Raw genomic sequence first — 447,526 nt, forward strand, 5'->3', positions numbered from 1 at the left:
CCCGGCTCAAGGCCGACCCGGCCACCCGCGACATCCCGGTGGTGTTCCTCACCGCCCGGGGCGAGGCGGCGGACGAGCAGCGCGGCTTCGACCTCGGCGCGGTGGACTACATCACCAAGCCCATCAGCCCGCCCATCGTCCTCGCGCGCATCCAGGCCCAGCTGCAGCTCAAGGCCAACGCCGACTTCCTGCGGGACAAGAGCGAATACCTGGAGCTGGAGGTGCGCCGCCGCACCCGCGAGATCAGCCACCTGCACGAAGCCACCATCGAGGCCCTGGCGAACCTGGCCGACCTGCGCGACAACCCCGCCGGCAACCACCTGGTGCGCATCGAGCTGTACATGCGCCTGCTGGGCAATGCCCTGGCCCGGCAGCAACCGGCCCTGGCCGACGAGCTGACCCCGGACAAGGTGGCGCTGATGGCCAAGTCGGCGCAGCTGCACGACATCGGCAAGGTGGCCCTGCCGGACCGCGTCCTGCTCAACCCCGGCGCGCTGGAGGGCGACGACCTGCGGCTGATGCAGAGCCACACGCGCCTGGGCCGCGAAGCCCTGGAGCGCGCCGACCGGCGCCTGGCGGGCGGCGAGGGCGAGGGCTTCCTGTGCTATGCCCGGCAGATCATCCAGTCCCACCACGAGCGCTGGGACGGCGACGGCTACCCCGACGGCCTGCGGGGCGAGCAGATCCCCCTGGCGGCGCGGCTGATGGCGGTGGCGGACCACTATGACGAACTCACCGCACCGCACCCGTACCGCCCCCGGGTGGGCGGCGACGAGGCGATCCAGCGGATCAGCGCCGCCAGCGGCAGCCACTTCGACCCGCTGGTGGTGATGGCCTTCCTCGAAGTGGCCGACGGCTTCGCCCGCATCGCCGAGCGCTACGGCGACGACGAGGCGGCCCTGGAAGGCGAACTGCAGCGCCTGGAAACCTCCCTGGCGGAAACCATCGAGCTGACCTTGCCCGAGGAGCAGACGCCGCCGGTGGACGCCTGAGCCCGTCGGCCGGCGCCGCTCAGAACAGGAAGTAGCGCTGCGCCATCGGCAGCACCTCGGCCGGTTCGCACCAGAGCAACTGGCCGTCGGCTTTCACCTGGTAGTTCTGCGGGTCCACCTCGATGGTCGGGGTGTAGTCGTTGTGGATCAGGTCCTGCTTCTGCACGCTGCGGCAGCCCTTCACCACGCCGATCTTCTTCTGCAGCCCCAGCTGTGCGGGCACGCCCGCCTCGAAGGCGGCCTGGCTGATGAAGGTGATGCTGGTGGCATGGCGGCTGCCGGCGTAGCTGGCGAACATCGGCCGGTAGTGCACCGGTTGCGGGGTGGGGATGGAGGCGTTGGCGTCGCCCATCAGGCTCGCGGCGATGGCCCCGCCCTTGAGGATCAGCGTCGGCTTCACGCCGAAGAAGGCCGGGCGCCAGAGCACCAGGTCGGCCCACTTGCCCACTTCCACCGAGCCCACTTCGTGGCTGATGCCGTGGGTGATGGCCGGGTTGATGGTGTATTTGGCGATGTAGCGCTTGGCGCGGAAGTTGTCGTTGCCGTGGCCGTCGCCGGGCAGCGCGCCGCGCTGCTTCTTCATCTTGTCGGCGGTCTGCCAGGTGCGGGTGATGACCTCGCCGACGCGGCCCATGGCCTGGCTGTCGGAGCTGATCATGCTGAAGGCGCCGAGGTCGTGGAGGATGTCCTCGGCGGCGATGGTCTCGCGGCGGATGCGGCTTTCGGCGAAGGCCACGTCCTCGGCGATGCTCGGGTCCAGGTGGTGGCAGACCATGAGCATGTCCAGGTGTTCGTCGATGGTATTGCGGGTGAAGGGCCGGGTCGGATTGGTGGAGCTGGGCAGCACGTTGGAGAAACCGCAGGCCTTGATGATGTCCGGGGCGTGGCCGCCGCCGGCGCCTTCGGTGTGGTAGGTGTGGATGGTGCGGCCCTTGAAGGCGCCCAGGGTGGTTTCGACGAAGCCCGACTCGTTGAGGGTGTCGGTGTGGATGGCCACCTGCACGTCGTACTGGTCGGCGACGCTCAGGCAGTTGTCGATGGCCGCCGGGGTGGTGCCCCAGTCCTCGTGCAGCTTGAGGCCGATGGCGCCGGCCTTCACCTGTTCGATCAGCGGTTCGGGCAGCGAGGCGTTGCCCTTGCCGGTGAAGCCGATGTTCATCGGGAAGGCGTCGGCGGCCTGGAGCATGCGCGCCATGTGCCAGGGGCCGGAGGTGCAGGTGGTGGCGTTGGTGCCGGTGGCCGGCCCGGTGCCGCCGCCGATCATGGTGGTGACGCCGCTCATGAGCGCCTCTTCGATCTGCTGCGGGCAGATGAAGTGGATGTGGGTGTCGATGCCGCCGGCGGTGAGGATCATGCCCTCGCCGGCGATCACCTCGGTGCTGGCGCCGATGGCGATGGTGACGTCGGGCTGGATGTCCGGGTTGCCGGCCTTGCCGATGGCCGCGATGCGCCCGTCCTTGAGGCCCACGTCGGCCTTGACGATGCCCCAGTGGTCGATGATCAGCGCGTTGGTGATCAGCGTGTCGACCACCTCGGCGGCCAGCAGCTGGCCCTGGCCCATGCCGTCGCGGATCACCTTGCCGCCGCCGAACTTCACTTCCTCGCCGTAGGTGGTGAAGTCCTTCTCCACCTCGATCCACAGGTCGGTGTCGGCCAGGCGCACCCTGTCGCCGACCGTGGGGCCGAACATGTCGGCGTAGGCCTGTCTGCTGATCTTCATCTGCGTTCTTCCTGTTGTTTAAAGGTCGCCCATGACGCGCCCGGCGAAGCCGAACACCCGGCGCGCGCCGGCCAGGTCCACCAGCTCCACCTCGCGGCTCTGGCCCGGCTCGAAGCGCACGGCGGTGCCGGCGGGGATGTTCAGGCGCATGCCACGGGCGCTGGCGCGGTCGAAGGCCAGGGCGTCGTTGGTCTCGAAGAAGTGGAAGTGCGAGCCGACCTGGATCGGCCGGTCGCCGGTGTTGGCCACGGAGAGGGTCAGGGTGCGGCGGCCGGCATTGAGTTCGATCTCGCCGTCCTGGATCTGGTATTCGCCGGGAATCATGGTCAGGCCTCGAAGAGCGTCTTGTAGTAGATGGCGTTGGCCCGGTAGGTCCCGTCCGGGCCGCAGGCGTAGTCGGGCAGGCCGCCGATGCAGGTGTAGCCAAGGCGTTGGTAGAGGGCCTCGGCGTCGCTGCCGGCTTCGGTGTCCAGGTACAGCAGGCCGCGCCGGGCTGCCAGGGCCTCGGCCTCCAGGTGCTGCATCAGTGCCTGGGCGATGCCCTGGCGGCGGGCGGTGCTGAGCACCAGCAGCTTCTGCACCTCGGCGCGGTTCAGCCCGTTGGGCTTCTGGCACAGGCCGAGCTGCACGCTGCCGAGCAGCCGGCCCTGGCGCTGTGCGATCCACAGCCACTGCGCGCCTTCGGCCAGGGCCTGCTGCACCTGGTCGAAGTAGGCCCCGGCTGCGTCGGCATCCAGGTCGGCGAGGAAGCCCACCGAGGCGCCGTGGCCGACGCTGTCCAGCAGCAGGGCCACCAGCGCCGGGCGGTGCCGGGCCAGGCCGGCGGCGTCGAGCCGGTCGATCTGCAGGGCCGACGTCACGGGGTTTCGTCCAGCTGGCGCTGCATGAAGGTCAGGTCCAGCCAGCGGCCGAACTTGCGCCCCACCTGGGGCATCTGCCCGGTGACGACGAAGCCGAGGCGCTGGTGCAGGTGGATGGAGGCGCTGTTCTGCGTCTCGATGGCCGCCACCATCACGTGCAGCCCGGCCTCCTGGGCGCGGTGCACCAGGGTTTCCAGCAGGTGCCGGCCGATGCCCTGGCCGCGCAGGCCCTCGCGCACGTAGACCGAGTGCTCCACGGTGTGGCGGAAGCCTTCGATGCTGCGCCAGGTGCCGTAGGTGGCGTAGCCGAGCACCTCGCCGGCGGGGGATACCGCCGCCAGCACCGGGAAGCCGGCGGCACGGCGCTCGGCCAGCCAGGCCTGGCGGTTGGCCAGGTCCACCTGGGTTTCGTTCCAGATCGCCGTGGTGTGGGCCACGGCGTCGTTGTAGATGGCGAGGATGCCGGGCAGGTCGGCGTCCCGCGCGTCGTGGATGACGTAGGGCATGGCGACCTCAGGCGATGGGCTGGTGGACGGTCACCAGCTTGGTGCCGTCGGGGAAGGTGGCTTCGATCTGGATCTCCGGGATCATCTCCGGCACGCCTTCCATGACCTGTTCGCGGGTCAGCAGCGTGGTGCCGTAGTGCATCAGCTGGGCCACGGTCTGGCCGTCGCGCGCGCCTTCCAGCAGGGCGGCGGAAATGAAGGCCATGGCTTCCGGGTAGTTGAGCTTCAGGCCACGGGCCAGGCGCCGCTCGGCCACCAGGCCGGCGGTGAAGATCAGCAGCTTGTCTTTCTCGCGGGGCGACAGGTCCATCTCAGGTACTCCAGATTCGCGGGGGCTTGGCCTCGCGGCCGAGCAAGGCAGGGCGCAACAGGCGCCAGAGTTCGATGAGCCAGGCACGGGCCTGCAGGGCCTCGGGGGCCAGGCAGCGGGCCAGCACCAGGCCGGGCAACTGGGTTAGGTCGCCGCGTCCGCCGCACGGCTGCTCGCGGCAGCGTTCCAGCAGCTCGGGGGCGATCTCGCCGGTGGCGATCAGGGTGGCGAACACCGGGAAACCGGCCAGCCCGATGGGGGAGTCGAGCAGGCCGTCACCGCCTTCCACCCGTTGCCGTTCATGCCACAGCAGGTGCCCGTCGCGACGGATGTCGAGGGCGGCCTGGTAGTGGCCGTCGACGAAGCGCTCGCCCGCCGCGGGGCGGCCGAGGGCCACGATGTCCCAGTAAAGCAGACGGGCATCGCCGTGCAGGTCGATGCGGCTGTGCAGGTCGGCCTGGGCGCCGGCGTAGAGGATGGTCTCCTGGGGCAGCCATTCCAGGGTCGCGCCGGGCTCGACGGTGAGCTGCAGGTCCTGGCGGGCCGGGGCGGTGGCGCGGTACCACTTGGCCGCGCCGGGGCTGGTGAGCTGCACCCAGCTGGCCTCGCCGGCCCGGGCGCGGATGTCCAGCCGGTCGCCCCCGGCGATGCCGCCGGGCGGGTGGACGATGATGTGCTGGCAGACTCCGGGGCCTTCGGCGTGCAGGTGCTTTTGCACCCTCAGGGGGCCGAGGTGGCGGCGCAGCACCGGAATGGTGCGTTCCCCCTGGCGGGCATAGGCCAGCTCCAGTTCGGCGGGCCAGCTCGGCGTGAACGGGGTGGCAGGCAGGTTCATGGGGCGGTGGCGCTTCTCGGAATAGTTGACCGAGTGGGCAAGCAAGAGGCGTGCCCTGAACTGATTCGGTGCAGGTGGGTGTCCGCGCTGATCGGCGTCCTGGCTTTTCAGATGGCCACCAACCCCCTCACCCCTTCGGCCTCCATGTGTTCCCCGCGCCCCTGCTGGATGACTTCGCCCCGGCTCATCACCAGGTACTGGTCGGCCAGTTCGGCGGCGAAGTCGTAGAACTGCTCCACCAGCAGGATGGCCATGTCGCCGCGTTCGGCCAGCGTGCGGATCACGGCGCCGATCTCCTTGATCACCGAGGGCTGGATGCCTTCGGTGGGCTCGTCGAGGATCAGGAGGCGCGGCTGGCTGGCCAGGGCGCGGCCGATGGCCAGTTGCTGTTGCTGGCCGCCGGAGAGGTCGCCGCCCCGGCGGTGTTTCATCTCCCGCAGGACGGGGAAGAGTTCGTAGATGGATTCGGGGACGGCCCTGGCGTCACGGGCGCTGAAGCGGGAGAGGCCCATCAGCAGGTTTTCCTCCACGCTGAGGCGGCCGAAGATCTCGCGGCCCTGGGGCACGTAGGCGATGCCGGCGTGTACGCGCTGGTGCGGCTTGAGCCCGGTGATGGCGCGGCCCTCCCAGTTCACCGTGCCTTCCTTGGCAGGGATCAGGCCCATGAGGCATTTCAGCAGGGTGGTCTTGCCCACGCCGTTGCGCCCGAGCAGGCAGGTGACTTCGCCGATCCGGGCTTCGAAGGAGAGGCCGCGGAGGATGTGGCTGCCGCCGTAGTACTGGTGGAGCTGGTCGACTTTCAGCATGTCGAGGTCCTTGTCTGTGCGCAGGGTGGATGGGAAAAGGCGTCATCCACCCTGGGGTTCGTTCCTCAGCGGCCGAGGTACACCTCGATCACCTGTTCGTTGGCCTGGACCTGGGCGAGGGAGCCTTCGGCCAGGACGTGGCCCTGGTGGAGCACGGTGACGTGGTCGGCGATGGTGCCGACGAAGCCCATGTCGTGCTCCACCACCATCAGCGAGTGCTTGCGCGCGAGGCCCTTGAACAGTTCGGCGGTGAACTCGGTCTCGGCGTCGGTCATGCCCGCCACCGGTTCGTCGAGCAGCAGCAGTTGCGGGTCCTGCATCAGCAGCATGCCGATCTCCAGGAACTGCTTCTGGCCGTGGGAGAGCAGGCCGGCGGGGCGCTGGCGCGCGCTGTCCAGGCGGATGGTGGCGAGCACCTCGTCGATGCGGTCCTTCTGCTCGCCGGTGAGCCTGGCGCGCAGGCTGGCCCACACCGACTTGTCGGTCTTCTGCGCCAGCTCCAGGTTCTCGAACACGCTGAGCGCCTCGAACACCGTGGGCTTCTGGAACTTGCGGCCGATGCCGGCCTGGGCGATCTCGACCTCGCTCATGCGGGTGAGGTCGAGGGTTTCGCCGAACCAGGCCTGGCCGGTGTCGGGGCGGGTCTTGCCGGTGATGACGTCCATCAGGGTGGTCTTGCCGGCGCCGTTGGGGCCGATGATGCAGCGCAGCTCGCCGACGCCGATGTACAGGTTGAGGTCGCGCAGGGCCTTGAAGCCGTCGAAGCTGACGCTGATGTCCTCCAGGGTGAGGATGGTGCCGTGGCGGGTGTTCAGCCCCTGCCCGGCGGCCTGGCCGAGGCCCAGGGCATCGCGGCCGCTGCCGGCGTCGCGGTTGGGGTCGAGGATGGGTTCGAGCATGAAGTCCGGGGTGGCGCGCATCACTTGTCCTCCTTCTTCAGCAGGCCGATCACGCCCTTGGGCAGGTACAGGGTGACGAGGATGAACAGTGCGCCGAGGAAGAACAGCCAGTACTCGGGGAAGGCCACGGTGAACCAGCTCTTCATGCCGTTGACCAGCCCGGCCCCCAGCAGCGGGCCGATGAGTGAGCCGCGCCCGCCGAGGGCGACCCAGACGGCGGCCTCGATGGAGTTGGTGGGGGACATTTCGCTGGGGTTGATGATGCCCACCTGGGGCACGTACAGCGCGCCGGCCAGGCCGCAGAGCACGGCCGACAGTACCCAGATGAACAGCTTGTAGCCGCGCGGGTCGTATCCGCAGAACATCAGCCGGTTCTCGGCGTCGCGCAGGGCGGTGAGCACCCGGCCGAACTTGCTCCGGGCCAGGCGCCAGCCCAGCAGAAGGCTGGCCACCAGCAGGGCGACGGTGGCGAGGAAGAGCACGGCGCGGGTGCCGGGGGCGGTGATGTCGAAGCCGAGGATGCGGGTGAAGCCGGTGAAGCCGTTGTTGCCGCCGAAGCCGGTCTCGTTGCGGAAGAACAGCAGCATGCCGGCGAAGGTCAGGGCCTGGGTCATGATCGAGAAGTACACGCCCTTGATCCGCGAGCGGAAGGCGAAGAAGCCGAATACCAGGGCCAGCAGGCCGGGGGCGAGCACCACCAGGCACAGGGCCCAGAGGAAGCTGGAGGTGCCGGCCCAGTACCAGGGCAGTTCGTTCCAGGCGAGGAAGCTCATGAAGGCCGGCAGGCCGTCGCCGGCGCTCTGGCGCATCAGGTACATGCCCATGGCGTAGCCGCCGAGGGCGAAGAACAGCCCGTGGCCGAGGGACAGCAGCCCGGCGTAGCCCCAGACCAGGTCCAGGGCCAGGGCGACGATGGCGTAGCAGAGGATCTTGCCCACCAGGGTCAGGGTGTAGGCCGAGACCTGCAGCGGGCTGTCGGCCGGCAGCAGGTGCAGCAGCGGCAGGGCGATCAGCACGGCGAGCACCAGGGCACCGACGCCGAGGGTGACTTTCGGGCCGGCCTTTTGCGCGGCGGTGAGGGTCAGGGGCTGGTTCATCAGTCGATCACCCGTCCTTTCAGGGCGAAGAGGCCCTGGGGCCGCTTCTGGATGAAGAGAATGATCAGCGCGAGGATGAGGATCTTGCCCAGCACGGCGCCGATCTGCGGTTCGAGGATCTTGTTCGCCACCCCCAGGCCGAAGGCGGCCATGACGCTGCCGGCCAGTTGGCCGACGCCGCCGAGCACCACCACCAGGAAGGAGTCGATGATGTAGCCCTGGCCCAGCTCCGGGCCGACGTTGCCGACCTGGGACAGGGCCACGCCGCCGAGCCCGGCGATGCCGGAGCCGAGGCCGAAGGCGAGCATGTCCACGCGGCCGGTGGGCACGCCGCAGCAGGCGGCCATGTTGCGGTTCTGGGTGACGGCGCGGACGTTGAGGCCCAGGCGCGTGCGGTTGAGCAGCAGCCAGGTCAGCGCCACCACGAACAGGGCGAAGCCGATGATGACGATGCGGTTGTACGGCAGCACCAGGTTGGGCAGCACCTGGATGCCGCCGGAGAGCCAGGCCGGGTTGGCCACTTCGACGTTCTGCGCACCGAACACCACGCGCACCAGCTGGATGAGGATCAGGCTGATGCCCCAGGTGGCCAGCAGGGTTTCCAGCGGGCGGCCGTAGAGGTGGCGGATCACCGTGCGCTCCAGGGCCATGCCGATGGCGGCGGTGACGCAGAAGGCCACCGGCAGGGCCACCAGGGGGTAGAGGGCGAGCAGGTCGGGGGCCAGGCGCTGGAAGGCGAGCTGCACCACGTAGGTGGTGTAGGCGCCGAGCATGAGCATTTCGCCGTGGGCCATGTTGATCACCCCGAGCAGGCCGAAGGTGATGGCCAGGCCCAGGGCGGCCAGCAGCAGGATGGAGCCCAGGGACAGGCCGCCGAAGGCCTGGCCGAGCACTTCGCCCAGCATCAGCCGGCGCTTGACCTGGGCCAGGCTGGTTTCGGCGGCGGTGCGCACGCTGGCGTCGGTTTCCACCGACGGGTCGAGCAGGGCTTCGAGGCGGGTGCGGGCCAGCGGGTCGCCGGTCTCGCCCAGCAGGCGCACGGCGTTCAGGCGCACCGCCGGGTCGGGGTCGACCAGTTGCAGGTTGGCCAGGGCCAGGGACAGGGCGTCGCGCACGGCGCCGTCCGCTTCGGCCACCACGCGGGCATTGAGCAGGGCGAGCTGCGCGGGCTTGGCGCTCTTCTGCAGTTCGCGGGCGCCGGCCAGGCGCAGGGCCGGGTCGCTGGCGAGCAACTGGTGGCTGGCCTGGGCGGTGATCAGCAGGCCGCGCAGTCGGTTGTTCAGGCGCAGTTTCTTCGGCGTGCCGGCGGGGGCGGCGTCACCTTCGAGGGCCTGCCAGGCGCCTTCGCGCTCGACGAACGCCTGCTTGGCGTCGATGGCGAAGCGGCCCTGCTGCAGGGCGTCCAGCAGGGGCTGGCGGGCGGCGTCGGGCTCGGCGGCCCAGCGTTCGAGCAGCCGGGCCTGTTGCGTGGGGTTGGCGGCGGCGAAGTCGTTGGCATCGCCGGCCCGCGCGGCCAGGGGCAGCAGCAAGGCCAGGGCGAGCAGGATCCGGTAGAGGGCAGGCATGGAGGCTTCCTTGGTGGCACCGTGAGCCCCCTCTCCCTGGGAAGGGAGAGGGATGGGAAGCGGCGGCGCGCAGCGTCACCGCTCCCTGGCCCCTCTCCGCAGGGGAGAGGGGAGTCGGTCAGTTGCTCTTCACCGCGTAGTCCGGCTTCTTGTCGTTGCCGGGGATGAAGGGGCTCCAGGGCTGGGCGCGCAGGGGGCCTTCGGTCTGCCAGACCACGGAGAACTGACCGTCGTCCTGGATCTCGCCGATCATCACCGGCTTGTGCAGGTGGTGGTTGGTCTTGTCCATGGTCAGGGTGTAGCCGGAGGGGGCGGCGAAGGTCTGCCCGGCGAGGGCCTCGCGGACCTTGTCGACGTCGGTGGTGCCGGCCTTCTCGACGGCCTGGGCCCACATGTGGATGCCGACGTAGGTGGCTTCCATGGGGTCGTTGGTCACGGCGGTCTGGTAGTTGGGCAGGTTCTTGGCCTTGGCGTAGGCCTTCCACTGCTCGACGAACTTGCTGTTGACCGGGTTATCCACCGATTCGAAGTAGTTCCAGGCGGCCAGGTGGCCCACCAGCGGCTTGGTGTCGATGCCGCGCAGTTCCTCCTCGCCCACGGAGAAGGCGACCACCGGCACGTCGGTGGCGGCCAGGCCCTGGTTGGCCAGCTCCTTGTAGAAGGGCACGTTGGAGTCGCCGTTGACGGTGGAGATCACCGCGGTCTTGCCGCCGGCGGAGAACTTCTTGATGTTGGCGACGATGGTCTGGTAGTCGCTGTGGCCGAAGGGGGTGTAGACCTCTTCGATGTCCTTGTCGGCGACGCCCTTGCTGTGCAGGAAGGCGCGCAGGATCTTGTTGGTGGTGCGCGGGTAGACGTAGTCGGTGCCCAGCAGGAAGAAGCGCTTGGCGCTGCCGCCGTCTTCGCTCATCAGGTATTCCACCGCCGGGATGGCCTGCTGGTTGGGCGCGGCGCCGGTGTAGAAGACGTTGGGCGAGAGTTCTTCGCCTTCGTACTGCACCGGGTAGAACAGCAGGCCGTTGAGTTCCTCGAACACCGGCAGCACGGACTTGCGCGATACCGAGGTCCAGCAGCCGAAGACCACGTCGACCTTGTCCTTGGTCAGCAGCTGGCGGGCCTTTTCGGCGAACAGCGGCCAGTTGGAGGCAGGGTCCACCACCACCGGTTCGAGCTTCTTGCCGTTCACCCCGCCCTTGGCGTTGATTTCATCGATGGTCATCAGCGCCATGTCCTTGAGCGAGGTCTCGGAGATGGCCATGGTGCCGGACAGCGAGTGCAGGATGCCGACCTTGATGGTCTCGGCGGCCTGGAGGGTGAAGGGGAACAGGCCGGTGAGCACCAGTGCGCTGGCGGCGAGGGTGGACTTCAGGAACGGACGGCGCTTCATGTAAAGCCTCCTTGGCTGTTCATGGGAACAGGGGATGGGACCGATTTGGGGACATGAGTACGGTCATCTGTACTGCTGTCAGTCCAATGGCAGCATCCGTGCCAAGAGCGGCAAGCGGTTGTTCTGGAAGGGTTTTGTTGGTTTTTAAGGGGGTGACCCGGGAGTCGGCGCGCCTCATTGCGGTGCGCGCCGCCAACCTGGGCACTCGGTCAGGTATGGCCCTGCACGGTTTCAGGGCGCGAGGTAGTTCTTGACCCCGGTGAAGATGATCTGGGCGGCGAGGGCGCAGACGAACAGGCCCATCAGGCGGCTGACGATCTGCAGGCCCTGCTCGCCGAGGATGCGTTCGATGCGGTTGGAGAGGTAGAGCACCACGCCGACGGTGACGCTGGCGAGGGCGATGGCGGCGAGGGCGGTGAACTTGTCGTTCCAGTGCACGTGGCCGGCGCCCATCACCAGCATGGCGCCGATGGTGCCGGGGCCGACGGTGAGGGGGATGGTCAGCGGCACGATGGTGACGTCCTGCTGGACGTTGTCGGCCTGCACCGCCGGTTTGCCCTGGGCCATGCCGAGGGCGGAGATGAACAGCACGGCGCCGGCACCGATGCGGAAGGCGTCGATGGTGATGCCGAAGACGTTGAAGATGGCCTGGCCGAACAGGTAGAGCAGGGCGCTGGCCACCAGGGTGCCGAGGGCGACCTTCCAGGCGAGCTTCTTGCGCTCCTTCACCGTGTAGCCCCGGGTGAGGCCGATGAAGCAGGAGAGGACGAAGAAGGGGCTGTAGAGCACCAGCATCTTCAGGTACAGGCTGAACATCGTGGAGAGCATCGGACGGGCTCGCGAGGGAACGGTGGTGTGAGTGTAGGAGGCGCCGGGGGCCGCACCCGTTGATCCGGGTCGCCTTGGCGAGGGGCAATCATACGCCGGCACGCCGCCGGATGTGGGGTGCGCGTCGTGTCAGCGCGGTGTGGGTACCGGGCGTGGCGCAGGGCGGGCACCGGGTGGGCGTAGGGCGGGCGTAGGGTGGGCTTCAGCCCACCGTTTCCCCAAACTCATCGGCATGCCATGCCCGCCCCCGCCTGGTGGATGAAAAGAGCGTCATCCACGCAGTGGTCATGTTCGTGCGGGCGGGCGAATTCATGCGTGATCGAAGTCCCGGGCTGAAGTCCGGGCTACGGGAGCCTCAGGAATGCAGGGCGCTGCCCGGTTCGCGCAGGCGGCGCAGTTCCTTCTCGGCGGCCCAGTGCTCGATAAGCTCGCGCAGCTGGGATAGCTCCACCGGCTTGGCCATGTGCCCGTCCATGCCGGCCTGGCGTGCGCGCTCCTTGTGCTCGTTGAGGATGTGCGCGGTGAGGGCGACCACCGGGGTGCGCGGGCGCTGGGCGTCGCGCTCCCAGTCACGGAGCATTTCGGTGGCGGAGAAGCCGTCGAGCACCGGCATTTCGCAGTCCATCAGCACCAGGTCGTACTGGCGCTCCTTCATGGCGCTGAGGGCTTCCTCGCCATTGCTGGCGGTGTCCGGCTGCAGGTTGAGTTTGCTCAGCATGCCGCGGATGACCTTGGTGGAGATGCTGTTGTCCTCGGCGACGAGGATGCGGAAGTCGCCGGGGACGTTGAGCGGCGAGCTGACCTGGGAGCCGGGGAGGGTGGCGGCGCCGCCGGCGGCGCGCTGGACCAGTTCGTCGGCCAGGGTGGTCTTGAGGGTGTAGCCGGCCACCGGCTTGGCGAGGATGCGCTTGATGCCGGCGTTGCGGGCGATGATCTTGCTCGGCGCGTTGCTGATGCCGGTGAGCATGATGATCAGGATGTCGTGGTTGAGGCTCGGGTCTTCCTTGATCTTGGCGGCCAGTTGCATGCCGGTCATGCCGGGCATGTCCTGGTCCAGCAGCACCACGTCGAAGTATTCGCGCAGGTGGGCCTTGGTGCGCAGCAGGGCCAGGGCTTCCTTGCCGGACGGCACGGCGCTGACCTGCAGGCCCCAGGCGCTGCATTGCTGCACGAGCACCTTGCGGCAGGTGTCGTTGTCGTCCACCACCAGCAGCCGTGCGCCTTGCAGCGGGCCGTCGAGGTCGGAGGCGGGCTGCTCCAGGCGCTGGGCGTCCAGGGGCAGGGTCAGCCACAGGGTGCTGCCCTGGTTGCCGCCGCTCTGGATGCCGAAGTCGCCGTGCATCAGGCGCACCAGCTGGCGGGCGATGATCAGGCCGAGGCGGCCGCCGAGCTTGGTGGCGGAGAGGAAGTCCTTGCTGTGCAGCTCGGCGTTGAGCAGGGCGTCGCGCTCGCCGGCTTCCAGGGGGCGGCCGCTGTCCTGTACGGCGATGCGCAGGCGCGGTTCGGCGCCGCTGGTGTCCAGGGCGACCACCAGCAGGATCTCGCCTTCGTCGGTCTGCTTGAAGGCGTTGTCCAGCAGGCTCAGCAGCACCTGGCGCAGGCGCGTCGGGTCGCCGCCCACCACGCGCGGCACCTGGGGCTGCATGAAGCTGATGAGCTCGACCTTCTGCTGTTCGGCCTTGGCGCGGAAGATGTCCAGGCAGTCGTCGATCAGGGCGTTGAGGTCGAACTGCACGTCGTCCAGTTCGATCTGCCCGGACTCCAGCTTGGAGATATCGAGGATCTCGTTGATCAGGGTGAGCAGCTCGTTGCCGGAGCTGTGGATGGTCTGCACGTAGTCGCGCTGCTTGGCCGACAGCGGGGTGCCCAGCAGCAGCTCGGTCATGCCCAGCACGCCGTTCATGGGGGTGCGGATCTCGTGGCTGATCTTGGCCAGGAACTCGCCCTTGGCCTTGAGTTCGGCGGAGCTGGCGGCCAGTTCGCGGCTGACCACGAAGTCGTCGAGGAGGATGCGCCGCTGGCGCTCGCTCATGGCCATGCTCATCAGCACGCCGCTGACGCTGGTGACGCTGAGCAGGCCGAAGGCCAGCCACTCCGACCGCACGGCCCAGTAGCCGAACAGCGCCGGCAGCGAGCCGAGGAACGCTACGCAGAACACCAACAGCGCCAGGGTGAACAGGCGCGCCGGGCGGTAGCCGGACCGCCAGTGGTGCACCGCCACGCCGAATATGCTGAGCCCGGTGACGGCGCCCATGCCGTAGACCAACTGGTTGAACTGCAGGTCGGTGGCCACCAGCAGGAGTAGGCCGGTGATGCCGATCACCACGGCTTCGCTGAGCAGCAGGCCGTTGAGCGGGGTGTCGGGGCAGACGCGGCGGAAGAAGCTGCCGGCGAAGGCCAGGGCGCAGACCATGGCGGCCAGCATGGAGAGGTTGGCCAGCTGCGACTGGGCGCCGGGCCAGAAGTCCAGCCAGGGGCTGCTGATGCCCAGCAGTGCCAGGGCGGTGGCGATGATGCACAGCTGGGTGGCGGCCAGCCACAGGCTGCAGGCGGCACGGGCGTAGGCGAAGCGCAGGACGTTGTGCAGCACCAGCATCACCAGGCTGCCCAGCAGCAGGCCGAAGAGCAACGGGCGGCTGTCGTCGGCGGCCATCAGCGCGGCGCTCTGCAGGCTGATGGTGGGGCGCAGGGCGTGCTCGGAGGAGAGCCGCAGGTAGAGGTCCAGGGGCTCGCTGCGCTGGGGCAGCGGCAGCAGGAAGTCACGGCTGGGCAGCGGTCGCTCGGCGTAGGGCAGGCGGCTGCCGGTGCGGATGTGGTCGATCACCTCGCCGTCCTGCACCACGTACAGGTCGAGGTAGGAGAGGTAGGGGGCGAAGACCCTCAGCAGCCGTTCGTGCTGGCCGGCCGGCAGCGGGTAGTGCAGCCAGAGGGCGCTCTCGCCGCCGGGGGTGTAGAGGCGGTCGAGGTCGACGGGGGTGAACTGGGCGATGGATTGCTGGGCGCGGACGTCATCCAGCTGGAGGCTGGCGGCGGGGTCGAGCAGGGCGCTCCAGCGCGGCGCCTCTGCGGCGTGCAGGGGATGCAGGCACAGCAGGGTCAGCAGCAGGCTGACGCAAAGTCCTATGGCATTCCTGAGCCGGCGCACGGCGAGGTCCCTTCATGAATGAGTGGCCGGATTATAGCCAAGGCCCAGCCGGCGGAATATGACAAAGGCGGCCACTTGGGCCGCCTTTGCGAGGTTTTACCGGAACTTTACCTACCTTCAGCCTTCGCCGCGTTCGCGGGCGATGGCGCGGTAGCCGATGTCCTTGCGGTAGAAGCAGCCGTTCCAGCGGATCTTCTCCGCCAGGCGGTAGGCCTGCTGCTGGGCGTCGGACACGCTGGCGCCGATGGCGGTGGCGCAGAGCACGCGGCCGCCGGCGGTGACCACCTGACCGTCCTTGAGGGCGGTGCCGGCGTGGAACACCTTGCCGTCGAGGGCGGCGGCGTCGGCCAGGCCTTCGATGACGTCACCCTTGGCGTAGTCGCCCGGGTAGCCGCCGGCGGCGAGGACCACGCCCACGGTGGGGCGCGGGTCCCAGGTGGCTTCCACCTTGTCCAGGGCCTTGGCCAGGGCGGCCTCGACCAGCAGGACCAGGGAGCTTTCCAGGCGCACCATGATGGGCTGGGTTTCCGGGTCGCCGAAGCGGCAGTTGAACTCGATGACCTTGGGCGCGCCGCTCTTGTCGATCATCAGGCCGGCGTAGAGGAAGCCGGTGTAGACGTTGCCTTCCTCGGCCATGCCGCGAACGGTGGGGTAGATCACCTCGTCCATCACGCGCTGGTGCACGGCGGGGGTGACCACCGGGGCGGGGGAGTAGGCACCCATGCCGCCGGTATTGGGGCCGGTGTCGGCGTCGCCGACGCGCTTGTGGTCCTGGCTGGTGGCCATGGGCAGCACGTTCTGGCCGTCGACCATGACGATGAAGCTGGCTTCCTCGCCGTCGAGGAACTCTTCGATCACCACGCGGGCACCGGCGTCGCCGAAGGCGTTGCCGGAGAGCATGTCACGCACGGCGTCCTCGGCTTCGGCCAGGGTCATGGCGACGATCACGCCCTTGCCGGCGGCCAGGCCGTCGGCCTTGACCACGATGGGGGCACCCTTCTCGCGCAGGTAGGCCAGGGCCGGCTCGACTTCGGTGAAGTTCTGGTAGTCGGCGGTGGGGATCTTGTGGCGGGCGAGGAAGTCCTTGGTGAAGGCCTTGGAGCCTTCCAGCTGGGCGGCGCCGGCGGTGGGGCCGAAGATGGCCAGGCCACGGGCGCGGAACAGGTCGACCACGCCTTTCACCAGCGGGGCCTCGGGGCCGACGATGGTCAGCTGCACGTTGGCAGCGGCGAAGTCGGCCAGTTGCTCGATGGCCAGCACGTCGATGGCGACGTTCTCGCACTTGGCTTCGGTAGCGGTGCCGGCGTTGCCCGGGGCGACGAAGACCTTGGCGACGCGCGGGTCCTGGGCCACTTTCCAGGCCAGGGCGTGTTCACGACCGCCGCTGCCGATGATCAATACGTTCATTGCGTTTTCCTCGAGGAGGCGGGCCAGGGGCCCCGATGGTGGATGAGAAGAGCGTCATCCACCCTACAAAAGCTTATTCCTGCAGACCTTCGGTGCGTCCCTGTCACTCAGTGCCGGAAGTGGCGCATGCCGGTGAACACCATCGCAATGCCGGCCTCGTCGGCGGCGGCGATGACTTCGTTGTCACGCATGGAGCCACCCGGCTGGATCACGGCGGTGATGCCGGCCTTGGCGGCGTTGTCGATGCCGTCGCGGAAGGGGAAGAAGGCGTCGGAGGCCATGACCGCGCCCTTGACCTCGAGACCGGCATGCTCGGCCTTGATGGCGGCGATGCGGGCGGAGTTGACGCGGCTCATCTGGCCGGCGCCGACGCCGACGGTCTGGCGGTTCTTGGCGTAGACGATGGCGTTGGATTTGACGAACTTGGCCACTTTCCAGGCGAAGATCAGGTCGTGGATCTCCTGCTCGCTCGGGGCGCGCTGGGTGACGATCTTCAGGTCTTCCGCCTTGATCATGCCGATGTCGCGGCTCTGCACCAGCAGGCCGCCGTTGACGCGCTTGAAGTCCCAGCCCGGGGCGCGCTCGGCCGGCCACTCGCCGCATTCCAGCAGGCGTACGTTGGCCTTGGCGGCCACCACTTCACGGGCGGCGGCGGAGATTTTCGGGGCGATGATCACTTCGACGAACTGGCGCTCGACGATGGCCTTGGCGGTTTCGCCGTCCAGCTCGCGGTTGAAGGCGATGATGCCGCCGAAGGCGGATTCGGTGTCGGTGGCGTAGGCCAGGTCGTAGGCCTTGCGGATGCCGCCTTCGTCTTCCGGGACCACGGCGACGCCGCAGGGGTTGGCGTGCTTGACGATGACGCAGGCCGGCTTGACGAAGCTCTTCACGCATTCCAGGGCGGCGTCGGTGTCGGCCACGTTGTTGAAGGACAGTTCCTTGCCCTGCAGCTGGACGGCGGTGGAGACGCTGGCTTCACCCTTCTTCGCTTCCACGTAGAACGCGGCGCTCTGGTGCGGGTTCTCGCCGTAGCGCATTTCCTGGGCCTTGACGAACTGGCTGTTGAAGGTGCGCGGGAAGGCACTGCGGTCTTCGGTGGACAGGGTGTCGCGGGCCTGGTCGATGGTGCCCAGGTAGTTGGCGATCATGCCGTCGTAGGCGCTGGTGTGCTCGAAGGCCTTCAGGGCCAGGTCGAAGCGCTGGGCGTAGGTCAGGCCGCCGGCCTTGAGGGACTCGACGATGCCGGCGTAGTCGCTGGCGTTGACCACGATGGCGACGTCCTTGTGGTTCTTCGCGGCGCTGCGGACCATGGTCGGGCCGCCGATGTCGATGTTCTCGATGGCGGTGGGCAGGTCGCAGTCAGCCTTGGCGACGGTGGCCTCGAAGGGGTAGAGGTTGACCGCCACCAGGTCGATCGGCTTGATGCCGTGCTGCTCCATGACCGCGCCGTCCAGGTTGCGGCGACCGAGGATGCCGCCATGGATCTTCGGGTGCAGGGTCTTCACGCGGCCGTCCATCATTTCCGGGAAGCCGGTGTAGTCGGCGACTTCCACGGCGGCGACGCCGTTGTCCTTGAGCAGCTTGTAGGTGCCGCCGGTGGAGAGGATCTCCACGCCCAGGGCAGCCAGTTCACGGGCGAACTCGAGGATGCCGGTCTTGTCGGAAACGCTGATCAGGGCGCGGCGAACGGGGAGGCGGGTGGTCTGGTCGGTCATGTCGATGTCCATCGGAGCAGGGGAATCAGTAAAAAAGGGCGGCCTTTGATGTTCTCGGGGGCCGCCCTTTCTTTATCGAATACGTGCTTACAGGAGGTCGTACTGCTTGAGCTTCTTGCGCAGCGTGCCCCGGTTGAGGCCGAGCATCTCGGAGGCTTTGGTCTGGTTGCCCTTGACGTAGTTCATCACGGTTTCCAGCAGCGGGGCCTCCACTTCGGAGAGCACCAGGTTGTAGACGTCCGTGACCGTCGCGCCCTCCAGGTGGGCGAAGTAGTTGTGCAGTGCCTTCTCGACGCTGCCGCGCAGGGTCTGGCCCTCGGCGGTCGGTGTGGTCAGGTGCTGTTTCAGGTTGGCGTTGTCGCTCACGGGTGTTGCCCCATCAAAAAAATTCTCGGTCATCGTCGTCATGCGGCCTTATCCCCTTCGTTGTGACGCTCGGCGAAAAATTGCCGAACGCTGGCGCACTGCGCGTCCGTGGACTCCAAACGATTGAACTGGGCGCGAAACTCCCTGGCGCCCGGCAGGGTTGCGAGATACCAGCCGACATGCTTGCGGGCGATGCGTACGCCCATCACTTCGCCATAGAAGGCGTGCAGTGCGGCCAGGTGCTCCAGCAGGATCTGTTCCACCTCTTCAAGCCCCGGCACCGCCAGCAGTTCGCCGGTGGCCAGGTAATGCGTGATCTCGCGGAAGATCCAGGGTCGCCCCTGGGCCGCTCGACCGATCAGCAGGGCATCGGCACCGGTGGCGTCGAGGACCTGTCTGGCTTTCTGTGGCGAGTCGATGTCGCCGTTGGCAAAGACCGGGATCGACACCGACTGCTTGATCGCGGCGATGGTGTCGTACTCGGCTTCGCCGGTGTACAGGTCGGCCCGGGTGCGACCGTGAACGGCCAGCGCCTGGATACCCGACTCTTCGGCGATCCTCGCCACGGCGATGCCGTTCTTGTTGTCGCGGTCCCAGCCGGTGCGGATCTTCAGCGTGACCGGGACATCGACGGCCTTCACCACGGCGTCGAGGATGCGTGCCACCAGGGCTTCATCCTTCATCAGCGCGGAACCGGCCGCCTTGTTGCAGACCTTCTTCGCCGGACAGCCCATGTTGATGTCGATGATCTGGGCTCCGAGCACCACATTGGCCCTGGCCGCCTCGGCCAGCATCTCCGGGTCGCCGCCGGCGATCTGCACCGAACGGGGCTCCGGGTCGCCTTCATGAAGCAGGCGCAACCGGGACTTGCGGCTGTTCCACAGGCGCACGTCGCTGGTGACCATCTCGGAGACTACCAAGCCGGCACCCAGGCGACGGCAAAGCAGACGAAACGGACGATCGGTCACGCCCGCCATGGGGGCGAGTATCACCTGGTTGGGTAGGGCATACGGGCCGATGCGTACCGCCGACATGGGTCTTCCCTGCCTGTGGGGCCGGATCTTGGTCTACGAAAAAGGGTGGGCATCATACCCGCTCTCGATGACCGGATAAAGGTTGTTTTGAACAAATTCTGAACAGTACCGAGCTTATCGCCAGGGGTTCTGGCAAGGCCCCGGAGCGGCGTCCGGCGGGCCTGTCAGGCTATTCCGGGGAGTGGAAGCTCAGGCTGTAATTGACCGCCTTGGCACCGGGGTCAAGGATGTCCAGCGAGATGTGGATCGGCGTCTGCGGCGGCATTTCCGTCTGCCCGGCCAGCTCCCCGCCGAGGTATTCGCCGGGCTTGAAGCGACGGTTGGCGAGCAGTTGCCCGTTGATGTCGGCGAAGCGCAGTTCCAGCAGCGGGAAGGGCTGGGAGAAGGCCGCGCGGTTGTAGATGATCGCATCCACCACCAGGGCGCCGGTGAAGTCCGGGTGGCTGCGCACCACCAGGTTGCTGCTCTTGATCAGGTTGACGTCGACCTTGGAAGGCAGGCGGCAGCCGATCTCGGGGCAGAGCTGCTCGAACCAGGGGCGGTACTGGTCGGTGCGGGCCAGTTCGTCGAAGTGGTACCAGACGTACTGGAAGCCCAGGGCGAGGCCGCCGATCAGGTTCAGCAGGCCCCAGCCGATCCAGCGGCCCCAGGGTTTGCGCGGGGCTTGCCATTCCAGTTGCAGGGGCTCGTCGTCCAGGTCCAGCAGGCCCTTGTCGCGCAGGCTCGGTTCGTTGCGCGGCGGGCTGCGGGTCACGACGGGCTCGGTCGGCGCGTCGTCCAGCGGTTCGTCTGTGTCGTCCTCGTCCCGTTCCTGCGTGGTGCTGCGGCCAGGGGCGGGGAGATCCGGTTCGTCATCGGGCTCGTCGTCGCGGGCCGAGCCGATGCTCGGCAGCGGGTCGTCCTCTTCCTCGACGGCGGCCAGGTTCAGCGCGGGCTCGCGGCGCTCCGGCTCGGCCGGGCGCGGCGGCACGGGTGCCTGGGGGGCGGAGGCGGTGGGGCGTTGCTCGGCGTGCAGCAGGGCTTCGGCCCAGCCTTCGTCGTAGCGTTGTTCGGGGTCGTCACGCTGGCCCAGCAACTGCTCGCCCGGCTTGGGGGCGGCCTGCAGGGCCATGAATTCGCGGGAGAGCTTAAGTTCTTCCTGCTCCAGCTTGGCCAGTTCCTCGTCGAGGTCGAGGCTGTCCAGGTCCAGGTCGTCGTGGATCCACAGGGTGTTCTTGTCGCCGCTCTTGCCGCTGGGGGCCGGCGTTGCGGCAGCCTGGGGCTTGAGCACGGTGGCGACGCTGGGCACGCTCGGAGCCGGAGCCGGAGCCGGAGCCGGAGCCGGAGCCGGAGCCGGAGCCGGAGCCGGAGCCCGGGGGGCGGGTGGCGTCGGGCTCGGGGCGGCCGGGCGAGCGGGTGGCGTGGCCGCAGCCGGGGCGGTCGTCGTCGGGGCCGAGGCTTCCTTCGCCGCCAGGCTCCCCAGCAGTTGCTTGGCCGCGTTGAACACGTGCAGGCACGCGCCGCAGCGCACCGCGCCATGGGCCGCCGCCAGCTGGGCGCGGGTCACGCGGAAGCTGGTCTGGCAATGGGGGCACTGGGTGACGAAGCTATCGGTCATGCGGCGGTCCGGGCAAAACGACGCGCTAGTCTACCAACTCGCCACGTCGCTGGCGCATTCCTGCTGTGCATCCTTTGCGGGCCTCAGCGACGAACGCCGCTGATGCGCACCCAGCCGTCCTTCTCGGCGGTCGGGTCCAGCTCGAAGGCGTCGGCGTAGGCCGCGCGGACCTCCTCGGCCTGCTCGGCGAGGATGCCCGACAGCGCCAGGCGGCCGCCGGCCTTGACCAGCGCGGTGATCTGCGGCGCCAGGGATACCAGCGGGCCGGCGAGGATGTTGGCCACCACCACGTCGGCCGGCTGTTGCGGCATGTCGGCGGGCAGGTAGACGGGGAACAGGGCCGGGTCGATGCCGTTGCGCGAGGCGTTGTCGCGGGAGGCCTCCAGGGCTTGCGGGTCGATGTCGGTGCCCACCGCCTGGCGCGCGCCCAGCAGCAGGCCGGCGATGGCGAGGATGCCGGAGCCGCAGCCGAAGTCGATCAGGTCGCAGCCGCCCAGTTCCTGGCCGTCGAGCCATTCCAGGCACAGCGCGGTGGTCGGGTGGGTGCCGGTGCCGAAGGCCAGGCCCGGGTCCAGCAGCAGGTTCACCGCATCCGGCTCGGGGGCGTCGTGCCAGCTCGGGACGATCCACAGGCGGCGGCCGAAGCGCATGGGCTGGAAGTTGTCCATCCAGCTGCGCTCCCAGTCCTGGTCTTCGATGCGCTCGATCTGGTGCTGCGGCAGGGCGCCGCCGGTGAGCAGTTCGAGGTGCGCCACCAGCGCCGTCTCGTCGGTGTCGGCCTCGAACAGGGCCAGCAGGTGGGTGTGGGACCAGAGCGGGGTGGTGCCGAGGTCGGGCTCGAAGATCGGCTGGTCTTCGGCGTCCATGAAGGTCACCGAGACGGCGCCGACTTCCAGCAGGGCGTCTTCATAGGTTTCCGCCTGATCCGGGGTGATGGCGAGACGGACTTGTAACCAGGGCATGGCGAAACCTCGATGCGGCGTGGAGAAGGGGCTCTTACGGGGCGGGCAAGCTTACTTGAGGCTCGGGTGCCGTGCCAGCCGCGGCGTCCAGGCGGTCGAGGCCGCGGTAGGCGAGGTGGCAGACGCCGCTGCCGAGCAGGGCCGGGAGCAGCAGATTGAGCACGGGAACCACCGCCAGCATCAGGATCAGCAGGCCGAAGGCGATGAGGGCGCCGCGCTGGGCCCGCACCACGCGCATCTGTTCGGCACCACTGGCCAGCCCGGCGAGGGCGGCGGGCACCAGGAAACGCACGTTCAGGTAAGCCAGCAGCATCAGCATCAGGACGCCGTTGACCACGGGGATCAGCAGGCAGAGCAGCGGGCCGATTCCGATGCCGATGCCGAGGCCCAGCCAGGGGCCGAGGTGGTAGCGGCCGGCGCGCAGCAGGTCGGTGGTGGCGGGTTGGCGCTGGAGCAGGCTGGGGTAGTGGCTGCGGGTACGGGTCTTCAGGCGTCCCATCAGCACCCAGCGCAGGCTGAGGCGGATGCTGAGCACCACGGCGCCGGCGTAGAGCACGACCACGATGGCCACTGCCAGCAGTGCGGCGTAGACCGCCATCAAGGCCAGGGCTGGGGCGATGTTGGCCATGGCGCTGATGGTCGCCGGGCCGCCGCTGACGCTTGGGAGCAACCCGAGGGCGGCAGCGCCCATGATCACGAAGGAGGCGATCAGCCCGGCGGCCTTGGCGATGAACTCGAAGTGGGTATAGAACAGCCAGCCCCAGAAGCTGGTCATCAGCAGGCAGAGGCCCGACGAGCCGATGAGGATGCCCGGCCGCAGGCTGGAGCGCAGGGCCAGGCCCAGGCAGATGAAGGCTTCCAGGAAGGCCCGGCCGATGGACTTGAATCTTGCTTTCACGGGCGGGGCATTCCTTTGCGTGGCGGAAATGAAGAAGGGCCGCATTATGCGGCCCTTCGGGGTTCACCAGGCTTACTTCTTGCCCAGTTTGTGCTCGAGGTAGTGAATGTTCACGCCCCCTTTGCAGAAACCCTTGTCGCGGGTGAGGTCGCGGTGCAGCGGGACGTTGGTCTTGATCCCGTCCACCACGATCTCGTCGAGGGCATTGCGCATGCGCGCCATGGCCTCATCGCGGTCCTTGCCGTAGGTGATCAGCTTGCCGATCAGCGAGTCGTAGTTCGGCGGTACCGAGTAGCCGCTGTACAGGTGCGAATCGACGCGCACGCCGTTGCCACCCGGGGCGTGGAAGTACTTCACCTTGCCCGGGGAGGGCATGAAGTTGTCCGGGTCTTCGGCGTTGATGCGGCACTCCAGGGCATGGCCACGGATGACCACGTCTTCCTGCTTGATCGAGAGCTTGTTGCCTGCGGCGATGCTGAGCATCTCCTTGACGATGTCGACGCCGGTGACCATCTCGGTGACCGGGTGCTCCACCTGGACGCGGGTGTTCATCTCGATGAAGTAGAAGCGGCCGTTCTCGTAGAGGAACTCGAAGGTACCGGCACCGCGGTAGCCGATCTCGATGCAGGCCTGGACGCAGCGGGCCAGCACTTCGGCGCGGGCCTTCTCGTCGATGCCGGGGGCAGGGGCTTCTTCCAGCACCTTCTGGTGGCGGCGCTGCAGGGAGCAGTCGCGGTCACCCAGGTGGATGGCGTTGCCCTGGCCGTCGGAGAGCACCTGCACTTCCACGTGGCGCGGGTTGGTGAGGAACTTCTCCAGGTAGACCATGGAGTTGCCGAACGCGGCACCGGCTTCGGTGCGGGTCAGCTTGGCCGACTTGATCAGCTCGTCGGCGCTGTGCACCACGCGCATGCCGCGACCACCGCCGCCACCGGCAGCCTTGATGATCACCGGGTAGCCGACGTCCTCGGCGATCGCCAGGGCGGTCGCTTCGTCTTCCGGCAGCGGGCCGTCGGAGCCCGGAACGGTCGGTACGCCGGCCTTCTTCATGGCGTCCTTGGCGGACACCTTGTCGCCCATCAGACGGATGGTGTCGGCTTTCGGGCCGATGAAGGCGAAGCCGGAGTTCTCCACCTGCTCGGCGAAGTCGGCGTTCTCGGCGAGGAAGCCGTAGCCCGGGTGGATCGCGGTGGCGCCGGTTACTTCGGCGGCACTGATGATGGCCGGGATGTTCAGGTAGGACTGGGCGGCGGGTGCCGGGCCGATGCAGACGGTCTCGTCAGCCAGGGACAGGTGCATCAGCTCGCGGTCGGCCGTGGAGTGCACCGCTACCGTCTTGATGCCCAGCTCCTTGCAGGCGCGCAGGATGCGCAGGGCGATCTCGCCACGGTTGGCGATCAGGACTTTTTCCAGCATCACAGGCTCTCCGCGGTTCAGACGATGGTGAACAGCGGCTGGTCGTACTCAACCGGCTGACCGTTTTCCACGAGGATGGATTCGATCACGCCACTGGCTTCGGCTTCGATGTGGTTCATCATCTTCATCGCTTCGACGATGCAGAGGATGTCGCCTTTCTTAACGGTCTGGCCGACTTCGGCGAAGTTGGCCGAGGTGGGGGAGGCGGCGCGGTAGAAGGTGCCGACCATCGGCGAGCGGACCACGTGGCCGTTCAGCTTGGGAGCAGCCGGGGCAGCGTCGGCTGCCGGAGCCGGGGCAGCAGCCGGTGCGGCGGCAACGGGCGCGGCGACCGGAGCCGGGGCAGCGGCGTAGACCGGCTGGGCGGCCATGGCCTTGTTGCTGTGACGGCTGATGCGCACGGACTCTTCGCCCTCGCGGATCTCCAGCTCGTCGATCCCGGACTCTTCCAGCAGTTCGATCAGTTTCTTGACTTTACGGATATCCATTAATCATCAACTCCCAAGGGTGAGGTCAGGGGCGTTCAAGGTGTTCCAGTGCCGCGTCCAGGGCCAGGCGGTAGCCGGTGGCGCCCAGACCGCAGATCACTCCCACGGCTACGTCGGAGAAGTAGGAGTGATGGCGGAAAGGTTCTCGTTTGTGCACGTTGGACAGGTGCACTTCGATGAATGGGATGCTCACTGCGAGCATCGCGTCACGTAGCGCGACACTTGTATGCGTGAAAGCGGCCGGATTGATCAGGATGAAGTCCACGTCCTCGTTGCGTGCAGCGTGGATCCGCTCGATCAGTTCGTACTCGGCGTTGCTCTGCAGGTGCATCAGGTGGTGCCCGGCTTCGCGGGCGCGGCGCTCCAGGTCCTGGTTGATCTCGGCCAGGGTGGTGGCGCCGTACTTGTCGGGCTCGCGGGTCCCCAGCAGGTTGAGGTTGGGACCGTGCAGGACGAGCAAGGTGGCCATGGGCTGTCTTCCTTATTGGGGCCAGGCGGGACCGTGAAGGATAGTCGTGACTGTCCCTGTGTCGCCAGTAGTCGACACGATGCCCGCAGATTGCGGCAGATTTATGAAGTTCCGCTTATTGACGCGAGCCGGCGCGGGCCAGGTGGTCGGCGAACGCGGCGGCGTGGATCTCTCCTACGACACGCAGATCGGCCCATTCGTCACCGTTCACCCCGAAGAACAGCAGGGCCGGCGGGCCGAACAGCTTGTAGCGGTCCAGCAGGGCGCGCTGCTCGGCGGTGCTCTCGGTCATGTCGAAGCGCACCAGGCGGTAGCGGCCCAGCTGCGCGGTGACCTCCGGCGCGGTGAGCACCTCGCGCTCGATCACCTTGCAACTGATGCACCAGTCCGCGTACCAGTCCAGCAGCAGCGGTTGCCCGGCGGCCTTGGCTGCGGCCTGGGCGGCCTCAAGCTCGGCCGGCGTCTTCACGGTGATCCAGGCACCGGCGGCTGCCGTGGCCTGGGGAGCGCCGGCCACGCCGGCACGGCCCAGCGGGCGCAGCGGATCGGCCTCGCCCTTGAGCGCGCCGACCCAGGTGGCGCCGGCGTAGACCAGCAGCACCAGCCCGGCGAGTTGCGCCAGGCGCTGGCGCGGGGATTTGGGGCCGAACTCCAGGGTGCCGAGGAACAGCGCCACCCCGGCAGCCAGCAGGCCCCACAGGGCCAGGCTCAGCGAGCCCGGCAGCACGCGCTCCAGCAGCCACACCGACACCGCCAGCAGCAGCACGCCGAAGGCATTGCGCACTGCCACCATCCACGGGCCGGAGCGCGGCAGCAGCGCGCCGCCACCCACCGCGAAGAGCACCAGCGGGGTGCCCATGCCGAGGCCCAGCAGGAACAGCTTCAGGCCGCCGCCCAGGGCATCGCCGCTGGCACTGATATAGAGCAGGGCACCCGCCAGCGGTGCGGAGACGCAAGGCGAGACCAGCAGGCTGGAGAGCACCCCCAGCGCTGCCGCACCCCAGATCGAGCCGCCCTGGGTGCTGCCGGCCAGGCGGTCCAGCGGGCCGGCGAGGAAGCCCGGCAGGCGCAGTTCATACAGGCCGAACATGGCCAGGGCGAACACCGCGAAGAAGGCCGCGAAGGGCACCAGCACCCAGGCCGACTGCAGGCGCGCCTGCAGGTTCAGCTCGGCGCCGAACACGCCCATCAGCGCGCCCAGCACGGCGAAGCAGGCCGCCATCGGCAGCACGTAGGCCAGCGACAGCACCAGGCCCCGGCCGCCGCCCACCTGCCCGCGCAGCACGACGCCGGAGAGGATCGGCAGCATCGGCAGCACACAGGGGGTGAAGGTCAGGCCCAGCCCGGCGAGGAAGAACAGCGCCAGCTCGTGCCAGCTCCAGCCCTGCCCGTCGCTCGGCACCGCACCGTCCGGCGCGGCGGCGGACGCGGCGCCGATCTGCAGCGTCTCGGTTTCCGGCGGGTAGCACAGGCCCTTGTCGGCACAGCCCTGGTAGGTCACCAGCAGCTTGAAGGGGCGCTGTTGCGGGTTGTTCAGCGGCAGGTCGACGTCGAGGACTTCGTAGTACACCTCCACGTCGCCGAAGTAGTCGTCGGTCTTGTGCTTGCCCGCCGGCAGTTGCGCCGCGCCCAGGCCGACGTCGGCCGGCTCGGTGCGGAACTGGAAGCGGTGCTTGTAGAGGTAGTAGCCCTCGGCATTGGTGAAGCGCAGCTTGATCGCCGTGGGTGAACTCTCCACCAGGCTGAGGCGGAAGGCCTCGCGCACCGGGAGGAAGTCCTGGCTGTTGTTCAGCGGGGCGCCGAGGGTGGCGCTGGGGCGGCCGTCCAGCAGCCCGGCGACGGCGGGCAGGGTGGCCAGTAGCAGGATGAGGGTCAGCAGACGACGCATGGGACACTCGGCAGGCAAAGGTGCCGGGCATGATAACGGAGCCGGTCCGCGCCCGGCAGGCCGATCCTGTAAGCGGCTTTCTCATCGCGCCGAAAGGTCATGCGCCGTCCCCTTGGGCGCGCCGCCTGCGCCCGGGGCGCGACACGTCGCCGCAGGCCAGGCGGGTTTCGATGGCCTGCTAGACGCGGAAGGCCTGCACCGCCTGGTTCAGTTCGCCGCCCAGCTGCAGCAGCTGCTCCGCCTGGTCGCGGCTGTGGCCGATGTGGCGCAGGTTGTCGTCGCCCTGCTGGTGGATCTGTTCGCTGTAGCCACGGATTTCGCTCACCGCGCCGCTCTGGTTGGCGGTGGCCTCGGCGATCTGCCCGGCAGTGCTGGCGATGGTGCGGATGGCGTCGACGATCTCGTCCAGCGCCCCGTCTGCCGCGGCGGCGCGGGTGGCGGTGGCCTCGGCGTGCTCCACCTGGGCGCGCATGCCCTGCACCGACTGGTGGGCGGCGGTCTGCAGGCGGCCGATGAGCTCCTGGATCTCCCCGGTGGCGCCGGCGGTGCGTTGCGCCAGGGTGCGCACCTCGTCCGCCACAACCGCGAATCCGCGCCCCTGTTCGCCGGCGCGGGCCGCTTCGATGGCCGCGTTGAGCGCCAGCAGGTTGGTCTGCTCGGCGATGCCGCGGATCACTGTCAGCACGCTCTCGATGGTGGCCGACTCCTGGGCCAGGCGCTCGATGGCGCTGGCGTTGTTCTGCACCTCGCCCACCAGCGTGCGCATGCCGGTCAGGCTCTGGCCGATGATGCGCTGGCCCTGTTCCACTGCACGGCCGGCCGCGTGGCTGGCGTCGGCGGCGTGGGCTGCGTCACCGGCCACCTGCTGGATGGTGGCCTCCAGTTCGCCCAGGGCATCGCGGATCTGCCCGGTGCCCACCGCCTGGCGTTCGGCGCCGTCGTGCAGGCCGCCGTTGAGGCCGGCCAGGGTGTGGCTGCTGCTCAGCACCTGCTCGGCGTGGTGGCGGATGGTGCCCACCAGGTCGCCCAGGTAGGCCCGCAGGCGCGCCAGGGAGCCCTCGATACCGCGCAGGTCGTCGATGCGCGAATCCAGGTGGATGGGCTGGCTGAAGTCCCCGGAGGCCCAGTGGGACAGCGCCTGCATCAGGCGCCCGAGCACCCGGGTGAGGTTGCGCTGGATGCGGTCCACCGCCAGGGCGATGAGCAGGATCAGGCCGATCATCAGCCCCTGCATCAGCCGCACCTCGCCCTGGATGCGGCCGTGCTCGGCGCGCACCAGGGGCTCCAGGGCAGTCAGGGCCTGGCGCAGGTCGTCGAGGCGGGCGCGGGTGGCCTTGGCCAGTTCGGCGCGGTTGGCGATCAGTTGGCGGGTGCGCTGCAGTTCGGCCGGGTAGCGGCCAACCAGGCTGGACAGCTCGCGCTTGAGGGCAACGCCACGGTCCTCGGCGGCCTTCTGCTCGCCCTGGTCGGCCAGGCCCATCATCGCCGCGAAGTCGTCGGAGGCGGACTGGCCCTGCTCGGCCACGCCCAGCAGGGGCAGGGCATCGAGGCGGGCGGATTCCTGGCCGAGGGCGGCCAGTTCGCGTTCCACGTCGGCCGCCAGTTCGTCACGGCCGCTTTCCACCAGCTTGGCCCGGGCGTGGGCCAGGCGCGTCAGGTGCTGGGAGGCTGTCAGCAGCGGCGCCCGGTAGTCGGCTGCGTGGGCCGGGTCGCCGGCGTCGGCGTAGCGCGCCAGTTGTTCCAGTGCCCCGTCCAGCTCGCGCTCGGCCTGGATCAGCAGGCCCTGCGGGTCACCGGCCAGCTTGCCGGCGGCCAGGAGCTGGTCGGCCGCAAAGGCGCGCAGCGGGTCGATGCCGCTGCGCAGGGTGCTGGCCAGCTCCGGCGGCAACTGCTGCAGGCGCTGGTCCAGGTCGTCCAGGCCCTGGGTGGCGGCGCTGTGGCGCAGGGCATCACCGCTGGCGAGGTAGGCCTCGATGTTGTCGCTGACGTCCCGCTGCACGCGCTGCGCCAGGTCCAGGTACAGCTCCATCACCTGGTAGGGGCGTTCCAGGGCGCGCTGGGACCACCACAGCGTGGCGCCCAGGGCCAGGCACACGGTGACGAGAAGAAGGGTATTGAGGTTGGTGAGCTGCTTCAGGCGCATGGGGGCCTCGACCTACAACGAACAGGACGGCGGACCCCGACGATATTTCGATTCGATTGCAGCTTGATGACAGCGTGACCTGCGTCACGCTGCGGGACGGCTCAGCGGAACAGCTCGACGCGGTTGCGGCCGCTGCGCTTGGCCTGGTAGAGCGCCTCGTCGGCGCGCTTGGAGAGGGTGTTGCTGTCGATGTCATCGCTCAGCTCGGCGATGCCGCAGCTGAAGGTGCAGGACAGGTCGTGGGGCTGGGCCGGGTAGCGGATCTCGGCGAAGCGCTGGCGGATCTCGTCCAGCACCCGCTGGGCGGCTTCCAGGTCGGTGTCCGGCAGCACCACGGCGAATTCTTCGCCGCCATAGCGGCCGATGTGGTCGCTCTTGCGCAGGCGCTGTTTTAGGAACAGCGCGAGGCTCTTGATCACCCGGTCACCCATGGGGTGGCCGTAGGTGTCGTTGACCTTCTTGAAGTGGTCGATGTCGAGCATCGCGAAGCACAGCGGCCGGCCATCGCGGCGCGCGCGGGAACGGGCGTCCTCCAGCAGCTGCAGGGTGTGGGTGTGGTTGAACAGCCCGGTGAGGCTGTCGCGCACCATCCGCGCCTTCAGGCTGCGGGCGCGCTTGGCGCGGGTGCGCACGGTGGCGATCAGGTGGCGCGGCTTGATCGGCTTGGTGAGGAAGTCGTCGCCGCCCTCGCTCATCGCGTCCAGCTGCTTGTCCAGGTCGTCCTCGGCCGACAGGTAGATGATCGGCACGCTGACGTAGCGCTCGTTCTGGCGGATCACCTTGGCCAGCTCGGTGCCCAGGCACTCGGGCATGTACATGTCGAGGATGATCAGGTCCGGCTGGAACTCCGCCAGGGCCGCCATCGCCTGCACCGGCTCGGTGATGGCGCGGGTGACGATGCCGGCGCTGTTCAGGGTCATCTCGGTGTGCATCGCCTGGGCGCGGGAGTCGTCCACCACCAGCACCCGGTAGGGCTCGTAGTGGGCGGTGCGGGTCAGGGTCTCGATGCGTTCCAGCAGGCTGGAGGCGTCCAGCGTGCCGGTGTAGAACTCCTGCCCCCCGGCGCGCACGGCGGCCAGGCGGGTCGGTGTGTCGGTGTCGTCGTGGCTGAAGAACAGCACCGGCAGCTTGTGCTCCAGGCCCTTCTGCGCTTCGAGTGCCAGCTCCAGGCCCATGCCGGTGCCGGCGAAATCCACTTCCATGACGATGGCCGACGGGTGTCGCTCGGCCATGGCCGCGCGGAAGGCGTTGGCGCTGTCGCAGGTCTGCGCCGAGAGGCCGAAGAACTCCATCTGCTGGGCCAGGCGTGCGGCGCGCTCGCCGTCCTGCAGGGCCAGGTAGACCGGCTTGCGCAGGGGCGGCAGGAAGGTCTGCTCGAGCTGGTCGCCATGGCGCAGCCCAGTGCGCGACAGGCGCTGCATCAGCTGGCTCAGCTCGGTGATCAGTTCGCTGGACAGGCGCCCACGGTTGGCCTGGATGCCCACCAGGCAGGCTTCGATGCTCTGGGCCAGCTGGCTGTGCTCGGGCTGTTCGAAGCGCTGGGCATAACGCTGCAGGAGGGTGTTGGCCTCGGTCAGCTCGGTGAGGTCGGACTCCCGCCACTCGCTGCGCTGCAGCCGCTGCCAGACCTCCAGAAGATGGCGCGCCTGGTGGATCACCCGTTGGGCGAAATAGGTCTTCAGGCGATCGCGGCTCGGATCTTCGGGTTCGGTCATGACGGGCTTCTGGGCTTCTGGTCGTTTTCTGGACGAAATCCGACCTGGATGGTGGCGCTATGCTAGCACCTCGTTGCAGCCGTGCCAGTACCGCCGATCCCTTGGCGCCAACCTTTTCTCCGGGAGTGCCACTGGGTCACAGCGCGAATGTGCGCATCGTCTCAACACCTTGTCACCGGCCCACTCTTGGTTTGGCCATTGGGCGCTGGCAAGGCCGCTCGCTTCACTTATAGTGCGAGGCCGGCGGCACCCTTGCGCAAGGGCGCTGTCGAAACTTGCCGAACGGATGAGTGAAGGACATAGCCATGCTGGACTGGAAGAAGCGTGCGGGCCAGGCACGAGATCGCGTCGATGATTCGGTGGACGATGTCCGCAGCTACCTGGGAGGCATCTGGGTCAGCCGCGCCCTCGGCGCCCTGCTCGGCGTCTACCTGGTGGGAGCGGGGGTGGTGGGCTGGTACTGGAGCCAGGAACCCGAGCTGTTCCCCGTGCAGCAGAACGCCCAGGCGGCGGCCGAGCGCGCCCAGCGCAAGCTGGTCACCGGCTACACCACGGTCGAGACCCTCAAGCAGGTGGCCCAGACCCTGCTGGACAAGCCCGGCGGCTACCTTTCCAACGACCTGGCCCCGCCCGGTATCTGGCTGGACAACATGCCCAGCTGGGAATACGGCGTACTGGTACAGGTCCGCGACCTGACCCGCGCCCTGCGCAAGGACTTCGCCCGCTCCCAGTCGCAGTCGACCGAGGACGCCAACCTGTCCCGCGCCGAACCGCGCTTCAACTTCGACAACAAGAGCTGGGCCCTGCCGGCCTCCGAGGCCGAATACCAGGAAGGCATCCGCGCCCTGGACCGCTACCTGGCCCGGCTCTCCGACCCGAGCCAGCCCGGCGCCCAGTTCTATACCCGCGCCGACAACCTCAACAACTGGCTGGGTGACGTCGCCACCCGCCTGGGCTCGCTGTCCCAGCGCCTGTCCGCCAGCGTCGGCCGGGTCCGCCTGAACACCGACGTGAAGGCCCAGGACGGCCAGGAAGGCGTGGTGCCCAAGGTCAGCGAGGAGATCGTCGAGACGCCCTGGCTGCAGATCGACAACGTCTTCTACGAAGCCCGTGGCCAGGCCTGGGCGCTGTCCCACATCCTGCGTGCCATCGAAGTGGACTTCGCCGACGTACTGGCCAAGAAGAACGCGACCATCAGCGTGCGGCAGATCATCCGCGAGCTGGAGGCCGCCCAGGAGCCCCTGTGGAGCCCCATGGTGCTCAACGGCAGCGGCTACGGCGTACTCGCCAACCACTCGCTGGTGATGGCCAACTACATCTCCCGCGCCAACGCCGCCGTGATCGACCTGCGCCAGCTGCTGGAGCAGGGCTGATGGCCCTCGACCCGCGCGAGGCGGCCCACCGTGCCGCCTCCGACGCCGAGCGGGTGGCCTGGGTCGACGAGCAGGACCGCCTCCTCGGCGGCCTGCCCCGGGCCGAGCTGCGCGAGCGCGGGCTGGTTTCCCGTGGCACCTTCATCCTCCTGTTCAACAGCGCCGGCCAGCTCTGCGTGCATCGCCGCACCCTGAGCAAGGCGCTGTACCCGGGCTACTGGGACGTCGCCGCCGGCGGCATGGTCCAGGAAGGGGAGGACTACGCCCTCTCCGCCGCCCGTGAGCTGGAGGAAGAGCTCGGCATCGCCGGCGTGCCCCTGCGCGAGCATGGGCGCTTCTACTTCGACGAGCCGGGCAACCGGCTCTGGGGCGCGGTGTTCTCCGCCGTGTCCGACGCGCCCCTGCGGCTGCAGCCGGAGGAGGTGATGGAAGCGCGCTTCATGAGCCTCGACGAGGCCCAGGCGCTGGAGAACTGCTGCCCGGACTCGCTCAAGGCGTTGCGTCTTTATCTGGCGTCGCTATAGAGGTGCAAGGCGTTCCTTGCTGCGGGCATCAGAGCCCAGCTGCTTAGCGAGTTTTGCGGGTGTTTTCTGTTTCGCCTTCCCAGGCGAGTCCCTTTTCCAATCGTTGAAAAGGAACCAAAAAACTTGCCCCTGCATCCGGCCCGACTGCGTCGGGTCCCCTCGCTACATCGCCGTTCCAGGGGCCCGCGCTGACGGGCCATCCATGGCCCGGCAGCGCTCTCGCGACATCCATGTCGCTCAACCCCTTCCACGACGATTCCACTCGGCCTCCTGAAGGGGCGTTGTCCCTGCCTTGGCATTCGAGCCCTGTTCTGTTTCAGTGTGCGCGCAGAGTCTGCTGCTTTCTTCCTTAGGGACGTGGTTGAAACCCCCGCCCGGCGCGGGCTTGTGCAATATCCCGGACCCTTTCGTGCACGATGCCGAACAGGGTCGCCAATCTGACGATCAATGGCGCAAATTCGCACTTAGCATTCGCCGCGAATGCTGCTAAATTGCGCCGCCTTTCAACCCCGGCTTCCCGGCCGGGGCTGCGCTGCCCCTGCCAGAGTGGGGCTTCGCGGTCGGCCCCCGCCGACCAGTCGCTATCCTGACCCCTACGAGGAAAGCCGGTGGTCAAGAAAGCTTCGTCCTTTGCCGCCCTCGGCGGCCTGGTGTACTCCACCGACAGCGGCCGGCACTGCCCGGACTGCGCCCAGCCCATCGACGCCTGCACCTGCAAGCAAGCCACCGTGCCCGCCGGCGACGGCATCGCGCGCGTTCGCCGCGAAACCAAGGGCCGGGGTGGCAAGACCGTCACCACCGTCAGCGGCGTGCCGCTGGCCGGCGACGAGCTGAAGGAGCTGGCCAGCGCGCTCAAGCGCCGATGTGGCACCGGCGGTGCCCTCAAGGACGGCGTGATCGAGATCCAGGGCGACCACGTGGACCTGCTGCTCGACGAGCTCGCCAAGCGCGGCTTCAAGGCCAAGAAATCCGGCGGCTGAGCCACGGCTTTCTAAACTGACCGTCATCGCCACGGTCAACACTCCAACGTCATACGACCGCTTTAACCTGCCCACGCCTGCCCGGTACGTCCCGGCGGGTTCGGCCCTTTTCATCCCACAGGGGGAACACGATGTCTGCACGACGCACGCGCAAGGACGATGGCAGCCGCTGGACCGTAGCGGACAGCCGCAGTGTCTACGGGATCCGCCACTGGGGTGCCGGTTTCTTCGCCATCAACGAGGCCGGGCGCGTCGACGTGCGTCCCAGCGGCCCGTCCAGCGAACCGGTGGACCTGCACGACCTGGTCGGCAACCTGCGCGAGGCGGGCCTGTCCCTGCCGCTGCTGGTGCGCTTCCCCGGCATCCTCCAGTCGCGCGTGCGCCAGCTCACCGGCGCCTTCGACGCCAACATCGCGCGGCTGGAGTACCAGAACCGCTACACCGCCCTGTACCCCATCAAGGTCAACCAGCAGGAAGCGGTGGTGGAGAACATCATCGCCACCCAGAACGTCTCCATCGGCCTGGAAGCCGGCTCCAAGCCCGAGCTGATGGCCGTGCTGGCGCTCGCCCCCAAGGGCGGCACCATCGTCTGCAACGGCTACAAGGACCGCGAGTTCATCCGCCTGGCGCTGATGGGCCAGAAGCTCGGCCACAACGTCTTCATCGTCATCGAGAAGGAATCGGAGGTGGAGTTCGTCATCGAAGCCGCCGCCGAACTGAAGGTCGCACCCCAGGTCGGCCTGCGCGTGCGCCTGTCGTCCCTGGCCTCCTCCAAGTGGGCCGACACCGGCGGCGAGAAGTCCAAGTTCGGCCTCTCCGCCGCCCAGCTGCTGTCGGTGGTCGAGCGCTTCCGCAAGGCCGGCCTCGACCAGGGTGTGCGCCTGCTGCACTTCCACATGGGCTCGCAGATCGCCAACCTCGCCGACTACCAGCACGGCTTCAAGGAAGCCATCCGCTACTACGCCGAACTGCGCAGCCTCGGCCTGCCGGTGGACCACATCGACGTCGGCGGCGGCCTGGGCGTGGACTACGACGGCACCCACTCGCGCAACGCCAGCTCCATCAACTACGACATGGACGACTACGCCGGCGTGGTGGTGGGCATGCTCAAGGAGTTCTGCGACGCCCAGGGCCTGCCGCATCCGCACATCTTCTCCGAGAGCGGCCGCGCCATGACCGCGCACCACGCCGTGCTGGTCATGCAGGTCACCGACGTCGAGCGCCACAACGACGCCGTACCGGTGGTAGACGACCGCGAGGAGCAGCCCGAGATCGTCCGCTGGCTGCTCGACCTGCTCGGCCCGACCGACACCGAGATGGTCACCGAGACCTACTGGCGCGCCACCCACTACATCGGCGACGCCGCCGCGCAGTACGCCGAAGGCAAGCTGACCCTGGCGCAGAAGGCCCTGGCCGAGCAGACCTACTTCGCCATCTGCCGCCGCCTGCACAACCAGCTCAAGGCCCGCCAGCGCTCCCACCGCCAGGTGCTCGACGAGCTGAACGACAAGCTGGCCGAGAAGTACATCTGCAACTTCTCCGTGTTCCAGAGCCTGCCGGACACCTGGGCCATCGGCCAGGTGCTGCCGATCATCCCGCTGCAGCGCCTCGACGAAGAGCCCCTGCGCCGCGCCGTGCTGCAGGACCTGACCTGCGACTCCGACGGCAAGATCAAGCAGTACGTCGACGAGCAGAGCATCGAGACCAGCATGCCGGTGCACGACGTGCGCGAAGGCGAGGACTACCTCCTGGGCGTGTTCCTGGTGGGCGCCTACCAGGAGATCCTCGGCGACATGCACAACCTGTTCGGCGACACCGACTCGGTGAACGTCTACCAGCGCGAAGACGGCAGCGTGTACCACGCCGGCATCGAGACCCACGACACCATCGAGGACATGCTGCGCTACGTGCACCTGTCCCCCGAGGAGCTGATGGCCCTCTACCGCGACAAGGTGGCCAGCGCCAAGCTCAGCCCCCGCGAGCGCACCCACTACGTGGACGCCCTGCGCCTGGGCCTGACCCGCTCCTCCTACCTGTCGTCCTGATCGCCCCGCGCCCCGAAAAGCCCCGGCCCATGCCGGGGCTTTTTCATTCCGCCGCCAGCCAGGACGAAGCCAATGTAGCCCGGGCTTCAGCCCGGGGGCGGCGCTGTCCCCATGCGCCAGGAATCGGTGGATGAAAAGAGCGTCATCCCCCCACGCGAGCCTCTACCTCGGCGTATCGCGCTTCACCGACCCACCGTCTCGACGCCGGAGCGGTGTGAGTCCGTAGGATGCGGTGAGCTCAGCGAACCGCATCAATCCACGCCCAACCCGCGATGATGGGCTTCGCACAGCTCAGCCCATCCTACGGGTGCCATGGCGCCATCCGGTGAACGCCGATCCACCTTCTGCTGCGCAGGTTTCGGGTGTTATCCCCAGGGTCTGGGTGCCGGTAATTGGTGGTTGGATCGCACTTCACCGATCCACCGTCTCGACGCCGGAGCGGTGTGAGTCCGTAGGATGCGGTGAGCTCGGCGAACCGCATCAATCCACGCCCGGCCCGGGATGATGGGCTTCGCACAGCTCAGCCCATCCTACGGGTGCCATGGCGCCATCCGGTGAGCGCCGATCCACCGTTCGGCACGGGCTTGGGGCAGGAGCGGTGGGCTGAAGCCCACCCTACGTTTGGGTGTTTACCCGGTCGCTTCGACGGCGGCCCGCAACCGCTGGGCCAGGTGCCGGGCCTCGTCGGGGGTGGCGATGTTGGTGAAGCCCAGCGCCAGCCCTGGTGCACCCCGGCTCTCCAGGCGCCAGCGCGACAGCGGCACCACCGCCAGCCCCGCCTGGCGGGCGCGCTGGGCGATGGCGGTGTCGTCCTGGCCGTCCGCCAGGTAGGCCAGCAGGTGCATGCCGCCGGCCTGCTGGTCGATCCGCAGGCCCTCGCCAAACGCGGCCAGCAGCGCCTCCCGCGTGTGGGCGCGGCGCTCGGCGTAGAGGCTGCGCATGCGCTTGAGGTGGCGGGCGAAATGCCCCTGCTCGATGAAGTCCGCCAGGGCCGCCTGCATCAGCTCCGGGCAGCCGCTGGGGAACAGCCGCGCACTCTGGCGGAAGGCCTCCACCTGCGCCGCCGGCACCACCAGGTAGGCCATGCGCAGGCCGGGGTAGAGCACCTTGCTCAGGGTCCCGGCGTAGAGCACCCGGCCGGCCTCGTCCAGGCTCTTCAGCGCCGGCAGCGGGCGGCCGTGGTAGCGGTACTCGCTGTCGTAGTCGTCCTCGATGATCCAGGCCTCGGCCCGGCGCGCCCAGTCCAGCAGGGCCAGGCGGCGCGGCAGGGACAGCGCCACCCCGGTGGGGCTCTGGTGGGTCGGGGTGACCAGGGCGAAGCGCGCGTCGGCGGCCCGCCGGCAACCGGCCTCCACCACCAGCCCCTCGCCGTCCACCGGCACCGGCACGCAGTCCAGCGGCAGCGCCGCGAGCATCTCGCGGGCGTGGTGATAGCCCGGGTCCTCCAGCCAGATGCGGTCCCCCGGGCGCATCAGCGTGCGCTGCACCAGCGCCAGGCTGGCGAGGTGGCCGGTGGTGATGAACACCTGCTCGGGCGAGCAGCGGATCCCCCGGGACACCCCCAGGTACGCCGCCAGGCTTTCCCGCAGCGGCCGGTGGCCCACCGGGTCGGGCGTCATCATCGCCGGGCCGGCCAGGGCCCGCAGGTGGCGTTGCACCAGGCGCGTCCACAGCTTGCGGGGGAAGGCGTCCAGGGCCGGCAGGCCGAGCTGGAACGGCTCCAGCCGGGGCGCCTCGGCTGGCGCCGCCGTGCGGGCCGGCCCCGGTGTGGCCGGGCGTTCCGGCAGGCTGCCGCCCAGACGCGGCGACACCCGCGTGCCGGCCGGGCCGTGGGCCTCCGCATAGCCCTCGCCGATCAGCATCTGGTACGCCGCCTCCACCGTGCCCCGCGCCAGGTTCAGCTCGCTGGCCAGGGCCCGCAGCGAGGGCAGCCGCGCCCCCGGGGCCAGGCGGCCCTGCTCGATGGCCTCGCGCAGGCGTTGGTAGAGCTGCAGGAACAGCGGCGTATCGAGGGTGCGGTCCAGCGACGGGCGGGTGGTCATGGCCTGGTCATTTCCTCGAATCTTGGCTCTGTAGGCTGGGACATGGGCGCCCTAGAGTAGCGCCCAACCACTCACCGGACAGCCCCCATGAGCGACGCCCCCCTGCAGTTGCACCACCTCGAAGCGGACGAACCCGCCCTGCGCGCGGCCTTCGGCCTGATGCACCAGCTGCGCCCGCGCCTGGTCGACGCCGACGCCTTCGTCCAGCGTGTCGCCCGGCAGCGCCAGCAGGGCTACCGGCTGCTGGCCGCCAGCCAGGACGGCCGCCTGCTCGGGCTGGCCGGCTACCGCACCCTGGACAACCTGATCCACGACCGCTTCGTCTACGTCGACGACCTGGTCACCGCCGAAGGCGCCCGCAGCCAGGGCGTCGGCGCCGCGTTGCTGGCGGAGGTGGAGCGGCTGGCGCGCGCCGACGGGTGCGCCAAGCTGGTGCTGGACACCGCCTTGGCCAACGCCCTGGCCCAGCGTTTCTACTTCCGCCAGGGCCTGCTCGCCACCGGCCTGCACTTCAGCCGTTTTCTCACCTGACGGAGGACCCCATGCCCCGAACCCTGCTCATCGACTGCAGCCCCAACGGCGAAGCCTCCCTCGGCGGCCGCCTGGCCCGCGAGATGGCCGAGCGCCTGCAACCGCGCAGCGACCTGCAGCTGCGCGACCTGGTGGCCGAACCGCTGCCGCCTTTGACCGGCGACTACGCCCGCGCCCTGATGGCCCGCGCCGCGAAGGACGACCCCGCCTTCGCCGTATCGGAAACCCTGGTGCGCGAAGTGGAGGCCGCCGACCACCTGCTGATCGCCACCCCCATGCACAACTACATGGTGCCGGCCTGCCTCAAGCTCTGGCTCGACTACGTGGTGCGCATCCAGCGCACCTTCACCCTGCGCAACGGCACCAAGGAAGGGCTGCTGGAAGACCGGCCCTGCTTCGTGGTCATCAGCTCCGGCGGCACCTACCTGGGCGCGCGGGCCAGCCAGGCCGACTTCCTCACCCCCTACCTGCGCCACATCCTCGGGGTGATCGGCCTGCACCACGTCGAATTCTTCCACCTCCAGGGCCTCGCCCAGGGCCCCGAAGCCGTCGCCCAGGCCGAGCAGCAGATCCGCGCCCGGCTGGACACCCACCCCTACTTCAACCCCATCGGAGTTTTCCCATGAGTGCACTCAGACTGCCGTTCAGCGAACTGTCCCCCCGTGTGTACCAAAGCCTGCTCAGCGCCAAGAACGCCCTGCAGGACAGCCCCCTGGGCAACGCCCTGATCGAACTGGTGTACCTGCGCATCTCGCAGATCAACGGCTGCGCCTTCTGCCTGGAGATGCACAGCCGCGCCCTGCGCGCCGGCGGCGAGCAGCAGGCGCGCCTGGATGCCCTGGCCGGCTGGCGGGTGAGTGGGTTGTACAGCGAGCGCGAGCGTGCCGCGCTGGAGTGGGCCGAGTCGCTGACCCGGCTGGAAGGCAGCGGCGCCCCCGACTCGGCCTACGAGCCGCTCAAGGCGCATTTCAGCGACACCGAGATCAGCGACCTCAGCTTCGCCTGCGCCCTGATGAACGCCTTCAACCGGCTGGCCGTGGGGATGCGCCTGTAAGGGCTCAGCCGATCACCCCGAAGCCCCGCGCCATCAGCGCGCCCAGCAGCGGCAGCACCAGCAGCAGGGTCAGCTCGGCGCGCAGGGTGATCACCAGCAGCTTGCCGGTGCGCGGCGACAGCACCGGCACCTGGCCGGCCTTGACGCTGTTGCGCCAGCCGAGGAACACCACCGTGGGGAAGGTGGAGAGCAGCGCCACCAGCACGAACAGCCCGACCTTGGCGTGGAACAGGCTGTTGTGCAGGTAGTAGGCGCTGCCCTTGCCGAACCACAGCACCCGCGCCAGCCCCGTGGCCAGCACCAGGCTGGCGGTGATGCCGTAGGCGATGTCGATGCGCATCAGGCTGCGGGCCCGGTCCAGGTCCAGCGGCAGCTTGAACAGGCGGTGCTCCAGCACCAGCAGCGCGAACAGCAGGAAGATCGACAGGTAATGCAGGTAGGCAGCGATCGCGTCGGCCATGGCAGGCTCCTTCAGGGGGCAGGGGAGGGGGAAGCGTTCGAGGGCGCAGGCGCCCCGGCGAACCAGGCATCGCGCCGCTGCAGGCGCCAGGCCAGGCCCGCCAGGCTGAGGCCGCGCAGCGCCATGAAGCCCAGGAAGGCCAGCCACAGCCCGTGGTTGCCCAGGCCCGCCAGGGCCAGCCCCAGCGGCAGGCTCAGCAGCACCGCCAGCAGCATCGCGTTGCGCATCTCGCGGGCGCGGGTGGCGCCGATGAACAGGCCGTCCAGCAGGTAGCTCCACACCGCCACCAGCGGCAGCAGCGCCAGGTAGGGCAGGTAGCGGTGGGCCACCGCGCGCACCTCGGCGATGTCGCTCTGCAGGTCGATGAACAGCCCGCCGCCGAGCAGGAAGAACAGCGCAAAGCCCAGGCTGGCGATCAGCGACCAGCCCCCTGCCACCACCAGGGCCCGGCGCAGCTCCGCGCGGTTGCCGGCACCGATGGCGTGGCCGCATAGGGCCTCCACCGCATGGGCCAGGCCGTCCAGCGCATAGGCGGTCACCAGCAGGCCGTTGAGCAGCAGCGCGTTGGCCGCCACCGTGGCATCGCCCAGCCGCGCGCCCTGCACCGTGAGCAGGAAGAACACCAGCTGCAGCGCCAGGGAACGGATGAAGATGTCGCGGTTCACCGCCAGCAGCGGCCGCCAGCTGGCCCAGCGGCGCAAGGCACCCGCCACGATGCGCCCCGGGTGGCGCCGCAGCGCGCCCCGGGTCAGCGCCAGGCCGATCAGGGCGCCGAACCACTCGGCCGTCACCGCCGCCTTGGCCGCGCCGGCCACGCCCCAGTCCAGCCCGAGCACGAACCACAGCGCCAGGGCGATGTTCGCCAGGTTGGTCCCCAGCAGGATCGCCAGCGGTGCCCGGGCGTTCTGGGTGCCGAGGAACCAGCCCACCAGCGCGTAGTTGGCCAGGGCCGCCGGCAACCCCAGCAGGCGCAGGTGGAAGAATTCGCGGGTCAGCTGGTCCAGCTCCGCCGAGGGCGCCATCAGCCCCAGGGCCAGGTGCCCGAAGGGCAGGGCCAGCAGCCCCAGGCCCAGCGCCAGGATCCCGGCCAGCAGCAGGCCCTGCAGCAGCACCTGGCGCAGCGCACCGCCATCGGCCCGTCCGGCGGCCTGGGCCGCGAAGCCGGTGGTGCCCATGCGCAGGAAGCCGAGCACGCCGATCATCAGCGTGTAGAGCATGCTGCCCACCGCCACGGCGCCCAGCTGGTGGGCATGGGGCAGGTGGCCCACCACTGTGCTGTCCACCAGCGCCACCAGGGGCACGGAAACGTTGGAGAGGATCATCGGCGCGGCCAGACCCCACACCCGTCGGTGGGTGGGGCGGTGCCGCCAGGCGTCGCGAATCGGGCTCATTCTCGGGCTCCGCAAGGGCAGCGCAGTATAGCGGTGCAACACCGTGAAGGCGGCGACTGGAGGGCACCTTTAAAAACTACCTGCGTTGTCATCGCTGCGTTAAAAACAGGCTCAAAATGCTCATTTACGCCATGTAAACTGCGCTTTTTCGCCTGTTTTTGCCTTGCGCTGACTGCCTCGCCTACGTTTTTAAAAATGCCCTTTACGGGCATCACGGCTCGTCTATAGTTGCCGCGCGCGCAGCCGCGCGTCCCGCCCCGGAGTCACCATGTCGTCGTACAAAGGATTGTTACTGGCCCTCTCGCTGGGGCTGCTTGCCGCCTGCGATTCCTCCACCCCCGAACACACCGCCGAGAAGGCCGCCGCCGAACCCGCTGCCCAGGTCCAGGCGCCCCGCGCGCCGGTGGACACCGCGGCGCTGGCCAAGCGCTACGCCGGCCGCGAGCTGAAGGTGGTGGACATCTCCGAAGTCCAGCTCGACGGCGCCAGCGCCCTGTCGGTGACCTTTTCCGTGCCACTGGACCCGGAGCAGCCCTTCGCCGAGCGCCTGCACCTGGTGGACAAGGCCGGCGGCAAGGTGGATGGCGCCTGGGAGCTGGACGACAACCTCATGGAGCTGCGCCTGCGCCACCTGCAGCCCAAGCGTGACCTGGAGCTGACCATCGACGCCGGCCTGCGCGGGGTGAACGACGCCCGCCTGGCCAGCGCCAGCGTCAGCCAGCTGCGCACCCGTGACCTGCAGCCCTCGGTGGGCTTCGCCAGCCAGGGCTCGCTGCTGCCCAGCCGCCTTGCCGAAGGCCTGCCGGTGATCGCCCTCAACGTCGACGCCGTGGACGTCGACTTCTTCCGCGTGCGCCCCGCCGAGCTGCCCAAGCTGCTCGCCCGCTGGGGCCGCCGCAGCCAGATGAGCTACTGGGACAGCGACGCCCTGCTGCGCACCGCCGACCTGGTCTACTCCGGGCGCTTCGACCTCAAGCCCGCACCCAACACCCGCGAGAACCTGCTGCTGCCCATCGCCGGCATCGAGCCGCTGAAACCGGCCGGCGTGTACCTGGCGGTGATGCGCCGCGCCGGCCGCTACAGCTACAGCAACCCCGCCACGCTGTTCACCCTGAGCGACATCGGCCTCTCCGCCCACCGCTTCGGCGGCCGCCTGGATGTCTTCGCCCAGGCCCTGGAGGGCGGCAAGCCCCAGGCCGAGGTGAACCTGCAGCTGCTCGACCCCGAAGGCACCGTGCTGGCCGAGGGCAAGACCGACGACAAGGGCCACCTGCAACTGCCGCTGACCGACAAGGGCCGCGTGCTGGTGGGCCACCAGGGCGACCAGATCAGCCTGCTGCGCCTGGACACGCCGGCCCTGGACCTGTCCGAGTTCGACATCGCCGGGCCGGCCCAGCAGCCGCTGCAGTTCTTCGTCTTCGGCCCGCGTGACCTCTACCGCCCCGGCGAGACCGTGCTGCTCAACGCCCTGCTGCGTGACCGCGACGGCCACGCCCTGGCGCCCCAGCCGGTGAACGTCGAAGTGCGCCGCCCGGACGACCAGGTCAGCCAGAGCTTCGTCTGGAGCCCCGACGCCAACGGTCTCTACCAGCACCAGCTGGCCCTTTCGGGGGACGCCCCCACCGGCCGCTGGCAATTGCTGATCGACCTCGGCAATGGCCACAAGCAGCTCTACGAATTCCAGGTGGAGGACTTCCTCCCCGAACGCATGGCCCTGGAGATCAAGGGCAGCGACACGCCCCTGGAACCCGACGACGTCGCCCGCTTCCAGGTGCAGGGGCGCTACCTCTACGGCGCCCCGGCTGCCGGCAACCGCCTCACCGGCCAGCTCTACGTGCGGCCGCTGCGCGAAGCGGTGAAGGCACTGCCCGGCTACCAGTTCGGCTCGGTGACCGAAGAGGAGCTGAGCCAGGACGTGGAGCTGGACGAGGTCAAGCTCGACGAAGCCGGCAAGGGCGCCCTGGAGCTGGAAAGCCGCTGGGCCAGCGCCCGTTCGCCGCTGTCGCTGACCCTGCAGGCCAGCCTGCTGGAGTCCGGCGGCCGCCCCGTCACCCGGCGCCTGGAGCAGCCGGTGTGGCCCGCCGCACGCCTGCCCGGCCTGCGCGGCGTGTTCACCGACGACCAGGTGGACATGAACGGCATGGCCGAAGTGGAACTGCTGATCGCCGACCCCGAGGGCAACAAGCTGGCTGCCCAGGGCGTCAAGGTGCGCCTGGTGCGCGAGCGCCGCGACTACTACTGGAGCTACGACGACGACGGCGGCTGGAACTACCACTACAACGAGAAATTCCTCATCAGCGACGAACGCCTGGTGGACGTCGCCGCCAACGGCACCACCCGCGTCAGCTTCCCCGTGCAGTGGGGCCCCTACCGGGTCGAGGTGGAGGACCCGCAGACCGGGATGGTCAGCAGCCTGCGCTTCTGGGCCGGCTACCGCTGGCAGGACAACACCGAGGGCGGCGCCGTGCGCCCCGACCAGGTCAAGCTGGCGCTGGACAAGCCCGCCTACAACGAAGGCGACGTGGCGCGCATCAGCGTCACCCCGCCAGCGGCTGGCAGCGGCTACCTGCTGGTGGAGTCCGCCGACGGCCCGCTGTGGTGGCAGAACATCGACGTGCCCGCTGAAGGCCGCACCTTCGAGGTCCCGGTGGGCCGCGAATGGGCCCGGCATGACCTCTACGTCAGCGCCCTGGTGGTGCGCCCCGGCGAGCGCAAGGAGCGGGTCACGCCCAAGCGCGCCGTCGGCCTGCTGCACCTGCCCCTGGAGCGCGCCCCGCGCAAGCTGGCGCTGACCCTGCGCGCCGCCGAGAAGATGCGCCCCAACCAGCCCCTGGCGGTGCACGTGCAAGCGAAGAACGCCGACGGCACCCCGGCGCGCCAGGCCCATGTGCTGGTGGCGGCGGTGGACGCCGGCATCCTCAGCATCACCGACTACGCCACCCCCGACCCCTTCGCCGCGCTGTTCGGCCGCAAGGCCTACGGCGCCGACCAGCTGGACGTGTACGGCCAACTGATCGAAGCCGGCCAGGGGCGCCTCGCCTCCCTGGCCTTCGGCGGTGACGCCGGCCTCGCCGCCGGTGGCAAGCGCCCGCCGAGCAAGGTGCGCCTGGTGGCCCTGCAGAGCGTGCCGGTGACCCTCGACGAGCAGGGGGAGGGCGACGTCAGCCTGGATATCCCCGACTTCAACGGCGAGCTGCGGCTGATGGCCCAGGTGTGGACCGACGAACGCTACGGCATGGCCGAAGGCAAGACCGTGGTGGCCGCGCCGCTGGTGGCCGAACTGGCCGCCCCGCGCTTCCTCGCCGGCGGTGACGAGACCAGCGTCGCCCTCGACCTGACCAACCTCTCCGGCCAGTCCCAGGCCCTCGACGTGAAGCTGGAGGCCGACGGCCTGCTGCGCCTCGCCGAGGCCCCCGCCGGGCAGACCACCCCGCTGCAACTGGCCGACGGCCAGCGCACCACCCTGCGGGTGCCGGTGCGCGCCCTCAGTGGCTTCGGCCAGGGCAGCATCCGCGTCACGGTCAACGGCCTGGCCCTGCCCGGCGAGGCCCTGGCACCGCTGACCCGTGACTGGACCCTGGGCATCCGCCCGGCCTGGCCGGCGCAGACCCGCAGCTTCCGCGCGGTGCTCAAGGGCGACAGCTGGAGCCTGCCCGCCGGCACCCTGGCGGCCTTCGAGACCATCGGCCGCGAGGCCCGGCTGTCGGTGTCCGCGCGCCCGCCGCTGAACATCGCCGAGCACATCCGCGCCCTGCGCGCCTACCCCTATGGCTGCGCCGAGCAGACCACCAGCGGGCTCTACGCCTCGCTCTACCTCGACGCCGCCACCCGCCAGCGCCTGGGCCTGGCTGACGAGCCCGACGAGCAGCGGCGCAAGGCCATCGCCATCGGCATCGGGCGCCTGCTGGGCATGCAGCGCTTCAACGGCAGCTTCGGCCTGTGGAGCAACGAGAGCGACGAGGAACCCTGGCTGACCGCCTACGTCACCGACTTCCTCCAGCGCGCCCGCGAGCAGGGCTTCGACGTGCCCGCCGCCGCCCTCGCCAAGGCCAACGAGCGCCTGCTGCGCTACCTGCAGGACCGCAACCAGATCGACGTGAACTACACCGACAACAGCGACTACAGCCGCTTCGCCGTGCAGGCCTACGCCGGCTACGTGCTGGCCCGCACCCAGCAGGCACCCCTCGGTGCCCTGCGCAGCCTGTTCGAGCGGCGTGCCGAATCGCGCTCGGGCCTGGCCCTGGTGCAACTGGCCGTGGCCCTCAAGGCCATGGGCGACCAGCCCCGCGCCGACCAGGCGCTGGAGGCCGGGCTGGCGGCCCAGGCCGTGCGTGGCGACGGCTGGTACGCCGACTACGGCAGCACCCTGCGGGACGAGGCGCTGATCCTCGCCCTGCTGGAGGAAAGCGGCCTGGCGCCGGATCAGGTCGACGCCCGCCTGTTCCCGCTGTCGGATCGCCTGGCCGGCCGTGACTGGCTGTCGACCCAGGAGCGCAACGCGCTGTTCCTCGCCGGCCGCCACCTGATCGGCAAGCCCGAGCCGGACTGGCAGGCCAGCCTGGATATCGCCGGGCAGGCCCGCACCCTGGACCGCGACCACGCCAACCTGCGCCTCGACGAGCAGGCCCTGGCCGAACCGCTGACCCTCACCAGCCGCAGCCCGGCGCCGCTGTACCAGCGCCTGACCCTGTCCGGCTACCCGACGGAGGCACCGAAGGCGGGCGGCGAGAACCTCTCGATCCAGCGCGACTACCTGGGCCTGGACGGCAAGCCCGTGGACATCCGCGACCTGCGCAGCGGCCAGTTGGTGCTGGTGCACCTCAGTGTGCAGGCCCGCGAGCGCACCCCCGACGCCCTGGTGGTGGACCTGCTGCCCGCCGGGCTGGAGCCGGAGAACCAGAACCTGGCCCACAGCGCCGCCAGCCTGCAGGACGCCAGCCAGGAAGTGCGCGGCCTGCAGGAGTCCATGCAGGGGGCGGCCATCAAGCACCAGGAGTTCCGCGACGACCGCTATGTGGCCGCCGTGGACGTCAGCGGCTACGACACCACGCACCTGCTCTACCTGGCCCGCGCCGTGACCCCCGGCACCTACCGCGTGCCGCCGCCCCAGGTGGAATCCATGTACCGGCCGCAATGGCAGGCCCTGGGGGATGCGCCGGAGGTGATGGTGATCCACGACCGCTGATGGCCTCGCCCCCGGTCTTGGCGATGCCCTGAAGGCCGGCCCCACCCCCTGCGGTGGCGGGGCCGGCCGTTGTCCGATGCTGCCTGGAGTGCCGTTCGTGTCGTTGCTTTCCACCTGCCACCGTGGCGCCCGCCGTCTGGCGCGGCGCCGCTGGATCAGCGTGCCGCTCCTGCTGCTGGCGCTGCTGTGGCTGGCCGACCGCCTGTTCCCGCTGCCACTCCCGGCCGACGACCGTGCGCGGGTGGTGCTGGCCGAGGACGGCACCCCGCTGTGGCGCTTCGCCGACGCCGACGGCGTGTGGCGCTACCCGGTGACCCCGGAACAGGTCTCGCCCTATTACCTGGAGGCATTGCTCACCTACGAGGACCGCTGGTTCTACCGCCACCCCGGGGTCAACCCGCTGGCCCTGGGGCGCGCCGCCTGGCAGAACCTCAGCGGCGGCCGGGTGCTCTCCGGCGGCAGCACCCTGTCGATGCAGGTGGCGCGGCTGCTCGACCCCCACCCACGGACCTTCACCGGCAAGCTGCGCCAGCTGTGGCGCACCCTGCAGCTGGAATGGCACCTGTCCAAGACGCAGATCCTCACCCTCTACCTGGACCGCGCCCCCTTCGGCGGCACCCTGCAGGGCGTCGCGGCGGCCAGCTGGGCCTACCTCGGCAAACCGCCGTCGCAGCTGACCCGCGCCGAGGCCGCCTTGCTCGCGGTGCTGCCCCAGGCCCCCAGCCGCTTGCGCCCGGACCGCCACCCCGAGCGCGCCACCGCCGCACGGGACAAGGTGCTCAAGCGCCTCGCCGACTACGGCGTGTGGCCCCAGTCGGTGGTGGACGAAGCCCTGCAGGAGCCGGTGCTGCTGGCGCCGCGCCAGGAGCCGAACCTGGCGCCACTGCTGGCGCGGCGGCTGAACCGGCCGGGCAGCCCGTCGCTGATCCGCACCACCGTCGACGCCGCCCTGCAGCGGCGGCTGGAAAGCCTGCTGCTGGGCTGGCGGGCGAAGCTGCCGGAGCGCACCTCGGCGGCGATCCTGGTGGTGGAGCACCCGAGCATGGCGGTGCGTGCCTACCTGGGGTCCGTGGAGCTGGACGACGCCCGCCGCTTTGGCCACGTCGACATGGTCACCTCGCTGCGTTCCCCCGGCTCCACCCTCAAGCCCTTCCTCTATGGCCTGGCCCTGGACGCCGGGCTGATCCATTCCGAATCGCTGCTGCAGGACGTGCCGCGCCGCTACGGCGACTACCGCCCCGGCAACTTCTCCTCCGGCTTCAGCGGGCCGGTGGCGGCCAGCGAGGCCCTGGCCACCTCCCTCAACCTGCCGGCCGTGCAGCTGCTGGAGGCCTATGGGCCGAAGCGCTTCGCCGGTGAGCTGCGCAGCGCCGGCCTGCCCCTGGTGCTGCCGGCCGGCGCCGAGCCGAACCTGGCGCTGGTGCTGGGTGGCGCCGGGGCGCGGCTGGAGGACCTGGTGGGCGCCTACGCCGCCCTGGCCCGCCAGGGCCGTGCCGCCACGCCGCGCCTGCAGCCGGACGAGGGGCTGCGCGAGCGGCGCCTGCTGTCCCCCGGAGCGGCGTGGATCGTGCGGCGCATCCTCGCCGGCCAGTCCCGTCCGGACCCGGACCCCCAGGCCCCGGCGCCGCTGGGCCCGCTGCTGGCCCTGAAGACCGGCACCAGCTACGGCTTCCGCGATGCCTGGGCCATGGGCGTGGGGCCGCGTTACCTGGTGGGCGTGTGGATCGGCCGCCCCGACGGCACCCCGGTGCCGGGCCAGTTCGGCCTGGCCTCGGCGGCGCCGCTGCTGATGCAGGTGCACGACGTGCTGCTCAACCGCGACGCCCAGCGTGGCGTGCTGCCCCCGGCGGACCCACGCCCGGACTCGGTGGGCATCGCGGCGATCTGCTGGCCCCTCGGCCAGCCCCTGGCCCGGGACGACCCGAACTGCCGCCGGCCGCGCCTGGCCTGGACCCTCGACGGCACCACCCCGCCGACCCTGCTGGCGGCCGACCAGCCGCTGGGCCTGGGCCTGCGCCAGACCTGGTGGGTGGACGCCCAGGGCCGGCGCACCGCGCCGGGTTGCCCCGGCGCCCAGCCCCGCGAGGTGGCGCTGTGGCCCGCCCCGCTGGAACCCTGGCTGCCCCGGCGCGAACGCCTGGCCGGGCGCCTGCCGCCGCCCTCGCCGACGTGCCCGCCGGTGCTGCTGCCCGGCGCCGCGCCGCTGTCCATCGTCGGCCTGCGCGAAGGCGAGCAGGTGCGCCGCCCGGCGGCCAGTGCGGGCCCGCTGCGGGTGCGCCTGTCGAGCCTGGGGGGCAGTGGCCGGCGCTGGTGGTTCCTCGACGGCGCGCCCCTGGGCGAAAGCAGCCCGGACGGCGCCCTGGACGCATGGCCCGGTGACGTGGGGCGCCATCAGCTGAGCCTGCTGGACGAGGCCGGGGCGACCGCTCGTCTGGAGTTCCGGGTGATCGACTAGCCACCGCTCAAGCAACTTGACCCCGCGGTCGAGAAAACAGAGTGGGCGGGCTGCCGGATTGTCCGGCTTCATGTATACAATCCGCCGTCCCGCCCGGCCCCCGTGCATTCGCGCGTGGTCGGGCCCGTAACCGGACAGGCACGTCCGAATGCCTCGCCCCCCAGGAGCCCCACCTGCCCGCCCCGGATCGTGGCGGCTCGCCGGCGCGTGACGGCGGGGCAGGGCGGTCGCGTGCCTTTCAGCCACACAGTCCCAGGAGACAGGCCCATGCGCCTCTGGCAACGCAGTATCCAATGGCAGTTGATCCTCAGCATGGGCGCGGCCCTGCTGGTGAGCATCCTCATCGTGGTCGGCCTCTACTCGGCGGTGGTCTTCCGCCTGAGCGACCGCTACCTGGTGGGCGAGGCGTTGCCCAAGAGCACCCTGGCCATCCGCAACGACCTGGAGCGGGTGCTGGCCGAGCCGCTGACGGCGGCGCGCTCCCTGGCGGACAACAGCCTGGTCCACGACTGGCTCGGCGCCGGCGAGGACCCGGCGCGCCAGGCGGACTTCGTGCGTTACCTGGCCGGCGTGCAGGCGCAGCACAACGCCCTGGTCACCTTCCTGGTCAGCCAGGACAGCGGGCACTACTACACCGGCAAGGGCCTGGACCGCACCCTGACCCGGGGACCGGCGGAGAACGCCTGGTTCTACGGCTTCCTCGATGGCGGCAAGCCGCGCTCGCTGGACATCGACGTGGACAAGAGCACCCGCCAGCCGACGCTGTTCATCAACCAGCGGGTCAGTGCCGGTGGCCGCACCCTGGCGGTGGCGGGCCTGGGCTACGGGCTGGGGGCGATGTCGGCGATGATCCGCGACTTCCGCTTCGGCAAGAGCGGGCGGGTGTACCTGGTCAGCGCCGACGGCAAGGTAAAGATCCACCCGCAGTCGGACTACAACGACAGCCGCACCCTGGCCGACTTGACCAGCGGCGACGCCGCCCGCGCGCTGCTGGGCGGCCAGGGCCAGGCGGTGCGCTTCGAGCGTGACGGCCAGCCCTTCCTGGCGCTGGCCCAGCCGCTGCAGTCGGTGGACTGGGTGCTGGTGAGCGAGGTGCCCGAGGGCGAGATCTACGCCGAGGCGCGCCAGGCGCTGATCACCACCTGCCTGGTGGGCATCGGCGTGGCGCTGCTCTCGCTGTTGCTGGTGGTGCTGCTGGCCCGTGGGCTGGTGCGACCGATCCGCCAGGTGACGGCGGCACTGGTGGAGATCGGCGGTGGCGGTGGCGACCTGACCCGGCGCCTGGACGACAGCCGCGCCGACGAGCTGGGCGACCTGGCGCGGGGCTTCAACCGCTTCCTGGAGAGCCAGCGCGGGCTGATCGCCGACGTGCTCGGCACCAGCCGCAGCCTGCGCGACGCGGTCGGCCAGGTGACCACGGTGGTGGAGAACACCGCCCAGCGCGCCGGCCGCCAGCAGGAGATGACCGACATGGTGGCCACGGCGGTGCACGAGATGGGCCTGACCGTGCAGGAGATCGCCCGCAACGCCGGCAGCGCCGCGCTCAGCTCGCAGAAGGCGCGGGACGAAGCGGTGCAGGCGCGCCAGGTGGTGGGGGATTCCATCCGCCACATCGAGCGCATGTCCGGGGAGATCGGCGAGGCGGCCACGGCGGTCACCGAGCTGGCCGAGCAGGTGGCGTCCATCGACCAGGTGCTGGCGGTGATCCGTGGCATTTCCGAGCAGACCAACCTGCTGGCACTGAACGCCGCCATCGAAGCGGCGCGGGCCGGCGAAATGGGCCGCGGCTTCGCCGTGGTGGCCGACGAGGTGCGCACCCTGGCCAGCCGCACCCAGGCCTCCACCGACGAGATCCAGCAGATGATCCAGCGCCTGAAGAGCGGCGCGGAAACGGCCGTCAGCTCCATGCGCGCCGGGCAATCGGCCACCGGCACCGGCGTCGAGGCCAGCCAGCGCACCGGCCAGTCGCTGTCGGCGATCACCGACCAGGTGGAGGCCATCAGCGACATGAACCATCAGGTGGCGGCCGCCACCGAAGAGCAGTCCTCGGTCACCGAGGAAATCAACCGCAACGTGCAGGGCATCGCCGACCTGGCCGGTGCCACCGCCGGCGAGGTGCGCGGCTGCCGCGAGGAGTGCCAGGCACTCAGCCGACTGGCCGACGACCTGGCCGGGCAGATGGGGCGCTTCCGCCTCTGAGACCGGGCGGCGGGTGGCGGCCTAGGCGGTCTCCACCCGGTCGCGGCCGTGGCTCTTGGCGCGGTACAGGGCATCGTCCACGCGCTTGAAGAAGGCCTCGGCACTGGCGTCGTGCTGCGGGTCGAAGCAGCCGACGCCCAGGCTGGTGGTCATCGGCAGGGTGTGCCCGTCATAGGTCAGGCCCTCGCGGGCCAGGGCGGCGCGGAAGCTCTCGCCCAGTTGCACGGCCTGCTCCCGCGTGGTGCCGGGCATCAGCACGCCGAACTCTTCGCCGCCCAGGCGCAGCAGGGCGTCGCTGTCACGGCGGAACACCTGGCGCATGCGCTCGGCGAACTGCTCCAGGCAGCGGTCGCCGGCAGCGTGGCCGTACTCGTCGTTGATGCGCTTGAAGAAGTCGATGTCCAGCAGCACCAGCGACAGCGGCGAGCCCTCGCGGGCGGCGTGGGCGACCATGGCCGGGAACAGGTTGTTGAACTGGTGGCGGTTGCCCAGCAGGGTCAGTCCGTCGGTGCGGCTGAGGGCGTCCAGGCGCTGGCGCTGCAGCAGCAGCTCCATCTCTAGGTTCAGGGTGCCCTGGTACTCGCGGTGGCTGCGGTTGAGGGCCAGCAGCAGGTAGCTGAGGTAGAAGGCCAGGGTCACCAGCTCGGCGGTGAGTCGCTCGGGGGCCAGCAGCATGGCGGCCAGGCCCGGCAGGTACAGCAGCATCAAGGCGAGGATGGCCCAGGCCCGGCGCATGGCGAAGTTGAAGGCCATGGCGGTGCCGAAGGCGACGGTGCTGAGGGTGCCGATGATGCGGGCGTCCCGGTAGTCGGGCGTGAGGATCATGTAGGCGTGGGCCAGGCCCCAGGCCAGGCAGGTGAGCAGGATCAGCCCCCAGTGGGTGTCCAGCCAGCGCTTGAGCTGCGCCTGCGTGGCGGCCGCGCCCGGGCAGTGACGGAGGCGCGCCACCAGCAGGGCGCCGAACAGCAGGGTGCCGCCCAGGCCCAGCAGCAGGTGCTCGCCGGGTGCGGCGCTGAAGGCCCAGGCAATGGTCCAGGCCAGCAGGTAGTAGAGGCCGCCAAGGCGGGTTCGGGTGCGGGTGTCCTGGATCTCGCGCCAGAGCGGGAAGGTCTCCGGCTGGTGGGGCAGCTCTGTGTCAGTCATGCGTTGTGATCACAAATACGGCTGGTGGGCAGAGCTTACCCGGTTCCGCATTGACATCAACTGGCCACTGTCCTGGCCGACCTTTGTCTGACGGCCGGTCAGCCGCGGCGGATCATCCACACGCCGGCGATGATCAGGCCCAGGCCGGCCAGCTTGCCGACGCTGATGGGCGCCTCGCGGTAACCGGCCCAGCCGAAGTGGTCGAGCGCCAGGGCCATGCTCAGTTGCCCGGCGAGCACCAGCACCATGAACAGCAGCGCGCCGATGCGTGGCCCGGCGAAAGCGGCGGTGGCGATGAACACGGCCCCCAGCAGGCCGCCGCTCCAGTGCCACCAGGTGAGGCCCTTGAGCGCGGTGAAACTGGGCAGTTCGCGTTGCGCGGCGGCGACGATGAACAGCGCCACCGTGCCCACCAGGAAGGAGATCAGCGCCGCGCTCATGACGCTGGAGACCTGCCTGGCCAACTGGCCATTGATGCCCGCCTGGAGCGGGAGGAAGGAACCGGCGACGAAGGGCAGGGCAAGCAGCCACCAGGCATTGGGCATGGGGGAATCTCCTGAAACGAAGGGGGCGGCGATTATGCCGCCGCCCCCCGGTCGCTGTCTCAGATCAGGGCCACTGCATCTCGCCCTTGAGCACCTTGGCGCTCAGTTCCAGGTCTTCCACGCCGTGCAGGTCGGGGTAGCGCTTCTTCATCGCGGCCACCAGGGCCTTGGCGTCCTTGGCGCGGGGCAGTTCCTGCTCCAGGGCCTTGAGGTAGTCACGGGTGAACTGCAGGTCGCCCAGGCCCTTGGCCGGTTCGCCCAGGTAGTGGCCGGGGACCACGCGTTGCGGTTGCAGCGCTTCCAGGGCGTCCAGCGCGCCGACCCAGTTGCGGCGGGACTCGACGGTCTGCGAGTCGGCGGTCCACACGTGCATGTTGCCGCTGACCAGCACGCCACCCAGCACGGTGCGCAGGGACGGCACCCAGAGGCTGGTGTGGCTCGGGTCCGGACCGTCCAGGCCGATCACGCGGATGCGCTCGCCTTCCAGGGTCAGGCTGTCGCCCTGCAGCGGTTGCGGCACCACCAGGTTGCGCGGCGCGCCGTCCTTGAGGATCGGGCCCCAGTGGGCCAGCTTCAGGTCCTTGGTGGCCTGGATATGGGCGATGGTCTGCGGGGTGGCCAGCACCTTGGCATCCGGGAAGGCGCGCAGCAGGGTGTCCAGGCCGAAGTAGAAGTCCGGGTCGCCGTGGCTGATGAAGATGGTGGTCAGGCGGCGGCCGCTGTCCTTGATGCGCTTGACCAGGTCATCGGCCTGGTGGCTGGAGAACTGCGCGTCCACCAGCAGGGCGTCCTTCTCGCCCAGCAGCAGGGAGGAGCTGACCGGGAACACGGCCTGCTCGCCGGGGTTGTAGACCTGTAGTTCCAGGGGTTGCTGGGCCAGGGCGCTGCCGGCGGCGGCGCTGAGCAGGGCGCCGGCCAGCAGGCGGCGGATGAGAGCGAACGGGGCCATGGTGGGCTACCTCGGTGAGTGGGTGACGGCGTGCAGGATAGTTGCGTGATAGGCGGCAAAAAACGCCATAATCCGCGCTTCTTTGTTGCACATAGCGAGCATAGACATGGATCGGATCACTGCCATGCGGGTCTTCGTCGAAGTGGTGGAGCGGGGCAGCCAGACCGCCGCTGCCGATGCCCTGGACATGTCGCGGGCGATGATCTCGCGCTACCTCGCCGCGCTGGAGGAGTGGGCCGGCGCACGCCTGCTGCACCGCAGCACCCGGCGCCTGAGCCTGACCGGCACCGGCGAGCAGATGCTGCCGCAGTGCCGGGAGGTCTGCGCCCTGGCCGAATCCATGCAGAGCCTCGGGCGTGACCACCGCGAGGCGCCCAGCGGCCGCCTGCGGGTCACCTGCAGCCAGTCCTTCGCCCAGGCCTGGCTGGTGCACGAGATCGGCCGCTTCCAGCAGCAGTATCCGGCCGTGGGCATCGACCTGCTGGTGAACAGCCAGGCGGTCAACCTGATCGAGGAACGCATCGACCTGGCCCTGCGCATCACCAACCAGCTCGACCCCAACCTCATCGCCCGGCGCCTCGGCACCTGCCGCTCGGTGGTCTGCGCCACCCCGGCCTACGTCGCCCGCCACGGCCTGCCGCGCACCCCCGAGGACCTGGTGCGCCATGACTGCCTGACCTACTCCTACTTCGGCCGCAGCCTGTGGACCTTCTTCCGCGACGGCGAGCCCAGCGCCGTGCCGGTCAGCGGCCGGCTCAGCGCCAACGAATCCATGGTGCTGCTGGAGGCCACCCTGGCGGGGCAGGGCATCAGCCTGCAACCGCGCTACTCGGTGGCCGCCCTGGTGCGCAGCGGCGACCTGGTGCAGCTGCTGCCCGACCACGAACCCCAGGTGCTCGGCATCTACGCCCTCTACGGCAGTCGCCGACAGATGCCCCACGCCCTGCGCCTGCTCCTCGACCACCTCGCCGAACGCCTGCAGGACGACACCGACTGGGATGCGTGAAGCACCCGGCGGCCTATGAGCGCGGCATCGGTGGATCGATGAAGCGCGATCCACCCTACCGATCCCACATGCCACGCACCCCGATGGACTTCGCACAGCTCAGCCCATCCTACGGACGGGGCGGAACCGTAGGATGCGGTGAGCTCGGCGAACCGCATCGATGTTGAAAGGCTCCCACAGGGTGCAGCCAAACAGCTTGAGGCATCGGTCGTAGGGTGGGCCGGGCGGCGTTCCGCTTCAGCCCACCGGCGTCTATCCGCGCCGCCAGGAGTCTCGACGCCCCTCACAACCGCGCGGCCAGCTCAGCGCCTTCGCGGATGGCGCGCTTGGCATCGAGTTCGCCGGCGCTGCGGGCGCCGCCGATGAGGTGCAGGCGCAGGTGGTCGGAGCCCTGTACCGGGTGCAGGTCGCGCACGGGTTCCTGGCCGGCGCAGATCACCACGTTATCCACAGGCAGCACCTGCTCGCGCCCGTCGTGGCGGATGTGCAGGCCGTCGTTGTCCACGCGCAGGTATTCCACCCCGCCCAGCATCCGCGCGCCCAGGCGTTGCAGGTGGGTGCGGTGGACCCAGCCGCTGGTCTTGCCCAGCCCCCGGCCGAGGGGTGCCGGCTTGCGTTGCAGCAGCCACAGCTCCCGCTGCGGTTGCAGGGCGAGCGGCGGAACCAGCCCGCCGGGCGTGGTGCCTTGCAGGTCGATGCCCCACTCGGCACGCCAGCGCGCCGGGTCCGGTGTGTGCGGCTGCAGCAGGAAGGCCGCCAGGTCGAAGCCGATGCCGCCGGCCCCCACCAGCGCCACCCGTTCGCCCACGGGCGCACCCAGCAGCACCTCGGCGTAGCTGAGCACCTTGGGGTGCCCGCCGCCCGGCAGCGCCAGCGCGCGGGGGCGCACGCCGGTGGCCACCACCACCTCGTCGTAATGGCCGCTCAGCTCGCCGGGGCCGATGCGGCGGTTGAGCACCAGCTCCACCCCCAGCTCCGCCAGGCGGGTGCGGAAGTAGCGCAGCGTCTCGTCGAACTCCGCCTTGCCGGGGATGCGCCGGGCCAGGTTGAACTGCCCGCCGATCTCGGCCGCCGCCTCGAACAGCGTCACCCGGTGCCCGCGCTCGGCGGCCACGCAGGCGGCGGAAAGCCCCGCCGGTCCGGCACCGACCACGGCGATGCGCTTGGGCTGGCGGGTGCGGCGGTAGCGCAGCTCGGTCTCGAAGCCGGCCCGTGGGTTGACCAGGCAACTGGCGCGGCGGTTGGCGAAGGCGTGGTCCAGGCAGGCCTGGTTGCAGGCGATGCAGGTGTTGATCGCCTCGGGCCGGCCCGCCGCCGCCTTGGCGACGAACTGCGGGTCGGCCAGCAGCGGCCGGGCCATGGACACCAGGTCCGCCTGGCCGTCGGCGATCAGCGCCTCGGCCAGCTCCGGGGTGTTGATGCGGTTACTGGCCACCACCGGCACCCGCAGCACGCGCCGCAGCCGTGCGCTGACCTCGGCAAAGGCGCCGCGCGGTACCGAGGTGACGATGGTGGGCACCCGCGATTCGTGCCAGCCGATGCCGGTGTTGAGCAGGTCGATGCCGGCCTCCTGTAGCGCCAGGGCGATCTGCTGCACCTCTTCGGCGGTGTTGCCCCCCTCCACCAGGTCCAGCAGCGACAGGCGGAAGCCGATGGCGAAGCCGTCCCCGGCCATGCGGCGGATGCGCCGGACGATCTCCACCGCCAGGCGCATGCGGTTCTCCAGCGAGCCGCCCCAGCGGTCGCGGCGCTGGTTGGTGCGCGGGCAGAGGAACTGGTTCAGCAGGTAGCCCTCGCTGCCCATGATCTCCACCCCGTCGTAGGCCGCCGCCTTGGCCAGCCGCGCGCAGCGCACGAAGGCCCGCAGGGTGCGCTCGATACCCCGCTCGCTCAGCTCGCGCGGGGCGAACCAGCTGATGGGCGACTTCATCGGCGAGGCCGACACCACCAGCGGGTGATAGCCGTAGCGCCCGGCATGCAGGATCTGCAGCAGGATGCGCCCGCCCTCGGTGTGCACCGCCTGGGTCAGGCGGCGGTGGGCCGGCACTTCCAGGCCGCGGGTCAGGCTGCTGCCGAAGGGCAGCAGCCAGCCTTCCCGGTTGGGCGCGAAGCCGCCGGTGATGATCAGCCCGACGCCGCCCCGCGCCCGCTCCCGGTAGTAGGCCGCCAGCTTGTCGAAGTCCCGCAGGCGGTCTTCCAGGCCGGTGTGCATGGAGCCCATCACCACGCGGTTGCGCAGGTGCAGCGGGCCGACGTGCAGGGGCGAGAGCAGGTGGGGATAGGCTGTGTTCATGGCGGACCGGGGCGGGGAGAAGGGCCTTCACCATAGGAAGTTGCGCCCGGCGGGATAACGGCCCGGTTGACGTGCCGCTCGGGCATTTCGGTCAAACCATTGCTCTGGATCCATGCGCGGTGCGGTTCGCTTGACTAAGCTTCCGGGGCTGAAGAGTCGCCGAAGAGCGACTCCCTTGCCTGATGCAGGAGAATCCACGATGGACATGAACCGTCGACAGTTCTTCAAGGTCTGCGGTGTAGGCCTTGGAGGATCGAGCCTGGCGGCGCTGGGGATGGCACCCCCGGTCGCCTTCGCCGACCAGGTGCGCCATTTCAAGCTGGCGCGAACCGTCGAAACCCGTAACACCTGCCCCTACTGCTCGGTCGGCTGCGGCCTGATCATGTACAGCCAGGGCGATGCGTCGAAGAACGTGGCGCAGAACATCATCCACATCGAGGGCGACGCGGACCACCCGGTCAACCGCGGCACCCTCTGCCCGAAAGGCGCCGGCCTGCTGGACTTCGTCCACAGCCCCAACCGCCTGAAGTACCCCGAGGTCCGCGAAGCCGGTTCCAGCGAGTGGAAGCGCATCGAATGGGACGAGGCGCTCGACCGCATCGCCCAGCTGATGAAAGCGGACCGCGACGCCCACTTCGTGGCCAGGAACGACGCCGGACAGACGGTCAACCGCTGGCTCACCACCGGTTTCCTCGCCGCGTCGGCATCAAGCAACGAAGCCGGCTACATCACCCACAAGGTGGTGCGTTCACTGGGCATGCTGGGGTTCGATAACCAAGCACGTGTCTGACATGGCCCGACGGTGGCAGGTCTTGCCCCGACGTTTGGCCGTGGCGCCATGACCAACCACTGGACCGACATCAAGAATGCCGATCTGGTGCTGATCATGGGCGGCAACGCTGCCGAAGCCCACCCCTGTGGCTTCAAATGGGTGACCGAAGCGAAGGCCCACAACAAGGCCCGGCTGATCGTGGTCGACCCGCGTTTCACGCGCTCGGCTTCCGTGGCCGACTACTACGCACCCATCCGTACCGGGACCGACATCGCGTTCCTGGGTGGGCTGATCAACTACCTGATCACCACCAACCAGATCCAGCACGAGTACGTCCGGCACTACACCGATGCGTCGTTCATCGTGAGCGAAGGCTTCAGCTTCGAAGACGGCCTGTTCAACGGCTACGACGAGGCCAAGCGCGCCTACCCGGACAAATCCGCCTGGAGCTACGCCAAGGGCGAGGACGGCTACGCCCGCGTCGACCCGACGCTGGAAGACCCGCGCTGCGTGTTCCAGCTGATGAAGAAGCACTACAGCCGCTACACGCCCGAGGTGGTCAGCCGCACCTGCGGCACCCCGCCCGAGCAGTTGCAGAAGGTCTGGAGCCAGATCGCCGAGACCTCCGCGCCCGGCAAGGTCATGACCATCCTGTACGCCCTCGGCTGGACGCAGCACTCGGTGGGTTCGCAGATCATCCGCACCGGCGCCATGGTGCAGCTGCTGCTGGGCAACATCGGCATGCCCGGTGGCGGGATGAACGCCCTGCGCGGCCACTCCAACATCCAGGGCCTGACCGACCTGGGGCTGCTTTCCAACTCCCTGCCGGGCTACCTGACCCTGGCCGGCGACGCGGAGCAGGACTATGCCGCCTACATCGCCAAGCGCGCCGCCAAGCCCGCGAGGCCGGGGCAGCTGTCCTACTGGCAGAACTACGGCAAGTTCCACGTCAGCCTGATGAAGGCCTGGTTCGGCAAGTCCGCCACCGCCGAGAACAACTGGTGCTACGACTGGCTGCCCAAGCTCGACGTGCCGGCCTACGACGTGCTGCGCTACTTCGACCTGATGCACCAGGGCAAGGTCAACGGCTACTTCTGCCAGGGCTTCAACCCCATCGCCTCGTTCCCCAACAAGGGCAAGGTGGTGGAGAGCCTGGCCAAGCTGAAGTACCTGGTGGTGATGGACCCGCTGGCCACCGAGACGTCCGAGTTCTGGCGCAACGCCGGCGAGTACAACGACGTCGACACCGCCAGCATCCAGACCACCGTGTTCCGCCTGCCCACCACCTGCTTCGCCGAAGAGGACGGCTCCCTGGTCAACAGCGGGCGCTGGCTGCAGTGGCACTGGAAAGGCGCCGAGCCGCCGGGCCAATGCCGCACCGACATCGCCATCATGGGCGCGCTGTTCCACCGCCTGCGCGCGGCCTACACCCGCGACGGCGGCGCCTTCCCCGACCCCATCCTGGGGCTGGACTGGAACTACCTGCGCCCCGACGAGCCGGCCCCGGACGAGATCGCCCGCGAGTTCAACGGCAAGGCCCTGGCCGACCTCAACGACCCGGCCACGGGCGCACCGCTGCTCAAGGCCGGCGAGCAACTGCCCGGCTTCGCCCTGCTGCGTGACGACGGCAGCACCGCCAGCGGCTGCTGGATCTTCGCCGGCTGCTGGACCGCCGCCGGCAACCAGATGGCCCGCCGCGACAACGCCGACCCCTACGCCATGGGCCAGACCCTCGGCTGGGCCTGGGCCTGGCCGGCCAACCGGCGCATCCTCTACAACCGCGCCTCGGCCGATCCCAACGGGCAACCCTGGGACCCGAAGAAGAAGCGCCTGGTGTGGTGGAACGGCAAGGCCTGGGGCGGCACCGACGTGCCCGACTACAAGCCCGACGTGCCGCCGGAGCAGGGCATGAACCCGTTCATCATGAACCCCGAGGGCGTCGCGCGATTCTTCGCCCTCGACAAGATGAACGAAGGGCCCTTCCCCGAGCACTACGAGCCGTTCGAGACGCCCATCGGCCGCAACCCGCTGCACCCGGAGAACCGCAAGGTCACCAGCAACCCCGCCGCCCGCCTGTTCCCGGGGGACCGCGAGATGCTCGGCACCGCCGACGAGTTCCCCTATGCGGCGACCACCTACCGCCTCACCGAGCACTTCCACTTCTGGACCAAGCACTGCCGGCTGAACGCCATCGCCCAGCCCGAGCAGTTCGTCGAGATCGGCGAAGCGCTGGCGCGGGAGCTGGGCATCGTTGCCGGCGAGCGGGTCAAGGTGTCGTCCCAGCGGGGCTACATCAAGGCGGTGGCCGTGGTCACCAAGCGCATCCGCCCGCTCGAGGTGGACGGCAAGACCGTCCACCAGATCGGCATCCCGCTGCACTGGGGCTTCTCCGGCGTGGCGCGCAACGGCTACCTGACCAACACGCTGACGCCCTTCGTCGGGGATGGAAACACCCAGACGCCGGAGTTCAAGTCGTTCCTGGTCAAGCTGGAAAAGGCATAGGAGCAGCGCCATGGCCTCACAAGACATCATTGCCCGCTCCGCCACCACCACGCCCAGCCCGTCCGTACGGCAGCTGGGTGAGGTGGCCAAGCTGATCGACGTGTCCAAGTGCATCGGCTGCAAGGCCTGCCAGGTCGCCTGTTCCGAATGGAACGACCTGCGCGACGAGGTCGGCCACAACCACGGGGTGTACGACAACCCCATGGACCTGACGGCCGACTCGTGGACGGTCATGCGCTTCACCGAGCACGAGCCCGAGGAGAACAAGCTGGAGTGGCTGATCCGCAAGGACGGCTGCATGCACTGCGCCGAACCCGGCTGCCTCGCGGCCTGCCCGAGCCCCGGCGCGATCATCCAGTACGCCAACGGCATCGTCGACTTCAACCAGGACAAGTGCATCGGCTGCGGCTACTGCGTCACCGGCTGCCCCTTCAACATCCCGCGCATCTCGCAGAAGGACCACAAGGCGTACAAGTGCACCCTGTGTTCCGACCGCGTGTCCGTCGGGCTGGAACCGGCCTGCGTGAAGACCTGCCCCACCGGGGCCATCGTCTTCGGCACCAAGGAGGCCATGAAGGAGCACGCCGTCGAGCGCATCGTCGACCTCAAGTCGCGCGGCTACGACAACGCCGGGCTGTACGACCCGCAGGGCGTCGGCGGCACCCACGTCATGTACGTGCTGCACCACGCCGACAAGCCCGCGCTCTACGCCGGCCTGCCCGAGGCGCCTGCCATCAGCCCGCTGGTCGGGTTGTGGAAGGGCATCACCAAGCCCCTCGGCCTGCTGGCCATGGGCGCGGTGGCGCTGTTCGGCTTCTTCCACTACGTGCGGGTCGGCCCCAACCGCGTGGAAGAGGACGAAACGCCCCCCAGCGAGCCGGCGGTGCACAAGGTCGACCCCTCGGTCCACGAGTTCGACCCCAGGGCGCCGCGTTGACAGACAACCCCCTCGCCCAGCGGGCGAGGGCCGGTCAGGGGCGCAGGGACGCGCCCCCGGGTTACGGAGTACGACATGAACAAAGACATCCAGCGCTACACCGCCTCCGAGCGCAGCAACCACTGGGCGGTGGCCATCCTGTTCTTCCTCGCCGGGCTGTCCGGCCTGGCCCTGTTCCACCCCTCGCTGTTCTGGCTCACCCACCTGTTCGGCGGCGGCCCCTGGACGCGCATCCTGCACCCCTTCATGGGCGTGGCGATGTTCCTGTTCTTCAGCGTCCTGGCCCTGCGCTTCGCCCACCACAACCGCTGGGAGAAGGGCGACGGCCAATGGCTGCGGCAGGTGAAGGACGTCATCAACAACCGTGAGGACCGCCTCCCCGAAGTCGGCCGCTACAACGCCGGGCAGAAGATCCTCTTCTGGGTCCTGCTGGCCTCCATGATCACCCTGCTGCTCACCGGCATCGTCATCTGGCGCCAGTACTTCAGCCACTTCTTCGGCATCGACCTGATCCGCCTCGCCGCCCTGCTGCACGCCTTCGCTGCCTGGGTGCTGATCCTCAGCATCCTCGTGCACATCTACGCCGGCATCTGGGTCAAAGGCTCCATCGGCGCCATGCTCCACGGCTGGGTCAGCCGGGGCTGGGCGCGCAAGCACCATGGCGCCTGGTTCAAATCCATCGAGAAGGGCGACGGCAAGCACTGACCTCGCCCCATCCAGCACCTTCACAAGGAGTCCTGCGTGTCAGGCCAATTGCTCGAACCGGAACAGATCGCCGCAGCGGCGAACATCCCGCCCTTCCTCCACCTGCCGCAGCGCGACCTCTTCGCCACCCGCGCCGAACGCCTGCGCCAGCTCGCCGACGGCCACCCGCTGGCCGCCTACCTGCTGCTGATCGCCGACCTCTGCGAGGCCCAGCAGCGCGTGCTCGACAACCCGCCCGCGCTGCCCGGCCCCGCACCGGAAGCCGTCGCCCGCAGCCGCGAGCACCGCATGCCGCCGCTGCCCTTCGAAACCCTGGTGCGCGCCGACGGCTGGCTGGCTGCCGTGGATGCCCTGCTGGACCAACTGCCGGCCCCCGGCAACCCCGCCGTCGCCGCCGCCCTTCAGCAGCTGCGCCAGGCCGACGCCGGCCAGCGCAAGGCCTGGGGCATCAGCCTGCTCAGCGGCCAGTTCGACCTGCTGCCGCCCGCCGTCGTCCCCTTCCTCGGGGGCGCCCTGCAGGTCGCCTTCAGCCACTGGCTGCTGGCACTGCCCGCCGGCAGCGTGCAGGACGCCGAAGCCAAGGTGGTCTGCCCCGCCTGCGGTTCCCCGCCCGTGGCTGGCATGGTCCGCCACCTCGGCCAGCACAACGGCCTGCGTTACCTCAGCTGCTCCCTGTGCAGCTGCGAATGGCACTACGTGCGGGTCAAGTGCAGCCACTGCCAGGAGAGCAAGCGCCTGGCCTACCTCAGCGTCGAACGCGACGACCGCCCGGCCGACAAGGCGCCCCTGCGCGCCGAGACCTGCCCCAGCTGCCAGGGCTACCTCAAGCACTGCTACCTGGAGCACGACAGCCACGCCGACGCCCAGGCCGACGACCTCGCCAGCCTCGACCTCGACCTGCGCCTGGCGGAGGAGGGGTATCTGCGACGTGCGCCGAACCTGCTGCTCGCGCCTGGGAGCGAATGAGCACCTAGACTCAGCAACCAACCCCAATGGACTCGGCCGGCCACGGGAGAGTGCGCGATGACGATGGCGGGACGCGCTCGCAACAGGCATTGCCCCAGCGCAATCCCTTGCCAACCGCGCTACCGAACCCGCACGCGCTAACCCGGACGCCGCTCAAGGAATCCCCCATGTCAGCCCCCCGCCTACCCTCCGTCGACCGCCTGCTGCGCAGCCCCGCCTGCACGCCGCTGCAGCAGCGCTACGGCCGCGAGCCCCTGTTGAAAACCCTGCGCGACCTGCTCGACGAACTGCGCGAGCCCGCCCGCCAGGGCCAGCTCGCCGCCATCGAACTCAGCGAAGCCGTGCTCGCCGGCCGTGCCGGCGAACGCCTCGCCGCCTGGCACGCCAGCCGCGTGCGCCGGGTGTTCAACCTCACCGGCACCGTGCTGCACACCAACCTCGGCCGCGCCCTGCTGCCCGAGGAGGCCATCGAAGCCATCACCCTGGCCGCGCGCTACCCGCTCAACCTCGAATTCGACCTCGCCAGCGGCAAGCGTGGCGACCGCGACGACCTCATCACCGGGCTCATCCGCGAGCTGACCGGCGCCGAGGCCGTCACCGTGGTCAACAACAACGCCGCCGCCGTGCTGCTCGCCCTCAACAGCCTCGGCGCGCGCAAGGAAGGGGTCATCAGCCGGGGCGAGCTGATCGAGATCGGCGGCGCCTTCCGCATCCCCGACATCATGGCCCGCGCCGGGGTGAAGCTCGTCGAAGTGGGCACCACCAACCGCACCCACGCCAAGGACTACGAGGCCGTCATCAGCCCCCGCACCGGCCTGCTCATGCGCGTGCACACCAGCAACTACAGCGTCCAGGGCTTCACCGCCAGCGTCGCCACCCCCGACCTCGCGCGCATCGCCCACGCCCACGGCCTGCCCCTGCTGGAAGACCTCGGCAGCGGCACCCTGGTGGACCTCACCCGCTGGGGCCTGCCCAAGGAGCCCACCGTGCAGGAAGCCCTGCGCGACGGCGCCGACATCGTCACCTTCAGCGGCGACAAGCTACTCGGCGGCCCCCAGGCCGGGCTCATCCTCGGCAGCAAGGAACTCATCGGCCGCATCAAGAAGAACCCCCTCAAGCGCGCCCTGCGGGTGGACAAGCTCACCCTCGCCGCGCTGGAAGCCGTGCTCGCCCTCTACCGCGACCCCGAGCGCCTCGCCGAACGCCTCACCACCCTGCGCCTGCTCAGCCGGCCGCAGCCCGACATCCTCGCCCAGGCCCAGCGCCTCGCCGCGCCCCTGGCCACCCAGCTCGGCGCCACCTGGCAGGTCAGCGTCGAGCCCGCCCTGGGCATGATCGGCAGCGGCGCCCAGCCCGTCGCCCGCCTGCCCAGCGCCGCCCTCTGCCTGCGCCCGCAGCAGCCCAAGCGCCTGCGCGGCCGCGCCCTGCGGCAACTGGAGGAAAGCCTGCGCACCCTGCCCATCCCCGTTATCGGCCGCCTCGACGACGACGCCCTCTGGCTCGACCTGCGCCAGCTCGACGACGAGCCCGCCTTCCTCGCCCAACTGCCCCACCTCGACGGAGCCCTGCCGTGATCGTCGGAACCGCCGGCCACATCGACCACGGCAAGACCGCCCTGCTCACCGCCCTCACCGGCCAGCAGGGCGACCGCCGGCCCGCCGAGCGCGAGCGCGGCATCACCATCGACCTCGGCTACCTCCACGCCGACCTCGGCGACGGCCAGAGCACCGCCTTCATCGACGTGCCCGGCCACGAACGCTTCGTCCACAACATGCTTGCCGGCGCCTGCGGCATCGACCTGTTGCTGCTGGTCGTGGCCGCCGATGACGGCGTCATGCCGCAAACCCGCGAGCACCTCGCCATCGTCGAATTGCTCGGCATCCGCCGCGCCCTGGTGGCCCTCACCAAGATCGACCGCGTCGAGCCCGCGCGCATCGCCCAGGTCCGCGCCGAAATCACCGCCCTGCTGGCCCCCGGCCCCTTTGCCGGCGCCCCGGTGTTCCCGGTGGACAGCCTCGGCGGCCAGGGCATCGACGCCCTGCGCCAGGCCCTGCTGGGCGAGTCCCTGCTGGCCGCCACCCGCCGCGACGACGGCTTCTTCCGGCTGCCCATCGACCGCGCCTTCAGCGTCTCCGGCGCCGGCGTGGTCGTCACCGGCACTGCCTTCGCCGGGCAGGTGCGCATCGGCGACGAGCTGGTGCTCAGCCCCTCCGGGCGCCTGCTGCGGGTGCGTGGCCTGCACAGCCGCAACCAGCAGGTGGAGAGCGCCCGCGCCGGCCAGCGGGTCGCCATCAACCTTGCCGGCGAGCGCCTCGCCGTCGACGACCTGCACCGGGGCGACTGGCTGCTGGCGCCGGCCCTCGCCGCGCCCACCACCCGCATCGACATCGACCTGCACCTGCTGCCCGGCGAGCCCCATCCGCTCGCCCACTGGACGCCCGTGCACGTCCACCTCGGCGCCCAGGACGTCACCGGCCGCGTCGCCCTGCTGCAAGGCAACAGCCTCGCCCCCGGCCAGCAGGCCTTCGCCCAGGTGCTGCTCAACGCCCCCGCCCACGCCGTGCACGGCGACCTGCTGGTGCTGCGCGACCAGTCCGCCCAGCGCACCCTCGGCGGCGGCCGCGTCCTCGACCCCTTCGCTCCGGCGCGCAACCGCCGCAGCACCGAACGCCTCGCCCAGCTCCAGGCCCTGCGCAGCGCAAGCCTGGAACAGGTACTGCCGGCCCTGCTCGACGCCGCCGACAACGGCCTCTACCCGCAACTGCTGGAACGCCAATTCAACCGCCCCCGCAGCGGCTGGCAGCTGCCGCCCGACACCTTGCAGATCGACACCCGCCTCGGCCCCCGGCTGTTCACCCGCGCCCGCTGGCAGGCCCTGGAAAACCGCCTGCTGGACGGGCTCGCGCGCTTCCACACCGAGCAGCCCGACGAACTCGGCCCCGACCGCGACCGCCTGCGCCGCTATGCCCTGTCGGAACTGGAGCGCCCGGTCTTCATCGCCCTGCTGGAACAGCTCATGGTGCGCGAGGCCGTCCAGGCCAGCGGCCCCTGGCTGCACCTGCCCGGCCACCGCGTACAGCTCAACGACGCCGACGAAGCCCTGCGCCAGCGCATCTGGCCGCTGCTGGAGGCCGGCCGCTACGACCCGCCATGGGTCCGCGACCTGGCCCGCGAACTGAACGTGGACGAAAGCGCCATGCGCCTGCTGCAACGCAAGCTCGCCCGCCTCGGGCACCTGCACCAGGTGGTGAAAGACCTCTTCTACCCCGACGCCACCCTGCGCGAACTCGCCCAGCACGCCCGCCAGCTGCAGACCGCCCACGGCACCATCAAGGCCGCCCACTGGCGCGACCGTATCGGCCTCGGCCGCAAGCGCAGCATCCAGCTGCTGGAGCACTTCGACCGCATCGGCTACACCCGCCGCATCGGCGACGAACGCAAGATCCGCGAAGACTCCGCCCTGGCCCTGCTTACCCCCTAGCCCCCGGCACACCGCGAGCGCCCTGGCCGGCAAGGCCTGTAGGACGCCCCGCGCCGGGCACACTGGCGGCCTGATCGGCGACGACGTCGCCCCGCCCGGTGAAGGAGCCAAAAGATGAAACCCTGGATCGTCGGGGCCGTGGATGCGGCCCTGTTCCTGTTCGGCTGGAGCGCCATCGCCCTGGCAGCCGCCCCAGACGCACAGGCCGCGCTGCTGTTCTCCGCCTGCTGGCTGCTGCCCGTTTCCATCGCCGTGTGGGCACTGGGCACCCGCCAGGCTCGCGCCATCCTGGCTGGCCGGGGCGGGCTACGCCGTGCGGCGTGGGAGGGGTTCTGCTGGGGCGCCGGGCTTGGGCTGGCCGTCGTACTGCTCAGCAACGCCCCGGATGCCCTGGCGGCAGGTGGCGCGCTGGAGGGGCAGCCGTTGTTCAGTGGGCATACGGCGCGGTTTCTGCTGGATGGCTGGCCGTTCTATCTGGTGACGGGGGTTCTGGGTGGTGGTCATGCGGTGGGCTTTCAAGTGCTCAACACATGGCTGCTGCGGCGGTAGGTGCCCTTGGAGAAATGGTCAGGTCTCACCCCGGCAGCAGCGTGGAGGTGCACCGCCGCCCAGGTATGAAGCCACCTGGGTGCGGCGTGTGATGGATCAAGGCGCTTGCAAGCGCTTGGCTGCAGCGCCATAGACCTTGCTTCGCTCCCGCTTGCCCACAGCGATCACGGTGACTACCACGCGACTGTCGATCACCTCATATACCAGCCGGTAGCCGATGGCGCGCAGCTTGATCTTGTAGCAGTTGGGCATATCCCGGAGCTTGTCGGCCTCGACTCGGGGACTGTCGAGCCGCTCCTTGAGCTTCCTGGCGAACTGCAACTGAATGGTCTTACCCAGCTTTCCCCACTCCTTGAGCGCTTGAGTGTTGAACTCCAGGGCGTACTTAGTCGGCTCCGCCGGCTTGTGCGATGAGGTCATCGATATCCACTCGTACAGTAGGTTCACCAGCCCGAGCGCGTACGGCTTCAGCCAGCTGCAGATCGTCAATCAGTTCCAGCATGGCTTCGTAGCGTGCCGGGGGTACGGCATAGAACGCCGGTTCATTTCGATTGAGGATCACGACCGTTTCGCCGCCACCTTCACGGATGGTGCCCATAGGGTCTTTTTTCAGTTCTGTCACCGACGCCGCAACGTCAGCCAGAACCACGTAGGTCATCGCCATATCTGCCTGTTCTCCGCTATCTGGGTTTCTAAATGTGCCTGAGCTCATTTCTAAGGGCCGAACCATCAAGCGCCGATGTCTGGGTTCTGTGCTGTGGGCCGAGCTGTCTTGGTTAAGGTCTTTTCTTCAATAAGGTCATGTGTGCGAACAGAAGACCGGCGCACCTTAGCACCTATAAAAGTGCTTTTGAAGGTGCTTTTTTGAGTGTCTGGATGAGCGGTTTCGAGCAAGGTGGGATGTGCTTCGAAAGGGCAGGTGATCTGGCGTCCATCTCCACGGGCGATGACGGATTGTCACGTTTGGCTGGCTTTCAACTGCTGGGGGCGGTGCTCTTGTTTCTGGTTGCGCTCACCTCGTCAGAGGGAAAGGGCGTGTCTTCACCTGTTGGGAAAGGTCATGGAGCGTATACGCAGAGGATTAGGCAAACTGCCCCAGCAATTAGAAACCTTCCCTTTGGCAGTACTCAGGCGTGACGTAAAAACCCTCTATGTCGCCCTGATCGATACACACGAAAAGAACCATGGACGGGGTATTCGAATACTCGAAGAGGGTGGCGTCAAAGTCGAAGTTGGCCTGCAAGAGAACGTTGTCGGGGCGTTCCTGAAGCCCTATCTGCTTGGCTGACTCTGCTGGGTTGCGGCTGGCCAGGTATCGGCGGAAATAGATCCTTGTCTAGTTCCGGCAAATGGGGGGAATTCATTTCCTTTTTAGCGAGCCCCGATTTCAGTTGAAAGCGGCTACTGATCTAGCGTGGAGAGCTACGACTGGTAAACTCTACGGCTTTTGATCGGACACTCAGGGAGGACTTGATGACTTTTCGTCTGCTGGGAGTAGCTGCGGCGCTATTGCTGACATCCGCATGCTCTAACTATCAATACAAAACCTATGCTGGGAACGTAGACGATCCCACCGTCCAAATTCTGGACCTATCCGGTGGTGCGACAAATGCTCCTGTCATCTACTTCGATACGGTGCAGTATCGAGCTCTGGGAGTCCCTTACCATCGCCTGCTTCTCGCGGTCCGAGTTGATGGTGAGCCCCTCCCTAATGCCGGAAAGCACTCGATTCTGAATTACTCAGGTTACCAAGCCATTCGGCTGGCTCCAGGGCAGCACTCCTTGGAGTGGTGCTGGGTCTCTATGAATAAATTGGGTACGGGCGGAGGCCAGTGTGGCTTCAATGCCCCCAACCTCAGCCTGGAAGCTGGCAAACGCTATATCGCTACGTGGTCATCCACTACCGATATCAAGGGGGTCAGCGGGCGCGAGCACATGGAAATCAACGTCACCTCTTTCGTACTCGACCGGGATACCAAAAAGCAGATATTTCCCTAATCAGCGAGAAACCCGAACCGGGAGCAGGCTGTAGGGGTAGCCGCTGCTCAGACGCCACGCCGCCCGGTTCCTGCTGGTATTTGTCACGGTTGCGGACGCTTCTGCGACGTTCATGTGTTGGGCTTCCAGGCCCTCAATGCATGGCAGCAGCGGTACCCATCGGCGCCTGACGTTTCGCACCTAATTTCGCATCGCACTTTGCAAACAATGGTGGCAACATCCAGACCCTGCCGAAGCGGCAACCAATGTCTGGGGGCCGCACGCTCTGTCTTGTTGCTTTGCGACCTGTCGGGCGAACAAGGAAGGCAATCACGCCCGGTGGCGTGGCCGGGCTTCAAACCCGGTGGGGGACGGCATCCGTTCCTGGGTGGGTTCGACTCCCACTGCCTTCCGCCAACCTGCTTTCCACTCGTCCACCTTGCTCTGGCACTGCATTACTAAGGTCATCTCTGGAAGGCATTGCTTGAGGCTTTCTGCCAGCCTCTGGTGCTCCGCTGACGCTATGGTTCAGAGACGGTGCTGAAGGCTTCCAGTTCGCTATTTATTCGTTCAGTATTTGCCCCTCAATGAGGAGTTTCCTCGAAGAGATAAATATTCCAGCTCTACAGGGAGGTATATTAAATATTGGTGTATTTGAGTTTTTTGGTTGTTTTTAAGGGTTCAATTATATTCCCTTGAAATATCTAGCTCTAAAGCCTGTTTCGTGAAGCACGGCCTTTGGTGTGAATGATTCTAGATTTTAACGGTTGCTATGGAGGTCTTGAATGCTAACTCCTAATGATGTTTTTACGCCTGGCTCACTACCTATCAGGCCAACCAATATTTATGCTGCTCGGGGCTCTTCTGAGGAAACTTTCAGAAAGGCCTTAAAGCGGAACCTTATTCCTGTTGTTTTTGGGGAGTATGGCGTTGGGAAAACCTCCATGGCGCGCCACATTCTTCGTGACAAGGATGACTCTGGTTTATTGATAAATATAAAGAGTGCGGCTGATAAGACCATTGAGGATATTTTTACTCAGTGCTTGGAAACGCTTGGTTATACAGTCGAGGTTAAACATCTGGCGACTAATTCAAGTTCGATTTCGGCTGAGCAAAGTATGCAGGTAGGTGCTAAAACAAAAAATTTCAATGCACTTCTTGCCTCTAAGAAAGCGATAACCACAACGGAAATACATCAGGTAGAACATCAGTTGCTTGTTACATCTCCAACTGATTCAAAATTAATAGATGTCTGTGAGAGATTTGGTGTTGCTCTTCTGATTGATGAACTACATAGGGCATCAGGAGCATTTGCAAGTGATCTCTCTAAGTTCATAAAAAGTTTCGGAAACTCAAACTGTCAGAAGTTTAAAATTGTGCTTCTGGGTACTTCTTCTGATGCCAGCAAGCTCGTCTCATCTGACCCAGGAATTGACAGGCTGATTCAGGAAGTTCACCTGAAAGCCATGTCTGAAGATGAGTGTAGATATGTAGTGACTAGAGGGATGGCAGATCTTCATATTGCTTGCTCTGAAGAGGTTACTGCGAAAATAGTTAAGTCTTGCGTTGGCTCTCCAAGTATTCTTCAATATTTGTCCCTTGAAGTTGCAGAGGTGGCTTTTGAAAGAAATCCTCGCATAGCCTATTCGACTGATGTTGAAGTGGCAATTAGGAATTTTGTAGAAACAAAAGAGGCTCGACTTAACAAATCATACGTTGCAGCAGTCGAAACTACCGGCGAGCTTAGATATAGAAAGCAAATCCTGCGTGCAATCTCTGAGTGCGAAGATGAATATGTCACCATGGAAGACATAAGAACAAAGGTGAGCGGCTATCTAGGAAAGGACGTGCCAAGCACTGCGTTGTCGGGACCTCTTCGTGATTTGAAAACTGAGAGATATGGAATGGTCCTTACAGATGTTGATCGCCCGGATGGCAGCGACCGTCTGAATAACTATACAACTTTCAAAGACCCTGCACTTAAGGCGTTTATTCGGCTTCAGGTTTTGCGAGAGGAAGAAGACTAATTAAGGTTTAGATGCTCTGATATGGCGCCGCTAAATTAAAGGCAATAGTTTCGGTGTTTGATTTGGGGGATATGCTATTTCTGTGCGAAATTTTATTGTTCCTTAAACTCTCTCGGATAGTCACAATTTGTCCTGACGGGATAGAGCGAGCGGATGTCCGACCAGAAGAGTTCTTCCGGGAACATCTGCGAGCCGTTGTATTGGAAGGTGAGGAAGTGCGGGGCGTCGTAGACGCCCTCCATCGCCATCACCACGCCGACGATATGCACGCAGGTGAAGGTGGGCTCCGGGACGTCGGGCCAGTTCAGTTCTATCCAGGCGGTGCGGCCCATCAGCGCGCAGGCGGTATCGAACGTGAAGTCAGCCATGCTCAATCTCCTTTCAAGCGGGTCCATTAGGTACTCCATAGCGCCGCTCGGATTCCTAGCCGTGCAGGAGTAACCCTTCCAGTTCTAGGAGGGTTCCTTCAGTATTCCGGCCGTTCCAGGCGATGCGGCATATGGACTATTTCCATCGCTGCATTATCCACAGATTTTGATTTATGGCAATGATCCATATTGGTGTGATTCCATGGCTGAAGGGATGGCTGATCGAGCGCTTCATCTGCTCGAGATAACCAGTTTGAAAGACCTCGCCGAGGTCAACAGCAAGGAATACGTGCGCTGGCAGAGCATCAAGCGCGGCAAGGCACGTTTCGGCGCAGATGAGCTGGAGAAATTGAGTCGGTTTTATCCACAGTTCCGCTGGTGGCTGCTGACCGGGGAGGTGCTGCCCGAGGCCGGCCAGACCAGCCCCATCGACGCCCCCCCGCCGGACGCATGAGCCGTCTTACCCATCTGATCGAAGCCGCCCGTGACGATCTGCCGCCCTGGGTGTCGACACCGGCCGAGCGCTGGGACGCCATCGCGAGCGAGTGCGGGCCGGATGAGCGGCTGGAGATCGAGCAGCGCCTCTACGCCTTGCGCATGGAATTGGATGCGGTGGAGGACTGGGACGGCGACACCCGGGACGATATCCACAAGGCCATCGAACAGTTCCGTCGTCTGCAGCAGTTGGCGTTGCTGCGTGTGGGGGCGGCATGGACTTATTCCATTGAAACGCTGGCGGGGCCACTGGAGGGCGACGCTCTGCAGGCTGCAAGGCGCTGGTTGGCGGGGTTGCCCGAAGGCGAGCGGCTAGAGGTGTTGAAGGGCCTCTGGCACCTGCACTTTCGCCGGGCGCTGGCATTGATGCAGGGGGCGCAACTGTCGCGTGCCTCGGCACGGGCGCTGTGCCGCTACTGGCTGCAATACGGCGGTCACAACGCCGCGCAGATGTTGATCAAGGCTTTTGTGCCGGTGCTGGGAGAGGCGCGCTTCTGGCAGTTGGCCGCCGAGGCGCCGCTGCTGCTGGCCATGGCGGAGTTTCTCGACTACGCCAGCAACGGCCGCTTGAGTGAGACCCGGGCGGCTAAACATACCTAGCGCGGCTGTGGATAAGCCGCCTCCGGCCTTACGACGCGCCCACCATCCCAACCAGACGTGCCAGCGCCATCAGCACCAAAGCCCCTGCAAACAGCCCAAGGCTGGGCGCGGGCAACCGCTGGCCATCCCGCAGGCTTTGCAGAAGCCGGCCGCGCACGACTTGCGGGGCGAGGGCGAGCCCGGCGAACAGGCTGCATATGGCAGCGGTTTCGAGCAGGGCCTGTGCGTTGAAGGGCTGGGTGAGCAGCAGGCTGAGCGGCATCAGCAGCACGATCAGTGCGGTGCCGCGTTGGCGGGCAGTGAGGGTGGTCCATTCGAGCATGGTGGGTCCGTCCAGAAAATATCCGGCGCAGTTTATCGACGGCCCCGACCTCAGCCAACAACCCGCCGCATGGCCACGCGCCCGCTGAGGCCGGCTTCACGCTCGGCGGCAAGGTGCGCAGCGAGGGCGCTGTCGTAGGCGGCTTCGGCCAGTACCTGAAAGCCCGCGCGCTCGTAGAAGGGGCGGTTCCAGGGCACGTCATCGAAGGTGGTGAGGGTGAGACAGGGCAGCCCTTCGGCGCGAGCGCGCTCGGCGGCAGCCTCCAGCAGGGCGCGGCCGTGGCCCTGGCCGCCGTGGTCGGGGTGCACGCTGACTTCGGCGATGTGCAGCCCCTGGCCTTCACGCTCGGCCAGCAGGAAGCCGACGGCGCGCCCGGCGTGCTCCACCACCCACAGCAACCCGGCCTCTAACCCGCGCTGGAGTACGTCGCGCGGCAGTGTGTGGCCGCGCAGGTGCGCGGGCAGGTGGGTGGTGCTGAAGCGTTCGGCGGCGAGCCGTTCGATGTCGCCCAGGGCGGGCAGGTCGGCGGGGTGGGCGAGGCGAAGGGTCATGAAGCGCTATCTACCAGGGGTTTCTCCATCTGCACCAGGGCCACGCGCTGGCCGCCCGGTGCCTGGCGCTCGACGATGGCGCGGGGTTGGTAGCCAAGGCGGGTGTAGAGCAGCAGGCCGCCGGTGTTGGCGTTGAAGCAGGAGATTTTCATGAGTTTGGCGTCGTAGCCGGCGCGGGCCTGCTGCTCCATCACGCCGATGAGGTACTGCGCCACGCCCTGGCCACGGGCCCAGTCGGCCACGAGCATGTTGCCGAGGGCGCAGTAGGCGCCCGGTTCCCATTGGTAGAAGTTGGCGAAGCCGGCGATGCGCCCGTCCAGCAGGGCGACGGTGCTGCCCTGGCGCTGGGCGATGGCGTCGGCCAGTTGCTCGACGCTGAAGGGCCAGGTGGCGCGGGGGTAGGCGAAGAAGAGTTCGTCGGCATCGCGGGGGAAGCGGACGACCTCGGCGAGGTCATCCGCGCCCACGGGGCGGTGGCTGAGTGCGGGCATCGAGGGGCTCATCGGGGTGGGTAGTGGTCGAGGATGCGGCCGATGGTGTCGCGGATGGCGGCTTCGCGCTCGGCGGGGCTGGGCGGGGTGGCAGGGAGGATCTGGGCGGCGCTGCCGCGCCAGACGAGCTTGCCGTCCTTGCTGTCGTAGAGGTCCACCTGCAGGGTGCCCACCTGGTAGTCATAGGTGCGGGTTTCGGTCAGGCCGGGGCCGCCCCAGTAGTTGCCCCAGCTGCCGCCCCAGTAGCCGCCGTAGTTGGTGCTGACCTGCTGCTGGCGGTCGTCGACGATCAGCCAGCTCTGCACCAGCAGGTCGGCGCGGGCGCCGGGTGCGGCGGGGCGCAGGCCGCGCTGGTCGAGCTGCTGGGTGAGGGCGTCGCGCAGGCGTTGTTCGGTGAGGTCGCTCTTCAGGCGCGGGTCGTCGGGGCGGTACTGCAGGGCGGGCTCTTTCCAGGCCCAGCTGCGGTAGGCGCCGAAGTCGCGGGTGCGGTCGTAGTCGCGGTCGATCTCCACGCTCTGGCAGGCGGCCAGCAGCAGGACGGAGGCGAGCAGGAACAGGCGGCGGATCATGGTGGGTCTCCTGGGCCGGGGGGCCTATCCAATCCCATGCCGGGGTGGCCGGCAAGGGTCTGGGTCAAGGTTTTGCACGCTGTCGGGGGTTCGTTTCAGCGCGGGGGGTACTCGCCGAGGGCTTCGGCGGTGGCCTCGCGCAGGGCCTGGTTGCGGTCGCTGCGTTCGCCGCTGGCGTCGGTTTCGGCACTGCCGGTCCACACCACCTGGCCATCGCGGGCGTCGCGGAACTCCAGGTAGACCACCGCCACCTGCACCTCGTAGGTGCGCACCAGCGGGGCGCTGGCCCAGCCGCCGTAGCGGTCGCCCCAGGGGTCGTTGCCGTAGTAGACGCCGCTGCGGTCTTCGTATTGGCGCAGGCGTTTCTCGAAGCGCAGGCTGGCGCTAACCCGCAGGTCGGCGCCGGCCGGGTCGTGGGCCTGGCGCAGGCCGAGCTGGTCGAGCCCGGCGTTGACGATCTCGGCCATCTGCTCGGGGGTGACCCAGGTGTTGCCGGGGGGCAGGCGGCCGTCCTGCCAGCTCCAGCTGCGGTAGCGGCCGAAGTCGCGCGGGGCGGCGGGGTAGGCGCTGCGGTCGAAGTGGGTGGCGGCGCCGGGCGGGGCCGGCGGCATGGGCAGGGACTGGGCCTGGTAGGGGTTGGGGCTCTGGCAGGCGCTGAGCACCAGCAGGCTGGCGATGAGGGTGGCGCGGTGCATGGTGGCCTCCGTCGAGGCGGGTTCTGGGTGCCCCGTTTCCGGGGCGCTGCTCATAGCGGGCGGCAGATCCAGTGTAGATAGCGCCCCAGGCCTGCGAAGGCCGGGTGACGCCGGTGGGCCAGTTCCATCTCCAGCAGGTCGGCCAGTTCGGCACGGGCCTGGAACTCGCTGGGCATGTAGTCGTGGAACACGCGGATGCCGCTCTGCGCTTGGACACGCCAGTGCGTGCCGAGTTGCGCGGCCAGCTCGCGCGGGTCCAGCGGGCGCTGGGGGGTGAGGCTCTGGCCTTCGCCGGCGAAGCGGTTGCGCCGCAGTTTGCGGAAGTGCCCCTTGAGCAGGTTGCGGTAGATGAGCGCGTCGCGGTTGTAGAACGCCAGGGACAGCCAGCCCTCCGGGGCGGTGAGGGCGTGCAGGGCCGGGAGGATGGCGTGGGGCTCGGCGAGCCATTCGAGCACGGCGTGGCAGATGACCAGGTCGAAGCGGCCGTCGAGCTGCTCTGGCAGGGCTTGCCAGGGGGCCTGGATGAAGGTGGCCTGGCAGCCGGCTTCGGCGAAGCGCTCGCGGGCGCCGTCGAGCATCGGTTCGGCCGGTTCGGCTAGGGTCACCTGGTGGCCGCGCTGGGCCAGCCAGAGGCTCATGTGGCCGAGCCCGGCGCCGACGTCGAGCACCCGCAGGGGGCGTTCGGGCAGGGCTTCGCCGAGGTCGGCCTGGAGCACGGCGAGGCGGATGGCGCCCTTGGCGCCGCCGTAGATCTTCTCCGCGAAGCGCGCGGCGAGGGCGTCGAAATGGCGGTCGTCGGTCATGGCAGGAAGCGCCGTTCGCTGTCGGCCAGCTTGTCCAGCACGGCCTGGTTCATGTCGATGCCCAGTTCGCTGCACATCAGCAGCAGGTAGAGGATCACGTCGCCCACTTCCTGGCCGGCGTGGTGGAGGGTGTCGGCGTCGAGCTGGCGGGACTGGTCTTCCGTCAGCCACTGGAAGATTTCCACCAGCTCGGCCATCTCCACGCTGGCGGCCATGGCCAGGTTCTTGGGGCTGTGGAATTGGCGCCAGTCGTTGTGGTCACGAATGGCGTGCAGGCGGCGGGTAATGGCGTCGAGGTTCATGCGGCTCTCCTGGGAGGCCGCATAGCTTGGTGCCGGGGGCGGCGGGGTGCAAGCGCCGCGCAGGGAGCGGCGCTGGCGCTAGTCGGCCAGCGGGGTCCAGCTGCCGGCCATGTGCGGCAGGTCGTCCTTGCCGCGCAGGGCGAACTGGCCGCTGGGGCCGGCGGCGCTGGCCAGCAGGCGCACCTCGGCGGGCAGCAGGACGGGCTTCTGGAAGCGCACCTCCACTTCGTAGCCGGCATCCGGCAGGTGGGCGCCGAGGGCGGCCAGGGTGCGCGCCTTGTTCCACAGGCCGTGGGCGATGGCGCGGGGGAAGCCGAACAGCTTGGCGCTGGGGGCGCTGAGGTGGATGGGGTTGTAGTCGCCGGCGACGCGGGCGTAGCGCCGGCCGATGTCCTTGGCGGCGCGCCAGTGGTCCAGCTCGGTCAGCGGCAGCGCGTCGACCTCCTCGCGCGGGGCGGGGGCGCCCTCCAGGCGCAGGCCCCGGTAGAGGATGCGGCTGTCGCCCTCCCAGAGCAGGCCGAGCTGGTCCTCCAGGCGGGTGATGAGGCTGAAGGTGGCGCCTTTGTCGTGGGGGCGCAGGTCCTGCACGGCGACGCTGACGCGGAACGGCCCGAGGCCGCCGAGGGTGCGCAGTACGCGGATGCGGTTCTCCAGGTGCACCAGGCCGAGCAGCGGGAAGGGGAAGCGCTTGTCGGTCAGCAGTTGCATCTGCAGCGGGAAGGCGAGGATGTGCGGGTAGGTGGCCGGCAGCCGGCCGTTGTCGCCAAAGCCGCAGACCTGGCGATAGCGCGCCAGGTGGCGGGCATCCACCTCCACCTGGGTGCGCAGGCCGAGGTCGGGCAGGGTACGCCCGCTGGCACCACGGCGCAGGGCGGCACGCAGGAACAGGCCGGGCAGGGCCGGGAGGGTGGGCAGGTCGAGCCAGTCGGTGGCCATGGGCGATCTCCTCGTTGCGAACGCGATGCAGCTTAGCCGCCCCGTCCGGCGGCACATTGGCCGCGCCGCATGGCGTCCTGGCAGGGCAGTCAATCCGTCCGGGCGGCTCAAGCGCGCCTTGAGCGCACGGTAAAAAGCTGCATAAGATGGCCCCCGCCTCGCATGACAAGAATTCGGAAAATGATGCGTGACCTGACCGACGACGTGGCGCTGATGCGCGCCGTGATCGACGCCCTGCGCGCCAGCGGCGCCGACCCTGACAAGGTGTTGGGGCGGCTCGGCCTGCCAGCGGGCGGCCTGCCCGCCGGACGCTTCCCCCATGCTGCCCAGGCCCAGTTCTGGCGGGCTGCGGCGGAAGAGTGCGGAGAGGAGCATGTCGGCCTTTACCTGGCCGGCCACCTGCCAGCCTTCCACGGCCTGCTGCTGGAATACCTCTTCCTCTCCAGCGAAACCTTCGGCGATGGCCTGCGCCACGCCCTGCGCTATGTGCGCCTGCTCTCCGACACCCTCAATGCCCGCCTGGAAGTGGACGGCGACCGCGCCGTGCTGTCCCTGGGCCAGAGCATCGGCAGCAACCGGCACTTCCCGGAGATGCTCGCCGGGGCGGTGATCCGCCTGTTCCATGCGCTGACCGAAGGTGACTTCATCCCCCGCGAGGTGCTGCTGATGCACGCCGAGGGCGCGCCGGCCGAGCGCTACCAGGCGGTCTACGGCTGCCCGGCACGCCTGGGTGCCGAGCGCTACGCGCTGGTGTTCGACGCCGCCGTGCTGGACAAGGCCTCGCGCCATGCCGCGCCGGAACTGCTGCGCATGCACGAGTCCCTGGCCCGTCGGCAACTGGCGGAAGTGGAACGGCTGGACCTGGTGCGCAAGGTGCGCGAGCTGATCGGCGAACTGCTGGTGGACGGCGGCGCCACCCTGGAACAGGTCGCCGCCCGCCTCAACATGCCCGCCCGCCGCCTGCGCGAGCGCCTGGCCATGGCCGGCGTGCGCTTCAACGACCTGGTCACCGACTACCGCTGCCGCCTGGCCAAGGAGCTGCTGCTCAAGACCGACGAACGCATCGAAGTGATCGTCGAGCGCACCGGCTTCTCCGAACCCAGCACCTTCTACCGCGCCTTCAAACGCTGGGTCGGCGAAACCCCCGTTGAATTCCGCCGCCGAGGCCGCCCCCAGGCTGACGCCTGACCCGCCCACTCCCAGTCCGTAGGATGCGGTGAGCTATGCGAACCGCATCAACCCACGCCCGGCCCACCATGATGGGCTTCGCACAGCTCAGCCCATCCTACGGGTGCCTCGGCGCCATCCGGTGAGCGCCGATCTATGGGGGCATCCCCAAGGCCTGGGCGCCGGGAATTGGTGGATGAAAAGAGCGTCATCCACCCCACGCGAGCCCGCGCCGGGTGGATCGCGCTCCACCGATCCACCGTCTCGACGCCGGACCGGAGTGAGTCCGTAGGATGCGGTGAGCTATGCGAACCGCATCAATCCAAGCCCAGCCCGCCATGATGGGCTTCGCACAGCTCAGCCCATCCTACGGGTGCCGCCGTGCCATCCGGTGAGCGCCGATCTATGGGGTTATCCCCAGGCCTGGGTGCCGGGAGTTGGTGGATGAAAAGAGCGTCATCCCCCCACGCGAGCCTGCGCCGGGTGGATCGCGCTCCACCGTCTCAACGCCGGAACGGTGTGAGTCCGTAGGATGCGGTGAGCTATGCGAACCGCATCAATCCGCGCCCCGCCCGCGATGCCATCCGGTGACTACCGATCCACCGCTGTAGCCCGGGCTTCAGCCCGGGAACTGTGGTTATCCCGAAGGACGTGGCTCAGCGATACCAGCGCGGTGTGTAGACCCATTCGTGGCCGTCGGGGCGGGGGATGCGGCGGGTGAGGGAGGAGCCGATGATCACCAGGGTGCGCATGTCCACCTGGTCGGGGGTGAGGTCGCCGAGGTTCGTCACGGTGAGCTTCTCCGCCGGGCGGCCGATGTCGCGGCCGAGCACCACCAGGGTCTCGGGCGTGCGGTGCTGGCGGACGATCTCCAGGGCGCGGGCCAGTTGCCAGGGGCGGGCCTTGGAGATGGGGTTATAGAAGGCCATGGCGAAGTCGGCGGCGCCGGCGTGGTCGAGGCGCCGTTCGATCACGTCCCAGGGCTTGAGGTTGTCCGAGAGCGAGATCAGGCAGAAGTCGTGGCCGAGCGGCGCACCGGCCTTGGCGGCGGTGGCCAGGGCGGCGGAGACGCCCGGCTGGATCTGCAGGTCCACCTGCTGCCAGGCCGGTTCGCGGGAGTCGTCGAGGGCTTCCAGCACGGCGGCGGCCATGGCGAACACGCCCGGATCACCGGACGACACCACCACCACCCGGCGGCCGCTGGCGGCCAGCTCGAAGGCGTGGCGGGCGCGTTGCAGCTCTTCGCGGTTGTCCGTGCAGTGGGCCACCTGGTCGGTGCGCAGCGGGCCGGCCATGCGGATGTAGGTTTCGTAGCCCAGCAGGTCCTGGGCTTCGTCGAGGGCCTGACGGGTGGCGGGGGTCATGAAGGCCGGGTCGCCGGGGCCGAGGCCGATCACCGTCAGCCGGCCCCGGGCCTGGCCGATGCGGGCCGGGTCCAGGGGCGCGTCGGCGCGGTACAGCTGCAGCGCGCCGAGGCGGGCGACCGGTGCGGGCAGGTCGGTGTCATCGCTGGCGAAGCGCAGCGGCACGCCCAGTTCGGCGGCCGTGGCGGCCAGCCCGGCGTCGCTCATGCGCGCCGGGTCGGCCACCAGGCAGGCCAGGGCCTGGGGGGCCAGGCCGGCCGTGGCGAGGGCGTGGCGGATGGTCTCGGCCGAGGCCTCGCCCTCCACGCGCAGCACCAGCACGCGGGGGTGGATCAGCAGTTCGTCGCGGGCGGCAGGGCGTTGTTCGGGGGTGATGTGCAGGGTCAGCTTGGCGGCGCTGTCGCGGGGCAGGGCGACGGATTCCAGCCAGGGGGCTTCACCGGCCACGTGCAGCGTCTGGCCGCCGAGCAGGTCGGCGACGAAGCGCTTGCCCTGTTCCAGGTCGGCCAGGGCGTAGCCCTCTGGCGGGTCCAGCAGGCAGGTGCCGAAGCGCAGTTCGCCACTGGTGGTGATGGCCGGGGCCACGTCCAGCCAGGCGGCGATCTCGCGGGCCAGGCTGTTGACCCCGCCCAGGCCGCCTAGCAGCGGCACCACGGCGCTACCGTCTTCGGCCAGGGCTAGCACCGGCGGTTCGGCACCCTTGTGGGCGAGCAGCGGTGCGAGGGTGCGGATGACGATGCCGGCGGCGCACAGGGCGATGATCGGGGTGTCGTTGCGGTACAGCTCGCGCAGGGTCTCGCCGAACTCGCTGTAGCGCTCGTCGGCACCGTCGACGCGGCCGGCGAGGCCGAGCACCCGGGCCTGTGGATAAAGCGCCTGGAGTCGACGGGCGACGGCCAGGCCGCCGTTGCCGAGGAGGACGATGGCGGGGGCGTTCATCAGCCCCTCCATTTCTGGCCGGGGACCAGGATCATCGAGAAGTACGGCGAGGCCATCGGGTCCACCTCGTCCAGGGCCACGATGCGCTGGTTGGCCATGGTGGCGCGTTCGACGTAGTGGGCGCGGTCGGCCAGGCCCAGCTCGCCCAGCACGCGACGCACCTTGTCGAAGTTGCGCCCGAGCTTCATCACCACGGCGGCTTCGGCGGTGGCCAGGCGGGCCTTGAGTTCAGCCTCGGGGAGCACCCCGGAGAGCACCGAGAGGCTCTGGTTGCGGTACACCAGCGGCAGGCCGAGCACGGCGGCGCTGCCGAGCATGGAGCAGACGCCGGGCACCACCTCCACCTCGTAGCGGTCGGCCAGGCGGTCGTGCAGGTACATGTAGGAGCCGTAGAAGAACGGGTCGCCTTCGCAGATCACCGCCACGTCGCGGCCGGCGTCGAGGTGCTCGGCCACCTGCTGGGCGGCGGTGTCGTAGAAGTCGCTGATCACCGTTTCATAGGACAGCGGCGGCTCCAGCTTCTCGGTGGTCACCGGGTACACCAGCGGCATGCGCACCTGGGCGTCCGCCAGGTGCTGCTCGATGATGCCGAAGGCGTTGCCGCCCTCGCCGCGATTGGCCTTGGCCTTGGCGACGAAGTAGCCCACTACCTGGGCCGATTGCAGCAGGCGCAGGGCCTTGAGCGTGATCAGTTCCGGATCGCCCGGGCCCACGCCGAGGCCGATCAGCCGTCCCTTGCCGCTCATCACTCCACCTCCGTGGCCAGGGCGTTGACGGCGGCGGCGGCCATGGCGCTGCCGCCGCGACGGCCGCGCACCACCACGTAGGGCACGCCGCGGCTGTCGGCGGCGAGCATGTCCTTGGACTCGGCCGCGCCGACGAAGCCCACCGGGAAGCCGAGGATCAGCGCCGGTTTCGGGGCGCCGGCGTCGAGCATCTCCAGCAGGTAGAACAGCGCGGTGGGGGCGTTGCCGATCACCACCACGCTGCCTTCCAGGTGCGCGCGCCAGTGCTCCAGGGCCACTGCCGAGCGGGTATTGCCCAGTTCGCGGGCCAGCTCCGGCACGCCGGGGTCGTTGAGGGTGCAGATGACCGGGTTGTTGGCCGGCAGGCGGGCGCGGGTGATGCCTTCGGCCACCATGCGCGCATCGCAGAGGATCGGCGCGCCAGTGGCCAGGGCGGCGCGGCCGGCGGCACCTGCTCCGGGGGAGAAGGCCAGGTCCTGCACCACGTCGACCATGCCGCAGGCGTGGATGACGCGCACGGCGAGCTTCTCCAGGTCCGGCGGGATGGCGCTGAGGTCCGCCTCGGCGCGGATGATGGAGAAGGAATGGCGATAGATCTCCTGACCATCGCGGATGTAATCGATCATTCGGTGGAGCTCCAGCTGTCAGGAGTGGCGGCCAGTCGGGCGCTGGCCTGTTCGAGGTCGAGGTCGCTCGCCAGCAGCAGGCCGAAGCCGCTGCGGGCGCGCTGGTAGAGGTCGTAGCGGCCCGGTTCGCGGGCCAGCAGGGTGAAGGGCGCGACGTGGGCGGCGGCGCAGGAGCGCGGGCAGCCGGTCAGGTGCAGCTGCACCCGGGGCGGCAGGTGCGGCGCCAGGGCGAGGGCGTCGGCCTTGGTGTCGGCCAGGCTGCGTGGGCAGCCGCTGGAGCCAGTGCAGGCGATGAGCCGGGCCAGGGGCGCGTCGGGGTCGGTGACCAGGCCCAGGGCGGCGAGGGCGGCGAGGGCGCCGTCGAGATCGCGGGGGGCCGGCAGCAGCACCGATTGCCAGGGGGTGAGGCGCAGGTGGCCGTCGCTCTGCTGGTCCGCCAGGTCGGCCAGGGCCATCAGTTGTTCGGCATCGAGCCGGCCGAGGGGGGCGGCGCCGCCGGCATGCCGGCCAGCCACGGCGCCCAGGTGGCCGAGGGCGCCGGCGGTGTCGCGGCGCCAGTCCGGCACGGCATGCAGGGGCGCGCCGAGGCGGGTTTCCAGCTCCGCCAGCAGGGCGGCGGGGCCGAGGTCGGCCAGCAGGTGGCGCATGCGCGTCTGCTCGGGGCGGGCGCGGTCGAGGAACAGGTGCAGCAACGCCTCCACCAAAGCCGGCACCTGGGCGGCGGGCACGGCGCCCAGGGCGGGGGCGTCGTACGCCTGTTGCGGCGGGCACCCGGCCAGGCCGAAGGCGAAGAGGGCGTCGGCCTGCGGCCCGAGGGCGCAGAGCCAGAGGTCGTGGGGGTGCTCCAGCATGGCCAGGGCTTCGCCGCCGTCCAGCAGCAGGGCGAACTTGGGCGACAGGGCGTGGAAGCGCGGGGTGTCCTGCAGCAGGGCCAGCAGGCGATCGGCCAGGGCGGCGGTCGTCTCGTGGCCGGGCGCCAGGCCCAGCAGCGGGCTGACCATCAGGTTGCGCACGTCGTCGGCACCCGGCGAGGGGGCGCCCAGGTCGGCGGCCAGCAGTGCATCGATCAGCGCCGCTTCGGCACCGATCCTTACCCCGCGGATCTGCAGGTTGGCGCGGTTGGTGGCCTCGATCACGCCGCTGGCGTATTGCCGGGCGGCTGCGGCCACGGCGCGGGCCTGGCGGGCCTGGAGGCGGCCACAGGGCAGCTTGATGCGGCAGATGCCGCCATCGCCGGATTGCACGATGCGCAGCAACCCCGGGCAGGCCGAGGGGCGGACGGTGGCGGCAGCGGATTCGGCCTGTTTCAACGGGTCACCCTGGTTGGCGTCGCGGCGACCGGAATATCCCTAGCCCAGGGACACGTTTGCATCGATACACCCCGCCCGATGCGCTCACACGCGACTGGTTTCACCGGCAGGTCTCCTGGCTGGCAGGTCGTCATCCTCCGCGGCCTTCCCGAGCGCTGCTCAGTGGCCAGGGTGCGTGGACTCGCTGCTTACAGTTGCGGGGGCAGCCACGGTGCGACCGTGTTCCCTCAGTGCCCGGATGGGCACTGGCCAGCGCCTTGTAGGGGCCGGCAACCGATGAAGGGCGCTATTATGCCCGCTTTGCGCGACATGAGGAAAAGGCTGCCTGTCGGAACGGCAAGCGGCTGACACCTCGCTAGAAACGGGAGTTTCCATGCAGCCCTGGCTGACGGTTGTGGGTATCGGTGAGGACGGCTATGCGGGCCTCGGCAAGGCGGCGCGCCATGCGTTGCTGGGGGCCACTGAAGTGGTGGGGGCGCCGCGTCAGTTGGCGCTGCTGCCGCGCTGCGTCCGTGCCGTGCGCACGCCCTGGCCGAGCCCGTTCTCCCTGGAGCCGGTGCTGGCGCGGCGGGGCACGGCCCTGTGCGTGCTGGCCAGTGGCGATCCGATGCTGTTCGGCGTGGGCGCCAGCCTGGCGCGGCAGGTGCCGGCCGGGGAGATGCAGGTGCTGTCGGCGCCTTCGTCCGCAGCCCTGGCGGCGGCACGGCTGGGCTGGCCGCTGCAGGAGGTGACGCTGCTGTCCACCGTGGCGCGGCCCCTGGCGGTGCTCAACGGCCACCTGCACCCCGGCGCGCGGCTGCTGGTGCTGAGCAACGATGGCCGCACCCCGGCGGCCCTGGCGGCGCTGCTGGCCGAGGGCGGCTTCGGCGCCAGTCGCCTCACCGTGCTGGAGCACCTGGGCGGCCCCCTGGAGCGCCGGCTCGACGGCCTGGCCGACGCCTGGAGCGACGTGGCGGTGGCCGACCTCAACCTGGTGGCGGTGGAGGTGGCGGCTGACCCCGGCACCCGCGCGCTGCCGGTCACCTGCGGCCTGCCCGACGACGCCTACCGCCACGACGGCCAGCTCACCAAGCGCGATGTCCGCGCCGTCACCCTGGCCCGCCTGGCGCCGCGCCCCGGCGAGCTGCTGTGGGACGTGGGTGCCGGCTGCGGTTCCATCGGCATCGAGTGGATGCGCGCCCATCCGGCATGCCGCGCCCTGGCCATCGAGGCCAACGCCGGGCGCCAGGCGCACATCCAGCACAACCGCGACGCCCTCGGCGTACCCGGCTTGCAGCTGGTGGCCGGCGAAGCCCCGGCCGCGCTGGAGGGCCTGCCGGTGCCGGATGCCATCTTCATCGGCGGCGGCGTCACCGACCCCGGCGTGCTGGCGCAGTGCTGGGCGCGGCTCAAGCCGGGCGGTCGCCTGGTGGCCAACGCCGTGACCCTGCAGAGCGAGGCGACCCTGGTGGCCTTCCGCGCCGACCACGGCGGCAGCCTGACCCGCATTGCCGTCGCCCAGGCCCAGCCGCTGGGGGACTTCGACACCTGGCGCTCGGCCCTGCCCATCACCCTGCTGGAAGCATTCAAGCCATGAGCCGCCTCCTGCTGCTGGGCGGCGTGACCGAGGCCCTGGCCCTGGCCCGTCGCCTCGGCCCCGCCCATGTGTACAGCCTCGCCGGCCTCGGCAAGGTGCCCCAGGACCTGGCCTGCCAGGTGCGCGTGGGCGGCTTCGGCGGGGCGGATGGGCTGGCGCAGTACCTACGCGAGGAAGGCATCGACCTACTGCTGGACGCCACCCACCCCTATGCCGCGCAGATCAGCCACAACGCCGCCCGCGCCGCCGAACTGGCCGGGGTGCCCTGCTGGGCGCTGCGCCGCCCCGGCTGGCAGGCCGGCCCTGGTGACGATTGGCACGAGGTGGACGACTGGGCCGGCCTGATGGCCGCGCTGGCGCCGTTCCGCCGGCCTTTCTTCACCCTCGGCCGCGAGCCGCTGGAGCACCTGCACAGCGTGCCCGAGCACCAGCACTGGACGGTGCGCTGCCTGCAGGGGCAGGCCCCCGGCGAGCGCTTCGAGGTGATCGGCTCGCGCGGGCCGTTCCACCTGGACGAGGAGCGTGCGCTGTTCGAGCGCCTCGGCACCGACGTGCTGATCAGCAAGAACAGTGGCAGCCAGTCCACCGAGCCCAAGCTGCAGGTGGCCCGTGAGCGCGGCCTGCCGGTGCTCATCCTCAAGCGCCCGGCATTGCCGCCGGTGACCCGCGAATTCGACTCGGTCGAGGCCCTCTGGCAGGCCCTCGGCCCCTACCTGGACACACCATGACCGCCACCGTTTACGCCCGCGTGCTGTTCGCCGGGCCCGACCTCGCCGAGGGCGCCTTCGCCGAGCTGTTCCGCCGCCAACTGGTCGCCCTGCGGGGCGAGGCCGCGCTGGCCGATGTGATCGATACCGGCACCGGCCTCGATGCCCTGCGCGAGGCCGTACAGGCCAGCCCGCGCCCGCTGCTGGTGATCGACCTCGACCCGCAGAGCACGCCGCCGCACCTGGACTGGCTGCGCAGCGAACTCGGCCGGTACCCGGCTCCGGAGCAGCTGTTCGTCGCCAGCCTGCTGGGTCAGTACGACAGCGACCCGGCCGGCGCCGCCTGCGCCCTGGTGGCGCGTACCGAGCTGCACCTGGCCTGCGCCGAGGTGCCGGCGTTGCCGGAGAGCCACGCCTGGTCCTGCATCCCGCCCCATGCCCGGCGCCTGCTGCTGTGCAACGGCCCGCGCTGCACCCGCCGGGGCGCGCTGCCGCTGTGGAAAAAGCTGCGGGAGACCCTCAAGGCCGCCGGTAAGCTGGAATGCGCAGGCGGCGTGCACATCACCCGTACCCAGTGCCAATACCCCTGCGACCTCGGCCCCACCGCCAGCCTCTACCCGGAAGGCGAGTGGTACCGCCTGGAGAGCGAAGAGCAGGTGCTGCGCTGGGTGCAGGCGCGCATCGTCGAAGAGCGGGCGGTGCCGGAGTTGTTGATGAAGGGGTGAGCGTTGCTCTTCGCTAAACGGACAGATGCCGGGCCGGGATGCCCGGCCTGCATGGAGCTGTGATGAGCCGGTCGGCTTTTGCCTGGGGTCTTGCCTTGTCCACTGTCGTCCTCGTTCAGGCTCAGGCTGATCCGGATCCGGATTGCCCGCCGCAGCGTGAAGAGACCGCCGCGTTGAATGCCTTGCTGAAACAGTCGCCCGAGGCGCTGGCGCTGGAAGCAGCCCGTGCGGGGCGTATCGAATTCATGCTCGTCCTCGGTTACACGGGGACGCTTCCGGGGCTGTCCCCGGCGACACTTGAGTGCCTGGGGCCGTTTCCCACCCGAGTCGTGCCGGGCACCTCGGACGTGGTTTGTACCGAGGAAATGGCTGAACTCCAGCAGCCGGCCCGGGATTTCGCCAAACGCTACAACCACCGCTTGCTGGCGCTCACCGCGCCTGCTTGCGAGAGATACAACTCTGCTGACCGCTGAACGGGTCAGCGCACGAACCAGCGCGCCGTCAGCGGGGCCGAGAGCATCAGCGCCCCGAGGATCACGAAGGCCGTCACCAGCCCCAGCCCCTGGGCGACGAAGCCCACCAGTGCCGGCCCGGCGAGCACGCCGGCGTAGCCCACGGTGGTCACCGCCGCCACGGCGAGATTGGCCGGCATGGTGCCCTGGCGACCGGCAGCGCTGAACAGCACCGGCACGATATTGGCCGCGCCCAGCCCCACCAGCAGGAAGCCCGCCAGCGCCAGGACGGTGTGCGGCGCCAGCAGCATCAGCGCGAAGCCGGCCGTGGCCAGCAGGCCGCCGCCCACCAGTACGCGGTATTCCCCCAGCCGGGCGATCACCCGGTCCCCGGTGAGCCGACCGCTGAGCATCGCCAACGAGAACAGTGCGTAGCCGATCCCGGCCTTGGCCGGGTCGAACTGGCGCGTCTCCACCAGCAGGATGGCGCCCCAGTCCAGCAGCGCGCCTTCGGCCAGGAACATGGCGAAGGTCAGCGCCCCCAGCAGCAGGACCAGCCCGCGCGGCACCACGAACAGCGGCCCGCTGCCGCCCGAGCGGGTGCGCAGCAGGCGCGGGCCGGCAAGGGCGAGGCCGGCGATCACCACCAGCAGGGCGACGAGGATCGCCGGCAGCGGTGCCAGGCCGGCCGCCAGCAGGCCGGTCATGCCCAGGGAACCGACGAAGCCACCGAGGCTGAACAGGCCGTGGAAGCCCGACATCAGCGGCACCGGCGCATCGTTCGCCACCTCCACGGCGTGGATGTTCATCGCCACGTCCATGGCGCCCAGGGAGGCGCCGAACAGCGCCAAGGCGAGGGCCAGCAGCAGGCTGGAATCCGCGCCGGCCAACAGCGGCATGGCGCAGCACAGGCCCACCCCGCCCACCAGGATCACCGGGCGCGCCCCGATCCGCCCCGCCAGCACACCGGCCACCGGCATCGACAGCATCGAGCCGGCACCCAGGCACAGCAGCAACAGCCCCAGCACCGCTTCGCCGATGTCCAGGCGCGCCTTCGCATAGGGCACCAGCGGCGCCCAGCAGGCCATGCCGAAACCGGAGACGAAGAACGCCAGGCGCGTGGCCAGGCGGGTGGCAGGGCTATCGGCACAGGGCACGGCGTGGGTCATGGCGCTTCCGAACGGGAAAAAGGGGTGGACCCTATCACGGACGCGCGCGCCTTGTGGCTCCACCAGGCGGTTGATGGACGAGGTGTTGTGGTCGTGAGTGGGCCTCGCGTTGGGTGCATGGTGCTCTTCCATCCACCCATTCCAGGCGCGCGACCTTGGGGATAACACCGGTCCCGGGATGAGTCCTGTGCAACGAAAGGTGGATCGATGAAGCGCGATCCACCCTACGGGGCGTGAGGGTGCGTAGGGTGGATGGCGCCCTTTCCATCCACCAATTTCGGGCACTTGGCCTTGGGTGTAACCCCGGTCCTGGGATGAGGTCCGTGCAACGAAAGGTGGATCGGTGGAGCGCGATCCACCCTACGGGGCTGGGGGCTCGCGTAGGGGGGATGGCGCTCTTTCCATCCACCAATTCCGGGCACGCAGCCTTGGGGATAACCCCGGTCCCGGGCTGAAGTCCGGGCTACGAGCTGGTGGGTTGAAGCCCACCCTACGGGCGGTGTCTCAGCTCGCATACTCCTGATGGATCAATCCGCCAACGCCTGGTACTCGGCTTCGAGGAGGGTGGCGAGCTGGCGGGCGCGGCCGAGGCGGATGGGGCCGGACTCGATGTCCACCAGCAGGGTGGTGCAGCCCAGGGGTTGCAGGGCTGGCAGGTCCTTGAGGCGGCCGTCGGTGAGGATCAGCACGCGCTGCTCTTCGCCGGGCCGTTGCCGCTGGCGTGTGGCGAGCCAGCGCGCGGCCTGGGCCAGGGCGTCGGGCAGGGGCGTGCCGCCGCCGGCTCCGAGGCTCTGCAGCCAGGGTTGCAGGCGGGCGTCGGCCTTGCGGCCCTGCCAATGCCACTGGGCCTGGCGACCGCTGGCGGCGAGCACGGCGAGGCGTGCGCGTGCCCGGTAGGCGTCATCGAAGAGCTGGGCCAGCAGCCCCTTGGCACGGGACAGGGCGCCGTGGCGGCGGGTGGAGGCGGAGGCGTCGACGATCACCAGCCAGAGCTGTTCCGCTGCGCGGCTGCGGGGTGTACGGACGAGGTCCTCGGCCCGGCGCGGGCGGCCGCGCAGCAGGGTCGGCAGCCAGGCGATGGCGCCCCCTTGGCCGGGACTGCGGGCGCCGCTGCGGCCTTGGCCGAGGCGCCCAGGCCGGGGCTTGGCACCCGTCCCCTTGGCGTGGCGCGGGCGGGTGCTCAGGGCTTTTTTGGCCAGGCGGGCAGGGCCCTGCGCTCCCCGGTGGGCATGGGTTGGGCGGGCAGTTCGCCCCATTGGCCTTCGCCGCTGGCGTCCTGCTGGGGGCGGGGGGCCTGGGCAGGCGCTTCGCGGGGCGGCTGTGCGGCCGGCGGCGGTGCGTGGTGGCGACGGTGGGCCAGGGCGAAGTGCTCCACGGCGTCGATGTCCTCGGGGGCGATGGCGGTCGCGCCGCGCCAGGCGGCGTGGGCGCGGGCGGCGCGCAGCCAGACCAGGTCGGCGCGCAGGCCGTCGACGCCGGCGTCGAAGCAGCGCTGGGCGATGGCGTCCAGGGCGTGGTCGTCCAGCGGGATGGCGGCTAGGCGTTCGCGGGCGTGCTGGCAGCGGTGGGCCAGGGCCTGCTGGTCAGCACTCCAGCGGGCGATGAAGGCGGCGGGGTCGGCGTCGAAGGCCAGGCGACGGCGGATGATCTCGGCGCGTTCGGCCGGAGCCGGGGCGTGGTCGAGGCTGACCTTGAGGCCGAAGCGGTCCAGCAGTTGCGGGCGCAGTTCGCCTTCTTCGGGGTTCATGGTGCCGATCAGCACGAAGCGCGCCGGGTGGGCGTGGGACAGGCCGTCCCGCTCGACACGGTTGGTGCCGCTGGCGGCGACGTCCAGCAGCAGGTCCACCAGGTGGTCCGGCAGCAGGTTCACTTCGTCCACGTAGAGCACGCCCTCGTGGGCGCGGGCCAGCAGGCCGGGGGAGAAGCGCGCGCGGCCTTCGCCGAGGGCGGCGTCCAGGTCCAGGGTGCCGACGATGCGGTCCTCGCTGGCGCCCAGGGGCAGGGTGACGAAGATGCCGCGCGGCAGCAGGTCGGCGATGCCCCGGGCCAGGGTGGACTTGGCCATGCCGCGCGGGCCTTCGATCAGCACGCCGCCGATGGCGGGGTCGATGGCGGCGAGGTAGAGCGCGAGCTTCAACGCGTCGGCGCCGACCACGGCGCTGAGGGGATAGTGGCCAGGTTCGGACATGGTGGGCTCCTGCTCAGACATGCCGCGCATGGTAGCGAAAGGCCGATGCAGCCGATAGAAATCCGTGATTGAACGGCGCCTCGGGATGCAGTAGGTTAGCCAGCATTCGCTTTGGAGATCGTCATGTCGCACCGTCCGTCCACTTCGCTCATCGCTGCTCCGGCCCTGGCCGTGGCGGGCGTGCGCGTGGCCGCTGCGACCGGCTATTTCTACGGGTATTGGTTTAGCCACGGGCTGACCTGATACCCATCAGGCGGCCCACTCCAGCAGGGTCGCCGCCAAAGCTCCACGAAACCCCCGGTCGGCAACCCGACCGGGGGTTTTTGTTTTCCGACGGTCCACAAGACCACCACGACGTTACCGAGGATCGCACCATGATCAGCTACCGCACCCATCGCTATTACCGCACCGACTGGCGATTTAGCCGCTCCACCCGCACCCCCACACCGACAAGTCGAACACCCAGTTAGTGCGCCGCGCGCGGATCTGCCGCGCCGGCCGAGGAACCCAGCCATGAATTCGTCCGTTTCCGCCCTGTCCACCGCCGCCCAGCCCCTGCACGTCGTTGCCCTGGATGCGCCGGCATCGTCCTCCCGCACCACCCGCCCCCTGCCCACCCCCGCCGAGCTGCGCCGCCGCTTGCCGCTGTCCGTCGAACTGGCCCGCCAGATCCAGGCCCAGCGCGAAGCCGTGCGCGCCGTGCTGGATGGCGAGGATCCGCGCCTGCTGGTGGTGGTCGGCCCCTGCTCGATCCACGACCCGGAGGCCGCCCTGGACTACGCCCGCCGCCTGGCGGCCCTGGCCCCGCTGGTGAGCGACCAGTTGCTGCTGGTGATGCGCGCCTACGTCGAGAAGCCGCGCACCACCGTCGGCTGGAAGGGCCTGGTGTACGACCCGCACCTGGACGGCAGCGGCGACATGGCGGAGGGCCTGGCCCTGAGCCGCCGGCTGATGCTGGAGATCGCCGGGCTCGGCCTGCCGGTGGCCACCGAGCTGCTGCAGCCGCTGGTGGCCGGCTACCTGGACGACGCCCTGAGCTGGGCGGCCATCGGCGCGCGTACCAGCGAGTCGCAGATCCATCGCGAGATGGTCAGCGGCCTGGACCTGCCGGTGGGCTTCAAGAACGGCACCGACGGCAGCCTCGGCATCGCCACCGATGCCATGCGCTCGGCGGCCCACGCCCACCAGCACTTCGGCCTCGATGCCCAGGGCCGCCCGGCGCTGGTGGAAACCGCCGGCAACCCGGACACCCACCTGGTGCTGCGCGGTGGCCACAAAGGCCCGAACCATGATGCCGCCAGCGTGCAGGCGGCCCGCGAAGGGCTGGAGAAACTGGGGATCGCGCCGCGCATCCTGGTGGACTGCAGCCACGCCAACAGTGGCAAGGACCCGCTGCGCCAGCCGGCGGTGCTGACGGACGTGATCGACCAGCGCCTGGCCGGCCAGAGTGCCCTGCGCGGGGTGATGATCGAGAGTCACCTGTTCGACGGTGCCCAGTCGCTGTCGTGCGAGCTGCGCTACGGCGTGTCCATCACCGATGGCTGCCTGGGCTGGGAGGGGACGCAGCGGATGCTGCTGGAGGCGGCCGCGCGCCTGCGCGGTTGAAACGAGCCGGGCGCACCGCGAGGGTGCGCCCGTGACACGGAGGTGCGGGGGTCAGACCTTGCGCACGAACTCCGACTTGAGCTTCATGGCGCCGATGCCGTCGATCTTGCAATCGATGTCGTGGTCGCCGTCCACCAGGCGGATGCCTTTCACCTTGGTGCCCACTTTCACCACCAGGGACGAACCCTTGACCTTCAGGTCCTTGATCACGGTGATGGTGTCGCCGTCCTGCAGCACGTTGCCGACCGAATCCTTGATCACGCGGCCTTCTTCAGCGGCGGCTTCGCCAGCCTCGGCGGACCATTCGTGGGCGCATTCGGGGCAGATCAGCAGCGCGCCGTCTTCGTAGGTGTATTCGGAATTGCACTTGGGGCAGGGTGGCAGGTTGCTCACGGGGTACTCACTGTGTGGCACGAAAAAGGCCGCATAGTGTATAGGGTTTTAGCCTCGGATTGGCGGTGGCTGTGCGGGCCGGGCTTTGTATCGGTTTGCTGACACTCTTTACCAACTGGGCATAAGCCGTGGCATCGCGGTTGATAAGGTTTTCGCAGGGAGCATGACTGCTCTTGCGTACAGGGATGTGGCCACCTCAATCACAGAGCACTTCTAAAAACGTAGGCGAGGCCGTCAGCGCAAGGCAAAAACAGGCGAAAAAGCGCAGTTTACGTGGCGTAAATGAGCATTTTGAGGCTGTTTTTAACGCCGCGATGACAACGCAGGTAGTTTTTAGAGGTGTCTCGCCGGGCCGTGAGGCCCCGTACCACCAGGACCACCCGATGCTGCAACGCCTCCTCTGGAAACTCCTGCCCAAGGCGCAACGGCGCTTCCTGCTGGACCGCCTCTCGGTGGTGGACCGCCAGGCCGTGAACAAGGCGATGTCGGCCAACCTCGCGTTTCCCGAGCCGTTCCAGCAGCGCGCCTGCCTGTTCATCCACGTGCCCAAGTGCGCCGGCAGCAGTGTCTGTCTCAGCCTGTTCGATGGCTGGTACCCCGGCCACCTGCCGCTGTACTGGTACGAGCGGCAGTTCCCGGAGCAGTACGCCGAAAGCTTCAAGTTCACCTTCGTGCGCGACCCGCTGGAGCGGGCCTATTCGGCCTATGCCTTCCTGCGGGGCAACCCGCTGTCGACCCGCGATGCAGAGGCCCAGCGCCTGGTGCGGAGCTTCCGCGACTTCGACGAGTTCGTCGCCCGCTGGCTGCACCCGGACAATCTCCACCGCCAGCTACACTTTGCGCCGCAGACCGATTTCCTGGTCGATTCGCTCGGGCAACTGGCCGTGGATTTCATTGGCCGCCAGGAAAACATGGCGCATGATTTCCACCGTCTCTGCCAGCGGCTCGGAGTCCAGGCCGACCTACCCCGCGCCAACGTCTCATGCGAGCGCCAGGCGGCGCCGGTGAGGCAGTTCTGTACCGCTCGAACCCGCCGCCTGGTGCGACGGGCCTATCAACGCGACTACGAGATGCTTGGCTATGCCCAGTCCTGACTCCTCCGCCGTGCCGGCATGGATCCGCCCCTACAACCTGGCCCTGTCCAAGTCCGCGCGCGCTGCGATCAAGCACCAGCGCCCCTGCTGCATCTGGTTGACCGGCCTTTCCGGTGCCGGCAAGTCGACCCTGGCCAACGCCCTGGAGATGGAGCTGAACGCCCGTGGCCTGCACACCTTCGTGCTGGACGGCGACAACGTGCGCAACGGGCTCTGCCGTGACCTGGGCATGGACGATGCCTCGCGCCGCGAGAACATCCGTCGCATCGCCGAGGTGGCCCGGCTGATGGTGGATGCCGGGCTGGTGGTGATCGTCTCCGCCATCTCGCCGTTCCGAGCCGACCGCGAGGCGGCGCGGGCGCTGTTCCAGCTGGGCGAGTTCCACTGCGTGTACGTCAGCACCTCCTTCGAGGCCTGCGCCCGGCGCGACCCGAAGGGCCTGTACAAGGCCGCGCAGGAAGGGCGCATCCGCAACTTCACCGGGCTCGACAGCCCCTACGAGCCGCCGCTGGACGCCGAATGCGTGATCGACACCGAGGAGGTGGAGGTGCCGCAGGCGCTGGAGCTACTGGTGGACCTGGCGCTGGGGCGTTAGGCGCTCGGTCGTTCCCGGCGGGGCCGTTCGGCCTCGCCCGCCATCTCGCTCCATGGGGCGCTGTTCCGTCCCGCCCCGCCTGTGCTTCCAGCTGCCCAACCGCTCAATACACCTGCACCGGTTCGGCCAGGTTCAGCACGCCGCTGTCGTTGAAGCGCACGGTGCCCCAGAACCCGCCGCCGAGTTTGCCGCGCACGCTGTAGGGAATGCCTGCGCGGGTGTTGCGGCTGCTGGTGGCGCCCCAGGCCTGACGCAGGGCGGAGAAGGCCGAGATGGTCACCGGCACGCTCACCACGGTTTCGCTGAAGCGGGGGATTTCCCCGGCCTGGTCGGAGACGCCGCTGGCCAGCGGCTGGTCGTTGATGTCCAGGTCCAGGGCGATGCCGTTGTAGCGGATGGGCGTGTCGTTGGGGTTCTGCACCCGCAGCTTCACCACGAAGCGCATCTCCAGCCCCTGGCCGGGGACCGGCTCCATGCCCACCAGGTCGATGCGCACCGGGTCCCGTGGGGCCAGGTTGGCGCAGCCCGAGAACGCCAGCAGGAGCAGGGTGCAGAGCAACGCATGGAGGGGGTGGCGAATCGTGTGCATCGGGGCGGTCCATCGACAACGGGAGCTGTGTGTACAGACCGGTCGTGGCGCCGATCATTCCCCGCCGGCCGCAAAGCGCAGCGCGGCGCAACGCCGCGACCCGCCGGGATGCCGCGGCCCAGGCGCGGCGGCGCCGGGCTGACCGCCGGTCGGAAAATCCCCCTGAACTCCTGCCTCCGCTGCGCCGTCCATTGCCTTGCCAAGGAACTAGAGCGAGCCGAGCCATGATCCGCTACCTGGGCCTGAAGGGCGTCAAAGGGCGCACCCTGCTGGTCAGCACCGTCAACGAGTTCATCGACGATGAGCTGCCGACCTATGCCTCGGCGCTGGCCTTCCAGATGTTCTTTTCCCTGTTCCCGTTCCTGCTGTTGCTGATCGCGCTGATCGGTTTCCTGCACCTGCCGACCTTCTTCGACTGGTTGCAGACCCAGGCGGCGCTGGTGCTCCCGGTGGAGGCGATGGACCTGGTGCGCCCGGCCATCGAGCAGTTGCAGACGCAGAAGCCCGGGCTGTTCTCCCTGGGGGCGGTGGTGGCGCTGTGGTCCGCCTCGTCGGCGGTGCGTTCGAGCATGGATGCGATGAACCGCGTCTACGACGTGGTGGAGAGCCGCCCGGCCTGGAAGCGCATTCCGCTCTCGGTGCTCTACACCCTGGGCGTGGCGGCCTTCCTGCTGGCGGCGGCGGGCTTGATGATCACCGGGCCGCAGGCCATGGGCTGGCTGGCGCAGCGGGTGGGCATCGAGGAGGCGGTGGTGATCCTGTGGAACTGGCTGCGCATTCCGGCCGCGATCCTGCTGATGATGGCGGTGGTGGCGACCCTCTATTACCTGCTGCCGGACGTGAAGCAGGAGTTCCGCTTCATCACCCCCGGCTCGGTGCTGGCGGTGCTGGCCTGGCTGCTGGCCTCGTTCGGCTTCAGCTACTACGCCCAGCACTTCGCCACCTACAACGCCATGTACGGCAGCATCGGCGCCATCATCATCCTCCTGCTGTACCTCTACCTGTCGGCGGCGGTGCTGCTGCTGGGGGCGGAGCTGAACGCGGTGATCGAACACCACTCCCGCGAGGGCAAGAACCCCGGCGAACGCCGGCCGGGGGAAGACGGCAGCGTGGCGCAGGGCTGAGCCCTCACTGTTCCTCGATGTCCAGCAGCAGGTCTTCGAGGGCTTCGCGGTATTCCCCCGGTTCTTCCCACAGGCCGCGTTGCTGGGCTTCCAGCAGGCGTTCGGTGATGTCACGCAGGGACTCGGGGTTGTGCTGCTGGAGGAAGGCGCGGGTGTCGGCATCCAGCAGGTAGGCGTCGGCCAGCAGGGCGTACTGGTGGTCGTCCACCAGTTGGGTGGTGGCGTCGAAGGCGAACAGGTAGTCCACCGTCGCGGCCAGTTCGAAGGCGCCCTTGTAGCCGTGGCGCTTCATGCCGGCGATCCACTTGGGGTTGGCGGCGCGGGCGCGCACCACCCGGCCCAGTTCCTCCCGCAGGGTGCGGATGCGCGGCAGGTCCGGCTGGCCGTGGTCGCCGTGGTAGCTGGCGACCGCCTGGCCGCGCAGGGTCTCGGCGGTGGCGAGCATGCCGCCCTGGAACTGGTAGTAGTCGTTGGAATCGAGGATGTCGTGCTCGCGGTTGTCCTGGTTCTGCAGCACCGCCTGTAGCCCTTCCAGGCGCTCGCCGAAGCGTTGCCGGGCCGGGGTGCCGGCATCGCTGGCCCCGTAGGCGTAGCCGCCCCAGTTGAGGTAGGCCTCGGCCAGGTCGGTGCGGGTTTCCCAGGTGCGGGCCTCGATCACCCCTTGCACGCCCGCGCCGTAGGCGCCGGGCTGGGCGCCGAACACCCGCCAGCCGGCTTCGCGGCGCGCGGCCTCCGCTGGCAGGCCTTCGCCTTCCAGGCGGGCGCGGTCCTGGCGCACGCGGGCGGCGAGGGGGTTGAGGTCGTCGGGCTCGTCCAGCTCGGCGACGGCCTGTACGGCCGCGTCGAACAGGCGGATGAGGTTGGCGAAGGCGTCGCGGAAGAAGCCCGAGACCCGCAGCGTCACGTCCACGCGCGGGCGGTCCAGCAAGGACAGCGGGAGGATCTCGAAGTCCTCCACGCGCTGGCTGCCGGCCTGCCACACCGGGCGTACGCCCAGCAGGGCCATGGCCTGGGCGATGTCGTCGCCGCCGGTGCGCATGGTGGCGGTGCCCCAGACGGACAGGCCGAGCTGGCGCAGGTGGTCGCCTTCGTCCTGCAGGTGGCGCTCCAGCAGCAGGCTGGCGGACTGGAAGCCCAGGCGCCAGGCGGTGGGCGTGGGCAGGTTGCGCACGTCCACGGTGAAGAAGTTGCGCCCGGTGGGCAGCACGTCGAGGCGCCCGCGGCTGGGGGCGCCGCTGGGGCCGGGGGGCACGAAGCGCCCGTCGAGGGCGGCCAGCACGCCGCCGATTTCCGCTGCGCCACAGGCGTCCAGGGCGGGGGCGATCACCTGCCGCAGGTTGTGGATAACCGCGTCGCTGGCGGGGCCGATGGCTTCGGCGGCCGGGTTGGCGATCAGCTGGCGGGCCAGCAGCTCCAGGCGCTCGCGGGTGTCGCCGTTGCTGCGCCAGGGCGCGTCGTCGACGCCCTGGAGCACGGCGGGGCGCGGCCCTTCCCAGGGTTCGGCCCAGGCCAGGTCGAGCGGGTCGCGGTCGAGCGCCAGGTCGCGGGCGAGGGCGCGCAGCAGGCTGGCGTTGCCGCCCTTGCCGTCGGCACGGGGGATGCGCACCAGGGACAGCAGGGTGTCGTCGCGCAGGCCCGCCACGGGGGATTCACCGAACACGTGCAGGCCGTCGCGGATCTGCGATTCCTTGAGGTCGCAGAGGTAGGCGTCCAGCTGCGGCAGCCAGCTGTCGGCGTCGTCGTTGAGGCTGAGCCCCAGCTCGCGGTCGAGGGCGGTGGCCCTGACCAGTTCGAGGATTTCGCCGCGCAGCTGCACGGCCCGGCGGGGGTCGAGCAGGGAGGCGTCGTAGTACTCGTCGGCCAGGCGCTCCAGGTCGCGCAGCGGGCCGTAGGTTTCGGCGCGGGTCAGCGGCGGCATCAGGTGGTCGATGATCACCGCCTGGGCGCGGCGCTTGGCCTGGGCGCCTTCGCCGGGGTCGTTGACGATGAAGGGGTAGATGTTCGGCAGCGGCCCCATCACCGCGTCCGGCCAGCATTCGGCGGACAGGCCGACACCCTTGCCGGGCAGCCATTCGAGGTTGCCGTGCTTGCCGACGTGCACCAGCGCATCGGCGCCGAACACCTCGCGCAGCCAGAAATAAAAGGCCAGGTAGCCGTGGGGCGGTACCAGCGACGGGTCGTGGTAGATGGCCGCCGGGTCCAACTGGTAGCCCCGCGCCGGCTGGATGCCGACGAAGGCGAGGCCGAAGCGCAGGCCGGCGATCATCATCCGTCCGCTGCGGAACATCGGGTCCTGTTGCGGCTCGCCCCAGCGCTCCGTCACCGCCCGCTGGTTGGCTTCGGGGAGGCGGGAGAAGCAGGCGAGGTAGTCGTCCAGGGCCAGGCTCTGGGCGCAGGGGCGGGCGTCGAGGTTGTCGAGGTCGTTGCTGACGCCGCCCAGCAGGCTGTGGATGAGGGCGGTGCCGCTCTCCGGCAGGCCGGCCACGGGGTAACCCCGGGCCTCCAGGGCGCGGAGGATATTCAGCGCGCCGGCCGGGGTGTCCAGGCCCACGCCGTTGCCGATGCGGCCGTCACGGGTGGGGTAGTTGGCGAGGATCAGCGCCACGCGCTTGTCGGCGTTGGCCTTGCGCGCCAGCAGCAGCCAGCGCCGCGCCAGTTCGGCGACGAAGTCCATGCGCTCGACATGGGGCAGGTAGCAGACCACGTCGCTCTGGCTGCGCTCGCTGCGCCAGGCCAGGCCTTTGAAGCTGATGGCGCGGGTGATGAGGCGGCCGTCCAGCTCCGGCAGGGCGACGTGCATGGCCAGGTCACGGGGGCCCAGGCCCTGGGCGTTGGCCTCCCACTGGGGCTGGTTGTCCAGGCTGCAGATGGCCTGGAACACCGGCACGTCGCGGCGGAACGGGCGCAGGCTGGGGGCCTCCGGCGAGGACTGGGCGAAGCCGGTGGTGTTGATGATCAGCTCGACGCCGGCCTCGTCCAGCCAGTCTTCGAGGGTGGCCAGGCAGGCGGCCTCCTTGAGGCTGGCCACGGCGATGGGCAGGGGGTTGAGGCCCTGGGCGGCGAGGCGTTCGCAGAAGGTGTCGAGGAAGCCGGTGTTCGCCGCCTGCAGGTGGGTGCGGTAGAACACCAGCGCCACCACGGGCTGCTCGGGTTGCCAGTCGGCGCGCCAGTGGGCGAGCCCGGCGTTGGGCTGGCGCGGGTGGTAGACCGCGACGCGGGGCAGCGCCCTGGGCTCCTCCCAGGGCATCGCGTGGCCCAGGCAGCGGCTGGCGAGGCAGGCGAACAGCTGCCGGGCGTTGTCCAGCCCGCCCTGGCGCAGGTAGTGCCAGTAGCGCTCGGCATCCTCTGTGGGAACGGTGCAGAGCCGTGCCAGCTCGGGATCGGGGCGGTCGTCTCCGGGCACCAGGATCAGCGTGGCGCCGCGCTCGGCCAGCGCCACCAGTTGCTCGATGCCGTAGCGCCAGTAGCCGACGCCGCCGTGCACGGAGATGAGGATGACCTTGGCGTGCTGCAGCACCTCGTCGACGTAGAGGTCCACCGAGGCGTGGTTCTGCAGCTGCATCGGGTTGGCCAGGCGCAGGCTCGGGTAGTCCTCCGGCAGCGTGCGGGCGGCCTCGGCCAGCAGCGCCAGGTGCGAGTCGCCGCTGCAGAGGATGACCAGCTCGGCGGGCGTCTGGGCCAGATGGGCGATGCCATCGTCGGGGACGAAGCCGCCGGGCTGGGTGCGCAACAGGTGCATGGCTCGGGCCTCGGCTCGGTGGAGCGGCCCTCTCCCGGGGGAGAGGCGCCGGTTCGGTGGTTACGCCAGGGCGGTGCGCAGTTCGTTGGCGATGGTGGCCTGGTCCAGCTCCTGGCCGATCACCACCAGGCGGGTGGCGCGGGGCTCGTCGCTGCGCCAGGCGCGGTCGAAGTGCTTGTCGAAGCGCTTGCCGACGCCCTGCACCAGCAGGCGCATGGGCTTGCCGGTGACGGCGACGAAGCCCTTGATGCGCAGGATGGCGTGGCGTTCCACCAACTGGCCGAGGGCCGCGAGCAGGGCGCGCTCGTCCACTTCCGGGAGGTCGACGTGGAAGGAGTCGAACTCGTCGTGGTCGTGGTCCTCGTGTTCTTCGTGGTCGTGGTGGGTGGGGCGGCTGTCGATGTGCAGCTCGGCTTCGGCGTTCAGGCCCAGCAGCACGTCCAGCGGAAGCTTGCCGGAGGCGGCCTCGACCACCTTCACCGCCGGCGGCAGCTCTTCGCTGACTTCGGCGCGTACGGCGGCCAGGGCGTCGGCATCCAGCAGGTCGGTCTTGTTGAGGATCACCAGGTCGGCGCTGGCCAGCTGGTCTTCGAAGAGTTCGTGCAGGGGCGATTCGTGGTCGAGGTTCGGGTCCTGCTTGCGCTGCTCGTCCACCTGGTCGGGGAAGGCGGCGAAGGTGCCGGCGGCGACGGCGGGGCTGTCCACCACGGTGATCACCGCGTCCACGGTGCAGGCATTGCGGATCTCGGGCCACTGGAAGGCCTGCACCAGGGGCTTGGGCAGGGCCAGGCCGGAGGTCTCGATGAGGATCTGGTCGAGGTCGCCACGGCGCGCCACCAGTTCGCGCATGACCGGGAAGAACTCTTCCTGCACGGTGCAGCACAGGCAGCCGTTGGCCAGTTCGAAGACGCGGCCCACGGCCTCTTCCTCGCTGCAGCCGATGCTGCATTGCTTGAGGATGTCGCCGTCGATGCCCAGCTCGCCGAATTCGTTGACGATCACCGCGATGCGGCGACCCTGGGCGTTGTCCAGCATGTGGCGGAGGAGGGTGGTCTTACCGGCACCGAGGAAGCCGGTGACGATGGTGACGGGGAGCTTGGCCAGGGTTTTCATGCGCGCCTCTCAGGTGCTCTGTGGCGGGCATGACGAATGCAGCGGGCCGGGCCCACTGGAGGTATTCGCCACCGGATCACCCCGCCCGGTTGTCTGGAAATTCGCCGAGGCAGGTCTCCTGGCTCGCAGCCTGGCGCGGGGCGCCGCCGGGTCCGCCTTCCCGCCCGTGGGCAGTGGCTGTGGACAGGGCATCAGCTGCTTACAGTTGCGGGGGCAGCCGTGGCTTGGACCACGTTCCCTCTTAGCTCCAGCGCTCGCTGGAGAACCTCGAAAGGACGGAAGGCTACGCAGGGCCCGGGCGGCGGTCAATCGCGTTGGTTGACGCCTCGTCGGGCCCGTGCTGTCCTTGCGCGGATTTTTCCCGCCCGGTCGCCTGCCACGCCATGAACCCCGCTGCTCCTTCCCTGACGCCGCCTTCGCTGGTGGCCGGTTTCGGCTGCCGCCAGGGCTGCACGGCGGCGGAGCTGGGGGCCTTGCTGGATGCCTGCCTGGCCGAGGCCGGGGTGCCGCCGGCGCGCCTGGCGGCGTTGGCGACCCGCGAGGACCGCGCCCTGGAGCTAGGCCTGCAGGCGCTGGCGGCGGAGCGCAACCTGCCGTTGCAGGGCGTTTCCCCCGAGGCGCTGAACGCCCTGGAGGCGCGCCTGAGCCAGCCGTCCGAGCGGGTCCGCGCCCTGGCCGGCAGTGCGGGGGTGGCCGAGGCGGCGGCCCTGGCGCTGGCCGATCGGCTGGGGCAGGGGCCTTCGCACCTGCTGCTCGACAAACGCCGCAGTGCTCGCGCGACCTGCGCGTTGGCCTGCATCCACCTGGAGGCTGAACGGCCATGACGGTCTATTTCATTGGCGCCGGTCCGGGCGATCCGGAACTCATCACGGTGAAGGGGCAGCGGCTGATCCACCGCTGCCCGGTGATCCTCTATGCCGGCTCGCTGGTGCCGGAGGCGGTGCTGGAGGGGCACCAGGCGCAGCAGGTGGTGAACACCGCCGAGCTGCACCTGGAGCAGATCGTTGCGCTGCTGGCCGAGGCCCATGCCCGGGGCCAGGACGTGGCGCGGGTGCATTCGGGCGATCCGTCGCTGTATGGCGCCATCGGCGAGCAGATCCGCCACCTGCGCGAGCGTGGCATTCCCTACGAGATCGTGCCGGGCGTTACTGCCACGGCGGCCTGTGCGGCCCTGCTGGGCTGCGAGCTGACGCTGCCGGAGGTGTCGCAGACGCTGATCCTCACCCGCCACGCCAGCAAGACGCGGATGCCCGAGGGCGAGTCCCTGGGGGACCTGGCCCGTCACCGGGCGACCCTGGCGATCCACCTGGGGGTGAGCCGGATCGAGGAAATCGTCGCCGAACTGCTGCCGCACTACGGGCCGGCCTGCCCGGTGGCGGTGATCCACCGCGCCAGCTGGCCGGACCAGGCCCAGGTCACCGGCACCCTCGCCGACATCGCCGAGAAGGTGCGGGCCGTGGGCTTTCGCCGGACGGCGCTGATCCTGGTGGGGGAGGTGCTGGCGGCCGAGGGCTTTGCCGACTCGTCGCTGTACCGCGCCGGGCATGCGCACCTGTACCGGCCGGGCGAGTGACGGCTCGGTCGCGAGAGGATCGCTGCATATCGCTGAGTGTTGCCTGCCGGATGCCGGCTTTTTCGCCTGCGTTCGCCTTGCCCGCCCCGATCCGCCCGGGCTTTTCGGCGGGCCTGTAGTGACGTACCGCTGTGAAACCCGCAGAATGCAGCCTTTCCGGCCTTTGGCCGGCCCGTCCGTATGACTTCGGCCTTGAGCGACCTGACTCCTTATGCGAATGCGCTTGATGCTGCTGGGCGGTGGCAATGCCCTTGGACAGGCGCTGATTCGCCTGGGTGCCGAGGATGATGTGGGGTTCCTCGCCCCGCGCCCGCCCGAGCAGGGTTGGGACGCCGCCAGCCTGACGCAGTTGCTCGACGACACCCGCCCCGACGCGGTGGTGAACCTCGCCTACTACTTCGACTGGTTCCAGGCCGAAGACGTGAGCGCTGAGCGCTTCGCGGCCCAGGAGCGGTCGGTGGAGCGCCTCGCCGAGCTGTGCCAGCACCACAACATCGTGCTGCTGCAGCCTTCCAGCTACCGGGTCTTCGATGGCGCCCGCGCCACGGCCTACAGCGAGAAGGACGAGACCATTCCCCTGAGCCTGCGTGGCCAGTCCCTCTGGCGCATCGAGCAGAGCGTTCGCGCCCTGTGCCCGCGCCATGTGCTGCTGCGCTTCGGCTGGCTGCTGGACGACAGCCGCGAAGGCACCCTGGGCCGCTTCCTGGTCCGCGCCGAGCGGGACGACGAGATCTGCCTGGCGGACGACCGCCGTGGCAACCCGACCCCGGCCGACGATGCCGCGCGGGTCATGCTGGCGGTGCTCAAGCAGCTGGACTGCGCCGCGCCGCTGTGGGGCACCTACCACTACGGCGCCCACGAGGCGACCACCACCCTGGCCCTGGGCCAGGCGGTGCTCACCGAGGCACGCGCCCTGCACCCGCTGAAGGTGCAGGACATCACCCCGCAGGCCCACGCGGCCCGCCCCGACGCGGCGGACGAACCGCAGCACGCCGTGCTGGCCTGCAAGAAGATCTTCCACACCTTCGGCATCAAGCCGCGCGCCTGGCGTGCGGCCCTGCCGGCCCTGCTGGACCGCTACTACCGACATGGCTGATCCCATCCTCATCACCGGCGGCGCCGGCTTCATCGGTTCGCACCTGGCGGACCAGTTGCTGGCCCGCGGGCACGCCGTGCGCGTGCTGGACAACCTCTCCACCGGCAAGCCCGGCAACCTGGCACTGGACAACCCGCACCTGGAGCTGATCGAGGGCGACGTGGCCGATGCGGCGGTGGTCGCGCGTGCCATGGCCGGCTGCAAGGCGGTGGCGCACCTGGCCGCCGTGGCCTCGGTACAGGCTTCGGTGGATGACCCGGTGGCGACCCACCAGGCCAACTTCATCGGCACCCTGAACGTCTGCGAAGCCATGCGCACCCACGGGGTGAAGCGCGTGCTGTTCGCCTCCAGCGCCGCGATCTACGGCCAGAACGGCGAAGGCCAGGCCATCGACGAAGACACCGCCAAGGCACCGCTGACGCCCTACGCGTCGGACAAGCTGGCCAGCGAGCACTACCTGGATTTCTACCGGCGCGAGCACGGCCTGGAGCCGGCGATCTTCCGCTTCTTCAACATCTACGGCCCGCGCCAGGACCCATCGTCGCCCTACTCGGGGGTGATCAGCATCTTCACCGAGCGGGCGCTGGCCGGTTCGCCCATCACCGTCTTCGGCGATGGCGAGCAGACCCGTGACTTCCTCTACGTCGGCGACCTGGTGCAGGTGCTGGCCGAGGCGCTGGAGATGCCGGCTGTGGAGGTGGGGGCGGTGAACGTCGGCCTGCGCCAGTCCACCAGCCTGAACCAACTGCTGGCGGCCATCGGCGAGGTGGTGGGCGGTCTGCCTGAGATCCGTCATGCGCCCGGGCGTGCGGGGGATATCCGCCATTCCCTGGCCGACAACCAGCGCCTGCTGGCACGCTTCGACTTCCCCGAGCCGACGCCCCTGGCCAAGGGCCTGGCCGAGCTGCTCGGCCGCTGAGCCCGCTCCATGAGAAAGGCGCCTCCGGGCGCCTTTCTTCTTTCCGCTCGCTTTCACCCTAGGGCTTCACCCCGGGACCGCAGCAGCCCAAACGAAAAAGGCGCCCGAAGGCGCCTTTGTTCTGTGCAGCAGGGCTTAGAACTTGTAGCCCAGGCCGACCATGTAGACCCACGGGTCGACGTCGACGTTGACCTTGGCGCGCACACCGCCAGCGATGCTGTTATCGACATAGGCGCGGGTGTCGATGTCGATGTAGCGGACCTGGGCGTTCAGCATGACGTTGTCGGTCAGCATGTAGTCGGCACCGACCTGCCAGGCCAGGCCCCAGGAGTTCTTCACGTTGAAGTTGTCGAAGCCGGCGGCGGTTGCCTCGCTGCCCACGTGCTCGTCATAGATCCAGGTGTAGTTGATGCCACCGCCCACGTAGGGCTGGAAGGCGGACTTCGGATCCAGCGGGTAGTACACCAGGCTCAGGGTCGGCGGCAGGTGCTTCAGGGTACCCAGCTTGCCGTTGGCGGAGTCGAGGGCGGTGCCCTTGATCTTCACGTCGTGCTCGAACGGGGTGGCCGCCAGCAGTTCGATGGCCAGGTTGTCGGTCAGCATGTAGGCGAAGTTCAGGCCGAGCTGGGTGTCGCTGCTCATGGTGGCCTTGCCGCCCAGGTCGGTGCCGGCCAGTGCGCCGCGATCCACCTTCACGCTGGAGGAATCGGCTTCCGGGTTGACGGTGATGGCGCCGGCGCGGATCAGGATGTCACCGGCCTGGTGGGCCTGGGCCATGGGTGCAGCCACGGCCAGTGCGAGAAGAGAGGCAGCGAGGAACGACTTTTTCATGGAGGGCTCCAGGTCTTGAGCTGTGTTGGCTGTGGCGCAGTTTCAGGGAACCGGCCCCCCATTCGCCTTGATCTAGCTCAATGCCGATGCGGATTCGTTAGCAGGCTTGCTAACCACCCTCCGTTTTCACTGGGATTCGTACGGATAGATCTTGCTCGCTTCCATCTGGTAGCCGGCTTCGGCCAGTTCGCTGGTGGAGGCTTTCACCTGCAGCGGGCCTTCGATCCAGAACGGCTGGTAGAGCGCATCCATCAGCACGCCCAGCTCGGTGGTGACGTGGACGATCTGGTTGGACGGCGGCGGCGGGACGTGGATGCAGGCGCCGAAGTAGGGCACCAGCAGGAACTCGGTCACGCGGCCTTCCTCGGTGACGTCCAGCGGGACGATGTACCCGGGCAGCTTCACCTCCTGGCCGTCCAGCTCCTTGACCACCGGGGCGGCCGGGGATTGCTGTGTGGCCGCCGGGCCGGACTCGCTGGCCAGGGAGTCGGCCAGCTGCGACAGGTCGTGGATCGGGGCGGGCGGCGGAGGCGGCGGGGCGTCGGCGGGGATCATCTCCGACCAGGTCAGTTCACGCACATCCCCCGCCCAGAGAGCGGTGGTGGCCAGCAGCAGGAGGGCCGGCAGGGTCAGCAGGGCACGTTTCATTCGCAGCTCACAGGCGGATGGAGAGGCCGTCGGCCAGGGATTGTCGATAGGCGCGCCAGGCCGGCACGCTGCCCATCAGCAGGGCGGCGGCCAGGATACCGCCCAGCAGTGTCCACTCATAGTTAGAGGGCAGCGCCAGGGGCAGGTAGAGGCCGTAGTTGGCCTGCACGTAGCCCTGGCTGACGGCGATGCCGAGGTACAGCAGGCCGAGCCCGAGTACTGCACCGGCCACGGCCAGGGCGAAGGCCTCCAGAACCAGCAGGCTGCCGATGTGCCAGGGGCGCGCGCCCACGGAGCGGAGGATGGCCATTTCCCGGCGGCGTTCGTTGAGGCTGGTGAGGATGGCGGTGAGCATGCCGATCAGCCCGGTGAGCACCACGAACAGCGAGACCACGAACAGCGCCTTCTCGGCCGTGCCCATCAGGCTCCACAGCTCCTGCAGGGCGACGCCGGGGAGCACCGCCAGCAGCGGCTCGCCCCGGTATTCGTTGATCTGCCGCTGCAGGGCGAAGGTGGCGATCTTGCTGTTGAGCCCCAGCAGGAAGGCGGTGATGGCCTTGGGCTGCAGGTCCATGGCCCGGGCCTGGTCGGCGCTGACCTTGCCGGTACCGCGCGCGGGCACGCCGTTCTGCCAGTCCACGTGCAGCGCTTCCATGCCGGCCAGGGAGATGTGCAGGGTGCGGTCCACCGGGGTGCCGGTGCGTTCGAGGATGCCGACCACGGTGAACGGCTTGTCGTCGTGCTGCACCAGGCTGACGGTGCTGACGCCGTGGGCCAGCACGATGTGATCGCCCAGCTTGTACTTCAGCGCCTCGGCCACTTCAGCGCCGAGCACCACGTCGAACAGGTCGGCGAAGGGCTTGCCTTCGGCCAGCTTCAGCGGCTGGGCGCGGCCGTAGCGGTAGTGCTCGAAGTAGGCCTCGCTGGTGCCCATCACCCGGTAGCCCTTGTGGGAGTCGCCGAGGGAGATCGGGATGGCCCATTTCACCCGCTTGTCCTGGGCGATGGCTTCGAAGCTCTCCCAGCGGATGTTGTTGGTGGCGTTGCCGATGCGGAACACCGAGTAGAGCAGCAGGTTCACCGACCCGGAGCGGGCGCCGACGATCAGGTCGGTGCCGCTGATGGTGCTGGCGAAGCTGGCGCGGGCTTCCGTGCGTACCCGCTCCACCGCCAGCAGCAGGCAGACCGAGAGGGCGATGGCGAAGACCGTGAGCAGGGCGGTGAAGCGGCGGTTGGCGAGGCTCGCCAGGGCCAGGCGTAGCAGGTGCATCTCAGGCCTCCAGCGGGCGGGCTGCGCGGTTCAGGTCCAGCAGCGAGAGGCTGCGGTCGAAGAGGGGGGCCAGGCTCTGGTCATGGCTGACGAAGAGCAGGCTGGTGCCGGCGTCGCGGCATTCGTCGAAGAGCAGGCGCAGGAAGCTCTCGCGGGCATCGGCGTCCAGGGCCGAGGTGGGCTCGTCGGCGATCAGCAGCTCCGGCTGGCCGATCAGCGCGCGGGCGGCGGCGACCCGCTGCTGCTGGCCGATCGACAGGGCATCGGCGCGGCGCTCCAGCAGGGCCTCGCCGAGGCCGAGGTGGCCGAGCAGGGTCACGGCGGCGGCCGACACGCTGCCGTGGCGTTGGCTGGCGCGCTGGGCGCGCAGGCGGGAGAAGCGGCAGGGCAGCTCGACGTTCTCGCGCACCGAGAGGAACGGCAGCAGGTTGAACTGCTGGAAGATGTAGCCGGTGTGGTCCACCCGGAAGCGGTCGCGAGCCCCGGAGGAGAGGGCGCCGAGGTCCTGGCCGAGCAGGCGGACGTGCCCCCGCCCGGGCGCCTGGACGCCGCCCAGCAGGCCCAGCAGGGTGGTCTTGCCGCTGCCGCTGGGGCCTTTGAGGAAGAGGGTTTCACCGCTGTTGAGGGTGAAGGCGGGGATGTCCAGCAACTCGGCCTGGCCGGGCCAGGCGAATCCCAGGTCGGTGATTTCGATCAGTGTCTGGCTCATGTACGGACGGCCGGGTTGCCCCGGCCGGCTCATCGGGGGATCAGAAGCTCAGGGAGGGGGCTGCGGGGGTCAGTTCGGCGCCCTGCTGGCCCTTCGGGCCGATCAGTTGTACCTGAATTTTCTGGGTGGCGGGGAAGCGCGTGAACAGGCCCTTGAGGTCCAGCCCGGTCAGCTTGGCCGGCGTTGCGCATTCCAGGTGGTAGCGCGCGTGGATCTCGCTGTGGGCGTGGTGGTGCTCATCGCCGTCCTCGTGCTTGTGCTCAGGCTCGTGGGCCTCTTCCGGGGCGTTGCCGAACAGCGGGCTTTCCAGTTCCTGTTCGGACACCTTGCAACCGGCGGCTTCGGGGAGGGCGAACAGGGCCAGGGGCTTTTCCAGCTCGGCGCGGGCCTTGGCCACGGCGGCCTTGTCGGCATCGCTACGGGCCTCGTGCTCGAAGCCCACCAGGTTCATGGCCGGGCTTTCCAGTTCCAGCTCCAGGGTGCCGCCGTCCAGGGCAGCATTGAGGCGGGCCACGCCGTGCTCGTGGGCACCCAGGCTGCCGTGGCCTTCGTGGTCGTGATCGTCGTGTTCATGGGCCTGGACGGAGAAGGCCAGGGGGAGCAGTGCGAAGGGCAGGGCGAGCAGCAGGCGGCGCATGGGAGTCTCCAGATGCGGGTGAAAAGCGGCGTTACGTTATAACAACTGTGGGCCGGCTTCCAGAGGCGTGAGAGCATGGCGCGTCGTTTATCGAGGAACCTTGCATGCTGCGCATTCGCGGACGGATCGGTGATTGGCCGGTGGACCTGACGGTGGAAATGGACGAGGAGGACTGGCAGCGCCTGGGCGCTCAATTGCACGTTGCCCCGGCAGCATCGCCCGAGCCGGTTGCGCCACCGGCAGCCGCCCCTTCCCGGCAGGCGGATCCACGCTGGGAGGCCGCCCTGGGGCTGCTGCGCGAGGCCGGCCGTCTGGAAGGCCCGCGCCTGCTGGCCGATCTGGAGGCCCTGGCGGGCAGTGCGGCAGCCGGCAAGCGCCTGCTGGTGCGCCTGCGCCATTGCGAGCAGGTGCAGCTGGAAGCCGGGGCGGACGCGCCGGTGTATGTCTGGAAGGGCTGAGGCGGGAGAGGCGGCCAGGCCGCCCTGATGGGGCGGCCTGGCAGGGCAATCAGTAGATCGCCTGGTATAGCTTGCGGCGGTAGGTGGTGACCAGCGGGTGATCATTGCCCAGCAGGTCGAACACCTGCAGCAGGGTCTTGTGGGGCAGGCCTTCGCCGTAGTTGCGGTTGCGCACGAACAGTCGCAGCAGGGCATCCAGGGCCGGTTCGTACTGCTGGCGGGCCAACTGGTGGATGGCCAACTGGTAGCTGGCTTCGTCGTCGCCCGCGTCCTGGGCCAGGCGGCTCTTCAGGGCGGCGGCCTCGGGCAGGTCGTTCACCTGGCGCAGGAAGGCCAGCTGGGCGCGGGCGCCGGCCAGGGCTTGCTTGTGCTCGTCGCCCTTGACCGCATCCAGCACCAGTTGGGCTTCACCCAGCTCGCCGCGCTCGGCGAGGCAGCGGGCGTAGAGGATCAGCGCCGGGGCGTTGCTGTTGTCTTCGCCCAGCAGTTGCTTGAGCACGGCCTCGGCATCACCGATGCGGCCGTCGTCGAACAGGGTCTGGGCCGCTTCCATCGGGTCGGCGGCTTCCGGTGCCGGTTCGGCAACGTGGGGGGCGAGCATGGCGCGGATCTGGGATTCCGGCTGGGCACCGGCGAAGCCGTCCACCGGTTGGCCGTCCTTGAACAGCACCACGGTGGGCAGGCTGCGGATGCCGAAGCGCATGACGATGTCCTGCTCGACGTCGCAGTTGACCTTGGCCAGCAGCAACTCGCCCCGGTAGGACTCGGCGATCTGTGCCAGCAGCGGCATGAGGGCTTTGCAGGGGGCGCACCACTCGGCCCAGAAATCCACCAGCACGGGCTTGTGGAAGGAGTTCTGGATCACCGACTGGTCGAAGTCGAGGGCGGTGGCATCGAAGATGTAGGGCGTGTCGCTCATCGTGGATTCCGTAAGCGCAGGGAAGAGAGTGGGCGAATCATACGGCCGCTAACGCCGCGCGCCTACCGGGTGGGGGCGAGCGGCGTGGCGCATCCGGCGGTTCAGCGGGCGGCGTGGTACAGGCTCACGTGGCGGAACTGCTCGGGCTCGGCCAGGTCCGGCCAGGTGCAGGCTTCCAGCATGGCCAGGCGGCGGTACAGCGGGTGGGCGAAGTCGCGCACGCGGGAGTCGGCCACCAGCGCTTCGCGGCCCCGGCTGAGGAAGTGGTCCAGCAGCGGCAGGTTGGCGCGGTCGTAGAGCACGTCGGCCACCACCACCAGGTCGAAGCGATCAGCCTCGGCGAAGAAGTCGGCGCTGTAGCCGAGCGTCACACCGTTCAGCGCGGCATTGGCGCGGCAGGCCTCCAGGGCCAGCGGGTCGAGGTCGCAGGCCACCACTTCCGCCGCGCCGGCCTTGGCGGCGGCGATGGCCGCCACGCCGGAGCCGGCGCCGAAGTCCAGCACGCGCTTGCCGGCGACCCAGTGGGGCTGCTCGGCGAACCAGCGCGCCAGGGCCAGGCCGCTGGCCCAGCAGAAGCACCAGTAGGGCGGCTCTTCGAGGATGCGCCGGGTCTCGTCGGCGTCGAAGGCGCGGTCCATGTTGTCGGCGTCGATCAGCCAGAGGCGCAGGTCGGTGCCCGGCAGCGTCTCGGCGCGCAATTGGGCATCGCCGAGCAACTGGGCGAGCGGGGCCTGCAGTGTCGAGGGCGGCGTCATGGCACGGTCTCCAGCTGCAGGGCGCCCAGGGACTGGCTTTCCGCCGCCGGGATGCGCCGCGGGGCGAGGCGCTGGATCAACTGGCCGGACTGGCTGACCCGGGCGCGCAATTCCACCCGCAGGTCCCGGGGGAAGGCCTCGGGGTTGAAGGTCAGGCGGAAGGGCAGGGCCGTGCCGGTGCCGTCGAGGCGTAGGCTGCCGAGCAGGCGCAGCGGGCGGTCGCGGGTGTCCACCGCCAGCAAGGCCAGCTCCACGTCGCTGCCGGCGGGGGCGCCCAGCAACTGGCCGTCCAGCGCGCGCATGTAGGCGGGCAACGGCTGCTCGGCAGCGGGCTTGGCGACCGGTTTCGCCGGTGCAGGTTCGGCGGGCGGCTCGCCGGCGCAGGCGGCCAGCAGGGCGGCAAGGGAAAGGATGTAGAGCGGACGCATCATGACTCCTGGCCAAGGGGGTACAGGCGGTGTGCGCGGCCTTATAGCTCAAACCCCGGTTGCTTGTCTTGCCAGGGAGATGCGCTCTACCATGTGGCCTTCTTTTCCGCCATAGCCCCCTCCCTGCCATGCACTGTCCCTTCTGCGGCGCCCATGACACCAAGGTGATCGACTCGCGACTGGTCGCGGAAGGCGATCAGGTCCGCCGTCGCCGCGAGTGCCTGGCCTGCGAGGAGCGCTTCACCACCTTCGAGACCGCCGAACTGGTGATGCCACGCCTGATCAAGCAGGATGGCAGCCGCCAGCCCTTCGACGAGGACAAGCTCCGTGCCGGCATGCAGCGGGCGCTGGAGAAGCGCCCGGTGAGCATCGAGCGTCTCGAAGAGGCCATCGCTCACATCAAGCACAAGCTGCGCGCCACCGGCGAGCGCGAGGTGAAGTCGCGGGTGCTGGGCGAGCTGGTGATGGTCGAGCTGCAGAAGCTCGACGAGGTGGCCTACATCCGCTTCGCTTCGGTCTATCGCCGCTTCCAGGACCTCAACGAGTTCCGCGAGGAAATCGAGCGGCTGGCCCGTGAGCCCTCCAAAGACTAAGGCATGACCGCATCCGACCAGGCCTTCATGGCCCGTGCGCTGGAACTGGCTCGCAAGGGCCTCTATTCGACCCACCCCAATCCCCGCGTCGGCTGCGTGATCGTCCGTGACGGCCAGGTGGTCGGCGAAGGCTGGCACGCCCGCGCCGGCGAGCCCCACGCCGAGGTGCACGCCCTGCGCCAGGCCGGTGAGCGCGCCCGGGGGGCCACCGCCTACGTGACCCTGGAGCCGTGCAGCCACCACGGGCGGACCCCGCCCTGCGCCGATGCGCTGGTGAACGCCGGCGTCGCCCGGGTGGTCGCCGCCATGCAGGACCCCAATCCCCAGGTGGCCGGCCGTGGCCTGCTGCGCCTGATGGACGCCGGCATCGCCGTGCAGTCCGGGGTGCTGGAGAGCGAGGCGCGCGTGCTCAATGCCGGCTTCATCAAGCGCATGGAAACCGGGTTGCCCTTCGTCCGCGTCAAGCTCGCCATGAGCCTGGACGGCCGCACCGCCATGGCCAGTGGCGAAAGCCAGTGGATCACCGGCCCGGCCGCCCGTGCCGCCGTGCAGCGCCTGCGGGCGCGGGCCAGCGTGGTGCTGACCGGTGCCGACACCGTGCTCACCGACGGCGCCCGCCTGACCGTGCGCCCCGACGAGCTGGGCCTGAACGCCGAACTGACCGCCCTGGCGGTGACCCGTCCGCCGCTGCGCGTGCTGGTGGACGGTCGCCTGCGGGTGCCGCTCTCCGCGCCCTTCTACCAGGCCGGCAAGGCCCTGGTGGCCACCTGCGCCGTGGCCTCGGCGCGGGATCGCTTCCAGGAGGAGGGCCACGAACTGCTGGCCGTGCCGAGCAGCAACGGCCATGTCGACCTGCGTCGTCTGCTGCTGGAACTGGGCTCGCGCGGGGCCAATGAAGTGCTGGTGGAGGCCGGGCCGCGCCTGGCCGGTGCCTTCGCCCGGGCGGGCCTGGTGGATGAATTCCAGATCTTCATGGCCGGTCGCCTGCTCGGCTCCAGCGCCCGTCCCCTGCTGGACTGGCCCCTGGCGCGGATGACCGAGGCGCCGCAGCTGAAGATCACCGACGTGCGTGCTGTCGGTGACGACTGGCGCATCATCGCCGTGCCGCTGCCTCTGGTTGCTCGATAGCTGATCATTTCCATCGAAACGACTGGCTTGGAGCAGGCCGCGCCCTGTGTTAAAAACGCGCTCGGCCTTCTGGAATGGAAGGCCGAAACGTTCTCAGGGCGGGGTGGAAGTCCCCACCGGCGGTAATTGCGCCACGCGCATAGCCCGCGAGCGCTTCCCGGTCGCCACGGCGAGGGGAAGGTCAGCAGACCCGGTGTGATCCCGGGGCCGACGGTCACAGTCCGGATGAAGAGAGAACGGGATTGCCCGCCTGGGTGCGCGTTCGCGCGTCCGCGAAGTCCCATTCGATCCAGAGCCCTGTTTCTCACCAAACAGGAGATCGACATGCTCAACCCCCTTCGACCGAACCGCGCGGCCCTGGCCGTTCGCGTGCCGGTCCTCGCCCAGGCTGCCCATGGCGGCCGCTCCATGACTCGGGAGGCTCCATGTTCACCGGCATAATCGAAGCCATCGGCACCATTCGCGCCATCACCCCCAAGGGCGGTGACGTCCGGGTCCTGGTGGAGACCGGCAAGCTGGACCTGGGCGACGTCAAGCTCGGCGACAGCATCGCCGTCAACGGCGTCTGCCTCACCGCCGTGGAACTGCCTGGCAACGGCTTCTGGGCCGACGTCAGCCGCGAGACCCTGGCGCGCACCGCCTTCGACGACCTCAAGCCGGGCAGCCCGGTGAACCTGGAAAAGGCCCTGACCCCCACCAGCCGCCTTGGCGGCCACCTGGTCAGCGGCCACGTCGACGGCATCGGGGAAGTGATCGCCCGGGAAGACAACGCCCGCGCCGTCCAATTCAGGATCCGCTCGCCGCGTGAACTGGCCAAGTACATCGCCCTGAAGGGGTCGATCACCGTCGACGGCACGAGCCTGACGGTGAACGCGGTCAATGGCGCCGAGTTCGAGCTGACCATCGTCCCGCACACCCTGGCGGAAACCATCATGGTGGATTACCGGCCCGGCCGCCGGGTGAACCTGGAGGTGGACCTGCTGGCCCGCTACCTGGAGCGCCTGCTGCTGGGCGACAAGGCCGCCGAGCCCCAGGCGTCCGGCATCACCGAAGGTTTCCTCGCCGAACACGGCTACCTCGGGGCGCATCTAAAAACGTAGGCGAGGCCGTCAGCGCAAGGCAAAAACAGGCGAAAAAGCGCAGTTTACGTGCGGTAAATGAGCATTTTGAGCCTGTTTTTAACGCCGCGATGACAACGCAGGTAGTTTTTAGAGATGCCCCTCAACCGCTGAATTCATTAAGGAGGGCCCATGGCTCTCAATACCGTTGACGAACTGATCGAAGACATCCGCCAGGGCAAGATGGTCATCCTCATGGATGACGAGGACCGCGAGAACGAAGGCGACCTGATCATGGCCTCCGAGTGCGTGCAGGCCGAGCACATCAACTTCATGGCGCGCTTCGCCCGCGGCCTGATCTGCATGCCGATGACCCGCGAGCGCTGCGAACTGCTCAAACTGCCGCTGATGGCGCCGCGCAACGGCTCCGGCTTCGGCACCAAGTTCACCGTCTCCATCGAAGCGGCCGAAGGCGTCACCACCGGCATCTCCGCCGCCGACCGCGCGCGCACCGTGCAGGTGGCCGCCGCCAAGGGCGCCAAGGCCGAGGACATCGTCAGCCCCGGCCACATCTTCCCGCTGATGGCCCAGCCCGGCGGCGTGCTGGCCCGTGCCGGCCACACCGAGGCGGCCTGCGACCTGGCGCGCATGGCCGGCTTCGAGGCGTCCGGAGTGATCTGCGAGATCATGAATGACGACGGCACCATGGCCCGTCGCCCCGAGCTGGAGACCTTCGCCGCCGAGCACGGGATCAAGATCGGCACCATCGCCGACCTCATCCACTACCGCCTGATCCACGAACGCACCGTCGAGCGCATCGCCGAGCAGCCGCTGGACAGCGAACTGGGGCACTTCAACCTGGTGACCTACCGCGATGCCGTGGAAGGCGACGTGCACATGGCGCTGACCCTGGGCGAGATCAGCCCGGAAGAGCCGACCCTGGTGCGCGTGCACAACATGGACCCGCTGCGCGACCTGTTCATGGTCAACCAGTCCGGTCGCTGGAGCCTGCGCGCGGCGATGAAGGAAGTGGCCGCCTCCGGCAGCGGCGTGGTGCTGCTGCTGGGCAACCCGCTGACCGGCCCGCAGCTGCTGGCGCACCTGGAGCGCCAGCTGGGCACCGAGGCCAAGGTCACCACGCCCTCCACCTACAGCACTGTCGGTGCCGGCTCGCAGATTCTTCGCGACCTCGGGGTGCGCAAGATGCGCCTGATGAGTTCGCCGATGAAGTTCAACGCGATATCCGGTTTCGACCTGGAAGTTGTAGAATACCTGCCCGCTGAATGACCCGAAGGGCCCTGGCCGTGAACGGCCGGGGCCTTCGCTCTTTAATTGACGAGAACCCGCCCATGCCCCTGAAGACCATCGAAGGTACCTTCATCGCCCCCAAAGGCCGCTATGCCCTGGTGGTCGGCCGCTTCAACAGCTTTGTCGTGGAAAGCCTGGTAAGTGGCGCCGTAGACGCCCTGGTCCGCCATGGCGTGTCCGAGGACGACATCACCATCATCCGTGCCCCCGGTGCCTTCGAGATCCCCCTGGTCACCCAGAAGGTCGCCCAGCGTGGCGAGTTCGCCGCCATCATCGCCCTGGGCGCCGTCATCCGTGGCGGCACCCCGCACTTCGAATACGTCGCCGGTGAGTGCACCAAGGGCCTGGCCCAGGTGTCCATGGAGTTCGGCGTGCCGGTCGCCTTCGGCGTCCTGACCGTCGACTCCATCGAGCAGGCCATCGAGCGCTCCGGCACCAAGGCCGGCAACAAAGGCGCCGAAGCCGCACTCTCCGCCCTCGAAATGGTCAGCCTGCTGGCGGCCTTGGAGGCCAAGTGAGTTTCAACAGCGACAACGACGCCCCCGAGGCGCCGAAGAAGCCCGCCAAGGGCAAGATCGCCACGCGTCGCCAGGCCCGCAGCCTGGCCATGCAGGCGCTCTACTCCTGGCACATCGCCGGCCAGCCCCTGAACGAGATCGAAGCGCAGTTCCGCGTCGACAACGATTTCAGCCAGGTGGACGGTGCCTACTTCCACGAGATCCTCCATGGCGTACCGCGCCAGAAGACCGAGATCGACGAGGCCTTCCTGCCCTGCCTGGATCGCCCCCTGGAAGAGGTCGACCCGGTCGAGCTGGCCATCCTGCGCCTCTCCACCTACGAGCTGATGAACCGCGTCGACGTGCCGTACCGCGTGGTCATCAACGAAGGCATCGAGCTGGCCAAGGTCTTCGGTGCCACCGACGGGCACAAGTTCGTCAACGGCGTCCTCGACAAGCTGGCGCCCCGCCTGCGCGCCGCCGAGGTTCGTGGCGGCAAGCGCTGAGCCCCCGCCACGGATGGGTGAGTTCGAGCTGATCCGTCGCTACTTCGCCTCCGCCGCCTGCGCGGCGGGTGGCGAAGGCATCGCCCTCGGCATCGGCGACGACTGCGCCTTGCTGCAGCCCGCACCGGGCGAGCAGCTGGCCGTGTCCACCGACACCCTGGTGGCCGGCGTCCACTTTCCCCAGGTGTGCGATCCCTTCCTGCTGGGCCAGCGCGCCCTTGCCGTGTCCGCCAGCGACCTGGCCGCCATGGGCGCCGCGCCCCTGGGCTTCACCCTGGCCCTGACCCTGCCCGCTGCCGATGCCGACTGGCTGCAACAGCTGGCCACCGGCCTCGACGCCATGGCCCGCCGTTGCGGCCTGGCCCTGGTGGGTGGCGACACCACCCGTGGCCCCTTGAGCATGACCCTCACCGTGTTCGGTCGCCTGCCGGCCGGTGCCGCCCTGCGGCGTTCCGGTGCCCGTCCCGGCGACCTGCTCTGCGTGGGCGGCAGCCTGGGCGATGCCGCCGGTGCCCTGCCGCTGGTGCTTGGCCAGCGGTCGGATGAAGGCGCCGAGGCCGCCGCCCTGCTGGATCATTATTGGGCCCCGCCGCCGCAGTTCGCCCTTGGTCTGGCCCTGCGTGGCCGTGCCAGCGCCGCGCTGGACGTGTCCGATGGCCTGCTGGCCGACTGCGGGCACATCGCCGCCGCCTCCGGCGTGGCCCTGTGGCTGGAGGCCGGGCGCGTCCCGCTGTCCCCGGCCCTGCAAGCGCTCTACCCCCACGACCAGGCCCTGGGCCTGGCCCTGTCCGGCGGTGATGACTACCGCCTGGCTTTCACCCTGCCGCCGCACCAGCTCGACGCCGTGCAGGCCGCCTGGCCGGCACTGGCCGTGATCGGCCGTGTCGAAGCCGGCCACGGTGTCTACCTGCTGGATGCCGACGGCCGCGAGCGACCGCAGCCGGCCCAGGGTTACCAACATTTCGGGAGTCACGGTGACTGATCATCCGCAACAAGCGCCGGCCCAGCCGGTCCCGCACTCGGTCTGGCGCAACCCCTGGCACTTCCTCGCCTTCGGTTTCGGCTCCGGCACCCTGCCCAAGGCGCCCGGCACCTGGGGCTCGCTGGTGGCCCTGCCGTTCATCCCGCTGTGGCAGATGCTGCCCGACTGGGGCTACTGGCTGATGCTCGGGCTGACCATGCTGTTCGGCTTCTGGCTGTGCGGCAAGGTCGCCGACGACCTGCGCGTGCACGACCACGAAGGCATCGTCTGGGACGAAATGGTCGGCATGTGGATCACCCTCTGGCTGGTGCCCGAGGGCTGGCAGTGGCTGCTGCTAGGCTTCGTGGTGTTCAGGGTCATGGACATCCTCAAGCCCTGGCCGATCCGCTGGATCGATCGCCACGTGCATGGCGGCGTCGGCATCATGCTCGACGACGTGCTGGCCGGCGTCTTCGCCTGGCTGGCCATGCAACTGATCATCTGGGGCGTCGGCCTGGCAGGCATCTGATCTGAAGGGAGACGGGACGATGCTCCGCAGGTTGCTCGGCATGCTGTCGCTACTGCTGGTTTCACCCGCCTGGGCGGCGGACGGCCATCCGCCTGTGGCGGAGATCGTCATCGCCTCCGAGGTCTGGGCCGGCCACACCAACGCCGATGGCAGCGGCCTGGGCTGGGACATCCTGCGCAAGGTCTACGAGCCCGTGGGCGTTCGCCTGAAGATCCGCAGCGTCCCCTACACCCGCTCCGTGGGGCTGGTACAGCGCCACGAGGCCGATGCCTGGATGGGCGCCTACCGCGACGAGATCGCCGGTGCCGTCTACCCCCGCTGGCACTACGACGCCGACCAGATCAGCGCCCTCGGCAAGGCCGGCGCGCCCGCCCCCAGCCTGCAGACCCTCGGCCGCTACCGCCTGGTGTGGATCCGCGGCTACGACTACCAGCACCAGTTGCCAAACCTGAAGCACTTCGAAGAAATCCAGCGCCGGGGCGGTATCCTCTCCATGCTCGACCTGGACCATGCGGACTACTACATCGATGCCCGCACCGAGATCGACGACGTGCTCGCCCAGACGGCGCATCCGGAGCGTTACCAGGTCACCTTCCTGACCCCGCTCCCGCTCTACGTCGGCTTCGCCGCCACCGAGCGCGGTCGCGAGTTCGCCGCCCTGTTCGACGAGCGCATGACGCGCCTGGTGCAGAGCGGCGAGTTGCGCCCGCTGTACGCCCGCTGGAAGCAGCCCTATCCCTTCGACCCACCGGAGAAGCACCATGCGTCGCCTTGAGCTGTCCTGTCTCGGCCTGTTGCTGATGGCCTGTACCAGCGCCTGGGCCGAGCCCGTGGTGCAGGTGGTGGGGCTGTTCCCCAACGCGGCGGTGATCAGCGTCGACGGCCAGCGCAAGCTGGTGCGGGTCGGCCAGACCGGCCCCGGTGGCGTGCAGGTGGTCAGCGCCGACAGCAAGGGCGCGGTCCTGCGCATCGACGGCGTCGAGCGGCCCTACGCCCTCAGCCGCGAATACAACAGCGCCGCCCCGCCCCCGGGGAGCACCGACGCCGCGGCATCCGCCCCACGCAAGGCGCAGATGAGCATCGCCCGGGGCAACAACGGGCACTACATGGTGGCCGGCTCCATCAACGGCCACCCGGTGCAGTTCATGGTGGACACCGGCGCCACCAGCGTGGCGATGAACGAGAACCAGGCGCGCATGCTCGGCCTCGACTACCGCGTCGAAGGCAAGCCGATGACCGCCAGCACCGCCGGCGGCAACGTGCGTGCCTGGCGGGTGCGCTTCGACCGGGTCAAGGTCGGCCCGCTGGAAGTGCTCGGCGTCGAAGGCGCGGTGGTCGAGGGCGACGCCCCGGTGGACGTGCTGCTGGGCATGAGCTTCCTCAACCAGGTGCGCTGGCGCGAGGACCAGGGCGTGCTGCGCCTGGAGTCCAAGTTCTAGGGGGCGAGCGGAGCCCACCGTCCAAGCCTTTCGATCCTTATCCCCAACTATTCAGTCTGACGGGCCGGCAGACGCTGCTGATACAATGCCGGCCTTTCGCAATCCCAGGAGAACCGTGGTGTCCGTCGTTTTCGTCGCCGCCTCCCAACTGCCCACGCCCTTTGGCCTGTTCACCATGCACGGCTTCCTCGACGAGGAAAGCGGCAAGGAACACGTCGCCCTGACCATGGGCGACATCGCCGACGGCCAGCCCGTGCTGGGGCGCCTGCACTCCGAGTGCCTGACCGGCGATGCGCTGTTCAGCCTGCGTTGCGACTGCGGCTTCCAGCTCGAGGCCGCCCTGCGCGCCATCGCCGAAGCCGGCCGTGGCGTGCTGCTGTACCTGCGCCAGGAAGGCCGTGGCATCGGCCTGTTGAACAAGATCCGCGCCTACGAGCTGCAGGACGGCGGTGCCGACACCGTCGAAGCCAACGAGCGCCTGGGCTTCGGCGCCGACCAGCGCGAGTACGCCTTCTGCCTGCCGATGCTCGAACACCTGGGCATCAGCAGCATCAAGCTGATGACCAACAACCCGCGCAAGGTGAAGGCCCTGGAAGGCTTCGGCATCCGCGTCGCCGAGCGCGTGCCGCTGCAGACCGGCCTCAACCCGCACAACAAGAAGTACCTGGCCACCAAGGCCGGCAAGCTCGGCCACATGCTGGGCAGCCTGCACCAGGGCGAAGTCGAGCTATGACCCGCAGCCAGGTCCGCCGCCTGCTGGCCCTCGAATGGTGGGCGCATCTTGGCGCCGCCCTGGGCCCGCTGTTCCTGGTCAACCTGCTGTTCGGCTCCGGCGACCCGGTGTTTCCCGCCCTGGAGATGCCCCTGTTCATCGCTGCGCTGATCTCCATGTTCATCAGCCTGCCGCTGTTCCGGGGCTACAAGCGCGCCCTGATCGCCACCGAAAAGGCGCTGGACGGCGACCACGAGCGCGAAGCCTGGATCGAGCTGCGCCGGGTGCGCCGCGTCGCCCTGCTGGGTGCCGGCCTGCCCGCCTGGGTGGGTGCCGTCGCCGTGTTCGCCGGGCTCAATGCCGTGGCCCTGGTGCTGCTGGCCCTGAGCAGCGCCGTGGTGCTGTCGCTCTACCGCATTCCCCGCCAACTGGCCTGATGCACCGCCTGCTCGGCCTCCTGCTGCTGGGCCTGGTGCTGCCGGCGCTGGCCGATGACGGCGCACGGCGGGTGGTCAGCCTGGCCCCCTCCCTCAGCGAAATCATGCTCGAACTGCATGCCGAGGACCGCCTGGTGGGCGTCCTCGACGGCGGTGAGCGCCCGCCAGCCCTGGCCGCGCTGCCCAGCGTCGGCCACTACGGCCAGGTGCAGCTTGAGCGCGTGGTGGCTCTGGCCCCCGACCTCATCCTGCTCTGGCCCGACAGCGTCGGCGCGCCCATGCAGCAGCGCCTGGAGCAGCTCGGCATCCCCTTGCTGGTGATCGAACCGCGTCGGCTGGACGAGCTGGCGGACGTCTTCGAACAGATCGGCCCCCGGGTCGGCCACGGCGCCGAAGGCCAGGCCCTGGCCCGGCGCTTCCGCGACGGCCTGGCCGAGCTGCGCCAGCGCTACCGTCGCGAGCCGCCGCTGCCGGTGTTCTACCAGGTCTGGGACCACCCGCTGTACACCCTGGGCGGTCGGCAGATCGTCAGCGACGCCCTGGCCCTGTGCGGCGCGCGCAACCTGTTCGCCGACCTCGACCTGCCCGCGCCCCAGGTTGGCATCGAGGCCGTATTGCAGCGCCAGCCCCGCGTCATCCTGGTCAGCGAGCCGGCCCAGGCCGCCGCCTGGCAGGCCTGGCCGCAACTGCCGGCGGTGGCCGCCGGCCAGGTCTGGGCAGTGCCCGACCGGGGCCTGGAACGCCCCAGCTTCCAGATGCTGGGGGCCACCCGCGCGCTGTGCGAACGCCTGGCCCAGGCGCGTTAACGCCTGCTTTTTGGAATCACGGCGAGCAGTTGGGGGGGCAGCCGCCAGGTCGGCGAGCGCCGATTGCTCAAGGTGGGGAAGGTGGCGAAGGAAGGTTCCGCCAGAGGTGAATCACCGGTCCGGCTGCGCCACTAGCGGCGCAGCCGAGTCCCGGGTTACAGCCCCGCGGCCTTCGAAGGGGCCTGCGGGTCCAGCAAGGCCAGGCGCTGGCGCACGGCGGCTTCGATGCCCGCCTCGTCCAGGCCGCACTCGGCCAGCATCTGCGCCGGCTTGGCGTGTTCCACGTAGTAGTCCGGCAGGCCCAGGTGCAGCACCGGCACCTGCAGGTTCTCGTGGGCGAGGAACTCGCTGACGGCAGCACCGGCGCCGCCCATCACGCTGTTCTCCTCGATGGTCACCAGCAGCCCGTGGCTGCCGGCCAGTTCACGCAGCAGCGCCTCGTCCAGAGGTTTGACGAAGCGCATGTCCACCACCGTGGCGTCCAGGCGCTCGCCCACCTGCAGGGCTTCGGCCAGTTGCACGCCGAAGGCCAGCAGGGCGACGCCGCTGCCGCGACGACGAACCACCGCCTGGCCGATCGGCACCGGCGCCAGTTCCGGTTCGATGACTGCGTTGGGGCCGCTGCCGCGGGGGTAGCGCACCGCTGCCGGGCCCTGGAAGTGGTAACCGGTGGTCAGCAGCAGGCGCAGTTCGTTCTCGTCGCTCGGGGTCATCACCAGCATGCCGGGGATGCAGCGCAGGTAGGACAGGTCGAAGCTGCCGGCGTGGGTCGGGCCGTCTTCGCCCACCAGGCCGGCGCGGTCGATGGCGAACAGCACGTCGAGGTTCTGCACCGCCACGTCGTGCACCAGCTGGTCATAGCCGCGCTGGAGGAAGGTGGAGTAGATCGCCACCACCGGCTTCACGCCATCGCAGGCCATGCCGGCCGCCAGGGTCACGGCGTGCTGCTCGGCGATGGCGACGTCGAAGTAGCGCTCGGGGAAGCGCTCGGCGAAGGCCACCAGGTCCGAGCCTTCCTTCATCGCCGGGGTGATGCCCACCAGGCGCGGGTCCTGTGACGCCATGTCGCACAGCCACTGGCCGAAGACGTTGGAGTACTTCGGCCCGGACGGCTTCTTCGGCGCTGCCGGAGCGTCCAGCGGCTCCAGCTTGGTGATGGCGTGGTAGCCGATGGGGTCGAGCTCGGCCGGGGCGAAGCCCTTGCCCTTCTTGGTCACCACATGGAGGAACTGCGGGCCCTTGAGGTCGCGCATGTTGCGCAGGGTGGCCACCAGGGTGGGCAGGTCGTGGCCATCGATGGGGCCGATGTAGTTCCAGCCCAGCTCCTCGAACAGCGTGCCGGGGACCAGCATGCCCTTGGCGTATTCCTCGGTGCGGCGGGCGATCTCCCAGGCGCCGGGCAGGCGCGAGAGCACCTTCTTGCTGCCCTCGCGCATGCTCGCGTAGGTGCGGCTGGAGAGGATCTTGGCCAGGTAGTTGGACAGCCCGCCGACGTTGTGGGAGATCGACATGTCGTTGTCGTTGAGGATCACCAGCATGTCGGCCTGCACGTCCGAGGCATGGTTCAGCGCCTCGAAGGCCATGCCGGCGGTGAGCGCGCCGTCGCCGATCACGGCGATGGACTTGCGCCCCGAGCCCTGCATGCGGGCGGCGATGGCCATGCCCAGGGCGGCGCTGATGGAGGTGCTGGAGTGGCCGACGCCGAAGGTGTCGTACTCGCTCTCCGAGCGGCGCGGGAAGGCGGCGATGCCGTCCTTCTGGCGCAGCGTGCCCATGCGCTCGCGGCGACCGGTGAGGATCTTGTGGGGGTAGGCCTGGTGGCCCACGTCCCAGACCAGCCGGTCGTCGGGCGTGTCGTAGACGTAGTGCAGGGCGATGGTCAGTTCGACCACCCCCAGCCCCGCGCCGAAATGCCCGCCGGTCCGGCCGACGGTATAGAGCAGGTACTGGCGCAGTTCGTCGGCCAGGGTTTCCAGCTCGGCCTCGCCCAGCCGACGCAGCGCGTCCGGCGTCTCCGCGCGGTCGAGCAGGGGCGTGAGCGGGCGCTCGCGGGGAATCTCATGGAACGTCGTGGGCATCAGGCTAATCGTTATGGGTGCAAAAAGATGCGGCAGTTTACCTGATGCCGCTTTGCCTGCCCAAGACATGGCGTCGGATGCCCGGGCGACCCGGCAGCGTCACCCACCACAGGCCCTCGATTCGATACCGGGACACAGCCTTGTAGGGTGGGCTTCAGCCCACCAACGGCAGGCAGCGAGGGCTGAAGCCCACCCCTACAGCGCTGACAAGCGGCGCTACTGCGCAGGAGCGAGCTCTGCTCGCGAAGGCGGCCTACCAAGTATCCACGAACGACCGCTTGCGGCCTTCCGGTGTGGCGGAAGGCGCGGTGGCGTTGAGACCGCGCAGGAGCCAGGCGCGGGTCTGCTCCGGGTCGATGACGGCGTCGATCTCCAGGAAGCTGGCCATGTTGATCGCCTTGCCGTTCTGGTAGGCCTTGTCGACCATCTTGCGGAACAGCCGCTCGCGCTCCCCGGCATCCTCCACGGCGGCCAGCTCCTTGGCGTAGCCCAGGCGCACCGCGCCTTCCAGCCCCATGGCGCCGAATTCGCCGCTGGGCCAGGCGACGGTGAACAGCGGCGAATGGAAGCTGCCAGCGGCCATGGCCTGGGCGCCCAGGCCGTAGCCCTTGCGCAGCACCACGGTGAACACCGGCACCTCCAGCGCGGCGGCGGCGACGAACATGCGCGAGACGTGGCGCACCGTGGCCTGCTTCTCCGACTCCGGGCCGACCATGAAGCCGGGGGTGTCGCACAGCGACAGCAGCGGCAGGCCGAAGGCGTTGCACAGCTGCATGAAGCGTGCGGCCTTGTCGCCGGCCTGGGCGTCGATGGCGCCGCCGAGGTAGGCGGGGTTGTTGGCGATCAGCCCGAAGGGGCGGCCTTCGATGCGGATGAAGGCGGTGATCAGCCCCGGCGCGAAGGCGCGGCGCAGTTCCAGCACCGAGTCCGCGTCGGCCAGGGTCTCGATCAGCGCGCGGATGTCGTAGACCCGCAGGCGGTTCTCCGGGATGGCGTGGCGCAGCGCACGCTGGTCGGCGCAGCGCCACTCCGCCAGGCGGCCCTGGAAGTAGGACAGGTAGCGCTTGGCGGCGGCCACCGCTTCGGCCTCGTCCTCCACCAGGATGTCGATCACCCCGTTGGGCGCCTGCACGGCGGTCGGGCCGACCTCCTCGGCGCTGTAGCGGCCCAGGCCGCCGCCCTCGATCATCGCCGGGCCGGCCATGCCGATGCTGGCGTTGCGGGTGGCGATGATCACGTCGCAGCAGCCCAGCAGGGCCGCGTTGCCGGCGAAGCAGCGACCGGAGACGACGCCCACCAGCGGCACCTGGCCGGAGAGCCGGGCCATGGCGACGAAGGTGTGGCAGTCCAGCCCGGCGACGCCGACGAAGTCCGAGTCCCCCGGCCGGCCGCCGCCGCCCTCGGCGAAGAGCACCAGGGGCAGGCGCCACTGTTCGGCGAGGCCGAGCATGCGGTCGGTCTTCTTGTGGTTCATCACCCCCTGGGTGCCGGCGAACACCGTGTAGTCGTAGGCGATGGTCATGCAACGGGCGGCCTCGGCGCCGAAGGCGTCGGCGTTGACCGTGCCGATGCCGGCCACCAGGCCGTCGGCCGGGCTCTGCTCGATGAGTTCCTCCAGGCTGCGGCGCCGGCGCTGGGCGGCCAGGGCGAGGGCGCCATATTCGATGAAGCTGCCGGCATCGAGCAGGTCGTCGAGGTTCTCGCGGGTGGTGCGCTGGCCGGTCTTGCGGCGCTTGGCCACCGCTTGCGGGCGGCGTTCGTCGCGGGTGATGGCGTGGCGTTCGAGCACTTCCGCGAGGTCGGCGCGGATGTGCGCCAGGTCCAGGCTTTCCTCGCTGGCCACTGCCTCGCCGTCCACCTCCGCAGGCTCCAGGTAGAGCAGCGGCGCGCCTTCGAACAGGCTGTCGCCGGGCTGCACCGCCAGGGCGCGGACGCGGCCGCTGTGGCTGGCCTTGACCACGAACTCCATCTTCATCGCCTCCAGCACCGCCACCGGCTGGCCCAGGGCCACGCTGTCGCCTTCGGCCACGTCCAGGCTCACCAGCACGCCCTGGCTGGGGGCCAGCAGCGGCAGGCAGCCGTGCGGGGCGTCGATGCCGCCGGCCTGTTCGACCTGCGGGGCGGTGCTGCTGACGAACAGGTGCGGGTGGGCGTTGGGCTGGGGCGCCAGCAGCTCGGGCAGGTGGCGTTCGAGGAAGCGGGTGTCCACCGGCGCCGCCAGTTCGGGGCGGCGCAGCAGGTTCTGCAGCAGGTGCAGGTTGCTCGCCACGCCTTCCAGGCGGAATTCGCACAGGGCGCGGTAGGCCCGGCGCAGGGCGGCGGGCAGGTCGTCGGCCTGGACGATCAGCTTGGCCAGCAGCGCGTCGTAGCGCGGGTTGGTGGTGCAGCCGGCGTAGCCGTGGCCGTCCACCCGCAGGCCGGGGCCGCTGGGCGGCTCGTAGGCGCTGATGGTGCCGCCGGCGGGGCGCGTGCTGCCGTCGGCGAGCTGGGTCTCCAGGTTCACCCGCAGCTGCACGGCGACCCCGCGCGGGGCCACCGGCTCGTCCAGGCCGAGGTCCTCCAGGCGGGCGCCGGCTGCCAGGTGCAACTGGGCCTGGACCAGGTCGACGCCAGTGATGGCCTCGGTGATGGTGTGCTCCACCTGGATGCGCGGGTTGGCCTCCATGAACACGAAGTCGCCCCGGGCCGGGTCCACCAGGAACTCGAAGGTGCCCAGGCCCCGGTAGCCCGTTTCGCCGGCCAGGCGCAGGGCGGCGTCGAGCATCCCCTGGCGCAGGGCCGGGGCGAGGTCGACGGCGGGGGCGATCTCCACCAGCTTCTGCTGGCGCCGTTGCAGGCTGCAATCGCGCTCCCACAGGTGGCTGACGCGCTCGCCGTCGCCCAGCACCTGCACCTCGATGTGCCGGGCGCCTTCGATCAGCCGTTCGACGTAGAGGTCGTCACGGCCGAAGGCGGCGCGGGCTTCGGACTGGCAGCGGGCGTAGGCCTCGTCCAGCTCCTCCGCCCTATGCACCGGGCGCATACCACGCCCGCCGCCGCCGGCCAGGGCCTTGAGCATCAGCGGGCCGTGGCTGGCGAGGAAGACGCGGGCCTCCTCCAGTGAAGTGGGGCGGTTGGTGCCGGCGGCCAGGGGCACGCCGCAGCGCTCGGCCAGGGCGCGGGCGCGGGCCTTGTCGCCGAACAGGTCGAGGGCCTCGGGCGCCGGGCCGACGAAGCGGATGCCGACGGCCTCGCACTGGCGCGCCAGCTCGGCGTTCTCGCTGAGGAAACCGTAGCCGGGGTGCAGGGCGTCGCAGCCCTCGCGGCGGGCGATGGCCACCAGCTGGGCGATGTCCAGGTAGGCCGCCGGGCCCTGGCCGGCGAGGGCCACGGCGCGGTCGGCCTTGCGGGTGTGCAGGGCCGCGTGGTCGTCCTCGGCGTGGACGGCGACGCTGTCGATGCCCAGCTCGGCGGCGGCGCGGGCGATGCGGATGGCGATCTCGCCACGGTTGGCGATCAGCAGGCGTGCGAAGGGTCGGTTCACAGCAAGGCTTCCAGTTCGTTCTTCTTGATCTTCCCGGTGGCGGTCATCGGCATCGCCGGCAGCAGCCGCACCTCCGGTACTTTGTAGACGGCCATGGCGTCCTGGCACCAGGCGACCAGGCTTTCCGGCGTCTCCTCGGCGCCCGGCTTGAGCACGATGAAGGCCACCGGCTGCTGCCCGCGCTGCTCGTGGGGGCGGCCCAGCACGGCACTGGCCAGCACGGCCGGGTGCTGGCCGAGCAGCGCCTCCAGCTCGCTGGGGAACACGCTCATGCCGTTGACCTTGAGCATCTCCTTGCGCCGGCCCAGGTAGCGGATGAAGCCGCGTTCGTCGATCACCCCCAGGTCGCCGGTGTGCAGCCAGCCGTCGCGCAGCACCTCGGCGCTGGCCTCCGGGCGTTGCCAGTAGCCCTTGAGCAGCGAGGGCGAGCGCAGGCACAGCTCGCCTTCGCGGCCCAGGGGCAGCAGGGCGCCGCTGTCGAAATCGCAGACCTTGAATTCGGTGCCCGGCACCGGCAGGCCGACGAAGGTGGGTGCCTGGCTGAGGTCGAAGTCGCCGTCCTGCAGGCCGTAGGTGAAGGTGTCGCAGGTGTGGGTCTCGGTCATGCCGAAGGCGAATTCGTAGAGGGTGCAGCCGGTGAGCTGGCGCCAGCGCGCGCGGTAGTCGCGGGTGAGCTTCTTGACGAAGGAGATGGCACCGACCCGGCGCAGGCTGGCGAAGTCGAATTCGCCGACGCGGGGGTGGTCCAGCACCTCGGCGGCGCTGTCCACCAGCAGGCCGCAGTGGCTGACGCGGTAGTGCTGCACGGCGGCCATGAAGGCTTCCGCATCCCAGCGGGTGAGCAGCACCAGGGCGCAGCCGGCGTAGACCGGGAACAGCAGGCCAGCGTTTTCCCCGGCGATCCAGAACTCGGGGAGGAAGTTGAGCATCACCGACTGCGGATCCAGCCCGAGGGCCACCGGCACGAAGCTGGCGCAGGTGTAGAGCATGTCGCCGTGGGTGTGGATGCAGCCCTTGGGCAGGCCGGTGGTGCCGCCGGTGTAGTTCAGCGCGGCGGCGTCTTCCAGGCGCGGCTGGTGGCTGGGCGTCGGCGCCTGGCAGGCGGCCAGGGCGGGGTAGAAGTCCAGGCAGTCCTCGGCGCTGGCCTTGGGCGCCAGCAGCAGGTCGGGCAGCGGCAGGCTCGGCGTGGCCGGGCGCAGTTCGCCGAGGCTGGTGGCGATCAGCAGGCGCACCGGGGTTTCCGCCTGCACCGCGCGCACCACCGGCAGCAGCTGGTCGAAGCACAGCAGCACGGCGGCGCCGCTGTCGTTGAGCTGATAGGCCAGCTCCAGGCCCTTGGACAGCGGGCTGACCGGCGCATAGAGCGCGCCGCACTTGAGGATGCCCCAGAAGGCGATGTGCAACTGCGGGCAGTTGGGCAGGAACACCGCGACCCGGTCCCCCGGCACCACGCCGCGCTCCACCAGCAGAGCGGCGAAGCGGTCGCTCAGGCGGTCCAGCTCCGCCCAGTCCAGGCGGTGGCCGTAGAAGTGCACGGCGGCGGCCTCGGGCTGGCGCCGCGCCCATTCGCGCAGGTACTCGGTGAGCGGGCGTTCCCCCAGCGGGTACTGGGGCGTACGGGGCAGGCCCTGGGGCCAGGCGAGCTTGCGGCGCTCGGCGAGCGCCTGCAGGTAGGCGTGTTCGTTCATGGGGCCTCGCTAGGGTTTGTTCTTGTGGTGCGGGGTCCGGGCATCCTAGGCAGCCCCCCGGGGCGTGGGAACTGATGGTTGTTCATTCACGATCATGAATCTGCTGCATGGTTGGCCAGGGTGGCGCTAGGGTGCCGTGCATGACCGGTGCAGAGGGGCGGGCACCCTCCGTGAGCGTGGAGGCGCAACCATGAATAAGGAACATGAATGGCCAGCCCTTGGCCGTGTTGATCTGAACCTGTTCCGCGTCTTCGACGTGATCCACCGCGAACGCAACCTGACCCGCGCGGCGGCGGTGCTGCACCTCAGCCAGTCGGCCATCAGCCACGCCCTGGCGCGCCTGCGCGAGCAACTGGGGGACCCGCTGTTCATCCGCGAGGGGCGCGGCGTGGCCCCCACCCCGGTGGCCCTGCGCCTGGCCCCGGTGGTGAGCGAGGCCCTGGCGCTGCTGCAGGGCGGGGTGGACCGGCTGCAGCAGTTCGACCCGACGCGGGACTCGCGCACCTTCATCCTCAACATGCCCGAGCAGCTGGAGCCGCTGCTGCTGCCGCCCATCGTCGCCGCCCTGCGCCCGCACCTGCCCCGGGTCGGCGTGCGCAGCACCAGCGTGCGCTGGGGCGAGCTGAAGCTGGAGATGGCCGCCGGGCACATCGACCTGGCCGTGGAGGTGGCACGCCCGGCGGATGCCGAGCTGCGCCAGTGCCAGTTGCTGCGGGAGCCGCTGCGGGTGCTGGCCGGCCCGGCCTTCGTCGGCGAACTGGACGCCGAGCGCTACCTGGCGGCGCGGCACATTGCCGTCACCTCGCGGCGGCGCAGCATCTCGGTGGAGGACCTGGCCCTGGACAGCCTCGGCCTCTCGCGCCACGTGGTGCAGCGCTGCCAGCACTACCTCACTGCCGCGCAACTGGCCGCCGGCAGCGACGGGCTGCTGACCGTGGCCGCCGCCTACTGCCCGATGCTGACGCGCATCGCCCCGCTGCGGGAGTTGCCGATGCCGCTGCCCCTGCCGCCGGTGACGCTGAACCTGTACTGGCACGAACAGGCGGCCGGCGAGCCGGGCAACCGCTGGCTGCGCGAGCGCTTGCTGGCCCAGCTCGGCGAGGGGCTTGCCGCTCCGCAGGTCCTCGCGTATCAGTAGGCGCCTTCCTCCGGAAAGGACTCGCCATGAACGAGCTGCTGCACAGCCTGGACTGGGTGCTGCCCCTGCGTAGCGACGCACTGACGCCGCTGATGCGCTTCTTCACCCTGCTGGGCTACGAGAAGTTCATCCTCTTCTTCCTGCCGCTGGGCTACTGGGCCTGGCAGCGCACGGTGTTCTTCCGCCTGCTGGTGCTGGTAGCGGTGACCGCGCTGCTCAACGCCTGGCTCAAGGACTACTGGCAGGACCCGCGCCCGGACATTGCCCTGCGCATGGACCACGAGGTGGGCGAGAGCTTCGGCCTGCCCAGCGGCCACGCGCAGCTGTCGGTGGTGCTGTGGTTCTGGCTGGCGCTGGAAGTGCGCCGCCTGTGGTTCTGGGGCCTGGCCTGCGTGCTGGTGGCGGGCATCCTGTTCAGCCGCCTGTACCTGGGCGCCCACGACATCGAGGACCTGCTCGGCGGCAGCGCCCTGGGCCTGGCGACCCTCGGCCTGTTCGCCCTGGCCAGGCGCTGGCGCTTCTGGCGCGAGGGTCCGGCGCTGGCCCACCTGGCGCTGGTGGTGGCGGTGTCGGCGGCCTTCGCGCTCACCTGGCGCGGCGAGCCGCCGAGCTACGTACCGTTGCTGGCAGGGCTGATGCTGGTGGTGATCATCGGCTACCGGCGCGTGGGGTTCAGCGTGGCGGTGCCGCTGTGGCGACGGGTGACGGCGGCGGTGCTCGGCGCGCTGGCCTTCATCGGCCTGCAGTGGGGGTTGAAGCACACGGGGCTGGCGCTGCACCTGGAAGGCCCGGCCTGGCAGGCTTTCCGTGGCCTGGCCATCGGCACCTTCGTCGCGGTGCTGGCGCCCTGGGTGCTGGTGCGCCTGGGCCTGCTGGCCCCTGCGCCGGCACGGGACGAGGCGCCGGCCGACGCCTTGCCCCGCGCCGCCTGAGCCCTCAGGCGCTGCGTTCCACCCGCAGCGGGTAGGCCGAGCGCTCGCTCTCGCCCTTCTCCGGCAGCACCGCCAGGATCGACGCGGCCTTCGCCTCCAGGCGGTACCAGAGCCCGCGCGGGACCACGTAGAGCGAGCCCGCCGGCAGGGGCTCGCGTACCAGCCCGATCACCGCCAGCAGGCTGATCTCCATTTCACCTTCCAGCACCTGCAGCAGCGCATCGCCCTCGGGGTGGCGCTGCCACGGGCCTTCGCCGTCCAGGTGGCCCAGCTGCACCGTGGCCGGGCCCGGCTGGAAGGGCGCGACCGGCTGCAGCTCGGCACAGGCCGGCGCGAAGGGGTGGGGTTTGGGGATGCCGTCGAGCACGGCCTGGATGGGGATCGCTTTCATGGGGGCCTCCCGGTGCGTGGGTCCGGGGACGTTAGCAGCCCGGATGCCTCGGACGTTTCTGAAAGACCTGTACGGCCAGGCGATGCCGTGCCCTCCACCGCCTGGCCGTCAGTGCATTTCAAGCACCCGTCAGAACAACGCCAGGCTGTAGGTGAGGAAGACCCGGTTCTGGTCGACGTCGGTGCTCGCCTGGCTGCGCAGGCTGGCGTTGCGCCAGGTGATGCCCAGGCCCTTGGCCGGCCCGGCCTGCACCACGTAGGCCAGGGTGAAGTCCCGTTCCCACTCGTGCAGGTGCCCGCGTTCGGAGCGGATGCCGCTGCCCTTGAGGTAGGCGACGTTGCTGGTCAGCCCCGGCAGTCCCCAGGTGCCGAAGTCCAGCCCGTACTGGGCCAGCCAGGTGCGTTCGCCGGCGCGGGCGAAGCTGTTCAGCTGGCGGTCGGTGATGAGGTAGACGTCGCTGCCGTTGCCCTGGTTGGGCTGGATGAAGTGGCTGTCGCCGCTCAGGCGCTGGTAGCCGGCGCCGAGGGTGTGGGCGCCGAGGCTCCAGCTGAACAGGGCGCTCCAGGCACGGTTGTCCACCCGCCCCCGATGGGCGCCGCTCTCGCCGTTGCCGGGGCCGTAGTAGCCGGCGGCGGTGTAGCCCTCGGCGCGGCCGCTGCGGCTGGCGTTGCGGCCCGTGGCGCGGGTGTCGAAGTGGCGCAGGTCGGTCTTCAACGTGCCCAGGGGCAGCGCCTGCTCGTGGTTGAGGCCGACGAAGTGCTGGCGATAGAAGTCCTCCAGCTGGCCCAGGTAGTACTGCACCTGCAGTTGCTCGGTGACCTGGTAATCCAGGCCGAGGAAGTCGAAGGCGTCGCTGTGGCGGGCCGGCGCGGCGCTGACGGCGTTGCCGGGCTTGCGCGGGCTGTTGGCGCCGTTGATGGAGAGGTCGTCGCGGTGGCTCTGGGCGCGCCCCGTGGCCTGGCGCAGGCGACCGGCCAGCAGGGTGAGATCGTCGAACTCGCGCACCGTCAGCTGGGCACCTTCGAAGGTCTGCGGGAGCAGGCGCCCGTCGTTGGCCTTGATCACCGGCAGGCGCGGGATCAGGGTGCCGCCCCGCGCCTCGCTGGCGCCGACCCGCAGCTTGGCGGTGAGCCCGAGGCTGCTGAATTCGTCGCGGGCGCGGCCGTCGTGCTCCAGGGGGAACAGGGCGCTGGGGGTACGGGCCTGGTCGGCCTTGCCGGCGCGGCCACCGCCGTCCAGGCGAAGGCCGAGCAGGCCGATGGCGTCGAGGCCGACGCCCACCGTGCCCTCGGTGTAGCCGGACTGGTAGTCCAGGCGCAGGCCCTGGCCCCATTCCTCGGTCTGGCCGGCGTGGCCGTCGCGGTTGTCCTGGTTGAAGTAGAAGTTGCGCAGCGACAGGGTGGCGTGGCTGTCGTCGAGGAAGCCGCCCGCCTCGGCCAGGCCCAGGGTGAGGGCCAGCGACAGGGCGAGGGGAAGGCGGAAATGGATGGCGGTCATGGCGTGTCCTCCTTGTGACCTCGGGCGGTTCAGGCCTGGTGCAGGCGTTCCAGGGCCTGGCGGTGCAGCTGGGGATCGCCGGCGGCCAGCACGCTGCTGCCGGAGCCAAGGCCGAGCGGGCGGCCCTGCCAGTCGCTGATCACCCCGCCGGCGCCTTCGATGACCGGCACCAGGGCGCAGTAGTCCACCGGCGCCATGCCGCCGCCGTCGGCCACCAGGTCGATGCGCCCCCGGGCGAGGTTGGCGTAGGCGCTGCAGGCGGCGCCGTAGAGGCGCCAGCGGGTGGCGTCACGCAGCCGGGCGAAGGCTGCCAGGTGGGTGTCCGGCAGGCTTTCCGGGTTGCTGCTGGCCAGCAGCGCGCGGGCCAGTTCTGTGCAGGGGCGGGTGCGCACCGGCTGGCCGTTGAGCCGGGTGGGCTCGCCTGCGACGCCGACCCAGCGCAGGCCGGCGATGGGCAGGTCGACCACCCCCAGCACCGGGCGCCCGTCGCGGCACAGGGCGATCAGCGTGCCGTATACCGGCACCCCGGCGATGAAGGCCTTGGTGCCGTCGATGGGGTCGAGCACCCAGCTGTATTCGGCGTCGCGCTGGTGGTCGGGGTACTCCTCGCCCACCACGCCGAAGCTGGGCGTGTGGCGGGCGATGGCCTCGCGCAGTTCACGCTCGATGGCGCGGTCGATGGCGGTGACGGGGCTGGCGTCGTCCTTGTCCTCGAAGGGCTGGCCGTCCTCCTGGGCGGCCTGCCAATGGGCCTGCAGGCGGGCGCGGGCGAGGTCGGCGAGGTGTTCGGCGGTGGCGCGGTGGTGGTGGGCGGTCATGTCCGGCTCCGTGTCAGAGGGCTTTGTCGAGGCCCTTCCAGGCGCTGAGGAAGGCGTCGCGGCCGGCGATGGCGGCCTGCTCGTCGGTGGGGAAGACGGCGATGTCTTTCAGCTCCGGCAGCTCGACATGGGCGCTGACCTCGATGTCGCTGCGGCTCGGCCGGCGGTAGGCCTGCTCCAGCAGGGCGATCTGGGTGTCGCGGCTCAGCAGCAGGTCGTAGAGGCGCTTGCCGGCCTCGGGGTTGGGGCCGTTCTTCACCAGTACCAGGGCCTCTTCGGTGACGAAGGTGCCGTCGGCGGGGTAGACCAGGCGGATCTCCCGCTGGCCGCCGGCGACATAGGCGTAGGCGTTGCCCTCGAAGGTCAGGCCGACGGCGTATTCGCCCTGGGCCACCTGGTTGAGCACGGCGCTGGAGTTGCGCGAGACCACCAGGTTGGCGGCCAGGCGGCGGAAGTCGTCCTCGCCCAGCAGCTGGCGCAGGCCCCAGAGCGCGGTGTAGGCGGTGGAGGTGGCAGTGGGGTCGCCGACGATGATCCGCCCCTTCCAGGCCGGGTCCAGCAGGTCGCGCCATTGGGTGGGCTCCTTGAGCCCGCCGAGCTGCTTGCGGTTCACCATCATCACCACCACCTGGATGTTGGCGGTGCTCCACAGCTGCTGCGGGTGCTGGTGGGCCTCGGGGATGGCCTGGGCCTGGGGCGAGCGGTAGGGCGCGTAGAGCGCGGTGAAGGCGCCCAGGGTGTTGGGCTGGGAACTCCAGAACACATCGGCCCGAGCGGCCTGGCCTTCGGCCTCGATGCGCTTGAGCAGCGCGGCGCTGGAGCCGTTGACCACGCCGATCTTCAGGCCCGGGTCGAGGCGCTGGCCGCTGTCCAGCAGGGCCTGCACCGCCGAGTCGTTGTTGGTGGTGTAGAGCACCGCCTGCTCGCGGGCGAGGGCGGGTTGCAGCAGGTTGAGGGCGAGGGCGGCCAGCAGGGCGGGCAGCCGGTGCTTCCAGGTGGCGTTCATGGCGAGTCCTTCCTTGCGGTTCAGAAGACCTTGATGCGGAACACCCGGGTGGCGATGACCACCGGGACGAGGGTGAGCAGGACCAGCACCAGCCCGTAGGCCGCCGCCTGGCCCTGGAGGCCGGTTTCCACGAGGCGGAAGACCTGGATGGTGATGGTCTCGCGGCCGGCCGAGTACACCACCAGCGAGGCACTCAGCTCGGCGACGATGGTGGTCCAGGTGAGCACCGCCGCGGCGGCGACGGCGGGCGCCATCAGCGGCAGCACCACCTTGAAGAAGGAGCGCAGCGGCGGCACGCCGAGGCTGATGGAGGCCTCCTCGATGGAGTCGGGGATGTTGTAGAGGGTGGCCGAGGCGCTGCGAACGCCGAAGGGGAAGCGGCGGACGACGAAGGCGACCACGATGATCGCCGCCGTGCCGCTGAGGGCCAGCGGGCCGCTGTTGAAGGTCATCACCAGGCCGATGCCGAGCACCGTGCCGGACATGGCCAGGGGCAGCATGGCGAGGTAGTCGATGGCCGGGGTGAGCAGGTTCTTCTTCTTGATCACCAGGTAGCTGATGACCACGCTCAGCAGGATGCCCACCAGGGTCGCCAGGGCGCCGTAGGCCAGGGTGTTGAGGATGGGTTCCGGGCTGCGCAGCAGGACCCGCTCCAGGTTCTCCAGGGAGAACTGGCCCCAGTGCATCACCGGCCCCCGCGAACGGGTGAAGGCGCTGGCCAGCACCGTCAGCAGCGGCAGCGAGGAGAGCAGGATGAACAGCGCCGTGGCCGCGCCCAGCAGCGCACCGCGCACGCCCCGCAGGCGCTGGGCCGGGGCGCTGCGGCCCTGGACGATCTCGTAGCGCTTGCGCCCCACCAGCCAGCGCTGGAGGAACAGCACCCCGGCGACGATGGCGATGGACAGGGTGGCCAGGGCGCTCTGTAGGCCGGCGTTGGTGCCCATTTCGGAGACGAAGCTCAGGTAGGTGAGCACCGAGAGCAGTTGCACCTTGCCGCCCAGCAGAGTGGCGATGGCGAAGTTGCCCACCACCAGGGTGTACACCAGCAGCCCGGAGGCCAGCACGGCGGGCAGCACCACCGGCAGCATCACCTGCAGGCGCGCCTTGGCCGGCGGCACGCCGAGGCTCTGGGCGGCTTCTTCCAGCTGGGCGTCGAAGCCGCGGATGGCGGCCAGGGTGCCGAGGTAGATGTAGGTGTAGTAGACCAGGCTCATCACCAGCACCAGGCCGGGCCAGCCGTAGAAGCTGGGCAGGGTGAGGCCGAGGTGGTCCTCCAGGGCGCGGGTGAGCAGGCCGTTGTTGCCGAGGAGCATCAGCCAGGTCTGGCTGACGATCACCTCCGGGACCACCAGGGTGCACACCGGCAGCACCGCCACCAGCGCCTTGCCGGGGAAGTCGAAGCGCGCGGTGACATAGGCCAGGGAGACCCCGAGCACGCTGGCGCAGCCGGTCACCAGGGCGCCCAGCAGCAGGGTGTTGCCGAGGGCGCGCAGGTAGCGCGGCTCGTCCAGCAACTGGGCCCAGCCGCTGCCGCCGGCACCGGCCACGCTGCCGTGCAGCAGGTTGGCCAGGGGCCAGAGCAGGAACACCAGCAGCAGCCCCAGGGCGAACAGGGCGAGGAGCAACCAGGGGGAGGGCAGGCGCCGGTTCATTGGGCCACCACCCGGAGCTGTGCGGGGTCGAACTCCAGGCTCACCGGCTGGCCTTCGTGGAAGCCGTCGCCGTCGGTGCCGAAACGGTCGACGCTGAGCTGCTGGGCGTCGGCCAGCTCGATGCGGTAGCTGGTGCGGTTGCCCAGGTACTGCTTGCGCCGCACCTGGCCGGCCAGGCAGTTGCCGAGGCTCTGCCCGGCGGGGCGCAGGCGGATGCTTTCCGGCCGTGCCACCAGGTGCACCTCGGGCACGGGCAGCGTCGTCTCGGCCCGGGCCTGCAGGGGCTGGCCGGCCACCAGTACGCGGATGCCGTCGTCGCCGGCCTGCTCCAGCACCCGTGCGGCCAGCAGGTTGGCCGAGCCGATGAAGTCGGCGGCGTAGGTGCTGGCGGGGGACTGGTAGATGGCCTGGGGGCTGCCCAGTTGCTCGATGCGGCCCTTGCGCATCAGGGCGATGCAGTCGGAGAGCGCCAGGGCCTCTTCCTGGTCGTGGGTGACGAAGACGGTGGTGATGCCGATCTCCCGCTGCAGGTCGGCGATGGCGGCGCGGATCTGCAGGCGCAGCTGGGCGTCGAGGTTGGACAGCGGCTCGTCCATCAGCAGCACCTCGGGCTCGATGGCCAGGGCGCGGGCCAGGGCCACCCGCTGCCGCTGGCCGCCGGAGAGGGCGGCGGGGTGGCGCTCGGCGAAGCCGCTCATGCCGACCCGCTCCAGGTATTCGCCCACCGTGCGGCGCAGGGTCGCCGTGTCGGTCCGGCGGGCGCGAAGGCCGTAGGCGACGTTGTCGAACACGGTCTTGTCGGGGAACAGGGCGTAGTCCTGGAAGACCATGCCGATGCCCCGGCGGTGGGCGGGGACCTGGGTCATGTCGACGTCGCCGAAGGCCAGGCGCCCGCCGCTGGGGCGGATGAAGCCGGCGATCACCCGCAGCAGGGTGGTCTTGCCGCAGCCGCTGGGGCCGAGCAGGGTGAAGAAGCTGCCGTCGGGGATGTGCAGGTCGAGGCCGTCGATGACCCTGATCCCGCTGCCGTAGCTGACGTCCAGCTGGCTGATGCTGATGGATGACATCGCAATTCTCCGTTCGCGTGTTTGTTCTTGTTGGCGCGGGGGCGGTGCCTGGGCGGGCCGCCCCGGGGCGTCGTTGCACCCCGTGGATGGGCCTACTGTGAACGGGGCGCGGGCGGGTGGCTTGATCGATTCGCCCGGTTGCGGTGCGCGGTTCGGCACAGCCGGGCGGCCGGCCTCAGGCGTGGCAGCGCTCGCGGTACTGGCTCGGGGAGAGCCCGGTGAGGGCCTTGAACTGGCGGCTGAAGGCGCTGTGGTCGGCATAGCCGCAGCGGTAGGCGATCTCGGTGATGGGCAGCTCGCCGGCCAGCAGCTGGGTGGCGGCGCCCAGGCGCGCCTTGTGGATCATCTGCCGGGGGCTGAGCTGGAAGATGCGCTTGCACAGGCGGCCGAGCTGGGAGGCGGAGAGCCCGGCGATGGCGGTGAGTTCATCGAGGCTGATGGGCTCGGCGAAGTGCTCGCGGATGTGGGCGTCCACCGCCGCCAGGCGCTGGAAGGCCGGGTGGCTGGACTGCGGTGCCTGCAGGTCGTAGGAGATGCCGGCCATGCCGATGACCCGCTGCGCCGGGTCGCGCAGGGGTAGCTTGTGGGTCAGGCACCAGCCGGGCTTGCGGCCGGGGTAGAGGTGCAGTTCCAGCTGGTCGCTGAGCTGGTCACCGGCTTCCAGCACCTGGCGGTCCTGCTCGGTGTAGAGGTGGCCGAAGCGGCGCGGGAACACGTCTTCGGCGGTGCGCCCCAGCAGCGGCGCCTTGTCCCTGAAGCCACAGCGCTGGGCGAGGGTCTGGTTGACCAGCACGTAGCGGGCGTCCAGGTCCTTGACGAAGAACACCACGTCCGGCATCGCGTCCAGCAGCGGCGCGACCTGCTCCAGGCAGCGCAGCAGGCTGGGCAGGTCCGGGGCGTGTGAAAGGCATTCGAGCTGCATCGTGCATACGCCGGAGGCTGGCTGTCGGGAGGGTTCGGCCCGTCGGCCGCCGGTCCCGGGCGGCCTTGGGCAGTGAACCTAGCCCGGCCCGTTCGACGGGCGCCAGAGGCCGGGCGCCCCGGGGAGGGGCGCGCAATTGCGTATTCACGAGGGGGAAGGTGGCCGCTGGTCCGGCCGGCATTTCCTGCCGAGGGGCCAGGCCCCGCACCCGGGGTGCGGGGCTGTCGATCAGCTGCGGCGTTCGACGATGTAGCGGGCCAGGGCGCGCAGCGGCTCGGCGGCCTCGCCCAGGGGGCGCAGGGCGTGCAGGGCCTGGTCGCGCAGCTCCAGGGCGTAGTCCTTGGCGGCGTCGAGGCCGAGCAGGGCGGGGTAGGTGGGCTTGTCGGCGGCCTGGTCCTTGCCCTGGGTCTTGCCGAGGGTGGCGGTGTCGCTTTCCACGTCGAGGATGTCGTCCTGCACCTGGAAGGCCAGGCCCACGGCGCGGGCGTAGACCTGCAGGGCACGCAGCAGGGTGTCGTCGGCGCGTCCGCTGGCCAGGGCGCCGAGGCGCACGCTGGCTTCGATGAGGGCGCCGGTCTTGTGCCGGTGCATGGTCTCCAGGGCGGCCTGGTCGAGGCGGATGCCCACGGAGCCGAGGTCGATGGCCTGGCCGCCGACCATGCCGGCGGGGCCGGAGGCCCGGGCCAGGGCGGTGATCATGGCCAGGCGGGTGTCGCCGTCCTGCGGGTTGCGGCGGCGGTCGGCCAGCACTTCGAAGGCCAGCGCCTGCAGGCCGTCGCCGGCGAGGATGGCGCAGGCTTCGTCGAAGGCCTTGTGGGTGGTGGGCTTGCCCCGGCGCAGGTCGTCGTCGTCCATGGCCGGCAGGTCGTCATGCACCAGGGAGTAGGCGTGGATCAGCTCCACCGCGCAGGCGGCGCCGTCGGCCTGGTCGAGGTTGCCGCCGAGGGCTTCGCAGGCGGCGTAGACCAGCAGCGGGCGGACGCGCTTGCCGCCGTTGGTGACGCTGTAGCGCATGGCCTGGTAGAGGCGGTCCAGCTCGTTGGAGGGGGCGTCGAAGAGGGTTTCCAGGGCGGCGTCGACACGCGCCTGGCAGCGGGCCTGGTAGGCGGCGATCATGCCGGCTCGTCCGCGTCGAAGGGGGCTTCCTCCAGCTCGCCGTCGCGCTCCAGCAGCATCTGCACCTTCTGTTCGGCCTGGCTCAGGGCGCCCTGGCATTCCCGGGTCAGGCGGATGCCCTGCTCGAAGGCGCTCAGCGAGTCTTCGAGCGAGAGTTCGCCGCTTTCCAGGCGTTCGACCAGCGCTTGCAGGTCGGCGAGTGACTGTTCGAAGTCGGGGGTGGCTTTCTTGCGGGCCATGGAGGGGTCTCGGGGGATTTCAGAACGGGCGGACACTAGCAGAGGCGCGGCCTTGCGGGCAATCGACGGTGGTCGTAGCGGGGTGGGTTCGGTGGCCGCGCAGGGCGATGGGTACCCCTGGAAACGGTGGATCGATGGAGCGCGGTCCATCCTACGGGGCGCCAGGTTTCAGGGGTTGAGGAAGTAGTAGGCGGTCATCCCGGTGCCGACGGCGATGACCCAGGCGCGCAGCCAGGCGGTGGGCAGGCGTTTGGCCAGGGCGCCGCCGGCGTAGCCGCCTGCGCTGGCGGCGGCCAGCAGGACGGCCAGTTCGGCCCAGCTGACCCGGCCGGCGAGGACGAAGGTGACCACGGCGGTGCTGTAGATGGTGCTGGAGAGCAGGTTCTTCAGGGCGTTGGCGCGCAGCAGGGGGTGCCCTTCGATGGAGAAGGCCGCCAGTTGCAGGATGCCCATGCCGGCGCCGAAGTAGCCGCCGTAGACGGCCACCAGGGCGTGGGCCAGGCCGCCGCCGAGGCCGTGGGGCGGCAGGCTGTCGGCGCTGCGGCGGCGGTTCACCCAGCGGCTCAGCCAGGGGCTGGCGGCGAACAGCAGGGTGGCGGCGGCCAGCAGCCAGGGGATCAGCCGGCGGAACACCGCATCGCCGCCGGCCAGCAGGAGCAGCCCGCCGGCCACGCCCCCCAGCACCGAGAGCAGCACCAGGGGAATCACGTAGCGCCCCAGCGGGCGCAACTGCTCGCGGGCGGCCCAGCTGGCGGCCAGGCTGGCGGGCCAGAGGGCGACAGCGTTGGTGGCGTTGGCGGTGACCGGCGGCAGGCCGGTGGCCATGAGGGCGGGGAAGGAGAAGAAGGTGCCGCCCCCGGCCAGGGCATTCATGCCGCCGGCGGCGAAACCGGCGAGCAGCAGGAGGAAACAGTCGGCAAGCGTCATGGGGCCCCGCAAAAAGGCGCGAGCTTACGCACCTGGGCGGCCCGGGGCAAAGCGCAAGGTCACTCGGCGAGGCAGGCGTCGGACTGCTTGGTGTAGGTGACGGCGCGGGTCTGTCCGTGGGTGTCGAGGTAGGTCATGGTCGCTTCCACCAGTTGGCAGGTGAGCGGGTGGGGCTCCTCGATGCTGAGCACCTTGGCGACGTCCAGGTTCATGCCGTAGGTGTAGGGCACGGGCTTCGGCGGTGCGGCGAGGGCGCTGGTGGCGAGGCCGGCGAGCAGGGCGCCGATGAGCAAGGTGGGTTGCGTGCGCATGGGGGTCTCCAGGCTGTGGAACAGGCCGCTATGAGAACCCGCGCGCTGCTGCGGAAAAAGCCGTTGGCGGAGGAAGGGCTTTTCCGCAGGGCGTAACAATCGCGGCGGTCAGAGGCGGATCTGCTCCTGCTGGCGTTCGGCCTCGATCTGGTCGAAGCAGGCGCGCATGGCTTCCACCAGGCGCGGTTCGAAGTGCCGTCCGGATTGCTCGAGGATGTGGGCTTGGGCGCGCTCCAGGTCCCAGGCCTGCTTGTAGGGGCGTGGGGAGCGCAGGGCATCGTAGACGTCGCAGACGGCGACGATCCGTGCTGCCAGGGGGATGTCCTCCCCGGCCAGCCCGCGCGGGTAGCCGCTGCCGTCCCACTTCTCGTGGTGGCCGTAGGCGATCTCGGCGGCCATGTCGATCAGCAGCGTGCCGCGCTCCTCGTGGAGGATGCCGTAGCCGATGTCGGGGTGCTTCATCATGGTCCGGCGCTCTTCGTCGGTGAGGGGGCCGGGTTTGCGCAGGATGTGGTCGGGGATGCCGATCTTGCCCAGGTCATGCATGGGGGCGGCGAGGCGGATGGTTTCGCACCAGGTTTCCGACATGCCGATCGTGCGGGCCAGCAGGGCGGCGGAGCGGCCGATGCGCAGGATGTGCTCGCCGGTTTCGTCGTCGCGGTAGCTGGCGGCCCGGCTGAGCCCGCGTATGGCGGCGCGGTAGCTTTCGTTCAACTGCTCGGTGCGCTCGCGCACCTCTTGTTCGAGGTGCTCGTTGAGGTGCTGCAGGCACTCGGTGGCCTGTGCCAGGTGCAGGCAGTTGCGGATGCGCAGCAGCAGCTCGGGCAGGTCCAGGGGCTTGGTGACGTAGTCGTTGGCCCCCAGTTCCAGACCACGGCGGCGGTTCTCCGGGTCGTTGAGGGCGGTGAGGATGATCACCGGGGCCCTTGCCCGATCGCGGTTGGCCAGGGCCTCGAGGATGGCGAAGCCATCGGGCTGGGGCATGTCCAGGTCCAGCAGGAGCAGGTCCCAGGATTCGCGCTGCAGCCAGTTCAGCGCCTCCGCGGAGTCGGAAAAGCACACGACGTTGCGCAGCTTGAAGGCCTTCAGGCTGCACTCCAGCAACTTCAGGTTGTGGGCCACATCGTCGACGATGACGACCCGTGCATCGGAGGGGATCTCGGAAAACATCAGGTTGCTCCACGGCCCTTCGAATCGGGGCTTCGCCTGCTGATCATCCCGCCGGCTCGCAAGGCGGTCAGGTAGACCTTGGTCGCGCCCGGGCCAGCGGTACAGAAGGTATAGGCGGAAAATACACGGCCATCCGGTCACCGTTTTGCTTTGCAGAGGCTGGTTAGTGGCTGTTTGCCGGCATGTCGCGCGTGGTTGCATTGAAAGGGCGCGCTCCCCGGCTGCCGTTGGGCGGGCCGGGGCGTAGGAGGTTTCCGACGAATGGCGCGGTTGCTAGAGGCGGAACGAGGACACCACCCGGTTGAGGTCGACGGCCAGGCGTGACAGGTCCTGGCTGGAGGCGCTGGTCTGCTGGGCGCCGGCGGCGGTCTGGGCGGAGAGGTCGCGGATATTGATCAGGCTGCGGTCCACCTCGCGGGCCACGGCGGCCTGCTCTTCGGCGGCGCTGGCGATCATCACGTTCTGCTCGTTGATGGCGGCGATGGTGCGGGAGATTTCCTGCAGGCTCTGGTTGGCCCGCTCGGCGAGTTGGGCGGTGTCGCGGGCCAGTTCGGTGCTGTCCTGCATGGTCTGTACGGAACTGGTGGCTTCCTGCTGCAGGCGGCCGACCATCTGCTCGATCTCCAGGGTGGATTCCTGGGTGCGCTGGGCCAGCAGGCGCACCTCGTCGGCCACCACGGCGAAGCCGCGGCCCTGCTCGCCGGCACGGGCGGCCTCGATGGCAGCGTTGAGGGCCAGCAGGTTGGTCTGCTCGGCGATGGAGCGGATCACGTCCAGCACCTTGCCGACGTTCTGCATCTGCTGCGCGAGGTTTCCGACCCGCTCGGCGCTGGTGTTCACCTCGCCGGCCAGGGCGCTGATGGCATGCACGGTTTCGGTCATCTGCCGGCTGCCCTCTCGTGCGGCGGTGTCGGCCTGGCGCGAGGCGTCGAGGGTGATGGAGGCGTTATGGGCGACGCCATCCACGGCAGCGCTCATCTCGTTGCACGCCGTGGCGGCCTGTTCGATCTCGTGGTTCTGCTGCTGCAGGCCACGGGTGGAGTCCTCGGTCACCGCGTGCAGCTCCTCGGAGGCCGAGGCGAGCTGGGCGGAGGAGTCGGTGATATGGCTGATGGTGCGGCGCAGGCTGTCCTGCATGGCGCGCAGGGCTTCCATCAGTTGGGTGGCTTCGTCGCGGCCCTCGATGGGGATCGGCCGGGTCAGGTCGCCGGCGGCCACGGTCTGGGCAACGCCCACCGCCTGGGCCAGCGGGTGCACCACGCTGCGCGAAAGCACCACCGCCAGCACGATGGCCAATCCCAGGGCGCCGCCGAGGATCACCAGCACCAGGAGTTTGGCCTCGTGGTAAGCCGCGCCGCTGGCATCGGCGGCGGTACTCGCCCCCTGCTTGTTGATCTGCACCAGCGCCTGCAGGGCCTCGGTCATCTTCCCGCCGTGCTGGTTAAGCACCCCATTCACCAGCTGCAGGGCCTGGTCCTTCTGCCCGGCGTCGAGCATCTCGAAGATCTTCGTCTGGGTGTCCTGGTAAGCCTGGCGGGCGGCGGCGAAGCGTTCGTAGCTGGCTTTCTCCTCCGAGCTGGAGATCAGCGGGCGGTAGGTCTCTTCCTTGCCGGCCAGCGTGTTGCGTTCGTCCATGACGCGCTGGCGGGTCTGCGGGTTGTAGTCGATGTAGGCCCGCAGGGTGGCGTTGCGCATCTGCATGGCGCTCATGCCCACGTCTTCCAGGGCGATGATGCTGGGCAGCCAGTTGCTCTGGACCTCCTCGGATTTTTCGTCCATGTGCCCCATCTGCCACAGCGAGCCGGCTCCCACCGCCAGCAGCAGGAGGACGAGGGCGGCGAAACCGGCGCCGATTCGGGTGGAAACGCGGTAACTGCGAATGGACATGACTGGACTCCCCGTCGGTGGACTACCGGGCTATCGGCGGTTGCTCTAGACACTTAAGCCGAGGTTTCCGTGTCTGGCGAATCCGAGGGGCGAGCGTGTCCGGGACTGATTCTCATACCCGCCTGGGTATGGGCCGTGGAAGAGGCCGTATTGCGAGGGAGTTGTCCGCCGAATGGCGTGAGCGGGGTGCTGGTTGCCGAGCCTGGGCGGCGCTAACATCGGCCCCACGCCCGCCGCTTCGGTGGCCGTGATACCCCCTCCAGCCCTGATGGACACCCACCGTGAGCCGAAAGCGAGACACCACGCCCCAGGAAGCCATGCTCAACCGCCTCGCCCGTGTCGAGGGGCAGGTCCGTGGCCTGCAGGCGATGATCCGCCGGGGCGAAGAGTGCGAAACCATCGCGGTGCAGTTCAGCGCCGCCCGCAAGGCACTCGACAAGGCCTACCAGGAGATGCTGGCGTGCCTGCTGGAGGAGGCCTTCGCCGAATCCGGCCAGGATGCCGAGGCCACCCTGGCGCGGGTCCGCGCCATCTTCACCAAGTACACCTGACGCCCTTTCAATGCAGGCCCAGGCGCCGGTCCAGGGACCAGGCGCCAGCGCCGCGTCCCACCAGCACCAGCAGCAGGGCCGCCCACGACAGGTGGGTGGACCAGGCGTCCGGGTAGACGAACACTTCGATCACCAGGGTCATGCCCAGCAGGGCCAGGGCCGACAGGCGCGTGGCCAGGCCCAGCACCAGCAGCAGCGGGAACAGGTGCTCGGCGTAGGTGGCCAGGTGCGCCGCCAGCTCCGGCGGCAGCAGCGGCAGGGCGTACTCGCTGCGGAACAGCTCGTAGGTGCCGGGGGTGATGCTCAGCAGCCCTTCCACCTTGGTGCGGCCGGAGAGGAAGAAGACCGAGGCGATCCCCACGCGCACCAGCAGATAGAGGAGGGCATCCGGCAGCAGGCGTTGCAGGCCGTCGGCCAGGCGGTTCCAGCGTAACGGTCGGGCGGGGAGGGTGATGGCCATGGGGGCTCCGTTTCAATCGAGGGGGGAGAAGGTGCCGAGGGCCATCAGCCGGCCCAGCAGTTCGGTAAAGTCCAGCGCGGGTTCGCGGGCCAGGGCCTGGGCTGCGGCTTCGCCCAGGGGCAGGCCGGCGGCGCAGGCGTCGAGGAAGGTGCAGCCGCCGGGGCCCAGCACTTGGCTGTGTACGCCTTCGGGCGAGGCCACCAGCAGCACGCCTTCGCCGTGCCACGGCAGGGGTTCGGGCAGCGGCAGGCCTTCGCGGCTGCAGTGCCAGAGGGTGTGGATCGGCTGCTCGTCGAACCAGCGCCAGCGCGCGCCGGCCCGGGGGCGCAGGCACAGGGCGTCGAGCCCTGCCGGGTCGTGGCCGGCCAGCCCGGCCAGGGTCAGTGCCGGTTCCAGCGGTGCGGTGAAGGCCTCCAGCCAGAGCCATTCCAGGCGCGCCACCGGGGCCAGGTAGGGCAGCTCGCGGGTGGCCGGCAGGCTGTCGAGGAAGTCGGCGAAGCCGGCGCCGTAGTGCACCAGGCGCGCGTCCTGAGGGGGATGCTGCTCGGCGAAGTGGGCGGCGGCGGCGCGCATCCAGGCTTCGCCCACCAGGCGCTGGACGGCGGGGAAGTTGTCGCACAGGGCATCCACGCAGCCCTTGATCACGGTGTTGCGGTAGACGGCGAACGCCGGCTGGGCGCTGAGCGCTTCCAGGCCGGGGTGGGGGCGTTGGTAGAGCGCGTCGACGAAGGCGTCCTGGAACTCGGCGAGTTTCATGCCGCCTCCCGCGCACGTTGCAGCTGGGCCTGGGCGCGTGCCCGTTCGGCCAGCAGTTCGGCGAAGGCCGGCAGGTTGTCGTCCCGCTCGATCAGCGTCGGGCGCTGGCCGATGCGTTGCACCAGGTGGGCGTGCAGGGCCCACACGGCTTCGTCGATCGGGGCGTCGTGGCTGTCGATCAGCAACGGGCCGTTGGCGTCCTCGCTGTAGCCCGCCAGGTGCAGCTCCACGACGGCCTCGGCGGGGAAGCGGTCCAGGTAGGCGAGCGGGTCGAAGCCAAGGTTGTGGGCGCTGACGTGGACGTTGTTCAGGTCCAGCAGCAGGCCGCAGCCGGTGCGCCGGCTCAGCTCGGCGAGGAAGTCGATCTCGTCGAAGGCGTGGCCGTCCAGGCGCAGGTAGTGGCTGGGGTTTTCCACGGCAATGGGGCGGCCCAGGGCGTCCTGGGTGCGCTGGATGTTGTCGGCGATGCGCGTCAGCGCCTCAAGGGTACGGGGGAAGGGCAGCAGGTCGGGGTGGTACTGGCCGCGCCAGGCGGACCAGGCCAGGTGCTCGGACACCAGCACCGGCCGTACCCGGTCGGCCAGCTCGCGCAGGCGTGCCAGGTGCGCCGGGTCCGGCGGGGCATCGGCTGCCAGTGACAGCGACACCCCGTGCAGCGACAGCGGGTGGCGTTCGGCCACCCGCTCCAGCCAGGCCAGGCGTGGCCCGCCGACCATGTAGTTCTCCGGATGCACCTCGTACCAGAGCCCCTCGGCCTCGCAGGCCAGGGCCTCGGCGAAGTGCGCCGGCTTCAGGCCCAGGCCGGCGCCCAGGCGGTGGGTGACGGACACGGTCGGCGCTCCACTCAGCCCTTGATCGGGGTCAGCGAGCCCATGCCGTGGGGCGTCTTGATCGAGGTGCAGGTGCCGGCGGGAACGTTCTTCCAGGCGTCGCCCTGGTAGTCCTTCTTCGAGCTACCGGCGCAGCTGGTGCCGGCACCGGCCTTGCAGTCGTTCTGGCCGGCCATGGCCACGCCGTAGCATTTCTCCATGGCCCCGGCGGGCTTGGCGCTCATATCGTCGGCGAAGGCGGCACCGGCGAGGGAGGCCAGGGCGAGGGCGGCGGTGGTGAGGGCGATGGTTTTCATGGAATCTCTCCGAAAGGTGGGATGGCCGCGACGCTGCGTCGCCGGCTCGTGAGAGAGTTCGTCGGCCTTGCGGAAACGGTTACAGGGGGGGCGAAATTTTTTTTGCACGCCCGGCAACACCGCACCGGCTGGGCCCTGGAGCGCCTGCGGGCGTGCGCATGCGCGGGTGTGGAGATTTGCCCTGGCGCCTCCTAACGTATTAAAAACCGCCGCCACGACGGACCCTCGCCTGCCGTTCGTCGCCCCGAGCCACTTTTCCCGACCCCCGGTGTAACCCGACCCGCCCATGTCACGAACTGACCCTCAGGCCACCCTGGACCAGCGCGAAGCCGAGCTTCAGGGCTTGCTGCTGCGCGGCATGGCCGGTGATGCGGCGGCCTACCGGGGCTTTCTCACGGCACTGGGCGGTTACCTGCGGGGCTTTCTCCGCCATCGCCTGGCCAGCCGCCCGACCGATGTGGAGGACCTGCTGCAGGAGGTGCTGCTGGCGGTGCACAACGCCCGCCATACCTACCGCGCCGACCAGCCGCTGACGGCCTGGGTCTACGCCATCGCCCGCTACAAGCTGGCGGACCATTTCCGTGGGTTCGCCCGCCGCGAGGCCCTGCAGGACCCGCTGGAGGACAGCGAGCAGACGCTGCTGGCCGTCGAGGACGGCGAGCCCGCCGAGGCACGGCGGGACCTGGGGCGGCTGCTCGGGCAACTGCCCGACCGGCAGCGGCTGCCCATCGTTCACGTCAAGCTGGACGGCCTGTCGGTGGAGGAGACGGCGCGCCTTACCGGGCAGTCCAGCTCCGCCGTGAAGGTGAACATCCACCGGGGCCTGAAGGCCCTGGCGGCCCTGATTCGAGGAACGCAGAACGATGAAGACCGATGACCTGATCAGCCTCCTGGCTACCGCTGACCCGGGCGTCGACACCGGCGCCCTGGCGCGGCGCATCGGCCTGGCCCTGCTGGGCGGGGCCCTTGGTGCACTGCTGCTGATGGCCAGCCTGTACGGCGTACGCCCGGACCTGGCGCAGGTGGCCGGCACCCCGCTGTTCTGGGCCAAGCTGGCGCTGCCGGGCAGCTTGGCGCTGCTGGCGTTGTGGCTGTGCAGCCGCCTGGCGCGGCCGGGGGTGAAGGGCGGAGTGGCCTGGGGCCTGCTGGCCCTGCCGGTGGTGCTGGTGTGGATCGGCGGTGCCGTGGCGCTGGCCGGCGTGCCCGCCGAGGCCCGGCCCGAGCTGGTGCTGGGCCGCACCTGGCGCACCTGCGCGTTGAACATCGGCCTGCTGGCGGTGCCCACCCTGGCGGCCATCACCTGGGCCCTGCGGGGCCTGGCCCCGGTGCGCCTGGGCCAGGCCGGCGCGGCCGCCGGCCTGCTGGCGGGCGCTACGTCGGCGCTGGCCTACAGCCTGCACTGCCCGGAGATGGGCGTGCCGTTCTGGGGTGTCTGGTACCTGCTGGGCATGCTGCTGCCCACCGCGCTGGGGGCCGTGCTCGGCCCCCGTCTGTTGCGCTGGTAGGGCGCCTTCGGGGAAGAGGCGCCCGCCAGGGGCTCAGCCCCGCGCAGCGGCTGCGCGGGCCCGCGCGGCGTGCAGCTTCTTGTAGCTGTCGATCAGGCGCTGGTGGCGGTCCAGCCCTTCCAGTTTCAGGCTGGTGGGGGTCAGGCCGTGGAAGCGCACGCTGCCGTCCAGGGAGCCCAGCACCGCGTCCATGCGCTCGTTGCCGAACATGCGGCGGAAGTTGGTCTCGTAGTCGGCCATGTCCAGGTCGTCGTCCAGGGTCACTTCCAGCGCCGCGTTCAGGGCCTGGTAGAACAGGCCGCGGTCGACGGTGTTGTCGTTGTACTGGAGGAAGGCTTCCACCAGCTCCTTGGCCTCGTCGAAGCGCTTCAGGGCGAGGTGGATCAGCAGCTTCAGCTCCAGCACGGTCAGTTGGCCCCACACGGTGTTGTCGTCGAACTCGATGCCGATCAGCGTGGTGATGTCGGTGTAGTCGTCGACCTCGGTGTTCTCCAGGTTGCGCAGCAGCGATTTCAGCTCGCGGTCGCCCAGGCGGTGCAGGTTGAGGATGTCGGCGCGGAACAGCAGGGCCTTGTTGGTGTTGTCCCAGACCAGGTCCTCCACCGGGTAGATCTCCGAGTAGCCGGGCACGAGGATGCGGCAGGCGTTGGCGCCGAGGTCGTCGTAGACCGCCATGTACACCTCCTTGCCCATGTCTTCGAGGATGCCGAACAGGGTGGCGGCCTCTTCGGCGTTGCTGTCCTCGCCCTGGCTGGAGAAGTCCCACTCGACGAATTCGAAGTCGGCCTTGGCGCTGAAGAAGCGCCAGGACACCACGCCGCTGGAGTCGATGAAGTGCTCGACGAAGTTGTTCGGCTCGGTCAGCGCGTGGCTTTCGAAGGTCGGCTGCGGCAGGTCGTTGAGGCCCTCGAAGCTGCGCCCCTGGAGTAGCTCGGTGAGGCTGCGCTCCAGCGCCACTTCGAAGCGCGGGTGGGCGCCGAAGGAGGCGAACACGCCGCCGGTGCGCGGGTTCATCAGGGTCACGCACATCACCGGGAATTCACCGCCCAGGGAGGCGTCCTTGACCAGCACGGGGAAGCCCTGCTCCTCCAGGCCCTGGATGCCGGCGAGGATGCCGGGGTACTTGGCCAGCACGGCCTGGGGCACGTCCGGCAGGGCCAGCTCGCCTTCGAGGATCTCGCGCTTGACCGCCCGTTCGAAGATCTCCGACAGGCACTGCACCTGGGCTTCGGCCAGGGTGTTGCCGGCGCTCATGCCGTTGCTGAGGTAGAGGTTCTCGATCAGGTTGGACGGGAAGTACACCGTCTCGCCATCGGACTGGCGCACGAAGGGCAGGGAGCAGATGCCGCGCGCGGTGTTGCCGGAGTTGGTGTCGTACAGGTGCGAGCCGCGCAGCTCGCCGTCCGGGTTGTAGATCGCCAGGCAGTGCGCGTCGAGGATCTCGGCCGGCAGGGCGTCCTTCGGGCCGGGCTTGAACCAGCGCTCGTTCGGGTAGTGGACGAAGTCGGCGTTGGCGATGTCCTCGCCCCAGAACTGGTCGTTGTAGAAGAAGTTGCAGTTCAGCCGCTCGATGAACTCGCCCAGGGCCGAGGCCAGGGCGCTTTCCTTGGTCGAGCCCTTGCCGTTGGTGAAGCACATCGGCGAGCTGGCGTCGCGGATGTGCAGCGACCAGACGTTGGGCACGATGTTGCGCCAGGAGGCGATCTCGATCTTCATGCCCAGCCCGGCGAGCAGGCCGGAGAGGTTGGCGATGGTCTCTTCCAGCGGTAGGTCCTTGCCGGGGATGCAGGTGCGCTGGCCGCTACTGGTGGGGATCAGCAGGGCCTGGGCGTCGGCGTCGAGGTTCTCCACCTCTTCGATGATGAACTCGGGGCCCTGCTGCACCACCTTCTTCACCGTGCAGCGGTCGATGGAGCGGAGGATGCCCAGGCGGTCCTTCTCGGAGATGTCGGCCGGCAGCTCCACCTGGATCTTGAAGATCTGCGCGTAGCGGTTCTCCGGGTCGACGATGTTGTTCTGCGACAGGCGGATGTTGTCGGTGGGGATGTCGCGGGTCTGGCAGTACAGCTTGACGAAGTACGCCGCGCACAGGGCCGAGGAGGCCAGGAAGTAGTCGAACGGCCCCGGCGCCGAGCCGTCGCCCTTGTAGCGGATCGGCTGGTCGGCGATCACCGTGAAGTCGTCGAACTTGGCTTCGAGGCGGAGGTTGTCGAGAAAATTGACCTTGATTTCCATGCAGGGGCACCAGCGTAAGAAAGGGTGGAACGGTGAAGGAGGCGACTCCGGGGGCGCCCGTCGGTCATCCGCATGGCCCTGGCCAGGGCGTGCAGGCAGACACTCGGGGGACGTGACGGGAGCGAGGAGGGCGGGCGCGCCAGGGACCGGTCCGCTGACCGGTAGCCGATGCCGCAGTGGGTTCGCCGGCGGGAAGGATAGGGGAATTGGCCGCCAGTGCCCAGGCGTGGCTGCCCGGAAGGCACGCGGCAGGCCGCTGCGGCGACGGCCGGCGACTGGCAAGGGGCGCCTGGCGGCGAAGCAGCGGCGATGAATTGGGGCGGTGAAAATCCTTCACTCGTCGGGGCTTTGCCATCAACATGTCGGCCCTGCGAACGCGTGAGGGTCTCTCCATGAAGAAGCTGTTGATCATCGGCATCGGTGCCGGCAACCCCGAATACATCACCATCCAGGCCATCAACGCGCTCAACCAGGCTGACGTCTTCTTCATCCTGGACAAGGGCATCAGCAAGGAAAAACTCATCCACCTGCGCCGGGAAATCTGCGAACGCTACATCAAGGACCGCGACTACCGCTTCGTTGAGGCGGGCAGCCCGGAGCGCGAACGCGGCGGCGACTACGGCGTGGCGGTCAAGGACCTGAACCTGGCCAAGCAGCAGGTGTTCGAGCGCCTGATCGGCGACCTCGGCGAGGACGAATGCGGGGCCTTCCTGGTCTGGGGCGATCCGGCCCTGTACGACAGCACCATCCGCATCCTCGAGGCCATCCTGCGGGACGGCCGGCATGCCTTCGAGTACGAGGTCATCCCCGGCATCAGCAGCGTCCAGGCGCTGGCCGCGCGCCACAAGGTGCCGCTGAACCGCATCGGCGGAACCATCGAGATCACCACCGGGCGGCGCCTGGCCGAGGGCTTCCCGGCGCATGCCGACAGCGTGGTGGTGATGCTCGACGCCGAGGACACCTACCGGCGTCTGAACGCGCCGGACCTCGACATCTACTGGGGGGCCTACGTCGGCACGCCGGACGAGATACTGGTAGCCGGCAAGCTCAAGGACGTGGCCGAGGACATCGCCCGCGTGCGCCAGGCGGCGCGTGAGGCCAACGGCTGGATCATGGACACCTACCTGCTGCGGCGCGGGGGCGAAGGCGACGCGTGACGCCCCGCTCGCGCGGCCCTACACGTACTGCGCGGCGGCGTAGCCGGAGGCCCAGGCCCACTGGAAGTTGAAGCCGCCCAGGTGGCCGCTGACGTCCAGCACCTCGCCGACGAAGTAGAGCCCGGGGGACTTCAGCGACTCCAGGGTCTTGGATGACACCTCGCGGGTGTCCACCCCACCGAGGGTGACCTCCGCCGTGCGGTAACCCTCGGTGCCTGCCGGCACCAGTTGCCAGTTGCCCAGGCGCTCGGCGATGGCCTTCAGTTCGCCAGGGCTGTACTGCTTCATCGGTTTGGAAGTGAACCACTGCTCGGCCAGCAGCCCGGCCATCTTCTTGGTGAACAGCTCGGCCAGCAGCGTCTTCAACTCGCTGTTGGGCCGCTCGCGCTGCTGCTCGGCCAGCCAGGTCGGCAGGTCGAGGGCGGGCAGCAGGTCGATGCTGACGACATCGCCGGGCTGCCAGTAGGAGGAGATCTGCAGGATCGCCGGCCCGCTGAGCCCGCGGTGGGTGAAGAGGATGTTCTCGACGAAGCTCTGCCCGTTGCAGCTGACCCGGCAGTCTTCCACCGAGGTGCCGGACAGGGCCTCGCACAGGGCCTTCAACTGCGGATCGGTGACGGTGAACGGCACCAGCCCGGCGCGGGTGGGCAGCACCGTATGGCCGAACTGGCGGGCCACCTGGTAACCGAAGCCGGTGGCGCCCAGGGTGGGGATGGACAGCCCGCCGGTGGCGATGACCAGGGATTCGCACTGGGCGGGGCCCTGGCTGGTCTCCAGGCGATAGCCCCCTTCGTGGCGGCTGATCGCGCTGACCGAGGTGTTCAGACGCAGGTCCACGCCCGCCTGCTCGCACTCTTCCAGCAGCAGGCCGAGGATGTCGCTGGACTTGTGGTCGCAGAACAGCTGGCCGAGCTTTTTCTCGTGGTAGGGCACGCCGTGCTTGGCCACCAGGGCAATGAAGTCCCATTGGGTGAAGCGTGCCAGGGCGGACTTGCAGAAGTGCGGGTTGTGGGAGAGGAAGTTCGCCGGCTCGCAATACAGGTTGGTGAAATTGCAGCGGCCGCCCCCGGACATGAGGATCTTCTTCCCGGCCTTGTTGGCGTGGTCCAGCAGCAGTACGCGGCGTCCGCGCGCGGCGGCGCTCATGGCGCACATCAGTCCGGCGGCACCGGCGCCAATGATGATGACCTGGGGGGATAGCACGGTGAGGACCTCGTGAGCGTGGCGTCTGGCGGCGGAAAGCGGCGCATCTTACCCGATCCACAAGGGGCGCCGCGTCCGGGCCGTCCGATGGGCGTTTGGGGTGTCAGTGCTCCCTGGGGACGGGGGCGGCAGCCGGCGGTGCGGGCCGTTCGGTACGGGCATCGAACCAGCGGGGCCAGGAGCTCTGGTGCCGCGTTTCGAGCGCCACGCACGGGATCAGACGGTCGCTCAGCACACGGGTCTGCCCCACCGCCTTGGCCGTGCGGTACTTGATGCTGTGGATGCATTCGCGGTCGCCGAATTCGCAACGGTTCAGGCGAGTGCCACCGCAGGGCCCGTTGGCCAGGCCCTTGGGGCAGGTTTCCGGGCAGATGTAGAGGGTGGCCTCCAGGCGGCAGGTGCCGCAGGTGTCGCAGCCCACCACCGGGCGCTTGAGGCTGCGCTCCAGCCGGTGCAGCCAGCGCGCGCCCCATGAGGTGCGCCAGAGGCGGCCGCCCAGCAGCCTGCCGAAGGCGCGGCTGATGAGGGTGTCGCGACTGAACAGCAGGTGATGGAGGGCCGCCAGCAGGTGGTAGCGCAGCTGCTCCCGGGGACTGGCCGTCACACGGGATTCGCCCAGGCGCCAGTCCGCGTCCTCGGGGCTGAACACCACCGGGGGAGCGCCCTCGACGTGCCAGCTGGCGTCCCAGGCGTTCCACCACTGCTCCAGGTCGTGGAACTGCTCTTGACGAGCAGCAATGGCCTGCTCCAGGGCCACCAACTGCTCGACCGTGTGGACACCGGAGAGGTGGATGCCGGCGTAGCCCATCAGCTTCAGCCCGAGAATCTGCAGGGCGAGGCGGTCCAGGCTGCGTGCGTCCGCATAGGCCGGGGAGATCGCGGCTTCCGCCGCCAGCACGGCACGCATGGACGGGGTGATCACCACCCCGGGCACCCGTTCCAGCAGCGCGGCGCGGTTGCCGGTCAGGCCCATGACGCAGGCCAGCAGGGGGACGGGGTGCGCCTGTCGCTGCATCCACTGCTGGGCTTCCTGGTGCTTCCGGGCGTCGAAACCCAGTTGCAGGGTGAGGAAGTCGGCCCCGGCCGCGAGCTTCTTCTCGGCCTTGAAGTACTGCGCGCCGCCTTCCTCTTCGCGGTACTTGAAGGGGTTGAGGGCGGCGCCCAGCAGCCAGTCCGGCCTGGCCTGGCGCACGATCTCCAGGGCCGGCACGGACTCCAGGTAGCGGACCTCGCGCTGACCGGGTGCATGCCGGGCGGCCCGGTCACCGCTGAGCAGCAGGAGCTGGTCCAGGCCCTGCGCCGTCATGGTTTCCAGTTGGGCCAGCAGGTCCCTGCGTTCGCGGTCCTTGCCGGAGAAGTGCAGCAGCGCGGGAACCGTGCCGGGCAGCCGGGTGACGGCTTCGGCGGGTGGTACGTCGGCCGGGCCGGCGACCCGGTCCGCCATGGCGGCGCACAGTGGCCAGCCACACAGGTGACCGCGCGCCATCAGTTGGGCAAAGGCGGCAAAACGCGCCGTGTCGGGCTTGGGAACGAACTCGACGATGCACAGGAAAGATCCCGTGTGCAGCGCTTCTCTCAACAGGCTCATGAATCGTCGGTACCGGGTCGGTTCGCATCATCGGCATTCAGCGCCGGGCGTGGCCCCGATTCTGGGCCCGGCGGGCATGCGGGGGATGCCTGAAAACGCAGTGGAGTTGATTGGAAAAGACAGGCCGCCGCCATCACGGCGTTGCGACGGCTCCCATCTGGGCGCGTGCTCCTATGTCTGCAAGCGCCGTTTCGCGTCGATACGACGTGGGAGCGGGTGCCGGACTGCAGGCAGTGAACATGAGTAACGCTAATGCTCTGATGAAATAACTTGGCTTTCGTTCATGTTTATCGGCGCCTAGGATGCCCCACTCGATGACGTTGCAACAGCCTGCGACGACGGTTTCCGGGCGTGGCCCCGGAGATTGGGAAGGCAGGCACGAATGGGTTTCTGGTGGACCGAGATGGAAAGAGAACTTGTATTCAGCATCAAGAGCATTGCCTTCGATGAGCATTACCAGCCCTCGGGCACTACGCGCCTGACCACCAACTTCGCCAACCTGGCGAGGGGCACGCGCCGCCGGGAAAACCTGCGCAACACCCTGAGCATGATCGACAACCGCTTCAACTCGCTGGTGCAGGCGAACAACCCCAATGGGGACCGCTACGGCGTGGCACTCGACATTGTTTCCGCTGACATCGAACTGGTGCCGGGGGGCGAGGCCTTCCCGGCCATCGAGGTGCTGAAGACGACGATCATCGATCACACGACCGGCGAGCGCATCGAGGGTGTCGTGGGGAACAACTTCTCCTCCTATGTGCGCGATTACGACTTCAGCGTGCTGCTGCTCGAACACAACAAAGGGCGGCCGGCATTCAGCGTGCCTGAGGGGTTTGGCGAGTTGCACGGCAAGCTGTTCAAGTGTTTCGTGAATTCGGACGCCTACAAGGCGCACTTCAGCAAGCCCCCTGTCATCTGCCTCAGCGTCTCGGACAACAAGGCCTACTACCGCACCGAGTACCAGCACCCGGTGCTGGGCTTCGAGTACCAGCCGAACGAGTCGTCGCTGACGGAGCAATACTTCAGCAAGATGGGGCTGCAGGTGCGCTACTTCATGCCGCCGAACAGTGCGGCTCCCCTGGCGTTCTACTTCTTTGGCGATTTGCTGGACGACTACACCCCGCTCGAACTCAGCAGCACCATCGCCACGATGGAGACCTTCCAGAAGATCTACCGCCCCGAGATCTACAACGCCAACGCGGCGGCGGGCGCGCGCTATCAGCCGAGCTTGAAGCACCAGGACTATTCGCTGACCCGCATCGTCTATGACCGCGAGGAGCGCAGCCGCCTGGCGGTCGAGCAGGGACGCTTTGCAGAGGCGCATTTCATCAAGCCGTACGGCGCTGTTCTCGAGCAGTGGTCTGCCCACTGCGCCCTCTAATCCAACCAGGCGTGCATGTCATGAAAAAACTACTACCCACCTCCACGGCCGGCAGCCTGCCCAAGCCCTCCTGGCTGGCCGAGCCGGAGACTCTGTGGTCACCCTGGAAACTGCAAGGTGATGCGTTGAGCGACGGCAAGCAGGACGCCCTGCGCCTGTCCTTGCAGGAGCAGCAGCAGGCGGGCATCGACATCGTCAGTGACGGTGAGCAGACGCGCCAGCACTTCGTCACCACCTTCATCGAGCACCTCGACGGGGTGGATTTCGAGAAACGCGAGACCGTCAGGATCCGTGATCGCTACGACGCCAGCGTTCCAACCGTGGTGGGGGCCGTGAGCCGGCAGAAGCCGGTCTTCGTCGACGACGCCCGGTTCCTTCGGCAGCAGACCGGGCAGCCGATCAAATGGGCGTTGCCGGGCCCCATGACGATGATCGACACGCTGTTCGATGTGCACTACGGAAGCCGCGAGGAACTGGCCTGGGAGTTCGCCACACTCCTCAATCAGGAGGCCCTTGAGCTGGAGGCGGCGGGGGTCGACATCATCCAGTTCGACGAACCCGCATTCAACGTGTTCTTCGACGACGTCAACGACTGGGGCATTGCCGCGCTGGAGCGGGCCATCGAAGGGCTCCAGTGCGAAACCGCCGTCCACATCTGTTACGGCTACGGCATCAAGGCCAATACCGACTGGAAGAAGACCCTGGGCTCGGAGTGGCGGCAGTACGAGGCGGTTTTCCCGAAACTGCAGGCCTCCGGTATCGACATCGTTTCGCTGGAATGCCACAACGCCCGCGTGCCCATGGAGCTGATCGAACTCATCCGCGGCAAGAAGGTGATGGTGGGCGCCATCGACGTCGCCACCCATGCCATCGAGACACCGGAGGAGGTGGCCGACACCCTGCGCAAGGCCCTCCAGTTCGTCGAAGCCGACAAGCTCTACCCCTGCACCAACTGCGGCATGGCGCCCCTGCCTCGCCAGGTGGCCAGGGGCAAGCTGCGGGCGTTGAGCGCCGGTGCCGACATCGTCCGCAAGGAGCTGATGGGCGCCTGCTGAGCCTGGCCGCTTGCAGCTACCCCCCGGTTGCCGGACTGCTTCGGGCCGCTCCCGAGCAGCCGGCTGCGCCTGACAGACAGGAGTTGCCATGTCCCTTCCCGGTACGGCCATCGAGCCCGCGAGCTTTCGCGAGGCGCTCGGGCACTACGCATCCGGCATCACGGTCATCACGTCCCACTGCGACGGTGAGCCGCTCGGCTTCACGTGCCAGTCGTTCTACAGCGTGTCGATGAGCCCGCCGCTGGTGTCCTTCAGCGTGATGCGCCGCTCCTACAGCTATCCCGCCATGCGCCGGACCGGGCGCTTCGCCGTCAACATCCTCTGCGGCGAGCAGGTGGGGATTTCCAACCGGTTCGCCCGGCAAGGCACGGACAAGTGGCAGGGCGTGCAATGGCAGCCATCGCCGCTGGGCAACCCGCTCATTGCCGGTAGCCTGCATTGGCTCGATTGCGAGATCCACGCCGAACACGCCGCAGGTGACCACCTGATCGTCATCGGTGAGGTGAAGGCGCTGAGCCGGCAGCCAACGACCGCTGGCCAACCCCTGCTGTACTTCAAGGGGGGTTACCGCAACCTCGCCGTAGCGGCCGAGTGAGCCCAGCGCGCTGACGGGGTTGGCTCCACAGCCCTGGAATGCGGGCAATAAAAAAGCCGGCTTGTGGCCGGCTTTCCTTGAGAGGTCGGGGCTTACTTCTGGTAAGCCGCAACCGCTTTAGTGATTTCTGCGCGGGCGGCGTCGGCGTTGCCCCAGCCTTCCACCTTCACCCACTTGCCTTTCTCGAGGTCCTTGTAGTTCTCGAAGAAGTGCTTGATCTGCTCCAGCAGCAGGGCCGGCAGGTCGGTGTATTCCTTCACGTCCACGTACAGCTGGGACAGCTTGTCGTGGGGAACGGCGAGCAGCTTGGCGTCGCCGCCGGCTTCGTCGGTCATGTGCAGGACGCCGACCGGACGGGCGCGGATGACCGAGCCCGGTGCGACCGGGTAGGGGGTCACGACCAGCACGTCCAGCGGGTCGCCGTCGTCAGCCAGGGTGTTGGGGATGTAGCCGTAGTTGGCCGGGTAGAACATCGGGGTGGCCATGAAGCGGTCGACGAACAGGCAATCGCTGTCCTTGTCGATTTCGTATTTGATCGGCGCATGGTTGGCCGGGATTTCGATCGCGACGTAGATGTCGTTCGGCAGGTCTTTGCCAGCCGGGATCTTGCTGTAGCTCATGGTCGACTCCCTGGAATGGGCCAAAAAAAGTGGGCGGATTATATGCACATTCAGGGGGCGTTGCTACGCCGCCGTGCTCATCCGTTGGTCGTGTCCCGGTAGGCCGGATCCTCGGCCTGGAGGCGGGCCAGTCGGGCGCCCGGGTCTTGCCGGTAGAACAGCCGCAATTGCGCGTAGACCCCGGGGTAGGCGGCCTGCAGCAGGTCGGGGGCGGTGAAGAAGTATTCGCTGGTGACGGCGAAGAACTCCGCCGGGTCTTCGGCGGCGTAGGGGTCGATGGGCAGCTCGGCGTTCTCGTCTTCGTCCAGGCGGGCGTTGAGTTCGTCGTAGACGCTCTGCATCGCCTCGGCCCAGTCCGACTGGCGCATGTCGCGGTGCAGCGGCGGCAGGCCGTTGGCGTCGCCGTTGAGCATGTCCAGCTTGTGGGCCAGTTCGTGGATCACCAGGTTGTAGCCTTCCCAGCCGCCGCTGGCCTGGATGCCCGGCCAGGCCAGGACCACCGGCCCCTGGTGCCAGGCTTCACCGCTGCGCTCGTCGTCCCATTCGTGGACCACGCCGGCGCTGTCGCGGTGGCGCTGGGGGCTGACGAAGTCGTCGGGGTAGATCACCAGCTCGTGGAAGCCCTGGTACCAGCCCAGTTCCTCCAGGTGCAGCAGCGGCAGCTGGGCCTGGGCTGCCAGCAGCAGGCGCTCGCGGGCGTCGAGCTGCAAGTCGCCCAGCAGGCTCAGGTGCTTCTCGGCGAGGAACAGCACGCTGCGTTCCCGCAGCCGGGCGTCTTCCTCCGCGTCCAGGCCATCGAGGATCGGCAGCGCCTGGCGCACCTCGGCCCAGAGGGCGTCGTCCACCGGGTGGCGGGCCAGGATGCGGCGGCGCCGCCAGTCGCGGAAGAAGCCCATGGGGTGGCGGTCAGCTGTGCGGGGCGTCGCTGGCTTCGGTCGGGCGCAGGCGACGGTGCAGGAAGCCGATGATCATCGGCAGCAGCGACAGCAGGATGATGCCGATCACCAGCAGCGAGAGGTTCTGCTTGATGAAGGGCACGTTGCCGAAGAAGTAGCCCAGGGTGACCAGGCCGCCGACCCAGAGGATGCTGCCGGCGACGCTGAAGGCCACGAAGCGGCCGTAGGGCATGCGCCCGACGCCGGCGACGAAGGGGGCGAAGGTGCGCACGATGGGCAGGAAGCGCGCCAGGGTCACGGTCTTGCCGCCGTGGCGGTCGTAGAACTCGTGGGTGCGCTCCAGGTAGTCGCGGCGGAAGATCTTCGAGTTCGGCCGGCTGAACAGGCGCTCGCCCGTGGTGCGGCCGATCAGGTAGTTGGTGCTGTCGCCTAGGATGGCGGCGCTCATCAGCAGCAGTGCCAGCAGGACCGGGTCCATGGCGCCGTTGGCGCACACCGCGCCGGCGATGAACAGCAGGGAGTCGCCCGGCAGGAAGGGCGTCACCACCAGGCCCGTCTCGCAGAAGATGACCAGGAAGAGGATGGCGTAGATCCAGGGGCCGTAGTTGGTGACCAGCAGGTTCAGGTACTGGTCCAGGTGCAGGACCAGGTCGATCGGGTTGAATTCCATGGGGCGCCTTGAACGGAAAAACGGAGGCGGCCGGTGGCCGGGCGAGCGGCATTATAGGGGCAAGGTACGGAGAAGCGGCGAGCTTCCGTCGAGGGTTTTCCGGCATGAAGGCTGCAGATGTTTCCGCAGTTTTCCGATGGAGGCCCGCCCATGGCGCTGCAACTGCTGGAACACCCTGCCCTGAGCCTGGCCCAGGGCCACGGGCCGGACCTTCCCCAGCAGGCCGCCCGCGCCCGGGCAGCCTGGGTGGCCGGGCATCGGGGGCGGCCGCCGTCGCTGATGCTGGTGCTGCTCTGGGCCCGCCAGTGCCCCGATGTGGTGCAGGTGCTGGACCACCACCTGGACGCCCTGTTCGCCGACTACGCCTGCACCCCGGAGGGCTGGAGCGAGGTGCAGGCCGCCCGCCAGGTGCTGGCGGCGCTCAACCTGCGGCTCTACAAGCACGGCCAGGCCGGCGCACGCCTGCCCGAGCTGAGCGCCGGCCTGGTGCTGGCGCAGGACGGCCAGCTGCATTTCCTCCAGGCCGGTGCCGTGGGCCTGGCGCGGGTCCATCGCGGCGTGCTGGAGCAACTGCCCGGCCACGAGGGCGGCCTGGGCGCCCAGCCCGAGCTGGCGGTGGTGCAGCACAGCCTGCCGCTGCGCATGGGCGAGCCGTTGTTGCTGGCACCGCAGCCCTTGCTGCAGGTGGCCGACCTGCAGCGCTTCCAGGCCGATTGCGCCGAACTCGCCCCCGGACGCCTGGGGGAGGTGCTCGAACCGCTGCTGGCGGCCCCCGGTGCGGCGGCCGTGCTGCTGCCCGGTGCCGCCGACCAGTTGCCGGCGCCCACTCCGGGCAACAACTGGCCGGCGGTGGTGGATGCCGCGCCCGGCCTGCAGGTGGACGGCTGGACGCTCCAGGCCGCCTGCGCCTACGGACCGCCCGGCCGGCTGTTCCGCGCCCGGGACGACATCGGGCGCGAGGCCCTGCTGTGGCTGGCCGAAGGCCCGGCCGACGAAGCCTTCTGGCAGCGCGAGTGGGTGCTGCGGCGCAGCCCGGTGGCCAGCCTGCCCCAGGTGCTGTCGCCCCACCGGCCGCGCCGGCATGCCTTTCTCCTGTTCGAGCCGCCCCCGGCCGGCGTGCGCAGCCTGGCGGACTGGATCGGCAGCCAGGGGCCGTTGCCGCCTGCGACCCTGGTCGCCCTGCTGTGCCAGCTGATCGAAGCGGTGCGGGCCTTGCAGCGGCGCGGCATGCAGGGCCTGTGGCTGAACCCCCGGCAGATCCTGGTGGGGGACGACGGCCGGGTGCTGCTGTTGCCGGAGTTCGCCGCGATCCTCCCCGGCGTGCAGCGCCAATCGGTCCCGGCCCAGGCCGTGCCCCTGGCCCCGGAACTGCGCCATGGGCGGGCGGCGGACGGCTCGGCCGACCAGTTCGCCCTGGCCGCGCTGTGCTACTGGATGCTCAGCGGGCAATGGCCCGAAGTGGCGCGCCCCGAGGGCGGGCAGGCCAGCCGCTACGTGCCGTTGGCGAGCTTTCGCGCCGGGCTGCCGGAGGGCTGGGACGGTGTGCTGGCGCGGGCACTGGCGCCCCAGGCGCGGGCGCGCTTCGAGGCGCTTTCCGAGTTCCAGCTGGCCCTGGAACGGGCCCTGCAGGCCGCGCGCCAGGCCCCCACGCCGCGCGACGGGCGCAAGGTGCGCTTGGCGCTGGCGGGGTTGCTGGCGGTGCCGGTGGTGATCGGGTTGTGGTGGGGGCTGGGCCTGTGAGGAACGGGCTCAGTCGCCGATGGGCAGGATGTAGTTCTTGAACTGGCTGTCCTCGCGGAAGCCGATGGACTCGTAGACCTTCTGCGCCACTTCGTTGCCGACGCTGGTGGACACCCGCAGGCGCACGGCGTTGGTTTCCTTGGCCATCTTCTTCGCGGTCTGCAGCAGGCGGTCGGCCACCAGCTGGCGACGGGCGTCCTCGGCGACATAGATGTCGTTGAGGATCCACACGCGCTTGAGCGACAGCGAGGAGAAGCTCGGGTAGAGCTGGCAGAAGCCCAGCAGCTTGTCCTCGTCATCGGCCAGGGCCAGGTAGATGACCGATTCCTTGCGCTTGAGGCGGGTCTCCAGGAACTTGCGCGAGGAGTCCGGGAAGGGCAGCTCGCCGTAGAACTCGCGGTACTTCACGAACATCGGGCTCAGCAGGTCCAGATGCTCCAGGGTGGCTTGGACGATGCGCATGGGAAGACCTCGGCGTCGGTAGGGATACGGGAACGGAATGCAGGTGCCATGCCAGCACCGTCCCGATGCTGCCTCAAAGTTTGTCCACCGCGCAATCGCGGCAAAGCGGCCGGCTGCGCCACGTAGGGGGATCGAAACGCACCCGCTGCCGGTCCAACCCCGGGACGAGCCGATGCAAGGAGTTCCCCCGTGGCAGAGCGATCCCTGGAACAGGTGGTGGATGAAGTGCTGGCGCGCATCGACGGGCCCATCCGCCTGGGCATTCCCCTCGGGCTGGGCAAGCCGGTGCGCTTCGTCAACGCCCTGTACCAGCGCATCAAGGCCATGCCCGAGCGTTCGCTGACGCTCTACACCGCGCTGTCCCTGGCCCGGCCCCGGCCGTCCGGGGAGCTGGAGCGGCGCTTCGCCGAGCCGTTCTTCGAGCGGGTACTGGGGGATTGCCCCGAGCTGGACTACCTGGCCGACCTCGAACAGGGCACCTTGCCGGCGCACATCCGCATCGAGGAGTTCTACCTGCAGCCCGCCAGCCAGCTGGACAACCCCCGCGCCCAGCAGCACTACGTCAGCCTCAACTACAGCCATGTCGCGCGGGACCTGGCGCGCAAGCGGCTCAACCTGCTGGCCCAGCTGGTGGCCCGCGATCCCGCGCGGCCGGGGACGTTCAGCCTCAGCTGCAACCCGGACATCACCCTCGACCTGCTGCCCGACCTCGACGCCCGTCGCCAGCGCGGCGAGACCGTGCTCTGCGTGGCCCAGGTGCACGAGGCGCTGCCCTACATGCCGGGGGATGCCGAGGTGCCGGCGGCGACCTTCGACCTGGTGCTGGACGAGACCGAGCGCACGCCGCTGTTCTCCACCCCGAACATGCCCGTCAGCGCCCAGGACCACGCCATCGGCCTGCACGCCAGCACCCTGGTGCGTGACGGCGGCACCCTGCAGGTGGGCATCGGCGCCATGGCCGACGCCCTCACCGCTGCGCTGCTGGCCCGGCACCGGGACAACGCCGCTTACCGGGCGGTGCTCGACGCCCTGGACGTGCCGGGACGCTGGGACGGGCTGATCGACCGCGAGGGCGGCCTGGCGCTGTTCCGCCAGGGCCTCTATGCCAACAGTGAAATGGTCCTGCCCGGGCTGCTGGACCTGCTGGAAGCCGGCATCCTCGGGCGCCGCGCCTACCCGGACCTGCGCCTGCAGCGCCTGGCGGACGCCGGCGTGCTGGACGCCGAGGGGCGCGTGGTCGACCCCGAGGCGTTGCTGGCCGCCCTGCCGCCGCGCCTGGACGCCGACACCCTGGGCTGGGCCCAGGGCCACGGCCTGCTCGACAGCCGCCTGGCCCTCGACGGCGAGCACCTGCAACTGCCCGACGGTCGCCGGTTGCCGGCGGACATCGAGGTACCGGCGACCCGCGCCGCCCTGGTGGCGCACCTGGGAAGCGCCCGTGGCGGTGTGTGCATCCACGGCGGTTTCTTCCTCGGGCCCCGCGACTTCTACCGGCGCCTGGCGGCACTGGACGACGCCGGCCGGGCGCGCATCGCCATGACCGGCATCGGCTACGTCAACCGCCTGCTCGGCGACGAAGCCCTCAAGCGCCAGCAGCGGCGTGACGCGCGCTTCATCAACAGCTGCTTCTGCGTGACGCTGCTGGGGGCCAGCGCCGCCGACCAACTGGAGGACGGCCGCGTGCTCAGCGGCGTCGGCGGGCAGTACGACTTCGTCGCCCAGGCCCATGAGCTGGACGGCGCCCGCTCCATCCTGATGCTGCGCAGCTGGCGCGAGTCGGGCGGCGAGGCCCATTCCAACATCCTCTGGGACTACGGCCACACCACTATCCCGCGCCACCTGCGGGACATCGTCGTCACCGAATACGGCATCGCCGACCTGCGCGGGTGCAACGATGCCGAGGTGGTGGAAGCCCTGCTGCGCATCAGCGACGCACGTTTCCAGGACGAACTGGTGGCCCAGGCCAAGGCGGCCGGCAAGTTGCCGTCGGATTTCGTGCTCGACCCGGCCTGTCGCGGCAACACGCCCTGGCGCCTGCACAGGGTGCAGGCCGATCACCCGCGGCTGTTCGCGGAGTACCCGCTGGGCTGCGACTTCACCCCTGTGGAGCAGGACCTGCTGCGGGCCCTGCGCTGGCTCGGCGCCCGGCTGCGCCTGGAGGACGCCCTCGACCTGGGCATGAGTGCGCTGTTCGAGGTCGCCTCGGCCGAGGCCTGCACCGAACACCTCCGGCGCATGGGCCTGGAGAACCCCGAAGGGCTGCGCGAGCAGGCCTTCCAGCGCCTGTTGCTGGCCGGCCTGAAGGCCACCGCGCCCGGCTGAATCGGCGGGAAAGGTTCTGGCAGGACCGTGCGGCAATGCGCCACAAGGCCCGCGTTCCGTGATCCGGGGCTTCGGTGCTAGAGTCGCCGCCCATGAAACCGACCCCTTCCTCCCGCTCGTTGATCGCCTGGATGCTCTACGCCTGCGTCCTGCTCAACGCGCTCGCCTGCAGCGTCCACCACGGGCAGGCAATGGGGCTGGAGCTGAGCGGCCTCGGCGGCGCCTTCTGTTCCGCCCATGGCGAATCGGGGCCGGGCTTCGGCGACCTGCCGGGCGAGCTGTCGCGGCTCGCCGGTGCCGGCTTCAACTGCCCGATGGGCTCGGCCATCACCCTCGGTGTCATCTTCTTCCTCGGCCTGTACTGGCTGCAGCGCCAGCGCGCGGTCCCGCGCCCGGTTCGCGAGCGCCGCTGTACGGCTCCGCCGCGAGAACGCTGGCCCTCTGCCAACCCCCGCGCCTCCCCCTGAGTTTCCGGCTCGTCCCCTGCGGCCCGCTTGCGCGTGGCCGTCGCGTCCTGCCGCCCGTGCATCCGTCCGGCGCGGCCTGATCCACCTGATCCGGAAAATCACGATGTCCCTTTCTGCCCGTTCCACCGACCGCCGCACCCCCTTCACCCTCGACCGCAGCCAGCTGCGCTGGCGCCAGGCCTTCGCCCTCGCAGCCGGCCTGGCCCTGTGCAGCGGCCTGCAGGCGGCCGAGCACGTCCACGCCAAGCCCGCCGCCAAGGACAGCGACACCCAGGAGCTGCAGCCCACGGTCGTCACCGCCGTGCAGCAGAGCTCGCCGCTGACCGTGGTGGCCGACCCGAAGGACGCCCGCCAGCCCATCCCCGCCAGCGATGGCGCGGACTACCTGAAGACCATTCCCGGCTTCGCCGCCGTGCGCAACGGCGGCACCAACGGCGACCCGGTGCTGCGCGGCATGTTCGGCTCACGCCTCAACCTGCTCACCAACGGCGGCCAGATGCTCGGCGCCTGCCCGGGCCGCATGGACGCCCCCAGCTCCTACATCTCGCCGGAAACCTTCGACCGCCTCACCGTCATCAAGGGCCCGCAGACCGTGCTCTGGGGCCCCGGCGCCTCCGCCGGCACCGTGCTCTTCGACCGTGAGCCGGAGCGCTTCGGCGAGCTGGGCAGCCGCGTCCACGCCAGCGTGCTGGCCGCCTCCAACGGGCGCTTCGACAAGGTGCTGGACGGCGCCGTGGGCAGCGAGCTGGGCTACCTGCGCTTCACCGGCAACCAGTCCCAGTCCGACGACTACGAGGACGGCAACGGCGACACCGTGCCCTCGCGCTGGCGCAAGTGGAACGGCGACGTGGCCCTGGGCTGGACCCCCGACGAAGACACCCTGGTGGAGCTGACCGCCGGCCGTGGCAACGGCGAGGCCCGCTACGCCGGGCGCGGCATGGACGGCAGCCAGTTCCTGCGGGAAAGCCTCGGCCTGCGCTTCGAGCGCAGCAATCTGGGCGGCGTGCTCGACAAGCTGGAGGCGCAGGTCTACTACAACTACGCCGACCACGTGATGGACAACTTCCGCCTGCGCAGCCCCAATCCCTCCAGCTCCATGCCCATGCCGATGGCGTCCCAGGTGGACCGCCGCACCCTCGGCGGGCGTGTCGCCGCCACCTTCAAGTGGAGCGAGGTGGAACTGGTGGCCGGCCTCGACGCCATGCGCAGCGAGCACCGCAAGCGCGCCTCGCGCTATTCGATGATGAGCGGCCAGTTCACCGACGCCGACCAGTTCCCCCGCGTGCGTGATGCGCTGATGCACAACTACGGCGCCTTCGGCGAGCTGACCTGGTACGCCGCCGACCGCAACCGGGTGATCACCGGCGCCCGCCTGGACCACGCCCAGGCCCTCGACGACCGCGCCACCGTGGGCATGATGAACATGGCTAATCCCACCTACGGCAAGACCCGCTCCGACACCCTGCCCAGTGGCTTCATGCGCTACGAGTACGACCTGGCGGATGCCCCGGCCACCCTCTACGCCGGCCTCGGCCACGTGCAGCGCTTCCCCGACTACTGGGAGCTGTACTCCCCCGGCCGTGGCCCGGTCGGCTCGGTCAACGCCTTCGACGGCGTGAAGCCGGAGAAGACCACCCAGCTCGACTTCGGCGTGCAGTACAACGACGGCGATCTGGAAGCCTGGGCCTCCGGCTACATCGGCCAGGTGCGCGACTACATCCTGTTCACCTACACCCCGGGGATGATGGGTGCCACCTCCCGCGCCGATAACATCGACGCGCGCATCATGGGCGGCGAGCTGGGTGCGGCCTACCGCCTGGACGACAACTGGAAGGTGGACGGCACCCTGGCCTACGCCTGGGGCAAGAACAGCTCCGACGGTCGCGCGCTGCCGCAGATGCCGCCGCTGGAAGCGCGCCTGGGGCTCACCTACGAGCAGGACGCCTGGAGTGCCGGCGCCCTGTGGCGCGTGGTGGCTGCACAGAACCGCGTGGCGGAGAAGCAGGGCAACGTGGTCGGCCAGGACTTCGACAAGAGCGGCGGCTTCGGCGTGTTCTCCCTCAACGGCGCCTACCGCCTGACGTCCAACCTCAAGGTCAGCGCCGGGGTCGACAACCTCTTCGACAAGGCCTACTCCGAGCACCTCAACCGCGCCGGCGACGCCGGGTTCGGCTTCCCCGCCGACCCCGAGGCGATCAACGAACCGGGTCGCACCCTGTGGACCAAGGTCGACTTCAGCTTCTGATCACCGGTCGATAGCGGGCCTGGCGGCCCTGTGGAAAGATCGGGCGGCGCCTCCAGGGCACCTCTGAATCGTTGGAGGTGCCCTCGCAGGGCGTTGCCAGGAGCTGCCATGACCCGCTTTCTGATCACCCTCGCGACCCTGCTGGTCGCCCTCTACCTGCTGCTCTGCGCCGGGCTCTACCTGTTCCAGCGCCAGCTGCTCTACGTGCCCCAGCCGCGCACCCTCGACGCGCCGGGCAGCACCCTCGAACTCACCCGCCCCGAGGGGCCGCTGCAGGTCACGGTGCAGGCCCACGACGGGCCCCGGGCGCTGCTGTACTTCGGCGGCAATGCCGAGGACGTCTCCCTCAACCTGCCCGAACTGCGCCAGGCCTTCCCCGACCGCGCGCTTTACCTGATGCACTACCCGGGCTACGGCGGCAGCGCCGGCGAGCCCTCCGAAGCGCTGATCGTGCGCGACGCCCTGGCCCTGTTCGACCAGGTGCAGGCCACGCACCCGCAAGTGGATGTGGTGGGGCGCAGCCTCGGCTCCGGCGTTGCCGTGCAGGTGGCCAGCGCCCGGCCGGTGAGGCGGCTGGTGCTGGTCACGCCCTACGACAGCATCGAGGCGGTGGCAGCGGAGCGCTTCCCCTGGGTGCCGGTGGGCTGGCTGCTGAAGGATCGCTACCGCTCGGTGGACCGGGTCGGAGCCCTGCGGACGCCGAGCCTGCTGTTGGTGGCAGGGCAGGACCGGGTGATTCCCCCGGCCCACGCCGAACGCCTCGCCCGGCACTTCGCCCCCGGTGTGGCGCGGCTGGAGCCGCTGGAGGGTGTGGGGCACAACGACATCAGCCTGCACCCGCGCTACTGGGCGCTGCTGCAGGAGGCCCTGCGCTGAGAAGGGGCCGGTGGAGGCGGCTCAGGCGTAGACGCTGATGCCGCCCTTGGCCTGCAGCCAGTCGCGGTAGGTTTCCAGGGACTGGGTCTGCTGGTTGCCGTTCACCCCGACGAAGGACAGGCCGCCGCCCAGGTTCTTGTCCAGCAGCTTCTGCACCTGGGTGAGCAGCTTGGCGGCGTCGTCGCGGTCGAGGCTGGAAACGTCGGGCAACTGCAGCTTGGCGCCGCCGCTGCCGTTGAGCCCGGCCTGGCTGGCCTGGGTGGCGTTGGTGATGACGTTGCCGGTGTCGCCGGCCATGGCATTCATCAGGCCGCCGCGGCCCTGGGCCACCAGGTTGGCGGCGAGCTTGCGCAGGTCGGCAATGGGGTCGGAGGGCGTCTGCGGCTTGTCGGTGGTGCCGGACGTGCCGCTGTTGCCGGCCTTGTTGCCGGCCAGCGAGGCGAGGTAGCCGGCCAGCGGCGAGTTGTTGTTGATGAGGGTCATGGGTGGATTCCCCGAATCTGCGGACACCGGCGTTCAGCATAAAGCGGGCCAGGTGGCTGCAAGCCAGGCGTGGCAAGGGTTGGCGTGTATCCCGTGCCGGTCGAAGCGGCGTCGGCTTGCCGGCTCCGGGCAACGCCTTGCCGGGTTGGCCAGGGGCCAGCAACTGACGCCGGCCCCGGGAGCCCGTATCATCGCCGCCCTGTTTCACTGCCGATGGACCTGCTGGATGCTGTCTGCCGTCAAGCGCTACACCGCGTTGATCTCCGGAACCCTGGTGCGCTGCTTCCCGCGCACCACCGCCTACCTGCGTGCCGAACGCGAGGCCGCCGAAGCCGCACAGGCCCTGGCCCGTGCCCAGGCACAGCAGAAGAAGGCGCGCCCGCGCGGGCGCAACAAGAAGGCCAGCGAAGGCAAGGGCCGCGCCGCCGCCCGAAAGTCCGCCCCCAAGGAACCTGGCGGGGCCCGCGCGGCCGTTGAGGGCCCGAGCGTCTACCGCGCCGCCGCGTTGCCCCGGCGCAAGGGGGCCGAAGAGGCGATGCGCGCGCGGGTGGCCGAAGCCGTTGCAGCGGGTGTGGTGGCGGCGCCGTCCGACGAGCAGTGGGCGATGATCCTCGCCCGTGGGCCGCTGACGCGCATCTTCGCCGGCGCCGGCTCGGGCAAGTCCACCACCCTGTTGCTGCGGGTGGTCTACCTGCTGGCCCACCTGGGCATCGACCCGGCCAAGCTCACCGTCATCTCCTTCACCAACGCCTCCTGCGCCCAACTGCGTGAGCAACTGATGCGGGTGCTGGCGTTCTGGCAGGTGCCCTTCGACGCGGCCCAGGCGCGCCAGTGCGTGCGCACCTTCCATTCGGCCATGGGCGTGCTGGCCAAGAGCGAAATGGGCGTGAGCGCCTGGTTCGAGCAACTGGACAGCCGCGATGCCGGCGACGAGCCGGACAACCCCCTGGCCGCCGGCCGCCTGAAGCCGGCCCAGCAGCGCCTGCTGCAGGAGGCCTACCACGCCTGCTACGCCGAGGACGTCGGCTTCCGCACGGCGGTCCACGCCCTGCTGGGCCTGGAGCCCGATGCGGTGCTGTCGAAGACCCCGGAAGGCCCCCTGCGCCTGGCCGGCGAGCTGGGGCCGATGGCCCTGCCGGAGGCGTTCCACGTGCAGGCCGGGTTCATCGAGAGCCTCGGGCTGCGGGTGGATGCATTGCAGCCGGACGCCCTGGCCTGCCCCCAGCGGGACCAGCAGTTCATCCGCGCGCTGCAACCCTTCTGGGCGCGCTTCCAGGCGCTGTTGCGCCAGCGCGGGCTGGCCACCTTCAACATGGCATTCTGCGAACTCACCGAGCGGCTGGAAAAGGGCGGGCTGAAGCTGCCCGCGCTGGTGCCGCTGACCCACCTGCTGATCGACGAGTTCCAGGACATCTCCCCGCAGATCGTCCGCTGGCTGCGGGCCGCCCACGAGCGCCTGGCGCAGGCCGGGGAAACCCCGAGCCTGATGGCCATCGGTGATGACTGGCAGTCCATCTACGGCTGGCGCGGCAGCTCGCCGGAGCTGTTCATGGATTTCGACCGCCACTTCGCCAAGGGCCGCGGCAAGAAGAGCGCGGTGCTGCGCCTGGAGACCAACTACCGTTCCATCGACGCCGTGGTGCGCGATGGCGAGGCGGTGCTGGGCGGTGTGGCCTTCAAGCAGGACAAGACCTGCCGCGCCGTGCGCGAGGCCCGGCCGGGCGACCATGGCGTGCGGCTGGTGCAGGGCTTCGAACTGCCCGGCGGCCTGCCGGCTCTGGTGGCCGAGCTGCAGGCCCAGTGCGCCCATGTAGCCGGCCTGGAGCGCGCCGAGCGCACGCCGGTGCTGCTGCTCGGCCGGCGCAACGACACCCTGCGCACGGTGCAGGCGGCGCTGGAACCGGGGTTGCCGGTGAAGGCCCTGACCATCCACCGGGCCAAGGGCTTGCAGGCGGAGGTGGCGGTGATCGTCGACGACTGCCAGCCGCCGGAATCCCACCCCCTGCGCAACGCGCTATACGCCCACAGCGGCTACTTCCGCAACAGCTACGACCAGGCCATGCGCGACGAGAACCTGCGCCTGGCCTACGTCGCCATCACCCGGGGCGTGAGCCGGGTGATCTGGTACTGCCGCCGCCCCCAGGGCGCCACCGCCGTGCTGGCCGCCCGCGCGCCGGATCTCTGAGCGGGTGAGCCTGATGGTGGCTCTGCTGGTGGGCTGAAGCCCACCCTACGGTTCAGGCCGTAGCCTGGGCTTCATCTCTGCCATGAATCGATGCGGTTCGCCGAGCTCACCGCATCCTACGGGCCCGCCGTCCGTAGGATGGGCTGAGCTGTGCGAAGCCCATCGCTGGCCCAGGGATGCGCCGTGGTCCCGGGCTGAAGCCCGGGCTACGTTCTGGGCGCGTTAGCCTGGGGATAACCCCGGTGGATCGATGAAGCGCGATCCACCCTACAACGCGTCTATGACGGGGCTCGGGCGCTCTTTCCATCCACCAAGTGGTTGCCGGCAGCTTCGATGGTGGGCTGAAGCCCACCCTACGGTTCAGGCCGTAGTTTGGGCTTCAGCTCCGTCTTGAATCGATGCGGTTCGCTGAGCTCACCGCATCCTACGGGCCGGCTCCGTTCGTAGGATGGGCTGAGCTGTGCGAAGCCCATCGCTGGCCCAGGGATACGCCGGGCGTTCCCGGAGGCGGCGGGGTCAGAACAGCGCGTCTTCGTCGCGGATCAGTACGCAGTGATGGCCGTGGTCGTCTTCGAAGGCTTCGTAGAGGAAGTACATCTCCACCAGGCCGTCCGGGCGGGTGAGGGCGACCTGGTCGCCGGGTTCGGGGGTGAAGTGCTGGCGGCTGGTGGCGGGGGCCAGGCATTCGATGCGGGCCTGGACGAACAGGGCCGGGTCGCTGCCGTCGAAGTAGGCCTCGCGGTCGGCTTCGCTCCAGTCGGCGGGGATGACGAAGGGGCCTTCGATCAGCACGCGGGCGTCGCCCAGGTCTTCTTCCTCGGCGTCTTCGTCCTCCTCGTCGGCACGGTAGAGGGTGGCGTCCAGCGCGGCGGCATCGCCGAGCACGGCCTGGCGGGCGGCGAAGCGGGCCTGCGGGTCGAGGGCGGCGGCCTGGCAGCGGGCGAGCCAGGACGGGTCGCTGGCGAGTTCGGGGGATGTGGACACGGCGGGTCTCCGCTGGAAACTGGGAAAGCGCGCAGTTTCCGGGAGGCGGGCGATGCTGGCAATCGCGGCGTGGCGGTCAGCCGTGGCTGGGCTCGCCCGGGCCGATCAGCTCGGCCACCTTGGCCAGCACGGCGTGGATGTCGAAGGGCTTGTCGAACACGGCGGCGAACAGGTCGCCATGCTGGCGGCCGATGTTGCCCTGGGCGCCGCTCATGAGGATGACCGGCAGCTCGGCGTACTGGGGGCGCTCGCGGATGGCGCGGGCGAATTCCAGGCCGTCCATCACCGGCATCATGAAATCGGTGATCACCAGGGACGGGCGCTCGCGGTCGAGCACGTCCAGGCCTTTGCGGCCGTTTCCGGCCTTGACCACCATGTAGCCCTCGTCCTCCAGTGCGTAGGCGAGGATGTCGGCAATCAGATACTCGTCGTCGACTACCAGGATCGTTGTCATCAGCGGTTGGCCGGTTGTGCGCCCATCAGACGCGTGTCGCGTTGCCGGAGAGTACGGAGGTCACCTGGCGGAAGTTCTTGTCCAGACGCAGTCCGCTCGATGTGAATTGCAGCTCCAGCAGGGCGGGGTCATACCCGCTGTCCCTCATCTTCAGAATGGCCAGTGAGCGCTTGAGTTCAGCATTCACTTCCACGAACCGCATCAACAGAAGGTTGTCCACGATGCTCGACAGCTCGGGTGCCGGGGCGTTGATGTCGGCGCTGTAGAGGTCGCGCATCTCCCAGGTGGCGACTATGGTCACGCCCATCGCCCGCAGCTGGCCCAGCAGGGCGCCGAAGAATTCCACCAGTCGCGCCTGGCTGCTGGCCACCCGGGCCATGCCGCCGAAGCTGTCGATGAACAGGCGCTTGATGCCCAGGCGCTGCACCTCGGCGATCAGGTGGCCGCCGAGGGCGTCGAGCAGGCCTTCGGTGGGCGGTTGCCAGGCCAGGTGCAGGACGCCGGCCTTCTCCAGCGCCTCCAGGTCGAAGCCCAGGGCGCGGGCCTTGAGGCGCAGGCGCGCGGGGGATTCGTAGAAGCCGAAGTGCAGGGCCGGCTCGTCGGCACTGGCCTGGCCGAGGAAGCCCAGGCCGAGGCAGGTCTTGCCGACGCCGGCGGGGCCCATGGCGAGGGTCACCGAGCCGACGGGCAGGCCACCTTCGATCAGTGCGTCCAGGTCCGGCGTGCCGCTGGCGATGCGCCGGGGCGTGGCGTCCTCGGGCAGGGTGGGGCGGCTGTAGAGGGATTCCAGGCGCGGGTAGACCACCAGGCCGTTCTCGGTGATCTCGCACTCGTGCAGGCCGGACAGGGAACCGCTGCCGCGGGTCTTGCGCAGGTGGATGCGGCGCACCGAGCGGTTGCCCACCAGCTCCTCGCCCAGTTCGATGACGCCGTCGACCATGGTGTGCTCGGGGCTGCCGTCGTCGAGGCGGGCGCTGGTGAGGAAGAGCACGGTGCAGCCGGCGAAGGCGGCGTGGCCTTGCAGCTCGGAGATGAATTTCTTGGTGTCCATCGGCGTGTCCGCCTTGGAGCGGGCATTGAGCACGCCGTCGACGATCATCACCGTGGCCTTCTGCCGGCTGATCTCGCGGCGCAGCAGGCGCACCACTTCGTCGAGGCCTTCGTTCTCCAGGGTGTCGAAGGCGCTGACGAACTGGATCTCGTCACCGACCTTGGAGGCGTCGAAGAAGCTCAGGGTGGAGAGGAACTGGAACAGGCGCTCGTGGGTTTCCGCCAGGAGGGTGGCCACCAGCACACGGCCGCCATTGCGCACGTGGTTGAAGCCGATCTGGTTGGCGAGGATGGTCTTGCCCGAGCCGGGACGGCCCTGGACGATGTAGGACGCGCCGGCCACCAGGCCTCCCTTCAACAGGGCGTCCAGTCCCTCGATCCCACTGTGGAGGCGTTCTAGCTGTTCCAAGTTCTGGCCTGCTTCTGTGCTGTTTTTCGCTCGATGGTGAGCCGCTTCGGCTCGCATGCCCCGCGTCCGGGGCGGTGGGATTCTACGCGCCGGGGCGCCTGCCAGCGATAGAGTCGTCCGCCTCGGGCAAGTTCCGCCCATTTGCAGCGGCGCCGGGCTGCCAGGCCGGCAGGTAGAGGGCGAGGGTGGCGCCCTGGCCCGGCAGGCTCTCCACCCGCAGGCCGCCGCCTTGCTGGCGGGCGAAGCCCCAGGCCTGGCTGAGGCCCAGGCCGGTGCCTTCGCCGAGGGGCTTGGTGGTGAAGAAGGGCTCGAAGATGCGCGGCAGGAGGGCCTCGGGAATGCCGCTGCCCTCGTCGCTGACGCTGATGCGCACGAAGCTGCCGACGAGGTCGTCCCAGCTGCCGTCCAGGTAGCGGTTCTCGGCCCGCAGGACGATGGTGCCCTCGCCCGGGGGCATGGCGTCGCGGGCGTTGAACACCAGGTTGAGCAGGCTCATTTCCAGCTGGCCGAAATCCACCTCCACCGGGTGCAGGGGCGGGCGCACCTGCAGTTCCAGGGTCAGGTGGCGGGGCAGGGCCTGGATGAAGAACATCTGCGCGGTGTGCAGCAGCCCTTCGAGCTGCAGCACCTGCACCTGCTGTTCGCGGCGCCCGGCGAAGGCCTGCAGGTGCTGGGTCAGGTGGCGGCCGCGCAGGCCGGCCTCGTGGATGTGGCCGAGCAGTTCCTTGCGGCGGGTCTCGTCGGTGCTGCGCCCGGCCAGGGCGGAGGCGCTGAGGATGATGGTGAGCAGTTCGTTGAAGTCCTGCGCCAGGCCGCCGCTGAGCTGGCCGAGGGCCTCCAGCTTCTGGGCGTGGAACAGCTGCATGCGCTGTTCGTCCTGCAGCAGGTCGCGGGCGTGGCGCTCGCTGAGGTCGCGGATCTGCAGCGCGAGGCCGAGGGGGGCGCCGTGCGCGGTGGGGATGAGGTCGAGCACCCGCTCGGCCCAGATCGGCGAGCCGTCGTGGCGGCGCATCCAGCCTTCCTCGCGGGCGTGGCCGTCGACCCGGGCGGCCTCGAGCCAGCGCGCCGGCACGCCGGCCTCGCGGTCCTCGTCGGTGAACAGGTCCGCCAGGGGGCGGCCCAGTGCGTCGCCGGGGGTGTGGCCGAGCACCTGCTGGGCGCCACGGTTCCAGCTGCGCAGCACGCCGTCGGGGGTCAGCAGGCAGAGAGCGCAGTCGGTGACGGCGTCCACCAGGCGCGCGTAGTCGGGGTCAGCGGGATCGCCGGCGTTGGGCGATGGGGAAGGCTCCATGGGCACCAGGCTCGTGTAAGGGCGGTGCAGTGTCAGACCGCCGCCACGGGCCGGTGTTCCGGCCCGGGCGCCGGGCCGGTGTCAGTCGCCGCCCAGCAGGAAGTTGCCGCGCGGGCCGCCTTCGGGGCCGTCCAGCACCGGCACGTCGGAGTCGTCCTTGAGGTTCACCCCGGAGAGCTGGCGGCGGCAGGCTTCGCGCATCAGGTGCAGCAGGCGGTGGGCGGCCAGCCCGTAGGAGAGGCCCTCCAGGCGCACGTTGGAGATGCAGTTGCGGCTGGCGTCGGTGAGGCCGACACGTGGTTCCCAGGTGAAGTACAGGCCGAGGCTGTCCGGCGAGCTGAGGCCGGGCCGCTCGCCGATGAGGATCACCACCATGCGCGCCTTGAGCAGCTCGCCCACTTCGTCGGCCACGGCGACGCGGCCCTGTTCCACCAGGGTAATGGGGGCGAGGTGCCAGTTCTCGCTGGCGGCCTGGTCGAGGAAGCGCCGCAGGAAGGGCAGGGTGTGGCGCTGCACGGCGAGGGCGGAGAGGCCGTCGGCCACCACCACGGCCAGGTCGTAGCCCTCGGGATGTTTCGCGGCGTGTTCGCGCAGGCGCTCGGCGGAGGCGGCGTCCAGGCGCCGGCCAAGGTCCGGGCGTTGCAGGTAGGTGTGGCGGTCGGCGGCGGCGCTGTGCAGGCGCAGGCTGGCGTGGCCGAGGCCTTCCAGCTCGGCGGCCAGGGCCGGGGTGTCCAGCGGCAGGTGCACGGCGTCGCGGGCCTGGGCGTGGGCGAACTGGAAGTCCAGCTGGGCCTGGGTGGGCAGGCTGGTGCCGGCGCGCCCGAGGGCGATGCGCGCCGGGGTGAGGGCGCGCAGGGCCTGCCAGGGGTTGGCGGTGGCGGGGCGTTTCGGGTCGGTCATCGGGCCTCTCCTCAGGCGATTTTCCCCAGGGCGTGGCGGAAGGCCGGCGGCAACTGCTCGCCGAGGCGCACGCGGCCGTCCTGCTGGCTGGCGATGCCCATGCGTTCCAGCCAGGCCTCGAACTCGGGCGCGGGCTTGAGGCCCAGGCTCTGGCGGGCGTAGAGGGCGTCGTGGAAGGAGGTGGTCTGGTAGTTGAGCATCACGTCGTCGGAGCCGGGGATGCCCATGATGAAGTTGATGCCGGCGACCCCGAGCAGGGTCAGCAGCATGTCCATGTCGTCCTGGTCGGCTTCGGCGTGGTTGGTGTAGCAGATGTCGCAGCCCATGGGCACGCCGAGCAGCTTGCCGCAGAAGTGGTCCTCCAGGCCGGCGCGGATGATCTGCTTGCCGTTGTAGAGGTATTCCGGGCCGATGAAGCCGACCACGGTGTTGACCAGGAACGGGTCGAAGTGGCGGGCCACGGCGTAGGCGCGGGTCTCGCAGGTCTGCTGGTCGACGCCGTGGTGGGCGTTGGCCGAGAGGGCGCTGCCCTGGCCGGTCTCGAAGTACATGAGGTTGTTGCCGAGGGTGCCGCGCTTCTGCGACAGCCCGGCTTCGTAGCCCTCGCGGAGTATCTCCAGGCTGATGCCGAAGCTGCTGTTGGCCGCTTCGGTGCCGGCGATGGACTGGAACACCAGGTCCAGCGGCACGCCCTTTTCGATGGCCTGGATGGAGGTGGTGACGTGGGTCAGCACGCAGGCCTGGGTGGGGATCTCGTAGCGCTGGATGATGGCGTCGAGCATCTCCAGCAGGGCGCTGATGGAGGCGATGCTGTCGGTGGCCGGGTTGATGCCGATCATGGCGTCGCCGTTGCCGTAGAGCAGGCCGTCGAGAATGCTCGCGGCGATGCCGGCGGGGTCGTCGGTGGGGTGGTTCGGTTGCAGGCGGGTGGAGAGCCGGCCGCGCAGGCCCATGGTGTTGCGGAAGCGGGTGACCACGCGGATCTTCTGCGCCACCAGCACCAGGTCCTGCACGCGCATGATCTTCGACACGGCGGCGGCCATCTCCGGGGTCAGCCCCCGCGCCAGGTTGCGCAGGGCCGCCTCGTCGGCGGACTCGCCCAGCAGCCAGTCGCGGAAGTCGCCCACGGTGAGGTGGCTGACCGGGGCGAAGGCGGCCCGGTCGTGGGTGTCGAGGATCAGCCGGGTGACCTCGTCCTGCTCGTAGGGGATCAGCGCCTCGTCGAGGAAGCGCTTGAGCGGCACCTCGGCCAGGGTCATCTGCGCCGCCACGCGCTCGGCGTCGCTGCTGGCGGCGACGCCCGCCAGGCAGTCGCCGGAGCGGGCCGGGCTGGCCTTGGCCATCACCTCGCGAAGGCTGTCGAAGCGCCAGGTCTGGCCGCCGACACTGTGGGAGTAGCTTGCCATCTCGATCTCCATCCGGGCCCCGCCCGGTTGGCTGGGCGGGGCATTGTCGTCACACGCGGCTGAGCAGGGCGTCTTCCGGTGCACTGGCGCGGTGGTGCGCGGTGAACTGGAACCAGACGAAGCCTGCGGCCATGAACCCCAGGAAGATTAGCCCGATGGTGGTGTTGAACCAGGCCATGGCGACCAGGCAGACCACGGCCAGCACCAGGGCGATGGCCGGGACGACCGGGTAGCCGGGGGCGCGGAAGGTGCGTTCCAGGTTCGGTTCGCTGCGGCGCAGCTTGAACAGGCTGAGCATGCTGATGATGTACATGACGATGGCGCCGAACACGCTCATGGTGATCATCGCGGCGGTCAGGGTCATGCCCTGCAGGTTCACCAGGCCGTCGCTGTAGATCGCGGCGATGCCCACCACGCCGCCGGCGATGATGGCGCGGTGCGGGGTCTGGAAGCGCGACAGCTTGGCCAGGCCACGGGGCAGGTAGCCGGCGCGGGCCAGGGCGAAGAACTGGCGGGAGTAGCCAAGGATGATGCCGTGGAAGCTGGCCACCAGGCCGAACAGGCCGATCCACACCAGCATGTGCATCCAGGTGGAGTCGTTGCCGACCACGGCCTTCATGGCCTGGGGCAGCGGGTCGTTGATGTTGGACAGCTCGCGCCAGTCACCCACGCCGCCGGCCATGATCATCACGCCGATGGCGAGGAACACCAGGGTCAGGATGCCGGCGATGTAGGCGCGCGGGATGGTGCGTTTCGGGTCCTTGGCTTCCTCGGCGGCCATGGCGGCGCCCTCGATGGCGAGGAAGAACCAGATGGCGAAGGGGATGGCGGCGAAGATGCCGGAGAAGGCACCGAGGCTGAACTCATTGCTGCCGGCCCAGCCGTTGAGCACGAAGTTGGAGAAGCTGAAGCCCGGCGCGACCACGCCCATGAACACCAGCAGCTCGGCCACGGCCAGCACGGTGACCACCAGCTCGAAGGTGGCGGCGATGCTGACGCCGAGGATGTTCAGGGTCATGAAGATCAGGTAGGCCCCTACGGCGGCCTGCTTCGGGTCCAGTTCCGGGTACTGCACGTTGAGGTAGGCGCCGATGGCCATGGCGATGGCCGGCGGGGCGAAGACGAATTCGATGAGGGTGGCGATGCCGGCGATCAGCCCGCCTTTCTCGCCGAAGGCCCGGCGGCTGTAGGCGAAGGGGCCGCCCGCGTGGGGGATGGCGGTGGTCAGTTCGGTGAAGCTGAAAATGAAGCAGGTGTACATGGTGGCGACCATCATCGCCGTCACCAGGAAGCCCAGGGTACCGGCGGTGCCCCAGCCATAGCTCCAGCCGAAGTACTCGCCGGAAATCACCAGGCCCACGGCGATACCCCAGAGGTGCAGGGTGCCGAGCGTGGGTTTGAGTTGTGTCGTGCTCATCGGGACTCCTCAGCCCTCGCGGGCTTTGTTGTTGTTGGAAACCGCCTGTCCTCGGCGACGCTCGGCGCGCAAACACCCGCACAGTCCATTGGGGGATGGGTCGATGGTAGCCACCGACCGGCCCCAGGACTTGACCGTGGGAAGCGCGGTGGCGCGTCTGCGGTCAAGTTGCGGAGGTGTTACCCATCGCCCCATGAAAAGCGTGCTCCGGCCCGGTGCGCGCGGCCTCCAGCCTGCACAGGGAGGGTGCGAAGCCCTGGCCACGGTGCCTCCGGCACGCCCCCTTCGGCGGCCGTGGACGAGGCATGGCTTTTGCTTGAACGGGTGATCAATTTAAGAGCCCGGTACCCCGTGATGAGCCAGCCCCTGCTTTCATCCGCCAGCCTGCAGATGCCCCCCGCGAGCAACGTCGGCGTGCTGTCGGCGGCGGCCAGTGGCCTCGACCAGTTCATCACCCGCCAGGGCGGCGACCTGGACCTGGTGTTCGGCCGGGCCGGGATCGACCCCGAGCAACTGCGCCACCCGACCCTGAGCCTGGCGCTGCCCAACTACTGCGACGTGCTGGAGGAGGCCGCCCGGCAGTCGGGCTGCGACAACTTCGGGTTGCGCTACGGGCAGCAGTTCCAGCCCCGGGACCTGGGCTTGCTGGGGTATGTCGGGCTGTTCTCGGACACCCTGGAGGAGGCGCTGAAGAACTTCGCCGGGGCCTTCCCCTATCACCAGCACAGCACGCTGATCCGTCTGGTGGACTGCGGTGAGTGCTACCGCTTCGACTACCAGGTGCGCCATGGCGCCATCCTCGACCGCCGGCAGGATGCCGAGCTGACGCTGGGCATGGCGCTGAACCTGCTGCGCCACGTGCTGGGCCCGCAGTGGGCGCCGCGTGCGGTGGCCTTCGAGCATGAGCGGCCGGAGGAGTGGCACGAGCATGGCGACGCCTTCGGCGCGCCGGTGCAGTTCGGCCGGCCGTGCAACTTCATGCTGGTGCCCAAGGGGGACGTGCAGGGCAAGCCGATGCCGGAGCGCGACCCGAACCTGCTGTTCCTCTTCCAGGACGTGATCCACCGCCTGGGCGCCGGCGCCAATGCCCCCAGCCTGCTGGAGGAACTGGGCACCCAGGTGCGCCTGGCCCTGTCCGAAGGCGAACCCTGCCTCGAACGCATCGCCGAACGCCTGGAAATGACCCCTGCCGGCCTGCAGCGCCGCCTGCGGGAGCAGGGGCTGTGCTTCAGCCAGGTGGTGGAGCGCACCCGCCGCGAACTGGCGCTGCACTACCTGCGCCGCCGCCAACGCCCCATCTCCGAACTCGCCCCGCTGCTGGGCTACTCCGAGACCAGCGCCTTCTCCCGCGCCTTCCGCCGCTGGTTCGGCGTCAGCCCCCGGCAGTGGCGGGGGGAAGAGCGCTAGGTCCTCGCGTACCACGCCGCTCTGTAGGGTGGGCCGGGCGGCGTTCCGCTTCAGCCCACCAGCGGTAACCAGCGTGGGCTGAAGCCCACCCTACGAGGAGCGCGCCAACCCACGGGCAGCCCCCGTGCGAGCGAATTCATTCGCGACGCTCTTCGCGGTTGAAACCGCTCCCATGGCACGGCTCCGGCGGTGGATCGATGAAACGCGATCCACGCACGGTCGCATCCGTAGGATGCGGTGAGCTCGGCGAACCGCATCGCTCCGTGCCCTGTCCCCGCAATGATGGGCTTCGCACAGCTCAGCCCATCCTACGTTTGTCGCCGCGACCCGGTGCGTGTGGGGGGGCTGAAACGAAAAAACGCGGCCGAGGCCGCGTTTTTCGTGGAGCGGGTGGGGTTAGAAGAAGCCCAGGGGGTTGATGTCGTAGCTGACCAGGAGGTTCTTGGTCTGCTGGTAGTGGTCGAGCATCATCTTGTGGGTTTCGCGGCCGACGCCGGACTTCTTGTAGCCACCGAAGGCGGCGTGGGCCGGGTACAGGTGGTAGCAGTTGGTCCAGACGCGGCCGGCCTTGATGCCGCGGCCCATGCGCCAGGCGCGGTTGATGTCGCGGGTCCAGAGACCGGCGCCGAGGCCGAACTCGGTGTCGTTGGCGATGGCGAGGGCTTCGGCTTCGTCCTTGAAGGTGGTGACGCCGACCACCGGGCCGAAGATCTCTTCCTGGAAGACGCGCATCTTGTTGTGGCCTTTGAGCAGGGTCGGCTGGATGTAGTAGCCGGTGGCGAGGCTGCCTTCGAGCTTCTCGGCGGCGCCGCCGGTGAGCACTTCGGCACCTTCCTGCTGGGCGATGTCGAGGTAGCTGAGGATCTTCTCGTACTGCTGCTGGGAGGCCTGGGCGCCGACCATGGTGTCGGTGTCCAGGGGGTCGCCGCGCTTGATGGCTTTCACCTTCTTCATCACTTCGGCCATGAAGGCGGGGTAGATGGATTCCTGCACCAGGGCGCGGGAGGGGCAGGTGCAGACTTCGCCCTGGTTGAAGAAGGCGAGGACCAGGCCTTCGGCGGCCTTTTCGATGAAGGCCGGTTCGGCCTGCATGATGTCTTCGAAGTAGATGTTGGGGCTCTTGCCGCCCAGTTCGACGGTGCTGGGGATGATGTTCTCGGCGGCGCACTTGAGGATGTGCGAGCCGACGGGGGTGGAGCCGGTGAAGGCGATCTTGGCGATGCGCTTGCTGGTGGCGAGCGCTTCGCCGGCTTCCTTGCCGAAGCCCTGGACGACGTTGAGTACGCCGGGCGGCAGCAGGTCGCCGATCAGTTCCATGAGCACGGTGATGCCCAGCGGGGTCTGTTCGGCGGGTTTGAGGACGATGCAGTTGCCGGCGGCGAGGGCCGGGGCGAGCTTCCAGGCGGCCATGAGCAGCGGGAAGTTCCAGGGGATGATCTGGCCGACCACGCCGAGGGGTTCGTGGATGTGGTAGGCGACGGTGCCGTCGTTGATTTCGGCGGCGCCGCCTTCCTGGGCGCGGATGCAGCCGGCGAAGTAGCGGAAGTGGTCGGCGGCGAGCGGGATGTCGGCGTTGAGGGTTTCGCGCACGGCCTTGCCGTTGTCCCAGGTTTCGGTGACGGCGAGGACTTCGAGGTTCTGTTCGATGCGGTCGGCGATCTTCAGCAGGATGTTGGAGCGGTCCTGCACGGAGGTGCGGCCCCAGGCATCGGCGGCGGCGTGGGCGGCGTCGAGGGCCTTGTCGATGTCTTCGGCGGTGGAGCGGGGGAATTCGGCGATGGGCTGGCCATTCACCGGGGAGGTGTTGGTGAAGTACTGGCCTTTGACCGGGGGCACGAATTCGCCGCCGATGTAGTTGCCGTAGCGGTCCTTGAAGGAAACGACGGCGCCGGGGGTGCCGGGTTGTGCGTAACGCATGGTCTATCTCCTTGGCTCTTGTGCTTGTTGGTGGAGGACGCGCCGAAGCGCTGTGAGCAGCATAGAGCAAGGGGCGGGCCAGGCCAGCGCAAGCCCCGGCCGGCGTGGCCTGCGGCCATTGCCGGGGATATCGCGTCAGTGTGGCTGTGGCAGGGCTGGTACAGGCCGGGTGACAGTTTGTCACGCATCTGGCACAGCCCGATGACCCATGGGTCATCCGGGCGTTGCAAAGGGCGTGGCGCTGGAGGATGCTGCGGCGACGTGGGTGCCCGTCCTGGGCGCCGGGCTGCCTCCCGGACCCCCGCTGCGGAGAACAACAAGACATGCACGACCACCTGAGCCGCCATGCTCAGCAAGTGCTGACCCTGGCGCAGGGCAAGGCCCAGTCGAGCGGGCCCGCTGCCGACCCTTCCATCGCCCGCTCCTGGCTGCGTTGCCTGGAGGACTACAACCTGGACCCGGCCCTGCCGCGCCCGCCCGCGGTGCTGGAGCACGCGCGGATGCTGGAATGCCGCGAGCGCATGCAGCAGGTGCTGGAGATCGCCAACGGCGAGATGAACAGCCTCTATCACCAGCTCTCCGGCACCGGCCACGCGGTGCTGCTGACCGATGCTCGTGGGGTGATCCTCAACTGCGTGACGGCCGCGGCCGAGCGCAACGCCTTCGAGCAGGCCGGCCTGTGGTTGGGCGCCGACTGGAGCGAGGCCCGCGAGGGCACCAACGGCATCGGCACCTGCCTGGTGGAGCGCCAGGCGCTGACCATCCACCAGGACGAGCACTTCCGCAGCCTGCACACCGGGCTGACCTGCTCGGCGAGCCCGGTGTTCGACCCCCATGGCGAGCTGCTGGCGGTGCTCGACGTCTCCTCGGCGCGGCGTGCCATGTCCCGCCAGAGCCAGTTCCACACCATGGCGCTGGTCAACCTCTCGGCGAAGATGATCGAGAGCTGCTACTTCCTGCGCCGCTTCGAGGGCGAGTGGCTGCTGCGCTTCCACCTGCAGGCCGAGTACGTCGGCCTGTTCAGCGAAGGGCTGATGGCCTTCGACGGCGAGGGGCGCATCCGCGCGGTGAACCAGGGCGCCATCAACCTGTTGGACAGCAGCCGCGAGCGCTTGCTGGGCACCACGGTGGAGGCCTGCTTCGACTGCCGCCTGGATGACCTGCTGGCCCGCGCCCAGCCCCAACCCAATGCCAGCTGGCCGCTACGGGCACGCAACGGCCGGGTTCTGCATGCGGCGCTGCGCGGCCAGGCACCCCGGCCGATGCCGGTGGCGCCGCTGGTGGTGGAGCGCCCGGCAGCACCGGGCCTGTGCCTGGGGGATGCGGCGCTGCAGGCGGACTTCCGCCGGGCCGTGAAGGTCTACGAGCGGGACGTGCCGTTGCTGGTCAACGGCGAGACCGGCTCCGGCAAGGAGGCCTTTGCCAAGGCCGTGCACCGGGCCAGCTCCCGGGCCGAGCGGCCCTTCATCGCGCTGAACTGCGCGGCGATCCCGGAATCCCTGATCGAGAGCGAGCTGTTCGGCTATCGCGGCGGCAGCTTCACCGGTGCTCGCAAGGAAGGCATGCGCGGCAAGCTGCAGCAGGCCGACGGCGGCACGCTGTTCCTCGACGAGATCGGCGACATGCCCCTGGCCCTGCAGACCCGCCTGCTGCGGGTGCTGGAAGAGCGCCAGGTGGTGCCCATCGGCGGCGAGGCCCAGGCGGTGGACGTGCGCATCATCAGCGCTACCCACCGTGCCCTGGAGGCCCGCGTGCAGGCCGGCGACTTCCGTGAGGACCTGTACTACCGACTCAATGGCCTGGTCATCGACCTGCCGCCGCTGCGCGAACGCAGCGACCGGGAACCGCTGCTGGAGCACCTGCTGCGGGAGGAGGCGCGCGGCCAGGTGGTGCGCCTCGACGATGCCGCCCGCCAGGCCCTGCTGGCGCATCCCTGGCCGGGCAACGTGCGCCAGTTGCGCAACGTGCTGCGCACCCTGGTGGCGTTGTGCGAGGACGGGGTGATCCGCCTGGCTGACCTGCCCCGGGACATCCGTGAGCAGGCTGCACCGGTGACGCGGGCCGAAACGCCGGCCAACCCGCTGGACGATGCCGAGCGCGCCGCCCTGCTGGGTGCGCTGGAAAGCCAGCGCTGGCACATGACCCGCACCGCCGAGCAACTGGGCATCAGCCGCAACACGCTGTACCGCAAGCTGCGCAAGCACTCGATCGAGACGCGCAGCCTGTAGGGGCGACTTCAGTCGCCCGCCGTACATGAAGAACCCGCCGATTGGCGGGTTCGTTCATTGCGCGATCCGACCGGGTGCAGGGTGGATGGCGCTCTTTTCATCCACCAGGCGACGCTGTCTGGGGCACCGAGTCAGGGCAGCCCTGCGGGCTGCTTGGCGACTGAAGTCGCCCCTACAGCCCTACAGGGTGCCCCTTGGGTTTCGTCATGCGCCCTGGGGCATCTCGCCACGCTTGAGCCGAGCGTTGATGGCGTCGATCACCTTCGGCAGGTCGGCGATGGTGTCGATCAGGTAGTGCGGGCGGGCACCTTCGAAGAGCTGGCCGATGCGCTGGCGTGCCCGCTCCAGTTCCGTGGGCGAGAGGGCCTTGAACTGGTCCCAGGTCAGGCCCAGGGCATTGCCGGAGCAGGTGAGGGCCACCGTCCACATGCCGGCCCGGCGGCCTTCGAGGATGCCCGGCCAGGTGTCGTCCACCTTCACGCAGGCAGCCACGTCCTCGATGCCGAGGGCGATGACGTTGGCCAGGGCCTGGGCCGGGTGCGGGCGGCCGTTGGGCACTTCGTCGGTGGCCACCACGTGGTCGGCGACGTAGCCGTTGCCCCGGGCCAGCTCCACCACCTTGTCCATCACCGCCTTGGGGTAGCCGGAGCAGGAACCGATCTTCAGGCCGCGCTGGCGCAGCGCGGCGATGGCCTCCAGGGCGCCGGGGATGAGCGCCGAGTGGACGCCGATCTTCTCGATCTGCAGCGGCATGAAGCGCTCGTAGATGGCCGTGACGTCGTCGTCGGTCGGCAGCCGGCCGAAGGCGGCACGGTAGCGTTCGGCGATGGCGGGCAGGTTGCAGAGGGTGCGGATGTGGTCCCACTTGCCCATGCCCATCGGGCCACGGGCTTCCTCCAGGGAGACGGCGACGCCGAACTCGGCGAAGGCCTCGACGAAGATCTGCGTCGGGGCGAAGGAGCCGAAGTCGACCACGGTGCCGGCCCAGTCGAGCACGGCGGCCTGCAGGCGGGTGGGGTGTTGGTAGTTCATGGCGATTCTCCGTCGGGGTTCAGGTTCGGGCGTTGGCCAGGCCGCCTGGGAGCGGTATGGCAGGGGGTGTCTCGGGTTGCGGCCGGCTGTTCCAGAACGGCACCAGCAGCAGGCTGGCCAGCAGGGCGGCGAAGGTGAAGGCGAGGAACACGGTGGTGGTGTCGAAGTAGCCCGGCAGCAGGCCGCCGAGGATGGCGCCCACCGAGCCGCAGCCGTTAACGAAGCCGGCGGCGGTGCCGGCCGCTTCCTGGGTGCCGAAGTCGACGGCGGCGGAGCTGCTGATCATCGAGTCCGGGCCGTAGAGGGTCATGCCCATGAGGAACAGCAGGCCCACCACCAGGTACAGGCTGCCGCTCTGCATGGCCGGCACGAACAGCGCGAGGCACAGGGTGAGGGCCGCCAGGCTGAACACGCAGGCGGGCATGCGGCGGGCGCCGAAGAGCTTGTCCGAGGCGATGCCAATGAGGATCGGCCCCACCAGCCCGGCCACTTCGAACGCCGTGGGGACGATGGCGGAGGCCACCTTGCCGATGGCCGGCATGCGTTCGTAGACGATCACCGGGCCCCACAGGAGGATCGCGTAGCGCGCCGGCTTGAGCAGGAAGTAGGCCAGGCCCAGGGCCAGCACCGGTCGGTTGGCCAGCACCTTGCGCAGCACCCGCCAGTGTCCGGGGCGCACGGCGGTCGGGTCGGCGGCCGCTGCGCTTTCCAGCGGTGGCAGGCCGACGTCCTCCGGACGGTTGCGCTGCAGCAGCCAGAACAGCACGGCCACGCCCAGCACCACCAGTGCGCAGGAGACGAACGCCGCGCGCCAGTCGTGGAACACCTCGTAGGCCCACCAGCCGGCGAAGGGCGTGGCCACCAGGCCGCCGAAGGCGTAGCAGGTGCTCCAGTAGCCCAGCACCCGGCCGCGCTCCTGGGTGGCGAAGAAGCTGCCGATGTTCTTGCACAGCCCCGACCAGCCGGTGGACTGCGCCAGGCCCTGGACAAGCATGCAGCTGACGAAGATCGGCAGGGTGGCGAAGGTGCCCATGGCCAGTGCCGCCAGGGCCGAGATCAGCAGGCCGCCGAAGACCACGACCCGTGGGCCGAAGCGGTCGGCGAACAGCCCCCAGGTGAATTGGCCCACGGCGTAGGCGCCGAGGTAGAGCGCATCGAGGTTGGCCATGGCGGCCTTGTCCAGCTCGAAGGTCGGGTCCTCGGCGATGCCGAGCTTGGCCACCGAGAAGGCCTTGCGGGTGAAGTAGAAGGCGGCGTAGGCCAGCCAGGTGATGAGGAAGATCTGGACCCGCCAGCGGTGCAGCGATTGCCAGCCGCGGGCGGTGGAGCCGGGTGAGGTGTGCATGGGTTCTGACCCCTGTGGACAGTGCATGAGGAGAGGTTGTTGTTCTTGTGGTGTGTCCTGGCTGTCTAAACGCCCGGCCTGGTCAGAAGGGCAGCGGTCGGGGCGTCAGGCGTGGGTGGGCTGTGCGCTAGGCAACTCCTCGCCGGCGTGGCCGGCAGTGGGCCGCGCCGGGGCGCGGCCGGTGGGGTTCAGGCCGCCTGGCCGGGGAGGGTGACCTCCATGGCAGCGAGGCTGTCGGCGATGGCGGCCAGCAACTGGCGGACGATGGCCTCGTCGATCTGGCCGATGCAGCCGATGCGGAAGCTCTCCGCCTCGGTGAGCTTGCCGGGGTAGATGACGAAGTGGCGGGCCTTGAGTTCGTCGTAGAAGCGCTTGAAGGCGAAGCGGGGGTGATCGGGGCTGAAGAAGGTGGTGATGATCGGCGACAGCCAGCGGTCCTCCAGCAGCGTGCGGAAGCCCATCTGGCGCATGCCGGCCACCAGCACGTCGCGGTTGCGGGTGTAGCGCGCCTGGCGCCCGGCCACGCCGCCTTCCGCCGCGTGCTGGGCCAGTGCGGCGCGGAATGCCACCACGCTGTGGGTGGGCGGGGTGAAGCGCCACTGGCCGGTGCGCTCCATGTAGCGCCACTGTTCCAGCAGGTCGAGGCTCAGGGAGTGGGCGCGCCCGGCGGAGGCCTCCAGCAGGCTGCGGCGGATGATCACGAAGCCGAAGCCGGGAATGCCTTCGATGCATTTGTTGGCCGAGGACACCAGCACGTCGAAGTCCACCGCCTGCACCGTGAGCGGCACGGCGCCGAACGAACTCATGGCATCGACGATCAGCACCTTGCCGTGCCGACGCACCACGGCGGCGATCTCGGCCAGGGGGTTGAGGATGCCGGAGCTGGTCTCGCAATGGACCAGGAATACGCTGGTGACCTCCGGGTGGTCGCGCAGCAGGGCGTCCACTTCCTCCGGCTGGGGCGGCAGGTAGTCGCCCTTGTCCAGGCTGATGTGGGCACGGCCGAGGTAGTCGAGGATCTTGCCGGCACGCTGGCCGTAGGCACCGTTCATCAGCACCAGGGCCTTGCCGTCACGGGGGATGGCGGTGGCCAGGGCGGCCTCGACGGCGAAGGTGCCACTGCCCTGCAGCGGTACGCAGGCGTAGCGGTCGTCGTGCACGCCGGCCATCGCCAGGAGTTGCTGGCGCACCTCGGCGGTGACGCGGTTGAAGTCGGCATCCCAGGAGCCCCAGTCCTGCAGCATGGCCTCCTTGGTGGCGCGGGAGGTGGTCAGCGGGCCGGGGGTCAGCAGGTAGGGCTCGCCCAGCGCCGGAGCGGCCAGCGGGGCATGGGCAGTGGGGAATTCGGCGTGGGTCATGGTCGTCTCCAGCGGATGCGGGGTGGCGGTGCTGGAGGGGATGAGACCCGTTTCAGTGCGATAACTGAAATCGATTTATGGTATTTCACTCAAAAGCTGAGCTTATTTATCGGGGGTGACATGTCGGTTTCCCAGGCCCAACTCAAGGCCTTCCATGCCGTGGCCGTGCACGGCAATTTCACCCGTGCGGCGGAGCAGTTGTTCCTCAGCCAGCCGGCGGTGTCCGACCAGGTGCGCAAGCTGGAAGAACGCTTCGGCGTGCTGCTGTTCAACCGCAACAAGCGCTCGGTGCAATTGACCGAACTGGGCGGGCAACTGCTGGCCATCACCCAGCGCCTGTTCGCCGCCGAGCGCGAAGCACTGGAGCTGCTCACCAGCTCCCGCGCCCTGGAGAGCGGCAGCCTGACCCTGGCGGTGGACGCGCCCATGCACCTGCTGCCGCACCTGGCGCGCTTCTGCGAGCGCTACCCCGGCATCCGCGTGCGGCTGGTGACGGGCAACAGCGACGAATCCCTGCGCCGGCTGTTCGACTACCAGGCCGACTTCGCCGTGCTCGGTCGCCCGGTGGACGACGAGCGGTTGATCAGCCACGTCCTCAGCAGCGGCCCCCTGGTGGCCTTCGTCGCCGACAGCCACCCCTGGGCCCACCGCGAGTCCCTGCACCTGGCCGACCTCCACCGCACCCCGCTGGTGCTGCGGGAGGAAGGCTCCATGACCCGGCAGATGCTGGAGGACGAAATGCACCGCGCCGGCCTGGAGGTCCTCCCTGCCATCGAGGTGGAAGGCCGCGAGGCGGTGTTCGAGATGGTCATGGCTGGGCTCGGCGTCGGCATCGTCTCCGCCGCCGAACTCGGCGCCGGGCGCGGCGTGCGCGTCCTGCCTATCCTCGACTTCGAATCGCGCATGACGGAAACGCTGGTGTGCCTGAAGGAGCAGGGGGCGAGGCGGGTGATTGGGGCGTTTTTGGAGACCCTCGAAGCGCGGGCAGATTGATCTGAAAACATTTGAGGTCGAAGCACTATGCCTGCTATTCAGATAATGAAATCTGCAGATGTGTAGGACACAAAACTAGGAACCCCCAAAATATACTCGAGGTGGTGGGGTTTAATGACGAACTAGTGTTAGGGGGGCTAAGAAGTGAAGAATGATTTTGCGCATTACGCGAAAATCCTTGTTGACTTACATGAACAGGGAGATATGCCGTCTTGGGAAATAGTCTTATTCATAGTTAAAAGCATTGCCCAAGAAGGAGGGCAGTCGGATTTCGATAGCTTGCCAGTCTGGCTTAAAGCTGAAACTGAAAAAGAGATAGAGGTTTATAAGGTTGAGCGGGATTGGAAAGTAATAATAAATGGAGCAATAGAGGATTACGCTCCATATACGGATAATTTCATCAAGAAAATAGAGTTTTAATCCGCCAACTTGCAGCAGTTGATGGGATTTTTCTAATTCTCTTCAACGCCCCAGCATGAAGCTGTGAAATCCGAGATTTTGACACCGTATCAACTCACGGATCTCGGTAACGCTCAGTTACCTGAAGGAGCACTCTTCAATCACCTGCTGCTCGCCCGGAGAGCAATGCTTTTCAGCCCATCACTCCGTCATCGCACTATCGCTCCCCCATTCGTGCACCGCATCACGCGGCCCGCTTTCTTTGCTCCCCGTCCCGGTTCATCCTTCGCATCTGGCGCAATGCCATGATTTCTGGCCGGCTCGTGATGACAAGACCGCGAGCGGTAGCGAGGGAAGCACTGCAGAAGGAGTTGCAGCAGGATGCGTGTGTTGTTCATTCACCAGAATTTCCCGGGGCAATTCCGTCACCTCGCCGCCCATCTGGCGAGGCGGGACGATGTGGAGGTCCTGGCCATCGGTCGCGAGCAGGCGCCCGGTCTGCCGGGGGTGCGGTTGTTGCGCTACAAGCCCCATCGCAAGGCGAGTGCGCAGACGCACCCCTACGTGCGCAGCTTCGAGGATGGCGTGCTGCATGGGCAGCAGGTGTTGCGCCTGTTGCTGGACCTGAAAGCCAAGGGCTACCGGCCGGATGTGGTGGTCGCTCACCCCGGCTGGGGCGAGAGCCTGTATGTGCGGGAGGCGTTCCCGTCGGCGCGGCTGATCCACTTCTGCGAGTACTACTACCGGGCCCAGGGGGCTGACGCGGGCTTCGATCCGGAGTTCCCCCTCGACACCCACGGGGCGGCGAGCATCCGCAGCCGCAATGCGCTGCACCTGCTGAACCTGGAGAACTGCGACCTTGCCATCACGCCCACCCGGTGGCAGCGCAGCCTGCACCCGGCGGCCTACCGTGACGGAATGCGGGTGATCCACGAGGGCATCGATACGGCCGGTTTGGGCCCGGACCCGGAGGCCACCCTGGCACTGCCCGATGGGCAGGTGCTGAGGGCCGGGCAGCCGATCCTCACCTATGTGGCGCGCAACCTGGAGCCCTACCGGGGCTTCCACAGCTTCATGCGGGCGCTGCCGCGCATCCTCGCCGCGCACCCGGGGTGCCAGGTGGTGGTGGTGGGCGGGGATGAGGTCAGCTACGGCAGCCGGCCGAAAGATGCCGCCAACTGGCGCAGCAAGCTGCTGGCGGAAAATCCCATCGACCCGGCGCGCGTGCACTTCCTCGGCAAGGTGCCCTACGCCACCTACAAACAGGTGCTGCAGGTGTCTGCCGTGCACCTCTACCTGACCTACCCCTTCGTGCTGTCGTGGTCCCTGCTGGAGGCGATGGCCAGCGGCTGCCTGGTGGTGGCGTCGGACACCGCGCCAGTGCGCGAGGTGATCGAGGACGGGCGCAATGGGCGGCTGGTGGATTTCTTCGACACCGGAGCCATCGCCGAGCGTGTCGTGCAGGCGCTGTCCGAGCCCGAACGCTTCCAGGTCCTGCGCCAGCAAGCCCGGGCGACTGCCGCCGGCTATTCCACCCAGGCGGGGATCGCCGGGTATCTGGAGGCCCTCGGGCTCACCTCCGCCGTTGTCGGCGCCTAGGAGGGGTCAAGCCCCACAGTCTTTTCACCCCGTACCTGTCGCTGGCCATGCCATGACGCCGGGTGCGGGCCTGTTCGGTCGTGGTGACCATCAAAGGAGCAGCTATGGAAATGCAGGGAACACAGGGTAACGACACGCTGATCGGCAGTGACGACAGCGATCGTATCGACGGATTGGGCGGGGACGACCGGCTGGTGGGCGGGGCCGGTAACGACACCCTGACCGGTGGCCTGGGCAATGACACCCTGGTCGGGGGCGCGGGGGATGACGTCTATCGATTCGGTTTCGGCAGCGGGCGGGACGTGATCGAGGACGGTGGCGGTGATTGGGGACGGAGCGTCCTCGCATTCGAGCCGGGTGTGCAGCCTGCGGACGTCACTTGCCGCCAGGTGAACGGCGATCTGGTGCTGACGCTGGCGACCGGGCGTGACCAGGTGATCCTGCGCAACTACTTCTACTCAGCCCAGCCAGGCTCCCCGGACGTCTTCGAGATCCGCTTTCCCGATGGCACCCTGTGGACGCCTTCGAGTGTGATGCAGAGGCTGGAACCCCAGGGGGCGCAGGTGGTGGGCAGCCCCGGCGCTGACACGCTGATGGGCACCGCCGGTGCCGACACGATAGAGGGCCGGGACGGCAACGACCTGCTGAACGGTGGTGCGGGTGATGACCTGCTGCTGGGCGGAGATGGCGACGACACCCTGGAAGGCAGCCTGGGGTTCGACACCCTTATGGGTGGGCTGGGCAACGACACCTACCGGCTTACCGGACCATGGGGGCAGGTGGTCATCGACGAACCCGTCTCGCTGGCCGGTGGCTTCGATGTGCTCGAACTCTACGACGTGGCCTCGACCGACGTGCGGGTCAATCGCGTCGGCAACGACCTGATCCTGCTGCGCCAGGGCAGCAGCGACCGGATCACCCTGAGCAATTACTTCAACGACGATGTCTTCGGACCCGAGGCCGTCGAGGAGATTCGCTTCTCCGACCAACTCTGGCGGCCGTTGCAGGTGCTGGAGATGCTGCGCAACGGTACCTCCGGCAACGACAACCTGATAGGCACCCCGCTCGACGATACCCTCGACGGCGGCCAGGGGGATGACCTGCTCAATGGCGGTGGCGGGAATGACCTGCTGCTGGGCGGTGCCGGCAACGACACCCTGGAAGGCAGCCAGGGGTTCGACACCCTGGTCGGCGGCACGGGGAACGACACCTATCGGATTACCGGCAGTTGGGGGCAGGTCCTCATCGACGAGTTGCCTGTCCTGGAGGGCGGCTTCGACGCCATCGAGCTCGATGTGGCCGCAAGCGACGTCATGTTCAGCCGTGCAGGCAATGACCTGATCCTGTCGCGCCGCGGCAGCAGCGACCAGATCATCGTCCGTAGTTACTTCAATCCGGACGTTTTCGCGGCCGAGGCCATCGAGGAGATTCGCTTCGCCGACCAGGTCCTGAGACCGCTCCAGGTCCTGCAGATGCTCGGCGGCGGCACCGCCGGCAACGATACGCTGGTGGGCAGTGATTTCTCCGACACCCTCGACGGTGGCCAGGGGGATGACCTGCTGGATGGTCGCGGTGGCAACGACCTGCTTATCGGCGGGGCTGGTAACGACACCCTGTATGGCGGCGCAGGTGATGACACCCTTGAGGGGGGCGATGGCGACGACTGGCTGGACGACGGCCAGGGCTACAACCGGCTCTCGGGCGGCCTGGGCAACGACACCTATGTGCTGGGCGAAGGCTACAGCGCCATCCTCGAAGTCGCTGGAGGTGGTATCGACACCGTGCGCAGCAGCGTGACCCATGTGCTGGGGTATGCGCTGGAGAATCTGGTACTGACCGGCAGTGCCGATGTCCACGGCTATGGCAACGAGCTGGACAACGAACTGACCGGCAACAGCGGCAACAACCGCCTCAAGGGTGTAGCCGGCAACGACCGCCTGTACGGGCTGGACGGCAAGGACACTCTGGAGGGCGGGGCCGGTAACGACAGCCTCTACGGCGGCGCAGGCGACGACAGCCTGCTGGGTGGCGATGGCGATGATTGGCTGGACGGTGGCGAAGGCTTCGACCGGTTGGAAGGTGGGGCCGGCAACGACACCTATGTCGTCAACCAGGCTTCCGTATCGATCCATGAAGCCAGCGGAGCTGGCGTGGACACGGTGCGCAGCAGCGTCAACCATGGCCTGGGGGCGGCGATCGAGAACCTGGTGCTCACCGGTTCGGCGAACATCGAGGGCTTCGGCAACGAGTTGAACAACGAGCTGACCGGTAATGCGGGCAACAACAAGCTCGAGGGACGTGACGGAAATGACCGTCTCGACGGCGGCGCCGGCAACGACCAGCTCAGCGGTGGCAAGGGTGATGACGTCTACTTCTTCAGCCGCGGCTGGGGTCAGGACGTGGTCACCGACTATGGCGATGGCTTCGACAGCATCCAGTTCGCTGCTGGCATCCTGCCGGGTGACCTCCAATTGATACACCAGGGTGACGACCTGCTCCTGAGCCTCAAAGGCACCTCTGACAGCCTGCGCGTGGTGGGGTACTTCACCGGCAACGGCGTGGGTGCCAATGCCATCGAGGAAATCCGCTTTGCCAATGGGGATGTCTGGACGATCACCCAGGTGCGCAATCTGGTATTGCAGGGGAGCGATGGCAACGACCTCATCAATGGCTTCAACACGGCTGATACCCTCGATGGAGGACTGGGCCACGACACCCTCTATGGCGCCGACGGCAATGACCTGTTGATCGGTGGCAGCGGCAACGACCTGCTGGATGGCGGTACCGGCAATGACACGCTGATAGGTGGGCTGGGTAACGACACCTACGTGGTCGACTCCCTGGGCGACGTGATCCAGGAGAGCCCGAACCAGGGCATCGATACCCTTGAATCCAGCATCAGCATCACCTCGCCCTTGCGGGCCAACCTCGAGAACCTGCGCCTGACCGGCAGCGCCAACCTCAATGGAACCGGTAACAGTGCCAGCAACCTGATCACCGGCAACCAGGGCGCCAACTACCTCAGGGGCAATGCCGGCAACGACACCCTCAGCGGCGAAGGCGGCAATGACACCCTGGAAGGCGGCGCCGGCAATGACGTCTACCGCTTCGCCCGGGGCTGGGGGACGGACACGATCGTCAACTTCGAAGCGGGCTCCAATGGCCTGGACGCCATCGAGTTCGCGGCGGGCATCCTCCCCAGTGACATCCGGGCGACCCGGACGGGCAACAACCTGGTACTGTCGCTCATCGGTACGACTGACCGGATCACCATCACCAACTACTTCAACAGCGACGGCATCAGCTCTTACGCGGTGGATGAAATCCGCTTTGCCAGCGGCACCCGCTGGAGCCTGTCGAACATCAAGTCGATGGTGCTGCAAGGCACCAGCGGCAACGACACGCTCATTGGTTATGCCAGTGCTGACGACATCCACGGAGAGGAAGGCAACGACAGCATCGAAGGGAATGATGGTAACGATATGCTCTTTGGCGGCAGCGGTGACGACCTGCTCGATGGAGGTATTGGCGCCGACCTTCTGGCAGGGGGAAGCGGCAAAGACACTCTGCATGGAAGCTTTGGCAACGACACTCTTGAGGGGGGCGATGGTGACGACCTGCTCTACGGTGACGCCGGCCATGACCGGCTTGATGGCTCTACCGGCGTTGACACCCTGATTGGCGGCGCGGGTGATGACCACTATCGGGTAGATGCCGGAGACAGCGTCATCGAGGCCCTGAACGAGGGGATCGATACGGTCGAGGCTCGGGTCTCCTGGACCCTGGGCGACCACCTGGAGAACCTCGTCCTTGCCGGGCCGGCAGTCGAGGGCATCGGCAACGCGCTGAACAACGACATCCTTGGCAGTGAGGGTAACAACCTGCTGCGTGGGGAGGCGGGTGACGATCGCCTCAACGGTGGGCAGGGCAATGACACCCTCATCGGTGGCTCGGGAAATGACACCTATGTGTTCAATGTCTACTGGGGGCAGGACGTTATCCACAACCAGGACGATGGCATCGGCAAGCGTGATGTCATTGAGTTCGTAGGCTTCACTCCCGCGGACATCAGCTTCCGCCGGCTTGGCGATGATCTGGTATTCGAACGCAGCTACACACCAGAGACTCTCACCGTTGCCGGCTTTTTCCAGGGTGACGGCAAGGGGCCGGGGTCCATTGAGGAGGTCCGCTTCGGCAATGGTGTCGTCCTGACTGGCGATGCAATCCGCAGCAGCCTGCTGAAGGGCACGTCCGGCAATGACACGCTCCTGGGCTATTCCATCGACGACAGTCTTGCCGGGGAAGACGGACAGGATGAGTTGCAGGGCTTTGCCGGCAACGATGTGCTCGACGGCGGAGCCGGTCACGACCGGTTGTACGGCGGTGCCGGAGATGATCGCCTGATCGGCGGCCTGGGTGACGACACCCTGGATGGTGGTGTCGGCAACGATGTCTACCAGGTGGACTCGTTGGGCGACGTGGTGATCGAGGCTGCGAATGCGGGGATCGACACCATCGAGTCCAGCGTGACACTGGCCCTGGGTGCCAATGTGGAGAACCTTGTTCTCACCGGCAGCGCCGCGATCAGCGGTACGGGTAACGGGCTGGATAACTTGGTCATCGGCAATGAGGCTGCCAACGTCATCAGGGGTGGAGGTGGGTCTGATCGTCTGATCGGTGGAGCCGGCAACGATACGCTCAGTGGTGATGCCGGAAGCGACACTTACGTATTCGAACGAGGTTGGGGACGCGACACCCTGTCCAACTTCGACTCGAGTGCCGGCAAGCACGATGTCATCGAATTCGGTGCAGGCATCGCGGCCAGCGATATCGTCGTGCGCAGGTCAGGCTCCGACCTGTTGTTGAGCCTCAAGGACAGCAGCGACGTGATCATCTTGCTGAACGTGCACCAGGGAGATTGGAACCGTCTGAACGTCGTGGACGAGGTGCGTTTTGCCGACGGTACGGTTTGGTCGTCAGACCAACTGCGTGCCCAGGCGATGTTGGGGGGCGATGGTAATGACTTCCTGGCGGGCTACAGCTTCGACGACATGCTGGTGGGCGGCTTGGGCAACGATTCGCTGAGCGCCGGCAATGGCAATGACACCCTCGATGGCGGGCAGGGCAACGACAACCTGCAGGGTGGACAGGGAGATGATGTCTACCTGTTCGAGCGTGGTTGGGGGCAGGACACCATTGCCGATGTGGACGTGGCTACGGGTAGCCGTGATGCCATTGTCTTCGGTGCGGGAATTACGCCTGACGACATCGTTGCCACCCATAGCGATGGCCATCTGTACCTCAAGCTCAAGGGCTCCACCGACAGCATCAAGGTGGTTCACTATTTCCGCTATGACACCCATGTGGTCGAAGAAATACGCTTCGCTGACGGCAGCATCCTGACCCATCAGCAACTGCGTGAGTCGTTCCTGACCGGCGGTGATGGCAATGACGAGCGGATCGGCTTTCCAGTCAGCGATCTGCTCTCGGGTGGGCTGGGCAACGACAGCTTGTATGGAGGCTGGGGCAACGACACCCTGCTTGGCGGACAGGGCAACGACATGCTCTATGGCGGCGGTGACGACGACCTGCTGCAGGGCGGTGCCGGGGATGACGTGCTCAGAGGCGACGCCGGCTCCGACACCTACCTGTTTGGTCGGGGTGACGGTCGTGACCTTATCAGCAACTACGATGTGGGCGTCGGCAGTGTGGATACCCTGCTGTTCGGCGAGAACATCCCGGTAGAGGCGCTCTGGTTCCGCCAGAACGGTAACGGTCTGGAAGTGAGCGTGGTCGGCGGCTCGGAGCGGGTAACCGTCTCCAGTTGGTACAGCGGCAGCGCCTACCACCTCGACCAGTTCAAGTCGGCCGACGGCAAGACGCTGCTGGACAGCCAGGTGCAGAGCCTGGTGGATGCCATGGCCGCGTTCGGCGTACCGCCGGGCGGTGAGGGCAATCTCACAGCTGCCCAGCGCGAGGAGCTGAACCTGGTGATCGCCGCCAACTGGCAGTGATCCCCTGAGCGCGTGACGAGAGGCCCCGCCAACCGGCGGGGCTTTTTCGTTCCGGGGTGGTGAATGAATCCGCCGGCCGATGCTCTACATGCGGCGTGGGATCAGGCCCGGCACGGGCCCCTGTGCTAACCTGCGCCAAGTTTTCCCGGGCCCCGTCGGCCCGTTTCCAGAGGTCATCCATGCATATCCACATCCTCGGCATCTGCGGCACCTTCATGGGTTCGCTGGCGGTGCTGGCCAAGGAGCTGGGCCATCGCGTCACCGGCTCCGATGCGAACGTCTACCCCCCCATGAGTACCCAGCTGGAGGCCCAGGGCATCGAGCTGATGCAGGGCTATGACCCGGCTCACCTGGAGCCGGCGCCGGACTTGGTGGTGATCGGCAACGCGCTGTCCCGCGGTAACCCGGCGGTGGAGCACGTGCTGAACAAGGGGCTGCCCTACGTTTCCGGCCCGCAATGGCTGGCGGACCATGTGCTGCAGGGGCGTTGGGTGATGGCGGTGGCCGGCACTCACGGCAAGACCACCACCACCAGCATGCTGGCCTGGGTGCTGGAGCACGCGGGCATGAGCCCGGGCTTCCTCATCGGCGGGGTGCCGCAGAACTTCGGCGTCTCCGCGCGCCTGGGCGGCACGCCGTTCTTCGTGGTGGAGGCGGATGAGTACGACAGCGCCTTCTTCGACAAGCGCTCGAAGTTCGTCCACTACCGCCCGCGCACCGCGATCCTCAACAACCTCGAGTTCGACCATGCGGACATCTTCCCGGACCTGGCGGCCATCGAGCGGCAGTTCCATCACCTGGTGCGGACCATCCCCGGAGAGGGGCTGATCATCCATCCCACTGCCGAAAGCGCCCTGGTGCGGGTGCTGGGCATGGGCTGCTGGACCCCGGTGCAGACCACCGGCGAGGGCGGCCAGTGGCAGGCGCGCCTGCTCAGCGAGGACGGCTCGCGCTTCGAGGTGCTGTTCGAGGGGCAGGTCGCTGGCACGGTGGACTGGAGCCTCACCGGCCAGCACAACGTGGCCAACGCCCTGGCGACCCTGGCTGCGGCCCGCCATGTGGGCGTGGTGCCGGAGCTGGGCGTGGCGGCGCTGTTGGCCTTCCAGAGCGTCAAGCGACGCATGGAGAAGGTAGCCGAGGTCAGGGGCGTGACCGTCTACGACGACTTCGCCCACCACCCCACCGCCATTGCCACCACCCTGGACGGCCTGCGCAAGCGCGTGGGCAATGCGCCGGTGATCGCGGTGATCGAGCCGCGCTCCAACTCCATGAAGCTGGGCGCCCACCGCGACGGGCTGCCCGAGTCGGTGAAGCTGGCCGACCAGGTGTTCTGGTACGCGCCGCCGAACCTCGGCTGGGACCTCGCCGCCACGGTGGCCGGCTCCAGCGTGCCGACCCGGGTGTGCGATTCGCTGGAGGCCATCATCGAGGGCGTGAAGGCACTCGCGGTGCCGGGCACCCAGGTGGTGATCATGAGCAACGGTGGCTTCGGCGGCCTGCATGGCAAGCTGGCCCAGGCGCTGGAGGGCTGAGATGAGCGGCCCTGAACGCGTCACCCTGGCGATGACCGGCGCCTCCGGAGCCCAGTACGGCCTGCGCCTGCTGGACTGCCTGGTGCGGGAGGATCGCGAGGTGCACTTCCTCATCTCCAAGGCCGCGCAGCTGGTGATGGCGACGGAAACCGACGTCACCCTGCCGGCCAAGCCCCAGGCGATGCAGGCGTTCCTCAACGAGTACACCGGCGCCACGCCGGGGCAGATCCGTGTGTACGGCAAGGAGGACTGGATGGCCCCGGTGGCCTCCGGTTCCGGCGCACCGGCGGCGATGGTGGTGGTGCCCTGTTCTACCGGCACCCTCTCGGCCATCGCCACCGGGGCCTGCAACAACCTGGTCGAGCGGGCGGCCGATGTGGCCCTGAAGGAGCGCCGCCAGCTGATCCTGGTCCCCCGCGAGGCGCCGTACTCCAGCATCCACCTGGAGAACATGCTCAAGCTGTCCAACCTCGGCGCGGTGATCCTGCCGGCGTCGCCGGGCTTCTACCACCAGCCGCAGACCCTCGATGACCTGGTGGACTTCGTGGTCGCGCGCATCCTCAACCTGCTGGACATCCCCCAGGACATGCTGCCGCGCTGGGGCGAGCACCATCGGGTGAGCGATGAATAAAGGCGCACTCGCGCTGTTGCTGGCGTTGGCCCTGCCGGGCTGCGCCAGCGTCACCACCCTCAACGCCGCCAAGCCCGGTGCGCCGATCATCTACTCCGGCACTCGGCTCGATTGGTACGCCCTCCATGACGGTTGTTGCCCCATCGACCGTTTCGGCACCGAACCTCCGGCCTACCCGGCCGTCGATCTGCCCGCCAGCGTGTTGCTGGACACCCTGCTGCTGCCGCTTTCCGTGGCGGCGGAGCTGGGGATAGGGCTGGGGATTCGCGGCGGCAACTGATTGGGCGGGGGCGTGCTCCCGGGCTGAAGCCCGGGTTACGTCGCTGTCTGGCGCGAGCGTGAGCCGAGGCTCAGGCCAGGTCCTGGCACACGTCCACCCATTGGGCGGCGACAAGGTCGGCCAGGCGTTCGGGGGTGATGCGAACGGCGCTGTGGATGGCGCCGGCGGCGGGGACGACTTCTTCGAAGGCTTGCAGCGAGCGGTCGCAGTAGACCGGCAGCGGGGTGCCCAGGCCGAAGGGGCAGACGCCGCCCACCGGGTGGCTGGTGAGGGCCTCCACAGTTTCGGCGTCGAGCATCCGCGCCTTGGCGCCAAAGGTTTCCTTGAACTTGCGATTGTCGATGCGGGCATCGCCACGGGCCACCACCAGCACGGCATCCTCGCCGACGCGGAACGCCAGGGTCTTGGCGATGCGACCGGGCTCGACGCCGTGGGCCTCGGCGGCCAGGGCGACGGTGGCGGTGCTGGTTTCGAGTTCGATGATGGCGATGTCCGGTGCCTTGCTGGCGAAGAAGGCGCGCACGGATTCCAGGCTCATGGGATCGGTCCTTGGTCGTAGGTCAGCACGCCAGGTTGCGGACGTCGGGCAGGCTGTCGTCGAGCCCGTAGCGACCCTTGGCGTCGCGGGTCACCCGGCCGATGGCGACGGCCGGGTCGTGGGTGAAGACCAGGCGGCCATTGCGGGCCAGCAGGTCGGCCAGCAGGGCTTCCTTCTCTTCGATCAGGCCCTCGGGGAAGCGGTCGTAGCCCATGGTGATGGGCAGGTGGACCCAGGGGGCGCCGGGGATCAGGTCGCCGCTGAACACCACCGGGCCGTCAGGCATCTGCACTTCCGGCAGGAGCTGGCCGGGGGTGTGGCCATCGCTCCAGTGGAAGCGCCAGTCGGCGCCGAGGGTGGCGCTCTGTTCGCCATCTTCCAGCAGCTCCAGCCGCTCGCTGGCCTGCAGCAGCTCCAGCAGTTCGGGAATGTAGGAGGCGCGGTCGCGGGCGTGGGGCGTGCAGGCGCGCTGCCACTGGCGGCGGCCGGTGATGAAGCGGGCATTGGGGAACAGCAGGCGCAGCGGCTGGCCGTCTTCCCAGGGGGCGAGCAGGCCGCCGGCGTGGTCGAAGTGCAGGTGGGTGAGCAGCACCACGTCGATGTCGGCATGGCCGAGGCCCACGGCCGCCAGGCTGTCGAGCAGCACGTGGTGGCTCTCCTGCACGCCGTAGCGCTGCTTCAGGTCCGGGGAGAAGAAGGCGCCGATGCCGGTTTCCACCAGCACGTTGCGTTCGCCTTCACGCACCAGCAGGGCGCGGCAACCGAGGTCGATGCGGTTGAGGGCGTCCGGGGCCATCCAGCGTTCCCAGAGGGCGCGCGGGGCGTTGCCGAACATGGCGCCGCCGTCGAGTTTCTGGCTGTTGCCGGTGAGGGTGGTGAGGGTGCGCATGTCGGTCCCTGTCTGCGGGCGGAGCGGGCAAGGCTAACCCGAATGCCGGGGCGCCGGTCAATCCGCCCAGCCGCTGTAGACGAAGGTCATGGGGCGCGGGCCGGGCAGGTAGCGGGTGTTCAGCTCGCCGATGCGAAAGCCGCCGGCCTCGATCAGGCGGGGGATGTCGCGGTCCAGGTGGCAGCCCCCGGCCAGCGGTTTCCACAGCGGCGTGAGGCGTTGCTGCCAGCGCACCACGCCGGGGTCCGGGGCCAGGCCGTGCTCGGCGAAATGCAGGCGGCCGCCGGGCTTGAGCACGCGGCGCATTTCCCGCAGGGCGGCGACGGCGTCCGGGATGGTGCAGAGGGTGAAGGTGCAGACGATGCTGTCGAAGCGGCCGTCATCGGCGCGGATCTCGCCCAGCTCCAGGGCGATGGTTTCCACCGGGATGGCGATGGCGGCAGCGCGCTGCCGGGCCAGGGCCTGCATCTGCGCGGCGGGGTCGACGCCGGTCACCCGGCTGACCCGCTGCGGGTCGTAGAAGGCGAGGTTGAGGCCGGTGCCGATGCCGATCTCCAGCACCTCGCTCTCGGCGTTGGGCACCACCTGGGAGCGGGTCTTCATGACGTGGCCCATGCCGCAGGCGTAGTCGATCAGGCGCGGGAGGATGTGGCGGTCGTAGAACTGCATGGGCGTTCCCTTCCTGGGGCTGCGGAGCTGTTCACCCTACAGGCGCGGTCGGCTGGGTGTCGCGGGCGTTCCGGCCAAGGCCTGGGGCGCTTCAGCGGCCCAGGCGGCGCAGTTCGTCCGATTCCACCACGCGGGTGCCTTCGCCGGTCTCCAGGGCCAGGCGCCAGAGCGCGCGGGCCAGGGTGCAGGCTTCGATGCCCCGGTACTTGCCGGGGATCAGGCGCATCAGCGGGGCGGCGAGGCGTTCGCCGAGGCGGAATTCCTGGCGCGGGCCGAGCAGCAGGGAGGGGCGGGCAAGGGTGAGTTGCGGCCAGCCCTGGTCGCGCAGGGCGTCTTCCATCTCGCCCTTGACGCGGTTGTAGAAGACCGAGGAGCCGCGGTCCGCGCCGAGGGCGCTGATGACCAGGTAGTGCCGTGCACCCAGCTCCCGGGCGCGGCGGCCGACGGCCACCACCAGGTCGAGGTCGATGGCGCGGAAGGCCTCCTGGGAGCCGGCCTGGCGGATGGTGCTGCCCAGGCAGCAGAAGGCAGTGTCGACGGGGCCGCCGAGCTGGGGCAGCAGGTCGGCCAGCTCGCCCACCGGGTTTTCCAGGCGTGGGTGGGCGGCGAGCGGGCGGCGCGAGGGGGCGAGCACGCGTTCGACGGTGCGCTCGTTGAGCAGGCGATCGAGCAGGTGCTCGCCGGTGAGGCCGGTGGCGCCGGCGAGCAGGATGTGCTGGGGCGTCAGGTGCATGGTGGCTGTCTCTCCGCTGACACAGGTACAGCTTAGTGGCTGGCTGGGGTTTTGGCCCCGTCCGCCGGCTTGTCGGCCAGTGCCTGCAGGGCCTGGTTGGCGCGCAGGCGCTTCCAGTGGGCGAGCACGGCCTTGGGGGCCCAGATCTGCGGTTCGGAGGGTTCGAAGTCGTCCTCCTTCTCCCATTTGGCGACTTCCTCGCGGGCGAGCTTGAAGGCGCGCTCGAGGTCGTCGGTCTGGTTCAGAGCGTCGGCCAGCAGGGCGCGGCCGAAGTAGGTGAAGTCGTTGTCGTCGGAGCAGCCAAAGGACACGCGATCGGCACGGGCGGCGGTCATCACCAGGGTCTTGTCGTCCTTCAGGGCGGGGATGAAGCCGCCGGAATAGCAGGCGGAGATCACCAGCACCTTGTGACGGTCACGCAGCGGGGCGAGGAGGGTGGCCAGGTCGGCGGCGGCAAGGTCGGAGAGTTGCAGGCCGGGTTGCTCCAGGGCGAGCTGGTGGTCGGCGGAGCCGTGGCTGGTGAGGTAGATGAACACCAGGTCTTCCGGGCCGGTGCGCTTGGCCAGGGCCTCGACGGCGCGGGCGAGGCTCTCGCGGGTGGCCAGGGGACGGTCGGCCATGTGATCGCGGTGGTTCACCAGGGTGATGTGGCCACGGGCGGCGAAGCGGTCGCTCATCAGCTTGGCGGCGTAGTCGGCTTCCCGCAGGAACACGCTCTGGCGGCCATCGCCGCCCAGGCTCAGGCTGTACAGCTCGGGGGCCGGGGTGGACGGTGGGACGGCGGCGAGGGCTTCGTCCAGCAGGTGCCCCTGTTGCAGCAGGCCGACCTCCAGTGGGTCGGGCAGTGCCTGGCCAGCGGCATCCCGCACGCGGCGGCCGTTGCGCCAGGTGCCGCGCTCCTGTTCGCCACTGGCCAGGGTGAGGGTGCCGTCGCCGGCGTAGCGGCCGTTGGCGAAACCGCCGACGTAGTGGCTGCCGTCGGCCAGGCGCAGGTCGCCCTGGCCGTGGTAGCGCCAGGTGCGGAAGGCGCCCTGGTAGTGCTCGCCGTCTGCCCCCTTGTATTCGCCCTTGCCGGTCAGTGCGCCGTTGCGGAACTCGCCGCTCCACACCGCGCCTTCGGCGTTCTGGTAGCGGCCCTTGCCGTTGAAGCGGTTGCTGGCGAAGCCGCCGCTGTAGCGGTCGCCGTCGCTGCCCTGGTAGTCGCCTTCACCGTTCAGCTGGCCCTGCTTGAAGGTGCCGCTGAAGCGGTTGCCTTCGCTGTCGGTGAGCACGCCGGGGCCGTCGGGCTGGCCGTTGCGGAAACGGCCCTGGTGCTCGCTGCCGTCGGGCATGCGCAGGGTGCCGAGGCCGTGGTACTGGTCGTTGCGGAAGCCGCCCTGGTAGACCATCTCGCCCCTTGCGAGGCGGCCTTCGCCGTCGAAGCGGTTGCCCTTGAAGCTGCCTTCGTAGACGGTGCCGTCGCGGTAGGTCATGCGGCCCTTGCCGTCGAACAGGCCGTCGCGGAACTCGCCTTCGTACTCCACGCCTTCCGGGCCGTGCCAGCGACCCTGGCCATTGGCCTGGCCGTCCTTGAAGCGGCCTTCGAACCAGGTGCCGTTGGTGTAGTCGAGGCGGCCGGGGCCTTGCAGCAGGCCATCGACCACCTCGCCCCGGTAGCGGGCGCCATCGGGCAGTCGGGCGTCGGGCGGGGTGATGGGCTCGCCTTCGCCGCAGGCGGCGAGCAACACGGCAAGGCTGAGGGGAAGAAGGGCTTTCATCGGCAGTCCCTGGCTGAATGGCTGCCCTAGTGTGGCGTAAAAAAGCCCGCGTGAGCGGGCTTTTGTAGCGGACGTGCGAGACCGATCAGGTCCACTGGGTGATCTTGTTGCCCTGTTTGTCGGTGAAGGCGCCGACGATGATCATGATGAAGTCGATCAGGGTCCAGATGCCCAGGCCGCCGAGGGTGACGATCTGCAGGATGGCGGTGCCGATCTTGCCGACGTAGAAGCGGTGGGCGCCGAAGGTGCCGAGGAAGAAGCAGAGCAGGAAGGCGGGCAGGATGCGCTTTTCGGTCATGGAACTGTCCTTGTTGACGAGTCGGTTGGGAGTCCCCAGGGCGGGGCGGGCGGCATTCTAGCGAGACGAGACGCTCGGGGCGAGAGGCGCCGGCTGCTTTCGCAGCGGCGCCGGGGGCGTCAGACGAAGCAGAGGCTGAGGGACTCGGCGACGTAGGCCGGCTTGGCCTGGCCTTCGATCTCGAGGGTGGCGCGGGCCTTGATCAGCCACTGGCCGGGGTTCTTCTCGGTGACGTCGAGCACGGTGAGGGCCAGGCGTACCCGCGAGTTCACCGGCACCGGCTGGATGAAGCGGACGCTGTCCAGGCCGTAGTTGATGCCCATCTTCAGGCCTTCGGGCAGCACCAGCAGTTTTTCCGACAGCACCGGGATCAGCGACAGGCTGAGGAAACCGTGGGCGATGGTGGTGCCGAAGGGGGTGCGCTTGGCCTTTTCCGGGTCGACATGGATGAACTGGTGGTCGCCGGTGCATTCGGCGAACTGGTTGATGCGTTCCTGATCGATGGTCAGCCACTCGGAGTGACCCAGGTCCTTGCCAATGTAGCTTTTCAGTTCTGCAACAGGTACGAACGGCATGCTTCATCCTCCGTGGACGGTTTTTTCTTCTTCTTGTGGCGGGCTGGCTCGCCCGGCGCGTTGGCGTAGATCAGCACGGGCCCGGGGCCCGGTCAAGCCGGCATGGCCCCTGCGAATGGCGGGTTATAGCGGGCGGGGCAGGCGTGCCTATAATGGCCCACCCTGGCTCCGGCCCGTCTGCGACGGGCCTGTGGAGACGGAGCGGGGACGGAAGACTGTCTGGAGACCCCTCATGCTGCTGCGTGGCTTGACCTGGCTGGTGCTGTTCCAGTTGCTCGGCACCGGGCTGAACGCCCTGTTCCTGCACATGTTGCCCGGGCCCATCATCGGGCTGGTGCTGCTGTTCGTGTTCCTCGTCGTCCGGGGCGAGGTCGGGGAGCCGCTGACGGTGGCGTCCGGCGCCCTGCTGCGCTACCTGCCGCTGCTGCTGGTGCCGCCGGCGGTGGGGGTGATGGTCTACGCGCGGGCGATCTGGGAAGACGCCTGGGCGGTGGTCGGCGCGCTGGGGCTGTCGGTGTTCTTCTCGTTGCTGTTCGTGGGCTGGCTGATGCAGCGGCTGATCGACCGCCGCGGCGAGGAGGGCAAGGCATGAGCCTGGCATGGCAAGCGGCCTGGCAGGCCGTGGCGCACCACCCGCTGTTCGGCGTGGGCCTGACCCTCGCCGCCTACCAGTTGGCCAGCTCGCTGTACGAGCGCTCCCGGCTGATGTTCCTGCAGCCGGTGCTGGTGTCGATGGCGCTGGTGATCGCGGTGCTGGTGCCGCTGGGCATCGGCTATGACGAGTACCGCCAGAGCACCACACCGCTCAACCTGCTGCTGGGCCCCGCCACGGTGGCGCTGGCGGTGCCGCTGTTCCTCAACCTCAAGCGCATTCGGCAGCTGTTCTGGCCGACGTTGCTGACCCTGGCCCTCGGCGGGCTGGTGGCCACCGCGATGGGCGTCGGCCTGGCCTGGGCGTTCGGTGCCGAGCACATGGTGCTGATGACCATGGCGCCCAAGTCGGTCACCTCGCCCATCGCCATGCTGGTGGCCGAGCAGATCGGCGGCGTGGCGGCGCTGGCGGCGGTGTTCGTGCTCATCACCGGGGTGATCGGGGCCATGCTCGGTCCGGAGATGCTGCGCCGCATCGGCGTTCACCACCCGGCTGCGCAAGGCATGGCGCTGGGCATCACCGCCCATGCGGTGGGTACGGCCCGCGCGCTGCAGGAGGGCGAGGAGTGCGGCGCCTTCGCGGCGCTGGCGATGAGCCTGATGGGGGTGGCGACGGCGGTGCTGCTGCCGTTGGCCGTGGCGATGATCGTGTGAGGGACGAGGGATGGAACTGCCGCTGTTTCCGCTGAATACCGTGCTGTTTCCCGGCTGCATGCTCGACCTGCAGCTGTTCGAGGCGCGCTACCTGGACATGATCGGGCGCTGCATGAAGCAGGGCACCGGCTTTGGCGTGGTGGGCATCCTCGAAGGCGAGGAGGTCGGCAGCGCCGCCCAGCGCATTGCGCCCCTGGGGTGCGAGGCGCTGATCCGTGACTGGCAGCAGCTGCCCAACGGGCTGCTGGGCATCCGGGTCGAGGGCGGTCGGCGCTTCACGGTCGAAGGCACGCGTGTGCAGGCCGACCAGCTCACCCTGGGGAATATCGCCTGGCTGGACGACGACGATGCGGACCGGCCGCTGCTGCCGGAGCACGCCGACCTGGCCGCGCTGCTCAATGCCCTGGCCGAGCACCCGCTGGTGAAGGGACTGGGCATGGGCGGCCTGGCCCACGGCCAGCAGGAGCTGGCCAACCAGTTGGCCTACCTGTTGCCCTTCTCCCTCGACGAGAAGCTGGAGCTGCTGGCCCTGGGTAGCCCGGATGCGCGGCTCGATCACCTGCAGACGCTGCTGAACCGCCTGCAGGGCGACGTCATCGCCTGATCACGCCGGGCGTGGCCCTTCCGCCACGCCCAGGCGCCTTCCTATTTGTAGCGATACAGGCTGAAGGCCTCCGGCAGCGCCCAGGTGGCGAAGCCGCCGAGCAGGGCCAGTGCGGCCGGCAGCAACAGCCACCAGACCCGTGGGCTCATCGCCGGCAGCGAGGCCTGGCGCTGGATCAGTGCCAGCCAGCCGGCACACACGCAACTGGCCAGCAGGGCGCCAGCGATGATGTCGGTCGGCCAGTGCACCCCGAGGTAAACCCGCGACAGCGCGATGCTGGCAGCTGGCAGGCAGGCCAGCGCCATCCAGGTCAGGCGCAGGCGCGGCGGCTGGCCACGACCGGCCAGCACCCCCAGCACCAGGAAGAAGGCGAAGGCGGCGGAGCTGTGGCCGCTGGGGAAGCTGAAGCTGCTCAGCGGTTCGGCCAGTACGTCCGGTCGGGCGCGGGCGAACAGGTGCTTGAGGGCGCCGTTGGCCAGGGCGGTGGTGATCAGCGTGCCGCCGGCGAACAGCGCGTGGCGCCATTGCCGGGCCAGGAGCAGCAGGCCGGTGATCAGCGCGCCGGCGAAGAACTGGGTGCGGAAATCGCCCAGGCGCGTCACCAGCACCGCCAGGCTGTCGAGGGTGGCCTGGCGCTGTTCCTGCACCAGTGCCATCAGACCCTGGTCGAAGTCATGCAGCGACGACCAGCCGAAGAACAGCGCCACCAGCAGCACCAGGCTCAGGCCGGCGGCGAGCGAGGTGGCCCAGCGCTTGTGCCGCAGGCTGCCCTGGACGATCAGGCCGATCATCACCAGCACCGCGACCACCACCACGGCGGCCTCGCTCCAGAACCCCTCCGGCAACGGCAGGCGGAAGGCCGCCCCGGTGGCCCAGCCGGGCAGCAGGTAGGCCACGGACCAGCCGGCCGCCGCCACCAGGCTGACGGCGACGAAGCGCGGCAGCGGCATGTCCAGCATGCCGGCCACCATGGGCAGCATGGGCCGCAGCGGGCCGATGAAGCGCCCCACCAGCAGGCTGGCCACGCCGTAGCGCTGGAAATAGGTCTCGGCCCCGGCCAGCCACTCCGGGTGGTGGCGCAACCCGGGTAGCCGGCGGATGTTCTGGTGGAAGCGCCGCCCCAGCCCATAAGAGATCGCGTCCCCCAGCAGGCCGCCGAGGTAGCCCAGCAGCAGGGTCTCGCCCAGGCCCAGGGCGCCGCTGCCGGCCAGGGCCGCCACGGCGAACAGCAGCACGGTGCCGGGCACGATGATGCCGGCGATGGCCAGGCATTCGACGCAGGCGATGGTGAAGATGGCCAGGCCCAACCATTGCGGGTTGGCGCTGAGCCAGTCGGTGATGGCGTGCAGCCATTCGGTCATGCGGGCGTTCCTTCGATCAGGTGGTAGTGCTCGCCTTCGACCTGCCCCCGGCGCAACGGGTTGCGCGTGCAGTGGCGGGCGTAGTCGGCGTCGACGAAGCGGTAGGGCAGGTGCTCGTCGCGGCCGCTGGGGATGCCGAGGCGGGTGGTCTGGATGATGGCGGAGGGGCGTGCGCCGGTGTCGTCGACGAACAGCCGGGTGGGGTCGAAGCGTTGCGCGTCCCAGTCCGGCACCTTCAGCCCCAGCGCCTTGCACAGCAGCGTCTGGCCGTTGCAGAGGCGCTCGGGCGGGCGCGGGCGACCCTGGGCATCGGGGTTGTTGGCCTGCATCACGGCCAGGGCCTCGGGGCCGGACATGGCATCCACCCAGGGGTAGGCGGATTTGATCAGCACCGCGTTGCCGGGCCCCTGGGCGCTGAAGTTCAGCGAGTCGCCACCCCGGGCGTAATACATGTAGATGTGGCCGCCATCGAGGAACAGCGCCCGGCGCTTCTCGGTGTAGCCGAGGGAGGCGTGGCTGCCTTTCTCGGCCAGGTAATAGGCTTCGGTCTCGATGATGCGGGCCGACAGCCAGCGCCCGTTGACGCGGTGGCGGATGACCTTGCCCAGCAGCTCACGGGCCAGCAGTTGGGCGTCGCGGTCGAAGAACCCGTCCGCCAGGGGGCGGGCGCCGGGCCAGGGCAAACTTAGGGTGGGATCGTCGGGCATGGGCTGTTGGTGGGCTATGGCTCGGAATAGGCTGGCGATTATACGGAAGCCCCGCTTGACCGAAGCTGAACGGCGGGGCGGGAACACACCCAGAAAAACAATAAGAGCCCGCCATGCCCCGAGCCGTTCGCGCCGACAGCGCCCACATCACCCCCAGTGCCCACTACACCGGCTACGTCTGGTACCGCCATCGCCTGGCCGAGGCGCCCTTCGCCACGGCGTTCGGGCGCTGGGTCCACGGCGCGCTCAGCCCCATCGCCTGGGGCGCGCGAGCGCTGTTCGGGCTGGACATCGAGCAGTTCCTGCTGCAGCGCCACCTGCTGATCGACGCCCGCCTGGAGCGGGCGATCCGCGACGAGGGTGTGGTGCAGGTGGTGGAGATCGCCTGCGGGCTGTCGCCCCGGGGGCGGCGCTTCTGCCTGCGCCATCCGCAGTTGCGCTACCTGGAGGCGGACCTGCCGCCGATGGCCGCGCGCAAGCGCCTGCTGCTGCATGCCGAAGGCTGGCTGAACAGCCGTCACCAGGTGCGTGCGGTGGACATCCTTGCCGGGGAGGGCGCCCAGGGGCTGGAGGCGCTGTTCTCCGGGCTGGATACGGGGCTGCCGGTGGTGGTGATCACCGAGGGGCTGGTGAACTACTTCCAGTTGCCGGTGATCGAGGGTTTCTGGCAGCGCCTGGCCGAGCAGATGCGCCGCTTCCCCCGCGCCACCTACCTCACCGACCTCTACCCGGACCTGCGCGAGCACCCGCGCTACCGCCAGGTGCGCTGGGGCGTCGGGCTGGTGGGGCGGCTCACGCGTGGGCACTACCCGCTGCACTACCGCAGTGCCGAGGCCATCGTCGAGGGCTTTTCCGCCTGCGGTTTCGACCGGGTCTCGGTACTGGACCCGGCTGAACAGGGGGCCGGGCTTGGTTTGCCACCCGGGCGCTGGCCCGCCCTGGTACGGGTGGTGGAGGCCCGCACCGGGGCCTGAGCCCCGGTGGCCTGCCCGTCAGGCGGCGGCCGCCAGTTGCGCCGGGCGAACGTGCTCGGCTAGGGCGGTGCTGGCGGCGGCGTCCATGTGGGGGAACACCAGGGACAGTGCGTCCCCGGCCTGGCGCAGGGGCAGCAGGTCCAGCATTGGCAGGCCCTCCATCGCCAGTTGCCAGCCCCGTACCGGCAACCCCGTCGGGAACGCGGCCTGCAGGCGGGCACCGAAGAAGCCCAGCTCCTGAATCTCCACTGCGAGGCTGCCCAACTCGGCGTGGTGCAGCCGCCCGGCACGCTGGGCCGGCGCGAGCCGGGGCTCCTGGCGGCGCTCCACCTCATTGAGGCGGCTGCGGGCCAGACGGGTCGCGCCGATGAGCGCGGCTGGCAACGCCTGGTCGAGGAAGAAGGGGCGGTACAGCTGGGCGCAGGCGTCGCGTCGCTCGAACTGGGCAAGGTGGTCGCCGTCGTGGATCAGCGCGCAGTCGGCTTGGGTGCAGGCGGCGGCGAAGGCGGCGTGCTCCCAGGGCTGGGTGAAGTGGTCGAACTCGCCGGCCAGCACCAGGGTCGGGCAACTGGGGTAGTGCGTGAACCCGGCGAAATCCAGTAGGCGGCGGCTGTTCTGTCGGTAGCGCTCGCGCTCGGCGCCGGTCAGGCGTTGCAGCTGGCGCAGCATGGCCTTGCGAAAGCCGGGGCTGATGCCGGTGCGCTCCAGCCGCAGCGGGTTGATCAGGCCGGTCAGCGAACCCTGGGCGAACTCCGCCAGGCGCTCTTCTTCCAGCAGGCGCAGGCTCTCCTCCAGCAGGGCGCGGGCGCCGGGGCGGCCGAAGGTGGTCACGCCCGCCAGCAGCAGGCGCGCACAGCGCTGGGGATGGCGGCTGGCGAACAGCGCTGCCAGGGCCGAGCCGTAGGACAGGCCGATGGGCATCAGCGGCGGCAGCGCGAGGGCCTCGGCGAAGTCGGCGATCAGGTCGGCCAGTGCCTCCAGCCCCAGTTCCGGGGCCAGTTGCAGGTTGCCGCCCTGGCCGGGCAGGTCGAGGAGGATCACGGGGTGGTGCTCCAGCAGTTCCTCCACCTCGGCGGCGAAGGAGCGGAAGCTCTGGAACGCGCCACCCAGCATCAGGACGGGGGGACGGGTGTCGTGGGCGTTGCGGGACCAGGCCTGGTAATGCAGGCGCCAGGGCCCTGTTTCGAGGACGGACGGGGGCGTGCCGAGCTGGTCGGCGTGGTAACCGGTGCGGTAATGCATGGCGATTCTCCGGCGCTCGGGCGCCTTGTTGTTGTTCTCGCCGCGGTTCGGGGCGCGGTGGCACGCTTTGAAGGTAAACACCGGTGACGATTTTGTTTACCCATCCTTCGGGCGGGTTCGGTGGGGTGCGGTGTGGCCGGGTGTCACCGTCTCGCCCCGGCCTGCGTGGCCTGGGCGTTCGGGTGGGGTTCGCCGGGGCGCTGGAACGGGCTGTCTACCATCCGCCCGGCGCCGCTGGGCGGCGGGGGGCGCGCGGGCTATAATCGCCCACTTTTCCCAACCGCCAGACGCCGAGACCATGACCGAGTCCGTTCTCGATTACATGACCCGCCTGGGCCGCGCCGCGCGCGCCGCCTCGCGCGTGGCCGCACGTGCCAGCACCGCGCAGAAGAACCGCGCCCTGCTGGCCGCCGCCGATGCCCTGGACGCCGCCCGTGCGGAGCTGTCCGCTGCCAACGAGCTGGACCTGGCCAATGGCCGGGCCAACGGCCTGGAGCCAGCCATGCTGGACCGCCTGGCGCTCACCCCGGCACGCATCGACGACATGATCGAGGGCCTGCGCCAGGTGGCCGGGCTGCCGGACCCGATCGGCGAGATCCGCGACATGCGCTACCTGCCCTCCGGCATCCAGGTGGGCAAGATGCGCGTGCCGCTGGGTGTGATCGGCATCATCTACGAGTCGCGCCCGAACGTGACCATCGACGCGGCCAGCCTGTGCCTGAAGTCGGGCAACGCCACCATCCTGCGCGGCGGTTCCGAGGCCATCCATTCCAACCAGGCCATCGCCCGCTGCATCCAGCAGGGCCTGGCGGACGCCGGCCTGCCCGCCGAGCTGGTGCAGGTGGTGGAAACCACCGACCGCGCCGCCGTGGGTGCGCTGATCAGCATGCCGGAGTACGTGGACGTGATCGTCCCCCGTGGCGGCAAGGGTCTGATCGAGCGCATCAGCCGTGACGCCAAGGTGCCGGTGATCAAGCACCTGGACGGCATCTGCCACGTCTACATCGACGTCGCCGCCGACATCGACAAGGCCATCCGCGTGGCGGACAACGCCAAGACCCAGCGCTACGCGCCCTGCAACACCATGGAGACCCTGCTGGTGCACCGCAGCATCGCCGAGCGCGTGCTGCCGCCGCTGGCCGCCATATACCGCGACAAGGGCGTCGAGCTGCGTGGCGACGCGGCCACCCGCGCGCTGCTGGGCAGCGACGTGCTGGAGGCGACCGAGGACGACTGGCGTACCGAGTACAACGCGCCGATCCTGTCCATCCGCATCGTCGATGGGCTGGAGCAGGCCATCGAGCACATCAACACCTACGGCTCGCAACACACCGACGCGATCATCACCGAGAACTTCAGTGATGCGCGGCGCTTCATCACCGAGGTGGATTCCGCCTCGGTGATGGTGAATGCCTCCACCCGCTTCGCCGACGGCTTCGAGTACGGCCTGGGCGCGGAGATCGGCATCTCCACCGACAAGCTGCACGCACGCGGCCCGGTCGGCCTGGAAGGGCTGACCAGCGAGAAGTACGTGGTCTTCGGCGACGGGCATATCCGCACCTGATGAGCCAGCGTATCGGCCTCTTCGGCGGCACCTTCGACCCGGTCCACATCGGCCATCTGCGGGGCGCCCTCGAGGTGGCCGAGCTGATGGCGTTCGACCAGCTGCGCCTGATCCCCAGCGCTCGCCCGCCGCACCGCGAGGCACCGCAGGTGTCGGCGGCCGACCGGCTGGCGATGGTGGAGCTGGCGGTGGCCGACCTGCCGCCGCTGCGGGTGGACGACCGCGAACTGCGCCGCGAGCGGCCGTCCTGGACCATCGACACCCTGGAGTCGCTGCGCGCCGAAGTGGGCGAGTCCGACCAGCTGTTCCTGATGCTCGGCTGGGACGCCTTCTGCGGCCTGCCGGGCTGGCACCGCTGGGAAGAGTTGCTGAACCACTGCCACATCCTGGTGCTGCAGCGGCCGGATGCGGACGCCGAGCCGCCCGAGGAGCTGCGCGACCTGCTGGCGGCGCGCAGCGTGGCCGATCCCCTGGGCCTGAGCGGGCCTGGCGGGCAGATTTCATTCGTCTGGCAGTCCCCGCTGGCGGTTTCCGCCACGCAGGTCCGCCAGTTGCTGGCCGCAGGGCGCTCGGTGCGCTTCCTTGTGCCCGACGCGGTGCTGGCCTATATCCACGCGCACGGCCTGTACCGTGCGGCGAACTGATTCATCCGAGGTAATTGAACCGATGCAAAACGAAGAACTGGTCAAGATCGCCCTCGCGGCGCTTGAAGACATGAAGGCCCAGGACATCACCACCATCGATGTACGCGGCAAGACCAGCGTCACCGACTTCATGGTGATCGCCAGCGGCTCCTCCAGCCGCCACGTCAAGTCCCTGGCGGAGAACGTGCTGGAGAAGGTCAAGGAAAACGGCGTGCGCGCCCTGGGCAGCGAAGGTCTGGACGGCGGCGAGTGGGCCCTGCTGGACCTGGGGGATGTGGTCGTGCACGTGATGCAGGTCGCCACCCGCCAGTTCTACGACCTGGAGCGCCTGTGGCAGGGCGCCGAGCAGAGCCGCGCCCAGCATCCCCAGGAATAACGGAGCACCGCCTTGCGTCTGCGTCTGATCGCCGTCGGCTCACGCATGCCCCGCTGGGTGGAGGAGGGCTGGAACGAGTACGCCAAGCGCCTGCCGTCCGAGCTGTCCCTCGACCTGGTGGAGATCCCCCTGACCACGCGCGGCAAGAACGCTGACGTGGCGCGGATGATCCGCCAGGAAGGCGAGGCGATGCTGGCCAAGGTCCAGCCTGGGGAACGCATCGTCACCCTGGAAGTCGAAGGGCGCGCCTGGAGCACTGAGCAACTGGCTGCCGAGCTCGACCGCTGGCGCCTCGATGCGCGCACCGTGAACCTCATGGTGGGCGGCCCCGAGGGGCTGGCGCCGGAGGTTTGCGCGCGCAGCGAGCAACGCTGGTCGCTGTCGCCGCTGACCCTGCCGCACCCGCTGGTGCGGATCCTGGTGGGCGAGCAGATCTACCGCGCCTGGACCGTGCTCTCCGGGCACCCCTACCACAAGTAAGCCGTACCGATGCCGCAACCGATCCGCCTGAAGGACCACGAGAAGGATGCCCGCCTGGTGCGTCGGCGCGTCGTGGTGGGCGCCGTTGCGGTGCTGCTGCTGACCTGCACGCTGATCGCCCGCCTGTACTACCTGCAGGTGATCCAGTACGAGTACCACTCCACGCTGTCGGAAAATAACCGGGTGCACGTGCAGCCGATCCCGCCGACACGGGGGCTGATCTTCGACCGCAACGGCCTGATCATCGCCGACAACCGCCCCAGCTTCAGCCTGACCGTGACCCGCGAGCGCGCCGGCGACTGGAAGAGCGTGCTGGACGTGATCGTCGAGGTGCTGGAGCTGACGCCGGACGACCGGGCGCTGTTCGAGAAGCGCATGAAACAGGGCCGGCGCCCCTTCGAACCGGTGCCGGTGCTGTTCGAACTGACCGAAGAGCAGATCGCCCGAATCGCGGTGAACCAGTTCCGACTGCCCGGCGTGGAGGTGGCGGCCCAGCTGGTGCGCCACTACCCGCAGGGCGCGCACTTCGCCCACTCGGTGGGCTACGTCGGACGGATCAACGAGAAGGAGCTCAAGGAGCTCGACCCGATCAACTACAGCGGCACCCACCACATCGGCAAGACCGGCATCGAGCGCTTCTACGAAGACACGCTGCACGGCGAGGTGGGTTACGAGGAAGTCGAGACCAACGCCCGTGGCCGTGTGCTGCGGGTGCTCAAGCGCACCGATCCGAAGCCCGGCAAGGACCTGGTGCTGACCCTCGACGCACACCTGCAGGAAGCGGCGGAGAACGCCCTGGGGGGGCGCCGTGGCGCCATCGTGGCCATCGAGCCGTCCAGCGGCGACGTGCTGGCCATGGTCAGCCAGCCGAGCTTCGACCCGAACCCCTTCGTCACCGGCATCAGCTTCAAGCAGTACGCCGAGCTGCGCGACTCCATCGACCGGCCGCTGTACAACCGCGTGCTGCGCGGGCTCTACCCGCCGGGTTCGACGGTCAAGCCGATGGTGGCGGTGTCCGGCCTCGAAGCCGGGGTGGTGACGCCGGATTCGCGGGTGTTCGACCCGGGCTATTACCAACTGCCCAACTACGACCACAAGTACCGCAACTGGAACCGCTCCGGTGACGGCTGGGTGAACCTGGAGACCGCGATCATGCGGTCCAACGACACCTACTTCTACGACCTTGCCCACAAGATGGGCATCGATCGCCTGCACAAGTCCATGAGCCGCTTCGGCTTCGGCCAGAAGGTGGCGCTGGACATGTTCGAGGAAACGCCGGGCCTGATGCCTTCCCGCGACTGGAAGCGTGCGCGCTATCGCCAGGCCTGGTTCCCGGGAGAGACGCTGATCCTCGGCATCGGCCAGGGCTACATGCAGGCCACGCCGTTGCAGCTGGCCCAGGCCACCGCGCTGATGGCCAGCCGTGGCAAGTGGATCCGCCCGCACCTGGCCAAGAGCATCGGCGGCGAGCTGCCGGTGGACGAGAACCCGATGCCCGACATCACCCTGCGCGATCCGAAGTACTGGGACTACGCACGTTCCGGCATGGAGCAGGTGGTGCACGGCGCGCGAGGCACCGCCCGCAAGGTGGGCGACACCTCCGTCTACCGCATCGCCGGCAAGTCCGGGACCGCGCAGGTGGTGGCCATCAAGCAGGGCGAGAAGTACGACCGCTCGAAGGTCCAGGAGCGCCACCGCGACCACGCGCTGTTCATCGGCTTCGCCCCCGCTGACGACCCCAGGATCGCCGTGGCGGTGATGGTGGAGAACGGCGAGTCCGGTTCCGGGGTGGCGGCGCCGGTGGTCAAGCAGGTGATGGACGCCTGGCTGCTCGGCCCGGATGGCCAGCTCAAGCCTGAATTCCGTCCCGCAGGCGCGCCTGCGACCGCTGATGCGAGTGTTCGCCGATGAACAGCAACTTCGACCGCACCCTGTCCAACGAAGACGTGATGCGCCGCCGGGCCAGCCTGCTGCAGCGCCTGCACATCGACGGCCAGTTGCTGCTGCTGTTGCTGCTGCTGGCAGTGGGCAGCCTGTTCGTCCTCTATTCCGCCAGCGGCAAGCACTGGGACCTGCTGATGAAGCAGGCCTCGTCCTTCGGCATCGGGCTGGCGGCGATGTGCGCCATCGCCCAGTTCGAGCCACGCTTCCTCGCCCGCTGGGTGCCCCTGGGCTATGCCGGCGGCGTGCTGTTGCTGGTGGCGGTGGACGTGATGGGCCACAACGCGATGGGCGCGACCCGCTGGATCAACATCCCCGGGGTGATCCGCTTCCAGCCGGCGGAGTTCATGAAGATCCTGATGCCGGCGATGATCGCCTGGTACCTGTCCAAGCGGACCTTGCCGCCCAAGCTCAAGCACATCGTGGTCAGCCTGGCGCTGATCGCCGTGCCCTTCGTGCTGGTGGTGCGCCAGCCGGACCTGGGCACGGCGCTGCTGATCCTGGCCTCGGGGGCTTTCGTGCTGTTCATGGCCGGCCTGCAGTGGCGCTGGATCCTCGGCGCGGTGGCGGCGGTGGTCCCGGTGGCGGTGGGCATGTGGTACTTCGTCATGCACGACTACCAGAAGCAGCGCGTGCTGACCTTCCTCGACCCCGAGAGCGACCCCCTGGGCACGGGCTGGAACATCATCCAGTCCAAGGCGGCCATCGGGTCCGGCGGGGTGTTCGGCAAGGGTTGGCTGCTGGGCACCCAGTCGCACCTGGATTTTTTGCCCGAAAGCCACACGGACTTTATCATTGCCGTCCTCGGCGAAGAGTTCGGGCTCGTGGGCATCTGCATCCTGTTGCTGGTCTACCTGCTGCTGATCGGGCGCGGGCTGGTCATCACCGCCCAGGCCCAGACGCTGTTCGGCAAGCTGCTGGCGGGCAGCCTGACCATGACCTTCTTCGTCTACGTATTCGTCAACATCGGCATGGTCAGCGGTCTGCTGCCGGTCGTGGGGGTACCCCTTCCCTTCATCAGCTACGGTGGCACCCACCTGGTGACGCTGCTGTCGGGCTTCGGGATTTTGATGGCGGTCCATACCCATCGCAAATGGATCGCCCAGGTTTGAAACGAGTGGAAGCATTGAACGTACTGCGTAGCTGGATGGTGCAAGGCGCCGCCGGAATCGGCCTGGCAGGCCTGCTGGGCCTCGCCGGCCCGGCATCGGCAGGGGATTACGACGGCAGCCCGCAGGTCGCCGAGTTCGTCTCGGAGATGACCCGCGACTACGGCTTCGCCGGGGAGCAACTGGTCGCCCTGTTCCGCGAGGTGCAGCGCAAGCAGGCCATCCTCGATGCGATCTCGCGCCCGGCCGAGCGGGTCAAGCCGTGGAAGGAATACCGGCCGATCTTCATCACCGATGCCCGCATCCAGAAGGGCGTGGCGTTCTGGAACCAGCACGCCGAGGCCCTGGCCCGTGCGGAGCAGGAGTACGGCGTGCCGGCCCAGGTGATCGTCGCCATCATCGGCGTCGAGACTTTCTATGGCGGCAACACCGGCAGCTACCGGGTGATGGATGCACTGTCCACCCTGGGCTTCGACTACCCGCCCCGTGCGGACTTCTTCCGCAAGCAGCTCAAGGAGTTCCTGCTGCTGGCCCGTGAAGAGCAGATCGATCCGCTCAGCGTGAAAGGCTCCTACGCCGGCGCCATGGGCCTGCCGCAGTTCATGCCGAGCAGCTTCCGTGCCTATGCCGTGGATTTCGACGGCGACGGCCACATCGACATTTGGGGCAACCCGGTGGACGCCATTGGTAGCGTCGCCAGCTACTTCAAGCGCCATGGCTGGGTCGCCGGTGCACAGGTGGTCAGCCGCGCCCAGGTGCGTGGCGAGCAGGCCGAACAGGGCCTGAGCGAAGGCCTGGAACCGACGAAAAGCGTGGGTGAACTGCGTGCCCTGGGCTGGGCAAGCGGCGATGCCTTGCGCGATGATCTCGCGGTCACTGCGTTCAAGCTCGACGGCGCCGATGGCCTGGAGTACTGGATGGGGCTTCCCAACTTCTACGTGATCACCCGCTACAATCGCAGCGCGATGTATGCCATGGCGGTGCATCAGCTTTCCGAATCCCTGGTCAAAGCGCGGGGCGGGCGTTAATCCATGCGGTCTCTTCCGATCCGAATTGCCACCTACGGCACCCTGGCCCTGTTGCTGGCCAGCTGTTCCAGCAGCCGCAGCCCCCAGTACACCCAGCCGGGCGGCCAGATCTCCGGCCCCGGTGACTACTCCCGCCCGCACAGGGACGGCGCGCCCTGGTGGGACGTGGATGTCTCGCGCATCCCCGACGCGGTGCCGATGCCCCACTACGGCAGCATCAAGGCCAACCCCTACACCGTGATGGGCAAGACCTATTACCCGATGGCCGACGCCCGCCGCTACCAGGCCGTGGGCACCGCCTCCTGGTACGGCACCAAGTTCCACGGCCAGGCCACCGCCAACGGCGAGGCCTATGACCTCTACGGCATGACCGCCGCCCACAAGACCCTGCCGCTGCCCAGCTACGTCCGCGTGACCAACCTGGAGAACGGCCGCAGCGTGATCCTGCGGGTCAACGACCGCGGGCCGTTCTACTCCGACCGCATCATCGACCTGTCCTTCGCCGCGGCGAAGAAGCTCGGCTATGCCGAGGTCGGCACCGCGCGGGTGAAGGTCGAGGGCATCGACCCCCATGAGTGGTGGGCTGCCCAGGGCCGTCCGGTGCCGATGGTGCTGGCCCAGCCGCAGCAGGTGGCCAAGCCCCAGCCGGCGCCTGCCGCCCAGGCGCCCATCGTGGCCGCCTCCACGGTCGAGCAGTACACCCCGCCGCCGGAGCAGCACGCCGCTGCCGTGCTGCCGGTGCAGATCGACTCAAAAAAAAACGCTTCACTCGGAGCCTCTGGCCTGTATCTCCAGGTTGGCGCCTTCGCCAATCCGGACGCTGCGGAACTCCTGAAGGACAAGCTCAGCTCGATGGTGGCTGCCCCGGTGTTCATCAGCTCGGTGGCCCGCAACCAGCAGATCTTGCATCGGGTGCGCCTGGGGCCGATCGACACCCAGGGTGAAGCCCAGCAGCTCCAGGACAGCATCAGGCTGGCGAACCTGGGTCAGCCGACCCTGGTCAAACCGGACTGACGCCGGATGGCGGACCCGGAGCAGTGCGCGGTTCCGGGGTCGCCCTCCTTCTTCCCGCAAGGGACTGTTTCACCTTCAACCAATTCAGAGAGACGGATGAACATCATCAGCTTCGCGAAACGCCTCCTACTGCCAGCCGCTCTGCTCATCGCCATGCCGGTGTCGCAGGCCGCCGAGCAGATCCTTCCCGCCCCCCCGCAACTGGCTGCCAAGTCCTATGTGCTGATGGACGCGCAGAGCGGCCAGGTGCTGGTGGAGAACAACGGTGACGAGCGCCTGCCGCCCGCCAGCCTGACCAAGCTGATGACCGCCTACATCGCCACCCTGGAGATCCGCAAGGGCCAGATCGGCGAGAACGACCCGGTCACCATCAGCGAGCACGCCTGGCGCACCGGCGGCTCCCGCATGTTCGTCAAGGTCAACACCCAGGTGGCCCTGAGCGACCTGCTGCACGGCATCATCATCCAGTCCGGCAACGACGCCAGCGTCGCGGTGGCCGAGCACATCGCCGGCAGCGAAGACGCCTTCGCCGACATGATGAACACCACGGCGGAAAAGCTGGGCATGAAGAACAGCCACTTTATGAACGCCACCGGCCTGCCCAACCCCGAGCACTTCTCCTCGGCCCACGACATGGCTCTGCTGGCCCGCGCGATCATCTACGAGGATCCGGCCCACTACGCCATCTACTCCCAGAAGGAGTTCTTCTGGAACAACATCAAGCAGCCCAACCGCAACCTGCTGCTGTGGCGTGACAAGACCGTCGACGGCCTGAAGACCGGCCACACCGACGAGGCCGGCTACTGCCTGGTGGCCTCCGCCGTGCGTGACAACCAGCGCCTGATCGCCGTGGTGTTCGGCACCAACAGCGAGCAGGCCCGTGCCGCCGAGACCCAGAAGCTGCTGACCTACGGCTTCCGCTTCTTCGAGACCAAGACCTTCTACCAGAAGGGCACCGAGCTGGCCAAAGCCCAGGTCTGGAAGGGCACCGCCCGCGAAGTGAAGGCCGGCCTGGCCAACGACCTGACCATGACCCTGCCGAAGGGCCAGCTGCAGAAGCTGCAGGCCGCCATGACCCTGTCGCCCCAATTGGTCGCCCCGATCAAGCAGGGTGACGTGATCGGCAAGGTCGAGGTGAAGCTGGACGACAAGGTGGTGCACAGCGCCGACCTGGTTGCCCTGGAAGCTGTCGAGGAGGGTGGTTTCTTCCGCCGCCTGTGGGATAGCATCCGCCTGTTTTTCTTCGGCCTGTTCAACTGAGCCGATCCCACCACTGACCCAGTGCCGAAGCCCCGTACTCCGCCCGGAGACGGGGCTTCCGCCTCGCGGACTACGGGTCCGCCGCCGCCATGACCGATACCGACGTACAAGCCCCGAAAATCGAATTCCCCTGCGAGCGCTACCCGATCAAGGTGATCGGCGATGCCGGTGAAGGCTTCGCCGACCTGGTGATCGAAGTGATCCAGCGCCACGCCCCCGACCTCGACGTCACCACCCTGGTGGCCCGCGACAGCCGCAACGGTCGCTTCCTCTCCGTGCAGGTGCTGATCACCGCCACCAGCGTCGACCAGCTGCAGGCGATCCACGTCGACCTGCGCGCCACCGGCCGCGTGCACATGGTGCTGTAGTGGCGCCCGAGCTGATCGTGCGTCGCCTCGGGCTGGTCGAGTACCTGCCCACCTTCGAGGCGATGCGCCGCCTGACGGCAGAGCGTAACGAGCAGACGCCCGACGAGATCTGGCTGCTGCAGCACCCCCAGGTGTTCACCCAGGGCCAGGCCGGCAAGGCCGAGCACCTGCTGGCACCGGGGGACATCCCGGTGATCCAGGTGGACCGGGGTGGCCAGGTGACCTACCACGGCCCCGGCCAACTGGTGGCCTACCTGATGCTGGACCTGCGCCGCCTCGGCCTCGGTGTGCGCGAGCTGGTCACCGCCATGGAGCAGAGCCTGGTGGACGTGCTGGCCACCTACGGCATCGAGGCGGCCCCCAAGGCCGACGCGCCGGGCGTCTACGTGAACGGCGACAAGATCGCCTCGCTGGGCCTGCGGGTCAGCCGTGGCTGTTCCTTCCACGGCCTGGCACTGAACGTCGACATGGACATGTCGCCCTTCTGGCGCATCAACCCCTGTGGCTATGCCGGGCTGAAGATGGTCCAGCTGAAGGACCTGCTGGCGCAGCCCGCGCCCCTCGACGAGGTGGCGGAGCGCCTGGAGCAGGCCCTGCGTGTCCGGCTCGGCTACGCCGGCTGACCTCATTGCCGCTGCCATGAAAAAGCCCCCGCCGGCCTGCGCCGACGGGGGCTTTTTACTGAGCGCGGATCAGTTCAGGTTGAGGGCCGGGATCAGACTCTCGTCAGTGGACTGGCCGGGAACCGGTACCGGCGCCGCGAGGCCCAGGTTGTTCTTCTCGAATACCCGGTCGGCGCGGTAGCTGGAGCGCACCAGCGGGCCGGCGGCGACCTCCATGAAGCCCTTCTCCAGGCCGATGTCGCGGAAGCGGTTGAACTCTTCCGGGCTGACCCAGCGCTGCACCGGCAGGTGGTTGCGGGTCGGCTGCAGGTACTGGCCGAGGGTGAGGATGTCGACACCGATGGCGCGCAGGTCGTCCATGGTCTCGATGATTTCCTCATCGGTCTCGCCCAGGCCCAGCATCAGGCTGGTCTTGGTCAGGACCGACGGGCGATGGCGCTTGGCGTGGGCCAGCACGTCGAGGGTCTTCTCGTAGCCGGCGCGGGGGTCACGGACGATGTGGGTGAGGCGCTTCACCGTCTCGACGTTCTGGGCGAACACTTCCAGCCCCGAATCCACCACGCGCTCGATGGACGGCAGGTCGCCGTCGAAGTCCGGCGTCAGCGCCTCGACCACCACCTGGGGGGTGCGCTCCTTGATGGCGCGCACGCAGGCGGCGTAGTGGCTGGCGCCGCCGTCGTCGAGGTCATCGCGGTCCACCGAGGTCAGCACGATGTAGCGCAGGGCCATCAGCTCGACGGATTTGGCGGTGTTCTGCGGCTCTTCCAGGTCCAGCCAGCCGTTGGGGTTGCCGGTGTCCACGGCGCAGAAGCGGCAGGCCCGGGTGCACACGGAGCCCATCAGCATGATGGTGGCGGTGCCGTTGGACCAGCATTCGCCCATGTTCGGGCAGTGGGATTCCTGGCACACGGTGCTCAGGCGGTGTTCGCCGACGTTGCGCTTGACCGCCTCGAAGCGGCTGCCACCGGGGGCCTTGACCCGCAGCCACTTGGGCTTGGGTTCGAACACCTGGGGCTCGGCGGAGTTGCGGCGCTTCTGGCCGTCCTTGATTGCGGTGATCCCCTGGGCCGTACGGAACTTCTCGCCACTGGCGACGGGTTTGGACGGGCTGGTATCGGACATCGGACGGGCTCCGCTAGAGGCTGATCAGGCTGCCGCAGGGGGCAAGGAGGGTGGCGGATTCTACCACAAAGGCGGTGCTGGTCTGGCAGCCGCCGGGCCGCTCGGGCCCGGCGACAGGAGGGTGTCAGCGGCCGTTGCGCAGTTGCAGCAGCAGGGCTGGCGTGGGGTAGCCGTCGGCGGGCCAACCCAGGCGCTGCTGGTAGCCGCGGATGGCCTTGCGGGTGTTGGCGCCAATGATGCCGTCGGCGCTACCCGGGCTGTAGCCGCTGCTGGCAAGGGCTTCCTGAAGCTCGATGCGCTCGGTGCGGCTGAGGGGGCGATCCTCCTTCGGCCAGGCGCCGCCGATCTGCCCCGCGCCGTCGAAGCGCTGGGCCAGCAGGCCCACGGCCAGGGCGTAGGAGGAGGAGTTGTTGTAGCGCAGGATGGCGCGGAAGTTGTCCAGCACCAGGAAGGCCGGGCCGCGATGGCCGGCGGGCACCAGCAGCGAGGCGCGGTCCTGGTCGAGGCCCGGTGCCAGGGGTACCTGGACCCCGAGCTGGCGCCATTCGCTGACCGTCTTGCGGATGTCCGCGTCGGCCTGGGCGTAGTCGAAGCCGGCCGGCAGTCGCACCTCGGCGCCCCAGGGCTTGCCCATCTGCCAGCCGGAGGCCTTGAGGTAGTGGGCGGTGGACGCCAGGGCGTCGGCGGTGGAGTTCCAGATGTCGCGGCGACCGTCGCCGTCGAAGTCCACGGCGTGGCTGTTGTAGGTGGTGGGTATGAACTGGGTCTGTCCCATGGCGCCGGCCCAGGAGCCGCGCATGCCGGCGGGCTGGATGTCGCCGTGCTGGATGATGCCGAGGGCGGCGATCAGCTGTTCGTGGGCGAAGGCCGGGCGACGTCCTTCATACGCCAGGGTGGCGAGGGAGCGGATCACCGACTTGTCGCCCATGAACTGGCCGAAGCTACTCTCCATGCCCCACACCGCCACCAGGGCCTGGCGGTCGACGCCGTAGCGGCTCTCGATGGCACTGAGCAGGGTGGCGTGCTGTTTCAGCAGGCCCTGGCCCTTGCGCACGCGGTAGGGCGACAGTGCGCCGTCGAGGTATTCCCAGACGGGGCGGGTGAATTCGGGCTGGCTCTGGTCGGCGGCCACCACGCTCGGGTCGGGGGTGACGCCGACGAAGGCCTGGTCGAGGATGGTGGCGCGGATGCCGGCTGCCAGGGCTTCCTGGCGGAAACGGTCACGCCATTGTTCGAAGCTCTCGCTGGGCTGGGCGATCACCGGGGACGGGGTTGCGGTGGTGCTCGATGGGCCGGGCGTGGCCAGCACGGTGGTGGCCGTGGCGGTATTGGGCTGCGGGGCGGGCGCGGTGGCAGTGGGTGTTTCGGCGCAGGCGCTCAGGGCTGCGAGGGTGGAAGCCACGGCCAGGCTGCGGAGCATGGGGCCGGGGGCTGGTGCGCGGAACATGGAGAGGTCTCGACGGCAGGCCAAACAAGCCGCGACCTTAGCACGGATGCCGGGTTTTCAGGCGGCCAGAAGCGAAGAAGCCTCCCAGTTACGGGAGGCTTCTCTGCGGTAGCTGCCTTTGCCTTTCAGTGGCTGTTCCTGGCGGCTGCGGAACAGGGGCTGGGCGACGATGCTCTTCGCCTTGTTGGGTTTCTTGCGTTGCTTGGCCATGGCCGGTTCTCCACTGGGCGCCTGCGGGGTTGCAGGCGCGCGCATCTTGCGCCCGCGTGCGGGCGATGTCCAGTGTCAGGCGGCGGGGATGGGCAGGCGCTGGCCGGCGAGGCTGAGTGCCAGGTGTGCCAGGCCGATCCACGGATCGCCGGGTGCCTGGCCCTTGATCTGCGCGTCGATGCGCTGGGCATCGGCGAGCAGCTGGTTCCAGCGCGAGGCCGGGTGGCGTTGCAGGGCGCGGCTGACCAGGGGGCGGCGCTTGTCCCAGATGGGGGGGCGGGCCGAGGCGAAGGCTTTCTCCAGCGGGACGCCCTGGGCGTACTGCTGGGCGATGCCGGCCAGCTGGCGCAGCTCACGGGCGAGGGCCCAGAGGATCACCGGGGTTTCCACCCCTTCGCCCCGCAGGCCTTCGAGGGTGCGCAGGGTGTGCGCGGCTTCGCCGTTGAGTGCGGCGTCGATCAGGCCGAAGACATCGAAACGGGCGCTGTCGGCAACGGCCGCCTGGACCGTGGCGGCATCCACCTGGGCACCTTCGGCGAGCAGCTTGAGCTTCTCGATCTCCTGGGCAGCGGCCAGCAGGTTGCCTTCCACCCGGGCGGCGATCAGGTCCACCGCTTCCTGGCTCGCGGCCAGGCCGGCCTGGGCCATGCGCTGGCGGATCCACTGGGGCAGCTGGTGGGCGTCCACCGGCCAGATCTGGATGAACTGGGCGTCCGCGCCGTCGATCAGGGCCTTGGCCCATTTGGTCTTCTGCGTGCTGCCATCCAGCTTGGGCAGGCTGACCAGCAGGACGGTGTCTTCCGGCGGTCGGGCCAGGTATTCCATCAGGGCTGCTGCGCCCTTGTCGCCAGGCTTGCCGGAGGGCAGGCGCAGCTCGATCAGGCGGCGCTCGGCGAACAGCGACAGGCTGGCTCCGGCCTCCAGCAGCAGGCCCCAGTCGAAGTTGTTCTCGGCGTTGAACACCTGGCGCTCGCTGAAGTCGCGGGCGCGGCAGGCGCTGCGGATGGCGTCGCAGGCTTCCTGGCAGAGCAGGGGCTCGTCACCGCTGACGACATAGACGGGGGCGAGGTTGCCTTGCAGGTGCTTGCTGAGCTGGGCGGCGTTGAGCTTCATGGGGGAGGGCTGCCCGGCGGCGCGATCGCGCAACCGGGCGGGGCGCTTACTTGATGGGCAGTTGCAGCGGGGATTGCTGCGGCTGCTGCGCTTCTTCCGCGCGACGGGCGGCTTCCAGTGCTTCTGCTTCGGCCTGGGCCTTGGCTTCCGCCTGGGCCTGCAGCGTGTCCAACTGTTCAGGGGTGATCAGCTGCAGGCGCATGGCCACTTGCTGGATCAGGTCGCGGCGCATTTCCTGGCGCAGTTGCGCGGATTCCTGGTCGGAGGCGATCAGGTTGTTGCTGTCGTGGGTGTAGTAGCGCTGTACGTCGACGCGGTCCTGCAGCAGCAGCAGGTCTTTCTGGCCGCCACGGATCTCGTAGTCCAGGGTGTTGCTCAGCTGGTATTCGGAGGTGCGCGAGTTGCCGCTGTAGCTGGCGGAACGGCTTTCTTCCTGTTCGCGGGTCAGGACGATGCGGTAGGGCGCACCGGCATGCACCTTGACGTGGCTGTGCTTGAGCAGCTGGCGCAGTTGCTTGACGGTTTCGCCGTAGGAGTTGCGGGCGGTGACGTCCACTTCCTTGAGGGCGAACTGGGTGTCGCCGGTGCCGCGCAGCTGGAAGCCGCAGGCGCCGAGTGTCAGCGTCAGGCCTAGGACCAGCAGATTCCGTTTCTTCATCGTTGGTTTTCCCCTTGGCGAATCGCCGGGGCTGCGCGGCAGCCCCGGTGTGAAGTCAGTTGGCGACAATGTTGACCAGCTTGCCCGGGACCACGATCACCTTGCGGATGGTCAGGCCTTCGGTGAAGCGCAGCACGTTCTCGTTGGCGCGGGCGATTGCCTCGACGGTCTCGCGGCTGGCGTCGGCCGCCACCTCGATCTGGCCACGGAGCTTGCCGTTGACCTGCACCACCAGTTGCAGGGTGTCCTGCACCAGGGCGCTCTCGTCGACCTTCGGCCAGGCGGCGTCGATGACGGCGTCCGCATGGCCCAGTTCACGCCAGAGTTCGTGGCAGATGTGCGGGGTGATCGGGGCCAGCAGCAGGGCCACGGTCTCCAGGCCCTCCTGGAGCAGGGCGCGGTCCTGGGCGTCGGCCTGGGGCGCTTTCTCCAGCACGTTCATCAGGGTCATCACGGCGGCGATGGCGGTGTTGAACTTGTGGTGCTGGCCGACATCCTGGCTGGCCTGCTTGATGGCCAGGTGGATCGCGCGGCGCACGTCCTTCTGGGCGTCGGAGAGGGCAGCGGTGTCCAGCGCAGCCGGCAGGCCGGCGTTGACGTGGGCCTGGGCCAGGCGCCAGACGCGGCGCAGGAAGCGGCTGGCGCCTTCGACGCCGGCGTCGGACCATTCCAGGCTCATGTCCGGCGGCGAGGCGAACATCATGAACAGGCGGCAGGTGTCGGCGCCGTAGGCGTCGATCATGGCCTGCGGGTCCACGCCGTTGTTCTTCGACTTGGACATCTTCTCGGTGCCGCCGATTTCCACCGGCAGGCCGTCGGTCTTCAGGCGCGCGCCGATGACCTTGGCCTTGGCGTCACGCTCGACTTCGACGTCGGCCGGGTTGAACCAGTCCTTGCCGCCGTTTTCCAGGGTGCGGTAGTAGGTCTCGGCGACCACCATGCCCTGGGTCAGCAGGTTCTTGAACGGCTCGTTGGAAGTGACCAGGCCTTCGTCGCGCATCAGCTTGTGGAAGAAGCGCGCGTAGAGCAGGTGCAGGATGGCGTGCTCGATGCCGCCGATGTACTGGTCCACCGGCAGCCAGTGGTTGGCAGCAGCGGGGTCGACCATGCCCTTGTCATAGGTGGGCGAGGCGTAGCGGGCGAAGTACCAGGAGCTTTCCACGAAGGTGTCCATGGTGTCGGTTTCGCGCTTGGCCGCCGTGCCGCATTTCGGGCAGGTGCATTCGTAGAACTCGGGCATCTTCGCCAGCGGGCTGCCGGCGCCGTCTGGTACCACGTCTTCGGGCAGCACGACGGGGAGCTGGTCCTCGGGGACCGGCACGTCGCCGCAGCTCGGGCAATGGATGATCGGGATGGGGCAGCCCCAGTAGCGCTGGCGGCTGATGCCCCAGTCGCGCAGGCGGAACTGGGTGCGCGATTGGCCGAGGCCCTTCTTCTGCAGGGCCACTTCGATGGCGTCGAAGGCGCCCTGGAAGTCCAGGCCGTCGAATGCGCCGGAGTTGATCAGCTGGCCGTGCTCGCCGTAGGCGTCCTGCCAGGGGGCGGGGGTCTCGTCACCGGCGCTGGTGCGCACCACCGGCTTGACCGGCAGGTTGTACTTGGCGGCGAAGGCGAAGTCGCGCTCGTCGTGGGCCGGGACGGCCATCACGGCGCCTTCGCCGTAGTTCATCAGCACGTAGTTGGCGACCCATACCGGGAGCTTCTCGCCGGTCAGCGGGTGCTCGACGAACAGCGGGGTGGCCAGGCCTTTCTTCTCCTGGGTGGCGATGTCGGCTTCGGCGACGCCGCCGCGCTTGCACTCGTCGATGAAGGCCTGCAGCTCGGCGGCCTTGTCGGCCGGCAGCTTGGTCAGGGCGATGGCGGCCAGCGGGTGCTCGGCGGCCACGGCCACGTAGGTGGCGCCCATCAGGGTGTCGGGGCGGGTGGTGAAGACTTTCAGTGCACCGTCCTGACCGATGCTGGCGGCGTCATAGGGGAAGCTGACTTCCATCCCGCGGGACTTGCCGATCCAGTTGCGCTGCATGGTCTTGACCTGCTCGGGCCAGCCCGGCAGGTCGTCGAGGCTGCTGAGCAGCTCTTCGGCGTAGGCGGTGATCTTGAAGTAGTACATCGGGATTTCGCGCTTTTCGATCAGCGCGCCCGAACGCCAGCCACGGCCGTCGATGACCTGCTCGTTGGCCAGTACGGTCTGGTCCACCGGGTCCCAGTTCACGGTGCCGTTCTTGCGGTAGATCACACCCTTCTCGAACAGGCGGGTGAACAGCCACTGTTCCCAACGGTAGTAGTCCGGCTTGCAGGTGGTGACCTCGCGGGACCAGTCGATCGCCAGGCCCAGGCTCTTCAGCTGGGCCTTCATGTAGGCGATGTTCTCGTAGGTCCACTTGGCCGGGGCGACGTTGTTCTTCATGGCGGCGTTTTCCGCCGGCATGCCGAAGGCGTCCCAACCCATGGGCTGCAGCACGTTCTTGCCCTGCATGCGGTGGTAGCGGGCAATCACGTCGCCGATGGTGTAGTTGCGCACGTGCCCCATGTGTAGCTTGCCGCTCGGGTAGGGGAACATGGACAGGCAATAGAAGGTGTCCTTGCCGGCCTGTTCGCTCACTTCAAAGGATTTGTGCGCGTCCCAATGGGCCTGCGCGGCGGCTTCGATATCACGGGGCTGGTAGTTTTCGTGCATGGCTACTTGCGCTGATAAATGGGCATCGGATCGGGGCCGCGAAGGGCGCTGAACCGCGTGCGAAACGTAAATTCAAGCGCCGTAGCATACATGAGCGCCATTGGCAGAGGGAAACCCTGATTGCGCGCGGGCCGCGCCCCGCCGCCGTTTGTCGCGGCCACCCTGCGGGGGCCCTGGTGACCGCTAAGCTTCTGCTTCATGAGGGCGCTGCAGTGTGTATCGAGGTGCTGCATGGTGGAGACGAGGCGAGCAGAAACGGCGGGTGGGCTCTATGAGCGGCTGCTGCATCGTCTGGCCCTGGCGCTGGACGAGGCGGACACGGCTGAGCGCCTGCGCAATGAACACCCGAGCGAACTGGAGCTCAAGGGGCTGAGCCCCGCCGAGCTGGCGTTGATCCGGGCTTATCTCGACAAGGACCTGAACTGGTTGCGCGGCTGGCACGCGGCAGCCGAGGAACTCGCCCTCATCGAGCAGCAACCCACCCGTGCGGCGAAGCCCGTGCGCAATCCCAAGAGCGCTCCCAAGAGTACTCCGCCCGCCCGCGCGGCCCGTCCGCTGTTCAAGCGTCGGCAGCAACTGCTCTGTGCCCTGTGTGGCGCGCCGGCCAACTGGCAACGTGGCCAGGGTGTCCAGGCCTGCGGTACCTGCGGGTCCCAGCTTTTCCGCGCCGGCAATCCCCGATAGGCTTCGCGCACCCTGGAGGTGCCGATGCCGATTCGCTATCTGTTCAAACAACTGCTGATGCCGCCGGGCATCCTTTTGGTCCTGCTGTTGCTGGCCTGGTGGTGGCGTGCGCGTCGCCCCCGCCTGGCGCTTGCCTGTTTCCTGATGGGGTTCGGTGGCCTGTGGACGATGAGCCTGCCGGTGACGGTGGAAACCCTGGCCGGCTGGCTGGAAACCGAACCACCGTTGCAGGAGGCGCGCTGGGCCGAACTGCCCGGGCGCGCCCAGGCCATCGTCGTGCTGGGTGCCGGGCGGGTTCGCGATGACCCCGCCTGGGACGGCGACCAGCCCAGCCTGCTGGCCATGGAGCGCATGCGCTACGCCGCGCGGATCGCCAAGGCCACCCAGCTACCGGTGCTGGTCACTGGCGGGTTCCACTACGGCCAGCCGCCCAGCGAGGCGGCGATCATGGCCGAGTCGTTCGAGCGTGACCTGGGCGTGCCGGTGCGCTGGCGGGAAGAGGCGAGCCGGACCACCTGGGAGAACGCCGTGGAGTCGGCGCGCATCCTCAAGGCCGAGGGCGTCGAGCGGGTGGTGCTGGTGACCCAGGGCTTCCACATGCAGCGCGCACGCTGGTGCTTCGAGCAGGCGGGGCTGGAGGTGGTCACGGCGCCGTCGTCGTTCCTGTCCTCGCCCAATTCGCGGCCGTTTGGCGGTTGGCTGCCGGAGACGGTGGCGGTGTGGCACAGCGGAATGTTGCTCAACGAGGCGCTGGGCCTGTTGGCCTACCCGCTGGCATACCGCCCGGGAGCGGTTGCCAGCGAGTGAGCAGGGTCAGACGGTCTTGGCGATGCGGCTGGCCAGCAGGGCCCAGCCGAACAGCAGACCGCAGAGGATAGCCAGCGGCCAGGAGCGCCATTTCAGGTACGGGGTGAGGCCTTGCATGGGCTCCACCTGGCCGTAGAGCGAGGCCTTCTCGAACTGCGGGATGGCGGTTTCGATGCGGCCGAAGGGGTCGATCAGCACGGTGACGCCGTTGTTGGTGGCGCGGATCATCCAGCGCCCGGCCTCCAGCGCTCGCATCTGTGCCATCTGCAGGTGTTGCAGCGGGCCGATGGAGGTACCGAACCAGGTGTCGTTGGACACGGTCAGCAGCAGGTCGCTCTGGGCGGCCAGCCTGGCGGCGAACTCGGGGTAGACCACTTCGTAGCAGATGTACGGCGCGATCCTGTAGCCCTTGGCCAGCAGCGGCTGCTGGTCGGCGGGGCCGCGGGCGAAGTCGGACATGGGCAGGTCGAAGAAAGCGATCAGCCCACGCAGCACATCCTGCAGCGGAACGTATTCGCCGAACGGCACCAGTTGCTGCTTGAGGTAGGTGCCCTGGCCGTCGCCGACCACGGTGATGCCGTTGTAGTAGCGCTTCTCGCCCCGTTCGTTGGCCTGGCGGATCGGCACGCCGGTGATCAGCGCGGCCTGGCGGTCGTGGGCGACGCGGCCCATGACGGAGAGGAAGCCCTCGGCGTGTTCCTTCAGTACCGGTACGGCGGTTTCCGGCCAGATGATCAGGTCGGTGCGGCGCGCCGCCAGGGTCATGTCGCGGTAGAGCGCCAGCTGGGCCTCCAGCTGCGCCGGGTCCCATTTCAGGTTCTGCTCCACGTTGCCCTGCAGGGCGACCACGTCGAGCTTCTCGCCCAGCGGCCGGGTCCAGGCGTGGTCCTTGAGGGTCAGCCCGGTGATCCAGGGGGCCGCCAGCAGACCCAGGGCGGCCACCAGGAAGGCCGGGGCCCGGCGCAGGCGCACCAGGTTGACCAGCAGGGCAGCGCTCAGGGCGAGGGTGAACGACACCAGCCAGACACCGCCGAGCGGGGCCAGGCCCGCCAGGGGGCCGTCCAGCTGGCTATAGCCGGCGTAGAGCCAGGGGAAACCGGTGAGGAACCAGCCACGGAAGGCCTCCTGGGCCAGCCACAGCGCGGCGAAGGCCAGGGCGTCGGCCAGCGGGGCCTCGTTGCGGCGGAACCAGCGTGCCCAAAGCGCGGCGGGAATGGCGAAGAACAAGGCCACGCCGGCGCTGAAGCCGCCGGTGAGCAGTGCCGCCAGCGGCGCTGAGGCGCCGCCGTAGTCATGGATGCTGACGTAGATCCAGCTGGTGCCGGCGATGAACAGGCCGAAGCCGTGGCACCAGCCCCGACCGAAGGCGGCCTTGGGGCCGAGCCCGCGCAGGCCGAGGTAGAACAGGGCGAGGGACAGCAGCGACAGCGGCCAGTAGTCGAAGGGCGCCATGGCCAGCGGGGTGAGGGCGCCGGCAGCCAGGGCCAGCAGGTTGCCCGGCCAGCCGGGGCGGGTGATCCAGTTCATGCGCAATCCTTGGGCGGGGCAGTGGAGGGCCCGGAACGCCGCGCAGTCTAGCCGGGCCACGCCCGCGCCGGGAAGCGACGGGCGTGGTGGCGGTCAGCGGTTGATCGGGCTGAGGCGCAGCAGGTGCAGGCGGCGGCTGTCGGCGTTGAGCACGCGGAAGCGGAAGCCGCCGATCTCGGTGGTCTCGTTGCGCTTGGGCAGGTGCCCGAAGGCGCCCATGACCAGGCCGCCGATGGTGTCGAACTCGTCTTCGGAGAAGTCGGTTTCGAAGAAGCTGTTGAAGGCATCCACCGGGGTCAGCGCCTTGACGATGAAGTCGCCGCTGGGCAGCGGCTTGATGTAGCTGTCTTCCTCGACGTCGTGCTCGTCCTCGATGTCGCCAACGATCTGCTCCAGCACGTCCTCGATGGTCACCAGGCCCGCCACGCCGCCGTATTCGTCGATGACCACGGCCATGTGGTTGTGGTTGGCGCGGAACTCGCGGAGCAGCACGTTGAGGCGCTTGGACTCGGGCACGAAGGTGGCCGGGCGCAGCAGCTCCTTGATGTTGAAGGGGCGCTCGGGGTCCTGGAGGATCAGCGGCAGCAGGTCCTTGGCCAGGAGGATGCCCATGACGTCGTCCAGGCCTTCGCCGATCACCGGGTAGCGCGAGTGCGCGGCGTCGATGATGGCGGGGAGGAACTCGCGGGGTGTCTGGGTGGCCTTGATGCTGATCATCTGCGAGCGCGGCACCATGATGTCGCGCACCTGCAGGTCAGCCACCTGGATGGCGCCCTCGACGATGGACAGCGCCTCGCTGTCCAGCAGTTTGTTCTGGTGGGCTTCGCGCAGCAGCTCCAGCAGCTCCTGGCGGCTTTTCGGCTCATGGGCAAAGGCCTGGGTCAGCTTTTCCAGCCAGGACCTGTGCCCGTTGCTCGATCGATCTTCGCTCATATGTCCTTGCTCGGGTTTCTCACTCGTCGTCGCGGTACGGGTCGGGGTGGCCGAGTTCGGCCAGCAACTCCCGTTCCAGCGCTTCCATTTCTTCGGCTTCCTCGTCCTCGATGTGGTCGTAACCCAGGAGGTGCAGGCAGCCGTGAATCACCAGGTGCGCCCAGTGGGCTTCGAGGGCCTTGCCCTGCTCCGCGGCCTCGCGGGCCACCACCGGGGCGCAGATCACCAGGTCGCCCAGCAGCGGGATGTCGAGGAACTCCTCGGGCACGTCGGCGGGGAAGGACAGCACGTTGGTGGCGTAGTCCTTGTGCCGCCAGGTGCGGTTCAGCTCGCGGCCCTCGGGCTCGTCCACCAGACGGATGGTCAGCTCGGAGTCGCCCTGGCGCTGGCGCAGGGCCAGGGTGCACCAGCGGCGGAAGTCGGCTTCGCCGGGCAGGTCACTGGCCTCGCTGGCCAGTTGCAGGTCGAGTTCAAGCATCGGGATTGATCGCACCCGGATCGTTGTCGGCAGGACGCGGCTTGGCCTGGGCGCGGTTGTCGTAGCGGTCGTAGGCTTCGACGATGCGCTGCACCAGCGGGTGGCGGACCACGTCGTGGGACTTGAAGTGGGTGAAGGCGATGCCGGGCACGTCACGCAGCACGTCGATCACGTGGGCCAGGCCGGAGCGGGTGCCCCGGGGCAGGTCGACCTGGGTGATGTCGCCGGTGATGACGGCCGTGGAGCCGAAGCCGATACGGGTCAGGAACATCTTCATCTGCTCGACGGTGGTGTTCTGACTCTCGTCGAGAATGATGAAGCTGTTGTTAAGGGTGCGGCCACGCATGTAGGCCAGCGGGGCGACCTCGATCACCTGCTTTTCGATCAGCTTGGCCACCTGCTCGAAGCCGAGCATCTCGTAGAGGGCGTCGTAGAGCGGGCGCAGGTAGGGGTCGATCTTCTGGGTCAGGTCGCCGGGGAGGAAGCCCAGCTTCTCGCCGGCTTCCACCGCCGGGCGTACCAGCAGGATGCGGCGCACCTGCTCGCGCTCCAGAGCGTCCACGGCGCAGGCGACGGCCAGGTAGGTTTTGCCGGTGCCGGCCGGGCCGATGCCGAAGTTGATGTCGTGGTCGAGGATGGACTTCACGTAGCGCTGCTGGTTGATGCCGCGCGGACGTATCATGCCCTTGCGGGTACGCAGGGCGACGCTGGCTTCCATCTTGGGGTTGGCCAGCTCGTCCATGCCGGTTTCCCGGAGGAACAGGTGGACCATGTCCGGGGACAGCTCGGTGGCTTCGGTCTCACGGTAGAGGCGGCGCAGCAGGTGCTCGGTGGCCTGGGTGCGCTGGGGGTCGCCCACCAGCTCGAACTGGTTGCCGCGGTTGCGGATCTCGATGGCCATGCGCTGTTCGATCAGCCGCAGGTGTTCGTCGAACTGGCCACAGAGGTTGGCGAATCGACGTGCTTCGAAGGGCTCCAGGGTGAAGCGGTGCAAATCCAGGGGTGCGTTCAATGTCGTGGGTTCTTGGTCGCCGTTGGCAGGTCAGGAGATGGAGCATAAACCCAGGTGCCCGGCTGCGGAAGCACGGGCACCGGGATTTCAGTGCAGGGTGTCCTCGATCAGCGTGCCGCGCAGGGAGTGGGGCAGGGCGTCGTCGATGTGCACGTCGACGAACTGGCCGATCAGGCGCGGGTTGGCGCTGCGGAAGTTGACGATGCGGTTGTTCTCGGTGCGGCCCTGGAGCATGCCCGGGTCCTTCTTGGAGAAGTCGCTCACCAGGATGCGCTGGACGGTGCCGACCATGCGGCGGCTGTTCTCGAAGCCCTGCTGGTGGATGCGGGCCTGGAGGATCTGCAGGCGCTGCTTCTTCACTTCTTCCGGGGTGTCGTCGGGCAGGTCGGCGGCCGGGGTGCCGGGGCGCGAGCTGTAGACGAAGGAGAAGGAGAAGTCGAAGCCGACGTCTTCCACCAGCTTCATGGTGGCCTCGAAGTCCTTGTCGGTCTCGCCGGGGAAACCGACGATGAAGTCGGAGCTGATGCAGATGTCCGGTACCGCCGCCTTGAGCTTGCGGATGCGCGACTTGTATTCCAGCGCGGTGTGGTTGCGCTTCATCGCCGCGAGGATGCGGTCCGAACCGGCCTGCACCGGCAGGTGGACGAACTTCACCAGCTCCGGCACTTCGGCGTGGGCCTGGATCAGCGCATCGGAGAACTCCAGCGGGTGGGAGGTGGTGTAGCGGATGCGGTCGATGCCGTCGACTGCGGCCACCACGCGGATCAGCTCGGCGAAGTCGGCGATGCGCCCGTCGTGGGTCTGGCCGCGGTAGCCATTGACGTTCTGGCCCAGCAGGGTGACCTCGCGCACGCCGTTCTCGGCCAGGTGGATCACCTCGGCCAGCACGTCGTCGAAGGGCCGGCTCACTTCCTCGCCACGGGTGTAGGGCACCACGCAGAAGGTGCAGTACTTGCTGCAGCCTTCCATCACCGAGACGAAGGCGCTGGGGCCGTCGACGCGGGGCTCGGGCAGGCGGTCGAACTTCTCGATCTCGGGGAAGCTGATGTCCACCTGGGGCGCGCGGGTGGTGCGCGCGGCGTCGATCATCTCCGGCAGGCGGTGCAGGGTCTGCGGGCCGAAGACCACGTCGACGTAGGGCGCGCGCTCACGGATGGCGGCGCCTTCCTGGCTGGCCACGCAGCCACCGACGCCGATCACCAGCTCCGGGTTCTGGCGTTTCAGCTCCCGCCAGCGACCGAGTTGCGAGAACACCTTCTCCTGCGCCTTCTCGCGGATGGAGCAGGTGTTGAGCAGGATGACGTCGGCCTCCTCGGCACGTTCGGTCATTTCCAGCGCCTGGTGTTCGCCCAGCAGGTCGGCCATGCGCGAGGAGTCGTACTCGTTCATCTGGCAGCCGTGGGTTTCGATATAGAGCTTCTTGGCCATGCAGGTCAGGGTCGGGTGGTTCGAAGAACCGCGCATTATAGTCGCGGCCTGCCCGCGTTCCTAGGGTGTGCGACCGGTCGCCGTGCTATGCTTCGCGCCCCCATTTTCCTGCCGTACCGACCTTTACATGAGCAAGCACGAACCGATCTTCAAGGTGATCTTCCTTAACCAGGGCCAGGTCTACGAGATCTACGCCCGGCAGATCTTCCAGAGCGAGCTGTGGGGGTTCCTGGAGATCGAGGAGCTGGTCTTCGGCGAGCGCAACCAACTGGTGGTGGACCCCAGCGAGGAGAAGCTCAAGGCGCAGTTCGAGGGCGTGGTGCGCAGCTTCGTGCCGATGCACGCGATCATCCGCATCGACGAGGTGGAACGCCTGGGGACGGCGAAGATCAGCGAGGCCAAGGGCACGGGCAACGTCATGCCGTTCCCCATGCCGCCCATGCCGGACAAGCGCAGCTAGGCGGCGCGGTATTCAGGGCAGGGGGGCGAAGGGCGATCCGCCGTCGGCGGTCTGCAGTTCGATGAGGTAGTTGCGGAAGATCTGCCCCAGCACCTGGGTGGCGATCTCCAGCTCATCGGCGCGCATCTGCCCGGCCACCACGTCCGCCGAGTCCATCGCCTCGTCCGAGCCGTTCACCGCCGCCATCTTCAGCACGATGTAGGCCTGCACGTTGCTGGCCGGCACGCCTTCACCCCGGAAGAACATGTTGCCCAGGCGGAATTGCGCCTGGGCGTTACCTTTCAGCGAGGCCTGCTCGAACCAGTTGAGGGCTTGCTGCAGGTCGCGCGGGGCACGCTTGCCGTCGTAGTAGAACTCGCCCAGCTCGTATTGCGCGCCGGTGTCGCCGGCCTTGGCGGCCTGCTGGCAGTTGGAGAGGGCTTCCTGGAGGTCTTCGGGGCGTGTGTTGAGGTTGCAGCGGCCGGACGCCGGGATCAGCAGCGAGTTGCCGCCGGCTTCGGCCAGCAGGGGAGAAAGGAGCAACAGGCTGCCCAATGTCAGGATGCGGCCGGTGCGGTTCATCAGATCACAGCGCCTCGGAAAGCAGAGCGGGCTCCCGCCCGGTCGGCGAAACGCGCCGACCGTCACATTATGAAATAAGCAGGGCGCTACTTACAAAGTCTTTGCACGCTTTTCCCGCACCCGAGCGGCGAGGCCGATGGCCTGCACGCCCGGGTGTAGGGATGGCGTAACGGATCAGCCCTTTTTCAGCTCGGTGAAGGCGCGTTCGGCAGCGTCCAGGGTGATGGCCAGTTCCTTGTCGCCGTGGGCGATGGAGGTGAAGCCGGCCTCGAAGGCGCTGGGGGCGAGGTAGACGCCGCCGTCCAGCATCAGGTGGAAGAAGCGCTTGAAGCGCTCGACGTCGCTGGCCATTACATCGTCGAAGGTGACGATGTCGTCGGCGCCGCTGAAGTACAGGCCGAACATGCCGCCCGCCTGGGTGGTCACGAAGGGAATGCCGGCGGCGTCGGCGCGCTGCTGCAGGCCATCGAGCATGCGGGTGGTGTAGTCGGTCAGCTCGGCGTGGAAGCCCGGGCGGCTGATCAGCTTCAGGGTGGTCAGGCCGGCGGCCATGGCCAGCGGGTTACCGGACAGGGTGCCGGCCTGGTAGACCGGGCCCAGCGGGGCGATGCAGGACATGATCTCGCGCTTGCCGCCGAAGCAGCCCACCGGCATGCCGCCGCCGACGATCTTGCCGAAGGTGGAGAGGTCCGGGGTCACGCCGTAGTGGGCCTGTGCGCCACCCAGGGCGACGCGGAAGCCGGTCATCACTTCGTCGAAGATCAGCACCACGCCGTGCTGGTCGCACAGGCGGCGCAGGCCTTCGAGGAAGCCGGGTGCCGGCGGTACGCAGTTCATGTTGCCGGCCACCGGCTCGACGATGATGCAGGCCACGCTCTGGCCGACTTCACCGAGGGTCTTCTCCACCGCACCGATGTCGTTGAAGGGCAGGGTCAGGGTGTGCTTGGCGAAGTCCGCCGGCACGCCGGCCGAGCTGGGCACGCCCTGGGTCAGCAGGCCGGAGCCGGCCTTGACCAGCAGGCTGTCGGAGTGACCGTGGTAGCAGCCTTCGAACTTGATGATCGCGTCGCGACCGGTGAAGCCGCGGGCCAGGCGGATGGCACTCATGGTCGCCTCGGTGCCGGAGCTGACCATGCGCACCATCTCCATGGACGGCACCAGGGAGCAGACCAGGTCGGCCATCTCGGTTTCCATGGCGGTGGGTGCGCCGTAGGAGAGGCCGTGCTGCAGCTGGTTGCGCACCGCGTCGAGCACGTCCGGGTGGCCGTGGCCGAGGATCATCGGACCCCAGGAGCCGACGTAGTCCACGTAGCGCTTGTCGTCCTCGTCCGTCACGTAGGCGCCTTCCGCGTGCTTGAAGAACAGCGGCGTGCCGCCGACGCTCCGGAAGGCGCGGACCGGCGAGTTGACGCCACCGGGGATGTGTTTCTGGGCGTTGGCGAACAGGGTTTCGGAACGGGACATGTCGAACTCTCTATGCAAGCGGTTGAAAGGGCTCAGGCCGACGCGAACAGCGCACTGAAGGCGCGGGCGCGGCGTTCCACCTCGGCGGGGCCGTCGGCGGCGAACAGGGCGTGGATCACCGCCACCATACTCGCGCCACGGGCGATCAGCGCCGGAGCGGTGTCCAGGGTGACGCCGCCGATGGCGACGATAGGCTGCTGGAAGCGCTGGCGCGCCTCGTCCAGCAGCTCCACCGTGGCGGCCGGCGCACCGGGTTTGGTCTGGGAGTTGAAGAAGCGACCGAAGGCCACGTAGCTGGCGCCTTCGGCCAGGGCCGACTCGGCCAGGTCCAGGCGCGCATGGCAGGTGGCACCGATGACCGCGTGACGGCCCAGCAGGGCGCGCGCTGCCGCGATGGAGCCATCGGTCTGGCCCAGGTGCACGCCCACGCCCAGGCGGGCGGCCAGCTCGGCGTCGTCGTTGATCAGCAACTGCGCGCCGTAGCGGGTGCACAGCTCGCGCAGCGCCTCGGCCTCACGCAGGCGGCGGGCCTCGTCGGAGGACTTGTCGCGGTACTGCAGCAAACGGGCGCCGCCCTTCAGGGCCGCCTCCACGTAGGGCTGCAGCCGGCCATCGGCGAGCAACTGGCTGTCGGTGATGGCGTAGAGGCCGCGCAGCTTCATGAGCAGAAGTCCAGCGGCAGGCGGCGGGGCACGAACTGGCCGTGGCCCGGTTGCTCGGCGTCACGCAGGGTGCGCCAGGTGTAGTCCAGTGCCGAGCGCACCGCGCTGGGCAGGGCCTCGCCCAGGGCCAGGCGACCGGCCAGGGTGCTGGCCAGGGTGCAGCCGGAGCCGTGGTAGCTGCCGGGCAGGCGCTGGCAGGTGAAGGAGTGGCGTTCGCTATCCTCGGTGTAGAGGCGGTTGTGGACCTCGGCCTCGTCGCCGTGGCCACCGGTGATCAGCAGGTTGCGGCAGAAGGGCAGCAGCTTCTCGGCGCATTCGTCGGCCGTGCCTTCGGGGAGTTCGGCGAGGATGCGCGCTTCCGGCAGGTTCGGCGTGGCGATGAGCGCCACCGGCAGCAGGCGCTCGCGCATCGCGTAGCCCACTTCGTCCTTGCCCAGTGCACCGCCGCCGCCGGCACGCAGCACCGGGTCGCAGACCAGCGGCACCCCCGGCAGGCCCTGCATGATCTCCAGCACGGTCTCCACCATCTCCACCGAGCCGAGCATGCCCAGCTTGACGGCGGATACCGGCAGGTCGGCGATCACCGCACGGGCCTGGGCCAGCACCCATTCGCGGTCGAGCACGCGGAAGTCGGAAACGTTGACGGTGTCCTGGACGGTCAGGGCGGTCACGGTGGGAGCCGCGTGGCAACCTTGGGCGATCAGGGCTTCGATGTCCGCCTGCAGACCGGCGCCGCCGCTGGGGTCGTGGCCGGAAAGACAGAGGACGATAGGGCGAGAGGGGGTCGTTTTCATGGTGCGCGAGCTTACCACCTTTCCGCCGTCGGGTCGGCCCGCCGGGCAGGGTGCCCGCCATCCGTCGAAAAGCGCCGAACAGCCTGGCGGGATAGGCCCGTAACGCCCATTCCAGAGCGGTTTGCGCGAGATGGCAGAGTGCCTCCTATGGCGCCCCGATGCTGTGCTAGAGTGTGCGCATTCGAACAACCAGGCCCTGCGTGACGCTTCGGCTCCGGGAAGGAAAGGGACTTCCCGAGGCGTGCGACGGCCTTTGCGGGGCTTCATGCGTCACGTTCTCCTTTTCCTGTCCCTTTTCCTCTCCACCGCCGTGTTCGGCGTGGAGTTCGACGAGCACACCCGACAGCTGCCCCTCGGGCTGCACATGGACGTCTTCGAAGACGTCCGTGGCGATGCCACCCTCGCCGACATCACCTCCCCCGCGCTGGATCGCAGCTTCCGCCGCAGCGACAAGCCCGTGCTCAACGCCGGCTATTCGCGCTCGGTGTTCTGGATCCGGCTCGACCTCAGCTACCGCCCCCGTGACCTCGGCGGCCAACAGCCCTGGCTGCTGGAGCTGGCCTACCCGCCGCTGGACCACATCGAGCTCTACCTGCCCGACAGCGAGGGTGGCTACCGGCTCGCCCAGCGCACCGGCGATGCCTTGCCCTTCGCCAGCCGCGAGATCAGGCAGAACAACTACCTGTTCAACCTCAACCTGCAGCCCAACCAGCCCCAGCGCCTGTACCTGCGGGTCAACAGCCAGGGCTCGATCCAGGTGCCGCTCACCCTCTGGTCGCCCCAGGCCTACATGGAGGAGCAGCCCGGGCGCGTGTACGTGCTCGGCATCATCTACGGCGTGCTGCTGGTGATGCTCATCTACAACCTCTTCATCTACCTCAGCGTCCGCGACACCAGCTACCTCTACTACATCCTCTACATCGCCTCGTTCGGCCTGTACCAGATCTCCGTCAACGGCGCCGGCATCCAGTACTTCTGGCCCGACAACCCCTGGTGGGCCAACGCCTCCACCCCGTTCCTGATCGGCTCGGCCGGGCTGTTCGGCTGCCAGTTCGCCCGCAGCTTCTTGCACACCGCCGACCACAGCCCCTGGATCGACCGCAGCCTGCTGGTGCTGATGGCCGTCGGCGTGCTGGTCATGGTCCTGTCCCTGGTGGCCAGCTACGCCGTCGCCCTGCGCCTGGCCACCATCCTGGCCCTGGTCTTCACCGTGGTCATCTTCGCCGCTGGCATCCTCGCCTGGCTGCGCGGCATGCGCGTGGCGCGCTACTTCATCTTCGCCTGGAGCGCCTTCCTCGCCGGCGGGGTGATCAACACCCTCATGGTGCTCGGCTACCTGCCCAACCTGTTCATCACCATGTACGCCAGCCAGATCGGCTCCGCGCTGGAAGTGGGCCTGCTGTCCCTCGCTCTGGCCGACCGCATCAACGCCATGAAGGAGGAGCGCACCCGCATCCTCCAGGAGTCCGGGCGCAAGCTGGAGGCCCTGAACCGCGAGCTGGCCGACAGCAACCGCCTCAAGGACGAATTCCTCGCCACCGTCACCCACGAGCTGCGCACCCCCATGAACGGCGTGATCGGCTCCCTCGAACTGATGCAGACCCTCCCGCTCGACGTCGAGCTGGAGCAGTACCAGAAGACCGCCGCCAGCTCCGCCAGGGACATGATGCGGCTGGTCAACGACATCCTCGCCATGACCGAGCTGCAGGCCGGCAAGCTATACCCGCGCCGCGAGACCTTCAGCCTGCGCGGCCTGTTCGACAGCCTGCGCGCCCAGTACGCCCCGCGCGCCGAGGAAAAGGGCCTGGCCTTCGCCCTGGAACTGGACGAAAGCCTGCCCGACACCCTCGAAGGCGACGCCGGCAAGCTCGGGCAGATCCTCGGCCACCTGCTGGACAACGCCGTCAAGTTCACCGCCCGGGGTGGCGTCGTGCTGCGGGTCGCCGGCCACGGCCAGGAGCCCGGCGGCCCCCTGCGCCTGCTGGTGGCCGTGGAAGACACCGGCATCGGCTTCTCCACCCCGCCCGATGGCAGCCTCTACAGCGGCTTCCGCCAGCTCGACGGCTCCATGACCCGCGCCTACGGCGGCCTCGGCATCGGCCTGGCCCTGGCGCGGCAACTGGTCGAACTGCTCGGCGGCCAGCTCACCCACAGCTCCGAGCCCGGCCAGGGCAGCCGCTTCCAGCTGGCCCTCACCCTGACCCGCCCCGCCCAGCGCGAGGCCGCCCCGGTGCGTCGCGCCGTCGCCCAGGCCCAGCGCCGCCCCGAGCAATGCACCGTGCTGGTGGTGGAGGACAACACCATCAACCAACTGGTGACCCGCGGCATGCTGCTCAAGCTGGGCTACCGCGTACGCACCGCCGACAACGGCGCCGAAGCCCTCGAACTGCTGCGCCGCGAGCACATCGACGGCGTCCTGCTCGACTGCCAGATGCCGGTCATGGACGGCTTCGCCACCTGCCGCGCCCTGCGCAGCCTGCCCGAATGCGCCGAACTGCCGGTGCTCGCCGTCACCGCCCACAGCCACAGCGGCGACCGCGAACGCTGCCTGGCAGCGGGCATGAGCGACTACCTCTCCAAGCCGGTGAAATTCGAAGAGCTGCGCACCCTGCTGCACGACTGGGTACTCTGCCGCACCGGCGAACACCCGGTCTGATCGGTCACCCACCGGCCGGAATGCCGCCTTCATCGTCGGATTCCCCGCTTTCATCCAAAGTCTGAATCCTGATTCACTCGCTGCCAGTGAATCAGGATTCAGACCATGTCCTACCGCGTCACCGCCCAACGAATCGACCGCGACCAAGCCCTGCGCCAGCGCATCCTCGACTGCGCCCTGGCGCGGGTCGCCGAAGGCGGCTTCGCCGTCCTCACCATGCAGGCCCTGGCCGACGACGTCGGCATCGCCACCGGCAGCCTCTACCGCCACTTCCGTAACAAGGGCGAGCTGGCCGCCGAGGTCTTCGCCCGCGCCAGCCAGGTCGAAGTGGACGTGCTCAGCGAGCACCTGCGCGGCCCCGGCAGTGCCACCGAGCGCCTTGCCAGCGGCCTGCAACGCTTCGCCGAACGCGCCTGGCACAGCCGCCAGCTGGCCTTTGCCCTGATCGCCGAACCGGTGGAGCCGGAAGTGGACGAACAGCGCCTGCGCTTCCGCGAGGCCTACGCCGAACGCTTCATCGAACTGCTCGAAGCCGGTATCGCCAGCGGCGAATTCCAGGTCGAAGCCCCCGCCCTGGTCGCCGCCTGCCTGGTGGGCGCCATCTCCGAATCCCTGGTCGGGCCGCTCTCGCCAGCCGCCCGCGCCGCCCGTGATGCCGACCAGTCGCGCAGCGAACTCGAAGCGGTCTGCCGGCACCTCGTCATCTTCTGCTTGCGTGCCGTTGGTGCGCACCCGCCTGCTAGGAGGATTCCATGAGCCAGTCCCAGTACGCCGAAACCCACGACGTGTTCAACCAGGTGCCCACCCTCGACGGCGCCAACCTCTACCGCCTCGACCTGCCCCTGCAGGAATGGACCCGCCGCTACGGCGCCGGCTGGGCCGAATCACGCCTCGATGTCTACGGCGCCCTGGCCGGTGGCCCGCTGATGCAGGCGGGCTTCCTCGCCAACGAGCACAAGCCGGTGTTCAAGAGCCATGACCGCTACGGCCATCGCGTCGACCTGGTGGAGTTCCACCCGGCCTACCACGAACTGATGCGCACCGCCGTCGAACACGGCCTCACCTCGCTGCCCTGGCAGGACCCGCGCGCCGGCGCCCATGTTGCCCGCGCCGGCCTCACCTACCTGCACAGCCAGGCCGAGGCCGCCAGCGGCTGCCCGCTGACCATGACCTTCGCCGCCGTGCCCGCCATCCGCCTGCAGCCCAACCTCGCCGAGCGCTGGCTGCCGAAGATCCTCGCCACCGAATATGACCCGCGCAACGTACCCATGGAGCAGAAGCCCGGCGTCACCATCGGCATGGCCATGACCGAGAAGCAGGGCGGCACCGACGTCCGCGCCAACACCACCCGCGCCCACCCCATCGGCCTCGGCGGCCCGGGAGAGGCCTACGAACTGGTGGGCCACAAGTGGTTCTGCTCCGCGCCCATGTGCGACGCCTTCCTCACCCTCGCCTACACCGACAAGGGGCTCTCCTGCTTCCTCCTGCCGCGCCATCGCCCGGACGGCAGCCGCAATGCCTTCTACGTCCAGCGCCTGAAGAACAAGCTGGGCAACTGGGCCAACGCCTCCAGCGAAGTGGAATACCGCGGCGCCCTGGCCTGGATGGTCGGCGAGGAAGGGCGCGGCGTGCCCACCATCATCGAAATGGTCGCCATGACCCGCTTCGACTGCATGGTCGGCTCCAGCTCCCTCATGCGCCAGGCGCTCACCCAGGCCGCCCACCACTGCGCCCACCGCAAGGTCGGCGGCAAGGTCCTGGCCGACCAGCCGCTGATGCAGAACGTCCTCGCCGACCTCGCCCTGGAGAGCGAAGCCGCCCTGGCCCTCAGCCTGCGCATGGGCCGCGCCCTCGACAACCTGCACGACGAGCAGGAAGACCGCTTCGCCCGCCTGGTCACCGCCGTCGGCAAGTACTGGATCTGCAAGCGCGCCCCCGAAATGGTCTACGAGGCCAGCGAATGCATGGGCGGCGCCGGCTACGTCGAAGAGACCATCCTCCCGCGCCTGTACCGCGAAGCCCCGGTCAACTCCATCTGGGAAGGCTCCGGCAACGTCCAGTGCCTGGACGTCCTCCGCGCCCTGTCCAAGGAGCCCGGCGTGCTCGACGCCCTGTTCAGTGAACTGGGCGACGGCCACGGCGACGCCCGCCTCGCCGCGCAGATCAACAACCTCAAGGCCGCCTTCCACGACACCGCCGACATCCAGTACCGCGCCCGCCAGCTCACCGAAGACGTCGCCGTCGCCCTCCAGGCCAAGCTCCTGCTGGAGGCCGGCAACGCCACCGTCTCCGACGCCTTCATCGCCAGCCGCCTCGGCGGCAGCGGCCGGGTCTACGGCACCCTCCCGCGCGGCATCGACGTCGAAGCCCTGGTCGCCCGTAGCACCCCGCACCTGGCCTGACGCCACCCTGGCAACAGGGGAAAACAGCCGGTAGATTTTCCGCTGCCGGCTTTTCCCTCTGGGATCAGCGGGTTACGGGAAGTGAGTTCCCCACGGGTGTGGGGATGAACTCACCCCAAATCGGAGCGGCCAGGTCCCACTGCGCGGCCCTAGGCCGCCCGCTCCGCCAGCCGGCGTTGGCCGGTCAGCGCCGTGGCCACGAACAGCGCTGCCGCCAGGCTCAGCGCCAGGGGCAGGCCGTTGGGGCCGGTGCCCATCAGCGCACCGCTCAGCAGTGGCCCCACCAGGCTGCCGATGCCCCACAACATGCCCACGCAGGCGTTGGCGGTGACCAGGTCCTGCCCGCTGAAGCGCTCGCCGATGCGCACCAGCGCCAGGGTGTAGACGCCCCCCGCCACCGCTCCCAGTAACACCAGCGCCGGCCACAGCAGCGTGGGCCGGGTGATCAGCCAGGGCAGCGCCATACCGATGCCCAGCGCCGCCACCCCGCAGACCAGGTGCAGGCGGCCGCGCTCGGTGCGGTCCGACAGCCAGCCCAGCGGCACCTGGCAGACCATGTCGCCGGCCAGGATCACCGTCACCATCAGCGCCGCGATGCCCACCGCATAGCCATGGGCGCTGGCGTAGACCGGGAACAGCGACAGCACCACCGCATCGAAGAAGGCGAAGAACAGCACCCCCGTACACAGCGCCGGTGCCACCCGCAGGAAGCCCGCCAGGGAAAAGGTGCGCACTTCATCCTCGGCAGCCTGGCCCCAGCCGCCCGGCAGCCCCCGGGCCACCGCCGCCAGGGCCAGCAGGTTGGCCAGCACCACCAGGGCCACCAGCCAGGGGCTCTGTGCCCCGAGCAGACCGATCAGCGCCGGCCCGCCCAACTGGCAGCCGGTGAAGCAGGCGGCGTAGAAGGCCACCACCTGGCCCCGCCTGGCCTCGTCGCACAGCACGTTGACCCAGGACTCCCCGAGGATCACCACCACCCCCATCGCCACCCCCAGCAGCAGCCGGGCCGCCACCAGCAGGGGCATGGAGGCCGGCAGTTCCAGCGCCGCCACCGCCAGGGCGCAGAGCACGAAGCAGCCGAGGTACAACCCGCGCCCCGACAGGTGCCGGCACAGTGGCGCCACCAGAAAGGCCGCCAGGATCATCCCCGCCGCCGGCATCGCACTCAGTACCCCGATCTCCAGGCTCGACGCACCGGCCTCCATCAGCCGCAGCGACACCAGGGGCAGCGTCGCCCCCATGCTCAGCCCGACCACCGACACGGCGAAGATCAGCACCAGCAGCAACACACGATGGTTCATTTCGACTCCCGCCCGCAGGTAACCGGCCCGGGCCTGGCCATGGATCAACGACAGAACGACACGCGCACGGACGCATGCCGGGAATGAACGAAGGGAACGCCGCGCGACAGCGCAGGGCTCAGGCGGGAAGGGTGGGAGGCGAGAAGGTGAAGGCGAACAGCACGCTGCGGCGACGCTTCAGCAGGGCATCACGCGGCCAGGCATTGGCCGCCAGCGCCGGGTCGGGCTGGGCAACAAGGGCCGGGTGCAGGGGCGTGAACATCGCAGCGGTCTTCGGTGGATAACGCGGGGCGCGCAGTCTATGCGGGGGCTGGAAAAGGGTCAATCGAGCGGCCCGCACGGCGAGCTTCCCTACCGTAGGGAACATCCCCAGCCCTACCGCCGCTGCCAGATCTTCCGGCCGCCCTGGTCCTCGGTCACCAGGTAGGGATCGCTGAAGCGGTAGCGGGTGGCGGGCTGGTAGTCGGTGCTGCCGTCGGGGCGGACCAGGAGGATGCCGTCGGCGGTCTGCCATTGGCCGGCGTACTGGAGGGTGCCGTCGCTGTCGTAGCTCCAGTCGGAGCCGCCGCCGACGGAGCGGCTCCATTGCTCGACGCGGCCGTCGGGGGCGAGGTGCAGGGTGAGCACGGTGTTGAAGGAGGCGAAGCTGGCGCCACCGCTGTTGATGATGTCTTCGTGGACCCAGGTGCCGACCAGTGCCGGGTCCAGGGTGCCGGCGCTGGTGCGGGTGGCGCCCGTGGCAGTTGAGGGGCTGCGCTGGAACAGCGCCTGGCGCTCCAGCACCTGGCCGCTGACGGGGTCGCGGGCGGCGAGGCGGGCGTTGAGCTGGTCGTTGCCGTAGGTGGCGGCGAGGGTGGCGATCACCTGGTTGGTTTGCGGCAGGACGATCTCGGCGTTGAGCACCTGGCCGTCGTACTGGCCGCGCAGGTCCAGTTGCAGGGTGCCGTTCTCGGAATAGCGGCCAGTGACGACCTGGCCCTGCTGCTGCAGGTCGAGCACCGTGTTGGCACCTGCCAGGTCGGCCTGGAAGCGGCCATCCAGCTCGCCGGCGAACAGTGGGGTGCTGGTGGCAACGGCGAACAGCAGGCTGGTCAGGCGGTGCATGGCGGCGGGCCTCGCGGGGACGGTCGGGCAAGCATAGACGCAGCGGCACGCGCTGCTCGGCTTGGCCGCCGAAGGGCGATGGGCGCAAGATAGCCCCCTGTACGCCCAGACAGGATGCACACCTCGTGACCCAGGATTCCGTCGAGTTTCTCGTTGTCCACACCGCCGAAGAGGCGGTCGACCGCCTGACCGCCCTGCATCAGCGGGCCACCACGGCCCTCAGCCAGGCCCTCAAGCTCTTTCTCAAGTCCCGCACCGAGCCGAGCGCCGAGCAGCGTGCGCTGTTCCGCTACCCCGAGCTGCGGGTCACCTACCGCTGCCAGGGCGAGGTGCCGTCCACGGTGCGCGCCTACGCGAAGATCCAAGTGCCGGGCACCTACAGCGTCACCGTCACCCACCCCGATGCCTTCCGCAAATACCTGCTGGAGCAGCTGCGCCCGCTGATGAGCGACTTCACCGTGCAGGTGGAGGTGGGCATGAGCCAGCGGAACATCCCCTATCCCTACGTGGTGGAGAGCGGCGACGAACTGGCCGGCACCGATGTGACCGCTGCGGCGCTGGCGCGGGTGTTCCCCAGCACGGACCTGTCCGCCGCCACCGATGGCGTGGCCGACGGGCTGTACGACTGGGAGAGCGCCGAGGAGCTGCCCCTGGCGCTGTTCGATGCGGCGCGGGTGGACTTCTCCCTGCGCCGGCTGGTGCATTACACCGGCAGCGACTGGCGCCATGTGCAGCCGTGGATCCTGCTGACCAACTACCACCGCTACGTTGACCAGTTCATCCAGCACGGGGTGACCCAGCTGCGCGAGGACCCGCGCTTCGTCAGCATGGTGCTGCCCGGCAACGTGCGGGTGGACCGGGACATGGACGAGGCGACCGTGCAGGCGGTGATCGACAGCGTGGTGTGGCACCGCTACCAGATGCCGGCCTACCACCTGATCGCCAACGACGGCCACGGGGTGACGCTGGTGAACATCGGCGTCGGCCCGTCCAACGCGAAGAACATCACCGACCACCTGGCGGTGCTGCGCCCGCACTGCTGGCTGATGATCGGCCACTGCGGCGGGCTGCGGCAGTCGCAGACCATCGGCGACTACGTGCTGGCCCACGCCTACATGCGCCGCGACGGCATCCTCGACCGGGTGCTGCCGCCGCACATCCCGCTGCCGGCCCTGGCCGAGGTGCAGCAGGCCCTGCAGGACGCGGCGGCGCTGGTCACCGGCGAGCGTGGCGAGGACCTCAAGCGGCGCCTGCGCACCGGCACGGTGCTGACCTACGACGACCGCAACTGGGAGCTGCGCTGGGCCCAGGAGCGCCCGCTGATCAACCTGTCGCGGGCGGTGGCGGTGGACATGGAGAGCGGCACCATCGCCGCCCAGGGCTATCGCCTGCGGGTGCCCTACGGGACGTTGCTGTGCGTGTCCGACAAGCCGCTGCACAGCGAGATCAAGCTGCCCGGCTCGGCCAGTGCCTTCTACCAGCGCGCGGTCAGCCAGCACCTGCGCATCGGCATCGCCGCGCTGGACCTGCTGCGCAACCAGCTCACCTCGCTGCACTCGCGCAAGCTGCGCAGCTTCGACGAGCCGCCGTTCCGCTGAGCCGCTCCTGATGACACAGGGCCGCGTGATGCGGCCCTTTTTCTGCCTGGACTGAAAAGTCGGACGCTCTTCAGTGAACGGCTCGCCAGTCGCGTGCTCGGGTTTCGATTTAAGCTGCGGCCCCCCAAGGACGAACGAGGTGACACCAATGGAACAGGCCCAACACCTACTCGCAGCATTCTGGGAGCCCTTCAGTTTCCTCAGCCTGTTCGCCTGGATCAGCGGTGCGCTGTTGCTGGGCACGGTCGCCGGCCTGGTGCTGGCCATCCTGCTGCATCGCGGCGGTTGGCTGGCCCGCAGCAAGCGCTGGCACCACTGGACGCTCAAGCTGTACTTCCTGCTGCTGCCGCTGGTCGGAGGCGTGCTGGGGTTCCAGGGCGGGCTGCTGTACAGCGGGCAGCAGCAGATCAACCGGCACCTGGACAGCTATGCACCGGCGGTGCAGCGGCTGGCCGATGACACCTGGCAGGACTTCCAGGCCTACGTGGCAGCCCAGGACGAGCGCCAGTTGCAGGCCCTGCGCGGGTCCAGTGTGCAAGCCGCGCTCAATCAACTGGCGCTGGAGTACCTGCGCAGCGAGCAGCAGGAGGAAGCCGATGCCCGCGCCGAGGCGTCGCTGGCCGAGCGCCTGGCCCTGGACCTGCTCGACCGCCTGCGGGCGAGCCTGATCGGCAAGGCCGTGGGCCAGATGGCGGTGAGCGAGGCGGCGAGCTACAGCGGGCTCGACAAGCAGGTGCTGGCCGGGGTGCTCGATGCGCGTGTGGAGCAGCTGTTCCAGGCCGAGTTCCTGCTGGACCTGCTGAAGCGCCAGGTCGGCCATGTGTTCAAGCCGTTCTACATCGCGCTGCTGCTGCAGCTCGGCCTGCTCCTGGCCTTCATCGCGGGGGAGTGGGCGGTTTCACGCTGGCTCCGTCAGATTCCGTCCGCCGCCCGGGCGGAGCCGGCTGCCTTGGCCTGAGGCTGGGCGTGTCGCAAGCAAAAGGGCCGCATGATGCGGCCCTTTTTCATGGTGCAGGGGTGTGGCTCAGAGGCCGCTGGCCTGGACCAGGTCAGCCGCGCCGAGGCGGTCCAGGGTGGGCACCTGCCACTGGTAGCCGGGGCTGGGGACGCGGAAGCGATCCGGGTCCACCTGCCAGTAGTCGAGGGCCTTGGCCAGCTCGCGGGGCGGGTCGAACTGCCCTTCGTCGGTGAGCTGGAAGGTGCCGAAGTGGATGGCCAGGCTGTGCTGGGAATCCAGCTGCTTGTGGGCCTGCACGGCGTCGTCCGGGTTCATGTGGTTGTCGCGCATGAACCAGCGTGGGGCGTAGGCACCGATGGGCAGGGCGGCGAAGCGCAGCGGCCCGAAACGTTGGTGGATGAGGCGGAATTCCGGCCCCAGCCCGGTGTCGCCGGGGAACAGCAGCGGGCCGTCCGGGGACTCCAGCACGAAGCCGAGCCACAGGGTGCGGTTGGTGTCGCTGCGGGTGCGCGCCGACCAGTGCTGCACCGGCACGCCGTTGAGGGTCAGTCCGTCGCCCAGGGGCAGGGCCTGCCACCAGTCGATCTCGTCGACGCGGGCGAAGCCGGTCTCGCGGATCAGCGGGCCGTTGCCGAGGCCCGTGACCACGCGGGCCAGGGGGAAGCGCTCGGCGAGGCTGCGCAGGGTGTCCAGGTCGAGGTGGTCGTAGTGGTTGTGGCTGACCAGGATCAGGTCGATGGGCGGCAGCTGGTCCATGGACAGGCCGGGCGCCTGGTGCCGGCGCGGGCCGATGAAGCTGAGGGGGCTGACCCGCTCGGACCACACCGGGTCGGTGAGGATGTTCAACCCGCGGTGCTGGATCAGCAGCGTGGCGTGGTTGATGTAGGTGACGCGCAGTTCGTCGCCTTCGACGCGGGTGGGAACCTCGGGGGTGAAGGCCGCGGTGGGCTGCTCGACCCAGTCGGGGCTCTTCTCGCGGTTGAGCTGCCAGCGCATGAAGGACCAGAAGTCCTTGTGCGGCTTGGGCTCGATGTTCTGGAAACGCTGGCCGTCGAAATGATCGCTGACGGGGCCCTGGTAGGGCGTGCCGGCACAACCGGCGAGGGTCATGAGGCTGATCAGCCAGGTGGGGCGCAACGCGCGGGGCATGGTGTCCTTACTCTTGCGGCGGGGAGGGGCACAACCTAGCATGCGCCTCCGCTCCCCTGTCCATATCCGCTGGTAACCAGGCATGTCGCGCCCGCCCCGTCCTTCCCGCCCTGCTTCCCGTCGCCCCCAGGCCGCTCCGCGCCGGGTGGCCAAGGCGCCGCCGGTGGAGCCGCGCCTGGTGCTGCTGAACAAGCCGTTCGACGTGCTCACCCAGTTCAGCGACGACCAGGGCCGGGCGACCCTGAAGGACTTCATCGACCAGCCCGGCATCTACCCTGCCGGGCGCCTGGACCGTGACAGCGAGGGGCTGCTGTTGCTGACCAACAATGGCCGCCTGCAGGCGCGCATCGCCGACCCGAAGCACAAGCTGGCCAAGACCTATTGGGTGCAGGTGGAGGGCACGCCCGATGCGGCGCAGCTGGAGCGCCTGCGCAACGGGGTGGAACTGAACGATGGGCCGACGCTGCCGGCCGAGGCCCGGCTGATCGACGAGCCGGCGCTGTGGCCGCGCAACCCGCCGGTGCGCTTTCGCAAGAGCGTGCCGACGGCCTGGCTGGAGCTGGTGATCCGCGAGGGGCGCAACCGCCAGGTGCGGCGGATGACGGCGGCGGTGGGCCTGCCGACCCTGCGCCTGGTGCGCGTGCGCATCGGCCCCTTCGGCCTCGATGGCCTGGAGCCGGGGCAGTGGCGCGAGGTGCCGGCGCGGCTGGACTGACACCCGCCGCAGCGCGGCGGGCCGTCCGTGGATCAGTAGTGGGACTTGATGACGTTGATGCCCTTGGTGAGCACTTCGCGCCAGGCGGCGCGCACGCCGTCATCGGCCTGCTTGTCGTGCTCGCTGATGGTGCTCAGCAGGGCGTCGACCCAGAGGTCGTAGTACTCGGGGCGGATGTCGAAGCCTTCCCGGGAGTGGCTGGCGCCCAGGGCGCGCAGCTTGGTGTCCGGCATGCCGCGGGCATACATCACCAGGTTGAGGATGCCGTGGCGCAGCAGGTGCTTCTGCGCGGCCATGTCGGTGTTGGCGAACTTCGCGCGGATCATCGGCGAGCTGGCGAGGAACAGCTTGTAGAAGGTGTCGAAAAAACCGGAACTGGCACAGCAGCGTCCATAGCTCTGCATGACGCGATCGGTAGCGTTCATGTGTTCTCCTGGGCAACGGTGAACGAAACCGCCCGAGCCCCCGCCATCAGGCGGTCCGGACGGATCGGGTGAGGTTGGCTACATGCCTTCGAGGCCGCCGATCACCAGCGACTTGATCACGAAGCCGAGCACGCCGAGGCCGAGGGCGAGGAACAGGATGAAGGTGCCGAAGCGGCCGGCCTTGGACTTCTTGGCCAGGTCCCAGACGATGAACGCCATGAACAGCACCAGGCCGGCGATCATCGCCGTCATCATCCATTCTTCGAATTTTTCGGGGCTCATTGGTCAACCTCGTACAGCGAAACGATTCAGGCCCGGCCGCGAGCGACCAGGCTTGGATGCCGTGGAGGGCGAGGGATGCGGTTAGTAGTTATGCGAGCCGGCAGGCTCTTATGGGCGAAACCACGCGGGGCACAGCAAAGGCGGGGCGCATTATACGCGATGCCCGCCCCTGCGCGCTGCCACTCATTGGTTCAATTGCGCAGATGCCCCAGGGGCAGCTCGGTGCTGCTCAGCACCTGGTTGAGCACGAAGCTGGAGCGCACGCTGGTGACGCCCTCGATGCGGGTGAGCTGGCCCAGCAGGAACTGCTGGTAGTGGTCCATGTCCGGCACCACCACCTTGAGCTGGTAGTCCGCCTCCATGCCGGTCACCAGGCAGCACTCCAGCACCTCGGGGCACTGGCGGATCACCGACTGGAAGTGCTCGAAGCGCTCCGGGGTGTGGCGGTCCATGCCGATCAGCACGTAGGCGGTCAGGCTCAGGCCGAGCTTCTTGCGGTCCAGCAGGGCGACCTGGCGGATGATGTAGCCGTCGTCCTCCAGCTGCTTCACCCGGCGCGAGCAGGGCGAGGGTGACAGGCCGATGCGCTCGGCCAGCTCCTGGTTGGAGATGCGGGCGTCGCGCTGCAATTCGGCGAGGATCTTCAGGTCGTAGCGATCGAGTTTTTCCATTTCAGGCGCCTTTTTATTTTGAGTTGCTGATTTTCTGCTTATTTTGGTGAATCGTTGCGCAGATGATAGTTCAGTCAGCAATCTTCGCAATCCTCTGTCGCGCTGCCCGACGTAAGATTCTCTCCAGTTTCACGGCCCGGACACATGTCCAACCGACCCGCCCAATCAGGTGCGTCGGCGCCGCCGAACCCACCGGTTCGAGCAGGCCCCCGGGTCCGCACTGCCCAACCAGGCAGGCGACGAAAGCAGCGACACAATCGCCAGCACAGGACGAATTACCCCGAGAGGAGGCCCATGGAACGGGCCTCCTTTTTTTATGCCTGCAGTTCGGGGATGGAGATGGGCCGCTGGTGCAGCGAGGCCGTCTAGTGGCCCTGGACCACCTCGATGGGGTCGGCGTGGACCAGCACGTCGGCGCGCGGGTAGGCGTCGCGGATGGCGTCTTCCACCTGCACGCACAGCGCGTGGGCTTCGGACAGCGGCATCTCGCCGGGCAGCTCCAGGTGCAGCTGCACGTACCAGTGGTGGCCGGAGACGCGGGTGCGCAGGTCATGGGCGCCGAGCACGCCGGGCACGCCACAGGCCAGCTGGTGCATGTGCTCGCCCACGTCGGGGTCGATCTCCTGGTCCATCAGCACGCCGATGGATTCCCGGGCGATGCCGATGGCGCTCCACAGGATGTAGGCGGCGATGCCCAGGCCGAACAAGCCGTCCACCTGGTCCCAGCCCAGGCTGGTGAGCACCAGCGCCAGCAGGATGCTGCTGTTGAGCAGCAGGTCCGAGCGGTAGTGCAGGGAATCGGCGCGCACGGCGGTGGAGTGGGTGATGCGGATGACGTGCCGCTGGAAGGCCAGCAGCGCAATGGTCAGCACCAGCGACAGCAGCATCACCGCGATGCCCAGCGCCTGGGCGCCGAGGGGCTGCGGGTCGCGGATCTGCTCCACCGCCTGCAGGCCCACCAGCACGGCGCTGGCGGCGATGAACAGCGCCTGGGCCAGGCCCGCCAGGGATTCCGCCTTGCCGTGGCCGTAGTGGTGGTCGTCGTCCGCCGGCTTCAGGGCGAAACGCACCGCCAGCAGGTTGAGGAAGGAGGCGGCGCTGTCCAGCATCGAATCGGTCAGGCCGGCCAGCAGGCTGACCGAGCCGCTCAGCCACCAGGCCACGGCCTTGGCCAGCACCAGGGTGAGGGCGACCGAGAGGGAGGCGGCGGTGACCTGGCGCAGCAGGCGGGCGTGGTGTTCCGGTGTGGTCATGGCTGCTTCGGCGTGTAGTAGAGGAGGTCCAGGACCGGGGTTTCCAGGCCGAGGGCGCTCATGGCGGCGGTGACCTGGCCCCGGTGGTGGGTCCCGTGGTTGACCAGGTGGGCGAGGATCTCGGTGTGGCTGCGCTGGAAGCGCTCGCCGGCCTGGTTGCGGTACTCCAGGGGCGCCAGCAGGCCGGTGTCGTCCTGCCCCGCCAGCCAGGCCCGCCACAGGCCCACGCCTTCGGCCAGCACGGCGGCCAGCCCGGCGCGGTCCGGCGCGGCCTCGGCATCCAGGCGCTCGAAGGGGCGTGGCAGGTGCAGCACCCGGGCGAACCAGATGCGGTCGGCCACGGCGATGTGGTTCAGGGTGGTGTGGATGGAGCCGAAGAACAGCCCGCAATCCGCGCGGTAGCGGGCCTCGTCGAGGCCCTCAAGGCTCGCCAGCAGACGCCGGTTGGCCCACCCGTGGTAGGCCAGGAGCCGGTCGTGGTGGCTGGCGAGGGCGCGCATGTCAGGCCGCCGGGGCCAGGCCGTAGGCTGCCAGCTGTTCCAGGCTGCCGGCGTGGCGGATCAGGCGCGGGTCGTCCAGCGGCAGGTTGCGGCCGGTGTCCTGCTCGATGATCGCCTTCAGGCGGGCGTTGTCGACCTGGCCGTCGCTGCCGATGGCCTCGCGCAGGCGCTCGGGGGCGACGTGGGCGGTCTCGTTGCCCGGCAGGTAGATGGCGCCGGTGGCGAAGTCCACGCCGAAGGCGATCAGGCCGGGGATCACGTAGAACAGCACGCCGATGGCGTTCAGCGCGGCCACCACCGGGTCGATCTTGCCTTCGATCTGGCCACGGCGATCCGGGAAGAACAGCGTGCCGCAGGCGGTCAACTGGGTCAGCAGCGCGGCGGCGACGGCGCCGCCGATCAGGCGGGTTTTCAGGCGCATATACGGCTCCATGCAGAAAAATGGCGTCACTATACCAAGGCGTTCGGGGCAAAACCTGAAGCACACCTGAGACCACACGAAAGGGCTGGCGGTTCGCCGCTATAATCGCCGCCCTGCGTTGGAGCCCCCATGAATCCACTCCCCATCGATGCCGTACTGCCCGCCCTGCGCGAGGCACTGGCCGGTCGCCACGAGGCGGTGCTCGAAGCCCCGCCCGGCGCGGGCAAGACCACCCGCGTCCCCCTTGCCCTGCTGGACGAGCCCTGGCTCGCCGGGCAGACCATCCTCATGCTGGAGCCGCGCCGGCTGGCCGCCCGCGCCGCCGCCGAGCGCCTGGCCGCCGAGCTGGGCGAGGGCGTTGGCGAGCGGGTGGGCTACCGCATCCGCCTGGAGTCGAAGGTCGGCCCGCGCACCCGCATCGAGGTGGTGACCGAAGGCATCCTCGCCCGGCGCCTGCAGGACGACCCGGCGCTGGAGGGCGTCGGCCTGGTGATCTTCGACGAATTCCACGAGCGCAGCCTGGATGCCGACCTGGCCCTGGCGCTGACCCTCAACGGCCGCGCGCTGTTGCGTGACGAGCCGCTGAAGGTGCTGCTGATGTCCGCCACCCTGGAGGGCGAGCGCCTGTCGCGGCTGCTCGACGACGCCCCGGTGGTGCGCAGCGAAGGCCGCATGCACCCGGTGGAGGTGCGCTGGGGGCGCGCCAGCCAGCCGGGCGAGCACCTGGAGCCCCGGGTGGTGCAGACCGTGTTGCAGGCCCTGGCCGACGAGCCCGGCAGCCTGCTGGTGTTCCTCCCCGGGCAGGGCGAGATCCGCCGGGTGGCCGAGCAGCTCGGCGAGGCCCTGGCCGGGCGTGACGACATCCACCTCTGCCCGCTGCATGGCGAGCTGGACCTGGCCGCCCAGCGCGCCGCCATCGAGCCGGCGCCGGCCGGCACGCGCAAGGTGGTGCTGGCCACCAACATCGCCGAGACCAGCCTGACCATCGACGGCGTGCGCGTGGTGGTGGACGCCGGCCTGGAACGGGTGCCGCGTTTCGACCCGGCCAGCGGCATGACCCGCCTCGACACCCAGCGCATCCCCCGCGCCTCCGCCATTCAGCGCGCCGGACGTGCCGGCCGCCTGGAACCCGGCGTGTGCTACCGGCTGTGGTCGGAGACCCAGCACGACCAGCTGCCGGCCTACGGCACGGCGGAAATCCTCCAGGCCGACCTCACCGGCCTGGCCCTGCAACTGGCGCGCTGGGGCGTGGAGCCCGGCGAGCTGGCCTGGCTCGACCTGCCGCCGGCGGCGGCCTACGCCCAGGGCCGCGACCTGTTGCAGCGGCTGGGCGCGCTGGACGGGCAGGGCAGCCTGACCCGCCACGGCCAGGCCATGGCCGAGCTGCCGGCCCACCCGCGCATCGCCCATCTGCTGCTGCGCGGCCAGGCCCTCGGCCTGGGCGCGTTGGCGTGCGACGTGGCGGCGTTGCTGGGGGAGCGCGACATCCTCCGTGGCGGCGGCGCCGACCTGCACAGCCGCCTGGCCCTGCTGGCCGGCGAAAGCCCGGCCGCACGTGGCGCCCGGGGCGGCGTGCAACGTGCCCGGCAACTGGCCCGGCAGTTCCGCAGCTACCTGCGCGGGCAGCCCGGCGAGGCCGTGGCCGATCCCGATCATCCGCGCTGGCTGGGCTGCCTGCTGGCCTTCGCCTACCCCGACCGCGTGGCCCAGCAGCGGCGCGCGGGCGGGGGGGAATATCGCCTGGCCAATGGCCGCGCGGCGCTGTTCACCGAACCCGATGCGCTGATGAAGTGCCCCTGGCTGGTGATCGCCGACCTCGGCAGCCGCCAGGGTCAGCGGGAGGAACGCATCTACCTGGCCGCCGAACTGGACCCGGCGCTGTTCGAGGGGCCGCTGGCCGAACAGGTCGGCACCCTGGACGTGCTGGACTGGGACGAACGCGAGGGCGTAATGCGCGCCGAACGCCAACGCCGGGTCGGCGAACTGGTGCTGGCCCGCGAGCCCCTGGCCGGGCTGGACGAAGCCGCCCGCACCCGCGCCCTGGTGGCCCTGGTGCGGCGCAAGGGCCTGGAGCTGCTGCCCTGGACCCCGGAGCTGCGCCAATGGCAGGCGCGCATCGCCCTGTTGCGCCGGCTGGACCTGGCCGAGCGCGGTAGCAGCGACTGGCCGGATGTCAGCGATGCCGCCTTGCTGGCGAGCCTGGATGACTGGCTCGGCCCCTGGCTGGGCAAGGTCAACCGCCTGGCCCACTTCGCCAACCTGGACCTGGGCGGCATCCTCTCCGGCCTGCTGCCCTGGCCCTTGCCCCAGCGCCTGGACGAACTGGCCCCGCGCACCCTGGCGGTGCCCTCGGGCTCGTCGATCCGCCTGGACTACAACGAGGAGCCGCCGGTGCTCGCCGTGCGCCTGCAGGAGCTGTTCGGCCTGGCCGACACCCCGCGCATCGCCGGTGGCCGCCAGGTGGTGAAGCTGCACCTGCTGTCCCCGGCGCACCGCCCGGTGCAGGTCACCCAGGACCTGGCGAGCTTCTGGCGCACCACCTACGCGGATGTGAAGAAGGACCTCAAGGGGCGCTACCCCAAGCACTACTGGCCGGACGACCCGCTGGTGGCCGAGCCGACCGCCCGCGCCAAGCCCCGGCGCTGATCAGGGCGCGTCGGGTGGCAGCAGCACCCGCAGCACCAGCGGCAGGTGATCGGCGATGCGCCGGGTGTCCGCGTTGCGCACCCGCGCATCCAGCAATGCCAGGCGCGGGCTGTGCAGCAGGTAGTCGAGGGTTTCGCCGCTGCCGCCGTCCGGCTGCGGGAAGCGGGTGGACCACTGCCCGTCGCTGTTGGCCTGGCTGGCCTGGCGCGACGGCACCAGCGGGTAGCGGTTCCACAGCGGCTCCAGTGCATCGCGCTCGCCCTGTCGACGTACCGCCAGCGGTGGCGCCTGGTTGAGGTCGCCGCCCAGTACCCAGGGTTGCTGCCGGTTCTCCAGCTCATCCAGCACGCTGCGAACCATGGCCACCTGCCGCTCCGGCAGCGTGGCGTCGCCCTGGCCGTCGTCCAGGTGGGTGGTGAGCAACGCCAGGCGGCCGCCGCCCTGCACCGCCACATGGCCCAGCAGCAGCGCCGCCTTGGGCCCGAACAGGCCGCCGGCCTCGGGCAGTTGCAGCCGCTCGGCGGCGTCCAGGCGAACCCGGCTGAGCATGACCAGCTGGGTGCCGACGCTGCCCAGTACGGCGGGGTCGGGCACGAAGGCGGCCTTCCAGTAGAAGGTCCGTGTGCTGCAGGGGTAGAGGTCGGCGAGGCGCTCGGCGAGCAGGGCAGCCTGGTCCTGGTAGGCGCTGGCGCGGGCGCCGTCCTGCAGCTCCTGCAGCAGCACCACGTCGGCCTGCTCGTCGCGGATCACCCGTGCCGCCTCGTCCAGGCTGTAGGCCAGGTCGGCGGGGGTCAGGTGGTGGGTGGCGTCGTCGCGGTCGGTGAGGTCGTGGGCGAAGGTGAGGCGGGTGCCGGCCAGGGCCTGGAGGTTCCAGGTCATCACCTTCACGGCCTGGCCCTGTCGCAGCGGCGGGGTGTCGGCGCTGCAGGCCACCGGCAATGCCTCGCGCGGGGCGGGGTGCCAGGTCAGTACATAGGCCAGCGCCGCCAGGCCGACGCCGACGACCAGCAGGCAGAGCAGGAGACGGCGCAGGAAGGTGGGCATCGGTCCGGGCTGGCTGGGCATGAGCGGGGCAGCATACCCGAGGCCCATCCAGCGGCCCAGCGAAGCGAAGGCCAGCGGCTATGCTTCAGGGTGCCCAGGCCGCTGTGCAGCGGCCGATCGGGCCGGCCGGAGGTTATCCTCCAGCATTCGAGGCCGAGCCGAACGGCAAGGGAATTGCAGGCTTTGCCGCTGCGTTCGTTCCCGGGAGCCGGCATGCGCAAGTTCGTTTCACCCTTCCTCGCCATGAGCCTGGCCCTGTTGCTGGCCGGCCCGCTGCTGGCCGACGAGCCGCCGCCGTTGCGGGTGATGACCGATTACTGGCCGCCCTTTCGCATCGAGGGCGAGAACGGGCGCATCACCGGCCTGGACATGGACCTGCTGGCAGAGCTCGAGCGGCGCACCGGGCTGCGCTTCGAGGTGCAGCGCGCGCCCTGGGCCCGGGGCCTGGCGGCGCTGCAGGGCGGCACCGCCGACCTGATGACCGGGCTGGCGCGCACCCCGGAACGCGAGCGCTACATCGACTACCTGGCCCAGCCCTACTACGCCTGCGCGCCGCGCCTGTATGCCTCGCCGGAGGTGGCGCCGCGCATCCGCCACTACGCGGACCTCAAGGGCCCCACCATCGGTTTCGTGCTGGAGTCCGCCTACTTCGAGCCCTTCGACTCGGACCGGAACCTGGCCAAGTTCGGCGTGAACAACGAAGCGCAGCTGCTGCAGATGCTCGCCCTCGGGCGCTTGCAGGTGGTGATCGGCACCGATTGCCAGGTGGACTACGAACTGCGTGACCCGCACCTGGCCGGACGCATCCTGCGCACCGCCTACCAGCCCGAGGCACGCACCGACCTCTACATCGGCTTTTCCCGCCAGCGGCCATTGACGGCGGAGCGCCAGCGCATTGCCAAGGCACTGGAGCAGATGCAGGCGGAGGGCTGGATACAGCGGGCGGCGGCGCGTTACCAGCCGCCCCGGGAGTGAAGGGTCAGTCCACCACCAGTTCGAAGTCCTGGCTGAGGTCCCAGAACGTCGCTTCCACCTTGTGCCCGTCCAGATCGCGGACGAAGCAGCCGTAGTAGGGCGCGCCGTATTCCTCGCGCGGGCCCGGCGCGCCGTCGGGGCGGGCACCGGCAGCGACGGCGGCCTGGTAGAAGGCGTCCACCGACTCACGGTCCGGGGCGAAGAAGCCGATGTGGGTGCCGTTGCCGACGCTGGCCGGGGCGCCGTTGTAGGGGCGTTGTATCCAGAACTCCGGGTACTCGCGGCCGTAGGCCACCGCCCCGGGGTGCTCGACGACACGGCGGCAGCCGAGGGTGGCCAGCACCCGGTCGTAGAAGGCGACGGCACGGTCGAAATCGTTGCTGCCCAGGGATACGTGGGAAAGGATGCTCGGGTTGCTTTCCATGGCGGGTTCTCCTTCAGGGGGACCCACCGAGCCTAGCAGGCAGTTGAAGAACCAACGGCGTCGAAACGCTCTCTGCGGCCGTTCCCGCTTTGTACCGGCGCGCTTTTCAACAGCCTGCGAACGGGGTTCAGCGTTCCGCTGCCGGCTCTGCCAGGAGGCTGAACAGCCGGTACATCAGCACGCTGGCGAACAGCTGCAGGCCCGCGTCGAGGCAGTCGGCCAGCAGGCTGCCGAGGGGATCGGGGTGTTCGCCGAGCTGTGCGCCGATCCACCACTCGAAGCCCCACATCGGCCCCACTGCCAGCAGCAGGCAGCAGAAGACGGTGACGAAGTGGCCGCCGGTCATGCGGTAGCTCTCCTTCATGGCCTCCATGGGGGCGAGGCCGTTGATCACCAGCAGCAGTTCGGCAAAGGCCAGACGGCTCATGATCCACAGCCCCGGCAGGATCATCAGCGACAACCCGAGCATCACCAGCAACGTGGTGAAGGCCGCCAGCACCGCGTAGCCCGGCCAGCGCCACAGGGCCATGGCCCAGAGCTGCTGGCGGCGCAGGCGCAGGCCGCTGCTGCGGCTGTCGACGAAGAGGATCAGCGCACCGGTGTACATCGGGTAGAAGAACAGCCGGATCAGCAGCTGCGCCGCCGCCGGTGTCGGGCCTTCGAACCACAGCGCGGCCAGTTGCTGGACCAGCGCCTCAAGCAGGATGAACGGCAGGCAGAGCAAGGCGATCTGGCTGGCATGCCGGCTGAAGAAGTAGCAGGAGTCGCGCAGCAGGAGGAGGGGATTCATCGACGGGCGCCAAAATTCAGGGCTGTAAACGAACTCTAGACGATGCCCGGCAACGTCTCAAAAACGCGCTGGCACGCTGCTTTGGCGCGTTGGCCTCCGGCAACCGATGTCGGCAGGTGGGCGACGATCATGCGCCCAGCTCCGCCAGCAGGGTGGCGCAGTCCAGCACCCGGCCGTACTCCCCGGCGAGGTTGGCCATGGCCATGTCGTGCACCTCCTCGGCGGTGCGCGGCCGGCCGGACCAGTCGGGCTTGGCGAAGGTGTAGCAGGCATCGCTGACCACCGTGGTGGCGAAGCCCAGGCAACTGGCGCTGCGGGCCGTGGCTTCCACCGAGTTCTCGCTGGCGACGCCGACCACCACCACCGCGCGCAGCCCGCGCACGTGCAGCCAGCGTTCCAGCTGGCTGTGGGTAAACGCATCGGTGACGTTCTTTTCCAGCACGGCTTCGTCCGCGCGGGGCTCGAAGGCGTCCTGGAAGCGCGCGCCGTCCTGGCCGGGAGCGAACACCGAGGCCGGGGCGCGGGAGATGTGGCGGATGTGCACCAGCGGCCAGCCGCGTTCGCGCCACAGGGCCAGGAGTTCGGCCATGCGGGCTTCGGCTTCAGGGTGGTTGCGGGGCGTGGCGACCCGCCGGATACCGCGTTGCTGGTCGATGATGAGCAGGGCTGCCGGGGTGTGCATGGTTGTGCCGTCCATTGCGTGGCGAGAGGGGCGATTCTGCCCGCGCCTTTGGGCGCCGTCAGCCCCCGGTGCACAGGCTGGTGGCAACTCGGCAGGCGCGAGGGCGCCGGGGGCTGGCATACTGCCGCCCTTGCCGCTGTTCACCGAGGTTCCCCGTGAAGAAGATCGCCCTGTTTGCCGATGTGCAGAACCTCTACTACACGGTGCGCCACGTCTACGGCTGCCACTTCAACTACGGTGCCCTGTGGCGCAGTCTGTCGGAGCAGGGCTGTCTGGTGGAGGCTACCGCCTACGCCATCGACCGTGGCGACCCGCGCCAGCGGCAGTTCCAGCAGATCCTCCGCAACCTGGGCTTCCAGGTCCGCCTCAAACCCTTCATCCAGCGTGCCGACGGCTCGGCCAAGGGCGACTGGGACGTGGGCATCACCATCGACGTGCTGGACGCCTGCGACAGGGCGGACTGCATCGTGCTCGCCTCCGGCGATGGCGACTTCGACCTGTTGCTGGAGCGCGTCCGCAGCCGTGGCCTGGAGGCCGTCGCCTATGGCGTGCCCGGCCTCACCGCGCAGTCACTGGTGCGCGCCGCCAGCCACTACGTGCCGATCGACGGCGACTTGCTGCTGCGCTGAGCCTCCGCCGCCTTGCGCCGGGTCGGTTCGGCGCGGGGTGCCTGCACCTGCAGGGGCGCTGGGATGCGCTGCTCGAACGGGGTGGAGAGGATCAGCGAGGTCTTGCTGGCGCCGTACTGGCTGAGGTGGTCGAGCAGGTCCTGCAGCTCCGGCATCGAGGCCACGGCAGCCTTCATCAGCACGCAGGCATCCCCGGTGATGCGGTGGCACAGGGCGATCTGCGGGATGCGCGCCAGGGCTTCGAGGGTGCGCTTGGATTCGTGGTCGGTCAGGCGCAGTTCGATGACGCACTCGATGGGCAGGCCGACCTTCGCCAGGTCCACCGAGGCGTGGTAGCCGGTGATCACCCCGGCGCTTTCCAGCTTGGCCACCCGGTCCGCGACGGCGGGGGCGGAGAGGTTCACCCGCCGGCCCAGCTCGGCGAAGGTGGCGCGGCCGTTCTCCATCAGGGCGGCGAGCAGCAGGCGGTCGTACTTGTCCATGGGGGCTCCGGGTGCTTCTGTGGAAAACAAGGCTGATAGACGCAATTGCCTTTTTTTCAAAGGTTCATGCCCCATACAAGAAGGTTTGTCTTCTTATTGGGGCGCTAGAGCCTTGCATAGAATAGGTGACCCTGTCATCGGAACGACGAGTCCTGCCATGTCTTCGCGCGCATCGCCGCTGTTGCTGATCGCCTCCTTCTTCGCCCTCTACGTCATCTGGGGCTCCACCTATCTGGCCATCCGCATTGGCGTGGAATCCTGGCCGCCGCTGCTGATGGCCGGCGTACGCTTTGTCATTGCCGGCGGGCTGCTGTTCGCCTGGCTGCGCTGGCGCGGTGCGCCGATGCCGAGCCGGCGCGAGTGGAAGGCCGGCGCGGTGATCGGTGTGCTGCTGCTGAGCTGCGGCAACGGTGGCGTGACCCTGGCCGAGCACCTGGGCGTGGCCTCCGGCGTGGCGGCGTTGGCAGTGGCGACGGTGCCGCTGTTCGCCCTGGTGTTCGGGCTGATCTGGGGCCAGCGCACCAGCGGCCTGGAATGGGCCGGCATCGCCCTGGGCCTGGCGGGCATTGCCCTGCTCAACCTGGGCTCCAACCTGCAGGCGAGCCCCCTGGGGGCGGCGCTGATCCTCTTTGCGGCGGCCAGCTGGTCTTTCGGCTCGATGTGGAGTAAGCAACTGCCGCTGCCCGCCGGCCCCATGGCCAGCGCGGTGGAGATGCTCGCCGGTGGCGTCGCCCTGTTGCTGGGCAGCGCGCTGAGCGGCGAGCGCATGACCAGCCTGCCCACGCCGGCCGGCTGGGGAGCACTGGCCTACCTGGTGGTGTTCGGCTCGATCATCGCCTTCAGCGCCTACCTCTACCTGCTCAAGCACGTGCGCCCGGCAGCGGCCACCAGCTACGCCTACGTCAACCCGGTGGTGGCGGTGCTGCTGGGGGTGAGCTTCGCCGGCGAGCACATCGGCGCCGAGGAGGGGCTGGCGATGCTGGTGATCATCAGCGCGGTGGTGCTCATCGGCCTGCCCCAGTGGCGTCCATCCCGCGCCAGCGCCCGGGCCTGAGTGCTGTGGCACGCCGGGCGCCAGCCCAGCGTGCCGGCGAGGCCGCAAGGCCCTAGAATGTCGGCTTTCCATCCTGCCGGCTGTTTTCCATGACCTTTGCATCCCTTGGCCTGATCGAACCCCTGCTGCGCGCCCTCGACGGGCTCGGCTACCAGACCCCTTCACCGGTCCAGGCCGAGGCGATACCCGCCGTGCTCAAGGGGCGCGACCTGATGGCCGCGGCCCAGACCGGCACCGGCAAGACCGCCGGCTTCGCCCTGCCGCTGCTGCAGAAGCTCACCCAGGAAGGCCCCCAGGTGGCGGCCAACTCGGTGCGCGCCCTGGTGCTGGTGCCCACCCGCGAGCTGGCCGAGCAGGTCCACCAGAGCCTCCAGGCCTACGGCCAGCACCTGCCCCTGCGCACCTACGCGGTGTACGGCGGGGTCAGCATCAACCCGCAGATGATGAAGCTGCGCAAGGGCATCGACCTGCTGGTGGCCACCCCGGGCCGCCTGCTCGACCTGTACCGGCAGAACGCGGTGAAGTTCAGCCAGCTGCAGGCGCTGGTGCTGGACGAGGCCGACCGCATGCTCGACCTGGGCTTCGCCCGTGAGCTGGACGAACTCTTCGTCGCCCTGCCGCGCCGCCGGCAGACCCTGCTGTTCTCCGCCACCTTCTCCGACGCCATCCGCCAGATGGCCCGCCACCTGCTGCGCGACCCGCTGAGCATCGAGGTCAGCCCGCGCAACGCGGCGGCCCGCAGTGTGCGCCAGTGGCTGGTGCCGGTGGACAAGAAGCGCAAGACCGAACTCTTCCTGCACTTGCTGGAGCAGCACCGCTGGCGCCAGGTGCTGGTGTTCGCCAAGACCCGCAAGGGCGTCGACCAACTGGTGGAGGTGCTGCACGCGCGCGGCATCGCCGCCGATTCGATCCACGGCGACAAGCCCCAGCCCTCGCGCCTGCGGGCCCTGGAGCGGTTCAAGGCCGGGGAGGTGGACGTGCTGGTGGCCACCGACGTGGCGGCCCGTGGCCTGGATATCCACGACCTGCCCCAGGTGGTGAACCTGGACCTGCCCATCGTCGCCGAGGACTACGTCCACCGCATCGGCCGTACCGGGCGTGCCGGGGCCACCGGTGAGGCGGTGTCGCTGGTGTGCGCCGACGAGGTGGAGCTGCTCTCGGCCATCGAGGTGCTGATCCGCCAGACCCTGGAGCGCCGCGAGGAGCCAGGGTTCGAGCCGGACCACCGGGTGCCGGTCACCGACGCCAGCGGCGCCATCCTGAAGAAGCCGAAGAAACCCAAGAAGCCCAAGGAGCCGGCGGCCGGTGGCAAGCCCGCGCGCCTGGGCAACTGGATCGACAGCGAGAAGCCCAAGGTCAAGGCGGTGCGCAAGAGCCCCGGCTTCTCCCGTGGCAAGAAGGGCTGACTCGCTTCGGCGTAGTACCCCGGTTCGCCGGGGTATTGCGTTATCGCCAATTGGAATTTGAGCGCGCTGCTCAATAACCGATCAACCCGCTCCAGCCCCCGCCGTGCCTGGCTCCGCCTGGCCTTTCCACGAGTTATCCACAATCCGTTCCACAGGAAATGGGGGCAGAAAATACCCCCTGCGGCATCCCGCCGCTCTAGTTCGCGGCCTTGAAACGCGACGGCGGGTATTGCCTTTTCCCGCGTCTGATGGCAGGCGCCGGTTCGTCGACAATCCCCAGGGAAATTTCCCTTTTCCGTATGCTGTACGAATTCTGCTCGCTGGCTGGAACGCCAGTATTCATGGGGCTTTCAGGCAGTTCTCTACGAGTTGTCCACAGGCTCCTCCACAGTTTTTGTGGGCAGCTGCAGGCTTGCCTGGAGCCGGTTGATCTGTTAGCCGGCAGGCGATTCCGCGGTTTCGGATTTGTACGAAAAATGATCAGTTCGGGCAGGGGCCGGCCCCTGCTGGGGCCGGGCTCGGCATCCACCCGCTGTCCACAAGGTTATCCACAGGTTCTGTGAATAGTCGGGCTCAGGCCTCGCCGCCTTTGCCGGCACGCAGGGCAGCCGCCTGCAGCTTGTAGCGGGCCACTTCGGTGACGTCGTAGATGACGATGCACAGGTGGTCTACCTGGCCGTTGGCGCCCCCCAGGGGGAGCAGGGTGACGTTCTGGTACATGAAGGCTTCCTCGCCGGTGATCGGCTGGTAGTTGTCGAAGCGCATCAGGTACGGGCGCTGTTCCCAAAGGCTGAAGGCCCGGGTGCCCAGTTGCACCACGCTGTCCACCTTGCGCCGCAGCCAGGTCTCGTCGATCTCGGCGAACAGCTCGAACAGCGGCTTGCCGTGGACCTCGTCGGGGCCGAGGCCGGAGTGGTTCTCCATGAAGCTGTTCCACACCTCGACGCGGTACTGGCGGTCCACCACCACCACGCCGACGTCGATGCATTGGACGATGTCCAGCAGCCAGTGGATTTCCTTGATATCGATCTGTGCCGGCATGGGTCAGTCCATCAGGTAGCGGATCTTGTGGGTGAGGCGCGGGATGGCCTCTTCGGTGAACAGCACCAGCAGGTCGAAGTGGATGTCGTGGCCCTCCAGGCTGTAGCTGATCTCCACCGCCAGGGTCTTCTTCCAGCGGCTGCGGTTGAGCTGGATCAGCCGCTCGATGGAGGCGTGCTGGCCCAGCAGCTGCGGGTGGCCCTGGGAGAAGCGCACGTCGATCTGCTCGGCGATGCCCGCCAGGCAGGCGCCGATGAGGATGCTGGCGAGGTCCAGCAGCATCTCCGAGGTCTCGTTGTCGTCGGCCGGCTGCCAGCGCAGCAGGCGCGCCATGTCGGCGATCTCCGAGTCGTGGAACAGCAGTAGCGCCTCGCCGGCGATGGCGTCGCCGATGAAGCCCTGGCACACCGCGCTCAGCCGCTCGCCGCGCTGGGCGTCGGCCAGGGTCATGTGCAGTTCGCTGACCTCGAAGATGTTCACGTTGGGCACCGGCAACTGCACGAACACCCCGAGCACCTTGGCCAGCAGCGCGGCGGCGCGACCCATGGCGACGTTGGTCACCTCGCGCAGGGCGTCGCGGAAGTTGACCTTCAGCGACAGTTCCTCGCGGGGCGGCAGGTCCACCGGCGGGGCGTCGTCGGCCGGGGGGCGCATCAGCCCCAGGCGCAACAGGGTGGCGCGCAGTTCGTCGGGGTCGGCGGGCTTCTTGATGAAGGCCAGCGCGCCGAGTTCCATCACCCGCCGCTGGGCTTCGTCCTGGATGTCGCCGGACACCACCACCACGCGGGCCTTGAGGCCCTCGGCGCGGAGCTGGGCGAGTACCTGGTAGCCGTCCATCACCGGCATCGTCAGGTCGAGCAGCACCACCAGGCCGAGGCCCTGGCGGATCGCGGCCATGGCTTCTTCCCCGTGGTTGGCCTGGGTGATGGACACCGGCCATTCCGGGGGCAGCGCGCGGATCAATTGCTTGCGCGCCATCATCGAGTCGTCGCAGACGAGAAGGGGGATCACTGAGCGGTTCCGCCGTGGACTGCTGGGAGGTGAAAGCAAGCATAGACGCTGTGAGGAGCGCCCCGGAAGCCGTCTTGCACCTTCTCTGTGGGGTGTTCTTCAGCGCGCGTCGAGGGGGCGCACCATGAAGCGGTGGGCAGCGATGCCGGGCACGCCGGACGGGCGCTCCAGCATCACCCGAAAGCCCAGGCGTTCGTACAGCGCCTGAGCGCGGGGATTGGCGGCGGAAACATCCAGCGCCGCGCGGTGGTAGCCCTCCAGGCGGCCCAGGTGCAGCAGGTGGTCGATCAGCTGGCGGCCGATGCCCTGGCCGGTGAGGTCGTCGGCCACGCCCAGGTGGGCGAGGTAGCAGGCGTCGCGCGGTGGCGGCTGGATCACCTGCTCCAGCTGCAGGCCCCGGCGGATCACCGCCGGGGCGCCGAGGTGGTAGAAGCCGAGGATCTGGCCCAGCGCCGCCAGGCTGTTTGCGAGGTTGCGGGCGCCGCTGAAGGCCGCGCCGGTGGCGACGATGCGCCCGTCCAGCTCGCCGACCCAGTGCAGGTCATGGCCGAACTCGCCGGCCGGGCGGGCCAGCGTCCAGCGCAGGAAGTCGAGCGCGTGGCGCTTGCCGTGGCTGAAGGCGTAGTCGAAGGCGGCCGGGCCCGAGCGGTAGACCAGCGGGGCGATGGCGGGGGCATCAGCGGCGACGGCGGGGCGGAAGGTCAACGGCATGGTGACTTCGACTGCGCGGGGGAGAGGCGAAATCTAGCACGATGGTTCCGTTTTCCAAGTGGCCGTCACGCCGGTGCGTCGATTCCCAGCCAGTCCAGCATGCCGAGGCCGGCACGCCGGCCGCTGGCGAAGCAGGCGGTGAGCAGGTAGCCGCCGGTGGGGGCCTCCCAGTCGAGCATCTCCCCGGCGCAGAAGACCCCGGGCAGGTCCTTCAGCATCAGGCCCTCGGTCAGCGCCTCGAACGGCACGCCGCCGGCGGAGCTGATGGCTTCGTCCAGCGGGCGCGGGCGCACCAGGGTGAGGGGCAGGCGCTTGATCACGGCGGCCAGGTGCGCCGGGTCCTCGAAATCCGCCTGGCTGGACAGTTCCCGCAGCAGGCCGGCACGGGCGCCGTCCAGGCCCAGTTGGCTGTGCAGGTGCTTGGCCATGGAGCGTGAACCCCGGGGGCGAGCGAGGGCGGCGCGGACTTTTTCCACAGGCTGGTTGGGCAGCAGGTCGAGGTACACCGTGGCCTGGCCATCCCGGTTGATACGCTCGCGGATCGCGGCAGACAGGGCATAGACCAGGCTGCCCTCGACGCCCTGCTCGGTGAGCACGAATTCGCCCTGGCGCGGCGGCGTGTCGTCCAGGGCCATGGCCACCGGCTTGATCGGCGCGCCGGCGAACTTCTCCTTCAGCAGCGCGCTCCAGCCCGCCACCTCGAAACCACAATTGCTCGGCTGTAGGCGCTGCACCGGCACGCCACGGGCTTCCAGCAGCGGCACCCAGGCCCCGTCCGAACCCAGCCGTGCCCAGCTGCCGCCGCCCAGGGCCAGCAGGCAGGCGCTGGCCTCGACGTGGACTTCCCCGTCCGGCGTGGCCAGGCGCAGCGCACCGCCCTCGGCCCAGCCGAGCCAGCGGTGCCGCGTGTGGACCTGCACCCCCAGCTCGCGCAGGCGCTTGAGCCAGGCCCGCAGCAGTGGCGCGGCCTTCATGTCCGTGGGAAACACCCGCCCGGACGTCCCGACGAAAGTGTCGATCCCCAGGCTATGGATCCACCCCCGCAACGCCTCGGCATCGAACCCCTCCAGCAGGGCGGCCACTTCGTCCCGCCGCTCGCGATAACGCCCCAGGAAGGGGGCCAGCGGCTCGGAGTGGGTGATGTTCATACCGCCAACACCGGCCAACAGGAACTTGCGCCCCACCGACGGCATGGCGTCGTAGAGATCGACACGTACACCGGCACGGGCCAGGACTTCAGCGGCCATCAGGCCGGCAGGGCCGCCGCCGACAACGGCGACGCAGGGGAGGGGCTGGGTCATGAAAGGCAGGGGCTGATTGGAGTGGCGCGCATTCTAGCAGGGTGATGGTTGGGGCGGTGGTGAGGGATGTCAGAGGCTATTTAATAGCTTGTGAAAACTCTGGTTGTAGGCAGTAGAGTGTCATCTTTTGTGCTTGGAGTAGCGTGTTTCTATGGATGGTTCAGATGGCGATCTATATAAGTTTTGACGTCCTCTGCTGTTTTTAATTTGAAGTGTACTGGTTTTCCCTCCTGATATCCTTCCATTCCACTTGTGTCGGGATTTCGATTTATTAAGTAATTGCCTATGAGGCCATGTTTTCCATTTTCATAAGCGTAGACTTGATAGCCTTTGCCATAGGTTCCGAGTCCGCGACTGTTTATGTTCCAAGAAATAATAGCTATAACGTTGATTTTGTGGCCTATTTTATAAAAGAATAGTGATTCAATGATCGGCGGGCCTCCTGCATAATCATATTTGTCGATAACTATTTCTTTTTCACACTGTCCATTGTTTTTTATCGAGGCGATCATGTAAATGGGGTAGTGTTTTTCTTGTGATTCGGAGAAATAAATTTCAGAATTTCTAATTAATTGATTCTTGAAAGGGCCATGCACAATGCTATCGCTGTAATGGCATGGAGTTGTTTCCGATAAAGCGCTCGATGAAAAAATGAACGGAATTGTTGCTATAAAAATCCGGCGCATCTATTTCTCCTTGCTAAAATAAAGAAAGATTATCTTGATAAGAAATTCAGAGTGCCTCAGTTCTCTATGAGGTGTTCTTTTTTGCATGTTTTTTACTGGTTTTACTATGGTTTCGTAAAAGCCTCTAATTATTGAAAAGATTCTTTATGTCTTGACAGTTGATCCATCCCTGAATAAGTCCGTGTCTTGGGTTTTTGTACCCAGCTAAGCACCATCCGGATGTTTGATCACTTAATTCAATTAGGTCGCCTTCGACTAAGTATTTGTTTGTGCTTTTGCTCTCTAGGGGTTCTGCGTGTAAGTGGGTTTTTTGAAGTATTTCTTTTTTGATGGTTTTTCCAGAAACTAAATCGAAATAATCTCTGGTGGTGATTATTTTTTTTATTGTCGCGATGTCTTTATAGGGGAAGTGGTAGGTTGTTGTGTTTTCTTTTTCGTCATATATATCCCCGCCTGCACCGAAAAAATTTGTTTGAGCATTTTCCAGGTTAAATTCTAGGTTGTGTTTTCTGTATGCGCGAACGTTATAGTAGTCACTTGAATAGTTCACTCCTGTCGCTGTGTTGCTTATTTCTGTGGCTTGAATGATAAATAAAAGTTCCCCGTTCTTGCTGGGGTTGTTTATAAAAGTAGCCCCGGCGATTCGTCCAGGGTTTGCTAGATAGTGCAGTCGGTCGAACTCTATAAGTTTTTTTGTGATGCAGTTATAAGTGGATAGGGTGATTTGATAGTTTTCTTCAGAAGGTCCTTCTTCTGGTAGCTGCGCTTTGCCAAAGACAACATATAAGGACTCGGATATTTTTATGGGATTGCTTATTTTTTCATCGTTTACTAGGTTGCACTGTGCTTTACATGTGGTAGAGAAAAATAGCACTGCTATTAAAAGTGATTTGGAAATGCTCATTCGCAGGTGGCTCCAAATAGCTCTGAAAATGTAATCGAGATTTCATTCATGAATTGTCTCAATCCGCGAAGTAGGGCTTTAGTGCTGGTTCACTGGAGTGCCGTTGATTGAGATATAACACGATACACATAGATCACTCAGAAAGCCGGCGTAGAGATTACTCATTCGATCCGGGAGTCCTTGGCAGCGCGCCGGATGAACGCACCTGAAAAATACCCGCGTCCTGCAAATACTTATAACCACTATCTAATATGACTAAAGGTCACTTGGCTATTTATCTTGGTCCGCAAGATATTTTTTGATGGCACCTGCGTTCTTATAAGTGCAGTGGGTTGCTTTTTTTGTCTCTAGATAGATGCCCTCATAGCAGCTTTGGAGTTTTGGGTCCTGAGGGTCGCCAGGAAAGAAAATGAGTGACAATGTGTCTCCCTCCGAAATGATAGGTATCGCTAATGTTGAATATAAAACGCCATTAAAATGATTGCTTGAAATGGGGCTTCTAGTTAGAACGTACATTGTTTTCCCAACTCTGCTGGGTGTCTTCCAATCGTAAAAGAATACTGAGGTAACTTCTTCGCCCTCAATCTTCCAAATGTATTTAAGGTCGGCCTTTAGGGGGTGGACTTGGACGTAAAAAATTTCGCCTGCTGCTATGTGTGCTTCTGAAATGCTGTTTTTGAAATTGCTCTTCAAAAAATATACGACCAGTTTTTTGTTGTCTTCAGATACCATTACCGGAGGGTGAAGTTCTCCTATGTAGCGTGGGTCGGATGTTTCTGCAGTTAGTGCACTTTGGGTAATGGTTAAGACGAAGCATGTAATGAGGGTTTTGCTAAATATCTTTGAATATATTTTCAATTGAAAATATCCTTTTAAAATTTTCTCTACGTTGTGTGTAGCTGTCTGTATCTCTGTTGATTATCGCGGTTATTGAGTCTACTACTGCATCAGTAGAGCCTTTGTCTGCCTCAATGAATAGGTTCTTAGAGATCCAAAAATATATACCTGATCGTACTGCGTATTTATAGTTCTCATGCAGCATGTCAGGCCTCTCCGTAAAATCTATATTTTCTCCCCAAAAAGTAGAGTGGTATCTTGTGAAGTCGGAGTAATTACTTTTGAAGGTGAGGTGCTTTAGACCTCGCCCTCGATAACGCCAGCCGTCACCAGATTCAATGTCGCCGTTACTGTATTTGTTGGCGTATGCTCTATTTGCAATTGCTATTTGATTTTGTGTGGAGACAAATTTTGTATTTCCTTCGTATCCATATGTTGTCGCTTCTGAAGGGTGGTTTCTGAAGTATCTGAATGTTTCTTTAAGGGCATTTTGAGAGTAAGTGAAGTCTTCAACTATTTTGCATTTTGCACCAATTTCTTGGCGCACTTGTGCGAAAAAATGGCTTAGCCTTAGAGTGGAGTCAAGTTTGTATTTTTCGCAATTTTCGCTTATCTGGTTTGCTATTTCATATAAAAGTTCATCTTGGTCATTGGTGTCTTTTAGTTTTTCGAAAACCATTTTTAGCATATCGATAGTTATGTTTATCTTTCTGCCTCTAATGAAGTTGCATGCCAGCGTACACGTCTGAAAATGCCAAGCCTTCCCATCGTCACTAATCCCATGCTTACCCGCCATTTCCGCCCACCAACAAAGTTCCTTGATGCGCTCCTTCTCACTTGCCCAATTGAGATTCGGATCAATACCCGGGAGATGCCCCATCAGGGGATCCAGTTCGTCCCATTTATCGGGTTTCCAGTACCACTCGCTTTCATAGTGAGTCACCAGTTGTGCGATGGATTGGGCGTGCCAGGGTTTTGCCAGGGCGGGGCTTATTTCCTGTGCGGTCAGCAGGCCCTTGGCACCGCCGGGGCGAATGATGTCGTACAGGCGCGCCTTGATCGGGCCCTGGTCTTCCTGGCTGACCAGGGCGCGGTAGTTGGCGCTTTCTTCGTTGGTCAGCCGGCGCCAGGCTTCGTAGAAGTAGGTGGCTTTGCCAACGGGACTGCCGGTTTCCCGGATGAAGTCGTAGCCCTCCCACTCCCAGGGGCTGTGGCGGGTGGTGATGAGGTCCTGCTCGGCCAGCCAGCCGCTGATGGGGTTGCCGTTGCTGTCGGCGAGCAGGTTGTCCAGCCGCCACCAACGGGTCGTTGTGGGCGTGGCACTGCCCGGTAAGGTGGTGTTCTCTTGCAGCTTGCTGTCGGCTGGGAGTCCGTCCAGCAGGCTTTGCGGGATGATCAGGTCGACGCCCACGGTCGTTCCTGCGTCGCTGATCTTCGGGGGATTGCTGGCGTTGATGTCGTCGCGGTTGGGGATGAGTTTGCTCGCGTTCTTGTGGACCTTGAGCAAGGTCTTCTGCTCATCGGGAAGGCCGGCAGCCCAGGCTTGGCTTTTGGCGATGAAGGCGGGGACCTCTTCGCAGCTGAACACTTCCAGGTGCAGCAGCCGTTGTGGACTGCGGTCGTTTTCGTTCTGGTAGTGGCCCAGGTGCCCAATCAGTTCGCCAGCCTTGATCGGGTGGGGCGTCGGCAGGACGTACACCTTGTCCAGCTTGGGCGCCGAGCGCGTGCTTTCAAGCGAGCCGAGATGCACGAAGCCCTGGATGTTCCCTGCGCTGTCGGGCGAGAGGGGGGCTATGTCCTTGCCATCCACGATCTCTTTCAGCTTGCAGTAGGTTCCCGTGGAGGACTCCAGGCGGAATGTCGCACCCAGGGGCAGTACGCCGACGATGGGGTTATCGCGGCGACCGTTGCCGTTCTTGCGTACGTTGAGCCCTTTTTCCGGCGCCAAGGTGGGCTCCTGGTCGTTGGCCCGCTCGCCGACCAGGAAGATGCCGGCCTCGGCTGTCTGCTCCATCTCCCCGGGGAAGACCCACATGTTCTCCGTGATCGCCACGGCAGGCAGGGTGCGGCCCTCCACGACCGCCAGGAGCCTGTACCACCCACTGTGGATGGGGTGGGCGTCGCCGACCCTGACCTTGCTGCCTTTGGGGATCAGCGCGACGACCCGGCCGGTGCGTGGCTCGGCCCTGATGCGCAGCCCCTTTACAGGGTCCGTGGCCTTGTCCGCCTTCACCTTGTAGAGGGTTTCCCCCATGAAGGCTGGAGGGTTTGGGGCGTTTGTGCCGGTGTAGCCCTCCCAGTTCAGCAGGTGCATGTAGAGGCTGAAGAAGGTCAGGGACGGCGGCGGTTCGGGGGCTGTGCCGGCTGCTGTCGGTTTTGCCGGTGCTTCCAGGTGATGCTTGACCAGCACGAAGCTTCGGGAAAAGACCGCATTGAAGGATGCGCCAGTGGAGGTGAAGTACTGGCTTTCGGGGTGGCGCGTGTCGATCCGGTAGGCGATCACTTCGCCGTCGGCGATGCAGCACACCTGGGATTGATCGAATACCGCTTCGGTCTCGCCATCGAAGTGAACCCCACCGTGCCATTGGCCGTTCGCGCCGACCGGGTAGTAGCCGCCACTTGCCTGGGCCATTGCCGTCAGGTGCTGGATGGGATCGAGTTTCCCTGCCTTGGGCTTGAAGGGAAAACTCCAGTTCTTGACCTTCGTTGTGTCGCTCATGTCTACCAGTCCTTGAGTCATTGCGTCCTGAGCGCTCAGCTCGAGAAGTTGAACATCCGTTTTGGCTGCTGGGGCTCTGTGGGTGTGTTCTGCAGGGCTTTCTCCAGTTCATCGCCTGCCTTGGCTCGATCCGCCTTGCCCGGCAGCACCGGCGGCTTGATGCCGATACCCGAGCCCTTGCCCGGCGCCCCGCCGGCGTTGAGCTTGGCCAGCGGGCCGCTGACGGTGATGCCACCGGGGTCGAGCTTGATGAAGCTGCCGCCGGCCTGGAGGGTCAGTTCCATGCCGGCTTCGATCACCAGCTTCTGCCCGGCCTTGAGGTGGATTTCCTGCCCGGCTTCCACGAGCCGGTTGCTGCCGATGCGGATGTGCTGCTCGTTGCCCACGGTGAGGTGGTCATCCAGCTTCAGTTCCGTCTTGCGGTCCTTGTGCAGGGTGTGGTGCTGCTCGCCGAGGAATTCGCTGTAGACGCTGCCTTCCACCCGGTCGTGGCGTTGGTTCCCGACGCGGATCTTCTGGTCGTGTTCGATGTTTTCGTCCCAGTCGCGCTGGGCGTGGACGTAGATCTGTTCCTGGCCCTTGCGGTCTTCGATGCGCAGTTCGTTGTAGCCCCCGCCGCCGGGGCTGCTGTCGGTCTTGAGCAGGGTGCGGGTCTTGTTCGCGGGCAGTTCGTAGGGCGGTTGGTGGACGCCGTGGTAGAGGCAGCCGGTGACCAAAGGTTGGTCGGGGTCGCCTTCAAGGAAGGTGACGAGGACTTCCATGCCGATGCGGGGGATGGCGATGGCGCCGTAGGCGTTGCCGGCCCAGCTGCTGGCAACCCGCAGCCAGCAGCTGGTGTGTTCGTCGGCTTGGCCTTCACGGTCCCAGTGGAACTGGACCTTGATGCGGCCGTGGCGGTCGCAGTGGATTTCTTCGCCTTTTGGGCCGGTGACGACGGCGGTCTGGCTGCCGAGGATGCGCGGTTTGGGGTGGTTGAGGTCGGGCCGGGCGGGAACGTCCCAGGGGATGGCCTGGAAGCGGTTGCGGTAGCCCTGTTTGAAGTCGCTGTCTGGCGAGGCGGGTTCGCTGGCGGTGGGCAGTGGGACGCCGAGGGCTTTTTGTGCGGCGCCGAGCAGGGCTCCCTTGGCGTTTTTAACAACGCCGTCGATGGAGGCGAATTCTTCCAGCACCTGGGGTTGCTTGCCTTCGTGATGGAGGGCGGTGATCAGCCAGAGGTCGTTCCACTCGGGCTTGGGGTAGTCGGAGAGGCTGAGCAGGTGGCCGCTGACCAGGCGCGGTTCGTCGCTGTCGCCGTCGGCGAGGCGGTAGTCGCGGCGGTGGCGTTCCTGGGCCTGGCGGGCGAGGCGGCGGCCTCGGTCGCGGTCGGTGAAGCGGCCGGGGTAGTCGTAATCCTCCAAGTCGGGCTGGGGCGTGTCGTCCTGGGGCGTGTGGGCGGCTTCCATCAGCAGCCTGGGCTTCTCGAAGAAGTAGTCGCGGCGGGTGACCCGCAGGGTGCGGGCTTCCATCCGCAGGCCGAAGCGTTTGATGACGGGTTCGTCGGCGACCTGGCCGGTGTTGGCGACGTAGGCGACGGGGCGGCCGAGTTTGGGGAAGGCGCTGGCGTCTTCGCCGAAGACCAGCAGGTGGCTGTCGCTCTGGTGCTCGAAGTGGAAGTGCAGGCCCTCTTCTTCGCAGAGGCGGCTGATGAAGTGCAGGTCGCTTTCGTCGTACTGGGTGCAGTAGTCCCGGGGCGGCGGGGCCTTGGGGCCGAGGCGGAAGCGGTAGGCGTCGGCGAGGATGCCGTGGTCTTCGAGGACCTGGCCAATGATCTGCGGGACGCTCAGGTGCTGGAAGATGCGCTGGTTGTGGCGCAGGGCGAGGTAGGCCAGGCGCGGGACGAGGGTCAGGTGGTAGTGGGTGAGGCGGTTGCCGATCTCGCCGACGGCGATGCCGAAGACCTGCCCATGCACGCCGCGCCCGTCGGGGGTGAAGGCGAGGAAGGCGGGTTTGTGCAGAAGGCTTTCGAGGTCGAGGCGGCTGCGCTCGCTGACCAGTTCGATGTCGAAACGGAAGGGCTGGTTGAGGGCTTCGTGCCCGGTGAAGGCAAGGACCTTGAAGTCAGGGTTGGCGCCTTCGATGTCGAGGCTGAAGTGCGCCTGGTTGGCGGGGTTGAACATGCGGGGCTCCGTCCATTGGAACTGGGAGGACGGAGCCTGCCGGGTTGGGCAAGGGCGATTCCATCAGGCGCTTCCGATAGTCACGCGGGAAAACGAGCCAACGCGTTGTTGGCGCTCACACAGGCGCCGATCCCCACGCTGTGGGTGGCGCCTGGTGGCTTAGCGCTGTTGCAACTGAGGTTCGGCCTGGGGTTGGGCGTGTTGCTGTTCGAGGCGTGCGGCCTTGGCCCGCTGGACGTACTGCTGGTAGGCCGGGATGGCGATGGCGGCGAGGATGCCGACCAGGAAGATCATCACGAAGCCGCCGGCCAGGCCGACCAGCCAGGCACTGCCTTTGGTGTGCCCGTATTTGGCGTTCCAGGTCCGGTCACTGGTGCAGAAGAACACGAAGGCTTCGATCAACGAGATCAGGCTCGGGATGCCGGTGCCCCAGAACAGCATGTAGAACAGGCCCCACCACTGGCCGAGGTAGAAGCGATGGAAGCCCAGGCCGCCGAGGAGCAGTGCGAGGACGCCAGCGCTGATCTTGCTCTTGCCGTTCAGGTTCTGGTCGGCGTTGCAGTGTGGGCAGGTGGGTGCAGTCGAGGCGATGGCGGTACCACAGTTGCGGCAGAACACGCTTTCCACTTCGAGGTTGGCGCTGGGCGCCTGGTAGGGCTGGGCTTCCATGAGGACGTCCTTGTGTTGGGGTGGGCGACTCTAGCACTGGCCCAGAACGGCTGCTAGCACATGGCCATGGCCACCCGGACGGGTGCCCAGGACCCTATGCGAGGCCCTCGCTCCGCCACACCCGCGCGGCGCTGTGGTGCAGGATGCCGTGGCGGCGGGCGAGGGCGGCGCGGTCCTTGTCGTAGCCGCCGCCGATCACCCCTACCACCGGGATATCGCGGCCTAGGCAGTGGCGCATCACCGCTTCGTCGCGCCGGGCCAGGCCCGCGTCGGTGAGCTGCAGGTAGCCCAGGGCGTCGTCCTTGTGCACGTCGACGCCGGCGTCGTAGATCACCAGGTCCGGCTGGTAGAGCGGCAGCAGATAGTTCAGCGCGTCGTCCACCACCTGCAGGTAGCCGTCGTCGGCCAGGCCTATGGGCAGGGGGATGTCCCAGTCGCTCTCGGCCTTGCGTGCGGGGAAGTTCTTTTCGCAGTGCAGCGAGACGGTGATGGCCTCCGGGGTGTCGGCCAGGATGCGGGCGGTGCCGTCGCCCTGGTGCACGTCGCAGTCGAAGATCAGCACCCGGCCGACACGCCCGGCCTCCAGCAGGTAGCGGCTGATCACCGCCAGGTCGTTGAAGATGCAGAAGCCCGAGGGGAAGTCGTAGTGGGCGTGGTGGGTGCCGCCGGCCAGGTGGCAAGCCAGGCCATGTTCCAGGGCCAGTTCGGCCGCCAGCAGCGAGCCGCCCACCGCGCGCACGGTGCGCCGGGCCAGGGCTTCGCTCCAGGGCAGGCCGAGGCGGCGCTGGTCCTCCCAGGCCAGCTCGCCCTGCAGGTAGCAGGCGATGTAGTCCGGGCAATGGGCCAGGGCCAGCACCTCCGGCGGGCACAGGGCCGGGCGGTGCAGGGTGGCGTCGGTGGCGATGCCGCTGGCCACCAGGTGCTGGTACAGCAGGCGGAACTTCTCCATGGGGAAGCGGTGTTCCGGCGGGAAGGGCGGGCTGTAGTCGTCGTGGTAGACCAGCGGCAGGTCCATCGGCGGGTTCTCGTGGCGGGACGCGGCCGTATGATAGGCGCCTTTGCCCCGGCCCGAGAAAGCCCATGCCCGCCCCCGAGTTGCTGACACCCCGGCTGCGCCTGCGCCCCTGGCGCGACGATGACGCCCCGGCCTTTGCCGCTCTGAACGCCGACCCGGCGGTGATGCGCCATTTCCCCGCCTGCCTGGACCGCACGGAAAGCGACGCCCTGGCCGCGCGCCTGGGCGAGCACGTCGAGGCCCATGGCTTCGGCCACTGGGTGGTGGAGCAGCGCAGCGATGGCGCCTTCGCCGGCATGCTGGCGTTGCTGCACGTGGGCTTCGAGGCGCCCTTCACCCCGGCGGTGGAGATCGGCTGGCGCCTGCTGCCGCGCTTCTGGGGCCAGGGGCTGGCCGGCGAGGCCGCAGGCGCGGTGCTGGACTTCGCCTTCGCCACCCTGGGGCTGGAGGAGGTGGTGGCCTTCACCGTGGCGGCCAACCAGCCGTCCTGGACGCTCATGCAGCGGCTGGGCATGTGCCGCGACGAGGCGGGGGACTTCGAGCACCCGCGCCTGCCGGAGGGTCACCCCCTGAGGCGCCACGTGCTGTACCGCATCAGCCAGGCGGACTGGGCGGCGCGACGCTGAGGGCGGGCGTGCCGCCGGCCGCCTCTTTGGGCGTTGCGCGGGGCACCCGCTGAAATGGCGTGAACATCCCTGATGTTTTCCCTCAACCCGGAGCGGCCGAACCTTTATCATTTGCCCCCGGCCGCGCTGCTCGGCCTACCCCGAACGATGAAGACCGCCGCACGGCCGATGCGGCGGCGTGCCTTGCTGAGGAGAACCCCCATGACCCAGGTGCTCGACGAACTGGTCGCCCTGCTGAGCCTCGAATCCATCGAGGAGAACCTGTTCCGTGGCGTCAGCCAGGACCTCGGCTTCCGCCAGCTGTTCGGCGGCCAGGTGCTGGGCCAGTCGCTGTCGGCGGCGAGCCAGACGGTGGAGCCGGAGCGCCATGTGCATTCGCTGCATGGCTACTTCCTGCGCCCCGGCGATGCCAGCCTGCCGGTGGTCTACTCGGTGGAGCGGGTGCGCGACGGCGGCAGTTTCAGCACCCGCCGGGTCACGGCGATCCAGAAGGGCCAGCAGATCTTCACCTGCAGCGCGTCCTTCCAGCAGGACGAGGGCGGCTTCGAGCACCAGATCACCATGCCCGACGTACCGGGCCCGGAGAACCTGCCGAGCGAGCTGGAGCTGACCAAGCGCAATGCGCACCTGCTGTCCGAGCGGGTGCGTGACAAGTTCCTCTGCGCCAAGCCCATCGAGATCCGCCCGGTCAGCGCCAACAACCCCTACGACCCCAAGCCCGGCGAGCCGGTCAAGCACGTCTGGTTCCGCGCCGATGGCTCGCTGCCGGACATCGCCGCGCTGCACAAGTACATCCTCGCCTACGCCTCGGACTTCGGCCTGCTGACCACCGCCATGCTGCCCCACGGGGTTTCGGTGTGGCAGAAGTTCATGCAGGTGGCCAGCCTCGACCACGCGCTGTGGTTCCACCGCGACCTGCGTGCCGATGACTGGCTGCTCTACGCCATGGACAGCCCCTGGTCCGGCAATTCCCGCGGGTTCTCCCGTGGCAGCATCTTCAACCGCGCCGGGCAGCTGGTGGCCTCGGTGGCCCAGGAAGGCCTGACCCGTCTGCGCGAGGACTGGAAGTGAACGCCCGCCAGGCGCGGCCGCTGGCCAGCTACCGGCACTGGGTGTTCGACATGGACGGCACCCTGACGGTGGCCGTGCATGACTTCGCCGCCATCCGCCGGGCGCTGGACATCCCCCCGGAGGACGACATCCTCCATCACCTGGCTGCCCTGCCGGAGGCCGAGTCCCGCGCCAAGCACGCCTGGCTGCTGGAGCACGAGCGCGAACTGGCCCTGGCCTCGCGCCCGGCCACCGGCGCGGTCCCGCTGGTGCGGGCCCTGCACGAGCAGGGCGTGCGCCTCGGCATCCTCACCCGCAATGCCCGCGAGCTGGCGCTGCTGACCCTGCAGGCCATCGGCCTGGATGACTGCTTCGCCCACGCCGACATCCTCGGCCGCGACGAGGCGCCGCCCAAGCCCCACCCGGGCGGGTTGCTGCACCTGGCCGAGCAGTGGACGGTGGCACCGGAGGAACTGGTGATGGTGGGGGACTACCGCTTCGACCTGGACTGCGGCCGCGCGGCCGGTGCCGCCACGGTGCTGGTCAACCTGCCGGAGAACCCCTGGCCGGAACTGGCCGACTGGCACCTGCCCGATTGCGTGGCGATGCTCGACCTGTTGCGGGCCGAGGCGCTTCCCGCGCGCTGATCAGGCCCTAGAGGCGCTGTGCCGCGAAGGTGTCGCAGCGCTTCACCTGGCCGCTCTCGAAGCCGGCCGTGAACCAGCGCACCCGCTGCTCCGAAGTGCCGTGGGTGAAGGCATCGGGGCGGACCTGGCCCCGCGCCTGGCGTTGCAGGCGGTCGTCGCCGATGGCGCTGGCGGCGTTGAGGGCTTCCTCGACATCACCCGGTTCCAGCCATTGCAGGCGCTTCTGCGCGTGGTGCGCCCAGACTCCGGCAAGGCAGTCGGCCTGCAGTTCCTGGCGTACCAGCAGGCCGTTCGCGCCCTCCAGCCGTGCGCCCCGGCGGCGCGCCTCGTCGAGGCGGGCGGTCATGCCCAGCACGGTCTGCACGTGGTGCCCCACCTCGTGGGCGATGACGTAGGCCTGGGCGAAGTCGCCGGCGGCGGAGAAGCGCTGGCTCATCTCGCGGAAGAAATCCAGGTCCAGGTACACCTGGCGATCACCGGGGCAATAGAACGGACCCACCGCCGAACTGGCGTGGCCGCAGGCGGACTCCACCGCGCCGCTGAACAGCACCAGGCGCGGCTCCGGGTAGCTGCGCCCGGCCTGCTGGAAGAGCGCCTGCCAGGTGTCCTCGGTGTCGCCGAGCACGGCGCGGACGAATTCCACCTCCTGCTCGTCGCCCACCGGTGCACCGCTGTGGGGCGGCGCGGTGGCCACCGAGGCCTGGCGCGCCACCTGGTCGAGGATGGTCAGCGGGTCTTCCCCCAGCAGCAGGCCGACCACCACCACCAGGGCCAGCCCGCCGAGGCCCAGGCCCTTGCCGGGCAGGCCACTGCGGCGGGCGTCCACCAGGTTGTCGCTGCGTCTTGCGCGCTGCCAACGCATCGTTGCCTCCGCTGCCGTCAAACAGCCAAGTCTTGTCGCCCGGCGCCGTGAACGCCAGGTCGGTCGTCAGGCCAGCGTTTCGGGAGCCGGCAGCAGGGTGGCGCGGGCCAGCAGGTGCACGCCGCCGCCGACATGCACGTGGCCGTCGGCCTCGACGCGAACCTCCAGACGGCTGGGGCGCTGCAGGAAGCGCCCCTGGGCGAGGGCGAAGGGCTCGCCCCGAGGCGCCAGGCCGCGCTCCACCAGCCAGGCGGCGACCGGGCCGGCGGCGCTGCCGGTGGCGATGTCTTCCACCAGGCCGGCCGGGTCCCAGGTGCGGCCCTCGCGGGCGTCCACGTCGATGAGGAACACGAACGCAGCGCCGATGGCCGCCAGGTCGTCGTCCAGCAGGCGCTGCTGGCGGGCGTTGGCGAGGCCGGCGGCGGTCACCGGCAGCAGCAGATAGGGCAGGCCGGTGCTGACCACCCGGGGCGGATGGCGGCGATCCCACTGGCTGCTGAAGGCAGCGGCGAAGGCGTCGGCGGCCGTGGCGTCCAGTTCCTGGCCGAACCGGGCCGGGCCCTGGTCCATCTCCGCGTGGTAGCCGCCGCCGGCCTGGCGGCGGGTCGTCAGTGGCACGTCGCGTTCGCCCAGGCGCAGGCGCCAGGTGGCGCTGTTGGTGCGGGCATGCAGGTGGTGGAGCAGGGCGGCGGCGCCGAGGAGCGGGTGGCCGGCGAAGGGCAGCTCTTCTTCCAGGGTGAAGATGCGCGCGGAGAACAGGTCGGCCTCGGCACCGGGCGCGAGGAAGATCGACTCGAACTGCCGCAGCTCCCGGGTCAGTGCCTGCATCGCCTCGCCGGAAAGCCCCCTCGCGTCGGCGAACACCGCCAGTCCGTTGCCGGCCAGCACCCGTTCGGCGAATACATCGACCTGCCAGTACTCCATTTTTCCTGCTCCTGAAATGCAGGCGGCCGCCCCAAGTACACCTCTAGGAGCGGCCGCCATTGTGGATAAGTGGCGATCAGTGTGCCGGATATTCCGCCAGCACGCTCTCGCGCCCCTGGCTGTCGAGGCCGACCACCTGGTAGGCGTCCTGGCGGTCGCCCATCTCCATGCCCGGGGAGCCGATGGGCATGCCGGGCACGGCAGCGCCGATCAGGTCGGCGCGCTCGCGCAGGCGCAGCACGTCGCGGGCGGGCACATGGCCCTCGACGAACTTGCCGTCGATCACACCGGTGTGGCACGAGCCCAGGCGGTGGGGCACGCCGAGGCGCTCCTTGACCGCGGCCATGTCGTTTTCCACGTGGTCGTTGACCAGCAGGCCGTTGTCCCGCAGGTGGCTGATCCAGGACTTGCAGCAGCCGCAGTTGGGGTCGCGGTAGACGTCCAGGGTGACCGGGTCGGCGGCCTGGGCGAACAGCGGGGCAACGAGCAGGGGGAGCAGGTAGAGGCGCATGGGAGTTCTCCTGGCGGAAATCGGCGGAGCTTAGCGCCATGCGGGCCGTGGCGCGCGCCAAGGCTGTTACCGGATGTGCCGTTCAGCCCACGCGCCGGAGGGGGAAGTCCTGCAGCAGCAGGGCGATGGCCTGGTCCAGGTCGGTCTGCGCCAGGTTGTCCAGGGGCTGGCCTGCGCGGGCCTCGTAGAGCAGCCGCTCGTCGAAGCCGTCGAACACCCGCAGGCTGAAGCCGTCACCCTCCTGCGGCCCCGGCAGGCCGTAGCACAGCGCCAGGTCGCCTTCCTGCTCGCGGTAGCGGTAGCCCTTGGCGTCCATGGCCTTGTGCACGGCGTTGTCCAGGCGCTGGCCGAAGGCGGCCTGTTCCGGGGCCAGGCTGCCGCGCACGCTGAAGGTTGCCGGGGCTGCCGCCGGGGGCGTGTCGCCACCGCCTTCTGCCGTGGGGGCGAGGCTGGCCCCGAGCAGCATGGCGAGCAACGGCAGGCTCTGGCGCGGGGGCAGCATGGGTGTCTCCTCGGGTGGCTGGACTGTCCGCAGCCTAGTCCCGGCCCGTCTGGCCCGGCACCGTCCGATGGGTTGGCCGAACGATTCGGCGGGGGCCGGGTCTGTTGCTCATTCCGTTACCGCAAGAGGACAAGGCGATGCGGCTGGCCCGCGTGATCCTGGTGATCCAGGTGCTGGTATTCGCCGGCTTCGGGCTGGCGTACTGGTTCCGTCCCTACGAGATGGCCAACCTCAACGGCATGCTGCTGATGGAGACGGCCTCGGTGAGCAACGTGCGCGTCTACTACGGCGGCCTGCAGATCGGCCTGGCGCTGTTCCTGCTGTGGGCATTGCGCGAACGCGAGCGGGTGCGCGCCGCATTGGTGCTGCTGGTGTTGATGCAGGGCTGCCTGGCCCTGGCGCGCCTGGGGGCGTTGTGGCTGGACGATGCGGCGCTGCCTGCGTTCGATTTCAACGGCCTGGCCTACAAGCTCGCCAGCGCCCTGCTGGCGGCGTTCGCCCTGTCGCGCCTCGCCCGGCCACCGCTGGCGGACTTGCCGACGAACGGCGATCTGGACGACGACCCAGTGCCGCCGCCGCGCCGGGGCGAAGGCCGCGACACACCGGCGCAGGGGCTCCCGGAAATAGCGCCCGGCGCGCCTGGAGAGCGCTGAACAGAGCCTCCGAGGCGGCTTTTCCGGTTCGCCGGGCAGGTCACGGAAAAGTGCCTATCCTTTGGCTTACACGCCGATGAGTGAGGTGCTCCCATGGATATAGAAACGCTGTTCGCCCAGCTCCACACCCTGCCCAGCATCCCCAAGGTGGCGCAGGACCTGATCCAGCAATTCGACAACCCCACGTCCAGCCTCGACGCCGTGGCGCGCAACATCCAGCTGGACCCGGTGATCGCCGCCAAGGTGCTGCGCCTGGCCAACTCCGCCCGGTTTCGCGGCGCCCGCGAGTCCACCAGCGTCGAGGACGCGGCCATGCGCCTGGGCTTCAACACCCTGCGCACCCTGGTCATGGCCTCGGCCGTCACCGGCGCGTTCAAGGCACCCACCAGCTTCGACCTCAAGGGCTTCTGGCTGCACAGCTTCCAGGTGGCCAGCATCAGCCGCCTGCTGGCCAAGCAGCGCGGGCTCGACCCGGACACCGCCTTCACCTGCGGGATGATGCATGACATCGGCGAACTGCTGATCCAGACCGGTGCGCCGGAATTCGCCGAGCGCTTCAACAGCGGCAAGGGCGGCGCTACCGGGCGGGCTGCCAACGAGACGCTGCAACTGGGCTTCGGCTACCCCGAGGTCGGTGCCGAGCTGGCGCGCCGCTGGCAACTGCCGGTGGTGATCCAGCAGGCCATCGCCTACCAGGCCCGCCCCATGCAGGCCCCGGCGGAGGCCCAGCTGTCGCGCGTGCTGGCCCAGGCGGTGCTGGTCAGCGAAGCCCTGCAGGCCCATGGCGGAGCTACTGACGAAGCGCGCGCATCGCTGGACGGACCGTTGATGGAGGGGGTGGACCTGGTGGCGCTGTTCAATGCGCTGCCGGCCGTGCTGGAGGCGGACAAGGCGTTCGCCGAACTGCTGGGGTGAACACACGCATGCCGGTGCTTGACGCCGTGGGGGCGGCTGGAATAGTTTCCGAACCCATGAACCCGAACACCTCGATGCCGCGCCAGCAGATTATTACCGCCATTCCGATCATGGCGGGTTAGCGATCATCGACCGGAAACCCGCCCTAGAGGCGGGTTTCTTCTTTCTGTCTCCAGGGTCCCAGCCAAGCCAGGAGACAACATGAACCCTTCCCCCCTCGTCGAGGCCGTGCAACGGGCCGACCACCTGATCAACAGCGGGCGCTTCGATGCGCTGATGGACTTCTACACCGACGACGCCGTGCTGGTGGTGCGGCCGGGGCTGGAGGTCCAGGGACGCGAGCGCATCCGCCAGGCCTTCGACGGCATTGCCGCGCACTTCCAGCACAGCCTCTGGGTGACCCAGCGCGACCTGCAGGTGATGGAGACCACGGACACGGCGCTGGTGCTGGGCCGCGCGCGCATCCAGTGGCGGGCCACCGATGGCTTCCTCTCCTTCGTCGAGCGCAAGGCCACCTACGTGTTCCGCAAGGAGCCCGACGGCGCCTGGCGCTGCGCGGTGGACAACTCCTACGGCACCGCCCTGCTGGACGGCACCGCGCCGGAGGTGACCCCATGAGCGAGGCCCTGCTCAAGCACTACGTGCAGAAGATCCTCCGCGCGCCGGTCTACGACGTCGCCATCGAGACGCCCCTGCAGCCGGCCCCGCGCCTTGCCGAGCGGCTCGGCAACCGGGTGCTGCTCAAGCGCGAGGACCTGCAGCCGGTCTACTCCTTCAAGATCCGCGGCGCCTACAACCGCCTCGTCCAGCTGGAGCCGGAGGCCCGGGCGCGCGGGGTGATCGCCGCCTCCGCCGGCAACCACGCCCAAGGCCTGGCCCTGGCGGCCCGCGAGTTGGGCATCGAGGCCACCATCGTGATGCCGCGCACCACGCCGGAGCTGAAGGTCCAGGGCGTGTTGGCCCGGGGCGGCAAGGTGGTGCTGCACGGCGATGCCTTCCCGGAGGCCCTGGCCCATGCCTGGGCGCGCGTGCAGGCCGAGGGGCTGACCTTCATCCCGCCCTACGACGACCCCGAGGTGATTGCCGGGCAGGGCACCGTGGCCATGGAGATCCTGCGCCAGCAGCCCGGCCAGCTCGACGCCATCTTCGTGCCGGTGGGCGGTGGCGGGCTGATCGCCGGCATCGCCGCCTACGTGAAGTACCTGCGGCCCGAGGTGAAGGTGATCGGCGTCGAACCGGACGATTCCAACTGCCTGCAGGCCGCTCTGGCGGCGGGCGAGCGGGTGGTGCTGGAGCAGGTGGGGCTGTTCGCCGACGGCGTGGCCGTGGCGCAGATCGGCGCGCACAACTTCGAGGTGTGCCGCGAGTACGTGGACGAGGTGATCACCGTCAGCACCGACGAGATCTGCGCGGCGATCAAGGACATCTACGACGACACCCGCTCCATCACCGAGCCCTCCGGCGCCCTGGCCGTGGCCGGGATCAAGCGCTACGTCGAGCGCGATGGCGTGACGGGGCAGGTGCTGGTGGCCATCGACTCCGGCGCCAACGTCAACTTCGACCGCCTGCGCCACGTAGCCGAGCGTGCGGAGCTGGGCGAACAGCGCGAGGCGATCATCGCCGTCACCATCCCCGAGCGGCCGGGCAGCTTCCGCGCCTTCTGCGAAGCGCTGGGCAAGCGGCAGATCACCGAATTCAGCTACCGCTACGACGACGGCGACCAGGCCCGGTTGTTCGTCGGCGTGCAGACCCACCCGCTCAACGATCCTCGCCAGGCATTGGTGGAGGGGCTGCGGCAGCAGGGCTTCCCGGTGCTGGACCTGACCGACAACGAACTGGCCAAGCTGCACATCCGCCACATGGTCGGCGGCCGCGCCGTGGGCGCGCAGGACGAGCGCCTGCTGCGCTTCGAATTCCCCGAGCGCCCCGGGGCGTTGTTCAACTTCCTCGACAAGCTGGGGGGGCGCTGGAACATCAGCCTGTTCCACTATCGCAACCACGGCGCCGCCGACGGCCGCGTGCTGGCGGGGCTGCAGGTGCCGGAGGATCAAATGCACCAACTGCCCGCCGCCCTGGACGCCATCGGCTACCCCTGGTGGGACGAAAGCGACAACCCCGCCTACCGCCTGTTCGCCCGCTGACGCTCGATCTGCACCGCAGGGTGGGCCGGGCGGCGTTCCGCTTCAGCCCACCGCGTGGAGCGGCAGCGGGCTCGCTCCCGGACGGGTGGACGTCGCTTTTTACGTTGGACGGCAAGGGCCAAGGTGCTGGCCGTGGAGCTTTTCGCGAATGAATTCGCTCCCACCAGGTCTGGCCGGCGTACTGCGCGGCGTGTGGGAGCGGTTTCAACCGCGATGGCGCTTGCAGCCGTAGCCCGGACTTCAGTCCGGGATTGCCGGGGCTTCAGCCCACCGCTTGGCGCCTTGGTCTCAGCGGCGTACCAGCAGCACGCCGGATTCCATGTGGTGGGTGTAGGGGAACTGGTCGAACAGGGCGCAGCGCTCGATGCGGTGGGTGTCGTGCAGCTGGGCGATGTTGGCGGCCAGGGTCTCCGGGTTGCAGGAGATGTAGAGGATGCGCTCGAAGCGGCGGGTCAGCTCGCAGGTGTCCGGGTCCATGCCGGCGCGGGGCGGGTCGACGAACACGGTGCCGAACGCGTAGCCCTTGAGGTCGATGCCGGCCAGGCGGCGGAAGGGCCGCACTTCATTGAGGGCCTCGGTCAGCTCCTCGGCGGAGAGGCGCACCAGGGTCACGTTGTCCACGCCGTTGTCGGCGAGGTTGGCCAGGGCGGCGTTGACCGAGGTCTTGCTGATCTCGGTGGCCAGCACCTGGCGGGCGCGGGTGGCCAGGGGCAGGGTGAAGTTGCCGTTGCCGCAGTACAGCTCCAGCAGGTCGTCCTGGCGCTCGCCCATTGCCTCGAAGGCCCAGGCCAGCATCTTCTGGCACACCTCGCCGTTGGGCTGGGTGAAGGCGCCCTCAGGCTGGCGGTAGCGGAAGGCGCGACCGGCGACGGTCAGCTCCTCTTCCACGTAGTCGCGGCCGATGACGATGCGCTTGCCCTTGGAACGGCCCACCAGGCTCACGCCCAGGTCGGCGGCGAGCGTCTCGGCCTCGGCCTTCCAGGCATCGTCCAGGGGGCGGTGGTAGCAGAGGGTGATCAACGCGTCGCCCGACAGGGTGGTGAGGAACTCCACCTGGAACAGCTTGAACGACAGCACCTGGCTTGCCTGCCAGCCGGCTTTCAGGCGCGGCATCAGCTCGTTGATGCGGCGGCTGGCGATGGGGAAGTCCTCGATCAGCACCGGGGTGAACTTGTCGCCGGCCTCGAACATCGCGTAGTGGCGGTTCTCGTTGCCGGTCTCGCGCCACAGGCGGAACTCGGCGCGCAGGCGGTAGTGCTCGCGGGGGGAGTCGAACACCGTCGGTTCCGGCGCATCGAAGGGCGCCAGCAGGGCCTTCAGGCGCTCGGTCTTCTCGGCAAGCTGGGCGGCATAGGTGGACGGGTCGAACTGCGGGCGGCTCATGGGGCATTCACTCTGGGGATCGGGGCGGGCCATCCGAGGATGGCCCGCCTGGCTCAAAGGCGTGTTCGCCTAGCGGAAGTAGTCGTTACGGTTGGCGCCATCGAAAGCAGCCCTGTTTCAGGCAACAGCGCTTGAAACAACCTCCGTGAACCGCAGGGACACAAGTCGTTGCGCCCAAGCTTTTCGGCAAGCACCTTGTCGCCGATGGTCCGGTAGCCTTTTCTCACGCGGGTTTCCGAGGGGAAGCCCTTCCTACGCTTGCTGGTGACCTCGAATCGTCACCTGTTGGTCGTGGTGTTGCATGGTGCACCTCCCGTGCGTCGTGCGGCCCGATCATGCCCGGCGGGCCGCCTCCGGGTGCTTCCTCAGTGGAAGAAGCCCATCTTGATCACGAACAGCACCGCCAGGATCACCAGCGCCGGGCTCAGCTCGTTGAAGCGGCCGGCCAGGGCCTTGATGGCGGCCCAGGCGATGAAGCCGAAGGCGATGCCGTCGGCGATGGAGTAGGTGAAGGGCATCGCCAGGGCGGTGATCAGCACCGGGGCGGCGGTGGTCAGGTCGTTCCAGTCGATCTCGGCCAGGCCCGAGGCCATCAGCACGGCGACGAAGAACAGCGCCGGGGCGGTGGCGAAGGCGGGCACGCTGCCGGCCAGCGGGGAGAGGAACAGCGCCAGCAGGAACAGGATGGCGACCACGATGGCGGTGAGGCCGGTGCGGCCACCGGCACTGACGCCGGCTGCGGACTCGATGTAGCTGGTGGTGGTGGAGGTGCCCAGCAGCGAGCCGCCCATGGCGGCGGTGGAGTCGGCGATCAGCGCGCGGCCCATCTTCGGCATGTGGCCGTCGGCACGCATCAGGCCGGCCTTCTTGGCCACGGCGATGAGGGTGCCGGAGTTGTCGAACAGGTCGACGAAGAGGAAGGCGAAGATCACGCTGACCAGGCCGATTTCCAGCGCGCCCTTGATGTCCAGCTGCAGGACGGTGGGCGCCAGGGAGGGCGGCATGGATACCAGGCCGCCGAACTTCGACACGCCCATCACGATGCCGGCCACGGTCACCGCGAGGATGCCGATCAGCACCGCGCCGGTCACCTTACGCGCCTCCAGGGCGACGATCAGGAAGAAGCCGAGCACCGCCAGCACCGGCTCGGGCTTGGCCAGGTCACCCAGGGTGAGCATGGTCACCGGGTGGGAGGCGACGATGCCGGCCTTCTGCAGGGCGATCAGCGCCAGGAACAGGCCGATGCCGGCGGCGATGGCCGAGCGCAGCTCCAGCGGGATGCTGTTGATGATCCATTCACGGATTCGGAAGATCGACAGCACGAAGAACATGCACGCCGAGATGAACACCGCGCCCAGGGCCACCTGCCAGGTGTGGCCCATGTGCAGCACCACGGTGTAGGTGAAGAAGGCGTTCAGGCCCATGCCCGGGGCGAGGGCGATGGGGTAGTTGGCGATCAGGCCCATGATGGTGGAGCCGATGGCCGCCGCCAGGCAGGTGGCGACGAACACCGCGCCCTTGTCCATGCCGGTCTCGCCGAGGATGTCGGGGTTGACGAAGAGGATGTAGGCCATCGTCAGGAAGGTGGTCAGGCCCGCGAGGACCTCGGTGCGCACGTTGGTGCCGTGCGCCTTGAGTTGGAACAGTCTCTCCAGCATGTGTGCTCCCCGTGACGTCTTCGCGTCGTGTTGGTCCGGACTGCATGCAGTCAAGCACAGCCCCTGCGGATCGGCGGACACGGCGACCGGCCTGGCCGTTCGTCGCAACCGAACCGGGCCGCCAGCCCGGAAAAAAAGGCGCGCATCATATCAGCTCGCCCGGCGCCGGAGCAGGCCTCTGCGGACGGACCGCCGGTCATCTCCGGACCCGCCGGGCGCTGGCCCTCAGTGCAGGCGGTCGCGCTTGGCCAGGGTGGGGAACAGCCTGATCCACAGGCCGGTGACCAGCAGGGTGCCGACCCCGCCCATGACCACCGCCGGCACGGTGCCGAACCAGGCGGCGGTGACGCCGGACTCGAACTCGCCGAGCTGGTTGGAGGCGCCGATGAACAGGCCGTTCACCGCGCTGACCCGGCCGCGCATCTCGTCCGGGGTGTGCAGCTGCACGAAGGCCCCGCGGATCACCATGCTGATCATGTCCGCCGCACCGAGTACCGCCAGCACCGCCAGGGAGAACCAGAAGGAGGTGGAGAGCCCGAAGGCGATGGTGGCGACGCCGAACACCCCCACCGAGGTGAACATGATCCGCCCCATGTTGCGCTCGATGGGGAAGCGCGCCAGCCAGAAGGACATCGCCAGCGCCCCCACGGCCGGCGCCGAGCGCAGCAGGCCCAGGCCCCAGGGGCCGGTGAGCAGGATGTCCTTGGCGAACACCGGCAGCAGCGCCGTGGCGCCGCCCAGCAGCACGGCGAAGAGGTCCAGGGAGATGGCGCCGAGGATGTCCGGCCGGCTGCGGATGAAGCGGATGCCCGCCAGCAGCGACTCCAGGGAGGCGCGCTCCTTGTTCAGCACCTGCTGGCTGCTGGCCAGGCCCAGCACCAGCACGCAGGCGATGGCGTAGAGCACCGCCACCGGGCCGTACACCCAGAGGCTGCCCAGGGCGTAGAGCAGGCCGCCGAGAGCGGGGGCGACGATGGTCGCCGCCTGCATGGCCGATGCCGCGGCGGCCACCGCCCGGGGGAAGAGGTCGGCGGGCACCACGTTGGGCAGCAGGGCCTGGGTCGCCGGCATCTCGAAGGCCCGCGCGGCGCCAAGGGCGAAGGCGAGGACGAAGATCATCTCGCGGCTGACATTGTCTGTGGCGCTGCCGAACACCAGCGCCACCGCCACCAGCCCCTGCAGCACCTGGCACAGCGCGGCCACCCGTCGGCGGTCGTAGCGGTCCGCCACGTGGCCGGTGTGGAGCATGAACAGCACCCGCGGGAGGAACTCCACCAACCCCACCAGGCCCAGGTCCAGCACGCTGCCGGTCAGGGCGTAGAGGTGCCAGCCGATGGCCACGGTGAGCATCTGGAAGCCGCTGGCGGTGCACACGCGGGCCAGCCAGAACGCCAGGAAGGGGCGGTGATGGCGCAGGAGCAGGGGTTGGGACATGGCGGGAAAATGCTTAGGAAGCTACCGGACGCGCAGACTAGCACCGGCAGGTCCGCCGGTGAATGGCCCGCAGCGAACGCCAGGGGCCTGCCACGAATGCGCTGACGGACGGAGCGGCCCGGGTGCGACGCGATGACTCTTGCGAGGGCGAAATCTTTCTGACTGCGTGGACAATTTTTCCTTGTGTCGGCGGGACAGATGGATAGAATCTGACCCCCGAGTCAATACCCTCGACCTTTCCCTGGTTCGGCCCCGCGTGACGGGGCCGACGGATTTTCACGCACAAAGAAAAGGGGCCGGCCTGACCGAGACCCCGAGGAATGGGCATGTCCAACCGTGATTTTTCCCGCCGCGCCTTCCTGCAGGGCAGCGTCATCGCCGGTATCGGTGTCACGCTCGCCCCGCTGGGCAGCCCGGCCTTCGCTGCCTTGTTCGAAGACCGTGTCACCGCTTCGCCGCAACCCTGGTTCACCCCCAACGGCCAGGCCCGCGCCCGCATCGACGGCGTGTCCAAGGCCTGCGGGGCGAAAGTGTTCGCCCGCGACATCCGCGCCCAGGACATGCCCGGCTGGCCGCGCCAGCAGGGCCACGCGATGCTGATCAAGGCCACCCGCGCCGACCACCTCTACGCCGGGCTCGACCTGTCCATGCTCGACGCCGGCCTGCAGCCGGATCGCGTGGTGACCGCTGCCGACCTCGCCCGTGACGGCATCGCCTTCCCCGAAGGCCACAGCCCGGACCCGCTGCTGCCGGAAGGCCAGGTGCCGATGTTCATCGGCCACCCGGTGGCCCTGCTGATCTGGAATGACTTCGAGCGCTTCCGCCGGGCCAAGAACCTGCTGCGCTACAACGACAAGGTGGTGCGCTACGGCGCCCAGGCCCCGCTGTTCGAGCGCGACCCCTACGGCAGCTTCCGCTTCGTCCGCGTCGGCGGCGACACGCCCTACGAGGCGGATCGCTTCTCCAGCCTGAAGGACAGCATGCTGTTCCCCATCATCCGCCAGCGCAAACCGACCTGGAGCCAGCAGGCGGACATCAACGGCGACCTGACCCAGCAGGGCCTGTTCCACGCCCAGCAGATGGAACAGACCCTGGGCGCGCCGCCGGAAGGCTGGCTGGTCTTCGACGAGCGCTACACCACCCAGTCTATCGAGCCGGCGGCCCTGGAGGCCGACAACGGCAACGGCTGGTACGACGCGGCCACCGGCACCCTGCACTTCGTGGTTGCCACCCAGTGCCCGTTCGAGGCCGCCGAGCAGACTGCCCACATGCTGGCGCCGTCGCGCTTCAAGGTGCGCAAGCTGAACATGCACCCCGGCTACACCGTCGGTTACGGCACCAAGGACAACAACATCTTCGTGTTCTACGCCGCCCTGGCCGCGATCTACGGTGAAGGCGTACCGGTACGCCTGGCCAACGACCGCTACGAGCAGTTCCAGAGCGGGATCAAGCGCCACCCCTTCGACATGCACTACCAGCTGGCGGTGAAGAAGGACGACCTGTCGTTCCAGATCTTCCGCGCCCACATGGACGTCGACGGCGGCGGCCGCATCAACTACAGCCCCTCGGTAGCTGCGGTCGGCGCCACGGCGGCGCAGTCCATCTACTACATGCCGCAGAGCGACCTGGCCGCCACCGCCTACCACTCCCGTGGCGTGGAGGCCGGCTCGGTGCGGGGCTACGGCACCCTGCAGACCATGGCCGCCACCGAGATGATGGTGGACGAGGTGGCCGAGCGCCTGGGCGTGGACGCCATCGAGCTGCGCCGCCGCAACGTCTTCAAGTCGGGCATGAAGAACACCCAGGGCGCCATTCCCGCTGGGGCCCTGCGCCTCGACGAGATCCTCGACAAGGCCGCCCAGCACGAACTGTGGAAGCAGCGTGACGCGCGCAAGCGCGAGGAAGAGGCCAAGGACCCGGACAACCTCTACGGCATTGGCTTCGCCATCTGCCAGAAGGACTTCGGCACCGGGGCGGAAGCGCCCATGGCCAGCCTGGAGTTCAATGCCGAAGGGCGTGTGTTCCTGCGCCAGATTGCCATCGACATGGGCACCGGTACCGCCACCTCCCAGGCCCTGCTGGTGGCCGATTACCTCGGTCACCCGGCCGACGAGATCCGCACCGGCGTCACCGAATGGCCGGAGCTGGGCCTCACCACCAGCGGCAACCCCTACCTGATCAGCCAGGCCGAGCAGGACGCCGCCCTGAAGAACCCGCGCTGGGTCGGCAAGCTGGCTTCGCCGTCCTCGGCCACCAACTCCTCCTACTACTCCGGCCACGCCACCCGCGAAGCCGCGCGCGTGCTGTTCAACCACGGCCTGTGGCCGGCGGCCCTGGCCATCTGGGGCCGTGGCGAATACGGCGGCCTGGCCAACCCCTACGTGGTGCGCCGCGAGGACGCCCACTGGGTGGAAGGCAAGCTGACCGCCAACGGCCTGCCGCCGATCCCCTTCGAGCTGCTGGCGCACAAGGCCCATGAACTGGGCCTGGTCACCGGCGTCAGCGTCCACGGCTTCAACCGCTGGGCCTGGGCCGAGGCGGAGTTCGAGATCAACGGCAACCGCGACACCCTGCCCCTGGACGCCCTGGCGGTGAAGTACGGCGACGGCGCCCCGGCGGCCACCCGCGCGCGCATGAACCGCGACGGCTACCACCTGCTGGACCGCACCCGCGTGGAATACCCGCCGACCCAGCTGAACAACGCCATGGTCACCTACTACAGCCCCGTGGCCACCCTGGTGGAGGTCAAGGTGAACAAGGGCAGCGGCGAGGTCCGCGTGCTCAGCCACCACTCCTGGCTGGAGTGCGGCCGGGTGATCGTGCCCGAACTGGTCCGTGGCCAGCTCGAAGGCGGCATCGCCATGGGCATCGGCCACGCCCTGCTGGAGGAGATGCCCCGCTACGAGGGCGGCCCCGGCGAGGGCACCTGGAACTTCAACCGCTACGTGCTGCCGCGCGCCAAGGACTGCGCCGTGTGGAACCAGAGCGCCGAGATCCTCCCGCCGCTGTCGCCGAGCGACCCGGCCAAGGGCATCGCCGAGGTGGTGATGATCCCGGTGGTCGGCGCCATCGTGAACGCCGTCGCCCATGCCACCGGCAAGCGCCTGCGTGACCTTCCCCTGAACCCCGCCCGCATCAAGGAGGCCCTCCATGGCTGATCGCGCGCTGAGCATGACCGTCAACGGCCAGGCCGTCGGTCCCCATGACGTGGCGGACGACCTGCCGATGATCGACTACCTCCACGAACACCTGAACCTCACCGGCTCGCGCCTGGGTTGCGGCCAGGGCATCTGCCACGCCTGCGTGGTGATCCTCGACAACCCGGACGGCACCAGCGAGGAAGTGCGCACCTGCATCACCGGCGCCCACTACTTTGCCGGCAAGCGCGTGCGCACCATCGAGGGCCACGCCCGCCGCGACGCCCAGGGCGCCGTGAGCGAGTTGAACCCGGTGCAGCAGAAGTTCGTCGACCGCTTCGCCTTCCAGTGCAGCTACTGCACCCCCGGCTACGTCAATGCCGCCACCGTGCTGGTGGAGAAGGCCCAGCGCCAGCCCATCCCCCGCAGCCAGGTGGAAGACGCCATCGAGCAGGCCCTGGGCAGCCACATCTGCCGCTGCACCGGCTACGTGCGCTACTACGAAGCCGCAGCGGAAGTGCTGGAAGACCTCGGACTGGTGAAGGAAGGCTGAGCATGAAAGCACTGATGATCGCGGCGGGCCTGACCCTGCCGCTGCTGGCCAGCGCCGCCGACGCCCCCCGGGACGCGGCGCAGATCGAGCACGGGCGCTACGTCGCCCGGGCCGCCGACTGCGTGGCCTGCCACAGCATCGAGGGCGGCGCGCCCTATGCCGGCGGGCTGCCGCTGGCCTCGCCGTTCGGCACCATCTACGGCACCAACATCACCCCGGACAAGGAACACGGCATCGGCCGCTACAGCGCCGACGACTTCTTCCGTGCCCTGACCGAGGGCGAGAAGCCCGACGGCACCAAGCTCTACCCGGCGATGCCCTACACCTCCTACCACCTCATCAGCCGCGAGGACTCCGACGCCCTCTACGCCTACCTGATGAGCCTGGAGCCGATCGCCCGGCCGAGCCCGAAGACCGAGCTGGCCTTCCCCTTCAACCTGCGCTTCGGCCTGTCCTTCTGGAACATGCTCTACAAGAACCGCGTGCAGCTGGAGCCGGCGGACGGCAAGAGCGAGCAGTGGACGCGCGGCCAGTACCTGGTGGACGTGCTCGGCCACTGCGGCGAGTGCCACACCCCGCGCAACGCCCTGGGTGCCCTGCAGCAGGAACAGCGCCTGGAGGGCGGGGTGATCCTCGGCTACCTGGCGCCGAGCCTGAAGGCCGATGACATGGCCGCGCGGGGCTGGAGCACCGAGGACCTGGCCACCTTCCTGCGCCATGGCGTCAGTGCCCAGGGCACGGTGTTCAACGAGATGTACCCGGTGCTGCACCACAGCCTGCAGTACCTGCCGGAGGTGGATCACAAGGCCATGGCGGTGTTCCTCATGGGCGACCAGCCACCGGCCCCGGCGATCATCGCCACCCGCCCGCTGGGCGAGTTGAGCCCCAGCGCCCAGGCCGGCCGGCAGGACTACCTGAACGTCTGCGCCGGTTGCCACGGCGCCGAAGGGCAGGGCATCCCCCACGTGGCGGTGGCCATGGCCGGCAACACCACCCTGCGCCAGGCCGACTCGCGCAACCTGCTGCGGGTGATCGACGACGGCATCCGCGAGCAGCAGTTCACCGGCTTTGAGCGGATGCAGCCGATGCCCGGTTTCAGCGATAAACTCGACGACCCGCGCCTGCGCGACCTGCTCAACTACCTGCGCCAGACCTGGGGCGGGCTCGATGACGAGCTGACCCTGGAGCAGGTGAAAGCCCTGCGCGCGGACGTGCCCACCCACTGATAGGTCCCCGTCGATGCAACACCTCGATCTGCTGGTCGTGCGCAAGGCCCTGGAATGGTCGGTTTCCGGGCGCACGGTGTGGCTGTGCACCGTGCTCGCCACCTACGGCTCGGCGCCCCGCGCGCCGGGTTCGCTGCTGGCGGCCACCGCCGACGGCCACTGGATCGGCTCGCTGTCCGGCGGCTGCGTGGAGGATGACTTCCTCGAACGCCTGGCCGCCGGCGTCTTCCAGCGGCCGGTGCAGGTGGTGCGCTACGGCGACGGCAGCGACACCCATGCGTCCATCCGGCTGCCCTGCGGCGGCATCCTCGATGTGCTGGTGGAGCGCCTGCCGGCGGACTGCGAGGCCCAGGCGCACCTGCGTGAGCTGGAAGGCGCCCTGGCCGGCCAGCGCCGGCTGATCCGCGAGGTGGACCTGGGCGACGGCACGCGCCGCCTGCTGCCGGACCGCGACCAGGGCCCCCGGGTGTTGCGCGAGGCCGAGTGGGTGCAGCTGCGGGTTGGCGCGGCCCAGCGCCTGCTGCTGGCGGGCTACTCCAGCGTGGCCCAGGTGTGCGCCGAGTTCGGCCTGAGCCTGGGCTTCGAGGTGGTGCTCTGCGACCCCCGCGAGGAGGCGCTGCAGGGCGTCGAACTGCCGGGTGTGGAGATCCGCCGTGAGCTGCCCTCGGAATACATCCGCCTGGGCGGCTGCCACGCCGACACGGCGGTGGTGGCGCTGACCCACGACCCGAAGATCGACGACCTGGCGATGATCGAGGCGGTGCGCACCGAGGCCTTCTACATCGGCGTGATGGGCTCCATGGCCACCAGCGCCAAGCGCCTGGAGCGCCTGCGCCGGGTGGGCGGGCTGTCGGAGGCGGAGATTGCCCGGATCATCGCCCCCATCGGTCTCAACCTCGGCAGCAAGACCCCGGCGGAAATCGCCCTGGCGGTGATGGCGGACATCGTCCGCGTGCGCAGCGGGGTTGCCCGCGAGCGGGTGTGAGGTCCTGGCTCCCGTAGCCCGGGCTTCAGCCCGGGGCCGTGCAACTCGGCAGCGGCCTGGGCAGCCTGGCGGCTGCCATCGCGAATGAATTCGCTCCCACGCTTGTACCCTGCTGTCCTTGCCGGGGTGACCGGCCTTGTTCCCGGGCTGAAGCCCGGGCTACGTTTCGCGCCTGCACATTCAAATTCGCCCCCTTCGTCCGAACCCCTGGAGTGCTTATGCCCAAGGTCGTCGCCCTGATCCTCGCTGCCGGTTTCGGCACCCGCTTCGGCAGCGACAAGCGCCAGGCTGCGCTGGGGGACGGTCGCACCCTGCTGGCTGCCAGCCTGGCGCGGGCGGAGGCGGTGTTCGACGAGGTGCACCTGGTGCTGCGGCCCGAGGACGATCCGGCCCGCCTGGGCGTGCCCGACGGGGTGCGGATCATCCGTTGCCAGGACGCGAGCCAGGGCATGGGCCACAGCCTGGCGGCCGGCGCACGCGCCCTAGCCGGTCACCCCGCCGAGGCGCTGGCGGTGCTGCTGGGGGACATGCCCTGGATCACCGAGGCCAGCCTGCGGGCACTGCAGGCCCAGGCGGCACCCGGGCGCATCGTGTTTCCCCGCTACCAGGGCGAACGGGGCCACCCGGTGCTGTTCGGACGGGACTTCTGGGCGGAACTGCAGGGCCTGGGCGGCGACCAGGGTGCCCGCCCGGTGCTGCAGGCCCACCCGGATGCCTGCGTGGCGCTGACGCTGGACGACCCCGGCGTGCTGCGCGACGTGGACCACCCCGACGCCCTCCGCTCCGACTAGCCATGCAGCCGCTCAAGGACGGCGCCGCGCCGTGTGTGCTGCGGCGTTCGGTCGCGCGGCAGCCTGTCGCGCGGCAACGAACCACAGCAACCCCTGCGCTACGCTTGGTTAATCTTCAAGCGCATTGATCCGCATCAATAAGTCGTGGGCGGAAATGGTATTGGGCTGTCCGGCCCGCCCCCCGCCCGCCTGCGATTCCATAAGAACAATTACGACCTGGCGCGGTTCCAAGTGCGATGGAACCCGCTGGCCCGTGCCTGTTTCAACCTGATTAGAGGAATCGTCATGTTCGGTTTGGAGGCTCTCGATCTTGCCCGAATGCAGTTCGCCTTCACCGTGTCCTTCCACATCATCTTCCCGGCCATCACCATTGGCCTGGCGAGCTACCTCGCCGTGCTGGAAGGCCTGTGGCTGAAGACACGGCAGGAGGTCTACCGCGACCTGTACCACTTCTGGTCGAAGATATTCGCCGTCAACTTCGGCATGGGCGTGGTGTCCGGCCTGGTGATGGCCTACCAGTTCGGCACCAACTGGAGTGCGTTCTCCGACTTCGCCGGCTCGGTGACCGGGCCGCTGCTCACCTATGAGGTGCTCACCGCGTTCTTCCTGGAGGCCGGCTTCCTCGGTGTGATGCTGTTCGGCTGGAACCGTGTCGGCCCGGGCCTGCACTTCTTCTCCACGGTGATGGTGGCCATCGGCACGCTGATCTCCACCTTCTGGATCCTCGCCTCCAACAGCTGGATGCAGACGCCCCAGGGCTTCGAGATCGTCGACGGCCGAGTGATCCCCACCGACTGGTTCGCCGTGGTGTTCAACCCGTCCTTCCCCTACCGCCTGCTGCACATGGCCACCGCCGCCTTCCTCGCCACGGCGTTCTTCGTCGGCGCCTCGGCGGCCTGGCACCTGCTGCGCGGCCGGGACAACCCGGCGATCCGCAAGATGCTTTCGATGGCCATGTGGATGGCGCTGATCGTGGCGCCTGTGCAGGCCTTCATCGGCGACATGCACGGCCTCAACACCCTCAAGCACCAGCCGGTGAAGATCGCTGCGATCGAAGGCCACTGGGAGAACCGCGAGGGTGAGGCGACCCCGCTGATCCTCTTCGGCTGGCCGGACATGGAGCGCGAGGAAACCCGCTTCAAGGTGGAGATCCCCTACCTCGGCAGCCTGATCCTGACCCACAGCCTGGACCAGCAGGTGCCGGCGCTGAAGGAGTTCCCCAAGGAAGACCGGCCGAACTCCACGGTGGTGTTCTGGTCCTTCCGTATCATGGTTGCCCTGGGCCTGGCGATGATCCTCGCCGGTGTCTGGAGCCTGTGGCTGCGCTGGCGCGGCGGGCTGTTCCACTCCCGGCCATTCCTCTATTTCTGCCTGTGGATGGGCCCCTCCGGGCTGATCGCCATCCTCGCCGGCTGGTTCACCACCGAGATGGGCCGCCAGCCCTGGGTGGTGTACGGGCTGATGCGCACCAGCGAGGCGGTTTCCCAGCACAGCGTGGCCCAACTGAGCCTGACCCTGGTGATGTTCGTGGTGGTCTACTTCGCCGTCTTCGGCGCCGGCTTCGCCTACCTGCTGCGCCTGGTGCGCAAGGGCCCGGTCACCGACGAGGGCAAGGAGCAGGGCACCGGCGGCCCCGGCCAGCAACGCACCCCGGCGCGGCCCCTCTCGGCGGCCGACGAGTCGGCGGACGATGACACCAGCGGCGATGCGCTGGGTACGAGGAATTGAACATGGGTATCGACCTTTCTCTGATCTGGGCCGTGATCATCATCTTCGGCGTGATGATGTACGTGGTGATGGACGGCTTCGACCTCGGCATCGGCATCCTCTTCCCCTTCATCAAGGACGACACCGAGCGCGACGTGATGATGAACACCGTGGCGCCGGTGTGGGACGGCAACGAGACCTGGCTGGTGCTGGGCGGGGCGGGGCTGTTCGCGGCCTTCCCGCTGGCCTACTCGGTGGTGCTCTCGGCGCTGTACCTGCCGCTGATGTTCATGCTCATCGGGCTGGTGTTCCGCGGCGTGGCCTTCGAGTTCCGCTTCAAGGCCAAGCCCGCCAAGCGCCACCTGTGGGACAAGGCCTTCATCGGCGGCTCCATTGCCGCCACCTTCTTCCAGGGCGTGGCCCTGGGCGCCTACATCGAGGGCCTGCCGGTGGTGAACCGTGCCTATGCCGGCGGCTCCCTGGACTGGCTGGCGCCGTTCCCGCTGTTCTGCGGGCTGGGGCTGATCGCCGCCTATGCGCTGCTCGGCTGCACCTGGCTGATCATGAAGACCGAAGGGCGCCTGCAGCAGCAGATGCATGACCTGGCGCGGCCGCTGGTGCTGGTGCTGCTGGGCATCACCGGCATTGTCAGCGTGTGGACGCCGCTGGCCCACGAGGCCATCGCCCAGCGCTGGTTCAGCCTGCCCAACCTGTTCTGGTTCCTGCCGGTGCCGATCCTGGTGCTGGTGTGCACCTGGGCGCTGCTGCGGGCGGTGGCGAACAACGCCAACCACCTGCCGTTCGTGCTCACGCTGGTGCTGATCTTCCTCGGCTACAGCGGCCTGGGCATCAGCCTGTGGCCGAACGTGATCCCGCCGGCGGTGAGCATCTGGGACGCCGCGGCGCCGCCGCAGAGCCAGGGTTTCGCGCTGGTGGGGGCGCTGTTCATCATCCCGTTCATCCTCGTGTACACGGCGTGGAGCTACTACGTGTTCCGCGGCAAGGTCACCCCGGACCAGGGCTACCACTGATGGAAAGGAGAGCGACCATGAACCTCGATGACACCCCGAAGAAGCCCCTGTGGCAACGCCTGGGCTGGCTGGTGGGCATCTGGGCCCTCAGCGTCCTGGCCCTCGGCGTGGTGGCCTACCTGCTGCGCATGGTGATGACGGCAGCGGGGCTCAGCACCCACTGAGCAGCCGGGCGCGGCGCCGAGCATTCCCGGACTGAAGTCCGGGCTACGGTCGGCGCTGCGTCGTGTGTGCTCATGTCGTTCGCCAGGCTGCGCCCCCGTAGGATGGCGCTGAGCGCAGCGATGCCCATCAATCCGCGCGCATCTTGTCCCGCCCTTCTTACTTGCTGGCTTTGAGGATCACGAACTTCGGCGTGGCGGCGACCTGTTCGACGCCCCGGAACAGCCGCTTGAGCTTGGCGTGGTAGCCCAGGTGGCGGTTGCCGACGATCCACAGCTCGCCCCCCGTCACCAGCGCGTTGCGCGCCTGCACGAACATCCGCCAGGCGAGGAAGTCGCCCACCACCTGCTGCTGGTGGAACGGCGGGTTGCACAGCACCAGGTCCAGTGAGTCCGCCGGCTGCTCGGCCAGCCCGTCGCCGGCGCGGATGTCCGCCGGGCGCTCGCCGAGGGCCGCCTGCCAGTTTTCCCGGGCCGATTGCACGGCCATGTAGGACTCGTCCACCAGCGTCAGCTCGGCCTCGGGGTTGGCCAGGGCGTAGGCGATGCCGAGGATGCCGTTGCCGCAGCCGAGGTCGGCGGCTCGCACGCGGGCCAGGCCGCGCGGCAGGTGCGGGAGGAAGGCGCGGGTGCCGATGTCCAGCCCGTCGCGGCAGAACACGTTGGCGTGGTTCAGCAGTTCCACGCGCGGTTCGTCCAGCCGATAGCGGGTCGGGTAGGGCGAGGCGACGAACGGCTTCGCTTCCGGCGTGGCGATCAGCAGGCGCGCCTTCTTAACTGCCAGAGAGGGCTGCATCGGTCCGATGTACTTCGCCAGCAGGTCGCCAGCGGCATGGGGCAGGTGCTTGACCATGCCGGCGGCCACCACCTGGGCGCCGGGGGCCAGTTGGCCGTGCAGGCGGATGAGCTGTTCTTCCAGCAGGGCGAGGGTCTTGGGCACGCGGATCAGCACCCGGTCGAACGGCCCGGTGAGCGGTTCGCTGGCCGGCACGAAGCGCACCGGGGCGCCCTCCAGGCCATTGCGCGCGAGGTTGCGCGAGAGGCCGAGGAAACCCAGGTGCGAGTCACCGCTGCTGGTGACCTGCAGGTGCGGAGCGAGGCTGGCGGCAAGGGCGCCGAAACTGTCGTTGAGGACCAGGACGCGGGTGTCGGGTGACGGCGCCTGGGCATGGAGGTGGTTGAGCAGGTACTCGTCAGCGGCGTCGAAGGCCTGCAACGGCTCACCCTGCTGGTCAGGTACGCGGACAAGGTCGAGCTGGGCGAAAGGGGTTACCAGGAGGGCCATGAAAGAATCTGCTGAAACTGAGAGGTGGTTGGGGAAACCGGCGCTTGTCTATTGCCCCGATATCACTAGAATTCCGCGCTTCCGCTGCGGCGGGCCCGGACGGGCCCCGTGCGCCAAGGCGGCACCAATAATAACCAGGCCTCGGGCTTTTCTCTGCCCTGAACGACCTGGTACGCCGTTTGACGGTGCGAATCCGCTGGTTGGGGGCGGGTCGACCACCGAACCACACATCGAATCCGGACGGGGCTCGCGCCTTTCTGCGCGGGCTTCGCCGTTTCCATTTGCATAGGTGCTTGCATGTACAGGTCTCTGCTGGGGGCGGTCTTCGCCTCGCTGTTCGTCTTTTCCAATGCGGTGCTGGCCGACGAGCCGGTGCTGATCAAGTTCTCCCACGTGGTGGCCGAGGACACCCCCAAGGGCAAGGGTGCCCTGCTGTTCAAGAAGCTGGTGGAGGAGCGCCTGGCCGGCAAGGTGAAGGTCGAGGTCTACCCGAACTCCACCCTCTTCGGCGATGCCAACGAGATCGAGGCGCTGAAGAAGGGCGAGGTGCAGATGCTGGCGCCGTCGCTGTCCAAGTTCGAGGCCTACACCAAGCAGCTGCAGGTGTTCGACCTGCCGTACCTGTTCAACGACCTGGAGTCGGTGAAGCGCTTCCAGAAGCGTGAGAAGAGCCGCGAGCTGCTGCGCTCCATGTCCAAGGACGGCATCTACGGCCTGGGCTACTGGAACAACGGCATGAAGGTGCTGACTGCCAACCGCGAGCTGCACAAGCCCGAGGACGCCAAGGGCCTGGCCTTCCGTATCCAGCCCTCCTCGGTGCTGGAGGCGCAGTTCGCCCAACTCGGTGCCACCACCGTGAAGATGCCCTTTGCCGAGGCCTTCAAGGCCCTGCAGGCCGGCACCATCCAGGGCACCGAAGGCCCCTGGTCGAACGTGGCGACCCAGAAGATCGACACCGTGCAGCCCTACGTGATCGAGACTGGCCATGGTTCGATCAGCTACATGCTGATCACCAACCACAAGTTCTGGATCGGCATCCCCTACGAGACCCGCACCGAGCTGGAAGCGATCATCGACGAGGTCACCGCCCAGGTGAACAAGGAAGCCGAGGCGATGAACGAGAAGGACCGCGAGAAGGTGATCGCCGCCGGCAAGGCCAAGGTCATCACCCTCACTCCCGAGGAGCGCGAGGCCTGGCGCCAGGCGATGATGCCGGTGTGGAAGAAGTACGAGGCCGAGATCGGCGCCGACGTGCTGCGCGCCGCGCAGACCGTCAACCGCAAGCACTGATGTCCCCAGGCTGTCCGCCGTCCGGCGGATAGCCACATGGCCCGCGGGTGTTTGCCGGGCCTGCTTTGCGCGAGACTGGCGCGGTATCCGACCCGGAGCCGTGCCATGTCCGCCAGCGACGAGAAGTTCACCCGCCAGACCCTCCGTGAGGTCCGGCCCCTCACCCAGAACCTGTTCACCCTGCGTACCACCCGTGATCCCGGCTTTCGCTTCCGCGCCGGCCAGTTCGCCCGCCTGGGCGTGACCAAGGCCGATGGCAGCACGGTGTGGCGGGCCTATTCGATGGTCTCGGCGCCCCATGACGAGTTCCTCGACTTCTTCTCCATCGTCGTGCCCGGCGGCGAGTTCACCTCCGAGCTGAGCCGGCTGGCGGTGGGCGACACCCTGCTGGTCGACAAGCAGGCCTTCGGCTTCCTCACCCTCGACCGCTTCGTCGACGGCCGCGATCTCTGGCTGCTGGCCACCGGCACCGGCGTGGCGCCGTTCCTGTCGATCCTGCAGGACCTGGAGGTGTGGCAGCGCTTCGAGCGCATCGTGCTGGTGTACAGCGTGCGCCACGCGGCGGAGCTGGCCTACCAGCCGCTGATCCACGGCCTGGCGGGGCTGGAGCACCTGGAAGGCGTGGCCGAGAAGTTCCTCTATCTGCCCGTGGTCACCCGCGAGGCCCACCCGGGCGCCTTGGGTGGGCGCATCACCACCCTGATCGAGAACGGCGAACTGGAGCGCGCTGCCGGGCTGCCACTGGAGCCGGAGCACTCGCGGGTAATGCTCTGCGGCAACCCGCAGATGATCGAGGACACCCGGGCGGTGCTGAAGGCGAGGGGGATGAACCTGTCGCTCAGCCGGCGGCCGGGGCAGGTGGCGGTGGAGAATTACTGGTAGAGGGTGTGTCGCTTATCACTTCGGAACCCGGCGGATTGCAGGGCTCTGTGGGGGCTTCCTGTCTCGCCCAAACGAAAACCGGCGCCCTGGGGCGCCGGTGGGTGGAGCGGTGAAGCCGGTCAGAGCTGGATCAGGTTGGGGATCTGCACGTCCGGGTTCACGTCCTGCTCGTAGTCAACGCCGTCGATCTCGAAGCCGAACAGGCGCAGGAACTCGGTCTTGTAGCCGGTGAAGTCGGTCAGCTGGTACAGGTTCTCGTTGGTCACCTTGTTCCACAGGTCCTTCACGGTGTCCTGCACGTCCGGTTGCAGTTCCTTGTAGTCGGCGCGCAGGCGGCCGTCGACGTCCAGGTGCGGCTCGGCGCCGTAGAGGCTCTCGCGGAACAGGCCGTCGACCTGTTCGATGCAGCCTTCGTGGGTGCCCTTTTCCTTCATCACCTTGAACAGCAGCGACAGGTACAGCGGCATCATCGGGATGGCCGAGCTGGCCTGGGTGACCACGGCCTTCAGCACCGAGACGCGGGCGTCGCCACCGGTGGCGGCAAGTTTCTCGCGGATGCCGAGAACCTTCTGGTCCAGGTCCTTCTTGGCGGCGCCGATGGAGCCGTTCCAGTACAGGTCGTGGGTGATCTCTTCGCCCAGGTAGGTGAAGGCGGTGGTCTTGGCGCCGTCGGCCAGCACGCCGGCTTCCTGCAGGGCGTCGATCCACATCTGCCAGTCTTCACCGCCCATGACCGCCACGGTGTGGGCGATCTCGGCCTCGGTGGCCGGCTCCATCACGCTTTCCTTGATCACTTCCTTGTCGGTGTCCAGGCCACGGAAGTTGACGGTCTTGCCGACCGGCTTGAGCACGGAGTTGAAGACTTCGCCGGTCTTGGGATGGGTGCGGCGCGGGGCGGCCAGGCTGTAGACCACCAGGTCGACCTGGCCCAGGTCCTGCTTGATGGTCTCGATGGTGACGCGCTTCACCTCATCGGAGAACGCGTCGCCGTTGATGCTGCGCGCGTACAGGCCCTTGGCCTGGGCGGCTTTCTCGAAGGCGGCAGAGTTGTACCAGCCAGCGGTGCCGGCCTTGGTCTCGCTGCCCGGACGCTCGAAGAACACGCCCAGGGTGTCGGCGCCCGCGCCGAAGGCGGCGGTGATGCGTGCGGCCAGGCCGTAGCCGGTGGACGAACCGATGACCAGCACCTTCTTCGGGCCGTTGGCCACGGGGCCCTTGGACTCGACGTAGCGGATCTGTTCCTTGACGTTGGCCTCGCAGCCGGCCGGATGGGTAGTGACGCAGATGAAGCCACGCACGCGCGGTTTGATGATCATGGAAACCTCGGTTGCTAGATGCGGTAACAGCACATTCAGAAGCGGGAGACGTCGCGCATCGTAGATAAGACACCTCGGTTGTGGCCAGCGGCAGCCGGGTGAGTCGGCAAAAGCCGGCCCACCCGGCATGACCGGGACGGGAGAGAGGGCCGCCCCGGGCGCTCGTTGAGGCCCTCAGGCCTCCAGGTCGGTGCGGGTGGCGCAGCTGCCGTCGCAGCGGCCCGGGCAGCTGCAGCCGGTGCTGCTGCGCCCGGTGGCGCGTTCCATGCGCCGGGCCACGGGCTCGTCGTCGGCGAACGGCAGCATGGTGGCCTCGTCCAGCTGGCGCTGGCTGCGCCCGAGGCTGAGCTGCACGGCGACGAAGAAGAAGGCCACCGTGCCCAGGCCGAACAGCACGTTCAGGGTTTCGGCATCCATGCTCCGCTCCTCAGGCCGTGGCGCCGGCCGGGGCCGTCGCACGGTCGGTGGTGCGCACGGTGTGCCAGGTATTCCAGGCCATCAGCAGCATGCCGCTGAGGAAGAACAGGCCACCGACGAAGCGCACGATGAAGCCGGGGTGGCTGGCCTCCAGCGCCTCGACGAAGGAGTAGGTGAGGGTGCCGTCGTCGTTCACCGCCCGCCACATCAGGCCCTGGGTGATGCCGTTGACCCACATGGAGGCGATGTAGAGCACGGTGCCGATGGTGGCCAGCCAGAAGTGCGCGTTGATCAGCCCGGTGCTGTACATCCGCTCGCGGCCGTAGAGGCGCGGGATCAGGTGGTAGAGCGAGCCGATGGAGATCATCGCCACCCAGCCGAGGGCACCGGCGTGCACGTGGCCGATGGTCCAGTCGGTGTAGTGGGAGAGGGCGTTGACGGTCTTGATGGCCATCATCGGGCCTTCGAAGGTGCTCATGCCGTAGAAGGCCAGGGACACCACGAGGAAGCGCAGGATGGGGTCGTCGCGCAGCTTATGCCAGGCACCCGACAGGGTCATCATGCCGTTGATCATGCCGCCCCAGCTGGGGGCCAGCAGCACCAGGGACATCACCATGCCCAGGGACTGCGCCCAGTCCGGCAGCGCGGTGTAGTGCAGGTGGTGCGGGCCGGCCCAGATGTACAGGGTGATCAGCGCCCAGAAGTGCACGATGGACAGGCGGTAGGAGTAGACCGGGCGCCCGGCCTGCTTGGGGATGAAGTAGTACATCATCCCGAGGAAGCCGGTGGTCAGGAAGAAGCCCACGGCGTTGTGCCCGTACCACCACTGGACCATGGCGTCAGTGGCCCCGGAGTAGACCGGGTAGGACTTGAACCAGCTCACCGGGATGGCGACGTGGTTGACGATATGCAGCATCGCCGTGACCAGGATGAAGGCGCCGAAGAACCAGTTGCCGACGTAGATGTGCTTGGTCTGGCGCTTCATCACAGTGCCGAAGAACACCACCGCGTAGGCGACCCAGACGATGCCCATCCACACCGCCCCGGCGAATTCCACCTCGGCGTATTCCTTGGTGGTGGTCAGGCCCTGGGGCAGGGTCACCAGCAGGCAGATCACCAGGGCCTGCCAGCCCCAGAAGGTGAAGGCGGCGAGGCTGCCGCCGAACAGCCGCGCCTGGCAGGTGCGCTGCACGGTGTAGTAGCTGGTGGCGAACAGCGCGCTGCCGCCGAAGGCGAAGATCACCAGGTTGGTGTGCAGCGGCCGCAAGCGGCCGAAGCTGGTCCAGGGCAGGTCGAGGTTCAGGGACGGCCAGACCAGCTGGGCGGCGATGAACACCCCCAGGCCCATGCCGACGATGCCCCAGACCACCGTCATCAGCGCGAACTGGCGCACCACCCGGTAGTCGTAGGCGGGTTCGATTTCTGCAGTCTTCATGCGGAAAACCTTCAGGAGTGGGAATGGCTGGCCGGCACTGCCGACCGGGGCGCCACTCTAGGAAGGCGGGACGGGACGAAACAGCCTCAGTTTTGGCTGCTTTTAGGAGATCAGATGAGCACCATCTGCTCCCAGGCGACACCAGGGGCGGCCTGGGTCATCTGATATCGGATTTCTGCTTCGATCTGATTCTGTTTCTGCGCCGGGTGGCTCGCCATAGTGGCTACCCGGACGATTGCCGCCTCCGGCGGCCCGATGAGGATCCCCATGTACCGATACGACGACTACGATCGCGCCCTGGTCCGCGAACGCGTCGCGCAGTTCCGTGACCAGGTGGCGCGGCGGCTGAGCGGCGAGCTGAGCGAGGAAGAGTTCCTGCCCCTGCGCCTGCAGAACGGCCTGTACCTGCAGAAGCACGCCTACATGCTGCGGGTGGCCATCCCCTACGGCACGCTGTCGTCGGACCAACTGCGCACCCTGGCCCTCATCGCCCGGGAGTACGACCGGGGCTACGGCCACTTCACCACCCGGCAGAACATCCAGTTCAACTGGATCGACCTGGAGCGGGTGCCGGACATCCTCGAACGCCTCGCCGATGTCGACATGCACGCCATCCAGACCTCCGGCAACTGCGTGCGCAACATCACCACCGAGGCCTTCGCCGGGGTGGCCGCCGACGAGCTGCTGGACCCGCGCCCGCTGGCCGAGATCCTCCGCCAGTGGTCCACGGTGAACCCGGAATTCCTCTTCCTGCCACGCAAGTTCAAGATCGCCCTCTGCGCCGCCGAGGAGGACCGCGCGGCCGTGCAGATGCACGACATCGGCCTCTACCTGTACCGCGACGGGGACGGCGAGATGCGCCTCAAGGTGCTGGTGGGCGGCGGGCTCGGGCGTACGCCGATCCTCGCCCAGGTGATCCGCGAGGGGCTGCACTGGCGCCACCTGCTGTCCTATGTCGAGGCGGTGCTGCGGGTCTACAACCGCCACGGCCGCCGCGACAACAAGTACAAGGCGCGCATCAAGATCCTGGTCAAGGCCCTGGGCATCGAGGCCTTCGCCCGCGAGGTGGAGGCCGAATGGGAGCACCTGCGCGACGGCCCGGCCCAGCTGACCGAGGCGGAGTATGCCCGCGTGGCGGCCTCCTTCACCACGCCGGCCTACGCCACCCTCGACGCCGCCGACCTGGAACATGGCCGGCGCCTGGCCGAGGACCCGGCCTTCGCCCGCTGGTGCGCCCGCAACCTGCAACCGCACAAGGTGCCCGGCTACGCGTCGGTGGTGATCTCCACCAAGCCCGGTCCCGAGGCCCCGCCGGGTGACGTGACCGCCGCGCAGATGGAGGCGGTGGCGGACTGGGCCGAGCGCTTCGGCTTCGGCGAGATCCGCATTGCCCACGAGCAGAACCTGGTGCTGCCGGACGTGCCCAAGCGCGACCTGCACGCCCTCTGGCTGGCCGCCTGCGAGGCGGGCCTGGCGACCCCCAACGTCGGCCTGCTGACCGACATCATCGCCTGCCCCGGCGGCGACTACTGCGCCCTGGCCAATGCCAAGTCGATCCCCATCGCCCAGGCGATCCAGGCGCGCTTCCGCGACCCGGCGCGGCTGGAGGCCCTCGGCGAGCTGAGCCTGAACATCTCCGGCTGCATGAATGCCTGCGGCCACCACCACATCGGCAACATCGGCATCCTCGGCGTCGACAAGGGCGGCAGCGAGTGGTACCAGGTCACCCTCGGCGGCGCCCAGGGCATGTCGGCGGCCCTGGGGCGGGTGATCGGCCCGTCCTTCAGTGCGGCCGAAGTGCCCCAGGTGATCGAGCACATCGCCGACACCTACCTGGCGCACCGCGAGGGCGACGAGCGCTTCGTCGACACCCTCGGCCGCATCGGCCTGGAGCCGTTCAAGGCACGGGTCTACACCCGTGAGGAGGAACCGGCATGAACAACCTGATCCGCCTGCGCCAGGGCGTGCCCGGCCTGGTCGAGGACGACCTCTGGACCCTGGTGCGCCCGGACGAGGCGCTGCCGGACGGCGGGCCGCTGATCCTGCCGCTGGCGCTCTGGCAAGCCCGGCAGGACGCCGCCGTGCTGGCGGGCGAGCGCGTCAGCGAGGATGCGCTGCTGTTGCAGCCGGACGACGACGTGGAGTCCCTGCGGGACTGCCTCTACAGCCTGCCGCTGATCGCCGTGGACTTCCCCAGCTTTCGCGATGGCCGGGGCTACAGCCAGGCCTACCTGCTGCGCAGCCGGCTCGGCTGGGCCGGTGAGTTGCGCGCCGTGGGGGACGTGCTGCGGGACCAGTTGGCGCACATGCGCCAGTGCGGCTTCGACGCCTTTGCGGTGCGTGCTGACAAGTCCGCCGAGGACGCCCTCAAGGGGCTGGCCGGGCTCAGCGTGCTCTACGGCCGCTCGGTGATCGAGCCGCGCCCGCTGTTCCGGCGCCGCGAGGCCGATGTCACGATTGGTAAAAATTGACGGCTCGGGGGAAGGCCGCGTTCTGTCCTACGATGCACGTCCGTTTTTTCTGATCGGACCCCAATGGACAGCGACAGTACCCGGCCTCCCCCGGCCCCCTCCCTCTCCGGCGCCTCGCGCCTTCCCGTTCCCCGGCTCCCTGCCGTGAATCCCTTCGGCCTCCCGTTCCGCGCCCCTTCGGCGTGCCGGATGGCGGCTGCCCGTTGTTGCGGCGAGGAGGGCTGACATGGAGTGGATCGCCGACCCCACGGCCTGGCTGGGCCTCCTCACCCTGGTGGTGCTGGAAATTGTGCTGGGCATCGACAACCTGGTGTTCATCGCCATCCTCGCGGACAAGCTGCCGCCCCACCAACGTGACCGCGCGCGCCTGATCGGCCTGTCGCTGGCGCTGCTGATGCGCCTGGGCCTGCTGGCCAGCATCTCCTGGCTGGTGACGCTGACCGAGCCGCTGTTCGAGGTCTTCGGCCACGCCTTCTCGGGCCGTGACCTGATCATGCTGTTCGGCGGTGTGTTCCTGCTGTTCAAGGCCACCATGGAGCTGCACGAGCGCATCGAGGGCCATGCCCAGCCGAGCACCGGCAGCCGCACCTATGCCCTGTTCTGGCCGGTGGTGGCGCAGATCGTGGTGCTGGACGCGGTGTTCTCCCTGGACGCGGTGATCACCGCCGTCGGCATGGTGGAGCACCTGGAAGTGATGATGATCGCGGTGGTGATCTCCATCGGCCTGATGATCGTCGCCAGCAAGCCGCTGACCGCCTTCGTCAACGCCCACCCCACGGTGATCATGCTGTGCCTGGGCTTCCTGATGATGATCGGCTTCAGCCTCACCGCCGAAGGCCTGGGCTTCCACATTCCCAAGGGCTACCTGTACGCGGCCATCGGCTTCTCGATCCTCATCGAGCTGGCCAACCAGACGGTGCGCTGGCGCCGTCGCCGCCGCCAGGAGGAGGCCGGCGGCCTGCGCGAGCGGACCGCCCACGCGGTGCTGCGCCTGCTGGGTGGCCGTGGCGTGGAGGCCGACGAGGTGGGCGAGGAGATCGCCGACCTGGTGAAGGACAACGGTCGCGGCCAGGTGCCCTTCGATCGCCGCGAGCGGGTGATGATCAGCGGCGTGCTCGGTCTGGCCGAGCGCCCCATCCGCACCCTGATGACCAACCGCGTGGAGGTGGAGCGCATCGACCTGGCCGACAGCCGCGAGACGGTGTACGACGCGCTGTTGCGCTCGCCCTATTCGCGCCTGGTGGTGGTCCGTGACGCCGACGTGGACGAGCCCCTGGGCTACGTGCACAAGAAGGAACTGCTGCGCGCGCTGCTGCAGGGCCAGGCGCCGGAGATCGAGCCCTTGCTGCGCATCCCGCCCAACCTGCCGGAGAGCGCCTCGGTGCTCAGTGCCCTGGAGGAGATGCGCAAGGCCTCGACCCACGTGGCCTTCGTGGTCAACGAATTCGGCGGCTTCGAGGGCCTGCTGACCATGACCGACATCCTCGAATCCATCGCCGGCGAACTGCCGGACGCCAGCGAGGTGGACGGCCTGGATATCGAGCCCGTGGACACGGGCTGGAAGGTCAGCGGCGCGGTGAACCTGAGTCTGCTGAACGAGCGCCTGGGCTTCCCGCCCCGTGCCCAGGAGGGCTACCAGACGGTCGCCGGCCTGGCCATGAGCCTGCTGGACCGCCTGCCGGTGGTGGGCGACGCGCTGGAGGTGGAAGGCTGGCGCCTGCAGGTGATCGAGGTGAAGGAGCGTCGGGTCAACCGGCTGCTGCTGGAGCCGCCGCCCGGTCACCCGCGGCGTTCAGGCTGAGCCTGCCCCGTGAAGAACGGCGCCCTCGGGCGCCGTTCTTTCATTCACCTGCCGCTCAGGGCTGCTGTTTCTGCTGGGCCTTGAGCAGGTCGCGGATCTCGCTGAGCAGCTCCTGGTCCTTGGTGGGGGCCGGCGGTACTTCGGGGGCGGCGGCTTCCTCGCGCTTGAGCTTGTTGATCACCTTGACCCCCATGAAGATGGCGAAGGCCACGATTACGAAGTCGAGCACCGTCTGGATGAACTTGCCATAGGCCAGGACCACGGCCGGGGCGTTGCCCTCGGCGGCCTTGAGGGTGATGGCCAGGTCGGAGAAGTCCACGCCCCCGACCAGCATCCCCACCGGCGGCATGACCACGTCGCCGACGAAGGAGGACACGATCTTGCCGAATGCAGCGCCGATGATGATGCCCACGGCCATGTCGACCACGTTGCCCTTGACCGCGAAGGCCTTGAATTCCGACAGCAAGCTCATGCGATTTCCCCCGGGGATTGGACTGATGGGCTGAAAGTGTAACCGAGTGTTCTGACAGCGCCATCCTACCGGTGTTGCGGTTCGGTGTAGCGGTAGAGCCGGCAGAAGTCCTCGTGCACCTGGGGATCGGGGCGCTTCTGCACCCGCACGCCGGCTGCTGGGTAGCGCCCCAGCAGCACCTTCGGGCGCACCGGGCGCGGGTAGAAGCCGCCGCCGCAGTTGGGGCAGACGTTGTGCAGCCGCTCGACGCAGTCGGCGCAGAAGGTGCATTCGAAGGAGCAGATGCGGGCTTCGGTGCTGGCGGGCGGCAGGGCGCGGGCGCAGGCTTCGCAGGTGGGGCGCAGCTCGAGCATCGGGGGCTCTCCTGGGGGCGACCGCTCATCCTAGTGCGCCCGCCAGGCGGCGCCCAGTCACGAGCGTTCACTGTAACGCCGGTGAAACAGGTGGCTGTCCGGTCGCCCAGGCTGGTCTAGCCTCTAGCTGCTGCTTCGGTCTTGCAAGGAGCCTTGCCATGCCTCTCGAACACCACGCCCTGGAACGCGAATTCCCTGATGATCACGCCACGATGCACGAACTTCTCCAGCACAACGTGCACTTTGCCCGCCTGGCCGCCGAGTACCACCACCTCGACACGCGCATCTATGAAGTGGAGGACGGCCGGCATGCCCTGGATGACCTGCAACTGCACAGCCTGAAGATGAAGCGGGTTGCCCTGAAGGACGAGATCGCCCAGCTGCTCAGGGCCCATCAGGGCGGTTGACCGGCGTCAACGCGGTGCCCGGGGCGGCTGGCTAGGCTGGCCGCCTTTCCCCTTCGGAGCACTCGCCATGACGGCCTACGACACCCTTCCGAGCGCCACCCCCGAATCCGACCGCAAGGCCCAATACGAGGCGCGCCGAGCCGAGGAACGACGTGATCGCCTGCGCCAGCAGCTGGACCTGCTGGACAAGCGCATCGCCCGCGTCCAGGCCGGCACCGAGCCGCTGGACGGCTCCAGCCTGCAGGCCCTGCAGATGCGCCGCGAAGGCCTGGCCCAGGACCTGGCCCGCCTGCCACGCAAGGAAGGCTGCTGCGGCTGCGGGCGCGCCTGCAAGGGGTGATCCGCTATCATGCGGGCTTCGTTTTTCTGACGGAGTCCGCTGATGGCCAAGGCCAAGCGCATGTACGGCTGCACCGAGTGCGGCTCGACCTTCCCCAAATGGGCTGGCCAGTGTGCCGATTGCGGGGCCTGGAACACCCTGGTGGAAACCGTGGTGGAAGGGGCTGCCGCCTCGTCCTCCAGCGGGCGCGCCGGCTGGGCCGGCGGCCAGGCGCAGATCAAGACCCTGGCCGAGGTCAGCGTCGAGGAGATGCCGCGCTTCTCCACCGCTTCGGCCGAACTGGACCGGGTGCTCGGTGGCGGTCTGGTCGACGGTTCGGTGGTGCTGATCGGCGGTGACCCCGGCATCGGCAAGTCCACCATCCTCCTGCAGACCCTCTGCAACATCGCCACCCGCTTCCCCGCGCTCTACGTCACCGGTGAGGAATCCCAGCAGCAGGTCGCCATGCGCGCCCGTCGCCTCGGGCTGCCCGAGGACAAGCTCAAGGTGATGACCGAGACCTGCATCGAAAGCATCATCGCCACCGCGCGGGTGGAGAAGCCCAAGGTGATGGTGATCGACTCCATCCAGACCATCTTCACCGAGCAGTTGCAGTCCGCTCCCGGCGGCGTGGCCCAGGTGCGCGAGAGCGCCGCGCTGCTGGTGCGCTACGCCAAGCAGAGCGGCACGGCGATCTTCCTGGTCGGCCACGTGACCAAGGAGGGCGCCCTGGCAGGCCCCCGCGTGCTGGAGCACATGGTCGACACGGTGCTGTATTTCGAGGGCGAGTCCGACGGCCGACTGCGCCTGCTGAGGGCGGTGAAGAACCGCTTCGGCGCGGTGAACGAGCTGGGCGTGTTCGGCATGACCGATCGCGGCCTGAAGGAGGTTTCCAACCCCTCGGCGATCTTCCTCACCCGCGCCCAGGAAGCCGTGCCCGGCAGCGTGGTGATGGCCACCTGGGAAGGCTCGCGACCGATGCTGGTAGAGGTGCAGGCACTGGTGGACACCAGCCACCTGGCCAACCCGCGCCGGGTCACCCTGGGCCTGGACCCGAACCGCCTGGCGATGCTGCTGGCAGTGCTGCACCGCCACGGCGGCATCCCCACCCATGACCAGGATGTGTTCCTCAACGTGGTGGGCGGGGTGAAGGTGCTGGAGACGGCCTCCGACCTGGCGCTGATCGCCGCCATCATGTCGAGCCTGCGCAACCGGCCGCTGGAGCATGACCTGCTGGTGTTCGGCGAGGTGGGCCTGTCTGGCGAGGTGCGCCCGGTGCCCAGTGGGCAGGAGCGTCTGAAGGAGGCGGGCAAGCATGGCTTCAAGCGGGCCATCGTGCCCAAGGGGAACGCCCCGAAAGAGGCGCCCCCCGGCTTGCGGGTCATCGCAGTGACGCGCCTGGAGCAGGCGCTCGACGCGCTGTTCGAGTAGCGCTCAAGCCTCCACGAGGGCGGCGAGGTCGCGCTCCAGCAGCGTCTCGTCGCCCAGGTTCAGCTCCATCAGCCGGCGCAGGTGGGCGATGGAGTCCAGGTCGATGTGCTGGCAGACGAAGCCCAGCTGATCGTCGTGGATCCGGGTGAGGACCACGTCCATGCGCACCAGGGCATCCCGGGACAGGTGGATGACCGCCTGGAAGGGCTGGTCCCCGTCCCCGTTCCAATTATTCGGGCGGCTCAGCAGCAGGCCTTTCAGGGAGATGTCCTGCAGCTCGGCCTGCCATTGGCGCTCGCCCTGGATCAGTTCGGTCACGGCGTCGAACGCGACCCGGTGGAAGCGCCGTCGTTCGTGTTCTTTCTGGCTCATCGCTCAAGACTCCTGGGCAGTTTGGATCACTATAGACAAGGGCTAGATTACCCGCTCATCCCCGGCGACGACGCCAGGCCAGCAGCAGGCCGCCGGCCACCAGCAGTGCGCCGAGGCCATAGGCGGCATGGCGTCGGGACGGCGCCAGGGCGGTGATGGCGGCCCAGCGCTCTTCCCATTGGCGGGGTTTGGCCCGCTCGAAATCCGGATCTTCACACGTCTTGCCGAAGTTGCCGGCCCACTCCACGAACGGACCGTTCTCCACGTAGCGGCGGTAAATGCGCCGGGCGCTGTCCAGATCGCGGTACTCCAGCCAACCGCTGGCCTGACACAGTGCAGCGGCGAAGGCCTGGCTGGTGTGCGGCAGTCGGTCGGCGGCGCGTTCGGCCAGGTCCGCCGCCACCCAGCGGTAGTGGAAGCGGCGGTTGGGCTCGGCCAGTGCGCTGTTCTGGCGCCTGGCTTCGTCTTCGCTCAGCCAGCCGGCCGGGTCCTGTCGTTCCACCTGGAGCTGGTAGTAGTTGCCTTCGTAGACCTTGAAGTCCGGTGACATCTCGTAGCCCAGCAGCTCCATGCCGCGCCAGCGTGCCAGGACGGCGGCGGTGTAGTAGGCCTCGGCCTGGCCGATGTCGGTCCAGCGGCTCTCCGCCTCCCGGCGTGCCCGGGCGTACTCGCGGGCGATGGTGCGCAGCTCCTCGGTGGCGAAGTAGGCCGGTGCCTCGTCGTAGCGCCCTTCGCGCATCAGGCGACGGCCCAGCAGCTCCCGCAGCAGGGTGGCAATCGGGCGAGGCAGGTAGGCGTCGCCTTGGGCTTGGTCCTGCGGATTGGGCGCTGGCACCTTGGCGTCGACGAAGCCCTTCAGCTCATCTGCGGTGAGCACCCGTTCGGCGAGGGTGGCGGTGTCCTCCCAGTAGATCTCGCCGCTGCGGTAGAGCATGTCCAGGGCGTCCAGGTAGTCGCCGCGCTTAAGCGCGAGGACGGCGCGCTCGCCGTCGACCCGGCAGTGGGGCTTCACCGTTTCCAGGTAGCCGTCGTCGTCGCGCCGGTAGGCCCAGCTCTCGTTCTCGGGGAAGGCCTGGGAGGCCTTGGCATAGGCCTGGGTGGCCGTAGTGATGTCGCCGTCGTGCAGTGCCACCTTGGCGCGGATCCACCAGGCGAGGCCCGAGTCGCCGGCCTTTTCCAGCAGACGCCGGGCGGTGTCGTACTGGCCGCTCTGGTAGGCCAGGGTGGCGAGGCGGTCGGCATTGGGCAGGGCCGGTTCGTCCAGCGACAGCAACAGCTGGACGAGGGGCTTCTCGGCCTCGGTCTGGCCCTCGTAGTCCCAGCCGATTCGGGTCAGCAGGCGAATGGTCAGCAACTGCTGGACCTCCGGAACCTCCAGCAGCGGGCGCAACTGATCCACCGGCATCTGCGCCAGTTCGCTGGAGAGGAACTTGAGGGAACTGATGCCGACGCTGGAGTTCAGCGCCGCCTGGTTGGAATAGAAGCGGATGGCCTGGCCCCAGTCGCCGGCGTCCTTGGCCACGCGGGCCTCTTCCCCGAGGCTGGCGGCGGCCAGTTCCAGCGGGTCGGGGAAACCGTCCAGGACCAGTTGGCGGGTCAGCTGGAAGGCCTCGCGGGCGGCCTGGGCGTGGGCCTGCCGGCGCTGCTCGGCCTCGACATCGGTGGTCACGTCGTCGGAAGCGGGCAGGTCGCGGCTCATTTCCGCCTGTGCGCGCCCCAGGGAATAGGCCGCCCAGGTGCTGCGGGCCCGGCGTTGGTCGGCGGGCAGGGCGAGCAGGCGGCGGAAGTAGCCGCTGGCCTCTTCCCCGTCCCGGCGGAAGGCCACGGCGCCGGCGATGTAGAGACGCTGCTCTTCTGGCAGGTCGCCGGCCTGGGCTTCCACCTGGGCGGGGTCATCCAGGGCACGCAACTGCTCGACGCGCTGGGCCACGTCGCGTCCCAGTTCGTCCCGCTCCACCCACTCCCGCTGGCGCACGTAGTTCTCGTTGTCCGCCTCCCAATAGATCACCAGGGTGGCCTGGCTCACCGGTTTGAGCCCGGCGATGGGCGGGGCCAGGTGGGTGGCTTCGAAGACGAAGTTGTTCTCCGGCATCTCGGTCAGGGTGCGGGCGCGGTTGTCCAGCAGGGTCAGGCTGAAGTCGGGCCCGCAGGCCAGGGCCTGGTTGGCCAGCGGCAGGGCCAGGGCGATGGCCAGGGCCAGGCGGGCGAGGGGCCGATCAGGGTTGTGCATGGAGTCCTCCTTGAGCAGGTGCATGGCAGCGGGCCCAGCCCAGCGCTCGGCGCTGGCCCGCTTGCAGGTAGAGGGTGGGGCCGGCCTCGCGTTCCAGGCGCAGGCCGGCGTCGTCCGTGACGAGGCGATAGCCCGGCAGGGCGTCATGGGCGAAGCAGTCATGGGCGGCCAGTTGCAGGCGAGCGGGCAGCGCTGCCGGGGCATTGCCGAGGTTGGCCAGGGTCAGTTCGTTGAGCTGGGGGTCGTTGTCCGGGCGTCGCACGTCCAGGCGCAGGTCGGCCGCCAGTGCTTCGCCCCGGGCCACCGCCATCAGCGTCGCCAGCGGCCAGGCGCGGCGATCCCCGGGCAGGGGCAGGCGGAACCAGATCAGGCCCGCCAGGTGTGTGGGCGGGTCGCGGCGCAACTGGGCGACGAGCCCGGCGACCTGCTGGGGATCGGCCATCCATTCCTGGCGCGCCCCGGCGATGGGCAGCGGTGCTTCGCTCTCCACCTGAACGCCTTCGTCGGAGCGGATCAGGCCGGCGCCGTAGGCGGGCAGGGCGAGGAGGAAGGGCGTGGGGCTGACGGCATCCCAGCGGCGCGCCCATTCCAGGGCCTGGCGCTCGTCGAACAGGCCCTTTTCCGGCGCGCTGACACCGTGCACCTGGAGGACGCTGCCGTCGACCTGGGCGAGCACGTCCGGCAGGCGGGGGCTCGACAGCCAGGCGGGCAGGGCGGTGATGCCGAGCTGCATGCCGGTGGGCAAGCTGGCGCGCAGCTCACTGAGGAAGCGGGCGTAGTCCGCCAGGCGCGCGCTGGCGCAGTCGTGGTCGATTTCCACGGCCACCGGGGTGAGCCCGGTGCGTTGCCAGTCCGCCAGCAGGCTGCCGATCTCGTCCCGTGCGCGCTGGCTGTCCAGTTGCGGCAACTGGCCGTCCAGGCGCACCACGGCGACCCAGGGGCGGCCGTCCTGGCGCAGCAGGTCGGTGTCGATGCGGGCCCGCGACCAGCCGGCGCCCGGGTGGGCCTGGAGTGCCAGTACGCGCAGGGTGGAGAAGATGGCGTGGCTGGCGCGCAGGGCCTCGGCGTGAGCCGGGGTCCATTGGCGTTGCCAGACGTAGAGCTGCTGGTCGAGCGGCGGCGAGTGCCCGTCCCGGCAGGCGGCCAGCATCAGCAAGGCTGCGAAGAGTGCCGCGATCCTGCGGCGGAGGGGGCCGGTCATGGACGGTCATCGATGGGGCAGGCGGGCCTGCTGGCCCGGTCGCGGCGGATTAGACTCCCAATCCCCAGCGCCGGCAAGGGGCGCCCGCCAACCCGTTCACATCCCCGGCGACCGCTCGCCGGATGGTTGGCCGTTCGGTTTGACAGCCGCTTTCCTGTCACCAAAGCTGCATGAGCTATTCACCTTCTGATTACCTGTGGAGTGCAGCTAATGGACAACCGACTGCTGGTCAAAGGTCTGATTGCGGGATTGCTCTGTGTTGGCAGCGTGGCGGCTCATGCCGATGCTGCCGGCGGCAACGGATGCGGCTGGGGCAACATGCTCTTCGAAGGGCAGCGCGGCATGGCCCCCCACTTCCTCGCCACCACCACCAACGGCACCTCGGGCAACGCCACCTTCGGCATGACCTCCGGGACCAACGGGTGCGACACCAGCGTCAAGCTGGGCTACGGCGGCCGCTCGATGCTGGCCATGAACGGCATGCTCGACAACATCGCCGAGGACATGGCCCAGGGCCAGGGCGAGGCGCTGGATGCCTACGCAACCCTGCTGGGCGTGGAGAAGGCCGACCGTGCCCACTTCGCCAAGATCACCCAGGAGAACTTCGCGCAGATCTTCTCCGCCCCCGACGTGACCGGCGAGCAGGTGCTGGCCAACACCCTCGACGTGATGAGCCGCGACCAGCAGCTGGCGCGCTACGCCAAGCAACCGGCCTGATCGGCAGGTGCAACGAAGAAGCCGGGCGATGCCCGGCTTTTTCATGCCTGCGGGATACGTGAGGGGGCATGCGCGGCGCGTGCCGGCGTGACGGGCGGCGTTTCGGGTGTCCTCAGACCCTTCCTGCGATTTTCTGCGTGAGGAAGGAAATTCAGCGAAGGTGTCTTCCGGCGCGGTTGTCGGAAGGCTCTAGACCAATGTCTAGACCTCAATCGGGAAGGATGGGGCTAAGCTTGTGCGGCAGCTCGTCTGTCCATCCATTGGGAGTCTCCTATGAACAATAACAACAGCGTCGCGCGCCACCTGCCCTGGGCAGTGCTGGCCGTCATCGGCGCCAGTGCCTTGGGCGTGGTCGCGTTGCGCCGCGGCGAGGCCATCAACGCCTTGTGGATCGTGGTGGCAGCCGTGGCGCTCTACCTGATCGCCTACCGCTACTACAGCCTGTTCATCGCCAGCAAGGTGATGCAGCTCGATCCGACCCGCGCCACCCCGGCGCTGATCAACAACGACGGCCTGGACTACGTCCCGACCAACAAGCACATCCTCTTCGGCCACCACTTCGCCGCCATCGCCGGCGCCGGCCCGCTGGTGGGCCCGGTGCTCGCCGCACAGATGGGCTACCTGCCCGGCACGCTCTGGCTGATCGCCGGGGTGGTGCTGGCCGGTGCGGTGCAGGACTTCATGGTCCTGTTCATCTCCACCCGCCGCAACGGCCGCTCCCTGGGTGAGCTGGTGCGCGAGGAAATGGGCCAGGTGCCCGGCACCATCGCGCTGTTCGGCGCCTTCCTGATCATGATCATCATCCTCGCGGTGCTCTCGCTGATCGTGGTGAAGGCCCTGGCCGAGAGCCCCTGGGGCATGTTCACGGTGATGGCGACCATCCCCATCGCGGTGTTCATGGGCGTGTACATGCGCTACATCCGCCCGGGCCGCATCGGTGAGATCTCGCTGATCGGCGTGGTCCTGCTGCTGGCCTCCATCTGGCTGGGCGGCCAGGTCGCCGCGGACCCGGTCTGGGGGCCGGCGTTCACCTTCACCGGCATCCAGATCACCTGGATGCTGATCGGCTATGGCTTCGTCGCCGCCGTGCTGCCGGTGTGGCTGATCCTCGCCCCGCGCGACTACCTGTCCACCTTCCTCAAGATCGGCACCATCATCGCCCTGGCCATCGGCATCTTGGTGACCATGCCGATGCTGAAGATGCCGGCCCTGACCCAGTTCATCGACGGCACCGGCCCGGTGTGGAAGGGCAACCTGTTCCCCTTCCTGTTCATCACCATCGCCTGTGGTGCGGTGTCCGGCTTCCACGCGCTGATCAGCTCCGGCACCACGCCCAAGCTGCTGGCCAGCGAGACCCACGCCCGCTACATCGGCTACGGCGGCATGCTGATGGAGTCCTTCGTCGCCATCATGGCCATGGTCGCCGCCTCGGTGATCGAGCCGGGCGTGTACTTCGCCATGAACAGCCCGCCGGCCGTGGTCGGCACCGACGTCGCCGCCGTGGCGGCCACCGTCAGCAGCTGGGGCTTCACCATCACCCCCGAGCAGCTGGAAGCCACCGCCCGTGACATCGGCGAGCACACCATCCTGGCCCGTGCCGGTGGTGCGCCGACCCTGGCCGTGGGCATCGCGCAGATCCTCCACCAGGTGCTGCCGGGCGAGAACACCATGGCGTTCTGGTACCACTTCGCGATCCTCTTCGAGGCGCTGTTCATCCTCACCGCCGTGGACGCCGGCACCCGTGCCGGGCGCTTCATGCTGCAGGACCTGCTGGGCAACTTCGTCCCGGCGCTGAAGAAGACCGACTCCTGGTTCGCCAACGTGCTCGCCACCGCCGGTTGCGTGGCCCTCTGGGGCTGGCTGCTGTACCAGGGCGTGATCGACCCGCTGGGCGGCATCAACACCCTGTGGCCGCTGTTCGGCATCTCCAACCAGATGCTGGCCGGCATCGCCCTGATGCTGGGCTGCGTGGTGCTGATCAAGATGAAGCGCCAGCGCTACGTGTGGGTGACGCTGATCCCGGCCACCTGGCTGCTGATCTGCACCACCACCGCCGGCCTGATCAAGCTGCTGGACCCAAACCCCGCCGTCGGCTTCCTGGCCCTGGCCAAGAAGTACAGCGACGCCGCCGCCGGCGGCCAGGTGCTGGCACCGGCCAAGGACATGGCGCAGATGCAGCACGTCATCTTCAACGCCTACACCAACGCCACCCTGACCGTGCTGTTCCTGTTCGTGGTGCTCAGCGTGCTGTTCTATGCCTTCAAGGTCGGCCGTGCCGCCTGGAGCAAGCCCGAGCGCAGCGACAAGGAAACGCCGTTCCAGCCGATCCCGGACGCCTGAGGAGTGAACGCGCATGTTCAATGACCTGAGTCGCATGGGTAAGTACCTCGGGCAGGCCGCCCGGATGCTGGTGGGCATGCCCGACTACGACACCTACGTCGAGCACATGCGCAACAAGCACCCGGACCAGCCGGTGATGAGCTACGAGGCGTTCTTCCGGGAGCGCCAGGAAGCCCGTTACGGGGGCGGGAAAGGGCGGCCCATCCGCTGTTGCTGAAACCTGCCCCGCCAGGCTGCTGCGCTTGGCATCTTGGAGGCGGGCAGTGCTCGGAATCCTCATGTACTGGAGTACATTGCGGTTCCTGCGCGCTGGTCGCCACCAACCTGCCTGCGCTCGCGACGCCTGGCGAGACAGGTTGATAGTTACCCACGCGCCACGACTCGTCGTGGCGCTGTTCTTTCTGCTCCGCGCACCGCCGAAACACCCATGGCCTGCCTTCCGCGCAGGTCACCGCCACATTGAGGAATGCCCTGATGTCCGCACACCTCCCCATCCCCGTCACCGTGCTCACCGGCTTTCTCGGTGCCGGCAAGACCACGCTCCTGAAGCACATCCTCAAGGCCGAGCACGGCCTGAAGATCGCGGTGATCGAGAACGAATTCAGCGAGACGCCCATCGATGGCCAGCTGCTGGGCGACGAGCCCGTGCAGGTCATGACCCTGGCCAACGGCTGCGTCTGCTGCTCCATCCACGTCGAGCTGGAAAAGGCCCTGTTCCTCCTGCTGGAGCGCCTGGATGCCGGCGAACTGGCCTTCGACCGCCTGGTGATCGAGTGCACCGGCCTGGCCGACCCGGCGCCCGTGGCGCAGACCTTCTTCGCCGATGAAGCCCTCTGCGAGCGCTACGTGCTGGACGGCATCATCACCCTGGTGGACGCCGTGAATGCCGAGCGCCACCTGGCCGAACCCATCGCCCAGGCCCAGGTGGGGTTCGCCGACCGCATCCTGGTGAGCAAACGCGACCTGGTGGACGAGGCGCACTTCGACGCCCTCAGCCAGCGTCTCTCGCGGATCAACCGCCGGGCGCCGGTGCGCGTCGTCGATCACGGTCGCATCGACCTGGCCGAACTGCTGGACGTGCGCGGCTTCAACCTCAACGCCGACATCGGCCCCGTGCTGACCTTGCGCCCCGTGCGCCCGGCCGCCACCCCGGACCGCATCGGCACCCTGGTGCTCAAGAGCGACAGGCCGCTGGACATGGAGCGCCTCAGCGCCTTCATGGAAGGCCTGCTGGAGCGCCACGGCAACGCCCTGCTGCGCTACAAGGGCGTGCTCGCAGTGGCCGGCGAAGCCCGTCGCCTGGTGTTCCAGGGCGTACTGCGCCTGTACGGCTTCGACTGGGACCGCGAATGGGAGGCGGACGAGCCGCGCGAGAGCGTGATGGTCTTCATCGGTGACAACCTCCCGGAAGACGAGATCCGCGCCGGATTCGAAGCCGCCGCCCACTGAGCGTCATCGGTGATTGGAATGCCGCTTGAAAGTAAATAGAATCACTCGCATTTGATTCTTTTCCTCTTTCGGCGTGCCCCGTATGACCGATGCCGTAGCGGCACCCGGCGACACCCCCGGTTCGCTCTACCGTGAGCACCGCAGCTGGCTCGAAGGCTGGCTGCGGCGCCGCCTGGGCAATGCCTGGGATGCCGCCGACCTGACCCAGGACACCTTCGTCCGCGTGCTGGCGGCCCACCAGCAGCGCACCTTGCCGACCCTGGCCGAGCCACGCGCCTACCTGCTCACCATCGGCCGCCGCCTGCTGATCAATCACCACAGGCGCCGCAGCCTCGAACAGGCCTACCTGGACGCCCTGGCCTGCCTGCCCGAGGCCGAGGTGCCGTCGCCGGAGCAGCGCTGGCTGGTGCTGGAAACCCTGCACGCCCTCGACGAACTGCTGGACGGCCTGCCCCTGGCGGTGCGCCGGGCCTTCCTCTGGTCGCAGCTCGAAGGGCTGGACTACGCCCGTATCGCCGAGCGCCTGGCGGTGTCCGAGCGCACGGTGAAGCGCTACATGGCGCGTGCCTACGAGCACTGCCTGCTGGTGGAGCTGTGAGCGCCCACGCTGCGGAACCGGCGCGGCGCATCGCCCGCGAGGCCGCGCAATGGCTGGTGCTCCGGGACGCCGGCGGGCTGGGCCCGGAGCAAGCGGCTGCGCTGCAGCACTGGCGCGCCCTCAGCGAGGCCCACGAGGCTGCCTGGCAACGGGCCGAGACATTGCGCCAACGCTTCGCCGGGTTGCCCGCGCCCCTGGCCCTGGCCAGCCTGGACCGCCCCGACCTTGGCCGACGCCGCGTGCTCAAGCAGGTGTTGGGCCTCGCCACCCTCGCCCCGGCAGCCTGGCTGGCCTACCGCCAGGCGCCCGTGGCCAGCTGGCGCGCCGACCTGCGCACCGCCACCGGTGAGCGTCGCGACGTCGACCTGCCCGGTGGTGGCCGCCTGCACCTGAACACCGCCAGCGCGGTCAACCTCGGCCCCGGCGTCATCGAGCTGGTGGCGGGCGAGATCGCCGTGGAAACCCCCGGCCCGCTACGGGTCGAGCGGGCCGAAGGGCGGCTGCTGACCGACGCAGCGCGCTTCTGCGTGCGGCAACTGGAGGCAGGCTGCCTGGTGTCGGTGGAAGCGGGCACGGTTCGCCTGCACCCTGCGACGGGGCAGGTGGTGGCGCTGTCTGCGGGCCAGCGTGCCGGCCTGCTCCCGACAGGCACCACGCCGGTGACGCGCTTCGACCCCGAGCAGCCCGACTGGCGCCAGGGGGTGCTGATCGTCGAGAACCGTCCCCTCGGCGCCGTGCTGCGCGAGCTGGATCGCTACCGCCCCGGCCTGCTGCGCTGGGACGCGGCACTGGAGGCGCTGCCGGTGACCGGCACCTTCCGCCTCAACGACACCGACCGCGTGCTCGCACTGCTCGCCGCCACCCTGCCGCTGGAGGTGCACTACCGCACGCGCTACTGGGTCTCCCTGGTGCCGCGTGCCCATGTCGGGTGAAGGCTGTCCCTTTTTTTCGCGTCGCTTGTCATCCCAGGAGACAACACGAAAAAGAGAGCCTTCCATGACCTCCCGTTCCCCGTCCTTCCCCCTGGCCCGGCACCTGCTGCGGGCCAGCCTTTTCCTGGCCCTCGGCCTGCCCAGCGCCTGGGCCGATGACGGCGCCCGGCGCAGCTACCAGGTGCCTGCGGGCAGCCTGGCCAGTGCCCTGACCCGTTTCGCCGGCCAGGCCGGCGTGAGCCTGTCCGTGGACCCGGCACTGGTGGACGGGCTCGACAGCCCCGGGCTGCAGGGTGAATACGGCATCGACGAGGGCTTTGATGCCCTGCTGCGGGGCTCGGGGCTGATGCTGCTGCCGGCCGGGGAGGCGGGCTACACCCTGCAACGCCTGCCGCCGCGTGCCGAGGGGGCCGAGGAGCTGCCGACCATCGCCGTCACCGGCGAAGGCGTCGGGATGGGCGGCGATGCCTACGCCGGCGGGCAGGTGTCGCGCCGCGGCAGCCTCGGGCTGCTGGGCGAGCGGGACTTCCTGGAAACGCCCCTGAGCCAGACCTCCTACACCAGCGAGATGGTGAAGAACCAGCAGGCCCGTACCCTGGCCGACCTGGTCGCCAGCGACCCCTCGGTGCGCAGCACCAACCCCTCGGCGGGGCGCTTCGAGCAGTTTTCCATCCGTGGCTACAGCCTCTACAACAGCGATGTCGCCTTCGGCGGCTTGTACGGCGTGCTGCCCACCTATTCCATCGACATGGAGATGGTCGAGCGGGTGGACGTGCTCAAGGGCCCGGGCGCCCTGCTCGGCGGGCTGGCGCCCAACGGCAGCGTCGGCGGCTCGATCAACATCGAGCCCAAGCGCGCCGGGGCCGACCCGGTCACCGAATTCACCGCCATGCAGGCCTCCACCGGGCAACTGGGCGGTCACGTGGACATCGGCCGGCGCTTCGGCGAGGACCAGCGCTTCGGCCTGCGCTTCAACGGTGTGAAGCAGTCCGGCGACACCGAATGGGACCACCAGCACCTGGACCGCGACTCTGCCGTGCTCGGGTTCGACCTGCGTGCCGAGCGCGTGCGCCTGTCCCTCGACCTCGGGCGGCAGACCCGAGACGTGGACGGCCCCATGGAGCGGGTCGGCCTGAACGCCGGGGTCAAGGTGCCCGACCCGAAGGACATCCACGACAACTTCGCCCAGCCCTGGACCTACTCCCGCGCCAAGGACACCTTCGGTGCCCTGCGTGGCGAGTACGACCTGGGGGACTCCACCCTGCTCTATGCCGCCGTCGGCGCGCGCAAGGGCGACTACGACTTCCTCCGCCATGCCGTGCAGGTCACCAACGACGCCGGGCGCTTCGTGGTCAGCCCCCGCGCCTTCCAGCGTGAGGAGGACGTGCGCACCGCCACCGTCGGCCTGCGTCACTGGCTCGCCACCGGCCCGGTCAACCACACCCTGAACGCCAGCCTCAACCGCTACGAGATGACCTTCGACAACAGCGGCGCGCGCTACGCCAACGGCGTCAGCAACCTGTACAACCCGGTGACCCTGCCGGTGCCGGGCACGCCCACCGCCCCGGACAACCCCACCCACACCGAGAGCGTGCTCAGCAGCCTGGCCCTGGCCGACACCCTCGGCTTCGCCGACGACCAGGTGCTGCTGACCCTCGGTGCGCGCCTGCAGCGGGTGGAGGTGGACAGCTCCGAACCCGGCGAGCCCGACCAGCGCTACGACGAACGCGCCACCTCGCCGGCCCTGGGCGTGGTCTGGCGCACCACCGAGTCCCTGTCGCTCTACGCCAACTACATGGAAGGCCTGACCCAGGGCCAGACCGCGCCGGAGACCGCCAACAACGCCGGCCAGGTGTTCGCCCCCTACCGCAGCAAGCAGGTGGAGGCCGGCATCAAGTACGACATGGGCAACCTGACCAGCACCCTCAGCGTCTTCCGCATCGAGAAGCCGGCCTACTACACCGAGAACGGCTTCCTGCGGCCCGACGGCGAACAGCGCAACCAGGGCGTGGAGCTGAACCTGTTCGGCGAACCGCTGGAGGGCGTGCGCATTCTCGGCGGCGCCATGCTGCTGGACGCCGAACTGACCCGCACCGCCAATGGCACCAACGACGGCAACCGCGCGGTCGGGGCGCCGATCGTCAATGCCAACCTGGGGTTCGAATGGGACCTGCCCCAGGTCCAGGGGCTGACCCTGACCGCACGGGCCATCCACACCGGCGCCCAGTACCTCGACCAGGCCAACACCCAGAAGGCCGATGCCTGGCAGCGCTACGACCTGGGCGCGCGCTACGCCTTCAGCGTCGGCGAGACGGACGTCACCCTGCGTGCCAGCGTGGAGAACGTCATGGACAAGGCCTACTGGGCCTCCGCCAACGTCCCCGACGGCACCGCCACCGGCCTTACCCTCTCCACCCCGCGCACCTGGCTGGTGTCGGCGACCCTGGGATTCTGAGGGGCGTTCCCGGGCTGAAGCCCGGGCTACGGGATGGCGTGCAGGGTGGGCTTCAGCCCACCATCGGAGCTGCCGGCAACACCCCCGGTGGATGGAAAAAGCGCCATCCATCCTACGCCCCGAAAAGCCCCATGCCTGTAGGGGCGAATTCATTCGCCAAGGGCTGCGTAGCGGCCCCAGGGCGTGTACGACAGGCACAAAAAAGCCCGGCAGGTGCCGGGCTTTCTCGTTCACCGTTCAGGCAATCAGTTGCCGTACACCGGGAACTTGGCGCAGATGGCCTTGACCTGCTCGCGCACGCGGTCGACCACGGACTCGTCGCCCATGTTCTCCAGGATGTCGCAGATCCAGCCGGCCAGTTCGCGGCACTCGGCTTCCTTGAAACCACGGGTGGTCACGGCGGGGGTGCCGATGCGCAGGCCGGAGGTGACGAAGGGGGAGCGCGGGTCGTTGGGCACGCTGTTCTTGTTCACGGTGATGAATGCGCGACCCAGGGCGGCGTCTGCGTCCTTACCGGTGATGTCCTGCTTGATCAGGGACAGCAGGAACAGGTGGTTCTGGGTGCCACCGGAGACCACGTCGAAGCCGCGTTCGATGAACACGCCAGCCATGGTCTGGGCGTTCTTCAGGACCTGCTGCTGGTAGGCCTTGAACTCGGGCTGCAGGGCTTCCTTGAAGCACACGGCTTTGGCGGCGATCACGTGTTCCAGCGGGCCACCCTGGGCGCCGGGGAAGACGGCGGAGTTCAGCTTCTTCTCGATCTCTTCGTTCTTGCGAGCGAGGATCAGGCCGCCGCGCGGGCCGCGCAGGGTCTTGTGGGTGGTGGTGGTGACCACATCGGCGAACGGCACCGGGTTCGGGTACACACCGGCGGCGACCAGGCCGGCCACGTGGGCCATGTCGACGAACAGGTAGGCACCGACCTTGTCGGCGATGGCGCGGAAGCGGGCGAAGTCCAGCACCTGGGAGTAGGCGGAGAAGCCAGCGACGATCATCTTCGGCTTGTGCTCGACGGCCAGGCGCTCGACTTCGTCGTAGTCGATCAGGCCGGCGTCGGTGATGCCGTACTGCACGGCGTTGTACAGCTTGCCGGAGGAGGAGACGGAGGCGCCGTGGGTGAGGTGGCCACCGTGGGCCAGGCTCATGCCGAGGATGGTGTCACCGGCCGACAGCAGGGCCAGGTAGACGGCGGCGTTGGCCTGGGAACCGGCGTGGGGCTGGACGTTGGCGTAGTCGGCGCCGAACAGCTCCTTGGCGCGGTCGATGGCCAGCTGCTCGACCACGTCGACGTACTCGCAACCGCCGTAGTAGCGCTTGCCCGGGTAACCCTCGGCGTATTTGTTGGTCAGCACGCTACCCTGGGCTTCCATCACCGCCGGGCTGGTGTAGTTCTCCGAGGCGATGAGTTCGATGTGCTCTTCCTGGCGCTGGGCTTCCTGCTCCATCGCGGCGAAGAGTTCGGCATCGTAGCGGGCGAGGGTCAAATCACGGCTGAACATGGCGGTCCTCTCAGGGATCGGTACGTGGAAAGGCGCGCATTCTAACCCATAGGTCGCTGGCTGACACATGAAGGTCGGTCATGCGACAGACAAGTGGCGCTCACGCGGATTCCTCTTCTGCGCCGTGCAGCTCGGCGAGCTTTCCTTGCAGGGCCTCGCGTTCGTGGTCGGCCAGCAGCGGCAGCTGCTGCCAGCATTCGTAGAGCGGCTCCAGCCAGCAGCAGTAGCCGGCATCGGGGCGCTGGCGCTCCAGTTGCTCGAAGGCGGTGTGGATCGCCAGGGCGTGGGCGGGCTCCTCCTGGGCCAGGGTGGCGAGCGCGCGGATGGCGGCCACCGTGGTCCAGTCGGTGGGGCCGAACAGGGCACTGAGCAGCAGGGCGCGGCGACGCGAGCCCTCCCAGCCGCCGTCGAGCTGGGCGAGGACCTGGGCGGCGGCGGTCTGCACGCGGGTCAGCCAGACCAGCGCGGGGGTCGAGCGGTCGGGCACCGCCGGCGGGTGCACCAGGCACGCCAGCACCTGCAGGGCCTCGTCCTCGTCCAGGCCAGCGGCCACATGGCTGGCCTGGGCCCAGTTGCTGCGGGCGTAGGGTTGTGCGGCCAGGCCGGCGATCAGGGCGCTGACCCGCTCGCCGGGCGGCGGCAGGGCGGGCCTGGGCTGGTCGCCTTCGTAGCACCACAGCAGGTGGTCCACCGGGCCCAGCGGCTGGCGCGGATCGGGGTGGGCGATGGCCTCGGTGGTGACCTCCACCGTGCAGCCGGTGAGGCCGTGGGCAGCCAGTTCGAGGGCGATGGCCAGGGTGTTGCTGGGCGCCTCCAGGGAGGAGGTGCGCAGGCTGATGCGGTCGTTGGCCGAGCCGGAAAAGGCCCCCTCCAGCAGCTTTTCGCGGATCTGCCGCAGCACGTTGGCGCTGGCGTCGCTCGGCTCCGGCGGGGCACCGGCGGCGAGGAACCACAGCTGGTAGGCGCGCTCGTTGCCGGCCCGGGCGGCGTCGATCACCCGCTGCAGCCGGGCGTCGTCACCGCTGGCCCGCCATTGGCAGTAGTCCAGCGACGGCTGCGCCCAGTCATGCTCGGGCTGGCGGGCCAGTACCTGTTCGTACCAGCCGCTGGCCTGGGCCCAGCCCCGTTGCTCCAGCCAGGTGTCGCCGGCCTCCAGGTAGGCGCTGATTTCCTCGGGTTGCTGGCGCACCGCCAGGCTGAAGGCGATGTCGGCCTCGGCAGCCCGCCCCTGCTGGCGCAGCAGCAGCCCTCGGGCGACGGCCAGGTGCCAGTCCCGCTCGGCGCTGGCCAGGTCGGCCAGCGCCAGGGCCTGCTCGAAGCAGGCGGCGCGGCGCAGCAGGCCGATGTGCAGCATGGGCCACTGCGCGGCCAGGTCCGGGGAGGGCGTCACCCGTCCGGCGAGGGCGGCCCAGCGGCGCGCGGCGGTGAGCTGGCGGACGCTGGCCTCTCGGGCCTCCGGGGTGGCCTGGATGACCCGAGAGAACAGGCGCATCTGCAGCGCCGGGTCCAGTCGCTCCAGGGCGCCGGCCGGCTCCAGCCAGCCGAGTGCCCAGACGTTGAGGTAGTCGGTGCCCGGGGCGACGTCGATCACCTGCAGCAGCAGGTCGACGGCCTCCGGCAGGCGCTCTTCGCGGGCCATGAGCCAGCTGCGCAGGGCTTCGCTGGCGTAGTAGCGCTGCTCCCCGATGGGCAGCAGCTCGGCGTCGGCCGGACGGCCGACGCGGGCCCGGTACTGCTCGGCCAGGGCCAGCCATTCAGAGTTGCCGGGGGCGTAGCGCAGCAGCTCCGCCAGGTGCTCGGCGCCGTGGACGAGGTTGCCCTGCTCCAGCTCGGCGAGGGTGATGAAGTGCTCGTACTCGGCGGTGCCCTGGCGCAATTCGATGCTGCCGCCGGTGGCCTCGGGTGCCTCGGGCGCGTCGTGGTCGCTGTCGGTGGCGGGCGTGGCGTGCGGGGCGCGGAGGAAGCGTTTCCACCAGGACATGCGGGGCTCCTTGTCGTGTCGTGTGCCGGTCGATGGCGCGAGGTAGGACGGTGGCGGTGCGGGTGGCGCGATCTTACGGCAGGCGGGCGGCCGGGGCCCGGCCGCGGGTCACGAAACGCAGGCTCAGCTGAGCATGAACAGCGCGGCGCCGCCGAACTGGGCTTCCAACTGGTCGGCGGGCATCGGCCTGCCGAAGAGGAAGCCCTGCACTTCGTCGCAGCCGTGCTCGCGGAGGAAGTCGAGCTGGGCGTGGGTCTCGACCCCTTCGGCGATCACCGCGAGGTTGAGGCTGTGGGACATGGCGATGATGGCGCGGGCGATCTGCGCGTCGCGCTCGCCGTCGGGCAGGCCGTCGACGAAGCTGCGGTCGATCTTCAGCACGTCGATGGGGAAGCGCTTGAGGTAGTTGAGCGAGGAGTAGCCGGTGCCGAAGTCGTCCACCGCGATGCACAGGCCGAGGCGCTTGAGGTTGGCGAGGATCTCCATGGCCTCGGCCACGTCGCGCATGAGGATGCTCTCGGTCAGTTCCAGCTCCAGGCAGGCGGGCGGCAGGCCGCTCTCGGCGAGGATGCCGGAGATGCGCTGGACCAGTTGGCCGTCGGCGAACTGGCGGGCGGAGATGTTCACCGAGACCTTGGGCAGGCGCATCTTGCGCTGGTGCCAGGCACGCAGTTGGCGGCAGGCCTCGCGCAGGACCCAGTCGCCGACTTCCACCACCAGGCCCAGTTCCTCCAGCACGGGGATGAACTCGCCGGGCGGTACCAGGCCGCGCTCGGGATGGCGCCAGCGCAGCAGGGCCTCGACGCCGGTCAGGCGCTTGCCGTCGCCGGAGAACTGCGGCTGGTAGTAGAGGACGAACTCGCGCTGTTCCAGGGCGTGGCGCAGGTCGCTCTCCAGCTCCAGGCGCTCCAGGGCACGGGCGTTCATCTCGGCCTGGTAGAACTGGAAGTTGTTCTTGCCGCGTTCCTTGGCGTGGTACATGGCGGTGTCGGCGTTCTTCATCAGCTGGCTCGGCTCGTGGCCGTCCTGCGGGCCGAGGGCGATGCCGATGCTGGCGGTGACGAAGAATTCGCGGCCTTCCAGCACGAAGGGCCGGGCCAGGCGCGAGAGGATCTGCTCGGCGACGGTGATGGCCCGGTTCAAGGCCGTCTCGCGCCCGGTGCAGGGCGACAGCAGCAGGGTGAACTCGTCGCCGCCCATGCGCGCCACGGTGTCGTCGTCACCCACGCAATCGGCCAGGCGTACGGCCACGTCCTTGAGCATGCGGTCACCGGCGGCGTGGCCGAGGGAGTCGTTGATCGGCTTGAAGCGGTCCAGGTCGAGGAACATCAGCACCACCCATTCCTCGCGCCGCTCGGCGTGCTGCAGGGCGGTGTGCAGGCGCTCCTGGAACAGGGTGCGGTTGGGCAGCTGGGTGAGGGCGTCGTAGTAGGCGAGGCGGTGGATGCGCTGCTCGCTGGCCTTGCGCTCGCTGATGTCGCTGAAGAAGCACACGTAGCTGACCAGGTCGCCTTCCTCGTCGTGCACGGCGGTGATGCCGACCCAGGCGGGGTAGTGGTCGCCGGCGCGGCGCTTGAGCCAGATCTCGCCCTCCCAGCTGCCGCGCTGGTTGAGCTGGCGCAGGATGTAGTCCAGCTGGGTGGCCTGCTGGCGGTCGGCGGTGAGCATCGAGGGCAGCTGGTCGAGCATCTCGGCGGACTGGTAGCCGGTGATGCGGGTGAAGGCTTCGTTGACCTGGACGATGTAGCCGGCCGGGTCGGTGACCAGAATGGCCGAGGTGGAGTGCTCGAACACCGTGGCCGCCATGCGCAGGTCCTTCTCCGCGCGGCGCTGCTGGCTGATGTCGCGGCCGACGCCGAGCAGGCCCTCGAAGCGGCCGTGCTCGTCCCACATGAGCATGATGCGCAGCTCCACCGGGATCTTGCGGCCATCGGCGCGCAGGCAGTCGAACAGGAACAGCTGCGGCGGCAGCTGGCTGCGCAGTTCCGCCAGGCGCTGGGGGTCGCCCAGGGCGTGGTTGACCTTGTCCATCAGCACGAACAGCGAGGCGAGCTGGCGCGGGTTGGCCACGGTGCCGTTGAAGCCGTGGTCGATCACCCATTCAGGGCTCAGGCCCAGCACCGGCTGCACCGAGGGGCTGATGTAGTTGAGCTTCAGTTCGCGATCGCTGGTGAAGATGACGTCGCTGATGCTCTCGGCCAGCAGGCGGTAGCGCCGCTCGCTGTCGCGCATCTGCTCGCTGGCTTCGATCTGTTCGGTGATGTCCTTGGCCACGCCGATCAGCCGGCTGACCCGGCCCTGGTCGTCGCGGGTCAGGGCCTGCTCGCGGATGTCGAACCAGTGCCAGCTGCCGTCGCGGTGGCGCCAGCGCAGCAGGCATTGCAGCAGCTGCCCGTCGCTGACCACCTGCTGCAGGCTGCGCATGCGGGTGTACTGCTCCTGGTCGTCGGGGTGGAGGATCTGCTCCCAGAAGTGCTCGCCCATTTCCCGCAGTTCACGCGCGCTGTAGCCGAGCTGCTGGCCGAGGCGGTTGTTGCTGAGCATGACCCGGCGTGCGCCGATGTCGTGGACGTAGAGGGTGTCGGGCACCGCCAGCACCACGTCGGACCAGAAGCGCTCGCGCTCGATCAGCGACAGTTCCATGCGCTTGCGGCTGGTGATGTCGCTCATGCTGAGGGTGACGGCGTGCAGGTCCTGGATCATCTCGGGCATGCGCAGCACCACCCAGAGGTGCCGTTCCACACCCTGGGGCGTGACGATGCGGGCTTCCAGCTCCAACTGCTGCTGGGTGCCGAGCACGGCGGCGATGAGCTGCATGCGCATGCCGCCGGGGCGCAGTGGGCGGTCGCCGATGATCAGTTGCCAGACCTGGTCGGCGTTACGCGCACCCAGCAGGCGCAGGGCGAACTGGTTGACCTCGGTGACCCGCAGGCGCTGTTGCAGCGGCAAGTGGCGCTCGGGGTGGTCCTGCAGCCAGTGCTCCAGGGCCTGGGCGTCGCGGATGCCGTTGTGCAGTAGGTGCTCGCGCAGGCTGGCGAGGTCGAGCACGCAGAGGGCGACGCCGGTGCCTTCGAAGATTTCCTGGTAGCGCCGGCGAGTCTCCTGCAGTACCCGCAGGGCTTGCTGCTCCTCGGTGACGTCACGCAGGACCCAGACGTAGCCGATGAGCTTGGCGCCGTCGTTGAGGTCGCTGCGGGTCACGGTGAACAGCCGCTGCACGGTGCCGACGCTGACCTGCACCAGGTCGGGCCCGAGGTCCTGGCTGTAGTGGATGGTGTGCAGCAGCAGCGGGTCGAGGTTGGGTAGCAGGGCCAGCAGGTGGACCTGCTGGGCGTCCTCGCTGCTGAGACCGAACATGGCTTCAGCCTGGGCGTTGAGGTAGCACACCAGGCCGTCGGTCCAGGTCACCACCACGCGCTCTTCGATCACTCCGAGGGCGCTGGCGGCCTGACGCAGGGAGCGCCGCGAGGCGTCGTTGAGGGCCTTGAGGCTGCGTTGCTCCCGTTGCAGGACGAACAGCGCCAGCAGGGCCATGGCGGCGCAGACGGAGAACAGGGCGAGCTTGCCGATCAGGCCGGGCAGCATCGTTGCGCGGGCCTGGCGCTCGTCGTACAGCGCGCGCAGTTGCCAGTCGCTGTTGGCCAGGGGCAGTTGGGCGAGGGTCTGGGCCTGCTCTTCGGCGGTGAGGGGGACGCCGGTGGGTTTGCTCGGGTCCGCTTCGGTGCCGCCATGGATCAGCACGCGCTGGTTGAGCCGGTCTTCCAGCAGCCAGCCGCAGCTCAGGCTGCGCTCCCGCAGCCAGTCTTGCAGTACGGAGGCGTCGAGGCGCAGCGCCCAACTGCGCCCCTGGCCGTCGTGGAGCAGCAGGTAGATCAGTCCGCCGGCCTCGGCGGTGAAAGCGAAATGGTAGGGCTGGCCGGCGCTTCGATGGGCCAGGGCAGCGATGTAGAGGCTGTCGTCGCTGCCGGGGGCGCTGTCGTCGAGCACGCCGCCCCGGGGCGAGACCCGGACGATGCTGTGCATCTGTGGGTAGAGCACATGGAGGCTGTCGAGCAGGGCCGGTTCGCTGATCTCTCGACCGCTGTACTGCAGCAGGGCGAGGCCGGCCTCGGCTTCCTGCTCCATGGTGCTTTCCAGCTGGCGCGCCAGTTGCTCGGCGAGCGTGCGGTCGTACTGACGCTGATCGGTCTGCAGGCGGTGGTACTCCTGCAGCAGTTGCCAGAACAGCAGCCCGATCATGATCACCACCAGCACCCCGAGCAGGCCCTTGACCGAGCGCTGCAGGGCGGGCCCCTGGGGCTCTCCGGGCGCGCGGTGGGTGAGGGCGGGCGACATGTCGGGCACGGGGCAATCCTGATCCATCGGCGCGAAGGCCGAACGGGCTGGTCGGGGTTGTCTGGGGAAAGCGGGCTAGCATGCCTGGGGTTGCGGCAAAGTGCCAGCACAGCCGACGAGCGTCCGGCGGGCCGCAATCACCGGCGCGCCACGGCGGGAAATGCCCTCGGCTGGCGTGCGAACGGGGCCCCGATCAGTCCTCTTCGTCGCGCGCTACCGTCGTTCGGACTTTGGACGCAGTGGACGGGCCGGTTGTTCCCAAGGTGGGGTGCCGGCGTTCCGGCCAGATCTGTGCCGGCGCCAGTTCCAGGAGCGCAGCGATGGCCCGTTCGACCCGTGGATAGGGCTGGCGCTTGGCGTTCTTCACCGCCGCGCTGGAGACGCCCAGTTGGCGGGCCACCTCGGCCAGGCTGTGGCCGCGAGCGCGTAATTGGTATTTGACCCACTCCCAGCGTTCGTCCTCGTCATGGGGGATATCGAGGGGTAGCGAGGCGGAGTGCGGCGGTTGGCCGAGGTAGGCCAGCAGGTGCTGGTGCAGGGCGGGTTGGGCTGTGCGTAATGGCCGCTCGAGGGCGGCGCGGGGGAAGTGCAGGCGGTTGTGCAGGCGCTCGAACGCGATAGGGCAGGCGAAGGCCTGCCGGTGGAGCCGTTCGTCGTAAGGTGCGGGGTGGGCCAGCTCAAGGCGCAGGGCCTGGGTCGGCGGGTGGGTCAGCGGGGCCAGGGCATTGGCCAGCAGGGCCAGGAAGAGTTCGTCGAATTGCCGGCTGCTGGCCGTTCCCCTGGACAGCAGGCGGAAGTCGACCACCAGGCCACGGGCATCGAGCCGCAGGTCGAGCCGGGCGGGGGTGACGAGCGAGGCCAGATGGCGCTGGGCGCACATCAGCGCTTCGCCGAAGGTATTGGCGCTCTGTACTGCCAGGCCATAGAGGCCGAGTGCGCACATGTCCAGCAGGGTGCCCTGGTGCAGGCCGATCTGGGGGAGTGGGCCCTCGTCGGCACGCTGCAAGAGGTGGAGAAAGTCATCCAGGGACCAGTGCGAGTCCGGCAGCAAGGCGTCCGGACCGTGTCCGAGCGCCTGGGCGAGGGGAGGAAGCAAATGGCGGCAGCCCAGCAGCAGGCTGGCGGCGATCACCCGCCCCTGGGTCGTGTCGGTCATCGGCATGTCAGTAATAGATGAGGGTGAACACTAACGCGCCGTTGGCGAGACCGGCGTTGAACGGTTCGTTCAGCCTTAGATAACGCGCGCTGTAGGGAAAGGCGTACGACTGCCCGGGGGTGTCCGTCAATGCCAGCACGCCTCGTACCACCCGATTGTCCAGAGGCGCGGGTCCCGCCTGCCCTTCGAAACGCTGGCGCACCTCGATGGCCACGCCCTGGGCGCTGTCGGGGCCGGGGCTCAGGCGCATCAGGCCTCGGGCGGCGTCCACAGCACCGTCGCTGGGGCGCAGGGCGATGCCGATGTCGTTCTGCTGCCAGCCGGCCTGGCCGTCGAAGAGTCGACGGGTGCCATGGAACGGGGGGCAGTTGACCAGCCGCACGGCGAAGTCGACCCAGGGTGTGGCATCGCCCGGCTGGGCCAGGGCGCTGGCGGGGAACGTGCCGAGGGGCACGTCGACGTCGGTGGCCATGCAGGTGCTGCTGACGAGGTTGAGGCTGCCGCTCAGCTCGGTGCGCCCCAGTTCGCTGTGGCCGCAGTAGAGCGCCAGGGCCGGTAACTGGTCACCGGCCAGCGTGCCGGGTTGCAGGGTCGGCTCGGTCTTCACCAGTTGCAGGATCACGGCCGAGCCCCGCGCGGTGGCCAGGGCACTGCCATCGGGGGCGCTGTAGCGCACGCCGACGCCGGGCAGGTTGGTCTGGTACACCGGTGACTCGCCTGAGCGGGCGTCCTGCCAGAGGGCCTGGGCGGGGCGCGGGGTGAGGGCCAGGGTCAGGGGCTGGCCGCTGCCGTCGTCAGCCATCTGGGGCACCGGCAACCATTGTTCATAGAGGACGGTGCCGATCGGTGCAGCGGGTGGTTGACTGATGGCGGGCGCGCCAAATGGCACCTGGCGGCTGGCTGCCGCGGGGGCCGGGCAGTCGGCCACGGCTACGAGCGGCAGCAGGCCGATGAGCGACAGGGAGAACCAGGCGGTCAGGGCAGGGGGAGACAGGTTCGGCATGATCGGCTCCGGGTCAGGGGTGGCAGGTGAGGTCGCGGGGTGGTTCGTCGGCGGCAGGCAGCGGTTGTGGTATCGGAAGGGTGCAGTGCTGGTCTGCCCCAGGGCCCCAGTTGGCCCGCAGAGCGCCGGGCTCGTCTCCCAGGCGCAGGTAGATCAGCCCACCCTGGCCAACCACGCCCAGGGCTTGGCCCTGTTCGTCCTGCAGGCTGGCGCCGAAGGGCAGGGGCGCTCCGTCGGGAAGCTGGCCCCGGGCCAGCAGGACGCTGCCAGAACGGGTGGGAAACTTCACCAGCACCACCGCGCCACTCCGGGGGGCGATGCGTTGCTCGGTTTCTTCGAACTCGACGCTGTCGGCGGCACCGGCGGGGTCGAGGATCAGTTCATTCATCTGGTAGGGCTGAAGCCCGGCGACCACGGCCTGGCCTTGACTGTCCAGGGCCAGGCCAGGTTGCTGGGCGACTCGGGCGCCGGTCCCGCCCGGAGCCACCAGTACGGCGAAGGTGTCGCCCTGCATGGGCGTCAGGGTGATGCCTTCCGGGTGGGCCAGCAGGCTGCCGTTGAGGCCGAGGGCGGTGGTGCGGTAGCCGTCGCCCTGGCTCAGTGCGCCGCTCAGCAGAGCCCGTGAGGATTGATAGCTTCCGCCGAGGCTGCTCGCAGTCGAGCTCTGGCTATTGCGGCTGGTGGTCAGGGTGTAGGCCAGTTGGCGGGACTCACCTGCGCTGCCCCGCAGGGACAGGCGTTCGTCGTGGGTGCCATCGCGGCGCCGGGTGAAGGCAGCGGAGAGGCTCTGGCTGCCGCCGAAGCGGACATCCAGCGGGATATTGAGGCTCAGCCGCGTCTGGCCGTCGGGTTGGCCCTGGGCGTCGCGCGCGCGGACCGTGTCCAGGCTGAGGCTGAAACGACGGAAACGATGGGTATAGCCGACCTGGTACTGCCGCGCCCAGCCTGGGGTTTGCCAGTCGCGTTGCAGCAGCAGCCCGGCGTTGAGCTGTGCATCCTGGGTGACGTCGAGGGTCAGGGTGGCGCTGGCCCTGTCGCGCAAGCCGGCTGGTCGGGTGTTCGCCTTGAGCGGGGTGGGTTGGTCCTGGCGACGGGCTGCACTGGCCAGCGATTGGTAGCCCGGTGTTGGAGCATGGCGCAGTTCCAGGGCTATGGCGGGGCCTCCGGTTGGCCAACTGCGGGAGAAGGCCAGGCCTAGGCTGTTGCCCGTTTCGTCCTGGCCGTGGATGTGTGCCTGGCTGCGGGTAAGGTCGGCTGCGAGCGCGCCCACTGGCGTGTTGAGTGCCGCCCCGATCATGAGTGCGGTGTAGTCGGGGCTGGCCTGGCCTCCCAGGTAGGCGGTGGTGTGATTGCTAACACCACGTCTGAAAACGCCATCGATCACCATTGGCTGGCGCTTGAGCGTGGCATCACGCAGGCGGCCTGCAGCCAGGCTGAAGCGCACCTGGCCGGGCCTCAGCAGTTCGACGGCAGGGCTGTAGGGCAGGGTGAAGCGTTGCTCGCTGCCGTCTGCTTCGAGGACCCGTACCTCCAGATCACCACCGCGTCCGGGGGGCGTGAGGTCATCCAGTTCGAAGGGACCAGGGGCGACGTTCAGCTCCTTCAGCAGGGTGGTGCCCTGCCAGACCTGGATGCGTGCCTGGGTTCGGGCGACACCACGGAACACCGGAGCGAAGTTGCGCTGGGAGTAAGGCAGCATGCTGGCATCGCTGCGCAAATGGACGCCGGTCAGCGGTACGCCGGGGAGCAGTTGACCGCTGCTGTTGACTTCGCCGACCTCCACCTGGCTGCCCCAGTCGTCCAGGTCGTGCTGCAGGTAGGTGGCGGCATTGCGATAGGCGCTGGAAACATCGCTCTGCCAGGTCTGGGAGCCCTGGTGGCGCAGGCGCCAGCGGCCCAGGTTGATGCCGCCGTCCAGGCTGAGAAACAGGTTGTCGCTGCGGCTGCCCGTCTGTTCCTGGCGGCTGGCGTTGAGGTTGTAGCCGAGAATGGCGGCGGTCACGCCTGCGTCCCACAGGGTCCGGTCCACATAGTCATAGGCGTTGCGGCGCAAGGCGAACTGGGGGATCTGCAGCTCCAGCACCAGCTCGGCCATGTCGAAGCGCGCCTGGGCGCCGTCCACCTGGTCTTCCAGGCGGCCGCAGGTATCGGGCTCGATGGAGCGCAGGTGGGCAGGGTCAGTGCCGATGAGCTGGAGCAGATCCGGCTGCAGGCAGGGAAAGGATCCTCGCGTATCGGTCGTCACTTCGATCTCGCGACGCAGGGCTATCCGTTCGTTCAGGCGGATGTCCACCGTGTAGTGCCCTGGCACGACTGGGGCTTCGTCTTCGAACTGGCTGAGGTCGAAGTTGCGGGCCTCGGGGGGCAGGAAGGAGTCGTCAAAGATGACGCGCTCATCGGTGTGGCCTTGGCTTGTCAGGGCCAGCATGCCCCCGAGCAGCACTGCAGGTGGCAGGCAGCGGCAGGACCGCTGCGGGGCGTGGCACATCGAGCGTCAGGGCGACAGGCGGGCGGTATGGGTGGCGTCTGCTCCGAAGTCGTTGATGACCTTGAAGTCGATGGAGGTGTCAGCGGAGCCGGGTACCCGTTGCTTCAGTGGCAGGCGCAAGGTGTCCTGAGGGGCGACCATTGCCGAGCCCTTGTCCAGTGTGACCTCCTGCCCACCCAGCCGGATGTCGACGAAGGTGATGTGGAACGCGCCGCGGTTGGTGCATACCAGTTCATCGCCTTGCACCTTCCATTGCAGGTTCTGGATTCCGGACTCAAGGGATCCCAGGCCCTTGGGTCGATAGAACAGCTTGAGACGGCTGGCAAAGGCCATTTGCAGCTTGTTGGTGGCGGTGCCCTCCGCCGGCTTGGGTGGCAGTTCAAGCACGTTCAGCCAGAACAGTGATTCGCGGTCCTGAGGCAGGCTTTGCTCGATCAGGCGGATGCGCAGGCTCTGTCCCTTGCCGGGGTTGACCCGGGTCACGGGTGGCGTGAGCAGGAAGGGGCTGCGGGCCTTGGCGGCGTTCTCGATGTTCGGGCTCTGGTCGATCCAGGCTTGGGTCAGCGCGGGTACATCGCCGTTGTTGGTGAGCTGGACGGTGATCTCGCGTTGTTCGCCGGGGTAGATCACGCGGGTGCCGGTGATGACAATGCCGGCCTGGGCGAAAGCAGGTGCGAGCATGGCGAGCATGCCCAGCCAGATGTGGATGCGTTTCATGTGGACTCGAAGCACTTCACGGAAGGTAGGAAAGGCAGGCGTTGCGCCTGCCTTCCTGTGCGTCACGGATAGCCGATTACGTAGAGAGCGGTGGCCTCGACGGCGCCCGGCTCGACGATGTCCTTGGCGTAGTAGCGCACCTTGTAGGTGGCACTGCCCTGGCCGGCGTTGAGGCTCATGATGGTCGGGATCTGGCCGCTCAGGTCGACCGGAGTGCCGTTATTATCAGTCAGCTCCAGAGCGACGTTGGTCGCTGCGCCCGTGGAGGCGATATTGCTCAACTGGTCGCCATCCAGGTAGGCCGAGGTAAACAGCACATCTGCCGAGCTGGCGTTGGTCTTGCAGTCCTTGAGGCTGATGACGAACGGGGTATCGCCAGCGGTCTGGCCTGCGATACGCAGCAGGGCGGCCTGGGTGTCCGGCAGGGTCACGGTGGCCGCGCCCGGGGTCGGGACGCCGTTCACTGCCACGGTGCAGGTTTTCTCCAGGATCTTCCCGGTGAAGTGAATCTCAGCACCGTCGGCGTCGCTGTATGCGTAGGCGGACAGGCTGGAGGCAGAGAGCGCCAGGACGGCGGCGGAGGTCACGAGTTTCCTGATCATGTTGCATTCCTTGAGTGTTAGGAGAGACCTGCCCCGTGGCCTGGGAGGCCGCGGGGCAGGTGCGCAACATGGTAGAAAGCGTGCCCTGTGGGACGCTGGCCGCCATCGCGTAGGTGGGTGAGATGGCGTTTGGGGAATTCGGCTATCACCTTGGACATATCGGCAAGCGAAGGCGGTCGAGGCGATACGTGGCGGACGTGCGCGTGCGGCGTTTGCACAACCCCAGGGGAGCTAATAAGCTGACGCACTTTCCTATTCATTTCGTCTGCGGCCAATGGCTTGCCACGCAAGCCATTGGCCCGATTCCACACGTTCAGCGAGGTCAAACAGTTTGGCTCAGTACGTCTACACCATGCATCGGGTCAGCAAGGTCGTGCCCCCGAAGCGTGAAATCCTCAAGGACATCTCGCTGTCCTTCTTCCCCGGCGCCAAGATCGGCGTGCTTGGCCTGAACGGCGCGGGTAAATCCACCCTGCTGCGCATCATGGCCGGCGTCGACACCGAGATCGACGGCGAAGCCCGCCCGATGCCGGGCATCAAGGTCGGCTACCTGCCTCAGGAACCGCAGCTCGACGCCAGCAAGACGGTCCGCGAGATCGTCGAAGAGGCGGTCGGCGAGATCAAGCAGGCCCAGGCCCGCCTGGACGAGGTCTACGCCGCCTATGCCGAGCCGGATGCCGACTTCGACGCCCTGGCCGCCGAGCAGGCCAAACTGGAGGCCATCCTTCAAGCCGCCGACGGCCACAACCTGGAGCGCCAGCTGGAAGTTGCCGCGGACGCCCTGCGCCTGCCGCCGTGGGACGCGAAGATCGAGCACCTGTCCGGTGGCGAGAAGCGCCGCGTGGCGCTCTGCCGCCTGCTGCTGTCGGCCCCCGACATGCTGCTGCTCGACGAACCCACCAACCACCTGGACGCCGACTCCGTCGCCTGGCTGGAGCACTTCCTCCACGACTTCCCCGGCACCGTGGTGGCCATCACCCACGACCGTTACTTCCTCGACAACGTCGCCGGCTGGATCCTCGAACTGGACCGTGGCCACGGCATCCCCTTCGAGGGCAACTACTCCGGCTGGCTGGAATCCAAGGCCAACCGGCTGGCCCAGGAAGCCAAGCAGGAAGCCTCCCACGCCAAGGCCATGAAGGCCGAACTGGAGTGGGTGCGCCAGGGCGCCAAGGGTCGCCAGGCCAAGTCCAAGGCCCGTCTGCAGCGCTTCGAGGAAATGCAGTCCCAGGAATTCCAGAAGCGCAGCGAGACCAACGAGATCTACATCCCGGCCGGTCCGCGCCTGGGCGACAAGGTCATCGAGTTGCACAACGTCACCAAGGGCTACGGCGATCGCGTGCTGATCGACGACCTGTCCCTGAGCATCCCGAAAGGCGCCATCGTCGGCGTGATCGGCGGCAACGGTGCGGGCAAGTCCACCCTGTTCCGCATGCTCACCGGCAAGGAGCAGCCGGATTCGGGCCGCATCGAGATCGGCGAGACCGTGCAGATCGCCAGCGTCGACCAGAGCCGCGACAGCCTGGACGGCAGCAAGACCGTGTGGCAGCAGGTTTCCGATGGCTTCGAGCAGATCAAGATCGGCAACTACGAAGTCCCGTCCCGCAGCTACGTCGGCCGCTTCAACTTCAAGGGCGCCGACCAGCAGAAGTTCGTCAAGGACCTCTCCGGTGGTGAGCGCGGTCGCCTGCACCTGGCCCTGACCCTGAAGCAGGGCGGCAACGTGCTGCTGCTCGACGAACCGTCCAACGACCTCGACGTGGAAACCCTGCGCGCCCTGGAAGAGGCGCTGCTGGACTTCCCCGGCGCCGCCATCGTGATCTCCCACGATCGCTGGTTCCTGGACCGTATCGCCACCCACATCCTGTCCTACGAGGACGACGGCAAGGTGACCTTCTTCGAAGGCAACTACACCGAGTTCGAAGCGGACCGCAAGAAGCGCCTCGGCGAGGCGGCTGCCCAGCCGCACCGCGTGCGCTACAAGAAGCTGGCCCAGTAAGCCGGCAGCACCACGAAAAACGGAGCCCTCGGGCTCCGTTTTTCATTCCGGGGGCGCTTACTTCACCTTGCGGCTCAGGTCCTCCAGGCTGCGTTGCAGCTGGTCGATGCGGCTGTCCTGGCTGTCCACCTCACGCTTGAGGCCGGACAGGTCGCTGGAGGAGGAGCTGTTGCGCTTGGCATCCTCCAGGCCACGCTGCAGCTGGTCGATGCGGTTGTCCTGGCTCTCCAGCTCGCGCTTGAGGCTGGAGACATCGCTGGACGACGAACTGCCACGCTTGGCGTCCTCCAGGCTGCGCTGGAGCTGATCGATCCGCCCCTTCTGGCTGTCCAGGTCGCGCTGGACGTTGGACAGGTCCGATGAGCCGGTGCTGCGCTTCACCTCCTCCAGCTGGCGGTTCAGGGTGCTGATGGTGCTGGCCTGGTCGCTGACCTGCCGGGTCAGCTTCTCCAGGCTTTCCTGGGTTCTCTTCAACTGCTCCTGCATCTTCTCGAGGGTGTCGATGCTGATACGGGATTCCTTCAGCGTTGTGCCACTGACCGGGTTGCGATCGACCGTAACCAGGTTGCTGTAGCTGCTGGACGAACTGCCGACCTCGATGCCCGCCTGAGCCGCCCCGGCAAGACCCGCCAGGACCAGGGCGGCCAGGGAAGCGGTGAAGGGGCGGACAGAACGCTTGGGCAAGCTGGACATGAACAGGTGCTCCTGAGTGGGTGCCGATATGGCACATCGCTATGACTGGAGCGCCGGGGTGCCGTTCCGTTTGTCGGGAATGATCAGTTGTATCCAATCATGACGGCCGCTGACGACACGACGGCAGTGGAACGCCGAGCCGGTTTCCCGGTGTCGTGAAAACGTCACTTTATGGTGCTGGAAGCGCTCGAAAAAAGTGCAAAAACGCAAGAATCCAGTGGCAAGGGTATCTGCCGGAACAGAGCGTTCGGAGCGTAGGTTTATGGCGTGTGGCGGTGGGGATTTATAGCAAATGCACCAAAAAGTTTCATCAATGCGTCATTTTGCCCTGTTTATGTGCCGGATCGCTTGCTAGAGTCTCGCGCTACCGATTGTCCACAAAAGAAAAATACTGGTGAGCATCATGACTCCTTCCCTGGACCTGTTCCTGCAACGGCTCAAGCAACGCGACCCCCACCAGCCCGAATTCCACCAGGCGGTGGAAGAGGTCCTGCGCAGCCTCTGGCCCTTCCTCGAAGCCAACCCCCGTTACCTGCGCGACGGCCTGCTGGAGCGCCTGGTCGAGCCCGAGCGCGCCATCCTGTTCCGCGTACCCTGGGTCGACGACAAGGGCCAGGCCCAGGTCAACCGCGGCTTCCGCGTGCAGATGAGCAGCGCCATCGGCCCCTACAAGGGCGGCCTGCGCTTCCACCCGTCGGTCAACCTCGGCGTGTTGAAGTTCCTGGCCTTCGAGCAGGTGTTCAAGAACTCCCTCACCTCCCTGCCCATGGGCGGCGGCAAGGGCGGTTCGGACTTCAATCCCAAGGGCAAGAGCGACGCCGAAGTGATGCGCTTCTGCCAATCGTTCATGAGCGAGCTGTACCGCCACATCGGTGCGGACCTGGACGTGCCGGCCGGCGACATCGGCGTCGGCGCCCGCGAGATCGGCTACCTGTTCGGCCAGTACAAGCGCCTCTCCAACGAGTTCACCTCGGTGTTCACCGGCAAGGGCCTGGCCTACGGCGGCAGCCTGGTGCGCCCCGAAGCCACCGGCTACGGCTGCGTCTACTTCGCCCAGGAAATGCTCAAGGGCCAGGGCCGTGGCTTCGACGGTGCGCGTGTGGCCATCTCCGGCTCCGGCAATGTGGCGCAGTACGCCGCACAGAAGGTCATGGAACTGGGCGGCAAGGTGATTTCCCTGTCCGACTCCGGCGGCACCCTGTTCATCGAAGACGGCCTGACCCCCGAGCAGTGGGATGAGCTGATGGAGCTGAAGAACGAGCGCCGTGGGCGCCTGGAGTCCCTGCAGGGCGCCGGTTTGCGCTTCCTGCCCGGCGAGCGGCCGTGGAAGCTGGCCTGCGACATCGCGCTGCCCTGCGCCACCCAGAACGAACTGGACGCCGAAGACGCCCGCACCCTGCTCGCCAACGGCTGCATCTGCGTGGCCGAGGGTGCCAACATGCCCTCCACCCTCGAAGCGGTGGATGCCTTCCTCGAGGCCGGCATCCTCTTCGCCCCGGGCAAGGCCTCCAACGCCGGCGGCGTCGCCACCAGCGGCCTGGAGATGAGCCAGAACGCCATGCGCCTGCACTGGACCGCCGGCGAAGTGGACCAGCGCCTGCACGGCATCATGCAGAACATCCACCACGCCTGCGTCCACTACGGCGAGGAAAACGGCCGGATCAACTACGTGAAGGGCGCCAACATCGCCGGCTTCGTCAAAGTGGCCGACGCCATGCTGGCGCAGGGGCTGGTCTGACACGACCCATCCGCACCCGGACGAACAAGGGCAGCCAATCGGCTGCCCTTTTCATGTCGCCCTGACGGCAAGGGCTGTTCGCTGCAACGGACCGTCCAACCCGCACATAGGGCTCGCACTCAATCGCTGTGCCCGCCCAGGGCGCGTGCGGCCGCGCGGTCCTTGTCCCGCTTCCACTCGTCATCGCGGTCGCGCGTCACCTGCTCGCGGAACTCCCGCAACTCCTGGCTGCGCATCTGCTCCTTGCACTGCTCGAAGCCGTCGCCCCAGCCCTCGGCGTAGGTGCGGTCGCGCAGGTAGCGGGGCACGTCCTTGCGGAACTCGCCGGTGATCGCCCCGGCGGCCTGGCGGCCGCTGCTGCAGCCGTCCTGGTAACCGTCGGCGAACGCCGGTGGATAACCCTGGGCAACCAGGTAGTCATGGGTGGTCTCGCAGCCGGCGAGAAGCAGGGCCGCGCAGAGCAGGACAGGCAGGGTGGCGCGCATGCACGCCATGGTGAGCTCCCATGCGCCGATAGGGCGGGCGCATTCGCCGGATGGTCGGGGCGCGGACCGGGTCCGCGCGCCCATTCTCGGCAGCGGGATGTCGTCTTTTCGTCAAGACGCCGTGAGCGTGACGTTATGGAAGTCCTCCCGCTCGCTCTGGATCAGACAACGCACGGGCAGGAATTGCTGGATCACCTCGATGTTGCTGGTCAGGTGGTCGCTCAGCACGCAGGTGCTGAACTGCCCGCCGCCGGCCAAGGCCATCGGCAGCAGCAGCTGGTCGGCCAGGTATTCCGAGGTGGCCGCTCCGCTGGCGAGCCAGGCCAGCAGCGGGCGGATCGCCAGGTCCGCCACCCGTTCGGCCGACAGGCGCGTCTGGCCCAGGGCGCAGAACAGCTCGGTCACCGCGTCGCAGCCCACCTTCAGCAGCAACGCATTGCCCGGCCCCATGCCGGGTGCGAGGTAGGCGCGTTTCAGCGCCTCCTCCGGCCAGCCCAGGCGCATCGCCACCTGGCGCAGCTCGCGCTCACCGACATGGTGCGGGATGTTGGCCAGCACGGCCGTGGCTTCCTGCTCGCGTACCTCGCCGCGTGCCGGCAGCACCAGCGGGCGCAGTTCGCCCGGCTGCACCTGCAGCATCACCTCGCCACCGCCGGCGGGCATGAAGCCGTGGCGCAACAGCTTCATCTCCACCTGGGCACCCATGCGGCGCAGCAGGGGTAGCCAGGCATGCTCGATGAAGTCCGCTGGCGGGGCCAGCGGGTTGTGGGTGCCACCGCTTATCCACAGGCGAGCGGGGCTGTCGGCGAACAGCAGGGCCGGCAGCAGGGTTTGCAGCACCAGGGTGCAGCTGCCCGCACTGCCGATGGCGAAGCGGTAGTCGCCCCCGCGAATCGCGCCGGGAATGAAGGTCAGCTCCATCGAGCCCAATTCGGCCCCCTGGGTGCGTGCGCCACAAATCTGTGCTGCGGCCTGGACCGCTGTCAGGTGCTGGCGCAACAGGCCCGGACGACCGCGCTGCTTGCGGATGTTGCGGATGCGCATCGGGCGGCCGGTGATCATCGAAAGGCTCAGCGCGCTGCGCAGGATCTGGCCACCGCCGATGGCGCCGTCGAGTTCGAGAAAATCCGTGTTCATGGTTCGGTGTTCCAATCAGTTGTTCGTGCCCGGCGGTCTGGCCAGGCCAATGGTGCAATGGGTTGCGAGTTGTACGTCGTTTGCCTGCTCACAGCGCCCTCACCAGCGCCGACAGCTCTTCCTCCGGCATCAGCTGCTGGCCACGCAGGCTCTCCAGCCGGGCCTTGAGGTGGGTCGTGCTGGTCCAGTTGACGAGTCTTTTCTGCCTGTGGCGCCAGGCGCGGAGTGCCTGCAACCAGGGTTCGCGTGATGCTTGCGGCGCCTCGCAGAGCCCGTCCAGCAGTGCCTCCAACTGGGCGTGGGTGGGGAGTATCCGGCTGAGGCGAAGGCTGCCCGCCATGTCGGTTGCGGCAAGGCGTGTCATCGCGGCCCGGAGTGCGGGTTCGAACGCTGGATGGCACAAGCGCTCCAGGCCCTGCAGCGCTTCGACGACCACACCCGGCGCGCTGTCATCCAGCAAGGCGAGGCAGGCATCGCTGGCCTGCTCCGGAACCTGCTCCACCAGCACCTGCAAGCCTCTGCGGCGGACCGACGGCAAGGGCGAGGCGAGCGCCTGGCGGGCCAGGGGCACGGCCTCCTCCAGGCGCAGCTCGGCGGCCTGGCCGAGCACGCCGTGCCAGCGCCCCCTGTCCACCGGGACCAGCACCAGCGCCCGGTGTACCACGGCCGCCGCATCGACACCGTGGCGCGGCGCGGCCCAGCGGGCCAGGTCGCGGACCGATGGCGAGACGTCCAGCAGGGCTGTTTCCAGCCAGCCGTGCAGTTCCGGTGCATTGGGCTCGGCCTTTATCAGCGCGTACAGCGCCCTGGCGCGCAGGCGGCCGTTGCGGTCCGAGAGGGCCTGTCGCCAGAGCGGTGCGGTGGATTCCGCCGGCAGGCGACCCAGCCTGTCCATGACCCGGGCACGCAGTGCCGGATCGGGGTGCACCAGGGCCTTGTCGATCAGCTCGGCATCCGGCTGTTCTTCGTTTGCCAGGGCGTCGAAGACGAAGCGGGCTTCCTGGCCGCGCAGGCCTGGCAATGCCGCCCGCACGCTGCCTCGCAGGGCGGGCTCGCGCAGGCGCGCGCGGATGCGCTCCAGGGCCACGCTGTGGTCGGCGCGCTGCTTGCGCTGCAGGTCCAGCAGCAGGTCGAGGTTGTCCAGCAGGCTTTCGGCCGTGGCGTTGGGTTGCCGGTGCTCCAGTTCGGCCCTGGCCAGTTCGCGCAGGCTCGCCACCGGGTCGTTCAGGCAGACGAGGCAGTAGGCGAGGGCGGTTTCATCCTCGCGCTCCAGCTGGCGACGCAGCACGCCCTCGCGGATGAAGCCGTTGCGTTGCAGCGGCAATTCGCGGGCCGTGATGACGGTCCCATTGGCCAGCACGGTTTCGGCCTCGTCCAGCCGGTAGCGCAGCCAGTCGGTGTACTCGCCTGCGGCCTGTCTTACGCGTAGCTGGTCCCGCCAATGGGCGAGCCATTGCGTGGTGTTCATTGGATGCTCCTTGGACGGGAATGGCCCATCCGCCTCCCGCCGGCTTACTGCGTCGGTGCGGGCGTGGTCGATAGCTGTGCCAGCGGCACGGTCTCCGGGTGCAGGGTCGCTGCGCACGCGTGCAGGCGGGTGATTTCCGCCTGGGCTTCGGCGTCGCTTTCCGCCACCTGCGCCAAGGCGTAGCGGGCAGCTCCCGGTGCGCCGGTATCGATGACTGCATAGGGTGCCAGGCAGCCTTCCTGCTGGTCCCGGGCGGCCTGGGCGGCCATGGCGCTGGGGTGGCGTTCGGCGACCACGGCGCGCAGGGCCGGCGAGGGCGGTGCCGTCGCCTCGGTGAAGACCGTGCGGTCCGGGTGCCAGGTCAGGTTGCGCGTCTCCAGGCGGTCCGCTGCGTCGATCGCAGCGGCATGCTCGTGCACCAGCAGCACAGGGCTGTCGCCCGTGGGTGCCAGCACCCAGCTCTGGTTAGGCCCCGGGGCTTCGTCGTGGGACCAGGCCAGGTGCGGGCCCTGGTGCGTGGCGAGGTACAGGGCGTGATGGCGCTTGGGGTGCTCGAAGCCGCCCATCTGGCTGACCAGCAACGCGGGTGTGCCATCCGCCAGCCGCAGCAGGCGAGCGGCCGCGCTGACCTGCCCCTCTTCCTCGCCGGTTATCCACACCCTGGGCGCCGCGCCAGCCCCCAGGGGCGTGCCGGCGCCGTACAGGGGATCGGGCGCTGCCTGGCTGGCTGGAGCCGCTGTCGCTGCCCAGGGCAGCGCCACCGTGGTGCCGTGTGGGCGGCCGTCTTTCAACAGGCGCAGCTCGAACGGGCAGGACGCCGTGGTGCAGGCGGGCAGTGACAGCTCGTAGGCCGTCGTGGCGTCCAGGGGAAGGGCGTCCAGCACCTGGCGCTCCTGGGCGGCGAGGCCGCTGGCCAGGCCCAGGAGCAGCAGGCCGGTGAAGGGTTTGAAGTCCATTTCAGCTGTTCTCCATTGATGCGATGGCCTCAGGTGGCGTGGGTGTGCACGCAGTGACGCATGAATTCATCCAGCAGGGCGTCGTCCCCCTGGCCGCGTGGCAGTTGCGGGGCTTCGCCGGCGCTGGCCAGCTGGGCCTCGATGAAGGCGTGCAGCACCTCGCGGCGCGGGCCGTGGGTGGCTTCGGTGGCGGCACGCTTGAGCTGCAGCAGCTCGTCGATCTCCGCCAGCAGCGCCGGGTCGTCCAGGGTCACCAGCAGGTCCTCGAAGGGCATCGGCGGGCGGCCACGGCCTTGGTCGAGCCAGCGTACCGCCAATAGCGAGCGCAGGACGTAGAGGTACTTCTTGAAACGCACCTCTTCGCCTTGCAGGTAGCCACGGAAGTTCTTCTTGGCCATGGACAGGTAGTGATGGCGCACGGCCCGGGGCGACCAGAAGGCTTCGGCCAGTTCGCGCAGGCGTGCGGTGGCGGCGTCGTCCTTGTGGTAGACCAGGGGCGAGTCGAGCCACTCCAGCAGCGTGGGGTTGGAGTTGCGCAGCAGGCGCAGGGCCTTGCGCAGCTCCCAGCCGCTCACATCCAGCTCGTCGTCCAGCGGGCGCTCGATCACGTCGCGCGGCTCGCGTACCTGCAGGTACCAGTCGGGCTGCTCGACGTAGACGAAGCGCACGTCGTAGTCGCTGTCGCTGGAGGCGAAGCCCCAGGCGCGGCTGCCGGATTCGCAGGCGTAGAGCACGGTGACGTTGCGCTCGCGCTCGACCCGTTGCAGTTCCTCCAACACCCGCTCGAGCATGGCGGCGGGGAGGGGATGGCGGTGGTCGCTGGTCATTGCGTTTGTTCCCTTGTTGCTTCAATCGGTGGCGCTGGCGGCCAGCGCGCTGAGTGTTCGTCGTCTCGGGTTGTACAGGGTGAGGCACCAGATGCCCCACCATTCCTTGCCGTCATCGAAGTAGCGGCTCCAGGTGCTGCGCTGGGGCTCGCGGTCGGCATTGCCGACCCAGTCCAGCACCTGCATCCCCTCATCGGCGTGCAGGCGCAGGGCCTCACGCCATTCGCGGAAGTCCGCCACCTGCAGCGTGCTGCCATGGGGCGGGTCGATCAGGGCCCGGTACAGCAGCCCGTCGTCACGGGCCAGTTCCTCTATACGAGCGATGTCCAGGGCTTGCGGGCGGGCCTGCGCCAGGTCGGGGCTCAGGTCCGGCCACGGGTGGTTGGCGTACCGCGGGTGTTGTTCCACCAGCTTTCGCCGCCAGACCTGGGTGCGTTCGTCGATAGCCTCGAACAGCACCCGCAGCGCATCGCGGTGCTCGGCCTCGCCGGGGCGGGCGGTGGCATCCAGGCTCAGCACGACGAAGTCGAAGACGCTGCCGGCTTCGTCGAGCCGGGCCCGCAATTCGGTGACCCGGCGGTTTTCCAGTTTCTGCAGCATCAGCCGCTCTCCCTCAGGGTCGAAAGGCGTTGGCGGGGCAACGCCGATCGTTTTTCATCCTTTCACGCAGACCACCTGACGCAGGGTATGCACCACTTCCACCAGCTCGCGCTGGGCGTGCATCACGGCGTCGATGTCCTTGTAGGCCATGGGGATCTCGTCGATCACGTCCTCGTCCTTGCGGCATTCCACATGGGCGGTGGCGCGGATCTGGTCGTCCACGGTGAACAGTTTCTTCGCCTTGGTACGGCTCATGGTGCGGCCGGCGCCGTGGCTGCAGGAGCAGAACGCCTCCTCGTTACCCAGGCCGCGCACGATGAAGCTGCGCGCGCCCATGGAGCCCGGGATGATGCCCAGCTGGCCCTTCTGCGCCGATACCGCACCCTTGCGGGTCACCAGGACTTCCTGGCCGAAGTGCTGCTCCTTCTGCACGTAGTTGTGGTGGCAGTTCACCGCTTCCAGGTTGGCCTCGAAGGGTTTCTTGATCACCGTACGCGCCGCCGCGATCACGGCGTGCATCATCAGTGCGCGGTTCTGCTTGGCGAAGTCCTGGGCCCAGCCCACGGCCTCCACGTAGTCGTCGAAGTGCTGGCTGCCTTCTTCGAAGTAGGCCAGGTCGCGGTCCGGCAGGTTGGCGATGTGCTGGCGCATATCGGCCTGGGCCAGTTCGATGAACAGGCTGCCGATGGCGTTACCCACACCACGCGATCCGCTGTGGAGCATGAACCAGACGCGCTGGGCCTCGTCCAGGCAGACCTCGATGAAGTGGTTGCCGGTTCCCAGGGTTCCCAGGTGCTTGCGGTTGTTGGTCTTCTCCAGGCGCGGGTACTTGTCGGTGATCACCTTGAAGCGCCCGGCCAGGGCCGACCAGGCGTGGTCCGCCAGCTCCGGCACGTCTTCCCAGGACCCCTTGTCTCGGCCACCGCGAGCGGGGCTACGACCGTGGGGCACGGCCTTCTCGATGGCGCTGCGCAGGCCGGACAGGTTATCCGGCAGGTCGGAAGCCATCAGCGAGGTGCGTGCGGCGATCATCCCGCAACCGATGTCCACACCCACGGCGGCCGGGATGATGGCGCCGACGGTGGGGATCACGCTGCCGATGGTCGACCCCTTGCCCAGGTGCACGTCCGGCATCACGGCCAGGTGCTTGAAGATGAAGGGCATCTTCGCGGTGTTGATCAGTTGCTTGCGCGCGTCGTCCTCCACCGGTACGCCCTGGGTCCAGAGCTTGATCGGTTTGCCGTTGGCGACTTCCAGCAGGTTGTAGTGCTTTTCCATGGTTCCTTCTTTCCTTTCAAAACGGCGACAAGTCGGGTGAAACGGCATCGCGCTCTATCCGATTGAGCTACGGCCCCGGAGAGCCGGCGGGAGTCGAACCCGCAACCACGACGTCCTGTAGTTCCACCGGCATTCGCCGGGCAAATTCGGTTGGCCGCCTGGGCGGCCGAGGTGCAGCGACAAGGGATGTGGACATGAATTGCTCTACCCGCTGAGCTACCCGTTGCCGGGGCGGGGCTCGAACCCGCGACACATGTAATGCCCGTTGCATTCGCTGCCGACCCTTGCGGGCCGTGGTGAAACAGGTGCGACGACAAAAGGTGGTGAAACGTTTTCGTGTTCTACCGTTGAACTACGGCCCCGCAGTATTGGAGCCGACGGGATTCGAACCCGCATCTCGACCGTTGGAGGGTGTAGTTCCACCGGCATTCGTCGCAAAACTCAAGGTGGCACGACAAGGGAAGGTGACTGTTCCGCGTTACCGCGGGCCGGAATCGAACCGGCTCAACCGATGTACAGCCACCTGCATTCGTGCCGCGCGCTACGGTGACAAAGGTGTGCAGGGACATCGGTGATGGAGTCCCGGCTGCATTCGCCGTCTCGCGCTTCAACGCGTTGCGGGCCCCACCCCATTGCGGGGCCCTTGTTCAGTTCCTATCGCTACAGCGCGGTCGCCTCGATCAGCTCGACCCAGTGCCGCGCGCCGTATTCGCCATTGGCGAACTGGGCGATCACATCGAATACCGCATCGCCGAAACCGCCGACGTTGAGGATGTCCTGCTGCTCCTGCGCCTGGGTGGTGCCGTAGGGCTGGATGTCGATGCAGACCATCTTCGCCTTCGGGTTCAGCCGCTTCAGCTGCTGCCACTGGAGCATGGTTTCGGTGGCGCCGCGCCGCTTGGCGTCGATCCAGGATTCGTTGTCCGAAACCAGGATCAGCGTGTCCACCTTGGCCTTCTCCTTCACCAACTGCGCCAGCGGTGCCGAGCAGTTGGTGCCACCGCCGCCGATTGAGGCCAGCTTCTGCGCGTTGCTCATCACGCTGTCACGCGGGTTGAGGCGCACGTCCACCACATGGTTCTCGAACGGCATCACCCGCGCCGCCGGCTGCTTGCGCAGCACCGCCGCCGCCATCAGGGCCGCCACGTCGATGCAGCGCACCGTGCTGGTGGCGCCCTGGCGGTAGCCGGTGGCCGGGCTCTGCATGGAGCCGGACACGTCCGGGCACACCACCACGTTGCCTGCCAGTGCCGGCACGTTGGCCAGCGACAGTTCCAGGGCGTCCTGCAGCGCCTCGCGCACCGGTCCCGGTACGTCGTTGCCGGCCATCGTGTAGGCGTTCAGCAACTGGTACGGGTAGACCCGTGACTTGGCCACCGCTTCCCGGTCCGCCAGCCGCGCGGCAACCGTGTAGGCCGCGCCGGGCAACTGGAACACACCTTGGCGCGCCAGGGTGTTGAGGTTCATCCGCAGGGCCTGCCAGCCCATGCGCTGTGCCTGTTCCAGCCATTGCGCGGCGCTCAGCTGACGGTCGCCCAGCAACTGGAAGGGCACGTCCGGCAGCTCGTCGCTGGCGCCGCTGCGGAAGGCCAGCAGGGCGCGGGTCAGCGGCGGCAGCGCGTCGGCATCCGCCGGCTTGCCGAGTACCCAGGCGAAGAAGGCTTCACGCCAGGCTTCGCTCGGTTTCGGGTGGACCATCTTCAGCACGTCCGCCAGGGACGGCTGGTTGCCGATCGCGGCCTGCAGCAGCTGGCGCTCGCTGGCGGTGTTCAGCCACGCCTGCACCAGGCGCTTGGGCTGCGTACCGAGCGATTTGCGACCGGTCACGCCGCTGCGCAGGATCTGCACCACGTTGCGCAGCATCTTGCCGTTGTCCACCACCTGGCCGAAAACCGCCGGCAGCAGGGAGGAGCGTTGCGCCGCCAGGGCGGCCACCAGCAGGGCCGGCATGTCCTTCATGTGGCCGGCACGGCGGGCGTACACGGCGGTCTTGGCCACGAAGGCCGCGTCCAGCTGGGCCACCAGGGCCAGCACCTCGGCCAGTTGCTCGGGGGCGTCGGCGTAGAAGGTCTGGTTCAGGCAACCGGTCATCGCCAGCTGGGCCAGCTTGTGCTTCGGTTGCAGGGCGTAGGCACCGGCCTTGCTGCGGTTGTAGGTATCCACCTGCGGCAGGCTGGCTGCCTGGGTGTTGAAGAGGGCGGTGTTGGCCATCGTGGCGTCTCGCTCTGTTGTCCTTTCGTTGACAGGGATATAGCGAGGCGCGTGCCAACTTCGTTTTTCGTGCCGAAAATATTTTTCAAGTCATTGATATTTAAGGTTTTTATTTTTATTCGAGATTTTCGGGTGCAGAATCTCAAGCCGACTGCTGCATGGTTTTCCTATTCCTGGATATACGAATTTATCTTTTTGGATAAACTTCCTCTCTTTCAATCGTTTTCGAGTCGCCAGCGGCAAATGCCGTGGCGGAGGAATGAACATGAGCCGCAAGACCGTTGCCATCGGCTTCGTTGGCGCAACCCTGGACCGCATGGGCAAGGGCGCCGACCGCTGGAACAAATGGCGCCCCACTGTGGGCCTGTGCCAGCAGCCGGACCTGCTGGTGGACCGGCTGGAGCTGATCCACGGCAGCGATGCCCGCGACCTGGGCCTGTCCCAGCGCATCAAGGGCGATGTGGAGCAGGTGTCGCCGCAGACCGAAGTGCGCCTGCACGAGATGCCGCTGCGCAACCCCTGGGACTTCGAGGAGGTGTATGGCGCGCTGCATGACTTCGTCAGCGCCTACCGCTTCGACACCGAGCACGAGGACTACCTGGTGCACATCACCACCGGCACCCACGTGGCGCAGATCTGCTGGTTCCTGCTTACCGAGGCGCGCTACCTGCCAGCGCGGCTGGTGCAGACCTCGCCGGGCCGGCGCCGAGACGAGGATCGCCACAACATCGGCACCCATTCGCTGATCGACCTCGACCTGTCCCGTTATGACCGCATCGCCTCGCGCTTCCAGCGCGAACAGCTGGAAGGGCTGGAGCTGCTGAAGTCGGGCATCGCCACGCGCAACCCGGCGTTCAACCGCAGCATCGAGCAGATCGAGCGGGTGGCGGTGCGCTCGCGGGCGCCGATGCTGCTGATCGGCCCCACCGGTGCGGGCAAGTCCTTCCTGGCGCGGCGGGTGTACGAACTCAAGCGGGCCAGGCACCAGGTGGCGGGGCGCTTCGTCGAGGTGAACTGCGCCACCCTGCGCGGCGACGGTGCCATGTCGGCGCTGTTCGGCCACCTCAAGGGCGCCTTCACCGGCGCGCAGAGCGCCCGTGACGGCCTGCTGCGGGCGGCGGACGGCGGCATGCTGTTCCTCGACGAGATCGGCGAGCTGGGCCTGGACGAGCAGGCCATGCTGCTCAAGGCCATCGAGGAAAAGCGCTTCTTCCCCATGGGCGCCGACCGCGAGGTGGAAAGCGACTTCCTGCTGATCGCCGGCACCCACCGCGACCTGCGCACGCGGGTGGCCGAGGGGCTGTTCCGCGAGGACCTGTTCGCCCGCATCAACCTCTGGACCTTCGAGCTGCCGGGCCTGGCGGGGCGCCGCGAGGACATCGAGCCGAACATCGACTTCGAGCTGGAACGCCACGCCCGCGACCTGGGGCGCCTGGTGCGCTTCAATCTGGAGGCGCGGCGTCGCTACCTGGCGTTCGCCTGTTCCGCCGAAGCGCGCTGGAGCGGCAACTTCCGCGAGCTGTCGGCGTCCATCACGCGCATGGCGACCCTGGCCGACAGCGGCCGCATCGACGAGGCGCTGGTGCAGGAGGAGATCGACCGGCTGCGCCGCGCCTGGGGCCATGAGTCCGGTCCGGACGATGGCCTGGCGGCGCTGCTGGGGGAGCGCCTGGCCGAGCTGGACCGCTTCGACCGCCTGCAACTGGCAGCGGTGGTGGCGGTGTGCCGCGAGGCGAGCAGCCTGTCCGAGGCCGGGCGGCTGCTCTACGACGTGTCGCGCCAGGCCAAGGCGCAACCCAATGACGCGGACCGGTTGCGCAAGTACCTGGGCAGGTTCGGCCTGGAGTGGAAGGACCTGGCGCGGTAGGGCGTGAAGGCGCGGGCTCACGGTGAGCGTGCCGATCCGGGCACAGCCGGTACCGGCGTGCTCGGCTATCCTGTCGGCCTTTTTCACCCGCCATGCAAGGACCGCCCATGAGCCTTCCCCTGTCCGTCGAGCAGTTGTGCGAGCGCTGCGCCGCCGGAGACGCCTTCGATTACCTGTACTTCTGGGGCCACACCTCGGCACCGGGCGCGCCGCTGGGCAAGGCCTGCTTCAGCCAGTGGTTCAAGTCGCCCTTCGTGCTGGAGGGCGTCCGCTATGCCACGGCGGAGCACTGGATGATGGCCGGCAAGGCACGCCTGTTCGGCGATGAGCGTGCACTGAAGGCCGTGCTCGCGGCGCGCACGCCGGCCGATGCCAAGGCCGTCGGGCGGGAGGTGCGCGGGTTCGACGAGGCCCGTTGGCTGGCCGCCCGCTTCGACCTGGTGGTGGCAGGCAACCAGGCCAAGTTCGAGCAGAACGCCGAGCTGCGCCGGGTGCTGCTGGCCACGGCCGGTCGGGTGCTGGTGGAAGCCAGCCCGGTGGACCCGGTGTGGGGCATCGGCCTGGCCGAGGCAGATGCGGCAGCCCGTACCCCGGCCACCTGGCGTGGGCTCAACCTGCTGGGCTTTGCGTTGATGGCGGTGCGCGAGCGCCTGGCGGTGGCGCAGCCGATGCAGGAGGTGTGCGAATGAACGCCTTCAGCGCGGAAGACCTCCAGCGCCTGGCCCGGCATGGCCTGGTGCTGTTCGGCGGGCGGCTGATCCACCAGGCGCAGCCGCCCGTCACCGACGAGCAACTGGCCGAGGTGGAGCGCCGCGTCGGCCGCCCGCTGCCGCCGGCCCTGGTGCGGCTGTGGCGCGTCGCCTATGGCGGCGTGCTGGATTACGACCTGCGGGTGGATTACCAGGGCCATATCCATCCCTATTCGCTGCGGGAGCTGTTCTACCCCGGTAGCGATGGCTACAACGACCTCTGGGGCTGGCTGGAGCACGAGCAGGAGTGGGCCCGGCAGATCGCCGAGGAGGAGGGCCGCGAGTGGGACGGGCGGCTGGACTTTCTGCCCATCGGCGGCTTCGAGTACCTGGAGCGGCTGTATGTCTGCGTCGAGCCCGGGGACTACTTCGGCCGCGTCTACGCCTGGAGCCAGGGCCTGCCGCCGGCCTGGGCGATGCGCCTGCACGAGGATGCCTTCGCCCGGGTGGCCGATGACCTGGAGGGGTTGTTCGCCCAGCTGGCCTACGAGCGCGACCCACTGGCGGAGGATGCCGACGGCTCCGGCCTGGAGCTGCTGGAGGCGCTGATCCCGCTGGAGGAAGGCGATGCTGCCGACCAGGCCTTGGCCGAGCGGGTGAAGGCCTGCCTGGGCGCCCTGGTGCTGGATTGGCAGGCGGCGCTGGACACTGGCTCCATCGCTGCACGACCCGACCTGCAGCGCCTGGCCCTGGAGCGGGCGGTGGAGGCCGACGACACGGCACTGCTGGAGCGGCTGGAGGCGTCAGGTGTTGAGCTTGGCCAACTGATCCGCGGCGGGGTCAACGGGCCGGTGTTCGCCCGCCTGCTCAAGCGGGACGCGGTCCAGGCCTGGTTCGCCGCGCGTGGCATCGCGGAGCGCCAGCGCGAGGACGCTCAGTAGTGGTACCAGCGCAGTTGCAGCATCACCTGGTTGTCGTCCCCGGCGAGGTGGCTGAACGAGCGCTCCGCTGACAGGCGCAGGCCCAGTTGCTGGCTCAGTTCCCACTGCTGGGCCAGTGACAGCCGGCGGCGCACCTCGCCGTTGTGGAAGTAGTCCCCGGCGGCTTCCAGGCTGAGGGTGCCGAGGCGGTTGTGCCAGAGCAGGCCGGTGTCGAAGCCGCCCGCGCCGGCGACGAAGGCGGCGAAGTCCGGGTTGTGTTCCACGCGGGCCGTGGCCAGTGCGTAGTAGAGGGCATCGTCCCCCAGTTGCCAGGTGGCCCCGGCGCCGCCGTTGAGGTGGCTCACCAGGGTTTCGTCGCCGTCCTTCCCGGGCACCCGCTCCAGGCCGCCGGCGACCTGCCAGGACCAGGGCTGCAGCAGGGCGGTGCGGGGTGTCAGCGAGCGGATGGTGGCGAAGTCCAGTTGCTGCAGTTGCCAGTGGTTTTCCTCGTACTGGCGCAGCTTGAGCTGGAGGATTTCGATCTGGGCCCCGAGGGGGAAGCCCGCCAGGTTGTCCTGCAGGTCGTGGTAGGCCATGCGCAGGCCGTACTCGGCGTAGGCGCGGTCTTCGCGGCTGCCCAGGCCCAGTTGCCAGGTGCGCGAGTCGTGGCCGTCCTCGGGCAGTGCCGGGCGTTCCACGTCGAGGGCGGGCGGCGGGTTGCGGTTGATCGCCTGCAGCAGCTGGAAGCCACGCTGTGCGCGGTCCTTGTCGCGCTCTTCGCCGGCACTGCGGTAGCGGTCCAGGCGGAAGGCGGCATCCTGCACCAGCGCCCGGCGCGGGGCCGGCAGGGCCTGGAACTCGGGGGCCTGCAGCAGCGAGGCGTCGTCGGCCAGGCGCAGGGCCCACTGCTGTTCCACGGGCTCCAACGGTTCGGCACGGACGGCCAGCTCCCGCTCGCGGGAGGGGCGGAAGTCGATGCGGTCCACCAGCCCTGCATTTTTCACCGCGCGCACGGTGTCGGTGGGGATGGCGGTGAGGGGGAACTGCTCGGTCAGCTCGGTGCCGGGGCGGGCGATCTCCAGCAGCTCCAGCAGGCGGTAGGAGCAGTTCTCGTCGAAGAAGAAGTAGTCGAAGCGCACCTGCTTCAGTTCCCAGACGTGCTCGACCATGCGCCCGGTCTCCTCGGGGCTGAGGTTGAGCCGGTACTCCCACAGGTCGCGGTTCTCCAGGCGGCTGTATTCCTTGAGCTTGTCGCGGTAGGGGACCAGGGCGAAGAGCCCGGGGTAGCCGCCCATCAGGCCTTTCCAGGCGTAGAGGATGCTGTTGTCGGCGCCTTCGATGAAGGCACCGAAGTTGAGCGCGTAGCTGAGCAGTGCGGTGTTGTTCTCGTCCACGTCGCTCTGGTCGATGCGCAGCAGGGTGTGGCCGAACATCGAGGAGGGGCTGTTGAGGTAGGCCGCCGGGAACACCAGCACGGTGCTGTGGGGGTTGATGTCCTGGAACCACTGGCGGTATTCGCTGCACGCCGGGGCGGGCAGGTCACGCAGGTCCAGCTGTTCGCGCAGCCAGCGGGTGCGGGCGGGGTAGACGCACTGAGGGTGGCGGTCGCCGAGGGCCGGGTCCTGGTACAGCGCCTGGACGGTGGCGCCGAGTTCCGCTTCCGGGCTGTGTGCGCCCTCGGGTGAAAGGAAGAAGCGCCCGTCGTCGACGTAGCTGCGCCAGCCGCCGAGCTTGCCGCGTTCGTAGTGGCCGAGGGCGATCCAGTAGGGGTCGTTGGCCAGGCGCTGCAGTGTCTCCACGGGGATGGGCGTGGCGGCCAGCAGGGCATTGCAGGTGAGCAGCAGCGGGAGAAGGAGGATCCGTTTCAACGGGCGGCTCGCTTTGCCTGGGGAAGGGGGCGAGCTTTCGTGAAGGGCGGGGCGGGTGTCAAGCAAGGTCAGGCGAGGGATTTTCGCAAGCCGTGACGGGGCTCGCCGCCACACGCGGAACGCCTTGCCACGCGCTTCCGGCGAGCGCCAGAATGCGGCCATCTCCCGCGTCGCCCACAAGGATTCCCGATGCCCGCTCCATTCGCTGCTTCCCTTCGCCTGGCTCCTGAGGCGCTCACCCGCTGCTTCGACGCCGGCCAGTTCTCCTTCACCACCACCGACGACCTCGAGCCCTTCCGTGGCGTGCTCGGCCAGGAGCGCGCGGTGGAGGCCCTGCAATTCGGCGTGGCGATGCCCCGCGCCGGCTACAACGTCTACGTCATGGGCGAGCCGGGCACCGGCCGCTTCTCCTTCGTGCAGCGCTACCTCAAGGCCGAGGGCAAGCGCCTGGCGACCCCGGAGGACTGGGTCTACGTCAACCATTTCGACGAGCCCCGCGAGCCCCGTGCGCTGCGCCTGCCGCCGGGCGAGGCGAACGCCTTCATCGCCGACATCGGCCAGCTTGTGGATAACCTGCTGGCCACCTTCCCGGCAGTGTTCGAGACGCCCACCTTCCAGCAGAAGAAGAGCGCCATCGACCGCGGCTTCAACCAGCGCTATGACCGCGCGCTGGACGTGATCGAGCGCCTGGCCCTGGAGAAGGACGTGGCGCTGTACCGCGATGCATCGAACATCGCCTTCACCCCGATGAAGGACGGCAAGGCGCTGGACGAGGCGGACTTCGCCCAGTTGCCGGAAGCCGAGCGCGAGCGCTTCCACGATGACATCGCGCTGCTGGAGGAGCGCCTCAACGAGGAACTGGCCAGCCTGCCGCAATGGAAGCGCGAGTCGAGCAACCAGCTGCGCCAGCTCAACGAGGAGACCATCACCCAGGCGCTGCAGCCGCTCTTGGCGCCGCTCTCGGAGAAGTACGCGGAGAACGCCGGTGTGGTGGCTTATCTGCAGGCAATGCAGGTGAACCTGCTGAAGACCGTGGTCGACCAGTTGCTGGACGACAAGCCGGACGTGCAGCGCCGCGAGATGCTGGAGGAGCAGTACTGCCCCAGCCTGGTGGTGGGGCACCCCGATGGCAGCGGGGCGCCGGTGGTGTTCGAGCCGCACCCGACCTACGACAACCTGTTCGGTCGCATCGAGTACGGCACCGACCAGGGCGCGCTCTACACCAGCTACCGCCAGCTGCGCCCGGGTGCACTGCACCGCGCCAACGGCGGGTTCCTGGTGCTGGAGGCGGAGAAGATGCTCAGCGAGCCCTTCGTCTGGGATGCGCTGAAGCGCGCGCTGCATTCGCGCCAGCTGAAGATGGAGTCGCCGCTGGCCGAGCTGGGCCGCCTGGCCACCGTGACCCTGACGCCCCAGGTGATTCCGCTGCAGGTGAAGGTGGTGATCATCGGGTCGCGCCAGTTGTATTACACGCTGCAGGACCTGGACCCGGACTTCCAGGAGATGTTCCGGGTACTGGTGGACTTCGATGAAGAGATCGACTTCAACGAGGAGACCCTGGAACAGTTCGCCCAGTTGCTGAAGACCCGTACTGCCGAGGAAGGCATGGCGCCGCTCAGCGCGGATGCCGTGGCGCGCCTGGCGACCTACAGCGTGCGCCTGGCGGAGAACCAGCGGCGGTTGTCGGCGAAGATCGGCGACCTGTTCCAGTTGCACAGCGAGGCGGACTTCCTGCGTCAGCTGGCCGGTGAGCCGGTGACCAACGCCGAACACGTGGAGCGGGCGCTGAAGGCCAAGGCCACACGCACCGGCCGGGTGTCGGCGCGCATCCTCGACGACATGCTGGCCGGCACCATCCTGATCGACACCGAGGGCGCGGCCGTGGGCAAGTGCAACGGCCTCACCGTGCTGGAGGTAGGGGACTCGGCGTTCGGCGTGCCGGCGCGGATCTCCGCCACCGTCTACCCCGGCGGTTCGGGCATCGTCGACATCGAGCGCGAGGTCAACCTGGGCCAGCCGATCCACTCCAAGGGGGTGATGATCCTCACCGGCTACCTGGGCAGCCGCTACGCCCAGGAGTTTCCCCTGGAGATTTCCGCGAGCATCGCGCTGGAGCAGTCCTACGGCTATGTGGACGGCGACAGCGCCTCCCTGGGCGAGGCCTGCACGCTGATCTCGGCGCTGTCGCGTACGCCGCTTAAGCAGTGCTTCGCCATCACCGGTTCGATCAACCAGTTCGGCGAGGTGCAGGCCGTGGGCGGGGTGAACGAGAAGATCGAAGGCTTCTTCCGCCTGTGCGAGGCCCGGGGGCTGACGGGTGAGCAGGGGGTGATCATTCCCCACGCCAACGTCACTAACCTGATGCTCGACGAGCGGGTGGTGCAGGCCGTGCGCAAGGGCCAGTTCCATGTCTACGCCGTGCGCCAGGCCGACGAGGCCCTGAGCCTGCTGGTGGGCGAGCCGGCCGGTGCGCCGGACGAGAAGGGCCGCTTCCCGGCGGGCAGCATCAATGCACGCGTGGTGGCCCGCCTGCGGGAGATCGCCGAGATGGGCATGGAGGAAGAGGAGAAGGCCCCCGTCAAGGACGCGGAGGCTGTTGCTGCTGCCGTCGCTGCCGAGAAGGCGCCGGAGCCCGCCAAGCCGAAGCGCAAGGCGCCCACCCGGAAGGCACCTGCGGCCGACGCTGGCAAGGCGTCGGAATGATCTGACAGACGGTTTGATGCCGTGCCAGGGAGGGCGCGGCTGGTCAGGCTTCGAGCAAGGCCCCGCAGCACAGGCGGGGCGGCGCTTCGGCGGTTTTGCCGACATTCATTCCACAGGGTTATCCACAGAAGGCGTGGATAAGAATTCCTCGCTTTCCCAGGTTTTTGGGGTGTAGGCTGGGCGCCAGGTCCACGCGAGGAATGTCGTCATGTCCCGCACCCTCTGCCTTACCCGTCAATGCCTGGGGCTGGTCACCCGTATCGAATGCGTGATCCTGCCGCTGGCCGGTGACAACGGTCTGTGGACCCTCATCTGTGCGGCCGGCATTTCCGGCACCCAACCGTCCGCCATTCGCGCCCAGGGCCCATTCCATGGGCCTTTCGTCGCCGAGTCGGTGATGGCGAGCATCGCGGATTGCCTGGGCGAGCTGGGCTACTGCCCCTGCGAGGAACCCATGACCTGGCGCCTGCACCAGCAGGCGGAGCTGCGTCGCCTGAACCAGACGCGAGGGCGCATGCTGGGGAATTGCCTGTCACGCCCCGACAGTTGATGGCGGTTTTTCGAGCATCCGTTGCAAGGCCGCAGGCGCAGGCGGCGGCAGCGATCCTTGCAGTGCTCATGCACAGGGTTATCCACAGCTTTCGGGGATATTTCCGGGCGTTTCATTCTGTTTTTCTGTAGGAAAGTGCTCGCTATACTCGCCGCCATTTCCACCCCTTCTGCGAGGCTTCATGGAACGCTTTTTGGAAAACTCGATGTACGCGGCGCGCTGGCTGCTGGCGCCCATCTACTTCGGCCTGTCGCTGGCGCTGCTGGCGCTGGCGCTGAAGTTCTTCCAGGAGATCTACCACGTCATTCCCCACGTCTTCGAGAAGACCGAGGGTGAGCTGATCCTGGTGCTGCTCTCGCTGATCGACATGTCCCTGGTGGGCGGCCTGCTGGTGATGGTGATGTTCTCCGGCTACGAGAACTTCGTGTCGCAACTGGACATCGACGAGAACAAGGAGAAGCTCAGCTGGCTGGGCAAGATGGACTCCGGTTCGCTGAAGATGAAGGTGGCGGCGTCCATCGTGGCGATCTCGTCCATCCACCTGCTGCGGGTCTTCATGGATGCGCAGAACATCGATAACGACAAGATCCTCTGGTACGTGGTGGTGCACATGACCTTCGTGGTCTCGGCGTTCGCCATGGGCTACCTGGACAAGATGAGCAAGAGCAGCCACTGAACCTTGCTGCAACGGCCGCCCGCCCGCCTTCCAGGCCGGCGGGCGGTTTCGTTTCCGGGGTAGGGCGGTGCGGGGGGCTGTGCTAGTCTGGCCGACCTTTTTTCCCTGTGCGGAGCCCGGCCATGTCCGAACTCGATCTTTCCAGTGATGAATCCCGCGTCAGCTACGGCATTGGCCGCCAGTTGGGTGACCAGATCCGTGACAACCCTCCGCCCGGCGTGAGCATCGATGCGGTGGTCGCCGGCCTGCGCGACGCCTTTGCCGGCCAGGAAAGCCGCGTCGACGCGGCCGACCTGAACGCGGCGTTCCGGGTCATCCGCGAGCGCATGCAGGCCCAGGCCCAGGCCAAGGCTGAAGCGGCGGCTGGCGAAGGCCGTGCCTACCTGGCGGAGAACGCCAAGCGTGAAGGCGTGACCGTGCTGCCGTCCGGCCTGCAGTTCGAGGTGCTGGTGGCAGGCGAGGGCGCCAAGCCGTCGGCCGAAGACACCGTGCGCACCCACTACCACGGCACGCTGATCGACGGCACCGTGTTCGACAGCTCCTACAACCGTGGCGAGCCGGCCGAGTTCCCGGTGGGTGGTGTGATCCCGGGCTGGGTCGAGGCCCTGCAACTGATGAATGCCGGCAGCAAGTGGCGCCTGCACGTGCCCAGCGAGCTGGCCTATGGCGCGCAGGGCGTGGGCAGCATCCCGCCCCACAGCGTGCTGGTGTTCGACGTGGAGCTGCTGGCGATCCTCTGATCCCGCAAAGAGCGATGCCCGGGCTGGCCGTCCTGGCCCGCCCGGGCACCTGCGGGGCCTTTCCGGCCCCGTTTGCAGGCGAGCGCCCCGGGGCGCCCGCTTGCGGGTGGCGCGTCCTGCACCACCCGGATCTCCGTCATGCCAGGTGGGCGTCCTGTTGCGGCCTCAAGGCCCGCGCGTAGCAGAACAGGAAGAGGTTGCGCACCAGTTCCTTGAGCACCAGCGGCTCGCTGGAATTCAACCCGGCAAGGTCGAGGTCGCCCTGGTCACGCAGTTCGTCGAGTGCTTCTTCTTCCAGCACGGCGCAGATTTCCCCGGTTTCACGGTGGAGGATGCGCAGGTAGGGGTGGGGGCGATCCAGCCAGGCATCGATCAGGTAGGTCATGGCTCATCTCCTTGAAAAGCTGTGAGATGAGAATAATTCCTATTATCAAAATAGCAAGGGTCTATCGGTGCCTTTCGTCGCCAGCCGTTTCCTGCGGGCATGAAAAAGCCCGCCATGTGAGGCGGGCTTCCCTGTGAGCGCTTTGGCTCAGTGTGTGCGGGCGACGGCGAACTGCGTCAGCTCGATCATGGCGTCGCGGTGCTCGCTGGGCGGCAGGGCGTCCAGGCAGGCAATGGCGCGCTCGGCATAGTCGCGGGCGAGGCGGGCGGTGTAGTCGAGGGCGCCGGCGGCTTCCACGGCTTCGCGGATGCCTTCCAGGTCTTGGCTGCCGCCTTGCTGGATGGCCTTGCGGACCAGTGCGGCCTGCTCGGGGCTGCCGTCACGCATGGTGACGATCAGCGGCAGGGTCGGCTTGCCTTCGGCGAGGTCGTCGCCGACGTTCTTGCCGAGGGTGGCGGCGTCGCCACGGTAGTCGAGCAGGTCGTCCACCAGTTGGAAGGCGATGCCCAGGTAGTCACCGAAGGTCCGCAGGGCTTCGGCCTGGGCTTCGCTGGCGCCGGCGAGTACGGCGGCACTGTGGGTGGAGGCCTCGAAGAGCATCGCGGTCTTGCCGCGGATGACTTCCATATAGGTCTCTTCGGTGGTGCTGGCGTCGCGGATCTTCGACAGCTGCAGCACTTCACCTTCGGCGATGACGCGAGTGGCCTGGGAAATGATGCGCATCACCGGCATGGAGCCCAGCTCGACCATCATTTCGAAGGAGCGCGCGTAGAGGAAGTCGCCCACCAGCACGCTCGGCGCGTTGCCCCACAGGGCATTGGCAGTGGAGCGGCCGCGACGCAGGCCCGAGGCATCGACGACGTCATCGTGCAGCAGGGTGGAGGTGTGCAGGAATTCGATGGTGGCGGCCAGCAGGCGCAGCTGGTCGCCGCCGAATCCGAGGGCATTGCCGCTGAGCAGGACCAGCAGCGGGCGCAGGCGCTTGCCGCCGGCGGAGACGATGTAGTCGCCGATTTTCTCGACCAGGGGTACGCGGGAGGTGAGTTGCCGACGGATGATGTCGTCGACTGCGGTAAAATCGTCCGCCACCACGCGGTAGAAGGCCTGGGGTTGCATCAGCGAGGGGTGCTCCTTTGAGAATGCGCGGCATGCTAGGGGGCGGGTAGGGGGCTGTCAAGGCAAGCCCCGCCGGTGCTTGCGCGGCTTTTGCGGCTTGCGTACAATCGCGGCCCCTGAACTTCCTTGGGCATTTCCCTGCCTTACGCAATTGCACGGGTTCCAGTTCCGGCCCCATGCAGCCATGCCGACCCATTCCTCTTTCTATAAAGCGTCGGGTGAGCAGGTTTAACGGAGAAAATCCATGTACGCAGTTATCGTTACCGGCGGCAAGCAGTACAAAGTCGCTGAAGGTGAATTCCTGAAGATCGAGAAGCTGGAAGTCGCCACTGGCGAATCCGTGACTTTCGATCGCGTTCTGCTGATCGGCAATGGCGACGACGTGAAAATCGGCGCTCCGGTTGTCGATGGCGCCAAAGTGGTTGCCGAAGTGGTCTCTCAAGGCCGTCACGACAAGGTTCGCATCATCAAGTTCCGTCGTCGTAAGCACCACATGAAGCGTCAGGGCCACCGCCAGTGGTTCACTGAAATCAAGATCACCGGCATCCAGGCCTAATTTCCTTTTTGGAGGATTTGACTCATGGCACACAAAAAAGCTGGCGGTTCTACCCGCAACGGTCGCGACTCAGAAAGTAAACGCCTTGGCGTGAAGCTGTACGGCGGCCAGGTCATCAAGGCTGGCAACATCATCGTTCGTCAGCGCGGCACCAAGTTCCACGCCGGCGTCGGCGTTGGCCTGGGCAAGGACCACACCCTGTTCGCGAAAGTGGACGGCGTTGTGAAGTTCGAGGTCAAAGGCGCCTTCGGTCGCAAGTACGTGAGCGTCGTCGCGGCCTAATCGCGATCTCGCTGCAAAAGCCCTGTCTCGCGACGGGGCTTTTTTGTTTCTGACAGCGGAAACTGCGCGTAGCGCCGGCTCCCTGTATCCTTGTGTTCCTTTTTAATTGGCCCGCCACCGTGGCGGGAGGCTTCCTGATGAAATTCGTCGATGAAGTTTCGATCTTTGTAAAAGCAGGCGACGGCGGCAATGGCCTGATGAGTTTCCGTCGCGAAAAATTCATTGAGAAAGGCGGCCCCAACGGTGGCGATGGTGGCGACGGCGGTTCCGTGTACATGGAAGCCGATCCGAACCTCAACACCCTGGTGGATTACCGCTATACCCGTCGTTTCGATGCCCAGCGTGGCGAGAACGGCGGCAGCAAGGACTGCACCGGCCGCAAGGGCGAAGACCTTGTCCTGCCGGTGCCGGTCGGCACCACGGTGATCGATGCCGGTACCCAGGAAATCATCGGTGACCTGACCGTGCCCGGTCAGCGCCTGCTGGTGGCCCAGGGTGGTTGGCACGGGCTGGGGAATACTCGCTTCAAGTCCAGTACCAACCGCGCGCCGCGCCAGACCACCAAGGGCAAGCCGGGCGAGTCCCGCGACCTCAAGCTGGAGCTGAAGGTGCTGGCTGACGTCGGTCTGCTGGGCCTGCCGAATGCGGGCAAGAGCACGTTCATCCGTGCGGTGTCGGCCGCCAAGCCGAAAGTGGCGGATTACCCCTTCACCACCCTGGTGCCGAACCTGGGTGTGGTCAGCGTCGGGCGCTTCAAGAGCTTCGTCGTGGCCGACATCCCCGGGTTGATCGAGGGCGCTGCCGAGGGAGCTGGCCTGGGGATTCGCTTCCTCAAGCACCTGGCGCGTACGCGCCTGCTGCTGCACATCGTCGACATGGCGCCGCTGGACGAGAGCGATCCGGCCGAGGCGGCTGCGACCATCGTCGAGGAGCTGGGGCGCTTCAGTCCGGCGCTGACCGAGCGTGATCGCTGGCTGGTGCTGAACAAGGCCGACCAGCTGCTGGATGAAGAGCGCGAAGCGCGCATGAAAGAGGTGATCCAGCGCCTCGGTTGGGAAGGGCCCGTATTCGTCATCTCCGCCCTGGAGCGCGAGGGGACCGAAGCGCTTTCCCAGGAGATCATGCGTTACCTCGACGAGCGGACCCTGCGCATGGAAGAGGACCCGGCCTACGCCGAGTCGCTCGCCGAGCTGGATCAGCGCATCGAGGACGAGGCACGTGCTCGCCTGCAGGCCCTGGATGATCGCCGTGCGCTGCGTCGTGCCGGTCTGAAGAGTGCCGACGAGGCCGATGACGACGATGATTTCTTTGATGACGAGGACGACGGCGACGGGCCGGAGATCTTCTACGTTCCCTGATGACCGCGCCTTCGGGCGCACCGGATGATCGCCATAGGCTGTGCGCCATGGGCCGCACGGCTTTCTAGCTAAGGTTGGAAGATATGCGGGACAAGGTGACTGGCGCGCAGCGCTGGGTGGTGAAGATCGGCAGTGCTTTGCTGACCGCTGATGGGCGTGGCCTCGATCGCGATGCCATGGCGGTGTGGGTGGAGCAGATGGTGGCGCTGCGCAACGCGGGCGTCGAACTGGTGCTGGTGTCGTCCGGCGCGGTGGCGGCGGGCATGAGTCGGTTGGGCTGGAACACCCGCCCGAAGGCCATGCACGAGCTGCAGGCTGCGGCTGCCGTCGGGCAGATGGGGCTGGTGCAGGCCTGGGAATCCAGTTTTGCCGAGCATGGCCGTGGTACCGCCCAGATCCTCCTGACTCACGACGACCTTTCCGACCGCAAGCGCTACCTCAATGCGCGCAGCACCCTGCGTGCACTGGTCGACCTGGGCGTGATTCCTGTCATCAACGAGAACGACACGGTTGTCACCGATGAGATCCGCTTCGGTGACAACGACACCCTGGCGGCCCTGGTGGCCAACCTGGTGGAGGCGGACCTGCTGGTCATCCTCACCGACCGCGATGGCATGTTCGATGCCGATCCGCGTCACAACCCCGATGCCCAGCTGATTTTCGAAGCGCGTGCCGATGACCCGGCGCTGGACGCCGTGGCGGGCGGTACCGGTGGTGCGCTGGGGCGCGGTGGCATGCAGACCAAGCTGCGTGCAGCACGCCTGGCGGCGCGCTCCGGGGCGCACACGATCATCGTTGGTGGCCGTATCGAGCGCGTGCTGGATCGCCTGAAGAGCGGTGAGCGCCTGGGTACGCTCCTGGCGCCCGAGCGCGGCATGCTGGCCGCCCGCAAGCAGTGGCTGGCCGGCCACCTGCAGACCCGCGGCACCCTGGTGCTGGATGCGGGGGCGGTGAAGGCGCTGCGTGCCGATCACAAGAGCCTGCTGCCGGTGGGTGTGAAGGCGGTGCAGGGCAGCTTCCGTCGCGGTGAGATGGTGGTCTGTGTCGACCCCGAGGGGGGCGAGGTGGCGCGTGGCCTGGTGAACTACAGCGCTCTGGAAGCGCAGAAGATCATTGGGCAGTCGTCCGAGATGGTGGAGAAGCTGCTGGGCTATGTCGGTGAGCCCGAACTGGTGCACCGGGACAACCTGGTCCTGGTCTGACGAGGAGGTGTCATGAGGCTTCTGAAGGGATTGCTGGCGGCCGTGGCCGCGATGCCGTTGCTGGTGGCGGCCGAGGAGATCGGGTCGGTCTCCACGGTGTTCAAGTGGCTGGGGCCCAATGACAAGATCGTCATCGAGGCGTTCGACGATCCCAAGGTGGAAGGGGTGACCTGTTATCTCTCGCGAGCGAAGACCGGTGGCGTGAAAGGTGGCCTGGGTCTGGCCGAGGATCGCGCAGAGGCTTCCATTGCCTGTCGGCAGGTGGGGCCGGTGCGTTTCACGGCTGAGCTGAAGGATGGCGAAGAAGTGTTCAAGGAGCGCACCTCGCTGGTGTTCAAGACCATGCAGGTGGTGCGCTTCTTCGATCGCAAGCGCAATACGCTCGTCTATCTGGTCTACAGCGACCGAGTCATCGAGGGCAGTCCGCAGAATGCGGTGACGGCCATTCCGATCATGCCCTGGCCGAACAAGCCCTGAGTCAACGATGGAAAGCCCGGTTCGCCGGGCTTTTTATTGCCTGGCGGATGTGCAGTGCCAAATCGCGGGCAATAAAAAACCGGCCATCAGGCCGGTTTTTCGTACAAGAACGAGCTTAGGCAGCAGCCTGGCCCAGCGCCTTGATGTGCGCGTTCAGGCGGCTCTTGTGACGAGCGGCCTTGTTCTTGTGGATGATGCCTTTGTCGGCCATGCGGTCGATGACCGGTACAGCAGCGGTGTAGGCTGCTTGGGCCTTGGGCAGGTCCTTGGCGTCGAGCGCCTTGACTACGTTTTTGATGTAGGTACGGACCATGGAGCGCAGGCTGGCGTTATGGCTACGACGCTTCTCAGCCTGTTTCGCGCGTTTTTTGGCAGAAGGTGTATTGGCCACCGTCAAGCTCCTCGGAAACTGGGGGGATACGAACAAATAAGGCCGCGAATCATGCCGATGCACTGTGGCGATGTCAAGGGCGGTTGAGTGCCCTTGCCGTGGCGGGCGACGAGCGTGCAGCGTGATTTCTTCGCTGCGCAGCTCTACACTCGCGCGCTCCGGGGCTGCCCGGGCGTCGGCTTCTGCGGTCGCGCATTCTTTCCTTCGGCCTCCTGGGATGCAAGCTTTTACGTCATGAATCTGCTCAAGTCGCTGGCCGCCGTCAGCTCCATCACCATGCTGTCGCGGGTACTGGGCTTCGTTCGCGACACCATCGTGGCGCGTGCCTTCGGTGCCGGCATGGCCACGGATGCCTTCTTCGTCGCCTTCAAGCTGCCCAACCTGCTGCGGCGGATCTTCGCCGAGGGGGCGTTCTCCCAGGCCTTCGTCCCGATCCTGGCGGAGTACAAGAGCCAGCAGGGCGAGGAGGCGACCCGGACCTTCATCGCCTACGTGGCCGGGCTGCTGACCCTGGCGCTGGCGCTGGTCACGGCGCTGGGCATTCTTGCGGCGCCCTGGGTGATCTATGCCACCGCTCCCGGCTTCACCGACACCCAGGAGAAGTTCGAGCTGACCACCGACCTGTTGCGGGTCACCTTTCCCTATATCTTCCTGATCTCGCTGTCGTCACTGGCGGGCGCGGTGCTGAACACCTGGAACCGCTTCGCGGTGCCGGCCTTCGTGCCGACGCTGCTGAACGTGGCGATGATCGTCTTTGCGGTGTTCCTCACGCCTTATTTCCATCCGCCGGTGATGGCGCTGGCCTGGGCGACCCTGGCGGGCGGGCTGGCCCAGTTGCTGTTCCAGCTGCCGGCGCTCAAGCGCATCGGCATGCTCGTGCTGCCGCGCCTGAACCTGCGCGATACCGGCGTCTGGCGGGTGCTGAAGCAGATGGGGCCGGCGATCTTCGGGGTCTCGGTGAGCCAGATCTCGCTGATCATCAACACCATCTTCGCGTCCTTCCTGGTGGCCGGCTCGGTGTCCTGGATGTACTACGCCGACCGCCTGATGGAGCTGCCCTCCGGCGTGCTTGGCGTGGCGCTCGGCACCATCCTGCTGCCGTCGCTGGCCAAGACCTACGCCAATGACGACCGCACGGCCTATTCCGAGCTGCTGGATTGGGGGCTGCGCCTGTGCTTCCTGCTGGTGCTGCCCTGCGCCCTGGCGTTGGCGCTGCTCGCCGAGCCGCTGACGGTGTCGCTGTTCCAGTACGGCAAGTTCACCGCCCATGACGCGCTGATGACCCAGCGCGCGCTGATCGCCTACGCCGTCGGTCTGCTCGGGATCATCCTGGTGAAGGTCCTGGCGCCCGGCTTCTATGCCCGGCAGAACATCCGCACCCCGGTGCGTATCGCCCTGCTGACCCTGGTGGTGACCCAGTTGCTCAACCTGGTGCTGATCGGGCCCTTGCAGCATGCGGGCCTGGCCCTGGCCATCGGATTGGCGGCCTGCCTCAACGCGGCGCTGCTGTTCTGGCAATTGCGCCGGCAGCGTCTTTTCCTGCCTCAGACAGGCTGGGGTGTGTTCCTGCTCAAGCTGCTGGTAGCGGTTGCGGTGATGGGGGCGGTCCTGGTGCTGGGCGCTGCCTGGCTGCCGGCCTGGGACAGCGGTGGCATGCCCGAGCGTCTGGCGCGGCTGATGCTGCTGGTGGTCGCCGGGGCGGGCAGTTATTTCGCCACCCTGGCGGTGCTGGGTTTCCGCCTCCGCCACTTCGCCCGACGGGCTGTCCGATAGCGGGGTTGTGCCCTCCGGAGAGCGGCTTTGCGACACGTCAGACGTGCCTGTTGTGATGGCGCGGCTGTGCGTATAATCGGCCACTTTGTGAACAAGACGTGTGCTATGCAGCTGGTCCGAGGTCTTCATAACCTGCGGCCCCGATCCGGGGGCTGCGTTGCCACCATCGGCAATTTCGACGGCGTCCACCGGGGGCACCAGGCCATTCTCAAGCGCCTGCGCGAACGCGCGGCCGAGCTGGGCGTACCCAGCTGCGTGGTGATCTTCGAGCCCCAGCCCCGTGAGTTCTTCGGCCCCGATACCGCCCCTGTCCGCCTGACGCGCCTGCGCGACAAGCTCGAGCTGCTGGCTGGCGAGGGCGTGGATTTCGTCCTGTGCCTGGCGTTCAACCGGCGCTTGCGCGAGCTGTCCGCTGCCGAGTTCGTCCATGCGGTGCTGGTGGAAGGGCTGGGCGTGCATCACCTGGAGATCGGTGACGACTTCCGCTTCGGCTGTGATCGCGCCGGTGATTTCGCCTTCCTCCAGGCCGCCGGGGAGGCCGAGGGCTTCACCGTCGAAGCCGCCGCCACCGTCGAACTGGATGGCATGCGGGTCAGCAGCACCCGTGTCCGCGAGGCCCTGGCTGTCGCCGACTTCCCGCTGGCCGAGCACCTGCTCGGGCGGCCTTTCAGCATCACCGGCCGTGTCCTGCATGGCCAGAAGCTGGCCCGGCAGCTCGGCACGCCGACTGCCAACGTGCAACTCAAGCGACGCCGCGTACCGCTCTCCGGGGTCTTCCTGGTCAGCGTGGAGCTGGATGGCCAGCGCCGGCCCGGTGTCGCCAACATCGGCGTGCGCCCCACCGTGAAAGGGGATGGCAACGCCCACCTGGAAGTGCACCTGCTGGATTTCGCCGCGAACCTCTACGACCGGCGTATCAGCGTCACCTTCCACCGCAAGCTGCGCGAAGAGCAGCGATTCGCCTCCCTGGAGGCCCTCAAGTCGGCGATCGACGCGGACGTCGCCGCAGCCCGTGCCTACTGGCAGGGCGCCCACCTTCAATGATGAGCCTGGACTGACATGACCGATTACAAAGCGACCCTCAACCTGCCGGAAACGGCATTTCCGATGAAGGCCGGTCTTCCCCAGCGTGAGCCGGAGACCCTGCAGCGCTGGGACTCCATTGGGCTCTATCAGAAGCTGCGCCAGATCGGTGAGGGCCGCCCCACGTTCATCCTCCACGACGGCCCGCCCTACGCGAACGGCGAGATCCACATCGGCCACGCGCTGAACAAGATCCTCAAGGACATCATCGTCCGCTCCAAGACACTCTCCGGCTACGATGCGCCCTACGTGCCGGGCTGGGACTGCCATGGCCTGCCCATCGAGCACAAGGTGGAGACCACCCACGGCAAGAACCTGCCGGCGGACAAGGTCCGCGAGCTGTGCCGCACTTACGCCGCCGAGCAGATCGAACTGCAGAAAGCCGACTTCATCCGCCTGGGTGTGCTGGGTGACTGGGACAACCCCTACAAGACCATGAACTTCGCCAACGAAGCCGGCGAGATCCGTGCCCTGGCCGAGATGGTCAAGGGCGGCTTCGTGTTCAAGGGGCTGAAGCCGGTCAACTGGTGCTTCGACTGCGGTTCGGCCCTGGCCGAGGCCGAGGTGGAATACAAGGACAAGCAGTCCGACGCCATCGACGTTGCCTTCCCGGTGGAAGACGCCGACAAGCTGGCGGCCGCCTTCGGCCTGGCCAGCCTGCCCAAGCCGGCCGCCATCGTGATCTGGACCACCACCCCCTGGACCATCCCGGCCAACCAGGCGCTGAACGTCCACCCCGAATTCGAGTACGCCCTGGTGGACACAGGCGCTCGTCTGCTGGTGCTGGCGACTGAACTGGTGGAGTCCTGCCTGGCTCGCTACGGCCTCGAAGGCCAGGTGATCGCCACCGCCAAGGGCGAGGCGCTGGAGCACATTCGCTTCCGCCATCCGTTCTACGAGCGCTTCTCCCCGGTCTACCTGGCCGAGTACGTCGAGCTGGGTGCCGGCACGGGCGTGGTGCACTCCGCGCCGGCCTATGGCGAGGATGACTTCCGCTCCTGCAAGAACTACGGCATGAGCAATGACGACATCCTCAGCCCGGTGCAGAGCAATGGCGTGTATGTGGCCGACCTGCCGTTCTTCGGTGGCCAGTTCATCTGGAAGGCCAACCCGGCCATCGTCGCCAAGCTGGAAGAAGTGGGCGCGCTGCTCAAGCACGAGGCGATCAAGCACAGCTACATGCACTGCTGGCGCCACAAGACCCCGCTGATCTACCGCGCCACGGCCCAGTGGTTCGTCGGCATGGACAAGCAGCCCAACCAGGGCGGCACCCTCCGCGAGCGTGCCCTGGCGGCCATCGAGCAGACCCAGTTCACCCCGGCCTGGGGCCAGGCGCGCCTGCACAGCATGATCGCCGGCCGTCCCGACTGGTGCATCTCGCGCCAGCGCAACTGGGGCGTGCCGATCCCGTTCTTCCTGCACAAGGCCACCGGCGAGCTGCACCCGCGCACCGTCGAGCTGATGGAGGAAGTGGCCAAGCGCGTCGAGCAGCAGGGCATCGAGGCCTGGTTCAAGCTGGAGCCTGCGGAGCTGCTGGGCGACGAGGCCGGTGACTACGAGAAGATCCTCGACACCCTGGACGTCTGGTTCGATTCCGGCACCACCCACTGGCATGTGCTGCGTGGTTCGCACCCGCAAGGCCACGCCAGCGGTCCGCGTGCGGACCTCTACCTGGAAGGCTCCGACCAGCACCGCGGCTGGTTCCATTCCTCGTTGCTGACCGGCAGTGCCATCGACGGCCATGCACCCTACAAGGGCCTGCTGACCCACGGCTTCACCGTGGACGAGCGCGGCCACAAGATGTCCAAGTCCCTGGGCAACACCGTGGCGCCGCAGAAGATCAACAACACCCTGGGCGCCGACATCCTGCGCCTGTGGGTTGCGGCCACCGACTATTCGGGCGAGATGGCCGTTTCCGACCAGATCCTGCAGCGCAGCGCCGACGCCTACCGGCGTATCCGCAACACCGCGCGCTTCATGCTGGCCAACCTCAACGGTTTCGACCCGGCCCGCGACCTGCTGCCGCCGGAGCAGATGCTCGACCTCGACCGCTGGGCGCTGGACGCCGCTGCGCGCCTGCAGGACGAGATCCTCGAGGCCTATGGCGAGTACCGCTTCTGGAACGTCTACTCGAAGCTGCACAACTTCTGCGTGCAGGAGCTGGGCGGTTTCTACCTCGACATCATCAAGGACCGTCAGTACACCACCCGTGCCGACAGCGTGGCCCGTCGTTCCTGCCAGACTGCGCTGTTCCACATCACCGAGGCGCTGGTGCGCTGGATCGCGCCGATCCTGGCCTTCACCGCCGAGGAGATCTGGCAGTACCTGCCGGGCGAGCGCAACGAGTCGGTCATGCTGAACACCTGGTACGAAGGCCTGGCTCGCCTGCCGGAAGGGTTCGCCCTGGATGCGGCCTACTGGACCCGCGTCATGGCGGTCAAAGGGGCGGTCAACAAGGAGCTGGAAGCCCTGCGTTCGGCCAAGGCCATCGGTGGCAACCTGCAGGCCGAAGTCACCCTGTTCGGCGACGACGCCCTGCAGGCCGACCTGGCCCGGCTAGGCAACGAGCTGCGCTTCGTGCTCATCACCTCCACCGCTGAAGTCCGCCCGGCGGGCGAGGCGCCGGAGCAGGCCGTGTCCACCGAGGTGCCAGGCCTGAAGCTGCGCATCCTCAAGTCCGAACACGCCAAGTGCGGCCGTTGCTGGCACCACCGTGCGGACGTCGGTACCCACGCGGCGCACCCGGAGCTGTGCGGTCGTTGCGTGGAGAACATCGAAGGCGCCGGCGAGGTTCGCCACCATGCCTGAGGCCCGTTTCGGTCGGCTGGGCTGGCTGCTGCTGAGCGTCCTGGTGTTCCTGCTGGACCAGGGCACCAAGTGGGCAGTGCTGGACCTGATCCCCAAGCACACCCGCATCACGGTGATCCCCGGCTGGTTCGACTGGACCCACGTCTACAACACCGGCGCTGCCTTCAGCTTCCTGGCGGACAGCTCGGGCTGGCAGCGCTGGCTGTTCGCGCTCATCGCCATCGTGGTGAGCGGCGTGCTGGTGGTCTGGCTCAAGCGCCTGAAGGCCGACGAAACCTGGCTGGCCATCGCCCTGGCCGCCGTGCTCGGCGGCGCGCTGGGCAACCTGTACGACCGCGTGGTGCTGGGCCACGTGGTCGACTTCCTCCTGGTGCACTGGCAGGACCGCTGGTATTTCCCGGCGTTCAACCTGGCCGACACCGCGATCACCCTCGGCGCCATCATGCTGGCGCTGGATATGTTCAAGACGAAGAAGTCCGGAGAAGCCGCCCATGACTGAGTCCCTCGCCACCGAGCTGCGTATCGGCCCGGACCGTGAAGTGACGCTGAACTTCGCCATCAAGCTGGAGAACGGCGACGTGGTCGACAGCACCTTCGGCAAGCAGCCGGCCACCTTCAAGGTCGGCGACGGCAACCTGCTGCCGGGCTTCGAGAACGCGCTGTTCGGCCTCAAGGCCGGCGACCGCCGCGAACTGCCCATCAGCCCCGAGCAGGGTTTCGGCCAGCCGAACGAGCAGAACGTCCAGGTCATGCCCCGTGGCCAGTTCCAGGACATGGAACTGTCCGAAGGCCTGCTGATCATCTTCAACGACGCCGCCAACGCCGAGTTGCCCGGTGTCGTGAAGGCCTTCGACGCTGACCGCGTGACCATCGACTTCAACCACCCGCTGGCTGGCAAGACGCTGCGCTTCGAGGTGGAAATCCTGGCGGTTCGCCCGCTCTGATCCGTTTCCCGGCAGGGGAGGGCGGCCGGCAGGCCTGGAGGTAACAAGCATGCAGATCAAACTCGCCAACCCCCGTGGGTTCTGTGCCGGCGTGGACCGTGCCATCGAGATCGTCAACCGTGCGCTGGAAGTGTTCGGCCCGCCGATCTACGTCCGCCACGAAGTGGTGCACAACAAGTTCGTCGTCGAAGACCTGCGCGCCCGTGGCGCCGTGTTCGTCGAAGAGCTGGACCAGGTGCCGGACAACGTCATCGTCATCTTCAGCGCCCACGGCGTGTCCCAGGCCGTGCGCCAGGAGGCCGAGCGCCGTGGCCTCAAGGTGTTCGACGCCACCTGTCCGCTGGTGACCAAGGTGCACATGGAGGTGGCCCGCTACAGTCGTGACGGCCGTGAATGCGTGCTGATCGGTCACGCCGGTCACCCGGAGGTGGAAGGCACCATGGGCCAGTACGACACCGTCAATGGCGGCGCGATCTACCTGGTGGAGAACGAGGATGACGTGGAGCGCCTGGTGGTTCGCAACCCCGAGGCCTTGTCCTTCGTCACCCAGACGACTCTTTCCATGGACGACACCAGCCGCGTGATCGATGCCCTGCGGGCGCGCTTCCCTTCCATCGGCGGGCCGCGCAAGGACGACATCTGCTACGCCACCCAGAACCGCCAGGACGCGGTGAAGCAACTGGCTGACGAAAGCGATGTGGTGCTGGTGGTGGGCAGCCCCAACAGCTCCAACTCCAACCGCCTGCGCGAACTTGCCGAGCGCATCGGCACCCCGGCCTACCTGATCGACGGCGCCGAAGACCTGCAGCAGGGCTGGTTCGCCGGTGTGCAGCGGGTCGGCATCACTGCCGGCGCTTCCGCCCCCGAGGTGCTGGTGCAGGGCGTGATCCAGCAACTGCGCGAGTGGGGCGCCGAGGTAGCGCTTGAGCTGGATGGGCGGCCGGAGAACGTCACCTTCTCGATGCCCAAGGAGCTGCGGGTCAAGGCGATCTAGCACAGACGGAGCCATCCTCCTGCACATCCAGCCGTAGCCGACCTGCACTGTTCAGCACCGCCTTGATGCCCTGTGCCCTCTCAGTCGAGGGGCACAGCGTCAGTGTCCCAGCCTGGAAGGCCCCGTTGAGCAACACTGCCTGGCCGCCTGGGTTATAGCGGACGTAGTTCTTGACGGGCGAGTTGCCGATGAGGCGTATGCGCCCATCGAGTAACTTCCTCATGAGAACTGGCTCGTTCTCGTCCAGGCTGCCGTTGTCGTTTGCATCGATGTAGATCACCCAGCCCATGCTCCAGTCTTCCTCCTGTGCCTGCACGGTGACATGTGTCCCTGCATGAACGGCCTGGCTTCGGGCGAAGCGGATGGATGCTGCCAACTCGTGTGATAACGCTTCGAGCTTGTAGGTTTCAGCTCGTTCGAGCATGGAAGTGCTTAGGCAAATCAGAACGCCCGTGACGCCCAATGCGAACAGCAGCTCGGTCAATGAAATCCCTTTCTGGTACATAGCCGCCTCGGTGGGTTGGTGGATAACCGACCATAGGGGGTGTTCCTGGTTGGGAGAGCTGAAATGCCGGTCAGGCAAGTCCGAGTCCAGGAAGGGAGAGCGGCCTGACGGCCCAATGTCGCCCAGCCAAGTGATTCGACCGTATATCCCTCGCACCGTGGCTGTTGCAGAAGCGCCTCGTATAGTGATCAAACGGTAAATGGAGACAGAGAATGCGCCGTGATAAGCGAGGGTTCACCCTCATCGAGCTACTGGTCGCTGTAGCGCTGATCGGCATCCTTGCTGGCCTCGGAGTACCGGCCTTCAACTCGATGCTGGCGCGCAACAAGGCCGAGACGGATCTGAAGAACCTACAAGGTGCTTTCAATATCGCTCGCCTTGAGGCAATCAACCGAGGCTCTCAGATGGCAGTGGTAGCTACTAATGGCTGGGGTGGCGTTATTGAGATTCGGGAAGGTAGTGGTGCAGATGCAGCTAAGGTTTTTCGTACGATTCCTGGAGTGGCAGCGGGAGGTGTTGTTGCTCCTAGTGGTTCAAATGACAAAGTAACTACTGTCATATTTGATAGCCTTGGTGGTCTCGATACCCCGAGTGGCTCAATTCAGTTTAATTACAGTCAGGGCGGATACACCGGTACAATAAGTGTGTGTGCGGCTGGTCGAGTTGTTCTGGGGAGCTGTCAATGAAATATGGCAAAGCAATTCTTTCGCGTGCCCAGTTTGGAGTTAGTCTTATTGAAGTGATGGTGGCGCTATTCATTATGGCAGTTGGTTTGCTAGGTGCTGCCGCCATGCAGTTGAATGCACTGAAATACACGGACAGCTCTCGTTATCGTACGCAAGCTACATTTATAGCCTATGACATGCTTGACCGGATTCGGGCGAACGCAGATGCAACGGTATTACCCACCTATGCCTTAAGCTCTTTAACTGCTTCTGCAGCTTGTTCAGGTGCGTGCAAGATTGATATAGACGACTTCAAAAGCAACATTGGAAGTACGCTGCCTGACGGTGCTTCAGGTTCTATCTCTGTAGACAAGAGCCTTGTGCGTATCATGATCGCTTGGCCTGAGGGACGTGCGGGTGGGCGCGATGATTCTGGCAACGATAATCAGGGATCCATTAGTGTCTCAAGTCATGTGGTCGTCAAGGTAGGAGCATGAAATGAGGCGTACAGAACGTGGTATTGGGTTGGTCGAGATACTGATTGCACTTGTGCTTGGCTTGGTTGTTGTCTTGGGTATTACCCAGATTTTTGTTTCCTCGAAGCGGTCTTTTGTCATGCAGGATGCTTCTGCACGGATGCAAGAGGACGCCCGGTATGCTCTAACTAGGATAACTCAAGATATTCGAGCGGCAGGTGTATTCGGATGCTTTCCTGTGGCAAGTATAACAAATGCACCTTCTGAATTCGGTGCCCCTGTTTCGTGGGCAGATCCCGTGCTTTCCCTGGTAACGTCAAGACCTTCCTCTGGGAATTCTGCAGTAACTGGTGCTGCTTGGGCTGTGCATACGGACTGTAAGACAACAGCTGTAGTGAAGAGTGATGGCAGTAATCCTGCATTAGGCAGTATAGCAATACCAATTGATTTCATTCGGTATAAGCTCGAGGGCGGGGGTCTTAAGGTTTCGAAGGGTGTTACAGCAAATTATCAGGATTTAATTGGTGGGGTCAAAGTTTTTGAAATAAAATTTGGAGTTAGCGCCGGGGCTTCTGATACATATGTGGGTAGCTATGTAGAGGCTGGCGCTGCAACGCCTGCGAATATCCGTAGCGTGCGAGTCAGAATAGTTATGGATGGTGGGGGTAAAGTGAAGGATCAAGAATATATAGTGGTGGCTGCCTTGCGTAATAGGTTGCTTTAGGAGGGATGGCTATGTTGTACAAGGTTAAGTACAAAGAGCGAGGTATGGCCTTGCTTGTGAGTCTGATTTTTCTCCTGCTGTTAACTGTGGTTGGTGTAGTAGCAATGCAGGGAGCCGTTCTGCAGGAAAAGATGGCGGGTAACACTTCTTCTAAGAACGTCAGCTTTCAGCAGAGTGAGGCTATATTGCGTACTGCGGAGGCCTTTATTGCCAATGAGAATAATGCTACTGATCTCGCAACAGGGTGTTTGGCATGTTCGGGTAATGGCTGTAGTGTTCCCGATTGGAAAAAGGCAGTGGTCGCTGGTAGCTCTATTTGTGGGGCTTGGAAGAGCGTTTCTGAGTTTAATGGTTTTTATCAGATACAGAATTTGGGTACTGCCACCAGTCCCTTAGGCTTGCCAAACGGAGATACCGCCACAATGTATCGTATTACCGCAGTTTCTTCCTCGGGCGGTTCGACGACAGCGTTGGAGAGTATTTTTGCTCGGAATTAATGGCGGAATTTAAAATAATTTATCAGGTGTGTCATGAAGAAGTTATTGAGTTTTTTGTCCGGCTTTGTCCTGATGGCGTACGTGTCTTCGCCAACCTACGCCTTTACGCCGTTGCAAGCTCCTATATTGAGTACTGCGGCTGTCACGCCCAACGTAATGGTGATGATCGATAATTCGGGCAGTATGGACAGTATCATTTGGCATAGCGGCTATGATGATTCAGTGACTTATTCGACTGCTTATTACTGTCGGGCATATGGGTGGCGCGGCTGTTCCGACTGGCGCGAAATTGACGCAGGCGCTAGTTTCAGACCCAACAGCGTAGTTCAAGGTAACTGCCCTAATGGGCAGCGCCTCTTCAACAGAAATGGTGATAGGTGCATATTAATGCCTGACCCGGTAGGAGGGAACTCAACGCGCTTTGATGGGAATTATCTCCGTTATTTAATAGAGAAGAATATTCCTAATTCGAGTATTCCTACAGACTATCGCATGAATGTTGCGCGTGAGGTCACTAAGAGCATCGTTACCAATAATCGCGGTCTGCGTTATGGGCTTTTCAGTTTTAACGTTAATAGCAACCAAGCTGGTGGTTCTTTGTTGCGGGATGTCAGTAGTTTTGATAAGGCCGATGGCGTTTCGGCTGCGCAGGCGCAGGCTAATTACAACGCTTTCATTACTGCCGTGGATGGGTTGAGCTCTAAGACCTGGACGCCGTTGGCCGAGGCTTATTACGAGATTACTCGTTATTTTCGAGGCATGACTCGTTATCAGGGGTCAGGTGCTGGCAACTACACAAGTCCAATTCAATATCGCTGTCAGCGTAACTTCGGTATTGTTGTAACTGATGGTTTGCCAACTTATGATAGAACTTTTCCCACGAATGACCCGCTGCGGGACAATCCGAAGGTGGCAGGGGGTAATAATCTGCCTAACTGGGATGGTGTAAATAACGATGGCAACAACCTGAACGGCGATGGTGAAGGCGATACACTTTATCTAGATGATATCGCGCAGTTTGCTTATGAAGTTGACCTTCTTGACGGTAGTACCACGGATAAAGCAGGAAAAAGTTTCAACGACTCCTCTTTTCCAAAGCAGAATCTAACTACGTATACTGTCGGTTTCGCAACAAATAATGATATGTTGCGTGATGCTGCGGCTCATGCTGGTGGTACATATTACACAGCTAACAATGCCGACCAATTGAACGCCAGTCTCAGTAGTGCAATCAACGAAATCTCTGCAAAAGCCGGTTCTGGCGGTGCTGGTGCTTCCAGTTCGGCAACGCTGACTACGGAGACGTATTACTACAAAACTCTTTACGATCCGAAGGATTGGCGCGGAACCATTGAGGCCTATAAGCTGGACCCTTCAACAGGACGTGCAGGCAAGGTGCCCAACTGGACGACGGATGCGACCCTCGTCTCCGCAACTAATACCGCACTTTACGAAACCTTCAGTAATGGCAAAGCAGTGGGGCTTTCGTATAGCAACCTGACAGCTGCTCAGAAGGCTGTGCTTGATGGCTCTGTCACGTCACCGTTGAATGGTTCCTCACTGATCGAGTGGTCAAAAGGTGTCTCGGTCTCTGGCCTAAGAGCTCGCTCAGTACTGTTAGGCGATATCATCAACTCTTCCCTTGAACGTCTATCTCCAGCAGATAAACTAGCCAGCACTATCGCTGGAAGTGCTTCTTATGATACCTACTTGGCAACTAAGGCGAAGAGCATGACCAGTAGTTTGTTGGTTAACTCGAATGACGGGTTCTTTCATGTCCTCAATGCTACGACTGGACAGCATCGTTATGCCTATATGCCCACTCCTGTTTTTCCTTCGCTAAAGATTATTGCTGCCACTGACTATGCAACCAGTGGTTCGCACCGTTTCATGGTGGATGGCCAGATATCCGTTGCGGATGTCGAATTGAACGACAGTTGGGCTACCTTGGCCGTCGCAGGAATGGGGGCGGGTGGTAAAGGTATGTTTGCAGTCAAGCTCTTCGGGGCAGATGGAAACAATACACCTGGCGCCCTGTGGGAGATATCTGCTCCCGCTGTTTCCGACAAATCGAACCAGTGGAACGATCTTGGCCTGACCTATTCAAAGCCTGTTGTTGCGAGAATGTCGGATAATAAATGGGTCGCGATATTTGGTAATGGCTATGGCAGCTTTGATGGCAAGGCTGCGCTTTATGTGGTCGATGTCAGCGATGGCTCTTTGATCAAGAAGATCGTTGTTGATGAAAATAAGGTGGGGGATTCCGGTTACAGTGCGTCTGGGAACGGTCTTTCTTCACCTCAAGTGGTATTGAACGCTCAGAACCAGATTCAGGCTGTCTATGCGGGAGACTTGCGGGGCAATCTCTGGAAGATAGATATTGATAATTCTTTGTCAAAGAAGCTTTTCTCCGCAGGCGATGGACATCCTTTCACGGCAGCGCCGCTTGTTGTTGAAAAACCAGCAGAGAAGGGGTCCACCAGTGAGGGTTATTTGGTGCTCATTGGTACCGGAAAGCTGAGCGAGGCCGCAGATAAAACGGATAAAAGTCGGCAGGCTTTTTATGCGATTTGGGATAAGCCGAGCAGCGTCGCTACCGTAACAGTGGGAGATCTGTTGCCGCAGAGTATTGCTGGTGAAACCACTTTAAATGGAGAGACTTATTTTACCACTAGCAAGTCAATTATCGATTGGGCCAAGTATAAAGGATGGTATTTGCCTCTGGTTTACAATAATGTCGATCAGGGGGAGCGTGTTATCTATCCGGCGCAAACAACACTAGGAAGGGTCGTTTTTGTGACGGCGAAGGTTGAGGCCAATGACCCTTGCGAAAGTTCAGGTAGTGGTCGCCTTGTGGAGCTGGATCTCCTCTCGGGAGCAATGCTGACCTACCCGGTTCTTGACACTAATGGTGATGGTCGCGTTAATGATGATGATGCGCTGGTTGGAGGGGTTAATATTTCGGGAGGGCTCCCTGGTCTACCAGTAATTGTAGATAAGGGGGCGGATAAGCCCACTCAAACTAAAATTATCCTGCTGTCCAGTGGTGCGACTAAATTTATTGATGAAAAGGCCCGTAATACAGGTATCTCGCGCCGCATCATGTGGCGACAGTTGCAGTGAGTGAGAGTCGATAATGAAAGATAATGGTTTTACTTTGATCGAACTTTTGGTGGCTGTTGCGATAGCCGGTATTCTGGTGGCTATAGTTTATCCAAGCTACATTGAGTATACCTACAAAACTCGACGAGCCGAGGTGGCTGCACTTTTAATGGAGGCGGTTCAAATTACTGAGCGACAGTACTCTCAGAGTTCAAGCTATGATGACGCTAAAACAAAAATTCCTACGCAAAGTCCTATGGGTGGTGCGACTAAGCTTTATGATATTCAACTCGTAACGGACACTAGTGATACTTTAGTTAAGGGCGGTTACGTGATCAAGGCTACAGCTGTCACCACCGGTTCTATGGCAAAAGATGTTTGTAAAGACATGAGCATCGATGGACAAGGTACACGCTTGCCTGACGATGAAAAATGTTGGCGCCGTTGAGTTTCTGTTCAACCAACGAGGGGACCTAGGTCCCCTTTTTAGTGGGGTAGGTGATTGTGCAGTGCATCGTAGTTGGGGCCGGCGTGTTGGGCCTTCTCAGTGCTCTTCAATTGGTTGAGGCGGGCTGGAAGGTCACCTTGGTAGAGCGTTCAACCACTGGACGCGAGGCCTCCTGGGCTGGAGGCGGAATTGTATCCCCCCTCTATCCCTGGCGTTACAGCGCTGCGGTGACGGCCTTGGCTCATTGGTCGCAGGATTTCTACCCAGGCCTCGGGGAGAAACTGCTGAAGGCCACTGGCCTGGATCCGGAGGTGCACACCACCGGCTTGTACTGGCTGGATCTGGATGACGAGACCGAGGCTCTGGAGTGGGCGCACCGTGAAGGGCGTCCGCTTCACGCAGTGGACATGGCTTCCGTGCACCGGCAGGTGCCGCCCCTGGGAGCAGGGTTCGAACGGGCCATCCACATGCCTGGGGTGGCCAACATCCGCAACCCGCGCCTCGCGCAGTCACTGCGTGCTGCACTTCTGGCGCTTCCCAACGTCACGCTCCATGAGCAGGCGGGAATCGACAGTTTCATCGTCGAAGGGGAGAAGGTAGTCGGCGTCAGGATCGGCCATGAAGAACTCCGCGCCGACCGCGTGGTGCTCTGCGCGGGTGCCTGGAGCGGCGAGCTGCTCGCAACGCTCGGCCTCTCGCTGCCGGTCGAGCCGGTAAAGGGGCAGATGATCCTCTACAAGTGCGAGCCGGGCTTCCTGCCCAGCATGGTGCTGGCCAAGGGACGCTATGCCATCCCGCGCCGGGATGGTCACATCCTCGTGGGCAGCACCCTGGAACATGAGGGTTTCGACAAGACGCCTACCGACGTGGCGCGGGAGAGTCTCCAGGCTTCTGCGGAGGAGCTGATTCCTGCGCTGGCGAAACAGCCCATCGTCGGGCACTGGGCGGGATTGCGGCCGGGCTCGCCCGATGGCATCCCGTTCATCGGACCGGTGCCGGGGTTCGAGGGGCTCTGGCTCAACTGCGGTCACTACCGCAACGGGCTGGTTCTGGCGCCGGCCTCCTGCCGGCTGTTGGCGGACCTCATGCTGGGGCGCGAGCCGATCGTCGACCCCACCCCCTACGCGCCCAGCGCTCGCCTTTGACCTGCCTGGGGATCAGTCGATCCCCAGTTTCTTCAGCCTGTAACGCATGGAACGAAAGGTCAGCCCAAGACGCTGGGCTGCTGCCGTGCGGTTCCAGCGGGTCTCTTCCAGGGCCTGCATGATCAGCTTGCGCTCGATCTCCTCGAGGTAGTCCTCGAGGTTGTCGATCTTGGCGAGGTCCGCCTCGCCGCCTTCTGCCGCGCCAGCAGCCTCGGTGAAGCGCAGGTCATGGGGCTGGATCTGGTCGTTTTCGCACAGGGTGTAGGCCCGCTCGAGCATGTTCTCCAGCTCGCGCACGTTCCCGGGGAAGCGGTAGGTCTTGAGCTTCTCCAGCGCATCACGGGTAAGGGTCGCGGCCGGCAGCGAGCAGGCTTCGGCCAGGCGCTTGAGCATCACGTCCGCCAGGCGGGGAATGTCTTCGCGGCGCTCACGCAACGGCGGCACCCCCAGTTCGATCACGTTGAGCCGGTAGAACAGGTCCTGGCGGAATCGCCCGGCAGCCACCTCGGCAGCCAGGTCCTTGTGAGTGGCACTGAGGATGCGCACGTCCACCACCACTTCCTGCTGGCCGCCGACGGCGCGTACCGCCTTCTCCTGAATGGCCCGCAGCAGCTTGACCTGCATGGGCAGCGGCAGGTCGGCCACTTCGTCGAGGAACAGGGTGCCGCCGTGGGCAGCCTGGAACAGGCCCTGCTTGTCCTCGATGGCTCCGGTGAAGCTGCCTTTCTTGTGGCCGAAGAACTCGCTCTCCATCAGCTCCGATGGAATGGCACCGCAGTTCACCGGCACGAAGGGGTGACTGGCGCGCGGGCCTTGCTCATGGATGAGTCGTGCGACCAGCTCCTTGCCGCTGCCCGACTCGCCGCTGATGTAGACGGGCGCCTGGCTGCGGGCGAGCTTCTGGATCTGGTTGCGCAACGCCCGCATCGGGGGCGATTCGCCCAGCAGGCGGCTGTCGACGCTGGCTTCTTCATCCGACTCGCCGCTGCGCAGCCGCAGGGCAGTCGCCACCAGCTCGCGCAGACGGCCAAGGTCCACTGGCTTGGTCAGGAAGTCGAAGGCTCCGGCCTTGAGGGCATTGATGGCAGTGTCCAGGCTGCCGTAGGCCGTGATCATGGCCACCGGCACCTGGGGGTGCCGCTGCTGGATGTACTGCACCAGCTCCTGCCCGGTGCCATCGGGCAAGCGCATGTCCGTGAGGCAGAGGTCGAACGGTTCGCGGGCCAGCCACTCGCGGGCCTCCTTGACGTTGCGGGCGCTGCGGGTATCCAGCTTCATCCGGCCGAGGGTGATCTCCAGCAGTTCGCGGATATCGGGCTCGTCGTCGACGATCAGGGCTCTCTGTCGGGTCATGGTCAACTCAGTTTTCGCGGATGGGCGAAGGTGATGCGGAAACAGCTGCCGCCGCCTTCGCGGGGTCGATAGTCAAGGCGGGCCTGGTTGCTCTCGCACAGCTCGCGGGAGATGTACAGGCCGAGCCCGGTGCCCTTGTTCTCCGTGGTGTGGAAGGGCTCGAACAGGTGATGGAGCTGCTCCTCGGCGACGCCAGGGCCGTCGTCCATCACTTCCAGTATGGGCAGGTCGCTCTCGGCGTCACGGAAGAGTTTCAGCCAGACCTGTCCCTGCCGATGCTTCTGTGCGCTGTAGCGCAGGCCGTTCTGCACCAGGTTGGTCAGCACCTGGGTGAGCTGGTGGGGGTCCATGCGGGTCTGGATGCTCCCCGGATTGGTCTCAAGGTGAAGGGTCTGGCCCACCGGTGAGGCGCTGCGGAACTCGCTGGCGAATCGGTGCAGCCAGTACTTGAGATCCAGCAGCTGGGGTTCCGACTGGCGGCGCCGCGACAGTTGCAGGACGTTCTCGATGACGAGGTTCATCCGCCGGGAATGATCCTGGATGATCTGCGCCAGGCGGCGGTCGGGCCCCTCCAGCTCTTCGGACTCCTGCAACAGCTGGGCGGCATGACTGATGGCGCCCAGGGGATTGCGGATCTCATGGGCGATACCGGCGGTCAGCCGCCCGAGGGAGGCCAGCTTCAGCTGCTGCGCCTGCTGGGCGATCTGCGAGATATCTTCGAGGAAGACCAGCGTATCCAGCTGCTCACCGCGCTGCAGCTGGACGAAGCTGGGCTGCAGCACCGTGCCATCGGGTACCGGCTGCAGGCTCTGGGGGCGCAGGGTCGGGTTGTCCCACCACTGCTCCAGCCGCTTGAGCAGCTCCGGGCAGTGCGGCCCGAGGGGGCGCCCCGCCAGCCCGTCGTGCCCCAGCATCGCCTGGGCAGCCTGGTTGGCCAGCAACACCCGGTGACGGCTGTCCAGCACCAGGATGCCGGTGCGCATGCGCTGCAGGATGAGCGCGTTGAGCGCTTCCAGATTGGCCACGTCGGCAGCACGCTGCTCGGCCAGGGTCTCGCTCAACTGCAGGCGCCGGCTGATGCCCTGCACGAACAGGGCGCCTGCAAAGCACAGGGCTCCAAGCGCACCGGCCTGTACGTACTGGTTGGCCGCTTCCGGGCGCGACAAGCTCAGGTAGAAGGTCAGGTAGATCATCCCGATGGCGGCGACGGCGGCGATCAGCAGCCCGATTCGCCCACGCAGCAGGATGTTGGCAATGGCCACCGCAACGATGATCAGGTTGCCGATACCACTGGGCGAGCCGCCCGCTGCATAGAAGATGCAGGACAGCAGGATGACGTCCACCAGCGCCAGGCTGAACACCTGCAGCATGTGCTGGGGGCGGCGCACCATCAGCGCAATGAGGATGTTCAGCAGTAGATAGAACCAGCTGGCATTGCGGAACAGCTGGACACGGGCCAGGTTCAGCAACTCGCTGTCCAGCTCACTGGAAATCAGCCCGACCAGCGCCAGGCCGATGAGCAGGCGATACAGGTTGTAAAGGCGGAAGATCCGTCGGATCTGATTGCTCGCCAGGGAGGGCGACTCAGTGCTCGCCACTGGCCTTGCCTTGTTCGAGGTGGGCCTGGCTGCAGTACCAGCGCTGGGCACTGGGCAGGGCTTCGGACTGGGGAACGTGGACGCCACACTGGGCGCAGCGAACCATGGGGCTGGCGGCCGGCTCGGCGGGCGGAGCCTCCTGGCGGGGCGGGCGGGCCTTCATGCGGCGCCATACCCATACGGCAGCAAAAATGACGGCAATCCAGAAGATCAGGCGCAACATGCGTCGAACTCGAGTGTCCGGGGAAAGGCCAGCAGTTTAAGCCAAGGCGTTTCCCCACGCCCAGCAGCTAAAGGCAGTGCTGTGCACTGTGTCCTCGCAGGCATGAAAAAAGAGGCCCGCAGGCCTCTTTTTATTGTCCATCCGCCTCAGTCGAAGAGGCCGAAGGTCATGTAGCTGAACCAGGAGCGCTTCTTGCCGCCGGTATCGCCACCAGCCGAGGCGTTCTCGGGCTGGAGCTCGTCCGGGATTTCTTCCCTGGCGTCTTCGTACTGCTTGATCACGTCCTGGTTGGCGCGGGTCTGACCCGGGGGCAGCGGCGCTTCGCTCTCGATCAGGCCGAGGGTGGCCTTGGCCAGCCAGCTGCGGTTGTCGGCTTCGTCCTCGCGGGGCACGAACTGGCCATCGACCAGGCTCGGGTGCTCGGGGTAGTTCAGCTTCAGGGTTTCCAGGCTGGTCGCGGCCAGGTCATCCAGGCCCAGGCGCTGGTAGGACTCCACCATCACGGCCAGGCCATCACCCACGGCGGGGGTGCCCTGGAAGTTCTCCACCACGTAGCGACCGCGGTTGCCGGCGGCGACATAGGCCTGGCGGGTCAGGTAGTAGTGGGCGACGTGGATTTCGTAGGCGGCCAGCAGGTTGCGCAGGTAGACCATGCGCTGCTTGGCGTCCGGCGCGTAGCGGCTGTGGGGGTAGCGGCTGGTGAGCTGGGCGAACTCGTTGTAGGAGTCGCGGGCGGCACCCGGGTCACGCTTGGTCATGTCCAGCGGCAGGAAGCGCGCCAGCAGGCCACGATCCTGTTCGAAGGAGGCCAGGCCCTTCAGGTAATAGGCGTAGTCGACGTTGGCGTGCTGCGGGTGCAGGCGGATGAAACGCTCGGCGGCCGACTTGGCGGCCTCCGGCTCGACGTTCTTGTAGTAGGCGTAGATCAGCTCGAGCTGGGCCTGCTCGGCGTAGCGCCCGAAGGGGTAGCGGGACTCGAGGGCCTTGAGCTTGGCGACGGCGCTGGAATAGCTCTTGTTGTCCAGGTCGGACTGAGCCTGCTGGTACAGCTCGGACTCGCTCAGGTTCTCGTCGACCACTTCTTTGGAGGAACACGCGGCGGTGAGGGCGAGAATGGCGATCAGCAGCAGGTGTTTCACTTGCATGGTGGCTTGCGTCCCTGTGACGGTCCGCTGTCTTGGGCGGAGCCGTCCTGTTATGATGGGCGCCCTGGGCTTTCCCAGGACAAAGACGCCGTATTTAACCACAAGCGCGTGGCCGAAACCAAAGGCTGCGCCCCGCCGTTTTCGAGCATGTCCCCGACCAACAAACAGGCCATCCAACTGAGTGCCGAGGTGCCGTCCGATTTGGGCGGGCAACGCCTGGACCAGGTTGCCGCACAACTCTTCGACGAACACTCCCGCTCCCGCCTGTCCGCCTGGATCAAGGAAGGGCGACTCACTGTGGACGGCCAAGTGCTCCGCCCCCGCGACACCGTCTATGGCGGTTCCGTGCTGGCGCTCGATGCCGAACTGGAGTCCCAGGGCGAGTGGGTCGCCCAGGACATCGAGCTGAACATCGTCTACGAGGACGACCACCTGCTGGTGCTGGACAAGCCCGCCGGCCTGGTGGTGCACCCGGCGGCCGGCCACATGGACGGCACCCTGCTCAACGCCCTGCTGCACCATGCCCCCGACCTGGCCAATGTGCCCCGGGCCGGCATCGTGCATCGCCTCGACAAGGACACCACCGGCCTGATGGTGGTGGCCAAGACCCTCGAAGCCCACACCAAGCTGGTCGCCCAGTTGCAGGCCCGGACCGTCAGCCGCATCTATGAGGCCATCGTCGTCGGCGTGATCACCGCAGGTGGCAAGGTCGACGCCCCCATCGGCCGCAGCTCCCAGCAGCGCCAGCGCATGGGCGTGGTGGCCGGTGGCAAGCAGGCCGTCAGCCACTACCGCGTGCTGGAGCGGTTCCGTTCCCACACCCACACCCGGGTCAAGCTGGAGACCGGCCGCACCCACCAGATCCGCGTGCACATGGCCTACATCAACCACCCACTGGTGGGTGACCCGGTGTACGGCGGCCGCTTCCGCATTCCGCCGGCAGCGAGCCCGACCCTGGTACAGACGCTGAAAGAATTCCCCCGCCAGGCGCTGCATGCCCGCTTCCTGGAGCTCGACCACCCGGAAACCGGTGATCGCATGAAGTGGGAATCCCCGCTGCCCGATGACTTCGTCTGGCTGCTGACCCTGCTGCGGCAGGACAACGAGTCCTTCGTCTGATGACGGGCTGGCTCACGCCCGACTGGCCCGCCCCCGCGCGGGTCAGGGCCTGCGTGACCACCCGCGCAGACGGCGTCAGCCTTCCGCCTTACGACAGCTTCAACCTCGGTGACCACGTCGACGACGACCCCGCCGCCGTCGCCAGCAACCGCCTCAAGCTCACGACTACCCTCGGCTGCCAGCCCGCCTGGCTCAGCCAGGTACACGGCATCCGCGTGGTCGAAGCCGATCCCACTCGCGTAGAGACGGCAGACGCCAGCTGGAGCCAGACCCCCGGCATCGCCAGCCTGGTGATGACCGCCGACTGCCTGCCCGCGCTCTTCTGCAACCGCGACGGCACCCGTGTCGCAGCCGCTCATGCAGGCTGGCGCGGCCTGGCTAACGGCGTACTGGAAGCCACGCTGGATGCCCTGGCCACACCGGCGGACCAGATCCTGGTCTGGCTCGGACCGGCCATCGGTTCGGACGCCTTCGAAGTCGGCCCGGAGGTTCGCGACGCCTTCATCGCCCAGCACGCCGAAGCAGACGCCGCCTTCCGCCCCAGCGCAAACGCCGGCCGCTACCTGGCGGACATCTACGCCCTCGCCCGCATCCGCCTCGCCGCCCGTGGCATCACTGCGGTATATGGCGGCGGTTTCTGCACCGTCAGCGACCCGCGCTTCTACTCCTACCGCCGCGCCTCCCGCACCGGGCGCTTCGCGAGCCTCGTCTGGCTGGCCGATTGAGCCGCTGACCTGCATCAAGGCCGGGCACCTTGAATCGCCCAGAATCGTCCTTATCTACACTGCATCCCGGCGAGCTCATCGTCTTCGGGGCGCTCATCGCCCCAGCCCGCCCCTTAGAGGAAGGACTGCCCCATGCGCATAGATCGACTGACCAGCAAACTCCAACTGGCGCTGTCCGACGCCCAATCCCAGGCCGTCGGCCACGACCACTCGGCCATCGAGCCGCTGCACCTCATGCTCGCCCTGCTCGACCAGCAGGGCGGCTCCATTAAACCTCTGCTCATGCAGGTGGGCTTCGACATCGCCGCCCTGCGGGCGGGCCTGACCAAGGAACTCGACGGCCTGCCGAAGATCCAGAACCCCACCGGTGACGTGAACCTGTCCCAGGACCTCGCCCGCCTGCTCAACCAGGCCGACCGCCTGGCCCAGCAGAAAGGCGACCAGTTCATCTCCAGCGAACTGGTGGTGCTGGCCGCGATGGACGAAAACACTCGCCTGGGCAAGCTGCTGCTCGGCCAGGGCGTCACCCGCAAGGCCCTGGAGAACGCCATTGCCAACCTGCGCGGCGGCCAGGCCGTGAATGACCCCAACGTCGAGGAAGCCCGCCAGGCCCTGGACAAGTACACCGTCGACCTCACCAAGCGCGCCGAAGACGGCAAGCTCGACCCGGTGATCGGCCGTGACGACGAGATCCGCCGCACCATCCAGGTCCTGCAGCGCCGCACCAAGAACAACCCCGTGCTGATCGGCGAGCCCGGCGTCGGCAAGACCGCCATCGCCGAAGGCCTGGCCCAGCGCATCATCAACGGCGAAGTACCCGACGGCCTGAAGGACAAGCGCCTGCTGGCCCTGGACATGGGCGCCCTGATCGCCGGCGCCAAGTTCCGTGGCGAGTTCGAAGAGCGCCTCAAGGCCGTACTCAATGAACTGTCCAAGCAGGAAGGCCGCGTAATCCTCTTCATCGACGAGCTGCACACCATGGTCGGCGCCGGCAAGGCCGAAGGCGCCATGGACGCCGGCAACATGCTCAAGCCGGCCCTGGCCCGTGGCGAACTGCACTGCGTTGGCGCCACCACCCTGGACGAGTACCGCCAGTACATCGAGAAGGACGCCGCCCTGGAGCGCCGCTTCCAGAAAGTCCTGGTGGACGAGCCCAGTGAGGAAGACACCATCGCCATCCTCCGTGGCCTGAAGGAGCGCTACGAGGTGCACCACGGCGTGACCATCACCGACGGTGCCATCATCGCCGCCGCCAAGCTCTCGCACCGCTACATCACCGACCGCCAGCTGCCGGACAAGGCCATCGACCTGATCGACGAAGCCGCCAGCCGCATCCGCATGGAGATCGACTCCAAGCCCGAAGCCCTCGACCGCCTGGACCGCCGCCTGATCCAGCTGAAGATCGAGCGCGAGGCCATGAAGAAGGAAGAGGACGAGGCCGCCATCAAACGCCTGGCCAAGCTGGAGGACGACATCCTCAAGCTGGAACGCGAATACGCCGACCTGGAGGAAATCTGGAAATCGGAGAAAGCCGAAGTCCAGGGGTCCGCCCAGATCCAGCAGAAGATCGAACAGGCCCGCACCGAGCTGGAAGCCGCCCGCCGCAAGGGCGACCTGAACCGCATGGCCGAACTGCAGTACGGCATCATCCCCGACCTGGAGCGCAGCCTGCAGATGGTCGACCAGCACGGCAAGCCGGAGAACCAGCTGCTGCGCAACAAGGTGACCGACGAGGAGATCGCCGAGGTCGTCTCCAAGTGGACCGGCATCCCGGTGGCCAAGATGCTCGAAGGTGAGCGCGACAAGCTGCTGCGCATGGAAGACGAGCTGCACAAGCGCGTCATCGGCCAGCATGAAGCCGTGGTCGCCGTGGCCAACGCCGTGCGTCGTTCCCGCGCCGGCCTGGCCGACCCGAACCGGCCCAGCGGCTCCTTCCTGTTCCTCGGCCCGACGGGCGTGGGCAAGACCGAGCTGTGCAAGGCCCTGGCCGAGTTCCTCTTCGACACTGAAGAGGCGCTGGTGCGCATCGACATGTCCGAGTTCATGGAGAAACACTCCGTGGCCCGCCTCATCGGTGCCCCTCCGGGTTACGTCGGCTACGAGGAAGGCGGCTACCTGACCGAAGCCGTGCGTCGCAAGCCCTACTCCGTCGTGCTGATGGACGAAGTGGAGAAGGCCCACCCGGACGTCTTCAACATCCTCCTGCAGGTGCTGGAGGACGGCCGCCTGACCGACAGCCACGGCCGCACCGTCGACTTCCGCAACACCGTGGTGGTGATGACCTCCAACCTCGGCTCCGCGCAGATCCAGGAGCTGGTGGGCGACCGTGAGGCCCAGCGCGCGGCGGTGATGGATGCCGTCAGCAGCCACTTCCGCCCGGAATTCATCAACCGGATCGACGAAGTCGTGGTGTTCGAGCCCCTGGGCCGCGACCAGATCGGCGGCATCGCCAGCATCCAACTGCAACGCCTGCGCAAACGCCTGGCCGAACGCGACCTGAGCCTGGAGCTGAGCCCGGAAGCCCTCGACAAGCTGATTGCCGTTGGCTACGACCCGGTCTACGGCGCCCGCCCGCTCAAGCGCGCCATCCAGCGCTGGATCGAGAACCCGCTGGCCCAGCAGATCCTCGCCGGCCAGTTCGCCCCGGGCGTTGCTATCCACGCTCGGGTCGAGGGGGAGGAGATCGTCTTCGACTGAGCCAGGCTGAAAAAGCCCCGCACAAGCGGGGCTTTTTTCATGCTTGCGCAACTGTCAGATCAGCCCCAACACCACCTCCAACGCCCTGGCCTGATCCTCCGCCAGGTCGATGATGTGGAATCCCGCCCAGGCGTGCTGGCCGTCCGCGCCGGGGCGGCTCCAGAGGCAGTCGGCGCCGAGGCGGACTTCGGTAATGCCGTCCACGGGTTCGGCGGGGACCAGGCGGCACTCCCAGACGGAATCGGTGGCCAGCGGCGCTTCGCTGAACAGCATGAAGCCATCCAGGGAGAGGTCCACCACGCGGCCCAGGCGGTTGCCGGAATGCAGGTCGTAGACCTCCACCTGGATGCCCGCGTTGTGGCGACTGTGATGACGGCGGTCTTCCATGGTGGCTCCTCAGTTGGCTCGCGGGCTGCGGCCGGTGAAGCGCTGCAGGACCCGGTAGATGGCGCCCAGCGCCCGGTCCATCAGCGGTACGTTGTGTTCGGGGGCGACGATGCGTGCGTTGCCGCGCTCCATGTCCTGCGCCAGCTGGGTGATCGGCTTGATCGCCACGCGCTGGCCGCTGTGGTCGACGAACATGTAGTTGCGGGTCGTCGGGCTGTACCAGGACAGCTTCAGCGTGCGGCTCTGACCGTTCTCGACGAACTCGAACCAGGTGTTGAACTCCAGGCTTTCCAGCTCCTTGACCAGCGCCTGCGCGCGGGGTGAAAGGCTGGCGGGCCGACGTTCCGCGAGGCTGGCGTCTTCACCCAGCATTTCGCTGAGCGGGCTTTTCGGCAGTTCCGGGTTGAGTTGTGCCGCGACCTGCGGCTGCTTGCCTTGCACGGCGTGCTGGCAGGCCACCAAGTCCTGCAGCAGGCGGCGGATGCCGTCCTCGTGGTAGCCACCGAGCAGCTCAAGCCCCTTGCGCAGGTCTTCCAGCATCCCGACCCGCAGCCCCTGGAGGCGCTCACGCCCCCGGGCATCGAGCGGGGTGCCGCTCCAGGCCAGTTGGTCGGCCACCTCGCAGGCGCGTCGCCATTCCTCCCCGGCGTCGCCGTGGCGCAGCAGCACGAACACCAGCACGTCGCTCCAGGTCTGCTCCAGGAAGTGGCGGATGATCTTCGGCAGCTCGCGGCCCTCGAGGAGGCGCGCGATGGCGTCCACCGAGCGCTGACGGGCTTCCAGCAGGCGGTCGCGGCCTTTGGCTGCTTCCACCGCGCGGCGTTCACGCAATTCGACCTTGTGGCGCAGCGTGGCGACGTATTCGTTGAACTCGTCCTGCAGGGAATCGAACAGCTGGAGATCGCCGGCAAAGCCGTGGATCACCCGCTCCACCACCCACTGCATCTTCGCCAGCAGACCCTTCTCCTCGCTTTCACCGCCGTACAGCGCACCGGCCTGGGCCATGGTGTTGAGCAGGCGGCGGGCCGGGTGGTGATGCTGGGTGAACAGCGCCTTGTCCTGCAGCGCCACCTTCAGGTAGGGCGTGTGCAGGTGGGAGAGGGCGGTCTTGCAGGTGTCCGGCAGGCTGTCATCGTCGAGGATGAAGTCGAACAGCATGCCGACCAGGTCGATCACGTCCGCTTCCTGCTCGGCCACCTTTTGTTGGCCCGGCTGCGCGCTGTGGCTTTCCAGTTGCTGGTGCAGGTCCGCCTTCAGGCCCTCGACTCGCTGGGGTTGCTGCAGGCGTGAGGCCAGGTCGTGGGCCGATTGTTGCTGCAAGCGGTTCAGCGCCTCCAGCAGGTCGGCCGCGCTGTAGGTCCGTGTTGCGCCCTGCGGGGCATAGCTGACGATGCTGGGTGTGCCGGTGAAGGCGACCCCAGCTTCCTGATTGAGCCGGCGATGCTCCTCCAGCAATGCCGACAGGCCGCTGTACAGCGCACCAGGCTCCTGGGGCGGCGGTGCCGAAAGATCGGCCGGCGGCGAGGCCGGGCCGGAGGCGGCGGGCGCGGGGGCATCCTGGCGTGGAGCCGGCTCGCGGGGCTGCGGCTTGGCAGGGGCGGCCTGGCGTTGCGCGGTGTACTTGAGGTTGGGCAACACGCCGGCATCGATGAGGCGCTTGTTGAGCCCGTCGTACAGACCATCCAGCCCCTGCATTACCTGCTGGTCGAAGAGCATATAAAGGATGGTCTTGATGCGCAGGGGGAAGGGCATGTTCTGCAGCGCATCGCGGAACGACTGGGCGATGACCTGGGGGCCGAAGGGGTTGCTGTCCTCACCGAGCTTGCGACCGTTGTTGAGCAGCGCCAGGCGCTGGTCCAGCGCAAAGAGTGGCTGGGCGCAACGCGCCTTGACCCGGCTGACCATGTTGGTGACCAGCAGGCTCTCTTCGTAGACCTCGTTCTGGATCAGCTCCAGGTGGTCGGCGTCCAGCTGGGTGACCTTCGCCTCGGGCTCGCGGCCCTCCATGAAGTCACCGAACTGCTGGGCGATGCGCTGGTGATAGAGGCGTTCGATTTGCGGTCGCTGTCGACGGATCTCGCGCATGCTGTCGAAGAACAGCGTCTGCACCTGATTGTTCTCGGCTTTTTCCGCGCATTCGAAAAGGGTGTCGTCGACCTGGGCGAAGACGCCGGTCAGGTGCTCGGCAAGGTGGTTCATCACCAGCTTGCGACAGCCCAGCACGAGATCGCCGAAGCGCGGTTGGATACCTCGGTTGGCCAGCGTGGCGACCGGGCGGGGAGGAGGCGGTGTATCTTGGCGGCTCATGGGCCCTGTCGCCTGGGCCTTGCGGCCGGCGCGTCCTGCGTTGTGTCGGATGAGGCACAGATATAGCAGCGGGCGCATCAACTGCAAAGCACTGAATAAAATCGCTTTTAAGGGGTTGACAGCCGATTCGCCATACGTAAAATGGCGCGCCTCTGCAGCAGCAATCTGAAAGACGAAGCCGCAGAGATTGGAAATGTGAAGTTCCGCGATAGCTCAGTCGGTAGAGCAAATGACTGTTAATCATTGGGTCCCTGGTTCGAGTCCAGGTCGCGGAGCCAACTTCCAAAACGGGGTATAGCGCAGTCCGGTAGCGCGCCTGCTTTGGGAGCAGGATGTCGGGAGTTCGAATCTCTCTACCCCGACCAATCCAAATTTCGGGTCGTTAGCTCAGTCGGTAGAGCAGTTGGCTTTTAACCAATTGGTCGTAGGTTCGAATCCTACACGACCCACCATATAGACGGTCGCCCAGGCATCTCTTGGTCGACGACGAGAAGCCCACTTGAACAGGTGGGCTTTTTCGTTTCTGCTCGTTCGTTCCGGCGCGCCGGGTCATCCACCAGACCTTCCGCGACTTCCTTCCTGCTGCCTCCGTCGCCTGCCTGCGTCCGGTTGTCGCAGTTACCCATTCTTTTCAGGTCTGCTGGCCGACATCGTTTGTCTGGCGCGTTCCGTCGAACGCCGTTTCGCCTGCCCGTCTTCCGCTGCATCCGCTCAGGTCTGGAGTCGGACCTGTCGGGTCTGATTCCCCCGCCTTATCCACCGCGAATGCCCTGTCATGCACATGGTCTTTCCTCGTCCCAGGGGCTGGGAAAGACTCCGCCCCACGTCAGAACGGCCCGGGACACCACCACCACCCGGCCGGGCGTGCCGGGCCCGCCCCCTGCAATCCGACCCCATCGGCCGCCCCGCGGCTGGCCGAAGGAGAAGGCTGGGCGGCCCGACGGGATAGGGATCCCCGTAGAGGTTGCGAATGTAGAGCAGTACGCAAGCGGGTATCCGGATGCCCTCTACATGACCACGTTTCACCAAGGGCACGCAGCCAGGAGAGGGAACATGAGCAACACAAGCGCCGGGGTGAAGGGCAAGGACGTCCAGATCGCCAAGGAAGTAGCTGTCCCGCAGGACTTCGAAACGCCAGAAACCATTTCCAGGCGGAGCTCGGTCAGGCTCGCCAACATCCGCAAGGCCGGTGAATCCAAGCGCACCGCCAACGACAGCCAGCTGGTCTGGTTCGACAGCGCCCAGCTGGCCAGCAAGCGCCCCGACGACGGCATCTTCGTCCGCGTCATCAACTCGCTGTACACCGGCATCGTCCTCTATATGGACAACCTCGCCGAACTGCTCCCCGCCGTACCGGCGCGCATGCACGTGGTGCTGCGGCTGCGCAACGCCGCCGAGCTCAAGGCCTTCCGCGAGGGCGCGGACTTCGAAGCCTTCAAGAAGGGCGCCGCCGCCCGCAACCGCTCTGTCGCCCTGAACGACGCCGAGGCCCTGGCCGAACTGGGCCAGGACGGCCTGCTCACCTGCTTCACCAGCTACGTGGACGACCGCGACAGCCTGCTCGGCGCCATCGACCAGGGACTGCGCTTCAACTACCTGTGGATCCTCTTCCGCGACCCCACCAACATCCCCCTGGAGCTGGTGATCGCCTCGCTGCAGCCCACCTCCACCGTCCTGATGAAGGAGATCAAGGCGCCCACCGACGTCGACGACGCCATCGTCTCCTACGGCGTAATGGAATACGGCGCCGAAGGGGTGATCTTCTCCCCACGTGACCACGGCGTGATGAGCGAATTCCTCGCCCGCATGTCCCAGGCGCAGAGCTACGCCAACCTCAACATCCAGGTCGGCACCGTCATCGACAGCCGCCCCGTCGGCATGGGCTACCGCGCCTGCATCGACGCCGCCACCCTGTTCGAGCCCGACGAAGGCATGCTGGTCGGCAGCACCTCCCAGGGCGGCGTGCTCTGCTGCCCCGAGGTCTACTTCCTGCCCTACATGGAACTGCGGCCGTTCCGCGTCAACGCCGGTGCCGTGCACTCCTACGTGTTCAACACCGACAACCGCACCGACTACATGAGCGAGCTGAAGGCCGGCTCGCCGATCATGATCGTCAACTCCAAGGGCCGCGTGCGCCGCGCCGCCGTCGGCCGCATGAAGATCGAGCAGCGCCCGCTGCGCCTGATCGAAGTGGAGTTCCCCGGCAAGGAGCGGGTCAACGTCCTCATGCAGGACGACTGGCACGTGCGCATCTTCTCCGACGCCGCCAAGCCCCTGAACATTTCCGAGCTCAAGCCCGGCGACAAGGTCCTCGGCTACGTCACCGAGCCCGGGCGCCACGTCGGCATCAAGATCAACGAATCGATCATCGAGAAATAGAGGGCGCCATGAGCTACATCAGCAGAGTTCTCCGAGAACGGCGGCTGTTGTTCCCGGCCTCGCGCCGCGGCTTGATCGTCCCCATCGACCACGGCCTGACCCTCGGACCGATTGCCGGCATGACCCAGACCGCCGACTTCGAGAAGTGGATCGGCAGCGACCACATCAGCGCCATCATTGCCCACAAGGGCCTGATCGAGCGGCTCATCCTGCGGGACATGTTGCACCCGGCCACCGGCATCATCCTCCACCTCAACGGTATGGCCAGCATCGCTCCCGAGCCCGACACCAAGATCCCCGTCGCCAGCGTCGATGCAGCGCTGGAGCTGGGGGCGGACGCGGTGTCCCTGCAGGTCAACTTCACCGAGGACAACTTCCAGCACAACGTCGCCCAGCTCGGCGCCATGACCGACGCCGCCCACGCCGCCGGCCTGCCCATCCTCACCATGCTCTACGACAAGGTGCGCGGGCTCACCGCCCAGGAGCGCCAGCGGCGCCTCAGCCACCTGGTGCGGGTGGTCGCCGAACTCGGCTCCGACGCCGTCAAGCTGGCCTTGCCGGAAACCAGCGTCGAGTGCACCGAACTGGTGGAGACCCACTGCCGCGACATCCGCATCTTCTTCGCCGGCGGCGAGCGCACCGAGGACGAACGGCTGCTGGCCATGACCCGCGCCATGCTCGCCAGTGGCGCCGCCGGGCTCTGCGTCGGCCGCAACGTCTTCCAGCACCCCCGCCCCCTCGACCTGCTGCGCCGCCTGGCGGACTGCATCCGGGGCGAAACGGAATACCTCAGCCGCGCCGTGTGAATGGAACTCAACCGACGGCCGCCCCGCGGCCGTCCAGGAGAAGGTCAATGGAACACCTCGACATGCGCGCCGACGGCCGCAACGACTACGTGCTGTCCCCCCTCTGGACGGACCTCTTCCCCGAGGGCCTGCTCGGCCAGCTCAGGGCCAACCCCTTCCTCGTGGCCTGCCGCAACGGCGCGGTCAGCCTCGACCAGCTGCGCCACTTCCTCATCCAGCACCACTATTACTCCCAGTACTTCACCCGCTACCTGTGCGCCCTCATGGGCAGCCTGGCCGACCAGGGCGAGTTCAAGGCCCTGTCCCACAACCTCACCGAAGAGCTCTCCGGCGGCGACAGCGTCGACATCTCCCACGCCGAGCTGTACCGCCGCTCCATGGACCTGATGGCCGCCGCCCCGCGCAGCCGCCCGCTGCTGGACGGCACCCGCCAGCTCATCGACGCCATGTTCCGCCACTGCCGCAGCAGCGACCCGCTGGACGGCCTGGCCGCACTCTGCCTCGGCGCCGAAGCCATCGTCCCGCTGATCTACGGCCCGGTGCTCGACGCCCTGCGCAGCCACAACGCCCCGGCCGAGGCCGAGCACTTCTTCGTCCTGCACATCGAAGAGGACGAGCAGCACGCCGTCGTCATGCGCGACATCATCGACCGCATGCTCGGCGAGCGGCCCTACCTGCGCAGCCGGGTCATCGCCATCGGCGAAGAGATGGTCCACCTGCGCATGAACATGCTCGCCGAACTGGTCGGGCAGGGCAGCGGCACCTGCCAGGCCCAGGGCACCCTCACCAGCCCCGACGCCCTCCAGGCCCTGCGCGCCGACGCCAGCCTCGGCAGCGCCAACTTCCTCGACCGCTGCCTGGCCCTGAGCACCACTGCCGACCAGCCGTTCCTGTTCCTCGACCGGCCGCTGCACCTCCTGCAGGGCGCCCCGGTCAGCGCCCTTGGCCTCAACGACCTGCAGCGCCACCGCATGGCCCTGGCCGACTGGTACCTGCAACAGGGCGTCAAGCCCGGCGACGTGGTGGCCGTCAGCGTCGAGGACGGGCTCATGCCCATGCTCCACTACCTCGCCCTCACCAGCCTCGGCGCGGCCATCTCCCTGATGAACCCGGCCATGCCCGCCGAGTTCGGCCTCGCCTACATGGCCGAGAACGGCTTCGAGCGCCTGGTCACCGACAGCGCCACCCTGGCCACCAGCGCCTTCGTCCGCCAGTGGCGCAACCAGGCGCCCCAGGCCGTGCTCGATGTCAGCCTGTCGCGCCTCGACCCGGACCCGCAGCTGCCCGCCTGGTGGCCGCTGGAGCCCGAGGACTCGACCCTGGTCATGCTCAGCCACACCTCCGGCACCACCGGCCTGCCCAAGGCCGTGCGCTTCGAGCACCGGCAGTTCTTCATGGGCAAGCGCGCCCGCATCGGCCGCTTCGCCGAAGGCCCCGACGAGCGCCTGCTGACCGCCCTGCCGCAGTCCCACTCGGCGGCCATCAGCCACCTGGAGACGGCCATCCTCCACGGCATCCCCACCTACGTGCTGGGCACCCAGGACGGCCAGGCCCTGCGCGAAGCCATCCGCTACTTCCAGCCCACCACCGTGGTCGCCTTCCCGCGCAGCTACGTGCTGCTGGTGGACGGCGGCATCCACCCCGGCGAATTCCCCGGCGTGCGCCGCTGGTTCGCCATGGGCGACGCCTCCCACCAGAGCCACGTGCGCGCCATCCTCGACGGCGCCCCGCAGTCGCGCTTCATCGACGCCTTCGGCAGCTCCGAACTGGGCATGGCCCTGTTCCGCAGCGAATCCACCCGCGAATCCCTGGCCGACCAGCGCTCCATCGGTCGCCCGGTGGACATCGCCGTGGCCAAGGTCCTCGACCCCCGCAGCGGCGAAGAAGTGAAGCCCGGCGAAGTCGGCCTGCTGGCCGTGCGCTCGCCCACCGTCACCTCCGGCTACTGGAAGCAGCCGCAGAAGACCGTCGAAGCCTGGCGCGGCGGCTACTTCCTCACCGGCGATGTCGCCTACTGCCGCGACGGCGAGTTCTTCCAGATCGACCGCGCCGTGGACGTCATCGAAGCCACCGGCGGTGCCCTCTACACCCTGCAGCTGGAAGAGGCCGCGCAGCAGGTGGAAGGCATCTGCGACGTCACCGTGGTCGGCGTCGACCCCGCTCATGCCGAGGGCACCCGTGTGCTCGCCATCGTCCTGCCCGAACGGCAGGCGCTGGACCAGGCCGCCACCCTGGCCGCCCGCGTCCTGCCCGCTCTGCACCAGGCCGCCGCACGCCGGGGCGTGACCCTGGCGAACGGCGAACTGGCCGTGGCCGTGGCCAGCGACCTCGCGTTCCTCCCCGTCGGCGCCACCGGCAAGGTCCTCAAGCGCCGCCTGCGCGGCCTGGCCGAGACCCTGCTGGCCGGCCAGCACGAACAGGCCCTGCTGCACCTGCAGCGCCAGGCCGGGGAATCCGAACGCCCGCTGGCTTCCACCGGAACCGAGCGCTGAGCGCGCCCACGAACAAGGACCGAACCATGACCCAGGCCACCTTCCAACCCGATGCCCTCGCCTCGGTGCGCCAGCGGCTCGCCGCCGCCCAGGCCGACCAGCAGGACGAATACGAATGCATGGGGCGCCGCTTCGTCGTCCAGGACGGCGTATTCCCGCCCACCCACTTCCAGTCCACCGGCATCTTCACCCGCCACCTGCCCTATCCCCGGGGTGGGCGCTTCCTGGAGATCGGCTGCGGGGCCGGCGTCACCGCCGTCACCGCCGCCCTCGAAGGCTGCGCCGTGGTGGTGGCCAGCGACATCAGCGCCGATGCCGTCGCCAACACCCGCGCCAACGCCAACCGGCACGGCGTCGCCGCGCGCATGTCCATCCGCCAGGGCGACCTGTTCGACGTGCTGGAGGAGGGCGAGCGCTTCGACGTCATCTTCTGGAACTCCAACTTCGTCTTCGTCGAAGCCGACCATGTGTTCGACGCCGCCATCATGCTGGCCTTCTGCGACCCGGGGTACGCCGCGCACCGGCGCTTCCTCGATGAAGCGCCGCGCCACCTCGCCCTCGGCGGCATGCTGCTGATGGGCTTCAGCAGCCAGGGCGACGGCCAGGCCCTGGAGGCCCTGCTGCGCGAGCACGGCTACGCCTCTCGGGTGATCGCCTCGGTCAGCGGCCAGGGCGACGGCGCGCCGCGCTACGACATCCTCCAGCTCCTGCCGGGTGCACACCCGGCCGGGGCCTGAGCCCCACGGGAGCGATCGCCATGCACGACACCCACGCCCTCAAGGCCCCGGTGGCCATCGTCGGTGGCGGCCCGGTGGGGATGATGCTCGCCCTGTTCCTGGACCGTCACGGCGTGCCGGTGGTGCTGTTCAACAGCGAGCGCACCACCCGCTGGCACCCCAAGGGCAACACCCACAACGCCCGCACCATGGAGCACTACCGGCGGCTCGGGTTGTCCGACGGCATCCGCCGGCTCGGCCTGCCCGCCGACCACCCCCGGGACGTTGCCTACTTCACCCGCCTCAACGGCTGGGAGCTGGCGCGCCTGGACATGCCCGCCGAGCGCGAGCGCCTGCAGGCGGCCCGCCAGGCGCCGGACACCGACCAGGTGCCCGAGCCCCTGCTGCGGGCCAACCAGATGTACGTCGAGCGCTTCCTGCTGGACCACCTGCGCACCCGCCCCGGCATCCAGCTGCGTTTCGGCTGGCGGGTCGACGACTTCCAGCAGGACGCCGACGGCGTCAGCCTGCATGCCGTCGACAGCGCCGGGCAGGCTGCCGACGAGCACTGGCGCGCCGACTACCTGGTGGGCTGCGACGGCGGCCACAGCTTCGTCCGCCGTCGCCTGGGCATCGGCTACATCGGCCCGGACGGCAGCACCGGCGGCTTCCTCAGCGGGCGCATGTTCTCCAGCCACGTGCGCATCCCCGACCTGCACCGGCGCCTGCTGCCGGACCGCAAGGCCTGGATGTACAACGTCGTCGCCCCGGAAGGGCGCATGCTGCTGATCAGCCTGGACGGCGCCGACGAGTTCCTGCTCATGACCCAGGCCCGCAGCCACGACGAGATGCCCCAGGACGACGCGGTGATCCGCGCCATCCAGCGGGGCATCGGCGAGCCCGTCGAGGTCAGCGTGCTGGCCCATGCCGTCTGGCACGGCGGCCTGGCCCTGGTGGCCGAGCGCTTCGCCGACCGCCGGGTGCTGCTGGCCGGCGACGCCACTCACCTGTTCTCGCCCACCGGCGGCTTCGGCATGAACACCGGCATCGACGGCGCCGCCAACCTCGCCTGGAAGCTCGCCGCCGCCGTGCAGGGCTGGGCCGGCGACGGGCTCCTGGCCACCTACGAGCTGGAGCGCCGCCCGGTCACCCTGCGCAACACCCACGCAGCCCGCCGCCTTACCCAGCGCGTCGGCCAGGTGGACGTGCCCGCCGAGGTCGAGGACCCGGGGCCCGCCGGCCAGCAGGCGCGGGCGCGCCTGGGCGAGGCGCTGCAGCAGTTCCGTGGGCAGTTCGCCTCCCTCGGCGTCGAGCTGGGCGCCCGCTACGACGGCTCGCCGATCCTCTGGCCGGACGACGGCACGCCCCCCGAGGACGACCCGCTGCTCTACCGCCCCAGCACCTTGCCGGGCGGGCGCCTGCCGCACCTGTGGATCGCCGATGGCAGCACCGGCCGGTGCTCGGTGTTCGACCGGCTGGGCGTCGGCTTCACCCTCTTGCGCAACGGCCCGCAGGCCCCCGAGGCCACGCGCCTGGTGGAAGCGGCACGGGCCCGTGGCATTCCCCTGGAGGTGGTCGACCTGCCGGCCACCGCCTTCACCTTCTACGCAGTGCAGCTGCTGCTGGTCCGGCCCGACCAGCACATCGGCTGGCGCGGCGACGCCCTGCCGGAGGATGCCGGCGCGTTGCTGGACCGCCTCGTCGGGCAGGGCGTGGCGGGCATCCAGACCCCCGGCCCGGTGCTGGGCTGCGTATTCAGTGCAGTGGGCTGATCGACAACCTGATGGCATCAAGGAGGCGACATGAGTGCATTGGCAAGTGAACGAATCCGGGAACCAGCCCTTGAGGCGAGCGGGCTGGAATCCGAGTACGCGGACGACGCCCAGGAGAACGCGGCGGCCTTCGCCCTGATCGAGGACGACCCCAACCCGCAGGTGGTCAACGGCGAGCCCGAAGGGGCCTCCATCCGCTTCGTGAAGACCGGCGAGACCACCCGTGGCCGCTACCTCATGGCCAAGGTGGAGATCCCCCCGGGCTCCGGCCCGCCGCTGCATGTGCACACCCGCACCGACGAGTGGTTCTACGCCCCCGACGGCGGCGTGGTGATGTTCATGGGCACCCGCACCTACACCGACCTGGACAACCCGCCGGACGTGTCCGGGCGCGACACCATCCGCATGATCCCGATGAAGAAGGGCGCCATGGTGTTCGGCCGGCGCAACCACATCCACGGCTTCGTCAACATCACCGACAAGACCGTGATGATGTGGCTGGTGTGGACCCCCGACACCCCCGAAGTGACCCTCAAGGACTACTTCGAATCCATCGCCCGGCCGATCCTCCCCGGCGTGCGCGGTGCCCGCAACAACCCCATCGTCCAGCTCAAGGCCGTCAGCGAAGCACGCGACTACGGAATGATGTTCAGCACCGACTTCTGGCAGTACGCCGAGACGGTGGAGGAGGGCGAGCCGCCCTTCGGCAAGAACCTGGACGGACTGATCCGGCTCTTCGAGTCCGGCAAACGGGACTGATCCCTCAACACGACATGGAAGAAAAGGTGAACGCATGAAAACTCTGGCGAACAAGACCGCGATCGTCACCGGTGCCAGCTCCGGCATCGGCTATGAAACCGCCAAGCTCTTCGCGGCCCAAGGCGCCAAGGTGGTGGCCGTGGCCCGCCGTGCCGACTGCCTGGACCGCCTGCTGGGCGAGATCCACGCCCTGGGCGGCAAGGCCCTGGCCCTGGTGGGCGACGTCAAGGAAGAAGCCTGCGCCCGCGAGGCCGTGGCCCTGGCCGTGGGCCAGTTCGGCGGCCTGGACATCGCCTTCAACAACGCCGGCAGCATGGGCGCCCTGGGCAGCGTGACCGACATCAGCCTGGAGGGCTGGCACGACACCCTCGACACCAACCTCACCAGCGCCTTCCTCAGCGCCCGGCACCAGATCCCCGAACTGCTCAAGCGTCCCGGCAGCTCGCTGATCTTCACCTCCTCCTTCGTTGGCCACAGCGTCGGCTTCCCCGGCATGGCCGCCTACGCCGCCAGCAAGGCCGGCCTGGTGGGCCTGACCCGCACCCTGGCCGCCGAATACGGCGCCCAGGGGCTGAGGGTCAACGTGCTGCTGCCCGGCGGCACCGACACCGAGATGGGCCGCGCCGCCGCCTCCACGGCGGAGCAGAAGGCCTTCGTCGAGAGCATCCACGCCCTCAAGCGCATGGCCCGCCCGGAGGAGATCGCCCAATCGGCGCTGTACCTCGCCTCCGATGCCTCCAGCTTCGTCACCGGCACCACGCTGTTCGTGGAAGGCGGCGTGACCATCACCCGCACCTGAGGCCACTCGGCCGACCCGGGCGCCGCCACAGCAGCGCCCGTCCCCACCGCGAATGGAATCCGCATCGACATGAAGACGCACAACGACATGCCCGACGTTGCGGGCGAGGGCGAAGCGACGGCCGGTTTCGGCGCCTCCGGGCGGCGGGACTTCCTCACCCGCCTGCTGGCCCTGGGGGCCGGTGCCGCCGGCATGGGGCTGCTGCCCGCCGCCGCCCTGGCCGCCGCTGACCCAGGCCGCCCCAGCCACCGCCGGGACTACGACTACATCATCGTCGGCGCCGGGTCCGCCGGCTGCCTGCTGGCCGACCGGCTCTCCGCCATCGGCGCCTCGGTGCTGCTGCTGGAGGCCGGCAGCCACCGCATCGACCAACCCAAGGTGCGCGAAGTCGCGCTGTGGCTGCAGAACCTCGGCAGCGACACCGACTGGGCCCGCACCAGCACCCCGCAGCCGCAGCTGGACCAGCGCGCCCAGAGCCTGGCGGCCGGGCGCGTCGTCGGCGGTTCCGGCAGCATCAACGCGATGATCTGGTTGCGCGGCGACCCCCGCGACCTGCAGCGCTGGCAGCAGCTGGTCGGTGCCCCCTGGACGGTGGAGGCGCTGCAACGGGCCTACCTGGACATGGCGCAGCCCGTGGGCAGCCCCGCCGGCCAGGGCGCACCGCGCATCCGCCTCGGGCGCTTCGCCGGGGAGCACCCGCTGACCGCCGCCTACCTGGTGGCCAGCAGCACCACCGGGCTCGGCGTGCAGACCCTCAACGACGGGCTACCGCTGGAAGGCGCCGGCATCACCGAGGTCAACGCCACCGCCGACGGCTACCGGGTGGGGCCGGCCCAGGCCTTCCTGGTGCCGGCACTGGCCCGGCCCAACCTCAGCGTGCTGAGCGAGGCGCTGATCACCAACCTGATCCTCCGGGGCTCGCACTGCGAGGGCGTGCGGGTGCTGGTGGACAACCGCCTGGTGTCGATCCGCGCGCGCCGCGAAACGATCCTCTGCGCCGGCACCTGCGAGTCGCCCAAGCTGCTCATGCTCTCCGGCATCGGCCCGCAGCAGGCCCTGCGCGAGCAGGGCATCCCGGTGCGGCTGCACCTGCCGGCCGTGGGGCAGAACCTGCAGGACCACCTGCTGCTCAGCCTGCAGTACCGTTCGCGCCTGGCCATTCCCCCGCAGGTCTCCAACGGTGTGGCGACCATGAGCTACTACCACCACGGCAGTGGCCAGCAGGCGCCGGACATCCAGGTGGCCGGCATGCAGTACCCCTTCGGCCCGGTGCCTCTGCCCAGCGGCAGCTCCTACACCGTCATCCCCTTCCTGGCCAAGCCGCGCAGCCGGGGGCGGGTGCGCCTGGCCGGCACCGACCCGCGCCAGTCCCTGCTGATCGACCCCAACTACCTGGGCGAGGCCATCGACCGCGACATCATGCTCGCCGCCCTGGACCGTGGCCTGGCCATCGGCGCCGGGGTCACCGACTACTTCGGCGGGCTCTACCCCAGCGACCCGCTGGACACCCCGGCGCAGAAGCTCGCCTTCATCGCCCGCAACGGCGGGCCCGGCCTGCACTACACCGGCACCTGCAGCGCCGGGCGCGACCCGCGCAGCAGCGTGGTGGACGGGCGCTTCCGGGTCTGGGGCCTGTCCGGCCTGCGGGTGGTGGATGCCTCGGTGATCCCCGAAATGCCGGCGGTGAACATCCACGCCTCGGTGCTCACCGTGGCGCAACTGGCGGCGCGGGTGCTGGTGGCCGAGCAGCGCCTTGGCCAGCGCCTCGCTGAAACCGCCTGAACCCTCACCCCATCCAGCGGAGCACCGCTCCCTGAACTGAACCCAGGAGATCCACCATGCAGCATTCCCTGCTTTCCAAGAACGCCCTGGTCACCGGGGCCTCCCGTGGCATCGGCAAGGCCACCGCCCTGGCCCTGGGGGCCGCCGGCGCCCATGTGCTGGTGCACTGCAACCGGGGCGTGGACGAGGCCCGCGCCGTGGCCGCCGAGATCCGCGACCGGGGCGGCCGCGCCGACGTGCTGGTGGCGGACCTGGCCAGCGTCGACGGGCCGCGCATCCTCGCCGCCGAGGTGGGCGAGCGGGTGCGCCGGCTCGACGTGCTGGTGGCCTGCGCCGGCATCGCCCAGACGGCCCGCCTGGAGGACACCCGCGTGGAGGACTTCGACCGGCTGTTCGCGGTCAACGTGCGGGCACCGTTCTTCCTCGTGCAGCAACTGCTGCCGCTGATGGGCGAGGGCAGCAGCGTGGTGATGGTGTCGTCCCTCGGGGCGCGTTCGGCGGTGGGCGAGATCCCCGCCTACGCCGCCACCAAGGGCGCCCTGGACACGCTGGTGCTGCACTTCGCCCAGGCCCTCGGCGGGCGCGGCATCCGCGTCAACGGCCTGGCTCCGGGCGTGGTGGACACCGAGATGTCCAGCTTCGTGCGCAGCGACGAGGGGCGGGACTTCGTGCTCGGCATCCAGGCCCTGAAGCGCGTCGCACAGCCCGAGGACATTGCCGATGTCGCGCTGTTCCTGGCCTCCGACGCCTCGCGCTGGATCACCGGCGACATCCTCAGCGTCGACGGTGGCACCAAGCTCTGACCGCCAGCCACCTCCGGGGGTAGACCCATGAACATGAAGACCGAAGTGCCCGCCGCCGGCCTTGCCGGCGAGGGTGGCCCGTCGAGGAACCTCGAACTCGACCGGCTGCGCGCCATCGCCGTGCTGCTGACCTTCTACGTCCACCTGTACCAGGTGTTCTACCCCTGGACCTTCACCATGCATTACCCCAGGCCCGAGTCGGTGGCGGACCTGTTCGGCAATGCCTGGGGCGGGGTCGACCTGTTCTTCGTCATCTCCGGCTACATCATCTCGCGCACCCTGCTGGAGCAGCTGGACGGGCTGCGCAGCGGCATGCAGCAGGCGGCCTGCATCAAGGCGTTCTACGTGCGCCGGGTGTTCCGTATCCTGCCGGTGGCCTGGGTGGTGGTGGCGCTGGTGATGGCCTGCAGCCTGTTCCTCAACCAGGGCCAGTACTTCGCCCCGCCGGTGTACAACGTCCAGGCGGCGCTGGGCATCTTCACCTACACGTTCAATTTCTGGCTGCCGGACAACAAGATCGCCGGTGGGGTGCCGCTGGCGCCGTACTGGAGCCTGTCGGTGGAGGAGCAGTTCTACCTGTTCTACCCGCTGTTCCTGATCCTGCTGAAGAGCACCCGCGCACGGGTGCTGGCGCTGGTGGGGACGCTGCTGCTGGTGAGCCTGGTGCTGCGGCCCTTCAGCCTGTCCGACCCGATGAAGGTGTTCTTTTTCACCCAGACCCGTTGCGACGGGCTGATCTATGGCTGCCTGCTGTACCTGGCCAGCACCCAGCCCTGGTTCGCCGCCCTGCGCGTGCGGGCCGGCCGGCATCGCTACGCCGGCGCGCTGCTGGCCACGGTGCTGGCGCTGGTGCTGGCCAGCGTCACCGCCATCGGCTTCGGCAACGTGCTGGCGGTGCCGGTGGTCTGTGCACTGTCCCTGGCGCTGGTGTTCATGGCGGCGTGCGAGGGCGGCCTGCTGGTGTTCCCGCAGCCGCTGCAGGTGCTGCTGGACTACCTGGGCAAGCGCTCCTACACCCTGTACCTGGTGCACATCCCGATGTTCTTCCTGACCCTGGAGCTGATGCACCGCTACACCCGCAGCGAAGGCATCGCCATCACCGACGCGCTCTGGCCGCAGTACACGGCGTTGATGCTGGTGCTGGTGTTCGGCGCCACCGAGCTGATCCACCGCACCGTGGAGCGACCGATGATCGCCCTCGGCAAGCGCATCGCCGAACGCAGCCGCACCGCCGAAGCCGCCACGCCCCAGGCCCTGGCACCCACCCCGACGCCCTGAGCCCGCGCGTTTGTATAGGAGCGAGCGCTGCTCGCGAACGGCCGCCCAGGCGGGCTCCGTAGCCCACCTACGGGGGAGGCGACAGCTCGCCGGCTTTCCATGCCCGGTACCGCTCGGGCATGCACACGGCGCAGGGCCGGTAGCCGGCGCTCAAGGCGGTCGCTTCGTCGAGGAAGAACACCCGCTGTGCCACGTAGCCGCCGCGCGCCAGGGCCTGCAGGGCGCTGCGGCAATCCAGGCGGCCGTAGAGGCGGTTGCGGCGGTGCCCGCCGAGGGTGCCGGGCACCGGGCTGAGGCAGGGGCGGCCGTCGGCGCCGATCAGGCGCCAGGCCTTGGGTTCGCTCGTTTCAGCCGTCATGACGGCCCTGGAAGCTCACTTCCAGGCCGACCCGCACGCCGCTGCGCACCCGGCCGATGCCGTGGCGCAGCTGGGCGCCGTAGAGCTGCCCCTGGTTGTTGCGCACGGGGCGGCGCTGGTTGCACAGCAGCACGCCATCGCCACGGGCCAGGGGCACCACCCAGGGCCGCGACTGCATGCGCGGCCGCTGCTCGGTGAGTACCAGCTCGCCGCCGCTGAAGTCCTGCGGGTCGGAGAGCAGCACCAGCAGCCGCACCGGCAGCAGCGCCGGGTCGTCGTCGCCCGGGTGCAGGGTCATGAAGTCCTCAGGGCCGAGGCGGGTCAGGTGGGCGCAGTGCACCTGGCCGTTGGTGGCGTGCTGTTCGGGCTGGCCGAACGCCTGGCACCAGCGGTTGGCGATGGCGGCGAGCGGGGCGTAGAGGCTGTCCCAGTGGCCGTGGGGCAGGCCGGCGCGCACGCCTTCGCCCTGGCCCATGCCGAGGGTTTCCAGGCGCTCCCGCGGGCCCTGGGCCAGGCGCTCCCCCAGCCGCCGCGCGGCCTCGGGGTCGAGCAGGCCGGGCAGGGGCGCGTGGCCATGTTCGTCCAGGGCCTGGGCGATGGCGGCCCAGTCTTCGGGCAGGTTCAGAGCGCAGGCTGTTTCAGGCATGGTGCTGTGCTCGTCGGGTGGCTGGGCTGGCTTTCACGTTGCAGCAGTTCTCGCTTGCGCTCGACGCCCCAGCGGTAGCCGGAGAGGTCGCCGTTGCGGCGCACCACGCGGTGGCAGGGGATGGCCACGGCTATGTGGTTGGCGCCACAGGCCTGGGCCACGGCCCGTATGGCCTTGGGCGCGCCGATGCGTTCGGCGATCTCGGTGTAGCTGGCGGTGGCCCCCGGCGGGATTTCCCGCAGGGCCTGCCAGACCCGTTGCTGGAAGGCAGTACCACGCACGTCCAGCGGCAGGTCGAGCCCCAGGGACGGGGCTTCGACGAAGCCCACCACCTGGGCCACCAGGCGTTCGAAGTCGGCGTCGCCGCCCACCAGCTGGGCCTTGGGGAACTGGTCCTGCAGGTCACGGACCAGGGCGTCCGGGTCGTCGCCCAGGAGGATGGCGCAGACGCCCCGCTGGCTCTGGGCAACCAGGATGGAGCCGAGGGAGCACTGGCCGACGGCGAAGTGGATGGAGGCACCGGTGCCGCCGTCGCGGTAGTCGCTGGCGCGCATGCCCAGCAACTGGTCGGCGGTTTCGTAGAAGCGGCTGTTGGAGTTGAAGCCGGCGCCGTAGATGGCGTCGGTCACCGTGGTGCCCTGTTCGCTCAGTTCCCGGCGCAGGCGCTGGGCGCGGTAGGCCGAGGCGTAGGCCTTGGGGGTGAGCCCGGTCTCGGTCTTGAACAGCCGGTGGAAGTGCGAGGGGCTCATGCCGGCGCATTCCGCCAGCTGGTGCAGGTTGGGCGGCGAGTCGGCGGCCTCGATGGCGCGGCAGGCCTCGGCGATCACGGCGGTGCGGTGGGCGGCGGCTGCGGTGCGGTCGCCGGCCTGGCGGCGGCTGGCGCGGTAGCCGGCGGCTTCGGCGGCCTCGGGGGTGTCGAAGAACTCGACGTTGCGGCGATTGGGCAGGCGCGCGGAGGAGCTGGGGCGGCAGTACACGCCTGTGGTTCGCACGGCGTAGACGAACTGGCCGTCGGCGGCCGGGTCGCGTGCCTGGACGGCGGCCCAGCGCTGGTCATCCGTGAGGTAGCGCGGGGCGGTGGGAAGGGTCCTGCTCATGGCATTCATCCAAAAGGGCCTGTTGACGGTTGCAGGTTAACGGGGTTGGTGGCGGTGAGAACTCCGGTTCTTGCGATCGAATTCACGCTGTGGGCGGCATCCTCCACAGGTACCAGGCGGCGACGGTGCGCCAGGGGCTCCAGGCCTGGCCGAGCTGGCGCATGCGGGCGGCGCTGGGGGCCTCGTCCAGGCCCTTGAGGCGGCGGTAGCCCTCACGCACGCCGAAGTCGTCGGCGGGGAGGATGTCGCGGCGCTCAAGGGTATAGATGAGGAACATCTCCACCGTCCAGCGCCCGACGCCGTGCAGGGGCGTGAGGCGCGCCAGCAGGGCGTCGTCATCCAGGGTGAGGGCTTCGTCGCGGCCGGGCACCTGGCCGTCGACGGTGGCCTGGGCAATGCCCAGCAGGGTCTGCAGCTTGCGTGCGGAGAAGCCGCAGGCGCGCAGCCGCTCGGGTTCGGTGGCCAGCAGTTCGCTCGGGGTGGGGAAGCGCCCGCCGGGGTACAGCGCCAGCAGCCGGGCGAGGATGGCGTCGCCTGCGCGGGCATGCAGCTGCTGGTAGGCCACGGCGCGAACCAGGGCCTCGTAGGGTTCGCGCTGGGGGTGGGGCTGGTGCCGGCAGGGGCCGATGGCGTCGATGTGCCGCGCCCAGTCGGCGTCCTGGGCGGCGAGGAAGCGGCTGGCATCGGTGAAGGCCGGCGGGGTCAGCGTCAGCGCCATGCTCAGAACCCCGGCAGGCTGGCGGTACGCGGCGTGGCGGCAAGGGGCCGCAGGGCGCGCTCGTGCTCCAGCAGCCAGTGCTTGCGCTCCAGGCCCCAGGCGTAGCCGCGCAGCTCGCCGTTGCTGGCCACCACCCGGTGGCAGGGGATCAGCACGGCGATGGGGTTGGCGGCGTTGGCGGCACCCACCTCGATGGCGGCGCGTGGGTCGTTCAGCCCCAGCTGGCGGGCGACTTCGCCGTAGCTGCGGGTGCTGCCGGGCGGGATCTGCCCTAGGGCGTCCCAGACCTTGCGCTGGAAGGGCGTGCCGTCGGGCTCCAGCACCAGGCAGTCGATGGCGCCCAGGTCGCCCTGGAAGTAGCCGCGCAGGGCGTCGGCGATCCCGCGCGGCAGCGGGGTGTCCTGCAGGCGGTAGTCACCGAAGCGCTGGCGCAGGTTGCGCAGCAGCGCCAGGCGGTAGTCGCCGAAGCCGAGGGCGCGGATGCGCTGTTCGGTGTCGGTGACTACCAGCAGGGTGCCCAGCGGGGACTCGAGGGCGCTCAGCAACAGGTTCATGGGGTGGTTCTCCTTGTCATGGACGGCGTTCCTTGTGGCGGGGTTCAGCGCAGCCGGACCACGCCGTGGCGTTGCAAGAGGTAGACCTCGCCGCTGGCGAGGTGCAGTTCGGTCCGCCCCGTTTCGTGGGTGCGCCACCAGGCCTGGCGGGCATCCACCATGGCCTGGAAGGCATCCAGCACCTGGCGCTTGGCCTGTTCCGCCGCGTCGTGGGCCGCTGGCGGTTCGCCGAGGTGGGCGGCCGCTGCGGCGGGAATGTCGGTGAGGTCGGGCACGAAGGGGCTCTCGTGGCTGGCACGGCGGCGTCAGCCGGCGCGGCGGAAGGTGAAGTTCAGGCGCTGCTCGCCCAGGCTCGGGTGCGGCGGCCCCTTGAGCGGGGCCACGCCGTGAAAACGCAGGCGGTCCCGGCCACCCCACACGGCCACGTCGCCGTGGTGCAGGAGGAAGCGCCGGACCGGGTCGTTGCGGCGCTGCCCGCCGAACAGGAAGGTGGCGCTCATGCCGAGGGAGACGGACACCACGGGGGCGTCGAAGCCGCGTTCGTTGCGGTCCTGGTGCAGGCTCAGGCGGGCGCCGGGCTGGTAGCGGTTGAGCAGGCAGGCGTCGGCGTCGAAACCCGGGAAGCCGGCGGCTTCGGCCGCCTGGCGGGCCAGTTGGCGGAAGCGCTCCGGCATGGCCGGCCAGGGGGCGCCGCTGTCCGGGTCGGTGGCGCTGTAGCGGTAGCCACGGCGGTCGGTGGTCCAGCCCAGGGCGCCGCAGTTGGTCAGCGCGACGGACATGCGGAAGCCGCCGGGGGTGAGCATGTGGCGGAACGGTGCCTGGGCCTGCAGCTGGAGGATCTGCCGCAGCAGTTCGTCGGCCTGGTCCAGGGCGAAGCCGCGCAGGATCACGGCCTGCTCGGCCATGGCTTCGCGCTGGCCGCCGGCAGGGGCGGCGAAGAGGTCGGGGGTCATGGGCGCTCCTCAGGTGGCGTCATGGAAGATCAGCCCAAGGGTGTGGCGCTGGCCGCTGCGCACCAGGCTGACACCGTGGCGCATGGCGGCGCGGCGGAAGCCGCTGCGCTTGCCGGGTACGGGGCGCAGGTCCACCGGGAAGATCACCGCGTCGCCCTGGCGCAGGGGCACCACGTCGGCCCGCTGGGTGCCGGCCAGGTGCTCGGTGAGGACGAATTCGCCGCCGGTGAAGTCGCGCCCGGGCTCGGAGAGCAGGATGGCGATCTGCAGCGGGAAGTTGTGCTCGCCGTAGAGGTCCTGGTGCAGGCGGTTGTAGTCGCCCGCTCCGTAGCGCAGCAGCAGCGGGGTGGGGCGTGTCTGCCCGGCCCGGTGGCAGCGCATGAGGAAGGCGTCCAGGGCCTCGGGGTAGCGCGTCTCCAGGCCGAGGCGGGCCTGCCAGCGGTTGGCGATCCGTGCCAGCGGCGGGAACAGCCGGTGGCGCAGGGTCGTGAGCAGGGCGGGCAGGGGGTAGGCGAAGTACTTGTACTCGCCCTGGCCGAAGCTGTGCCGGGCCATGACGATGCGCGAGCGGAAGGTGCGTGCGTCCGGGTAGAGCGCGGCCAGGTGGGCGCAGGTGTCGGCGTCCAGCAGCTGCTCGATGCAGGCGTGGCCGTGGCGCTCCAGCTGCGCTTCCAGTTGGGGCCAGTCCAGGGCATCGAGCCGGTCGAGGAGGGCGGTGGGGGTGAGGTCCGGCGCCGCCGGGCACGAGAGCACGGCACTCATGATACGGACAGGCTGCCGTGGGCCTGGGGCAGGCCCATGGGGCGCAGGCGGGTGAGCGGTGCCAGGGGCCGCAGGCTGTCGAACAGGCCTTGGGGGCTGGGCTCTTCAGTGCGCCGGCAGGTCTGCGCGACCCGTTCGAGGAAGCGCGAGAGGTGGGCGCTGGGTTCGCCTGCCGGGCGCAGCAGGTAGGTGGTGAGTTCGGAGTCGGGCAGCGACAGGGCGCGGGTGACGATCTCGCTGCCGGCCAGGTCGCTGCGCTCGGTGCCGCTCACCAGGGCGACGCCATAGCCGGCGGCGACCAGGGCCTGCATGGTCTCGCGGGAGATGTACTGCTCGGCGATATCGAGGCGGGCGGCTTCGTCTTCGCTGAGGTGGGCCCGGAGCAGCCGGCTGATCTGCTGGAACTGCCCTTCGTGGACTTCGCTGTGGCTGAGGATGAGCGGGTGGCGGACCAGCTCCTGCAGCGGGATGCGCCGGTGCGAGAGCAGCGGGTGGCGGGCCGGTAGGGCGGCGACCAGTGGGTCGCTCCAGACGGGCTGAGCCTGCAGGCCGCTGCCGGCGGCGTCGATGCGGGCGAAGCCGAGGTCGTAGTGGTGTTCCAGCAGGCCTTTCACCTGCTGGGCGTAGCTGACTTCGAACAGGCGGATGCCCAGTTCCGGCTCCTCCTGCCGGCAGCGGGCGAGCAGGTCGGCCAGGCGATTCGGGGCGATGCCGTCGGACACGGCGATGCGCAGGGTGCCGCGAAAGCCGAGAGCGACGCCGCGCATGTCCATGCGGGCCTGTTCGAGGGCGGCGAAGATGCGCTTGGCGTTATCGAGGAACACGCTGCCGGCCCAGGTGAGCTGCACGCCCCGGGGGTTGCGCTCGAACAGCTGGATGCCGAGCTCGGACTCCAGTTCCTTGATGGCCCGGGACAGCGGGGATTGCTCGATGTGGAGGCGGGCGGCGGCGCGGGTGAAGTTCAGTTCCTCGGCCACGGCGAGAAAATAGCGAAGATGACGTAGCTCCATGTGTGTTTCGTCTCCTGTCTGTCATCGACTCTGCGTTCTTCAGGGCTGGGTGCGGGGCGTTCTCCCGGGTTACTGCGAATGAGGGGGCACGCCGGGCCAGGCCATGCCTGGGCCCCGGGTGGCCGTTGCGCGGGGCGCACGGGCCGACGCGCCCACTATCGGGGGACAGTGGGGCGTTGGCACTCCGTTTCTTGCGCTTGAATTTGCGGGCCGGATGGCCGGGCCTAGAGCGCCCGGCCGGCTTCTTTCTAGTGCAGCTTGAGGCGGGGGTCGGTGCTGCGGCCGATGCGGTCGCTGAGCATCAGCAGGAAGGTGCGGAAGGCGCCGTACAGGGCCATCTGGTGCATGCGGTAGAGGGAGATGTAGAACATCCGCGCCAGCCAGCCTTCCAGCTTCACGCTGCCCATGAGGTTGCCCATCAGGTTGCCGACGGCGCTGAAGCTGGAAAGGGAGATCAGCGAGCCGTAGTCCTGGTAGCGGTACTCGGGCAGGGTGTGCTGGCCGGCGATCCGCGCCTTGAGCGATTTCACCAGCAGGGAGGCCTGCTGGTGCGCGGCCTGGGCGCGGGGCGGGACGTTGCGCTCGCTGCCGTCGCCCAGGGGGCAGGCGGCGCAGTCGCCGAAGGCGAAGATGTCGGTATCCCGGGTGGTCTGCAGGGTGGGGGTCACCACCAGCTGGTTGATGCGGTTGCTCTCCAGGCCGTCGAGGTCCTTGAGGAAGGCCGGGGCGCGGATGCCGGCGGCCCAGACCTTGAGGCTGGCGAGGATCTTCTCGCCCTGGGCGGTGAGCAGGCCGTCGGCGGTGACTTCCTTGACGGCAGCGCCGGTCATGACGCGCACGCCGAGCCCTTCCAGGGTGCGGTGCACCGGGGCGCTGATGCGCTCGGGCAGGGCGGGCAGTACCCGCGGGCCGGCTTCGATCAGGGTGATGCGCATGTTCTCCGGCTGGATGCTGTCCAGGCCGTAGGCCGCCAGTTCGTGGGCGGCGTGGTGCAGTTCGGCGGCCAGTTCGACGCCGGTGGCACCGGCGCCGACGATGGCGACGCTGATCTGGTCGTCGTCACCGTCGCGGGCGTGGGCGCGCAGGTAGTGGCTGAGCATCTGCCGGTGGAAGCGCTCGGCCTGCTCGCGGGTGTCGAGGAAGATGCAGTGGCGCGCGGCGCCCTCGGTGCCGAAGTCGTTGGTGGTGCTGCCGACGGCGATCACCAGGGTGTCGTAGGCCACTTCGCGGGCGGGCACCAGTTCGCGGCCTTCCTCGTCGAGGGTGGCGGCCAGCTGGATGGCCTTGCGGCTGCGGTCCAGCCCGCTCATGCGGCCGAGCTGGAACTCGAAGTGGTTCCATTTGGCCTGGGCGACGTAGTTCAGCTCGTTCTCGGTGGAGTTGAGCGAGCCCGCCGCGACTTCGTGCAGCAGCGGTTTCCAGATGTGTGTGAGGTTGGCGTCGGCCAGGATGATCTTCGCCTGGCCGCGTTTGCCGAGGGTTCTACCCAGGCGGGTGGCAAGCTCCAGGCCGCCGGCGCCGCCGCCGACGATCACGATGCGATGGGTCATGGGGATTTCTCACAAGGCTATAAGAATTCTTTTCGTGGGCGCCTTCGTGGCGCTTGGCGCGGCTCACAGGACGAGTCGCGCGAGGAGGCGGCTGAGCAGGCCCAGGCCGATGACGAGTGCCAGAAGGATGAGCAGGAGCCGCCAGGGCTTGAACGGCTGGCGTTCGACCTGGTGCTGGGGGAGGCTCAGGTACTGCTCGACCTTCTGCTGGTCGTCGGGTGTCAGGCGGCTGGGCATGGCGTGCCTCGACGGGGAAATATGACGTGCATTCTAGACGTGCCTTCCGGCGGCGCTCAATGCGCGTTTGCGTGAGCGGTCACAGGCCGATGCCAAGGTCGAAGAGCACGGTCCGCCCGAGGTTGGCGCGGAGGAACTCCGGGGCACCCGGCTGGGCGAAAAGCACACGAGCGTAGGTGGGGCCCACCACGGACAGCGAGCGCCAGCCCTGCAGGAGGAATTCGGTCGGCGGCGGGAACGGGCTGTTGAAGTCGGGGCGCACGCGCTTGAGGCTGACGAAGGCGAGCAGGTCGAGCTCGGCCGGGTCCAGGCCACGTTCGCGGTAGTTGTGGGCTTTCTTGCGCAGCGTGGGGGCGAGCGTCGCCTGCAGCTCCTTCATGGCGATGCGCTTGGGGCGCGTCTCCCGGCGCAGCAGTTGGCTGAGGGAGGATGCGCTGCGGCGGCGCTCCAGTTCGGCGCGCCACTCGTCGTTGAGGCGGCGGCCTTCGTCGAGCACGAAGAAGACCTCGAAGTTGGCCTCGCGGAACTCCACGTCGGGGGGCTCGGTGCCGGTGCTGAAGTCTTCCAGCCGATAGGGCTGGTTGAGCGCCTGCAGCAGGCGCTGGCAGACCCAGCGTTCGCGCTCCCACTTGCGCGCGTTGGAGAGGAATTCATTGGCCTGCTCGGCCTGGCGGGTGAGCAGGCGCAGGTAGTCGGATTCGTCCATGGCCGGAGAGTAGGGGGCGAGGGCGGTCGGCTGCAAGCCGCCGCCGGGTGTGGCATTGCGCTGCGATGTGGCGGCCGGCGCCTTGGTATAGACTCTGCTGCGTTTGCCGGATGCCCGCCATGCACCTTCGCCCTGTCACCCCTGATGACCACGCCCAACTGATCGCCCTCTGGCAGCGTACGCCGGGGCTGCGCCTGCGCGAGGACGATGCTCATGCGCCGTTCTGCGCCTACCTGGCGCGAAACCCGGGGCTCAGCCTGCTGGTGGAGCGCGAGGGCCAGGTGGTGGCCTCGCTGATGGCCGGGCATGACGGCCGCCGCGGCTACCTGCAGCACCTGGTGGTGGACGTGCCGCTGCGCGGGCAGGGCCTGGCGCGGCGGTTGCTGGATGCGGTGCTGCAGCGGCTGGCGGCCGAGGGCATCGGCAAGTCCCATGTATTCGTCCTGCGGGACGCGCCCGAGGCGCTGGCGTTCTGGTCCGCCCAGGCGGACTGGTCCCGGCGCGGGGATATCGCGGTTTTTTCCACGAACGGAGTGACACGATGAAACGGCTCTCTTTGGCGCTGCTGCTGGCTCTGCTGGCCGGTGGTGCGCAGGCGCTGGAACAGGGTGAGCGCCTGGCGCCCTGGACCCTGCTGGACCAGTACGAGAAACCCTACAGCCTGGACAACCAGCTGGGGCTGCTGCTGGTGGCGCGCGACATGGATGGGGCGAAGCTGGTGAAGGCGGCTCTGGACGGCAAGCCGAAGGACTTCCTCGAACAGCGCCATGCGGTGTTCGTGGCAGACATCAGCCGCATGCCGTCGGTGATTTCCAAGCTGTTCGCCGTGCCGGCGATGCAGGACTACAACTACCGCGTGCTGCTGGACCGCGAGTCCCGCGTGGCGCCGCGCTACGAGGCCCCCGAGGGCCAGGTGCTGGTGCTGACCCTGCGTGACGGCGTGCTGCAGGGGCAGAAGGCTTTCGCGTCGGCCGAGTCGCTGCGCGCGGCGCTGGACGCGGTGCCGCCGGCGCCGTGATCGCCGCCGAGCTGCTGTCCGACACCAGCCTGGGGTTGGGCTGGGCGATCTACGTCCCGGCCCTGGCCTGGGCGGTGATGCGCGCGCCGTGGCTGGAGTTGTTCAGCGACTTCCGGCGCCAGCACCTGCTGTTCGGCACGGTGCTGGCGTTGTTCCTGTTGTGGATGGTGCGGCGGGACTTCGATTCCGGGGTCTCCTACCACTTCATCGGCATGACGGCGGTGACGCTGCTGCTGGACTGGCCCCTGGCGGTGCTGGGCGGCCTCGTTGCACAGCTCGGCTTGCTGGCGCTGGGGCGCCAGGACGTTGCGGCGATGGGCATCAACGGGGCGCTGCTGGTGCTGTTGCCGGTGCTGGTGACAGAGCTGTGTGCGAAGTGGGTGGAACACTTCCAGCCGCGCAACCTGTTCGTCTACATCTTCTGCTGTGGGTTCTTTCCTGCGGCGTTGGCGGCTCTGCTCTGCACCCTGGTGGGGCTGGGGCTGCTGTTCATCGATGGCATCTTCCCGATGCCGCCCTGGCTGGAGGACTTCGTCGGCTACCTGTGGCTGGTTATGTTCCCGGAGGCCTTCATCAACGGCACGGCGGTGACGGCGCTGGTGGTGTTCTGCCCCGAGTGGCTGGAGACCTTCAACCGCACGCGCTACCTGCAGGCGCCCTGGAAGGACGACGACAGGAGCTGAATGGCGCTGGATTCACTGCCCCGATGATCGGCACCGATTGACGCCGATCAAGGTCGGGCGACCTGGCGCGCGCGGATGATCCCCCGGTCACTTCGAACGAGGATGCAACCATGGGTGTTCACGATTGGGCGCGCGCCGCGCTGGCGCAGGTGCTGGAGCAGGGCGGTGGCGAGGGCTTCGACGAGGCGCTGGCCTTGCGGGCGCTGCTGAGTGCGGTGGTGGAGCGCAGCAAGGGCGTGCGCTCACAGGAGGACCTGGCGGCGGAGCTGATGTTCCTGGCGGACAACCTGGATGACGGGCGGGACTACGCCTTCATGCGCCCCTGAGGGCGCATGGGATCAGTGACGGTCAGGGAGATCACCGGAGAACAGTTCGTCCTCGAGGTTGTCACCGGGGATGGCGTGCTCTTCGGCGGCCCAGGCGCCCAGGTCGATCAGCTTGCAGCGGTGGGAGCAGAAGGGCCGGTTGGGGCTTTGTGGGCCCCACTCGACGGGCGCTCCGCAGGTGGGGCATTCAACGGTCATGGGTTGGCTCATGGCTGGCCTCCTCGCAGTGTCAGATAGAAGGCGTGCAGTCGTTCGACTTCGGTGCGCATCCAGGTCAGGTCCCGGTCATTCAGCAGCACGTCGTGGGCGGCAGCCAGGCGCTTGTCCCGGTCAGCCTGGGCCTTGAGGATGGCCTGGACCTGTTCCTCGGAGACGCCATCACGGGCCATGGTGCGCTGCACTTGCAGGGCCTCGGGGACGTCCACCACCAGCACGCGCTGGGTCATGCGGTGCTGCCCGGACTCGATGAGCAGTGGGGAAACCAGGATGGCGTAGGGGGACTTGGCCTCGGCCAGGTTGCTGGCGATCTCCTGGTTGATCAGCGGATGCAGCAGGTTTTCCAGCCAGCGGCGTTCCTCCGGGTGCTGGAAGATGTGCTGGCGCAGGGCGGCGCGGTCGAGCTGCCCGTCGGCCAGGAGGACGCCTTCGCCGAAATGCTCGGCGATGCGAGCCAGGGCGGGGCGGCCGGGCTCCACCACCCAGCGGGCGGCGTGATCGGCATCCACCATATGGACGCCCAGGGCATTGAAATGAGCGGCAGCGGCACTCTTGCCGCTGCCGATGCCGCCTGTGAGGCCAAGAATCCAGGGTGTGGTCATTTGAAACCGGCGAACTGCAGATAGGTCCCGGTTATTTGATCACCCCAGAGCAATGCGATCCAGCCGGCAATTGCCAGGTAGGGGCCGAAGGGAATGGGCGTGCCGCTGTCGGCATCGCGCAGCTTGAGGATGATGATCCCCAGTACCGCACCGACCAGGGACGACAGCAGGATGGTCAGCGGCAGCACCTGCCAGCCACCCCAGGCGCCGAGCATGGCCAGCAGCTTGAAGTCGCCATAGCCCATGCCTTCTTTGCCGGTCACCAGCTTGAACACCCAGTACACGCTCCACAGGCTCAGGTAGCCGCCTACCGCGCCCCAGAGGGCATCCTCCAGCCCGGTGAACAGCCCCTGGCTGTTGACGATCAGCCCGAGCCAGAGCAGCGGCAGCACCAGGGAGTCGGGGAGCAGCTGGTGGTCGATGTCGATCATGCTCATCGCCAGCAAACCCCAGGTCAGCACCAGGAAGGCGCCCGCCTGCCAGGTGAAGCCGAAGTGCCAGGCGACGTACGCGGAAAGCAGCCCGCTGGCCAACTCCACCAACGGGTAGCGCTTCTTGATCGGTGCCTTGCACGACGAACATTTGCCGCCCAGTGCCAGCCAACTGACCACCGGGATGTTCTCCCAGGCCTTGATTTCGTGCTGGCAATGGGGGCAGCGGGAGTTCGGCAGAACCAGGTTGAACGTCTCGCCCGGCGGCTCCGGCGGCAACTCCAGGGCCTCGCGGGCCTGGATCTTCCAATCGCGGAACATCATCACCGGCAAGCGGTAAATGACCACGTTGAGGAAACTGCCGACCAAGAGACCGAGGAGGAATACGCAGAAAACAAAGGCCGGCAAGTTGCCGGCCAGAAAGTCAACAAGAGGCATCGTCAGACTACGGAGCCGAGTTGGAAGATAGGGAGGTACATGGCAATGATGAGACCGCCGACCAGAACACCCAAGACAGACATGATCAGCGGCTCCATCAGTGAAGTCAGGCCATCAACAGCGTTATCGACTTCTTCTTCGTAAAAGGTGGCCAATTTATCCAACATGGAGTCTAGTGCGCCTGACTCTTCGCCGATAGCAGTCATCTGGATTGCCATGGTTGGGAAGACCCCCGTGGTACGCATGGAGAAATTGAGCTGCATGCCTGTGGACACATCTTGCTTGACTTTGTTGACCGCTTGTTTGAATACGATGTTGCCAGTCGCTCCGGATACAGAGTCAAGCGCATCAACCAACGGGACACCAGCCGCAAACGTAGTCGCAAGGGTTCGTGCAAAGCGAGCTACTGCCGATTTGTAGATGATGTTACCGACAATAGGGGCTTTGAGTGCTGCCCGGTCCACGCTATTACGAAATTTCTCGGATTTCTGGTGAACTTGCTTCAGTCCAAAAGCTGTGCCAAACAGCCCCAAAATTACCAGCCACCACCACTCTTGGAGGAATTCGGAAAGCCCGATCACCATCAGAGTGAATGCAGGCAGCTCGGCACCGAAGTTACTAAATACAGCTTCAAATTGCGGTACAACTTTAATCAGAAGGATCATTGAAACGATAATTGCAACTACCACTACTGCGATGGGGTAATTCATCGCCTTTTTTATTTTGGCTTTGAGGGCTTCTGTTTTTTCCTTGTAAGTTGCTACGCGGTCAAGCAAGGTTTCAAGTGCGCCGGCTTGCTCGCCTGAGTCCACCAAGTTGCAATAAAGATCGTCGAAATAGATCGGGCGTTTTCGCAACGAAGAGGCAAAGCTGTTACCCGCTGCTACATCTTGCTTAACATCATCGACCAGTTTTCGCATGCTGGCATTATCAAAGCCTTCCCCGATAATGTCGAAGCTCTGTAGAAGAGGGACGCCTGCCTTCATCATTGTCGCCATCTGACGTGTAAATAAGGCGATTTCTAGTGGCTTGATTTTCTTGTTTTTGCTGAAGAGTGAGGCAGCCTTTTTTCGAACCTTGGTTGGATTGATACCTTGCTTACGGAGTTGAGCTTTGACAAGGGCCGGATTGGAGCCGCTGATCTCACCCGTTACCTTGGTACCTTTCTTGTCAGTGCCTTCCCACTTGAAGACGCTGGTCTTTAATGCCTTATCCGCCATGGATTAGTCCTTGGTGACTCGGTTGACTTCCTCGAGGCTGGTAACGCCCTGCATGGCTTTGAGCAGGCCCGAGGTACGCAGGTCATTGAACCCATCCTTGCGCATCTGTGTTGCGATATCGATGGAGTTACCTTCCTCCATGATAATGCGTTGCAAGGCAGGCGTGATTTTAACTACTTCATAAATACCTACCCTGCCTTTGTAGCCACCTTTGCAATTTTCGCAGCCGACCGGCCCGAAAATCTTGAACGTACCGATCTTGCTCTCCGGAAAACCCTCTTTTAGCAAGGTGTCACGGGGCACATCCACTTCCTTCTTACAAGTGCCACAGAGCTTTCGCGCCAAGCGTTGCGCAATGATCAGGTTGACCGAGGTGGCGATGTTGAACGCGGGCACTCCCATGTTGCGGAGACGCGTCAGGGTCTCTGCTGCGCTGTTGGTGTGGAGCGTTGACATCACCATGTGGCCGGTCTGAGCGGCCTTGATAGCGATTTCTGCTGTCTCAAGGTCCCGAATTTCGCCCACCATGATCACATCCGGGTCTTGGCGGAGGAAGGCGCGTAGCGCTTGAGCGAAATCCATGCCCTGTCGAGGGTTCACGTTTACCTGGTTGATCCCTTCCAGGTTGATCTCCACTGGGTCCTCTGCGGTGGAGATATTGATGTCTACCGTATTGAGGATATTAATGCCTGTATAGAGGGATACGGTTTTGCCGGAGCCGGTAGGGCCGGTCACCAGAATCATGCCTTGGGGTTGCTTCAGGGCCTCTAGGTACAGCTCTTTCTGGAAGTCTTCGTAACCCAGAGCATCGATCCCCATCTGAGCACTCGTGGGGTCGAGGATCCGCATGACGATTTTTTCTCCCCACAGGGTGGGAAGGGTGTTGACTCGAAAGTCAATCGCCTTGGTCTTGGAAATCTTCATCTTGATCCGCCCGTCCTGAGGCTTACGACGTTCAGAGATGTCCAGCGCGGCCATCACCTTGAGTCGTGCAGATATCCGACTTGCAAGCTGGACAGGGGGTCTAGCCACTTCGTGAAGGATTCCATCAGTTCGGAAGCGAACCCTGTAGCTCCTTTCATAGGGTTCGAAGTGCAGGTCGGAAGATCCTCCCTTGATCGCATCGAGTAGCATCTTGTTGACGAAGCGTACTACTGGCGCATCATCTGCATCCTGGCCAGCATCGGCTGAGCCTTTGTCATCGTCTACCGCTTCGACATCCAAGCCATCTAGGTCGACATCTCCCAAGTCGTCCAGCCCGGATGCTTCACCTTCAAAAAATTTATCGATTGCAACGCCCAGTTTGTCATCTTCAACCAGGATCGATTCGGTAGTGAGGCCGGTGTTGAACTGAATGTCTGTAACGGCTTGGTGGTTGGCGGGGTCCGATACGGCTATGAAGAGCTTGTTGCCCCGACGCCATAGCGGCAGCACTCTATGCTGGCGTATGAGCTTTTCACTGACGAGTTCCTTGGGATAGCTGTCCCTGTCGATCGAGTTGAGATCAACATAGGCGACACCGAACTGCTCGGCAGCTAACTCAATCAGATCGCGACTCTTCACAAGCTTGTTCTGAACCAGATAGGTCACCAGAGAGAGTTTGTTGCGAGCTGCCTGTTGCTGTGCCTGTGAGGCTGTTTTTTCGTCTAATAGATTGGCAATGACCATCTGCTTGGCCAAGCCTGTCAGGTTTACGCTGTCATTCATAGTGAGCCCCCCCGAGGAACGTTGCCTTATAACGTAGAAGGCCTTCTGCTTCCACTCAATGTCTACCGGCTGACAAAAAATGGCAGGTACTGACTGATTGAGGGTTTCAGTTCTGAGTAATCAGGCCCTTAACCCATGCTGGATGGGGCTTTTCTTAGTTGGCACGTCGATTGCTTTTGTTTGGGTAGGTCTAGTGCCTGAATTCCCTTGACTGGAGATAGATATGAAAGCTCAAAAAGGCTTTACCCTGATCGAATTGATGATCGTTGTTGCGATCATCGGCATTCTCGCCGCTGTTGCTCTGCCTGCTTACCAGGACTACACCGCTCGCGCCAAGGTTTCTGAAGTGGTTCTGGCTGCTTCGTCCTGCCGTGCCGCTATCTCTGAGGCTTCTCAGACCGGCCTCGCTTCTACTCCGGCCGCAAACGGCTTTGGCTGTGGTGAAACTACTTCTGCGGTTTCTCAATACGTAGCGTCCATTCAAACTACTGCTGCCGGTGCTATCACCGTCGTCGCTCAGAATATCGCTCAGGTTGGTACTGGTAAGGGCATCACTTTGACTCCCTATAGCGATGCCGCTGCTACCACCGCTTCTGTTGCTGCGGATTTCACTGCGGGTAATCTGAAGCCGGTTCGCGCGTGGAAATGTGCTGGTGCTGCCACCAACCCGATCGAAGCCAAATATCTGCCGGCCAGCTGCCGCTAATTTGGCTTTGATCTGAAGAATGCCCTGCCGCTTGGCGGGGCATTTTTTCTCCATGGGGGTGGTGGTGGTGGTGGTTGCTAGGCGTATAGCTAATTGGGCTGCTGCTGGGGCGTTTCTGCTTTTAGTAATAGGGTGGCTGTTACCCAATCACTATGTGCCGTGGTTGACGGCCTATCAAGATTTTTCAAGTTTTGCTGCATTGATAGCTTTATCAGTTTTTCTATTGCTTCGAAGTGAAGCAGATGTCTTGCCAGGGTATGTTCTCTTAGCGGTTTTGGTTGCTTTTCTACCCTTGTTGCAAATAGGTGGTAGGGGCTATTTTGCCGGGGATGCCTGGATTGCATTTCTCTATTTATTAGGGTTCTGTTGGAGCTTGGTTGTTGGCTTCAATTTGAATGTTCGTGAAAATGACTCAAGCCGGTTTTTTATCTATGGGGCTTGGTGTTTTTTGTTGGGGGCAGTTCTTTCGGGGCTAATTGCCGTTGCTCAATGGTTAGGTGTCGGGGGCGGCATCTGGATTGTTGATCTGCCCCCTTCTGGCCGTCCTTTTGCTAATTTTGGCCAGCCTAATAATTTGGCGCTGATGCTAATGCTGGGGTTGGTAGCAGCTTGGTATCTATTTGAGGTCAGATTTACCGGGGCGTTTTTCTCCGCGTTTGTTTCGGCTTTTCTGCTTTTCGCTGTGGCTCTGAGTCAGTCTCGCACTCCTTGGGTCTTTGCTGTTGCAGCTTCAATTTTCTGGATTTGTAAGTGTCGGAGCGTAGGGAAGCTCTCGACTAGCTATTTGTTGGTATGGATTGCTTTGTACGGCATATTGATCTTTGTGCTCCCCTATGTTTCAGATTTGCTTTTTCTGTCTAGTGCAGACCCGTTGCAGCGTGCTTCAGCATTGGAGCGGCTGGATATGTGGTCGCAACTTTTTTATGCGGTAATTAAAGGCCCACTGTGGGGGTATGGTTGGAATCAGGTGAGTGTCGCCCAAGTTAGTGTTACGCTTACTTATCCGGTTGGAATGCCAACGGAACATAGTCACAATATCCTATTGGATTTCCTGGTGTGGAACGGTCCTGTCATTGGTGGGATGTTGATCGTGTTTTCGACCGGAGGGCTAATTTGGCTCGGCCTTAGGGTGCGGACGATTGAAGGTGTTCTGGCTCTTGTAGCGGGAGGTGCGTTAATTACCCATGGGATGCTGGAGTATCCGCTGGAATATGCGTTCTTCCTCTTACCTCTAGGTCTAATTTTGGGGGCTGTAAGTAAAGAGTGCTCAGCTAAAATTATAGTGCGTATTCCGAAGTGGTTCTCAGGAGGGTTGACAGTTTTAGCCGTCGCCGTCATGGCGTTGGTTTGGAGCGAGTACCGTGTGATCGAAGATAGTCATCGCCAAATGCGCTTTGAGAACGCGCGTTTGGCAGAGTGGCAGGGAGGGGGGGCAACACCTGAGGTGCTCATTCTGACCCAGCTCCGAGAGTATCTGCGTTTTGCGCGGACTTTCCCGCACCCGGATATGTCGGACGAGGAGCTCGAATGGATGCGGAAAGTTGCCTATCGCTACCCTTATCCTTCGAGTATTTACCGCTATGCGCTGGCGTCTGGACTGAATGGTAAGACTCAGCAGGCAAGGGATCATTTGCGCATCCTCCAGTCTCTCCACGGCAATGTTCTGTACCGCGAGGGGCTTGGCGTTATGAGGGGGTTGGTCGCTACTTATCCTCAATTGGGGGATGTCGTGTCCGGTATGCCCGACTAGCTTGCGCTGCGCTTGAGTCGGTTCTGCTTTGTAAGTATCTTACGCCCGCCGCCGGAATAGCTCAGTAGGTAGAGCAGCGCACTCGTAACGCGAAGGTCGCAGGTTCGATTCCTGTTTCCGGCACCAGCTCAACAAAAAGCCCCGCAATCGCGGGGCTTTTTGCTTTCTGGCGGTGGGGCCTCAGAGGCTGAGCCGCATGGACAGGTCCACCGCCCGGACATCCTTGGTCAGGGTGCCAATGGAGATGTAGTCGACCCCCGTCTCGGCGATGGTGCGCAGGGTGGTGTCGTTGATGCCGCCGGAGGCTTCCAGCTTGGCGCGGCCTGCGGTGAGGGTGACGGCGGTGCGCATGTCGTCGAGGCTCAGCTCGTCCAGCATGATGATGTCAGCACCGGCATCCAGCGCCTGTCGCAGTTCGTCCAGGTTTTCCACCTCCACTTCAACCGGCTTGCCGGGGGCGATGCGGTGGGCGGCGTTGATGGCCTGGGTGATTCCGCCGCAGGCGGCGATGTGGTTTTCCTTGATCAGGAAGGCGTCGTACAGGCCGATCCGATGGTTGTGGCCCCCGCCGCAGGTGACGGCGTACTTCTGCGCAAGGCGCAGGCCGGGCAGGGTCTTGCGGGTGTCCAGCAGCTTCACCGAGGTGCCTTTCACCAGCTCCACATAATGAGCGACGCGGGTGGCGACGCCGGAGAGGCATTGGAGGAAGTTCAGTGCGCTGCGTTCGCCGCTGAGCAATGCCCGCGCCGGGCCTTCCAGGTGGAAGAGAGGTTGGTTGGGCTGGACGCGATCACCGTCCGCCACCTGCCAGTGCACGGCCACGCGTGGGTCGAGTTGGCGGAACACCACGTCGACCCACGCGGTCCCAGCAATCACAGCGGCTTCGCGGGTGATCACCGTGGCATAGGCGAGGCGTTCCTCGGGGATGAGCTGGGCGGTGATGTCGCCGCTGCCGATGTCCTCGGTCAGTGCGCGCCGTACGTTGGCTTCGATTTCCGCGCTCAGGTCGGCAAGGGTCAGGTTGGGCATGGGAGGCTCCGCTGCGAGATGGCGCGATTATAGAGGCCGGCGGACCGCCGGTGCAGCGGCGGTGGTAACGGTCGCTGGCTTTCTGCTAGATATTCAGAACGGCACCGGCTGTCAGCCGCATGCCTACAAGGGTTGGGTTCTGTGTGACATGCGTCATAACTGCAGGAAGTGTCCCCTTGGTTGCGGAACGAGTATCCCTATAATGAGTCTGAATTTCTCTATTTGACGCCAGAGGCTTGACGTTGAAGTGATCCTTCGACGTAGCTGAGCAGTCCGAATCCCCTGTCCAGGTGGTCGGCTGCGGGAGACTCGCTATGCAGACCGACGCGAACGTGGTGCCTCTCAAGGGCGCCTCCGAGCAAACGCCAACTTCGCCGGTAGGAAGGCTGCCCGTGGCACTCATCCAGGTGCGCGACAAGGCTGCACAACAGCTCAAGCAAGCGCTGCAGGCGCTGTTCGACAACGCGGACGACACCCTCTTCCAGATGGCCGACCGCGCGACCAGCAACGCCGAGCAGAATGCATTCTTCGAAGCCATGCGCGACCTGCGCCTCAAGCGCAAGAGCATCGAGCGTGGCTTCCTGCAAAAGGTCTTCGAGACCTTCTCCAACCTCAACCAGTACGAGATCGGCCGCGCGCCGCAGCTCGACGCGGTGTCGTTCGAGAGCCTGAGCCTGGTCCAGAACGACGACCTCGAAGAGTCCGTCGCCCAGGACACCATGGTGTCCAAGGTGATGAGCCGTGATGCCGTGGCCCTCGGCCACCTCACCACCCGCATCAATACCCTCGTCAGCAAGAAGATCGACGACCGTACCAACCCGCTCGGCCCGCGCGCCCTGTGCGAGGCCTTCCTCGACGCCTGCCGCAGCCTGGGCGTGGAGATCAAGGTCAAGCTGATCATCTTCAAGCTGTTCGACAAGTACGTGCTGACCGAACTGGACCAGCTCTACGCCGAAGCCAACCAGCTGCTGATCACCGCCGGCGTGCTGCCGGAGCTGAAGTCCGCCCCCCCGGCCCGCCGTCCCCAGGGTCGCACCCCGGGTGCCGCGCGTTCCGCTGCTGCTGGCGGGGATGCCGCCGGTGTCGTCGCTGACATGGCCAGCGAAGAGGTTCAGGAAGTCTTCGGCGCCCTGCAGGCCCTGCTCTCCGAAGTGCGTGGCAGCGGGCTGCCCCGCCGTGAGGTGCCGGCCGATGCCGTGCCCATCACCAGCAACGACCTCATGCGCCTGCTGTCGCACCTGCAGCAGCACCTGTCCGCCCAGAAGGTGGACGACATCGACGTCCGCTTCCAGCTGGACAGCCTGCTCACCCGCGCCAGCGCCAAGAGTGGCCGCTCCCGTGTGGTCGGCCAGGTGGATGACGACGTCATCAACCTGGTGTCGATGCTCTTCGAATTCATCCTCGACGACCGCTCCCTGCCGGATTCGCTCAAGGCCCTCATCGGCCGCCTGCAGATCCCGATGCTCAAGGTCGCCGTGCTGGACAAGACCTTCTTCAGCCGCGGCAGCCACCCGGCGCGCCGCCTGCTCAACGAGATCGCCTCGGCCGCCATGGGCTGGAGCGAGCAGGACGACCTCCAGCGCGACGTGCTCTACCAGCGCATCGAACAGGTGGTGCTGCGCCTGCTGAATGACTTTGTCGACGATCCGGGCATCTTCTCCGACCTGCTGTCCGACTTCCTCGCCTACACCGGCGACGAGCGCCGCCGCAGCGAGCTGCTGGAACAGCGCACCCGTGACGCCGAAGAAGGCCGCGCCAAGGCCGAGCTGGCTCGCCAGCAGGTGGAGCAGGCTCTGAACGAGCGCCTGCTGGGCCGTACGCTGCCTGAAGTGGTGGTGCGCCTGCTGCAGGAAGCCTGGAGCAAGGTGATGCTGCTCACCTGCCTCAAGCACGGTGCCGAGTCCGAAGAGTGGCGCGCCACCCTGGCCACCATGGACGACCTGATCTGGAGCGTGGAGTCCCACGAGGCGCCCGAGGCCCGCATGCGCCTGCTGGAACTGGTGCCCGGGCTGCTCAAGTCGCTGCGTGAAGGGCTGACCAGCGCCGCCTTCGACCCGTTCTCCACCAGCGAATTCTTCAGCCAGCTGGAGTCCCTGCATGTCCAGGCCTTCCAGCGCTTCAAGCGCCCCGAGCCGGAGCCGGTGGTGGCCGACGTCGCCGAGCCCGATGCGCCGATTGCCGCAGATGCCGCCCTGGTCGTGGACCTGCCCGAACTGGAGCTGGAAGTCGCTGTAGAAGCGCCGGCCATGGTCGAGGTGGTGGAAGAGATCATCCTGCTGGCACCCGGCGAAAGCCGCGCGCCCGAGCCGGAAGCCTCCCTGCCCGAGGGCGACGAGGCCCTGGACCAGGTGGACAACCTGCGTGTCGGCAGTTGGGTCGAGTTCCAGGAAGACGAGGACCACAAGGTCCGCTGCAAGCTGGCGGCGATCATCAAGCCCACCGGCAAGTACATCTTCGTCAACCGCACCGGCATGAAGGTGCTGGAGAAGACCCGCATGGGCCTGGCCGTGGAGTTCCGCCGTGGCGCCATCCGTCTGCTGGACGACGCCCTGCTGTTCGACCGGGCCCTGGAATCGGTGATCGGCAACCTGCGCAAGCTCAAGGGCGCCTGATCCAGGCGCTTTACCCAGGACGCCCGGCCCCGGCCGGGCGTCTGCGTTTCCGGGCCTTGGCCCGGGCAGCAGGCTGCTCTAGAGTGTCGGCGGATCAAGGAGCCGCCATGCAACCGGACATCGCCACCGGCTGGTGTGAAGACGCCCGCCATTGCCCCTCGCCCAACTTCAATGCCCGTCCGCACGGGGAGATCTCCCTGCTGGTCATCCACAACATCAGCCTGCCCCCGGGCCAGTTCGGCACCGGCAAGGTGGTGGAGTTCTTCCAGAACCGCCTGGACGCCGACGAGCATCCCTACTTCGCCGGCATCGCCGACATGCAGGTGTCCGCACACTTCCTCATCGAGCGCGACGGCCGGGTGACCCAGTTCGTCTCCTGCCTCGACCGCGCCTGGCACGCCGGCAAGTCCTCTTTCGAAGGTCGCGAGAACTGCAACGACTTTTCCCTGGGCATCGAACTGGAAGGCACCGACGACCTGCCCTACAGCGATGCCCAGTACGACGCCCTGGGCCGCCTGGCCCGTGGTTTGCTGCGTGCCTACCCCGCCATAACCCCCGAGCGGGTCTGCGGCCACAGCGACATCGCCCCCGTGCGCAAGACCGACCCGGGGCCCGCTTTCGACTGGGCGCGGTTGCGCGCCAGCCTGCTGCATAAGGAGATGACCCCATGAGCTTCCTGGTACTGCTGCTGGTGCTGTGGATCGAGAAACTCTCCAACTGGCGCCAGCGCCTGCAACGGGACAGTGCCTGGCTGCGGCAGCTGGATGGCGCCGCCGCCAGCCGCCCCCTGGCGGGGCGGCCCTGGCTGGCGCTGGGGATCTGGGTGGTGCTGCCGCTGGTGGCGCTGGCCCTGGTGCTGACCATGCTGCAGCCCCTGGCCTATGGCTGGCTGGCGCTTCCGGTGCACCTGCTGGTGGTGGTCTTCGCCCTTGGCCGTGGCGATGTCCAGGCCGACCTCGGCTCCTTCCGCGACGCCTGGCGCCGGGGCGATACCCAGGGTGCCCTGCATGTCGCCGAGCGCGACCTGGGCCTGCGGGTGGAGGAGGGCGACGACCTGCTGATGCGGGTGCAGGAGCATCTGGTCTGGCAGGCCTACCAGAGCTTCTTCGCGGTGATCTTCTGGTACTTCCTGCTGGGCCCGGTGGCGGCCCTGGCCTACCGCCTGCTGGCCCTGGCCGAGGAGCGCGCCGCGTCCCCCGCCATCCGCGAGCAGGCCCGCCAGGTGCGGCATGCCTTCGACTGGGTGCCGGTGCGGGTACTGGCGGCCAGCTTCTCCCTGGTGGGCAACTTCGTCGCTGTCAGCCGCGTACTGCTGCATGAGCTGCTCAACTGGGAGATGTCCGCCGAGCGTTTCGTGGTGATCGCCGGGCGTGCTGCCGGCGAGCTGCCCGAGTCCAGCGCGGGCGAGGAGGGCGTGGCCAGCCTGGACGCCCTGTGGCACCTGCTGGTCCGTTCCGCCGTGCTCTGGTACGCGGGTTTCGCCCTGTGGACGCTGTTCTTCTGACGGCGCCTTTCGCGTTGATCTGTAGCCGTTCTTAACCTTAAGTTACAGAAACCCTCGCCGATATCAGGTACACAGGGCCTGCGTCGAGTGAGGGTCTTTTGTGATATCCGTCACTTTTATCGCCGGGCATAGGACGCCCTGATCGGTCTGCCGCAGGTCGGGCGATAGGGGACGGCATGCTGTCACCGTGCCATCCTGATTCCGTCCAAGACGCCGCATAACAATAAATAAGCAAGCCAGGAGACGTCGTGTGAAGACTCTGCTGTATCCGGCCATCGCGCTGATGAATCGCCTCAGCTTCGGCATGAAGTTCAGTCTGATCAGCGTGCTGTTCTTCCTGCCGATGATCGTCACCAACTACTTCCTCGTTCGCGAGTCCTACGAGCAGTTCGTCAGCACCCGCAACGAGCTGCAGAGTCTGGACCTGCTGCACGCCAGCCAGGGCCTGCGGCGCAACCTGGAAAGCCTCAACGACCTGGTGCTGATCAACTCCCTGATCGGCCAGTCCGGCCAGGCGGGCGACCTCGACAGCCGCGTCACCCGCGTGGAACAGGACGTGCTCGCGGCCCTCAAGGCGCTTCAGCCGGTCACCACAGACGCCGAGCAGGTCACCGAGTTCAACGCCAAGCGCGACGAAATGCTCAACGCCCTCCAGGCCGCGCAGAAGGAAACCTCCCTGCAGAGCAAGAGCGCGATGATCGAGAAGCTCCTCGGCAATGCCCAGGTCTTCATCAAGCTGGTCGCCAGCCAGGCCGGCCTCAGCCAGGACAGCCAGCGCGATGTGCGCCAGGTGGCCGAACTGATCACCAGCGTTACCCCCGATGTCACCGCCGGCATCAGCCAGGGGCGTGCCATCGGTTCCTATTCCCTGGGCCAGGGCTTCCTCAACTCCGCCGCCAGCACCAAGCTCGACGACCTGCTGCTGGACCTGGAGAAGCTCGGCAGCGAGTACGGCCTCAAGCTGCAGGACGCCCTCAGCGGCAACCCGCGCGCCCAGGCCGCCCTCAGCCAGCAGGCCGACGCCAGTCGCGCCACCCTCAAGGAGGCCGCCACCCTGTTCGAGGAGCAGGTGATCATGGCCGATACCCTCGACACACCCTGGGCCACCTTCTACGACCAGGTCAGCGCGCTGATGGACAAGACCTACGCGCTGAACGACGCCGCCCTGGAGTTCCTGCGCAGCGACCTGGACAAGCGCCTCGGCGAGAAGCGCGTCCAGACCATCCTGCTGGTGGTGGCGCTAGTGGGTGTCTTCCTCGCCATCGTCTACCTCTACAGCGGTTTCTACGTCTCCACCCGCACCACCCTCAAGCGCCTCGGCAAGGTGCTCGACCAGGTGGCCGCCGGCGACATGACCGTCAGCTTCCAGGCCGAAAGCCGCGACGAACTGGGCGAGCTGGGGCAGGTATTCAACGGCACCGTGGCCAAGATCCATGACCTGATCCAGCTGGTCGGCCAGACCGTCTCGGAAGTCGAACGCCAGGCCAGCCGCGTCCAGCAGGTGTCCGAGGAGAGCAACCTCGCCGTCGCCGGGCAGCGCAGCCAGATCGAGCAGGTCGCCACCGCCATGAACCAGATGTCCGCCACCGCCCAGGAAGTGGCGCGCAGCGCGGCAGCCGCCGTCGGCAGTGCCCACAGCGTCAACGAAGAAACCGTCAATGGTCGCAGCCTGGTGGAGTCCCAGCTGGGCAGCATCGAACGCCTGGCCCACGAGATCGAGCAGTCGGTGAACGTCATCAACCAGCTGGCGTCCGACAGCGCCTCCATCAGTCGTGTGCTGGAAGTGATCAAGGGCATCGCCGAGCAGACCAACCTGCTGGCCCTCAATGCCGCCATCGAAGCCGCCCGTGCCGGCGAGCAGGGGCGCGGCTTCGCCGTGGTGGCCGACGAGGTGCGCACCCTCGCCAAACGCACCCAGCAGTCCACCGAGGAGATCGAACAGATGATCGCCCGCCTGCAGGGCGGTGTCGGCGCGGCCGTGAAGGCGATGAACACCAGCCACCAGATGGCCGGCGGCACCGTCAACCAGTCCGGCCGCGTGCAGCAGGCGCTGGAGAACATCCTTGGCGCCGTGGGGATGATCGTCGACCAGAACCAGCAGATCGCCGCGGCTGCCGAGCAGCAGACCGCCGTCGCCCACGACATCGACCAGAACATCGTCGAGATCAACAGCGCCGGCGAACGCACCGCCCAGGGGGCCAGCCAGACCGAACAGGCCAGCCGCCAGCTGTCCGACCTGGTCGCGCAGCTCAAGCAGCTGATCGGCGCGTTCCGCGTCTGATCGTTAGCCGCAAGCAAAAGCCCGCCAATCGGCGGGCTTTTCGTTTGTTGGCCTATGGGATAGGTCGTAGCCCGGGCTTCAGCCCGGGAACGGCGCCCAGCCGAACAGCTCGCAGGCGTTCCGGCTGCTGGCCGCCGCCAGGGCATCCGGCGTCAGCCCCATCAGTTCGGCGAGGTTGGCGCAGATGGCCGGCAGGTATTCCGGGCTGTTGCGCTGGTGCGGATGCATGGCGGGCGCCATGTCCGGCGCATCGGTCTCCAGCACGATGGCGTCCAGGGGCAGGCGCGGCACCACCTTGCGCAGGCGGTTGGCCTGGGGCCAGGTGGGGGCGCCGCCCAAGCCCAGGCGGAAGCCCAGCTTCAGGTATTCGCGGGCTTCCTCGTAGCTGCCGGCGAAGGCGTGGACGATGCCGCCCCGGGCAGGGCGGATGCGCTTGAGGGTGGCGATCACCGCCGCGTGGCTGCGGCGCACGTGCAGCAAGGCTGGCAGTTGCAGGTCGACGGCCAGCGCCAGCTGCGCCTCGAACAGCGCCTGCTGGGCGTCGCGGTCGAGTTCGGGGAGGAAGTAGTCGAGGCCGATCTCGCCCACCGCACACAGCTTCGGGTGGCCGGCCAGGGCTTCCAGGCGCTGGCGCAGGGCCGCCAGGTGCTCGGGGCGGTGGTCGGCGAGGTAGATGGGGTGCAGGCCGAAGGCGGCGTACAGGTCCGGTTCGGTCTCGGCCAAGTGCCAGATGCGCGCCCAGTTGGCCTCGAACACCCCCATCAGCACCTGGCGCTCCACGCCCAGTGCACGGGCGCGCTGCAGCACGGCCGGGCGGTCGGCATCGAATTCTGGGAAGTCCAGGTGGGTGTGGGTATCGATCAGCATGGCGGTCGGCTGCCTGGGGGCTGGCTGTCAGCCTAGCCCAGAGGCGCCGCCAGCGGGCGGCGCCTCCGTGCCGAGGGGGCGAGTCAGTGGTGCTCGCGGGTGGCGCGGAATTTCACGTCCGGCCAGCGTTCTTCCATCAGGCTGAGGTTCACGCGGGTCGGGGCCAGGTAGGTGAGGTGGCCGCCGCCGTCCACGGCGAGGTTCTCGAAGGCCTTGTCCTGGAACTCCTTGAGCTTCTTCTCGTCCTTGCACTCGATCCAGCGTGCGGACCAGACGTTGATCGCCTCGTAGGCGCACTCGACCTTGTATTCCTCCTTCAGGCGGCTGGCGACCACGTCGAACTGCAGCACGCCCACGGCGCCGAGGATGATGTCGTTGTTGCGCTCGGGGAAGAACACCTGGGTGGCGCCTTCCTCGGCCAGCTCCTGCAGGCCCTGGCGCAGCTGCTTGGATTTCAGCGGGTCCTTCAGGCGCACGCGGCGGAACAGCTCCGGGGCGAAGTGCGGGATGCCGGTGAAGCCCAGGGCCTCGCCTTCGGTGAAGGTGTCGCCGATCTGGATGGTGCCGTGGTTGTGCAGGCCGATGATGTCGCCGGCGAAGGCCTCTTCCAGCTGCTCGCGCTCGCTGGAGAAGAAGGTCAGCGCGTCGGCGATCTTCACGTCCTTGCCCAGGCGCACGTGGCGCATCTTCATGCCCTTCTCGTACTTGCCCGAGCAGATGCGCATGAAGGCGATGCGGTCGCGGTGTTTCGGGTCCATGTTCGCCTGGATCTTGAACACGAAGCCGGAGAACTTCTCTTCGGTGGGCTCGACGCTGCGCTCGTGGGTGGCGCGGGGCAGCGGCTTGGGTGCCCAGTCGACGATGCAGTCGAGCACCTGGTCGACACCGAAGTTGCCCAGCGCGGTGCCGAAGAACACCGGGGTCATCTCGCCCTTGAGGAAGGCGTCCTTCTCGAAGACGTGGCAGGCGCCCTGCACCAGCTCCAGTTCTTCGAGGAAGTTGTCGTAGAGGTCGCCCAGGTGAGCGCGGGCCTCGTCGGAGTCCAGCTTCTCGATGACCTTGGTCTCGATGCGCTCATGACCGTGGCCCGGCACGTAGACGATGATCTTGTCCTCGGCCAGGTGGTACACACCCTTGAAGTCCTTGTAGCAGCCGATCGGCCAGGTGATGGGCGCGGCCTTGATCTTAAGCACCGCCTCGATCTCGTCGAGCAGCTCGATGGGGTCGCGGATGTCGCGGTCCAGCTTGTTGATGAAGCTGACGATGGGCGTGTCGCGCAGGCGGCAGACTTCCATCAGCGCGATGGTGCGCGGCTCGACGCCTTTACCGCCGTCGAGGACCATCAGCGCCGAGTCCACCGCAGTCAGGGTGCGGTAGGTGTCTTCGGAGAAGTCTTCGTGGCCGGGGGTGTCGAGCAGGTTGATCATGTGCTCGCGGTAGGGGAACTGCATCACCGAGGTGGTGATGGAGATGCCGCGCTGCTTCTCCATCTCCATCCAGTCGGAGGTGGCGTGACGGTCGGACTTTCGCGACTTCACGGTGCCGGCGACGGCAATCGCCTTGCCCATCAGCAGCAGCTTCTCGGTGATGGTGGTCTTACCGGCGTCCGGGTGGGAAATGATGGCGAAGGTGCGGCGTTTGGCGACTTCGGCGGCCTGGATGGTCATGGGTGCTTGCCTGGCTGGAAACGAGGGCGGGCAGGGAGCCCGGAAAAGCGCGGGATTATAGCGGATCGCCGGCTTCAGTAGAGGCCGGCGATCCGGTGTGCAGGGCTAGTGTTCGCCTTGCTCGCCGCGCGGCGCCTGGCCGGGGTAGATCCAGCGCACCAGCGAGCCGATCGACAGGCCCTGCACCAGGATCGACACCAGCACCACGATGTAGGTCAGGGTCAGCAGCAGGTCGCGCTCCTCGCCCGGCGGCAGCGACAGCGCCAGGGCCACCGACACACCGCCGCGCAGGCCGCACCAGGTGAGGATGCGGATCGCGCCACGGGGCACCTGGCGACGGCCCAGGGCCTTCTGCCGCAGCAGGACGATGGCCGGTGCCAGGGTCAGCAGGCGCGACAGCTGCACCGAGGCCCCTAGGGCCATGGCCGCCGCCACGTGCAGCCAGCTCAGCGGCAGCAACAGCAGCTCCAGGCCGATCAGCGCGAACAGCAGGGCGTTGAGGATCTCGTCGATCAGCTCCCAGAACTTGTCCAGGTAGCGGCGTGTCTCGTCCGACATGGCCAGGGTGCGGCCGTGGTTGCCGATGATCAGGCCCGCCACCACCATCGCCAGCGGCGCCGACACGTGCAGGTGGTTGGCCAGCGCCGCGCCACCGATCACCAGCGCCAGGGTCAGCATCACCTCCACCTGGTACTGGTCGATGCTGCGCATCATCAGGAACACCCCGTAGCCCAGGGCCGCGCCGAACAGCACGCCGCCCACCGCCTCGTGCAGGAACATCCCGGCCACGCCGGCCACCGTGGGCGCCTCGCCCAGGTTCAGCACGCTCAGCAGGATGGCGAACACCACCACCGCCGTGCCGTCGTTGAACAGCGACTCGCCGACGATGGTGGTCGCCAGCGGCTTCGGTGCCCCGGCGGATTTGAGGATGCCCAGTACCGCGATGGGGTCGGTGGGGGAGATCAGCGCACCGAACAGCAGGCAATAGATGAAGTCCACCTGCCAGCCGAACAGCCCGAAGCTGTAGTACGCCAGCAACGCCACCGCGAGGGTGGACACCAGCACACCGGCGGTGGCCAGCAGGCCGATGGGCCACTTGTAGCTGTGCAGGTCGCGCAGGTCCACGTGCAGCGCACCGGCGAACAGCAGCGCGGGGAGGAACCAGGTCATCAGCACCGAGGAGAAGTCGATGCGCCGCAGCAGCTCGCGGGACTCCTCGTGGAGGATCGGGTAGCCCAGCTCGGACAGGCCGATGGCGATGGCCGAGAACAGCAGCGCCGTGGCCATGATGCCGATGGTCGGCGGCAGCCGGGTGAAGCGGTAGTTGAGGTAGGTGATGAAGGTGGTGAAGACGATGAAGCTGGCGGCGAGATCGAGCATGCGACTCCTTCGTGTGGGCCTGTCCATGGGGGAAGTCGGGAAGGATACGGAACGCGTTCCGCCAGGCCAACGCAAAATCCGTGAAGGGGCTCAAGAACGCGGTTTTGTGCAGCATTCCGGACGCTTCGTTGAGGATAAAAAACAATCAACCACGCAAGCGACAATCGGATGCGAAACGGCGGCATTTTCTGGTTGCCATGTAGGACATGCAGTCCTAAAGTGCGCGCCCGAACGTCCATGCTGGAAACGATCCATCCGGCTCAAGTACTGACGACGAGAGGTTACCGGCGCCCTTGCCCGGTACCGGTGATGCTCGGCGACATGCCTTGGGAAGTAGGCGAACCAAAGTGGGGAAACTGTCAGGCGTTCGCGGTTTCGTATGTCACGAAACCACTCCACCTTTTCAGAACCGTTCAGCCATTTGGAGTCCCTAGCATGTCGATCAAGGTCGAAGACTATTTCGCACCCGCCACTTTCCAGCGCATGAAGGCCTTTGCCGATCAGCACGAGACCCCCTTCGTGGTGATCGACAAGCAGACCATCGCCGACTCCTACGACCAGCTGGTCAGCTGCTTCCCCTTCGCCAAGATCTACTACGCGGTGAAGGCCAACCCGGCCACCGAGATCACTGAGCTGCTGCGCGAGAAGGGCTCCAACTTCGACATCGCCTCCATCTATGAGCTGGACAAGGTGATGAAGACCGGCGTCGGCCCGGAGCGCATCAGCTACGGCAACACCATCAAGAAAGCCCGCGACATCCGCTACTTCTACGAGAAGGGCGTGCGCCTGTTCGCCACCGACTCCGAGGCCGACCTGCGCAACATCGCCAAGGCCGCCCCGGGTGCGAAGGTCTACGTGCGCATCCTCACCGAGGGCTCCACCTCCGCCGACTGGCCGCTGTCGCGCAAGTTCGGCTGCAACCCGGACATGGCGCTGGACCTGCTGATCCTCGCCAAGCAACTGGGCCTGGACCCCTACGGCGTGTCCTTCCACGTCGGCAGCCAACAGCGCGACATCGACGTCTGGGACGCCGCCATCGCCAAGGTCAAGGTGATCTTCGAGCGACTGAAAGAAGAGGACGGCATCACCCTGAAGATGATCAACATGGGCGGCGGCTTCCCGGCCAACTACATCCAGCGCACCAACAGCCTGGAGACCTACGCCGAGGAGATCACCCGCTTCCTCAAGGAAGACTTCGGCGACGAACTGCCGGAGATCATCCTCGAGCCGGGCCGCTCCCTGATCGCCAACGCCGGCATCCTCGTCAGCGAAGTGGTGCTGGTGGCGCGCAAGTCCCGCACCGCCGTCGAGCGTTGGGTCTACACCGACGTGGGCAAGTTCTCCGGCCTGATCGAAACCATGGACGAATCCATCAAGTTCCCCATCTGGACCGAGAAGAAGGGCGAGATGGAAGAAGTGGTGATCGCCGGCCCCACCTGCGACAGCGCCGACATCATGTACGAGAACTACAAGTACGGCCTGCCGCTGAACCTGGCCAGCGGTGACCGCCTCTACTGGCTCTCCACCGGTGCCTACACCACCAGCTACAGCGCGGTGGAATTCAACGGCTTCCCGCCGCTGAAGTCCTACTACGTGTAAGGGCTTCACCCCGGCAAAGCCCGCCTTCACGGCGGGCTTTGTCGTTTTCGTGTAGGTGGAATCCGTTTGCCGCAAGGGCATTTCCCAAGCGTGCTTTTGCGGATGTTCATGAGAATCCTTATCAAATAGGTTGCCTCCCCTCACCACCGGGAGGACCTTCCATGAAACGCCTTGCCCTGCGCCCGCAACCGGGCCCCCGCACCCTGCTCGCCGTCGGCATCGGCCTGGCCGCCGGCCCCCTCGTCGCCGCCGAGCCACCGCGCAGCAGCGCCAGCCTGGAGCTGGAGACGCTGCACGTCGAAGAGCGGCGCAGCGACGGCTACCGCACCGAGCGCTCCGCCTCGGCGAAGAACGCCGTGCCCCTGCTCGACACCCCCCAGACCATCACCGTGGTGCCCGCCGAAGTGATGCGCGACCAGCAGGCCCTGAGCCTGCGCGAGGTGCTCTCCAACGTCTCCGGCATCACTTTCAACGCCGGGGAGGGCGGTGGCGGCTCGGGGGACAACCTCAACATCCGTGGCTTCTCCGCCAGCACCAACCTGCAGATCGACGGCCTGCGCGACAGCGCCCAGAACAACCGCACCGACACCTTCAACATCGAACAGGTGGAGGTCATCAAGGGCCCCAACTCGGTGTTCGGCGGCGCCGGCACCACCGGCGGCAGCGTCAACCAGATCAGCAAGCAGCCGGGCTTCGAAGCCTTCAGCCGGCTCGGCCTGGGCCTGGGCAGCGACCACTACCGGCGCCTCACCCTGGACACCAACCATCCCCTGCAGGAGCTGGGCAGCGGCAGCGCCTTCCGCCTCAACCTCATGGCCCACGACGACGAGATCCCCGGCCGCAAGCGCCTGGAACGCGAGCGCTGGGGCATCGCCCCCTCGCTGCTGCTGGGCCTGGGCGAGGACACCAGCCTGACGCTGAGCTACTTCCACCAGCGCGACGACAACGACCCGGACTACGGCGTCCCGGCCTTCGACGGCAAACGCGTGGCCGGGGTCAAGCGCAACGCCTACTTCGGCTGGCGCAACCTCGACCGCGAGCGCATCGACAGCGACGCCTTCACCGTGCGCCTGGAGCACCGCTTCAACGACCAGTTGAGCCTTCAGAACCTCACCCGCTACAGCGAGGTGGAGCGCGACACGGTGATCTCCGCCGCCCACATCAACCTCGACCGCCGCCGCGGCGGTGGTGCGCCGGGCCCCGTCCTCGCCCCCGGCCAGTACCTGCCTGCCGGCCCCCAGGCCTACGGCCGCGACGTCACCAGCCGCATGTGGATCAACCAGACCAACCTCACTGCCGAGTTCGACACCCTCGGCATCGGCCACACCCTGGTGACCGGCGCGGAGTTCTCCCGCGAGACCTACCACCGCACCACCTACGACTACGGCCTGAAGTTCCCCGACGAGGGCTACCCCCTGGCCGATCCGCCCGGCTACTGGAGCGGGCCGGCCCAGCGAAGCAACTCCGGCTACCTCGCCACCCGCCTGTACGACCGCGCCCTGTACGCCTTCGACACCCTGGCCCTGAGCCCGCAGTGGGACCTCAACCTCGGCCTGCGCTACGACTGGCTCGACGGCGACGCCCGCAACAACAGCCTCACCAAAGGCACCTGGGTGGCCACCGACAACCGCTCCAGCGACGAGCACCTCAGCGGCCGCGCCGGGCTGGTCTACAAGCCGGTGGAGAACGGGCGCTTCTACCTGGCTTACGGCACCTCCTTCAACCCCAGTGCGGAGAACATCGCCACCAACGGTGCCGGCCTCAGCGCCGCCACCGAGAAGCTGGACCCGGAGAAGAACCGCACCTGGGAGCTGGGCACCAAGTGGGAGCTGCTGGAGCGGAGCCTGCAGCTGGACGCCGCGCTGTTCCGCGTCGAGAAGCTCAACGCCCGCACCCAGCTTGTCGACGGCACCACCATCCTCGCCGGCAACCAGCGCGTGCAGGGGCTGGAGCTGGGGCTGACCGGCGAGCTCAGCGAGCGCTGGAAGGTGTTCAGCACCTTCACCTTCATGGACAGCGAGACCCTCAAGGCCGTCAACGAGCGCGTCGGCGTCTCGGCCAAGGGCCAGGCCCTGGCCAACACCCCGCCGCAGTCGTTCAACCTCTGGTCCACCTACGACTTCGACGGTGGCTGGCGCGTCGGCTACGGCGCGCGCTACGTCAGCCAGCGCAACCTCACTGCCAGTGACGACGGCGTCAAGCTCGCCGCCTACTGGGTCCACAGCGCCATGCTCGGCTACCGGGTCAGCGATTCCTTCGACCTGCAGCTGAACCTGGACAACCTGTTCGACCGCCAGTACGTCGAGCGCGTCCGCACCCAACTCGGCACCCAGCAGGGCACGGGTAGCCAGGGCGCCCGCTCCTCCGCCATCGAGTACGGCGACGCCCGCGCCGCCACCCTCAACGCCACCCTGTCGTTCTGACGGCCCCGCCGCGCCTGCGGGCGCGGCGCTTTGTCCCGGTTCCTTGGCTGCCGGCAGGCGAGTAAGATGAACGCCTCATTTGCGAACGCTTATCAGCAGCCTTTGTTCGGCCCGGGAGGGTAGCCCGCGTGATGTTCCATATCCCCGACGTCCTCACCGCCGACGAAGTGCGCCAGTGCCGCGAAGCCCTGGAGCGCGCCGCCTGGGTGGACGGACGCAGCACCGCCGGGCACATGGCCGTGCGCAGCAAGGACAACCAGCAACTGGCCCCGGACGACCCCCTGGCGCAGCAGATCGGCGACTTCATCGTCGACCGCCTCGGCAGCCACCCGCAGTTCATCGCCGCCGCCCTGCCGCTCAAGGTGCTGCCGCCACGCTTCAACCGCTACAGCGGCGGCGGCACCTACGGCAACCACATCGACAACGCCATCTTCAGCGTCCCCGGCACCCACCACCGGGTGCGCAGCGACCTGTCCGCCACCCTGTTCTTCTGCGACCCGGACGACTACGAGGGCGGCGAACTGGTGGTGGAAGACACCTACGGCAGCCACCGGGTCAAGCTGCCCGCCGGCCACCTGGTGCTCTACCCCGGCAGCAGCCTGCACCGCGTCGAACCGGTCACCCGTGGCGCGCGGCTGGCCGCCTTCTTCTGGATCCAGAGCCTGGTGCGCGAGGACAACCAGCGCGCCATGCTGCTGGAGCTGGACGGTGCCATCCAGCAGCTCGGCCAGAGCGTGCCCGAGCACCCCGCGCTGGTGCAGCTCTCCGGCGTCTACCACAACCTGTTGCGGCACTGGTCGACCACCTGAGACCCGAGGAACGCCCCATGAGCCTGCCGCCGTTGCCGCGGATTCCCGCCGAAATCGCCGCTGTCGGCGACTACGAGGCCTTCGCCCGTGAACGCATGAGCCCCGCCGCCTGGGCCTACCTCAGTGGCGGCGCGGCGGACGAGCAGACCCTGGCCGACAACCTCGCCGCGTTCCGCCGCGTGCGCCTGCTCAACCGCGTGCTGGAAGACCTGGGCAGCGGCGACACCCGCGTGCAGCTCGGCGACCTGACGCTGGACTACCCCATCCTGCTCGCCCCTGTGGCCTTCCAGCGCCTGGCCCACCCGGACGGCGAACTGGCCAGCGCCCTGGGCGCCTCGGCCATGGGCGCCGCCCTGGTGGTCAGCACCCAGGCCAGCGTCAGCCTCGAAGCCATCGCCCAGGCCGCCCAGGCGCCCCTCTGGTTCCAGCTCTACATCCAGCCGGACCGCGACTTCACCCGCGAGCTGGTGCGGCGCGCCGAAGCCGCCGGCTACCGCGGCCTGATGGTCACCGTGGACGCCCCGGTGAACGGCCTGCGCAACCGCGAGCAGCGTGCCGGCTTCCAACTGCCCGAGGGCATCGAGGCGGTGAACCTGCGGGGCATGCGCACACTGCCCCCCAGCGTGGCCCAACCCGGCGCCAGCCCGCTGTTCGGCAGCACCCTGCTGCAGCACGCGCCCACCTGGCGCGACCTGGAATGGCTGCAATCCCTGACGCACCTGCCGGTGTGGGTGAAAGGCGTGATGAACCCCCTCGACGCCGTGCGCGCGGTGGAGCAGGGCGTGGCCGGCATCGTCGTGTCCAACCATGGCGGACGCACCCTCGACGGCCTGCCGGCGACGCTGGACGTGCTGCCGGCCATCGCCGACGCCGTATCCGGGCGCGTACCGCTGATCCTCGACGGCGGTGTGCGGCGCGGCAGCGACGTGTTCAAGGCCCTGGCCCTGGGCGCCCGCGCGGTCATGGTGGGGCGGCCCTACGTCCAGGCCCTGGCCACGGCCGGTGCTTCCGGCGTCGCCCACGTGCTGCACCTGCTGCGCACCGAGCTGGAGGTGACCATGGCACTCACCGGCTGCACCCACCTGGCCGCCATCGACCCTTCGCGGCTCTGGCCAAACCCCTGACATTCGTACGGCACCGTTGCCCGTTCATGGCTGGACGCCCCAGGCGGATCGGCGTGGAACGCGCACGTTCGATTCTTCTTGTGCCGGTTTTGGCAATGTTCGACGCTTGATTCTCTTTGTAGGGTTTTTCCGAGTTTTGTAAAGATTGTGTAAAGATGAGCAGGTAAATATTTACTGATAAACATTCGCAAATAGAATCGCGCCCCATCTTCACTGGGGAGTGATTCTTATGAGCAACAAGAACGGCCTGCCGCAACGCGCACTGCTGGCTTCCGCCATCGGCCTGGTTTCCGCCTCGGCCAGCGGCCTCGCCCTGGCGGCGGACTCGAACAAACTCGAACTCGGCACCGTCAACGTCGACGGCAAGGCCGAGAAGACCTACAAGGTCACCGAGTCGGCCTCCGCCAAGTACACCGCGCCGCTGCTGGACACCCCGCAGACCGTCACCGTCGTCCCCAAGGAGATCATCCAGGAGCAGCAGGCCCTGAGCCTGCGCCAGGTGCTCTCCAACGTTTCCGGCATCACCTTCAACGCCGGCGAGGGCGGTGGCGGCTCCGGTGACAGCATCAACATCCGTGGCTTCTCCGCCAACAGCAACATCCAGATCGACGGCCTGCGCGACAGCGCCCAGACCAGCCGCACCGACACCTTCAACATCGAGCAGGTCGAGGTCATCAAGGGCCCGAACTCGGTGTTCGGCGGCGCCGGCACCACCGGCGGCAGCATCAACCTCATCAGCAAGCAGCCCATGGGCCGCGCCTTCACCCGCATCGGCGCGGGTCTGGGCACCGACAACTACCACCGCCTGACCCTGGACACCAACCAGCCGCTGGAAGAGCTCGGCACCGACAGCGCCTTCCGCCTGAACCTGATGGCCCATGAGAACGACGTCCCCGGCCGCGACCAGATCGACCGCGAGCGCTGGGGTGTCGCCCCGTCCCTGCGCCTGGGCTTCAGCGACGCCACCCGCCTGACCCTCAGCGCCTTCCACCAGACCGACGACAACCTGCCCGACTACGGCGTACCGGCCCTGGACGGCAAGAAGCTGGCCGGCGTCGACCGCAACGACTACTTCGGCTGGAAGAACCTGGACAAGGAAGAAATCGAGCAGAACGCGTTCACCGCCAACCTCGAACACGACTTCAACGAAAACCTGCGCCTGCAGAACCTGACCCGCTACAGCCGCGTGGACCGCGACACCGTGGTGTCCGCCTCTCACGTCAACCTGAACGGTGTCCCCGTCGGCAACTACCTGCCTACGGGGCCTCAGGCCTACGGCCGTGATGCCACCACCGAGCTGTGGATCAACCAGACCAACCTGCGCATCAGCGCCGACACCGCCGGCCTGCACCACGAGATCGTCACCGGCGCGGAAATCTCCCGTGAGGAGTACGCGCTCAAGACCTACCACCACGGCCTGGGCACTCCCCTGTACCCGAGCACCGGCTTCAGCCTGTCCAACCCGCCCGGCTACTGGAGCGGGCCGATCAACAAGCAGCTCGCAACCCCGAACGCCTATGGTCGGAACCAATTGGATGACAAGGCGGTTTACGTCTTCGACACCATTGCGCTGAACGAGCAGTGGGACCTGAACGTGGGGCTGCGCTATGACTGGTTCGACGGTCGCGCCAAGACCTATTCCCCCACCAAGGTGAAAAACGGTGACTTCGAATCCAAGGACAAGAAGCTCAGTAGCCGCGCCGGCCTGGTCTACAAACCGGTGGAGAACGGCCGCTTCTACGTCGCCTGGGGCAACTCCTTCAACCCGAGCGCCGAAAGTATTGCTTCTAGCGGAACAGGCCTGAGCGCCCTGACCCAGGATCTGGATCCGGAGAAGAACGAGACCTGGGAGCTGGGCACCAAGTGGGAACTGCTGGCCGGCCGCCTCGAACTGGACGGCGCGCTGTTCCGCGTCGACAAGACCAACGCCCGCGAAACCATGGCCGACGGCTCCACCCAGCTGGCCGGCAAGCAGCGCGTGCAGGGTGTCGAACTGGGCGTGACCGGTCACATCAGCGAGCGCTGGGACGTGTTCGCCAACTACACCTTCCTCGACAGCGAGACCCTCAAGGCCGCCGACACCGCCGCCGGCATCGCCCGTGAAGGCCAGGCGCTGGGCAACACCCCGCCGCGTTCGCTGAACCTGTGGACCACCTACGAGCTGCCTGCCGGCTGGACCCTGGGCTACGGCGCCCGCTACGTCAGCGAGCGCAACGTCAGCTCCAGCACCACCGCCAAGCTGGACGCCTACTGGGTGCACAACGCCATGCTCGGCTACAAGGTCAACGAGAACCTCGACCTGCAGCTGAACGTGAACAACCTGTTCGACAAGGACTACGTGGAGCGCGTGCGCCAGCAGAACGGCACCAACGCCCGCTCGTCCGCCATCGAATACGGCGACGCCCGCTCGGCGATCCTCTCCGCCACCTACTCGTTCTGATGGGGGTTGGTCGTGAGCCGCGTCCTAGAGCGGCTCGCGGCCTGGCTGTAAATAAAAGGTAAAACTTCGGAATCGCGATCTAATGCATCAGGTTCTCAAATAGAATCGCCGCGTTCCGGCATGGTTGCCGTTCCGATCCAGCGATACGGCGGGCCGCCCGGCCCGCTTCCGAGGACTGACACGTGTTCAAGAAGATCCTGTTCCAGCTGCACTGGCTGCTCGGCATCAGTGCGGGCCTGGTGCTGTCCCTCATGGGCGTCACCGGCGCGGCCTACAGCTTCCAGGAGGAGATCCTCGAGCTGTTCAACCGCGACACCCTCCGGGTGGAGGTGCGCGAGGGCGGCGTGTTGCCCCCCGCCGAGCTGGTCAGCCGCATCGAAGCCGCCGCAGGCAAGACGGTCGCCGGCCTCTGGGTGCGCACCGAAGGTGGCGAAGCCGCACGGGTCTTCTTCACCCCGCCACCGGGCGAACGCCGTGGGCCCATGCGCTGGTTCGACCCCTACACCGGTGAACTGCTGGGCGAACCTTCCGGCGAGGCCTTCTTCGGCCTGATGCTGCAACTGCACCGCTTCCTCGCCATGGGCGAAACCGGCAAGCAGATCACCGCCGCCAGCACCCTGGCCCTCATCTTCTTCTGCCTCTCCGGCCTCTACCTGCGCTGGCCGCGCCAGGCCGCGAGCTGGCGCGCCTGGCTGATCCTGGACTGGTCGCGCAAGGGCCGCAGCTTCAACTGGGACCTGCACGCCGTGGCCGGTACCTGGTGCCTGC

Annotated in this window: 410 protein-coding genes, 5 tRNA genes and 3 riboswitches (2 of these 418 cut by a window edge); of the genes, 195 read left to right on the forward strand and 220 right to left on the reverse strand. The window is 67.9% G+C overall.

Going from position 1 to position 447,526, the window contains the following annotated elements; all coding sequences use genetic code 11:
- On the forward strand, positions 1-992 hold the 3' portion of the coding sequence (locus PotMrB4_RS03695) for a response regulator (RefSeq protein ID WP_172432544.1). It extends 220 nt beyond the left edge of the window; 992 of the gene's 1,212 nt are visible here — the last part of the coding sequence; the start codon falls outside the window, past its left edge; its stop codon occupies positions 990-992.
- A gap of 19 nt (positions 993-1,011) precedes the next feature.
- Here the strand turns inward: PotMrB4_RS03695 and ureC are convergent, their stop codons facing one another.
- The 26 genes from ureC to PotMrB4_RS03825 all read right to left on the reverse strand — a co-directional run bounded on the left by ureC (position 1,012) and on the right by PotMrB4_RS03825 (position 31,048).
- The gene (ureC, locus tag PotMrB4_RS03700; RefSeq protein ID WP_172432545.1) at positions 1,012-2,712 is read right to left on the reverse strand and encodes an urease subunit alpha; all 1,701 of its coding nucleotides are present in this window, start codon (positions 2,710-2,712) and stop codon (positions 1,012-1,014) included.
- A gap of 18 nt (positions 2,713-2,730) precedes the next feature.
- Entirely contained in the window at positions 2,731-3,036 is a 306-nt protein-coding gene (locus PotMrB4_RS03705; RefSeq protein ID WP_044411111.1) for an urease subunit beta, read from the reverse strand.
- A gap of 2 nt (positions 3,037-3,038) precedes the next feature.
- Positions 3,039-3,572: a GNAT family N-acetyltransferase gene (locus PotMrB4_RS03710; protein WP_172432546.1), complete on the reverse strand. Its 534-nt coding sequence runs from the start codon at positions 3,570-3,572 to the stop codon at positions 3,039-3,041.
- On the reverse strand, positions 3,569-4,078 hold the full coding sequence (locus tag PotMrB4_RS03715; protein WP_142012491.1) for a GNAT family N-acetyltransferase: 510 nt from the start codon (positions 4,076-4,078) through the stop codon (positions 3,569-3,571). Before PotMrB4_RS03715 ends, PotMrB4_RS03710 begins: the two co-directional genes overlap by 4 nt.
- 7 nt (positions 4,079-4,085) lie before the next feature.
- Entirely contained in the window at positions 4,086-4,388 is a 303-nt protein-coding gene (locus PotMrB4_RS03720; RefSeq protein ID WP_044411119.1) for an urease subunit gamma, read from the reverse strand.
- Position 4,389: 1 nt separating this feature from the next.
- Positions 4,390-5,223 (reverse strand): urease accessory protein UreD, encoded by an 834-nt coding sequence (locus PotMrB4_RS03725; RefSeq protein WP_142012489.1) that lies wholly within the window; start codon positions 5,221-5,223, stop codon positions 4,390-4,392.
- Positions 5,224-5,330: 107 nt separating this feature from the next.
- Entirely contained in the window at positions 5,331-6,029 is a 699-nt protein-coding gene (urtE, locus tag PotMrB4_RS03730; RefSeq protein ID WP_074973796.1) for an urea ABC transporter ATP-binding subunit UrtE, read from the reverse strand.
- A gap of 65 nt (positions 6,030-6,094) precedes the next feature.
- The gene (gene urtD / locus PotMrB4_RS03735; RefSeq protein WP_044411125.1) at positions 6,095-6,949 is read right to left on the reverse strand and encodes an urea ABC transporter ATP-binding protein UrtD; all 855 of its coding nucleotides are present in this window, start codon (positions 6,947-6,949) and stop codon (positions 6,095-6,097) included.
- Positions 6,949-8,025 (reverse strand): urea ABC transporter permease subunit UrtC, encoded by a 1,077-nt coding sequence (gene urtC / locus PotMrB4_RS03740; RefSeq protein ID WP_044411128.1) that lies wholly within the window; start codon positions 8,023-8,025, stop codon positions 6,949-6,951. Before urtC ends, urtD begins: the two co-directional genes overlap by 1 nt.
- Positions 8,025-9,590 (reverse strand): urea ABC transporter permease subunit UrtB, encoded by a 1,566-nt coding sequence (urtB, locus tag PotMrB4_RS03745; protein WP_142012485.1) that lies wholly within the window; start codon positions 9,588-9,590, stop codon positions 8,025-8,027. The genes urtC and urtB overlap by 1 nt, the downstream gene beginning before the upstream one ends.
- A 118-nt stretch (positions 9,591-9,708) precedes the next feature.
- Positions 9,709-10,977, reverse strand: a complete 1,269-nt coding sequence (gene urtA / locus PotMrB4_RS03750) for an urea ABC transporter substrate-binding protein (protein ID WP_172432547.1) — start codon at positions 10,975-10,977, stop codon at positions 9,709-9,711.
- A 231-nt stretch (positions 10,978-11,208) separates the two neighbouring features.
- A complete protein-coding gene (locus tag PotMrB4_RS03755; RefSeq protein WP_044411137.1) occupies positions 11,209-11,805 on the reverse strand; it encodes a MarC family protein in 597 nt (198 codons plus the stop codon).
- A 355-nt stretch (positions 11,806-12,160) separates the two neighbouring features.
- A complete protein-coding gene (locus tag PotMrB4_RS03760; protein ID WP_172432548.1) occupies positions 12,161-14,950 on the reverse strand; it encodes a hybrid sensor histidine kinase/response regulator in 2,790 nt (929 codons plus the stop codon).
- A 117-nt stretch (positions 14,951-15,067) separates the two neighbouring features.
- Positions 15,068-16,357: a phosphoribosylamine--glycine ligase gene (gene purD, locus PotMrB4_RS03765; RefSeq protein ID WP_069565380.1), complete on the reverse strand. Its 1,290-nt coding sequence runs from the start codon at positions 16,355-16,357 to the stop codon at positions 15,068-15,070.
- Between the two features lie 107 nt (positions 16,358-16,464).
- Positions 16,465-18,072, reverse strand: a complete 1,608-nt coding sequence (gene purH / locus PotMrB4_RS03770) for a bifunctional phosphoribosylaminoimidazolecarboxamide formyltransferase/IMP cyclohydrolase (RefSeq protein ID WP_044411293.1) — start codon at positions 18,070-18,072, stop codon at positions 16,465-16,467.
- Positions 18,073-18,159: 87 nt separating this feature from the next.
- The gene (fis, locus tag PotMrB4_RS03775; RefSeq protein ID WP_044411145.1) at positions 18,160-18,480 is read right to left on the reverse strand and encodes a DNA-binding transcriptional regulator Fis; all 321 of its coding nucleotides are present in this window, start codon (positions 18,478-18,480) and stop codon (positions 18,160-18,162) included.
- Positions 18,477-19,472, reverse strand: a complete 996-nt coding sequence (gene dusB, locus PotMrB4_RS03780; protein WP_172432549.1) for a tRNA dihydrouridine synthase DusB — start codon at positions 19,470-19,472, stop codon at positions 18,477-18,479. The genes fis and dusB overlap by 4 nt, the downstream gene beginning before the upstream one ends.
- A 169-nt stretch (positions 19,473-19,641) precedes the next feature.
- Complete coding sequence (locus tag PotMrB4_RS03785; protein WP_172432550.1) at positions 19,642-21,069, reverse strand: DUF3426 domain-containing protein; 1,428 nt, start codon at positions 21,067-21,069, stop codon at positions 19,642-19,644.
- An 83-nt stretch (positions 21,070-21,152) separates the two neighbouring features.
- Positions 21,153-22,031: a 50S ribosomal protein L11 methyltransferase gene (prmA, locus tag PotMrB4_RS03790; RefSeq protein WP_044411150.1), complete on the reverse strand. Its 879-nt coding sequence runs from the start codon at positions 22,029-22,031 to the stop codon at positions 21,153-21,155.
- Positions 22,032-22,065: 34 nt separating this feature from the next.
- Complete coding sequence (locus tag PotMrB4_RS03795) at positions 22,066-22,929, reverse strand: EI24 domain-containing protein (RefSeq protein WP_172432551.1); 864 nt, start codon at positions 22,927-22,929, stop codon at positions 22,066-22,068.
- Between the two features lie 72 nt (positions 22,930-23,001).
- Positions 23,002-24,345 carry an acetyl-CoA carboxylase biotin carboxylase subunit gene (accC, locus tag PotMrB4_RS03800; RefSeq protein ID WP_044411155.1) on the reverse strand — a complete coding sequence of 448 codons (1,344 nt, stop codon included), beginning with the start codon at positions 24,343-24,345 and terminating at the stop codon, positions 23,002-23,004.
- A gap of 17 nt (positions 24,346-24,362) precedes the next feature.
- Complete coding sequence (gene accB / locus PotMrB4_RS03805) at positions 24,363-24,833, reverse strand: acetyl-CoA carboxylase biotin carboxyl carrier protein (RefSeq protein WP_172432552.1); 471 nt, start codon at positions 24,831-24,833, stop codon at positions 24,363-24,365.
- Positions 24,834-24,858: 25 nt separating this feature from the next.
- Positions 24,859-25,302 (reverse strand): type II 3-dehydroquinate dehydratase, encoded by a 444-nt coding sequence (gene aroQ / locus PotMrB4_RS03810; RefSeq protein WP_172432553.1) that lies wholly within the window; start codon positions 25,300-25,302, stop codon positions 24,859-24,861.
- Between the two features lie 115 nt (positions 25,303-25,417).
- On the reverse strand, positions 25,418-27,190 hold the full coding sequence (dsbD, locus tag PotMrB4_RS03815) for a protein-disulfide reductase DsbD (protein WP_172432554.1): 1,773 nt from the start codon (positions 27,188-27,190) through the stop codon (positions 25,418-25,420).
- Positions 27,191-27,368: 178 nt separating this feature from the next.
- Positions 27,369-29,333 (reverse strand): methyl-accepting chemotaxis protein, encoded by a 1,965-nt coding sequence (locus tag PotMrB4_RS03820; RefSeq protein ID WP_172432555.1) that lies wholly within the window; start codon positions 29,331-29,333, stop codon positions 27,369-27,371.
- A gap of 101 nt (positions 29,334-29,434) precedes the next feature.
- Positions 29,435-31,048: a diguanylate cyclase gene (locus PotMrB4_RS03825; RefSeq protein WP_107330084.1), complete on the reverse strand. Its 1,614-nt coding sequence runs from the start codon at positions 31,046-31,048 to the stop codon at positions 29,435-29,437.
- A 305-nt stretch (positions 31,049-31,353) separates the two neighbouring features.
- Between PotMrB4_RS03825 and PotMrB4_RS03830 the strand changes: the two genes are divergently transcribed.
- The 4 genes from PotMrB4_RS03830 (at position 31,354) to speA (ending at position 35,970) form a co-directional block, all read left to right on the forward strand.
- On the forward strand, positions 31,354-32,421 hold the full coding sequence (locus PotMrB4_RS03830; protein WP_172432556.1) for a DUF2333 family protein: 1,068 nt from the start codon (positions 31,354-31,356) through the stop codon (positions 32,419-32,421).
- Positions 32,421-32,945, forward strand: a complete 525-nt coding sequence (yfcD, locus tag PotMrB4_RS03835) for an NUDIX hydrolase YfcD (protein WP_044411174.1) — start codon at positions 32,421-32,423, stop codon at positions 32,943-32,945. The genes PotMrB4_RS03830 and yfcD overlap by 1 nt, the downstream gene beginning before the upstream one ends.
- Before the next feature lie 608 nt (positions 32,946-33,553).
- Complete coding sequence (locus tag PotMrB4_RS03840; RefSeq protein ID WP_069562441.1) at positions 33,554-33,925, forward strand: translation initiation factor Sui1; 372 nt, start codon at positions 33,554-33,556, stop codon at positions 33,923-33,925.
- Positions 33,926-34,056: 131 nt separating this feature from the next.
- On the forward strand, positions 34,057-35,970 hold the full coding sequence (gene speA, locus PotMrB4_RS03845) for an arginine decarboxylase (protein ID WP_172432557.1): 1,914 nt from the start codon (positions 34,057-34,059) through the stop codon (positions 35,968-35,970).
- Positions 35,971-36,599: 629 nt separating this feature from the next.
- On the opposite strand, the gene pdxR is transcribed toward speA, so the two are convergent.
- Entirely contained in the window at positions 36,600-38,012 is a 1,413-nt protein-coding gene (pdxR, locus tag PotMrB4_RS03850; RefSeq protein WP_172432558.1) for a MocR-like pyridoxine biosynthesis transcription factor PdxR, read from the reverse strand.
- Between the two features lie 87 nt (positions 38,013-38,099).
- Between pdxR and PotMrB4_RS03855 the strand changes: the two genes are divergently transcribed.
- The 3 genes from PotMrB4_RS03855 to PotMrB4_RS03865 are packed head-to-tail and all read left to right on the forward strand — an operon-like array spanning position 38,100 to position 39,597.
- On the forward strand, positions 38,100-38,543 hold the full coding sequence (locus tag PotMrB4_RS03855; protein WP_172432559.1) for a GNAT family N-acetyltransferase: 444 nt from the start codon (positions 38,100-38,102) through the stop codon (positions 38,541-38,543).
- Positions 38,544-38,554: 11 nt separating this feature from the next.
- Positions 38,555-39,169 carry an FMN-dependent NADH-azoreductase gene (locus PotMrB4_RS03860; protein WP_172432560.1) on the forward strand — a complete coding sequence of 205 codons (615 nt, stop codon included), beginning with the start codon at positions 38,555-38,557 and terminating at the stop codon, positions 39,167-39,169.
- Entirely contained in the window at positions 39,166-39,597 is a 432-nt protein-coding gene (locus PotMrB4_RS03865) for a carboxymuconolactone decarboxylase family protein (RefSeq protein WP_172432561.1), read from the forward strand. Before PotMrB4_RS03860 ends, PotMrB4_RS03865 begins: the two co-directional genes overlap by 4 nt.
- Positions 39,598-39,601: 4 nt before the next feature.
- Here PotMrB4_RS03865 and PotMrB4_RS03870 read toward each other — a convergent pair whose 3' ends face one another.
- Positions 39,602-40,057, reverse strand: coding sequence for a DUF2214 family protein (locus tag PotMrB4_RS03870; protein WP_044411196.1), 456 nt, complete (start codon positions 40,055-40,057; stop codon positions 39,602-39,604).
- Between the two features lie 11 nt (positions 40,058-40,068).
- Entirely contained in the window at positions 40,069-41,448 is a 1,380-nt protein-coding gene (locus PotMrB4_RS03875) for an MATE family efflux transporter (protein ID WP_172432562.1), read from the reverse strand.
- Positions 41,449-41,716: 268 nt separating this feature from the next.
- Here PotMrB4_RS03875 and PotMrB4_RS03880 point away from each other — a divergent pair, with 268 nt between their 5' ends.
- The 3 genes from PotMrB4_RS03880 (at position 41,717) to PotMrB4_RS03890 (ending at position 51,287) form a co-directional block, all read left to right on the forward strand.
- The gene (locus PotMrB4_RS03880; protein WP_172432563.1) at positions 41,717-46,633 is read left to right on the forward strand and encodes an alpha-2-macroglobulin family protein; all 4,917 of its coding nucleotides are present in this window, start codon (positions 41,717-41,719) and stop codon (positions 46,631-46,633) included.
- Between the two features lie 136 nt (positions 46,634-46,769).
- Positions 46,770-49,088, forward strand: a complete 2,319-nt coding sequence (gene pbpC, locus PotMrB4_RS03885) for a peptidoglycan glycosyltransferase PbpC (RefSeq protein ID WP_394354032.1) — start codon at positions 46,770-46,772, stop codon at positions 49,086-49,088.
- Between the two features lie 267 nt (positions 49,089-49,355).
- Positions 49,356-51,287, forward strand: a complete 1,932-nt coding sequence (locus tag PotMrB4_RS03890; protein WP_172432565.1) for a methyl-accepting chemotaxis protein — start codon at positions 49,356-49,358, stop codon at positions 51,285-51,287.
- A gap of 21 nt (positions 51,288-51,308) precedes the next feature.
- Here the strand turns inward: PotMrB4_RS03890 and PotMrB4_RS03895 are convergent, their stop codons facing one another.
- The 3 genes from PotMrB4_RS03895 to PotMrB4_RS03905 form a co-directional block, all read right to left on the reverse strand.
- The gene (locus tag PotMrB4_RS03895; protein ID WP_172432566.1) at positions 51,309-52,430 is read right to left on the reverse strand and encodes a GGDEF domain-containing protein; all 1,122 of its coding nucleotides are present in this window, start codon (positions 52,428-52,430) and stop codon (positions 51,309-51,311) included.
- Between the two features lie 98 nt (positions 52,431-52,528).
- Complete coding sequence (locus PotMrB4_RS03900) at positions 52,529-52,975, reverse strand: DMT family transporter (protein ID WP_044411209.1); 447 nt, start codon at positions 52,973-52,975, stop codon at positions 52,529-52,531.
- A gap of 64 nt (positions 52,976-53,039) precedes the next feature.
- Positions 53,040-53,924: an MBL fold metallo-hydrolase gene (locus PotMrB4_RS03905; RefSeq protein ID WP_074972728.1), complete on the reverse strand. Its 885-nt coding sequence runs from the start codon at positions 53,922-53,924 to the stop codon at positions 53,040-53,042.
- Positions 53,925-54,030: 106 nt separating this feature from the next.
- Here PotMrB4_RS03905 and PotMrB4_RS03910 point away from each other — a divergent pair, with 106 nt between their 5' ends.
- Positions 54,031-54,930, forward strand: coding sequence for a LysR family transcriptional regulator (locus PotMrB4_RS03910; protein WP_044411213.1), 900 nt, complete (start codon positions 54,031-54,033; stop codon positions 54,928-54,930).
- Between the two features lie 283 nt (positions 54,931-55,213).
- On the opposite strand, the gene PotMrB4_RS03915 is transcribed toward PotMrB4_RS03910, so the two are convergent.
- Positions 55,214-57,223, reverse strand: coding sequence for an NADPH-dependent 2,4-dienoyl-CoA reductase (locus PotMrB4_RS03915; protein WP_172432567.1), 2,010 nt, complete (start codon positions 57,221-57,223; stop codon positions 55,214-55,216).
- Between the two features lie 199 nt (positions 57,224-57,422).
- Here PotMrB4_RS03915 and fdnG point away from each other — a divergent pair, with 199 nt between their 5' ends.
- The 7 genes from fdnG (at position 57,423) to PotMrB4_RS03950 (ending at position 67,135) form a co-directional block, all read left to right on the forward strand.
- Entirely contained in the window at positions 57,423-60,497 is a 3,075-nt protein-coding gene (fdnG, locus tag PotMrB4_RS03920) for a formate dehydrogenase-N subunit alpha (RefSeq protein WP_172432568.1), read from the forward strand.
- 10 nt (positions 60,498-60,507) lie between these two features.
- Positions 60,508-61,434: a formate dehydrogenase subunit beta gene (gene fdxH, locus PotMrB4_RS03925; RefSeq protein WP_172432569.1), complete on the forward strand. Its 927-nt coding sequence runs from the start codon at positions 60,508-60,510 to the stop codon at positions 61,432-61,434.
- Between the two features lie 75 nt (positions 61,435-61,509).
- Positions 61,510-62,139: a formate dehydrogenase subunit gamma gene (locus PotMrB4_RS03930; RefSeq protein WP_172432570.1), complete on the forward strand. Its 630-nt coding sequence runs from the start codon at positions 61,510-61,512 to the stop codon at positions 62,137-62,139.
- A gap of 36 nt (positions 62,140-62,175) precedes the next feature.
- A complete protein-coding gene (gene fdhE / locus PotMrB4_RS03935; RefSeq protein ID WP_172432571.1) occupies positions 62,176-63,105 on the forward strand; it encodes a formate dehydrogenase accessory protein FdhE in 930 nt (309 codons plus the stop codon).
- A 167-nt stretch (positions 63,106-63,272) separates the two neighbouring features.
- Positions 63,273-64,679: an L-seryl-tRNA(Sec) selenium transferase gene (gene selA, locus PotMrB4_RS03940; protein WP_074972737.1), complete on the forward strand. Its 1,407-nt coding sequence runs from the start codon at positions 63,273-63,275 to the stop codon at positions 64,677-64,679.
- Positions 64,676-66,586 (forward strand): selenocysteine-specific translation elongation factor, encoded by a 1,911-nt coding sequence (gene selB, locus PotMrB4_RS03945; protein ID WP_172432572.1) that lies wholly within the window; start codon positions 64,676-64,678, stop codon positions 66,584-66,586. Before selA ends, selB begins: the two co-directional genes overlap by 4 nt.
- Before the next feature lie 114 nt (positions 66,587-66,700).
- Positions 66,701-67,135, forward strand: coding sequence for a hypothetical protein (locus PotMrB4_RS03950; protein WP_172432573.1), 435 nt, complete (start codon positions 66,701-66,703; stop codon positions 67,133-67,135).
- Between the two features lie 96 nt (positions 67,136-67,231).
- Here the strand turns inward: PotMrB4_RS03950 and PotMrB4_RS03955 are convergent, their stop codons facing one another.
- Positions 67,232-67,555, reverse strand: coding sequence for a type II toxin-antitoxin system RelE family toxin (locus PotMrB4_RS03955; RefSeq protein ID WP_172432574.1), 324 nt, complete (start codon positions 67,553-67,555; stop codon positions 67,232-67,234).
- Positions 67,521-67,793 carry a type II toxin-antitoxin system Phd/YefM family antitoxin gene (locus PotMrB4_RS03960; RefSeq protein ID WP_172435033.1) on the reverse strand — a complete coding sequence of 91 codons (273 nt, stop codon included), beginning with the start codon at positions 67,791-67,793 and terminating at the stop codon, positions 67,521-67,523. The genes PotMrB4_RS03955 and PotMrB4_RS03960 overlap by 35 nt, the downstream gene beginning before the upstream one ends.
- Positions 67,794-68,195: 402 nt before the next feature.
- Between PotMrB4_RS03960 and PotMrB4_RS03965 the strand changes: the two genes are divergently transcribed.
- From PotMrB4_RS03965 to PotMrB4_RS03980, 4 genes are all read left to right on the forward strand, one after another.
- Entirely contained in the window at positions 68,196-68,423 is a 228-nt protein-coding gene (locus PotMrB4_RS03965) for a hypothetical protein (RefSeq protein WP_139233696.1), read from the forward strand.
- 185 nt (positions 68,424-68,608) lie between these two features.
- Entirely contained in the window at positions 68,609-69,133 is a 525-nt protein-coding gene (locus tag PotMrB4_RS03970) for a hypothetical protein (RefSeq protein ID WP_074972744.1), read from the forward strand.
- A 300-nt stretch (positions 69,134-69,433) separates the two neighbouring features.
- Positions 69,434-69,529: transfer RNA gene (locus PotMrB4_RS03975), tRNA-Sec, on the forward strand.
- A 368-nt stretch (positions 69,530-69,897) separates the two neighbouring features.
- Positions 69,898-71,139 (forward strand): AAA family ATPase, encoded by a 1,242-nt coding sequence (locus PotMrB4_RS03980; RefSeq protein WP_172432575.1) that lies wholly within the window; start codon positions 69,898-69,900, stop codon positions 71,137-71,139.
- A 92-nt stretch (positions 71,140-71,231) separates the two neighbouring features.
- Here the strand turns inward: PotMrB4_RS03980 and PotMrB4_RS03985 are convergent, their stop codons facing one another.
- The gene (locus tag PotMrB4_RS03985; RefSeq protein ID WP_172432576.1) at positions 71,232-71,507 is read right to left on the reverse strand and encodes a hypothetical protein; all 276 of its coding nucleotides are present in this window, start codon (positions 71,505-71,507) and stop codon (positions 71,232-71,234) included.
- A gap of 202 nt (positions 71,508-71,709) precedes the next feature.
- Here PotMrB4_RS03985 and PotMrB4_RS03990 point away from each other — a divergent pair, with 202 nt between their 5' ends.
- Both PotMrB4_RS03990 and PotMrB4_RS28090 read left to right on the forward strand, forming a co-directional pair.
- A complete protein-coding gene (locus PotMrB4_RS03990; protein WP_044411235.1) occupies positions 71,710-71,961 on the forward strand; it encodes a hypothetical protein in 252 nt (83 codons plus the stop codon).
- Entirely contained in the window at positions 71,958-72,602 is a 645-nt protein-coding gene (locus tag PotMrB4_RS28090; protein ID WP_197939505.1) for a hypothetical protein, read from the forward strand. The genes PotMrB4_RS03990 and PotMrB4_RS28090 overlap by 4 nt, the downstream gene beginning before the upstream one ends.
- Positions 72,603-72,630: 28 nt before the next feature.
- On the opposite strand, the gene PotMrB4_RS04000 is transcribed toward PotMrB4_RS28090, so the two are convergent.
- The 8 genes from PotMrB4_RS04000 to PotMrB4_RS04035 form a co-directional block, all read right to left on the reverse strand.
- Positions 72,631-72,924 (reverse strand): hypothetical protein, encoded by a 294-nt coding sequence (locus PotMrB4_RS04000; protein WP_172432577.1) that lies wholly within the window; start codon positions 72,922-72,924, stop codon positions 72,631-72,633.
- Between the two features lie 50 nt (positions 72,925-72,974).
- Positions 72,975-73,475, reverse strand: coding sequence for a GNAT family N-acetyltransferase (locus PotMrB4_RS04005; protein ID WP_172432578.1), 501 nt, complete (start codon positions 73,473-73,475; stop codon positions 72,975-72,977).
- Positions 73,472-73,966: a GNAT family N-acetyltransferase gene (locus PotMrB4_RS04010; protein WP_172432579.1), complete on the reverse strand. Its 495-nt coding sequence runs from the start codon at positions 73,964-73,966 to the stop codon at positions 73,472-73,474. Before PotMrB4_RS04010 ends, PotMrB4_RS04005 begins: the two co-directional genes overlap by 4 nt.
- An 8-nt stretch (positions 73,967-73,974) precedes the next feature.
- Positions 73,975-74,535: a DUF4136 domain-containing protein gene (locus tag PotMrB4_RS04015; protein ID WP_069561551.1), complete on the reverse strand. Its 561-nt coding sequence runs from the start codon at positions 74,533-74,535 to the stop codon at positions 73,975-73,977.
- A 95-nt stretch (positions 74,536-74,630) separates the two neighbouring features.
- The gene (locus tag PotMrB4_RS04020; RefSeq protein ID WP_172432580.1) at positions 74,631-75,230 is read right to left on the reverse strand and encodes a DUF4136 domain-containing protein; all 600 of its coding nucleotides are present in this window, start codon (positions 75,228-75,230) and stop codon (positions 74,631-74,633) included.
- A gap of 50 nt (positions 75,231-75,280) precedes the next feature.
- Positions 75,281-76,033, reverse strand: a complete 753-nt coding sequence (locus PotMrB4_RS04025) for a methyltransferase domain-containing protein (RefSeq protein ID WP_044411246.1) — start codon at positions 76,031-76,033, stop codon at positions 75,281-75,283.
- Positions 76,030-76,335 carry a nucleotide pyrophosphohydrolase gene (locus tag PotMrB4_RS04030; protein ID WP_044411248.1) on the reverse strand — a complete coding sequence of 102 codons (306 nt, stop codon included), beginning with the start codon at positions 76,333-76,335 and terminating at the stop codon, positions 76,030-76,032. The genes PotMrB4_RS04025 and PotMrB4_RS04030 overlap by 4 nt, the downstream gene beginning before the upstream one ends.
- A gap of 78 nt (positions 76,336-76,413) precedes the next feature.
- Positions 76,414-77,271 (reverse strand): MaoC family dehydratase, encoded by an 858-nt coding sequence (locus PotMrB4_RS04035; RefSeq protein WP_172432581.1) that lies wholly within the window; start codon positions 77,269-77,271, stop codon positions 76,414-76,416.
- 183 nt (positions 77,272-77,454) lie between these two features.
- Here PotMrB4_RS04035 and PotMrB4_RS04040 point away from each other — a divergent pair, with 183 nt between their 5' ends.
- Complete coding sequence (locus PotMrB4_RS04040) at positions 77,455-78,459, forward strand: AraC family transcriptional regulator (RefSeq protein WP_044411304.1); 1,005 nt, start codon at positions 77,455-77,457, stop codon at positions 78,457-78,459.
- Between the two features lie 635 nt (positions 78,460-79,094).
- Here PotMrB4_RS04040 and cobJ read toward each other — a convergent pair.
- From cobJ to cobG, 4 genes are read right to left on the reverse strand one after another with little or no spacing between them, the layout of a single operon-like run.
- The gene (cobJ, locus tag PotMrB4_RS04045) at positions 79,095-80,741 is read right to left on the reverse strand and encodes a precorrin-3B C(17)-methyltransferase (RefSeq protein WP_172432582.1); all 1,647 of its coding nucleotides are present in this window, start codon (positions 80,739-80,741) and stop codon (positions 79,095-79,097) included.
- Positions 80,741-81,487, reverse strand: coding sequence for a precorrin-2 C(20)-methyltransferase (locus tag PotMrB4_RS04050; RefSeq protein WP_074972764.1), 747 nt, complete (start codon positions 81,485-81,487; stop codon positions 80,741-80,743). Before PotMrB4_RS04050 ends, cobJ begins: the two co-directional genes overlap by 1 nt.
- Positions 81,487-82,113, reverse strand: coding sequence for a precorrin-8X methylmutase (locus PotMrB4_RS04055; RefSeq protein ID WP_172432583.1), 627 nt, complete (start codon positions 82,111-82,113; stop codon positions 81,487-81,489). The genes PotMrB4_RS04050 and PotMrB4_RS04055 overlap by 1 nt, the downstream gene beginning before the upstream one ends.
- Positions 82,110-83,423 carry a precorrin-3B synthase gene (cobG, locus tag PotMrB4_RS04060; protein ID WP_172432584.1) on the reverse strand — a complete coding sequence of 438 codons (1,314 nt, stop codon included), beginning with the start codon at positions 83,421-83,423 and terminating at the stop codon, positions 82,110-82,112. Before cobG ends, PotMrB4_RS04055 begins: the two co-directional genes overlap by 4 nt.
- 88 nt (positions 83,424-83,511) lie before the next feature.
- Positions 83,512-83,716, reverse strand: a riboswitch (cobalamin riboswitch).
- 80 nt (positions 83,717-83,796) lie between these two features.
- On the opposite strand from cobG, the gene cbiE reads away from it, so the two are divergent.
- The 4 genes from cbiE (at position 83,797) to PotMrB4_RS04080 (ending at position 86,904) form a co-directional block, all read left to right on the forward strand.
- Positions 83,797-84,999, forward strand: a complete 1,203-nt coding sequence (cbiE, locus tag PotMrB4_RS04065) for a precorrin-6y C5,15-methyltransferase (decarboxylating) subunit CbiE (protein ID WP_172432585.1) — start codon at positions 83,797-83,799, stop codon at positions 84,997-84,999.
- The gene (locus PotMrB4_RS04070; RefSeq protein WP_172432586.1) at positions 84,996-85,727 is read left to right on the forward strand and encodes a cobalt-precorrin-6A reductase; all 732 of its coding nucleotides are present in this window, start codon (positions 84,996-84,998) and stop codon (positions 85,725-85,727) included. The genes cbiE and PotMrB4_RS04070 overlap by 4 nt, the downstream gene beginning before the upstream one ends.
- Complete coding sequence (locus tag PotMrB4_RS04075) at positions 85,724-86,431, forward strand: (2Fe-2S) ferredoxin domain-containing protein (RefSeq protein WP_172432587.1); 708 nt, start codon at positions 85,724-85,726, stop codon at positions 86,429-86,431. Before PotMrB4_RS04070 ends, PotMrB4_RS04075 begins: the two co-directional genes overlap by 4 nt.
- Positions 86,432-86,493: 62 nt before the next feature.
- Positions 86,494-86,904, forward strand: coding sequence for a hypothetical protein (locus tag PotMrB4_RS04080; protein WP_172432588.1), 411 nt, complete (start codon positions 86,494-86,496; stop codon positions 86,902-86,904).
- Between the two features lie 5 nt (positions 86,905-86,909).
- Here PotMrB4_RS04080 and PotMrB4_RS04085 read toward each other — a convergent pair whose 3' ends face one another.
- From PotMrB4_RS04085 to PotMrB4_RS04095, 3 genes are all read right to left on the reverse strand, one after another.
- Complete coding sequence (locus PotMrB4_RS04085) at positions 86,910-88,052, reverse strand: MFS transporter (RefSeq protein WP_172432589.1); 1,143 nt, start codon at positions 88,050-88,052, stop codon at positions 86,910-86,912.
- A 527-nt stretch (positions 88,053-88,579) separates the two neighbouring features.
- Positions 88,580-89,308: a vWA domain-containing protein gene (locus tag PotMrB4_RS04090; protein WP_172432590.1), complete on the reverse strand. Its 729-nt coding sequence runs from the start codon at positions 89,306-89,308 to the stop codon at positions 88,580-88,582.
- Positions 89,233-90,240, reverse strand: coding sequence for an ATP-binding protein (locus tag PotMrB4_RS04095; RefSeq protein ID WP_172432591.1), 1,008 nt, complete (start codon positions 90,238-90,240; stop codon positions 89,233-89,235). Before PotMrB4_RS04095 ends, PotMrB4_RS04090 begins: the two co-directional genes overlap by 76 nt.
- Positions 90,241-90,753: 513 nt before the next feature.
- Here PotMrB4_RS04095 and PotMrB4_RS04100 point away from each other — a divergent pair.
- Positions 90,754-91,845 carry a 3-deoxy-7-phosphoheptulonate synthase gene (locus tag PotMrB4_RS04100; protein WP_172432592.1) on the forward strand — a complete coding sequence of 364 codons (1,092 nt, stop codon included), beginning with the start codon at positions 90,754-90,756 and terminating at the stop codon, positions 91,843-91,845.
- A gap of 51 nt (positions 91,846-91,896) precedes the next feature.
- Here the strand turns inward: PotMrB4_RS04100 and PotMrB4_RS04105 are convergent, their stop codons facing one another.
- The gene (locus tag PotMrB4_RS04105; RefSeq protein ID WP_044402578.1) at positions 91,897-92,238 is read right to left on the reverse strand and encodes a zinc ribbon domain-containing protein YjdM; all 342 of its coding nucleotides are present in this window, start codon (positions 92,236-92,238) and stop codon (positions 91,897-91,899) included.
- 383 nt (positions 92,239-92,621) lie between these two features.
- Between PotMrB4_RS04105 and PotMrB4_RS04110 the strand changes: the two genes are divergently transcribed.
- Entirely contained in the window at positions 92,622-93,332 is a 711-nt protein-coding gene (locus tag PotMrB4_RS04110; RefSeq protein ID WP_107331005.1) for a sulfotransferase family 2 domain-containing protein, read from the forward strand.
- Positions 93,319-93,927, forward strand: coding sequence for an adenylyl-sulfate kinase (gene cysC / locus PotMrB4_RS04115; RefSeq protein WP_044402573.1), 609 nt, complete (start codon positions 93,319-93,321; stop codon positions 93,925-93,927). The genes PotMrB4_RS04110 and cysC overlap by 14 nt, the downstream gene beginning before the upstream one ends.
- 103 nt (positions 93,928-94,030) lie before the next feature.
- Here cysC and PotMrB4_RS04120 read toward each other — a convergent pair whose 3' ends face one another.
- Positions 94,031-94,516 carry an LEA type 2 family protein gene (locus tag PotMrB4_RS04120; protein WP_172432593.1) on the reverse strand — a complete coding sequence of 162 codons (486 nt, stop codon included), beginning with the start codon at positions 94,514-94,516 and terminating at the stop codon, positions 94,031-94,033.
- A 224-nt stretch (positions 94,517-94,740) separates the two neighbouring features.
- Between PotMrB4_RS04120 and PotMrB4_RS04125 the strand changes: the two genes are divergently transcribed.
- Positions 94,741-95,640, forward strand: coding sequence for a YihY/virulence factor BrkB family protein (locus PotMrB4_RS04125; protein ID WP_142012372.1), 900 nt, complete (start codon positions 94,741-94,743; stop codon positions 95,638-95,640).
- A gap of 4 nt (positions 95,641-95,644) precedes the next feature.
- Here PotMrB4_RS04125 and cobN read toward each other — a convergent pair whose 3' ends face one another.
- Positions 95,645-99,379, reverse strand: a complete 3,735-nt coding sequence (gene cobN / locus PotMrB4_RS04130; protein ID WP_172432594.1) for a cobaltochelatase subunit CobN — start codon at positions 99,377-99,379, stop codon at positions 95,645-95,647.
- 60 nt (positions 99,380-99,439) lie between these two features.
- Entirely contained in the window at positions 99,440-100,492 is a 1,053-nt protein-coding gene (cobW, locus tag PotMrB4_RS04135; protein WP_074972792.1) for a cobalamin biosynthesis protein CobW, read from the reverse strand.
- A 91-nt stretch (positions 100,493-100,583) separates the two neighbouring features.
- Positions 100,584-100,777: riboswitch (cobalamin riboswitch) on the reverse strand.
- Positions 100,778-100,875: 98 nt separating this feature from the next.
- Here cobW and PotMrB4_RS04140 point away from each other — a divergent pair.
- The 4 genes from PotMrB4_RS04140 to PotMrB4_RS04155 all read left to right on the forward strand — a co-directional run bounded on the left by PotMrB4_RS04140 (position 100,876) and on the right by PotMrB4_RS04155 (position 104,080).
- Positions 100,876-101,316: a cobalamin biosynthesis protein gene (locus tag PotMrB4_RS04140; RefSeq protein ID WP_172432595.1), complete on the forward strand. Its 441-nt coding sequence runs from the start codon at positions 100,876-100,878 to the stop codon at positions 101,314-101,316.
- Positions 101,313-102,065 (forward strand): precorrin-4 C(11)-methyltransferase, encoded by a 753-nt coding sequence (gene cobM, locus PotMrB4_RS04145; protein ID WP_160480680.1) that lies wholly within the window; start codon positions 101,313-101,315, stop codon positions 102,063-102,065. The genes PotMrB4_RS04140 and cobM overlap by 4 nt, the downstream gene beginning before the upstream one ends.
- A gap of 211 nt (positions 102,066-102,276) precedes the next feature.
- Positions 102,277-103,161 (forward strand): sugar nucleotide-binding protein, encoded by an 885-nt coding sequence (locus PotMrB4_RS04150; protein ID WP_074972798.1) that lies wholly within the window; start codon positions 102,277-102,279, stop codon positions 103,159-103,161.
- On the forward strand, positions 103,154-104,080 hold the full coding sequence (locus PotMrB4_RS04155) for an NAD-dependent epimerase/dehydratase family protein (protein ID WP_172432596.1): 927 nt from the start codon (positions 103,154-103,156) through the stop codon (positions 104,078-104,080). Before PotMrB4_RS04150 ends, PotMrB4_RS04155 begins: the two co-directional genes overlap by 8 nt.
- Positions 104,081-104,215: 135 nt before the next feature.
- On the opposite strand, the gene PotMrB4_RS04160 is transcribed toward PotMrB4_RS04155, so the two are convergent.
- From PotMrB4_RS04160 to PotMrB4_RS04180, 5 genes are all read right to left on the reverse strand, one after another.
- On the reverse strand, positions 104,216-104,911 hold the full coding sequence (locus tag PotMrB4_RS04160) for an OmpW/AlkL family protein (RefSeq protein WP_172432597.1): 696 nt from the start codon (positions 104,909-104,911) through the stop codon (positions 104,216-104,218).
- A gap of 126 nt (positions 104,912-105,037) precedes the next feature.
- Positions 105,038-105,559: a DUF3299 domain-containing protein gene (locus PotMrB4_RS04165; protein ID WP_044402546.1), complete on the reverse strand. Its 522-nt coding sequence runs from the start codon at positions 105,557-105,559 to the stop codon at positions 105,038-105,040.
- A gap of 7 nt (positions 105,560-105,566) precedes the next feature.
- Entirely contained in the window at positions 105,567-106,829 is a 1,263-nt protein-coding gene (locus PotMrB4_RS04170) for an ABC transporter permease (protein ID WP_172432598.1), read from the reverse strand.
- Between the two features lies 1 nt (position 106,830).
- A complete protein-coding gene (locus PotMrB4_RS04175) occupies positions 106,831-107,538 on the reverse strand; it encodes an ABC transporter ATP-binding protein (RefSeq protein ID WP_172432599.1) in 708 nt (235 codons plus the stop codon).
- Positions 107,539-107,578: 40 nt separating this feature from the next.
- Positions 107,579-108,175: a DUF2796 domain-containing protein gene (locus PotMrB4_RS04180; protein ID WP_172432600.1), complete on the reverse strand. Its 597-nt coding sequence runs from the start codon at positions 108,173-108,175 to the stop codon at positions 107,579-107,581.
- 104 nt (positions 108,176-108,279) lie between these two features.
- Here PotMrB4_RS04180 and PotMrB4_RS04185 point away from each other — a divergent pair, with 104 nt between their 5' ends.
- On the forward strand, positions 108,280-108,633 hold the full coding sequence (locus tag PotMrB4_RS04185) for a hypothetical protein (RefSeq protein WP_074972810.1): 354 nt from the start codon (positions 108,280-108,282) through the stop codon (positions 108,631-108,633).
- A gap of 49 nt (positions 108,634-108,682) precedes the next feature.
- On the opposite strand, the gene trxA is transcribed toward PotMrB4_RS04185, so the two are convergent.
- The 3 genes from trxA to PotMrB4_RS04200 all read right to left on the reverse strand — a co-directional run bounded on the left by trxA (position 108,683) and on the right by PotMrB4_RS04200 (position 110,735).
- Entirely contained in the window at positions 108,683-109,552 is an 870-nt protein-coding gene (gene trxA, locus PotMrB4_RS04190) for a thioredoxin (protein WP_172432601.1), read from the reverse strand.
- A gap of 101 nt (positions 109,553-109,653) precedes the next feature.
- A complete protein-coding gene (locus PotMrB4_RS04195; protein ID WP_044402528.1) occupies positions 109,654-110,307 on the reverse strand; it encodes a class I SAM-dependent methyltransferase in 654 nt (217 codons plus the stop codon).
- Positions 110,304-110,735: a YbaY family lipoprotein gene (locus tag PotMrB4_RS04200; RefSeq protein ID WP_232060794.1), complete on the reverse strand. Its 432-nt coding sequence runs from the start codon at positions 110,733-110,735 to the stop codon at positions 110,304-110,306. The genes PotMrB4_RS04195 and PotMrB4_RS04200 overlap by 4 nt, the downstream gene beginning before the upstream one ends.
- A 128-nt stretch (positions 110,736-110,863) precedes the next feature.
- Here PotMrB4_RS04200 and nrdR point away from each other — a divergent pair, with 128 nt between their 5' ends.
- The 13 genes from nrdR (at position 110,864) to PotMrB4_RS04265 (ending at position 120,709) form a co-directional block, all read left to right on the forward strand.
- Positions 110,864-111,328, forward strand: coding sequence for a transcriptional regulator NrdR (nrdR, locus tag PotMrB4_RS04205; protein WP_044402522.1), 465 nt, complete (start codon positions 110,864-110,866; stop codon positions 111,326-111,328).
- 3 nt (positions 111,329-111,331) lie between these two features.
- Complete coding sequence (ribD, locus tag PotMrB4_RS04210; RefSeq protein ID WP_172432602.1) at positions 111,332-112,456, forward strand: bifunctional diaminohydroxyphosphoribosylaminopyrimidine deaminase/5-amino-6-(5-phosphoribosylamino)uracil reductase RibD; 1,125 nt, start codon at positions 111,332-111,334, stop codon at positions 112,454-112,456.
- A gap of 85 nt (positions 112,457-112,541) precedes the next feature.
- Positions 112,542-112,698, forward strand: a riboswitch (FMN riboswitch).
- A gap of 183 nt (positions 112,699-112,881) precedes the next feature.
- Complete coding sequence (locus PotMrB4_RS04215; protein WP_142012353.1) at positions 112,882-113,556, forward strand: riboflavin synthase; 675 nt, start codon at positions 112,882-112,884, stop codon at positions 113,554-113,556.
- Positions 113,557-113,706: 150 nt separating this feature from the next.
- Positions 113,707-114,801 (forward strand): bifunctional 3,4-dihydroxy-2-butanone-4-phosphate synthase/GTP cyclohydrolase II, encoded by a 1,095-nt coding sequence (gene ribBA, locus PotMrB4_RS04220; RefSeq protein ID WP_172432603.1) that lies wholly within the window; start codon positions 113,707-113,709, stop codon positions 114,799-114,801.
- Positions 114,802-114,863: 62 nt separating this feature from the next.
- Positions 114,864-115,340, forward strand: a complete 477-nt coding sequence (gene ribH, locus PotMrB4_RS04225) for a 6,7-dimethyl-8-ribityllumazine synthase (protein WP_044402509.1) — start codon at positions 114,864-114,866, stop codon at positions 115,338-115,340.
- Positions 115,337-115,825: a transcription antitermination factor NusB gene (gene nusB, locus PotMrB4_RS04230; protein ID WP_044402506.1), complete on the forward strand. Its 489-nt coding sequence runs from the start codon at positions 115,337-115,339 to the stop codon at positions 115,823-115,825. The genes ribH and nusB overlap by 4 nt, the downstream gene beginning before the upstream one ends.
- A 13-nt stretch (positions 115,826-115,838) precedes the next feature.
- Positions 115,839-116,807 carry a thiamine-phosphate kinase gene (gene thiL, locus PotMrB4_RS04235; protein ID WP_172432604.1) on the forward strand — a complete coding sequence of 323 codons (969 nt, stop codon included), beginning with the start codon at positions 115,839-115,841 and terminating at the stop codon, positions 116,805-116,807.
- A complete protein-coding gene (locus tag PotMrB4_RS04240) occupies positions 116,800-117,315 on the forward strand; it encodes a phosphatidylglycerophosphatase A family protein (RefSeq protein WP_044402499.1) in 516 nt (171 codons plus the stop codon). Before thiL ends, PotMrB4_RS04240 begins: the two co-directional genes overlap by 8 nt.
- A gap of 19 nt (positions 117,316-117,334) precedes the next feature.
- Positions 117,335-118,090, forward strand: a complete 756-nt coding sequence (locus PotMrB4_RS04245; protein WP_172432605.1) for a type 2 periplasmic-binding domain-containing protein — start codon at positions 117,335-117,337, stop codon at positions 118,088-118,090.
- Positions 118,077-118,754, forward strand: a complete 678-nt coding sequence (locus PotMrB4_RS04250) for a retropepsin-like aspartic protease family protein (protein WP_044402492.1) — start codon at positions 118,077-118,079, stop codon at positions 118,752-118,754. The genes PotMrB4_RS04245 and PotMrB4_RS04250 overlap by 14 nt, the downstream gene beginning before the upstream one ends.
- Positions 118,755-118,872: 118 nt before the next feature.
- Positions 118,873-119,487, forward strand: coding sequence for a GTP cyclohydrolase II (ribA, locus tag PotMrB4_RS04255; RefSeq protein ID WP_069561510.1), 615 nt, complete (start codon positions 118,873-118,875; stop codon positions 119,485-119,487).
- Positions 119,484-119,903 carry an MFS transporter gene (locus tag PotMrB4_RS04260; RefSeq protein WP_074972826.1) on the forward strand — a complete coding sequence of 140 codons (420 nt, stop codon included), beginning with the start codon at positions 119,484-119,486 and terminating at the stop codon, positions 119,901-119,903. Before ribA ends, PotMrB4_RS04260 begins: the two co-directional genes overlap by 4 nt.
- Positions 119,903-120,709, forward strand: coding sequence for a cobalamin-binding protein (locus PotMrB4_RS04265; RefSeq protein ID WP_172432606.1), 807 nt, complete (start codon positions 119,903-119,905; stop codon positions 120,707-120,709). The genes PotMrB4_RS04260 and PotMrB4_RS04265 overlap by 1 nt, the downstream gene beginning before the upstream one ends.
- Positions 120,710-120,864: 155 nt before the next feature.
- Here the strand turns inward: PotMrB4_RS04265 and dxs are convergent, their stop codons facing one another.
- The 3 genes from dxs to PotMrB4_RS04280 form a co-directional block, all read right to left on the reverse strand.
- Entirely contained in the window at positions 120,865-122,787 is a 1,923-nt protein-coding gene (gene dxs / locus PotMrB4_RS04270) for a 1-deoxy-D-xylulose-5-phosphate synthase (protein WP_044402481.1), read from the reverse strand.
- A 253-nt stretch (positions 122,788-123,040) separates the two neighbouring features.
- A complete protein-coding gene (locus tag PotMrB4_RS04275; RefSeq protein WP_172432607.1) occupies positions 123,041-126,310 on the reverse strand; it encodes a carboxyl transferase domain-containing protein in 3,270 nt (1,089 codons plus the stop codon).
- A complete protein-coding gene (locus PotMrB4_RS04280) occupies positions 126,307-127,998 on the reverse strand; it encodes an AMP-binding protein (protein WP_172432608.1) in 1,692 nt (563 codons plus the stop codon). Before PotMrB4_RS04280 ends, PotMrB4_RS04275 begins: the two co-directional genes overlap by 4 nt.
- Positions 127,999-128,188: 190 nt before the next feature.
- On the opposite strand from PotMrB4_RS04280, the gene PotMrB4_RS04285 reads away from it, so the two are divergent.
- A complete protein-coding gene (locus PotMrB4_RS04285) occupies positions 128,189-129,136 on the forward strand; it encodes a LysR family transcriptional regulator (RefSeq protein WP_142012337.1) in 948 nt (315 codons plus the stop codon).
- A gap of 26 nt (positions 129,137-129,162) precedes the next feature.
- Positions 129,163-130,068 carry a phosphatase PAP2 family protein gene (locus PotMrB4_RS04290; RefSeq protein ID WP_172432609.1) on the forward strand — a complete coding sequence of 302 codons (906 nt, stop codon included), beginning with the start codon at positions 129,163-129,165 and terminating at the stop codon, positions 130,066-130,068.
- 4 nt (positions 130,069-130,072) lie between these two features.
- Here PotMrB4_RS04290 and PotMrB4_RS04295 read toward each other — a convergent pair whose 3' ends face one another.
- The 13 genes from PotMrB4_RS04295 to PotMrB4_RS04355 all read right to left on the reverse strand — a co-directional run bounded on the left by PotMrB4_RS04295 (position 130,073) and on the right by PotMrB4_RS04355 (position 143,071).
- Positions 130,073-130,459: a cupin domain-containing protein gene (locus PotMrB4_RS04295; RefSeq protein ID WP_052807525.1), complete on the reverse strand. Its 387-nt coding sequence runs from the start codon at positions 130,457-130,459 to the stop codon at positions 130,073-130,075.
- 129 nt (positions 130,460-130,588) lie between these two features.
- On the reverse strand, positions 130,589-131,956 hold the full coding sequence (locus PotMrB4_RS04300; protein WP_172432610.1) for an OprD family porin: 1,368 nt from the start codon (positions 131,954-131,956) through the stop codon (positions 130,589-130,591).
- A 29-nt stretch (positions 131,957-131,985) separates the two neighbouring features.
- The gene (locus PotMrB4_RS04305) at positions 131,986-132,774 is read right to left on the reverse strand and encodes an inositol monophosphatase family protein (protein ID WP_172432611.1); all 789 of its coding nucleotides are present in this window, start codon (positions 132,772-132,774) and stop codon (positions 131,986-131,988) included.
- A 13-nt stretch (positions 132,775-132,787) separates the two neighbouring features.
- The gene (locus tag PotMrB4_RS04310; protein ID WP_172432612.1) at positions 132,788-133,780 is read right to left on the reverse strand and encodes an extracellular solute-binding protein; all 993 of its coding nucleotides are present in this window, start codon (positions 133,778-133,780) and stop codon (positions 132,788-132,790) included.
- Between the two features lie 20 nt (positions 133,781-133,800).
- On the reverse strand, positions 133,801-135,432 hold the full coding sequence (locus tag PotMrB4_RS04315; RefSeq protein WP_172432613.1) for an ABC transporter permease: 1,632 nt from the start codon (positions 135,430-135,432) through the stop codon (positions 133,801-133,803).
- The gene (locus PotMrB4_RS04320) at positions 135,429-136,499 is read right to left on the reverse strand and encodes an ABC transporter ATP-binding protein (RefSeq protein ID WP_172432614.1); all 1,071 of its coding nucleotides are present in this window, start codon (positions 136,497-136,499) and stop codon (positions 135,429-135,431) included. Before PotMrB4_RS04320 ends, PotMrB4_RS04315 begins: the two co-directional genes overlap by 4 nt.
- A gap of 175 nt (positions 136,500-136,674) precedes the next feature.
- Positions 136,675-137,421 carry an AraC family transcriptional regulator gene (locus PotMrB4_RS04325; RefSeq protein ID WP_197939506.1) on the reverse strand — a complete coding sequence of 249 codons (747 nt, stop codon included), beginning with the start codon at positions 137,419-137,421 and terminating at the stop codon, positions 136,675-136,677.
- A gap of 228 nt (positions 137,422-137,649) precedes the next feature.
- A complete protein-coding gene (gene ispA, locus PotMrB4_RS04330) occupies positions 137,650-138,537 on the reverse strand; it encodes a (2E,6E)-farnesyl diphosphate synthase (protein ID WP_044402458.1) in 888 nt (295 codons plus the stop codon).
- Positions 138,534-138,776: an exodeoxyribonuclease VII small subunit gene (locus PotMrB4_RS04335; RefSeq protein ID WP_044402455.1), complete on the reverse strand. Its 243-nt coding sequence runs from the start codon at positions 138,774-138,776 to the stop codon at positions 138,534-138,536. Before PotMrB4_RS04335 ends, ispA begins: the two co-directional genes overlap by 4 nt.
- A gap of 168 nt (positions 138,777-138,944) precedes the next feature.
- Positions 138,945-139,703 (reverse strand): sulfite exporter TauE/SafE family protein, encoded by a 759-nt coding sequence (locus PotMrB4_RS04340; RefSeq protein ID WP_172432615.1) that lies wholly within the window; start codon positions 139,701-139,703, stop codon positions 138,945-138,947.
- Positions 139,704-139,762: 59 nt separating this feature from the next.
- Positions 139,763-140,014: a DUF2790 domain-containing protein gene (locus PotMrB4_RS04345; protein ID WP_107331776.1), complete on the reverse strand. Its 252-nt coding sequence runs from the start codon at positions 140,012-140,014 to the stop codon at positions 139,763-139,765.
- Between the two features lie 108 nt (positions 140,015-140,122).
- Positions 140,123-141,184, reverse strand: a complete 1,062-nt coding sequence (locus PotMrB4_RS04350) for an HD domain-containing phosphohydrolase (protein ID WP_074972860.1) — start codon at positions 141,182-141,184, stop codon at positions 140,123-140,125.
- 273 nt (positions 141,185-141,457) lie between these two features.
- Entirely contained in the window at positions 141,458-143,071 is a 1,614-nt protein-coding gene (locus tag PotMrB4_RS04355) for a methyl-accepting chemotaxis protein (protein WP_172432616.1), read from the reverse strand.
- A gap of 317 nt (positions 143,072-143,388) precedes the next feature.
- Here PotMrB4_RS04355 and PotMrB4_RS04360 point away from each other — a divergent pair, with 317 nt between their 5' ends.
- On the forward strand, positions 143,389-143,622 hold the full coding sequence (locus PotMrB4_RS04360) for a metal-sensing transcriptional repressor (RefSeq protein ID WP_044402440.1): 234 nt from the start codon (positions 143,389-143,391) through the stop codon (positions 143,620-143,622).
- A gap of 7 nt (positions 143,623-143,629) precedes the next feature.
- On the opposite strand, the gene PotMrB4_RS04365 is transcribed toward PotMrB4_RS04360, so the two are convergent.
- The 4 genes from PotMrB4_RS04365 to PotMrB4_RS04380 are packed head-to-tail and all read right to left on the reverse strand — an operon-like array spanning position 143,630 to position 145,964.
- Positions 143,630-144,082, reverse strand: coding sequence for a DoxX family protein (locus PotMrB4_RS04365; RefSeq protein ID WP_172432617.1), 453 nt, complete (start codon positions 144,080-144,082; stop codon positions 143,630-143,632).
- Between the two features lie 12 nt (positions 144,083-144,094).
- Positions 144,095-144,838 (reverse strand): HvfC/BufC N-terminal domain-containing protein, encoded by a 744-nt coding sequence (locus PotMrB4_RS04370; RefSeq protein ID WP_172432618.1) that lies wholly within the window; start codon positions 144,836-144,838, stop codon positions 144,095-144,097.
- A complete protein-coding gene (bufB, locus tag PotMrB4_RS04375) occupies positions 144,835-145,650 on the reverse strand; it encodes an MNIO family bufferin maturase (protein ID WP_394354033.1) in 816 nt (271 codons plus the stop codon). The genes PotMrB4_RS04370 and bufB overlap by 4 nt, the downstream gene beginning before the upstream one ends.
- 32 nt (positions 145,651-145,682) lie before the next feature.
- Entirely contained in the window at positions 145,683-145,964 is a 282-nt protein-coding gene (locus PotMrB4_RS04380) for a BufA1 family periplasmic bufferin-type metallophore (protein ID WP_044402428.1), read from the reverse strand.
- 286 nt (positions 145,965-146,250) lie between these two features.
- Between PotMrB4_RS04380 and PotMrB4_RS04385 the strand changes: the two genes are divergently transcribed.
- Entirely contained in the window at positions 146,251-146,841 is a 591-nt protein-coding gene (locus PotMrB4_RS04385) for a sigma-70 family RNA polymerase sigma factor (protein ID WP_044402425.1), read from the forward strand.
- Positions 146,828-147,469, forward strand: a complete 642-nt coding sequence (locus PotMrB4_RS04390; protein ID WP_172432620.1) for a DUF1109 domain-containing protein — start codon at positions 146,828-146,830, stop codon at positions 147,467-147,469. Before PotMrB4_RS04385 ends, PotMrB4_RS04390 begins: the two co-directional genes overlap by 14 nt.
- 33 nt (positions 147,470-147,502) lie before the next feature.
- On the opposite strand, the gene PotMrB4_RS04395 is transcribed toward PotMrB4_RS04390, so the two are convergent.
- Positions 147,503-149,704 (reverse strand): OsmC domain/YcaO domain-containing protein, encoded by a 2,202-nt coding sequence (locus PotMrB4_RS04395; protein ID WP_172432621.1) that lies wholly within the window; start codon positions 149,702-149,704, stop codon positions 147,503-147,505.
- A 392-nt stretch (positions 149,705-150,096) separates the two neighbouring features.
- Here PotMrB4_RS04395 and cobF point away from each other — a divergent pair, with 392 nt between their 5' ends.
- Positions 150,097-150,861: a precorrin-6A synthase (deacetylating) gene (cobF, locus tag PotMrB4_RS04400; RefSeq protein ID WP_044402414.1), complete on the forward strand. Its 765-nt coding sequence runs from the start codon at positions 150,097-150,099 to the stop codon at positions 150,859-150,861.
- An 18-nt stretch (positions 150,862-150,879) separates the two neighbouring features.
- On the opposite strand, the gene PotMrB4_RS04405 is transcribed toward cobF, so the two are convergent.
- A complete protein-coding gene (locus tag PotMrB4_RS04405; protein ID WP_202119623.1) occupies positions 150,880-152,016 on the reverse strand; it encodes a BaiN/RdsA family NAD(P)/FAD-dependent oxidoreductase in 1,137 nt (378 codons plus the stop codon).
- A 151-nt stretch (positions 152,017-152,167) separates the two neighbouring features.
- Positions 152,168-153,652, reverse strand: a complete 1,485-nt coding sequence (locus PotMrB4_RS04410) for a methylenetetrahydrofolate reductase C-terminal domain-containing protein (protein ID WP_172432622.1) — start codon at positions 153,650-153,652, stop codon at positions 152,168-152,170.
- Positions 153,653-154,055: 403 nt separating this feature from the next.
- Here PotMrB4_RS04410 and PotMrB4_RS04415 point away from each other — a divergent pair, with 403 nt between their 5' ends.
- From PotMrB4_RS04415 to PotMrB4_RS04425, 3 genes are all read left to right on the forward strand, one after another.
- Entirely contained in the window at positions 154,056-155,033 is a 978-nt protein-coding gene (locus PotMrB4_RS04415; protein WP_172432623.1) for a DUF1852 domain-containing protein, read from the forward strand.
- Between the two features lie 20 nt (positions 155,034-155,053).
- On the forward strand, positions 155,054-156,088 hold the full coding sequence (locus tag PotMrB4_RS04420; protein ID WP_172432624.1) for a methionine synthase: 1,035 nt from the start codon (positions 155,054-155,056) through the stop codon (positions 156,086-156,088).
- A gap of 88 nt (positions 156,089-156,176) precedes the next feature.
- A complete protein-coding gene (locus tag PotMrB4_RS04425; RefSeq protein WP_172432625.1) occupies positions 156,177-156,683 on the forward strand; it encodes a flavin reductase family protein in 507 nt (168 codons plus the stop codon).
- Between the two features lie 92 nt (positions 156,684-156,775).
- Here PotMrB4_RS04425 and ppa read toward each other — a convergent pair whose 3' ends face one another.
- The 3 genes from ppa to PotMrB4_RS04440 form a co-directional block, all read right to left on the reverse strand.
- Positions 156,776-157,303, reverse strand: coding sequence for an inorganic diphosphatase (gene ppa / locus PotMrB4_RS04430; protein WP_044402408.1), 528 nt, complete (start codon positions 157,301-157,303; stop codon positions 156,776-156,778).
- 77 nt (positions 157,304-157,380) lie between these two features.
- Entirely contained in the window at positions 157,381-158,199 is an 819-nt protein-coding gene (locus PotMrB4_RS04435; RefSeq protein WP_074972879.1) for a M90 family metallopeptidase, read from the reverse strand.
- Positions 158,200-158,209: 10 nt separating this feature from the next.
- Entirely contained in the window at positions 158,210-158,869 is a 660-nt protein-coding gene (locus PotMrB4_RS04440) for a DedA family protein (protein ID WP_172432626.1), read from the reverse strand.
- Positions 158,870-159,019: 150 nt separating this feature from the next.
- Here PotMrB4_RS04440 and PotMrB4_RS04445 point away from each other — a divergent pair, with 150 nt between their 5' ends.
- Positions 159,020-160,609: a serine/threonine-protein kinase gene (locus PotMrB4_RS04445; RefSeq protein WP_172432627.1), complete on the forward strand. Its 1,590-nt coding sequence runs from the start codon at positions 159,020-159,022 to the stop codon at positions 160,607-160,609.
- Between the two features lie 9 nt (positions 160,610-160,618).
- Here the strand turns inward: PotMrB4_RS04445 and PotMrB4_RS04450 are convergent, their stop codons facing one another.
- The gene (locus PotMrB4_RS04450) at positions 160,619-161,071 is read right to left on the reverse strand and encodes a GNAT family N-acetyltransferase (protein WP_044402397.1); all 453 of its coding nucleotides are present in this window, start codon (positions 161,069-161,071) and stop codon (positions 160,619-160,621) included.
- A 189-nt stretch (positions 161,072-161,260) separates the two neighbouring features.
- Between PotMrB4_RS04450 and PotMrB4_RS04455 the strand changes: the two genes are divergently transcribed.
- The 4 genes from PotMrB4_RS04455 to PotMrB4_RS04470 all read left to right on the forward strand — a co-directional run bounded on the left by PotMrB4_RS04455 (position 161,261) and on the right by PotMrB4_RS04470 (position 166,981).
- Positions 161,261-163,393 (forward strand): acetyl-CoA hydrolase/transferase C-terminal domain-containing protein, encoded by a 2,133-nt coding sequence (locus PotMrB4_RS04455; RefSeq protein ID WP_232060795.1) that lies wholly within the window; start codon positions 161,261-161,263, stop codon positions 163,391-163,393.
- 92 nt (positions 163,394-163,485) lie between these two features.
- Positions 163,486-163,860, forward strand: coding sequence for a DUF2946 family protein (locus PotMrB4_RS04460; RefSeq protein ID WP_044402391.1), 375 nt, complete (start codon positions 163,486-163,488; stop codon positions 163,858-163,860).
- Between the two features lie 103 nt (positions 163,861-163,963).
- Positions 163,964-166,105, forward strand: a complete 2,142-nt coding sequence (locus PotMrB4_RS04465; protein ID WP_172432628.1) for a TonB-dependent copper receptor — start codon at positions 163,964-163,966, stop codon at positions 166,103-166,105.
- A gap of 108 nt (positions 166,106-166,213) precedes the next feature.
- Positions 166,214-166,981, forward strand: coding sequence for an alpha/beta hydrolase (locus PotMrB4_RS04470; protein WP_107330137.1), 768 nt, complete (start codon positions 166,214-166,216; stop codon positions 166,979-166,981).
- Positions 166,982-167,002: 21 nt separating this feature from the next.
- Here the strand turns inward: PotMrB4_RS04470 and PotMrB4_RS04475 are convergent, their stop codons facing one another.
- A complete protein-coding gene (locus PotMrB4_RS04475) occupies positions 167,003-167,464 on the reverse strand; it encodes a hypothetical protein (RefSeq protein ID WP_044402383.1) in 462 nt (153 codons plus the stop codon).
- A gap of 226 nt (positions 167,465-167,690) precedes the next feature.
- On the opposite strand from PotMrB4_RS04475, the gene PotMrB4_RS04480 reads away from it, so the two are divergent.
- Positions 167,691-169,649, forward strand: coding sequence for a DEAD/DEAH box helicase (locus tag PotMrB4_RS04480; protein ID WP_172432629.1), 1,959 nt, complete (start codon positions 167,691-167,693; stop codon positions 169,647-169,649).
- 516 nt (positions 169,650-170,165) lie between these two features.
- Here PotMrB4_RS04480 and PotMrB4_RS04485 read toward each other — a convergent pair.
- The 7 genes from PotMrB4_RS04485 to eat form a co-directional block, all read right to left on the reverse strand.
- The gene (locus PotMrB4_RS04485) at positions 170,166-170,633 is read right to left on the reverse strand and encodes a hypothetical protein (protein WP_394354017.1); all 468 of its coding nucleotides are present in this window, start codon (positions 170,631-170,633) and stop codon (positions 170,166-170,168) included.
- 76 nt (positions 170,634-170,709) lie between these two features.
- Positions 170,710-171,087, reverse strand: a complete 378-nt coding sequence (locus PotMrB4_RS04490) for a response regulator (protein ID WP_044402374.1) — start codon at positions 171,085-171,087, stop codon at positions 170,710-170,712.
- Positions 171,088-171,112: 25 nt separating this feature from the next.
- On the reverse strand, positions 171,113-172,546 hold the full coding sequence (locus tag PotMrB4_RS04495) for an ATPase domain-containing protein (RefSeq protein WP_172432630.1): 1,434 nt from the start codon (positions 172,544-172,546) through the stop codon (positions 171,113-171,115).
- A gap of 82 nt (positions 172,547-172,628) precedes the next feature.
- A complete protein-coding gene (locus PotMrB4_RS04500) occupies positions 172,629-173,837 on the reverse strand; it encodes a two-component system sensor histidine kinase NtrB (RefSeq protein ID WP_172432631.1) in 1,209 nt (402 codons plus the stop codon).
- An 81-nt stretch (positions 173,838-173,918) separates the two neighbouring features.
- Positions 173,919-174,737 carry an ethanolamine ammonia-lyase subunit EutC gene (eutC, locus tag PotMrB4_RS04505; RefSeq protein ID WP_172432632.1) on the reverse strand — a complete coding sequence of 273 codons (819 nt, stop codon included), beginning with the start codon at positions 174,735-174,737 and terminating at the stop codon, positions 173,919-173,921.
- An 11-nt stretch (positions 174,738-174,748) separates the two neighbouring features.
- Positions 174,749-176,143 (reverse strand): ethanolamine ammonia-lyase subunit EutB, encoded by a 1,395-nt coding sequence (locus PotMrB4_RS04510; protein ID WP_044402363.1) that lies wholly within the window; start codon positions 176,141-176,143, stop codon positions 174,749-174,751.
- 49 nt (positions 176,144-176,192) lie between these two features.
- On the reverse strand, positions 176,193-177,560 hold the full coding sequence (gene eat / locus PotMrB4_RS04515; protein WP_172432633.1) for an ethanolamine permease: 1,368 nt from the start codon (positions 177,558-177,560) through the stop codon (positions 176,193-176,195).
- Positions 177,561-177,914: 354 nt separating this feature from the next.
- On the opposite strand from eat, the gene qhpR reads away from it, so the two are divergent.
- Entirely contained in the window at positions 177,915-178,967 is a 1,053-nt protein-coding gene (gene qhpR, locus PotMrB4_RS04520; protein ID WP_044402356.1) for an AraC-like transcriptional regulator QhpR, read from the forward strand.
- Between the two features lie 396 nt (positions 178,968-179,363).
- Here the strand turns inward: qhpR and exaC are convergent, their stop codons facing one another.
- On the reverse strand, positions 179,364-180,884 hold the full coding sequence (exaC, locus tag PotMrB4_RS04525; protein WP_107329478.1) for an acetaldehyde dehydrogenase ExaC: 1,521 nt from the start codon (positions 180,882-180,884) through the stop codon (positions 179,364-179,366).
- A gap of 323 nt (positions 180,885-181,207) precedes the next feature.
- Between exaC and PotMrB4_RS04530 the strand changes: the two genes are divergently transcribed.
- Entirely contained in the window at positions 181,208-183,112 is a 1,905-nt protein-coding gene (locus PotMrB4_RS04530) for a sigma-54-dependent Fis family transcriptional regulator (RefSeq protein WP_172432634.1), read from the forward strand.
- A 204-nt stretch (positions 183,113-183,316) separates the two neighbouring features.
- On the opposite strand, the gene phnX is transcribed toward PotMrB4_RS04530, so the two are convergent.
- The 3 genes from phnX to PotMrB4_RS04545 form a co-directional block, all read right to left on the reverse strand.
- Entirely contained in the window at positions 183,317-184,144 is an 828-nt protein-coding gene (gene phnX, locus PotMrB4_RS04535; RefSeq protein ID WP_172432635.1) for a phosphonoacetaldehyde hydrolase, read from the reverse strand.
- 19 nt (positions 184,145-184,163) lie between these two features.
- Positions 184,164-185,489 carry an MFS transporter gene (locus tag PotMrB4_RS04540; RefSeq protein ID WP_074973216.1) on the reverse strand — a complete coding sequence of 442 codons (1,326 nt, stop codon included), beginning with the start codon at positions 185,487-185,489 and terminating at the stop codon, positions 184,164-184,166.
- A gap of 188 nt (positions 185,490-185,677) precedes the next feature.
- Positions 185,678-186,847, reverse strand: a complete 1,170-nt coding sequence (locus tag PotMrB4_RS04545) for a 2-aminoethylphosphonate--pyruvate transaminase (protein WP_172432636.1) — start codon at positions 186,845-186,847, stop codon at positions 185,678-185,680.
- Between the two features lie 120 nt (positions 186,848-186,967).
- On the opposite strand from PotMrB4_RS04545, the gene PotMrB4_RS04550 reads away from it, so the two are divergent.
- The 7 genes from PotMrB4_RS04550 (at position 186,968) to PotMrB4_RS04580 (ending at position 198,295) form a co-directional block, all read left to right on the forward strand.
- Entirely contained in the window at positions 186,968-187,840 is an 873-nt protein-coding gene (locus PotMrB4_RS04550) for a LysR substrate-binding domain-containing protein (RefSeq protein ID WP_172432637.1), read from the forward strand.
- Between the two features lie 144 nt (positions 187,841-187,984).
- The gene (locus PotMrB4_RS04555; RefSeq protein WP_172432638.1) at positions 187,985-188,260 is read left to right on the forward strand and encodes a hypothetical protein; all 276 of its coding nucleotides are present in this window, start codon (positions 187,985-187,987) and stop codon (positions 188,258-188,260) included.
- 360 nt (positions 188,261-188,620) lie between these two features.
- Complete coding sequence (locus PotMrB4_RS04560; protein ID WP_172432639.1) at positions 188,621-189,838, forward strand: glycosyltransferase family 4 protein; 1,218 nt, start codon at positions 188,621-188,623, stop codon at positions 189,836-189,838.
- Positions 189,839-189,942: 104 nt separating this feature from the next.
- Positions 189,943-195,852, forward strand: coding sequence for a calcium-binding protein (locus PotMrB4_RS04565; protein WP_172432640.1), 5,910 nt, complete (start codon positions 189,943-189,945; stop codon positions 195,850-195,852).
- Between the two features lie 179 nt (positions 195,853-196,031).
- Entirely contained in the window at positions 196,032-197,384 is a 1,353-nt protein-coding gene (gene mpl / locus PotMrB4_RS04570) for a UDP-N-acetylmuramate:L-alanyl-gamma-D-glutamyl-meso-diaminopimelate ligase (RefSeq protein ID WP_172432641.1), read from the forward strand.
- A 1-nt stretch (position 197,385) separates the two neighbouring features.
- Positions 197,386-198,015 (forward strand): flavin prenyltransferase UbiX, encoded by a 630-nt coding sequence (ubiX, locus tag PotMrB4_RS04575; RefSeq protein ID WP_172432642.1) that lies wholly within the window; start codon positions 197,386-197,388, stop codon positions 198,013-198,015.
- Positions 198,008-198,295 carry a YceK/YidQ family lipoprotein gene (locus tag PotMrB4_RS04580; protein WP_172432643.1) on the forward strand — a complete coding sequence of 96 codons (288 nt, stop codon included), beginning with the start codon at positions 198,008-198,010 and terminating at the stop codon, positions 198,293-198,295. Before ubiX ends, PotMrB4_RS04580 begins: the two co-directional genes overlap by 8 nt.
- A 70-nt stretch (positions 198,296-198,365) precedes the next feature.
- On the opposite strand, the gene PotMrB4_RS04585 is transcribed toward PotMrB4_RS04580, so the two are convergent.
- The 7 genes from PotMrB4_RS04585 to PotMrB4_RS04615 form a co-directional block, all read right to left on the reverse strand.
- Positions 198,366-198,833, reverse strand: coding sequence for a YbaK/EbsC family protein (locus tag PotMrB4_RS04585; protein ID WP_172432644.1), 468 nt, complete (start codon positions 198,831-198,833; stop codon positions 198,366-198,368).
- 22 nt (positions 198,834-198,855) lie between these two features.
- Positions 198,856-199,722 (reverse strand): MBL fold metallo-hydrolase, encoded by an 867-nt coding sequence (locus PotMrB4_RS04590; RefSeq protein ID WP_172432645.1) that lies wholly within the window; start codon positions 199,720-199,722, stop codon positions 198,856-198,858.
- A 57-nt stretch (positions 199,723-199,779) separates the two neighbouring features.
- A complete protein-coding gene (locus PotMrB4_RS04595; RefSeq protein ID WP_172432646.1) occupies positions 199,780-200,391 on the reverse strand; it encodes a class I SAM-dependent methyltransferase in 612 nt (203 codons plus the stop codon).
- Positions 200,392-200,482: 91 nt separating this feature from the next.
- Positions 200,483-201,124, reverse strand: coding sequence for an oxidoreductase (locus PotMrB4_RS04600; RefSeq protein ID WP_044410799.1), 642 nt, complete (start codon positions 201,122-201,124; stop codon positions 200,483-200,485).
- Between the two features lie 32 nt (positions 201,125-201,156).
- A complete protein-coding gene (locus tag PotMrB4_RS04605) occupies positions 201,157-202,881 on the reverse strand; it encodes a C13 family peptidase (protein WP_172432647.1) in 1,725 nt (574 codons plus the stop codon).
- 85 nt (positions 202,882-202,966) lie between these two features.
- Complete coding sequence (locus PotMrB4_RS04610) at positions 202,967-203,179, reverse strand: TM2 domain-containing protein (protein WP_074973197.1); 213 nt, start codon at positions 203,177-203,179, stop codon at positions 202,967-202,969.
- 119 nt (positions 203,180-203,298) lie between these two features.
- Entirely contained in the window at positions 203,299-203,754 is a 456-nt protein-coding gene (locus PotMrB4_RS04615) for a MaoC family dehydratase (protein ID WP_044410793.1), read from the reverse strand.
- 232 nt (positions 203,755-203,986) lie between these two features.
- Between PotMrB4_RS04615 and PotMrB4_RS04620 the strand changes: the two genes are divergently transcribed.
- From PotMrB4_RS04620 to PotMrB4_RS04630, 3 genes are read left to right on the forward strand one after another with little or no spacing between them, the layout of a single operon-like run.
- On the forward strand, positions 203,987-204,346 hold the full coding sequence (locus PotMrB4_RS04620; protein WP_172432648.1) for a CidA/LrgA family protein: 360 nt from the start codon (positions 203,987-203,989) through the stop codon (positions 204,344-204,346).
- Between the two features lie 2 nt (positions 204,347-204,348).
- Complete coding sequence (locus tag PotMrB4_RS04625) at positions 204,349-205,059, forward strand: LrgB family protein (protein ID WP_172435038.1); 711 nt, start codon at positions 204,349-204,351, stop codon at positions 205,057-205,059.
- A gap of 10 nt (positions 205,060-205,069) precedes the next feature.
- The gene (locus PotMrB4_RS04630; RefSeq protein WP_172432649.1) at positions 205,070-205,663 is read left to right on the forward strand and encodes an LON peptidase substrate-binding domain-containing protein; all 594 of its coding nucleotides are present in this window, start codon (positions 205,070-205,072) and stop codon (positions 205,661-205,663) included.
- A gap of 41 nt (positions 205,664-205,704) precedes the next feature.
- On the opposite strand, the gene PotMrB4_RS04635 is transcribed toward PotMrB4_RS04630, so the two are convergent.
- Complete coding sequence (locus tag PotMrB4_RS04635) at positions 205,705-207,024, reverse strand: bifunctional DedA family/phosphatase PAP2 family protein (RefSeq protein WP_172432650.1); 1,320 nt, start codon at positions 207,022-207,024, stop codon at positions 205,705-205,707.
- A complete protein-coding gene (locus tag PotMrB4_RS04640; protein ID WP_172432651.1) occupies positions 207,021-207,731 on the reverse strand; it encodes a DNA-3-methyladenine glycosylase in 711 nt (236 codons plus the stop codon). Before PotMrB4_RS04640 ends, PotMrB4_RS04635 begins: the two co-directional genes overlap by 4 nt.
- Before the next feature lie 113 nt (positions 207,732-207,844).
- Here PotMrB4_RS04640 and PotMrB4_RS04645 point away from each other — a divergent pair, with 113 nt between their 5' ends.
- Positions 207,845-208,705 carry a class I SAM-dependent methyltransferase gene (locus PotMrB4_RS04645; protein ID WP_074973187.1) on the forward strand — a complete coding sequence of 287 codons (861 nt, stop codon included), beginning with the start codon at positions 207,845-207,847 and terminating at the stop codon, positions 208,703-208,705.
- Between the two features lie 18 nt (positions 208,706-208,723).
- Here PotMrB4_RS04645 and PotMrB4_RS04650 read toward each other — a convergent pair whose 3' ends face one another.
- A complete protein-coding gene (locus PotMrB4_RS04650; RefSeq protein ID WP_172432652.1) occupies positions 208,724-209,947 on the reverse strand; it encodes an alpha/beta fold hydrolase in 1,224 nt (407 codons plus the stop codon).
- A gap of 298 nt (positions 209,948-210,245) precedes the next feature.
- Between PotMrB4_RS04650 and PotMrB4_RS04655 the strand changes: the two genes are divergently transcribed.
- From PotMrB4_RS04655 to lipB, 11 genes are all read left to right on the forward strand, one after another.
- The gene (locus PotMrB4_RS04655) at positions 210,246-211,511 is read left to right on the forward strand and encodes a glutamate-5-semialdehyde dehydrogenase (protein WP_172432653.1); all 1,266 of its coding nucleotides are present in this window, start codon (positions 210,246-210,248) and stop codon (positions 211,509-211,511) included.
- A complete protein-coding gene (gene nadD, locus PotMrB4_RS04660) occupies positions 211,511-212,155 on the forward strand; it encodes a nicotinate-nucleotide adenylyltransferase (RefSeq protein ID WP_142012221.1) in 645 nt (214 codons plus the stop codon). Before PotMrB4_RS04655 ends, nadD begins: the two co-directional genes overlap by 1 nt.
- Positions 212,156-212,177: 22 nt before the next feature.
- Positions 212,178-212,531, forward strand: a complete 354-nt coding sequence (gene rsfS, locus PotMrB4_RS04665; protein WP_044410769.1) for a ribosome silencing factor — start codon at positions 212,178-212,180, stop codon at positions 212,529-212,531.
- Positions 212,532-212,543: 12 nt separating this feature from the next.
- The gene (gene rlmH, locus PotMrB4_RS04670) at positions 212,544-213,011 is read left to right on the forward strand and encodes a 23S rRNA (pseudouridine(1915)-N(3))-methyltransferase RlmH (protein ID WP_044410767.1); all 468 of its coding nucleotides are present in this window, start codon (positions 212,544-212,546) and stop codon (positions 213,009-213,011) included.
- 9 nt (positions 213,012-213,020) lie between these two features.
- Positions 213,021-214,922, forward strand: coding sequence for a penicillin-binding protein 2 (gene mrdA, locus PotMrB4_RS04675; protein ID WP_044410764.1), 1,902 nt, complete (start codon positions 213,021-213,023; stop codon positions 214,920-214,922).
- Positions 214,919-216,064, forward strand: a complete 1,146-nt coding sequence (rodA, locus tag PotMrB4_RS04680) for a rod shape-determining protein RodA (RefSeq protein ID WP_044410762.1) — start codon at positions 214,919-214,921, stop codon at positions 216,062-216,064. Before mrdA ends, rodA begins: the two co-directional genes overlap by 4 nt.
- Positions 216,065-216,078: 14 nt before the next feature.
- Positions 216,079-217,089 carry a lytic murein transglycosylase B gene (gene mltB, locus PotMrB4_RS04685; RefSeq protein ID WP_044410758.1) on the forward strand — a complete coding sequence of 337 codons (1,011 nt, stop codon included), beginning with the start codon at positions 216,079-216,081 and terminating at the stop codon, positions 217,087-217,089.
- 3 nt (positions 217,090-217,092) lie between these two features.
- Positions 217,093-218,103, forward strand: a complete 1,011-nt coding sequence (locus tag PotMrB4_RS04690) for a septal ring lytic transglycosylase RlpA family protein (RefSeq protein ID WP_044410755.1) — start codon at positions 217,093-217,095, stop codon at positions 218,101-218,103.
- A 96-nt stretch (positions 218,104-218,199) separates the two neighbouring features.
- Entirely contained in the window at positions 218,200-219,363 is a 1,164-nt protein-coding gene (locus PotMrB4_RS04695; RefSeq protein ID WP_074973179.1) for a D-alanyl-D-alanine carboxypeptidase family protein, read from the forward strand.
- 89 nt (positions 219,364-219,452) lie between these two features.
- Positions 219,453-219,731, forward strand: a complete 279-nt coding sequence (locus tag PotMrB4_RS04700; RefSeq protein WP_044410750.1) for a DUF493 domain-containing protein — start codon at positions 219,453-219,455, stop codon at positions 219,729-219,731.
- Positions 219,731-220,354, forward strand: a complete 624-nt coding sequence (lipB, locus tag PotMrB4_RS04705) for a lipoyl(octanoyl) transferase LipB (RefSeq protein WP_083265565.1) — start codon at positions 219,731-219,733, stop codon at positions 220,352-220,354. The genes PotMrB4_RS04700 and lipB overlap by 1 nt, the downstream gene beginning before the upstream one ends.
- A 69-nt stretch (positions 220,355-220,423) precedes the next feature.
- Here lipB and lipA read toward each other — a convergent pair whose 3' ends face one another.
- The 6 genes from lipA to leuS form a co-directional block, all read right to left on the reverse strand.
- A complete protein-coding gene (lipA, locus tag PotMrB4_RS04710; RefSeq protein WP_044410747.1) occupies positions 220,424-221,476 on the reverse strand; it encodes a lipoyl synthase in 1,053 nt (350 codons plus the stop codon).
- 124 nt (positions 221,477-221,600) lie between these two features.
- Positions 221,601-222,923, reverse strand: coding sequence for a lytic murein transglycosylase (locus tag PotMrB4_RS04715; protein WP_172432654.1), 1,323 nt, complete (start codon positions 222,921-222,923; stop codon positions 221,601-221,603).
- A gap of 57 nt (positions 222,924-222,980) precedes the next feature.
- Positions 222,981-223,133 carry an alternative ribosome rescue factor ArfA gene (gene arfA / locus PotMrB4_RS04720; protein ID WP_044410741.1) on the reverse strand — a complete coding sequence of 51 codons (153 nt, stop codon included), beginning with the start codon at positions 223,131-223,133 and terminating at the stop codon, positions 222,981-222,983.
- Between the two features lie 75 nt (positions 223,134-223,208).
- Positions 223,209-224,246, reverse strand: coding sequence for a DNA polymerase III subunit delta (gene holA, locus PotMrB4_RS04725; protein WP_172432655.1), 1,038 nt, complete (start codon positions 224,244-224,246; stop codon positions 223,209-223,211).
- A 46-nt stretch (positions 224,247-224,292) separates the two neighbouring features.
- A complete protein-coding gene (locus PotMrB4_RS04730; RefSeq protein ID WP_044410736.1) occupies positions 224,293-224,904 on the reverse strand; it encodes an LPS-assembly lipoprotein LptE in 612 nt (203 codons plus the stop codon).
- Positions 224,905-224,959: 55 nt separating this feature from the next.
- Positions 224,960-227,581 (reverse strand): leucine--tRNA ligase, encoded by a 2,622-nt coding sequence (leuS, locus tag PotMrB4_RS04735; protein WP_172432656.1) that lies wholly within the window; start codon positions 227,579-227,581, stop codon positions 224,960-224,962.
- Between the two features lie 231 nt (positions 227,582-227,812).
- Between leuS and PotMrB4_RS04740 the strand changes: the two genes are divergently transcribed.
- Together PotMrB4_RS04740 and PotMrB4_RS04745 are read left to right on the forward strand one after the other, a co-directional pair.
- Positions 227,813-228,265: a hypothetical protein gene (locus tag PotMrB4_RS04740; protein WP_074973165.1), complete on the forward strand. Its 453-nt coding sequence runs from the start codon at positions 227,813-227,815 to the stop codon at positions 228,263-228,265.
- A gap of 24 nt (positions 228,266-228,289) precedes the next feature.
- Positions 228,290-229,072 (forward strand): YdcF family protein, encoded by a 783-nt coding sequence (locus PotMrB4_RS04745; RefSeq protein WP_044410726.1) that lies wholly within the window; start codon positions 228,290-228,292, stop codon positions 229,070-229,072.
- Positions 229,073-229,078: 6 nt separating this feature from the next.
- Here PotMrB4_RS04745 and lnt read toward each other — a convergent pair whose 3' ends face one another.
- From lnt to miaB, 5 genes are all read right to left on the reverse strand, one after another.
- A complete protein-coding gene (lnt, locus tag PotMrB4_RS04750) occupies positions 229,079-230,599 on the reverse strand; it encodes an apolipoprotein N-acyltransferase (protein ID WP_172432657.1) in 1,521 nt (506 codons plus the stop codon).
- Between the two features lie 93 nt (positions 230,600-230,692).
- The gene (locus PotMrB4_RS04755) at positions 230,693-231,532 is read right to left on the reverse strand and encodes an HlyC/CorC family transporter (protein ID WP_044410721.1); all 840 of its coding nucleotides are present in this window, start codon (positions 231,530-231,532) and stop codon (positions 230,693-230,695) included.
- Between the two features lie 19 nt (positions 231,533-231,551).
- Positions 231,552-232,010 carry an rRNA maturation RNase YbeY gene (gene ybeY / locus PotMrB4_RS04760; RefSeq protein ID WP_394354018.1) on the reverse strand — a complete coding sequence of 153 codons (459 nt, stop codon included), beginning with the start codon at positions 232,008-232,010 and terminating at the stop codon, positions 231,552-231,554.
- The gene (locus tag PotMrB4_RS04765) at positions 232,003-233,022 is read right to left on the reverse strand and encodes a PhoH family protein (protein WP_044410715.1); all 1,020 of its coding nucleotides are present in this window, start codon (positions 233,020-233,022) and stop codon (positions 232,003-232,005) included. Before PotMrB4_RS04765 ends, ybeY begins: the two co-directional genes overlap by 8 nt.
- Positions 233,023-233,109: 87 nt before the next feature.
- On the reverse strand, positions 233,110-234,450 hold the full coding sequence (miaB, locus tag PotMrB4_RS04770; protein ID WP_044410879.1) for a tRNA (N6-isopentenyl adenosine(37)-C2)-methylthiotransferase MiaB: 1,341 nt from the start codon (positions 234,448-234,450) through the stop codon (positions 233,110-233,112).
- A 127-nt stretch (positions 234,451-234,577) separates the two neighbouring features.
- Between miaB and PotMrB4_RS04775 the strand changes: the two genes are divergently transcribed.
- The gene (locus PotMrB4_RS04775; RefSeq protein ID WP_044410713.1) at positions 234,578-234,910 is read left to right on the forward strand and encodes a DUF1820 family protein; all 333 of its coding nucleotides are present in this window, start codon (positions 234,578-234,580) and stop codon (positions 234,908-234,910) included.
- Between the two features lie 12 nt (positions 234,911-234,922).
- Here the strand turns inward: PotMrB4_RS04775 and PotMrB4_RS04780 are convergent, their stop codons facing one another.
- From PotMrB4_RS04780 to PotMrB4_RS04795, 4 genes are all read right to left on the reverse strand, one after another.
- Positions 234,923-235,471 (reverse strand): tetratricopeptide repeat protein, encoded by a 549-nt coding sequence (locus tag PotMrB4_RS04780; RefSeq protein ID WP_044410710.1) that lies wholly within the window; start codon positions 235,469-235,471, stop codon positions 234,923-234,925.
- A gap of 174 nt (positions 235,472-235,645) precedes the next feature.
- Positions 235,646-236,935, reverse strand: a complete 1,290-nt coding sequence (hemL, locus tag PotMrB4_RS04785; protein WP_142012209.1) for a glutamate-1-semialdehyde 2,1-aminomutase — start codon at positions 236,933-236,935, stop codon at positions 235,646-235,648.
- Positions 236,936-236,967: 32 nt separating this feature from the next.
- Positions 236,968-237,597 carry a thiamine phosphate synthase gene (gene thiE, locus PotMrB4_RS04790; protein ID WP_172432658.1) on the reverse strand — a complete coding sequence of 210 codons (630 nt, stop codon included), beginning with the start codon at positions 237,595-237,597 and terminating at the stop codon, positions 236,968-236,970.
- Positions 237,594-238,391 (reverse strand): hydroxymethylpyrimidine/phosphomethylpyrimidine kinase, encoded by a 798-nt coding sequence (locus PotMrB4_RS04795; RefSeq protein WP_172432659.1) that lies wholly within the window; start codon positions 238,389-238,391, stop codon positions 237,594-237,596. Before PotMrB4_RS04795 ends, thiE begins: the two co-directional genes overlap by 4 nt.
- Positions 238,392-238,656: 265 nt before the next feature.
- Here PotMrB4_RS04795 and PotMrB4_RS04800 point away from each other — a divergent pair, with 265 nt between their 5' ends.
- From PotMrB4_RS04800 to PotMrB4_RS04810, 3 genes are all read left to right on the forward strand, one after another.
- Positions 238,657-241,047: a hybrid sensor histidine kinase/response regulator gene (locus tag PotMrB4_RS04800; RefSeq protein WP_160481904.1), complete on the forward strand. Its 2,391-nt coding sequence runs from the start codon at positions 238,657-238,659 to the stop codon at positions 241,045-241,047.
- Between the two features lie 105 nt (positions 241,048-241,152).
- On the forward strand, positions 241,153-241,803 hold the full coding sequence (locus PotMrB4_RS04805) for a TetR/AcrR family transcriptional regulator (RefSeq protein ID WP_142012202.1): 651 nt from the start codon (positions 241,153-241,155) through the stop codon (positions 241,801-241,803).
- Positions 241,800-243,449 carry an acyl-CoA dehydrogenase family protein gene (locus tag PotMrB4_RS04810; protein WP_165665070.1) on the forward strand — a complete coding sequence of 550 codons (1,650 nt, stop codon included), beginning with the start codon at positions 241,800-241,802 and terminating at the stop codon, positions 243,447-243,449. The genes PotMrB4_RS04805 and PotMrB4_RS04810 overlap by 4 nt, the downstream gene beginning before the upstream one ends.
- A gap of 149 nt (positions 243,450-243,598) precedes the next feature.
- On the opposite strand, the gene PotMrB4_RS04815 is transcribed toward PotMrB4_RS04810, so the two are convergent.
- The 3 genes from PotMrB4_RS04815 to PotMrB4_RS04825 form a co-directional block, all read right to left on the reverse strand.
- Positions 243,599-244,750, reverse strand: coding sequence for an MFS transporter (locus tag PotMrB4_RS04815; RefSeq protein WP_172432660.1), 1,152 nt, complete (start codon positions 244,748-244,750; stop codon positions 243,599-243,601).
- A gap of 118 nt (positions 244,751-244,868) precedes the next feature.
- Positions 244,869-245,012, reverse strand: a complete 144-nt coding sequence (locus tag PotMrB4_RS04820; RefSeq protein ID WP_167368492.1) for a hypothetical protein — start codon at positions 245,010-245,012, stop codon at positions 244,869-244,871.
- Between the two features lie 113 nt (positions 245,013-245,125).
- A complete protein-coding gene (locus tag PotMrB4_RS04825; protein WP_172432661.1) occupies positions 245,126-245,854 on the reverse strand; it encodes a hypothetical protein in 729 nt (242 codons plus the stop codon).
- A 125-nt stretch (positions 245,855-245,979) separates the two neighbouring features.
- Between PotMrB4_RS04825 and amn the strand changes: the two genes are divergently transcribed.
- Positions 245,980-247,452, forward strand: a complete 1,473-nt coding sequence (gene amn, locus PotMrB4_RS04830) for an AMP nucleosidase (RefSeq protein ID WP_044410687.1) — start codon at positions 245,980-245,982, stop codon at positions 247,450-247,452.
- Positions 247,453-247,600: 148 nt separating this feature from the next.
- Positions 247,601-248,410, forward strand: coding sequence for a hypothetical protein (locus PotMrB4_RS04835; RefSeq protein ID WP_172432662.1), 810 nt, complete (start codon positions 247,601-247,603; stop codon positions 248,408-248,410).
- Positions 248,411-248,476: 66 nt separating this feature from the next.
- On the opposite strand, the gene PotMrB4_RS04840 is transcribed toward PotMrB4_RS04835, so the two are convergent.
- Entirely contained in the window at positions 248,477-249,559 is a 1,083-nt protein-coding gene (locus tag PotMrB4_RS04840; protein ID WP_172432663.1) for an MBL fold metallo-hydrolase, read from the reverse strand.
- An 82-nt stretch (positions 249,560-249,641) separates the two neighbouring features.
- On the opposite strand from PotMrB4_RS04840, the gene PotMrB4_RS04845 reads away from it, so the two are divergent.
- Entirely contained in the window at positions 249,642-250,274 is a 633-nt protein-coding gene (locus PotMrB4_RS04845) for a pseudouridine synthase (RefSeq protein WP_394354019.1), read from the forward strand.
- A 32-nt stretch (positions 250,275-250,306) separates the two neighbouring features.
- Here the strand turns inward: PotMrB4_RS04845 and PotMrB4_RS04850 are convergent, their stop codons facing one another.
- The 6 genes from PotMrB4_RS04850 to PotMrB4_RS04875 form a co-directional block, all read right to left on the reverse strand.
- Entirely contained in the window at positions 250,307-250,699 is a 393-nt protein-coding gene (locus tag PotMrB4_RS04850; RefSeq protein ID WP_044410677.1) for a globin, read from the reverse strand.
- Between the two features lie 78 nt (positions 250,700-250,777).
- Positions 250,778-250,981 (reverse strand): DUF2788 domain-containing protein, encoded by a 204-nt coding sequence (locus tag PotMrB4_RS04855; protein ID WP_021221994.1) that lies wholly within the window; start codon positions 250,979-250,981, stop codon positions 250,778-250,780.
- 191 nt (positions 250,982-251,172) lie between these two features.
- A complete protein-coding gene (locus tag PotMrB4_RS04860; protein WP_044410664.1) occupies positions 251,173-251,652 on the reverse strand; it encodes an Lrp/AsnC family transcriptional regulator in 480 nt (159 codons plus the stop codon).
- A gap of 365 nt (positions 251,653-252,017) precedes the next feature.
- Positions 252,018-252,905: a cation diffusion facilitator family transporter gene (locus tag PotMrB4_RS04865; RefSeq protein WP_172432664.1), complete on the reverse strand. Its 888-nt coding sequence runs from the start codon at positions 252,903-252,905 to the stop codon at positions 252,018-252,020.
- Positions 252,902-253,405 carry a DinB family protein gene (locus tag PotMrB4_RS04870; protein WP_044410658.1) on the reverse strand — a complete coding sequence of 168 codons (504 nt, stop codon included), beginning with the start codon at positions 253,403-253,405 and terminating at the stop codon, positions 252,902-252,904. Before PotMrB4_RS04870 ends, PotMrB4_RS04865 begins: the two co-directional genes overlap by 4 nt.
- Position 253,406: 1 nt before the next feature.
- A complete protein-coding gene (locus PotMrB4_RS04875; RefSeq protein WP_044410656.1) occupies positions 253,407-253,826 on the reverse strand; it encodes a hypothetical protein in 420 nt (139 codons plus the stop codon).
- A 129-nt stretch (positions 253,827-253,955) separates the two neighbouring features.
- On the opposite strand from PotMrB4_RS04875, the gene hrpB reads away from it, so the two are divergent.
- A complete protein-coding gene (gene hrpB, locus PotMrB4_RS04880; protein WP_172432665.1) occupies positions 253,956-256,472 on the forward strand; it encodes an ATP-dependent helicase HrpB in 2,517 nt (838 codons plus the stop codon).
- On the opposite strand, the gene PotMrB4_RS04885 is transcribed toward hrpB, so the two are convergent.
- Positions 256,473-257,516 (reverse strand): endonuclease/exonuclease/phosphatase family protein, encoded by a 1,044-nt coding sequence (locus tag PotMrB4_RS04885; RefSeq protein ID WP_172435042.1) that lies wholly within the window; start codon positions 257,514-257,516, stop codon positions 256,473-256,475.
- A gap of 213 nt (positions 257,517-257,729) precedes the next feature.
- Between PotMrB4_RS04885 and PotMrB4_RS04890 the strand changes: the two genes are divergently transcribed.
- The gene (locus tag PotMrB4_RS04890; RefSeq protein WP_373874427.1) at positions 257,730-258,491 is read left to right on the forward strand and encodes a substrate-binding periplasmic protein; all 762 of its coding nucleotides are present in this window, start codon (positions 257,730-257,732) and stop codon (positions 258,489-258,491) included.
- 4 nt (positions 258,492-258,495) lie between these two features.
- Here the strand turns inward: PotMrB4_RS04890 and PotMrB4_RS04895 are convergent, their stop codons facing one another.
- The 3 genes from PotMrB4_RS04895 to PotMrB4_RS04905 form a co-directional block, all read right to left on the reverse strand.
- Positions 258,496-258,915, reverse strand: a complete 420-nt coding sequence (locus tag PotMrB4_RS04895; RefSeq protein ID WP_044410647.1) for a VOC family protein — start codon at positions 258,913-258,915, stop codon at positions 258,496-258,498.
- Between the two features lie 127 nt (positions 258,916-259,042).
- Complete coding sequence (locus PotMrB4_RS04900; RefSeq protein WP_172432666.1) at positions 259,043-259,705, reverse strand: hypothetical protein; 663 nt, start codon at positions 259,703-259,705, stop codon at positions 259,043-259,045.
- A gap of 127 nt (positions 259,706-259,832) precedes the next feature.
- Positions 259,833-260,387: a cysteine hydrolase family protein gene (locus PotMrB4_RS04905; protein ID WP_172432667.1), complete on the reverse strand. Its 555-nt coding sequence runs from the start codon at positions 260,385-260,387 to the stop codon at positions 259,833-259,835.
- A gap of 155 nt (positions 260,388-260,542) precedes the next feature.
- Between PotMrB4_RS04905 and PotMrB4_RS04910 the strand changes: the two genes are divergently transcribed.
- Positions 260,543-261,016 (forward strand): NYN domain-containing protein, encoded by a 474-nt coding sequence (locus PotMrB4_RS04910; protein ID WP_044410639.1) that lies wholly within the window; start codon positions 260,543-260,545, stop codon positions 261,014-261,016.
- Here PotMrB4_RS04910 and PotMrB4_RS04915 read toward each other — a convergent pair.
- Positions 260,980-261,498, reverse strand: a complete 519-nt coding sequence (locus PotMrB4_RS04915) for an Lrp/AsnC family transcriptional regulator (RefSeq protein ID WP_044410636.1) — start codon at positions 261,496-261,498, stop codon at positions 260,980-260,982. The genes PotMrB4_RS04910 and PotMrB4_RS04915 overlap by 37 nt on opposite strands.
- 157 nt (positions 261,499-261,655) lie before the next feature.
- Between PotMrB4_RS04915 and yedA the strand changes: the two genes are divergently transcribed.
- Positions 261,656-262,552, forward strand: coding sequence for a drug/metabolite exporter YedA (gene yedA / locus PotMrB4_RS04920; RefSeq protein WP_160482280.1), 897 nt, complete (start codon positions 261,656-261,658; stop codon positions 262,550-262,552).
- 89 nt (positions 262,553-262,641) lie between these two features.
- The gene (locus PotMrB4_RS04925) at positions 262,642-263,958 is read left to right on the forward strand and encodes a DEAD/DEAH box helicase (RefSeq protein ID WP_069560754.1); all 1,317 of its coding nucleotides are present in this window, start codon (positions 262,642-262,644) and stop codon (positions 263,956-263,958) included.
- 573 nt (positions 263,959-264,531) lie between these two features.
- Here the strand turns inward: PotMrB4_RS04925 and PotMrB4_RS04930 are convergent.
- The 11 genes from PotMrB4_RS04930 to PotMrB4_RS04980 form a co-directional block, all read right to left on the reverse strand.
- Complete coding sequence (locus PotMrB4_RS04930; RefSeq protein WP_107330384.1) at positions 264,532-264,999, reverse strand: PAS domain-containing protein; 468 nt, start codon at positions 264,997-264,999, stop codon at positions 264,532-264,534.
- Between the two features lie 3 nt (positions 265,000-265,002).
- Positions 265,003-266,010: a response regulator gene (locus tag PotMrB4_RS04935; protein ID WP_044410626.1), complete on the reverse strand. Its 1,008-nt coding sequence runs from the start codon at positions 266,008-266,010 to the stop codon at positions 265,003-265,005.
- A gap of 99 nt (positions 266,011-266,109) precedes the next feature.
- A complete protein-coding gene (locus PotMrB4_RS04940; RefSeq protein WP_044410624.1) occupies positions 266,110-266,721 on the reverse strand; it encodes a GNAT family N-acetyltransferase in 612 nt (203 codons plus the stop codon).
- A gap of 65 nt (positions 266,722-266,786) precedes the next feature.
- Entirely contained in the window at positions 266,787-268,022 is a 1,236-nt protein-coding gene (locus PotMrB4_RS04945; RefSeq protein WP_172432668.1) for a TIGR03862 family flavoprotein, read from the reverse strand.
- Positions 268,023-268,171: 149 nt separating this feature from the next.
- Positions 268,172-268,708, reverse strand: coding sequence for a hypothetical protein (locus PotMrB4_RS04950; protein WP_172432669.1), 537 nt, complete (start codon positions 268,706-268,708; stop codon positions 268,172-268,174).
- A gap of 124 nt (positions 268,709-268,832) precedes the next feature.
- Positions 268,833-269,612: a hypothetical protein gene (locus PotMrB4_RS04955; protein WP_172432670.1), complete on the reverse strand. Its 780-nt coding sequence runs from the start codon at positions 269,610-269,612 to the stop codon at positions 268,833-268,835.
- Positions 269,613-269,882: 270 nt separating this feature from the next.
- Positions 269,883-270,470, reverse strand: a complete 588-nt coding sequence (locus PotMrB4_RS04960) for a hypothetical protein (protein ID WP_172432671.1) — start codon at positions 270,468-270,470, stop codon at positions 269,883-269,885.
- Positions 270,445-273,168 (reverse strand): glycoside hydrolase family 19 protein, encoded by a 2,724-nt coding sequence (locus PotMrB4_RS04965; protein ID WP_172432672.1) that lies wholly within the window; start codon positions 273,166-273,168, stop codon positions 270,445-270,447. Before PotMrB4_RS04965 ends, PotMrB4_RS04960 begins: the two co-directional genes overlap by 26 nt.
- Positions 273,169-273,203: 35 nt before the next feature.
- Entirely contained in the window at positions 273,204-275,324 is a 2,121-nt protein-coding gene (gene tssI, locus PotMrB4_RS04970; RefSeq protein ID WP_172432673.1) for a type VI secretion system Vgr family protein, read from the reverse strand.
- A gap of 159 nt (positions 275,325-275,483) precedes the next feature.
- Complete coding sequence (locus PotMrB4_RS28155) at positions 275,484-275,993, reverse strand: zinc-ribbon domain and TM2 domain-containing protein (protein WP_232060796.1); 510 nt, start codon at positions 275,991-275,993, stop codon at positions 275,484-275,486.
- A gap of 94 nt (positions 275,994-276,087) precedes the next feature.
- On the reverse strand, positions 276,088-277,008 hold the full coding sequence (locus PotMrB4_RS04980) for a histone deacetylase family protein (RefSeq protein WP_172432674.1): 921 nt from the start codon (positions 277,006-277,008) through the stop codon (positions 276,088-276,090).
- Between the two features lie 65 nt (positions 277,009-277,073).
- On the opposite strand from PotMrB4_RS04980, the gene PotMrB4_RS04985 reads away from it, so the two are divergent.
- From PotMrB4_RS04985 to PotMrB4_RS04995, 3 genes are all read left to right on the forward strand, one after another.
- A complete protein-coding gene (locus PotMrB4_RS04985; RefSeq protein ID WP_172432675.1) occupies positions 277,074-277,634 on the forward strand; it encodes a GNAT family N-acetyltransferase in 561 nt (186 codons plus the stop codon).
- A 201-nt stretch (positions 277,635-277,835) separates the two neighbouring features.
- Positions 277,836-278,705 carry an acyl-CoA thioesterase II gene (tesB, locus tag PotMrB4_RS04990; protein ID WP_074973104.1) on the forward strand — a complete coding sequence of 290 codons (870 nt, stop codon included), beginning with the start codon at positions 277,836-277,838 and terminating at the stop codon, positions 278,703-278,705.
- A 50-nt stretch (positions 278,706-278,755) separates the two neighbouring features.
- Positions 278,756-279,331: an HAD family hydrolase gene (locus tag PotMrB4_RS04995; protein WP_044410870.1), complete on the forward strand. Its 576-nt coding sequence runs from the start codon at positions 278,756-278,758 to the stop codon at positions 279,329-279,331.
- Between the two features lie 7 nt (positions 279,332-279,338).
- Here the strand turns inward: PotMrB4_RS04995 and ypfJ are convergent, their stop codons facing one another.
- The 4 genes from ypfJ to PotMrB4_RS05015 form a co-directional block, all read right to left on the reverse strand.
- The gene (gene ypfJ, locus PotMrB4_RS05000) at positions 279,339-280,193 is read right to left on the reverse strand and encodes a KPN_02809 family neutral zinc metallopeptidase (protein ID WP_172432676.1); all 855 of its coding nucleotides are present in this window, start codon (positions 280,191-280,193) and stop codon (positions 279,339-279,341) included.
- Positions 280,194-280,259: 66 nt separating this feature from the next.
- A complete protein-coding gene (locus PotMrB4_RS05005; protein WP_172432677.1) occupies positions 280,260-281,117 on the reverse strand; it encodes a PhzF family phenazine biosynthesis protein in 858 nt (285 codons plus the stop codon).
- A 76-nt stretch (positions 281,118-281,193) separates the two neighbouring features.
- A complete protein-coding gene (locus PotMrB4_RS05010; RefSeq protein WP_172432678.1) occupies positions 281,194-281,628 on the reverse strand; it encodes a DUF411 domain-containing protein in 435 nt (144 codons plus the stop codon).
- A gap of 82 nt (positions 281,629-281,710) precedes the next feature.
- Complete coding sequence (locus PotMrB4_RS05015; RefSeq protein WP_172432679.1) at positions 281,711-282,130, reverse strand: DUF4136 domain-containing protein; 420 nt, start codon at positions 282,128-282,130, stop codon at positions 281,711-281,713.
- Between the two features lie 137 nt (positions 282,131-282,267).
- Between PotMrB4_RS05015 and PotMrB4_RS05020 the strand changes: the two genes are divergently transcribed.
- The 4 genes from PotMrB4_RS05020 (at position 282,268) to ilvA (ending at position 285,839) form a co-directional block, all read left to right on the forward strand.
- Positions 282,268-282,783, forward strand: coding sequence for a DUF4345 domain-containing protein (locus tag PotMrB4_RS05020; RefSeq protein WP_142012141.1), 516 nt, complete (start codon positions 282,268-282,270; stop codon positions 282,781-282,783).
- 93 nt (positions 282,784-282,876) lie between these two features.
- The gene (locus PotMrB4_RS05025; protein ID WP_044410589.1) at positions 282,877-283,698 is read left to right on the forward strand and encodes an HDOD domain-containing protein; all 822 of its coding nucleotides are present in this window, start codon (positions 282,877-282,879) and stop codon (positions 283,696-283,698) included.
- A 201-nt stretch (positions 283,699-283,899) separates the two neighbouring features.
- The gene (locus tag PotMrB4_RS05030) at positions 283,900-284,316 is read left to right on the forward strand and encodes a YybH family protein (protein ID WP_044410586.1); all 417 of its coding nucleotides are present in this window, start codon (positions 283,900-283,902) and stop codon (positions 284,314-284,316) included.
- Between the two features lie 8 nt (positions 284,317-284,324).
- Entirely contained in the window at positions 284,325-285,839 is a 1,515-nt protein-coding gene (gene ilvA / locus PotMrB4_RS05035) for a threonine ammonia-lyase, biosynthetic (RefSeq protein ID WP_172435043.1), read from the forward strand.
- Between the two features lie 288 nt (positions 285,840-286,127).
- On the opposite strand, the gene trmA is transcribed toward ilvA, so the two are convergent.
- The 4 genes from trmA to PotMrB4_RS05055 all read right to left on the reverse strand — a co-directional run bounded on the left by trmA (position 286,128) and on the right by PotMrB4_RS05055 (position 290,314).
- Positions 286,128-287,222, reverse strand: coding sequence for a tRNA (uridine(54)-C5)-methyltransferase TrmA (trmA, locus tag PotMrB4_RS05040; protein WP_172432680.1), 1,095 nt, complete (start codon positions 287,220-287,222; stop codon positions 286,128-286,130).
- Between the two features lie 53 nt (positions 287,223-287,275).
- Positions 287,276-287,449: an SEC-C metal-binding domain-containing protein gene (locus tag PotMrB4_RS28475; protein ID WP_139233700.1), complete on the reverse strand. Its 174-nt coding sequence runs from the start codon at positions 287,447-287,449 to the stop codon at positions 287,276-287,278.
- Positions 287,450-287,587: 138 nt separating this feature from the next.
- A complete protein-coding gene (locus tag PotMrB4_RS05050) occupies positions 287,588-288,880 on the reverse strand; it encodes an NCS2 family permease (protein ID WP_172432681.1) in 1,293 nt (430 codons plus the stop codon).
- A 225-nt stretch (positions 288,881-289,105) separates the two neighbouring features.
- Positions 289,106-290,314: an MFS transporter gene (locus PotMrB4_RS05055; protein ID WP_172432682.1), complete on the reverse strand. Its 1,209-nt coding sequence runs from the start codon at positions 290,312-290,314 to the stop codon at positions 289,106-289,108.
- 326 nt (positions 290,315-290,640) lie between these two features.
- Here PotMrB4_RS05055 and PotMrB4_RS05060 point away from each other — a divergent pair, with 326 nt between their 5' ends.
- The 8 genes from PotMrB4_RS05060 to PotMrB4_RS05095 all read left to right on the forward strand — a co-directional run bounded on the left by PotMrB4_RS05060 (position 290,641) and on the right by PotMrB4_RS05095 (position 299,908).
- Positions 290,641-293,472 (forward strand): xanthine dehydrogenase family protein molybdopterin-binding subunit, encoded by a 2,832-nt coding sequence (locus PotMrB4_RS05060; protein WP_172432683.1) that lies wholly within the window; start codon positions 290,641-290,643, stop codon positions 293,470-293,472.
- Positions 293,465-294,004 (forward strand): (2Fe-2S)-binding protein, encoded by a 540-nt coding sequence (locus PotMrB4_RS05065; protein WP_044410561.1) that lies wholly within the window; start codon positions 293,465-293,467, stop codon positions 294,002-294,004. Before PotMrB4_RS05060 ends, PotMrB4_RS05065 begins: the two co-directional genes overlap by 8 nt.
- 2 nt (positions 294,005-294,006) lie before the next feature.
- Positions 294,007-295,230, forward strand: coding sequence for a cytochrome c (locus PotMrB4_RS05070; protein ID WP_172432684.1), 1,224 nt, complete (start codon positions 294,007-294,009; stop codon positions 295,228-295,230).
- 13 nt (positions 295,231-295,243) lie between these two features.
- The gene (locus PotMrB4_RS05075; RefSeq protein ID WP_172432685.1) at positions 295,244-296,215 is read left to right on the forward strand and encodes an XdhC family protein; all 972 of its coding nucleotides are present in this window, start codon (positions 295,244-295,246) and stop codon (positions 296,213-296,215) included.
- A gap of 218 nt (positions 296,216-296,433) precedes the next feature.
- Positions 296,434-297,006, forward strand: coding sequence for a nucleotidyltransferase family protein (locus PotMrB4_RS05080; protein WP_172432686.1), 573 nt, complete (start codon positions 296,434-296,436; stop codon positions 297,004-297,006).
- A 285-nt stretch (positions 297,007-297,291) separates the two neighbouring features.
- Positions 297,292-298,734 (forward strand): cytochrome ubiquinol oxidase subunit I, encoded by a 1,443-nt coding sequence (locus PotMrB4_RS05085; RefSeq protein WP_172432687.1) that lies wholly within the window; start codon positions 297,292-297,294, stop codon positions 298,732-298,734.
- Positions 298,735-298,736: 2 nt separating this feature from the next.
- The gene (cydB, locus tag PotMrB4_RS05090) at positions 298,737-299,744 is read left to right on the forward strand and encodes a cytochrome d ubiquinol oxidase subunit II (protein WP_172432688.1); all 1,008 of its coding nucleotides are present in this window, start codon (positions 298,737-298,739) and stop codon (positions 299,742-299,744) included.
- A gap of 17 nt (positions 299,745-299,761) precedes the next feature.
- Positions 299,762-299,908, forward strand: coding sequence for a DUF2474 domain-containing protein (locus PotMrB4_RS05095; protein ID WP_069559907.1), 147 nt, complete (start codon positions 299,762-299,764; stop codon positions 299,906-299,908).
- A gap of 157 nt (positions 299,909-300,065) precedes the next feature.
- Here the strand turns inward: PotMrB4_RS05095 and PotMrB4_RS05100 are convergent, their stop codons facing one another.
- On the reverse strand, positions 300,066-301,190 hold the full coding sequence (locus PotMrB4_RS05100) for a methyltransferase (RefSeq protein ID WP_142012121.1): 1,125 nt from the start codon (positions 301,188-301,190) through the stop codon (positions 300,066-300,068).
- Positions 301,191-301,487: 297 nt separating this feature from the next.
- On the opposite strand from PotMrB4_RS05100, the gene PotMrB4_RS05105 reads away from it, so the two are divergent.
- Both PotMrB4_RS05105 and PotMrB4_RS05110 read left to right on the forward strand, forming a co-directional pair.
- A complete protein-coding gene (locus tag PotMrB4_RS05105; RefSeq protein ID WP_172432689.1) occupies positions 301,488-302,480 on the forward strand; it encodes a TRAP transporter substrate-binding protein in 993 nt (330 codons plus the stop codon).
- Positions 302,481-302,585: 105 nt separating this feature from the next.
- A complete protein-coding gene (locus PotMrB4_RS05110) occupies positions 302,586-303,362 on the forward strand; it encodes a ferredoxin--NADP reductase (protein WP_172432690.1) in 777 nt (258 codons plus the stop codon).
- A gap of 119 nt (positions 303,363-303,481) precedes the next feature.
- On the opposite strand, the gene fabV is transcribed toward PotMrB4_RS05110, so the two are convergent.
- The 4 genes from fabV to PotMrB4_RS05130 all read right to left on the reverse strand — a co-directional run bounded on the left by fabV (position 303,482) and on the right by PotMrB4_RS05130 (position 306,799).
- Positions 303,482-304,678 carry an enoyl-ACP reductase FabV gene (gene fabV / locus PotMrB4_RS05115; protein ID WP_172432691.1) on the reverse strand — a complete coding sequence of 399 codons (1,197 nt, stop codon included), beginning with the start codon at positions 304,676-304,678 and terminating at the stop codon, positions 303,482-303,484.
- A 174-nt stretch (positions 304,679-304,852) separates the two neighbouring features.
- The gene (locus PotMrB4_RS05120) at positions 304,853-305,095 is read right to left on the reverse strand and encodes a cytochrome Cbb oxidase CcoQ (RefSeq protein WP_107328859.1); all 243 of its coding nucleotides are present in this window, start codon (positions 305,093-305,095) and stop codon (positions 304,853-304,855) included.
- Between the two features lie 10 nt (positions 305,096-305,105).
- Positions 305,106-306,530 (reverse strand): cytochrome-c oxidase, cbb3-type subunit I, encoded by a 1,425-nt coding sequence (gene ccoN, locus PotMrB4_RS05125; RefSeq protein WP_074972937.1) that lies wholly within the window; start codon positions 306,528-306,530, stop codon positions 305,106-305,108.
- 110 nt (positions 306,531-306,640) lie between these two features.
- Entirely contained in the window at positions 306,641-306,799 is a 159-nt protein-coding gene (locus tag PotMrB4_RS05130; RefSeq protein WP_160158605.1) for a hypothetical protein, read from the reverse strand.
- Between PotMrB4_RS05130 and PotMrB4_RS05135 the strand changes: the two genes are divergently transcribed.
- From PotMrB4_RS05135 to PotMrB4_RS05145, 3 genes are all read left to right on the forward strand, one after another.
- Positions 306,798-308,468 carry a nitrite/sulfite reductase gene (locus tag PotMrB4_RS05135; protein ID WP_172432692.1) on the forward strand — a complete coding sequence of 557 codons (1,671 nt, stop codon included), beginning with the start codon at positions 306,798-306,800 and terminating at the stop codon, positions 308,466-308,468. The genes PotMrB4_RS05130 and PotMrB4_RS05135 overlap by 2 nt on opposite strands.
- A complete protein-coding gene (locus tag PotMrB4_RS05140; RefSeq protein ID WP_172432693.1) occupies positions 308,465-309,001 on the forward strand; it encodes a DUF934 domain-containing protein in 537 nt (178 codons plus the stop codon). Before PotMrB4_RS05135 ends, PotMrB4_RS05140 begins: the two co-directional genes overlap by 4 nt.
- 226 nt (positions 309,002-309,227) lie before the next feature.
- Positions 309,228-310,802, forward strand: a complete 1,575-nt coding sequence (locus PotMrB4_RS05145; protein WP_074972940.1) for a TerC family protein — start codon at positions 309,228-309,230, stop codon at positions 310,800-310,802.
- A 55-nt stretch (positions 310,803-310,857) separates the two neighbouring features.
- On the opposite strand, the gene mscL is transcribed toward PotMrB4_RS05145, so the two are convergent.
- Both mscL and PotMrB4_RS05155 read right to left on the reverse strand, forming a co-directional pair.
- A complete protein-coding gene (gene mscL / locus PotMrB4_RS05150) occupies positions 310,858-311,274 on the reverse strand; it encodes a large-conductance mechanosensitive channel protein MscL (RefSeq protein WP_074972941.1) in 417 nt (138 codons plus the stop codon).
- 65 nt (positions 311,275-311,339) lie between these two features.
- On the reverse strand, positions 311,340-311,627 hold the full coding sequence (locus PotMrB4_RS05155; protein WP_074972942.1) for a DUF1272 domain-containing protein: 288 nt from the start codon (positions 311,625-311,627) through the stop codon (positions 311,340-311,342).
- A 158-nt stretch (positions 311,628-311,785) separates the two neighbouring features.
- Between PotMrB4_RS05155 and PotMrB4_RS05160 the strand changes: the two genes are divergently transcribed.
- The 3 genes from PotMrB4_RS05160 to radA all read left to right on the forward strand — a co-directional run bounded on the left by PotMrB4_RS05160 (position 311,786) and on the right by radA (position 313,784).
- The gene (locus tag PotMrB4_RS05160; protein ID WP_044410511.1) at positions 311,786-312,034 is read left to right on the forward strand and encodes a YdcH family protein; all 249 of its coding nucleotides are present in this window, start codon (positions 311,786-311,788) and stop codon (positions 312,032-312,034) included.
- A gap of 67 nt (positions 312,035-312,101) precedes the next feature.
- Complete coding sequence (locus PotMrB4_RS05165) at positions 312,102-312,374, forward strand: hypothetical protein (RefSeq protein ID WP_044410508.1); 273 nt, start codon at positions 312,102-312,104, stop codon at positions 312,372-312,374.
- Positions 312,375-312,416: 42 nt separating this feature from the next.
- Positions 312,417-313,784 carry a DNA repair protein RadA gene (gene radA / locus PotMrB4_RS05170; RefSeq protein ID WP_044410504.1) on the forward strand — a complete coding sequence of 456 codons (1,368 nt, stop codon included), beginning with the start codon at positions 312,417-312,419 and terminating at the stop codon, positions 313,782-313,784.
- 3 nt (positions 313,785-313,787) lie between these two features.
- On the opposite strand, the gene PotMrB4_RS05175 is transcribed toward radA, so the two are convergent.
- From PotMrB4_RS05175 to PotMrB4_RS05185, 3 genes are read right to left on the reverse strand one after another with little or no spacing between them, the layout of a single operon-like run.
- Complete coding sequence (locus PotMrB4_RS05175) at positions 313,788-314,156, reverse strand: PilZ domain-containing protein (protein ID WP_142012104.1); 369 nt, start codon at positions 314,154-314,156, stop codon at positions 313,788-313,790.
- 55 nt (positions 314,157-314,211) lie between these two features.
- Positions 314,212-316,386, reverse strand: a complete 2,175-nt coding sequence (locus PotMrB4_RS05180; RefSeq protein WP_172432694.1) for a hypothetical protein — start codon at positions 316,384-316,386, stop codon at positions 314,212-314,214.
- Positions 316,373-317,587, reverse strand: coding sequence for a DUF3142 domain-containing protein (locus PotMrB4_RS05185; protein WP_172432695.1), 1,215 nt, complete (start codon positions 317,585-317,587; stop codon positions 316,373-316,375). Before PotMrB4_RS05185 ends, PotMrB4_RS05180 begins: the two co-directional genes overlap by 14 nt.
- 210 nt (positions 317,588-317,797) lie before the next feature.
- On the opposite strand from PotMrB4_RS05185, the gene PotMrB4_RS05190 reads away from it, so the two are divergent.
- From PotMrB4_RS05190 to PotMrB4_RS05220, 7 genes are all read left to right on the forward strand, one after another.
- Entirely contained in the window at positions 317,798-318,304 is a 507-nt protein-coding gene (locus PotMrB4_RS05190; RefSeq protein WP_044410492.1) for a DUF3015 domain-containing protein, read from the forward strand.
- A 273-nt stretch (positions 318,305-318,577) separates the two neighbouring features.
- Positions 318,578-320,644: a carbon starvation CstA family protein gene (locus tag PotMrB4_RS05195; RefSeq protein WP_172432696.1), complete on the forward strand. Its 2,067-nt coding sequence runs from the start codon at positions 318,578-318,580 to the stop codon at positions 320,642-320,644.
- Between the two features lie 13 nt (positions 320,645-320,657).
- Positions 320,658-320,861, forward strand: a complete 204-nt coding sequence (locus PotMrB4_RS05200; protein ID WP_044410488.1) for a YbdD/YjiX family protein — start codon at positions 320,658-320,660, stop codon at positions 320,859-320,861.
- 257 nt (positions 320,862-321,118) lie between these two features.
- A complete protein-coding gene (yjiA, locus tag PotMrB4_RS05205; protein WP_172432697.1) occupies positions 321,119-322,093 on the forward strand; it encodes a GTPase in 975 nt (324 codons plus the stop codon).
- Positions 322,094-322,175: 82 nt separating this feature from the next.
- On the forward strand, positions 322,176-322,691 hold the full coding sequence (locus PotMrB4_RS05210; protein WP_172432698.1) for a sigma-70 family RNA polymerase sigma factor: 516 nt from the start codon (positions 322,176-322,178) through the stop codon (positions 322,689-322,691).
- Positions 322,688-323,623, forward strand: a complete 936-nt coding sequence (locus tag PotMrB4_RS05215; protein WP_172432699.1) for a DUF4880 domain-containing protein — start codon at positions 322,688-322,690, stop codon at positions 323,621-323,623. Before PotMrB4_RS05210 ends, PotMrB4_RS05215 begins: the two co-directional genes overlap by 4 nt.
- A gap of 64 nt (positions 323,624-323,687) precedes the next feature.
- Positions 323,688-326,078, forward strand: a complete 2,391-nt coding sequence (locus PotMrB4_RS05220; protein ID WP_172432700.1) for a TonB-dependent receptor — start codon at positions 323,688-323,690, stop codon at positions 326,076-326,078.
- A gap of 245 nt (positions 326,079-326,323) precedes the next feature.
- Here PotMrB4_RS05220 and glyA read toward each other — a convergent pair whose 3' ends face one another.
- From glyA to PotMrB4_RS05260, 8 genes are all read right to left on the reverse strand, one after another.
- Positions 326,324-327,577 carry a serine hydroxymethyltransferase gene (glyA, locus tag PotMrB4_RS05225; RefSeq protein WP_107328847.1) on the reverse strand — a complete coding sequence of 418 codons (1,254 nt, stop codon included), beginning with the start codon at positions 327,575-327,577 and terminating at the stop codon, positions 326,324-326,326.
- Between the two features lie 100 nt (positions 327,578-327,677).
- A complete protein-coding gene (locus PotMrB4_RS05230) occupies positions 327,678-329,558 on the reverse strand; it encodes a tetratricopeptide repeat protein (protein WP_172432701.1) in 1,881 nt (626 codons plus the stop codon).
- Positions 329,559-329,681: 123 nt separating this feature from the next.
- On the reverse strand, positions 329,682-333,797 hold the full coding sequence (locus tag PotMrB4_RS05235) for a sensor domain-containing protein (protein WP_449405566.1): 4,116 nt from the start codon (positions 333,795-333,797) through the stop codon (positions 329,682-329,684).
- A 289-nt stretch (positions 333,798-334,086) separates the two neighbouring features.
- Complete coding sequence (locus PotMrB4_RS05240) at positions 334,087-335,049, reverse strand: AraC family transcriptional regulator ligand-binding domain-containing protein (RefSeq protein WP_172432702.1); 963 nt, start codon at positions 335,047-335,049, stop codon at positions 334,087-334,089.
- Between the two features lie 7 nt (positions 335,050-335,056).
- Positions 335,057-336,052, reverse strand: a complete 996-nt coding sequence (locus tag PotMrB4_RS05245; protein WP_172432703.1) for a fimbrial protein — start codon at positions 336,050-336,052, stop codon at positions 335,057-335,059.
- Between the two features lie 13 nt (positions 336,053-336,065).
- On the reverse strand, positions 336,066-338,480 hold the full coding sequence (locus PotMrB4_RS05250) for a fimbria/pilus outer membrane usher protein (protein WP_172432704.1): 2,415 nt from the start codon (positions 338,478-338,480) through the stop codon (positions 336,066-336,068).
- 66 nt (positions 338,481-338,546) lie between these two features.
- Positions 338,547-339,257, reverse strand: a complete 711-nt coding sequence (locus PotMrB4_RS05255) for a fimbrial biogenesis chaperone (protein ID WP_172432705.1) — start codon at positions 339,255-339,257, stop codon at positions 338,547-338,549.
- A gap of 62 nt (positions 339,258-339,319) precedes the next feature.
- Positions 339,320-339,859, reverse strand: a complete 540-nt coding sequence (locus tag PotMrB4_RS05260) for a fimbrial protein (protein ID WP_074972962.1) — start codon at positions 339,857-339,859, stop codon at positions 339,320-339,322.
- Positions 339,860-340,190: 331 nt separating this feature from the next.
- Between PotMrB4_RS05260 and ettA the strand changes: the two genes are divergently transcribed.
- On the forward strand, positions 340,191-341,858 hold the full coding sequence (ettA, locus tag PotMrB4_RS05265; RefSeq protein ID WP_044410459.1) for an energy-dependent translational throttle protein EttA: 1,668 nt from the start codon (positions 340,191-340,193) through the stop codon (positions 341,856-341,858).
- Positions 341,859-341,915: 57 nt separating this feature from the next.
- Here the strand turns inward: ettA and PotMrB4_RS05270 are convergent, their stop codons facing one another.
- Entirely contained in the window at positions 341,916-342,551 is a 636-nt protein-coding gene (locus PotMrB4_RS05270) for a hypothetical protein (RefSeq protein WP_172432706.1), read from the reverse strand.
- A 403-nt stretch (positions 342,552-342,954) separates the two neighbouring features.
- Here PotMrB4_RS05270 and gdhA point away from each other — a divergent pair, with 403 nt between their 5' ends.
- Positions 342,955-344,289, forward strand: a complete 1,335-nt coding sequence (gdhA, locus tag PotMrB4_RS05275) for an NADP-specific glutamate dehydrogenase (RefSeq protein ID WP_044410853.1) — start codon at positions 342,955-342,957, stop codon at positions 344,287-344,289.
- 119 nt (positions 344,290-344,408) lie between these two features.
- Here gdhA and PotMrB4_RS05280 read toward each other — a convergent pair whose 3' ends face one another.
- The 8 genes from PotMrB4_RS05280 to PotMrB4_RS05315 form a co-directional block, all read right to left on the reverse strand.
- Positions 344,409-344,783 (reverse strand): hypothetical protein, encoded by a 375-nt coding sequence (locus PotMrB4_RS05280; protein ID WP_044410453.1) that lies wholly within the window; start codon positions 344,781-344,783, stop codon positions 344,409-344,411.
- A 102-nt stretch (positions 344,784-344,885) separates the two neighbouring features.
- Positions 344,886-345,911 (reverse strand): RNA 3'-terminal phosphate cyclase, encoded by a 1,026-nt coding sequence (gene rtcA, locus PotMrB4_RS05285; protein WP_172432707.1) that lies wholly within the window; start codon positions 345,909-345,911, stop codon positions 344,886-344,888.
- A gap of 88 nt (positions 345,912-345,999) precedes the next feature.
- The gene (locus PotMrB4_RS05290) at positions 346,000-347,379 is read right to left on the reverse strand and encodes a HEAT repeat domain-containing protein (RefSeq protein WP_172432708.1); all 1,380 of its coding nucleotides are present in this window, start codon (positions 347,377-347,379) and stop codon (positions 346,000-346,002) included.
- Between the two features lie 44 nt (positions 347,380-347,423).
- The gene (locus PotMrB4_RS05295) at positions 347,424-348,335 is read right to left on the reverse strand and encodes a hypothetical protein (protein WP_172432709.1); all 912 of its coding nucleotides are present in this window, start codon (positions 348,333-348,335) and stop codon (positions 347,424-347,426) included.
- Positions 348,336-348,364: 29 nt separating this feature from the next.
- Entirely contained in the window at positions 348,365-349,162 is a 798-nt protein-coding gene (locus tag PotMrB4_RS05300) for a nucleotidyltransferase domain-containing protein (protein ID WP_172432710.1), read from the reverse strand.
- Positions 349,163-349,183: 21 nt separating this feature from the next.
- On the reverse strand, positions 349,184-349,762 hold the full coding sequence (locus tag PotMrB4_RS05305; protein WP_172432711.1) for a hypothetical protein: 579 nt from the start codon (positions 349,760-349,762) through the stop codon (positions 349,184-349,186).
- 54 nt (positions 349,763-349,816) lie between these two features.
- Positions 349,817-351,040: an RtcB family protein gene (locus PotMrB4_RS05310; protein WP_172432712.1), complete on the reverse strand. Its 1,224-nt coding sequence runs from the start codon at positions 351,038-351,040 to the stop codon at positions 349,817-349,819.
- Between the two features lie 660 nt (positions 351,041-351,700).
- Positions 351,701-353,251, reverse strand: coding sequence for a vWA domain-containing protein (locus PotMrB4_RS05315; protein ID WP_172432713.1), 1,551 nt, complete (start codon positions 353,249-353,251; stop codon positions 351,701-351,703).
- Between the two features lie 265 nt (positions 353,252-353,516).
- Between PotMrB4_RS05315 and rtcR the strand changes: the two genes are divergently transcribed.
- From rtcR to PotMrB4_RS05330, 3 genes are all read left to right on the forward strand, one after another.
- The gene (rtcR, locus tag PotMrB4_RS05320; RefSeq protein ID WP_172432714.1) at positions 353,517-355,118 is read left to right on the forward strand and encodes an RNA repair transcriptional activator RtcR; all 1,602 of its coding nucleotides are present in this window, start codon (positions 353,517-353,519) and stop codon (positions 355,116-355,118) included.
- A gap of 107 nt (positions 355,119-355,225) precedes the next feature.
- Entirely contained in the window at positions 355,226-355,807 is a 582-nt protein-coding gene (locus PotMrB4_RS05325; RefSeq protein ID WP_172432715.1) for an NADAR family protein, read from the forward strand.
- On the forward strand, positions 355,804-356,748 hold the full coding sequence (locus tag PotMrB4_RS05330; protein ID WP_172432716.1) for an SMI1/KNR4 family protein: 945 nt from the start codon (positions 355,804-355,806) through the stop codon (positions 356,746-356,748). Before PotMrB4_RS05325 ends, PotMrB4_RS05330 begins: the two co-directional genes overlap by 4 nt.
- Here the strand turns inward: PotMrB4_RS05330 and PotMrB4_RS05335 are convergent.
- Complete coding sequence (locus tag PotMrB4_RS05335) at positions 356,742-358,595, reverse strand: Lnb N-terminal periplasmic domain-containing protein (RefSeq protein WP_172432717.1); 1,854 nt, start codon at positions 358,593-358,595, stop codon at positions 356,742-356,744. The genes PotMrB4_RS05330 and PotMrB4_RS05335 overlap by 7 nt on opposite strands.
- 189 nt (positions 358,596-358,784) lie before the next feature.
- On the opposite strand from PotMrB4_RS05335, the gene PotMrB4_RS05340 reads away from it, so the two are divergent.
- The 4 genes from PotMrB4_RS05340 (at position 358,785) to PotMrB4_RS05355 (ending at position 363,264) form a co-directional block, all read left to right on the forward strand.
- A complete protein-coding gene (locus PotMrB4_RS05340; protein ID WP_172432718.1) occupies positions 358,785-361,298 on the forward strand; it encodes a Lon protease family protein in 2,514 nt (837 codons plus the stop codon).
- 208 nt (positions 361,299-361,506) lie between these two features.
- Positions 361,507-361,848 (forward strand): PA4575 family protein, encoded by a 342-nt coding sequence (locus PotMrB4_RS05345; RefSeq protein WP_172432719.1) that lies wholly within the window; start codon positions 361,507-361,509, stop codon positions 361,846-361,848.
- 181 nt (positions 361,849-362,029) lie between these two features.
- Complete coding sequence (locus tag PotMrB4_RS05350) at positions 362,030-362,524, forward strand: TIGR00645 family protein (protein ID WP_044410420.1); 495 nt, start codon at positions 362,030-362,032, stop codon at positions 362,522-362,524.
- 122 nt (positions 362,525-362,646) lie between these two features.
- Positions 362,647-363,264 carry an FKBP-type peptidyl-prolyl cis-trans isomerase gene (locus PotMrB4_RS05355; protein WP_044410417.1) on the forward strand — a complete coding sequence of 206 codons (618 nt, stop codon included), beginning with the start codon at positions 362,647-362,649 and terminating at the stop codon, positions 363,262-363,264.
- Between the two features lie 136 nt (positions 363,265-363,400).
- Here PotMrB4_RS05355 and PotMrB4_RS05360 read toward each other — a convergent pair whose 3' ends face one another.
- Both PotMrB4_RS05360 and PotMrB4_RS05365 read right to left on the reverse strand, forming a co-directional pair.
- Positions 363,401-363,649, reverse strand: a complete 249-nt coding sequence (locus PotMrB4_RS05360; protein ID WP_044410414.1) for a PA4570 family protein — start codon at positions 363,647-363,649, stop codon at positions 363,401-363,403.
- Between the two features lie 147 nt (positions 363,650-363,796).
- Entirely contained in the window at positions 363,797-364,765 is a 969-nt protein-coding gene (locus tag PotMrB4_RS05365) for a polyprenyl synthetase family protein (protein WP_074972986.1), read from the reverse strand.
- A 244-nt stretch (positions 364,766-365,009) separates the two neighbouring features.
- On the opposite strand from PotMrB4_RS05365, the gene rplU reads away from it, so the two are divergent.
- From rplU to PotMrB4_RS05390, 5 genes are all read left to right on the forward strand, one after another.
- Complete coding sequence (gene rplU / locus PotMrB4_RS05370; protein ID WP_044410409.1) at positions 365,010-365,321, forward strand: 50S ribosomal protein L21; 312 nt, start codon at positions 365,010-365,012, stop codon at positions 365,319-365,321.
- 24 nt (positions 365,322-365,345) lie between these two features.
- Positions 365,346-365,603: a 50S ribosomal protein L27 gene (gene rpmA / locus PotMrB4_RS05375; protein ID WP_044410405.1), complete on the forward strand. Its 258-nt coding sequence runs from the start codon at positions 365,346-365,348 to the stop codon at positions 365,601-365,603.
- 137 nt (positions 365,604-365,740) lie between these two features.
- Positions 365,741-366,961 carry an Obg family GTPase CgtA gene (cgtA, locus tag PotMrB4_RS05380; protein ID WP_044410402.1) on the forward strand — a complete coding sequence of 407 codons (1,221 nt, stop codon included), beginning with the start codon at positions 365,741-365,743 and terminating at the stop codon, positions 366,959-366,961.
- An 83-nt stretch (positions 366,962-367,044) separates the two neighbouring features.
- Entirely contained in the window at positions 367,045-368,163 is a 1,119-nt protein-coding gene (gene proB / locus PotMrB4_RS05385; protein WP_044410399.1) for a glutamate 5-kinase, read from the forward strand.
- A gap of 12 nt (positions 368,164-368,175) precedes the next feature.
- The gene (locus PotMrB4_RS05390) at positions 368,176-368,640 is read left to right on the forward strand and encodes a CreA family protein (RefSeq protein ID WP_172432720.1); all 465 of its coding nucleotides are present in this window, start codon (positions 368,176-368,178) and stop codon (positions 368,638-368,640) included.
- A 115-nt stretch (positions 368,641-368,755) separates the two neighbouring features.
- Here PotMrB4_RS05390 and rpsT read toward each other — a convergent pair whose 3' ends face one another.
- Positions 368,756-369,031, reverse strand: a complete 276-nt coding sequence (gene rpsT / locus PotMrB4_RS05395) for a 30S ribosomal protein S20 (RefSeq protein ID WP_028629627.1) — start codon at positions 369,029-369,031, stop codon at positions 368,756-368,758.
- A gap of 234 nt (positions 369,032-369,265) precedes the next feature.
- On the opposite strand from rpsT, the gene murJ reads away from it, so the two are divergent.
- The 6 genes from murJ to ispH all read left to right on the forward strand — a co-directional run bounded on the left by murJ (position 369,266) and on the right by ispH (position 376,633).
- Complete coding sequence (murJ, locus tag PotMrB4_RS05400; protein ID WP_172432721.1) at positions 369,266-370,804, forward strand: murein biosynthesis integral membrane protein MurJ; 1,539 nt, start codon at positions 369,266-369,268, stop codon at positions 370,802-370,804.
- 105 nt (positions 370,805-370,909) lie between these two features.
- Complete coding sequence (gene ribF / locus PotMrB4_RS05405) at positions 370,910-371,848, forward strand: bifunctional riboflavin kinase/FAD synthetase (RefSeq protein ID WP_172432722.1); 939 nt, start codon at positions 370,910-370,912, stop codon at positions 371,846-371,848.
- 15 nt (positions 371,849-371,863) lie between these two features.
- Positions 371,864-374,695 carry an isoleucine--tRNA ligase gene (gene ileS, locus PotMrB4_RS05410; RefSeq protein WP_172432723.1) on the forward strand — a complete coding sequence of 944 codons (2,832 nt, stop codon included), beginning with the start codon at positions 371,864-371,866 and terminating at the stop codon, positions 374,693-374,695.
- On the forward strand, positions 374,688-375,194 hold the full coding sequence (gene lspA / locus PotMrB4_RS05415) for a signal peptidase II (RefSeq protein ID WP_074972991.1): 507 nt from the start codon (positions 374,688-374,690) through the stop codon (positions 375,192-375,194). Before ileS ends, lspA begins: the two co-directional genes overlap by 8 nt.
- On the forward strand, positions 375,187-375,639 hold the full coding sequence (locus PotMrB4_RS05420; RefSeq protein WP_044410376.1) for an FKBP-type peptidyl-prolyl cis-trans isomerase: 453 nt from the start codon (positions 375,187-375,189) through the stop codon (positions 375,637-375,639). The genes lspA and PotMrB4_RS05420 overlap by 8 nt, the downstream gene beginning before the upstream one ends.
- Positions 375,640-375,688: 49 nt before the next feature.
- Positions 375,689-376,633, forward strand: coding sequence for a 4-hydroxy-3-methylbut-2-enyl diphosphate reductase (gene ispH, locus PotMrB4_RS05425; RefSeq protein ID WP_044410372.1), 945 nt, complete (start codon positions 375,689-375,691; stop codon positions 376,631-376,633).
- Here the strand turns inward: ispH and PotMrB4_RS05430 are convergent.
- Positions 376,620-377,138 carry a GspH/FimT family pseudopilin gene (locus tag PotMrB4_RS05430; protein ID WP_172432724.1) on the reverse strand — a complete coding sequence of 173 codons (519 nt, stop codon included), beginning with the start codon at positions 377,136-377,138 and terminating at the stop codon, positions 376,620-376,622. The genes ispH and PotMrB4_RS05430 overlap by 14 nt on opposite strands.
- Positions 377,139-377,350: 212 nt before the next feature.
- Between PotMrB4_RS05430 and PotMrB4_RS05435 the strand changes: the two genes are divergently transcribed.
- Genes PotMrB4_RS05435 through thiO form a run of 7 tightly spaced genes read left to right on the forward strand, consistent with a single transcriptional unit; the run spans position 377,351 to position 384,195 of the window.
- The gene (locus tag PotMrB4_RS05435) at positions 377,351-377,824 is read left to right on the forward strand and encodes a GspH/FimT family pseudopilin (protein ID WP_172432725.1); all 474 of its coding nucleotides are present in this window, start codon (positions 377,351-377,353) and stop codon (positions 377,822-377,824) included.
- Positions 377,821-378,300 carry a type IV pilus modification protein PilV gene (gene pilV / locus PotMrB4_RS05440; RefSeq protein ID WP_172432726.1) on the forward strand — a complete coding sequence of 160 codons (480 nt, stop codon included), beginning with the start codon at positions 377,821-377,823 and terminating at the stop codon, positions 378,298-378,300. The genes PotMrB4_RS05435 and pilV overlap by 4 nt, the downstream gene beginning before the upstream one ends.
- Before the next feature lies 1 nt (position 378,301).
- A complete protein-coding gene (locus tag PotMrB4_RS05445) occupies positions 378,302-379,003 on the forward strand; it encodes a PilW family protein (protein WP_172432727.1) in 702 nt (233 codons plus the stop codon).
- Between the two features lie 11 nt (positions 379,004-379,014).
- Complete coding sequence (locus PotMrB4_RS05450) at positions 379,015-379,500, forward strand: pilus assembly PilX family protein (RefSeq protein ID WP_172432728.1); 486 nt, start codon at positions 379,015-379,017, stop codon at positions 379,498-379,500.
- 33 nt (positions 379,501-379,533) lie between these two features.
- The gene (locus tag PotMrB4_RS05455) at positions 379,534-382,623 is read left to right on the forward strand and encodes a pilus assembly protein (protein WP_172432729.1); all 3,090 of its coding nucleotides are present in this window, start codon (positions 379,534-379,536) and stop codon (positions 382,621-382,623) included.
- Positions 382,624-382,636: 13 nt separating this feature from the next.
- Positions 382,637-383,050, forward strand: a complete 414-nt coding sequence (locus PotMrB4_RS05460) for a type IV pilin protein (RefSeq protein WP_172432730.1) — start codon at positions 382,637-382,639, stop codon at positions 383,048-383,050.
- A 50-nt stretch (positions 383,051-383,100) separates the two neighbouring features.
- Positions 383,101-384,195 carry a glycine oxidase ThiO gene (gene thiO / locus PotMrB4_RS05465; RefSeq protein WP_172432731.1) on the forward strand — a complete coding sequence of 365 codons (1,095 nt, stop codon included), beginning with the start codon at positions 383,101-383,103 and terminating at the stop codon, positions 384,193-384,195.
- Between the two features lie 12 nt (positions 384,196-384,207).
- On the opposite strand, the gene PotMrB4_RS05470 is transcribed toward thiO, so the two are convergent.
- From PotMrB4_RS05470 to PotMrB4_RS05485, 4 genes are all read right to left on the reverse strand, one after another.
- The gene (locus tag PotMrB4_RS05470) at positions 384,208-385,548 is read right to left on the reverse strand and encodes a sigma-54-dependent transcriptional regulator (protein ID WP_044410357.1); all 1,341 of its coding nucleotides are present in this window, start codon (positions 385,546-385,548) and stop codon (positions 384,208-384,210) included.
- A 2-nt stretch (positions 385,549-385,550) separates the two neighbouring features.
- Complete coding sequence (locus tag PotMrB4_RS05475) at positions 385,551-387,146, reverse strand: sensor histidine kinase (RefSeq protein ID WP_074973001.1); 1,596 nt, start codon at positions 387,144-387,146, stop codon at positions 385,551-385,553.
- The gene (locus tag PotMrB4_RS05480; RefSeq protein WP_172432732.1) at positions 387,133-387,369 is read right to left on the reverse strand and encodes a PP0621 family protein; all 237 of its coding nucleotides are present in this window, start codon (positions 387,367-387,369) and stop codon (positions 387,133-387,135) included. Before PotMrB4_RS05480 ends, PotMrB4_RS05475 begins: the two co-directional genes overlap by 14 nt.
- Before the next feature lie 146 nt (positions 387,370-387,515).
- Positions 387,516-388,514: an outer membrane protein assembly factor BamD gene (locus tag PotMrB4_RS05485; protein ID WP_044410365.1), complete on the reverse strand. Its 999-nt coding sequence runs from the start codon at positions 388,512-388,514 to the stop codon at positions 387,516-387,518.
- 147 nt (positions 388,515-388,661) lie between these two features.
- On the opposite strand from PotMrB4_RS05485, the gene rluD reads away from it, so the two are divergent.
- The 3 genes from rluD to clpB all read left to right on the forward strand — a co-directional run bounded on the left by rluD (position 388,662) and on the right by clpB (position 393,055).
- Entirely contained in the window at positions 388,662-389,633 is a 972-nt protein-coding gene (gene rluD, locus PotMrB4_RS05490; protein WP_044410847.1) for a 23S rRNA pseudouridine(1911/1915/1917) synthase RluD, read from the forward strand.
- On the forward strand, positions 389,633-390,358 hold the full coding sequence (gene pgeF / locus PotMrB4_RS05495) for a peptidoglycan editing factor PgeF (RefSeq protein ID WP_172432733.1): 726 nt from the start codon (positions 389,633-389,635) through the stop codon (positions 390,356-390,358). Before rluD ends, pgeF begins: the two co-directional genes overlap by 1 nt.
- A 132-nt stretch (positions 390,359-390,490) precedes the next feature.
- Positions 390,491-393,055 carry an ATP-dependent chaperone ClpB gene (clpB, locus tag PotMrB4_RS05500; protein ID WP_074972995.1) on the forward strand — a complete coding sequence of 855 codons (2,565 nt, stop codon included), beginning with the start codon at positions 390,491-390,493 and terminating at the stop codon, positions 393,053-393,055.
- 54 nt (positions 393,056-393,109) lie between these two features.
- On the opposite strand, the gene PotMrB4_RS05505 is transcribed toward clpB, so the two are convergent.
- Both PotMrB4_RS05505 and PotMrB4_RS05510 read right to left on the reverse strand, forming a co-directional pair.
- Positions 393,110-393,442 carry a PilZ domain-containing protein gene (locus PotMrB4_RS05505; protein ID WP_165665001.1) on the reverse strand — a complete coding sequence of 111 codons (333 nt, stop codon included), beginning with the start codon at positions 393,440-393,442 and terminating at the stop codon, positions 393,110-393,112.
- Positions 393,443-393,451: 9 nt separating this feature from the next.
- Positions 393,452-395,749: a DUF1631 domain-containing protein gene (locus PotMrB4_RS05510; protein ID WP_172432734.1), complete on the reverse strand. Its 2,298-nt coding sequence runs from the start codon at positions 395,747-395,749 to the stop codon at positions 393,452-393,454.
- 202 nt (positions 395,750-395,951) lie between these two features.
- On the opposite strand from PotMrB4_RS05510, the gene PotMrB4_RS05515 reads away from it, so the two are divergent.
- The 13 genes from PotMrB4_RS05515 to PotMrB4_RS05575 all read left to right on the forward strand — a co-directional run bounded on the left by PotMrB4_RS05515 (position 395,952) and on the right by PotMrB4_RS05575 (position 409,335).
- Positions 395,952-396,027 (forward strand) — tRNA-Asn (locus tag PotMrB4_RS05515).
- 10 nt (positions 396,028-396,037) lie between these two features.
- Positions 396,038-396,114: transfer RNA gene (locus tag PotMrB4_RS05520), tRNA-Pro, on the forward strand.
- A gap of 11 nt (positions 396,115-396,125) precedes the next feature.
- A tRNA-Lys gene (locus tag PotMrB4_RS05525) sits at positions 396,126-396,201 on the forward strand.
- A 601-nt stretch (positions 396,202-396,802) separates the two neighbouring features.
- A complete protein-coding gene (locus PotMrB4_RS05530) occupies positions 396,803-398,128 on the forward strand; it encodes a 3-dehydroquinate synthase II (RefSeq protein WP_083422472.1) in 1,326 nt (441 codons plus the stop codon).
- Between the two features lie 8 nt (positions 398,129-398,136).
- Entirely contained in the window at positions 398,137-398,934 is a 798-nt protein-coding gene (locus PotMrB4_RS05535; protein ID WP_044403758.1) for a class I fructose-bisphosphate aldolase, read from the forward strand.
- A gap of 47 nt (positions 398,935-398,981) precedes the next feature.
- Positions 398,982-401,426: an AMP-binding protein gene (locus tag PotMrB4_RS05540; protein WP_172432735.1), complete on the forward strand. Its 2,445-nt coding sequence runs from the start codon at positions 398,982-398,984 to the stop codon at positions 401,424-401,426.
- Positions 401,427-401,452: 26 nt separating this feature from the next.
- Positions 401,453-402,163, forward strand: a complete 711-nt coding sequence (locus PotMrB4_RS05545) for a methyltransferase (RefSeq protein WP_172432736.1) — start codon at positions 401,453-401,455, stop codon at positions 402,161-402,163.
- Between the two features lie 20 nt (positions 402,164-402,183).
- Positions 402,184-403,914: an FAD-dependent monooxygenase gene (locus PotMrB4_RS05550; RefSeq protein ID WP_172432737.1), complete on the forward strand. Its 1,731-nt coding sequence runs from the start codon at positions 402,184-402,186 to the stop codon at positions 403,912-403,914.
- A gap of 30 nt (positions 403,915-403,944) precedes the next feature.
- Positions 403,945-404,673 (forward strand): cupin domain-containing protein, encoded by a 729-nt coding sequence (locus PotMrB4_RS05555; RefSeq protein ID WP_044403762.1) that lies wholly within the window; start codon positions 403,945-403,947, stop codon positions 404,671-404,673.
- A 34-nt stretch (positions 404,674-404,707) separates the two neighbouring features.
- Complete coding sequence (locus PotMrB4_RS05560) at positions 404,708-405,472, forward strand: SDR family oxidoreductase (protein ID WP_044403764.1); 765 nt, start codon at positions 404,708-404,710, stop codon at positions 405,470-405,472.
- 69 nt (positions 405,473-405,541) lie between these two features.
- Positions 405,542-407,254 (forward strand): GMC family oxidoreductase, encoded by a 1,713-nt coding sequence (locus PotMrB4_RS05565; RefSeq protein WP_172432738.1) that lies wholly within the window; start codon positions 405,542-405,544, stop codon positions 407,252-407,254.
- A gap of 56 nt (positions 407,255-407,310) precedes the next feature.
- Positions 407,311-408,057 (forward strand): SDR family NAD(P)-dependent oxidoreductase, encoded by a 747-nt coding sequence (locus tag PotMrB4_RS05570; protein ID WP_172432739.1) that lies wholly within the window; start codon positions 407,311-407,313, stop codon positions 408,055-408,057.
- Positions 408,058-408,084: 27 nt separating this feature from the next.
- Positions 408,085-409,335, forward strand: coding sequence for an acyltransferase family protein (locus PotMrB4_RS05575; protein ID WP_172432740.1), 1,251 nt, complete (start codon positions 408,085-408,087; stop codon positions 409,333-409,335).
- A 67-nt stretch (positions 409,336-409,402) separates the two neighbouring features.
- On the opposite strand, the gene PotMrB4_RS05580 is transcribed toward PotMrB4_RS05575, so the two are convergent.
- The 12 genes from PotMrB4_RS05580 to PotMrB4_RS05635 form a co-directional block, all read right to left on the reverse strand.
- The gene (locus PotMrB4_RS05580) at positions 409,403-409,693 is read right to left on the reverse strand and encodes an Ada metal-binding domain-containing protein (protein ID WP_172432741.1); all 291 of its coding nucleotides are present in this window, start codon (positions 409,691-409,693) and stop codon (positions 409,403-409,405) included.
- Positions 409,683-410,339, reverse strand: a complete 657-nt coding sequence (locus PotMrB4_RS05585; protein ID WP_172432742.1) for a 2OG-Fe(II) oxygenase — start codon at positions 410,337-410,339, stop codon at positions 409,683-409,685. Before PotMrB4_RS05585 ends, PotMrB4_RS05580 begins: the two co-directional genes overlap by 11 nt.
- Positions 410,315-411,436: a bifunctional DNA-binding transcriptional regulator/O6-methylguanine-DNA methyltransferase Ada gene (gene ada, locus PotMrB4_RS05590; protein WP_172432743.1), complete on the reverse strand. Its 1,122-nt coding sequence runs from the start codon at positions 411,434-411,436 to the stop codon at positions 410,315-410,317. Before ada ends, PotMrB4_RS05585 begins: the two co-directional genes overlap by 25 nt.
- Before the next feature lie 82 nt (positions 411,437-411,518).
- Positions 411,519-412,154, reverse strand: a complete 636-nt coding sequence (locus PotMrB4_RS05595; protein ID WP_107331219.1) for a DNA-3-methyladenine glycosylase family protein — start codon at positions 412,152-412,154, stop codon at positions 411,519-411,521.
- A 2-nt stretch (positions 412,155-412,156) separates the two neighbouring features.
- Positions 412,157-412,708 (reverse strand): methylated-DNA--[protein]-cysteine S-methyltransferase, encoded by a 552-nt coding sequence (locus tag PotMrB4_RS05600; protein ID WP_172432744.1) that lies wholly within the window; start codon positions 412,706-412,708, stop codon positions 412,157-412,159.
- Between the two features lie 44 nt (positions 412,709-412,752).
- Complete coding sequence (locus PotMrB4_RS05605; RefSeq protein ID WP_044406836.1) at positions 412,753-412,983, reverse strand: hypothetical protein; 231 nt, start codon at positions 412,981-412,983, stop codon at positions 412,753-412,755.
- 30 nt (positions 412,984-413,013) lie between these two features.
- Positions 413,014-413,661 (reverse strand): DNA oxidative demethylase AlkB, encoded by a 648-nt coding sequence (gene alkB, locus PotMrB4_RS05610; RefSeq protein ID WP_172432745.1) that lies wholly within the window; start codon positions 413,659-413,661, stop codon positions 413,014-413,016.
- Between the two features lie 9 nt (positions 413,662-413,670).
- Complete coding sequence (locus PotMrB4_RS05615; protein ID WP_172432746.1) at positions 413,671-414,423, reverse strand: 2OG-Fe(II) oxygenase; 753 nt, start codon at positions 414,421-414,423, stop codon at positions 413,671-413,673.
- The gene (locus PotMrB4_RS05620; RefSeq protein WP_082078230.1) at positions 414,420-415,433 is read right to left on the reverse strand and encodes a LysR family transcriptional regulator; all 1,014 of its coding nucleotides are present in this window, start codon (positions 415,431-415,433) and stop codon (positions 414,420-414,422) included. Before PotMrB4_RS05620 ends, PotMrB4_RS05615 begins: the two co-directional genes overlap by 4 nt.
- 248 nt (positions 415,434-415,681) lie before the next feature.
- Positions 415,682-416,983, reverse strand: coding sequence for an NAD(P)/FAD-dependent oxidoreductase (locus PotMrB4_RS05625; RefSeq protein WP_172432747.1), 1,302 nt, complete (start codon positions 416,981-416,983; stop codon positions 415,682-415,684).
- Positions 416,984-417,046: 63 nt separating this feature from the next.
- Entirely contained in the window at positions 417,047-417,220 is a 174-nt protein-coding gene (locus PotMrB4_RS05630) for a DUF3094 family protein (protein ID WP_044406847.1), read from the reverse strand.
- 79 nt (positions 417,221-417,299) lie between these two features.
- Complete coding sequence (locus PotMrB4_RS05635; RefSeq protein ID WP_172435045.1) at positions 417,300-417,926, reverse strand: DUF1780 domain-containing protein; 627 nt, start codon at positions 417,924-417,926, stop codon at positions 417,300-417,302.
- A gap of 119 nt (positions 417,927-418,045) precedes the next feature.
- Between PotMrB4_RS05635 and PotMrB4_RS05640 the strand changes: the two genes are divergently transcribed.
- The 4 genes from PotMrB4_RS05640 to PotMrB4_RS05655 all read left to right on the forward strand — a co-directional run bounded on the left by PotMrB4_RS05640 (position 418,046) and on the right by PotMrB4_RS05655 (position 419,953).
- Entirely contained in the window at positions 418,046-418,471 is a 426-nt protein-coding gene (locus PotMrB4_RS05640; RefSeq protein ID WP_107331796.1) for a GNAT family N-acetyltransferase, read from the forward strand.
- Entirely contained in the window at positions 418,468-418,944 is a 477-nt protein-coding gene (locus PotMrB4_RS05645; protein WP_052807598.1) for a hypothetical protein, read from the forward strand. Before PotMrB4_RS05640 ends, PotMrB4_RS05645 begins: the two co-directional genes overlap by 4 nt.
- Positions 418,941-419,627 carry an energy-coupling factor ABC transporter permease gene (locus PotMrB4_RS05650; RefSeq protein ID WP_142011982.1) on the forward strand — a complete coding sequence of 229 codons (687 nt, stop codon included), beginning with the start codon at positions 418,941-418,943 and terminating at the stop codon, positions 419,625-419,627. Before PotMrB4_RS05645 ends, PotMrB4_RS05650 begins: the two co-directional genes overlap by 4 nt.
- Before the next feature lie 110 nt (positions 419,628-419,737).
- The gene (locus tag PotMrB4_RS05655; RefSeq protein ID WP_160481384.1) at positions 419,738-419,953 is read left to right on the forward strand and encodes a hypothetical protein; all 216 of its coding nucleotides are present in this window, start codon (positions 419,738-419,740) and stop codon (positions 419,951-419,953) included.
- Between the two features lie 12 nt (positions 419,954-419,965).
- Here PotMrB4_RS05655 and yacG read toward each other — a convergent pair whose 3' ends face one another.
- The 5 genes from yacG to pilB are packed head-to-tail and all read right to left on the reverse strand — an operon-like array spanning position 419,966 to position 424,567.
- Complete coding sequence (gene yacG, locus PotMrB4_RS05660; RefSeq protein WP_044406857.1) at positions 419,966-420,163, reverse strand: DNA gyrase inhibitor YacG; 198 nt, start codon at positions 420,161-420,163, stop codon at positions 419,966-419,968.
- Positions 420,160-420,771, reverse strand: coding sequence for a dephospho-CoA kinase (gene coaE, locus PotMrB4_RS05665; RefSeq protein ID WP_069559818.1), 612 nt, complete (start codon positions 420,769-420,771; stop codon positions 420,160-420,162). Before coaE ends, yacG begins: the two co-directional genes overlap by 4 nt.
- Positions 420,768-421,640 (reverse strand): prepilin peptidase, encoded by an 873-nt coding sequence (locus PotMrB4_RS05670; RefSeq protein WP_172432748.1) that lies wholly within the window; start codon positions 421,638-421,640, stop codon positions 420,768-420,770. Before PotMrB4_RS05670 ends, coaE begins: the two co-directional genes overlap by 4 nt.
- A 2-nt stretch (positions 421,641-421,642) precedes the next feature.
- Positions 421,643-422,860 (reverse strand): type II secretion system F family protein, encoded by a 1,218-nt coding sequence (locus PotMrB4_RS05675; protein ID WP_172432749.1) that lies wholly within the window; start codon positions 422,858-422,860, stop codon positions 421,643-421,645.
- A 3-nt stretch (positions 422,861-422,863) separates the two neighbouring features.
- Positions 422,864-424,567: a type IV-A pilus assembly ATPase PilB gene (pilB, locus tag PotMrB4_RS05680; RefSeq protein WP_172432750.1), complete on the reverse strand. Its 1,704-nt coding sequence runs from the start codon at positions 424,565-424,567 to the stop codon at positions 422,864-422,866.
- A gap of 223 nt (positions 424,568-424,790) precedes the next feature.
- On the opposite strand from pilB, the gene PotMrB4_RS05685 reads away from it, so the two are divergent.
- The 3 genes from PotMrB4_RS05685 to PotMrB4_RS05695 all read left to right on the forward strand — a co-directional run bounded on the left by PotMrB4_RS05685 (position 424,791) and on the right by PotMrB4_RS05695 (position 427,149).
- Positions 424,791-425,273: a pilin gene (locus PotMrB4_RS05685; RefSeq protein WP_172432751.1), complete on the forward strand. Its 483-nt coding sequence runs from the start codon at positions 424,791-424,793 to the stop codon at positions 425,271-425,273.
- A gap of 19 nt (positions 425,274-425,292) precedes the next feature.
- A complete protein-coding gene (locus PotMrB4_RS05690) occupies positions 425,293-427,023 on the forward strand; it encodes a PglL family O-oligosaccharyltransferase (protein WP_172432752.1) in 1,731 nt (576 codons plus the stop codon).
- Positions 427,024-427,073: 50 nt separating this feature from the next.
- A tRNA-Thr gene (locus tag PotMrB4_RS05695) sits at positions 427,074-427,149 on the forward strand.
- A gap of 54 nt (positions 427,150-427,203) precedes the next feature.
- On the opposite strand, the gene nadC is transcribed toward PotMrB4_RS05695, so the two are convergent.
- Positions 427,204-428,052, reverse strand: a complete 849-nt coding sequence (gene nadC / locus PotMrB4_RS05700; RefSeq protein ID WP_172432753.1) for a carboxylating nicotinate-nucleotide diphosphorylase — start codon at positions 428,050-428,052, stop codon at positions 427,204-427,206.
- A gap of 314 nt (positions 428,053-428,366) precedes the next feature.
- Between nadC and PotMrB4_RS05705 the strand changes: the two genes are divergently transcribed.
- The 4 genes from PotMrB4_RS05705 to PotMrB4_RS05720 all read left to right on the forward strand — a co-directional run bounded on the left by PotMrB4_RS05705 (position 428,367) and on the right by PotMrB4_RS05720 (position 434,449).
- The gene (locus PotMrB4_RS05705; protein ID WP_172432754.1) at positions 428,367-430,664 is read left to right on the forward strand and encodes a DUF1631 domain-containing protein; all 2,298 of its coding nucleotides are present in this window, start codon (positions 428,367-428,369) and stop codon (positions 430,662-430,664) included.
- Between the two features lie 107 nt (positions 430,665-430,771).
- Entirely contained in the window at positions 430,772-431,335 is a 564-nt protein-coding gene (gene ampD / locus PotMrB4_RS05710; RefSeq protein ID WP_074971659.1) for a 1,6-anhydro-N-acetylmuramyl-L-alanine amidase AmpD, read from the forward strand.
- The gene (ampE, locus tag PotMrB4_RS05715) at positions 431,332-432,168 is read left to right on the forward strand and encodes a regulatory signaling modulator protein AmpE (protein ID WP_172432755.1); all 837 of its coding nucleotides are present in this window, start codon (positions 431,332-431,334) and stop codon (positions 432,166-432,168) included. Before ampD ends, ampE begins: the two co-directional genes overlap by 4 nt.
- Positions 432,169-432,418: 250 nt before the next feature.
- Positions 432,419-434,449 (forward strand): methyl-accepting chemotaxis protein, encoded by a 2,031-nt coding sequence (locus PotMrB4_RS05720; protein WP_172432756.1) that lies wholly within the window; start codon positions 432,419-432,421, stop codon positions 434,447-434,449.
- Positions 434,450-434,527: 78 nt separating this feature from the next.
- Here PotMrB4_RS05720 and PotMrB4_RS05725 read toward each other — a convergent pair whose 3' ends face one another.
- The 3 genes from PotMrB4_RS05725 to PotMrB4_RS05735 form a co-directional block, all read right to left on the reverse strand.
- A complete protein-coding gene (locus PotMrB4_RS05725) occupies positions 434,528-435,316 on the reverse strand; it encodes a TatD family hydrolase (protein ID WP_172432757.1) in 789 nt (262 codons plus the stop codon).
- Positions 435,317-435,399: 83 nt separating this feature from the next.
- Complete coding sequence (locus PotMrB4_RS05730; protein ID WP_044406897.1) at positions 435,400-436,983, reverse strand: peptide chain release factor 3; 1,584 nt, start codon at positions 436,981-436,983, stop codon at positions 435,400-435,402.
- Positions 436,984-437,088: 105 nt separating this feature from the next.
- A complete protein-coding gene (locus tag PotMrB4_RS05735) occupies positions 437,089-438,363 on the reverse strand; it encodes a cation:proton antiporter (protein ID WP_172432758.1) in 1,275 nt (424 codons plus the stop codon).
- Positions 438,364-438,798: 435 nt separating this feature from the next.
- On the opposite strand from PotMrB4_RS05735, the gene PotMrB4_RS05740 reads away from it, so the two are divergent.
- The 6 genes from PotMrB4_RS05740 to PotMrB4_RS05765 form a co-directional block, all read left to right on the forward strand.
- Positions 438,799-439,962, forward strand: coding sequence for a type III PLP-dependent enzyme (locus tag PotMrB4_RS05740; protein WP_044406901.1), 1,164 nt, complete (start codon positions 438,799-438,801; stop codon positions 439,960-439,962).
- A 161-nt stretch (positions 439,963-440,123) separates the two neighbouring features.
- Positions 440,124-442,385 (forward strand): TonB-dependent receptor, encoded by a 2,262-nt coding sequence (locus PotMrB4_RS05745; protein ID WP_172432759.1) that lies wholly within the window; start codon positions 440,124-440,126, stop codon positions 442,383-442,385.
- Between the two features lie 128 nt (positions 442,386-442,513).
- Positions 442,514-443,194, forward strand: a complete 681-nt coding sequence (locus tag PotMrB4_RS05750) for a Fe2+-dependent dioxygenase (RefSeq protein WP_044406907.1) — start codon at positions 442,514-442,516, stop codon at positions 443,192-443,194.
- A 17-nt stretch (positions 443,195-443,211) separates the two neighbouring features.
- Positions 443,212-444,318: an alpha-hydroxy acid oxidase gene (locus PotMrB4_RS05755; RefSeq protein ID WP_044406910.1), complete on the forward strand. Its 1,107-nt coding sequence runs from the start codon at positions 443,212-443,214 to the stop codon at positions 444,316-444,318.
- A gap of 229 nt (positions 444,319-444,547) precedes the next feature.
- The gene (locus tag PotMrB4_RS05760; protein WP_172432760.1) at positions 444,548-446,758 is read left to right on the forward strand and encodes a TonB-dependent receptor; all 2,211 of its coding nucleotides are present in this window, start codon (positions 444,548-444,550) and stop codon (positions 446,756-446,758) included.
- Between the two features lie 182 nt (positions 446,759-446,940).
- Positions 446,941-447,526, forward strand: the 5' portion of a protein-coding gene (locus PotMrB4_RS05765) for a PepSY domain-containing protein (RefSeq protein ID WP_172432761.1). 1,979 nt of this gene lie beyond the right edge of the window; only the first 586 of its 2,565 coding nucleotides appear in the window; it begins with the start codon at positions 446,941-446,943; the stop codon falls past the right edge of the window.

Origin of the sequence: Metapseudomonas otitidis (assembly GCF_011397855.1) — a bacterium.
In the GTDB taxonomy this organism is placed as follows: Bacteria; Pseudomonadota; Gammaproteobacteria; order Pseudomonadales; family Pseudomonadaceae; genus Metapseudomonas; species Metapseudomonas otitidis.

Coding starts and splice junctions, on each gene's coding strand:
- ureC (WP_172432545.1), bottom strand. CDS start 2,712: ATGAAGATCAGCAGACAGGCCTACGCCGACATGTTCGGCCCCACGGTC.
- PotMrB4_RS03705 (WP_044411111.1), bottom strand. CDS start 3,036: ATGATTCCCGGCGAATACCAGATCCAGGACGGCGAGATCGAACTCAAT.
- PotMrB4_RS03715 (WP_142012491.1), bottom strand. CDS start 4,078: ATGCCCTACGTCATCCACGACGCGCGGGACGCCGACCTGCCCGGCATC.
- PotMrB4_RS03720 (WP_044411119.1), bottom strand. CDS start 4,388: ATGGACCTGTCGCCCCGCGAGAAAGACAAGCTGCTGATCTTCACCGCC.
- PotMrB4_RS03725 (WP_142012489.1), bottom strand. CDS start 5,223: ATGAACCTGCCTGCCACCCCGTTCACGCCGAGCTGGCCCGCCGAACTG.
- urtE (WP_074973796.1), bottom strand. CDS start 6,029: ATGCTGAAAGTCGACCAGCTCCACCAGTACTACGGCGGCAGCCACATC.
- urtD (WP_044411125.1), bottom strand. CDS start 6,949: ATGCGCGCCACCCCGGACTTCATGCTCGAACCCATCCTCGACCCCAAC.
- urtC (WP_044411128.1), bottom strand. CDS start 8,025: ATGAACCAGCCCCTGACCCTCACCGCCGCGCAAAAGGCCGGCCCGAAA.
- urtB (WP_142012485.1), bottom strand. CDS start 9,590: ATGCCTGCCCTCTACCGGATCCTGCTCGCCCTGGCCTTGCTGCTGCCC.
- urtA (WP_172432547.1), bottom strand. CDS start 10,977: ATGAAGCGCCGTCCGTTCCTGAAGTCCACCCTCGCCGCCAGCGCACTG.
- PotMrB4_RS03755 (WP_044411137.1), bottom strand. CDS start 11,805: ATGCTCTCCACGATGTTCAGCCTGTACCTGAAGATGCTGGTGCTCTAC.
- purD (WP_069565380.1), bottom strand. CDS start 16,357: ATGAACGTATTGATCATCGGCAGCGGCGGTCGTGAACACGCCCTGGCC.
- purH (WP_044411293.1), bottom strand. CDS start 18,072: ATGACCGACCAGACCACCCGCCTCCCCGTTCGCCGCGCCCTGATCAGC.
- fis (WP_044411145.1), bottom strand. CDS start 18,480: ATGACGACGATGACCGAGAATTTTTTTGATGGGGCAACACCCGTGAGC.
- dusB (WP_172432549.1), bottom strand. CDS start 19,472: ATGTCGGCGGTACGCATCGGCCCGTATGCCCTACCCAACCAGGTGATA.
- PotMrB4_RS03785 (WP_172432550.1), bottom strand. CDS start 21,069: ATGACCGATAGCTTCGTCACCCAGTGCCCCCATTGCCAGACCAGCTTC.
- prmA (WP_044411150.1), bottom strand. CDS start 22,031: ATGCCCTGGTTACAAGTCCGTCTCGCCATCACCCCGGATCAGGCGGAA.
- accC (WP_044411155.1), bottom strand. CDS start 24,345: ATGCTGGAAAAAGTCCTGATCGCCAACCGTGGCGAGATCGCCCTGCGC.
- accB (WP_172432552.1), bottom strand. CDS start 24,833: ATGGATATCCGTAAAGTCAAGAAACTGATCGAACTGCTGGAAGAGTCC.
- aroQ (WP_172432553.1), bottom strand. CDS start 25,302: ATGGCCACCTTGCTCGTCCTGCACGGTCCCAACCTCAACCTGCTGGGG.
- dsbD (WP_172432554.1), bottom strand. CDS start 27,190: ATGCGTCGTCTGCTGACCCTCATCCTGCTACTGGCCACCCTGCCCGCC.
- PotMrB4_RS03820 (WP_172432555.1), bottom strand. CDS start 29,333: ATGCGCCTGAAGCAGCTCACCAACCTCAATACCCTTCTTCTCGTCACC.
- PotMrB4_RS03825 (WP_107330084.1), bottom strand. CDS start 31,048: ATGACCGAACCCGAAGATCCGAGCCGCGATCGCCTGAAGACCTATTTC.
- PotMrB4_RS03830 (WP_172432556.1), top strand. CDS start 31,354: ATGCTGGACTGGAAGAAGCGTGCGGGCCAGGCACGAGATCGCGTCGAT.
- yfcD (WP_044411174.1), top strand. CDS start 32,421: ATGGCCCTCGACCCGCGCGAGGCGGCCCACCGTGCCGCCTCCGACGCC.
- speA (WP_172432557.1), top strand. CDS start 34,057: ATGTCTGCACGACGCACGCGCAAGGACGATGGCAGCCGCTGGACCGTA.
- pdxR (WP_172432558.1), bottom strand. CDS start 38,012: ATGACCACCCGCCCGTCGCTGGACCGCACCCTCGATACGCCGCTGTTC.
- PotMrB4_RS03855 (WP_172432559.1), top strand. CDS start 38,100: ATGAGCGACGCCCCCCTGCAGTTGCACCACCTCGAAGCGGACGAACCC.
- PotMrB4_RS03860 (WP_172432560.1), top strand. CDS start 38,555: ATGCCCCGAACCCTGCTCATCGACTGCAGCCCCAACGGCGAAGCCTCC.
- PotMrB4_RS03865 (WP_172432561.1), top strand. CDS start 39,166: ATGAGTGCACTCAGACTGCCGTTCAGCGAACTGTCCCCCCGTGTGTAC.
- PotMrB4_RS03870 (WP_044411196.1), bottom strand. CDS start 40,057: ATGGCCGACGCGATCGCTGCCTACCTGCATTACCTGTCGATCTTCCTG.
- PotMrB4_RS03875 (WP_172432562.1), bottom strand. CDS start 41,448: ATGAGCCCGATTCGCGACGCCTGGCGGCACCGCCCCACCCACCGACGG.
- PotMrB4_RS03880 (WP_172432563.1), top strand. CDS start 41,717: ATGTCGTCGTACAAAGGATTGTTACTGGCCCTCTCGCTGGGGCTGCTT.
- PotMrB4_RS03890 (WP_172432565.1), top strand. CDS start 49,356: ATGCGCCTCTGGCAACGCAGTATCCAATGGCAGTTGATCCTCAGCATG.
- PotMrB4_RS03895 (WP_172432566.1), bottom strand. CDS start 52,430: ATGACTGACACAGAGCTGCCCCACCAGCCGGAGACCTTCCCGCTCTGG.
- PotMrB4_RS03900 (WP_044411209.1), bottom strand. CDS start 52,975: ATGCCCAATGCCTGGTGGCTGCTTGCCCTGCCCTTCGTCGCCGGTTCC.
- PotMrB4_RS03905 (WP_074972728.1), bottom strand. CDS start 53,924: ATGGCCCCGTTCGCTCTCATCCGCCGCCTGCTGGCCGGCGCCCTGCTC.
- PotMrB4_RS03910 (WP_044411213.1), top strand. CDS start 54,031: ATGGATCGGATCACTGCCATGCGGGTCTTCGTCGAAGTGGTGGAGCGG.
- PotMrB4_RS03915 (WP_172432567.1), bottom strand. CDS start 57,223: ATGAACACAGCCTATCCCCACCTGCTCTCGCCCCTGCACGTCGGCCCG.
- fdxH (WP_172432569.1), top strand. CDS start 60,508: ATGGCCTCACAAGACATCATTGCCCGCTCCGCCACCACCACGCCCAGC.
- PotMrB4_RS03930 (WP_172432570.1), top strand. CDS start 61,510: ATGAACAAAGACATCCAGCGCTACACCGCCTCCGAGCGCAGCAACCAC.
- selA (WP_074972737.1), top strand. CDS start 63,273: ATGTCAGCCCCCCGCCTACCCTCCGTCGACCGCCTGCTGCGCAGCCCC.
- PotMrB4_RS03950 (WP_172432573.1), top strand. CDS start 66,701: ATGAAACCCTGGATCGTCGGGGCCGTGGATGCGGCCCTGTTCCTGTTC.
- PotMrB4_RS03955 (WP_172432574.1), bottom strand. CDS start 67,555: ATGACCTCATCGCACAAGCCGGCGGAGCCGACTAAGTACGCCCTGGAG.
- PotMrB4_RS03960 (WP_172435033.1), bottom strand. CDS start 67,793: ATGACCTACGTGGTTCTGGCTGACGTTGCGGCGTCGGTGACAGAACTG.
- PotMrB4_RS03965 (WP_139233696.1), top strand. CDS start 68,196: ATGGAGCGTATACGCAGAGGATTAGGCAAACTGCCCCAGCAATTAGAA.
- PotMrB4_RS03970 (WP_074972744.1), top strand. CDS start 68,609: ATGACTTTTCGTCTGCTGGGAGTAGCTGCGGCGCTATTGCTGACATCC.
- PotMrB4_RS03980 (WP_172432575.1), top strand. CDS start 69,898: ATGCTAACTCCTAATGATGTTTTTACGCCTGGCTCACTACCTATCAGG.
- PotMrB4_RS03985 (WP_172432576.1), bottom strand. CDS start 71,507: ATGGCTGACTTCACGTTCGATACCGCCTGCGCGCTGATGGGCCGCACC.
- PotMrB4_RS03990 (WP_044411235.1), top strand. CDS start 71,710: ATGGCTGAAGGGATGGCTGATCGAGCGCTTCATCTGCTCGAGATAACC.
- PotMrB4_RS28090 (WP_197939505.1), top strand. CDS start 71,958: ATGAGCCGTCTTACCCATCTGATCGAAGCCGCCCGTGACGATCTGCCG.
- PotMrB4_RS04000 (WP_172432577.1), bottom strand. CDS start 72,924: ATGCTCGAATGGACCACCCTCACTGCCCGCCAACGCGGCACCGCACTG.
- PotMrB4_RS04005 (WP_172432578.1), bottom strand. CDS start 73,475: ATGACCCTTCGCCTCGCCCACCCCGCCGACCTGCCCGCCCTGGGCGAC.
- PotMrB4_RS04010 (WP_172432579.1), bottom strand. CDS start 73,966: ATGCCCGCACTCAGCCACCGCCCCGTGGGCGCGGATGACCTCGCCGAG.
- PotMrB4_RS04015 (WP_069561551.1), bottom strand. CDS start 74,535: ATGATCCGCCGCCTGTTCCTGCTCGCCTCCGTCCTGCTGCTGGCCGCC.
- PotMrB4_RS04020 (WP_172432580.1), bottom strand. CDS start 75,230: ATGCACCGCGCCACCCTCATCGCCAGCCTGCTGGTGCTCAGCGCCTGC.
- PotMrB4_RS04025 (WP_044411246.1), bottom strand. CDS start 76,033: ATGACCGACGACCGCCATTTCGACGCCCTCGCCGCGCGCTTCGCGGAG.
- PotMrB4_RS04030 (WP_044411248.1), bottom strand. CDS start 76,335: ATGAACCTCGACGCCATTACCCGCCGCCTGCACGCCATTCGTGACCAC.
- PotMrB4_RS04035 (WP_172432581.1), bottom strand. CDS start 77,271: ATGGCCACCGACTGGCTCGACCTGCCCACCCTCCCGGCCCTGCCCGGC.
- PotMrB4_RS04040 (WP_044411304.1), top strand. CDS start 77,455: ATGCGTGACCTGACCGACGACGTGGCGCTGATGCGCGCCGTGATCGAC.
- cobJ (WP_172432582.1), bottom strand. CDS start 80,741: ATGAACGCCCCCGCCATCGTCCTCCTCGGCAACGGCGGCCTGGCCGTC.
- PotMrB4_RS04050 (WP_074972764.1), bottom strand. CDS start 81,487: ATGAGCGGCAAGGGACGGCTGATCGGCCTCGGCGTGGGCCCGGGCGAT.
- PotMrB4_RS04055 (WP_172432583.1), bottom strand. CDS start 82,113: ATGATCGATTACATCCGCGATGGTCAGGAGATCTATCGCCATTCCTTC.
- cbiE (WP_172432585.1), top strand. CDS start 83,797: ATGCAGCCCTGGCTGACGGTTGTGGGTATCGGTGAGGACGGCTATGCG.
- PotMrB4_RS04070 (WP_172432586.1), top strand. CDS start 84,996: ATGAGCCGCCTCCTGCTGCTGGGCGGCGTGACCGAGGCCCTGGCCCTG.
- PotMrB4_RS04075 (WP_172432587.1), top strand. CDS start 85,724: ATGACCGCCACCGTTTACGCCCGCGTGCTGTTCGCCGGGCCCGACCTC.
- PotMrB4_RS04080 (WP_172432588.1), top strand. CDS start 86,494: ATGAGCCGGTCGGCTTTTGCCTGGGGTCTTGCCTTGTCCACTGTCGTC.
- PotMrB4_RS04085 (WP_172432589.1), bottom strand. CDS start 88,052: ATGACCCACGCCGTGCCCTGTGCCGATAGCCCTGCCACCCGCCTGGCC.
- PotMrB4_RS04090 (WP_172432590.1), bottom strand. CDS start 89,308: ATGGGGCGAACTGCCCGCCCAACCCATGCCCACCGGGGAGCGCAGGGC.
- PotMrB4_RS04095 (WP_172432591.1), bottom strand. CDS start 90,240: ATGTCCGAACCTGGCCACTATCCCCTCAGCGCCGTGGTCGGCGCCGAC.
- PotMrB4_RS04100 (WP_172432592.1), top strand. CDS start 90,754: ATGAATTCGTCCGTTTCCGCCCTGTCCACCGCCGCCCAGCCCCTGCAC.
- PotMrB4_RS04110 (WP_107331005.1), top strand. CDS start 92,622: ATGCTGCAACGCCTCCTCTGGAAACTCCTGCCCAAGGCGCAACGGCGC.
- cysC (WP_044402573.1), top strand. CDS start 93,319: ATGCCCAGTCCTGACTCCTCCGCCGTGCCGGCATGGATCCGCCCCTAC.
- PotMrB4_RS04120 (WP_172432593.1), bottom strand. CDS start 94,516: ATGCACACGATTCGCCACCCCCTCCATGCGTTGCTCTGCACCCTGCTC.
- PotMrB4_RS04125 (WP_142012372.1), top strand. CDS start 94,741: ATGATCCGCTACCTGGGCCTGAAGGGCGTCAAAGGGCGCACCCTGCTG.
- cobN (WP_172432594.1), bottom strand. CDS start 99,379: ATGCACCTGTTGCGCACCCAGCCCGGCGGCTTCGTCCCCGACGATGGC.
- cobW (WP_074972792.1), bottom strand. CDS start 100,492: ATGAAAACCCTGGCCAAGCTCCCCGTCACCATCGTCACCGGCTTCCTC.
- PotMrB4_RS04140 (WP_172432595.1), top strand. CDS start 100,876: ATGAACCCCGCTGCTCCTTCCCTGACGCCGCCTTCGCTGGTGGCCGGT.
- cobM (WP_160480680.1), top strand. CDS start 101,313: ATGACGGTCTATTTCATTGGCGCCGGTCCGGGCGATCCGGAACTCATC.
- PotMrB4_RS04150 (WP_074972798.1), top strand. CDS start 102,277: ATGCGAATGCGCTTGATGCTGCTGGGCGGTGGCAATGCCCTTGGACAG.
- PotMrB4_RS04155 (WP_172432596.1), top strand. CDS start 103,154: ATGGCTGATCCCATCCTCATCACCGGCGGCGCCGGCTTCATCGGTTCG.
- PotMrB4_RS04160 (WP_172432597.1), bottom strand. CDS start 104,911: ATGAAAAAGTCGTTCCTCGCTGCCTCTCTTCTCGCACTGGCCGTGGCT.
- PotMrB4_RS04165 (WP_044402546.1), bottom strand. CDS start 105,559: ATGAAACGTGCCCTGCTGACCCTGCCGGCCCTCCTGCTGCTGGCCACC.
- PotMrB4_RS04170 (WP_172432598.1), bottom strand. CDS start 106,829: ATGCACCTGCTACGCCTGGCCCTGGCGAGCCTCGCCAACCGCCGCTTC.
- PotMrB4_RS04175 (WP_172432599.1), bottom strand. CDS start 107,538: ATGAGCCAGACACTGATCGAAATCACCGACCTGGGATTCGCCTGGCCC.
- PotMrB4_RS04180 (WP_172432600.1), bottom strand. CDS start 108,175: ATGCGCCGCCTGCTGCTCGCCCTGCCCTTCGCACTGCTCCCCCTGGCC.
- PotMrB4_RS04185 (WP_074972810.1), top strand. CDS start 108,280: ATGCTGCGCATTCGCGGACGGATCGGTGATTGGCCGGTGGACCTGACG.
- trxA (WP_172432601.1), bottom strand. CDS start 109,552: ATGAGCGACACGCCCTACATCTTCGATGCCACCGCCCTCGACTTCGAC.
- PotMrB4_RS04195 (WP_044402528.1), bottom strand. CDS start 110,307: ATGACGCCGCCCTCGACACTGCAGGCCCCGCTCGCCCAGTTGCTCGGC.
- PotMrB4_RS04200 (WP_232060794.1), bottom strand. CDS start 110,735: ATGCGTCCGCTCTACATCCTTTCCCTTGCCGCCCTGCTGGCCGCCTGC.
- nrdR (WP_044402522.1), top strand. CDS start 110,864: ATGCACTGTCCCTTCTGCGGCGCCCATGACACCAAGGTGATCGACTCG.
- ribD (WP_172432602.1), top strand. CDS start 111,332: ATGACCGCATCCGACCAGGCCTTCATGGCCCGTGCGCTGGAACTGGCT.
- PotMrB4_RS04215 (WP_142012353.1), top strand. CDS start 112,882: ATGTTCACCGGCATAATCGAAGCCATCGGCACCATTCGCGCCATCACC.
- ribBA (WP_172432603.1), top strand. CDS start 113,707: ATGGCTCTCAATACCGTTGACGAACTGATCGAAGACATCCGCCAGGGC.
- ribH (WP_044402509.1), top strand. CDS start 114,864: ATGCCCCTGAAGACCATCGAAGGTACCTTCATCGCCCCCAAAGGCCGC.
- thiL (WP_172432604.1), top strand. CDS start 115,839: ATGGGTGAGTTCGAGCTGATCCGTCGCTACTTCGCCTCCGCCGCCTGC.
- PotMrB4_RS04245 (WP_172432605.1), top strand. CDS start 117,335: ATGCTCCGCAGGTTGCTCGGCATGCTGTCGCTACTGCTGGTTTCACCC.
- PotMrB4_RS04250 (WP_044402492.1), top strand. CDS start 118,077: ATGCGTCGCCTTGAGCTGTCCTGTCTCGGCCTGTTGCTGATGGCCTGT.
- PotMrB4_RS04260 (WP_074972826.1), top strand. CDS start 119,484: ATGACCCGCAGCCAGGTCCGCCGCCTGCTGGCCCTCGAATGGTGGGCG.
- PotMrB4_RS04265 (WP_172432606.1), top strand. CDS start 119,903: ATGCACCGCCTGCTCGGCCTCCTGCTGCTGGGCCTGGTGCTGCCGGCG.
- dxs (WP_044402481.1), bottom strand. CDS start 122,787: ATGCCCACGACGTTCCATGAGATTCCCCGCGAGCGCCCGCTCACGCCC.
- PotMrB4_RS04280 (WP_172432608.1), bottom strand. CDS start 127,998: ATGAACGAACACGCCTACCTGCAGGCGCTCGCCGAGCGCCGCAAGCTC.
- PotMrB4_RS04285 (WP_142012337.1), top strand. CDS start 128,189: ATGAATAAGGAACATGAATGGCCAGCCCTTGGCCGTGTTGATCTGAAC.
- PotMrB4_RS04290 (WP_172432609.1), top strand. CDS start 129,163: ATGAACGAGCTGCTGCACAGCCTGGACTGGGTGCTGCCCCTGCGTAGC.
- PotMrB4_RS04295 (WP_052807525.1), bottom strand. CDS start 130,459: ATGAAAGCGATCCCCATCCAGGCCGTGCTCGACGGCATCCCCAAACCC.
- PotMrB4_RS04300 (WP_172432610.1), bottom strand. CDS start 131,956: ATGACCGCCATCCATTTCCGCCTTCCCCTCGCCCTGTCGCTGGCCCTC.
- PotMrB4_RS04305 (WP_172432611.1), bottom strand. CDS start 132,774: ATGACCGCCCACCACCACCGCGCCACCGCCGAACACCTCGCCGACCTC.
- PotMrB4_RS04310 (WP_172432612.1), bottom strand. CDS start 133,780: ATGAACGCCACCTGGAAGCACCGGCTGCCCGCCCTGCTGGCCGCCCTC.
- PotMrB4_RS04315 (WP_172432613.1), bottom strand. CDS start 135,432: ATGAACCGGCGCCTGCCCTCCCCCTGGTTGCTCCTCGCCCTGTTCGCC.
- PotMrB4_RS04320 (WP_172432614.1), bottom strand. CDS start 136,499: ATGTCATCCATCAGCATCAGCCAGCTGGACGTCAGCTACGGCAGCGGG.
- PotMrB4_RS04325 (WP_197939506.1), bottom strand. CDS start 137,421: ATGCAGCTCGAATGCCTTTCACACGCCCCGGACCTGCCCAGCCTGCTG.
- ispA (WP_044402458.1), bottom strand. CDS start 138,537: ATGATCGCCGCCTACCAGGCCCGCTGCCAGGCGCGTGTCGACGCCGCC.
- PotMrB4_RS04335 (WP_044402455.1), bottom strand. CDS start 138,776: ATGGCCCGCAAGAAAGCCACCCCCGACTTCGAACAGTCACTCGCCGAC.
- PotMrB4_RS04340 (WP_172432615.1), bottom strand. CDS start 139,703: ATGACGCTTGCCGACTGTTTCCTCCTGCTGCTCGCCGGTTTCGCCGCC.
- PotMrB4_RS04345 (WP_107331776.1), bottom strand. CDS start 140,014: ATGCGCACGCAACCCACCTTGCTCATCGGCGCCCTGCTCGCCGGCCTC.
- PotMrB4_RS04350 (WP_074972860.1), bottom strand. CDS start 141,184: ATGTTTTCCGAGATCCCCTCCGATGCACGGGTCGTCATCGTCGACGAT.
- PotMrB4_RS04355 (WP_172432616.1), bottom strand. CDS start 143,071: ATGTCCATTCGCAGTTACCGCGTTTCCACCCGAATCGGCGCCGGTTTC.
- PotMrB4_RS04360 (WP_044402440.1), top strand. CDS start 143,389: ATGCTCAACCGCCTCGCCCGTGTCGAGGGGCAGGTCCGTGGCCTGCAG.
- PotMrB4_RS04365 (WP_172432617.1), bottom strand. CDS start 144,082: ATGGCCATCACCCTCCCCGCCCGACCGTTACGCTGGAACCGCCTGGCC.
- PotMrB4_RS04370 (WP_172432618.1), bottom strand. CDS start 144,838: ATGAAACTCGCCGAGTTCCAGGACGCCTTCGTCGACGCGCTCTACCAA.
- PotMrB4_RS04380 (WP_044402428.1), bottom strand. CDS start 145,964: ATGAAAACCATCGCCCTCACCACCGCCGCCCTCGCCCTGGCCTCCCTC.
- PotMrB4_RS04385 (WP_044402425.1), top strand. CDS start 146,251: ATGTCACGAACTGACCCTCAGGCCACCCTGGACCAGCGCGAAGCCGAG.
- PotMrB4_RS04390 (WP_172432620.1), top strand. CDS start 146,828: ATGAAGACCGATGACCTGATCAGCCTCCTGGCTACCGCTGACCCGGGC.
- PotMrB4_RS04395 (WP_172432621.1), bottom strand. CDS start 149,704: ATGGAAATCAAGGTCAATTTTCTCGACAACCTCCGCCTCGAAGCCAAG.
- cobF (WP_044402414.1), top strand. CDS start 150,097: ATGAAGAAGCTGTTGATCATCGGCATCGGTGCCGGCAACCCCGAATAC.
- PotMrB4_RS04405 (WP_202119623.1), bottom strand. CDS start 152,016: ATGTGCGCCATGAGCGCCGCCGCGCGCGGACGCCGCGTACTGCTGCTG.
- PotMrB4_RS04410 (WP_172432622.1), bottom strand. CDS start 153,652: ATGAGCCTGTTGAGAGAAGCGCTGCACACGGGATCTTTCCTGTGCATC.
- PotMrB4_RS04415 (WP_172432623.1), top strand. CDS start 154,056: ATGGAAAGAGAACTTGTATTCAGCATCAAGAGCATTGCCTTCGATGAG.
- PotMrB4_RS04420 (WP_172432624.1), top strand. CDS start 155,054: ATGAAAAAACTACTACCCACCTCCACGGCCGGCAGCCTGCCCAAGCCC.
- PotMrB4_RS04425 (WP_172432625.1), top strand. CDS start 156,177: ATGTCCCTTCCCGGTACGGCCATCGAGCCCGCGAGCTTTCGCGAGGCG.
- ppa (WP_044402408.1), bottom strand. CDS start 157,303: ATGAGCTACAGCAAGATCCCGGCTGGCAAAGACCTGCCGAACGACATC.
- PotMrB4_RS04435 (WP_074972879.1), bottom strand. CDS start 158,199: ATGGGCTTCTTCCGCGACTGGCGGCGCCGCCGCATCCTGGCCCGCCAC.
- PotMrB4_RS04440 (WP_172432626.1), bottom strand. CDS start 158,869: ATGGAATTCAACCCGATCGACCTGGTCCTGCACCTGGACCAGTACCTG.
- PotMrB4_RS04445 (WP_172432627.1), top strand. CDS start 159,020: ATGGCGCTGCAACTGCTGGAACACCCTGCCCTGAGCCTGGCCCAGGGC.
- PotMrB4_RS04450 (WP_044402397.1), bottom strand. CDS start 161,071: ATGCGCATCGTCCAAGCCACCCTGGAGCATCTGGACCTGCTGAGCCCG.
- PotMrB4_RS04460 (WP_044402391.1), top strand. CDS start 163,486: ATGAAACCGACCCCTTCCTCCCGCTCGTTGATCGCCTGGATGCTCTAC.
- PotMrB4_RS04465 (WP_172432628.1), top strand. CDS start 163,964: ATGTCCCTTTCTGCCCGTTCCACCGACCGCCGCACCCCCTTCACCCTC.
- PotMrB4_RS04470 (WP_107330137.1), top strand. CDS start 166,214: ATGACCCGCTTTCTGATCACCCTCGCGACCCTGCTGGTCGCCCTCTAC.
- PotMrB4_RS04475 (WP_044402383.1), bottom strand. CDS start 167,464: ATGACCCTCATCAACAACAACTCGCCGCTGGCCGGCTACCTCGCCTCG.
- PotMrB4_RS04480 (WP_172432629.1), top strand. CDS start 167,691: ATGCTGTCTGCCGTCAAGCGCTACACCGCGTTGATCTCCGGAACCCTG.
- PotMrB4_RS04490 (WP_044402374.1), bottom strand. CDS start 171,087: ATGACAACGATCCTGGTAGTCGACGACGAGTATCTGATTGCCGACATC.
- PotMrB4_RS04500 (WP_172432631.1), bottom strand. CDS start 173,837: ATGGAGCCTTCCCCATCGCCCAACGCCGGCGATCCCGCTGACCCCGAC.
- eutC (WP_172432632.1), bottom strand. CDS start 174,737: ATGACCGACCCGAAACGCCCCGCCACCGCCAACCCCTGGCAGGCCCTG.
- PotMrB4_RS04510 (WP_044402363.1), bottom strand. CDS start 176,143: ATGGCAAGCTACTCCCACAGTGTCGGCGGCCAGACCTGGCGCTTCGAC.
- eat (WP_172432633.1), bottom strand. CDS start 177,560: ATGAGCACGACACAACTCAAACCCACGCTCGGCACCCTGCACCTCTGG.
- qhpR (WP_044402356.1), top strand. CDS start 177,915: ATGAGCCAGCCCCTGCTTTCATCCGCCAGCCTGCAGATGCCCCCCGCG.
- exaC (WP_107329478.1), bottom strand. CDS start 180,884: ATGCGTTACGCACAACCCGGCACCCCCGGCGCCGTCGTTTCCTTCAAG.
- PotMrB4_RS04530 (WP_172432634.1), top strand. CDS start 181,208: ATGCACGACCACCTGAGCCGCCATGCTCAGCAAGTGCTGACCCTGGCG.
- phnX (WP_172432635.1), bottom strand. CDS start 184,144: ATGAACTACCAACACCCCACCCGCCTGCAGGCCGCCGTGCTCGACTGG.
- PotMrB4_RS04540 (WP_074973216.1), bottom strand. CDS start 185,489: ATGCACACCTCACCCGGCTCCACCGCCCGCGGCTGGCAATCGCTGCAC.
- PotMrB4_RS04545 (WP_172432636.1), bottom strand. CDS start 186,847: ATGACCCACGCCGAATTCCCCACTGCCCATGCCCCGCTGGCCGCTCCG.
- PotMrB4_RS04550 (WP_172432637.1), top strand. CDS start 186,968: ATGTCGGTTTCCCAGGCCCAACTCAAGGCCTTCCATGCCGTGGCCGTG.
- PotMrB4_RS04560 (WP_172432639.1), top strand. CDS start 188,621: ATGCGTGTGTTGTTCATTCACCAGAATTTCCCGGGGCAATTCCGTCAC.
- PotMrB4_RS04565 (WP_172432640.1), top strand. CDS start 189,943: ATGGAAATGCAGGGAACACAGGGTAACGACACGCTGATCGGCAGTGAC.
- mpl (WP_172432641.1), top strand. CDS start 196,032: ATGCATATCCACATCCTCGGCATCTGCGGCACCTTCATGGGTTCGCTG.
- ubiX (WP_172432642.1), top strand. CDS start 197,386: ATGAGCGGCCCTGAACGCGTCACCCTGGCGATGACCGGCGCCTCCGGA.
- PotMrB4_RS04580 (WP_172432643.1), top strand. CDS start 198,008: ATGAATAAAGGCGCACTCGCGCTGTTGCTGGCGTTGGCCCTGCCGGGC.
- PotMrB4_RS04585 (WP_172432644.1), bottom strand. CDS start 198,833: ATGAGCCTGGAATCCGTGCGCGCCTTCTTCGCCAGCAAGGCACCGGAC.
- PotMrB4_RS04590 (WP_172432645.1), bottom strand. CDS start 199,722: ATGCGCACCCTCACCACCCTCACCGGCAACAGCCAGAAACTCGACGGC.
- PotMrB4_RS04595 (WP_172432646.1), bottom strand. CDS start 200,391: ATGCAGTTCTACGACCGCCACATCCTCCCGCGCCTGATCGACTACGCC.
- PotMrB4_RS04600 (WP_044410799.1), bottom strand. CDS start 201,124: ATGCACCTGACGCCCCAGCACATCCTGCTCGCCGGCGCCACCGGCCTC.
- PotMrB4_RS04605 (WP_172432647.1), bottom strand. CDS start 202,881: ATGAAAGCCCTTCTTCCCCTCAGCCTTGCCGTGTTGCTCGCCGCCTGC.
- PotMrB4_RS04610 (WP_074973197.1), bottom strand. CDS start 203,179: ATGACCGAAAAGCGCATCCTGCCCGCCTTCCTGCTCTGCTTCTTCCTC.
- PotMrB4_RS04615 (WP_044410793.1), bottom strand. CDS start 203,754: ATGCCGTTCGTACCTGTTGCAGAACTGAAAAGCTACATTGGCAAGGAC.
- PotMrB4_RS04620 (WP_172432648.1), top strand. CDS start 203,987: ATGCTGCTGCGTGGCTTGACCTGGCTGGTGCTGTTCCAGTTGCTCGGC.
- PotMrB4_RS04630 (WP_172432649.1), top strand. CDS start 205,070: ATGGAACTGCCGCTGTTTCCGCTGAATACCGTGCTGTTTCCCGGCTGC.
- PotMrB4_RS04635 (WP_172432650.1), bottom strand. CDS start 207,024: ATGACCGAATGGCTGCACGCCATCACCGACTGGCTCAGCGCCAACCCG.
- PotMrB4_RS04640 (WP_172432651.1), bottom strand. CDS start 207,731: ATGCCCGACGATCCCACCCTAAGTTTGCCCTGGCCCGGCGCCCGCCCC.
- PotMrB4_RS04645 (WP_074973187.1), top strand. CDS start 207,845: ATGCCCCGAGCCGTTCGCGCCGACAGCGCCCACATCACCCCCAGTGCC.
- PotMrB4_RS04650 (WP_172432652.1), bottom strand. CDS start 209,947: ATGCATTACCGCACCGGTTACCACGCCGACCAGCTCGGCACGCCCCCG.
- PotMrB4_RS04655 (WP_172432653.1), top strand. CDS start 210,246: ATGACCGAGTCCGTTCTCGATTACATGACCCGCCTGGGCCGCGCCGCG.
- nadD (WP_142012221.1), top strand. CDS start 211,511: ATGAGCCAGCGTATCGGCCTCTTCGGCGGCACCTTCGACCCGGTCCAC.
- rsfS (WP_044410769.1), top strand. CDS start 212,178: ATGCAAAACGAAGAACTGGTCAAGATCGCCCTCGCGGCGCTTGAAGAC.
- mrdA (WP_044410764.1), top strand. CDS start 213,021: ATGCCGCAACCGATCCGCCTGAAGGACCACGAGAAGGATGCCCGCCTG.
- rodA (WP_044410762.1), top strand. CDS start 214,919: ATGAACAGCAACTTCGACCGCACCCTGTCCAACGAAGACGTGATGCGC.
- PotMrB4_RS04690 (WP_044410755.1), top strand. CDS start 217,093: ATGCGGTCTCTTCCGATCCGAATTGCCACCTACGGCACCCTGGCCCTG.
- PotMrB4_RS04695 (WP_074973179.1), top strand. CDS start 218,200: ATGAACATCATCAGCTTCGCGAAACGCCTCCTACTGCCAGCCGCTCTG.
- PotMrB4_RS04700 (WP_044410750.1), top strand. CDS start 219,453: ATGACCGATACCGACGTACAAGCCCCGAAAATCGAATTCCCCTGCGAG.
- lipA (WP_044410747.1), bottom strand. CDS start 221,476: ATGTCCGATACCAGCCCGTCCAAACCCGTCGCCAGTGGCGAGAAGTTC.
- PotMrB4_RS04715 (WP_172432654.1), bottom strand. CDS start 222,923: ATGTTCCGCGCACCAGCCCCCGGCCCCATGCTCCGCAGCCTGGCCGTG.
- arfA (WP_044410741.1), bottom strand. CDS start 223,133: ATGGCCAAGCAACGCAAGAAACCCAACAAGGCGAAGAGCATCGTCGCC.
- holA (WP_172432655.1), bottom strand. CDS start 224,246: ATGAAGCTCAACGCCGCCCAGCTCAGCAAGCACCTGCAAGGCAACCTC.
- PotMrB4_RS04730 (WP_044410736.1), bottom strand. CDS start 224,904: ATGAAGAAACGGAATCTGCTGGTCCTAGGCCTGACGCTGACACTCGGC.
- leuS (WP_172432656.1), bottom strand. CDS start 227,581: ATGCACGAAAACTACCAGCCCCGTGATATCGAAGCCGCCGCGCAGGCC.
- PotMrB4_RS04740 (WP_074973165.1), top strand. CDS start 227,813: ATGGTGGAGACGAGGCGAGCAGAAACGGCGGGTGGGCTCTATGAGCGG.
- PotMrB4_RS04745 (WP_044410726.1), top strand. CDS start 228,290: ATGCCGATTCGCTATCTGTTCAAACAACTGCTGATGCCGCCGGGCATC.
- lnt (WP_172432657.1), bottom strand. CDS start 230,599: ATGAACTGGATCACCCGCCCCGGCTGGCCGGGCAACCTGCTGGCCCTG.
- PotMrB4_RS04755 (WP_044410721.1), bottom strand. CDS start 231,532: ATGAGCGAAGATCGATCGAGCAACGGGCACAGGTCCTGGCTGGAAAAG.
- ybeY (WP_394354018.1), bottom strand. CDS start 232,010: ATGCTTGAACTCGACCTGCAACTGGCCAGCGAGGCCAGTGACCTGCCC.
- miaB (WP_044410879.1), bottom strand. CDS start 234,450: ATGGCCAAGAAGCTCTATATCGAAACCCACGGCTGCCAGATGAACGAG.
- PotMrB4_RS04775 (WP_044410713.1), top strand. CDS start 234,578: ATGAGCAAGCACGAACCGATCTTCAAGGTGATCTTCCTTAACCAGGGC.
- PotMrB4_RS04780 (WP_044410710.1), bottom strand. CDS start 235,471: ATGAACCGCACCGGCCGCATCCTGACATTGGGCAGCCTGTTGCTCCTT.
- hemL (WP_142012209.1), bottom strand. CDS start 236,935: ATGTCCCGTTCCGAAACCCTGTTCGCCAACGCCCAGAAACACATCCCC.
- thiE (WP_172432658.1), bottom strand. CDS start 237,597: ATGAAGCTGCGCGGCCTCTACGCCATCACCGACAGCCAGTTGCTCGCC.
- PotMrB4_RS04795 (WP_172432659.1), bottom strand. CDS start 238,391: ATGAAAACGACCCCCTCTCGCCCTATCGTCCTCTGTCTTTCCGGCCAC.
- PotMrB4_RS04800 (WP_160481904.1), top strand. CDS start 238,657: ATGCGTCACGTTCTCCTTTTCCTGTCCCTTTTCCTCTCCACCGCCGTG.
- PotMrB4_RS04805 (WP_142012202.1), top strand. CDS start 241,153: ATGTCCTACCGCGTCACCGCCCAACGAATCGACCGCGACCAAGCCCTG.
- PotMrB4_RS04810 (WP_165665070.1), top strand. CDS start 241,800: ATGAGCCAGTCCCAGTACGCCGAAACCCACGACGTGTTCAACCAGGTG.
- PotMrB4_RS04815 (WP_172432660.1), bottom strand. CDS start 244,750: ATGAACCATCGTGTGTTGCTGCTGGTGCTGATCTTCGCCGTGTCGGTG.
- PotMrB4_RS04820 (WP_167368492.1), bottom strand. CDS start 245,012: ATGTTCACGCCCCTGCACCCGGCCCTTGTTGCCCAGCCCGACCCGGCG.
- PotMrB4_RS04825 (WP_172432661.1), bottom strand. CDS start 245,854: ATGCACCGCCTGACCAGCCTGCTGTTCGCCGTTGCCACCAGCACCCCA.
- PotMrB4_RS04835 (WP_172432662.1), top strand. CDS start 247,601: ATGGAACAGGCCCAACACCTACTCGCAGCATTCTGGGAGCCCTTCAGT.
- PotMrB4_RS04840 (WP_172432663.1), bottom strand. CDS start 249,559: ATGCCCCGCGCGTTGCGCCCCACCTGGCTGATCAGCCTCATGACCCTC.
- PotMrB4_RS04845 (WP_394354019.1), top strand. CDS start 249,642: ATGTCGCGCCCGCCCCGTCCTTCCCGCCCTGCTTCCCGTCGCCCCCAG.
- PotMrB4_RS04850 (WP_044410677.1), bottom strand. CDS start 250,699: ATGAACGCTACCGATCGCGTCATGCAGAGCTATGGACGCTGCTGTGCC.
- PotMrB4_RS04855 (WP_021221994.1), bottom strand. CDS start 250,981: ATGAGCCCCGAAAAATTCGAAGAATGGATGATGACGGCGATGATCGCC.
- PotMrB4_RS04860 (WP_044410664.1), bottom strand. CDS start 251,652: ATGGAAAAACTCGATCGCTACGACCTGAAGATCCTCGCCGAATTGCAG.
- PotMrB4_RS04865 (WP_172432664.1), bottom strand. CDS start 252,905: ATGACCACACCGGAACACCACGCCCGCCTGCTGCGCCAGGTCACCGCC.
- PotMrB4_RS04870 (WP_044410658.1), bottom strand. CDS start 253,405: ATGCGCGCCCTCGCCAGCCACCACGACCGGCTCCTGGCCTACCACGGG.
- PotMrB4_RS04875 (WP_044410656.1), bottom strand. CDS start 253,826: ATGCGCCTGAAAACCCGCCTGATCGGCGGCGCCGTCGCCGCCGCGCTG.
- hrpB (WP_172432665.1), top strand. CDS start 253,956: ATGAATCCACTCCCCATCGATGCCGTACTGCCCGCCCTGCGCGAGGCA.
- PotMrB4_RS04885 (WP_172435042.1), bottom strand. CDS start 257,516: ATGCCCACCTTCCTGCGCCGTCTCCTGCTCTGCCTGCTGGTCGTCGGC.
- PotMrB4_RS04890 (WP_373874427.1), top strand. CDS start 257,730: ATGCGCAAGTTCGTTTCACCCTTCCTCGCCATGAGCCTGGCCCTGTTG.
- PotMrB4_RS04895 (WP_044410647.1), bottom strand. CDS start 258,915: ATGGAAAGCAACCCGAGCATCCTTTCCCACGTATCCCTGGGCAGCAAC.
- PotMrB4_RS04900 (WP_172432666.1), bottom strand. CDS start 259,705: ATGAATCCCCTCCTCCTGCTGCGCGACTCCTGCTACTTCTTCAGCCGG.
- PotMrB4_RS04905 (WP_172432667.1), bottom strand. CDS start 260,387: ATGCACACCCCGGCAGCCCTGCTCATCATCGACCAGCAACGCGGTATC.
- PotMrB4_RS04915 (WP_044410636.1), bottom strand. CDS start 261,498: ATGGACAAGTACGACCGCCTGCTGCTCGCCGCCCTGATGGAGAACGGC.
- yedA (WP_160482280.1), top strand. CDS start 261,656: ATGTCTTCGCGCGCATCGCCGCTGTTGCTGATCGCCTCCTTCTTCGCC.
- PotMrB4_RS04925 (WP_069560754.1), top strand. CDS start 262,642: ATGACCTTTGCATCCCTTGGCCTGATCGAACCCCTGCTGCGCGCCCTC.
- PotMrB4_RS04930 (WP_107330384.1), bottom strand. CDS start 264,999: ATGCCGGCACAGATCGATATCAAGGAAATCCACTGGCTGCTGGACATC.
- PotMrB4_RS04940 (WP_044410624.1), bottom strand. CDS start 266,721: ATGCCGTTGACCTTCCGCCCCGCCGTCGCCGCTGATGCCCCCGCCATC.
- PotMrB4_RS04945 (WP_172432668.1), bottom strand. CDS start 268,022: ATGACCCAGCCCCTCCCCTGCGTCGCCGTTGTCGGCGGCGGCCCTGCC.
- PotMrB4_RS04950 (WP_172432669.1), bottom strand. CDS start 268,708: ATGCGCCGGATTTTTATAGCAACAATTCCGTTCATTTTTTCATCGAGC.
- PotMrB4_RS04955 (WP_172432670.1), bottom strand. CDS start 269,612: ATGAGCATTTCCAAATCACTTTTAATAGCAGTGCTATTTTTCTCTACC.
- PotMrB4_RS04965 (WP_172432672.1), bottom strand. CDS start 273,168: ATGAGCGACACAACGAAGGTCAAGAACTGGAGTTTTCCCTTCAAGCCC.
- tssI (WP_172432673.1), bottom strand. CDS start 275,324: ATGTTCAACCCCGCCAACCAGGCGCACTTCAGCCTCGACATCGAAGGC.
- PotMrB4_RS28155 (WP_232060796.1), bottom strand. CDS start 275,993: ATGGAAGCCCAGCCCTACCAGGCGCCCAGCGCCAACCTCGAAGTGGAA.
- PotMrB4_RS04980 (WP_172432674.1), bottom strand. CDS start 277,008: ATGGACCTGCCGCTGGTCTACCACGACGACTACAGCCCGCCCTTCCCG.
- PotMrB4_RS04985 (WP_172432675.1), top strand. CDS start 277,074: ATGCCCGCCCCCGAGTTGCTGACACCCCGGCTGCGCCTGCGCCCCTGG.
- tesB (WP_074973104.1), top strand. CDS start 277,836: ATGACCCAGGTGCTCGACGAACTGGTCGCCCTGCTGAGCCTCGAATCC.
- PotMrB4_RS04995 (WP_044410870.1), top strand. CDS start 278,756: ATGGACGGCACCCTGACGGTGGCCGTGCATGACTTCGCCGCCATCCGC.
- ypfJ (WP_172432676.1), bottom strand. CDS start 280,193: ATGCGTTGGCAGCGCGCAAGACGCAGCGACAACCTGGTGGACGCCCGC.
- PotMrB4_RS05005 (WP_172432677.1), bottom strand. CDS start 281,117: ATGGAGTACTGGCAGGTCGATGTATTCGCCGAACGGGTGCTGGCCGGC.
- PotMrB4_RS05010 (WP_172432678.1), bottom strand. CDS start 281,628: ATGCGCCTCTACCTGCTCCCCCTGCTCGTTGCCCCGCTGTTCGCCCAG.
- PotMrB4_RS05015 (WP_172432679.1), bottom strand. CDS start 282,130: ATGCTGCCCCCGCGCCAGAGCCTGCCGTTGCTCGCCATGCTGCTCGGG.
- PotMrB4_RS05020 (WP_142012141.1), top strand. CDS start 282,268: ATGCGGCTGGCCCGCGTGATCCTGGTGATCCAGGTGCTGGTATTCGCC.
- PotMrB4_RS05025 (WP_044410589.1), top strand. CDS start 282,877: ATGGATATAGAAACGCTGTTCGCCCAGCTCCACACCCTGCCCAGCATC.
- PotMrB4_RS05030 (WP_044410586.1), top strand. CDS start 283,900: ATGAACCCTTCCCCCCTCGTCGAGGCCGTGCAACGGGCCGACCACCTG.
- trmA (WP_172432680.1), bottom strand. CDS start 287,222: ATGAGCCGCCCGCAGTTCGACCCGTCCACCTATGCCGCCCAGCTTGCC.
- PotMrB4_RS05050 (WP_172432681.1), bottom strand. CDS start 288,880: ATGCTGGAGAGACTGTTCCAACTCAAGGCGCACGGCACCAACGTGCGC.
- PotMrB4_RS05055 (WP_172432682.1), bottom strand. CDS start 290,314: ATGTCCCAACCCCTGCTCCTGCGCCATCACCGCCCCTTCCTGGCGTTC.
- PotMrB4_RS05060 (WP_172432683.1), top strand. CDS start 290,641: ATGTCCAACCGTGATTTTTCCCGCCGCGCCTTCCTGCAGGGCAGCGTC.
- PotMrB4_RS05065 (WP_044410561.1), top strand. CDS start 293,465: ATGGCTGATCGCGCGCTGAGCATGACCGTCAACGGCCAGGCCGTCGGT.
- PotMrB4_RS05070 (WP_172432684.1), top strand. CDS start 294,007: ATGAAAGCACTGATGATCGCGGCGGGCCTGACCCTGCCGCTGCTGGCC.
- PotMrB4_RS05075 (WP_172432685.1), top strand. CDS start 295,244: ATGCAACACCTCGATCTGCTGGTCGTGCGCAAGGCCCTGGAATGGTCG.
- PotMrB4_RS05080 (WP_172432686.1), top strand. CDS start 296,434: ATGCCCAAGGTCGTCGCCCTGATCCTCGCTGCCGGTTTCGGCACCCGC.
- PotMrB4_RS05085 (WP_172432687.1), top strand. CDS start 297,292: ATGTTCGGTTTGGAGGCTCTCGATCTTGCCCGAATGCAGTTCGCCTTC.
- cydB (WP_172432688.1), top strand. CDS start 298,737: ATGGGTATCGACCTTTCTCTGATCTGGGCCGTGATCATCATCTTCGGC.
- PotMrB4_RS05095 (WP_069559907.1), top strand. CDS start 299,762: ATGAACCTCGATGACACCCCGAAGAAGCCCCTGTGGCAACGCCTGGGC.
- PotMrB4_RS05100 (WP_142012121.1), bottom strand. CDS start 301,190: ATGGCCCTCCTGGTAACCCCTTTCGCCCAGCTCGACCTTGTCCGCGTA.
- PotMrB4_RS05105 (WP_172432689.1), top strand. CDS start 301,488: ATGTACAGGTCTCTGCTGGGGGCGGTCTTCGCCTCGCTGTTCGTCTTT.
- PotMrB4_RS05110 (WP_172432690.1), top strand. CDS start 302,586: ATGTCCGCCAGCGACGAGAAGTTCACCCGCCAGACCCTCCGTGAGGTC.
- fabV (WP_172432691.1), bottom strand. CDS start 304,678: ATGATCATCAAACCGCGCGTGCGTGGCTTCATCTGCGTCACTACCCAT.
- PotMrB4_RS05120 (WP_107328859.1), bottom strand. CDS start 305,095: ATGGATGCCGAAACCCTGAACGTGCTGTTCGGCCTGGGCACGGTGGCC.
- ccoN (WP_074972937.1), bottom strand. CDS start 306,530: ATGAAGACTGCAGAAATCGAACCCGCCTACGACTACCGGGTGGTGCGC.
- PotMrB4_RS05135 (WP_172432692.1), top strand. CDS start 306,798: ATGTACCGATACGACGACTACGATCGCGCCCTGGTCCGCGAACGCGTC.
- PotMrB4_RS05130 (WP_160158605.1), bottom strand. CDS start 306,799: ATGGGGATCCTCATCGGGCCGCCGGAGGCGGCAATCGTCCGGGTAGCC.
- PotMrB4_RS05140 (WP_172432693.1), top strand. CDS start 308,465: ATGAACAACCTGATCCGCCTGCGCCAGGGCGTGCCCGGCCTGGTCGAG.
- PotMrB4_RS05145 (WP_074972940.1), top strand. CDS start 309,228: ATGGAGTGGATCGCCGACCCCACGGCCTGGCTGGGCCTCCTCACCCTG.
- mscL (WP_074972941.1), bottom strand. CDS start 311,274: ATGAGCTTGCTGTCGGAATTCAAGGCCTTCGCGGTCAAGGGCAACGTG.
- PotMrB4_RS05155 (WP_074972942.1), bottom strand. CDS start 311,627: ATGCTCGAGCTGCGCCCCACCTGCGAAGCCTGCGCCCGCGCCCTGCCG.
- PotMrB4_RS05160 (WP_044410511.1), top strand. CDS start 311,786: ATGCCTCTCGAACACCACGCCCTGGAACGCGAATTCCCTGATGATCAC.
- PotMrB4_RS05165 (WP_044410508.1), top strand. CDS start 312,102: ATGACGGCCTACGACACCCTTCCGAGCGCCACCCCCGAATCCGACCGC.
- radA (WP_044410504.1), top strand. CDS start 312,417: ATGGCCAAGGCCAAGCGCATGTACGGCTGCACCGAGTGCGGCTCGACC.
- PotMrB4_RS05175 (WP_142012104.1), bottom strand. CDS start 314,156: ATGAGCCAGAAAGAACACGAACGACGGCGCTTCCACCGGGTCGCGTTC.
- PotMrB4_RS05180 (WP_172432694.1), bottom strand. CDS start 316,386: ATGCACAACCCTGATCGGCCCCTCGCCCGCCTGGCCCTGGCCATCGCC.
- PotMrB4_RS05185 (WP_172432695.1), bottom strand. CDS start 317,587: ATGACCGGCCCCCTCCGCCGCAGGATCGCGGCACTCTTCGCAGCCTTG.
- PotMrB4_RS05190 (WP_044410492.1), top strand. CDS start 317,798: ATGGACAACCGACTGCTGGTCAAAGGTCTGATTGCGGGATTGCTCTGT.
- PotMrB4_RS05195 (WP_172432696.1), top strand. CDS start 318,578: ATGAACAATAACAACAGCGTCGCGCGCCACCTGCCCTGGGCAGTGCTG.
- PotMrB4_RS05200 (WP_044410488.1), top strand. CDS start 320,658: ATGTTCAATGACCTGAGTCGCATGGGTAAGTACCTCGGGCAGGCCGCC.
- yjiA (WP_172432697.1), top strand. CDS start 321,119: ATGTCCGCACACCTCCCCATCCCCGTCACCGTGCTCACCGGCTTTCTC.
- PotMrB4_RS05210 (WP_172432698.1), top strand. CDS start 322,176: ATGACCGATGCCGTAGCGGCACCCGGCGACACCCCCGGTTCGCTCTAC.
- PotMrB4_RS05220 (WP_172432700.1), top strand. CDS start 323,688: ATGACCTCCCGTTCCCCGTCCTTCCCCCTGGCCCGGCACCTGCTGCGG.
- glyA (WP_107328847.1), bottom strand. CDS start 327,577: ATGTTCAGCCGTGATTTGACCCTCGCCCGCTACGATGCCGAACTCTTC.
- PotMrB4_RS05230 (WP_172432701.1), bottom strand. CDS start 329,558: ATGTCCTGGTGGAAACGCTTCCTCCGCGCCCCGCACGCCACGCCCGCC.
- PotMrB4_RS05235 (WP_449405566.1), bottom strand. CDS start 333,797: ATGATCGGGCTGCTGTTCTGGCAACTGCTGCAGGAGTACCACCGCCTG.
- PotMrB4_RS05240 (WP_172432702.1), bottom strand. CDS start 335,049: ATGACCGACACGACCCAGGGGCGGGTGATCGCCGCCAGCCTGCTGCTG.
- PotMrB4_RS05245 (WP_172432703.1), bottom strand. CDS start 336,052: ATGCCGAACCTGTCTCCCCCTGCCCTGACCGCCTGGTTCTCCCTGTCG.
- PotMrB4_RS05250 (WP_172432704.1), bottom strand. CDS start 338,480: ATGCTGGCCCTGACAAGCCAAGGCCACACCGATGAGCGCGTCATCTTT.
- PotMrB4_RS05255 (WP_172432705.1), bottom strand. CDS start 339,257: ATGAAACGCATCCACATCTGGCTGGGCATGCTCGCCATGCTCGCACCT.
- PotMrB4_RS05260 (WP_074972962.1), bottom strand. CDS start 339,859: ATGATCAGGAAACTCGTGACCTCCGCCGCCGTCCTGGCGCTCTCTGCC.
- PotMrB4_RS05270 (WP_172432706.1), bottom strand. CDS start 342,551: ATGTCCAGCTTGCCCAAGCGTTCTGTCCGCCCCTTCACCGCTTCCCTG.
- gdhA (WP_044410853.1), top strand. CDS start 342,955: ATGACTCCTTCCCTGGACCTGTTCCTGCAACGGCTCAAGCAACGCGAC.
- PotMrB4_RS05280 (WP_044410453.1), bottom strand. CDS start 344,783: ATGGCGTGCATGCGCGCCACCCTGCCTGTCCTGCTCTGCGCGGCCCTG.
- rtcA (WP_172432707.1), bottom strand. CDS start 345,911: ATGAACACGGATTTTCTCGAACTCGACGGCGCCATCGGCGGTGGCCAG.
- PotMrB4_RS05290 (WP_172432708.1), bottom strand. CDS start 347,379: ATGAACACCACGCAATGGCTCGCCCATTGGCGGGACCAGCTACGCGTA.
- PotMrB4_RS05295 (WP_172432709.1), bottom strand. CDS start 348,335: ATGGACTTCAAACCCTTCACCGGCCTGCTGCTCCTGGGCCTGGCCAGC.
- PotMrB4_RS05300 (WP_172432710.1), bottom strand. CDS start 349,162: ATGACCAGCGACCACCGCCATCCCCTCCCCGCCGCCATGCTCGAGCGG.
- PotMrB4_RS05305 (WP_172432711.1), bottom strand. CDS start 349,762: ATGCTGCAGAAACTGGAAAACCGCCGGGTCACCGAATTGCGGGCCCGG.
- PotMrB4_RS05310 (WP_172432712.1), bottom strand. CDS start 351,040: ATGGAAAAGCACTACAACCTGCTGGAAGTCGCCAACGGCAAACCGATC.
- PotMrB4_RS05315 (WP_172432713.1), bottom strand. CDS start 353,251: ATGGCCAACACCGCCCTCTTCAACACCCAGGCAGCCAGCCTGCCGCAG.
- rtcR (WP_172432714.1), top strand. CDS start 353,517: ATGAGCCGCAAGACCGTTGCCATCGGCTTCGTTGGCGCAACCCTGGAC.
- PotMrB4_RS05325 (WP_172432715.1), top strand. CDS start 355,226: ATGAGCCTTCCCCTGTCCGTCGAGCAGTTGTGCGAGCGCTGCGCCGCC.
- PotMrB4_RS05330 (WP_172432716.1), top strand. CDS start 355,804: ATGAACGCCTTCAGCGCGGAAGACCTCCAGCGCCTGGCCCGGCATGGC.
- PotMrB4_RS05340 (WP_172432718.1), top strand. CDS start 358,785: ATGCCCGCTCCATTCGCTGCTTCCCTTCGCCTGGCTCCTGAGGCGCTC.
- PotMrB4_RS05345 (WP_172432719.1), top strand. CDS start 361,507: ATGTCCCGCACCCTCTGCCTTACCCGTCAATGCCTGGGGCTGGTCACC.
- PotMrB4_RS05350 (WP_044410420.1), top strand. CDS start 362,030: ATGGAACGCTTTTTGGAAAACTCGATGTACGCGGCGCGCTGGCTGCTG.
- PotMrB4_RS05355 (WP_044410417.1), top strand. CDS start 362,647: ATGTCCGAACTCGATCTTTCCAGTGATGAATCCCGCGTCAGCTACGGC.
- PotMrB4_RS05360 (WP_044410414.1), bottom strand. CDS start 363,649: ATGACCTACCTGATCGATGCCTGGCTGGATCGCCCCCACCCCTACCTG.
- PotMrB4_RS05365 (WP_074972986.1), bottom strand. CDS start 364,765: ATGCAACCCCAGGCCTTCTACCGCGTGGTGGCGGACGATTTTACCGCA.
- rplU (WP_044410409.1), top strand. CDS start 365,010: ATGTACGCAGTTATCGTTACCGGCGGCAAGCAGTACAAAGTCGCTGAA.
- rpmA (WP_044410405.1), top strand. CDS start 365,346: ATGGCACACAAAAAAGCTGGCGGTTCTACCCGCAACGGTCGCGACTCA.
- cgtA (WP_044410402.1), top strand. CDS start 365,741: ATGAAATTCGTCGATGAAGTTTCGATCTTTGTAAAAGCAGGCGACGGC.
- proB (WP_044410399.1), top strand. CDS start 367,045: ATGCGGGACAAGGTGACTGGCGCGCAGCGCTGGGTGGTGAAGATCGGC.
- PotMrB4_RS05390 (WP_172432720.1), top strand. CDS start 368,176: ATGAGGCTTCTGAAGGGATTGCTGGCGGCCGTGGCCGCGATGCCGTTG.
- murJ (WP_172432721.1), top strand. CDS start 369,266: ATGAATCTGCTCAAGTCGCTGGCCGCCGTCAGCTCCATCACCATGCTG.
- ribF (WP_172432722.1), top strand. CDS start 370,910: ATGCAGCTGGTCCGAGGTCTTCATAACCTGCGGCCCCGATCCGGGGGC.
- ileS (WP_172432723.1), top strand. CDS start 371,864: ATGACCGATTACAAAGCGACCCTCAACCTGCCGGAAACGGCATTTCCG.
- lspA (WP_074972991.1), top strand. CDS start 374,688: ATGCCTGAGGCCCGTTTCGGTCGGCTGGGCTGGCTGCTGCTGAGCGTC.
- PotMrB4_RS05420 (WP_044410376.1), top strand. CDS start 375,187: ATGACTGAGTCCCTCGCCACCGAGCTGCGTATCGGCCCGGACCGTGAA.
- ispH (WP_044410372.1), top strand. CDS start 375,689: ATGCAGATCAAACTCGCCAACCCCCGTGGGTTCTGTGCCGGCGTGGAC.
- PotMrB4_RS05430 (WP_172432724.1), bottom strand. CDS start 377,138: ATGTACCAGAAAGGGATTTCATTGACCGAGCTGCTGTTCGCATTGGGC.
- PotMrB4_RS05435 (WP_172432725.1), top strand. CDS start 377,351: ATGCGCCGTGATAAGCGAGGGTTCACCCTCATCGAGCTACTGGTCGCT.
- pilV (WP_172432726.1), top strand. CDS start 377,821: ATGAAATATGGCAAAGCAATTCTTTCGCGTGCCCAGTTTGGAGTTAGT.
- PotMrB4_RS05445 (WP_172432727.1), top strand. CDS start 378,302: ATGAGGCGTACAGAACGTGGTATTGGGTTGGTCGAGATACTGATTGCA.
- PotMrB4_RS05450 (WP_172432728.1), top strand. CDS start 379,015: ATGTTGTACAAGGTTAAGTACAAAGAGCGAGGTATGGCCTTGCTTGTG.
- PotMrB4_RS05455 (WP_172432729.1), top strand. CDS start 379,534: ATGAAGAAGTTATTGAGTTTTTTGTCCGGCTTTGTCCTGATGGCGTAC.
- PotMrB4_RS05460 (WP_172432730.1), top strand. CDS start 382,637: ATGAAAGATAATGGTTTTACTTTGATCGAACTTTTGGTGGCTGTTGCG.
- PotMrB4_RS05470 (WP_044410357.1), bottom strand. CDS start 385,548: ATGACCCGACAGAGAGCCCTGATCGTCGACGACGAGCCCGATATCCGC.
- PotMrB4_RS05480 (WP_172432732.1), bottom strand. CDS start 387,369: ATGTTGCGCCTGATCTTCTGGATTGCCGTCATTTTTGCTGCCGTATGG.
- PotMrB4_RS05485 (WP_044410365.1), bottom strand. CDS start 388,514: ATGCAAGTGAAACACCTGCTGCTGATCGCCATTCTCGCCCTCACCGCC.
- rluD (WP_044410847.1), top strand. CDS start 388,662: ATGTCCCCGACCAACAAACAGGCCATCCAACTGAGTGCCGAGGTGCCG.
- pgeF (WP_172432733.1), top strand. CDS start 389,633: ATGACGGGCTGGCTCACGCCCGACTGGCCCGCCCCCGCGCGGGTCAGG.
- clpB (WP_074972995.1), top strand. CDS start 390,491: ATGCGCATAGATCGACTGACCAGCAAACTCCAACTGGCGCTGTCCGAC.
- PotMrB4_RS05505 (WP_165665001.1), bottom strand. CDS start 393,442: ATGGAAGACCGCCGTCATCACAGTCGCCACAACGCGGGCATCCAGGTG.
- PotMrB4_RS05510 (WP_172432734.1), bottom strand. CDS start 395,749: ATGAGCCGCCAAGATACACCGCCTCCTCCCCGCCCGGTCGCCACGCTG.
- PotMrB4_RS05530 (WP_083422472.1), top strand. CDS start 396,803: ATGAGCAACACAAGCGCCGGGGTGAAGGGCAAGGACGTCCAGATCGCC.
- PotMrB4_RS05535 (WP_044403758.1), top strand. CDS start 398,137: ATGAGCTACATCAGCAGAGTTCTCCGAGAACGGCGGCTGTTGTTCCCG.
- PotMrB4_RS05540 (WP_172432735.1), top strand. CDS start 398,982: ATGGAACACCTCGACATGCGCGCCGACGGCCGCAACGACTACGTGCTG.
- PotMrB4_RS05545 (WP_172432736.1), top strand. CDS start 401,453: ATGACCCAGGCCACCTTCCAACCCGATGCCCTCGCCTCGGTGCGCCAG.
- PotMrB4_RS05550 (WP_172432737.1), top strand. CDS start 402,184: ATGCACGACACCCACGCCCTCAAGGCCCCGGTGGCCATCGTCGGTGGC.
- PotMrB4_RS05555 (WP_044403762.1), top strand. CDS start 403,945: ATGAGTGCATTGGCAAGTGAACGAATCCGGGAACCAGCCCTTGAGGCG.
- PotMrB4_RS05560 (WP_044403764.1), top strand. CDS start 404,708: ATGAAAACTCTGGCGAACAAGACCGCGATCGTCACCGGTGCCAGCTCC.
- PotMrB4_RS05565 (WP_172432738.1), top strand. CDS start 405,542: ATGAAGACGCACAACGACATGCCCGACGTTGCGGGCGAGGGCGAAGCG.
- PotMrB4_RS05570 (WP_172432739.1), top strand. CDS start 407,311: ATGCAGCATTCCCTGCTTTCCAAGAACGCCCTGGTCACCGGGGCCTCC.
- PotMrB4_RS05575 (WP_172432740.1), top strand. CDS start 408,085: ATGAACATGAAGACCGAAGTGCCCGCCGCCGGCCTTGCCGGCGAGGGT.
- PotMrB4_RS05580 (WP_172432741.1), bottom strand. CDS start 409,693: ATGACGGCTGAAACGAGCGAACCCAAGGCCTGGCGCCTGATCGGCGCC.
- PotMrB4_RS05585 (WP_172432742.1), bottom strand. CDS start 410,339: ATGCCTGAAACAGCCTGCGCTCTGAACCTGCCCGAAGACTGGGCCGCC.
- ada (WP_172432743.1), bottom strand. CDS start 411,436: ATGAGCAGGACCCTTCCCACCGCCCCGCGCTACCTCACGGATGACCAG.
- PotMrB4_RS05595 (WP_107331219.1), bottom strand. CDS start 412,154: ATGGCGCTGACGCTGACCCCGCCGGCCTTCACCGATGCCAGCCGCTTC.
- PotMrB4_RS05600 (WP_172432744.1), bottom strand. CDS start 412,708: ATGAACCTGTTGCTGAGCGCCCTCGAGTCCCCGCTGGGCACCCTGCTG.
- alkB (WP_172432745.1), bottom strand. CDS start 413,661: ATGACCCCCGACCTCTTCGCCGCCCCTGCCGGCGGCCAGCGCGAAGCC.
- PotMrB4_RS05615 (WP_172432746.1), bottom strand. CDS start 414,423: ATGAGTGCCGTGCTCTCGTGCCCGGCGGCGCCGGACCTCACCCCCACC.
- PotMrB4_RS05620 (WP_082078230.1), bottom strand. CDS start 415,433: ATGGAGCTACGTCATCTTCGCTATTTTCTCGCCGTGGCCGAGGAACTG.
- PotMrB4_RS05625 (WP_172432747.1), bottom strand. CDS start 416,983: ATGACCCATCGCATCGTGATCGTCGGCGGCGGCGCCGGCGGCCTGGAG.
- PotMrB4_RS05630 (WP_044406847.1), bottom strand. CDS start 417,220: ATGCCCAGCCGCCTGACACCCGACGACCAGCAGAAGGTCGAGCAGTAC.
- PotMrB4_RS05635 (WP_172435045.1), bottom strand. CDS start 417,926: ATGGACGAATCCGACTACCTGCGCCTGCTCACCCGCCAGGCCGAGCAG.
- PotMrB4_RS05640 (WP_107331796.1), top strand. CDS start 418,046: ATGCACCTTCGCCCTGTCACCCCTGATGACCACGCCCAACTGATCGCC.
- PotMrB4_RS05645 (WP_052807598.1), top strand. CDS start 418,468: ATGAAACGGCTCTCTTTGGCGCTGCTGCTGGCTCTGCTGGCCGGTGGT.
- PotMrB4_RS05655 (WP_160481384.1), top strand. CDS start 419,738: ATGGGTGTTCACGATTGGGCGCGCGCCGCGCTGGCGCAGGTGCTGGAG.
- yacG (WP_044406857.1), bottom strand. CDS start 420,163: ATGAGCCAACCCATGACCGTTGAATGCCCCACCTGCGGAGCGCCCGTC.
- coaE (WP_069559818.1), bottom strand. CDS start 420,771: ATGACCACACCCTGGATTCTTGGCCTCACAGGCGGCATCGGCAGCGGC.
- PotMrB4_RS05670 (WP_172432748.1), bottom strand. CDS start 421,640: ATGCCTCTTGTTGACTTTCTGGCCGGCAACTTGCCGGCCTTTGTTTTC.
- PotMrB4_RS05675 (WP_172432749.1), bottom strand. CDS start 422,860: ATGGCGGATAAGGCATTAAAGACCAGCGTCTTCAAGTGGGAAGGCACT.
- pilB (WP_172432750.1), bottom strand. CDS start 424,567: ATGAATGACAGCGTAAACCTGACAGGCTTGGCCAAGCAGATGGTCATT.
- PotMrB4_RS05685 (WP_172432751.1), top strand. CDS start 424,791: ATGAAAGCTCAAAAAGGCTTTACCCTGATCGAATTGATGATCGTTGTT.
- PotMrB4_RS05690 (WP_172432752.1), top strand. CDS start 425,293: ATGCCCTGCCGCTTGGCGGGGCATTTTTTCTCCATGGGGGTGGTGGTG.
- nadC (WP_172432753.1), bottom strand. CDS start 428,052: ATGCCCAACCTGACCCTTGCCGACCTGAGCGCGGAAATCGAAGCCAAC.
- PotMrB4_RS05705 (WP_172432754.1), top strand. CDS start 428,367: ATGCAGACCGACGCGAACGTGGTGCCTCTCAAGGGCGCCTCCGAGCAA.
- ampD (WP_074971659.1), top strand. CDS start 430,772: ATGCAACCGGACATCGCCACCGGCTGGTGTGAAGACGCCCGCCATTGC.
- ampE (WP_172432755.1), top strand. CDS start 431,332: ATGAGCTTCCTGGTACTGCTGCTGGTGCTGTGGATCGAGAAACTCTCC.
- PotMrB4_RS05725 (WP_172432757.1), bottom strand. CDS start 435,316: ATGCTGATCGATACCCACACCCACCTGGACTTCCCAGAATTCGATGCC.
- PotMrB4_RS05730 (WP_044406897.1), bottom strand. CDS start 436,983: ATGACCATCCAGGCCGCCGAAGTCGCCAAACGCCGCACCTTCGCCATC.
- PotMrB4_RS05735 (WP_172432758.1), bottom strand. CDS start 438,363: ATGCTCGATCTCGCCGCCAGCTTCATCGTCTTCACCACCTTCATCACC.
- PotMrB4_RS05740 (WP_044406901.1), top strand. CDS start 438,799: ATGTCGATCAAGGTCGAAGACTATTTCGCACCCGCCACTTTCCAGCGC.
- PotMrB4_RS05745 (WP_172432759.1), top strand. CDS start 440,124: ATGAAACGCCTTGCCCTGCGCCCGCAACCGGGCCCCCGCACCCTGCTC.
- PotMrB4_RS05755 (WP_044406910.1), top strand. CDS start 443,212: ATGAGCCTGCCGCCGTTGCCGCGGATTCCCGCCGAAATCGCCGCTGTC.
- PotMrB4_RS05760 (WP_172432760.1), top strand. CDS start 444,548: ATGAGCAACAAGAACGGCCTGCCGCAACGCGCACTGCTGGCTTCCGCC.